The 453,678-nt window shown below is 61.2% G+C and carries 429 protein-coding genes, 7 tRNA genes, 3 rRNA genes, 1 other RNA gene, 4 pseudogenes and 1 riboswitch (2 of these 445 cut by a window edge); of the genes and pseudogenes, 237 read left to right on the top strand and 207 right to left on the bottom strand.

Annotation, left to right across the window (positions count from 1 at the left end; translation table 11 throughout):
- On the bottom strand, nt 1-318 hold the beginning of the coding sequence (locus QMK50_RS10915; RefSeq protein ID WP_159998175.1) for an endonuclease/exonuclease/phosphatase family protein. The gene continues 492 nt to the left of window position 1, outside the view; only the first 318 of its 810 coding nucleotides appear in the window; it begins with the start codon at nt 316-318; its stop codon lies off the left edge, out of view.
- A 203-nt stretch (nt 319-521) separates the two neighbouring features.
- On the opposite strand from QMK50_RS10915, the gene QMK50_RS10910 reads away from it, so the two are divergent.
- A complete protein-coding gene (locus tag QMK50_RS10910; protein ID WP_320333114.1) occupies nt 522-2,666 on the top strand; it encodes a mechanosensitive ion channel family protein in 2,145 nt (714 codons plus the stop codon).
- Here the strand turns inward: QMK50_RS10910 and QMK50_RS10905 are convergent.
- A complete protein-coding gene (locus tag QMK50_RS10905) occupies nt 2,663-7,009 on the bottom strand; it encodes a DEAD/DEAH box helicase (protein WP_320333113.1) in 4,347 nt (1,448 codons plus the stop codon). The genes QMK50_RS10910 and QMK50_RS10905 overlap by 4 nt on opposite strands.
- A gap of 221 nt (nt 7,010-7,230) precedes the next feature.
- Here QMK50_RS10905 and QMK50_RS10900 point away from each other — a divergent pair, with 221 nt between their 5' ends.
- A complete protein-coding gene (locus QMK50_RS10900; RefSeq protein ID WP_320333112.1) occupies nt 7,231-8,115 on the top strand; it encodes a sugar nucleotide-binding protein in 885 nt (294 codons plus the stop codon).
- The gene (locus QMK50_RS10895; protein ID WP_320333111.1) at nt 8,108-9,037 is read left to right on the top strand and encodes an NAD-dependent epimerase/dehydratase family protein; all 930 of its coding nucleotides are present in this window, start codon (nt 8,108-8,110) and stop codon (nt 9,035-9,037) included. Before QMK50_RS10900 ends, QMK50_RS10895 begins: the two co-directional genes overlap by 8 nt.
- A gap of 60 nt (nt 9,038-9,097) precedes the next feature.
- Here QMK50_RS10895 and QMK50_RS10890 read toward each other — a convergent pair whose 3' ends face one another.
- The 5 genes from QMK50_RS10890 to QMK50_RS10870 all read right to left on the bottom strand — a co-directional run bounded on the left by QMK50_RS10890 (nt 9,098) and on the right by QMK50_RS10870 (nt 13,216).
- Nucleotides 9,098-9,796 (bottom strand): OmpW/AlkL family protein, encoded by a 699-nt coding sequence (locus QMK50_RS10890; protein ID WP_095166205.1) that lies wholly within the window; start codon nt 9,794-9,796, stop codon nt 9,098-9,100.
- 184 nt (nt 9,797-9,980) lie between these two features.
- Nucleotides 9,981-10,499, bottom strand: a complete 519-nt coding sequence (locus QMK50_RS10885) for a DUF3299 domain-containing protein (protein WP_095166207.1) — start codon at nt 10,497-10,499, stop codon at nt 9,981-9,983.
- Nucleotides 10,500-10,508: 9 nt separating this feature from the next.
- Nucleotides 10,509-11,774, bottom strand: a complete 1,266-nt coding sequence (locus QMK50_RS10880; RefSeq protein ID WP_320333110.1) for an ABC transporter permease — start codon at nt 11,772-11,774, stop codon at nt 10,509-10,511.
- A 1-nt stretch (nt 11,775) separates the two neighbouring features.
- Nucleotides 11,776-12,486, bottom strand: a complete 711-nt coding sequence (locus QMK50_RS10875) for an ABC transporter ATP-binding protein (protein ID WP_320333109.1) — start codon at nt 12,484-12,486, stop codon at nt 11,776-11,778.
- A 130-nt stretch (nt 12,487-12,616) separates the two neighbouring features.
- Nucleotides 12,617-13,216 carry a DUF2796 domain-containing protein gene (locus QMK50_RS10870; RefSeq protein WP_320333108.1) on the bottom strand — a complete coding sequence of 200 codons (600 nt, stop codon included), beginning with the start codon at nt 13,214-13,216 and terminating at the stop codon, nt 12,617-12,619.
- A gap of 133 nt (nt 13,217-13,349) precedes the next feature.
- Here QMK50_RS10870 and QMK50_RS10865 point away from each other — a divergent pair, with 133 nt between their 5' ends.
- On the top strand, nt 13,350-13,709 hold the full coding sequence (locus QMK50_RS10865) for a hypothetical protein (protein ID WP_320333107.1): 360 nt from the start codon (nt 13,350-13,352) through the stop codon (nt 13,707-13,709).
- A gap of 55 nt (nt 13,710-13,764) precedes the next feature.
- Here the strand turns inward: QMK50_RS10865 and trxA are convergent, their stop codons facing one another.
- The 3 genes from trxA to QMK50_RS10850 all read right to left on the bottom strand — a co-directional run bounded on the left by trxA (nt 13,765) and on the right by QMK50_RS10850 (nt 15,838).
- Nucleotides 13,765-14,637 carry a thioredoxin gene (gene trxA / locus QMK50_RS10860; protein WP_159998159.1) on the bottom strand — a complete coding sequence of 291 codons (873 nt, stop codon included), beginning with the start codon at nt 14,635-14,637 and terminating at the stop codon, nt 13,765-13,767.
- A gap of 74 nt (nt 14,638-14,711) precedes the next feature.
- Nucleotides 14,712-15,377, bottom strand: coding sequence for a class I SAM-dependent methyltransferase (locus tag QMK50_RS10855; protein ID WP_159998157.1), 666 nt, complete (start codon nt 15,375-15,377; stop codon nt 14,712-14,714).
- Nucleotides 15,374-15,838 carry a YbaY family lipoprotein gene (locus QMK50_RS10850; RefSeq protein WP_095166615.1) on the bottom strand — a complete coding sequence of 155 codons (465 nt, stop codon included), beginning with the start codon at nt 15,836-15,838 and terminating at the stop codon, nt 15,374-15,376. Before QMK50_RS10850 ends, QMK50_RS10855 begins: the two co-directional genes overlap by 4 nt.
- 128 nt (nt 15,839-15,966) lie before the next feature.
- On the opposite strand from QMK50_RS10850, the gene nrdR reads away from it, so the two are divergent.
- The 12 genes from nrdR (at nt 15,967) to QMK50_RS10790 (ending at nt 24,658) form a co-directional block, all read left to right on the top strand.
- A complete protein-coding gene (gene nrdR / locus QMK50_RS10845; RefSeq protein WP_162530215.1) occupies nt 15,967-16,431 on the top strand; it encodes a transcriptional regulator NrdR in 465 nt (154 codons plus the stop codon).
- Complete coding sequence (ribD, locus tag QMK50_RS10840) at nt 16,428-17,561, top strand: bifunctional diaminohydroxyphosphoribosylaminopyrimidine deaminase/5-amino-6-(5-phosphoribosylamino)uracil reductase RibD (RefSeq protein ID WP_095166221.1); 1,134 nt, start codon at nt 16,428-16,430, stop codon at nt 17,559-17,561. Before nrdR ends, ribD begins: the two co-directional genes overlap by 4 nt.
- Before the next feature lie 44 nt (nt 17,562-17,605).
- Nucleotides 17,606-18,271: a riboflavin synthase gene (locus tag QMK50_RS10835; protein WP_320333106.1), complete on the top strand. Its 666-nt coding sequence runs from the start codon at nt 17,606-17,608 to the stop codon at nt 18,269-18,271.
- A gap of 31 nt (nt 18,272-18,302) precedes the next feature.
- Nucleotides 18,303-19,394 (top strand): bifunctional 3,4-dihydroxy-2-butanone-4-phosphate synthase/GTP cyclohydrolase II, encoded by a 1,092-nt coding sequence (ribBA, locus tag QMK50_RS10830; protein WP_095166224.1) that lies wholly within the window; start codon nt 18,303-18,305, stop codon nt 19,392-19,394.
- 91 nt (nt 19,395-19,485) lie between these two features.
- Nucleotides 19,486-19,962 carry a 6,7-dimethyl-8-ribityllumazine synthase gene (gene ribE / locus QMK50_RS10825; RefSeq protein ID WP_003228649.1) on the top strand — a complete coding sequence of 159 codons (477 nt, stop codon included), beginning with the start codon at nt 19,486-19,488 and terminating at the stop codon, nt 19,960-19,962.
- Nucleotides 19,959-20,459, top strand: a complete 501-nt coding sequence (nusB, locus tag QMK50_RS10820) for a transcription antitermination factor NusB (RefSeq protein ID WP_056728930.1) — start codon at nt 19,959-19,961, stop codon at nt 20,457-20,459. Before ribE ends, nusB begins: the two co-directional genes overlap by 4 nt.
- A gap of 17 nt (nt 20,460-20,476) precedes the next feature.
- On the top strand, nt 20,477-21,442 hold the full coding sequence (thiL, locus tag QMK50_RS10815) for a thiamine-phosphate kinase (protein WP_320333105.1): 966 nt from the start codon (nt 20,477-20,479) through the stop codon (nt 21,440-21,442).
- Complete coding sequence (locus QMK50_RS10810; RefSeq protein WP_320333104.1) at nt 21,439-21,942, top strand: phosphatidylglycerophosphatase A; 504 nt, start codon at nt 21,439-21,441, stop codon at nt 21,940-21,942. Before thiL ends, QMK50_RS10810 begins: the two co-directional genes overlap by 4 nt.
- Nucleotides 21,943-21,965: 23 nt before the next feature.
- Nucleotides 21,966-22,721: a transporter substrate-binding domain-containing protein gene (locus QMK50_RS10805; protein ID WP_320333103.1), complete on the top strand. Its 756-nt coding sequence runs from the start codon at nt 21,966-21,968 to the stop codon at nt 22,719-22,721.
- Between the two features lie 109 nt (nt 22,722-22,830).
- Complete coding sequence (gene ribA, locus QMK50_RS10800) at nt 22,831-23,448, top strand: GTP cyclohydrolase II (RefSeq protein ID WP_027617724.1); 618 nt, start codon at nt 22,831-22,833, stop codon at nt 23,446-23,448.
- Entirely contained in the window at nt 23,445-23,864 is a 420-nt protein-coding gene (locus QMK50_RS10795) for an MFS transporter (RefSeq protein WP_159998151.1), read from the top strand. Before ribA ends, QMK50_RS10795 begins: the two co-directional genes overlap by 4 nt.
- Nucleotides 23,864-24,658 (top strand): cobalamin-binding protein, encoded by a 795-nt coding sequence (locus QMK50_RS10790; protein ID WP_413787296.1) that lies wholly within the window; start codon nt 23,864-23,866, stop codon nt 24,656-24,658. The genes QMK50_RS10795 and QMK50_RS10790 overlap by 1 nt, the downstream gene beginning before the upstream one ends.
- Before the next feature lie 137 nt (nt 24,659-24,795).
- Here QMK50_RS10790 and QMK50_RS10785 read toward each other — a convergent pair whose 3' ends face one another.
- The 6 genes from QMK50_RS10785 to QMK50_RS10760 form a co-directional block, all read right to left on the bottom strand.
- Complete coding sequence (locus tag QMK50_RS10785) at nt 24,796-26,694, bottom strand: TonB-dependent receptor domain-containing protein (protein WP_320333102.1); 1,899 nt, start codon at nt 26,692-26,694, stop codon at nt 24,796-24,798.
- Nucleotides 26,695-26,853: 159 nt separating this feature from the next.
- Nucleotides 26,854-28,752 carry a 1-deoxy-D-xylulose-5-phosphate synthase gene (gene dxs, locus QMK50_RS10780; protein WP_320333101.1) on the bottom strand — a complete coding sequence of 633 codons (1,899 nt, stop codon included), beginning with the start codon at nt 28,750-28,752 and terminating at the stop codon, nt 26,854-26,856.
- A 99-nt stretch (nt 28,753-28,851) separates the two neighbouring features.
- Entirely contained in the window at nt 28,852-29,739 is an 888-nt protein-coding gene (ispA, locus tag QMK50_RS10775) for a (2E,6E)-farnesyl diphosphate synthase (RefSeq protein WP_320333100.1), read from the bottom strand.
- On the bottom strand, nt 29,736-29,978 hold the full coding sequence (locus QMK50_RS10770; protein ID WP_095166242.1) for an exodeoxyribonuclease VII small subunit: 243 nt from the start codon (nt 29,976-29,978) through the stop codon (nt 29,736-29,738). Before QMK50_RS10770 ends, ispA begins: the two co-directional genes overlap by 4 nt.
- A 143-nt stretch (nt 29,979-30,121) precedes the next feature.
- On the bottom strand, nt 30,122-31,312 hold the full coding sequence (locus QMK50_RS10765) for a sensor domain-containing diguanylate cyclase (protein ID WP_095166244.1): 1,191 nt from the start codon (nt 31,310-31,312) through the stop codon (nt 30,122-30,124).
- A 62-nt stretch (nt 31,313-31,374) separates the two neighbouring features.
- On the bottom strand, nt 31,375-32,316 hold the full coding sequence (locus QMK50_RS10760; protein ID WP_237234944.1) for a LysR family transcriptional regulator: 942 nt from the start codon (nt 32,314-32,316) through the stop codon (nt 31,375-31,377).
- Nucleotides 32,317-32,403: 87 nt separating this feature from the next.
- Between QMK50_RS10760 and QMK50_RS10755 the strand changes: the two genes are divergently transcribed.
- Nucleotides 32,404-33,729, top strand: coding sequence for an MFS transporter (locus QMK50_RS10755; protein WP_320333099.1), 1,326 nt, complete (start codon nt 32,404-32,406; stop codon nt 33,727-33,729).
- Between the two features lie 32 nt (nt 33,730-33,761).
- The gene (locus QMK50_RS10750) at nt 33,762-34,694 is read left to right on the top strand and encodes a carbon-nitrogen hydrolase family protein (RefSeq protein WP_320333098.1); all 933 of its coding nucleotides are present in this window, start codon (nt 33,762-33,764) and stop codon (nt 34,692-34,694) included.
- A gap of 270 nt (nt 34,695-34,964) precedes the next feature.
- On the opposite strand, the gene QMK50_RS10745 is transcribed toward QMK50_RS10750, so the two are convergent.
- From QMK50_RS10745 to QMK50_RS10705, 9 genes are all read right to left on the bottom strand, one after another.
- On the bottom strand, nt 34,965-35,714 hold the full coding sequence (locus QMK50_RS10745; protein WP_320333097.1) for an XRE family transcriptional regulator: 750 nt from the start codon (nt 35,712-35,714) through the stop codon (nt 34,965-34,967).
- Between the two features lie 227 nt (nt 35,715-35,941).
- Entirely contained in the window at nt 35,942-36,469 is a 528-nt protein-coding gene (gene ppa, locus QMK50_RS10740; RefSeq protein ID WP_095166255.1) for an inorganic diphosphatase, read from the bottom strand.
- 111 nt (nt 36,470-36,580) lie between these two features.
- Complete coding sequence (locus tag QMK50_RS10735; RefSeq protein ID WP_095166257.1) at nt 36,581-37,393, bottom strand: zinc-dependent peptidase; 813 nt, start codon at nt 37,391-37,393, stop codon at nt 36,581-36,583.
- 6 nt (nt 37,394-37,399) lie between these two features.
- Nucleotides 37,400-38,056 carry a DedA family protein gene (locus QMK50_RS10730; protein ID WP_095166259.1) on the bottom strand — a complete coding sequence of 219 codons (657 nt, stop codon included), beginning with the start codon at nt 38,054-38,056 and terminating at the stop codon, nt 37,400-37,402.
- Between the two features lie 284 nt (nt 38,057-38,340).
- On the bottom strand, nt 38,341-38,802 hold the full coding sequence (locus tag QMK50_RS10725; RefSeq protein ID WP_320333096.1) for a GNAT family N-acetyltransferase: 462 nt from the start codon (nt 38,800-38,802) through the stop codon (nt 38,341-38,343).
- Nucleotides 38,803-38,932: 130 nt separating this feature from the next.
- Nucleotides 38,933-39,757 (bottom strand): ethanolamine ammonia-lyase subunit EutC, encoded by an 825-nt coding sequence (eutC, locus tag QMK50_RS10720; RefSeq protein ID WP_095166619.1) that lies wholly within the window; start codon nt 39,755-39,757, stop codon nt 38,933-38,935.
- 11 nt (nt 39,758-39,768) lie between these two features.
- Entirely contained in the window at nt 39,769-41,163 is a 1,395-nt protein-coding gene (locus QMK50_RS10715; RefSeq protein WP_095166263.1) for an ethanolamine ammonia-lyase subunit EutB, read from the bottom strand.
- 98 nt (nt 41,164-41,261) lie between these two features.
- Nucleotides 41,262-42,542 carry an ethanolamine utilization protein EutH gene (gene eutH / locus QMK50_RS10710; protein WP_095166265.1) on the bottom strand — a complete coding sequence of 427 codons (1,281 nt, stop codon included), beginning with the start codon at nt 42,540-42,542 and terminating at the stop codon, nt 41,262-41,264.
- A gap of 187 nt (nt 42,543-42,729) precedes the next feature.
- Nucleotides 42,730-44,250, bottom strand: coding sequence for an aldehyde dehydrogenase family protein (locus QMK50_RS10705; RefSeq protein WP_320333095.1), 1,521 nt, complete (start codon nt 44,248-44,250; stop codon nt 42,730-42,732).
- 358 nt (nt 44,251-44,608) lie between these two features.
- Between QMK50_RS10705 and QMK50_RS10700 the strand changes: the two genes are divergently transcribed.
- A complete protein-coding gene (locus tag QMK50_RS10700) occupies nt 44,609-46,519 on the top strand; it encodes a sigma-54-dependent Fis family transcriptional regulator (protein ID WP_095166269.1) in 1,911 nt (636 codons plus the stop codon).
- A 23-nt stretch (nt 46,520-46,542) separates the two neighbouring features.
- Here the strand turns inward: QMK50_RS10700 and QMK50_RS10695 are convergent, their stop codons facing one another.
- Nucleotides 46,543-47,667, bottom strand: a complete 1,125-nt coding sequence (locus QMK50_RS10695) for a molecular chaperone DnaJ (RefSeq protein WP_320333094.1) — start codon at nt 47,665-47,667, stop codon at nt 46,543-46,545.
- Between the two features lie 190 nt (nt 47,668-47,857).
- On the opposite strand from QMK50_RS10695, the gene mpl reads away from it, so the two are divergent.
- From mpl to QMK50_RS10680, 3 genes are read left to right on the top strand one after another with little or no spacing between them, the layout of a single operon-like run.
- Complete coding sequence (gene mpl / locus QMK50_RS10690; RefSeq protein WP_320333093.1) at nt 47,858-49,207, top strand: UDP-N-acetylmuramate:L-alanyl-gamma-D-glutamyl-meso-diaminopimelate ligase; 1,350 nt, start codon at nt 47,858-47,860, stop codon at nt 49,205-49,207.
- Nucleotides 49,204-49,836, top strand: coding sequence for a flavin prenyltransferase UbiX (gene ubiX, locus QMK50_RS10685; protein WP_095166275.1), 633 nt, complete (start codon nt 49,204-49,206; stop codon nt 49,834-49,836). The genes mpl and ubiX overlap by 4 nt, the downstream gene beginning before the upstream one ends.
- Entirely contained in the window at nt 49,829-50,113 is a 285-nt protein-coding gene (locus tag QMK50_RS10680; protein WP_159998131.1) for a YceK/YidQ family lipoprotein, read from the top strand. The genes ubiX and QMK50_RS10680 overlap by 8 nt, the downstream gene beginning before the upstream one ends.
- A 7-nt stretch (nt 50,114-50,120) precedes the next feature.
- On the opposite strand, the gene QMK50_RS10675 is transcribed toward QMK50_RS10680, so the two are convergent.
- The 3 genes from QMK50_RS10675 to QMK50_RS10665 form a co-directional block, all read right to left on the bottom strand.
- The gene (locus QMK50_RS10675) at nt 50,121-50,762 is read right to left on the bottom strand and encodes an oxidoreductase (RefSeq protein WP_320333092.1); all 642 of its coding nucleotides are present in this window, start codon (nt 50,760-50,762) and stop codon (nt 50,121-50,123) included.
- A gap of 27 nt (nt 50,763-50,789) precedes the next feature.
- Nucleotides 50,790-52,508 (bottom strand): C13 family peptidase, encoded by a 1,719-nt coding sequence (locus QMK50_RS10670; RefSeq protein ID WP_320333091.1) that lies wholly within the window; start codon nt 52,506-52,508, stop codon nt 50,790-50,792.
- 103 nt (nt 52,509-52,611) lie between these two features.
- Nucleotides 52,612-53,067 (bottom strand): MaoC family dehydratase, encoded by a 456-nt coding sequence (locus QMK50_RS10665; RefSeq protein ID WP_095166283.1) that lies wholly within the window; start codon nt 53,065-53,067, stop codon nt 52,612-52,614.
- A gap of 184 nt (nt 53,068-53,251) precedes the next feature.
- On the opposite strand from QMK50_RS10665, the gene QMK50_RS10660 reads away from it, so the two are divergent.
- From QMK50_RS10660 to QMK50_RS10650, 3 genes are read left to right on the top strand one after another with little or no spacing between them, the layout of a single operon-like run.
- Nucleotides 53,252-53,614 (top strand): CidA/LrgA family protein, encoded by a 363-nt coding sequence (locus tag QMK50_RS10660; protein WP_320333090.1) that lies wholly within the window; start codon nt 53,252-53,254, stop codon nt 53,612-53,614.
- On the top strand, nt 53,611-54,327 hold the full coding sequence (locus QMK50_RS10655) for an LrgB family protein (RefSeq protein WP_095166287.1): 717 nt from the start codon (nt 53,611-53,613) through the stop codon (nt 54,325-54,327). The genes QMK50_RS10660 and QMK50_RS10655 overlap by 4 nt, the downstream gene beginning before the upstream one ends.
- A gap of 10 nt (nt 54,328-54,337) precedes the next feature.
- A complete protein-coding gene (locus tag QMK50_RS10650) occupies nt 54,338-54,928 on the top strand; it encodes an LON peptidase substrate-binding domain-containing protein (protein ID WP_320333089.1) in 591 nt (196 codons plus the stop codon).
- 7 nt (nt 54,929-54,935) lie between these two features.
- Here QMK50_RS10650 and QMK50_RS10645 read toward each other — a convergent pair whose 3' ends face one another.
- Entirely contained in the window at nt 54,936-56,252 is a 1,317-nt protein-coding gene (locus QMK50_RS10645; protein ID WP_320333088.1) for a bifunctional DedA family/phosphatase PAP2 family protein, read from the bottom strand.
- A gap of 43 nt (nt 56,253-56,295) precedes the next feature.
- The gene (locus tag QMK50_RS10640) at nt 56,296-56,979 is read right to left on the bottom strand and encodes a DNA-3-methyladenine glycosylase (RefSeq protein ID WP_095166292.1); all 684 of its coding nucleotides are present in this window, start codon (nt 56,977-56,979) and stop codon (nt 56,296-56,298) included.
- Between the two features lie 187 nt (nt 56,980-57,166).
- Here QMK50_RS10640 and QMK50_RS10635 point away from each other — a divergent pair, with 187 nt between their 5' ends.
- From QMK50_RS10635 to QMK50_RS10575, 13 genes are all read left to right on the top strand, one after another.
- Complete coding sequence (locus QMK50_RS10635) at nt 57,167-58,438, top strand: glutamate-5-semialdehyde dehydrogenase (protein WP_095166294.1); 1,272 nt, start codon at nt 57,167-57,169, stop codon at nt 58,436-58,438.
- Nucleotides 58,407-59,129, top strand: coding sequence for a nicotinate-nucleotide adenylyltransferase (gene nadD, locus QMK50_RS10630; protein WP_095166296.1), 723 nt, complete (start codon nt 58,407-58,409; stop codon nt 59,127-59,129). The genes QMK50_RS10635 and nadD overlap by 32 nt, the downstream gene beginning before the upstream one ends.
- A gap of 73 nt (nt 59,130-59,202) precedes the next feature.
- Entirely contained in the window at nt 59,203-59,697 is a 495-nt protein-coding gene (gene rsfS, locus QMK50_RS10625) for a ribosome silencing factor (RefSeq protein WP_095166298.1), read from the top strand.
- 9 nt (nt 59,698-59,706) lie between these two features.
- Complete coding sequence (gene rlmH, locus QMK50_RS10620; protein ID WP_003185785.1) at nt 59,707-60,174, top strand: 23S rRNA (pseudouridine(1915)-N(3))-methyltransferase RlmH; 468 nt, start codon at nt 59,707-59,709, stop codon at nt 60,172-60,174.
- A gap of 10 nt (nt 60,175-60,184) precedes the next feature.
- Nucleotides 60,185-62,080, top strand: coding sequence for a penicillin-binding protein 2 (gene mrdA, locus QMK50_RS10615; protein WP_095166300.1), 1,896 nt, complete (start codon nt 60,185-60,187; stop codon nt 62,078-62,080).
- Between the two features lie 31 nt (nt 62,081-62,111).
- The gene (rodA, locus tag QMK50_RS10610) at nt 62,112-63,215 is read left to right on the top strand and encodes a rod shape-determining protein RodA (protein ID WP_162530240.1); all 1,104 of its coding nucleotides are present in this window, start codon (nt 62,112-62,114) and stop codon (nt 63,213-63,215) included.
- A gap of 17 nt (nt 63,216-63,232) precedes the next feature.
- Nucleotides 63,233-64,243 carry a lytic murein transglycosylase B gene (gene mltB, locus QMK50_RS10605; protein ID WP_095166304.1) on the top strand — a complete coding sequence of 337 codons (1,011 nt, stop codon included), beginning with the start codon at nt 63,233-63,235 and terminating at the stop codon, nt 64,241-64,243.
- A 56-nt stretch (nt 64,244-64,299) separates the two neighbouring features.
- Nucleotides 64,300-65,256 carry a septal ring lytic transglycosylase RlpA family protein gene (locus QMK50_RS10600; protein ID WP_371917574.1) on the top strand — a complete coding sequence of 319 codons (957 nt, stop codon included), beginning with the start codon at nt 64,300-64,302 and terminating at the stop codon, nt 65,254-65,256.
- Between the two features lie 194 nt (nt 65,257-65,450).
- A complete protein-coding gene (locus tag QMK50_RS10595; protein ID WP_095166309.1) occupies nt 65,451-66,608 on the top strand; it encodes a D-alanyl-D-alanine carboxypeptidase family protein in 1,158 nt (385 codons plus the stop codon).
- An 80-nt stretch (nt 66,609-66,688) separates the two neighbouring features.
- Nucleotides 66,689-66,964, top strand: a complete 276-nt coding sequence (locus QMK50_RS10590; protein WP_008152827.1) for a DUF493 domain-containing protein — start codon at nt 66,689-66,691, stop codon at nt 66,962-66,964.
- On the top strand, nt 66,964-67,611 hold the full coding sequence (lipB, locus tag QMK50_RS10585; RefSeq protein ID WP_320333087.1) for a lipoyl(octanoyl) transferase LipB: 648 nt from the start codon (nt 66,964-66,966) through the stop codon (nt 67,609-67,611). Before QMK50_RS10590 ends, lipB begins: the two co-directional genes overlap by 1 nt.
- A gap of 1 nt (nt 67,612) precedes the next feature.
- The gene (gene lipA, locus QMK50_RS10580) at nt 67,613-68,635 is read left to right on the top strand and encodes a lipoyl synthase (RefSeq protein WP_095166313.1); all 1,023 of its coding nucleotides are present in this window, start codon (nt 67,613-67,615) and stop codon (nt 68,633-68,635) included.
- Between the two features lie 82 nt (nt 68,636-68,717).
- A complete protein-coding gene (locus QMK50_RS10575; RefSeq protein WP_159998125.1) occupies nt 68,718-69,668 on the top strand; it encodes a S66 peptidase family protein in 951 nt (316 codons plus the stop codon).
- A 115-nt stretch (nt 69,669-69,783) separates the two neighbouring features.
- Here QMK50_RS10575 and QMK50_RS10570 read toward each other — a convergent pair whose 3' ends face one another.
- From QMK50_RS10570 to leuS, 5 genes are all read right to left on the bottom strand, one after another.
- Complete coding sequence (locus tag QMK50_RS10570; protein WP_320333086.1) at nt 69,784-71,106, bottom strand: lytic murein transglycosylase; 1,323 nt, start codon at nt 71,104-71,106, stop codon at nt 69,784-69,786.
- Between the two features lie 61 nt (nt 71,107-71,167).
- Nucleotides 71,168-71,323 carry an alternative ribosome rescue factor ArfA gene (arfA, locus tag QMK50_RS10565; protein WP_320333085.1) on the bottom strand — a complete coding sequence of 52 codons (156 nt, stop codon included), beginning with the start codon at nt 71,321-71,323 and terminating at the stop codon, nt 71,168-71,170.
- Nucleotides 71,324-71,465: 142 nt separating this feature from the next.
- Entirely contained in the window at nt 71,466-72,503 is a 1,038-nt protein-coding gene (gene holA, locus QMK50_RS10560) for a DNA polymerase III subunit delta (RefSeq protein WP_095166320.1), read from the bottom strand.
- 39 nt (nt 72,504-72,542) lie between these two features.
- A complete protein-coding gene (gene lptE, locus QMK50_RS10555) occupies nt 72,543-73,148 on the bottom strand; it encodes an LPS assembly lipoprotein LptE (protein ID WP_320333084.1) in 606 nt (201 codons plus the stop codon).
- Between the two features lie 87 nt (nt 73,149-73,235).
- Nucleotides 73,236-75,842, bottom strand: coding sequence for a leucine--tRNA ligase (gene leuS, locus QMK50_RS10550; protein WP_320333083.1), 2,607 nt, complete (start codon nt 75,840-75,842; stop codon nt 73,236-73,238).
- 271 nt (nt 75,843-76,113) lie between these two features.
- Here leuS and QMK50_RS10545 point away from each other — a divergent pair, with 271 nt between their 5' ends.
- Both QMK50_RS10545 and QMK50_RS10540 read left to right on the top strand, forming a co-directional pair.
- Complete coding sequence (locus QMK50_RS10545; protein ID WP_095166326.1) at nt 76,114-76,434, top strand: hypothetical protein; 321 nt, start codon at nt 76,114-76,116, stop codon at nt 76,432-76,434.
- 136 nt (nt 76,435-76,570) lie between these two features.
- The gene (locus tag QMK50_RS10540; RefSeq protein WP_095166328.1) at nt 76,571-77,338 is read left to right on the top strand and encodes a YdcF family protein; all 768 of its coding nucleotides are present in this window, start codon (nt 76,571-76,573) and stop codon (nt 77,336-77,338) included.
- A 62-nt stretch (nt 77,339-77,400) separates the two neighbouring features.
- On the opposite strand, the gene lnt is transcribed toward QMK50_RS10540, so the two are convergent.
- The 5 genes from lnt to miaB all read right to left on the bottom strand — a co-directional run bounded on the left by lnt (nt 77,401) and on the right by miaB (nt 82,749).
- Nucleotides 77,401-78,924 carry an apolipoprotein N-acyltransferase gene (lnt, locus tag QMK50_RS10535; protein WP_320333082.1) on the bottom strand — a complete coding sequence of 508 codons (1,524 nt, stop codon included), beginning with the start codon at nt 78,922-78,924 and terminating at the stop codon, nt 77,401-77,403.
- Between the two features lie 15 nt (nt 78,925-78,939).
- Nucleotides 78,940-79,779 (bottom strand): HlyC/CorC family transporter, encoded by an 840-nt coding sequence (locus QMK50_RS10530; RefSeq protein ID WP_016773041.1) that lies wholly within the window; start codon nt 79,777-79,779, stop codon nt 78,940-78,942.
- A gap of 5 nt (nt 79,780-79,784) precedes the next feature.
- Nucleotides 79,785-80,279, bottom strand: coding sequence for an rRNA maturation RNase YbeY (gene ybeY / locus QMK50_RS10525; RefSeq protein WP_095166332.1), 495 nt, complete (start codon nt 80,277-80,279; stop codon nt 79,785-79,787).
- Entirely contained in the window at nt 80,272-81,276 is a 1,005-nt protein-coding gene (locus tag QMK50_RS10520; protein WP_159998116.1) for a PhoH family protein, read from the bottom strand. The genes ybeY and QMK50_RS10520 overlap by 8 nt, the downstream gene beginning before the upstream one ends.
- Before the next feature lie 144 nt (nt 81,277-81,420).
- Entirely contained in the window at nt 81,421-82,749 is a 1,329-nt protein-coding gene (gene miaB / locus QMK50_RS10515; protein ID WP_095166623.1) for a tRNA (N6-isopentenyl adenosine(37)-C2)-methylthiotransferase MiaB, read from the bottom strand.
- Nucleotides 82,750-82,884: 135 nt separating this feature from the next.
- On the opposite strand from miaB, the gene QMK50_RS10510 reads away from it, so the two are divergent.
- A complete protein-coding gene (locus tag QMK50_RS10510) occupies nt 82,885-83,214 on the top strand; it encodes a DUF1820 family protein (RefSeq protein WP_024780849.1) in 330 nt (109 codons plus the stop codon).
- A gap of 118 nt (nt 83,215-83,332) precedes the next feature.
- Here the strand turns inward: QMK50_RS10510 and QMK50_RS10505 are convergent, their stop codons facing one another.
- From QMK50_RS10505 to QMK50_RS10490, 4 genes are all read right to left on the bottom strand, one after another.
- Nucleotides 83,333-83,887 carry a tetratricopeptide repeat protein gene (locus QMK50_RS10505; RefSeq protein WP_095166334.1) on the bottom strand — a complete coding sequence of 185 codons (555 nt, stop codon included), beginning with the start codon at nt 83,885-83,887 and terminating at the stop codon, nt 83,333-83,335.
- 224 nt (nt 83,888-84,111) lie between these two features.
- Nucleotides 84,112-85,395, bottom strand: coding sequence for a glutamate-1-semialdehyde 2,1-aminomutase (gene hemL, locus QMK50_RS10500; protein WP_320333081.1), 1,284 nt, complete (start codon nt 85,393-85,395; stop codon nt 84,112-84,114).
- An 18-nt stretch (nt 85,396-85,413) separates the two neighbouring features.
- Nucleotides 85,414-86,037, bottom strand: coding sequence for a thiamine phosphate synthase (thiE, locus tag QMK50_RS10495; RefSeq protein WP_095166338.1), 624 nt, complete (start codon nt 86,035-86,037; stop codon nt 85,414-85,416).
- Between the two features lie 18 nt (nt 86,038-86,055).
- Nucleotides 86,056-86,853: a hydroxymethylpyrimidine/phosphomethylpyrimidine kinase gene (locus tag QMK50_RS10490; protein ID WP_095166340.1), complete on the bottom strand. Its 798-nt coding sequence runs from the start codon at nt 86,851-86,853 to the stop codon at nt 86,056-86,058.
- Nucleotides 86,854-87,178: 325 nt separating this feature from the next.
- Between QMK50_RS10490 and QMK50_RS10485 the strand changes: the two genes are divergently transcribed.
- The 4 genes from QMK50_RS10485 to QMK50_RS10470 all read left to right on the top strand — a co-directional run bounded on the left by QMK50_RS10485 (nt 87,179) and on the right by QMK50_RS10470 (nt 93,657).
- Complete coding sequence (locus QMK50_RS10485) at nt 87,179-89,560, top strand: 7TM diverse intracellular signaling domain-containing protein (RefSeq protein ID WP_320333080.1); 2,382 nt, start codon at nt 87,179-87,181, stop codon at nt 89,558-89,560.
- 73 nt (nt 89,561-89,633) lie between these two features.
- Nucleotides 89,634-91,283 (top strand): acyl-CoA dehydrogenase family protein, encoded by a 1,650-nt coding sequence (locus tag QMK50_RS10480; RefSeq protein ID WP_320333079.1) that lies wholly within the window; start codon nt 89,634-89,636, stop codon nt 91,281-91,283.
- Between the two features lie 176 nt (nt 91,284-91,459).
- Nucleotides 91,460-92,959, top strand: coding sequence for an AMP nucleosidase (amn, locus tag QMK50_RS10475; protein ID WP_162530213.1), 1,500 nt, complete (start codon nt 91,460-91,462; stop codon nt 92,957-92,959).
- Nucleotides 92,960-93,090: 131 nt separating this feature from the next.
- Nucleotides 93,091-93,657: a pseudouridine synthase gene (locus tag QMK50_RS10470; RefSeq protein WP_320334511.1), complete on the top strand. Its 567-nt coding sequence runs from the start codon at nt 93,091-93,093 to the stop codon at nt 93,655-93,657.
- Here the strand turns inward: QMK50_RS10470 and QMK50_RS10465 are convergent.
- The 4 genes from QMK50_RS10465 to QMK50_RS10450 all read right to left on the bottom strand — a co-directional run bounded on the left by QMK50_RS10465 (nt 93,652) and on the right by QMK50_RS10450 (nt 96,198).
- Nucleotides 93,652-93,861 carry a DUF2788 domain-containing protein gene (locus QMK50_RS10465; protein WP_095166363.1) on the bottom strand — a complete coding sequence of 70 codons (210 nt, stop codon included), beginning with the start codon at nt 93,859-93,861 and terminating at the stop codon, nt 93,652-93,654. The genes QMK50_RS10470 and QMK50_RS10465 overlap by 6 nt on opposite strands.
- Nucleotides 93,862-93,996: 135 nt before the next feature.
- The gene (locus QMK50_RS10460; RefSeq protein WP_095166364.1) at nt 93,997-94,476 is read right to left on the bottom strand and encodes an Lrp/AsnC family transcriptional regulator; all 480 of its coding nucleotides are present in this window, start codon (nt 94,474-94,476) and stop codon (nt 93,997-93,999) included.
- A gap of 377 nt (nt 94,477-94,853) precedes the next feature.
- Entirely contained in the window at nt 94,854-95,750 is an 897-nt protein-coding gene (locus QMK50_RS10455) for a cation diffusion facilitator family transporter (RefSeq protein ID WP_320333078.1), read from the bottom strand.
- A gap of 28 nt (nt 95,751-95,778) precedes the next feature.
- Nucleotides 95,779-96,198 carry a polyribonucleotide nucleotidyltransferase gene (locus tag QMK50_RS10450; protein ID WP_095166375.1) on the bottom strand — a complete coding sequence of 140 codons (420 nt, stop codon included), beginning with the start codon at nt 96,196-96,198 and terminating at the stop codon, nt 95,779-95,781.
- 109 nt (nt 96,199-96,307) lie between these two features.
- Between QMK50_RS10450 and hrpB the strand changes: the two genes are divergently transcribed.
- Complete coding sequence (gene hrpB / locus QMK50_RS10445) at nt 96,308-98,842, top strand: ATP-dependent helicase HrpB (RefSeq protein WP_320333077.1); 2,535 nt, start codon at nt 96,308-96,310, stop codon at nt 98,840-98,842.
- A 149-nt stretch (nt 98,843-98,991) separates the two neighbouring features.
- On the opposite strand, the gene QMK50_RS10440 is transcribed toward hrpB, so the two are convergent.
- The gene (locus tag QMK50_RS10440) at nt 98,992-100,071 is read right to left on the bottom strand and encodes an endonuclease/exonuclease/phosphatase family protein (protein WP_159998104.1); all 1,080 of its coding nucleotides are present in this window, start codon (nt 100,069-100,071) and stop codon (nt 98,992-98,994) included.
- A gap of 75 nt (nt 100,072-100,146) precedes the next feature.
- The gene (locus QMK50_RS10435; RefSeq protein WP_159998102.1) at nt 100,147-100,821 is read right to left on the bottom strand and encodes a YciC family protein; all 675 of its coding nucleotides are present in this window, start codon (nt 100,819-100,821) and stop codon (nt 100,147-100,149) included.
- Between the two features lie 178 nt (nt 100,822-100,999).
- Here QMK50_RS10435 and QMK50_RS10430 point away from each other — a divergent pair, with 178 nt between their 5' ends.
- The 3 genes from QMK50_RS10430 to QMK50_RS10420 all read left to right on the top strand — a co-directional run bounded on the left by QMK50_RS10430 (nt 101,000) and on the right by QMK50_RS10420 (nt 103,016).
- Nucleotides 101,000-101,764 (top strand): DUF2076 domain-containing protein, encoded by a 765-nt coding sequence (locus QMK50_RS10430; protein WP_320333076.1) that lies wholly within the window; start codon nt 101,000-101,002, stop codon nt 101,762-101,764.
- A gap of 138 nt (nt 101,765-101,902) precedes the next feature.
- A complete protein-coding gene (locus QMK50_RS10425; RefSeq protein WP_159998098.1) occupies nt 101,903-102,382 on the top strand; it encodes an NYN domain-containing protein in 480 nt (159 codons plus the stop codon).
- Between the two features lie 22 nt (nt 102,383-102,404).
- The gene (locus QMK50_RS10420; protein ID WP_159998096.1) at nt 102,405-103,016 is read left to right on the top strand and encodes a PolC-type DNA polymerase III; all 612 of its coding nucleotides are present in this window, start codon (nt 102,405-102,407) and stop codon (nt 103,014-103,016) included.
- Nucleotides 103,017-103,039: 23 nt separating this feature from the next.
- Here the strand turns inward: QMK50_RS10420 and QMK50_RS10415 are convergent, their stop codons facing one another.
- The gene (locus tag QMK50_RS10415; protein WP_320333075.1) at nt 103,040-103,501 is read right to left on the bottom strand and encodes an Lrp/AsnC family transcriptional regulator; all 462 of its coding nucleotides are present in this window, start codon (nt 103,499-103,501) and stop codon (nt 103,040-103,042) included.
- A 160-nt stretch (nt 103,502-103,661) separates the two neighbouring features.
- Between QMK50_RS10415 and yedA the strand changes: the two genes are divergently transcribed.
- On the top strand, nt 103,662-104,552 hold the full coding sequence (gene yedA, locus QMK50_RS10410; RefSeq protein ID WP_320333074.1) for a drug/metabolite exporter YedA: 891 nt from the start codon (nt 103,662-103,664) through the stop codon (nt 104,550-104,552).
- A gap of 58 nt (nt 104,553-104,610) precedes the next feature.
- Complete coding sequence (locus tag QMK50_RS10405) at nt 104,611-105,939, top strand: DEAD/DEAH box helicase (RefSeq protein ID WP_095166392.1); 1,329 nt, start codon at nt 104,611-104,613, stop codon at nt 105,937-105,939.
- A 69-nt stretch (nt 105,940-106,008) separates the two neighbouring features.
- Here the strand turns inward: QMK50_RS10405 and QMK50_RS10400 are convergent, their stop codons facing one another.
- Nucleotides 106,009-107,256, bottom strand: a complete 1,248-nt coding sequence (locus QMK50_RS10400; RefSeq protein WP_320333073.1) for a TIGR03862 family flavoprotein — start codon at nt 107,254-107,256, stop codon at nt 106,009-106,011.
- A gap of 312 nt (nt 107,257-107,568) precedes the next feature.
- Nucleotides 107,569-108,489, bottom strand: coding sequence for a histone deacetylase (locus QMK50_RS10395; protein ID WP_159998088.1), 921 nt, complete (start codon nt 108,487-108,489; stop codon nt 107,569-107,571).
- 81 nt (nt 108,490-108,570) lie between these two features.
- On the opposite strand from QMK50_RS10395, the gene QMK50_RS10390 reads away from it, so the two are divergent.
- The 3 genes from QMK50_RS10390 to QMK50_RS10380 all read left to right on the top strand — a co-directional run bounded on the left by QMK50_RS10390 (nt 108,571) and on the right by QMK50_RS10380 (nt 110,706).
- Nucleotides 108,571-109,140, top strand: a complete 570-nt coding sequence (locus QMK50_RS10390; protein ID WP_320333072.1) for a GNAT family N-acetyltransferase — start codon at nt 108,571-108,573, stop codon at nt 109,138-109,140.
- Nucleotides 109,141-109,246: 106 nt separating this feature from the next.
- Nucleotides 109,247-110,116 carry an acyl-CoA thioesterase II gene (gene tesB, locus QMK50_RS10385; protein ID WP_095166400.1) on the top strand — a complete coding sequence of 290 codons (870 nt, stop codon included), beginning with the start codon at nt 109,247-109,249 and terminating at the stop codon, nt 110,114-110,116.
- Nucleotides 110,113-110,706: an HAD family hydrolase gene (locus QMK50_RS10380; protein ID WP_095166402.1), complete on the top strand. Its 594-nt coding sequence runs from the start codon at nt 110,113-110,115 to the stop codon at nt 110,704-110,706. Before tesB ends, QMK50_RS10380 begins: the two co-directional genes overlap by 4 nt.
- 22 nt (nt 110,707-110,728) lie before the next feature.
- Here QMK50_RS10380 and QMK50_RS10375 read toward each other — a convergent pair whose 3' ends face one another.
- The 3 genes from QMK50_RS10375 to QMK50_RS10365 form a co-directional block, all read right to left on the bottom strand.
- Nucleotides 110,729-111,694 (bottom strand): alpha/beta hydrolase, encoded by a 966-nt coding sequence (locus QMK50_RS10375; RefSeq protein WP_320333071.1) that lies wholly within the window; start codon nt 111,692-111,694, stop codon nt 110,729-110,731.
- The gene (locus tag QMK50_RS10370; RefSeq protein ID WP_320333070.1) at nt 111,695-112,582 is read right to left on the bottom strand and encodes a neutral zinc metallopeptidase; all 888 of its coding nucleotides are present in this window, start codon (nt 112,580-112,582) and stop codon (nt 111,695-111,697) included.
- Between the two features lie 121 nt (nt 112,583-112,703).
- Nucleotides 112,704-113,555 (bottom strand): neutral zinc metallopeptidase, encoded by an 852-nt coding sequence (locus QMK50_RS10365; protein ID WP_320333069.1) that lies wholly within the window; start codon nt 113,553-113,555, stop codon nt 112,704-112,706.
- Nucleotides 113,556-113,790: 235 nt separating this feature from the next.
- Here QMK50_RS10365 and QMK50_RS10360 point away from each other — a divergent pair, with 235 nt between their 5' ends.
- The 3 genes from QMK50_RS10360 to QMK50_RS10350 all read left to right on the top strand — a co-directional run bounded on the left by QMK50_RS10360 (nt 113,791) and on the right by QMK50_RS10350 (nt 115,577).
- On the top strand, nt 113,791-114,468 hold the full coding sequence (locus QMK50_RS10360) for a TetR/AcrR family transcriptional regulator (RefSeq protein WP_320333068.1): 678 nt from the start codon (nt 113,791-113,793) through the stop codon (nt 114,466-114,468).
- Nucleotides 114,469-114,708: 240 nt separating this feature from the next.
- A complete protein-coding gene (locus tag QMK50_RS10355) occupies nt 114,709-115,137 on the top strand; it encodes a DUF4160 domain-containing protein (protein WP_320333067.1) in 429 nt (142 codons plus the stop codon).
- Nucleotides 115,134-115,577, top strand: coding sequence for a DUF2442 domain-containing protein (locus tag QMK50_RS10350; RefSeq protein WP_320333066.1), 444 nt, complete (start codon nt 115,134-115,136; stop codon nt 115,575-115,577). Before QMK50_RS10355 ends, QMK50_RS10350 begins: the two co-directional genes overlap by 4 nt.
- A gap of 54 nt (nt 115,578-115,631) precedes the next feature.
- Here QMK50_RS10350 and trmA read toward each other — a convergent pair whose 3' ends face one another.
- Entirely contained in the window at nt 115,632-116,711 is a 1,080-nt protein-coding gene (gene trmA, locus QMK50_RS10345; RefSeq protein WP_320333065.1) for a tRNA (uridine(54)-C5)-methyltransferase TrmA, read from the bottom strand.
- Nucleotides 116,708-118,003 carry an NCS2 family permease gene (locus QMK50_RS10340; RefSeq protein WP_095166416.1) on the bottom strand — a complete coding sequence of 432 codons (1,296 nt, stop codon included), beginning with the start codon at nt 118,001-118,003 and terminating at the stop codon, nt 116,708-116,710. Before QMK50_RS10340 ends, trmA begins: the two co-directional genes overlap by 4 nt.
- Nucleotides 118,004-118,207: 204 nt before the next feature.
- Here QMK50_RS10340 and QMK50_RS10335 point away from each other — a divergent pair, with 204 nt between their 5' ends.
- Complete coding sequence (locus tag QMK50_RS10335) at nt 118,208-118,666, top strand: DUF4879 domain-containing protein (RefSeq protein WP_320333064.1); 459 nt, start codon at nt 118,208-118,210, stop codon at nt 118,664-118,666.
- Between the two features lie 76 nt (nt 118,667-118,742).
- Nucleotides 118,743-119,294 carry a DJ-1 family glyoxalase III gene (locus QMK50_RS10330; protein WP_095166420.1) on the top strand — a complete coding sequence of 184 codons (552 nt, stop codon included), beginning with the start codon at nt 118,743-118,745 and terminating at the stop codon, nt 119,292-119,294.
- Here the strand turns inward: QMK50_RS10330 and QMK50_RS10325 are convergent.
- A complete protein-coding gene (locus QMK50_RS10325) occupies nt 119,260-120,543 on the bottom strand; it encodes an MFS transporter (RefSeq protein WP_320333063.1) in 1,284 nt (427 codons plus the stop codon). The two genes, QMK50_RS10330 and QMK50_RS10325, sit on opposite strands and share 35 nt — an antisense overlap.
- A gap of 338 nt (nt 120,544-120,881) precedes the next feature.
- Between QMK50_RS10325 and QMK50_RS10320 the strand changes: the two genes are divergently transcribed.
- The 3 genes from QMK50_RS10320 to QMK50_RS10310 are packed head-to-tail and all read left to right on the top strand — an operon-like array spanning nt 120,882 to nt 123,554.
- Entirely contained in the window at nt 120,882-122,321 is a 1,440-nt protein-coding gene (locus QMK50_RS10320) for a cytochrome ubiquinol oxidase subunit I (protein WP_320333062.1), read from the top strand.
- Nucleotides 122,322-122,324: 3 nt separating this feature from the next.
- The gene (gene cydB, locus QMK50_RS10315; RefSeq protein WP_095166424.1) at nt 122,325-123,332 is read left to right on the top strand and encodes a cytochrome d ubiquinol oxidase subunit II; all 1,008 of its coding nucleotides are present in this window, start codon (nt 122,325-122,327) and stop codon (nt 123,330-123,332) included.
- 54 nt (nt 123,333-123,386) lie between these two features.
- Nucleotides 123,387-123,554 carry a DUF2474 domain-containing protein gene (locus QMK50_RS10310; RefSeq protein WP_095166426.1) on the top strand — a complete coding sequence of 56 codons (168 nt, stop codon included), beginning with the start codon at nt 123,387-123,389 and terminating at the stop codon, nt 123,552-123,554.
- Nucleotides 123,555-123,627: 73 nt separating this feature from the next.
- Here the strand turns inward: QMK50_RS10310 and QMK50_RS10305 are convergent, their stop codons facing one another.
- Together QMK50_RS10305 and QMK50_RS10300 are read right to left on the bottom strand one after the other, a co-directional pair.
- The gene (locus tag QMK50_RS10305; RefSeq protein WP_320333061.1) at nt 123,628-124,752 is read right to left on the bottom strand and encodes a methyltransferase; all 1,125 of its coding nucleotides are present in this window, start codon (nt 124,750-124,752) and stop codon (nt 123,628-123,630) included.
- Between the two features lie 200 nt (nt 124,753-124,952).
- Complete coding sequence (locus QMK50_RS10300) at nt 124,953-125,669, bottom strand: autoinducer binding domain-containing protein (protein WP_320333060.1); 717 nt, start codon at nt 125,667-125,669, stop codon at nt 124,953-124,955.
- 360 nt (nt 125,670-126,029) lie between these two features.
- On the opposite strand from QMK50_RS10300, the gene QMK50_RS10295 reads away from it, so the two are divergent.
- Nucleotides 126,030-126,806: a ferredoxin--NADP reductase gene (locus QMK50_RS10295; protein WP_095166431.1), complete on the top strand. Its 777-nt coding sequence runs from the start codon at nt 126,030-126,032 to the stop codon at nt 126,804-126,806.
- Nucleotides 126,807-126,851: 45 nt separating this feature from the next.
- Here QMK50_RS10295 and mscL read toward each other — a convergent pair whose 3' ends face one another.
- On the bottom strand, nt 126,852-127,265 hold the full coding sequence (mscL, locus tag QMK50_RS10290) for a large-conductance mechanosensitive channel protein MscL (RefSeq protein ID WP_095166433.1): 414 nt from the start codon (nt 127,263-127,265) through the stop codon (nt 126,852-126,854).
- Between the two features lie 695 nt (nt 127,266-127,960).
- On the opposite strand from mscL, the gene radA reads away from it, so the two are divergent.
- Complete coding sequence (radA, locus tag QMK50_RS10285) at nt 127,961-129,328, top strand: DNA repair protein RadA (RefSeq protein WP_095166434.1); 1,368 nt, start codon at nt 127,961-127,963, stop codon at nt 129,326-129,328.
- A 9-nt stretch (nt 129,329-129,337) separates the two neighbouring features.
- Here radA and QMK50_RS10280 read toward each other — a convergent pair whose 3' ends face one another.
- Nucleotides 129,338-129,706 (bottom strand): PilZ domain-containing protein, encoded by a 369-nt coding sequence (locus QMK50_RS10280; protein ID WP_095166436.1) that lies wholly within the window; start codon nt 129,704-129,706, stop codon nt 129,338-129,340.
- 159 nt (nt 129,707-129,865) lie between these two features.
- Here QMK50_RS10280 and QMK50_RS10275 point away from each other — a divergent pair, with 159 nt between their 5' ends.
- From QMK50_RS10275 to yjiA, 3 genes are all read left to right on the top strand, one after another.
- Nucleotides 129,866-131,932, top strand: coding sequence for a carbon starvation CstA family protein (locus QMK50_RS10275; RefSeq protein ID WP_095166437.1), 2,067 nt, complete (start codon nt 129,866-129,868; stop codon nt 131,930-131,932).
- Between the two features lie 15 nt (nt 131,933-131,947).
- Nucleotides 131,948-132,145: a YbdD/YjiX family protein gene (locus QMK50_RS10270; protein WP_028620750.1), complete on the top strand. Its 198-nt coding sequence runs from the start codon at nt 131,948-131,950 to the stop codon at nt 132,143-132,145.
- Between the two features lie 161 nt (nt 132,146-132,306).
- Nucleotides 132,307-133,278, top strand: coding sequence for a GTPase (gene yjiA, locus QMK50_RS10265; RefSeq protein ID WP_159998064.1), 972 nt, complete (start codon nt 132,307-132,309; stop codon nt 133,276-133,278).
- 27 nt (nt 133,279-133,305) lie between these two features.
- On the opposite strand, the gene QMK50_RS10260 is transcribed toward yjiA, so the two are convergent.
- From QMK50_RS10260 to QMK50_RS10235, 6 genes are all read right to left on the bottom strand, one after another.
- Nucleotides 133,306-133,998 carry a GntR family transcriptional regulator gene (locus QMK50_RS10260; protein WP_320333059.1) on the bottom strand — a complete coding sequence of 231 codons (693 nt, stop codon included), beginning with the start codon at nt 133,996-133,998 and terminating at the stop codon, nt 133,306-133,308.
- Nucleotides 133,999-134,040: 42 nt separating this feature from the next.
- Nucleotides 134,041-134,745 carry a FadR/GntR family transcriptional regulator gene (locus tag QMK50_RS10255; RefSeq protein WP_320333058.1) on the bottom strand — a complete coding sequence of 235 codons (705 nt, stop codon included), beginning with the start codon at nt 134,743-134,745 and terminating at the stop codon, nt 134,041-134,043.
- 67 nt (nt 134,746-134,812) lie between these two features.
- On the bottom strand, nt 134,813-136,126 hold the full coding sequence (locus QMK50_RS10250) for a C4-dicarboxylate transporter DctA (protein WP_320333057.1): 1,314 nt from the start codon (nt 136,124-136,126) through the stop codon (nt 134,813-134,815).
- A 346-nt stretch (nt 136,127-136,472) separates the two neighbouring features.
- Entirely contained in the window at nt 136,473-137,045 is a 573-nt protein-coding gene (locus tag QMK50_RS10245) for a hypothetical protein (protein WP_320333056.1), read from the bottom strand.
- Between the two features lie 240 nt (nt 137,046-137,285).
- Nucleotides 137,286-138,539, bottom strand: coding sequence for a serine hydroxymethyltransferase (glyA, locus tag QMK50_RS10240; RefSeq protein WP_320333055.1), 1,254 nt, complete (start codon nt 138,537-138,539; stop codon nt 137,286-137,288).
- 253 nt (nt 138,540-138,792) lie between these two features.
- Entirely contained in the window at nt 138,793-142,641 is a 3,849-nt protein-coding gene (locus tag QMK50_RS10235; RefSeq protein ID WP_320333054.1) for an EAL domain-containing protein, read from the bottom strand.
- Between the two features lie 283 nt (nt 142,642-142,924).
- Between QMK50_RS10235 and ettA the strand changes: the two genes are divergently transcribed.
- Together ettA and gdhA are read left to right on the top strand one after the other, a co-directional pair.
- Nucleotides 142,925-144,589, top strand: coding sequence for an energy-dependent translational throttle protein EttA (gene ettA, locus QMK50_RS10230; protein WP_095166464.1), 1,665 nt, complete (start codon nt 142,925-142,927; stop codon nt 144,587-144,589).
- 264 nt (nt 144,590-144,853) lie between these two features.
- Nucleotides 144,854-146,191 carry an NADP-specific glutamate dehydrogenase gene (gene gdhA, locus QMK50_RS10225; protein WP_320333053.1) on the top strand — a complete coding sequence of 446 codons (1,338 nt, stop codon included), beginning with the start codon at nt 144,854-144,856 and terminating at the stop codon, nt 146,189-146,191.
- Here gdhA and QMK50_RS10220 read toward each other — a convergent pair.
- From QMK50_RS10220 to QMK50_RS10200, 5 genes are all read right to left on the bottom strand, one after another.
- On the bottom strand, nt 146,188-146,682 hold the full coding sequence (locus tag QMK50_RS10220) for a GreA/GreB family elongation factor (protein WP_320333052.1): 495 nt from the start codon (nt 146,680-146,682) through the stop codon (nt 146,188-146,190). The two genes, gdhA and QMK50_RS10220, sit on opposite strands and share 4 nt — an antisense overlap.
- Nucleotides 146,683-146,753: 71 nt before the next feature.
- On the bottom strand, nt 146,754-147,098 hold the full coding sequence (locus QMK50_RS10215) for a hypothetical protein (protein ID WP_320333051.1): 345 nt from the start codon (nt 147,096-147,098) through the stop codon (nt 146,754-146,756).
- A gap of 82 nt (nt 147,099-147,180) precedes the next feature.
- Nucleotides 147,181-147,486: a chorismate mutase gene (locus QMK50_RS10210; protein ID WP_320333050.1), complete on the bottom strand. Its 306-nt coding sequence runs from the start codon at nt 147,484-147,486 to the stop codon at nt 147,181-147,183.
- Between the two features lie 61 nt (nt 147,487-147,547).
- Nucleotides 147,548-149,401 (bottom strand): DUF4105 domain-containing protein, encoded by a 1,854-nt coding sequence (locus QMK50_RS10205; protein ID WP_320333049.1) that lies wholly within the window; start codon nt 149,399-149,401, stop codon nt 147,548-147,550.
- Between the two features lie 92 nt (nt 149,402-149,493).
- A complete protein-coding gene (locus QMK50_RS10200) occupies nt 149,494-149,982 on the bottom strand; it encodes a DUF3015 domain-containing protein (RefSeq protein WP_095166474.1) in 489 nt (162 codons plus the stop codon).
- A 277-nt stretch (nt 149,983-150,259) separates the two neighbouring features.
- Here QMK50_RS10200 and QMK50_RS10195 point away from each other — a divergent pair, with 277 nt between their 5' ends.
- Nucleotides 150,260-152,698 (top strand): Lon protease family protein, encoded by a 2,439-nt coding sequence (locus tag QMK50_RS10195; protein WP_095166476.1) that lies wholly within the window; start codon nt 150,260-150,262, stop codon nt 152,696-152,698.
- 265 nt (nt 152,699-152,963) lie between these two features.
- On the top strand, nt 152,964-153,305 hold the full coding sequence (locus QMK50_RS10190; protein WP_095166481.1) for a hypothetical protein: 342 nt from the start codon (nt 152,964-152,966) through the stop codon (nt 153,303-153,305).
- A 2-nt stretch (nt 153,306-153,307) separates the two neighbouring features.
- Here QMK50_RS10190 and QMK50_RS10185 read toward each other — a convergent pair whose 3' ends face one another.
- Nucleotides 153,308-155,137 (bottom strand): hypothetical protein, encoded by a 1,830-nt coding sequence (locus QMK50_RS10185; protein WP_320333048.1) that lies wholly within the window; start codon nt 155,135-155,137, stop codon nt 153,308-153,310.
- Between the two features lie 157 nt (nt 155,138-155,294).
- On the opposite strand from QMK50_RS10185, the gene QMK50_RS10180 reads away from it, so the two are divergent.
- From QMK50_RS10180 to QMK50_RS10170, 3 genes are all read left to right on the top strand, one after another.
- Nucleotides 155,295-155,783 carry a TIGR00645 family protein gene (locus tag QMK50_RS10180; protein WP_095166485.1) on the top strand — a complete coding sequence of 163 codons (489 nt, stop codon included), beginning with the start codon at nt 155,295-155,297 and terminating at the stop codon, nt 155,781-155,783.
- A gap of 110 nt (nt 155,784-155,893) precedes the next feature.
- Entirely contained in the window at nt 155,894-156,196 is a 303-nt protein-coding gene (locus QMK50_RS10175) for a DUF6482 family protein (protein ID WP_095166487.1), read from the top strand.
- 129 nt (nt 156,197-156,325) lie between these two features.
- On the top strand, nt 156,326-156,943 hold the full coding sequence (locus QMK50_RS10170; protein ID WP_095166489.1) for an FKBP-type peptidyl-prolyl cis-trans isomerase: 618 nt from the start codon (nt 156,326-156,328) through the stop codon (nt 156,941-156,943).
- Nucleotides 156,944-157,026: 83 nt separating this feature from the next.
- Here QMK50_RS10170 and QMK50_RS10165 read toward each other — a convergent pair whose 3' ends face one another.
- The 3 genes from QMK50_RS10165 to QMK50_RS10155 form a co-directional block, all read right to left on the bottom strand.
- Nucleotides 157,027-157,284: a hypothetical protein gene (locus QMK50_RS10165; protein ID WP_095166625.1), complete on the bottom strand. Its 258-nt coding sequence runs from the start codon at nt 157,282-157,284 to the stop codon at nt 157,027-157,029.
- 205 nt (nt 157,285-157,489) lie between these two features.
- Complete coding sequence (locus QMK50_RS10160) at nt 157,490-157,831, bottom strand: zinc ribbon domain-containing protein YjdM (protein ID WP_027617845.1); 342 nt, start codon at nt 157,829-157,831, stop codon at nt 157,490-157,492.
- A gap of 185 nt (nt 157,832-158,016) precedes the next feature.
- Nucleotides 158,017-158,985 carry a polyprenyl synthetase family protein gene (locus tag QMK50_RS10155; protein ID WP_095166627.1) on the bottom strand — a complete coding sequence of 323 codons (969 nt, stop codon included), beginning with the start codon at nt 158,983-158,985 and terminating at the stop codon, nt 158,017-158,019.
- A gap of 240 nt (nt 158,986-159,225) precedes the next feature.
- Here QMK50_RS10155 and rplU point away from each other — a divergent pair, with 240 nt between their 5' ends.
- The 5 genes from rplU (at nt 159,226) to QMK50_RS10130 (ending at nt 162,987) form a co-directional block, all read left to right on the top strand.
- Nucleotides 159,226-159,540: a 50S ribosomal protein L21 gene (gene rplU / locus QMK50_RS10150; protein WP_003176051.1), complete on the top strand. Its 315-nt coding sequence runs from the start codon at nt 159,226-159,228 to the stop codon at nt 159,538-159,540.
- 35 nt (nt 159,541-159,575) lie between these two features.
- The gene (gene rpmA, locus QMK50_RS10145; RefSeq protein WP_093419745.1) at nt 159,576-159,851 is read left to right on the top strand and encodes a 50S ribosomal protein L27; all 276 of its coding nucleotides are present in this window, start codon (nt 159,576-159,578) and stop codon (nt 159,849-159,851) included.
- Between the two features lie 193 nt (nt 159,852-160,044).
- Nucleotides 160,045-161,268, top strand: a complete 1,224-nt coding sequence (cgtA, locus tag QMK50_RS10140) for an Obg family GTPase CgtA (protein WP_320333047.1) — start codon at nt 160,045-160,047, stop codon at nt 161,266-161,268.
- A gap of 123 nt (nt 161,269-161,391) precedes the next feature.
- On the top strand, nt 161,392-162,510 hold the full coding sequence (gene proB / locus QMK50_RS10135; RefSeq protein WP_095166492.1) for a glutamate 5-kinase: 1,119 nt from the start codon (nt 161,392-161,394) through the stop codon (nt 162,508-162,510).
- Nucleotides 162,511-162,525: 15 nt separating this feature from the next.
- Nucleotides 162,526-162,987 carry a CreA family protein gene (locus QMK50_RS10130; RefSeq protein ID WP_159998048.1) on the top strand — a complete coding sequence of 154 codons (462 nt, stop codon included), beginning with the start codon at nt 162,526-162,528 and terminating at the stop codon, nt 162,985-162,987.
- Between the two features lie 117 nt (nt 162,988-163,104).
- Here QMK50_RS10130 and rpsT read toward each other — a convergent pair whose 3' ends face one another.
- Nucleotides 163,105-163,383, bottom strand: a complete 279-nt coding sequence (rpsT, locus tag QMK50_RS10125) for a 30S ribosomal protein S20 (RefSeq protein WP_003185593.1) — start codon at nt 163,381-163,383, stop codon at nt 163,105-163,107.
- A 252-nt stretch (nt 163,384-163,635) separates the two neighbouring features.
- Between rpsT and murJ the strand changes: the two genes are divergently transcribed.
- The 6 genes from murJ to ispH all read left to right on the top strand — a co-directional run bounded on the left by murJ (nt 163,636) and on the right by ispH (nt 171,137).
- Nucleotides 163,636-165,174 carry a murein biosynthesis integral membrane protein MurJ gene (gene murJ, locus QMK50_RS10120; RefSeq protein ID WP_320333046.1) on the top strand — a complete coding sequence of 513 codons (1,539 nt, stop codon included), beginning with the start codon at nt 163,636-163,638 and terminating at the stop codon, nt 165,172-165,174.
- 129 nt (nt 165,175-165,303) lie between these two features.
- Complete coding sequence (gene ribF / locus QMK50_RS10115) at nt 165,304-166,242, top strand: bifunctional riboflavin kinase/FAD synthetase (RefSeq protein ID WP_095166498.1); 939 nt, start codon at nt 165,304-165,306, stop codon at nt 166,240-166,242.
- A 13-nt stretch (nt 166,243-166,255) separates the two neighbouring features.
- Nucleotides 166,256-169,087 (top strand): isoleucine--tRNA ligase, encoded by a 2,832-nt coding sequence (ileS, locus tag QMK50_RS10110; protein WP_159998043.1) that lies wholly within the window; start codon nt 166,256-166,258, stop codon nt 169,085-169,087.
- Nucleotides 169,080-169,592 carry a signal peptidase II gene (lspA, locus tag QMK50_RS10105; protein ID WP_095166502.1) on the top strand — a complete coding sequence of 171 codons (513 nt, stop codon included), beginning with the start codon at nt 169,080-169,082 and terminating at the stop codon, nt 169,590-169,592. Before ileS ends, lspA begins: the two co-directional genes overlap by 8 nt.
- Before the next feature lie 7 nt (nt 169,593-169,599).
- Nucleotides 169,600-170,037: an FKBP-type peptidyl-prolyl cis-trans isomerase gene (gene fkpB / locus QMK50_RS10100; protein WP_174244638.1), complete on the top strand. Its 438-nt coding sequence runs from the start codon at nt 169,600-169,602 to the stop codon at nt 170,035-170,037.
- Between the two features lie 152 nt (nt 170,038-170,189).
- On the top strand, nt 170,190-171,137 hold the full coding sequence (gene ispH, locus QMK50_RS10095) for a 4-hydroxy-3-methylbut-2-enyl diphosphate reductase (RefSeq protein ID WP_320333045.1): 948 nt from the start codon (nt 170,190-170,192) through the stop codon (nt 171,135-171,137).
- Here the strand turns inward: ispH and QMK50_RS10090 are convergent.
- Nucleotides 171,114-171,653: a GspH/FimT family pseudopilin gene (locus QMK50_RS10090; RefSeq protein ID WP_159998041.1), complete on the bottom strand. Its 540-nt coding sequence runs from the start codon at nt 171,651-171,653 to the stop codon at nt 171,114-171,116. The two genes, ispH and QMK50_RS10090, sit on opposite strands and share 24 nt — an antisense overlap.
- A 217-nt stretch (nt 171,654-171,870) precedes the next feature.
- Here QMK50_RS10090 and pilV point away from each other — a divergent pair, with 217 nt between their 5' ends.
- The 5 genes and pseudogenes from pilV (at nt 171,871) to thiO (ending at nt 175,208) form a co-directional block, all read left to right on the top strand.
- Nucleotides 171,871-172,314 carry a type IV pilus modification protein PilV gene (pilV, locus tag QMK50_RS10085; protein ID WP_320333044.1) on the top strand — a complete coding sequence of 148 codons (444 nt, stop codon included), beginning with the start codon at nt 171,871-171,873 and terminating at the stop codon, nt 172,312-172,314.
- On the top strand, nt 172,311-173,015 hold the full coding sequence (locus QMK50_RS10080) for a PilW family protein (protein WP_320333043.1): 705 nt from the start codon (nt 172,311-172,313) through the stop codon (nt 173,013-173,015). The genes pilV and QMK50_RS10080 overlap by 4 nt, the downstream gene beginning before the upstream one ends.
- Nucleotides 173,016-173,024: 9 nt before the next feature.
- Nucleotides 173,025-173,492, top strand: a pseudogene (locus tag QMK50_RS10075) (PilX N-terminal domain-containing pilus assembly protein); the annotation flags it as partial.
- A 156-nt stretch (nt 173,493-173,648) separates the two neighbouring features.
- Nucleotides 173,649-174,050 (top strand): type IV pilin protein, encoded by a 402-nt coding sequence (locus QMK50_RS10070; protein WP_095166512.1) that lies wholly within the window; start codon nt 173,649-173,651, stop codon nt 174,048-174,050.
- 57 nt (nt 174,051-174,107) lie between these two features.
- Nucleotides 174,108-175,208: a glycine oxidase ThiO gene (gene thiO, locus QMK50_RS10065; RefSeq protein WP_320333042.1), complete on the top strand. Its 1,101-nt coding sequence runs from the start codon at nt 174,108-174,110 to the stop codon at nt 175,206-175,208.
- 9 nt (nt 175,209-175,217) lie between these two features.
- On the opposite strand, the pseudogene QMK50_RS10060 reads toward thiO, so the two are convergent.
- The 3 genes and pseudogenes from QMK50_RS10060 to QMK50_RS10050 form a co-directional block, all read right to left on the bottom strand.
- Nucleotides 175,218-176,171 (bottom strand): annotated as a pseudogene (locus tag QMK50_RS10060) (sigma-54 interaction domain-containing protein); the annotation flags it as partial.
- A 103-nt stretch (nt 176,172-176,274) separates the two neighbouring features.
- Nucleotides 176,275-176,511, bottom strand: coding sequence for a PP0621 family protein (locus tag QMK50_RS10055; protein ID WP_095166631.1), 237 nt, complete (start codon nt 176,509-176,511; stop codon nt 176,275-176,277).
- Nucleotides 176,512-176,635: 124 nt separating this feature from the next.
- Complete coding sequence (locus tag QMK50_RS10050) at nt 176,636-177,652, bottom strand: outer membrane protein assembly factor BamD (RefSeq protein ID WP_095166515.1); 1,017 nt, start codon at nt 177,650-177,652, stop codon at nt 176,636-176,638.
- A gap of 151 nt (nt 177,653-177,803) precedes the next feature.
- Here QMK50_RS10050 and rluD point away from each other — a divergent pair, with 151 nt between their 5' ends.
- The 7 genes from rluD to QMK50_RS10015 all read left to right on the top strand — a co-directional run bounded on the left by rluD (nt 177,804) and on the right by QMK50_RS10015 (nt 182,898).
- Nucleotides 177,804-178,766, top strand: a complete 963-nt coding sequence (rluD, locus tag QMK50_RS10045; RefSeq protein WP_095166517.1) for a 23S rRNA pseudouridine(1911/1915/1917) synthase RluD — start codon at nt 177,804-177,806, stop codon at nt 178,764-178,766.
- Complete coding sequence (pgeF, locus tag QMK50_RS10040) at nt 178,763-179,488, top strand: peptidoglycan editing factor PgeF (protein ID WP_320333041.1); 726 nt, start codon at nt 178,763-178,765, stop codon at nt 179,486-179,488. Before rluD ends, pgeF begins: the two co-directional genes overlap by 4 nt.
- Nucleotides 179,489-179,618: 130 nt before the next feature.
- Nucleotides 179,619-182,183, top strand: a complete 2,565-nt coding sequence (gene clpB / locus QMK50_RS10035; RefSeq protein WP_320333040.1) for an ATP-dependent chaperone ClpB — start codon at nt 179,619-179,621, stop codon at nt 182,181-182,183.
- 299 nt (nt 182,184-182,482) lie between these two features.
- Nucleotides 182,483-182,558 (top strand) — tRNA-Asn (locus QMK50_RS10030).
- A 9-nt stretch (nt 182,559-182,567) separates the two neighbouring features.
- Nucleotides 182,568-182,644 (top strand) — tRNA-Pro (locus QMK50_RS10025).
- A 5-nt stretch (nt 182,645-182,649) separates the two neighbouring features.
- Nucleotides 182,650-182,725 (top strand) — tRNA-Lys (locus QMK50_RS10020).
- 96 nt (nt 182,726-182,821) lie between these two features.
- Nucleotides 182,822-182,898 (top strand) — tRNA-Pro (locus QMK50_RS10015).
- Between the two features lie 170 nt (nt 182,899-183,068).
- On the opposite strand, the gene QMK50_RS10010 is transcribed toward QMK50_RS10015, so the two are convergent.
- The 5 genes from QMK50_RS10010 to QMK50_RS09990 form a co-directional block, all read right to left on the bottom strand.
- Complete coding sequence (locus QMK50_RS10010; protein ID WP_320333039.1) at nt 183,069-184,367, bottom strand: NAD(P)/FAD-dependent oxidoreductase; 1,299 nt, start codon at nt 184,365-184,367, stop codon at nt 183,069-183,071.
- 60 nt (nt 184,368-184,427) lie between these two features.
- Nucleotides 184,428-184,601, bottom strand: coding sequence for a DUF3094 domain-containing protein (locus QMK50_RS10005; protein ID WP_095166525.1), 174 nt, complete (start codon nt 184,599-184,601; stop codon nt 184,428-184,430).
- 63 nt (nt 184,602-184,664) lie between these two features.
- Nucleotides 184,665-185,195, bottom strand: coding sequence for an MOSC domain-containing protein (locus QMK50_RS10000; RefSeq protein ID WP_095166527.1), 531 nt, complete (start codon nt 185,193-185,195; stop codon nt 184,665-184,667).
- Nucleotides 185,192-185,818, bottom strand: a complete 627-nt coding sequence (locus tag QMK50_RS09995; RefSeq protein WP_095166529.1) for a DUF1780 domain-containing protein — start codon at nt 185,816-185,818, stop codon at nt 185,192-185,194. The genes QMK50_RS10000 and QMK50_RS09995 overlap by 4 nt, the downstream gene beginning before the upstream one ends.
- Nucleotides 185,819-185,944: 126 nt before the next feature.
- Nucleotides 185,945-188,596 carry an autotransporter outer membrane beta-barrel domain-containing protein gene (locus QMK50_RS09990; protein WP_320333038.1) on the bottom strand — a complete coding sequence of 884 codons (2,652 nt, stop codon included), beginning with the start codon at nt 188,594-188,596 and terminating at the stop codon, nt 185,945-185,947.
- Nucleotides 188,597-188,948: 352 nt separating this feature from the next.
- Here QMK50_RS09990 and QMK50_RS09985 point away from each other — a divergent pair, with 352 nt between their 5' ends.
- The 3 genes from QMK50_RS09985 (at nt 188,949) to QMK50_RS09975 (ending at nt 192,877) form a co-directional block, all read left to right on the top strand.
- The gene (locus tag QMK50_RS09985) at nt 188,949-190,292 is read left to right on the top strand and encodes an aromatic acid/H+ symport family MFS transporter (protein WP_095166533.1); all 1,344 of its coding nucleotides are present in this window, start codon (nt 188,949-188,951) and stop codon (nt 190,290-190,292) included.
- A gap of 3 nt (nt 190,293-190,295) precedes the next feature.
- Nucleotides 190,296-191,507, top strand: a complete 1,212-nt coding sequence (locus QMK50_RS09980; protein ID WP_320333037.1) for a benzoate/H(+) symporter BenE family transporter — start codon at nt 190,296-190,298, stop codon at nt 191,505-191,507.
- A gap of 101 nt (nt 191,508-191,608) precedes the next feature.
- Complete coding sequence (locus QMK50_RS09975) at nt 191,609-192,877, top strand: OprD family porin (protein ID WP_320333036.1); 1,269 nt, start codon at nt 191,609-191,611, stop codon at nt 192,875-192,877.
- Here QMK50_RS09975 and QMK50_RS09970 read toward each other — a convergent pair.
- The gene (locus QMK50_RS09970) at nt 192,872-193,111 is read right to left on the bottom strand and encodes a DUF2790 domain-containing protein (protein WP_159998021.1); all 240 of its coding nucleotides are present in this window, start codon (nt 193,109-193,111) and stop codon (nt 192,872-192,874) included. The two genes, QMK50_RS09975 and QMK50_RS09970, sit on opposite strands and share 6 nt — an antisense overlap.
- A gap of 219 nt (nt 193,112-193,330) precedes the next feature.
- Here QMK50_RS09970 and QMK50_RS09965 point away from each other — a divergent pair, with 219 nt between their 5' ends.
- Together QMK50_RS09965 and QMK50_RS09960 are read left to right on the top strand one after the other, a co-directional pair.
- Nucleotides 193,331-194,017, top strand: a complete 687-nt coding sequence (locus QMK50_RS09965) for an energy-coupling factor ABC transporter permease (RefSeq protein ID WP_095166540.1) — start codon at nt 193,331-193,333, stop codon at nt 194,015-194,017.
- 63 nt (nt 194,018-194,080) lie between these two features.
- On the top strand, nt 194,081-194,296 hold the full coding sequence (locus QMK50_RS09960) for a hypothetical protein (protein ID WP_095166542.1): 216 nt from the start codon (nt 194,081-194,083) through the stop codon (nt 194,294-194,296).
- Here the strand turns inward: QMK50_RS09960 and yacG are convergent.
- The 4 genes from yacG to QMK50_RS09940 are packed head-to-tail and all read right to left on the bottom strand — an operon-like array spanning nt 194,293 to nt 197,202.
- Nucleotides 194,293-194,493: a DNA gyrase inhibitor YacG gene (gene yacG / locus QMK50_RS09955; RefSeq protein WP_095166544.1), complete on the bottom strand. Its 201-nt coding sequence runs from the start codon at nt 194,491-194,493 to the stop codon at nt 194,293-194,295. The two genes, QMK50_RS09960 and yacG, sit on opposite strands and share 4 nt — an antisense overlap.
- The gene (gene coaE, locus QMK50_RS09950; RefSeq protein WP_320333035.1) at nt 194,490-195,113 is read right to left on the bottom strand and encodes a dephospho-CoA kinase; all 624 of its coding nucleotides are present in this window, start codon (nt 195,111-195,113) and stop codon (nt 194,490-194,492) included. Before coaE ends, yacG begins: the two co-directional genes overlap by 4 nt.
- On the bottom strand, nt 195,110-195,982 hold the full coding sequence (locus tag QMK50_RS09945; RefSeq protein WP_320333034.1) for an A24 family peptidase: 873 nt from the start codon (nt 195,980-195,982) through the stop codon (nt 195,110-195,112). Before QMK50_RS09945 ends, coaE begins: the two co-directional genes overlap by 4 nt.
- Nucleotides 195,983-195,984: 2 nt before the next feature.
- Nucleotides 195,985-197,202: a type II secretion system F family protein gene (locus tag QMK50_RS09940; protein ID WP_320333033.1), complete on the bottom strand. Its 1,218-nt coding sequence runs from the start codon at nt 197,200-197,202 to the stop codon at nt 195,985-195,987.
- Between the two features lie 237 nt (nt 197,203-197,439).
- Here QMK50_RS09940 and QMK50_RS09935 point away from each other — a divergent pair, with 237 nt between their 5' ends.
- Both QMK50_RS09935 and QMK50_RS09930 read left to right on the top strand, forming a co-directional pair.
- Entirely contained in the window at nt 197,440-197,856 is a 417-nt protein-coding gene (locus QMK50_RS09935; protein ID WP_095166551.1) for a pilin, read from the top strand.
- A gap of 193 nt (nt 197,857-198,049) precedes the next feature.
- The gene (locus tag QMK50_RS09930) at nt 198,050-198,406 is read left to right on the top strand and encodes a BON domain-containing protein (RefSeq protein ID WP_095166553.1); all 357 of its coding nucleotides are present in this window, start codon (nt 198,050-198,052) and stop codon (nt 198,404-198,406) included.
- Between the two features lie 172 nt (nt 198,407-198,578).
- On the opposite strand, the gene QMK50_RS09925 is transcribed toward QMK50_RS09930, so the two are convergent.
- From QMK50_RS09925 to dksA, 14 genes are all read right to left on the bottom strand, one after another.
- Nucleotides 198,579-201,527 carry a DUF748 domain-containing protein gene (locus tag QMK50_RS09925; protein WP_320333032.1) on the bottom strand — a complete coding sequence of 983 codons (2,949 nt, stop codon included), beginning with the start codon at nt 201,525-201,527 and terminating at the stop codon, nt 198,579-198,581.
- A gap of 93 nt (nt 201,528-201,620) precedes the next feature.
- Nucleotides 201,621-202,637: a class I SAM-dependent rRNA methyltransferase gene (locus tag QMK50_RS09920; RefSeq protein ID WP_320333031.1), complete on the bottom strand. Its 1,017-nt coding sequence runs from the start codon at nt 202,635-202,637 to the stop codon at nt 201,621-201,623.
- A gap of 86 nt (nt 202,638-202,723) precedes the next feature.
- Nucleotides 202,724-203,593 (bottom strand): oxygenase MpaB family protein, encoded by an 870-nt coding sequence (locus QMK50_RS09915; RefSeq protein WP_095166559.1) that lies wholly within the window; start codon nt 203,591-203,593, stop codon nt 202,724-202,726.
- 54 nt (nt 203,594-203,647) lie between these two features.
- Nucleotides 203,648-205,585, bottom strand: coding sequence for an acetate--CoA ligase (gene acs, locus QMK50_RS09910; protein WP_320333030.1), 1,938 nt, complete (start codon nt 205,583-205,585; stop codon nt 203,648-203,650).
- 129 nt (nt 205,586-205,714) lie between these two features.
- Nucleotides 205,715-207,379 carry a glucose-6-phosphate isomerase gene (pgi, locus tag QMK50_RS09905; protein WP_095166563.1) on the bottom strand — a complete coding sequence of 555 codons (1,665 nt, stop codon included), beginning with the start codon at nt 207,377-207,379 and terminating at the stop codon, nt 205,715-205,717.
- Between the two features lie 280 nt (nt 207,380-207,659).
- Nucleotides 207,660-208,520 (bottom strand): pantoate--beta-alanine ligase, encoded by an 861-nt coding sequence (gene panC, locus QMK50_RS09900; protein ID WP_320333029.1) that lies wholly within the window; start codon nt 208,518-208,520, stop codon nt 207,660-207,662.
- Nucleotides 208,517-209,317 carry a 3-methyl-2-oxobutanoate hydroxymethyltransferase gene (gene panB / locus QMK50_RS09895; protein ID WP_159998007.1) on the bottom strand — a complete coding sequence of 267 codons (801 nt, stop codon included), beginning with the start codon at nt 209,315-209,317 and terminating at the stop codon, nt 208,517-208,519. Before panB ends, panC begins: the two co-directional genes overlap by 4 nt.
- A 245-nt stretch (nt 209,318-209,562) precedes the next feature.
- Nucleotides 209,563-210,051 carry a 2-amino-4-hydroxy-6-hydroxymethyldihydropteridine diphosphokinase gene (gene folK / locus QMK50_RS09890; protein ID WP_095166569.1) on the bottom strand — a complete coding sequence of 163 codons (489 nt, stop codon included), beginning with the start codon at nt 210,049-210,051 and terminating at the stop codon, nt 209,563-209,565.
- Between the two features lie 4 nt (nt 210,052-210,055).
- On the bottom strand, nt 210,056-211,459 hold the full coding sequence (locus tag QMK50_RS09885; protein ID WP_095166571.1) for a polynucleotide adenylyltransferase PcnB: 1,404 nt from the start codon (nt 211,457-211,459) through the stop codon (nt 210,056-210,058).
- A 765-nt stretch (nt 211,460-212,224) separates the two neighbouring features.
- Nucleotides 212,225-213,661 carry a sigma-54-dependent transcriptional regulator gene (locus tag QMK50_RS09880; protein ID WP_095166573.1) on the bottom strand — a complete coding sequence of 479 codons (1,437 nt, stop codon included), beginning with the start codon at nt 213,659-213,661 and terminating at the stop codon, nt 212,225-212,227.
- Nucleotides 213,662-213,683: 22 nt separating this feature from the next.
- Entirely contained in the window at nt 213,684-216,638 is a 2,955-nt protein-coding gene (locus QMK50_RS09875; RefSeq protein ID WP_162530212.1) for a sensor histidine kinase, read from the bottom strand.
- A complete protein-coding gene (locus tag QMK50_RS09870; protein ID WP_003176118.1) occupies nt 216,622-216,798 on the bottom strand; it encodes a hypothetical protein in 177 nt (58 codons plus the stop codon). Before QMK50_RS09870 ends, QMK50_RS09875 begins: the two co-directional genes overlap by 17 nt.
- A gap of 77 nt (nt 216,799-216,875) precedes the next feature.
- The gene (gluQRS, locus tag QMK50_RS09865; RefSeq protein WP_320333028.1) at nt 216,876-217,772 is read right to left on the bottom strand and encodes a tRNA glutamyl-Q(34) synthetase GluQRS; all 897 of its coding nucleotides are present in this window, start codon (nt 217,770-217,772) and stop codon (nt 216,876-216,878) included.
- A 192-nt stretch (nt 217,773-217,964) separates the two neighbouring features.
- Nucleotides 217,965-218,408 (bottom strand): RNA polymerase-binding protein DksA, encoded by a 444-nt coding sequence (dksA, locus tag QMK50_RS09860; protein WP_095166579.1) that lies wholly within the window; start codon nt 218,406-218,408, stop codon nt 217,965-217,967.
- 333 nt (nt 218,409-218,741) lie between these two features.
- Between dksA and QMK50_RS09855 the strand changes: the two genes are divergently transcribed.
- Nucleotides 218,742-219,914: a pyridoxal phosphate-dependent aminotransferase gene (locus QMK50_RS09855; protein ID WP_159998003.1), complete on the top strand. Its 1,173-nt coding sequence runs from the start codon at nt 218,742-218,744 to the stop codon at nt 219,912-219,914.
- The gene (gene sfsA / locus QMK50_RS09850; protein WP_320333027.1) at nt 219,914-220,627 is read left to right on the top strand and encodes a DNA/RNA nuclease SfsA; all 714 of its coding nucleotides are present in this window, start codon (nt 219,914-219,916) and stop codon (nt 220,625-220,627) included. The genes QMK50_RS09855 and sfsA overlap by 1 nt, the downstream gene beginning before the upstream one ends.
- Here the strand turns inward: sfsA and QMK50_RS09845 are convergent.
- Nucleotides 220,624-220,941: a Rieske (2Fe-2S) protein gene (locus QMK50_RS09845; protein ID WP_320333026.1), complete on the bottom strand. Its 318-nt coding sequence runs from the start codon at nt 220,939-220,941 to the stop codon at nt 220,624-220,626. The two genes, sfsA and QMK50_RS09845, sit on opposite strands and share 4 nt — an antisense overlap.
- A gap of 184 nt (nt 220,942-221,125) precedes the next feature.
- Between QMK50_RS09845 and QMK50_RS09840 the strand changes: the two genes are divergently transcribed.
- Genes QMK50_RS09840 through QMK50_RS09825 form a run of 4 tightly spaced genes read left to right on the top strand, consistent with a single transcriptional unit; the run spans nt 221,126 to nt 224,675 of the window.
- Nucleotides 221,126-222,013, top strand: a complete 888-nt coding sequence (locus tag QMK50_RS09840; RefSeq protein ID WP_095166587.1) for a heme/hemin ABC transporter substrate-binding protein — start codon at nt 221,126-221,128, stop codon at nt 222,011-222,013.
- 50 nt (nt 222,014-222,063) lie between these two features.
- The gene (locus QMK50_RS09835; protein ID WP_320334510.1) at nt 222,064-223,047 is read left to right on the top strand and encodes a FecCD family ABC transporter permease; all 984 of its coding nucleotides are present in this window, start codon (nt 222,064-222,066) and stop codon (nt 223,045-223,047) included.
- Nucleotides 223,047-223,814: a heme ABC transporter ATP-binding protein gene (locus QMK50_RS09830; RefSeq protein WP_320333025.1), complete on the top strand. Its 768-nt coding sequence runs from the start codon at nt 223,047-223,049 to the stop codon at nt 223,812-223,814. Before QMK50_RS09835 ends, QMK50_RS09830 begins: the two co-directional genes overlap by 1 nt.
- A gap of 9 nt (nt 223,815-223,823) precedes the next feature.
- Nucleotides 223,824-224,675 carry a ChaN family lipoprotein gene (locus QMK50_RS09825; RefSeq protein ID WP_320333024.1) on the top strand — a complete coding sequence of 284 codons (852 nt, stop codon included), beginning with the start codon at nt 223,824-223,826 and terminating at the stop codon, nt 224,673-224,675.
- Nucleotides 224,676-224,936: 261 nt separating this feature from the next.
- Here QMK50_RS09825 and QMK50_RS09820 read toward each other — a convergent pair whose 3' ends face one another.
- From QMK50_RS09820 to QMK50_RS09810, 3 genes are all read right to left on the bottom strand, one after another.
- A complete protein-coding gene (locus QMK50_RS09820) occupies nt 224,937-225,209 on the bottom strand; it encodes a TfoX/Sxy family protein (protein ID WP_095166596.1) in 273 nt (90 codons plus the stop codon).
- A 224-nt stretch (nt 225,210-225,433) separates the two neighbouring features.
- Complete coding sequence (locus QMK50_RS09815; RefSeq protein ID WP_095166598.1) at nt 225,434-225,778, bottom strand: pentapeptide repeat-containing protein; 345 nt, start codon at nt 225,776-225,778, stop codon at nt 225,434-225,436.
- Between the two features lie 93 nt (nt 225,779-225,871).
- Nucleotides 225,872-227,428 carry an AAA family ATPase gene (locus QMK50_RS09810; protein ID WP_159997991.1) on the bottom strand — a complete coding sequence of 519 codons (1,557 nt, stop codon included), beginning with the start codon at nt 227,426-227,428 and terminating at the stop codon, nt 225,872-225,874.
- A 117-nt stretch (nt 227,429-227,545) separates the two neighbouring features.
- Here QMK50_RS09810 and mrcB point away from each other — a divergent pair, with 117 nt between their 5' ends.
- The 15 genes from mrcB (at nt 227,546) to QMK50_RS09735 (ending at nt 246,686) form a co-directional block, all read left to right on the top strand.
- Entirely contained in the window at nt 227,546-229,870 is a 2,325-nt protein-coding gene (gene mrcB, locus QMK50_RS09805; protein WP_320333023.1) for a penicillin-binding protein 1B, read from the top strand.
- Nucleotides 229,871-229,886: 16 nt separating this feature from the next.
- Entirely contained in the window at nt 229,887-230,636 is a 750-nt protein-coding gene (locus QMK50_RS09800; protein WP_320333022.1) for a hypothetical protein, read from the top strand.
- On the top strand, nt 230,636-230,971 hold the full coding sequence (locus tag QMK50_RS09795; RefSeq protein WP_095166606.1) for a YqcC family protein: 336 nt from the start codon (nt 230,636-230,638) through the stop codon (nt 230,969-230,971). Before QMK50_RS09800 ends, QMK50_RS09795 begins: the two co-directional genes overlap by 1 nt.
- Nucleotides 230,972-231,454: 483 nt before the next feature.
- On the top strand, nt 231,455-233,179 hold the full coding sequence (locus QMK50_RS09790) for an acetolactate synthase 3 large subunit (RefSeq protein WP_095166633.1): 1,725 nt from the start codon (nt 231,455-231,457) through the stop codon (nt 233,177-233,179).
- Nucleotides 233,180-233,181: 2 nt separating this feature from the next.
- Complete coding sequence (gene ilvN, locus QMK50_RS09785) at nt 233,182-233,673, top strand: acetolactate synthase small subunit (protein ID WP_003176102.1); 492 nt, start codon at nt 233,182-233,184, stop codon at nt 233,671-233,673.
- 48 nt (nt 233,674-233,721) lie between these two features.
- On the top strand, nt 233,722-234,738 hold the full coding sequence (gene ilvC, locus QMK50_RS09780; protein ID WP_007948647.1) for a ketol-acid reductoisomerase: 1,017 nt from the start codon (nt 233,722-233,724) through the stop codon (nt 234,736-234,738).
- Between the two features lie 145 nt (nt 234,739-234,883).
- A complete protein-coding gene (gene pssA / locus QMK50_RS09775; RefSeq protein WP_095166608.1) occupies nt 234,884-235,741 on the top strand; it encodes a CDP-diacylglycerol--serine O-phosphatidyltransferase in 858 nt (285 codons plus the stop codon).
- 63 nt (nt 235,742-235,804) lie between these two features.
- Nucleotides 235,805-236,818, top strand: coding sequence for a protein-methionine-sulfoxide reductase catalytic subunit MsrP (gene msrP / locus QMK50_RS09770; RefSeq protein ID WP_320333021.1), 1,014 nt, complete (start codon nt 235,805-235,807; stop codon nt 236,816-236,818).
- Nucleotides 236,818-237,450 carry a protein-methionine-sulfoxide reductase heme-binding subunit MsrQ gene (gene msrQ, locus QMK50_RS09765; RefSeq protein WP_320333020.1) on the top strand — a complete coding sequence of 211 codons (633 nt, stop codon included), beginning with the start codon at nt 236,818-236,820 and terminating at the stop codon, nt 237,448-237,450. Before msrP ends, msrQ begins: the two co-directional genes overlap by 1 nt.
- Before the next feature lie 476 nt (nt 237,451-237,926).
- A 16S ribosomal RNA gene (locus tag QMK50_RS09760) occupies nt 237,927-239,463 on the top strand.
- Nucleotides 239,464-239,791: 328 nt separating this feature from the next.
- Nucleotides 239,792-242,683, top strand: a 23S ribosomal RNA gene (locus tag QMK50_RS09755).
- A 170-nt stretch (nt 242,684-242,853) separates the two neighbouring features.
- A 5S ribosomal RNA gene (gene rrf, locus QMK50_RS09750) occupies nt 242,854-242,969 on the top strand.
- Together the 16S, 23S and 5S rRNA genes form the textbook arrangement of a ribosomal RNA operon.
- A gap of 151 nt (nt 242,970-243,120) precedes the next feature.
- Nucleotides 243,121-243,780, top strand: a complete 660-nt coding sequence (locus QMK50_RS09745) for a paraquat-inducible protein A (protein ID WP_095169033.1) — start codon at nt 243,121-243,123, stop codon at nt 243,778-243,780.
- Nucleotides 243,767-244,390, top strand: a complete 624-nt coding sequence (locus QMK50_RS09740; protein ID WP_159997981.1) for a paraquat-inducible protein A — start codon at nt 243,767-243,769, stop codon at nt 244,388-244,390. Before QMK50_RS09745 ends, QMK50_RS09740 begins: the two co-directional genes overlap by 14 nt.
- The gene (locus QMK50_RS09735; protein ID WP_095169031.1) at nt 244,383-246,686 is read left to right on the top strand and encodes a PqiB family protein; all 2,304 of its coding nucleotides are present in this window, start codon (nt 244,383-244,385) and stop codon (nt 246,684-246,686) included. Before QMK50_RS09740 ends, QMK50_RS09735 begins: the two co-directional genes overlap by 8 nt.
- A 74-nt stretch (nt 246,687-246,760) precedes the next feature.
- Here QMK50_RS09735 and mksF read toward each other — a convergent pair whose 3' ends face one another.
- Genes mksF through mksB form a run of 3 tightly spaced genes read right to left on the bottom strand, consistent with a single transcriptional unit; the run spans nt 246,761 to nt 251,566 of the window.
- The gene (gene mksF, locus QMK50_RS09730) at nt 246,761-249,601 is read right to left on the bottom strand and encodes an Mks condensin complex protein MksF (protein ID WP_320333019.1); all 2,841 of its coding nucleotides are present in this window, start codon (nt 249,599-249,601) and stop codon (nt 246,761-246,763) included.
- The gene (gene mksE / locus QMK50_RS09725) at nt 249,598-250,299 is read right to left on the bottom strand and encodes an Mks condensin complex protein MksE (protein WP_095169029.1); all 702 of its coding nucleotides are present in this window, start codon (nt 250,297-250,299) and stop codon (nt 249,598-249,600) included. The genes mksF and mksE overlap by 4 nt, the downstream gene beginning before the upstream one ends.
- Nucleotides 250,289-251,566 (bottom strand): Mks condensin complex protein MksB, encoded by a 1,278-nt coding sequence (mksB, locus tag QMK50_RS09720; RefSeq protein WP_162530211.1) that lies wholly within the window; start codon nt 251,564-251,566, stop codon nt 250,289-250,291. The genes mksE and mksB overlap by 11 nt, the downstream gene beginning before the upstream one ends.
- Nucleotides 251,567-251,783: 217 nt before the next feature.
- Here mksB and QMK50_RS09715 point away from each other — a divergent pair, with 217 nt between their 5' ends.
- Both QMK50_RS09715 and rimI read left to right on the top strand, forming a co-directional pair.
- Complete coding sequence (locus tag QMK50_RS09715; RefSeq protein WP_095169028.1) at nt 251,784-252,542, top strand: energy transducer TonB; 759 nt, start codon at nt 251,784-251,786, stop codon at nt 252,540-252,542.
- Nucleotides 252,535-252,987 carry a ribosomal protein S18-alanine N-acetyltransferase gene (gene rimI, locus QMK50_RS09710; protein WP_095169027.1) on the top strand — a complete coding sequence of 151 codons (453 nt, stop codon included), beginning with the start codon at nt 252,535-252,537 and terminating at the stop codon, nt 252,985-252,987. Before QMK50_RS09715 ends, rimI begins: the two co-directional genes overlap by 8 nt.
- A gap of 48 nt (nt 252,988-253,035) precedes the next feature.
- Here the strand turns inward: rimI and QMK50_RS09705 are convergent, their stop codons facing one another.
- A complete protein-coding gene (locus QMK50_RS09705) occupies nt 253,036-253,440 on the bottom strand; it encodes a serine kinase/phosphatase (RefSeq protein WP_095169026.1) in 405 nt (134 codons plus the stop codon).
- Nucleotides 253,441-253,579: 139 nt separating this feature from the next.
- Between QMK50_RS09705 and can the strand changes: the two genes are divergently transcribed.
- On the top strand, nt 253,580-254,224 hold the full coding sequence (gene can / locus QMK50_RS09700) for a carbonate dehydratase (protein WP_095169025.1): 645 nt from the start codon (nt 253,580-253,582) through the stop codon (nt 254,222-254,224).
- A gap of 18 nt (nt 254,225-254,242) precedes the next feature.
- Here the strand turns inward: can and QMK50_RS09695 are convergent, their stop codons facing one another.
- Entirely contained in the window at nt 254,243-254,761 is a 519-nt protein-coding gene (locus QMK50_RS09695) for an SET domain-containing protein-lysine N-methyltransferase (RefSeq protein WP_159997975.1), read from the bottom strand.
- Nucleotides 254,762-255,050: 289 nt separating this feature from the next.
- On the opposite strand from QMK50_RS09695, the gene QMK50_RS09690 reads away from it, so the two are divergent.
- The gene (locus QMK50_RS09690; protein ID WP_320333018.1) at nt 255,051-256,367 is read left to right on the top strand and encodes an MFS transporter; all 1,317 of its coding nucleotides are present in this window, start codon (nt 255,051-255,053) and stop codon (nt 256,365-256,367) included.
- Nucleotides 256,368-256,372: 5 nt separating this feature from the next.
- Here QMK50_RS09690 and QMK50_RS09685 read toward each other — a convergent pair whose 3' ends face one another.
- Nucleotides 256,373-256,888: a RidA family protein gene (locus QMK50_RS09685; RefSeq protein ID WP_095169024.1), complete on the bottom strand. Its 516-nt coding sequence runs from the start codon at nt 256,886-256,888 to the stop codon at nt 256,373-256,375.
- Nucleotides 256,889-257,938: 1,050 nt separating this feature from the next.
- On the opposite strand from QMK50_RS09685, the gene QMK50_RS09680 reads away from it, so the two are divergent.
- Entirely contained in the window at nt 257,939-259,255 is a 1,317-nt protein-coding gene (locus QMK50_RS09680) for a PAS domain-containing methyl-accepting chemotaxis protein (RefSeq protein WP_320333017.1), read from the top strand.
- On the opposite strand, the gene QMK50_RS09675 is transcribed toward QMK50_RS09680, so the two are convergent.
- The 3 genes from QMK50_RS09675 to QMK50_RS09665 form a co-directional block, all read right to left on the bottom strand.
- Nucleotides 259,240-259,803: a GNAT family N-acetyltransferase gene (locus QMK50_RS09675; protein WP_159997967.1), complete on the bottom strand. Its 564-nt coding sequence runs from the start codon at nt 259,801-259,803 to the stop codon at nt 259,240-259,242. The two genes, QMK50_RS09680 and QMK50_RS09675, sit on opposite strands and share 16 nt — an antisense overlap.
- 36 nt (nt 259,804-259,839) lie before the next feature.
- Complete coding sequence (locus QMK50_RS09670; RefSeq protein ID WP_095169021.1) at nt 259,840-260,208, bottom strand: cupin domain-containing protein; 369 nt, start codon at nt 260,206-260,208, stop codon at nt 259,840-259,842.
- A gap of 77 nt (nt 260,209-260,285) precedes the next feature.
- A complete protein-coding gene (locus tag QMK50_RS09665) occupies nt 260,286-261,095 on the bottom strand; it encodes an AraC family transcriptional regulator (protein WP_320333016.1) in 810 nt (269 codons plus the stop codon).
- Nucleotides 261,096-261,236: 141 nt separating this feature from the next.
- Here QMK50_RS09665 and QMK50_RS09660 point away from each other — a divergent pair, with 141 nt between their 5' ends.
- Nucleotides 261,237-261,878 (top strand): LysE family translocator, encoded by a 642-nt coding sequence (locus QMK50_RS09660; RefSeq protein ID WP_159997963.1) that lies wholly within the window; start codon nt 261,237-261,239, stop codon nt 261,876-261,878.
- A 25-nt stretch (nt 261,879-261,903) separates the two neighbouring features.
- The gene (locus QMK50_RS09655) at nt 261,904-262,380 is read left to right on the top strand and encodes a GNAT family N-acetyltransferase (protein WP_320333015.1); all 477 of its coding nucleotides are present in this window, start codon (nt 261,904-261,906) and stop codon (nt 262,378-262,380) included.
- Between the two features lie 68 nt (nt 262,381-262,448).
- Here QMK50_RS09655 and ggt read toward each other — a convergent pair whose 3' ends face one another.
- Together ggt and QMK50_RS09645 are read right to left on the bottom strand one after the other, a co-directional pair.
- Nucleotides 262,449-264,293, bottom strand: a complete 1,845-nt coding sequence (ggt, locus tag QMK50_RS09650) for a gamma-glutamyltransferase (RefSeq protein WP_320333014.1) — start codon at nt 264,291-264,293, stop codon at nt 262,449-262,451.
- A 147-nt stretch (nt 264,294-264,440) separates the two neighbouring features.
- A tRNA-Met gene (locus QMK50_RS09645) sits at nt 264,441-264,517 on the bottom strand.
- A 250-nt stretch (nt 264,518-264,767) separates the two neighbouring features.
- On the opposite strand from QMK50_RS09645, the gene QMK50_RS09640 reads away from it, so the two are divergent.
- Nucleotides 264,768-265,973, top strand: coding sequence for an MFS transporter (locus QMK50_RS09640; RefSeq protein ID WP_095169016.1), 1,206 nt, complete (start codon nt 264,768-264,770; stop codon nt 265,971-265,973).
- Between the two features lie 296 nt (nt 265,974-266,269).
- Here QMK50_RS09640 and ychF read toward each other — a convergent pair whose 3' ends face one another.
- The 8 genes from ychF to QMK50_RS09600 form a co-directional block, all read right to left on the bottom strand.
- Entirely contained in the window at nt 266,270-267,370 is a 1,101-nt protein-coding gene (gene ychF / locus QMK50_RS09635) for a redox-regulated ATPase YchF (RefSeq protein WP_320333013.1), read from the bottom strand.
- Between the two features lie 22 nt (nt 267,371-267,392).
- Nucleotides 267,393-267,977 carry an aminoacyl-tRNA hydrolase gene (pth, locus tag QMK50_RS09630; RefSeq protein WP_095169011.1) on the bottom strand — a complete coding sequence of 195 codons (585 nt, stop codon included), beginning with the start codon at nt 267,975-267,977 and terminating at the stop codon, nt 267,393-267,395.
- Nucleotides 267,978-268,145: 168 nt separating this feature from the next.
- On the bottom strand, nt 268,146-268,745 hold the full coding sequence (locus QMK50_RS09625; protein ID WP_095169010.1) for a 50S ribosomal protein L25/general stress protein Ctc: 600 nt from the start codon (nt 268,743-268,745) through the stop codon (nt 268,146-268,148).
- A gap of 139 nt (nt 268,746-268,884) precedes the next feature.
- Nucleotides 268,885-269,826 carry a ribose-phosphate pyrophosphokinase gene (locus QMK50_RS09620; RefSeq protein ID WP_003171603.1) on the bottom strand — a complete coding sequence of 314 codons (942 nt, stop codon included), beginning with the start codon at nt 269,824-269,826 and terminating at the stop codon, nt 268,885-268,887.
- Nucleotides 269,827-269,872: 46 nt separating this feature from the next.
- Nucleotides 269,873-269,947, bottom strand: a tRNA-Gln gene (locus QMK50_RS09615).
- A gap of 36 nt (nt 269,948-269,983) precedes the next feature.
- Nucleotides 269,984-270,835 carry a 4-(cytidine 5'-diphospho)-2-C-methyl-D-erythritol kinase gene (gene ispE / locus QMK50_RS09610; protein WP_320333012.1) on the bottom strand — a complete coding sequence of 284 codons (852 nt, stop codon included), beginning with the start codon at nt 270,833-270,835 and terminating at the stop codon, nt 269,984-269,986.
- A gap of 1 nt (nt 270,836) precedes the next feature.
- A complete protein-coding gene (gene lolB, locus QMK50_RS09605; RefSeq protein ID WP_095169008.1) occupies nt 270,837-271,454 on the bottom strand; it encodes a lipoprotein insertase outer membrane protein LolB in 618 nt (205 codons plus the stop codon).
- 4 nt (nt 271,455-271,458) lie between these two features.
- The gene (locus tag QMK50_RS09600; protein WP_095169007.1) at nt 271,459-273,183 is read right to left on the bottom strand and encodes a tetratricopeptide repeat protein; all 1,725 of its coding nucleotides are present in this window, start codon (nt 273,181-273,183) and stop codon (nt 271,459-271,461) included.
- A gap of 304 nt (nt 273,184-273,487) precedes the next feature.
- Between QMK50_RS09600 and hemA the strand changes: the two genes are divergently transcribed.
- From hemA to QMK50_RS09570, 6 genes are all read left to right on the top strand, one after another.
- A complete protein-coding gene (gene hemA / locus QMK50_RS09595; protein ID WP_095169006.1) occupies nt 273,488-274,777 on the top strand; it encodes a glutamyl-tRNA reductase in 1,290 nt (429 codons plus the stop codon).
- Nucleotides 274,774-275,856, top strand: a complete 1,083-nt coding sequence (prfA, locus tag QMK50_RS09590) for a peptide chain release factor 1 (protein ID WP_095169005.1) — start codon at nt 274,774-274,776, stop codon at nt 275,854-275,856. Before hemA ends, prfA begins: the two co-directional genes overlap by 4 nt.
- A complete protein-coding gene (gene prmC, locus QMK50_RS09585; RefSeq protein WP_320333011.1) occupies nt 275,857-276,687 on the top strand; it encodes a peptide chain release factor N(5)-glutamine methyltransferase in 831 nt (276 codons plus the stop codon).
- Nucleotides 276,681-277,436 carry a molybdopterin-synthase adenylyltransferase MoeB gene (locus tag QMK50_RS09580; RefSeq protein WP_320333010.1) on the top strand — a complete coding sequence of 252 codons (756 nt, stop codon included), beginning with the start codon at nt 276,681-276,683 and terminating at the stop codon, nt 277,434-277,436. Before prmC ends, QMK50_RS09580 begins: the two co-directional genes overlap by 7 nt.
- Nucleotides 277,429-278,220 (top strand): glutamate racemase, encoded by a 792-nt coding sequence (gene murI / locus QMK50_RS09575; RefSeq protein WP_095169002.1) that lies wholly within the window; start codon nt 277,429-277,431, stop codon nt 278,218-278,220. Before QMK50_RS09580 ends, murI begins: the two co-directional genes overlap by 8 nt.
- A gap of 107 nt (nt 278,221-278,327) precedes the next feature.
- Nucleotides 278,328-278,846 carry an acyloxyacyl hydrolase gene (locus tag QMK50_RS09570; RefSeq protein ID WP_320333009.1) on the top strand — a complete coding sequence of 173 codons (519 nt, stop codon included), beginning with the start codon at nt 278,328-278,330 and terminating at the stop codon, nt 278,844-278,846.
- A 24-nt stretch (nt 278,847-278,870) separates the two neighbouring features.
- Here QMK50_RS09570 and QMK50_RS09565 read toward each other — a convergent pair whose 3' ends face one another.
- The 6 genes from QMK50_RS09565 to QMK50_RS09540 form a co-directional block, all read right to left on the bottom strand.
- A complete protein-coding gene (locus tag QMK50_RS09565) occupies nt 278,871-279,176 on the bottom strand; it encodes a YkgJ family cysteine cluster protein (protein ID WP_095169000.1) in 306 nt (101 codons plus the stop codon).
- Nucleotides 279,177-279,268: 92 nt separating this feature from the next.
- Nucleotides 279,269-280,051 carry an SDR family NAD(P)-dependent oxidoreductase gene (locus QMK50_RS09560; RefSeq protein ID WP_320333008.1) on the bottom strand — a complete coding sequence of 261 codons (783 nt, stop codon included), beginning with the start codon at nt 280,049-280,051 and terminating at the stop codon, nt 279,269-279,271.
- A 78-nt stretch (nt 280,052-280,129) separates the two neighbouring features.
- Complete coding sequence (phrB, locus tag QMK50_RS09555; protein WP_320334509.1) at nt 280,130-281,569, bottom strand: deoxyribodipyrimidine photo-lyase; 1,440 nt, start codon at nt 281,567-281,569, stop codon at nt 280,130-280,132.
- Nucleotides 281,570-281,589: 20 nt separating this feature from the next.
- On the bottom strand, nt 281,590-282,528 hold the full coding sequence (locus tag QMK50_RS09550; RefSeq protein WP_095168998.1) for a MerR family transcriptional regulator: 939 nt from the start codon (nt 282,526-282,528) through the stop codon (nt 281,590-281,592).
- A complete protein-coding gene (locus QMK50_RS09545; protein WP_095168997.1) occupies nt 282,529-283,491 on the bottom strand; it encodes a YbgA family protein in 963 nt (320 codons plus the stop codon).
- Nucleotides 283,492-283,637: 146 nt separating this feature from the next.
- Nucleotides 283,638-284,624 (bottom strand): NAD(P)/FAD-dependent oxidoreductase, encoded by a 987-nt coding sequence (locus QMK50_RS09540; RefSeq protein ID WP_095168996.1) that lies wholly within the window; start codon nt 284,622-284,624, stop codon nt 283,638-283,640.
- A 196-nt stretch (nt 284,625-284,820) separates the two neighbouring features.
- Between QMK50_RS09540 and QMK50_RS09535 the strand changes: the two genes are divergently transcribed.
- Both QMK50_RS09535 and hemH read left to right on the top strand, forming a co-directional pair.
- Nucleotides 284,821-285,723, top strand: a complete 903-nt coding sequence (locus QMK50_RS09535) for a TIGR01777 family oxidoreductase (protein WP_320333007.1) — start codon at nt 284,821-284,823, stop codon at nt 285,721-285,723.
- A gap of 13 nt (nt 285,724-285,736) precedes the next feature.
- Nucleotides 285,737-286,765: a ferrochelatase gene (gene hemH, locus QMK50_RS09530; protein WP_320333006.1), complete on the top strand. Its 1,029-nt coding sequence runs from the start codon at nt 285,737-285,739 to the stop codon at nt 286,763-286,765.
- 83 nt (nt 286,766-286,848) lie between these two features.
- Here hemH and QMK50_RS09525 read toward each other — a convergent pair whose 3' ends face one another.
- Together QMK50_RS09525 and upp are read right to left on the bottom strand one after the other, a co-directional pair.
- Complete coding sequence (locus tag QMK50_RS09525) at nt 286,849-288,123, bottom strand: uracil-xanthine permease family protein (protein WP_159997939.1); 1,275 nt, start codon at nt 288,121-288,123, stop codon at nt 286,849-286,851.
- Nucleotides 288,124-288,125: 2 nt separating this feature from the next.
- Entirely contained in the window at nt 288,126-288,764 is a 639-nt protein-coding gene (gene upp, locus QMK50_RS09520) for a uracil phosphoribosyltransferase (protein WP_095168992.1), read from the bottom strand.
- A 164-nt stretch (nt 288,765-288,928) separates the two neighbouring features.
- Between upp and QMK50_RS09515 the strand changes: the two genes are divergently transcribed.
- The 3 genes from QMK50_RS09515 to QMK50_RS09505 all read left to right on the top strand — a co-directional run bounded on the left by QMK50_RS09515 (nt 288,929) and on the right by QMK50_RS09505 (nt 290,447).
- Entirely contained in the window at nt 288,929-289,486 is a 558-nt protein-coding gene (locus QMK50_RS09515) for a hypoxanthine-guanine phosphoribosyltransferase (RefSeq protein WP_166589758.1), read from the top strand.
- Nucleotides 289,487-289,607: 121 nt separating this feature from the next.
- Nucleotides 289,608-290,096: a hypothetical protein gene (locus QMK50_RS09510; RefSeq protein WP_320333005.1), complete on the top strand. Its 489-nt coding sequence runs from the start codon at nt 289,608-289,610 to the stop codon at nt 290,094-290,096.
- 63 nt (nt 290,097-290,159) lie between these two features.
- A complete protein-coding gene (locus QMK50_RS09505; protein ID WP_095168989.1) occupies nt 290,160-290,447 on the top strand; it encodes a PA4642 family protein in 288 nt (95 codons plus the stop codon).
- Between the two features lie 67 nt (nt 290,448-290,514).
- Here QMK50_RS09505 and mqo read toward each other — a convergent pair whose 3' ends face one another.
- Both mqo and QMK50_RS09495 read right to left on the bottom strand, forming a co-directional pair.
- A complete protein-coding gene (gene mqo, locus QMK50_RS09500) occupies nt 290,515-292,023 on the bottom strand; it encodes a malate dehydrogenase (quinone) (protein ID WP_159997937.1) in 1,509 nt (502 codons plus the stop codon).
- A gap of 711 nt (nt 292,024-292,734) precedes the next feature.
- Nucleotides 292,735-292,968, bottom strand: a complete 234-nt coding sequence (locus QMK50_RS09495; protein ID WP_095168987.1) for a hypothetical protein — start codon at nt 292,966-292,968, stop codon at nt 292,735-292,737.
- Nucleotides 292,969-293,150: 182 nt separating this feature from the next.
- On the opposite strand from QMK50_RS09495, the gene QMK50_RS09490 reads away from it, so the two are divergent.
- Nucleotides 293,151-293,735 carry a YajG family lipoprotein gene (locus QMK50_RS09490; RefSeq protein ID WP_095168986.1) on the top strand — a complete coding sequence of 195 codons (585 nt, stop codon included), beginning with the start codon at nt 293,151-293,153 and terminating at the stop codon, nt 293,733-293,735.
- 70 nt (nt 293,736-293,805) lie between these two features.
- Here the strand turns inward: QMK50_RS09490 and QMK50_RS09485 are convergent, their stop codons facing one another.
- Entirely contained in the window at nt 293,806-294,012 is a 207-nt protein-coding gene (locus QMK50_RS09485) for a hypothetical protein (protein WP_095168985.1), read from the bottom strand.
- Between the two features lie 174 nt (nt 294,013-294,186).
- Here QMK50_RS09485 and QMK50_RS09480 point away from each other — a divergent pair, with 174 nt between their 5' ends.
- Nucleotides 294,187-294,471 carry a hypothetical protein gene (locus QMK50_RS09480; protein WP_159997933.1) on the top strand — a complete coding sequence of 95 codons (285 nt, stop codon included), beginning with the start codon at nt 294,187-294,189 and terminating at the stop codon, nt 294,469-294,471.
- A gap of 235 nt (nt 294,472-294,706) precedes the next feature.
- Here QMK50_RS09480 and QMK50_RS09475 read toward each other — a convergent pair whose 3' ends face one another.
- Nucleotides 294,707-295,873, bottom strand: coding sequence for a 1-acyl-sn-glycerol-3-phosphate acyltransferase (locus QMK50_RS09475; protein ID WP_159997931.1), 1,167 nt, complete (start codon nt 295,871-295,873; stop codon nt 294,707-294,709).
- Nucleotides 295,874-296,013: 140 nt separating this feature from the next.
- On the opposite strand from QMK50_RS09475, the gene QMK50_RS09470 reads away from it, so the two are divergent.
- From QMK50_RS09470 to QMK50_RS09455, 4 genes are all read left to right on the top strand, one after another.
- Nucleotides 296,014-296,196, top strand: a complete 183-nt coding sequence (locus tag QMK50_RS09470; RefSeq protein ID WP_095168982.1) for a CPXCG motif-containing cysteine-rich protein — start codon at nt 296,014-296,016, stop codon at nt 296,194-296,196.
- A gap of 12 nt (nt 296,197-296,208) precedes the next feature.
- Nucleotides 296,209-296,469 carry a putative signal transducing protein gene (locus QMK50_RS09465; protein ID WP_095168981.1) on the top strand — a complete coding sequence of 87 codons (261 nt, stop codon included), beginning with the start codon at nt 296,209-296,211 and terminating at the stop codon, nt 296,467-296,469.
- Between the two features lie 35 nt (nt 296,470-296,504).
- Nucleotides 296,505-297,125 (top strand): SOS response-associated peptidase, encoded by a 621-nt coding sequence (locus QMK50_RS09460; RefSeq protein WP_095168980.1) that lies wholly within the window; start codon nt 296,505-296,507, stop codon nt 297,123-297,125.
- 110 nt (nt 297,126-297,235) lie between these two features.
- A complete protein-coding gene (locus tag QMK50_RS09455; protein WP_320333004.1) occupies nt 297,236-298,054 on the top strand; it encodes a M48 family metallopeptidase in 819 nt (272 codons plus the stop codon).
- 36 nt (nt 298,055-298,090) lie between these two features.
- Here the strand turns inward: QMK50_RS09455 and QMK50_RS09450 are convergent, their stop codons facing one another.
- From QMK50_RS09450 to QMK50_RS09440, 3 genes are all read right to left on the bottom strand, one after another.
- On the bottom strand, nt 298,091-298,675 hold the full coding sequence (locus QMK50_RS09450) for a TMEM165/GDT1 family protein (RefSeq protein ID WP_095168978.1): 585 nt from the start codon (nt 298,673-298,675) through the stop codon (nt 298,091-298,093).
- An 89-nt stretch (nt 298,676-298,764) separates the two neighbouring features.
- Nucleotides 298,765-298,886: riboswitch (yybP-ykoY riboswitch) on the bottom strand.
- A gap of 52 nt (nt 298,887-298,938) precedes the next feature.
- Nucleotides 298,939-299,937 carry a class I SAM-dependent methyltransferase gene (locus QMK50_RS09445; RefSeq protein ID WP_095168977.1) on the bottom strand — a complete coding sequence of 333 codons (999 nt, stop codon included), beginning with the start codon at nt 299,935-299,937 and terminating at the stop codon, nt 298,939-298,941.
- Nucleotides 299,938-299,970: 33 nt separating this feature from the next.
- The gene (locus tag QMK50_RS09440; protein ID WP_320333003.1) at nt 299,971-300,936 is read right to left on the bottom strand and encodes a 2-hydroxyacid dehydrogenase; all 966 of its coding nucleotides are present in this window, start codon (nt 300,934-300,936) and stop codon (nt 299,971-299,973) included.
- A 91-nt stretch (nt 300,937-301,027) separates the two neighbouring features.
- Between QMK50_RS09440 and QMK50_RS09435 the strand changes: the two genes are divergently transcribed.
- Nucleotides 301,028-301,657, top strand: coding sequence for a LysE family translocator (locus QMK50_RS09435; RefSeq protein ID WP_095168975.1), 630 nt, complete (start codon nt 301,028-301,030; stop codon nt 301,655-301,657).
- Here QMK50_RS09435 and QMK50_RS09430 read toward each other — a convergent pair.
- A complete protein-coding gene (locus QMK50_RS09430; RefSeq protein WP_095168974.1) occupies nt 301,641-302,414 on the bottom strand; it encodes an AraC family transcriptional regulator in 774 nt (257 codons plus the stop codon). The two genes, QMK50_RS09435 and QMK50_RS09430, sit on opposite strands and share 17 nt — an antisense overlap.
- 86 nt (nt 302,415-302,500) lie before the next feature.
- On the opposite strand from QMK50_RS09430, the gene QMK50_RS09425 reads away from it, so the two are divergent.
- From QMK50_RS09425 to QMK50_RS09405, 5 genes are all read left to right on the top strand, one after another.
- The gene (locus QMK50_RS09425) at nt 302,501-303,685 is read left to right on the top strand and encodes an MFS transporter (RefSeq protein WP_320333002.1); all 1,185 of its coding nucleotides are present in this window, start codon (nt 302,501-302,503) and stop codon (nt 303,683-303,685) included.
- A gap of 149 nt (nt 303,686-303,834) precedes the next feature.
- Entirely contained in the window at nt 303,835-305,517 is a 1,683-nt protein-coding gene (locus QMK50_RS09420) for a fatty acid--CoA ligase (protein WP_320333001.1), read from the top strand.
- Nucleotides 305,518-305,854: 337 nt separating this feature from the next.
- Nucleotides 305,855-307,729, top strand: coding sequence for a DUF1302 domain-containing protein (locus QMK50_RS09415; RefSeq protein ID WP_159997923.1), 1,875 nt, complete (start codon nt 305,855-305,857; stop codon nt 307,727-307,729).
- Nucleotides 307,730-307,756: 27 nt separating this feature from the next.
- Nucleotides 307,757-309,121 (top strand): DUF1329 domain-containing protein, encoded by a 1,365-nt coding sequence (locus tag QMK50_RS09410; protein ID WP_159997921.1) that lies wholly within the window; start codon nt 307,757-307,759, stop codon nt 309,119-309,121.
- Nucleotides 309,122-309,344: 223 nt separating this feature from the next.
- The gene (locus QMK50_RS09405) at nt 309,345-312,083 is read left to right on the top strand and encodes a LuxR C-terminal-related transcriptional regulator (RefSeq protein ID WP_320333000.1); all 2,739 of its coding nucleotides are present in this window, start codon (nt 309,345-309,347) and stop codon (nt 312,081-312,083) included.
- Nucleotides 312,084-312,098: 15 nt separating this feature from the next.
- On the opposite strand, the gene QMK50_RS09400 is transcribed toward QMK50_RS09405, so the two are convergent.
- Entirely contained in the window at nt 312,099-313,019 is a 921-nt protein-coding gene (locus QMK50_RS09400; protein ID WP_095168968.1) for a LysR family transcriptional regulator, read from the bottom strand.
- Between the two features lie 233 nt (nt 313,020-313,252).
- Here QMK50_RS09400 and QMK50_RS09395 point away from each other — a divergent pair, with 233 nt between their 5' ends.
- Nucleotides 313,253-314,623, top strand: a complete 1,371-nt coding sequence (locus tag QMK50_RS09395) for an aspartate aminotransferase family protein (protein ID WP_159997917.1) — start codon at nt 313,253-313,255, stop codon at nt 314,621-314,623.
- Between the two features lie 153 nt (nt 314,624-314,776).
- The gene (locus QMK50_RS09390) at nt 314,777-315,277 is read left to right on the top strand and encodes a methylated-DNA--[protein]-cysteine S-methyltransferase (protein WP_159997915.1); all 501 of its coding nucleotides are present in this window, start codon (nt 314,777-314,779) and stop codon (nt 315,275-315,277) included.
- 28 nt (nt 315,278-315,305) lie between these two features.
- On the opposite strand, the gene QMK50_RS09385 is transcribed toward QMK50_RS09390, so the two are convergent.
- Nucleotides 315,306-315,512: a DUF6434 domain-containing protein gene (locus QMK50_RS09385; RefSeq protein WP_320332999.1), complete on the bottom strand. Its 207-nt coding sequence runs from the start codon at nt 315,510-315,512 to the stop codon at nt 315,306-315,308.
- A gap of 134 nt (nt 315,513-315,646) precedes the next feature.
- Between QMK50_RS09385 and QMK50_RS09380 the strand changes: the two genes are divergently transcribed.
- A complete protein-coding gene (locus QMK50_RS09380) occupies nt 315,647-316,291 on the top strand; it encodes an MBL fold metallo-hydrolase (protein WP_320332998.1) in 645 nt (214 codons plus the stop codon).
- 115 nt (nt 316,292-316,406) lie between these two features.
- Nucleotides 316,407-317,135 (top strand): OmpA family protein, encoded by a 729-nt coding sequence (locus tag QMK50_RS09375; RefSeq protein WP_095168963.1) that lies wholly within the window; start codon nt 316,407-316,409, stop codon nt 317,133-317,135.
- A gap of 164 nt (nt 317,136-317,299) precedes the next feature.
- Here the strand turns inward: QMK50_RS09375 and QMK50_RS09370 are convergent, their stop codons facing one another.
- Entirely contained in the window at nt 317,300-317,734 is a 435-nt protein-coding gene (locus tag QMK50_RS09370) for a YhcB family protein (protein ID WP_095168962.1), read from the bottom strand.
- 146 nt (nt 317,735-317,880) lie between these two features.
- Here QMK50_RS09370 and QMK50_RS09365 point away from each other — a divergent pair, with 146 nt between their 5' ends.
- The 3 genes from QMK50_RS09365 (at nt 317,881) to zapE (ending at nt 321,075) form a co-directional block, all read left to right on the top strand.
- Nucleotides 317,881-318,510, top strand: a complete 630-nt coding sequence (locus tag QMK50_RS09365; protein ID WP_159997911.1) for an alpha/beta hydrolase — start codon at nt 317,881-317,883, stop codon at nt 318,508-318,510.
- A 24-nt stretch (nt 318,511-318,534) separates the two neighbouring features.
- Nucleotides 318,535-319,890: a tryptophan--tRNA ligase gene (locus QMK50_RS09360; RefSeq protein ID WP_095168960.1), complete on the top strand. Its 1,356-nt coding sequence runs from the start codon at nt 318,535-318,537 to the stop codon at nt 319,888-319,890.
- A gap of 90 nt (nt 319,891-319,980) precedes the next feature.
- A complete protein-coding gene (gene zapE / locus QMK50_RS09355; protein ID WP_095168959.1) occupies nt 319,981-321,075 on the top strand; it encodes a cell division protein ZapE in 1,095 nt (364 codons plus the stop codon).
- 91 nt (nt 321,076-321,166) lie between these two features.
- Here the strand turns inward: zapE and QMK50_RS09350 are convergent, their stop codons facing one another.
- From QMK50_RS09350 to QMK50_RS09330, 5 genes are all read right to left on the bottom strand, one after another.
- A complete protein-coding gene (locus QMK50_RS09350) occupies nt 321,167-322,150 on the bottom strand; it encodes an asparaginase (RefSeq protein WP_159997907.1) in 984 nt (327 codons plus the stop codon).
- A gap of 77 nt (nt 322,151-322,227) precedes the next feature.
- Complete coding sequence (locus QMK50_RS09345) at nt 322,228-323,421, bottom strand: hypothetical protein (protein ID WP_159997905.1); 1,194 nt, start codon at nt 323,419-323,421, stop codon at nt 322,228-322,230.
- Nucleotides 323,422-323,437: 16 nt separating this feature from the next.
- Complete coding sequence (locus QMK50_RS09340) at nt 323,438-324,325, bottom strand: nitrilase family protein (protein ID WP_320332997.1); 888 nt, start codon at nt 324,323-324,325, stop codon at nt 323,438-323,440.
- 206 nt (nt 324,326-324,531) lie between these two features.
- Nucleotides 324,532-326,478: a flavin monoamine oxidase family protein gene (locus QMK50_RS09335; RefSeq protein WP_320332996.1), complete on the bottom strand. Its 1,947-nt coding sequence runs from the start codon at nt 326,476-326,478 to the stop codon at nt 324,532-324,534.
- Nucleotides 326,479-326,674: 196 nt separating this feature from the next.
- The gene (locus QMK50_RS09330) at nt 326,675-327,571 is read right to left on the bottom strand and encodes a GlxA family transcriptional regulator (RefSeq protein ID WP_174244637.1); all 897 of its coding nucleotides are present in this window, start codon (nt 327,569-327,571) and stop codon (nt 326,675-326,677) included.
- A 244-nt stretch (nt 327,572-327,815) separates the two neighbouring features.
- Here QMK50_RS09330 and QMK50_RS09325 point away from each other — a divergent pair, with 244 nt between their 5' ends.
- The gene (locus tag QMK50_RS09325) at nt 327,816-328,952 is read left to right on the top strand and encodes an acyl-CoA dehydrogenase family protein (protein ID WP_095168954.1); all 1,137 of its coding nucleotides are present in this window, start codon (nt 327,816-327,818) and stop codon (nt 328,950-328,952) included.
- Between the two features lie 102 nt (nt 328,953-329,054).
- Here QMK50_RS09325 and QMK50_RS09320 read toward each other — a convergent pair whose 3' ends face one another.
- Nucleotides 329,055-330,095 (bottom strand): NADP(H)-dependent aldo-keto reductase, encoded by a 1,041-nt coding sequence (locus tag QMK50_RS09320; protein ID WP_320332995.1) that lies wholly within the window; start codon nt 330,093-330,095, stop codon nt 329,055-329,057.
- A 245-nt stretch (nt 330,096-330,340) separates the two neighbouring features.
- Here QMK50_RS09320 and rplM point away from each other — a divergent pair, with 245 nt between their 5' ends.
- From rplM to QMK50_RS09285, 7 genes are all read left to right on the top strand, one after another.
- A complete protein-coding gene (gene rplM / locus QMK50_RS09315) occupies nt 330,341-330,769 on the top strand; it encodes a 50S ribosomal protein L13 (protein WP_007905295.1) in 429 nt (142 codons plus the stop codon).
- A gap of 14 nt (nt 330,770-330,783) precedes the next feature.
- Nucleotides 330,784-331,176 carry a 30S ribosomal protein S9 gene (gene rpsI, locus QMK50_RS09310; protein WP_008080273.1) on the top strand — a complete coding sequence of 131 codons (393 nt, stop codon included), beginning with the start codon at nt 330,784-330,786 and terminating at the stop codon, nt 331,174-331,176.
- 252 nt (nt 331,177-331,428) lie between these two features.
- Nucleotides 331,429-332,022 carry a ubiquinol-cytochrome c reductase iron-sulfur subunit gene (petA, locus tag QMK50_RS09305; protein ID WP_095168952.1) on the top strand — a complete coding sequence of 198 codons (594 nt, stop codon included), beginning with the start codon at nt 331,429-331,431 and terminating at the stop codon, nt 332,020-332,022.
- On the top strand, nt 332,022-333,233 hold the full coding sequence (locus QMK50_RS09300) for a cytochrome b (RefSeq protein WP_095168951.1): 1,212 nt from the start codon (nt 332,022-332,024) through the stop codon (nt 333,231-333,233). The genes petA and QMK50_RS09300 overlap by 1 nt, the downstream gene beginning before the upstream one ends.
- Nucleotides 333,233-334,015 carry a cytochrome c1 gene (locus QMK50_RS09295; protein WP_095168950.1) on the top strand — a complete coding sequence of 261 codons (783 nt, stop codon included), beginning with the start codon at nt 333,233-333,235 and terminating at the stop codon, nt 334,013-334,015. Before QMK50_RS09300 ends, QMK50_RS09295 begins: the two co-directional genes overlap by 1 nt.
- 150 nt (nt 334,016-334,165) lie before the next feature.
- A complete protein-coding gene (locus QMK50_RS09290) occupies nt 334,166-334,783 on the top strand; it encodes a glutathione S-transferase N-terminal domain-containing protein (protein WP_095168949.1) in 618 nt (205 codons plus the stop codon).
- A gap of 16 nt (nt 334,784-334,799) precedes the next feature.
- On the top strand, nt 334,800-335,213 hold the full coding sequence (locus tag QMK50_RS09285; protein ID WP_095168948.1) for a ClpXP protease specificity-enhancing factor: 414 nt from the start codon (nt 334,800-334,802) through the stop codon (nt 335,211-335,213).
- A gap of 111 nt (nt 335,214-335,324) precedes the next feature.
- On the opposite strand, the gene QMK50_RS09280 is transcribed toward QMK50_RS09285, so the two are convergent.
- The 4 genes from QMK50_RS09280 to QMK50_RS09265 all read right to left on the bottom strand — a co-directional run bounded on the left by QMK50_RS09280 (nt 335,325) and on the right by QMK50_RS09265 (nt 338,768).
- Complete coding sequence (locus QMK50_RS09280) at nt 335,325-335,903, bottom strand: BON domain-containing protein (RefSeq protein ID WP_095168947.1); 579 nt, start codon at nt 335,901-335,903, stop codon at nt 335,325-335,327.
- Nucleotides 335,900-336,493, bottom strand: a complete 594-nt coding sequence (locus QMK50_RS09275; protein ID WP_007904374.1) for a phosphoheptose isomerase — start codon at nt 336,491-336,493, stop codon at nt 335,900-335,902. Before QMK50_RS09275 ends, QMK50_RS09280 begins: the two co-directional genes overlap by 4 nt.
- Before the next feature lie 101 nt (nt 336,494-336,594).
- The gene (locus QMK50_RS09270; protein WP_320332994.1) at nt 336,595-336,957 is read right to left on the bottom strand and encodes a YraN family protein; all 363 of its coding nucleotides are present in this window, start codon (nt 336,955-336,957) and stop codon (nt 336,595-336,597) included.
- The gene (locus QMK50_RS09265; RefSeq protein WP_159997897.1) at nt 336,957-338,768 is read right to left on the bottom strand and encodes a penicillin-binding protein activator; all 1,812 of its coding nucleotides are present in this window, start codon (nt 338,766-338,768) and stop codon (nt 336,957-336,959) included. The genes QMK50_RS09270 and QMK50_RS09265 overlap by 1 nt, the downstream gene beginning before the upstream one ends.
- A 209-nt stretch (nt 338,769-338,977) precedes the next feature.
- Between QMK50_RS09265 and rsmI the strand changes: the two genes are divergently transcribed.
- The 18 genes from rsmI to lpxC all read left to right on the top strand — a co-directional run bounded on the left by rsmI (nt 338,978) and on the right by lpxC (nt 358,542).
- Entirely contained in the window at nt 338,978-339,850 is an 873-nt protein-coding gene (rsmI, locus tag QMK50_RS09260; RefSeq protein ID WP_095169036.1) for a 16S rRNA (cytidine(1402)-2'-O)-methyltransferase, read from the top strand.
- Nucleotides 339,851-339,925: 75 nt separating this feature from the next.
- Nucleotides 339,926-340,279: RNase P RNA component class A (rnpB, locus tag QMK50_RS09255), an RNA gene on the top strand.
- Nucleotides 340,280-340,733: 454 nt separating this feature from the next.
- A complete protein-coding gene (mraZ, locus tag QMK50_RS09250; protein ID WP_019693566.1) occupies nt 340,734-341,189 on the top strand; it encodes a division/cell wall cluster transcriptional repressor MraZ in 456 nt (151 codons plus the stop codon).
- Nucleotides 341,186-342,133 carry a 16S rRNA (cytosine(1402)-N(4))-methyltransferase RsmH gene (rsmH, locus tag QMK50_RS09245; RefSeq protein WP_413787295.1) on the top strand — a complete coding sequence of 316 codons (948 nt, stop codon included), beginning with the start codon at nt 341,186-341,188 and terminating at the stop codon, nt 342,131-342,133. Before mraZ ends, rsmH begins: the two co-directional genes overlap by 4 nt.
- Nucleotides 342,130-342,423: a cell division protein FtsL gene (ftsL, locus tag QMK50_RS09240; RefSeq protein WP_095168944.1), complete on the top strand. Its 294-nt coding sequence runs from the start codon at nt 342,130-342,132 to the stop codon at nt 342,421-342,423. Before rsmH ends, ftsL begins: the two co-directional genes overlap by 4 nt.
- Nucleotides 342,423-344,162, top strand: a complete 1,740-nt coding sequence (locus QMK50_RS09235) for a penicillin-binding protein 2 (protein ID WP_320334507.1) — start codon at nt 342,423-342,425, stop codon at nt 344,160-344,162. The genes ftsL and QMK50_RS09235 overlap by 1 nt, the downstream gene beginning before the upstream one ends.
- Nucleotides 344,162-345,625, top strand: coding sequence for a UDP-N-acetylmuramoyl-L-alanyl-D-glutamate--2,6-diaminopimelate ligase (locus tag QMK50_RS09230; protein ID WP_159997893.1), 1,464 nt, complete (start codon nt 344,162-344,164; stop codon nt 345,623-345,625). The genes QMK50_RS09235 and QMK50_RS09230 overlap by 1 nt, the downstream gene beginning before the upstream one ends.
- Nucleotides 345,618-346,985, top strand: coding sequence for a UDP-N-acetylmuramoyl-tripeptide--D-alanyl-D-alanine ligase (locus QMK50_RS09225; RefSeq protein ID WP_320332993.1), 1,368 nt, complete (start codon nt 345,618-345,620; stop codon nt 346,983-346,985). The genes QMK50_RS09230 and QMK50_RS09225 overlap by 8 nt, the downstream gene beginning before the upstream one ends.
- Nucleotides 346,985-348,067 carry a phospho-N-acetylmuramoyl-pentapeptide-transferase gene (gene mraY, locus QMK50_RS09220; RefSeq protein WP_095168940.1) on the top strand — a complete coding sequence of 361 codons (1,083 nt, stop codon included), beginning with the start codon at nt 346,985-346,987 and terminating at the stop codon, nt 348,065-348,067. The genes QMK50_RS09225 and mraY overlap by 1 nt, the downstream gene beginning before the upstream one ends.
- Before the next feature lie 5 nt (nt 348,068-348,072).
- The gene (murD, locus tag QMK50_RS09215) at nt 348,073-349,419 is read left to right on the top strand and encodes a UDP-N-acetylmuramoyl-L-alanine--D-glutamate ligase (RefSeq protein ID WP_159997889.1); all 1,347 of its coding nucleotides are present in this window, start codon (nt 348,073-348,075) and stop codon (nt 349,417-349,419) included.
- Nucleotides 349,416-350,633, top strand: a complete 1,218-nt coding sequence (ftsW, locus tag QMK50_RS09210; RefSeq protein ID WP_159997887.1) for a putative lipid II flippase FtsW — start codon at nt 349,416-349,418, stop codon at nt 350,631-350,633. Before murD ends, ftsW begins: the two co-directional genes overlap by 4 nt.
- Nucleotides 350,623-351,693 (top strand): undecaprenyldiphospho-muramoylpentapeptide beta-N-acetylglucosaminyltransferase, encoded by a 1,071-nt coding sequence (gene murG / locus QMK50_RS09205; protein WP_159997885.1) that lies wholly within the window; start codon nt 350,623-350,625, stop codon nt 351,691-351,693. Before ftsW ends, murG begins: the two co-directional genes overlap by 11 nt.
- Nucleotides 351,686-353,146, top strand: a complete 1,461-nt coding sequence (murC, locus tag QMK50_RS09200) for a UDP-N-acetylmuramate--L-alanine ligase (RefSeq protein WP_095168936.1) — start codon at nt 351,686-351,688, stop codon at nt 353,144-353,146. The genes murG and murC overlap by 8 nt, the downstream gene beginning before the upstream one ends.
- Entirely contained in the window at nt 353,143-354,099 is a 957-nt protein-coding gene (locus QMK50_RS09195) for a D-alanine--D-alanine ligase (RefSeq protein ID WP_095168935.1), read from the top strand. The genes murC and QMK50_RS09195 overlap by 4 nt, the downstream gene beginning before the upstream one ends.
- Nucleotides 354,100-354,103: 4 nt before the next feature.
- The gene (locus QMK50_RS09190) at nt 354,104-354,970 is read left to right on the top strand and encodes a cell division protein FtsQ/DivIB (RefSeq protein ID WP_320332992.1); all 867 of its coding nucleotides are present in this window, start codon (nt 354,104-354,106) and stop codon (nt 354,968-354,970) included.
- A 14-nt stretch (nt 354,971-354,984) separates the two neighbouring features.
- The gene (gene ftsA, locus QMK50_RS09185) at nt 354,985-356,247 is read left to right on the top strand and encodes a cell division protein FtsA (RefSeq protein WP_095168933.1); all 1,263 of its coding nucleotides are present in this window, start codon (nt 354,985-354,987) and stop codon (nt 356,245-356,247) included.
- A gap of 74 nt (nt 356,248-356,321) precedes the next feature.
- Nucleotides 356,322-357,518, top strand: a complete 1,197-nt coding sequence (gene ftsZ / locus QMK50_RS09180; RefSeq protein WP_095168932.1) for a cell division protein FtsZ — start codon at nt 356,322-356,324, stop codon at nt 357,516-357,518.
- A gap of 112 nt (nt 357,519-357,630) precedes the next feature.
- Nucleotides 357,631-358,542: a UDP-3-O-acyl-N-acetylglucosamine deacetylase gene (lpxC, locus tag QMK50_RS09175; RefSeq protein WP_007939852.1), complete on the top strand. Its 912-nt coding sequence runs from the start codon at nt 357,631-357,633 to the stop codon at nt 358,540-358,542.
- Between the two features lie 71 nt (nt 358,543-358,613).
- Here the strand turns inward: lpxC and QMK50_RS09170 are convergent, their stop codons facing one another.
- The 7 genes from QMK50_RS09170 to QMK50_RS09140 all read right to left on the bottom strand — a co-directional run bounded on the left by QMK50_RS09170 (nt 358,614) and on the right by QMK50_RS09140 (nt 368,580).
- Complete coding sequence (locus QMK50_RS09170; protein WP_095168931.1) at nt 358,614-360,122, bottom strand: sensor domain-containing diguanylate cyclase; 1,509 nt, start codon at nt 360,120-360,122, stop codon at nt 358,614-358,616.
- A gap of 277 nt (nt 360,123-360,399) precedes the next feature.
- On the bottom strand, nt 360,400-361,719 hold the full coding sequence (locus tag QMK50_RS09165) for an OprD family porin (protein WP_320332991.1): 1,320 nt from the start codon (nt 361,717-361,719) through the stop codon (nt 360,400-360,402).
- A gap of 193 nt (nt 361,720-361,912) precedes the next feature.
- Entirely contained in the window at nt 361,913-362,137 is a 225-nt protein-coding gene (locus tag QMK50_RS09160; RefSeq protein WP_095168929.1) for a hypothetical protein, read from the bottom strand.
- A 141-nt stretch (nt 362,138-362,278) separates the two neighbouring features.
- Entirely contained in the window at nt 362,279-363,643 is a 1,365-nt protein-coding gene (locus QMK50_RS09155; RefSeq protein ID WP_320332990.1) for a heavy metal sensor histidine kinase, read from the bottom strand.
- Nucleotides 363,633-364,310 carry a heavy metal response regulator transcription factor gene (locus QMK50_RS09150; RefSeq protein ID WP_320332989.1) on the bottom strand — a complete coding sequence of 226 codons (678 nt, stop codon included), beginning with the start codon at nt 364,308-364,310 and terminating at the stop codon, nt 363,633-363,635. The genes QMK50_RS09155 and QMK50_RS09150 overlap by 11 nt, the downstream gene beginning before the upstream one ends.
- An 8-nt stretch (nt 364,311-364,318) precedes the next feature.
- A complete protein-coding gene (locus QMK50_RS09145; protein WP_320332988.1) occupies nt 364,319-367,414 on the bottom strand; it encodes a multidrug efflux RND transporter permease subunit in 3,096 nt (1,031 codons plus the stop codon).
- On the bottom strand, nt 367,411-368,580 hold the full coding sequence (locus QMK50_RS09140; RefSeq protein WP_320332987.1) for an efflux RND transporter periplasmic adaptor subunit: 1,170 nt from the start codon (nt 368,578-368,580) through the stop codon (nt 367,411-367,413). The genes QMK50_RS09145 and QMK50_RS09140 overlap by 4 nt, the downstream gene beginning before the upstream one ends.
- A 216-nt stretch (nt 368,581-368,796) precedes the next feature.
- On the opposite strand from QMK50_RS09140, the gene QMK50_RS09135 reads away from it, so the two are divergent.
- Nucleotides 368,797-369,042, top strand: a complete 246-nt coding sequence (locus QMK50_RS09135) for a hypothetical protein (RefSeq protein ID WP_159997873.1) — start codon at nt 368,797-368,799, stop codon at nt 369,040-369,042.
- A 45-nt stretch (nt 369,043-369,087) separates the two neighbouring features.
- Here QMK50_RS09135 and QMK50_RS09130 read toward each other — a convergent pair whose 3' ends face one another.
- The 5 genes from QMK50_RS09130 to norR all read right to left on the bottom strand — a co-directional run bounded on the left by QMK50_RS09130 (nt 369,088) and on the right by norR (nt 373,438).
- The gene (locus QMK50_RS09130) at nt 369,088-369,837 is read right to left on the bottom strand and encodes a YkgJ family cysteine cluster protein (RefSeq protein ID WP_320332986.1); all 750 of its coding nucleotides are present in this window, start codon (nt 369,835-369,837) and stop codon (nt 369,088-369,090) included.
- An 80-nt stretch (nt 369,838-369,917) separates the two neighbouring features.
- Nucleotides 369,918-370,244, bottom strand: coding sequence for a hypothetical protein (locus QMK50_RS09125; RefSeq protein ID WP_320332985.1), 327 nt, complete (start codon nt 370,242-370,244; stop codon nt 369,918-369,920).
- A gap of 63 nt (nt 370,245-370,307) precedes the next feature.
- The gene (locus QMK50_RS09120; RefSeq protein ID WP_413787294.1) at nt 370,308-370,766 is read right to left on the bottom strand and encodes a GNAT family N-acetyltransferase; all 459 of its coding nucleotides are present in this window, start codon (nt 370,764-370,766) and stop codon (nt 370,308-370,310) included.
- Nucleotides 370,767-370,793: 27 nt separating this feature from the next.
- Nucleotides 370,794-371,696 carry a chemotaxis protein CheV gene (locus QMK50_RS09115; protein WP_095168920.1) on the bottom strand — a complete coding sequence of 301 codons (903 nt, stop codon included), beginning with the start codon at nt 371,694-371,696 and terminating at the stop codon, nt 370,794-370,796.
- A gap of 185 nt (nt 371,697-371,881) precedes the next feature.
- Nucleotides 371,882-373,438: a nitric oxide reductase transcriptional regulator NorR gene (norR, locus tag QMK50_RS09110; RefSeq protein ID WP_320332983.1), complete on the bottom strand. Its 1,557-nt coding sequence runs from the start codon at nt 373,436-373,438 to the stop codon at nt 371,882-371,884.
- Nucleotides 373,439-373,595: 157 nt separating this feature from the next.
- On the opposite strand from norR, the gene hmpA reads away from it, so the two are divergent.
- From hmpA to cyoE, 7 genes are all read left to right on the top strand, one after another.
- Nucleotides 373,596-374,777, top strand: a complete 1,182-nt coding sequence (gene hmpA, locus QMK50_RS09105; protein ID WP_159997865.1) for an NO-inducible flavohemoprotein — start codon at nt 373,596-373,598, stop codon at nt 374,775-374,777.
- A gap of 821 nt (nt 374,778-375,598) precedes the next feature.
- Nucleotides 375,599-376,108, top strand: coding sequence for a disulfide bond formation protein B (locus QMK50_RS09100; RefSeq protein ID WP_095168917.1), 510 nt, complete (start codon nt 375,599-375,601; stop codon nt 376,106-376,108).
- 818 nt (nt 376,109-376,926) lie between these two features.
- The gene (gene cyoA, locus QMK50_RS09095; RefSeq protein ID WP_095168916.1) at nt 376,927-377,862 is read left to right on the top strand and encodes a ubiquinol oxidase subunit II; all 936 of its coding nucleotides are present in this window, start codon (nt 376,927-376,929) and stop codon (nt 377,860-377,862) included.
- A 3-nt stretch (nt 377,863-377,865) separates the two neighbouring features.
- The gene (cyoB, locus tag QMK50_RS09090) at nt 377,866-379,896 is read left to right on the top strand and encodes a cytochrome o ubiquinol oxidase subunit I (RefSeq protein WP_095168915.1); all 2,031 of its coding nucleotides are present in this window, start codon (nt 377,866-377,868) and stop codon (nt 379,894-379,896) included.
- A gap of 3 nt (nt 379,897-379,899) precedes the next feature.
- Nucleotides 379,900-380,526, top strand: coding sequence for a cytochrome o ubiquinol oxidase subunit III (locus tag QMK50_RS09085; RefSeq protein WP_095168914.1), 627 nt, complete (start codon nt 379,900-379,902; stop codon nt 380,524-380,526).
- A complete protein-coding gene (cyoD, locus tag QMK50_RS09080; RefSeq protein ID WP_095168913.1) occupies nt 380,527-380,859 on the top strand; it encodes a cytochrome o ubiquinol oxidase subunit IV in 333 nt (110 codons plus the stop codon).
- Nucleotides 380,860-380,870: 11 nt separating this feature from the next.
- Complete coding sequence (gene cyoE, locus QMK50_RS09075) at nt 380,871-381,758, top strand: heme o synthase (RefSeq protein ID WP_320332982.1); 888 nt, start codon at nt 380,871-380,873, stop codon at nt 381,756-381,758.
- A gap of 683 nt (nt 381,759-382,441) precedes the next feature.
- Here cyoE and QMK50_RS09070 read toward each other — a convergent pair.
- From QMK50_RS09070 to QMK50_RS09045, 6 genes are all read right to left on the bottom strand, one after another.
- Nucleotides 382,442-383,146 (bottom strand): hypothetical protein, encoded by a 705-nt coding sequence (locus QMK50_RS09070; RefSeq protein ID WP_095168911.1) that lies wholly within the window; start codon nt 383,144-383,146, stop codon nt 382,442-382,444.
- 92 nt (nt 383,147-383,238) lie between these two features.
- Nucleotides 383,239-384,066, bottom strand: coding sequence for an ABC transporter permease (locus QMK50_RS09065; protein ID WP_159997861.1), 828 nt, complete (start codon nt 384,064-384,066; stop codon nt 383,239-383,241).
- Nucleotides 384,067-384,074: 8 nt separating this feature from the next.
- A complete protein-coding gene (locus tag QMK50_RS09060) occupies nt 384,075-384,941 on the bottom strand; it encodes an ABC transporter permease (protein ID WP_095168909.1) in 867 nt (288 codons plus the stop codon).
- A 10-nt stretch (nt 384,942-384,951) separates the two neighbouring features.
- Nucleotides 384,952-386,064 carry an ABC transporter substrate-binding protein gene (locus tag QMK50_RS09055; protein WP_320332981.1) on the bottom strand — a complete coding sequence of 371 codons (1,113 nt, stop codon included), beginning with the start codon at nt 386,062-386,064 and terminating at the stop codon, nt 384,952-384,954.
- Between the two features lie 89 nt (nt 386,065-386,153).
- On the bottom strand, nt 386,154-387,245 hold the full coding sequence (locus QMK50_RS09050) for an ABC transporter ATP-binding protein (protein ID WP_095168907.1): 1,092 nt from the start codon (nt 387,243-387,245) through the stop codon (nt 386,154-386,156).
- A gap of 186 nt (nt 387,246-387,431) precedes the next feature.
- Nucleotides 387,432-388,337, bottom strand: a complete 906-nt coding sequence (locus QMK50_RS09045; RefSeq protein ID WP_095168906.1) for a LysR substrate-binding domain-containing protein — start codon at nt 388,335-388,337, stop codon at nt 387,432-387,434.
- Nucleotides 388,338-388,522: 185 nt separating this feature from the next.
- On the opposite strand from QMK50_RS09045, the gene QMK50_RS09040 reads away from it, so the two are divergent.
- Genes QMK50_RS09040 through QMK50_RS09030 form a run of 3 tightly spaced genes read left to right on the top strand, consistent with a single transcriptional unit; the run spans nt 388,523 to nt 391,952 of the window.
- The gene (locus tag QMK50_RS09040; protein WP_320332980.1) at nt 388,523-390,271 is read left to right on the top strand and encodes an amidohydrolase; all 1,749 of its coding nucleotides are present in this window, start codon (nt 388,523-388,525) and stop codon (nt 390,269-390,271) included.
- Complete coding sequence (locus tag QMK50_RS09035) at nt 390,268-391,197, top strand: GTP-binding protein (RefSeq protein WP_320332979.1); 930 nt, start codon at nt 390,268-390,270, stop codon at nt 391,195-391,197. Before QMK50_RS09040 ends, QMK50_RS09035 begins: the two co-directional genes overlap by 4 nt.
- Nucleotides 391,197-391,952, top strand: coding sequence for a class II aldolase/adducin family protein (locus QMK50_RS09030; RefSeq protein WP_320334506.1), 756 nt, complete (start codon nt 391,197-391,199; stop codon nt 391,950-391,952). The genes QMK50_RS09035 and QMK50_RS09030 overlap by 1 nt, the downstream gene beginning before the upstream one ends.
- A gap of 780 nt (nt 391,953-392,732) precedes the next feature.
- Here the strand turns inward: QMK50_RS09030 and QMK50_RS09025 are convergent.
- Complete coding sequence (locus QMK50_RS09025) at nt 392,733-394,247, bottom strand: HAMP domain-containing sensor histidine kinase (RefSeq protein WP_320332978.1); 1,515 nt, start codon at nt 394,245-394,247, stop codon at nt 392,733-392,735.
- Nucleotides 394,244-394,960, bottom strand: a complete 717-nt coding sequence (locus tag QMK50_RS09020; RefSeq protein ID WP_159997853.1) for a response regulator transcription factor — start codon at nt 394,958-394,960, stop codon at nt 394,244-394,246. Before QMK50_RS09020 ends, QMK50_RS09025 begins: the two co-directional genes overlap by 4 nt.
- Nucleotides 394,961-395,106: 146 nt before the next feature.
- On the opposite strand from QMK50_RS09020, the gene msrB reads away from it, so the two are divergent.
- A complete protein-coding gene (gene msrB / locus QMK50_RS09015; RefSeq protein WP_320332977.1) occupies nt 395,107-395,616 on the top strand; it encodes a peptide-methionine (R)-S-oxide reductase MsrB in 510 nt (169 codons plus the stop codon).
- Between the two features lie 69 nt (nt 395,617-395,685).
- Nucleotides 395,686-396,393: a peptide-methionine (S)-S-oxide reductase MsrA gene (gene msrA / locus QMK50_RS09010; RefSeq protein ID WP_320332976.1), complete on the top strand. Its 708-nt coding sequence runs from the start codon at nt 395,686-395,688 to the stop codon at nt 396,391-396,393.
- Between the two features lie 6 nt (nt 396,394-396,399).
- On the opposite strand, the pseudogene QMK50_RS09005 reads toward msrA, so the two are convergent.
- From QMK50_RS09005 to QMK50_RS08985, 5 genes and pseudogenes are all read right to left on the bottom strand, one after another.
- Nucleotides 396,400-397,414 (bottom strand): annotated as a pseudogene (locus tag QMK50_RS09005) (diguanylate cyclase domain-containing protein).
- 142 nt (nt 397,415-397,556) lie between these two features.
- Nucleotides 397,557-398,021: a hypothetical protein gene (locus QMK50_RS09000; protein WP_320332975.1), complete on the bottom strand. Its 465-nt coding sequence runs from the start codon at nt 398,019-398,021 to the stop codon at nt 397,557-397,559.
- Nucleotides 398,022-398,089: 68 nt separating this feature from the next.
- The gene (locus tag QMK50_RS08995) at nt 398,090-398,293 is read right to left on the bottom strand and encodes a hypothetical protein (RefSeq protein WP_320332974.1); all 204 of its coding nucleotides are present in this window, start codon (nt 398,291-398,293) and stop codon (nt 398,090-398,092) included.
- Nucleotides 398,286-398,903 (bottom strand): hypothetical protein, encoded by a 618-nt coding sequence (locus tag QMK50_RS08990; RefSeq protein ID WP_320332973.1) that lies wholly within the window; start codon nt 398,901-398,903, stop codon nt 398,286-398,288. The genes QMK50_RS08995 and QMK50_RS08990 overlap by 8 nt, the downstream gene beginning before the upstream one ends.
- Before the next feature lie 932 nt (nt 398,904-399,835).
- Nucleotides 399,836-400,780 carry a LysR family transcriptional regulator gene (locus tag QMK50_RS08985; RefSeq protein ID WP_320332972.1) on the bottom strand — a complete coding sequence of 315 codons (945 nt, stop codon included), beginning with the start codon at nt 400,778-400,780 and terminating at the stop codon, nt 399,836-399,838.
- Between the two features lie 102 nt (nt 400,781-400,882).
- Between QMK50_RS08985 and QMK50_RS08980 the strand changes: the two genes are divergently transcribed.
- Nucleotides 400,883-402,058: an aspartate aminotransferase family protein gene (locus QMK50_RS08980; RefSeq protein ID WP_095166118.1), complete on the top strand. Its 1,176-nt coding sequence runs from the start codon at nt 400,883-400,885 to the stop codon at nt 402,056-402,058.
- A gap of 14 nt (nt 402,059-402,072) precedes the next feature.
- On the opposite strand, the gene fnr is transcribed toward QMK50_RS08980, so the two are convergent.
- The 6 genes from fnr to QMK50_RS08950 form a co-directional block, all read right to left on the bottom strand.
- Nucleotides 402,073-402,795 (bottom strand): fumarate/nitrate reduction transcriptional regulator Fnr, encoded by a 723-nt coding sequence (gene fnr / locus QMK50_RS08975; protein WP_095166116.1) that lies wholly within the window; start codon nt 402,793-402,795, stop codon nt 402,073-402,075.
- A 112-nt stretch (nt 402,796-402,907) separates the two neighbouring features.
- Nucleotides 402,908-404,581 carry a cation:proton antiporter gene (locus tag QMK50_RS08970; RefSeq protein ID WP_095166114.1) on the bottom strand — a complete coding sequence of 558 codons (1,674 nt, stop codon included), beginning with the start codon at nt 404,579-404,581 and terminating at the stop codon, nt 402,908-402,910.
- A 284-nt stretch (nt 404,582-404,865) separates the two neighbouring features.
- On the bottom strand, nt 404,866-405,294 hold the full coding sequence (locus QMK50_RS08965; protein WP_320332971.1) for a VOC family protein: 429 nt from the start codon (nt 405,292-405,294) through the stop codon (nt 404,866-404,868).
- 49 nt (nt 405,295-405,343) lie between these two features.
- Entirely contained in the window at nt 405,344-407,266 is a 1,923-nt protein-coding gene (locus tag QMK50_RS08960; RefSeq protein WP_320332970.1) for an alkaline phosphatase D family protein, read from the bottom strand.
- A 73-nt stretch (nt 407,267-407,339) separates the two neighbouring features.
- Entirely contained in the window at nt 407,340-407,618 is a 279-nt protein-coding gene (locus QMK50_RS08955) for a hypothetical protein (protein WP_095166109.1), read from the bottom strand.
- Nucleotides 407,608-408,399 carry a VacJ family lipoprotein gene (locus QMK50_RS08950; protein WP_320332969.1) on the bottom strand — a complete coding sequence of 264 codons (792 nt, stop codon included), beginning with the start codon at nt 408,397-408,399 and terminating at the stop codon, nt 407,608-407,610. The genes QMK50_RS08955 and QMK50_RS08950 overlap by 11 nt, the downstream gene beginning before the upstream one ends.
- A gap of 168 nt (nt 408,400-408,567) precedes the next feature.
- Here QMK50_RS08950 and QMK50_RS08945 point away from each other — a divergent pair, with 168 nt between their 5' ends.
- Together QMK50_RS08945 and QMK50_RS08940 are read left to right on the top strand one after the other, a co-directional pair.
- Nucleotides 408,568-409,278, top strand: a complete 711-nt coding sequence (locus QMK50_RS08945) for a response regulator (protein WP_095166105.1) — start codon at nt 408,568-408,570, stop codon at nt 409,276-409,278.
- Nucleotides 409,275-410,618, top strand: coding sequence for an ATP-binding protein (locus tag QMK50_RS08940; protein ID WP_095166103.1), 1,344 nt, complete (start codon nt 409,275-409,277; stop codon nt 410,616-410,618). The genes QMK50_RS08945 and QMK50_RS08940 overlap by 4 nt, the downstream gene beginning before the upstream one ends.
- A gap of 182 nt (nt 410,619-410,800) precedes the next feature.
- Here QMK50_RS08940 and QMK50_RS08935 read toward each other — a convergent pair whose 3' ends face one another.
- Nucleotides 410,801-411,676, bottom strand: a complete 876-nt coding sequence (locus QMK50_RS08935) for a serine hydrolase domain-containing protein (RefSeq protein ID WP_320334505.1) — start codon at nt 411,674-411,676, stop codon at nt 410,801-410,803.
- A gap of 54 nt (nt 411,677-411,730) precedes the next feature.
- Nucleotides 411,731-412,516 carry an AraC family transcriptional regulator gene (locus QMK50_RS08930; protein WP_159997835.1) on the bottom strand — a complete coding sequence of 262 codons (786 nt, stop codon included), beginning with the start codon at nt 412,514-412,516 and terminating at the stop codon, nt 411,731-411,733.
- Between the two features lie 93 nt (nt 412,517-412,609).
- Between QMK50_RS08930 and QMK50_RS08925 the strand changes: the two genes are divergently transcribed.
- Both QMK50_RS08925 and QMK50_RS08920 read left to right on the top strand, forming a co-directional pair.
- The gene (locus QMK50_RS08925; protein ID WP_159997833.1) at nt 412,610-413,503 is read left to right on the top strand and encodes an EamA family transporter; all 894 of its coding nucleotides are present in this window, start codon (nt 412,610-412,612) and stop codon (nt 413,501-413,503) included.
- 84 nt (nt 413,504-413,587) lie between these two features.
- Nucleotides 413,588-413,929 carry a potassium channel family protein gene (locus QMK50_RS08920; protein ID WP_320332968.1) on the top strand — a complete coding sequence of 114 codons (342 nt, stop codon included), beginning with the start codon at nt 413,588-413,590 and terminating at the stop codon, nt 413,927-413,929.
- 15 nt (nt 413,930-413,944) lie between these two features.
- Here QMK50_RS08920 and QMK50_RS08915 read toward each other — a convergent pair whose 3' ends face one another.
- The 3 genes from QMK50_RS08915 to QMK50_RS08905 form a co-directional block, all read right to left on the bottom strand.
- A complete protein-coding gene (locus QMK50_RS08915) occupies nt 413,945-414,274 on the bottom strand; it encodes a hypothetical protein (protein WP_159997829.1) in 330 nt (109 codons plus the stop codon).
- Nucleotides 414,275-414,403: 129 nt separating this feature from the next.
- Complete coding sequence (locus QMK50_RS08910; RefSeq protein WP_320332967.1) at nt 414,404-415,156, bottom strand: carbonic anhydrase; 753 nt, start codon at nt 415,154-415,156, stop codon at nt 414,404-414,406.
- Nucleotides 415,157-415,318: 162 nt separating this feature from the next.
- Entirely contained in the window at nt 415,319-416,359 is a 1,041-nt protein-coding gene (locus tag QMK50_RS08905; protein WP_320334504.1) for a DMT family transporter, read from the bottom strand.
- Between the two features lie 259 nt (nt 416,360-416,618).
- Here QMK50_RS08905 and QMK50_RS08900 point away from each other — a divergent pair, with 259 nt between their 5' ends.
- The 3 genes from QMK50_RS08900 to QMK50_RS08890 all read left to right on the top strand — a co-directional run bounded on the left by QMK50_RS08900 (nt 416,619) and on the right by QMK50_RS08890 (nt 420,527).
- Entirely contained in the window at nt 416,619-417,134 is a 516-nt protein-coding gene (locus QMK50_RS08900; RefSeq protein WP_320332966.1) for an RNA polymerase sigma factor, read from the top strand.
- Entirely contained in the window at nt 417,131-417,985 is an 855-nt protein-coding gene (locus tag QMK50_RS08895; RefSeq protein WP_174244597.1) for a FecR family protein, read from the top strand. Before QMK50_RS08900 ends, QMK50_RS08895 begins: the two co-directional genes overlap by 4 nt.
- A 118-nt stretch (nt 417,986-418,103) precedes the next feature.
- Entirely contained in the window at nt 418,104-420,527 is a 2,424-nt protein-coding gene (locus tag QMK50_RS08890; protein WP_320332965.1) for a TonB-dependent siderophore receptor, read from the top strand.
- Nucleotides 420,528-420,591: 64 nt separating this feature from the next.
- Here QMK50_RS08890 and QMK50_RS08885 read toward each other — a convergent pair whose 3' ends face one another.
- Together QMK50_RS08885 and QMK50_RS08880 are read right to left on the bottom strand one after the other, a co-directional pair.
- On the bottom strand, nt 420,592-421,212 hold the full coding sequence (locus QMK50_RS08885) for a LysE family translocator (RefSeq protein ID WP_320332964.1): 621 nt from the start codon (nt 421,210-421,212) through the stop codon (nt 420,592-420,594).
- A 132-nt stretch (nt 421,213-421,344) separates the two neighbouring features.
- Nucleotides 421,345-421,767, bottom strand: coding sequence for a DUF2000 domain-containing protein (locus QMK50_RS08880; RefSeq protein ID WP_320332963.1), 423 nt, complete (start codon nt 421,765-421,767; stop codon nt 421,345-421,347).
- Nucleotides 421,768-422,032: 265 nt separating this feature from the next.
- Here QMK50_RS08880 and QMK50_RS08875 point away from each other — a divergent pair, with 265 nt between their 5' ends.
- On the top strand, nt 422,033-422,518 hold the full coding sequence (locus QMK50_RS08875) for an Lrp/AsnC family transcriptional regulator (protein WP_095166082.1): 486 nt from the start codon (nt 422,033-422,035) through the stop codon (nt 422,516-422,518).
- Nucleotides 422,519-423,262: 744 nt separating this feature from the next.
- Here the strand turns inward: QMK50_RS08875 and QMK50_RS08870 are convergent.
- The 8 genes and pseudogenes from QMK50_RS08870 to QMK50_RS08835 all read right to left on the bottom strand — a co-directional run.
- Nucleotides 423,263-424,171, bottom strand: a pseudogene (locus QMK50_RS08870) (DNA/RNA helicase, superfamily II protein); the annotation flags it as partial.
- Entirely contained in the window at nt 424,161-424,448 is a 288-nt protein-coding gene (locus QMK50_RS08865; protein WP_166592903.1) for a DUF3077 domain-containing protein, read from the bottom strand. The pseudogene QMK50_RS08870 and the gene QMK50_RS08865, both read right to left, overlap by 11 nt.
- Complete coding sequence (locus QMK50_RS08860) at nt 424,445-424,729, bottom strand: hypothetical protein (protein WP_166592902.1); 285 nt, start codon at nt 424,727-424,729, stop codon at nt 424,445-424,447. Before QMK50_RS08860 ends, QMK50_RS08865 begins: the two co-directional genes overlap by 4 nt.
- A gap of 531 nt (nt 424,730-425,260) precedes the next feature.
- Nucleotides 425,261-425,566, bottom strand: a complete 306-nt coding sequence (locus QMK50_RS08855) for a hypothetical protein (RefSeq protein ID WP_166592901.1) — start codon at nt 425,564-425,566, stop codon at nt 425,261-425,263.
- Nucleotides 425,563-425,829 carry a helix-turn-helix transcriptional regulator gene (locus tag QMK50_RS08850; RefSeq protein WP_166592900.1) on the bottom strand — a complete coding sequence of 89 codons (267 nt, stop codon included), beginning with the start codon at nt 425,827-425,829 and terminating at the stop codon, nt 425,563-425,565. The genes QMK50_RS08855 and QMK50_RS08850 overlap by 4 nt, the downstream gene beginning before the upstream one ends.
- Before the next feature lie 88 nt (nt 425,830-425,917).
- On the bottom strand, nt 425,918-426,838 hold the full coding sequence (locus QMK50_RS08845) for a hypothetical protein (RefSeq protein ID WP_166592899.1): 921 nt from the start codon (nt 426,836-426,838) through the stop codon (nt 425,918-425,920).
- A 243-nt stretch (nt 426,839-427,081) separates the two neighbouring features.
- The gene (locus QMK50_RS08840; protein ID WP_166592898.1) at nt 427,082-428,323 is read right to left on the bottom strand and encodes a tyrosine-type recombinase/integrase; all 1,242 of its coding nucleotides are present in this window, start codon (nt 428,321-428,323) and stop codon (nt 427,082-427,084) included.
- A 164-nt stretch (nt 428,324-428,487) separates the two neighbouring features.
- Nucleotides 428,488-428,572, bottom strand: a tRNA-Leu gene (locus QMK50_RS08835).
- A gap of 107 nt (nt 428,573-428,679) precedes the next feature.
- Between QMK50_RS08835 and queA the strand changes: the two genes are divergently transcribed.
- The 6 genes from queA (at nt 428,680) to QMK50_RS08805 (ending at nt 434,762) form a co-directional block, all read left to right on the top strand.
- A complete protein-coding gene (gene queA / locus QMK50_RS08830) occupies nt 428,680-429,729 on the top strand; it encodes a tRNA preQ1(34) S-adenosylmethionine ribosyltransferase-isomerase QueA (protein ID WP_320332962.1) in 1,050 nt (349 codons plus the stop codon).
- Between the two features lie 14 nt (nt 429,730-429,743).
- On the top strand, nt 429,744-430,859 hold the full coding sequence (gene tgt, locus QMK50_RS08825) for a tRNA guanosine(34) transglycosylase Tgt (RefSeq protein WP_162530238.1): 1,116 nt from the start codon (nt 429,744-429,746) through the stop codon (nt 430,857-430,859).
- 44 nt (nt 430,860-430,903) lie between these two features.
- Nucleotides 430,904-431,239 (top strand): preprotein translocase subunit YajC, encoded by a 336-nt coding sequence (gene yajC, locus QMK50_RS08820; RefSeq protein WP_095166066.1) that lies wholly within the window; start codon nt 430,904-430,906, stop codon nt 431,237-431,239.
- Nucleotides 431,240-431,301: 62 nt separating this feature from the next.
- Nucleotides 431,302-433,170 carry a protein translocase subunit SecD gene (gene secD / locus QMK50_RS08815; protein ID WP_095166064.1) on the top strand — a complete coding sequence of 623 codons (1,869 nt, stop codon included), beginning with the start codon at nt 431,302-431,304 and terminating at the stop codon, nt 433,168-433,170.
- 9 nt (nt 433,171-433,179) lie between these two features.
- Entirely contained in the window at nt 433,180-434,094 is a 915-nt protein-coding gene (gene secF, locus QMK50_RS08810; protein WP_095166062.1) for a protein translocase subunit SecF, read from the top strand.
- 119 nt (nt 434,095-434,213) lie between these two features.
- Nucleotides 434,214-434,762, top strand: a complete 549-nt coding sequence (locus QMK50_RS08805) for a glycine zipper 2TM domain-containing protein (protein WP_095166060.1) — start codon at nt 434,214-434,216, stop codon at nt 434,760-434,762.
- Nucleotides 434,763-434,903: 141 nt separating this feature from the next.
- On the opposite strand, the gene suhB is transcribed toward QMK50_RS08805, so the two are convergent.
- The gene (gene suhB, locus QMK50_RS08800; protein WP_003185165.1) at nt 434,904-435,722 is read right to left on the bottom strand and encodes an inositol-phosphate phosphatase; all 819 of its coding nucleotides are present in this window, start codon (nt 435,720-435,722) and stop codon (nt 434,904-434,906) included.
- 145 nt (nt 435,723-435,867) lie between these two features.
- On the opposite strand from suhB, the gene trmJ reads away from it, so the two are divergent.
- From trmJ to QMK50_RS08700, 20 genes are all read left to right on the top strand, one after another.
- Nucleotides 435,868-436,638, top strand: coding sequence for a tRNA (cytosine(32)/uridine(32)-2'-O)-methyltransferase TrmJ (trmJ, locus tag QMK50_RS08795; protein ID WP_159997807.1), 771 nt, complete (start codon nt 435,868-435,870; stop codon nt 436,636-436,638).
- A 2-nt stretch (nt 436,639-436,640) separates the two neighbouring features.
- On the top strand, nt 436,641-437,417 hold the full coding sequence (cysE, locus tag QMK50_RS08790) for a serine O-acetyltransferase (RefSeq protein ID WP_095166057.1): 777 nt from the start codon (nt 436,641-436,643) through the stop codon (nt 437,415-437,417).
- Between the two features lie 266 nt (nt 437,418-437,683).
- Nucleotides 437,684-438,175, top strand: a complete 492-nt coding sequence (gene iscR / locus QMK50_RS08785; protein WP_095166055.1) for a Fe-S cluster assembly transcriptional regulator IscR — start codon at nt 437,684-437,686, stop codon at nt 438,173-438,175.
- A 50-nt stretch (nt 438,176-438,225) separates the two neighbouring features.
- On the top strand, nt 438,226-439,440 hold the full coding sequence (locus tag QMK50_RS08780; protein WP_095166053.1) for an IscS subfamily cysteine desulfurase: 1,215 nt from the start codon (nt 438,226-438,228) through the stop codon (nt 439,438-439,440).
- Nucleotides 439,441-439,529: 89 nt separating this feature from the next.
- Entirely contained in the window at nt 439,530-439,916 is a 387-nt protein-coding gene (gene iscU / locus QMK50_RS08775; protein WP_003443374.1) for a Fe-S cluster assembly scaffold IscU, read from the top strand.
- Between the two features lie 34 nt (nt 439,917-439,950).
- On the top strand, nt 439,951-440,274 hold the full coding sequence (gene iscA, locus QMK50_RS08770; RefSeq protein WP_003227904.1) for an iron-sulfur cluster assembly protein IscA: 324 nt from the start codon (nt 439,951-439,953) through the stop codon (nt 440,272-440,274).
- A gap of 8 nt (nt 440,275-440,282) precedes the next feature.
- Entirely contained in the window at nt 440,283-440,804 is a 522-nt protein-coding gene (hscB, locus tag QMK50_RS08765; RefSeq protein WP_095166052.1) for a co-chaperone HscB, read from the top strand.
- 51 nt (nt 440,805-440,855) lie between these two features.
- Nucleotides 440,856-442,721: a Fe-S protein assembly chaperone HscA gene (gene hscA, locus QMK50_RS08760; protein WP_320332961.1), complete on the top strand. Its 1,866-nt coding sequence runs from the start codon at nt 440,856-440,858 to the stop codon at nt 442,719-442,721.
- Nucleotides 442,721-443,062 carry an ISC system 2Fe-2S type ferredoxin gene (gene fdx, locus QMK50_RS08755; protein ID WP_095166049.1) on the top strand — a complete coding sequence of 114 codons (342 nt, stop codon included), beginning with the start codon at nt 442,721-442,723 and terminating at the stop codon, nt 443,060-443,062. Before hscA ends, fdx begins: the two co-directional genes overlap by 1 nt.
- 14 nt (nt 443,063-443,076) lie before the next feature.
- Nucleotides 443,077-443,277 carry a Fe-S cluster assembly protein IscX gene (gene iscX, locus QMK50_RS08750; RefSeq protein ID WP_008084655.1) on the top strand — a complete coding sequence of 67 codons (201 nt, stop codon included), beginning with the start codon at nt 443,077-443,079 and terminating at the stop codon, nt 443,275-443,277.
- 88 nt (nt 443,278-443,365) lie between these two features.
- Nucleotides 443,366-443,791 (top strand): nucleoside-diphosphate kinase, encoded by a 426-nt coding sequence (gene ndk / locus QMK50_RS08745; RefSeq protein ID WP_007916882.1) that lies wholly within the window; start codon nt 443,366-443,368, stop codon nt 443,789-443,791.
- 28 nt (nt 443,792-443,819) lie between these two features.
- The gene (rlmN, locus tag QMK50_RS08740; RefSeq protein ID WP_320332960.1) at nt 443,820-444,968 is read left to right on the top strand and encodes a 23S rRNA (adenine(2503)-C(2))-methyltransferase RlmN; all 1,149 of its coding nucleotides are present in this window, start codon (nt 443,820-443,822) and stop codon (nt 444,966-444,968) included.
- A 12-nt stretch (nt 444,969-444,980) separates the two neighbouring features.
- Entirely contained in the window at nt 444,981-445,739 is a 759-nt protein-coding gene (gene pilW / locus QMK50_RS08735; RefSeq protein ID WP_095166045.1) for a type IV pilus biogenesis/stability protein PilW, read from the top strand.
- The gene (locus QMK50_RS08730) at nt 445,739-446,728 is read left to right on the top strand and encodes a RodZ family helix-turn-helix domain-containing protein (RefSeq protein WP_320332959.1); all 990 of its coding nucleotides are present in this window, start codon (nt 445,739-445,741) and stop codon (nt 446,726-446,728) included. The genes pilW and QMK50_RS08730 overlap by 1 nt, the downstream gene beginning before the upstream one ends.
- 3 nt (nt 446,729-446,731) lie before the next feature.
- Nucleotides 446,732-447,841 (top strand): flavodoxin-dependent (E)-4-hydroxy-3-methylbut-2-enyl-diphosphate synthase, encoded by a 1,110-nt coding sequence (gene ispG, locus QMK50_RS08725; RefSeq protein ID WP_159997799.1) that lies wholly within the window; start codon nt 446,732-446,734, stop codon nt 447,839-447,841.
- Between the two features lie 22 nt (nt 447,842-447,863).
- Complete coding sequence (hisS, locus tag QMK50_RS08720; RefSeq protein ID WP_095166040.1) at nt 447,864-449,153, top strand: histidine--tRNA ligase; 1,290 nt, start codon at nt 447,864-447,866, stop codon at nt 449,151-449,153.
- 40 nt (nt 449,154-449,193) lie between these two features.
- Nucleotides 449,194-449,835: a tetratricopeptide repeat protein gene (locus tag QMK50_RS08715; RefSeq protein WP_095166039.1), complete on the top strand. Its 642-nt coding sequence runs from the start codon at nt 449,194-449,196 to the stop codon at nt 449,833-449,835.
- Entirely contained in the window at nt 449,828-450,979 is a 1,152-nt protein-coding gene (gene bamB / locus QMK50_RS08710) for an outer membrane protein assembly factor BamB (RefSeq protein ID WP_095166036.1), read from the top strand. The genes QMK50_RS08715 and bamB overlap by 8 nt, the downstream gene beginning before the upstream one ends.
- Before the next feature lie 183 nt (nt 450,980-451,162).
- Entirely contained in the window at nt 451,163-452,626 is a 1,464-nt protein-coding gene (gene der / locus QMK50_RS08705) for a ribosome biogenesis GTPase Der (protein WP_159997797.1), read from the top strand.
- 157 nt (nt 452,627-452,783) lie between these two features.
- A protein-coding gene (locus QMK50_RS08700) for a pyridoxal phosphate-dependent aminotransferase (protein ID WP_095166034.1) crosses the window boundary here: on the top strand, nt 452,784-453,678 show its 5' portion. It continues 254 nt past the right edge of the window; the window shows 895 of its 1,149 coding nt (coding positions 1-895); it begins with the start codon at nt 452,784-452,786; its stop codon lies beyond the right edge, outside the window.

The raw sequence follows: 453,678 nt of genomic DNA, 5'->3' as shown, positions 1-453,678 counted from the left end.
ATACACCGCGTTGCGCCCATAGGCGAATTGCGGCCAGAGGCTGTCGGCGAGGAATTCGTACTGGGGCATGCTGGGCCAGTTGCTGTAGCGCCGGGGATGGTGCTCATGGGCGCCGTGCACTTCCTGCAGGAACACCACGTCGGCGCCGACACTGCGCACCGCTTCACGCAGTTCGGGCAGGATGAAGCGCCGATTGAGGGCGGCGAAGCCCTTGTGGGTATTGACCGTGAGCACGGTAAAACGGCGTACCGCGGTGCGGCTTGCACTCGCTGCATCGGGTTGCTCGGCCTGCTCGCCGCTGATGTCAAACGCCGCCATGTGTGATCCCGCCTGATGATCGTCGGGCTGCCCCCTGTTTGTTGATGACTGTGGGCCAGGGCGGAAAGTTTCGACGGCGTTACAGGCGGTCAAACGCCTGGGCAGTGAAACCTTCATGGGGTTTTGCCGATCTACGCTTGTAGCGATCGCTCAAGGCTGCGATCTTCTGCACACATCACCTGGTCAAAAAGGAGCACCGCGTTTTGTCTCCAATCAAAACCGCGATCTGGCTCGCGCTACTGTTGTGTTGCGCCAGTCCTGCCTTGCAGGCGAATGCGCTACCGGCCATTGCGGCGGTTACCGGTAAAGAGCCGGCCGCAGCGTCCAAACCCGAACCGCTGGTGCAGGGCGGCCTGCTGGGCGCCATCAGTTCGAGCATCGACGATGTCCAGGAAAAGCTCGATCTTAACGAGCACCTGGTTCAAGCCTGGCGCCTGCGCGCGGACCGCGCGGTGGACGAGGTGGACCAACTGGTCAATCAACCTTCGCCGCGCTCGAGCTGGAGCGTGGTCGGCGATTTCCTCCTGCTGAGCGTGGTATGGGGCGGGGTGTTTGCGCTGCTCTGGTTGCTCGGTGGCCTGCTGGCCCGACGCCTGGCACGGCATCGCCTGTTGCTCACCCGTGAGCGTGGCCAGGCGTTGCTCGGTTACCTGCTGCCCTACACGCTGCCCGCCTTGATCAGCTTGCCCCTGACCCTGTACCTCAGTCATTTCCTGCCCGCATCGGCAGGCCGCGCACTCGCCTTGAGCCTGGCCTACGCCACCAGCGCCGGGATCTTTGTCGCCTCGCTGTTGCTGTCGCTGGTGGTGCTGTTCAACGTCGGGCATAAGCGCCAGGCAGTGCGCATCCTGCTGCAGAACAGCCCGCGGCCGTTGTTCGCCATGGGTTTTCTGGTGGCCCTGAGCGACGCCTTGACCAGCTCGCAGATCGCCAATCGCCTGGGGGACAACCTGACCAGCAGTATCGCGGTGTTCACCGGTATGTCGGCGTCGATCATCTTCGGCCTGCTGGTGATTCGCCTGCGCAGGCCGGTGGGTCAGTTGATCCGCATCCTGCCGCTGGCCCAGCGCCAGAAACAACCGGCATTGCGCGAGACCCTGCGGATCTTTTCCGGGGTCTGGTACTGGCCGATCCTGTTGATGGTGCTGGTGTCGCTGATCAACCTGATCGGCATCGGCGATGACAATCAGAAGGTCCTGCGCTGTGCCTTGTTCACCACGTTGCTGCTGATTGCCACGGTGTTTATCAGCACCATGCTGCAACACCTGTTCAAGTCCCGCAGCGCGCTGGCGGTGCAGCGCAGCGGTGCCTACAAGGAGCGTTTCCTGAGCCTGTCCCACGCCTTGCTGCGGATTGTCATGGCCATCGCCTTCATCGACATCCTGGGGCGGATCTGGGGCGTATCGTTGTTCGAGTTCGCGGTCAGCAACGCGATTGGCCGGGCGATCAGCGATTCGTTGAGCCGCATCGGCCTGATCTTCCTGGTGACCTGGCTGGTGTGGGTGGTACTCGACACGGCCATTCAGGAAGCCTTGAAGCCGCCGGTCAACAAGCGCAATGCGCGCCAGCCCAATACCCGGATCAAAACCATCCTGCCGCTGCTGCGCAACGCGATGAAAATCATCCTGGTGGTGATCTGCGCAATCACTACCATGGCCAACCTTGGGATCAACGTCGCACCGTTCCTGGCCGGTGCCGGGGTGGTGGGGCTGGCGATCGGTTTTGGTTCGCAGCAACTGGTACAGGATGTGATCACCGGGCTGTTCATCATCATCGAAGACACCCTGTCGATCGGCGACTGGGTGGTGCTCGACTCGGGGCATGCCGGCACGGTGGAGGGCCTGACCATCCGGACCCTGCGCCTGCGCGACGGCAAGGGCTTCGTGCATTCGGTGCCATTCGGCCAGATCAAGGCGGTCACCAACCAGTCGCGGCAATTCGCCTTTGCGTTTTTCTCGGTGCAGTTCACCTACGACACCGATGTCGACCAGGCCATCGCGCTGATCCGCGACGCGGGCCGTTCGATCAGCGAAGACCCGTTCCTCAAGTACAACCTGCAAGGCCCGCTGGAAGTGTTCGGGGTCGACAAGATGGACCTCAACGGGGTGATCCTGACGGCGCAGTTCCGCACGGTCTCCGGCGGCCAATATGCGGTGAACCGGGCGTTCAACCTGCGCTTGAAAAAGCTTGTGGATAACAGCCCATGGGTGCATTTCGCGCAGACTTATCCACAGCAGGTGCTGCTGCATGAGCGACACCTGGACCGACCCGAAGACAAGCATGAAGAGGCGGTCGCCGCCAAGGACAACTCAGCGCTGCTGATGCCCAATCCGAGCCACAGTTCTTAAGCGCTCGGCAGCCCAGGGTCGGCGACTGGCGCGAGCCGGTACTGGGTCAGCTTCTGCTGCAGCGCGCTGCGTTGTTGCAGGTCCAATTGCAGCCAGAAATGCTGTACGCCGGCGATCTCGGCCGCCGCCGGCAAGCCGTCGCGGTACACCAGTCGATTGCTGGCCAGGGCCGGGACTTTCTGCCCCGGCAGCAAGGTGCCGACCAGGTTCAGCGGATCAACCCCACAGACGCTGACCAGGCTGCCGTCATGGGGGCGGCGGCGCACTTCGCGCAACAGCGGGATGGCTTCGGGCAGGGCGAACTGCTCGCCGGCCAGGCCACTGACAAAACGTCCGCCGCGGATCTCCCCGCGTGCCTCCAGGCGATGAAAGGTGCGCAGCAATTCCCGCCAACTGGGCAGCCAGTCCGCTTCGCGCGCAAGCAAGCGCCAGAACACCACGCCGTAGCGGCGCAGCAAGGTCATGGCGATGTGTTCAAGGGTGCCTGCGGGTGTGCCGCGCGGGGCATCGCTGACGGGGGCGGCTGTGCGACGCAGCAGGGCCCAGCGTCCGGCATCGTCCATCCCACCGACCAGGGGCCCGCGCCCGCGTCGGCTGCTGCGGGCCTGGCGTTTGCTCGCCGGGGTGATCAGTGCGCGCAGGCCGGCAAAGCTGTCGGCATTCACCAGGCCGGCGCCGACCAACTCCTGCAAGGCGATCTCCAGTTCACTGCGCAGCAGGTGCGCCTCGTGCAGCAACTCATCAAAAAACAGCGCGCCGTGTTGGCTCAGGGCCTGATGGACTTTCTGGGTCTTGGGCGACAAATCCTCGACCTGTGCCTGTTCGGTCAAGCTGCTCCAGAGTGCCGCTTGCGCCCTGGGCAACAACACGATCGGCGTGCTGCGCAGGGCCACGCTGGCGGTCTTGTGGCGCGCGCTCAAGCGCGTCCAGACCAGCTTGCCGCTGCGGCACAGTTCATCCAGCCAGGTGGCCGAGTAGCCTTTGAGTCGCGCCGGCAACAGATCACTGTCCCAGGCCGAAGCCGCCGCCGGGTAACCTTCGAACTGCGCGACGATCACCGGCAACATGGCGTTGCCCTGGCCTTGGGTTGTCGCGGACAGGTGCTGCCAGTCAAACAGAAATCGCATGAAGTCCTGCAGGGCCACCGGTTCGATTTCCCGGCGCAGGCGCTTGACCGTGTAGCGATGGATCCGCGCCAGTAGATGCCGCTCGCACCACTGTTCCTGCGTCGTGCCTGGGCTGAAGCGCCCACGCAATACGTAACCGTCGCGCTCCAGTTGGGCCAGGCCTTGCTCGACCAACAGCGGCATCAGCCCCAGGGCGGCGGCAATCTCACTCAGGGGCAGTGGGCCGAAGGCGCTGAGCCGGGCGCGGAGCAGCTCCACCAGCGCCTCATCAGGTGCCCACAGCTGGTCAAAGCCTGGTAGCGGATGGAGCGGCGGTTGCAGCAGCGCCTGTGGATAAACTCCTTGCAGGCAGCTCAGGCGCTCCAGCGCCAGCCACAGGCCATGTTCGGCATCGATGGCCAGGCGGCTGGCGCGGCCTTGCTCGGCCAGCTCCCGTAGCCACGGCAGCCATCGATCGTTCTGCTGCACCTCGTTGTCGGTGATGGCTCCCAGGCTCATCAGCGCTTCATGCATTTCATCGACGCTGGCGGGTTGCGGCCAGGCCTCTTCGCGCACCGACTCGATCGCCTGCGGGTCCAGGGCGCCGAGGTCATCGGTCGCCTGCGGATCGCTCCAGCGACGGCTGAGCACCGCTTGCGTGCGACGTTCCTCCAGAGGCGCATCGTCAAGAAAGGTGTAGGGCCGGGCGTTGAGGATTTCCGCTGCCAGGGGCGAAGGGGCGGGCAGGTCGCGACTGATCAACCGCAGTTCGCCCTGCTCCATGCGCCGCAACAAGGCCAGCCAGCCGTTGCAGTCCATGGCTTCGTGCAGGCAGTCGTCGAGGGTTTGCTCAACCAGTGGGTGATCGGGAATTTCCCGTTCACCGGCGAGGTTTTCCAGGCAGGCGATCTGGTCGGGAAACACGCTGGCGATCAAGTCTTCACTTTTCATCCGCTGGATCTGCGGCGCCACCTTGCGGCCTGCGCTGTAGCGCGGCAGCGCCAGGGCCACGCCGGCATTCCAGCGCCAGCGCACGCCGAACAGCGGTGCGTCGAGCACTGCCTGGACGAGGATCTGCTCGGCGCTGTTGCTGTGCAGGTAACGCCAGACGTCCTGCAGTTCAAAACTGTGGCTGGTGGACAGCGACAGGACGATGGCGTCCTCGCTGGCGGCGGCCTGCAATTCGAAGTTGAAGGTGCGGCAGAAGCGCTTGCGCAAGGCCAGGCCCCAGGCGCGGTTGATGCGGCTCCCGAAGGGAGTGTGGATGATCAGTTGGGTGCCGCCGGACTCATCGAAAAAGCGCTCCATCAGCAGCGTGTCCTGGGACGGCAGGGCGCCGAGGGCCAGGCGCGCGGGGGCCAGGTAGTCCACCAGTTGTTCGGCGCAGGCCAGGTTCAGGCCAAGGGTCGCGGTCAGCCAGGCCAGGCTCGGTTGCAAGTCGCCGGACGTGGCGCCCAGCAGTTGGTCGAGCTGGGCGTGCAGGCGCGCCACGGCGTAGGACAACTCGGCGCTGCGCCCCGGTGCTTCGCCCAGCCAGAACGGGATGGTGGGCGGTTGGCCCTGGGCGTCCTCGACCCGCACCTTGCCGGTTTCGACCCGCAGGATCCGGTAGGAGCTGTTGCCCAATTGGAAGACATCGCCGGCGATACTCTCCACCGCGAAGTCTTCGTTGACGCTGCCGATGTTCAGCCCCTGGGGCTCCAGCAACACGCTGTAGTCGGCGTTGTCGGGAATCGTCCCGCCGCTGGTCACGGCGGTCAGCCGGGCCCCGCGGCGGCCGCGCAAGGAACCGCTGACGGCGTCGCGGTGCAGGTACGCACTGCGGATGCCTTGGCGACCGTTGTAGCCTTCGGCAAGCATCTTCAGCACGGCCTGGTAATGCGCCTGGTCCAGCGCGGCGTAGGGTGAGGCGCGGCGCAGGGTGTCGAACAGCGCCTGCTCCGGCCATTCCTGGCAACTGACTTCGGCGATGATCTGCTGGGCGAGTACGTCCAGCGGCGCGACGGGGATCAGCAGGCTATCGAGCTCGCCTCGGCGCACGCAGTCGAGCAGGGCGGCGCATTCGATCAGGTCGTCGCGGGTGGTGGCGAACAGGCGCCCCTTGGGCGTGCCGCCAACCTGGTGCCCGGAGCGGCCGACCCGTTGCAGGAACCCGGCAATCGAGCGCGGCGAGGCGATCTGGCAGACCAGTTCGACGTCGCCGATGTCGATCCCCAGTTCCAGCGACGCAGTGGCGATCAGCACCTGCAGCTCGCCGCGCTTGAGTCGTTGCTCGGCATCCAGGCGAAACTCCTTGGCCAGGCTGCCGTGGTGCGCGGCCACCGCGTGCTTGCCCAGGCGTTCGCTGAGGTGGCGGCTCAAGCGTTCGGCAAGGCGCCGGGTGTTGACGAAGACCAGGGTGGTGCGGTGCTCGCGGGCGAGGGTGGCGATGCGCTCATAGACCAGCTCCCAGACATCGTTGGCCATCACTGCCGACAACGGCACGGGCGGCACTTCGATGTCCAGGTCCCGGGGGCGGGCGTGGCCGATGTCGACGATGTCACAGGCGCGTCCAGTGCCCACCAGGAATCGCGACACCGCGTCGATGGGCTTTTGCGTGGCAGACAGGCCGATGCGCAGCAGCGGCTCGCGGCACAACGCCTGCAAGCGCTCCAGGCTCAGGGCCAGGTGGCTGCCGCGCTTGCTGGCGGCCATGGCGTGGATTTCATCGACGATCACCGTGCGGGTGCTGGCGAGCATTCGTCGGCCCGAGTCGGAGCCGAGCAGCACGTAGAGCGATTCCGGGGTGGTCACCAGAATGTGCGGCGCGCTTTTACGCATCGCCGTGCGCTCCTTTTGCGGGGTATCGCCGGTGCGCACCGCGGTGCTGATCTGCAATTCGGGCAGTCCCTGCTGTTGCAGTTGCGCAGTGATGCCGGCCAGCGGGGTCTGCAGGTTGAGCTGGATGTCGTTGGACAGCGCCTTGAGGGGCGAGACGTAGACCACCCGGGTTTCGTCAGGCAACTCGCCGCCCAGGGCCAGGCCTTGCCGGACCAGGTCGTCGATCACCGCCAGAAACGCGGTGAGGGTCTTGCCGGAGCCGGTGGGCGCGGCAATCAGGGTCGAGCGGCGCTGGCGGATCAAGGGCCACGCGCGCGCCTGGGCGGCAGTGACCGTCGCGAAAGTGCTGCTGAACCAGGCGCTGACGGCGGGGTGAAAGCCGTCGAGGACGCTGTCGGCGGACTCGGGGAGATTCATGGGCTCAGTTATGCGACGGCCCGGCCCAAGTTGCAAGTCCGCGCGCAGTGCGGCCCAGCGCTGCCCCTGGCTGCGACTGCAAAGGCTGCGGTTGGCAGTTTATAAGTGACGGTTGCGTATTAAACCCGCAAAATGTAACGATTCCGGCAACTCTCAACGACAACGCCTGCGGGCGCTGTCGCTACACTCATCGTTTCAAACAGACTGGGCCTGCTGACTCTATGCGAATGCGCCTTATGTTACTGGGTGGCGGAAATGCCCTTGGGCAGGCGCTGATTCGCCTCGGTGCGGAGGAAGACATCGGTTTCCTCGCCCCCCGTCCACCGCAAGACGGCTGGGATGCCGCGAGCCTGACCCAACTGCTCGACGACACTCGCCCGGACGCGCTGATCAACCTCGCCTACTACTTCGACTGGTTCCAGGCCGAGCAGGTGCCCGAGGCGCGCCTGGCCGGGCAGGAACGAGCAGTCGAGCGCCTGGCGGAATTGTGCCAGCACCACAACATCGTCCTGCTCCAGCCTTCTAGCTATCGAGTGTTCGATGGCTCGCGGGCTACTGCCTACAGTGAAAAGGACGAGCCGGTGCCGCTGGGCCTGCGTGGCCAGGCGTTGTGGCGCATCGAGCAGAGCGTGCGCGCAACCTGCCCGCAACACGTGATGCTGCGGTTTGGCTGGTTACTCGATGACAGTGCCGATGGCGCACTGGGACGCTTCCTGGCACGTGCCGAACAGCCTGAAGAGCTGCTGATGGCCGATGACCGACGGGGCAACCCAACCCCGGTAGACGACGCCGCACGGGTGATCATTTCGGTGCTCAAGCAACTCGATTGCGCGGCGCCGCTGTGGGGCACCTATCACTACGCGGGACACGAGGCGACCACGCCGCTGGCGCTGGGCCAGGCCATCCTGACCGAGGCCCGCACCCTGCATCCGCTGGCCATTGAAGCACCGACCGCGCAGGCCCATGCCGCGCGTCCGGATGCCGCCGAAGAACCGCAACACGCGGTCCTGGCCTGCAAGAAAATTCTGCACACCTTCGGGATCAAGCCGCGCGCCTGGCGTGCCGCGCTCCCGGGCTTACTGGATAGGTTTTATCGTCATGGCTGAAGGCCCTGTATTAATCACCGGCGGTGCCGGTTTCATTGGCTCGCACCTCGCCGACGCCCTGCTTGCCAAGGGCTACTCGGTGCGTGTGCTCGATGACCTGTCCACCGGCAAGCGCAGCAACCTGCAACTGGACGATCCACGTATCGAGTTGATCGAAGGCGACGTCGCCGATGCTGCCCTGGTGGCCAAGGTGATGGTCGGTTGTTGTGCCGTGGCGCACCTGGCTGCCGTGGCTTCCGTGCAGGACTCGGTGGACGATCCGGTGCGTACGCACCAGAGCAATTTCATTGGCACCCTGAACGTCTGTGAAGCCATGCGCCAGGCTGGGGTCAAGCGTGTGCTGTTTGCCTCGAGCGCGGCGATCTATGGCAACAATGGCGAAGGCCAGTCGATCGACGAAGACACCGCCAAGGCGCCGCTCACGCCCTACGCTTCGGACAAGCTGGCGGGTGAGTACTACCTCGATTTCTACCGCCGCCAGCATGGCCTGGAGCCCGCGGTGTTTCGCTTCTTCAACATCTTCGGCCCGCGCCAGGATCCGTCGTCGCCGTACTCCGGGGTGATCAGCATTTTCAGCGAGCGCGCGGTCAAGGGGCTGCCGATCACCGTGTTCGGCGATGGCGAGCAGACTCGTGATTTTGTCTATGTCGAAGACTTGGTAGACCTGCTGGTGCAGGCTATCGAAGCGCCTACGCTGGAAGTCGGTGCGGTCAACGTCGGCTGGAACCAGGCCACCACCCTCAAGCAAATGCTCCAGGCGTTGCGCGAAGTGGTCGGCGACTTACCGCCGATCACCTACGGCCCGGCCCGTTCGGGCGATATCCGCCATTCGCGGGCGAACAACCAGCGCCTGCTGCAGCGCTTCACCTTCCCCGAGCAAACGCCAATGAGCGTCGGTCTGGCCCGCCTGCTGGGTCGCTAGGGGTTTTACGAGAACAAAAAAGGCGCCTGATTAGAGGCGCCTTTTTTTTGCGGGTGTGGCTTAGAACTTGTAGCCCAGGCCAACCATGTAGACCCATGGGTCCACATCGATATCGACCTTGGCGCGGGTGCCTGGCGCGACAGCGTTGTTATCCACATAACCGGTGGTGTCGATGTCGATGTAGCGCACCTGGCCGTTGATCATGATGTTGTCGGTCAGCATGTAGTCGGCACCGACCTGCCATGCCACGCCCCAGGTGTTTTTCGCCCGGAAGTTGTCGAAGCCGTTGGCGCTGGCCTGGCTGCCGACGTGTTCGTCATAGATCCAGGTGTAGTTGATGCCCGCGCCCACGTAGGGTTGGAACACCGATTTGTGATCCAGCGGGTAGTACACCAGGCTCAGGGTCGGCGGCAGGTGCTTCAAGGAGCCGAGCTTGCCGTTGGCCGCAGGGAGTGCGGTGCCTTTGAGTTTGACGTCATGCTCGAACGGCGTTGCCGCCAGCAGCTCGATCCCCAGGTTGTTGGTGATCATGTACGCGAAGTTCAGGCCCAATTGCGTGTCGCTGCTCATTGTCGCCTTGCCGCCCAGGTCGGTACCCGCCAGCGGGCCGCGATCGACCTTGACGCTGGAGCTGTCGGCCTTCGGATTAACGGTGATGGCACCGGCCCGGACGATGATATCGCCGGCTTCGTGGGCTTGGGCGGACGGGGCTGCAAGCGCGAATGCAATGAGGGAAGCGCTAAGCAATGACTTGTGCATGGGGGCTCCAAGGGACAATTTGAATTCTATATCCCATTTTATGGAGGGATCCGACCTGGGACGTTGACGCAGCTCAATGAAAGCGTGATGGCGCATTAAGATCGTTGCTCGGATGAGCGGTCGTCGTCAGCGCCGGCTTGAGCGTAGACGCAAGTTCAGGTCAGTCCATGAAAACTTCGCAGTTTCACTCCTGCAATTCGTACACGTAGATCTTCTGGGCATCCATCTGGTACCCGGCATCCGCCAGTTCGCTGGTGGAGGCTTTGACCTGCATTGCGCCTTCAATCCAGTACGGCTGGTACAACTCTTCGAGCTTGACCCCGATCTCGCTCCGGACATGCACGATCTGGTTCGACGGCGGTGGGGGCACGTGGATGCAGGCGCCGAAATACGGCACCAGCAAAAACTCGGTGGTGCGTCCTGCCTCATTGACCTCCAGCGGTACGATGTAGCCGGGCAACCGAATGGCCTGGCCGTCGAGGGTCTGCACCACTGGTGCGTTGGGCAGGTCCTGCCGGGCGGCCGGCGCTGACTCGGCCGACAAGGCGTCGCTCATCTGCGACAGGTCGTGCAGCGGTTTCATGTTCGGCACTTCGGCGGGCGCGTCCGGCGGAATCATCTCCGACCAGGTCAGGTCCCTGGGTTCGGCCGCCCACAGGGGCAGGGCGACCAGCATCAACAGCGCAAGCAGAGCGCGGGGCATTTTACGTCCTCATAAACGGATCGACAGACCGTCGGCCAGCGATTGCCGGTAGGCCCGCCAGGCAGGCACGCTGCCCATCAGCAGCGCGGCAAGCAGGATGCCACCGAGCAGCGTCCATTCATACTCGCTTGGCCAGGACAACGGCAGAAACAGGCCGTAGTTGGACTGCACGTAACCTTGCGCCAGGGCGATGCACAGGTACAGCAGGCCGAGGCCGGCGATCACCCCCGACAGCGCCAGCGCAAAGGCCTCCAGCACCAGCAGCGTGGCGATATGCCAGGGCCTGGCGCCGACCGAACGCAGGATCGCCATTTCCCGTCGGCGTTCGTTGAGGCTGGTGAGGATCGCCGTGAGCATGCCGATCAAGCCGGTCAGCACTACGAACAGGGACACCACGAACAGCGCTTTTTCAGCGGTGCCCATCAGGCTCCAGAGTTCCTGCAAGGCCACGCCCGGCAGGATCGCCAGCATCGGTTCGCCACGAAATTCATTGATCTCGCGTTGCAGGGAGAAAGTCGCGATCTTGCTGTTGAGGCCGAGCATGAACGCAGTGATGGCCAGGGGCGTGAGGTCCATGTTGCGCGCCTGGTCGGCGCTGATCCGGCCATCGCCACGCGCCGGCACGCCGTTGTGCCAATCGACATGGATCGCCTCCATGCCCCCGAGGCTGATGTGCAGCGTGCGGTCCACCGGGGTGCCAGTGCGCTTGAGAATGCCGACCACGGTGAAGGGCTTGTCGTCATGCTTGACCAGGCTGATCACCGCCACGCCGTGGGCCAGTACCAGTTGGTCGCCGAGTTTGTAGTGCAGCGCGTCGGCCACTTCCGCGCCCAGTACCACCTCGAACGGATCCGTGGCAAAGGCCCGGCCGCTGGCCAGTTGCAGGTGTTGCTGGCGGCCGTATTGGTAATGTTGGAAGTAGGCGTCAGTGGTGCCCATCACCCGATAGCCGCGATGGGAGTCGCCAAGGGAAATCGGGATTGCCCATTTCACCTTGGGGTTATTGGCGAAGTGCTCGAAGCTGTCCCAGCGGATGTTGTTGGTGGCATTGCCGATCCGAAACACCGAGTACAGCAGCAGGTTCACCGAACCGGAGCGGGCGCCGACGATCAGGTCCGTGCCGCTGATGGTGCTGGCGAAACTGGCGCGCGCTTCGGTGCGCACCCGCTCCACGGCCAGCAGCAGGCAGACCGACAGGGCGATGGCGAGGGCCGTGAGGATGGCGGTGAAGCGGCGGTTAGCCAGGCTGGCCATGGCTAGACGGAACAGATACATCTCAGACCTCTGTGGGCGTGGCGGCGCGATTGAGTTCGGCCAGCGACAGGTGACGATCGAACAGCGGCGCCAGGCTCTGGTCGTGGCTGACGAACAACAGGCTGGAACCGGCTTCCCGGCATTCGGCGAACAGCAGGCGGATGAAGGCCTCGCGGGCGTCGTAGTCGAGGGCCGAGGTCGGCTCGTCGGCGATCACCAGTTCCGGCTGGCCGATCAGTGCGCGGGCAGCGGCGACGCGTTGCTGTTGGCCAATCGACAGGGAGTCGGCCCGTCGACCAAGCAGGCCTGGATCCTTGAGCCCCAGGTGCGCGAGCAGCGTCGCGGCGGCGCTGTCGACGCTGCCATGACGCTGGATCGCGCGGTTGGCGCGCACGCGGGAGAAGTGGCAGGGCAACTCGACGTTTTCGCGCACCGAGAGAAACGGCAGCAGGTTGAACTGCTGGAAAATGTAGCCCGTGTGGTCGACCCGAAAACGATCCCGGGCACCGGCCGAGAGGTCCGTCAGTTCTTGCCCGAGCAAACGGATGCTGCCGCGATTGGGCTTCTGCACGCCGCCGAGCAGGCCCAGCAGGGTGGTCTTGCCGCTGCCGCTGGGGCCTTTGAGAAACAGGGTTTCACCGGCCTCCAGGCGAAACGCCGGGATGTCCAGCAAGGGCGGGTGACCGGGCCAATGGAAGCCCAGGTCGGTCAGTTCGATGAGTGCTTGGGTCATGTGAAACCGGTCTGGTTGGTGGTGAACCCCTGTAGGAGCGAGCCTGCTCGCGATGGTGTATCAGTCGATACCAAAGTATCTGACACTCCATCGCGAGCAGGCTCGCTCCTACAGGGGATCTTCGGTGGATTCAGAATTTAAGCGCAGCCGCCTTGGCCGTCACCTCGACCCCTTGCTGGCCGTTGGGGCTGATGAGTTGTACCTGAATTTTCTGGGTGGCGGGGAAGGTCTTGAACACCTGGGCCAGGTCCAGGCTCTTCAGCGCATCCGGTTGGCTGCAGGTGAACTGGTAATGCGCGTGGATTTCGCTGTGGTCATGCTGGTGTTCATGACCCTCGGCGTCCTTGGCGTCTGCGTGGTCGTGGTCATCGTCGGCGTCCGGTTTGTCACCGAACAGCGGGCTGTTCAGCTCCTGCTGGCTGAGCACGCAGTTGGCGGCCTGCGGCAGGCTGAACAGCACCAGCGGCTGCTCCAGTTGTGCCCGTACCGCGGCAACCTTGGCCTTGTCTGCCGGCGTGCTGGCGGCGTGCTCGAAGCCCACCAGGTTCATCGCCGGGCTGTCCAGTTCCAGTTCCAGGGTCTGGCCATCCAGCGCCGCGTTCAAGCGCCCGACGCCATGTTCGTGGGCACCGAGGCTGGCGTGTTGATGATCATGGTCATGTTCGTCGGCCGCCTGGGCGATGGCCAGCGGCAACAGGGCAAACGGCAAAGCGAGGAGCAGACGGCGCATGGAAAGTCTCCGGGGCGGAAGTTAACTGTTTTGTTATGTGATCTTATAACAATCTCGGCGGGAGTTTGACTGCATGCTTGGCGTTGCGCAAGACGCGTGGGAGCATGTTCGTCATAAACCTGAGGAAAGCCCAATGTTGCGCATACGTGGAAGCATCGGCGACTGGCCGGTGGACTTGACCCTGGAGCTCGATGATGGCGATTGGGCGAAACTTGGCGCGCAGTTGCAGGTGAGTAAGGTCGACGGTGTAGAGCCCGCCGCCAGCGTTGCGGCGAAACCGGCCAATCCGGACGACGCCCAGTGGCAGTTGGCCAAGGCGTTACTGCGCAAGTCCGGGCAACTGAGTGGGCCGGATCTGCTCGAGCAACTGGAAGGACTGACCGGCAGCGCGGTAGCTGGCAAGCGCCTATTGGTGCGCCTGCGCCACTGCGCCGAGGTCAAGGTGCTGAGCGGCGGCGATACACCGCTCTATAGCTGGATAGAGCCGTCGTAGGCGCATGTTTTCCACGCGGCCAAGCTCGCTCCTACAGGGTTGCGCTTGATGCGGATCAGTACAGCGCAGCGAACAACTTGCGGCGGTAGGTGGTGACCAGCGGGTGATCGTTGCCCAGCAGCTCAAACACCTGCAGCAGGGTCTTGTGCGGCAAACCTTCGCTGTAGCTGCGGTTGCGGATGAACAACTTGAGCAGCGAGTCCAGCGCCGGGTCGTATTGTTGGCGGGCCAGTTGCTGGATCGCCAGTTGATAGACCGCTTCGTCGTCCTGTGGATTCTGTGCCAGGCGCGCTTTCAGGTCGGCCACATCCGGCAGGTTCGCTGCCTGGCCGAGGAACTGGATCTGCGCCTTGGCGCCCGCCAGTGCGGCCTTGTGCTCATCGCTCTTGACCGCATCCAGCACGGCCTGGGCTTCGCCAAGCTCGCCGCGTTCGGTCAGGCAGCGGGCATAGAGGATCAGTGCGCCGGCGTGGCTGTTGTCTTCTCCCAACAGCACTTTGAGCGCGGCCTCGGCCTCGGCAAAGCGGCCCTCGTCGAACAACCCCTGGGCCTGTTCGAACGGATCGGCCGCGGGTGGCGGTGGCATCTGTACATGGGGTTCAAGCAATGCGCGCACCGCGGATTCGGGTTGCGCGCCGGCAAAACCGTCCACCGGCTGGCCGTCCTTGAACAGCACCACGGTCGGTAGGCTGCGAATACCAAAGCGCGCCACGACGTCTGGCTCGGCATCACAATTGACCTTGGCCAGCAGCAACTCGCCCTGGTAACTCTCGGCGATGGTTTGCAGCATCGGCATCAGCGCCTTGCACGGTGCACACCATTCAGCCCAGAAATCCACCAGCACGGGCTTGTGGAACGAGTTCTCGATCACCGACTGCTCGAAATCAGCGGTGGTGGCGTCGAAGATGTACGGCGTGTCTTGACTCATGGGGTATCTCGAAAAAACGTGGATGGGGCAACTATAAAGCTTGGTGGGGTTGGCCGAAAGCGCAGGCAGCCGGGTCAATCCGTAACGCAGCGGGCAGCATGGTACAGGCTCACATGGCGAAACTCTTCAGGCTCGGCCAGGTCGGGCAAGGTCATGGCCTCGAGCATCTCCAGCCGCCGGTAGAGCGGATGCGAGAAGTCGCGCACCCGTGAGTCGGCGACCAGGGCTTCGCGGCCTCGGCTGAGGAAAGCGTCGAGCAGCGGCAGGTTGGCGCGGTCATACAGCACGTCAGCCACCAGGATCAGGTCGAAACGATCGGCCTCGGCGAAAAAGTCCGTTGAATAGCTGAGTTCAACCCCATTGAGCCGGGCATTGGCCCGGCAGGCGGCGAGTGCCAGGGGATCGAGGTCGCAGGCCACCACTTCGAGGGCACCGGCCTTGACCGCCGCAATCCCCGCCACCCCGGAACCGGCACCGAAATCCAGCACCCGCTTGCCAGCGACCCACTGTGGGTGGGCGGCCAGGTAGCGCGCCACTGCCAGGCCGCTGGCCCAGCAGAAACTCCAGTACGGCGGTTCATGCAGGATTCGTCGGGTTTCTTCCGGGCTGAAGGCACGGTCCATGTTGTCGCCGTCGATCAGCCACAGTTGCAGCTCGGTATCCGGCAGCGGGCAGGGCACCAGTTGCGCATCGCCGAGCAGTTCACTCAGGGCGTGTTGCAGGTCGAGCGGTGCCGTCATGGTGCTTTGACGAATTGCAATTGCCCCAGAGCCTGGGAAGTCGGCTGGAAAATTCGTTGCGAGGGCAGGTGCAGGATCAGTTGCCCGGATTGGCTGGCGCGCCCGCGCAGCTCGACCCGCGCGCCGGCGGGAAAGGCTTCGGGGTTGAAGCGCAGGTGAAACGGCAGGGCCTGGTTGTTGCCGACCAGGTTGGCGCTGGCCAGCAACTGCTGCGGCCGCGAACGCTCGTCGACCACCAGCAGCGCCAGTTCGACTTCGGCCCCCGCTGGCACACCCTGCAACGAACCGCTCAGTTCGCGCTGGTAAGCCGGCAGCGGACCCTGGTCGGCGGACGCCTGGGCCTTCTTCTGGGCCATCTGCGGCGCGGGGCCGGATGCCGGTTCTGCGGGCTTGGGCGCATCACTGCTACAGGCCACCAGCAGGCTGACGAAACTGAGTAAAACAAGCGGTCGTAGCGGCATTTGCGGCTCCAGCGAGGTGAAATCCATGGATCAAGCACTATAGCCCGTCTGTATACCGTAAACCCTATGGCTTGTCTTGCCACCGGGATGCGCTACCATGGCCCTCCCTTTTTTTGTTGCCTGCCACCATGCACTGTCCCTTCTGCGGTGCCAACGACACCAAGGTCATCGACTCCCGTCTGGTCGCCGAGGGCGAACAGGTGCGCCGCCGGCGTGAATGCCTGGCCTGCGGCGAACGTTTCACGACGTTCGAGACCGCCGAACTGGTGTTGCCGCGCCTGATCAAAACCGACGGCAGCCGCCAGCCGTTCGACGAAGAAAAACTTCGCGCGGGCATGCAGCGCGCCCTGGAAAAACGTCCAGTGAGCGTCGAGCGCCTGGAATCCTCCCTGGTGCACATCAAGCACAAACTGCGGGCAACCGGCGAGCGCGAAGTCAAATCGCTGGTGGTCGGTGAGCTGGTGATGGCCGAGCTGCAGAAGCTTGATGAAGTCGCCTACATTCGTTTCGCTTCGGTGTATCGCCGCTTCCAGGACCTCAACGAGTTCCGCGAAGAGATCGATCGCCTGGCCCGAGAACCGGTCAAACCATGACGATGTCCACTGAGCAAGCGATCCTCGACGCCCACTACATGGCGCGCGCGCTGGAACTGGCACGCAAGGGCCACTACAGCACCCATCCCAATCCGCGGGTCGGTTGCGTGATCGTGCGTGACGGGCAGGTCGTCGGCGAAGGCTGGCATGTGCGCACCGGCGAGCCGCATGCCGAAGTCCACGCCTTGCGCGCCGCCGGCGAGCAGGCGCGGGGCGCGACCGCCTACGTCACGCTCGAACCCTGCAGCCATCACGGCCGCACGCCACCGTGCGCCGATGGGTTGGTCACGGCGGGGGTAGCGCGCGTCGTTGCCGCCATGCAGGACCCCAACCCGGAAGTGGCCGGGCGTGGCCTGCAGCGCCTGGAACAGGCCGGCATCGCCACCACCTGCGGCGTGCTCGAAGGCGAGGCGCGCCAGCTCAACCAGGGTTTCCTCAAGCGCATGGAGCACGGCTTGCCGTTCGTGCGGGTCAAGTTGGCCATGAGCCTGGATGGGCGCACCGCCATGGCCAGCGGCGAAAGCCAATGGATTACCGGCCCGGCGGCGCGCTCCGCGGTCCAACGCCTGCGGGCGCAGGCCAGCGTGGTGTTGACGGGGGCCGACACGGTGCTGGCAGACGACGCGCGCCTGACTGTGCGCGCCGATGAGTTGGGGCTGGACGCCGAACAAAGCGCCCTGGCCATGAGCCGTCCACCGTTGCGGGTATTGATCGATGGTCGCCTGCGGGTGCCGCTCGATGCCCCGTTCTTCAAGGCCGGCCCGGCCCTGGTCGCCACCTGCGTGGCCGTGGAAGAGCAGTACGCCAACGGCCCCGAGTGCCTGATCGTGCCGGGTGAAGAGGGTCAGGTCGACCTTCGCAAGCTATTGCTCGAACTGGCCGCCCGCGGCGTCAACGAGGTGCTGGTGGAAGCCGGCCCAAGGCTGGCGGGCGCCTTTGCCCAGCAAGGCCTGGTGGACGAGTACCAGATCTTTGTCGCCGGCAAGTTCCTCGGCTCCACGGCGCGGCCATTGCTCGACTGGCCACTGACGCAAATGAAGGATGCGCCGGCACTGAAAATCACTGACATTCGTGCGGTTGGCGATGACTGGCGAGTCACCGCCATTCCCGTGCCGGCCGCAAGCGTATAATTCCCGGCTGCGGCCAAGAAGGTTTTGTTCTCGAGGAGGACTTCATGTTTACCGGCATCATCGAATCCATCGGCAGTATTCGTGCATTGACCCCAAAAGGCGGAGATGTACGGGTTCACGTAGCCACCGGCAAGCTCGACCTGAGCGATGTCAAACTGGGCGACAGCATTGCGGTCAACGGCGTCTGCCTGACGGCCGTCGAGCTGCCAGGCGACGGTTTTGCAGCGGACGTCAGTCGCGAAACCCTCGACTGCACCGCCATGAATGACCTCAAGAGCGGCAGCCCGGTCAACCTGGAAAAAGCCCTGACTCCGACCACCCGCCTGGGTGGCCACCTGGTCAGCGGTCACGTCGACGGCGTCGGCGAAGTGGTCGCCCGCACCGAAAACGCCCGGGCCGTGGAGTTCCGCATCCGTGCCCCGAAGGAACTGGCCAAGTACATCGCCCATAAAGGCTCGATCACCGTCGACGGCACGAGCCTGACGGTGAACGCGGTCGATGGCGCCGAATTCCTGCTGACGATCATTCCGCACACCTTGAGCGAAACCATCATGGCCGCGTATCAGCCGGGTCGCCGGGTGAACCTGGAAGTGGACCTGCTGGCCCGTTACCTGGAGCGACTGCTGCTGGGCGACAAGGCTGCGGAGTCGACTGCCGGCGGCACCATCACTGAAAGCTTTCTGGCCGCCAACGGCTACCTCAAATCCTGAAGCTCAAATTTCGAAAGAAGGGGGGTGCCGCGTGGCGCTCAATAGCATCGAAGAACTGGTTGAAGACATCCGCCAAGGCAAGATGGTCATCCTTATGGATGACGAAGACCGCGAGAACGAAGGCGACCTGATCATGGCCGCCGAGTGCTGCCAGGCTGAGCACATCAACTTCATGGCCAAGCACGCCCGTGGCCTGATCTGCATGCCGATGAGCCGCGAGCGCTGCGAACTGCTGAAGCTGCCCCTGATGGCGCCGCGCAACGGTTCCGGCTTTGGCACCAAGTTCACTGTGTCGATCGAAGCCGCCGAAGGCGTGACCACCGGCATCTCCGCCGCCGACCGTGCGCGTACGGTGCAGGCCGCAGCCGCCAAGGACGCCAAGGCTGAAGATATCGTCAGCCCGGGGCACATCTTCCCGCTGATGGCCCAGGCCGGCGGCACCCTGGCCCGCGCCGGCCACACTGAAGCCGCCTGCGACCTGGCGCGCATGGCCGGGTTCGAGCCGAGCGGGGTGATCTGCGAGGTGATGAACGACGACGGCACCATGTCCCGTCGTACCGAGCTGGAAGCCTTTGCCGCTGAACACAACATCAAGATCGGTACCATCGCCGACCTGATCCACTACCGGATGATCCACGAACGTACCGTTCAGCGGATTGCCGAGCAGCCACTGGACAGCGAACTGGGCCAATTCAACCTGGTGACCTATCGTGATTCGGTGGAAGGCGACGTGCACATGGCCCTGACCCTGGGCACCGTGTGCGCCGAAGAACCGACCCTGGTGCGGGTGCACAACATGGACCCGCTGCGCGACCTGTTGATGGTCAAGCAGCCGGGCCGCTGGAGCCTGCGCGCCGCCATGGCCGCGGTTGCCGAGGCGGGTAGCGGGGTGGTGCTGTTGCTCGGTCACCCGCTCGATGGCGACGTGTTGCTGGCGCATATCCGCGAAACCGCTGACCAGGCGGCGGTGAAAAAACCGACCACCTACAGCATCGTCGGTGCCGGTTCGCAGATCCTGCGCGACCTTGGCGTACGCAAAATGCGCCTGATGTCGGCGCCAATGAAATTTAATGCGATATCCGGTTTCGATCTGGAAGTTGTAGAATACGTGCCCTCCGAATAAAGGCCGGTGTTTTTCCACCCCTTGTTCGCGGTTCAAATATCACTGAGGGACGCGTACTGAACGCGTCCCGGCTCTTTAAGAGATTTGTCGAATGACCCTGAAGACCATCGAAGGTACCTTCATCGCCCCCAAAGGCCGCTACGCCCTGGTTGTTGGCCGTTTCAACAGCTTTGTTGTCGAAAGCCTGGTAAGCGGTGCGGTTGATGCCCTGGTTCGCCATGGCGTGAGCGAAAGCGACATCACCATCATCCGTGCCCCTGGCGCCTTCGAAATCCCGCTGGTTGCGCAGAAAGTCGCCCAGAAAGGCGAGTTCGCGGCAATCATCGCCCTGGGCGCGGTCATTCGTGGCGGTACTCCGCACTTCGAATACGTGGCAGGTGAATGCACCAAGGGCCTGGCCCAGGTGTCCATGGAGTTCGGCGTTCCAGTCGCTTTCGGCGTGCTGACCGTTGATTCCATCGAGCAAGCCATCGAACGTTCCGGCACCAAGGCCGGTAACAAAGGTGCCGAAGCTGCCCTGTCCGCTCTGGAAATGGTCAGCCTGCTGGCGCAGTTGGAGGCCAAGTGATTAGCGACGAAAGCGATCGTTTCAACCCGCGCGATCCAAAGCCTGCGGATGCTGGTAAACCATCGAAGAGCGTCAAGCGCCGCGAAGCCCGTCAGCTCGCGACCCAGGCTCTGTATCAATGGCACATGGCCAAGCAGTCTTTGAACGAGATCGAAGCGCAGTTCCGGGTCGATAACGATTTCAGTGATGTCGATGGCGCCTACTTCCGCGAAATCCTCCACGGGGTTCCGCAGTTCAAGACCGAAATCGACACCGCTCTCACGCCTTGCCTGGACCTGACCATCGACGAGCTCGACCCGGTTGAGCTGGCGGTATTGCGCCTGTCCACCTGGGAACTGCTCAAGCGCGTCGACGTGCCGTACCGCGTGGTGATCAACGAAGGCATCGAGCTGGCTAAAGTCTTCGGTTCCACCGATGGCCACAAGTTCGTCAACGGTGTCCTCGACAAGCTGGCCCCGCGCCTGCGTGAAGCTGAAGTGAAGGCGTTCAAGCGCTGATACGCGCTTGAGACCTCATGGGCGAGTTTGAGCTGATCCGCAACTACTTCGCCGCTGCGCCCTGTGCGCAGGCGGGCGATGGCGTTGCGCTGGGGATCGGCGACGACTGCGCCTTGCTCGCTGTTCCCGCAGGGGAACAGTTGGCGATCTCCACCGACACGCTGGTGACCGGTGTGCATTTCGCAGATCCCTGCGACCCGTTTTTGCTCGGTCAGCGTTCGCTGGCGGTGGCCGTCAGTGACCTGGCTGCCATGGGCGCCACCCCCGTAGCCTTTACCCTTGCCCTGACCTTGCCGACGGTAACCGCCGAATGGCTGGATGCCTATGCCCGTGGTTTGAACCAGATGGCGCAGAGCTGCGGCGTGCGGCTGGTGGGTGGCGATACCACGCGCGGCCCGCTGAGCCTGACCATGACCGTGTTCGGCCGTGTCCCGGCCGGCCAGGCCCTGACCCGCAGCGGTGCGCAGGTCGGCGACCTGCTGTGTGTTGGCGGCGAGCTGGGCAACGCCGCCGGGGCCTTGCCCCTGGTGCTCGGCCAGCGTACGGCGCCGGCCGCTATCGCCGAACCGTTGCTGGCGCACTACTGGTCGCCACAGCCGCAGCTGGCGTTGGGCCAGGCGTTGCGCGGCAAGGCCAGCGCGGCGCTGGATATCTCCGATGGCTTGCTCGCCGACTGCGGGCATATTGCCAAGGCGTCGGCTGTCGGCTTGCTGGTGGAGAATCAGAAACTGCCGCTGTCGGCGGCACTACTGGGGTTTCTCGGCGAGAATGCGGCCCGGGTGGCAGCGGTCAGCGGCGGTGACGACTACGTACTGGCGTTTACCTTGCCGCCGGCTCATCTGCCGACCCTGTTGGCCGAGGGCTGGCCGATCCACGTGGTCGGCCGGGTCGTGGCCGGGCAGGGCGTAACGCTGCTGGACGCCAATGGGCAGGACATCACCCCGAACATCCGGGGTTATCAACATTTCCAGGAGACACCGTGACAGATCATCCCAAACAGGTTCCGGCAAAGTTCGTGCCGCCATCGGTCTGGCGCAATCCCTGGCATTTCCTGGCCTTCGGCTTTGGCTCGGGCACCTTGCCCAAGGCACCCGGCACCTGGGGCTCGTTAGTTGCGCTACCCTTCATCCCGCTGTGGCAGATGCTGCCCGACTGGGGCTACTGGCTGATGCTGGGCATCACCATGCTGTTCGGCTTCTGGCTGTGCGGCAAAGTTGCCGACGACTTGCGCGTGCACGACCACGAGGGCATTGTCTGGGACGAAATGGTCGGGATGTGGATCACCCTGTGGCTGGTGCCGGAGGGATGGTACTGGTTGTTGGCGGGGTTCCTGATGTTCCGCTTTTTCGACATCCTCAAGCCATGGCCGATTCGCTGGATCGACCGGCATGTGCACGGCGGCATCGGGATCATGCTCGATGACGTGCTGGCGGGGGTCTTTGCCTGGCTGGGGATGCAGGGGCTGGTCTGGTATTTCACCTGAGGGACTGTTCGAGGGGCTAGGGAATGGTGCGGCGCGGTTGCTGGATCCTGCTGTTGGCTATGGTCTGCTCGGTCGCCCGTGCGGTGGAAGTGCCCGCTGTACCTGCGGTAATCCATCTGGCGAGCGAAGACTGGGAAGACTACACCGCTGCCGACGGGCACGGCCTGGCCTGGGACATCTTGCGTGAGGTGTTCGAGCCGGCCGGGGTCAAGCTGGATATCCGCATGGTGCCCTACACCCGCTCGATCGGCCTGGTCCAACTCAAGGAAGTCGATGCCCTGGTCGGGTCCTACCGGGACGAGGCCAAGGGCGTGCTGTACCCGCACTGGAACTTTGACTCCGACCACATCTATGCCCTCGGCCTGGCGAGCAGTCCGGCACCGACCCAGGCCACGCTGGGCAAGTACCGCCTGGCCTGGGTGCGCGGCTACCGTTACGAAAATTACCTGCCCAATGTGCGCCGCTATAACCAGATCGAGCGCCGCACCGGCATCCTGCCGATGCTCCAGCAGGGTCGTGCGGACTATTACATCGACGCCCAGACCGAGGTCGAGGCGGTGCTCAAAGGCGCCGTCGATTCGCAGCAGTTTCGCTATACCCATCTGGCCGAGCTGCCGCTGTTCCTCGGTTTTGCCGATACCTCCCAGGCCAGGTCGCTGATGAAGCTGTATGATCAGCGCATGACCCTGCTGGTCGGCAACGGCGGGCTGAAACCGATTTTCGAACGCTGGAAACAACCGTATCCGTTTGAGGGCAACCTGATGCCCGCCGGCCAGTGATCAAACTATTTGATCGTTATGGCCGATAATTCAGCCTAAGCGTGGTTCGGAACCTGCTGTTACAATGCCGCCTCTGCGAATCTCCAGTACATAGATCAGGAGCACACCGGTGCCTGTCGTTTTTGTTGCCGCTTCCAAGCTGCCAACGCCTTTTGCGCAATTCACCATGCATGGCTTTCTCGATGAGTCCACTGGCCGCGAGCACGTCGTGTTGAGCTTGGGTGATGTGGCCGATGGTGCCCCGGTACTCGGCCGGCTGCACTCCGAGTGCCTGACCGGCGATGCCTTGTTCAGCCAGCGTTGCGACTGCGGCTCACAATTGGAAGCCGCCTTGCAGGCCATCGCCCGCGAAGGCCGTGGCGTGTTGCTGTACTTGCGCCAGGAGGGCCGGGGCATTGGCCTGCTGAACAAAATCCGCGCCTATGAGTTGCAAGATGGCGGTGCTGATACCGTTGAAGCCAACGAGCGCCTGGGTTTTGCCGCTGACCAGCGTGACTACGCCATGTGCCTGCCGATGCTCGAGCACCTGGGCGTCAAATCCCTGCGCCTGATGACCAACAACCCGCGCAAGGTCAAGGCATTGACCGACATGGGCATCGTGGTTGCCGAACGCGTGCCGTTGCACACCGGCCACAATCCGCACAACAAACTCTACCTGGCGACCAAGGCCAGCAAGCTCGACCACATGATGGGCAACGAGCACCAGGGCGAGGCAGACCGGGCGTGACCCGCGGCCAGGTTCGGCGGCGCCTGTCCGTCAATTGGTGGCAATACTTCGCGCTGGCCCTGCTGCCGTTGCTGGTGATCAATGGCCTGTTTGGCGAGGGTGAAGCCCTGGCTCCGATCCTGGCGATGCCGTTCTTCATCGCCGGCATGGCCTCGATGTTCGTCAGCCTGAAATTTTTCGGTGCCTACAAGCACGGCTTGATCGCCACCCAAAAAGCCCTGGACACCGCCGATGAACCGGCGGCCTGGATCGCCCTGGCCGCTCAGCGCCGCAGCGCCATGCTGGTGGCCTCCCTGCCGGCCTGGATCGGCGCGCTGGCGGTGTTCGTCGGCCTGGAGGCGGTGCCTCTGGTGCTGCTGGGGTTGGCCACTGGCGTGCTGTTCTACCTCTACCGTATTCCGCGTCAACTCGGCTGATGGGGCGCTGGCTGGCGCTGCTGTTGGTCCTCAGTGGCCCAGCGGCCGCCGTGGAGCGAGTAGTCAGCCTGGCACCGTCCCTGTCGGAAATCGTTGTCGAGCTGGACTCGGCCGACCTGCTGGTCGGCGTGCTCGATGCCGGCGAGCGTCCGCCAGCCCTTGAGTCCGTGCCATCGGTGGGCCGTTATGGCCAGTTGGACATGGAACGCCTGCTCAGCCTCAAGCCCGATCTGTTGCTGCTCTGGCCCGGTAGTGTCGGCCCGGCACAGCGCGAACAACTGAGCCGGCTGGGCATCCCCACCTACGTCGCCGAACCCCACAGCCTCAACCAATTGACTACCCAGATCGAAGACATTGCCCGGCAACTGGGACGAGCCGAACGTGGGCAAGCACTGGCGGCCGACCTGCGTCGGCAATTGGATGGCTTGCGCCAGCGCTACCGGCGCGAGGTGCCGCTGCGGGTGTTCTATCAGGTCTGGGACCAGCCGCTATACACCGTGGGCGGCGGGCAGATCATCAGCGACGCGCTAGAGGTGTGTGGCGCGCGGAATGTGTTCGCCGACCTGCGCCTGCCGGCGCCGCAGGTCAGCATCGAGTCGGTACTGGCGCGTAATCCGCAGGTGATCCTCGCCAGCAGCCAGGCTCAGCTCGATGCCTGGAAAGCCTGGCCACAGGTCACGGCGGTGAGTAGTGGGCAATTACTGCGGGTGACCGACAAAGGCCTGGAGCGGCCGAGCGGGCAGATGATCGAAGCGACGGCGGCGTTGTGCCGGTTGATAGCGCCTGGTCGGTAAGACCGAGGTGCGGCTATCGCGAGCAGGCTCGCTCCCACAGTGGCTTTGGGTGTTCGCAGGTTTTGCATACACCCGCCCGGCCTTTGTGGGAGCGAGCCTGCTCGCGAAGAGATGGCCGCAACACCGCTGATCTCAGTTCAGAGCTGCGGCATCCACGTCACCCCGAACATCAACGCCCGGCCTTCCTCGCGATAACCGTACTGCTCGCCTTGGTACTGGTACAGCGCGCGGCTGTAGTCCTTGTCCAGCAGGTTGTCGATTTTCATCTGCAGGGTGACTTGGTGGTTCACCGCCCAACTGCTGCGCAGGCTCAGCAGGCCATAGCCGCCCAGGGGCTGGAGGTTCTTCTCGTCGTCGTAGCTGCTGCTCACCACTTGCCAGGTCGCCCCCAGTCCGAGCTGGTCGAACTGCCGGTCCAGGTCCAGGTTCAAGGTGCGGCGGGCACGGCGGGCGAGGGTGTGGCCGCTGTCGCGGTCCCGTGGGTCGATGATCGAGACGCCCAGGTTGCTCTGCCAGCCGAACAGCTCCTGCTTGAGGGCTGCCTCGAAGCCGTTGATCCGCGCCGAGGCGACGTTTTCCGGGCGGCTGCCATAGATGATCGCGTCTTCGAGGTCGGTGCGGTAGAGCGAGGCTTCCAGTCGGCTGCTGTCAGTCAGTTGGCTGCGCCATTGCAGTTCGTAGCTCTTTGAGGTTTCAGGCTTCAGGCCCGGGTTGTTGTAGTCCGGGTAGTAAAGGTCGTTGAAGGTCGGCGCCCGGAAACCTTCGCTGTAAGTCAGCAGCAAGTCATTGTCGGCGTTCAGCGGCAGGGTGAAGGTGCCGCTCCAGCTGTTCTGGCTGCCGAACTGTTGATTGTCGTCGCGGCGCAGGCCCAGTTCGGTAGAGAAGTGCTCGGCAGTGAAATGATGCTGAATGAACGCGGCGCGGTTCCAGCGGCTGTCTTCACCTAAAGCGGCGCGCGCGCCGTAGTAGTCAAAGTCGCTGTTGACCCGATCTTCGTACCAGTCACCCCCCAGGATCAGGCTGTTCTGCTCGTTGAGGGTCAGGTCGTTCTGCCAATTCACGGAGTCGCGGTAGGTGTTGAATACCGAGTCTTCAGTGCTGAGCTTGTCGCGGGTTTGTTCGCGGTTCTCGCTGTGGCCCAGTTCGACGCGCGTCTTCCAGGCCTGGTTGACGCGGGCATCGAAATAGCCGCTGACGCTACTGACGTTGAAATCGCTGTAGGGCTTTTGTTGGTAGCTTTGCCCCGTGCTTGAGTCGTAGCGACCGAACGGGCTATCGAACTCGCTCTTGCCGCGGTTATCCAGCACGTTGAAACCGACTTCCAGGTCGTCACTCAAACCATGGCTCAGGCTCAGGCTCAGCGCCTGGTTGCGGTAGGCGTCGTGATCGCCATCGCTGGGGTAGGACTGGTGGGTGCGGTCGATCCCGGCAGTTTCATCCAGGCTGGCGCCGAGGTTGAAGCGGGTGTTGGCATCGCCACCGGACAGGCCGAGGCTACGCTCCCAGGTCTGGTTGCTGCCCAACCCCATGTGCAGGCGTGGCTGCAGGCCGGGCTCGGCACTGCGCCGGGTGAAGATCTGAATCACCCCGCCAATCGCATCGCTGCCATAAATCACCGAGCGTGAGCCGCGCAACACTTCCACGCGCTCGACCTGTTCGATGTTGATGTGCTGCAGGTTGCTGTCGCCCGAGGTCGAATTGCCGATGCGCTGGCCGTCGACCAGCACCAGGCTTTGCGCGGATTTGGTGCCACGAATGGAAATCCCCGGCAGGCTGCCGCGCCCGCCCGCCTGGGTGACTTGCACCCCCGGCACCCGGCTCAGCAGGTCGGTGACGCTGGAGGGTTGCAGGCGGTCGATATCATCACGGGTGAACACCGTGTTGGCTGCACTGCTGTCATTGCGGGCTTCGACCTGGCGATTGGCGCTGATCAGGACTTCGGGCAGCTTCAGTGCCTGGTCGCGTTCGAAGGTGTCGGCCAGCAGTGGGCCGGCCGGCAGCAGGGTCAGCGTCATGGCAAGGCGGGAGAGTTTCATTGGCAGTCCATCGGCGTTGGAGCGAGTATAGTTTTGAAAAGCATGAAACCAATGTGGGAGCGAGCTTGCTCGCGATGACGGTCTGTCAGTCAACGAATATGTCGACTGTCAGACCGTCATCGCGAGCAAGCTCGCTCCCACAGGGTTTTGTATGTGTCTTTAGATGTTAAGCAGTTGCAAGCGCTGGCGAATCGACGCTTCGATTCCCGCCTCATCCAGCCCGCACTCGGCCAGCATTTGCGCCGGTTTGGCGTGTTCGACGTAGCTGTCCGGCAAGCCCAGGTGCAGCATCGACTTGAGGATGTTCTCGCGGGCGAGGAATTCGCTGACCGCACCACCGGCGCCGCCCATGATTGCGTTTTCTTCGATGGTCACCAGCAGCTCGTGGCTGGCGGCAATCTCACGCACCAGCGCTTCATCCAGCGGCTTGACGAAGCGCATGTCGACCACGGTCGCATCCAGGGTCTCGGCGACTTTCAGCGCTTCGGCCAGTTGCACGCCGAACACCAGCAGGGCGACGGTGCTGCCTTGGCGGCGCACCATGCCCTTGCCGATCTCGATCGGCTCCAGGTCTTTGTCGATCGTTGCGTTCGGGCCGTTGCCGCGTGGATACCGGACTGCCGCCGGGCCGTTGTACAGGTGGCCGGTGGTGAGCATCTTGCGCAGTTCGTTCTCGTCGCTTGGGGTCATCACCAGCATCCCGGGGATGCAGCGCAGGAACGACAGGTCGAAGCTGCCGGCGTGGGTCGGACCGTCTTCGCCCACCAGGCCGGCGCGGTCGATGGCGAACAGCACATCGAGGTTCTGCACCGCCACATCATGCACCAGCTGGTCGTAGCCACGCTGCAGGAAGGTCGAGTAGATCGCCACCACCGGTTTTGCGCCTTCGCAGGCCATGCCGGCGGCAAGGGTCACCGCGTGTTGCTCGGCGATCGCCACGTCGAAATAGCGCAGCGGGAAACGTTCGCTGAACGCCACCAGGTCGGAGCCTTCCTTCATCGCCGGGGTAATCCCCACCAGGCGCGGGTCGGCAGCGGCCATGTCGCACAGCCATTCGCCAAACACACCGGAATACTTCGGCCCGCTGGCTTTCTTCGGCGCGGCGGCCGGGGCATCCAGGGGTTCGAGCTTGGTGATGGCGTGGTAGCCGATCGGATCGACTTCCGCCGGGGCGAAACCTTTGCCTTTTTTGGTCACCACATGCAGGAACTGCGGCCCCTTGAGGTCACGCATGTTGCGCAGCGTGGCGATCAGGGTCGGCAGGTCGTGGCCGTCGATCGGCCCGATGTAGTTCCAGCCCAGCTCTTCGAACAGGGTGCCGGGGACCAGCATGCCCTTGGCGTACTCTTCGGTGCGGCGGGCGATTTCCCAGGCGCCAGGCAGGCGCGACAGGACCTTTTTGCTGCCCTCGCGCATGCTCGCGTAAGTGCGGCTGGAAAGGATCTTGGCCAGGTAATTGGACAGCCCGCCAACATTGCGCGAGATCGACATGTCGTTGTCGTTGAGGATCACCAGCATGTTGGCGTCGACTTCGGGCGCATGGTTCAGCGCCTCGAAGGCCATGCCAGCGGTCAGGGCGCCGTCGCCGATCACCGCGATGGCCTTGCGATCACTGTTCTGCAGGCGGGCGGCAATGGCCATGCCCAGCGCTGCGCTGATCGAGGTGCTGGAGTGGCCGACGCCAAAGGTGTCGTATTCGCTTTCGGAGCGGCGCGGGAAGGCGGCGATCCCGTCTTTCTGGCGCAGGGTGCCCATGCGCTCACGACGACCGGTGAGAATTTTGTGCGGATAAGCCTGATGACCCACGTCCCACACCAGCCGGTCGTCCGGGGTGTCGAACACGTAATGCAGCGCGATGGTCAGCTCGATCACGCCCAGGCCAGCACCAAAATGCCCACCGGTCTGACCGACCGTGTAGAGCAATTCCAGGCGCAACTCATCGGCCAGGGTTTCCAGCTCGGCTTCGCCTAACCGGCGCAAGCCGTCCGGCGTGTTGGCACGGTCGAGCAGGGGCGTGGTCGGGCGCTTGCGGGGAATCTCATGAAACGTCGTGGGCATCAGGCGAATCGTTATAGGTATAAAAGATGCGGCAGTTTACCTGATGCAGCGCACGCTGCCCACGCAGAGCGCGGAACTTGCTGGGCAGCGTGCACCGGATCAGTTGCGACGGTCGACGATATAGCGGGCCAGATCGCGCAGCGGCTCGGCCGACGCGTCAAACGGTCGCAGCGCGTGCAGGGCCTGATCGCGCAGTTCCAGGGCATAGGCCTTGGCTGCTTCGAGGCCGAGCAGGGCCGGGTAGGTCGGTTTGTCCCGGGCAATATCGGCGCCCTGGCGTTTGCCCAGGGTCTGGGTATCGCTTTCGACGTCGAGAATGTCGTCCTGCACCTGGAACGCCAGGCCGATGGCCTGGGCATAGGTCTGCAGCGCCTTGAGCTCGCTCTTCTCGGCCCGACCACTGGCCAGGGCGCCGAGCTTGACGCTGGCCTCGATCAGCGCGCCGGTCTTGTGCCGATGCATGTATTCCAGGGCTTGCTGGTCGAGCTTGATGCCCACCGAACCGAGGTCGATGGCCTGGCCGCCGACCATGCCGGCCGGGCCTGCCGCCAACGCCAGGGCGCTGACCATTTGCAGGCGGATCTCGGCATCGGCGTTATTCAAGCGCGGGTCGAGCAGGGCGCTGAAAGCCAGGCTCTGCAGGCCGTCACCGGCGAGAATCGCGCAGGCTTCATCGAATTTCTTGTGCGTGGTGGGCTGGCCGCGACGCAGGTCGTCGTCGTCCATGGCCGGCAAATCGTCATGCACCAGCGAGTAAGCGTGGATCAATTCGACCGCACAGGCCGCGCCATTGGCTTGCTCAGCCTCGCCGCCCAAGGCCTGGCAGGCGGCGTAAGCCAGGAGCGGGCGCACGCGCTTGCCACCGTTCATCACGCTGTAGCGCATGGCTTCGTACAAGCGCGCGAGCTCCGGGCTCGGCGCGCCGAACAGGCTTTCCAACGCGGCGTTGACCCGGGCCTGACTGCTGGCCGAATACGCCGCGATCATTCTGGTTGATCCGCGTCGAAAGGCGCCTCGGCCAGTTCGCCATCGCGCTCCAGCAGCACCTGGACCTTCTGCTCGGCCTGTGCCAGTGCGGCCTGGCAATCGCGGGTCAGGCCGATGCCTTGTTCGAAGGCGGTCAGCGAGTCTTCCAGCGACAGCTCGCCGTTCTCCAGACGCTCAACCAGCGTTTGCAGGTCGGCGAGGGATTGTTCGAAATCCAGTGCAGCTTTTTTGCGGGCCATGGCGGCTATCCAGGTGACATTTGAACCGGCGCGACACTAGCAGATAGGGGGGGGATCAGCAACGCGGAGGCCATTGGAATGGCTTGATGCCGGCCGAGAGCAGGCATTGTCGCCTTCACCTCTAACATGCCTGCTGCGGTTCTTCATCCGGCGACACTTCCACCCTGCACTCGCGCCACGGCCGCCGGCCCCGCGACCTGCACTCGGTTGCGGCCCTTGGCCTTGGCCACGTACAGCGCTTCATCGGCCTGTGAAAGCAGGCGCACCAAGTTGTAGCCAGCCTCAACGCTGGTCACGACGCCAATACTGACGCTGAGCAGGCCCGGTTCAAGTAGCGTGAGCTCGGCAAATGCCTGGCGAATGCGTTCGGCGACCAGTACGGCGTGCTGCAAGTCTGAGTCGCGCAGCACACAGGCAAACTCTTCGCCGCCGATGCGGGCGAAGACATCTGGTTTGCGCAGGTTGGATTGGATGACCCGGGCGAACGCAATCAGGGCCTGGTCGCCGATGTGGTGGCCGAAGGTGTCGTTCAGGCGCTTGAAGTAGTCCAGGTCGCACAGCAGCAGGGCCGCAGGCTGCTCGCGTTGAGCGCAGTCCTTGAGCAGTTGCCCGCCATGCAACATGAAGGCGCGGCGGTTGCCGGCACCGGTGAGGGCATCGCACAGGGCGGCAGCCTTGAAGCGCAGTTCGGCGCGCTCCTTGACCATTGCCAGGGTCACGTAGCCGATGCCGATCACATACAGCATCGACTCGAACAGCATGAACGAGAAAAATCCCACCCCGGTGCCGGCCCCACGCAGTGCCTGATCCAGGGGCAGGCCCAGATCGGTCAGGCTGCGCACGGCATAGAACAGGGTGTGCAGAACGGTGAGGATCAGCGCTGGCAGGTAGGCGACTTCAAGGGTCTTGCGGCCGTGCACAAACTCCAGGATGGTCAATACCCCGTAGCCGGCCGCCAGCACCGAGTAGGCGAACACCCGAACGGGCAGGGAGGCATAGAACACCGGCACCAGGCACAGGCTCAGCCAGATGCCCGCCCCGGCGAGTATCCCCGGCACAGAAGGCGAACGCCCGGTGAACACTCGCATGGCGGTCCAGCTCATCGCTGCGCTCAGCAACAGCACCACATTGCCCAGCACGATGGGCACAGCATCGAAGCCCAGGTCCCGCAGGCTGACCAGCACCATGCCCAGGGCCGCCAGCAGCATCATGGACCCCAGGTAGGCCAGCGAGCGATCGCGGGTCTCGCGCAACCAGGCGTGCACGGTCAACAGCCCCATCAGGATGAATACAAACACCGAGACCACTAAGAGAGTCGGGATGTGCAAGGGCATGTGTGGGGTTCTCGTTGAGTGTTCGCGTGGCAGTGGGGGGGAAGGAGCGGTTGTCGCCAATTCTAAACCGGCGTCAACGACCCCCGCTGCAACTCCTGGGTGGTATCGATAATGAAATTACGCAGCCAGCGGTTGTGCGGGTCGTCGTTGTGTTCCACGTCCCAGACCATGAACACACGAAAGGCCGGGACAAAAATCGGCACCGGGCTGACCGTCAGTCGGGCAATCCGGGCGTAGGACAGCGCCGCAAAGGTCGGCAGGGTGGCGATCACATCGCTGTTGACCAGCGTCGCCAGGGCCCCGGAAAAGTGGGTAAAGGACGCTGAAACCCGACGCGGGATGCCTTCACTTTCCAGCAGGTCATCGACGAAACCACGGCGGCCATCGAAGGATACCCGCACATGTTCGTGGCGCAGGTATTCGTCGCGACTGATAGGACTCTGCAGGTTGAGACGTGGTCCGTCATACAGGCAGGAGTAGGACGAAGAGAACAGCACTTGAGAGGAGTAGTGCGAGGTGACTTCCTTGGGTTCGGAACACAAGACCATGTCGATGGCCGGGTCCGCCAGGGCGTTTTTCCACAGTGAGCTGTTGGTCTGGTGAAAGGCGAAACTCACTGACAGGCCGCGGGCCTTGGCCTCGTTGACCAGCCTGGGCGACAGGTAACTTTCGATGTCGTCCGACAGGGCGATGTTGAACACCCGGTTGGATGACTCGGCGGCAAACTGCGGCTGGCGATCGACAATCGCGCTGACGGCTGTCAGCGCTTCCATCACCTTGGGTGCGATCTCCAGTGCCCGAGGTGTCGGCACCATGCCGGTGCCGGTGCGCAGAAACAGTTCGTCGTGAAACTGTTCGCGCAACCGCTTGAGCGAAGAGCTCACCGCCCCTTGAGTCACGTGCAGCACGGCAGCCGTGCGGGTCACGCTGCGCTCGGTCATCAGGCACTGGAAGATGATTAACAGATTGAGGTCGACCCTACTGATATTAGAAATTCTAATCATGGGTATCTCTAGTATTCGTTTGATTAATTAACCTGCGGATTCTTAATCTCAACCCAGGCAAACACAACAACAATCGAGAACCTCAGCATGCAACAGACGATAGCGCGAACGGATCAACCTGAAGGCATAGCGTCATCCAGCGCCGCGGCGGAACTGCGCAAACGTGCAGTGGCCGTCGGTATCGGCAACTTCATGGAGTGGTTCGACTTTGCCATCTACGGCTACTTCGCCGCGGTGATCGGCCAGATCTTCTTCCCATCCACCCAGCCCGGCGTCTCGCTGCTGTCGTCGCTGGCGGTGTTCGCCGTGGGGTTTCTCGCCCGGCCATTGGGCGCCGTGGTGCTGGGGCCGATTGGCGACAAGCTGGGGCGACGCGCGGTGCTGATCATCACGGTGTTCGGCATGGGGCTGGCGACCACGCTGATCGGCCTGCTGCCGGACTACGCGAGCATCGGCATTGCTGCGCCGATATTGCTGGTGGCCCTGCGCTTCTTGCAGGGAATGATGGTCGGAGGTGAGTGGTCCAGCGCCGGGATCTACATCGTCGAAAGTGCCCCGGCCAATCGCCGCGCCACCGCTGCCAGCGTGATTACCGGTACGGCCGGCGCAGCATTTCTTTGCGGTACGGCGATTGCGGCGATCATCACCAGTTCAATGTCCGAGGAGGCAGTGGCTCAGTGGGGATGGCGAGTACCGTTCGTTGCCTCCATCGTCATGGCGGGCGTGGCCATGTACATCCGCCGCAAACTGGGTGACACCCCGGTCTACGAGGAGCTTGAACGCAAGCGGGCCAACAACACCCTGGAAACCGTATCCAGCCGGGCCAAATGGCGCGCGTTCGTGATTTCCTTCGCATTCTCTGCCTTGTTCGGCGTGTCGCTGTACTACTTCATCACCTACGCCAACACCCACCTGACGCAAACCGTCGGCCTGAGCAAATCCACGGCCCTGTGGCTGTGCAGCCTGACCCTGGTGATCTACACCTTGCTCAACCCGATTGTCGGGCGCCTCAGCGATCGTTTTGGTCGTCGTCCTTTTGTCCTCAGCGCTGCATTCGGCCTGACCGTGCTGGCCTACCCGGTGTTTCTGTTGATGAACACCGGCCACTACGGGGCAATCCTCCTGGGATTGCTGATCATGGCGCTGCTGGTGGCGATCACTGCGGTGATGGACGTGGTGTTGCTGGTGGAAGTGTTCCCAGCGTCGATCCGCTCCACCGGCGCCGCAGTCGGGCACAACGTGGCGTTGGCCCTGCTGGCTGGCCCGGGCCCGTTCATTGCCGTGGCACTGATCCAGGCCACCCACAACCCGAACATTCCTGCCGTGTACCTGGCCGCCGTGTCACTGGCCTGCTTCATCGTGCTCTGGTTCCTGCTGCCGGAAACCAAGGACCGCGACATCACTCGTGGTTAATCCCCATCTTCTTCTGACACAAGGCAAGGCTCATGTTTAAAGCAGCTGTAGTGCAAGCGTCTTCCATTCCGTTCGAGCCGCAACTGAGCGCCGAAAAAGCGGCCGGCCTGATCCGCCAGGCCGCCGCCCAGGGCGCCACGCTTGCGGTGTTCCCCGAGGCCTTCCTCGGCGGCTACCCCAAGGGCGCCGCCTTCGGTACCGTCATCGGCAGCCGCAATGCCACCGGCCGCGCGCACTTCGAGCGCTACATGGACGGCGCAGTCACCCTCGACGGCCCGGAACTGGCCCGTCTCAGCGAAGTGGCGAATGAAACCGGCCTGCATGTGGTCATGGGCATCATCGAGCGCCTGGGCCGCACGCTGTATTGCACCGCCGTGACCCTGGCCCCGGGCCAAGGCATTGCCGGGTATCACCGCAAACTGATGCCGACCGGCCAGGAGCGGATCATCTGGGGCTTCGGCGATGGCTCGACCATCGCCCCGGTGGACACCCCCTTCGGCCGCCTGGGCAGCGTCATCTGCTGGGAAAACTACATGCCCGCCCTGCGCCAGGCCATGTACGCCCAAGGCACCGAAATCTACTGCGCGCCCACCGCCGACGACCGCCCAACCTGGGCCTCATCGATGGTGCACATCGCCCTCGAAGGCCGGGTCCACGTCCTGTCCGCCTGCCAGGCCATCACCCTGGCCGAATACCCGGCCAGCTACCGCGAAGACTTCAACCTCCAGGCCCAGGACGCCGACTACATCATGCACGGCGGCAGCATGATCGTCAGCCCGACCGGCGAAGTGTTGGCAGGGCCAGTGTTTGACCAGGAAACCATCCTGTACGCCGAAATCGACCTGTCCATCGGCCGCGCCAGCAACCTTGATTTTGACGTGTGCGGGCACTATTCGCGGCCGGAGGTGTTTCAGTTGAAGGTGAATACAGCGCCGATGCAGGCGGTGGTGTTTGGGGAGGGGTGATTTGCGTAGAGAGGGGGTTTAACGGGCATTAAAAAGCCGGCTTGTGGCCGGCTTCTCGGGGACTGGCTTGGTTTATTTTTGGTAAACCGTACCAGCCTTCAAAACGTACACCCGGATCTTGCGTCCGGCTGTGGGACTTGGCGAGAAAGTCATCTGCCTTGTCGGTGCGATCGGACCGGCGCGGGGCGGGTCGATGCAAATGTGGTGCGCAGCATACTGATTTTTTTGGGGAATTCCCAGTGCGATGTGTATTGCAGGGCGTTGCGGTGGTCATGCAAAGGGTACTGGCGGGCGCTGTTTGTTGAGGGTGGACCACCAGAACACCCAGCCGAGGACGTCGATATCCTGTTTTTTGATTTGTTCGGCGCTGAAGATTTCGTCCGGATAGCCACTGCTGTTGTGGCTGCGCAAGCGCAGGGCGCCGCCGGGGAGGCGGTGCAGGTATTTGATGCGCAGCATGCCGGCGTGCTGGAGGGCGTAGATCTGGCCGTCGATGATCTGGGTCAGGCTGCGGTCGATGGCCAGGGTCGAGCCGTCTTCGATTCTCTCCGACATGCTGTCGCCGACCATGGGCACGCAGATGGCGTGGATGGGTTTGACTTCCAGGTTCTCCAGGTAGCGACGGGGCAGGCGAACGGCTTCGCCGGGGATTGCGACGACATGGGTGTCGCTGGAGCCGAGGGCTTTGGGCTGTTCTTTGTAGAGCGGGAGTTCGATGTCTGGGGAGTCGGCACAGGTGTGGTACTGCCCGCGCGACTCTTGGGTGTCCAGTTGGGTGGCAATCGGTTCGCAAGTTTGGCCGATGACGGGATGCTTGGGGCCTTCGCCATTGATCAGCCATTGGCTGTTGACGCTCAGCAGGCGGGCGATTTCTTCGACGCGGGGGTAGGGCACGCCGCGGATGTACCAGTTGTTGATGTGCTGGGGCTCGACGTTGCAGAAGGTAGCAAACTCCGAGGGGGTGATTTTCACCTCCTTGAGGAGTGCCTTGAAGCGTGGGCCGCATTTGTGTTTTTTCATAAACGCGGATTTTACTCAGTCAACTAACGGTATTGAATAAACAAACCGATCAATTTACGCAGGAATATCCGCTTGTTTTGCAAGAGCTTGTAAGTGAGTGATAAACGCAACTAAACAACCTTCCAAATTGTATTAATTAGACTGTTATTTGAAGTTTCTATAGTTATAAAAAAACCCCGGATAACCGGGGTTTTTCAAGCCGTCAGTGGCGCCAGGCCAATGCCGTCTCAGCCTTTGTAGGCGGCAACCGACTTCATGATTTCAGCGCGCGCAGCTTCGGCGTCGCCCCAACCGTCGATCTTCACCCATTTGCCTTTTTCGAGATCCTTGTAGTTCTCGAAGAAGTGCTTGATCTGTTCCAGCAGCAGGGCTGGCAGGTCGGTGTATTCCTTGATGTCGACATACAGCTGGGACAGCTTGTCGTGTGGCACCGCGATAACTTTGGCATCGCCGCCGCCGTCGTCGGTCATGTGCAGGATGCCAACTGGACGTGCGCGGATGACCGAGCCTGGAGCAACCGGGTAAGGGGTTACAACCAGCACGTCGAGGGGGTCGCCATCGTCAGCCAGGGTGTTGGGGATGAAACCGTAGTTGGCCGGGTAGAACATTGGGGTGGCCATGAAACGGTCAACGAACAGGCAATCGCTGTCTTTGTCGATTTCGTATTTGATCGGCGCGTGGTTAGCCGGGATCTCGATCGCGACGTAGATGTCGTTCGGCAGGTCTTTGCCAGCCGGAATCTTGCTGTAGCTCATTGGGCGGTGCCCCCGTTAGTGGCCAAATGACTTGGCCGGATTGACCAAAAAGTGGCGGCGATTATAGGCATATTCCTGAGCCTGTGCCACGTACCAGAAGTCGCGTAGACCTTAGTCGTGTGGCTGATACGCCGGATGTTCGGCTTGCAAATGCGCAAGCCTTGCCAGGGGATCCTGGCGGTAGAACAGCTGCAGTTGCTGATAGACCTGTGGATAACTGCCGTGCAGCAAATCCGGGGCGCTGAAGAAGTATTCGCTGGTGACGGCGAAGAACTCGGCGGGGTTTTCCGCGGCGTAGGGGTCGATCGGCGTGTCGGCATCGGGGTTGTGGTCGAGCTGGCGGTTGAGGTCGTCGTAGGCGTGTTGCATCACCTGTGCCCAGTCCGAGACCCGCATGTCACTGTGCAGCGGCGGCAGGCCGTTGGCGTCACCGTTGAGCATGTCGAGCTTGTGCGCCAGTTCGTGGATCACCAGGTTGTAACCTTCCCAGCCACCACTGGCCATCACTCCGGGCCAGGCCAGGATGATCGGCCCTTGCTGCCAGGCTTCACCGCTGTGTTCGCCGTCCCACTCATGCTCCACGCCACTGGCATCGCGATGGCGCTGCGGGCTGAGGAAGTCGTCGGGGTACAGCACGATCTCATGGAAACCCTGGTACCAGTTCAGATCGCCCAGGTGCAGCAGCGGCAACTGGGCCTGGGCGGCGAGCAGCAGGCGTTGTTCCTGGTGCAGCTCGACGCCGGGCAGGCAGGTCAGGTGTTTGTCCTGCAGGAACAGCACGGCCGACTCGCGCAGCCATTGGTCCTCGGCCTCGCTCAGGCCGTCGAGAAAACTCAGGTGCTGACGGACCCGCTGCCAGGTTTCATCGGCAACGGGGTGCTTGGCCAAGGTGCGTTGGCGACGCCAGGTGCTGAGCAGGCCCATGGGCGATCAGCGCGACTGGGCTTTGGAGCTCGAGCCACCGAAGCGGCTGCGGACCAGGCCAATGATCATCGGCACCAGCGACAACAGGATGATGCCTACCACCAGCAGCGACAGGTTCTTCTTGATGAAGGGCACGTTGCCGAAGAAGTAACCCAGGGTCACCAGGCCGCCGACCCAGAGGATGGTGCCGAACACACTGAAGGCGAAAAAACGCGGATAGGGCATCTTGGCGACACCGGCGACGAAGGGCGCAAAGGTCCGGATGATCGGCAGGAAGCGCGCCAGCGTCACGGTCTTGCCGCCGTGCTTTTCATAGAAGTCGTGGGTTTGTTGCAGGTAGTCGCGGCGGAAGATTTTCGAGTTGGGATTACTGAACAGTTTTTCCCCGGCCGTTCGACCGACCACATAGTTGGTACTGTCTCCGAGTATCGCCGCCAGCATCAGCAACCCGCCCAGCAGCACCGGGTCCATGCCGCCACCGGCGGCGACGGCACCGGCGATGAACAGCAGCGAGTCGCCCGGCAGGAAGGGCATGACCACCAGGCCGGTCTCGCAGAAGATCACCAGGAAAAGAATGGCGTAGATCCATGGCCCGTAGTTGGTGACCAGCATATCGAGGTACACGTCGAGATGCAGGACAAGGTCGATCGGGTTGAAATCCATGGAGGGCACCTGTGTGGCGGCTCGACTCGGCAAGCCTGTGCGGAAAGTCTGAAAAATATGACTACAAGGCCGCGGGCTATTTCTTACGGCCGATAAAGATCGCGATTATACGGACAGCAAAGTGAAAAGCGTGTGGGTTTTGTAGCGAGGGATTACGAAGGCGATGGTGTGAGGATTGCCGGGGGAATTAAGTGCATCGGGTTCAGCCTGGGTTCAGGTTTCAGGGGCGCAACGCACCCCCCGGCGGGAGCGTGCGCCCGCGCCACCTGGAAACGTCACAAATGTCAGAGTTCGTCGCTGATCGGCAAAATGTAGTTCTTGAACTCGCTGTCTTCACGAAAGCCCATGGACTCGTAGGTTTTTTGCGCCACCAGGTTGTCACTGCTAGTGGACACGCGCATGCGCACGGCCTGGGTTTGCTTGGCCATTTTTTTCGCGGTGCGCATCAGGTTGTCGGCGACCAGTTGGCGGCGGGCGTCTTCGGCGACGTAGATGTCGTTGAGGATCCATACCCGCTTGAGCGACAGGGACGAGAAGCTCGGGTACAGCTGGCAAAAGCCCAGCAGTCGGCCATCGTCGTCATCTGGCAAGGCCAGGTAAATCACCGACTCCTTGCGGCGCAGGCGTTTTTCCAGGAACGCGCGGGAGGAATCCGGATAAGGCAGCGAGCCGTAAAACTCGCGGTACTTGACGAACAGAGGCGTCAGCAGGTCCAGGTGCTCGAGAGTAGCTTGAATAATCCGCATGCTAGAGGCCTCAACTTCAAGTAGATATGACGGCAGTTTCCAGTGGATTTGACGGCAATTGATCCATCACTCGGGCAGCCGTTCGTCGACTCTGCCTCAAAGCGCGACTAAAACGCAATGCGCAGTAGACTCAGGGTTTCTGCGGACCGAGCAGGAAATTGGAGCTGGTTTGTGCGTCGTTTTCTGACTCGATAGTCTGCAGTTGCGCCTCATCTTTCAGGTTGACGCCCGATAGCTGCCGGCGACAGGCCTCGCGCATCAGGTACAGCAGGCGGTGGGCGGCCATGCCGTAGCTCAGGCCCTCGAGGCGGACATTGGAGATGCAGTTGCGGTAGGCGTCCGTCAGGCCGACCTTGGGGTTGTAGGTGAAATACAGGCCGAGGCTGTCGGGCGAGCTGAGGCCGGGGCGTTCGCCGATCAGGATCACCACCATTTTGGCTCCCAGCAACTGGCCGATTTCGTCGGCCACGGCGACCCGACCTTGTTCCACCAGAATCACCGGCGACAGGGACCAGCCCTCGGCCTCGGTCTGTTCTTCCATGCGCGCCAGGAAGGGTAGGGTGTGCCGATGTACCGCCAGTGCCGACAGGCCGTCTGCCACCACCACGGCCAAGTCGACCCCGCCTGGGTGGGCCTCGGCATATTCACGCAGGGTTTGCGCCGAGTGCTCGGAGAGTTTGCGCCCCAGGTCCGGGCGCTGCAGGTAGCTATGCCGATCGCTGGCGGCGCTGTGCAGCAGCAGGCTGGCGCGTCCGGCTGTGGCCAACTGCGTGCTCAGCCCGGCGTGATCGAAGGGCAGGTGCACGGCGTCACGGGCCTGGGCGTGGGCGTACTGGAAATCCAGTTGGGCGCCGGTCGGCATGCTGGTGCCGGACCGGCCCAGGGCGATGCGCGCGGGGGTCAGGCGGCGCAGTTCCAACCAGGGGTTCTGCGGGTCGATCGGTGGTTGTTCCATGAGCACCTCATTCATCCCAGTTGCGCCAGGGCCTGGCGGAAGGCCGGCGGCAGGTTGTTGCCGAACCGGACCTTGCCGTCACCCTGCGTGAAAATACCCATGTTCGCCAACCATGCCTCGAATTCCGGGGCCGGTTTCAGGCCCAGGGTCTGGCGCGCGTAGAGGGCGTCATGGAATGAGGTGGTCTGGTAGTTGAGCATGATGTCGTCGGAGCCGGGGATGCCCATGATGAAGTTGATCCCGGCCACGCCCAGCAGGGTCAGCAGGGTGTCCATGTCGTCCTGGTCGGCTTCGGCGTGGTTGGTGTAGCAGATGTCGCAGCCCATGGGCACGCCGAGCAACTTGCCGCAGAAGTGGTCTTCCAGGCCGGCGCGGATGATCTGCTTGCCGTTGTACAGGTACTCCGGGCCGATGAAACCGACCACGGTGTTGACCAGGAATGGCTTGAAATGCCGTGCCACGGCATAGGCCCGGGTCTCGCAGGTTTGCTGGTCGAGGCCGAAGTGGGCGTTGGCCGACAGCGCGCTGCCCTGGCCGGTCTCGAAATACATCAGGTTTTGCCCCAGCGTGCCGCGGTTGAGGCTCAGTCCGGCGTCGTAGCCTTCCTGGAGCACGCTCAGGCTGATGCCAAAGCTGGCATTGGCGGCTTCGGTGCCGGCAATCGACTGGAACACCAGGTCCAGGGGCACGCCACGGTTGATCGCCTCGATGGAGGTGGTGACGTGGGTCAGGACGCAGGCCTGGGTCGGTATTTCGTAGCGCTGGATCACCGCGTCGAGCATTTCCAGCATGGCGCAGATCGAGGCGATGCTGTCCGTGGCCGGGTTGATGCCGATCATCGCGTCGCCATTGCCGTACAGCAGGCCGTCGAGAATGCTCGCCGCGATACCGGCCGGCTCGTCGGTGGGGTGGTTGGGTTGCAGCCGGGTCGACAAGCGACCGCGCAGGCCCAGGGTCCCGCGAAAGCGGGTGACTACGCGAATTTTCTGCGCCACCAGCACCAGGTCTTGCACGCGCATGATTTTCGACACGGCCGCGGCCATTTCTGGCGTCAGGCCGGGGGCCAGCGCACGCAGACTGTGTTCGTCGGCGGCGTCGCTGAGCAGCCAGTCGCGAAAGCCGCCGACGGTCAGGTGGCTGACGGTGGCAAAGGCGTTGGCGTCGTGGGTGTCGATGATCAACCGGGTGACTTCATCGGTCTCGTAGGGGATCAGCGCTTCTTGCAGAAAGTGCTTGAGCGGGATATCCGCCAGGGCCATTTGCGCCGCTACCCGCTCACCGTCGTTCTGCGCGGCGACACCGGCCAGGAAGTCTCCGGAGCGTGCCGGGCTGGCTTTGGCCATGACGTCCTTGAGGTCGTCGAAGCGGTAGGTCTGGGCGCCCACGCTATGGGAAAAACTTGCCATTTCAGTCTCCGTTTCAAATAGGACAGTGCGCTGCCCGGGGCCGGCCGTGGCTGAGCATGCCACGCTCGGCGTGGGCAGCGCACTTCAATGCAGCAGACTCAGGCCGTTGCCTTGGTGCCATCGGGGTGCAGGGTTTCCGGCAGCGGCAGGCCCAGGTATTCGCCCTTGGCAATGATCCCGGCGGCGCGGTCCTCGGCTTCCAGTTGCAAGGCCTTGGGTACCGACAGCCAATACGCCAGGCCCACGGCAATGAAACCTGCACTTATCTTGCCAATCAGCACCGGCAGAATAATGGTGGGTTGGAAGTTGGCAGTGAAGGACAGGTGGTCGCCCAGCAGGAAGGCCGCGCACACGCCAAAGGCAATGTTGATCACTTTGTCCTTCGGCGGCATGAAACGCACCAGGCGGAACATGGCCAGGATGTTGGCGATGGTCGCCAGCATGCCGGCACTGCCAACGGCGCTCAGGCCGATCTTGCTGCCCAGGCTTTCCAGCGGCTTGCCCAGGTACTTGCGCAGCAGATAGACCATCGGGAAGGCACCGGCCAGCATGATGCCGATGTAGCCAGCGGTTTCCAGGGCGCGGGTCTGGTCTTCAGCGTCGGCGATGATCGGGTGGAACCCCCAACTGCCGAACACCAGGGTGAATACGCCGGTGAAGTACTCGACGATGGAGAACACCAGGACCAGCTTGATCGCGGCGTCCAGGGTGCGCCCGAAGATGATGAAACCCTTGATCATCAGGTCGGGCAGAAAACGCAGGCCCAGGGCCAGGGCCACGACGAAGATCAGGATCGGCAGCAGGTTGGCGAAGATGCTGCCCAGGCCCAGGGCCAATTGATAGGTGGCTTCGCCGTTGGTCGACACCAGGTCGCGCACCAGCGGGTTGCTGAACGCGAGGATGACACTGGCAATCAGCACGCCCAGCGGGATAGTCAGGATGCCCGACATGATGCCCAGGGCCATGTACTTGTGGTCGCGCTTGTCGAGCATCGCCAGGCCCATGGGAATGGAGAACACGATGGTCGCGCCGCCCATGAAACCGGTGATCAGCGCCATGACCAGTGCTTCTTTACTGGCCGCCAGGGCCGAGGCCAGGTGATAACCGCCCATGTCCGAGGCGATGATCATGGTCGCCGCCAGTGCCGGGTCAGCGCCCAGGGAGCTGAAGAACGGCCCGAAGGCTTTTTCGATGACCACTGTCAGGTAGGGGATGGACGCCATGATCCCCGCCGCCGGCACGAAGATGTGCCCGGTGGCGTGGATGCCTTCCATGAATTCTTTACCAAGTCCTTCATCGCTGTTGTAGATCGCCGCGAAGGCGCCGAGTACGGCGCAGAACATGATGAGATAGAGCACGTAGTTGCCGATCTGATCCATTGCGGTTTCCTTTCTTATTGTTGTTTTCCAGCGCGGACGCTGTGTTTCACCAAAGGCGCGCGGGCTTTTGCGATTTTCTGCTTGCAGCCGTGCGTCCGGCCGCCGAGGGGGGCCGAATGCACTGCATGAAAAAAGAGTCTTGCCGGTACAGGTCAGTCCCGGCGATCGAAGTCGCCGGGAGGTTGGATCAGAAGAAGCCCAGCGGGTTGATGTCGTAGCTCACCAGCAGGTTTTTGGTCTGTTGGTAGTGATCGAGCATCATCTTGTGGGTTTCACGGCCGACGCCGGACTTCTTGTAGCCACCGAACGCGGCGTGTGCCGGGTACAGGTGGTAGCAGTTGGTCCACACGCGACCGGCCTTGATTGCCCGGCCCATGCGGTAGGCGCGGTTGATGTCGCGGGTCCACAGGCCGGCACCGAGGCCGAACTCGGTGTCGTTGGCAATGGCCAGGGCTTCGGCTTCGTCCTTGAAGGTGGTGATGCTCACCACTGGGCCGAAGATTTCTTCCTGGAACACGCGCATTTTGTTGGTGCCCTTGAGCAGGGTCGGCTGGATGTAGTAGCCGGTCGCCAGGTTGCCCTCGAGTTTTTCCACCTTGCCACCGGTCAGCAGCTCGGCGCCTTCGCCCTTGGCGATTTCCAGGTAGGAGAGAATCTTGTCGAATTGCTGCTCGGAAGCCTGGGCGCCGACCATGGTGTCGGTGTCGAGCGGGTCGCCACGCTTGATTTGCAGGACCTTCTTCATCACGACTTGCATGAAGTCGTCGTAGATCGACTCTTGCACCAGGGCGCGCGATGGGCAGGTGCAGACTTCACCCTGGTTGAAGAACGCCAGCACCAGGCCTTCGGCGGCTTTTTCGATGAACGATTCTTCGGCTTGCATGATGTCGGCGAAGAAGATGTTCGGCGACTTGCCGCCCAGTTCCACGGTCGACGGAATGATGTTCTCGGCGGCGCATTTCATGATGTGCGAGCCGACCGGGGTCGAGCCGGTGAACGCGATCTTGGCGATGCGCTTGCTGGTGGCCAGGGCTTCGCCGGCCTCTTTGCCGAACCCTTGCACCACGTTCAACACGCCCGGTGGCAGCAGGTCGCCGATCAGTTCCAGCAGCACGCTGATGCCCAGCGGCGTTTGTTCGGCCGGCTTGAGTACCACGCAGTTACCGGCAGCCAGGGCCGGCGCGAGTTTCCAGGCGGCCATCAGGATCGGGAAGTTCCACGGGATGATCTGGCCGACCACGCCCAGCGGTTCGTGGAAGTGATAGGCCGCGGTGTGTTCGTTGATTTCCGCAGAGCTGCCTTCCTGCGCGCGGATGCAGCCGGCGTAGTAGCGGAAGTGATCAGCCGCCAGCGGGATGTCGGCGTTCAGGGTTTCGCGCACGGCCTTGCCGTTGTCCCAGGATTCGGTGATTGCCAGGACTTCGAGGTTCTGCTCGATGCGATCGGCGATTTTCAACAGCACCAGGGAGCGGTCCTGGACCGAAGTCTTGCCCCAGGCATCGGCCGCGGCGTGGGCAGCGTCCAGGGCTTTTTCGATGTCTTCGGCGGTGGAGCGGGGGAATTCGGCGATCGGTTGGCCGTTGACCGGAGAAGTGTTGGTGAAGTACTGGCCTTTGACAGGCGCGACGAACTCGCCGCCGATGTAGTTACCGTATTTGCTTTTGAACGAAACGATAGCGCCTTCAGTACCGGGGTGAGCGTAACGCATGATGAGTGTCTCCTTGGCTTTTGTACTTATAGGGGAGTACGCGCAATAAGCGCTGGTACAAGCCTAGAGCAAAGGTCGGGCCAGTGCCTTGTGGTGCTTGTAAATCAAGGGTTTGCGCAGTCGGCGGCGGGGCCTTGCTTGCAGGCTGTGCCAGATGCGATACGGGGCGTGTGACACTTTGTACCGTTTGTGGCACAGCGCGTGACCGGTCGGTCTCGCTGGCATTGCAATGCGCGCCGGGCTGGAGGATGCTCGGCTGCATGAGAGGGCGAAGCACTCGCCTGAACCAGGCACAAGATAGGGGGCACGGGGGTTACGACCGTTCTGCGGACCTGACCCTCGGGGAGAACAATAAGAAATGCACAGCAACCATTTAAGTCGCCATGCCCAACAGGTCTTGACCGTCACCCAGGGCAAGAACCAGTTGCACGGTCCGGGCAGCGATCCGTCCATCGCCCGTTCCTGGCTGCGATGCCTGGAGGACTATCATCTCGATCCGGCATTGGCCATCGCGCCCACGGTGCTGGAGCATGGTCGGGTGCTGGAAAGTCGCGAGCGCCTGCAGCAGGTGCTGCAGATTGCCGGCGGAGAAATGAACAGCCTGCATCAGCAACTCAGCGGTGCCGGGCACGCGGTGCTGTTGACCGATGCCCGTGGGGTGATTCTCAACTGTGTCACGGCGTCCACCGAGCGCAAGATCTTCGAGCGCGCCGGCCTGTGGCTCGGCGCCGACTGGAGTGAGGCCTGCGAAGGCACCAACGGAATCGGCACCTGCCTGGTGGAGCGCCAGGCGCTGACCATCCACCAGGATGAACACTTTCGCGGCCGCCACACGGGCCTGACCTGTTCGGCCAGCCCGGTGTTCGACCCCCATGGCGAGCTGCTGGCGGTGCTCGACGTTTCCTCGGCGCGCCATGACGTTTCGCGCCAGAGCCAGTTCCACACCATGGCGCTGGTCAATCTCTCGGCGAAAATGATCGAGAGCTGCTACTTCCTGCGCCACTTCGACAACCAGTGGTTGCTGCGCTTTCACCTGCAGGCCGAGTCGGTCGGGTTGTTCAGCGAAGGGCTGCTGGCATTTGACGGGGAAGGGCGCATCAGTGCGGTCAACCAGAGCGCGTTGAACCTGCTGGGGCATATTCGCGGCGGCCTGGTGGGCAAGCCGGTGGAGGCCTTTTTCGACTGTTCGCTGGATCAACTGATGTCTCGCGCCAGCGTCAACGCCAGCGCCAGTTGGCCACTGCGCACCCGCGACGGCCGGGCCTTGTTTGCCCTGTTGCGCGGTCAGCCGCGCAGTGTGCCCGCCCCGGTTGCGCAGGCGCAGAGGGTTGCCGAGCGGCCGCGGTTGGCCGGTATTTGCCTGGGCGATGAAGGTTTGCAGGCGGATTTTCGCAAAGCCCTGCGGGTGTTCGAACGTGATGTGCCGCTGTTGATCAATGGCGAGACCGGTTCAGGCAAAGAGGCCTTTGCCAAGGCCGTGCACCAGGCCAGCCAGCGTGCCGACAAAGCCTTTGTCGCGCTCAATTGCGCGGCCATTCCTGAGAGCCTGATCGAGAGCGAGCTGTTCGGCTATCGCGGCGGCAGTTTCACCGGCGCACGCAAGGAAGGCATGCGCGGCAAGCTACAGCAGGCCGATGGCGGGACTTTGTTCCTGGATGAAATCGGCGACATGCCCCTGGCCCTGCAAACCCGCTTGTTACGGGTACTTGAGGACCGGCTGGTGGTGCCGATTGGTGGCGAGCCGCAGGCGGTCAACGTGCGGATCATCAGCGCCACCCACCGTGACTTGCTGGAGCGGGTGCAGGATGGCAGCTTTCGCGAAGACCTGTATTACCGGCTCAATGGCCTGGAGGTAGGTTTGCCGCCCCTGCGTGAGCGCAGTGATAAATCCCAGTTGCTGGACTTTCTGTTGGCCGAAGAGGCGGGTGGCGAGGCGGTGTTGATTGATGCTCCGGCGCGCCAGGCGTTGCTCGGGTTTGCCTGGCCAGGCAACGTGCGGCAGTTGCGCACGGTGCTGCGGACCTTGGCTGCCTTGTGTGAAGAGGGGCGTATTGGTGTCGAAGACTTGCCTGCGATGATTCGTCAGGCTCGTCCGGCATCGAGCAGTGCGCCGGCGCCGGTCGAGTTCCCACTCGACGATGCCGAGCGCCTGGCCTTGCTCAATGCCCTAGAGCAACAGCGCTGGCACATGACCCATGCGGCCGAACAGTTGGGGGTCAGCCGCAATACCCTCTATAGAAAGCTGCGCAAGCACGGGATAACCCGTTAGGTGTTGGCTGAAGTGACGGCTGTTCAGCGAAAGAACGGGTCGTCGAAAAACAGGTCGTCGTTGAGTGATTTTTCCATTTCGCGCTCATAGTCCCTCTGTGCCTTGAGCCAGGCTTTCAGGTTCTTGGAATCATTCAGCTCTTCGCCGAGCAGAATATGTTCCTGAATATCATCCAGGACCGAGTCGAGTTGCTGCTGGTAAAAACCAGGCAGGTTCGCCAGTGTCAGTTTGTCGAACGGGTCGAGATTTAGCTGCAGTTTGAATCCTTGCTCCTGATCGAATACTTCCTGTTTCAGCTCATCGAGTTGCTCGGTCAGTACGCGGTTGTAATGTTTCAGTCGATCAGCGGTCAGCGTGTTGAGGGTGCTTGCATCGATGTGCTCCAACTCCAGCTGTAGTTGCAGCAGCTCAAGCAGATTGCGCTGGCCATAGGCATGGTTGACGCGCTGCATCAACACGGTTTTGCGCTCGCGCTCGTCAGGGTCGGTTTCTCGGTCTGGGTGCAGGGCGCTGGCCAGTTTGCGGTACACCTCGCGCACGGACTGGCTGGCCTCGGCGGCGGCTGCTTCCTGGCGTAGCTGGTGGGCGTTTTTCTTGCCAGGTTTGTTTGGCTCAGGTTGTTCGCTCTGCAAGCGCTCATTTATTTTTTGCGCGATGTCGTCGGGAGATAGCCCCTGGATATCGTCGTCGAGCTCGACCCCGAACATCTCCTGCAGTCCCAGTTTGAGAAACTCGTTGTCCTCTTTCTCATCGCTATCGAAGTCGCGGCCACTGTGCTGGTTGTACAACGCTTTCAAGCGCACCTGCTCCTCATCGCTGCAATTGCCGCTATCAAGCAAGCCGTAGGCTTGGCCGCAAATTTCCTGGGTCAGCGTCTTGCGATCGGTTTTTGAGAGTTTGATTCGCTCGCCCAGGTCGCTCAGACGTTGCACGAACCCGACCGTGTGTTGATGCAGGATGTCGAGCTGGGGCACGAACTCACTGTGCCAGCGCTGCTCATAAAGCGCGGTGGCCGCTTCCCACGCTTGCAGGATCTGCCGTTGTTTGTCGATTTTTTTCACCAGCTCATTGAATTTTCGCTGCCCGGCAGACAATTTTTTGGGACCTTTGTCTGGGGAGATACTCAGGTCGTAGGTGGTTTTGCTCATGGGCGGTCTCCGGCGATCACTCAAGCGTGAGGGATGCCAAGGTTATCAGCGGCATCGGTGTTGTACCGGGTCGCAGGCAGATTCTGAATGTTCAGTCGTTTAATAGGGTGCAGTGACTCGCCCGTTTAAACATCAGGTGCGATTTTTCCCACCCTAGGCTAACCTGCCTCGATGTTTTACGAGGTTGACTATGCACATTCATATCCTGGGTATCTGCGGCACTTTCATGGGCTCGATGGCGGTTCTGGCCAAAGAGCTGGGCCATCGCGTGACCGGCTCCGACGCGAATGTCTATCCGCCGATGAGCACCCAACTGGAGGCTCAGGGCATTGAACTGACGCAGGGTTATGACCCGGCCCAGCTCGACCCGGCCCCGGACCTGGTGGTGATCGGCAATGCCATGTCCCGCGGTAACCCGGCGGTCGAGTACGTCTTGAACAAAGGTTTGCCGTACGTCTCGGGCCCGCAGTGGCTGGCCGACCATGTGCTGCAAGGGCGCTGGGTGCTGGCGGTTGCCGGCACCCATGGCAAGACTACCACCAGCAGCATGCTCGCCTGGGTGCTGGAGCACGCGGGCATGAGCCCGGGCTTCCTGATCGGCGGCGTGCCGCAGAATTTCTCGGTCTCGGCGCGCCTGGGCGACACGCCGTTTTTTGTGATCGAGGCTGACGAATACGACAGCGCCTTCTTCGACAAGCGTTCGAAGTTCGTCCACTACCGCCCGCGCACTGCGATCCTCAACAACCTGGAGTTTGATCACGCAGACATCTTCCCCGATCTGCCAGCAATCGAGCGCCAGTTCCACCACTTGGTGCGCACCATCCCGAGCGAAGGCCTGGTGATACATCCGACCACTGAGCCGGCGTTGCAGCGGGTCGTCGAGATGGGCTGCTGGACCCCGGTGCAAACCACCGGTGCCGGCGGGCAATGGCAGGTCAAATTGCTCAGCGAAGACGGTTCGAAGTTCGAAGTGCTGTTCGAGGGCGTCGCGCAGGGCGTGGTCGACTGGGACATGACCGGTCAGCACAACGTCGCCAACGCCTTGGCGACCCTGGCGGCAGCACGCCATGTCGGCGTGGTCCCGGCCATGGGCATTGCGGCGCTGAGCGCGTTCAAGAGTGTCAAACGGCGCATGGAAGTCGTGGCCCAGGTCAACGGCATCACCATCTACGACGACTTTGCCCACCATCCGACGGCGATCGCTACCACCCTGGACGGCCTGCGCAAGCGCATTGGCGACGCACCGCTGATTGCCATCATCGAGCCGCGTTCCAACTCCATGAAGCTCGGCGCGCACCGTGACGGACTGCCGGAAAGCGTGGTCGATGCCGACCAGGTGATCTGGTACGCCCCGGCCAACCTGGGTTGGGACCTGGCGGGCACCGCGGCGCTGTGTACGGTGCCGTCGATCGTCAGCGATTCGCTGGACGGCATCATTGCGCGGGTCCAGAGCCAGGCTCAACCGGGCACGCACGTGGTGATCATGAGCAATGGCGGCTTCGGCGGCCTGCACGGCAAGCTGGCCGAGGCGCTTAAATGAACAACGGTCCGGATCGCATCACGCTGGCCATGACGGGCGCTTCAGGCGCCCAGTATGGCTTGCGCCTGCTCGATTGCCTGGTGCGCGAAGACCGTGAGGTGCATTTCCTGATCTCCAAGGCCGCGCAGTTGGTGCTGGCCACCGAGACTGACGTCACGCTGCCGCCCAAGCCGCAGATGATGCAGGCCTTTCTCACCGAATACACCGGTGCGGTCGCCGGGCAGATTCGGGTGTATGGCAAGGAAGACTGGATGTCGCCGGTGGCCTCGGGCTCCGGCTCACCGGCCGCGATGGTGGTGGTGCCCTGTTCGACCGGGACCTTGTCCGCCATCGCCATGGGCGCCTGCAACAACCTGATCGAACGTGCCGCCGACGTGACGTTGAAAGAGCGCCGGCAGTTGATTGTGGTGCCGCGCGAGGCGCCGTATTCGAGCATTCACCTGGAAAACATGCTCAAGCTGTCGAACATGGGCGTGACGATCCTGCCGGCGTCGCCGGGTTTCTATCATCAGCCGCAGACCATCGATGACCTGGTGGATTTTGTCGTGGCGCGGATTCTCAATGTGTTGAACATCCCGCAGGACATGCTGCCGCGTTGGGGAGAACACCATCTGAGCAGTGATGAGTAAGCTGCTGCTGGTGCTGCTGGCCTTGCAACTGGCCGGATGCGCCAGTGTGCGCACCCTGGATGCGGCGCAACCGGGCGCTCCGGTGGTGTATTCCGGGGCGCGCCTGGACTGGTATGCGCTACAGGGTGGTTGTTGTGCCAAGGATCGATTTGGTGCCGAAGCCCCGAGTTATCCAGGCCTCGACCTGCCGGCCAGTGCCTTGCTCGACACGCTGTTGCTGCCGTTGTCGGTGTTGACGGTGCTTGGGGTCGGGTTTCAGGCGACGGGCGGGTTGTAGCGCAGGGCTACTTGCCCAGCTTGCGCAGTTCGTCCGATTCCACCACCCGTATCCCATCCTGCTCCTCCAACGCCAGGCGCCACATGGCGCGGGCCAGTTGGCAGGCTTCGATGCCGCGATATTTACCCGGGATCAGCCTGGACAGCGGGCCGGCGAGTTGCTCGGCCAGGCGTGGCTCAAGACGTTCGCCCAGCAGCAGGGAGGGCCGGCAGATGGTCAGCTGCGGCCAGTCTTGCGCGCGTAGGGCCTGTTCCATTTCCCCTTTGACGCGGTTGTAGAACACCGAGGATTTTGGGTCCGCGCCGATGGCGCTGATCACGATCAGGTGGCGTGCACCCATTTCGCGCGCCCGTTTGGCGAAGGCCACCACCATGTCCAGGTCGACCGCGCGAAATGCCGGTTCCGAACCGGCCTGCTTGATCGTGGTGCCCAGGCAGCAGTAGGCGATGTCTACCCGGCCACTGAGTTGAGGCAGGAACACGGTAGGGTCGCCGACTGGGTTTTCCAGGTGCGGGTGTTCCGCCAGCGGTCGGCGAGAGGGCGCCAGTACGCGACTGATGGTGGGCTCGTTGAGCAACCGGTCGAGCAAATGTTCACCGGTCAGGCCGGTGGCTCCAGCGAGCAGTACGTGCTGAGGCGTCAAGTACATAGTGTTTCTCCCTTGATACTGTTCAGCTTAGTTGCTCTTTGCATCCGTGTTGTTCAACGCCGCATTTTGCAGCGCTTTTCGTGCTTGCTGCTTGCGCAGTGCCTGCCAGTGCGCCAGAACCCCCTTGGGTGCCCAGATCTGTGGTTCAGAAGCTTCGAAGTTGTCTGCCAGTTCCCGTTCGGCAACCGTGGCCTTGGCCAGCTTGAAGGCTTGCTCGAGGTCGTCGGTCTGGTTCAGTGCCTGGGCGAACAGGGCATCGCCGAAGTAAGTGAAGTCCGCTTCCTCGGAGCAGCCGAACGACACCCGGTCAGCCCGCGAGGCGGTCATGACGAGCGTGCGCTCGTCTTTGAGGGCAGGTAGGAAACCTCCGGAGTAGCAGGCGGAAATCACGATGATCTTGTCGCGGTTTTTCAGCGGTGCCAAGACGGCGGCCAACTCATCGGCGGGCAGGTCGGCCAGCTCCATGCGCGGCTGGTCGAGTACCAGTTCGTGTTCGTGGGTGCCGTGGCTGGTCAGGTAGATGAACAGCAAGTCTTCCGGACCGCTGCGCTCGGCCAGGGTCAGGGCGGCGCGGCGCAGGTTTTCGCGGGTGGCCATGGGCCGGTCGCCGAGGTGGTCGCGGTGGTTGACCAGGCGGATCTGGCCATAGGCGCCGAAACGGCTGGCCAGCATGTTGCTGACGTAGTCGGACTCGCGCAGGAATACGCTCTGCTTGCCGTCGCCGCCGAGCGTCAGGCTGTACAGTTCGACCGCGGGGGTTGAGGCAGGCACATTGGCCAGCGCTTCATCGAGCAGGCGGCCCTGGGCCAGCAGGCCCAGCTCCAGGGTGTCGGGCAGCAATTTGCCGTCGGCATCACGCACGCGCTCGCCATTGATCCAGTCGCCGCTCTGCACCGTGCCGTCGGTCAGTACCAGCGTGCCGTGGCCCTGATAGCTGTCGTTGTCGAACTGGCCGACGTAGAAGCTGCCATCGGGCAGGTTCAGGCGCCCCTGGCCGGTGAAGCGCCAGTCGCTGAAGTGCCCGAGGTAGTGACTGTTGTCAGCGCCGATCAGTTCGCCCTTGCCGCTGAGCGCGCCTTCCTTGAACTGGCCGATCCACACGTCGCCGTCGGCGTTTTCGTAGCGGCCCTTGCCGTGCAGTTGATTCTGTTTGAAGCCGCCGACATAGCTGTCGCCTTCGGCGCTGTTGAAGCTGCCAATGCCGTCCAGTTGGCTGTTGATGAAGTGGCCGCTGAACTGATTGCCGCTGACATCGCTGCGCTGGCCTTGGCCATTGGGTTTGCCGTGGGCGAACTGGCCCTGGTATTGGCTGCCGTCTTCGAGTTCCAGGCGACCGAGTCCGGAGTACTGGTCGGCCTTGAATTCGCCCCGGTAGGTCATGCCGTTTTCCTTGAGCGTGCCCTCGCCGTCGCGCCGCCCCAGCTTGAAGCCGCCGGTGTAGCTGCTGTCGCTGGTGGTCAGGGCGCCCTGGCCATGGAACAGCCCTTGCTGGAAGGCGCCGCGGTAGACCTCGCCATTGCTGCCGTGCCACTCGCCCTGCCCATGCCATTGGCCTTTGTCGAACTGGCCGGCGTACCAACTGCCGTTCGGGTAGTCGATGCGACCCTGGCCTTGCAGCAGCCCGTCGACCAGGTCGCCCCGATAGCGTCCGCCGTCGGGCAGGCGCGCGTCCGGCGGCAACAGCGATTCGCCGTCGCCACAGGCGGTGAGCAACAGGGTCAATGCGAGGGGTGCAAGTAAGCGCATAGCAGGATCCGGGTGATTAGGCGACCGAGTATGCCGCAGCTATGTGCCTGATAAATAGAGACGCGGTGCGAAACAGCAGTAACTGTTCCGCATCCGGCAGGGGTTACACGAACGCCAGTGACAGGGGTTCGGCGATATAGGCCGGTTTTTCCTGGCCTTCGATTTCCAGGGTGGCGGTGGCCTTGAGCAGCCATTGGCCGGGTTTTTTCTCGGTGACGTCGGTCAGTTCGACCTTGAGCCGGACCCGCGAATCGACTTTCACCGGCTGGATGAAGCGCACGCTGTCGAGGCCGTAGTTGACGACCATTTTCAAGTCCTGGGGCAGGACCATGATGTCTTCCATCAGTTTGGGAATCAGCGACAGCGACAGGAAACCGTGGGCGATGGTGCTACCGAATGGTGTCTGTGCGGCTTTTACCGGGTCAACGTGGATGAACTGAAAGTCGCCCGTGGCTTCAGCGAACAGGTTGATGCGCTCCTGGTCGATGGTGAGCCATTCGGAACGTCCGAGTTCCTTGCCGACATAATTCTTGAGCTCTGCAACGGGTACATAGGGCATTGAGACTCTCCTTGGGTTCATCGGTTTTATAGTTTTTTTTGAGGGATCAGGAACCACCTTAGATCATCATGGTCACGGGTGCCGGTCAAGCTTGCATACCAATGGCGAATACCCATGCATAGCAGATGCCATGCTTATAATGGCAGGCCCGTTTTGGGGGGCGAGTTTTGTGGGGGGATGATTCATGTTGCTTCGCGGCCTGACCTGGCTGGTGCTGTTTCAATTGCTCGGCACGGCCATCAACCATTTGTTGTTGCCGGTGCTGCCGGGGCCGATTATCGGCCTGCTGCTGTTGCTGGTGTACCTGATCATGCGCGGCGAAGTCGGCGAGCCACTGAGCCTGGCTGCCGGCAGCTTGTTGCGCTATCTACCGTTGCTGCTGGTCCCGCCTGCGGTGGGGGTGATGGTGTATGCCGCGGATATCGCGGCTGACTTCTGGGCGATCGCCGGCGCACTGGTGTTGTCGCTGCTGCTGTCCATGGCCTTTGCCGGGGTGCTGATGCAATGGCTGGTCAAGCACCAGGCTCGGCGGGAGGAGCGCTCATGATGTTTGACTGGCAGGGCGCGGTGGCGGCAGTGATCCATCACCCGTTGTTCGGGATCGGCATTACCCTGGGGGCTTATCAGTTGGTGCTGGCGGCGTTCGAGAAAACCCGCTGGATCTTCCTGCAGCCGGTGCTGGTGTCCATGCTGCTGGTGATTGGCGTATTGCTCACCTGTGGCCTGACCTATGCCGAGTACCGTAAAAGCACGGAAATCCTCAGCATCCTGCTGGGGCCGGCGACGGTGGCCCTGGCGGTGCCGCTGTACCTCAACCTGCGGCGCATTCGCCAACTGTTCTGGCCGATTTTTACTACGCTGGTGGTAGGTGGGGTGGTCGCTACCGGCCTGTGCGTGTTGCTGGGCTGGTGGTTTGGTGCCGAACACATGATTCTGATGACCATGGCGCCGAAGTCGGTGACCTCGCCCATCGCCATGCTGGTGGCCGAGCAGATCGGTGGCGTGGCGGCGTTGGCGGCGGTGTTTGTGCTGATCACCGGGGTAATCGGGGCGATTTTCGGCCCGGCGCTGCTCGATCGCCTCGGCGTCCATGGCCCCGAGGCCCGCGGCATGGCCCTGGGCATGACCGCTCATGCGGTGGGCACTTCAGTAGCCCTGCAGGAAAGTGAAGAGTGCGGTGCGTTTGCCGCGTTGGCGATGAGCCTGATGGGTGTGGCCACGGCGGTGTTGTTGCCGTTGGCGGTGTCGATGGTGGTGTAAGGACATGTCTATGAGTCTGGCGCTTTTCCCGCTGAATACGGTGCTGTTTCCCGGCTGTTTCCTTGATCTGCAGATTTTCGAGGCGCGCTACCTGGACATGATCAGCCGCTGCATGAAGCAGGGGGCAGGGTTTGGCGTGGTGTGCATTCTTGAGGGCGAAGAGGTCGGCCTGGCCCCGCAGGGGTATGCACTGGTCGGCTGCGAAGCGCGGATCACCGATTTCAAGCAGCAGGACAACGGCCTGCTGGGAATTCGAGTGCAGGGCGCACGACGCTTCAATGTGTTGCGCAGCGAAGTGCAGCGCGATCAACTGACTGTCGCCGAAGTCGAGTGGCTGGACGAGTTGCCCGAGCAGCCCTTGCAGGAAGAAGACGCAGACTTGATGGCCTTGCTCAAGGCGCTGGCCGAGCACCCGATGGTCGAGGCGTTGAACATGGGCACCGAAGCCGCAGGCCAGCAGTCACTGGCCAACCAGTTGGCCTACTTGTTGCCATTCTCCGAGCTGGACAAGATCGGGCTGCTGCAGGTCGATGATCCGCAACAACGCCTGGATGCGATCCAGGCGTTGTTGGATGAGCTTCAGGGTGAGTTGTTCGCCTGATATTGCCTCAGTACGCGTAACGCATCATCGCGTGCGGCAGATTCTGCAGGGCGTAGAAGCCGAACAGCGCCACCATCACGGGCAGGATCAACCACCAGATTTTCGCCGGTAGCGGATTGAGCGGCGCCTGGCGCTGGCTCAGCCACAGGCTGGCGGCACACACGCAGGCTGCGAGCATGGCTCCGGCCACCACATCGGTCGGCCAGTGAGCCCCCAGGTAAACCCGCGACAGGGCAATGGCCAGGGCCGGCAGGCAACCGATCAGCAGCCAGGTCAGGCGCATGCGCTGGGGTTGTCCTCGACCCGCCAGCACGGCCAGGGTCAGGAACAGCGCAAACGAACCTGAGGCATGACCGCTGGGCATGCTGTAGCTGGTCAGTGGGTCGGTCAGGACTTCCGGGCGCATCCGCGCGAACAGCTGCTTGGTGGCGGTATTGGCCAGCGCAGTCACCAGCAAGGTGCCGCCGGCGAACAGCAAGTGCCGCCATTGCCGCGTGGCCAGCAGCACCAGGGTCAGCGCCGCGCTGATCACCAGCATGTGCTTGAACTCACCGAGTTGGGTCAGCATCACCGCGAACTCGTCGAGCAGCGGTTTGCGGTGTTCCTGCACCAGGGTCATCAGGCCTTGATCGAAGGCGCCGAGGTGTGAGTAGCCGACAAACAGCCCGCCCAAGATCAGCAGGCTCAGGCCGGCGATCAGCAAGGTAGAGCGCCGATGTCCGCGCAGGCCGCTGTTGATACCCAGGCCTACCAGCACCGCGATGCTGCCCACTACCAGCCCGGCCTGGGGCCAGAAACCCTCGGGCAATGGCAAGCGGATAGCCGCCCCGGTGGCCCAGCCCGGCAGAAGATAGGCTACGGCCCAGCCGGCACCTGCCAGCAGGCTGACGGCAAAAAAGCGCGGGAAGGGCATGTCGAACATCCCGGCGACCATCGGCAGCATCGGGCGCAACGGACCGATAAAGCGCCCCACCAGCAAGCTGGCGATGCCATAGCGCTGGAAATAGGCTTCGGCACTGCCGATCCACTCAGGGTGGTGGCGCAAGCCCGGCAAGCGCCGGATGTTCTGATGGAAGTGCCGGCCGACGAAATACGACACCACGTCCCCCAGCACACCGCCGAGAAAGCCCAGCAGTAGGGTTTCCCCCAGCGACAGGGCGCCGCTGCCCGCCAGTACCGCAACGGCAAACAACAGGACGGTGCCGGGGACGATCAGGCCGGCAATCGCCAGACACTCAATGCAGGCCACGATAAATACGGCGGCCGCCAGCCATTGCGGGTTTGCCGTTAACCAAGCGGTCAGGCTATCGAGCCATGGGCCCATAGGTACAACTCCAGGATTGCTGTTGGCCCATCGAGGGCAGGGATCAGATCAGTAAATAGTCGCGGCCTTCGACCTGGCCGCGGCGTAGAGGGTTCCGTGTGCAATAGGGTGCGTAGGCACTGTCGACAAAGCGGTACATCAGGTGCTCATCGCGGCCGTGGGGGATGCCCAGGCGGGTGGTCTGGATCACATGGGTGGGCGGTCGGCCAAGGTCTTCGACAAACAGCACCTCATGGTCAAAGCGCTTGGCGTCCCAGGTCGGTACTTTCAGCCCCAGGGCCTTGCACAGTAGGGTTTGGCCGGCGCAGAGCTTCTGCGAGGGGCGCGGCCGGCCATTCGCATCGGGGTTGTTGAGCAGCATCTGGGCCAGGCTCGCTGGCCCCGAGACCTCGTCGACCCAAGGATAGGCGGACTTGATCAGTACCGCATTGCCGGGCCCGTGGGCGCTGAAGTTCAGGGAGTCGCCACCACGGGCGTAATACATATAGATGTGCCCGCCATCCAGAAACAAAGCCTTACGCTTTTCTGTGTAGCCGAGGGAGGCGTGACTGCCTTTTTCGTCGCAGTAATAGGCTTCTGTTTCAATAATCCGCGCCGAAAGCCACAAATCTCCGATCCGATGGCGGATCACCTTGCCCAGCAATTCGCACGCGAGCAATTGTGCGTCGCGGTTGAAAAAGCTGTCAGGCAGGGCCTTTGGCTGCGTGGGATGGGTCACAATGGTCATGGGCGGCAGCATTCAGAGAGCAAATGTGACGTTATGATAACAACCAGGGCCTTAATCCAGGCTGAAGACTGACTATTTGCTGTCCATTTCGACCATCCGCCCGTCACCGCTGTTAGTCGAGTGACGCGACAGCTATAATCTGCCGCTTTACTCTTTACCACGACCATAGCAAAGACCACTCCAGACTATGACTGAGTCCGTTCTTGACTACATGACCCGCTTGGGTCGCGCTGCGCGCGATGCTTCCCGCGTGATCGGCCGTGCCAGCACCGGGCAGAAAAACCGCGCCCTGCTGGCTGCCGCCAACGCCCTGGATGCCGCGCGTGCCGAGTTGACTGCCGCCAATGAGCTGGACCTGGCTGCTGGCCGGGCCAATGGCCTGGAGCCGGCAATGCTCGAGCGTCTGGCCCTGACCCCCGCACGCATCGATGGCATGATCGTCGGTTTGCGTCAGGTGGCGGCGCTGCCGGACCCGGTAGGCGCGATCCGCGACATGAGTTATCGGCCGTCGGGTATCCAGGTGGGCAAGATGCGCGTCCCCCTGGGCGTGGTCGGGATCATCTACGAATCGCGGCCCAACGTGACCATCGACGCCGCCAGCCTGTGCCTGAAGTCGGGCAATGCGACCATCCTGCGCGGTGGCTCGGAGGCGATTCATTCCAACCGTGCCATTGCCGCCTGCATCCAGCGCGGCCTGGCCGAGGCCGGCCTGCCGGCTGCCGTGGTGCAAGTGGTCGAGACGACGGACCGTGCCGCAGTGGGCGCGCTGATCACCATGCCGGAATACGTCGACGTGATCGTGCCGCGTGGCGGCAAAGGCCTGATCGAACGGGTCAGTCGCGACGCCCGGGTGCCAGTGATCAAGCACCTGGACGGCATCTGCCACGTCTACGTCAGTGCCCACGCCGATTTGGCCAAGGCGCAGCGGATTGCGTTCAACGCCAAGACCTACCGCTACGGCATCTGTGGCGCGATGGAAACCCTGTTGGTCGACCAGGCGGTCGCCAAGGACTTCCTGCCGGCCATGGCTGCCCAGTTCCGCGAAAAAGGCGTCGAACTGCGTGGCTGCGAGCGGACCCGCGCAATCATCGAGGCCGAAGCGGCCACCGAGCAAGACTGGAGCACCGAGTACCTGGCGCCGATCCTGTCGATCCTGGTGGTCGATGGCCTGGACCAGGCCATCGAACACATCAATCATTACGGCTCGCACCATACCGACTCGATCGTCAGCGAACACCAGGGCGACGCCCGGCGTTTTGTGGCTGAAGTCGACTCGGCGTCGGTGATGATCAACACCCCGACCTGCTTTGCCGATGGCTTCGAATACGGATTGGGTGCCGAGATCGGCATTTCTACTGATAAGCTGCACGCCCGCGGCCCGGTGGGTCTCGAAGGTCTGACCTGCGAGAAGTACATCGTGGTCGGTGATGGCCAGTTGCGCGGTCAGGAGCCGGTCTGACTTGGGCGACCTCGAGCCGTCAGCCACAGTGACCCGCCAGGAACCCTGTCCCCGGCGCATTGGCGTACTGGGCGGGACCTTCGACCCGGTGCACATCGGCCATTTGCGCGGTGCGCTGGAAGTGGCCGAGTCGCTGGACCTCGATGAGTTGCGCCTGACGCCCAGCGCCAGGCCACCCCATCGGGGTACGCCGCAGGTGTCGGCGCTCGACCGTCTGGCGATGGTTGAGTGCGCGGTGGCTGGAGTTGCACCCCTGGTGGTGGACGACCGCGAACTCAAACGCGACAAGCCGTCCTACACTATTGACACCCTGGAGCTGATGCGCGCGGAACTCGCCGCCGATGACCAGGTATTTTTACTTTTGGGCTGGGACGCATTTTGCGGCCTGCCCACTTGGCATCGCTGGGAAGAGTTGCTCCAGCATTGCCACATCCTGGTGCTGCAACGCCCGGATGCCGACAGCGAACCGCCGGATGCCTTGCGCAACCTGCTGGCCGCGCGCTCGGTGAGCGACCCGCTGGCCCTCAAAGGGCCGAGTGGACAGATTGCATTCGTCTGGCAGACACCGCTCGCGGTATCCGCCACCCAGATCCGTCAACTGCTGGCCAGCGGTAAGTCGGTACGTTTCCTGGTGCCCGACGCGGTCCTGGCCTACATCGATGCGCATGGACTTTACCGTGCGCCGAACTGAATAGGAGTGCCTCAAGGCACGTGGCAACAACGTGTATTGATGCGCCCGAACATACGAGCAAAACGAGTTTTATATGACTGACAAAGACCAAACCAAAGTAAAGCGTAAAGGCACGTTCAAGAGCGCCCCGCTGCCAGTAGAGGCACACACTGGCGTGATCCTGGCCGGCGAAGAGCTGGTCAAGGTTGCCGTAGCGGCCCTGGAAGACGTCAAGGCCCAGGACATCCAGGTGATCGACGTTCGTGAAAAGCAGAGCATCACCGACTTCATGATCATCGCCACCGGTACCTCCAACCGCCAGATCGGCGCGATGCTGGACAAGGTCCGCGAAGCGGTCAAGGCACAGGGCGTCAAGCCGCTGGGCGAAGAAGGCAAGGGCGACAGCGACTGGGTCCTGCTGGACATGGACGATGTCATCGTGCACATGATGACCGCCTCGGCACGCCAGTTCTACGACCTGGAGCGCCTGTGGGCCGGTGCCGAGCAAAGCCGTTCGGCCAGCGCCGCGCACCACAGCCCGGAAAACACCCATGAGCACTTCACCAAGCTCAACAAAGACCAGCTATAAGGGATCGCTGTGCGACTGCGACTGATCGCCGTCGGTTCACGCATGCCCAAATGGGTGGAAGAAGGTTGGCATGAGTATGCCAAGCGTCTTCCGTCCGAGCTGGCGCTGGAACTGGTGGAAATACCGCTCAACACCCGGGGCAAGAATGCTGACGTGGCGCGTTTCATTCGCCAGGAAGGCGAAGCCATGCTGGCCAAGGTCGGGCCGAACGAGCGCATCGTCACCCTCGAAGTCCATGGCAAGCCATGGAGCACTGAGCAACTGGCGGTAGAGCTCGATCGCTGGCGCCTGGACTCGCGCACGGTGAACTTCATGGTCGGCGGCCCCGAGGGGCTGGCGCCGGAAGTCTGTGCGCGGGCCGACCAGCGCTGGTCGTTATCGCCCTTGACCTTGCCGCACCCGCTGGTGCGCATCCTGATCGGCGAACAGCTGTACCGTGCCTGGACTGTTCTGTCCGGCCACCCTTACCACAAGTAGCTCTGCCCTCATGTCCCAGCCGATCCGCATCAAGGACCACGAAAAAGACGCCCGTCTGGTGCGTGGCCGCGTCGTGTTCGGGGCAATTGCAGTGGTGGTGCTGATCGGCGTGCTGATTGCGCGGCTGTATTTCCTGCAGGTGATCCAGTACGAGTACCACTCGACCCTGTCGGAAAACAACCGCGTCCACGTTCAGCCGATTCCGCCGACGCGCGGCCTGATCTTCGACCGTAATGGCGTGGTGATTGCCGACAACCGGCCCAGCTTCAGCCTGAGCATGACCCGCGAACGTTCCGGCGACTGGCAGCAGGTACTCGATGTGATCGTCGAGGTGCTGCAGCTGACGCCCGAGGACCGGGTGATCTTTGAAAAACGCATGCGCCAGGGGCGTCGGCCGTTCGAGCCGGTGCCGATCCTCTTCGAGCTGACGGAGGAGCAGATTGCCCGTATTGCGGTCAATCAGTTCCGCCTGCCGGGCGTCGAAGTGGTTGCGCAGTTGGTGCGTCATTACCCCCAGGGTGCGCACTTTGCGCACTCGGTGGGCTACATGGGGCGGATCAACGAAAAAGAGCTCAAGACCCTCGATCCGGTGAACTACAGCGGCACCCATCATATCGGCAAGACCGGTATCGAACGTTTCTACGAGCCCCAGTTGCACGGCCAGGTCGGCTACGAAGAAGTCGAGACCAACGCTCGAGGCCGGGTGCTGCGGGTACTCAAGCGCACCGACCCGATTCCCGGCAAGGACATCGTCCTGAGCCTGGACATCAAGCTGCAAGAGGCGGCGGAAGCGGCGTTGGGTGGCCGTCGTGGCGCGGTGGTGGCGCTGGATCCGAACACTGGCGAAGTACTGGCGATGGTCAGTCAGCCGAGTTTCGACCCGAACCTGTTCGTCACCGGTATCAGCTTCAAGGCCTATGCCGAGTTGCGTGACTCCATTGACCGGCCGCTGTTCAACCGCGTGCTGCGTGGCCTGTATCCACCGGGTTCGACCATCAAGCCGGCGGTGGCGATTGCCGGCCTGGACTCCGGGGTGGTGACGGCCTCCTCGCGGGTGTTCGACCCGGGCTATTACCAATTGCCCAACTACGATCACAAATACCGTAACTGGAACCGCTCCGGCGACGGTTTTGTCGACCTCGACACGGCGATCATGCGTTCCAACGACACCTATTTCTATGACCTGGCCCACAAGCTGGGGATCGATCGGTTGTCGACCTACATGGGCAAGTTCGGCATCGGCCAGAAGGTCTCGCTGGACATGTTTGAAGAATCGCCGGGGCTGATGCCGTCCCGCGAGTGGAAACGCGCCACCCGCCGCCAGGCCTGGTTCCCGGGGGAAACCCTGATCCTGGGGATTGGCCAGGGTTATATGCAGTCCACCCCGTTGCAGCTGGCCCAGGCCACGGCACTGGTAGCCAGCAAGGGCAAGTGGATTCGTCCGCACCTGGCCAAGACCATCGAAGGCGAAAAGCCGGTGGACGACAACCCGATGCCGGACATCATCCTGCGTGATCCGCTGGACTGGAACCGGGTCAACCATGGCATGCAGCAGGTGATGCACGGTGCTCGCGGCACGGCGCGCAAAGCAGCGATCGGCGCGCAATACCGGATCGCCGGCAAGTCGGGTACCGCCCAGGTGGTCGCGATCAAGCAGGGTGAGAAGTACGACCGCTCCAAGGTGCAGGAGCGCCACCGCGACCACGCCTTGTTTGTCGGGTTCGCGCCAGCCGACAACCCGAAAATCACCGTGTCGGTGATGGTCGAGAACGGCGAGTCCGGCTCCGGCGTCGCTGCGCCGGTGGTCCGTCAAATCATGGACGCCTGGCTCCTGGACCAGGACGGCCGGCTCAAATCCGAGTTCGCCAGCCCCAATACCGCGGAGGCTACGGCCCGTGAAGAGTAATTTTGATCGCATTCTCTCCAGCGAGGATGTGATGCGTCGCCGCGCGACGCTGTTGCAACGCATGCACATCGACGGTCCGCTGCTGATCCTGCTGCTGATTCTCGCGGCCGGCAGCCTGTTCGTACTGTATTCGGCCAGCGGCAAGAGCTGGGACCTGCTGGCCAAGCAGGCGACCTCGTTCGGCATCGGCCTGGTGTCGATGGTCATCATCGCTCAGTTCGAACCGCGCTTCATGGCGCGTTGGGTGCCGCTGGGCTATGTGCTCGGCGTGGTGCTGTTGATCGTGGTCGACATCATGGGCCACAACGCCATGGGGGCGACGCGCTGGATCAACATTCCCGGGGTGATTCGCTTCCAGCCCTCGGAGTTCATGAAGATCATCATGCCGGCGACCATCGCCTGGTACCTGGCCAAGCGCACACTGCCGCCGCAGCTCAAGCACGTCGGGGTCAGCCTGATCCTGATCGGCATCCCGTTCATCCTGATCGTGCGCCAGCCGGACCTTGGTACCTCGCTGCTGATCCTTGCCGGTGGCGCCTTCGTACTGTTCATGGGTGGCCTGCGCTGGCGCTGGATCATCAGCGTGCTGGCGGCCACGGTCCCGGTGGCGATCGCCATGTGGTTCTTTGTCATGCACGACTACCAGAAGCAGCGCGTGCTGACCTTCCTCGACCCGGAGAGCGATCCGCTGGGCACTGGCTGGAACATCATCCAGTCCAAGGCCGCCATCGGCTCCGGCGGAGTATTTGGCAAGGGTTGGCTGCTGGGCACCCAGTCGCACCTGGACTTCCTGCCGGAAAGCCACACCGACTTCATCATCGCGGTGATGGGCGAAGAGTTCGGCCTGGTGGGCATTTGCGCCCTGTTGCTGATCTATCTGCTACTGATTGGCCGCGGCCTGGTGATTACCGCCCAGGCCCAGACACTGTTTGGCAAATTGCTGGCCGGCGCGCTGACCATGACGTTTTTTGTTTACGTTTTCGTCAACATCGGTATGGTCAGTGGCCTGTTGCCGGTGGTGGGGGTGCCGTTGCCGTTCATTAGCTACGGCGGAACTTCGCTGGTGACGCTGCTGTCAGCGTTTGGGGTTTTGATGTCGATCCATACCCATCGTAAGTGGATCGCGCAGGTTTGAATAAGGTGAAGAGTTCAATGCAAGTAATGCGTGGCTGGGCGACTCGATACGCTCCGTGGGTCGGCCTGGTAAGCATCCTTGGCACGGCGCCCATGGCGTTGGCCGGCGAATATGAAGGCTCGCCCCAAGTGGCCGAATTTGTCGGTGAGATGACCCGCGACTATGGTTTTGCCGGCGAACAGCTGATGGGCGTGTTCCGTGAAGCCCAGCGCAAGCAGGCGATTCTCGATGCCATCTCGCGGCCTGCCGAGCGGGTCAAGCAATGGAAGGAATATCGCCCGATGTTCCTCACCGATGCACGAATTGCCCGCGGCGTGGACTTCTGGCGTCAGCATGAGGCAGTGCTGGCCCGTGCCGAGCAGGAATACGGCGTGCCGGCCCAGGTGATTGTCTCGATCATTGGGGTCGAAACCTTCTTTGGCCGCAATACCGGCAACTATCGGGTAATCGATGCCTTGTCGACCCTGGGTTTCGACTACCCTCCACGTGCCGAATTCTTCCGCAAGGAGTTGCGTGAGTTCCTGTTGCTGGCGCGCGAAGAGCAGGTCGATCCACTGACGCTCAAAGGCTCATACGCCGGCGCCATGGGCTTGCCGCAATTCATGCCAAGCAGCTTTCGGGCTTATGCGGTGGATTTCGACGGCGACGGCCACATCAATATCTGGACCAACGCCGACGATGCCATCGGCAGTGTCGCCAGCTATTTCAAGCGTCACGGCTGGGAAGCCGGGCAGCCGGTGGTCAGTCTCGCCGAAGTGCGGGGCGATCAGGTCGACCAGGGCCTGACCACCGGGATCGAACCGACGAAAACCGTCGGGGAGTTGCGAGCGCTGGGCTGGTCGAGTCATGATGCGCTGCGCGACGATATGCCGGTCACCGCGTTTCGTCTGGAAGGCGACAATGGCCCTGAATACTGGATGGGCCTGAAGAATTTTTACGCGATCACGCGTTATAACCGCAGCGTGATGTACGCCATGGCCGTACATCAGTTGTCTGAACAGCTGGTCCAAGCACGGGGCGTCAAGTAATGCCGGCATTGCCAATCCGCAAACCCCTGAAGCTGGTGGCTTTCACCGCGTTGTCGATGCTCATGGTCAGTTGTTCGACCAGCCGTGCGCCGCAACCGCAGAAAGCCCCGCCCGCTGTCCGCGCCACGCCGGGACTGGACATCAACCGGGCTCACAAGGACGGCGCGCCGTGGTGGGATGTCGATGTGTCGCGCATTCCCGACGCCACGCCAACCCTGCACACCGGGTCCTACAAGGCCAACCCCTACACAGTGCTGGGCAAGACCTACTACCCGATGCCCGAGTCCAAGCGTTATGTCGAGACAGGGACGGCGTCCTGGTACGGCACCAAGTTCCATGGCCAGAACACCGCCAATGGCGAGGTCTATGACCTGTACGGCATGAGTGCCGCGCATAAGACCCTGCCGTTGCCTGCCTACGTTCGCGTGACCAACCTGGACAACAAGCGCACGGTGGTGCTGCGGGTCAACGACCGTGGGCCGTTCTATTCCGACCGCATCATCGACCTGTCCTACGCCGCCGCGAAGAAACTCGGTTATGCCGAAACCGGTACCGCGCGGGTCAAGGTCGAAGGCATCGACCCGCAAGAGTGGTGGGCGGCCAAGGGCCGGCCAGCACCGTTGATGCTCAATGAGCCACAGGTCGCGCAAAACAGCGGGCCGGTGATCACCGCATCGACCGGCAAGGTCGAGCAATGGACCCCGCCGCCACAGCAGCACGCGGCAGCGGTCGTGCCGATGCAGATCAACGCTAAAAAAAACGCTTCTGTACCAGCCTCTGGCCAGTATCTGCAGGTGGGCGCGTTCGCCAACCCGGACGCTGCAGAGCTCCTGAGATCGAAGCTCAGCGGGATGGTGAGCGCTCCGGTGTTCATCAGCTCTATCGTGCGCAATCAGCAGACCCTGCACCGGGTTCGCCTGGGGCCTATCGGTTCGCCGGGTGAGATTACGCAAGTGCAAAACAGCGTGCGCCTGGCCAATCTCGGTTCGCCGAGCCTGGTGACGGCCGAGTAAGTAACACCTGATTCAAGGTTCGCTTGCGGTATTGGGGGGTGAACCTGAGTTGTTGGCTCGTAGTACAACAAAAGCCCGGCAAGGGTCAGTGAGTGAACAACTGAACACGCGACAACCCCAAGGCCCGTGCCGGGAAGGTTGTCAGATTAGTTTTGCCCGCGAGGGCAGTTTCCATTAGCGATTTCGAGAGACGGATGAACATCACCACCTTTGCCAAACGCCTGTGCCTGCTAGTCCCGCTGCTCCTCTCGCCGTCCGCTTTCGCGGCCGAGATGATGCCGTCGTCACCACAACTGGCCGCCAAGGCCTACGTGCTCATGGACGCCAGCAGCGGCAACGTGCTGGTCGAGAACAACGGTGACCAACGTCTGCCGCCGGCCAGCCTGACCAAGCTGATGACCGCGTACATCGCGACCCTGGAAATCCGTCGTGGCCAGATCGGTGAAAACGATCCGGTGACCGTCAGCGAAAACGCCTGGCGTACCGGCGGTTCGCGGATGTTCATCAAGGTCGGTTCGCAGGTGTCGGTCAGCGACCTGCTGCACGGCATCATCATCCAGTCGGGCAACGACGCCAGTGTCGCGCTCGCCGAGCACATCGCCGGCAGCGAAGACGCGTTCGCCGACATGATGAACAAGACTGCCGCTGACCTGGGCATGACCAACAGCCACTTCATGAACCCGACCGGCCTGCCAAACCCAGAGCACTACTCGTCGGCTCATGACATGGCCATCCTGGCACGCGCGATCATCCACGAAGACCCGGCTCACTACGCGATCTACTCGCAGAAAGAGTTCTTCTGGAACGGCATCAAGCAACCTAACCGCAACCTGCTGCTGTGGCGCGACAAGACCGTCGACGGTCTGAAGACCGGTCACACCGACGAAGCCGGCTACTGCCTGGTGTCCTCGGCGGTACGTGATGGCATGCGCCTGGTCTCCGTGGTGTTCGGCACCAACAGCGACACCGCGCGTGCAGCCGAAACCCAGAAGCTGCTGACCTACGGCTTCCGCTTCTTCGAAACCCAGACGTTCTACCAAAAAGGCGCCGAGCTGGCCCAGGCTCCTGTCTGGAAGGGCACCACCAACCAGGTCAAGGCTGGCCTGGCCCAAGACCTGACCATGACTCTGCCCAAAGGCCAGCTGAAGAAGCTCGCTGCCAGCATGACCATGAACCCACAACTGATCGCGCCAATCGCCAAGGGCGACGTGATCGGTAAAGTCGAAGTCAAGCTGGACGACAAGGTGGTGCACAGCGCCGACCTGATCGCGCTGGACGCCGTCGAGGAGGGTGGTATCTTGCGCCGCATGTGGGATAGCATCCGTCTATTCTTCTTCGGCTTGTTCAACTGATTTAGTGTGGACCTGCATGGCCCCGTTCCGACCTGGAGCGGGGCCATGTCCGTTGCCACGGCTTACGAGGCCGTTACGCCATGACAGATACAGAAGTAAAGGCGCCAAAGATCGAATTCCCTTGCGCGGATTACCCGATTAAGGTGATCGGCGATACCGGAGTGGGCTTCAAGGACAAGATCATTGCGATCCTGGAGAAGCACGCCACCGTAGACCACAAGACCCTGGCCGAGCGCCAGAGTACCAATGGCAAGTACACGACCATCCAGCTGCACATCATTGCCACCGGTCAGGAACAGCTCTACGACATCAATAGCGAGCTGCGGGCTACCGGTTTCGTGCACATGGTGCTGTGATGACCGCACCGCTGGGCTTTCGCGAGCTCGGCCAGTTGGCTTACGAGCCGGTCTGGCAGGCCATGCAGCGTTTCACCAACGAGCGTGGCAGCGAGTGTGCCGACGAGATCTGGCTGGTCGAGCATCCGCCGGTGTTCACCCAGGGCCAGGCCGGCAAGGCCGAACACCTGCTGCTGCCGGGGGAAATCCCGGTAGTGCAGGTCGACCGCGGCGGCCAGGTGACCTATCACGGCCCGGGGCAGTTGGTCGCGTACCTGCTGCTGGATGTGCGCAAGCTGGGGTTTGGCGTGCGGGACCTGGTCAGCCGGATGGAACGCTGCCTGATCGAGTTGCTGGCCAGCTATGGTGTTAGCGCCGTGGCCAAGCCGGATGCACCGGGGGTCTACGTCAACGGTGCAAAGATCGCCTCGCTGGGACTGCGGATCCGCCACGGTTGTTCCTTTCATGGCCTGGCCCTGAACGTGGATATGGACCTTGAGCCGTTCCGACGGATTAACCCCTGTGGCTACGCCGGGCTGGCAATGACTCAGCTGCGTGACCATACAGGGCCGATAGAATTTGCCGAGGTAAGTGCCCGGCTGCGCGCGCAGCTCGTCAAACACCTCGACTATGCTGAGCAGACGACCCTAACGGGCGGAATCGACTGATATGACTACTGATGCAGTGCAAACCATGATCCCGACGCTGGATGTCACCGAGCGTCCGGCCCCGCGTGCCAAGGTTGAAGCCGGCGTTAAGCTGCGCGGCGCCGAGAAGGTTGCACGCATCCCGGTAAAGATCATTCCGACCACCGAACTGCCCAAGAAGCCAGACTGGATTCGCGTGCGTATCCCGGTTTCCCCGGAAGTCGACCGCATCAAGGCCCTGCTGCGCAAACACAAGCTGCACAGTGTCTGTGAAGAAGCCTCCTGCCCGAACCTGGGCGAGTGCTTCTCGGGTGGTACCGCGACCTTCATGATCATGGGCGACATCTGCACCCGTCGTTGCCCGTTCTGCGACGTCGGTCACGGTCGTCCGAAACCACTGGACGTCAATGAGCCGGAAAGCCTGGCCATCGCCATCGCCGACCTGAAACTCAAGTACGTGGTGATCACCTCGGTCGACCGCGACGACTTGCGCGACGGCGGTGCCCAGCACTTTGCCGACTGCATCCGCGAGATCCGCAAGCTGTCGCCGAACGTGCAGCTCGAAACCCTGGTCCCCGACTACCGTGGGCGCATGGACGTGGCGCTGGCCATCACTGCCGCCGAGCCGCCAGATGTGTTCAACCACAACCTGGAAACCGTGCCGCGCCTGTACAAGGCCGCGCGTCCGGGTTCGGACTACCAGTGGTCGTTGACCCTGCTGCAGAAATTCAAGCAGATGATGCCGCACATTCCGACCAAGTCCGGCTTGATGCTGGGCCTGGGCGAAACCGACGAAGAAGTCATCGAAGTCATGAAGCGCATGCGCGAACACGACATCGACATGCTGACCCTGGGCCAATACCTGCAGCCGTCGCGCAGCCACTTGCCGGTGCAGCGTTTTGTGCACCCGGACACCTTCGCCTGGTTCGCCGAGGAAGGTTACAAGATGGGCTTCAAGAACGTCGCTTCCGGCCCGCTGGTGCGTTCCTCGTACCACGCGGACGAGCAGGCCAAGCTGGTCAAGGCCGAGCTGATGTCGTCCTGATCGCTGGGTGAAAGACCAAGGGCCCGCAAGGTTTAGCGCTTTGCGGGCTTTTTTTTAATCGGGTCATAGGGAGGAATCACGGATGACCACTCGCTCTACCGCCATTGTTGCGCCACATACCGCCGTACCGGCGTTACCCGCTGCGGGCCGCATCGCAGTGATTGCGCCCGCAGGTCCGGCGGCCCTGGATACCGAACAGGCGCTGCTCTGGATGCGCACGCGCGGCTACTCGCTGAAGATCTACCCCGGGGTCCTGGAGAAGGACGGTTACCTGGCGGGCAGCGATGAGGTGCGCCTCAATGACCTGCACCAGGCGTTCAGTGACCCGGCCATCGACGCGATCCTGTGCCTGCGCGGCGGTTATGGCAGCCCGCGCCTGCTGGACCGGATCGACTACGAGCTGCTGCGCCGGCATGCCAAGCCGTTTGTCGGCTACAGCGACATCACCGCCTTGCACCTGGCGATCAGTCGCTATGCGGGGTTCGTCACCTTTCACGGGCCAATGCTCAATGCCGACCTGCTGGGGGGCAAACAAGCGCCGACCGAGGCGTCGTTGTTCAGCCTGCTCCGAGGTCAACTGACGGCCGGCAGTCGGCTGGCGCACCCGGTGGCCTACCCATTGACGACCATCGAGCCAGGCATCGCCCAGGGGCGACTGCTGGGCGGTAACCTGTCGATGATCGCCGCCACCATGGGCACGCCGTTCGAAATAGACGCCGACGGGATCATTCTGTTCATCGAAGACATCAACGAGCCGCTGTATCGCATCGATCGGTTGCTGACGCACTTGCGCCTGGCCGGCAAACTCAGCCGCTTGCGCGGGGTGCTGGTGGGGGATGTGGCGGGAGTTGAAAGCGATGCCCTGGCACGCCTGGTCAAGCAGACTTTCGCGCCGTTCGCGATTCCGGTACTGGCCGGCTGGCGCAGCGGCCATTGCGACCCGAACCTGAGCTTGCCGATGGGCGCCCTGGTGACGCTGGATGCGGGGGGCAAGAGCCTGGTGCTGGAACAGGATGTGGTGGTCAGGTTGTAGGAGCGAGCTTGCTCGCGATGGGGTCGGTACATTCAGCATCGCTGGCGCCTGACCCACCGCTATCCCTGGCAAGCGGAGCGCCGCCCGGCCCGCTTGCGGCTTGCTCGCGAGGTTCTTAACGGCTGCGCAAGGCGTCCAGCAGCTTGTGCGTCGGGTAGCCGTCCGCCGGCCAGCCGAATGACTGTTGTGCCGCGCGGATAGCCTTGCGGGTATTGGCGCCGATGATGCCGTCGGGGTTGCCGGCGTCGTAGTTGTGGGTGCTCAGTAGAGTCTGCAATTCAATGCGCTCGGAACGGCTCAGCGGCAGGTCATCCTTGGGCCATTGGCCGTTGATCCGGCCGCCACCGCTGAAGCGCTGGGACAACAGGTTGACCGCCAGGGCGTAGGACGACGAGTTGTTGTACTTGAGCACTGCGCGGAAGTTATCGAGGATCAGGAACGCCGGGCCACGGTAACCGGCCGGCAGCAGCAAGGCGGCGGACAGTTGCTCGGAACCGGCTGGCACGCTGGCGCCGTTGGGCAACTTGACGCCCAGCTGTGTCCATTCGGCGACGGTCTTGCGAATCGCTCCGTCAGCCAGCGAGTAGTTGAAGCTGCTCGGCACCTCGACTTCAAAACCCCACGGCTGGCCTTTCTGCCAGCCAGAGCTTTGCAGGTAGTGCGCGGTGGAGGCCAGCGCATCGGCCGGGCTACCCCAGATGTCGCGGCGCCCGTCGCCATCGAAGTCCACGGCGTGGGTGTTGTAGGTGGTCGGGATGAACTGGGTCTGGCCCATGGCGCCGGCCCAGGAGCCGAGCATCTTCTCGGGGGCGATATCACCTTGTTGCAGAATCTGCAGCGCGGCCAGCAATTGCGCGTGGGCAAAGCCCGGGCGCCGGCCTTCGTAGGCCAGGGTCGCGAGCGAGCGGATTACCGACTTGTCGCCCTGGAAGCTGCCGAAGTTGCTTTCCATACCCCAGACGGAAACCAGTACCTGGCGATCGACGCCGTAGCGCTGTTCGATCGCGCCCAGGGTCTCGGCGTATTGCTCCAGCAGCGCCTGGCCGCGGCGCACGCGCAAGGCTGACAGCGCGCCATCGAGGTATTCCCACACCGGGCGAGAGAACTCTGGCTGGCTGCGGTCGGCGCGGATCACGCTCATGTCCGGGGTGACGCCGGCAAAGGCGCGGTCGAACAGGCTCGGGCTGACACCGGCGGCGAGCGCGTCCTTGCGGAAGTTGGCCTGCCATTGCTCGAAGGTCTGGGTCGGCTGGATTTCGAGATTGTCGCCGGTCGGTACCACCGGCGGGACAATGGCCGGGGCAGTCGGGACAGGAATGGTCTGAAGCGGTTGGGCGTCGGCGGCGGTTGGTTTTTCCGCGCAGGCGACAAGCAGAACGAGGCTTGTGGCAGCGATCAGTTGGCGCAGGTGCCAACGACGGGAAATACTAAAGGGCATGCACAGGTCCAGAGAATACGAATCAGGTGCCGACCTTAACATGTCGAGGGGGTGCTGCGCTTCAAGCGGCCAGAAAGTAAGAAGCCTCCCAGCTTTTAGACTGGAAGGCTTCGCGGTGGTAGCTGCCTTTGCCCTTGGCCGGTTGTTCCTGGCGGCTGCGGAACAATGGCTGGGCGACGATGGATTTGGCCTTGTTGGGCCGCTGTTTTCTGCTCATGGGCGGTGTACTCCTGGGGTGGGTGGTGCGGGGCGAATCATCGGCTGAAGTGAGGGAACTGTCTAGCCCCTACATTATGTAGGACCTTTCGCGCCCGGACGATTTGTAGCCGCTGGCGAAGCCTGCGGTAGCTGCTACAAGATTACTCGGCGGGTAGCATCAGGCGCTGGCCGGCCATCAGCAACGACAGGCGGCTGAGGCTCATCCACGGTGAGCCCGCGGCCTGGCCCTTGATCTGCGCGTCGATGCGTTGCGCTTCGAGCAGCAGTTGCGCCCAGCGGGGCGCCGAGTAGCGTTGCAGGGCCTTGCTCATCAGCGGTTTGCGTTTGTCCCAGACCGGTGGTCGGGCCTGGCTGAAGGCTTTGTCCAGCGGCACGCCCTGGCTGTATTGCAGCGACAGGTTGGCCAGCAGGCGCAGCTCGCGGGCCAGGGCCCAGAGAATCACCGGTGGTTCCACGCCCTCACCACGCAAGCCTTCGAGCATGCGCAGGGCGTGGGCGGCTTCACCGTTGAGAATCGCATCGGTGAGCCCGAACACATCGAAGCGCGCGCTATCGGCCACGGCCGCTTGCACCGTTTCGACCGTGATCTGCCCGCCCTCAGCCATCAGCTTGAGCTTTTCGATCTCCTGGGCGGCCGCCAGCAGGTTGCCTTCGACGCGGGCGGCAATCAGTTCAACGGCATCCTGGCTGGCGCTGAGTCCGGCCTGGGACAGGCGTTGGCGAATCCACTGCGGCAACTGGTTGGCGTCCACCGGCCAGATCTGCACGAACTGGGTCTGCGCGCCTTCGACCAGGGCCTTGCCCCATTTGGTTTTCTGCGCACTGCCGTCGAGCTTGGGCAGGCTGATCAGCAGCAAGGTGTCTTCGGCCGGACGCGAGCAGTACTCCATCAGGGCCGCGGCACCCTTGTCCCCCGGTTTGCCGGACGGCAAGCGCAGCTCCAGCAGGCGTTTTTCGGCGAACAACGACATGCTGGCGCCGGCTTGCAGCAGCGTGCCCCAGTCAAAGCTGGCATCGGCGCTGAAGACCTGGCGTTCATCAAAACCTTGCTGGCGGGCAGACGAGCGAATGGCGTCGGCGGCTTCCTGGCAGAGCAGCGGGTCATCGCCGCTGATGATGTAGACCGGCGCGAGGGCGCCTTGCAGGTGTTTGGCGAGTTGGGCGGGGGCGAGTTTCATAGGGCGGGGCAAACGGGGCGCACAGGCGCCCCGTAAGACTTACTCGGCAGGGACTTGCAGCGGCGACTGGCGCGGGGTGTTCGCTTCAGTCTGTTGCGCCGCTTCCAGCGCATCGGCTTCGGCCTTGGCGCGGGCGTCTGCGGTCTGCTGCAGTTGATCCAGCTGGGCCGGGGTCAGTTGCTGCAAGCGCAACATCATGCGCTGCACCAGGTCGCGACGTATTTCCTTGCGGGCTTCGTCTTCTTCCTGGACGGAGCCGGTGATGTTGCTGCCATCGTGCATGACAACCTTTTGCACTTGCAGTTTGTCGCTGATCAGCGACAGGTTGTTCTGGCCAACGATCTGGTAGTTCAGCACCGTGGTCAGTTCGTTCTCGGCGGTCCGCCCGGCACCGGAGTAGCTCAGGCTGCGCTGGGTGGTCTGTTCGTCGGTGAACACCAGTTTGTACGGTGCGCCGGCAACCACGTTGACGCCGCTGCTTTGCAATACCTGGCGCATCATGACCACGGTTTCGCCATAGGCGTTACGTGCGCTCAGGTCGAGTTCCTTGATTGCCAGTGTGGTAGTACCGGTACCGCGCAGCTGGAAACCGCAGGCGCTCAGCAGGACAGCGAGGCCCATCACCAGCAGATTGCGTTTGATCATCTTGTTGCTCCCCTTGAAACCATGTGGGCCGCTATGGCGCCCGAAAGGTTTTGTTCGGTGCCAGGCCGGGCCTGGCACCTGCTCCAATTAGCTGGCGACGATGTTGACCAGTTTCCCGGGTACCACGATCACTTTACGAATGGTCAGGCCGTCGACGAAACGCAGTACGTTTTCGTTGGCGCGCGCCGCAGCTTCGACCTCTTCGCGGGTGGCGCTGGCCGGCATTTCGATCTGGCCACGCAGCTTGCCGTTGACCTGGATAACCAGGGTCAAGCTGTCCTGGACCAGAGCGCTGTCATCCTGCACTGGCCAGCCGGCGTCGATCACAGGATCGGCGTGGCCCAGTTGATGCCACAGCTCGTGGCTGATGTGCGGGGTGATCGGAGCCAACAGCAAGGTCACGGTTTCCAGGCCTTCGTGAACCAGGGCGCGATCTTGTGCGGTGCCTTGCGGGGCTTTTTCCAGCACGTTCATCAGCGTCATCACCTGGGCAATGGCAGTGTTGAATTTGTGGTTCTGGCCGACGTCGTGGCTGGCCTGCTTGATGGCCAGGTGGATCGAGCGGCGAATGGCTTTCTGCTCGTCGTTCAGGCTGGCGACGTCCACTTTGCCCGGCAGACCCTGGGTGATGTGCGCTTGCGCCAAGCGCCAGACGCGCTTGAGGAAGCGGTGCGAACCTTCGACGCCGGAGTCGGACCATTCCGCGCTCATGTCCGGTGGCGAGGCAAACATCATGAACAGGCGGCAGGTGTCTGCGCCGAACTGGTCAATCATCGACTGTGGGTCAACGCCGTTGTTCTTCGACTTGGCCATCTTCTCGGTGCCACCGATTTCCACCGGCAGGCCGTCGGCAATCAGCTTGGCGCTGATCACTTTGGCCTTGCTGTCGCGCTCCAGCTCGACGTCCGCCGGGTTGAACCAGGTGTAGGCGCCGTTGGCTTCGCGACGGTAGTACGTCTCGGCGATCACCATGCCCTGGGTCAGCAGGTTCTTGAACGGCTCGTTGGAGCTCACCAGGCCTTCGTCGCGCATCAGCTTGTGGAAGAAGCGCGCGTACAGCAGGTGCAGAATGGCGTGTTCGATACCGCCGATGTACTGGTCAACCGGCAACCAGTGGTCGGCCGCGGATTTTTCTACCAGGCCGCCTTCAAAGTGCGGCGAGGCGTAGCGGGCGTAGTACCACGACGACTCGACGAAGGTGTCCATGGTGTCGGTTTCGCGCTTGGCCGGTGCGCCGCATTTCGGGCAGATGCACTCGTAGAACTCAGGCATGCGCGCCAATGGCGAACCAGCGCCGTCCGGTACGACGTCTTCGGGCAATACGACCGGCAGTTGATCTTGCGGCACTGGCACGTCACCGCAGGTTTCGCAGTGGATGATCGGGATTGGGCAGCCCCAGTAGCGTTGGCGGCTGATGCCCCAGTCGCGCAGGCGGAACTGGGTGCGCGAGGCGCCCAGTTCTTTCTTGATCAGGGCCACTTCCATGGCGTCGAACGCGCCCTGGAAATCCAGGCCGTCGAATTCGCCAGAGTTGATCAGCGTACCGTGCTCGCCGTAGGCGTCTTGCCACGGGGCCGGGTTGGTTTCGCCGGCGCTGGTACGCACCACCGATTTGACCGGCAGGTTGTACTTGTGGGCGAATTCGAAATCACGCTCGTCGTGGGCCGGCACCGCCATTACCGCGCCATCGCCGTAGTGCATCAGCACATAGTTGGCGACCCAAACCGGGAGTTTTTCACCGGTCAGCGGGTGCTCGACGAACAGGCCGGTCGGCAGGCCCTTTTTCTCCTGGGTGGCGACGTCGGCTTCGGCCACGCTGCCGCCTTTGCATTCAGCGATGAACGCTTGCAGCTCAGGATTGTTTTTTGCAGCCAGCGAAGCCAGGTGGTGCTCGGCGGCCACGGCGACGTAAGTCGCTCCCATCAAAGTGTCCGGACGGGTGGTGAAGACTTTCAGGGTGCCGGCTTCGCCGATCGAGTCGACGTTGTACGGGAACTGCACTTCCATCCCGCGGGATTTGCCGATCCAGTTGCGCTGCATGGTCTTGACCTGTTCCGGCCAGCCAGTCAGTTCGTCGAGGCTCTCCAGCAGCTCATCCGCGTAGGCAGTGATCTTGAAGTAGTACATCGGGATTTCGCGCTTTTCGATCAGCGCGCCGGAACGCCAGCCGCGCCCGTCGATTACCTGTTCGTTGGCCAGGACGGTCTGGTCGATCGGGTCCCAGTTCACGGTGCCGTTTTTACGATAGATCACGCCTTTTTCGAACAGGCGAGTGAACAGCCATTGTTCCCAGCGGTAGTAATCGGGCTTGCAGGTGGTCACTTCGCGCGACCAGTCCACCGCCAGGCCCAGGCTGCGCAGCTGGGTCTTCATGTAGGCGATGTTTTCGTAGGTCCACTTGGCCGGTGCGACGTTGTTCTTCATCGCGGCGTTTTCCGCCGGCATGCCGAAGGCGTCCCAACCCATGGGTTGCAGGACGTTCTTGCCGAGCATGCGCTGGTAGCGGGAGATCACATCGCCGATGGTGTAGTTGCGCACGTGCCCCATGTGTAGCTTGCCGCTGGGGTAAGGGAACATCGATAGGCAATAGAAAGTCTCCTTGCCTGGCTGTTCACTGACTTCAAAGGACTTTTGCTCGTCCCAGAATGATTGGGCGGCGGCTTCGATTTCACGGGGCTGATATTGTTCGTGCATGGCTACTTTTTAACTGATTAGGGGTGGCCTAATCCTCTTCAATGCAACGCTGGACCTGGATTGCGCCACATGTGGCGTTTTCGATGCCCAGCCGAGCTGGAAGTGGAGTTACAGGAAGCGCCGTAGCATACATGACCGTACTCGGCCTAGGGAAACCCTGATTGCGCCGCGTTAACCACAGCTGGGGCCGTTGGTCGCGGCGCACAGCCGGTTTGTGCGACGAAGCTAAGCTCTAGTTGGGGAGTAGGTCTTATCTTCAATGAGGTGAGGGATGGTTGAGTCGCAAACAAAAGTTACGCAACCCGAGTTGTACGAAAAACTGATAGATCGTCTGGGGATGGCCCTGGACGCGGTAAAGACCGCCGGGCGGTTGCGTGATGAGCGTCCGCTGGAACTGGAACTTCGCGGGTTGAGCCGCGCAGAGTTCGATCTGATCAAGGCTTATCTGGACCGTAGTGAACGCGAGGCGCATGGAATCTTGTCAACAGCAGTGAAGCACAACGATGCCCCTCGTTCGGCCAAAGTCATCTGGTTGAAAGACAAGGCACCTGGCAGCGACGCGGTAAAGGTCCGGTCCCTGCAGGTCAAGTAAGTGATCAGGTACGTGTTTGTCGCCCCGAGCGGGCACATGAAGTCACCGGTGATGGTTTTTTGATGAAAAGGTCCGTCACCTTGGTTGTCGCTTTACTTCAACCCACTTAGGCTTCGGGCATCTTTGGAGATGCTCGATGCCTTTTCGTTACTTGGTCAAACAACTGCTCATGCCGCCCGGCATTCTTTTGCTGCTGCTGGCGCTAGCCTGGTGGTTTCGCCGTTCCCGGCCGCGTCTGGCAACCCTGTGTTTTGTCCTGGGTGCCGGTGGATTCTGGCTGATGAGCTTGCCGGTAATGGTGCAATGGGGCGCCAAGGCTCTTGAGCGTGAACCGGCGCTGGCGCGCAGTGAGTGGGCGAGCCTGGCCGAGCGCGCGGATGTGATCGTGGTGTTGGGCGCTGGCCGTGAGCGGGGCGACCCGGCCTGGGGTTCCGACCAGCCCACGGGCGTGGCGTTGGAGCGTGAACGCTATGCGGCGCGCCTGGCCAAGGCTTCGGGTTTGCCGGTACTGACCAGTGGCGGCCTGCATTACGGCACGCCGCCGACCGAGGCCAAGCTGATGGCCGATTCGCTGCAGGAAGATTTCGGGGTCACGGTGCGCTGGCAGGAAGGGCGCAGCCGCACGACCTGGGAAAACGCCCAGTTCACCGCCGAACTGCTGCAACCGTTGGGCTTGAAGCGCGTAGTGGTGGTGACCCAGGCCTGGCACATGCCGCGCAGTGTCTGGAGTTTTGAGGCCGCGGGATTGAGCGTGGTGCCGGCGCCAATGGGCTTTTTGGGCAGCGATAACGCCAATGCCGAGCCACTGGGTGGCTGGCTACCGACCTTCAAGTCGATCTGGCGCTCCGGGCAGTTGTTGAATGAGGCGGCGGGGCAGGCGGGGTATGCGTTGTTTTATCGATGACCCGTTGCACCCCTTGCAGGCGTTCGCTGGCAAGCCAGCACCTACAAGGGGCGGGTTCGGTTCTAGACGGTCTTGGCCATTCGGCTGGCCAGCAGTGCCCAGCCAAACAGCAACAGGCAGAGGACGATCAGCGGCCACGAGCGCCATTGCAGGTACGGTGTCAGGTTGTGCATCGGCACCACCTCGCCGTAGAGGATGCCGCGCTCGAATTGCGGGATCTGCACGGTGATCTTGCCGAATGGGTCGATCAGCCCGGTGACGCCATTGTTGGTCGCCCGAATCATCCAGCGCCCGGCTTCCAGCGCGCGCATCTGCGCCATCTGCAGGTGCTGCAGCGGGCCGATGGAGGTGCCGAACCAGGTGTCGTTGCTGATGGTCAGCAGCAGGTCGCTGCGCGCTGACAGGCTCGCGGCAAACTCCGGGTAGACCACTTCGTAGCAGATGAACGGGGCTATCTGGTAGCCCTTGGCTTGCAGCATCGGCTGGTCGGCCGGGCCACGGGCAAAGTCCGACATCGGCAGGTCGAAGAAGGCGATCAGGCCACGCAGCACGTCCTGCAAGGGCACGTATTCACCAAACGGCACCAGCTTTTGCTTGAGGTAGGTGCCGTCACCTTCACCGACCACGGTAATGCCGTTGTAGAAGCGTTTTTCCTGGTGCACCACCTGGCGAATCGGCACGCCGGTGATCAGCGCCGTATTCCGCTCGGCAGCAAAGCTGCCCATCATGCTCAGGTAGCCCTCGGCGGACTCCTTGAGTACCGGCACCGCGGTTTCCGGCCAGATCAGCAGGTCGACGCGCTTGGAGCTCAGGCTCATGTCGCGATACAGCGCCAACTGCGAGTTGAGCTGCGCCGGGTCCCACTTCATGCTTTGTTCGACATTGCCTTGAATGGCCGCCACGCTCAGCGGCTCGCCGGACGGGCTGGTCCAGGCATGGCCCTTGAGTGCGATGCCCGCCGCCCATGGGCCGAACAGCAGCACCACGCCGGCGGCGATGAAGCCTGGGCGGCGGTTGCGTAGCAGGCGTGGCGCGTTGCATAGCAACGCTGCGGTCAGGGCGATGGTGAACGACACCAGCCACATCCCACCCACCGGCGCCAGGCCGGACAGCGGGCCATCGAGCTGGCTGTAGCCGGAATAGAGCCAGGGGAAGCCAGTAAGGAACCAGCCGCGGAATGCTTCCTGGGCCACCCACAAGGCGGCAAAGGCCAGGGCGTCGGCCAGCGGCGCTTCGTTACGACGCAGCCAGCGCGCCCAGACCCAGGCGGGCAGGGCGAAGAACCAGGCGATCGCCGCGGTGAACAGCAGCATCAGGAAGCCGGCGAGCAGCATCGAGGCGCCGCCGAAGTGGTGGATGCTGTAGTAGATCCAACTGGTACCGGCGCCGAACAGGCCGAAACCGAAGCACCAGCCGCGCCCCAGTGCCTGGCGCGGGGTCAGATGGCGCAGGCCGGCATAAAACAACCCAGCCGCCAGCAGTGCCAGCGGCCAGATATCGAACGGCGCCAGCGCCAGGGTGGTGATTGCACCGGCCGCCACGGCCAGCAGGTTACCGGGCCAGCCGGGGCGGGTTATCCAGCGCATTTCGATCCTTAGGGGTTACCGGGCGATAGGTGTCAGGCGCAGCAAGTGGATACGACGGCTGTCGGCATTGAGGATGCGAAAGCGATAGGCGCCGATTTCCGTGATTTCGTTGCGTTTTGGCAGATGCCCGAACGCGCTCATCACCAGGCCGCCCACGGTATCGAACTCATCGTCGGAGAATTCGCTGTCGAAGAACTCATTGAAGTTCTCGATCGGCGTCAGGGCCTTGATCAGGAAGTCGCCGCTGGGCAGGGGCTTGATGTAGCTGTCTTCTTCGACATCGTGCTCGTCCTCGATATCGCCGACGATCTGTTCCAGCACGTCTTCGATGGTCACCAGGCCCGCCACTCCGCCGTATTCGTCGATGACGATGGCCATGTGGTTATGGTTGGCGCGGAACTCACGCAGCAGCACATTCAGGCGCTTGGACTCCGGCACGAAAGTGGCCGGGCGCAGCAGGTCCTTGATGTTGAAGCTGTCGCCGTTTTCCTTGAGGATCAACGGCAGCAAGTCCTTGGCCAGCAATACGCCCATCACGTCATCGTGGCTTTCGCCGATCACCGGATAGCGCGAGTGAGCCGAGTCGACCACGGCTGGCAGGAACTCACGGGGAGTCTGGGTCGCCTTGATGCTGACCATCTGCGAGCGCGGCACCATGATGTCGCGCACTTGCAGGTCAGCCACCTGGATGGCGCCTTCGACGATGGCCAGCGCTTCGCTGTCCAGCAACTTGTTCTGATGGGCATCGCGCAGCAGCTCCAGGAGCTCCTGACGGTTCTTCGGCTCGTGGGCAAAAGCCTGGGTGAGCTTACCCAGCCATGACTTCTGCCCGTTGCTCGATCGATCTTCGCTCATAGCGATTACTCTGAATCCTTTGTTGTAACAGTAGGGGATAGTTCGGTTTCGTCGTCTGCGTAAGGGTCCGGATGACCCAGTTCGGCAAGCAACGTTCGTTCCAGTGCTTCCATTTCCTCGGCTTCCTCGTCATCTATATGGTCGTAACCAAGCAGATGCAAGCAGCCGTGAATCACCAGGTGAGCCCAATGGGCGTCCAGCGCCTTGCCTTGCTCGGCGGCTTCACGCTCGACCACGGCCACGCAGATCACCAGATCGCCCAGCAGTGGGATGTCGAGAAACTCGTCGGGCACGTCGGCCGGGAACGACAGGACGTTGGTTGCGTAATCTTTCTGACGCCAGGTGTGATTGAGCTCACGGCCTTCGGCTTCATCGACCAGGCGAATGGTCATTTCCGAGTCGGCCGTGCGCTGGCGCAGGGCCAGCTCGCACCATTGGCGGAATTGGGCTTCGCTGGGGGCGTTGCCCTCGGTGGCAAGCTGCAGGTCAAGCTCAAGCATCGCGGCGGTTGTCCTTCGGGGAGTCGGGTGCAACGCGATTCTCGAAGCGCTCATAGGCTTCGACTATGCGCTGCACCAGCGGATGGCGCACGACGTCTTTGGGCTTGAAGTGGGTAAAGCTGATACCCGGTACGTCCTCGAGCACTTCAATCACGTGGTTGAGCCCGGACTTGGTGCCCTTGGGCAGGTCGACCTGGGTGATGTCACCGGTGATGACCGCCGTGGAGCCGAAGCCGATCCGGGTCAGGAACATCTTCATCTGTTCCACCGTGGTGTTCTGGCTTTCGTCGAGGATGATGAAGCTGTTGTTCAGGGTGCGACCACGCATGTAGGCCAGCGGTGCGACCTCGATGACCTGGCGTTCGATCAGCTTGGCCACGTATTCGAAGCCGAGCATTTCATACAGGGCGTCGTACAGGGGGCGCAGGTACGGGTCGATCTTTTGCGACAGGTCACCCGGCAGGAAACCAAGTTTCTCGCCAGCTTCGACCGCCGGGCGCACCAACAGGATGCGGCGAATCTGCTCGCGCTCCAGGGCATCTACCGCGCAGGCGACAGCCAGGTAGGTCTTACCGGTACCGGCTGGGCCGATCCCGAAGTTGATATCGTTACCGAGGATTTCCTTCACGTAGCGCTGCTGATTCAAGCCGCGAGGGCGAATCATGCCTTTTTTGGTGCGCAAGGCTACGGCGGGTTCGGCAGGGGCGTGGTTTTCCAGCTCTTCGACGGCCGATTCCTGCAGGAACAGGTGAACCATGTCCGGCGACAGCTCACTACCCTTGGTTTCACGGTAGAGGCGGCGCAGCAGGTTTTCCGCCGAGGTGGTGTGCTTGAGCTCGCCGATCAGTTCGAACTGATTGCCGCGGTTGCGGATCACGATCGCCAGGCGCTGTTCGATCAAGCGCAAATGCTCGTCGAATTGCCCGCACAGATTGGCGAAGCGGTGAGCCTCAAAGGGCTCGAGGATGAAACGATGCGGTTCTATGGGTGCGTTCAAGGTTGTTTTCAGCCGCCCTTGGGCAATTAAGATGAAATCAAGGATAACGCCAGTGGCCTGGGTGCGAAAGCTCTTATACAGACCAATGTTGAACACCTTCCCCTGTGGGAGCGAGCTTGCTCGCTCCCACAGGGGAAGGTGGTGTTATTGGATCAGCGAACCCCGCAGCGAGTGCGGCTGTGCGGCGTCGATGTGCACGTCGGCGAACTGGCCGATCAGGGTTGGCGTGTCGCAGCGGAAGTTGACTATACGGTTGTTCTCGGTGCGCCCCTGCAGTTCGCCAGGGTCTTTTTTCGAGTAATCGGTGACCAGGATCCGCTGGATCGATCCGACCATTTGTCGGCTGATTTCGAAGCCTTGCTGGTTGAGGCGATGCTGCAGGGCGTTCAGGCGCTGTTTTTTCAGCTCTTCCGGCGTCTCGTCGGCGAGGTCGGCGGCCGGGGTGCCTGGGCGCTGGCTGTAGACGAACGAGTAGGAGAAATCGAAGCCAACGTCTTCGATCAGCTTCATGGTCTGTTCGAAGTCTTTCTCGGTTTCGCCCGGGAAGCCGACGATGAAGTCCGAGCTGATGCAGATGCCCGGTACGGCGGCGCGTAACTTGCGCAGCTTGGACTTGTACTCAAGCGCAGTGTGGTTGCGCTTCATGGCCGAGAGGATCCGGTCCGAACCCGATTGCACCGGCAGGTGCAGGTGCTTGACCAACTCCGGCACGTCGGCGTGGGCCTGGATCAGGCTGTCGGAAAATTCCAGCGGATGGGACGTGGTGTAGCGGATGCGGTCGATGCCATCGACCGCGGCAACCACCCGGATCAACTCGGCCAGGTCTGCCAGGCGCCCGTCGTGGGTGGTGCCGCGATAACCGTTGACGTTCTGCCCCAGCAGGGTCACTTCACGCACGCCGTTCTCGGCCAGGTGAATGATCTCGGCGATCACGTCATCGAACGGCCGGCTGACTTCTTCGCCACGGGTATAGGGCACCACGCAGAACGTGCAGTACTTGCTGCAGCCTTCCATCACCGAGACATAGGCGCTCGGGCCGTCGATGCGCGGTTCGGGCAGATGGTCGAATTTTTCGATTTCCGGAAACGAGACATCGACCTGCGGCAGTTTGGTGATCCGCGCGGCGTCGATCATTTCCGGCAGGCGGTGCAGGGTCTGCGGGCCGAAGACCACGTCGACATAGGGGGCGCGGTCGCGGATGGCGGCGCCTTCCTGGCTGGCCACGCAGCCGCCGACGGCGATCACCATCTCCGGGTTGGCCAGCTTCAGCTCGCGCCAGCGGCCCAACTGGGAGTACACCCGGTCCTGGGCACGTTCGCGGATCGAGCAGGTGTTGAGCAGAATCACGTCCGCGTCTTCGGCGCGGGCAGTCACTTCCAGGGCCTGGTGTTCACCCAGCAGATCAACCATGCGCGAGCTGTCGTACTCGTTCATCTGGCAACCGTGGGTTTCGATATAAAGCTTCTTGGCCATGGACGGGGTCATCACGTGATTCAAAGAACCGCGCATTATAGGGAACAAGTCCTCAGGTTCCTACCGTCGTGCGTCCAGCGGCTATGCTATAGTTCGCGCCCTCATTTTTATCCCTCGATGTGTTACCCGCCCACCATGACCAAACGTGAAGCTCCAATCTACAAGGTGATTTTCCTCAACCAGGGCCAGGTGTTCGAAATGTACGCCAAGCAGATCTATCAAAGCGATCTGTGGGGCTTCCTGGAAGTGGAAGAGTTCGTCTTTGGCGAGCGCACGCAAGTGGTCGTCGATCCGAGCGAAGAGAAGCTCAAGGCGCAGTTCGAAGGCGTGGTGCGCAGTTTTGTGCCGATGCATTCGATTGTGCGCATCGACGAGGTCGAGCGCCTGGGCACACCAAAAATCAGCGAAGCCCGTGGCACGGTCGGCAATGTCATGCCGTTTCCGATGCCGATGCCTGAGAAGTAAGCCTTAATACCGCGTCGTCTTCATCGCTAGCAGGCTAGCTCCCACAGCGGGTCTTCTGTGAACACACTGTTTGTGAGAGCGAGCCTGCTCGCGATGGGCCAGGCAGGTCAGTGAAGGCTTACGGCAGCGGCGAGAACGGCGTACGCCCATCCGCGCTTTGCAGCTCCATCAGGTACTTGCGGAAAATCTGCCCCAGCACCTGGGTGGCGACTTCCAGTTCATCGCGTTGCATGTGCTCGGCGACTTCGTCGGCAGTGTCCAGCGCATCTTCGGCGCCGTTGACCGCAGCCATTTTCAGCACGATATAGGCCTGGACGTTATTGGCGGGCACGCCTTCGCCGTGGAAGAACATGGTGCCGAGTTTGAATTGCGCCTGGGCATGGCCTTGCAGGGAGGCCTTCTCGAAGTAGCTCAGGGCTTGATTGAGGTCGCGCGGTGCATTTTTACCGTCGTAGTAGAACTCGCCCAACTCGTATTGCGCTTCCGCATCCCCGGCGTCCGACGCTTTCTGGCAGGCTTCAAGGGCCTCCTTCAGGTCTTCAGGCTGGGTATTGAGGGTGCAACGACCCATTGCCGGGATCAACAACGAGTTGCCGCCTGCTTGTGCGTGCGCGAGCAGCGGCTGAAGGAGCAACAGGCAGCCCAATGCAAGGGTGCGGCCGGTGCGGTTCATGGGAATCGACTTACCTCTGAAGGGCGCGCGGACCCATCGAGGGATCCAATAAGCGCGCATTATGAAATAAGCAGGACCTTCCTTACAAAGTCTTTACTCGTTTTTCTGCCGCGCGGGAACTATATCTACCGCTTTTAGCGGCAACTTGGATAGTCGTAGCAGCAAAAAGACAGCAATGTAGGATAAAGCTGACGTCGACCCAGGTCGACGTCAGCGGTTTTGGCTTACTTCAGCGCGGCAAATGCTCGCTCGGCCGCGTCCAGGGTCAACTGCAACTCGGCGTCGCCGTGGGCGATCGAGGTGAAGCCTGCCTCGAAGGCGCTTGGCGCCAGGTACACGCCGCCTTCGAGCATCAGGTGGAAGAAACGCTTGAACAGGTTGGCATCGCTGGCCATGACGTCGTCAAAGGTCACGATGTCGTCGGCGCCACTGAAGTACAGGCCGAACATGCCACCCGCCTGGGTCGTGACGAATGGGATGCCCGCGGCATCGGCACGCTGTTGCAGGCCATCGAGCAGGCGGCTGGTGTAGTCGCTGAGTTCGGCGTGGAAGCCCGGACGGCTGATCAGGCGCAGGGTGGTCAGGCCGGCCGCCATGGCCAGCGGGTTACCCGACAGGGTGCCAGCCTGGTAGACCGGACCCAGCGGGGCAATGTGCGACATGATTTCGCGCTTGCCGCCGAAGCAACCCACCGGCATGCCGCCGCCGATGATCTTGCCGAAGGTGCTCAGGTCTGGAGTCACGCCGTAGTGCGCTTGGGCGCCGCCCAATGCCACGCGGAAACCGGTCATCACTTCGTCGAAAATCAGCACCACGCCGTGCTGGTCGCACAGGCTGCGCAGGCCTTCGAGGAAACCCGGAGCCGGCGGTACGCAGTTCATGTTGCCGGCTACCGGCTCGACGATGATGCACGCCACTTCCTGGCCGACTTCGCCGAGCATCTTGGCCACCGCATCGATGTCGTTGAACGGCAGGGTCAGCGTGTGCTTGGCAAAGGCGGCGGGTACACCAGCGGAACTTGGCACGCCTTGGCTCAGCAGGCCCGAGCCGGCCTTGACCAGCAGGCTGTCGGAATGGCCGTGGTAGCAGCCTTCGAACTTGATGATGCTGTCACGGCCGGTGAAACCACGGGCCAGGCGAATCGCGCTCATGGTCGCTTCGGTGCCGGAGCTGACCATGCGCACCATTTCCATCGACGGCACGATCGAGCAGACCAGGTCGGCCATTTCGGTTTCCATCGCCGTTGGGGCGCCGTAGGACAGGCCGTGTTCCAGTTGCTTGCGCACAGCGTCCAGCACTTCTGGGTGGCTGTGGCCGAGAATCATCGGGCCCCAGGAGCCGACGTAGTCGACATAGCGCTTGTCGTCTTCGTCCGTCACGTAGGCGCCTTCAGCGTGCTTGAAGAACAGCGGGGTGCCGCCCACGCTCTTGAATGCACGTACGGGCGAATTCACGCCGCCGGGAATGTGTTTCTGGGCGTTGGCAAACAGGGTTTCGGAACGAGACATGGTAGGGCTCTCAAAAATTCAGGAATTGAACAATGCGTTGAAGGCGCGCGCGCGGCGGGTCACTTCGCTCGTGCTGTCGGCGCCGAACAGGCCATGCACTACGGCCAGCAGGTCGACCCCATGGGCCACCAGCGGGGCGGCGTTGTCCAGGGTGATACCGCCGATCGCACAGATCGGCAGGTGCAGCCGGGCGCGGGCCTGGTCGAGCAGTTCGAGGCTGCAGGTCGGTGCGCCGGGTTTGGTGTTGGAGTTGAAAAAACGGCCGAAGGCGACATAACTGGCGCCTTCCTTGGCCGCTTGTTCGGCCAGCTCGATCTGCGCGTGACAGGTCGAGCCGATGATCGCCTGGCGACCCAGCAGTGCCCGGGCCGGGGTCAGCGGGCCATCGGTTTGCCCCAGGTGCACGCCGACGCCCAGGCGTGCGGCCAGTTCGGCGTCGTCGTTGATGATCAACTGGGTCTTGTAGCGCTCGCACAGGCCGCGCAGGGCTTCGGCTTCGCGCAGGCGGCGCGCCTCGTCGGTGCTTTTGTCGCGGTACTGCAGCAAGGTCACGCCACCCTCCAGTGCCGCTTGCACATAGGGCAGGAACTTGCCGGCCAGTAACTGACTGTCGGTAATGGCGTACAGACCACGTAATTTCATCGGGCAAGCCTCATGGCGTTACGAGCAAAAATCCAGCGGCAGGCGGCGCGGAACAAACTGGCCTTTGCCCAGTTGTTCGGCGTCACGCAGGGTGCGCCACGTGTAGTCCAGTGCCGACTTCACCGCGCTGGCGAGGTGTTCGCCCTGGGCCAGGCGACCGGCCAGGGCGCTGGCCAGGGTGCATCCGGATCCGTGGTAGCTACCGGGCAGGCGCTGGCAGGTAAAGGTTTCGCGGTGACCGTCGCGGCTGTAGAGGCGATTGTGTACTTGATGTTCGTCGCCATGCCCACCGGTAATCAGCAAGTGTTTGACGTAGGGCAGGAGTTTTTCTGCGCACTGGTCGGCGCTGCCGTCTGGCAGTTCAGCCAGGATCCGGGCTTCAGGAAGGTTAGGGGTGGCGATGATCGCCAATGGCAGCAGGCGCTCGCGCATGGCGTAGCCGACTTCGTCCTTACCCAGGCGTCCGCCGCCGCCGGCGCGCAGCACCGGGTCGCAGACCACGGGCAGGTGCGGATGCGCCTGGAGCAGTTCGACCACGGTGTCGACCATTTCCAGTGAGCCGAGCATGCCCAGCTTGACCGCCGCGACCTGCGAGTCGTTGAGGACGGCATTGGCCTGGGCCAGTACCCACTCACGATCGAGGACGCGGAAATCACTGACATTGACGGTGTCTTGCACGGTCAGGGCAGTGACGGCCGGGGCCGCATGACAACCCTGAGCCAGCAGGGCTTCGATATCTGCCTGCAAGCCGGCGCCACCACTTGGGTCGTGGCCGGAGAGACAGAGGACAACGGGGCGAGAGCTGTAGATATTCATGGTGCGCGAGCTTACCACCAAACACGTTTTTTCGGTGCGCCTGGCAGCACGCCAGGACTTGCTGCCAGCCGCGTGGGCTCGTGGCAGCGGCGGGCGGTTAGGGATGATCCTCATAATCTGACTGGATCTTCAGGTATTGACCGCTATGTTCCGCCGAAAGGCCCGTTCTAGAGCCTTCAAACTAAAAATTTCAATGGTGTTCAAACGCCACCAGCGGCTATGCTAGAGTGGATCCAAACCAATAACAGGTTGTATCGGTTCGACGTCTGCTCAAAAGGAAATGGGGGGGCTTCCTGACGCACCGGACAGGCCATGCTGGGGCTTTATGCGCTATTTGCTGATGTTGCTGTTGAGTTTGCCCATGTTGGCGAGCGCAGCGGACTTTGATGAGTTCACCCAAAAGCTCCCCTTGGGTCGGATCATGCAGGTGTACGAGGATGTCGCCGGCACTGCGAGCATCAAAGACGTCCAGGCCCAAGCGGCGGCCGGTCATTTCAGCCCCCACCACAAAGCCACCCTGAATGCCGGTTACTCCCGTTCGGTGTTCTGGCTGAAGATCGACCTGCATTACCGTCCGAGCAATCCCGAGGTCCTGCGTACCTGGCTGCTGGAGTTGGCGTACCCACCCCTGGATCACGTCGACCTGTACCTGCCCGATGGCACTGGGAATTATCAGCTCAAGCAGCGCACCGGTGACGCCTTGCCGTTCGCCACCCGGGAAATTCGCCAGAACAACTACCTGTTTGACTTGCCCTTCGTGGCCAATGAACAGAAGACCGTCTACCTGCGCCTGCAAAGCCAGGGTTCGATCCAGGCGCCGCTGGCACTGTGGTCGAGTACGGCCTATCTGGAAGACCAGCCGGTGCGCCTGTATATCCTCGGGCTGATTTACGGGGTCCTGCTGGGGATGCTGGTCTATAACCTGTTCATCTACCTCAGCGTGCGCGACACCAGCTACCTCTATTACATCTTCTATATCGCGTCGTTCGGCCTGTACCAGCTCTCGGTGAACGGTGCGGCGGTGGAGTACTTCTGGCCGAACAACCCTTGGTGGGCCAACGCCTCGACACCGTTTTTCATCGGCTGCGCGGCGCTGTTCGGCAGCCAGTTCGCCCGCAGTTTCCTGCAAACCTCCAGTCACAGTCGCTGGTTCGATCGCCTGCTATTGACGCTGGTGGCCTGCAGCGCGGTGGTGGTCGGCCTGTCGTTGATGACCAGCTATGCCCTGGCCCTGCGCCTGGCCACGGCATTGGCGCTGATCTTCACCGTGGTGATTTTCTCGGCGGGGATTTTCGCCTGGTGGCGCGGCCTGCGGGTGGCACGCTATTTCATCATCGCCTGGTCGGCGTTCCTGCTCGGCGGCATCGTCAATACGCTGATGGTGCTGGGCTACCTGCCTAACGTGTTCCTGACCATGTACGCCAGCCAGATCGGTTCGGCGATTGAGGTCGCATTGCTGTCCCTGGCCCTGGCTGACCGCATCAACACCATGCGCGAGCAGCAGGCACAGACATTGTTCGATGCCGGGCAGAAGCTGGAAGTGTTGAACCAGCAACTGGCCCACAGTAACCAGCTCAAGGATGAGTTCCTGGCGACCCTGACCCACGAACTGCGCACGCCGATGAATGGGGTGATCGGTTCGCTGGAGTTGATGCAGACCGTCGAGATGGATCCGGAGCTGGAGCAGTATCAGCAGACCGCCGCCGGTTCGGCGCGGGACATGATGCGCATGGTCAACGGCATCCTGACCCTGACCGAGCTGCAGGCCGGGCGCCTCAAGGCCTACCCGGAGTCGTTCAGCCTGCGTTCGGTGGTCGATGGCCTGCACCAGCAGTTCGCCGCCAATGCCGCGAGCAAGGCCCTGGATTTCAAGGTTGAGCTGGCCCAGGGCTTGCCCGACCGCCTGCACGGTGACAGCGCCAAGCTGGTGCAGTGCCTGGAGTGCCTGCTGGACAACTCGATCAAGTTCACCCACGTCGGCGGGTTGGCGTTGCGGGTCAGCGGCAAGCCGGCTGAAGCCGGGCGCCAGGCGTTGTCCTTTGCCGTAATCGACACCGGCATCGGCTTTACTGACCTGGGCGAGGCGACCATGTATCAGCGCTTTTTCCAGCTCGACGGTTCCATGACCCGCGAGTACGGCGGCCTGGGAGTGGGGTTGGCGATCTGTCGGCAATTGGTCGAGTTGATCGGCGGGCGCCTGACCCACCGCTCTGAACCTGGGCGTGGCAGCCGGTTTCAGCTGGATGTCGAGTTCGAGGTGGTGACGCTGCCGCCGAGCACCGCTACCGTGCGTCACGGCCAGGACCTGGTGAGCGTGCGCGACCCCCAGGATTGCCGGGTGTTGTTGGTCGACGACGACAGTATCAATCAACTGGTGGTGCGCGGCATGTTGCTCAAGCTCGGCTATCGGGTGCGCAGTGTCGACAGCGCCCCCGCCGCGCTGGAGTGCTTGCGCCGGGAGTATTTTGATGCGGTGCTGCTGGACAGTCCGATGCCCGAGCTGGCGGGGCAGACGATGTGCGAGCAGATCCGTGCGCTGCCGGGCTACGCCAACGTTGCGGTGCTGGCTGCGGTGGCCACCACCAGCCTGGACTTCGAGGCCGGGCTGACTGATTGCCTGAGCAAACCGGTGAAATTCGAAGAGTTGCAGGCGGTGCTGCATCGTCGGTTACTTTGCCAGCAGCAAGGTGAAAGCGCCGGCATTTAGGCGTATATGCCACTTTGTCAGGGGGTGGCAGGGTGCTTAACTGAGGGTCTTCGCTGACCCAAGGAGGCCCGCCATGAACCTGCACCAGTTCGCCGAAACCCACGAAGTCACCAATCAGCCACCCTCCCTGGACGGGGTCAACCTGTACCGCGTCGACCTGCCGCTGCAAGAGTGGTCGCGGCGTTTCGGGGCGGGTTGGGCCGAGTCGCGAATCGACGCCTATGGTGCCTTGGCCGGTGGTCCGTTGATGGCCGCGGGGTTTTTGGCCAACCAGAACAAGCCGCTGTTCTGCAGCCATGATCGGTATGGTCATCGCATCGACCTGGTGGAGTTTCACCCGGCTTACCATGAACTGATGCGGGCTGCGGTCGAGCACGGGCTGACGTCCTTGCCCTGGACCGATCCACAGGCCGGCGCCCATGTTGCCCGGGCCTCCATGACGTACCTGCACAGCCAGGCCGAAGCCGGCAGTGGCTGCCCGCTGACCATGACGTTCGCCAGCGTGCCCGCCTTGCGTCTGCAGCCGGACATCGCCCGGCAATGGCTGCCGAAAATCCTCGCCCGCGAGTATGACCCGCGCAATGTCGGCATGGCCCACAAGGCCGGCGTCACGATCGGCATGGCGATGACCGAGAAGCAGGGCGGCACCGACGTGCGGGCCAATACCACCAAGGCGTATCCAGTCGGTGCGGCCGGTCCGGGCCAGGCGTATGAACTGGTGGGCCATAAATGGTTCTGCTCGGCACCGATGTGCGACGCCTTCCTGACCCTGGCCCAGACCGACAAGGGCCTGACCTGCTTCCTGCTGCCGCGCCATCGACCAGATGACACGCGGAACCAGTTCTACATCCAGCGCCTGAAAAACAAACTGGGCAATTGCTCCAATGCCTCCAGTGAAGTCGAGTTTCGTGGGGCGCTGGCGTGGATGATCGGCGAGGAGGGGCGTGGCGTACCGACCATTATCGAAATGGTCGCCATGACCCGTTTTGATTGCATGGTCGGCTCCAGTGCCTTGATGCGCCAGGCGCTGACTCAGGCCTGCCATCACTGCGCCCACCGCCAGGTGGGTGGCAAGTTTCTCAGCGAACAGCCGCTGATGCAGAACGTGCTCGCCGACCTGGCGCTTGAAAGCGAGGCCGCCCTGGCCTTGAGCCTGCGCATGGGGCAGGCGCTGGATCAACTGGATGACACCCAGGAAGCCAAGTTCGCCCGGCTGGTGACAGCGGTGGGCAAGTACTGGATCTGCAAGCGCGCCCCGGCCATGATCAATGAAGCTGCCGAGTGCATGGGCGGCGCCGGTTATGTCGAGGAAAGCATCCTGCCGCGCCTGTACCGTGAGGCGCCGGTGAACTCGACGTGGGAAGGTTCCGGTAACGTGCAGTGCCTGGACGTGCTGCGTGCCCTGTCCAAAGAGCCCGGAGTGCTCGATGCACTGTTCAGCGAACTGGGCGACGGGCATGGCGACAAACGCCTGGCCACGCACATCCAGCAGTTGCAGGCGGCGTTCAAGGACACCAGCGACATCCAATACCGCGCCCGCCAACTGACCGAGGACATTGCCCTGGGCCTGCAGGCCAAGTTGTTGCTCGAGGCGGGCAATGCCAGCGTCAGCGACGCCTTTATCGCCAGTCGCCTGAACGGTGGAGGCCGGGTTTACGGTGCGTTGCCGCGAGGTCTGGATGTGGAAGCCATCGTCGCCCGTTCGACCCCGCAGCGCTACTGACCACAACAAAGCCCTGTGGGAGCGAGCTTGCTCGCGATTGCGATCAAACATTCAACATCAATGTTGCCTGACACACCGCAATCGCGGGCAAGCCCGCTCCCACAGGATTTCCAGTGTTCCGGAATTGAAGCGTAACCAACACGCCACTGTTCCCGTGAAGCAACGTTGCAGGCAAGATGAAGGCCTGCAAGCCAGAACACAGGAAGCTGATCGTGACCGAAGCCTTTATTGTCGTTCAAACCGCTGAACAAGCCGTGGACCGGCTCGCCGCGCTGCACGAGCGAGCCACTACGGCGTTGAACCAGGCGCTCAAGCGTTATCTGAAAGACCGCATCGAACCCGATGCCGAACAGCGTGCGATGTTCCGCTACCCGGAATTGCGCCTGACCTACCTGTGCCAGGGCGAAGTCCCACAGACCACCCGGGCTTACGCCAAGGTGCAGTTGCCGGGGACCTACAGCGTCACCGTCACCCATCCGGCGGCGTTTCGTAAGTACTTGCTGGAGCAACTGGTGCCCTTGATGCACGACTTCACCGTGACGGTGGAAGTGGGTGTCAGCCAGCAGAATATCCCGTACCCCTATGTGGTCGAGCAGGGCGATGAACTGGCCGGCTCCGGCGTGACCGCCGCGGTGCTGGCGCGGGTGTTCCCGAGCACCGACCTGTCGGCGGCCACCGATGGCATCGCCGACGGCCTGTACGATTGGGAAAATACCGATCCGCTGCCTCTGGCCCTGTTCGACGCCGCGCGGGTCGACTTCTCCCTGCGCCGCCTGGTGCACTACACCGGCAGCGACTGGCGGCATGTGCAGCCGTGGATCCTGCTGACCAACTACCATCGTTATGTCGACCAGTTCATCGTCCATGGCCTGGAGCAATTGCGCAGCGACCCGCGCTTTGTGCGCATGGTGCTGCCGGGCAACGTGATCATCGAAAAGAGCATGGATCACGGCGAAGCCTCGGCCATTGCCGCAGGTGTGGTCTGGCACCGTTACCAGATGCCGGCCTACCACTTGCTGGCGTCCGACGGGCATGGCGTGACCCTGGTCAACATTGGTGTCGGCCCGTCCAACGCGAAGAACATCACCGACCACCTGGCTGTGCTGCGTCCGCACTGCTGGCTGATGATCGGGCACTGCGGTGGCCTGCGCCAATCGCAGACGATCGGCGACTACGTGCTGGCCCACGCTTACATGCGACGCGACGGGATTCTCGACCGGGTGGTGCCGCCGAACATTCCGATCCCGGCGCTGGCCGAAGTGCAAATGGCGCTGCAACAGGCGGCTGCCAACGTCACGGGCGAGAAGGGCGATGACCTGAAAAAACGCCTGCGCACCGGTACCGTGCTGACCTACGACGACCGTAACTGGGAATTGCGTTGGGCCCAGGAGCGACCCTTGATCAACCTGTCACGGGCGGTGGCGGTGGACATGGAAAGCGGCACCATCGCCGCCCAGGGTTATCGTCTGCGGGTGCCGTATGGCACGTTGCTGTGTGTCTCGGACAAGCCGCTGCACAGTGAAATCAAGCTGCCGGGTTCGGCCAACGCTTTTTATGAGCGTGCGGTCAGCCAGCACTTGAAAATCGGCATCGCCGCGGTGGATCTACTGCGCACCGAGCTCAACTCATTGCACTCGCGCAAACTGCGCAGCTTCGACGAGCCGCCGTTCCGCTGATTGTTATCGTGGTCATTTGACGGTCGGGGCACTAGCATGGGCGGCCCTGACCGTTAGATGTTGTGTTTGCCATGTCCCGTCCTCGTCCTCCTTCCCGTCGCCCAGGTGCTGCCCCCGCAGGCCCGCGCCGCGTGGCCAAAGCGCCGCCGGCTGAACCGAAACTGATTCTGTTCAACAAACCCTTCGATGTGCTGACGCAATTCAGTGATGGCGAAGGGCGGGCGACGCTCAAGGATTACCTCGAGATTCCCGGGATCTACCCGGCCGGCCGCCTGGACCGTGACAGCGAAGGGCTGCTGTTGCTGACCAATGATGGCCAGTTGCAGGCGCGGATTGCCGACCCCAAGCACAAGTTGGCCAAGACTTATTGGGTGCAGGTCGAAGGCGAGCCGTCGGCCGAGCAGTTGCAGCGCTTGCGTGACGGTGTCGAACTCAATGACGGCATGACCTTGCCCGCTGAGGCGCGTCAGTTGGAAGAGCCCGAACTGTGGCCACGCAACCCGCCGGTACGCTTTCGTAAAAGCGTGCCGACCAGTTGGCTGGAGTTGGTGATTCGGGAGGGGCGCAACCGCCAGGTGCGGCGCATGACCGCGGCAGTGGGCTTGCCGACCTTGCGCCTGGTGCGCGTGCGAATCGGCGACTGGACGCTCGAGGGGCTCGACCAGGGCCAGTGGAAGGAAGTGCCGGCGCGCTTATAAAGTGCCGGATTCGATCAGGCCAATTACCACGCTCTTGATGATGAATGCCGCCACACCCAGGCCCAGCACAAAGAACAGGATGAACGAGCCGAAACGTCCGGCCTTGGATTTCTTTGCCAGGTCCCAGACGATGAAACCCATGAAAATGATCAGGATGCTGACCAGGCCGGTCATCATCCACTCTTCCAACAGTGCAGGATCCATCGAACATCTCCAGCGTGCGCAGGGCAAAAAAGGCCGGGGGAGTATACGCCAAGGGCACGCGGCGGGGCATTGACCTGCGTCGGTGTGCCGCAGCCTTGCGCCCCGTAGGTGCAAGGCTTGCCCGCGATGGCGGACTTAGCCGCGCAAATGGGTCAACGGCAACTCGGTACTGTTCAATACCTGGTTGAGCACGAAGCTGGAGCGCACACTGGTCACCCCTTCAATCCGCGTCAGGTGGCCGAGCAGCAGTTTCTGGTAATGGTCCATGTCCGGCACCACCACCTTGAGCTGGTAGTCGGCGTCCATCCCGGTCACCAGGCTGCACTCCAGTACCTGGGGCAGGGTACGAATGGCGGCCTCGAAATTTTCGAAGCGCTCGGGAGTGTGGCGGTCCATGCCGATCAATACGTAGGCCGTCAGGCTCAAGCCGAGCAGCTTGCGGTCGAGCAAGGCGACCTGGCGGCTGATGTAGCCATCGTCCTCCAACTGTTTGACCCGCCGCGAACAAGGCGAGGGCGAAAGGCCGATGCGCTCGGCCAGCTCCTGATTGGAGATGCGTGCGTCGCGCTGCAGTTCCGCCAAAATGCTCAAGTCGTATCGGTCGAGTTTGCTCATGAAACAGGCCTTTGTCTTAACAATTGCGGTGGATTATCTATCAGGGGTGAAAAATTGCGCAAGTCATGTTTATTTGAGCAATATTCGCAATCCTCTGCCGTGGCCTCAGGCCTATTCTTATTACCAGAATCACTGCCCGGACAAACAGTCCACAGCGGCCCGCCGAATCAGGCCAGCCGCGGCCACCCCTCCCACAGGAGGCGAGTTGGCCCCCGGGCTACACACTGTCCAGAAGACGGAGTGAGGTGAGCCGGCGTCAAAAGCGTCGAGCACGGACTAAGTTCTCAAGGGGAGGCCGACGGGCCTCCCTTTTTTAGTGCCTGCGAAATAAGCCCAGGCCCGGGCGATTGCCTGGGCTCGCGCGGTTATCAGGTGAGTTACTGATGGCGGGCGCTGTTGACCACTTCCTGCGGGTCAGCGTGCACCAGTACTTCGGCTCGTGGGTAGGCGGCGTGAATGGCATCGGCCGCCTGGTCGCTGATGCCATGGGCGACGGATAAGGTCAGGTCCCCTGGCAGTTCCAGATGCAGTTGCACAAACCAGTGGTTGCCCGAGACCCGGGTGCGCAAGTCGTGGGCGCCCAGGACGCCGGGCACGCCACAGGCCAGTTCGAGCATGTGCTGGCTGATCTCGGGCGGCAGTTCCTCGTCCATCAGCACGGTAAAGCTTTCCCGGGCGATCTGTATCGCACTCCACAGGATGTAGGCGGCAATGGCCAGGCCGAACCAGGCGTCCAGTTGATGCCAGCCAAACCCAGCCAGCACCAGGGCAAGCAGGATGCTGCCATTGAGCAGCAGGTCGGAGCGGTAGTGCAGTGAGTCGGCGCGCACCGCATTGGACCCGGTTTCGCGGATAACCCGGTGTTGCAACAGCAGCAATGCCGCCGTCAGGCCGAGGGAAAACACAATCACCCCGATACTGATCCAGGGCGCACCGACCGGCTCTGGATGCTTGAGCCGGTCGAAAGCCTGGAAGGCGATCAGTAATGCACTGCCGCCGATGAACAGCGCCTGGGCCATACCCGCCAGGGACTCGGCCTTGCCATGCCCATAGCGGTGATCGTCGTCCGCCGGGCGCAGGGCGTAGTGCACCGCCAGCAGATTGAGCAGCGAGGTCACGCCGTCGAGTGCCGAGTCCGTCAAGCCGGCGAGCATGCTCACCGACCCGCTTAACCACCAGGCAATGGCCTTGGCGATAATCAGGATGCTGGCCACCGCCACCGAGGCGCGGGTGGCCAGGCGTAACAGGCGAGCGTGTTCCGGGCTGCTGGTCATAGGTGCATCGTTCCTTCGGTGCGCGTCATCAAGCGGCGGGTTGCAACCCTAACGATGCCAGTTGCTGGGCACTGCCCTTGTGCTGGATCAGGCGTGGATCGTCCAACGGGAAGCTGCGGCCCAACTCGGTTTGCAGGATGGTCTGCAGCTTGGCGTTGTCGACCTGGCCGTCGGCGCCGATCGCTTGTTGGAGTTTTTCCGGGGCCACTTGGGCGGTCTTGCCTGGCTCGAAATAAATCGCCCCGGTAGTGAAGTCCACGGCAAAGGCGATCAGCCCGGGGATCACATAAAACAGCAGGCCCACGGCATCGAGCACGGCAATTGCCGGGTCGATCTTGCCGTCGATCTGGCCACGGCGATCGGGGTAGAAAATCGACCCGCACGCGGTCAGTTGGGTCAGCAGGGTCGCTACCAGCACACCACCAATCAGACGAAACGGAACACGCATAAGAATTCTCCTCGGCAAACTTGAAACGAAACGTCGTCGCTATGAATTAGGACCGTGACGAACGCAAAGCAGTTCGCCGTTATACTCGCCGCTCTGTTTTGGAGCCAGCATGATTTCTTTGCCGATAGATGAAGTTTTACCCGCGCTGCGTGAAGCCCTGGCGACACGCCATGAAGCCGTGCTCGAAGCACCGCCCGGCGCCGGTAAGACCACCCGCGTGCCTTTGGCGCTGCTCAACGAGCCGTGGCTGGCCGGGCAAACCATCCTGATGCTGGAGCCGCGCCGGCTGGCGGCGCGCGCAGCGGCCGAGCGCCTGGCCAGTGAGCTGGGGGAGAAAGTCGGGGAAACCGTCGGCTACCGGATCCGCCTGGACAGCAAGGTCGGTCCCGCCACCCGTATCGAAGTGGTCACCGAAGGCATCCTCACCCGCCGCTTGCAGGAAGATCCGGCGCTGGAGGGGGTTGGCCTGCTGATTTTCGATGAGTACCACGAGCGCAGCCTGGATGCCGACCTGGCCCTGGCCCTGAGCCTCAATGGCCGGGAGCTGTTTCGCGACGAGCAGCCACTGAAGATTCTGCTGATGTCGGCCACTCTCGAAGGCGAGCGCCTGGCCAGCTTGCTGAATGATGCGCCGATCCTGCGCAGCGAAGGCCGCATGTACCCGGTGGCGATGCGCTGGGGCCGGCCGTTTCAGCCGGGCGAGTTCATCGAGCCACGGTTGGTGCAGACCGTGCTCGAAGCCTTGAATGATGAGACTGGCAGCCTGTTGGTATTCCTGCCCGGGCAAGCGGAAATCCGTCGGGTACACCAGCAATTGGCCGATGCCCTGGGTGAGCGCTCCACGGTGTTGTTGTGCCCGTTGCACGGCGAACTCGACCTGGCAGCGCAGCGGGCGGCCATCGATCCGGCGCCGGCGGGGCAACGCAAAGTGGTGCTGGCGACCAACATCGCCGAGACCAGCCTGACCATTGACGGCGTGCGGGTAGTAATCGATGCCGGGCTGGCGCGGGTGCCGCGTTTCGACCCTGGCAGCGGCATGACACGCCTCGATACCCAGCGGATCTCCCGCGCCAGCGCCACCCAACGTGCCGGTCGTGCCGGACGCCTGGAGCCGGGGGTGTGTTATCGGCTGTGGTCCCAGGACCAGCATGAACAATTGGCAGCCTATGCCAGTGCCGAAATACTCTCGGCGGACCTCGCCGGCCTGGCGTTGCAGTTGGGGCGTTGGGGTGTGACTCCGGGGCAACTGGTGTGGCTCGATGTGCCGCCGGCGGCGGCGTATGCCCAGGCCCAGGACCTGCTCGAACGCTTGGGGGCCCTGCAAGGCTCCTCGCCGCAAGATTGGCAACTGACCCGGCATGGCCAGGCTATGGCCGAACTGCCGGCCCACCCGCGGATTGCCCATTTGTTGCTGCGCGGCCAGGCGCTGGGCCTGGCGAACATGGCCTGCGATGTCGCGGCGTTGCTCGGCGAGCGGGATATTTTGCGCGGCGCCGGTGCCGACCTGCACAGTCGCCTGGTGCTGCTGTCCGGTGAGGAACGGGCTGCCCGGGGCGCCCAGGGTGGTGTGCAGCGGGCTCGGCAACTGGCGCGGCAGTATCGCGGCTATCTGCGTGGCAAACCCGAGCAACCGGTGGCGGACCCGCAACATCCGCGCTGGCTTGGCGCGTTGCTGGCCCTGGCCTACCCGGACCGCGTGGCCCAGCAGCGCCGTGCGGGCGGCGCGGAATATCGCTTGGCCAACGGGCGCGCGGCGTTGTTTGCCGAGGCGGACAGCCTGATGAAGCAGGGCTGGCTGGTCATCGCCGATTTGGGCAGTCGCCAGGGGCAACGGGAAGAACGGATCTACCTGGCGGCGGATTTTGACCCGGCGCTGTTCGACTCGGTATTGGCCGAGCAGGTGCGTTGCGTCGATCAACTGGATTGGGATGAGCGTGAAGGCGTGCTGCGCGCTGAGCGCCAGCGCAAGGTCGGCGAGATGGTATTGAGTCGTGAGCCGTTGACCGGCCTGGATGAAGCGGCGCGCAGTCAGGCGCTGGTCAACCTGGTGCGGCGCAAGGGCCTGGAGCTGTTGCCCTGGACCCCGGAGCTGCGGCAATGGCAGGCCCGTGTGGCGCTCTTGCGCCAGCTCGACCTCGATCAGCAGGGCGACAGCAGTTGGCCGGATGTCAGCGACGGCGCGCTGCTCAAGAGCCTGGAACACTGGCTGATGCCTTATCTGGGGCGGGTTTCGCGGCTCAGCCACTTTGCCAACCTGGACCTGTCGAGCATTGTGCATAACTTGCTGCCCTGGCCGTTGCCCCAACGCCTGGATGAGCTGGCGCCCCATCACCTGAGCGTGCCTTCGGGGTCGTCGATCCGCCTGGACTACAGTGAACAGCCACCGATTCTCGCGGTGCGCCTGCAGGAATTGTTTGGCCTGGCCGAGACCCCGCGCATTGCCGGTGGCCGGCAGGTGGTCAAGCTGCACCTGCTGTCACCGGCCCGCCGCCCGGTGCAGGTGACCCAGGACCTGGCAAATTTCTGGCGCAGTACCTACGCCGAAGTGAAGAAGGACCTGAAGGGCCGATACCCCAAGCACTACTGGCCCGATGACCCTCTGGTGGCAGAAGCCACGGCGCGGGCCAAACCGCGAAAATCCTGATGGTTGGGTGGCCGTATGCAACATCCGCGAGCACCTGAATCCGGATCTGTGGGAGCGGGCTTGCCCGCGATGGGGCCGGTCCATTCAACATCAAGGTTGCCTGACACACCGCCATCGCGAGCAAGCTCGCTCCTACAAAAAAACCGTGCTTACGGTGTTGCCGGTAGCAGAAACCGCGCAATCACCGGCAAGTGATCGGAAATGCGCAGCGTATCGTCCTGCCGGACCTCGGCTTGTACCCGCTTGAGTCTGGGGCTGTAGAACAGGTAGTCGACCGTCCGGTCCGGGCCGTTGAGGCCAGGGTCGTTGGGATAGTGGGTCAGCCAGCGAGCGCGGTCGATGCCGCTGGCTTCGTTATTGGTCGGGATCATCGGGTACTTGTCCCACAGCGTGTGCAGGGCACTGTCGGCGGTGTAGGGCGTGCGCTGTTCGGGGGGCAGGCGCTGGAACTGGCCCAGGGGCAGCAGGTTGAAATCACCACCGATCAGCCACGGGGTGCCGCGCGCCTCGAACTTATCCAACACCTTGGCGACCGCCGCGACCTTGTTCTGCAGGCTGTCGTCCGGCTGGCGCACCCAGTCCAGGTGAGTATTGAGCAGCGCCAACTGGCCGCCGTCTCTGAGGGGCAGGTAGCTCACCAGCAAGGCGTTTTTCGGTTGGAACTGGCGACTGATGAAGTTCTGCGGCGGCTCGGGCAGTTGCTGGCGTTCGGCGTGTTCGATCTGGTAGCGGCTCAAGGTCGCCAATTGCCGGCCGACACTGCCGAAAATATGCAGGTCCGGCACGAAGTCAGCCTTCCAGTCGAACGCCCAGGTACTGCAGGGATAGAGGTCCGCCAGGCGTTCGCGGAGCAGTTTGAGCTGGTCCTGATAGTCGCTGGCCTTGGCCCCGTCATCCAGCTCCTGCAACAGCACTACATCCGGCTGCTCATCGCGGATCACCCGCGCCACTTCATCGAGGCTGAAGGCCATGTCTTCCGGGGTCGGGGATTCGTCGCTGCCCTGGGCCAGGTCGTTCCAGAACACATAACGCTTGCCCGCCAGGTACTGCACGTTCCAGGTCATGACCTTCAGCGCCTGGCCAGGCACCAGCGAGGGCGCCGGGGCGCTGCACTGCACCGTCAGGGGTTCCTTGGCCTCGGGGCGCCAGGTCAGGCTGTAGGTCGAGGCCAGCAACAGGCCTGCCAGGATCAGCAGGCCTAAGAGGGTGTAGCGCAGTAGGCGGGTCATGGGCTCGGCTTATGGCGTTACAAAGTTGGTCCCGAGCATAACCGAGAGCAGGGTCCGAGCCCAAGGGTGCTGCGGTCAGGCATTGCCCTGGGTTTTGTCAGGCGCTTCGCTGATCAGCATGAACAGGCGAAACAGCACCACGCTGGTGAACAGTTGCAGGAAGCTATGGCCACTTTCGATAAGGACCGACAGCACCGGGTTCTGTGGTGACGGATAGAGCGAGACGCTCACCCCCTTGAGCAGCCACAGTGGCCCCATCACACAGAGAATGCACACCAGGATGCGCAGGAAATTGCCTCGGGCCAGGCGCATGCTTTCGCGGATCGCGGCCAACGGCGCCAGGTTGCGCAGTACCAGCAGGTATTCGGCGAACGCCAGCATCACCATCAGCCAGATGCCCGGCAGGAAGTACAGCGACAGGCCCACCAGAATCATCAGGGTGTTGACGGCCGTCAGCAAGGCGAAGCGTGGCCACAGGCTGGCCGATGCTGCCCACAGGTCACGGGTGCGTGGAGATTCGCCACGGCTGCGGGCATCGAGAAACAGAATCAGCGCGGCGGTGTACAACGGGTAGACCAGCAGCCCGACAATCACGCTGTAGCCGGGAAACGCCTCGGGTCCCTGGGTGTGGTCGACCAATTGTTGCAGCAGGGCCTCGATCACCACCAGCGGCAGGCACAACGAGACGATGCCGCCCAGGTTGCGCTTGAAGAAATACAAGGAGTCGCGGAGTACGTCTAACGGATTCATCGGTCGCTTTCGCAGGTTGCAAAGTATGGCGACACTGTAACCGATGGGAGCCTTACCTGAACAAAGGTAAACGTTAGGTAAAGCGCATTGAAACAGCTGGCGTCGGCCCCATTACTGCCGGGCACCTAATCCACACGGGATGAGGGCAAAGATTTTTCCGGCAATCTATGAGGTCGCCATGAACAGCGAAGAGCAATCCCTGATCGATGACCTGTTTGCACGGCTGCAACAGGCGCAAACCCAGGCCGAACCGCGCGACGCCCTGGCGCAAGCGCGAATCAACCAGCACCTGGGTCGCCAGCCCGATGCCGGTTATTTCATGACCCAGGCGATCCTGGTGCAAGAGGCGGCGCTCAAGCGCCTCGACGAGCAAAACCAAGCGCTCGCGCAACAGGTTGAGCAATTGCGCAACCAGGTGTTGCAGGCCCAGGCGCAGACCCCGGCAGCGGCGCCGAGCGGCAGTGGCGGGTTCCTGTCCAGCCTGTTTGGCGGGCCGCGTGACCCACAGCCTGGTGCATCCCGCGTAGCGCCGACATCCAGCGGCAATGGTTGGCGTGAGCCCGGACGCTCGGCGCCCAATGCCCAGTCCGGCGCGCAAAATTTCACGGCTGCGGCCCAGAACCCAGGCGCTGCGGCGCAACAGGCGCCGGCGGCTGGCGGCAGCTTCCTCGGTGGCGCCCTGAAGACCGCTGCCGGGGTAGCGGGCGGGGTGATGCTGGCGCAGGGAATCAGCAGCCTGTTCCACAGTAACCAGGCGCCCCAGGAAGTCGTCGAGGTGATCAAGCCAGAGCCCGCGCCAGTCAATGACACCGGCACCGGCTGGAGTGACGAACCGCGCATGGCCGGTAACGACAGCTACGGCAACGACCAGGGCGGGTTTGCCGACGCCGGCTACAGCGATGACGGCTCGTCGTTGTTCGGCGACGACGATAGCTTCGTCTGATCCGCCATTCGTCCGGGGCGTTGCGCCGTCCCGGACTGATGATTCGCCCAACCTTCCTTGCGACTGGCATACTGGGCGACTTTTCGGGCCCGGGGTCCGAACAATCGCCTGCGCCTGTGCGCGCCAAGAGGATGTGCGGTGAAGAAGATCGCAGTGTTCGCCGATGTCCAGAACCTCTATTACACCGTGCGCCAGGCCTACGGCTGTCATTTCAACTATGCCGCCTTGTGGGCTGACATCAGCCAGCACGGGCAGATCGTCGAGGCCTATGCCTACGCCATCGATCGCGGTGACAGCAAGCAGCAGCAGTTCCAGCAGATCCTGCGTAACCTCGGTTTCATCGTGAAGCTCAAGCCCTACATCCAGCGCAGCGACGGCTCGGCCAAGGGCGACTGGGACGTGGGCATTACCCTGGATATCATGGACGCCGCCGACCACGTCGACGAAGTGGTGCTGGCCTCCGGTGACGGCGATTTCGACATGCTGCTCGAGCGCATCATCAACAAGCACGGGGTGGCCGCCGTTGCCTATGGCGTGCCGGGTCTCACCGCCAATTCGCTGATTCGCGCGGCCACACGCTACGTGCCGATCGAAGGCGCGTTGTTGCTCAAAAACTGATTATTGAACGCAAGGAACAGGTTTGGAACGCATAGCCGTCATCGACTTTGAAACCACCGGAATCTCCCCCAGCAGCAGTTGCCGGGCCACGGAAATCGCCGTGGTGATTCTAGAACAGGGGCGCATCGTCGAGCGTTACCAGAGCCTGATGAATGCCGGCGTGCGCGTGCCGGCATTTATCGAACAACTGACCGGCATCAGCAACGCCATGCTGCGCACCGCACCCAGTGCGCAGCAGGTGATGAACGAGGTCAACGAGTTTGTCGGGACCACGCCACTGCTGGCGCACAACGCAGCATTCGACCAGAAGTTCTGGGACTTCGAGCTGGGCCAGATCAAGCGCACGCGCTTGCAGCACTTTGCTTGCTCGCTGTTACTGGCCCGCCGCCTGATGCCGGCGGCGCCCAACCACAAGTTGGGTACCCTCACCCGTTTCGCCGGGTTACCCCACACCGGCCAGGCTCACCGGGCCATGGCCGACGCCGAGATGGCAGCCAACCTAACTGCGCACCTGGCGCAGGAGTTGCGGCACACGCACGGCTTGCGCGAGCTGTCCCATGACCTGCTGCGCAGCTTGCAGAAGGTTCCGGCGGCGAAGATCAACGAGCATCTCAAGCGCCATCGCGGGTTCTGACCTTCCTGGCCACCCCCTAGACCTCATGCGCCGTTTTTAGCGTTGCCTTCCAGTTGCCCCAGGGGGACGCGTTTTTCGAAGGCGCTGGAGAGCACGATCGAGGTCTTGCTGGAGCCGAACCGGGCGACACGATTGATCAAGTCTTCCAACTCGATCATCGAGGCCACTGCGCCACGCATGATCACGCAGGAGTCGCCGGTGACGCGATGGCACTCGGTGAGCTGGGGGATCTTGATCATTTCGTCATAGGCTTTCTGGTTGCCGTGCTGGGTCAGGCGCAGTTCGATCAGGCACTGGATCGGCAGGCCGACCTTGGCCAGGTCGACGGTGGCCTGGTAACCGGTGATCACACCGCTGGACTCCAGCTTGGCGACCCGCTCGGCGACGGCGGGCGCCGACAGGTTCACCTTGCGCGCCAATTCGGCGTAGGACGCTCGCCCATTTTCCATGAGGACACTGAGCAGCATTCGGTCGTATTTATCCATAAACAGGCTCCCTGAACCGCTGACTTTCGAAAGTACGGCTTATAGCTGTTATCTCCGTGTTTTGAAAAGTGTACGGGCCTTATAAACAGGTTTTGTAACTTAAGTTCCGTCCGTCGGCTTTCTAGAATAACGCTCCACTTGTCCTGCCTCAGAGCGTCCCATGCCTGGTCTTCGCCGTTTCCCGTTACCGCTGATTGGAGCCTTTTTTGCGCTGTATGTGATCTGGGGGTCTACCTACCTGGTGATCCGCATCGGCGTCGAGTACTGGCCACCGCTGATGCTGGGGGGCGTGCGCTTTATCATTGCCGGAACCCTGCTGTATGCCTTTCTGCGCTGGCGCGGGGTGCCGGCGCCCACGTGGCAGCAGTGGAAGGCGGCCGCAGCGATCGGGGTGCTGTTGCTCAGTTGTGGTAACGGCGCGGTGACGGTTGCCGAGCATGCGGGCGTGGCCTCGGGCGTGGCGGCGTTGGCGGTGGCCACGGTGCCGCTGTTCACCTTGCTCTGCGGCTATTTCTGGGGTGCGCGCAATACCCGCCTGGAGTGGTCGGGGATTGTGCTGGGCCTGATTGGGATCGCCATGCTCAACCTCGGTTCCAATCTGCAGTCCAGCCCCTTGGGTGCGGCGTTGCTGATCTTTGCCGCGGCGGCCTGGGCCTTTGGTTCGGTGTGGAGCAAGCATTTACCGTTGCCCCAAGGGGCGATGGCCAGTGCCGCCGAGATGCTGGTGGGTGGCGTGGTGCTGATGATCGCCAGCGCACTGTCCGGCGAACGCCTGCACAGCCTGCCGCCGATCGAAGGCTGGGCAGCGCTGATGTACCTGGTGCTGCTCGGTTCGATCGTCGCGTTCAACGCCTACATGTACCTGCTCAAGCACGTGCGCCCGGCAGCGGCCACCAGTTATGCCTACGTCAACCCGGCCGTGGCGGTGTTGCTGGGGATCGTTTTTGCCGGTGAAACCATTGGCCTGGAAGAAACCCTGGCGATGACGGTGATCATCAGTGCCGTGGTGTTGATCGGCTTGCCGCAGTGGCGTAAGCAGAAACCGCAGTGATTTAAGGTAAACTGCCGCGCATTGCCCACGTGCGCTGATTTTTTCCTACGGTATCCCAATGACTTTCGCCACTCTTGGCCTGATCGAACCCTTGCTGCGCGCCCTTGAGACGCTCGGTTACCAGACCCCGACCCCGGTTCAGGCGCAAGCCATTCCGGCGGTGCTGGCCGGTCGCGACCTGATGGCCGCCGCCCAGACCGGCACCGGCAAGACCGCCGGCTTTGCCGTGCCGCTGTTGCAGTTGCTGGCCATGGAAGGGCCGAAAGTCACCAGTAACTCGGTGCGTGCGCTGATCCTGGTGCCAACTCGCGAGCTGGCCGAACAGGTGCATGAAAGCGTGCGCCAGTACGCCGAGCATCTGCCGTTGAGCACCTACGCGGTGTACGGCGGCGTCAGCATCAACCCGCAGATGATGAAACTGCGCAAAGGCGTCGACCTGCTGGTGGCGACTCCCGGTCGCCTGCTCGACCTGTTCCGCCAGAACGCGCTGAAATTCAATCAGTTGCAGACCCTGGTGCTCGACGAAGCGGACCGCATGCTCGACCTGGGCTTCTCCGAAGAACTGTCGAATATCTACCGGGTGCTGCCGAAAAAGCGCCAGACCTTGCTGTTCTCCGCGACCTTCTCGGATCAGATCCGCCTGCTGGCCGGGCAAATGCTCAATGATCCGCTGAGCATCGAAGTCAGCCCGCGCAACGTTGCTGCCAACACGGTCAAGCAATGGCTCTACACCGTCGACAAGAAGCGCAAGCCAGAGCTGTTCGTGCATTTGCTGCGCAAGCAAAAGTGGAAGCAGGTATTGGTGTTCGCCAAGACCCGTAACGGCGTGGACGCGCTGGTGGAGAAACTCCAGGGCCTGGGCGTCAATGCCGACGGTATTCATGGCGACAAACCCCAGGCGACCCGCCAGCGGGCGCTGGATCGTTTCAAGGCCAGCGAAATCCAGATCCTGGTGGCTACTGACGTCGCGGCCCGTGGCCTGGACATCGAAGACCTGCCGCTGGTGGTGAACTTTGATTTGCCGATCGTGGCCGAGGACTACATCCACCGGATCGGCCGTACCGGTCGTGCCGGGGCCACCGGCGAGGCGATTTCGCTGGTGTGTGCCGATGAAGTGAACCTGTTGTCGGCGATCGAGACGCTGACCCGTCAGGCCCTGACTCGCCATATGGAGCAGGACTTCGAACCGGAGCACCGGGTGCCGGACACCGACGCCAGCGGCCAGGTGATCAAGAAGCCGAAAAAGCCGAAGAAGCCCAAGGCTTCCGGTGGTGGCAAACGTAACCTGGGTAAATGGGTGGATAGCGGTGAGACCGTGGCCGATGTGCCGGTCAAGCCGGTGCGCAAAGTGCCGGTATTCAACACCGGGCCGCGCAAGAAGAAGTGAGACGACGCTAAGCCGCAAGCTACGAGCTTCAAGCTTCAAGCTTCAAGCTCGAAGCTCGAAGCTCGAGGCTCACGGCTTGTAGCTGCTCTTCAGCCACTGCACCATCCCCAACCCGGCCGCACGCCCACTGGCGAAACAGGCGGTCAGCAGATAGCCGCCGGTCGGCGCTTCCCAATCGAGCATTTCGCCTGCGCAGAACACGCCGGGCAATGCCTTGAGCATCAATTGTTCATCCATCGCTTCGAACGTCACGCCGCCGGCGCTGCTGATGGCTTCGTCCAAGGGCCTGGTCTTGACCAGTGTCAGTGGCAGCGCCTTGATGGCGTTTGCCAGCGCCAACGGATCGGCGAATGACTCGCTCGGTGTCAGCTCGCGCAGCAGCGCGGCCTTGACGCCATCCAGGCCCAACTGGCTGTGTAGATGTTTGGCCATGGAACGGGAGCCGCGCGGCTTGCTCAGCGCCGCGTGGATTTTATCCACAGGGCGCCCGGGCAGTAGATCCAGGTGCACAGTGGCCGAACCCTGCTGCTCAATGGCATCACGGATCGGCGCGGACAAGGCATAGATCAGGCTGCCCTCAACCCCGGTAGCGGTGATCACGCATTCCCCCAGGCGCGGGACATCGTCATTCAAGCCGATGGCGATGTTTTTCAGCGGCGCGCCGGCAAATTTGCTGAGCATCAACTCACTCCAGGCGGTCACCTCGAACCCGCAGTTGCTCGGTCTCAAAGGCGCCAGGGCGACTCCGCGTTGTTCCAGGGGCAGCATCCAGGCGCCATCGGAGCCCAGTCGCGCCCAACTGCCGCCACCGAGTGCCAGTAACAGGGCGTCGGGGTTGATCTTCTGTTCGCCGTCCGGATTGGCAATGCGCAGGCTGCCGTCCGGATTCCAGCCCAGCCAGCGGTGGCGGGTGTGGATAACTACTCCGCCATCGCGCAGGCGCTTGAGCCAGGCACGCAGCAGCGGGGCGGCTTTCATGTCGGAGGGAAAGACCCGGCCGGAACTGCCGACGAACGTTTCTATCCCCAGGCCGTGAATCCAATCACACAGCGCGGGGGCATCGAAGCCGCGCAACAGCGGGGCGATGTGCGGGGCGCGTGCGGCGTAGCGTGCAAGGAACGCCGGGTAGGCTTCGGAGTGGGTGATGTTCATGCCGCCGACACCGGCCAGCAGGAACTTGCGGCCCACCGACGGCATGGCGTCGTAGAGGTCGACCCTGGCCCCGGCCTGGCTCAGCACCTCGGCGGCCATCAAGCCGGCAGGGCCGCCACCGATGATGGCGACGTGCTGGGGAGGGTGGGCGACGGGTTGGCTCATGGCATGCACTGCGATTCGGCTCGAAAGGCCGCGTATTCTAGCAGCACCACAAGCCCCCCGTAGCAGCTGTCGAGCCCCGCGAGGCTGCGTTCGAGGACGCAGTCCTCGCCGGGTGCGTTGAGTCTGGCGGCTGCTGCGCAGCCGAACGCAGCCTCGCGGGCTCGGCAGCTGCGACAGGGGCTCGGCGGTTCTAGGGCGCTGGTTGAAAAATGATCAGTGGCTTGTAGGCCATAGTGGACAGGGCTTGCAGGTCCTTTCACTCAGGTTATCCACAGGCCGTTCCACAGGCATTGTGGGTAAAGCATCCACAACTCAATGACAGCCTGATGACTGCCAGACCCGTTGCGCACTGTGATGGAGGATGCCGTGACGCCGCGCCAGGGCCTCACGGTCTTTGCTGTAGCCGCCGCCAATCACGCCCATCACCGCGATGTCGCGGCCCAGGCAGTGGCGCAATACGGCCTCATCGCGGGCGGCGACCCCGGCATCGGTCAGCTTCAGATACCCCAGGGCGTCGTCCTTGTGCACATCGACCCCGGCGTCGTACAGCACCAGGTCCGGCTGGTAGAGCGGCAGCAGGTAGTTGAGCGCGTCATCGACCACCTTGAGGTACTCGGCATCGCCCATGCCCATGGGCAGCGGAATGTCCCAGTCGCTGTCGGCCTTGCGTGCGGGAAAATTCTTTTCGCAATGCAGGGAAACCGTCACCGCGTCCGGGGTATGTTGCAGAATCCGCGCCGTGCCGTCGCCCTGATGCACGTCACAGTCGAAGATCAACACCCGTGAAACCCGTCCGCTTGCCAGCAGGTAATGGCTGATTACCGCCAGGTCGTTGAAGATGCAGAAGCCGGCGGGGTGATCGTAGTGGGCGTGGTGGGTACCGCCCGCCAGGTGGCAGGCCATGCCATGTTCCAGCGCCTGTTCGGCGGCCAGCAGGGAGCCGCCGACCGCCCGCACGGTGCGCCGGGCCAGGGCTTCGTTCCAGGGCAGGCCGAGGCGCCGTTGGTCTTCGCGGGACAACTCGCCGCTCATGTAGCGTTCGATATAGCCGGGGTCGTGGGCCAGGGCCAGTACGTCTGCCGGGCAAATCTGTGGACGCAGCAGGTGCTGGTCCTCGGTCAGGCCACTGTCCACCAGGTGATCGCGCAGCAGTCGGAACTTGTCCATGGGGAAACGATGTTCCGCTGGAAACTCGGGGCTGTAGTCTTCGTGGTAAATCAGCGGCAGGGGCATGGTCGGTTCGTGGCGTGGAGTGACGAAGTGAAGGATCCTACCAGCGATCTAGACTTGTATGCAGGGAAACGGAGGGGAGCGATGGAGCCGATACTGGAACTTGAGAGCGCGCGGCTGCTGATGCGCCAGTGGCGTGATGAGGACTTGCCGGAATTTGCCGCGATGTGCGCCGACCCGCAAGTCATGCGCTACTTCCCGGCACCCTTGAGTCGCCTGGAAAGCGCTGCATTGATCGGGCGAATCCGCGGACATTTTGCCGAGCACGGTTTTGGTCCGTGGGCGCTGCAGCGCAAGGACAATGGTGCATTCATTGGATTTACCGGCTTGGGGGTGGTCGGGTTTGACGCCCCGTTCACCCCGGCCACCGAAATCGCTTGGCGCCTGGCCCGCGAACACTGGGGCCTTGGGTATGCCAGCGAAGCGGCCTGGACCGCTCTGCGCTGCGGCTTTGACCGCTTGCTGCTGGATCAGGTGGTGGCCTTTACCACCGAGGCCAACCTGCCGTCTCAGAAAGTCATGCAGGCCATTGGCATGCACCCTGACCCGGCAGGCGATTTCCAGCACCCTAACCTGCAAGCCGGTCATCCGCTGCGCAGCCACGTGTTGTACCGCATCACCCGTGAGCAATGGTTGGAAACCTTGCATGGATAAGCTGGCCGGGATGTTTACAATGTGCGCAATGTTGGCCCGGGCCAAAACCTGAATCGACCGCCGCAGCCAAGACTGCGCGGCATTGCTCTGTGTGAGGAGAGTCTGAATGAGCCAAGTGCTGGAAGATCTGGTCGACTTGCTGACCCTGGAACCGATCGAAGAAAACCTGTTTCGCGGCCGTAGCCAGGACTTGGGTTTTCGTCAGTTGTTCGGCGGCCAGGTGCTGGGCCAGTCCCTGTCGGCGGCCAGCCAGACCGTTGAAGAAGCGCGTCACGTGCATTCGCTGCACGGTTATTTCCTGCGTCCGGGCGACGCCGGTTTGCCGGTGGTCTACCAGGTGGACCGGGTCCGCGACGGCGGTAGCTTCAGCACCCGCCGGGTGACCGCGATCCAGAAGGGCCAGCCGATCTTCACCTGCAGCGCGTCGTTCCAGTACGACGAAGAGGGCTTCGACCATCAAAGCGCGATGCCCCAGGTGGTCGGTCCGGAAAACCTGCCCTCGGAGCTGGAACTGACCCAGCAACGCGCGCACCTGATTCCCGAACACATGCGCGAAAAACTGCTGTGCGCCAAGCCGATCGAGTTCCGTCCGGTGACCGACAGTGATCCCTACAATCCGCAGCCGGCCGACCCGGTCAAGTACGTCTGGTTTCGCGCCGACGGTGCGCTGGCCGACTCGCCGGCGCTGCACAAGTATCTGCTGGCCTACGCCTCCGACTTCGGCCTGCTGGTCACTTCATTGCTGCCCCACGGCAAATCGGTCTGGCAAAAAGACATGCAGGTTGCCAGCCTCGACCACGCATTGTGGTTCCACGCCGACGTGCGTGCCGATGATTGGCTGCTGTACGCCATGGACAGCCCGTGGGCCGGCAACTCCCGGGGCTTTACTCGCGGCAGCGTGTTCAACCGCGCGGGCAAACTGGTGGCCTCGGTGACCCAGGAAGGCCTGATTCGCCACCGTAAGGATTGGGCATGAGCCTGGCGCAGGTACGCCACTGGGTGTTCGACATGGACGGCACCCTGACGGTGGCCGTGCATGATTTTGCGGCGATTCGCCAGGCCCTGGCGATTCCCCCCGAGCACGACATCCTGACCCATCTCGCGGCGTTGCCCGCCGCCGAAGCCGCGGCCAAGCATGCCTGGCTGCTGGAACACGAACGGGACCTGGCGCTGGGTTCGCAGCCGGCCCCTGGCGCCGTCGAGCTGGTGCGTGAGTTGGCCGGGCGTGGTTATCGCCTGGGCATCCTCACCCGCAATGCGCGGGAACTGGCCCATATCACGCTCCAGGCGATTGGCTTGGCGGACTGCTTTGCGGTCGAGGATGTCCTGGGCCGCGACGATGCGCCGCCCAAGCCCGATCCCGGTGGATTGCTGAAACTGGCCCAGGCCTGGGATGTTGCACCTGGCAATATGGTGATGGTCGGTGACTACCGGTTTGACCTCGATTGCGGTCGTGCGGCGGGCACGCGCACGGTGCTGGTGAATCTACCGGACAATCCATGGCCGGAATTGACCGACTGGCACGCCGTCGACTGCGTGGCGTTGCGTAACTTGCTTGCGGCTTGATCCTCTGCGGGCATTTTACTGATCAGCGAAACAGCGCTTGCTGACCCTGGGCCGAGATGAACATCTGATCGCCGTTGTGTCCGACCCCCGGCACTTGCACCAGATGCTGATTGAGCCCTTGTGGATGGCGCTGAGTCAGGTAGTTGAAGTAGTTGAGCCCGCGCACCTGATGCGACGGACCCTGGGCCAGGGCGGCGCAGGACTTGTCCAGGGCCGGTTGGGCCGGGTTGGTGTCCAGTTCGCCGAGCAGGTAGGTGATGTCGCACGCGATGTAGCGTTGCTCCAGCGATTGCGCCGACTGGCCCTTGGCGTAGGCCGGTAGCCGGTCCAGACCGTACTTCCAGTCGTTGAAACCGGGGCATTTGTTGCGGTCGACGGGCATTGGCCGCTGTTGATCGAAGTAGGCGTAGGACGACGGATTGGCGATCACGTAGCGGACCTTGACGCCGGCCTGGCGCAAGGCTGGCTGGTCATCCCCGAGCAAGGCAAAACGCTGCACCATTTGCCCGCCACCGGAATGTCCGGCAATCACCACTTCCTTGAGCTCCGGGTACTCCAGGCGGTTGCTCAGGCGGCTCAGCAAGCGGTCGAGCACGGCATAGGAACTCAGCGCCTGGGGCCCGGTGGACAAGCCCCCGGCCATCCACTCGTTGCCACGCCAGCGCATCACGCTGTCGGCCAGTTGATGCCGCGTGATATCCGTTTCATTAAGCAATTGCGGGGCAATCACCAGGGTGCTGGCGCTCTGTCCGGCCTGCGCTGCAGCTTTTTCAGCGCTTTGCCGATAGGTTTCGGCATTGCGCAAACGCCCATGGAGGATGATCAGCACCCGCCGGATCGGCGCTGAGGGTTGGCTGAAGCCAACCGCCAATTCTCCTGCACCCAGGTCCAGGCGGCTGGGACTGATGTCTTTCACCCCATGGTCAGCCGCCTGTAGCGTGGTGCACCCCAGTGACAGAACAAACACCGCCAGCCAGGGTTTTGCCATTCAGAGACTCTTCGCGGCAAAGGTGTCGCATTGATTGATCTGGCCTTGGGCGAAGCCAGTCTTGAACCAGCGCACGCGTTGCGCCGAAGTACCATGGGTAAATGAATCCGGGACCACGCGACCTTGACCCTGTTGCTGCAAACGGTCGTCGCCGATGGCGTTGGCGGCGTTCATCGCTTCTTCTATGTCCCCGGGCTCAAGCCAGTTCAAACGTTTTTGCGCATGGTTGGCCCAGACCCCGGCCAGGCAGTCGGCCTGTAATTCCTGGCGCACCAGCAGCCCGCCATCGCCTTCCATGCGTTGTCCTTGCTGGCGCGCAGCCTGGATCTTGGCGGATACCCCGAGCAGGGTCTGCACATGGTGGCCGACTTCGTGAGCGATGACATACGCCTGGGCGAAGTCGCCGGCCGCGCCGAAACGCTGGGACATTTCCTGGAAGAAGCTCATGTCCAGGTACACCCTTTGATCCGCCGGGCAGTAGAACGGCCCGGTCGCCGCCGAAGCACCGCCGCAGGCCGAGTTGACCCGACCGCTGAACAGCATCAGCTTGGGCGCCGCGTACTGGCGCCCGGCTTGTTGAAAGATCTGGCCCCAGGTGTCTTCGGTGTCACCGAGGATTCGCGCCACAAATTCCGCCTGCTCGTCATTGGCCGGCGGCGCCTGGCGGGTTTGGGTGGTGGCAGGGGCTGACTGTTGGTCCATTTGCCCGGCCAGTTGCCCGAGAATCTGCATCGGGTCCTGCCCGGTGATCCAGCCGATCCCGACGATCAGCACGATGGCCGTCAGGCTCAGCCCCTTGCCCCCGCCAAAACGCATGCCACCGCCGCCACCACCCTCACCCCGGGCATCCACCACGTTGTCACTGCGGCGGCCTTTTTTCCATAACATGTGGGAATCCTCTGATTACGCGTGGTGTGAGTGTTGCTGGTGAGTGGGATAGTCGCCAGTCCGGTCGTCAGACGATGTCGGACGAAAGGTAGTATGGCATTCGATGTGCGACGCTGCCGTGCTACAGCGGATTGGCCGAGAAGGTGTCGCACTGTTCGATGCGACCTTGCTCGAAACCGCGCTCGAACCAGCGCACGCGCTGCACAGACGTCCCGTGAGTGAAAGTCTCAGGCATCGGGCCGGTCGTTTGGTTCCCGCGCTGGTAATCGTCGCCGAACACCGCAGCCGCTTCCAACGCGGCTTGCAGATCGCCTGGCTCCAGCCAGTTCAGGCGTTGCTGGGCATGGTGCGCCCAGACGCCCGCCAGACAGTCGGCCTGCAGTTCGGCACGCACTTCCAGGCCGTTGTCACCGGCGGTAGGTTGGCCGACCGCCAGGGCTTCGTCGAAGGGCCGGGATAATCCCAGGCGGGTCTGCACGTGATGCCCGATTTCGTGGGCGATCACATAGGCCTGGGCAAACTCGCCGAAGTTGGGCATCTGCTGGGCCATTTTGCGGAAAAACCCCAAGTCCAGGTACAGCACCTGACTGTCAGGGCAATAGAACGGCCCGACCGCCGACGAGGCGTAACCGCAGGCGGAAGCCACACCCTGCTCGAAGAGGATCATGGTGGGTTCAGGGTAGGGCTGGTCCAGGGTTAGAAACTGGGCTCTCCATGTGTCCTCGGTATCCCCGAGCACGGCGCGCACGAACGCCAGGTCGGGGTCATCGGTGTGTACCGGCGTGACTTCGGTCACGGGGGGCTCTGGCGGGTCAGCCTCCTGGGTGGAAATCAGGCTGCCCAACGCTACAACCCCCGAGAGGGCGACAGCACCGAAAGCGATCCCGAGTTTCTTGCCGGGGGGGAAGCGCTTGGAGGAGGATTTGCGGGTATCCATAACATTATCGCTGGGACGGGCTTTGTTCCATAACATGTCGACATTCCTTGTGAGTTGAGCGGCATTCATTGCCTGGTGTCTGCATACACCAGCTATGGCACGGAGGGTGACGGGCAATGTGTAAACGCAGGTGAGCGACAGCGCCGGGGTGCGCCGGGGCAAGTTGTATTGAAATCGTAAGCAGGGGGGCTATAGGTGGTAGCGATACTTCCTTCGCTGCATCGAGCGGCCCATAATCGCCAGCCTCTGCAGCGTTGGCCACGAGCCCGGAATGAGAATGACCACAGACCTTACCGTAGCGCCCGAAGCGTCAGCGCTCGAGCCGCGCAAGAGTCGCAAGAACAACCCGCAAAAGACCCGCGAGAACATCCTTCAAGAAGCCATTGTCGAGTTCGTCCAGCAGGGGTTGTCCGGGGCGCGAGTGGATGCCATCGCCGAACGAATCCATACCTCCAAGCGCATGATCTATTACTACTTCGGGAGTAAGGAGCAGCTCTACGTCGAGGTGCTGGAGAAACTCTACGGGGATATCCGCAGTACCGAGAATCGCTTGCAACTCGCCGAACTCGCGCCGCGTGAAGCCATCCAGCGGCTGGTGGAGTTCACCTTCGATCACCATGATCGTAATGTCGATTTCGTGCGCATTGTCAGCATCGAAAATATTCACAACGCCGAGTACGTGAAGCACTCCGAGGCGATCAAGGCGATGAACAGCACCATCCTCGATGCACTGGGGGGGATACTGCGGCGCGGGGTCGTGGAGGGCGTGTTCCGTGACGGACTCAACCCGTTGGACGTGCATCTGCTGATCACCTCGTTCTGTTTCTACCGAGTGTCGAACCGCCACACCGTCGGTGAGATCTTCCAGATCGACCTGCCCGATGCGGCGATCAAGCAGCGTCATCGGCAGATGATCTGTGAGTCGGTGTTGCGCTACCTGCAGGCCTGAGCTGTGGTGAGGGGCTTTGGCTCCGGTATCCGCCCAGGACACCGTTTACCCGAGCGCTGTCCAAGCCCCTGGTGGGCGCATGCAAAGATTGCTTACCCATTTCTCCCCTGCATGGCAGGTGTTATCGCCTAGGCAGAACTAGCCTGAGGTGGGATTTGCCGTGGGTGAAAGATTGCCTTCGGTCGGGATCTCAAGGCGCGGTGGGAAATTCGATCTCTAAAACCTAACGGATGGGTTAGCATGAAGATATGCAGCTACAAAGGACTGTCGCTGGTGATCATGTTGCGCGATGAGCACTGTCCGCCCCACGTACATGTCGATGGTGGCGCCTGGGGTGCGCGCTTTGTGTTCAGCTTCTGGCACAACGGCGTAGAGCTCCTGGATGTCACCCCGCTATCGCGACGGCCGCCGCTGGCGGTGTTGGAGGGCCTGCGCCAGACACTCAAACAAGCTGCTCATTTGCGCCGAGCGCGTTGTGTCTGGTGGGTGAAGCTGCATACGACCTGTCTGCGCAATCAGCTGTGGGATAGCCAGGCCAATGAAATAGTGCTGATCAACCGTAACCCCAAGATGATCCGGCGTATTGCTTCGGCGCGTTATGACCTCAAGGGCAATACAACCCTGATGGAGTTAGTGGGCGCCTGTGAAGGCGTGGAGATTGAATTATGAAAAGGATTCAAGCCAAGACCCCTGCGGATCGGCCGCTGACAGAGACGGTCGTGGACGAAGCCATCGAGCGCGGCGAGGTGCGTCGTAGCGGCATTTGCGCCCAGTGCGTGAGCCTTGTGGGGCAACACCTGTCGATCGGCTTCGAGGATGGCAGTGCCGTGCTGCTGCCCGTGCACAATTATCCCGAGTTCACTGGCTTGGACAGCCGCGACTTCGCGGATTTGCAGGTCGGGTTCGGCGGTACGGCGCTCTGCCATGAGCGCAAGGACCTGCAGGTGTCCATCGCCGGACTGATTCTGGCAAGCAAACCGCTGATGGACATGGCCGCCTCGCTCATCGCCAGCCGCAATGGTCGCCAGAGCAGCGCCGCCAAGGCCGACGCTGCCCGTGCCAATGGCCGCAAGGGTGGGCGGCCGCGCAAGGTCGATACGACGCTGTGAGCAGGCACAAAAAAACCGTCCTCGGGACGGCTTTTTTTTGGAGCGTGTCAGCGATCAACGACGGGTCAGCAAGACCCCGGATTCCATGTGGTGGGTCCACGGGAATTGATCGAACAGCGCGCAGCGGGTGATGCGATGAGTGTCATGCAACTGGGCGATGTTGGCTGCCAAGGTCTCTGGGTTACATGAGATGTACAGGATGTTGTCGAAGCGTCGGGTCAGCTCGCAGGTGTCCGGGTCCATGCCCGCGCGCGGTGGATCGACGAACACGCTGCCGAACGCGTAGCTCTTCAAGTCGATACCGTGCAGGCGACGGAACGGGCGCACTTCGTTCAAGGCTTCGGTCAACTCTTCAGCGGATAGCCGCACCAGGGTGACGTTATCCACCGCGTTTTCGCTGAGGTTGCTCAGCGCAGCATTGACCGAGGTCTTGCTGATTTCGGTTGCCAGCACTTTGCCTACACGGGTCGCCAGGGGCAGGGTGAAGTTGCCATTGCCGCAATACAGTTCCAGCAGATCGTCCGGGCGCTCGCCTAGGGCGTCATACGCCCAGTTGAGCATCTTCTGGTTCACCGTGCCGTTGGGCTGGGTGAATGCCCCCTCGGGTTGGCGATAGCTGAAGGTACGCCCACCGACTTCGAGTTTCTCGACCACATAATCCTGGCCGATCACTTCGCGCTTACCCTTGGAGCGACCGATCACGCTGACATTCAAGTCGGCAGCCAACTGGCTGGCCGCCGCATGCCAGTGCTCATCGAGCGGGCGGTGGTAGCACAGGGTGATCATCGCGTCGCCCGCCAGGGTGGTCAGGAACTCCACCTGGAACAGCTTGTGGCTCAAGGCTGCGCTGTCTTGCCAGGCGGCCTTGAGCTGCGGCATCAACTGGTTGATGCGCAGGCTGGCGATCGGGAACTCTTCGATCAGGATCGGCGTGCGCTTGTCTTCCTGGGAAAACATTGCGTAGTGCCGCTCGCCGGCTTCGCGCCACAGGCGGAATTCGGCGCGCAGGCGGAAGTTGGCCAGCGGCGAGTCGAACACCGCAGGTTGCGGGGCATCGAACGGGGCCAGCAGGTCGCGCAGGCGCGTGACCTTGTCTTCGAGCTGAGCGGCGTAAGCCTGGGAATCGAATGTCATGCGTTGAACCAACCCAACTTGATCACGAACAGAATGGAGAGAATCACCAGCGCCGGGTTCAGCTCACGGCCACGACCGGACAGCAGTTTGATTGCGGTCCAGGCGATGAAACCGAAGGCAATGCCGTTGGCGATGGAGTAAGTGAAAGGCATCGCCAGGGCGGTGATCACCACAGGCGCAGCCACGGTGATGTCATCCCAGTCTATTTCCGCCAGGCCGGAAGTCATCAGCACGGCGACGAACAGCAGGGCCGGCGCGGTGGCGAAAGCCGGAACGCTGGCAGCCAGTGGCGAGAAGAACAGCGCCAGCAGGAACAGGATGGCCACGACCACGGCGGTGAGGCCGGTCCGGCCGCCGGCGCTGACGCCCGCTGCCGATTCGATGTAGCTGGTGGTGGTCGAGGTGCCCAGCAGGGAACCGGCCATGGCCGCCGTACTGTCGGCGATCAGCGCCCGGCCCATTTTCGGCATGTGGCCGTCCTTGCCCATCAGGCCGGCGCGCTTGGCGACGCCGATCAGGGTGCCGGAGTTGTCGAACAGGTCGACGAACAGGAAGGCGAAGATCACGCTGACCAGGCCGATGTCCAGGGCGCCCTTGATGTCCAGTTGCAGGAAGGTCGGCGCCAGGGAGGGTGGCATCGACACTACGCCGCCGAATGGGGTGAAACCCAGGGCGATGGAGGCGATGGTCACGGTCAGGATGCCGATCAGCACCGCCCCGCGTACTTTCAGGGCTTCAAGGGCCACGATCAGGGCAAAGCCCAGGGTCGCGAGGATCGGTGCCGGTTGCTTCAGGTCACCGAGGCCGACCATGGTCGCCGGGTTGCTGACCACAATGCCTGCGTTGTGCAGGGCAATCAGGGCCAGGAACAGGCCGATACCGGCGGCAATCGCCGAACGCAGCGGCAGCGGGATACTGTTGATGATCCATTCGCGGATGCGGAAGATCGACAGCAGGAAGAACAGCACCGCCGAAATGAATACCGCACCCAGCGCCACTTGCCAGGTGTGGCCCATGTGCAGGACCACGGTGTAGGTAAAGAAGGCGTTCAGGCCCATGCCCGGTGCCAGCGCGATCGGGTAGTTGGCAATCAGGCCCATCACGGTGGAGCCGATGGCGGCCGCCAGGCAGGTCGCGACAAACACTGCGCCCTTGTCCATGCCTGTCTCGCCGAGGATGCTCGGGTTGACGAACAAAATGTAGGCCATGGCCAGGAAGGTCGTGACGCCCGCAAGAATCTCGGTGCGCACGTTGGTGTTGTGTGCCTTGAGTTGAAACAGCCTTTCCAGCATGTCTGCTCCCCGTGGCGCATCTTGCGCCGTGAATGTATCGACTTGAACAGCAAAGCACAGACCACAGCAGGCGCCCGGGATTTTTCTGTCGGTCGGAAAAAGCCGCGCATCATACCAGCAGCTTGGGGCTATGGCTGCGATCGTCGGCGATGTTTTGCCTTTGAGACGGGTGGGGCATACTGCGCGCTGGTTTCGGGAGTGGTCATGTCTTCTAAAAAACGCGGGTTGGCTTTGGTGGTGGGTGTGTGTGGCGTCTTGTTGTCCGGCATGCAGGTGGCCGAGGCGGCTTCCGCACCGCCGTTGAGCGAAATCAAGGTGCTCAAGGTCCAGTCGCCGTCCTGCGGCATGGAGGACATCAGTCCTGGGCAGGCACAAACCAGCTGTGATCACGAAGGTCCGAACATCAAGATCTACGTGCTGGAGGTCGGTTATGGCCGTTCGCCCCAGGCCGGGCTGGATGGCGCGGACATCGATGGCGTGCGCACCCGGGTATGTGCCTTTGATAATGGCGACCTGACGGAATGCGCCGGCATGGTCAGCAAGATCGTCGGCTACCTCTATATCTTCGATATGGCCGGCAAGCAGCGTGGCACTTTCACGTTCCGCAATTCCTCGATCAACGCGCCGGCCAACACCCTGTCGACCCAGATCTACATCAAGTAATGGGCCGTGCGGGGGGACTTGAACGCCTGTCAGTAAAGGTGACTACGCTTTAAGGATCACCCTGTGGACACCGACCATGACCTTTAGAGCCCTGATTACCCTTGCCGAGGGCATCGACGACCTGCAAAGCGTGACCCTGATCGACGTGCTGCGCCGGGCGAACGTCGAAGTGGTGGTGGCCAGCATCGAGGCGCGGCGCATGCTGACGTGCGCCCGGGGCACACGCCTGACCGCCGATGCGATGCTGGTGGACGTGCTGGCGCAACCCTTCGACCTGATTGTCCTGCCTGGCGGCGCCGTCGGCGGCAAGCACCTGGCCGCCCATCAGCCGCTGCAGCAATTGCTCAAGGACCAGGCCGCCGCCGGCCGACTGTTCGCCGCCATCGCCGAATCGCCGGCGCTTGCCCTGCAGGCCTTCGGCGTATTGCGCCAACGCCGCATGACCTGCCTGCCGGCCGTCAGTCAGCAACTGCTGGGCTGTACCTTCGTCGATCAGCCGGTGGTGGTCGACGGCAACTGCATTACCGCCCAGGGTTCGGCGGCGGCCCTCCCATTTGCCCTGCAATTGCTGGAGCAACTGTGCGGCAGGGCAGTCAAGCTGGCGGTGGCGCGGGAGTTGCTGGCTTAGCTACGGTCGGCGAATTCTCGGGGGCAGCCACCGGCACATGCATGCGATCACGCTGGGCCAGGGTTGGGAACAGCTTGATCCAGGTGCCGGTGACCAACAGCGTGCCAACTCCGCCCATGACCACCGCTGGCACGGTGCCGAACCAGTGCGCCGTCAGGCCGGATTCGAATTCACCCAACTGGTTCGAAGCGCCGATGAACAAGCCGTTCACGGCGCTGACCCGGCCGCGCATTTCATCCGGGGTTTCCAGTTGCACAAAAGAGGCGCGGATCACCATGCTGATCATGTCCGCAGCCCCCAGCACCACCAGCACCGCCAACGAGAACCAGAATGAGGTCGACAGGCCAAAGGCAATGGTCGCCACGCCGAATATGCCGACGGCGGTAAACATCACCCGTCCGACTTTGCGCTCCACGGCAAACCGCGCCAGCCAGAGTGACATCAGCAGGGCGCCCACTGCCGGTGCCGAGCGCAGCAGCCCCAGGCCCCATGGTCCGGTCAGCAGGATGTCCTTGGCGAACACCGGCAACAGCGCGGTGGCGCCGCCCAGCAGGACCGCGAACAGGTCCAGGGAGATCGCCCCGAGAATGTCCGGGCGACTGCGGATGAAGCGAACGCCGGCCAGCAGTGAATCCAGGGTGGCCTTACCTTTGTTCAGCGGGGTTTGCCGCGCTGGCAGGTTGAGCATCAGGGTGCAGGCGATGACGTACAAGAGCACCGTCGGCCCATAGACCCAGACGCTGCCAAAGGCGTAGAGCAGGCCGCCCAGGGCCGGGGCGATGATGGTGGCCGACTGTTGCGCCGACTGTGCCGCCGCCACCGCACGCGGGAACAAGGCCGTGGGCACGATGCTGGGCAGCAGGGCCTGGGTGGTGGGCATCTCGAACGAGCGGGCAGCGCCCAGCAGGAAGGCGAGGATGAAGATCAGCTCGCGGGTCACTTGGTCGGTGGCGCTGCCGATGGTCAGGGCCAGGGCGATCAAAGCCTGTAAGGACTGGCAGAGGGCAGCGACCTTGCGCCGGTCATAGCGGTCAGCCACATGCCCGGTGTGCAGCATGAACAGTACCCGCGGAGCGAACTCCACCAGCCCGACCAACCCCAGGTCCAGCACGTTGCCAGTGAGCTGGTAGAGGTTCCAGCCAATGGCCACTGTGAGCATCTGGAAACCGCTGGCGGTGAAAATCCGCGCCAGCCAGAACGCAAGGAAAGGGCGGTGATGGCGTAACAGCAGGGGCTCTGGGCTGGGCATCGGCGGACAGGTCTGGTGGGGAAAAAGCTGAGCCTATCATCAAGTTGTAACTAAAGGTTGCGGCGATCGCCTGGATTGGCGCGCCAGGGTCCTGAGGCAACCTGTCACGCGGCAATAGACCACACGCTCTGTCGCTGAAAATGCGACTACTCTTTGATCGTTGCTTGATCCAGATCAAAGCCCTTGGGGGATTTGTTCTGACGGCCAGATGGCCAGACTCCCTGCGTTGTGATGATTGTAAAAAAAGAACGAATTCGAATTCGCCACACTCCATACCCGTGGGGGCGGTGGGTGCAGGCCACAAGCCTGTAGCCGTTTTACCTGACAGAGGAAGACTTATGTTCGGTTTGGAGGCACTTGATCTCGCCCGAATTCAGTTCGCGTTCACCATCTCATTCCACATCCTGTTCCCGGCGATCACCATCGGCCTGGCGAGTTACCTGGCGGTGCTTGAAGGCCTGTGGCTGAAGACCAACAACAACACCTACCGTGACCTCTACCATTTCTGGTCGAAGATCTTTGCCGTCAACTTCGGCATGGGGGTCGTCTCCGGCCTGGTCATGGCCTACCAGTTCGGTACCAACTGGAGCCGTTTCTCGGACTTCGCGGGCTCCGTCACTGGGCCATTGCTGACCTATGAAGTGCTCACGGCATTCTTCCTCGAAGCCGGCTTCCTCGGCGTCATGCTGTTTGGCTGGAACAAGGTGGGGCGCAAGCTGCACTTCTTCGCCACGATCATGGTGGCGATTGGCACGCTGATCTCGACGTTCTGGATTCTCGCCTCCAACAGCTGGATGCAGACCCCCCAGGGGTACGAAATCATCAACGGCCAGGTCATCCCGGTGGACTGGTTTGCGGTGATTTTCAACCCGTCGTTCCCCTATCGCCTGATGCACATGGCCACCGCTGCCTTTGTCGCGACCGCATTCTTCGTCGGTTCGTCGGCAGCCTGGCACCTGCTGCGCGGTCGCGACAACCCGGCGATCCGCACCATGCTGTCGATGGCCATGTGGATGGCGTTGATCGTCGCGCCGATCCAGGCCGTGATCGGTGACTTCCACGGGCTCAACACCCTCAAGCACCAACCGGCGAAAATCGCCGCGATCGAAGGTCACTGGGAAAACCATGGCGACGAACCGACGCCGCTGATCCTGTTCGGCTGGCCGGACATGAAGGAGGAGCGGACCAAGTACGCGGTGGAAATTCCGTACCTGGGCAGCCTGATCCTGACCCACTCGCTGGACAAGCAGGTGCCGGCGCTCAAGGAATTCCCGCCGGAAGACCGGGCGAACTCGACCATCGTGTTCTGGTCGTTCCGGATCATGGTCGGCCTGGGCATGCTGATGATCTTCACCGGCCTGTGGAGCCTGTGGCTGCGCAAGCGTGACCGGCTGTATTCGAACCGCGCGTTCCTGTACCTGACCCTGTGGATGGGGCCTTCTGGCCTGATCGCAATTCTCGCGGGCTGGTTCACCACGGAAGTCGGGCGCCAACCGTGGGTGATCTACGGGGTGATGCGCACCGCTGATGCCTCCTCCGGGCACAGCGTGGTGCAGATGAGCATTACCCTGGCGCTGTTTGTGGTGGTGTATTTCTCGCTGTTCGGTGTGGGCCTGGGCTACATGATGCGCCTGGTGCGCAAGGGGCCCAAGCTCAATGAAGGGGCCGAACCGAGCCACGGTGGTCCTGGTCAGCAACGCACGCCGGCCCGTCCGCTTTCCGCTGCCGATGACGGCACCGAAGGTGACCACAGCGACAGCCTGAACAAGGGGAATTGAGTCATGGGTATTGATCTTCCACTGATCTGGGCCGTGATTATCATCTTCGGCATCATGATGTACGTGGTCATGGACGGCTTTGACCTGGGGATCGGGATTCTTTTCCCGTTCATCAAGGGCAAAAGCGACCGTGACGTGATGATGAACACCGTCGCCCCGGTCTGGGACGGTAACGAAACCTGGCTGGTACTGGGGGGCGCCGCGTTGTTCGGGGCCTTCCCGCTGGCCTACTCGGTGGTCCTTTCGGCCTTGTACCTGCCGTTGATCCTGATGCTCATCGGGCTGATCTTTCGCGGGGTGGCCTTCGAGTTCCGCTTCAAGGCCAAGGACGACAAGGTGCACGTTTGGGACAAGGCGTTTATCGGTGGCTCGATCACCGCGACCTTCTTCCAGGGCGTGGCCCTCGGTGCGTTTATCGATGGCTTCAAAGTGGTTGACCGCCAGTTCGCCGGCGGCTCGCTGGACTGGCTGACGCCTTTCACCCTGTTCTGCGGTGCGGCACTGGTGGTGGCGTATGCGCTGCTGGGGTGCACCTGGTTGATCATGAAGACCGAAGGCAAGCTGCAGGAGCAAATGCACAACCTGGCGCGGCCGCTGGCGTTCGTGGTGTTGGCGGTGATCGGTATCGTCAGTATCTGGACGCCGCTGGCCCATGCCGAGATCGCTGCGCGCTGGTTCACCCTGCCTAACCTGTTCTGGTTCCTGCCGGTGCCGATCCTGGTATTGGTGACCATGTACGGATTACTGCGTGCGGTGGCCCGCAATGCCCACTACACCCCGTTCCTGTTGACCCTGGTACTGATCTTCCTGGGCTACAGCGGGCTGGGCATCAGCCTGTGGCCGTACATCGTGCCACCGTCGATAACCATCTGGGACGCTGCCGCACCGCCGCAAAGTCAGGGCTTCATGCTGGTCGGCACGCTGTTCATCATTCCGTTCATCCTGGGCTACACCTTCTGGAGCTACTACGTGTTCCGCGGCAAGGTGACCCACGAAGACGGCTACCACTAGGTGCATGACGGCGCCTTGAACGGCGCCGTCTCCCCCCAACCGAGGACCTGTGCAATGGCAGATAAACAATCTTTGCGGGAAATCGAAGAGGCTGAAAAGAAGCCGCTGTGGCATCGGCTTGGCTGGCTGGCCGGGATCTGGGTCGGCAGCGTGCTGGCGCTGTTCGTGGTCGCCAGCCTGATGCGCCTGTTCATGAACGCCGCAGGCTTGAGTACCCACTGAGCACTGAACTTCCCATCCCGTTGCCTTGCGGCGCGGATTTATAGCCCTCCGCTGGAGGGTTTTTTTTGGCCGGTTACTTACGTGCTTTGAGGATCACGAATTTTGGCGTGGCTGCGACTTGCTCGACGCCTCGGAACAGCCGCGCCAGTTTGCTGTGATAGCCCAGGTGCCGGTTGCCGACGATGTACAGCGCACCGCCCACTACCAAGGCTTCACGCGCCTGCTGGAACATGCGCCAGGCAAGGAAGTCGCCCACCACCTGCTGCTGATGGAACGGTGGATTGCACAGCACCACGTCCAGCGACTGCGGCTCTTGCCCGGCCAGGCCATCGCCGGCGCGCACTGTCACCTCGCGCTGACCCAGCGCGGCCTGCCAGTTCTGCTCGGCCGACTGCACGGCCATGAACGACTCATCGACCAGGGTGTAGTGGGCTTCGGGGTTGTTCAGGGCGCTGGCGATGGCCAGTACGCCATTGCCGCAACCGAGGTCGGCGACCCGCGCCTGGCCGAGGTTGCTTGGCAGGTGGGGGAGAAACGCGCGGGTCCCGATATCCAGGCCTTCGCGGCAAAATACGTTGGCGTGATTGAGCAGTTCGATCGCCGGTTGATCGAGGCGATAGCGGGTTGGGTAGGGCGACGCTATCGCCGGTCGGGCGTCCGGGGTTGCGATCAGCAACCGGGCCTTCTTCACCGCCAGCGAGGCCTGCATCGGGCCGACATAACGTTCCAGCAGTTCGCCCGCAGCCCGCGGCAGATGCTTGATCATGGCGGCCGCGATCACTTGCGCGCCGGGCGCCAGTTGCCCCTGCAAGCGAATCAACTGCTCCTCCAGCAAGGCCAGGGTCTTGGGCACACGAATCAGCACCCGATCAAACGGGCCAAGCAAGGGCGCGCTGGCGGGCAACACAGTGACCGCGTCAAACGGCAGGCCATTGCGCACCAGGTTTTTTTCCAGGCCCTGGGCGGCGAGAAACGAGTCACCGCTGCTGGTCAGCGCCACCTTGCCGGCCAGGCTTGCCGCCAAGGCGCCAAAGCTGTCGTTGAGCACCAGCACCCGAGTGTTCGCGGCGGGCTGCTGTTCGGCCAGATGATTGAGCAGGTACTCATCCGCGGCATCGAAAGCCTGCAGCGGTTCGTTAGGCTGTTCCGGTTGGCGAATCAGGTCGAGTTGAGCGAAGGGGCTTTCGAGCAGGGGCATGGGGCGGGGACTCTGGATAATCAACGAATGTCCCGCAGGTCTGTAGGGGGTGAGGCTGGCGGGACCGTCTGAGTGGACTGCGGCGCTTGGTTTGGGCGCAGTCACTCAGAACGGAGCAAATGGTACGTTTTTTTCGATGGGAATACTCGTCGGTTTTCCTCGTTGGGCATGGCTCATCCCCGGTACGGTTCGTTCAAGGCTCAGATCATGTGTGATTTGGTGGCCTTCACCACGGCCGAGATTTTGTTGTTCACCCCCAGTTTCTTGATCGAACTGCTGACGTGGAAATTTACCGTGCGCTCACTGAGGCTCAGGATGGTGGCAATGTCCGAGGCGGTCTTGCCATCTGCTGACCATTTCAAGACTTCGATCTCGCGCGGCGACAGGTGGGTCACGCTTATGCACGGAGGGTGTTGGCTGGAGAGTTTATGCATCGCCAGGGCGTGCAGCGTGTGACTGATGAAAACCGCATAGCCGAGGTGCTCGTAAAGCTCGAAAGAGCTGACTTGGCAATGACTGCGAGCCAGGCTGAGCATGCTGATGGCTGGGCCGTTTGCGTCATGTGCCGGTTGTGACCAGCCATGCTGCAAACCTTGCTCCTGCAGTGCGCTCCAGAGGGCGGGGGCTTTGGCGAACGTCTTGCGGTTCCAGACAATGGGCAGGATTGAATGGTGGCAATGGGCAACTATCGGATCAATCGAACTGTAGTGGTTTTTTTCATACTGGGTATTCCAGTCATGGGGGTAGTTGTTCAGGTTGACGCTGTCAAAACGTTGAGTTGTTGAGTGGGAAGTAATTGAAAATGCGCAATATTCATAACCCATGTTATTGAACAGGTTCAGAGCTATTTTATAAGCGGTCTCGATGTTCGATTCGGTTGCCAGTTTCCTGAGCTGTGTTTCCTTCCAGATCTCCATTGAAAAAAATCTCCCAAAACTTAACTTAAAAAGTGCTGGATACGTCCAAAAAACAGCACTTGCTGAGTGTAGGATATATCCTACCGTGGGCGTGCGATTTTTTTGCTCTTGCTAAAGGCGAAAAATAATGAATTGGTTATGTGTCACGAAAGCTGGCAGATATCTGGCCGCACCTGTGGGCTATTTGATATTTAAGTGACTGGATTTGAATGGTTTATTTGTATGTTAAACATAATTGTTTAAGTTATTAACTATCTAGTGGGTAATGTCTAGCTCGTGGGTTAATAACACTACAAATCAACGGTGTTTCTTCCCTTGGCTTTGCGGGACACTGGGGGCATCAGACCTGCGGAGTCCCTCATGAGCGCCAGTGAAGAGAAATTCACCCGTCAGACCTTGCTCGATGTACAGCCATTGACCCCCAGCCTGTTTACCTTGCGCACCACGCGTGACGCGGGTTTTCGGTTTCGGGCGGGGCAGTTTGCGCGTCTGGGTGTAACCAGGGCCGACGGCAGCACGGTGTGGCGAGCCTATTCCATGGTGTCTTCACCCCATGATGAGTATCTCGAGTTCTTCTCAATTGTCGTGCCGGGTGGTGAGTTCACCAGCGAGCTGAGTCGCCTCAACGTCGGCGATACCTTGCTGGTCGACCGGCAGGCTTTTGGGTATCTGACGCTTGATCGTTTTGTCGATGGACGTGATCTGTGGTTGCTGTCCACTGGTACCGGGATCGCGCCATTTCTATCGATCTTGCAGGACTTCGAGGCCTGGGAAAAATTCCAGCGGATCATTCTGGTGTACAGCGTGCGTGAGGCCCGCGAGCTGGCGTATCAGGCATTGATCGCCGGCTTGGCGGAGCGTGAGTATCTGGCGGAGTACGCCCACAAGCTGCAGTTTATTGCCACGGTGACACGTGAACAGCACCCGGGGGCGTTGCAGGGGCGAATCACTCACCTGCTTGAAAATGGTGAGCTGGAGCGGGCCGCGGGGGTGCCGATCACTGCCGAGCATTCGCGGGTGATGCTATGTGGCAACCCGCAGATGATCGACGAGACGCGTAACCTGTTGAAACGGCGTGACCTGCAATTGAGCCTGAGCCGGCGTCCTGGCCAGGTCGCGGTAGAAAACTACTGGTAGAAAAAACGGCGCCATTGGGCGCCGTTCTGGTTTTCTTCACCGCCCTCAGGGCTTGCTGTTCTGCACCTTGAGCAGGTCGCGGATCTCTCCCAGCAGCTCTTCTTCCTTGGTCGGAACAGGCGGCAGGCTTGGTGCCACGGCCTCTTCGCGCTTCAGGCGGTTGATGGCCTTGACGCCCATGAAGATCGCGAATGCGACGATCACGAAGTCGATGATGCTCTGGATGAATTTACCGTAGGCCAGCACCACGGCCGGGGCGTCGCCCTGTGCCGCTTTCAGGGTGATTGCCAGGTCCCCGAAGTCCACCCCACCGATCAGCAGGCCGATTGGCGGCATGATCAGGTCCCCGACAAACGACGTTACGATCTTGCCGAACGCCGCACCGATGATGATGCCCACGGCCATGTCGACCACATTCCCTTTGACCGCGAAGGCCTTGAACTCACTTATCACGCCCATAGGTTATTCCTTGTTACAGATGAGGTTGGTGAACGCAGTGTAATTCACCAAAACGGGTCTTGCTCGACACAAGTGCTTGCGTTTCACGTCACTATCGACCTGAAAGGTGGCAAGAAGTTTACAAAATGCCATCAACTCCGCACCTGGATGGGCATCGGTGGCCGATCTGCGTGGTCTTTTGTGCACTGAGATGCGTGGGTCAGTTGGACCTTCTGCCTGGCCTCGATATTGGTCAGTGACGAAGGGGGCTGGTGATAAGGTCGGCCTGAGATTGAGCGGTTAATTGAACTCACTTTTTGAATGTTTTTGGTCTGCCTCTGTAAGTTTTGTGTTCCTGGTTATTAGGTAAATACCCGAATCAAACAAGTGATATCAAGATGAAGGTATTTTGATATTTGAGTTGTACAAGTGCTGTACTTATTTGAAGGGTTGTACAAGTTTTTGGGTTTGATTGCTTGAGAGAGCTTGTCGAAAAAAGGTGTGGTGGTTCTAACTCGGTGACAGCCAAGCAATACGTTTATTACGTTGCTGAAACTTGAGCAGTGCGGGTCGTGGTGTTTAACGGGGAATTGAATGGTGGATAGTTTTAACCTTTCTGGACACGGTGCCTAAGTTGTACAAAATAACCATCAGCCTTCTGCCGTACCGAACCTTTCCAGCTGGGTTATCATCGCGGTTTTTTCCCGGGAGTTCAGATGGCCAAGGCAAAACGCATGTACGGCTGCACCGAGTGCGGTTCGACCTTCCCCAAATGGGCGGGCCAATGCGGTGAGTGCGGGGCCTGGAACACCCTGACCGAAACCATGGTGGAGAGTGGCGGTGCCGCCGCTCCCAGCGGGCGTACTGGCTGGGCCGGGCAGCAGGCGCAGATCAAGACCCTGGCCGAAGTCAGCGTCGAAGAGATTCCGCGTTTCTCCACCGCTTCCGGCGAGCTCGACCGAGTGCTGGGCGGTGGCCTGGTCGACGGTTCCGTGGTGTTGATCGGCGGTGATCCGGGGATCGGCAAGTCAACCATTCTCCTGCAAACCCTGTGCAATCTCGCCACCCGCATGCCGGCCCTCTATGTCACCGGTGAGGAGTCACAGCAGCAAGTGGCCATGCGTGCCCGACGCCTGGGCTTGCCCCAGGATCAACTGCGGGTCATGACCGAAACCTGTATCGAAACCATCATCGCCACGGCGCGGGTGGAAAAGCCCAAGGTCATGGTGATCGACTCGATCCAGACGATTTTCACTGAACAACTGCAGTCGGCACCCGGCGGCGTGTCCCAGGTGCGCGAAAGTGCGGCGCTGTTGGTGCGTTACGCGAAACAAAGCGGCACGGCGATTTTCCTGGTCGGTCATGTGACCAAGGAAGGCGCGCTGGCGGGGCCTAGGGTCCTGGAGCACATGGTCGACACCGTGCTGTATTTCGAAGGCGAGTCCGATGGTCGCCTGCGCCTGTTGCGAGCGGTGAAAAACCGTTTTGGCGCGGTTAACGAACTGGGTGTTTTCGGCATGACCGACAAGGGCCTGAAAGAAGTCTCCAATCCGTCGGCGATTTTCCTTACCCGGGCCCAGGAAGAAGTGCCGGGCAGTGTGGTCATGGCTACGTGGGAAGGTACCCGTCCCATGTTGGTGGAAGTCCAGGCGCTGGTGGACGACAGCCACCTGGCCAATCCGCGCCGGGTGACCCTGGGCCTGGATCAGAACCGGCTGGCCATGTTGCTGGCAGTCCTGCACCGGCATGGTGGTATTCCGACCCACGACCAGGATGTATTCCTCAACGTGGTGGGCGGGGTCAAGGTATTGGAAACCGCTTCGGACCTGGCGTTGATGGCCGCCGTGATGTCCAGCCTGCGTAACCGGCCGTTGCCCCACGATTTGCTGGTGTTTGGTGAAGTCGGTTTGTCCGGGGAAGTGCGCCCGGTGCCCAGCGGCCAGGAACGTTTGAAAGAAGCCGCCAAGCACGGCTTCAAGCGCGCGATCGTGCCCAAAGGCAATGCCCCGAAGGAAGCCCCGGCAGGGTTGCGGATCATCGCGGTGACGCGCCTGGAACAAGCCCTCGACGCATTGTTCGAGTAACCCCGGCGCTCAGGTTTCGATCAGGGCACCCAGTTCGCGCTCCAGCTCCTGCGGGTCACCGAGATTGAGTTCGATCAGCCGGCGCAAGCTGCTGACGGACTCCAGGCTGATGTAGCGACAGACAAATCCGAGTTGGTCGTGCTCTTCGTGGGTCAATTGCACGTCCATGCGGATTTCGGTTTCTTCACTCAAGTGAATGTCCACCGAAAAGATCCGGTTGCGATCGCCCAGCCAGGGATCCGGGCGTTGCACCAGCAAGCCCTTGAGCGACAGGTCGAGTAGTTTCACCGGCCAGCGGTGATTGCCCTGGCTCAGTTCGGTTCGGGCGTCGAATGCGATTCGCCGGAAACGACGGCGATTGCCAGCGTGGGTGCTCATGGTGCAGTTCCTCCGCGAATGGGCTGACTATAGACCCGCATCCGTAGGCGCTGCCACTCAAGGCAAGGCTCTAGACCAATGTCGGGGTATGGCCTTTGGCGAAATCGGCGCTAAACTCGGGGTGGCTGTCTCTCAAGTCCACCTGGCTGGAATAAAAAAATGAAAAATAATAATAGCCTGCTACGCCACTTACCCTGGCTGCTGCTGGCAATCGTAGGAGCGTGCGCCCTCGGCGTAGTGGCATTGCGACGGGGTGAGGCGATCAACGCCTTGTGGATTGTGGTCGCGGCAGTGGCCATTTATCTGGTCGCATATCGTTACTACAGCCTGTTCATCGCAACCCATGTGATGCAACTCGACCCACGGCGGGCCACCCCCGCAGTGCTCAACAATGATGGTCTGGACTATGTGCCGACCAACAAACACATTCTGTTCGGTCACCACTTTGCCGCTATTGCCGGTGCTGGCCCGTTGGTCGGCCCGGTGCTGGCAGCGCAGATGGGCTATTTGCCCGGCACGCTGTGGCTGATCGCGGGCGTGGTGCTGGCGGGTGCCGTCCAGGACTTCATGGTCCTGTTCATGTCCACCCGCCGCAACGGCCGTTCCTTGGGTGACATCGTCCGTGAAGAAATGGGCCGCGTCCCTGGCACCATCGCGCTGTTTGGCTGCTTCCTGATCATGATCATCATCCTTGCGGTGCTGGCGCTGATCGTGGTCAAGGCCCTGGCCGAAAGCCCTTGGGGCATTTTCACGGTGATGGCGACCATCCCGATCGCGATGTTCATGGGCCTCTACATGCGCTACGTCCGCCCGGGTCGCATTGGCGAGATCTCGGTGATCGGCGTGTTGCTGCTGCTGGGCTCCATCTGGCTGGGCGGGCAGATTGCCGCGGATCCGGTCTGGGCCAAGGCTTTCACCTTCACCGGGATCGAGATTACCTGGATGCTGGTGGGCTATGGCTTTGTCGCGGCGTCGTTGCCGGTGTGGCTGATTCTGGCGCCTCGTGACTACCTGTCTACCTTCCTCAAGATCGGCACCATCATTGCCCTGGCCATTGGCATCCTGGTGACCATGCCTGAGCTGAAAATGCCGGCGCTGACCCAGTTCATTGATGGCACGGGCCCGGTGTGGAAGGGCGGTCTGTTCCCGTTCCTGTTCATTACCATTGCCTGTGGTGCGGTCTCCGGCTTCCATGCGCTGATCTCTTCGGGCACTACGCCCAAGCTGCTGGATAACGAAACCAACGCCCGCTATATCGGTTACGGCGGCATGCTGATGGAGTCTTTCGTGGCCATCATGGCCATGGTTGCCGCCTCGGTGATCGAGCCAGGCGTGTACTTCGCCATGAATAGCCCGGCAGCCGTGGTTGGCAGTGATGTGGTCAGCGTGGCGCAAACCGTCAGTAGTTGGGGCTTCGCGATTACCCCGGAAGCCCTGCAGGCGGTGGCCAATGACATCGGCGAAACCACCATCCTGGCGCGTGCCGGCGGTGCACCGACCCTGGCGGTCGGTATCGCGCAGATCCTGCACAGTGTCCTGCCTGGTGAAAACACCATGGCATTCTGGTACCACTTTGCCATTCTGTTCGAAGCGCTGTTCATCCTGACGGCGGTGGACGCCGGTACCCGTGCTGGACGATTCATGCTGCAGGACCTGCTCGGGTCTTTTGTTCCGGCCCTCAAGCGTACCGAGTCCTGGACTGCCAACCTGATCGCGACAGCCGGTTGTGTGGCGATGTGGGGCTGGTTGCTGTACCAGGGCGTGGTCGATCCGCTGGGTGGGATCAATACCTTGTGGCCGCTGTTCGGTATCTCCAACCAGATGCTGGCCGGTATTGCGCTGATGCTTGCCACGGTCGTGCTGATCAAAATGAAGCGCCAGCGCTACATCTGGGTCACCATGCTGCCGGCGGTTTGGCTGCTGATCTGCACCACCACCGCAGGCTTCATCAAGCTGTTCGACGCCAACCCGGCGATCGGCTTCCTGTCCCTGGCCAAGAAGTACAGCGATGCCTTGGCTAATGGCCAGGTTCTCGCTCCGGCCAAGAACATTGCGCAGATGGAGCACGTGATCTTCAACGCCTACACCAACGCAACGCTCACCGCGCTGTTCCTGTTCGTGGTCTTCAGTATCCTGTTCTATGCACTCAAGGTCGGTATTGCCGCCTGGGGCAGCAAGGAGCGTACGGATAAAGAATCGCCCTACCAGGCCCTGCCGGATGCGTAAGAGAGGATTGCACCTGTGTTCAATGACCTGAGTCGCCTCGGTAAATACCTCGGTCAGGCCGCGCGCCTGATGGTCGGCATGCCCGACTACGACAATTACGTCGAGCATATGCAAACCAACCACCCGGACAAGCCGGTGATGAGCTACGAGATGTTCTTTCGCGAACGCCAGGAAGCTCGTTACGGCGGCAAGGGTGGGCCCAAGTGCTGTTGATCTGACAGCCAGGTTGATGCAATCCCTGTGGGAGCGGGCTTGCCCGCGATAGCGACTTTACATTCAACATCAATGTTGAGTGATAGTCCGCCATCGCGGACAAGCCCGCTCCCACATTTGTTTTGTGTTTCTTTTCAATTTTGTGAAACAGGAGATCGAACGTGTCCTCTCCCATCCCGGTAACGGTCCTCAGTGGCTTCCTCGGTGCCGGCAAGACCACGCTGCTGCGTCATCTGCTCAAAACCGAGCACGGGCTGAAAATCGCCGTAATCGAAAACGAATTCAGTGATGCCGGTATCGACACCCAATTGTTGGGAGACGAGCCGGTGCAAGTGATGACGCTGTCCAATGGCTGCGTCTGCTGCACTATTCACACCGACCTGACCAAAGCCCTGTACCTGCTGCTTGAGCGCCTGGACAGTGGCGAACTCACTTTTGATCGCCTGGTGATCGAATGCACCGGCCTGGCCGACCCGGCTCCCGTGGCCCAGACGTTCTTTATCGATGAAGAGTTGCGCGAGCGCTATATCCTCGACGGCATCATCACCCTGGTAGACGCCGCGCACGCCGACGTGCACCTGACCCAGACCATTGCCCAGGCTCAGATCGGTTTTGCCGATCGCCTGCTGGTCAGCAAACGTGACCTGGTGGACGAGGCGACATTCACCGCACTGAGTGAGCGCCTGACCCGGATCAATCGCCGCGCACCGATCCGCCTGGTCGAACACGGCAAGATCGACCTGGCCGAGTTGCTTGATGTGCGCGGCTTCAATCTCAATGCCGACCTCGGTGGCGGAGTCAGCTTGCGCCCGGTGAGCAAGGCACCATCAATCGACCGCATCTCCAGCCTGGTGCTGCGCAGCGATCAGGCGCTGGATATCGACCGGCTCAGCGAGTTCATGAATGAACTGCTGGAAGCGCACGGCAAACAACTGCTGCGCTACAAAGGCGTGCTGAGTATTGCCGGGGAATCGCGGCGCATGGTGTTTCAGGGGGTGCTGAAGCTGTATGGCTTCGATTGGGACACTGAGTGGGCCGAAGGTGAAGCGCGCGAAAGCGTGATCGTGTTCATTGCCGATGATTTGCCGGAAGACAAGATCCGCGCAGGCTTTGCCCGGGTGGCCGCTGCCTGAAGTTGTCAGCCTTGCCCGGGCTGCCGATCAGGGGTTGAGCAATAACGCTTGCAGGTGATCCAGGTGACGGTTGATCAGGGTTTCGGCCATCCGTGCATCGCCGCGCTCGACGGCCTCGACGAGGGCTTGGTGCGCCTGCCAGGTGCCGTCGGCAAGGATCGGCGCCTGCCCCTGAGCCAATGCCAGCGAGGTCAGCGGCACCAGGCGCTCGAGGAACTGTGCCAGGGGGGCATTGCCCGCCACGTCCGCCAATTGCAGGTGAAACTCGCCAGACAGGCGAATGGCTGCCGCCCGCCGGTTCTGCTCCAGGCATTGGCGTTCACGTTCGACCCATTGGCGTAACTGCGGCAGGTGCCGGGAGGCTGGCTGCTGGCACGCCAGGCGCACCAGGGTCGTTTCCGCCAATCGCCGGGCGTGGAAGATCTGCCGGGTCTGTTCGGCATCGGGCGCGGCCACCTGGGGGCGATGATTGGGTCGCAAAATCACCACCTGCTGACGGGCCAGGCGCTCCAGGACTTGGCGTATGACACTGCGGCTGACTCCGAAGCGCTGGCCCAGGCTCTCCTCGGTAAAGCGCGGGGCTGGAGCGATGGGGTGTTCGAGAATGGCGTCGAATACCTGGGGATAGACATCGTCGATGCAGCGCAATTGTTCCCGCTGGCGGCGGGGCAGGGTGCCAGAAATCGAGAAAGCGGGATTCTTCAAGGCGCAGGAAGTCATGGCCTGTCTCCAGTCCGGTTGCCGATAAGGGGGCTACTGCCGTTATTTGCCCAGGTTGTCGTCCGGGATATTCAATTCAATGCCCATCCGCTGGCCTTCGCGAAGGATGTGCCGGCGCATTTCGGCGCTGGCCAGGGCACTGTTCTTGTTGCGGATGGCGCGTACCACCGCTTCGTTTTCCTGCAGTCGCTCGGCCAGGTGTTCGGGTGAGTTGCGCAGCATCTCGGCGCTCTCCTTGAGGGCGTTGCTGGTCTGCTGCACGACGTTCTGGAAGATCGGGTTGCAAGTCAGGGTGAACAGTTCTTCGTGGAACGCGATGTAGGCGTTCATTCCGGCTTCGCTGTCGTTGGCGTCGAGGGCTTCGCGCATGTCCATCAGCGTCAGGCGCAGTTGGCCGATTTCCTTGCTGCTGATGGACTGGGCGACCAGGCCGACAATGAACGGCTCAAGGGTGTAGCGCAGTTGCAGGACATCCTCGAGGCTGGCGCTGGCCACGCCGTTGTCGCTGATGGGCGCATCGCTGAGGTTGGCTTCCAGTACCACCACGCCTTTGCCGGGCATGGAGCGCACCAGGCCGAGGGTTTCCAGGACTATCACCGCTTCGCGCAGGCTGGGGCGACTGATCCCCAGCTGTTCAGCCAGTTCGCGTTGCCCGGGCAACATCTCGCCCGAGCGCCACTGCCCGCGCGCCAGGGCGCTGCGAAGCTTTTCAACCACTGAATTTACCACTGTCGACGAGGTGATCACTGTTCGCTCCATGAGATTGGCTTGGGTGCTGATTGTTGTGCCTGTCCGGGACAGGCACAAGGCTCGGTCAAAATTCTTGTTGCTGCGCGGTAGTCGCTGATTTGCGTGTCTGGAAGCTGTAGCCCTGCTGGCCGGCCAGGACTTTGTTGGCACGCTGGATATCGATGTCTTTTTCCCAGCGTGCAATGGCCACGGTAGCGACGCAGTTGCCGATCAGGTTGGTCAGTGCCCGGCCGATGCCCATGAACCAGTCGACCGCCAGGACCAGCACCAGGCCGACCACCGGAATGGCCGGGATCGCGGTCAGAGTGGCCGCGAGGATCACCAGCGCCGAGCCGGGAATACCGTGGGCACCCTTGGAGGTGATCAACGATACCAACAGAATCGTCAGCAGGTCGGTCATTGCCAGCGGCGTACCGGTGGCATTGGCGATGAACACGATGGCCAGGGTCAGGTAGATCGAGAAACCGTCGAGGTTGAACGAGTAACCCGTTGGAATCACCAGCCCGACCGTCGAGCTGCCGATGCCCAGATGCTCAAGCTTGCGCATGATTTGTGGCAGCACGGCGTCGGACGAAGCGGTGCCCATGACGATCAGCAGTTCTTCGCGCAGGTACTTGAGCAACGGCCACATCTTCAAGCCGGAGAGGCGCATCACCAAGCCGAGAATCAAGGCCACGAAGGCAGTACAGGTCAGGTAGAACAGGCCGACCAGGCTGCCCAGGTGTTGCAGCGAGTCCAGGCCATATTTGCTGGTGGTGAAGGCGATCGCACCGAACACACCGATCGGCGCCAGGCGCACGATCATGCCCATGATGCGGAAGATCACGTGGCTGAGTTCATTGATCAGCCGCGAAATACCCGATGCCGCCTCGCCCACCAGATTCAACGCACTGCCGAACAGCACGGAGAACAGCAGGACCTGCAGGATGTTGTTATCGGCAAAGGCGCCGATCACCGAAGTCGGAATCAGGTCCATCAGGAACTGCGTGGTGGTGTGCATGTGCTGGCCGCGTTGGGCAATGTCGCCCATGTCGGCCGCGGAAAGCTGCTCCAGGTGAATGTTCGCGCCGCTGCCGATGCCGGTGCTGAAGGCGAACACCAGACCGATCACCAGGGCGATGGTGGTCAGCACTTCGAAGTAGATCACCGATTTCAGGCCAATGCGTCCGACCTTCTTCAGGTCGCCGGCACCGCTGATACCGCTGACCACCACGCAGAACACGATCAGGCCGATGAGCATCTTGATCAGCTTGATGAAACCATCGCCAAGCGGCTTGAGCTGGGCCGAGTATTCGGGAAGGGTAAGCCCGCAGACGATGCCGAGCACCAGGCCGAGCACCACTTGAAGGAAGATTGAACGCGAGCACCATCTGAGCATGGGAGGAATTCCTGATCGGTGTCCTGGCTGCCGTGCGCTGTGCGCATCAGATTCAGGCCTTAATTATTGTGGTCTTACCGGTATGTCCAGTGCAGGCGCAGTCTACGCTCGGTTTTTTCCGGATTACAAGGGGAAACCTAAAAATTGGCATGACCGGTCTGACCAGTGGCGCGGTGCCGCATTCTGCCCAGAAAAATGCGGGTGGACAAAAGCCCGACCACGTTTGGCCGGGCTTTGACTGATAAATCACGGCGTCGGTCAGTAGATCAGACTTAGAAGTGAAGTTAGAGTGTTTATTTAAAGGGGCCAATAAGTTGTTAATGATACAACTCGTGTTTGGTTGTTGTCAGATCTCGTCCGGGGCACTGAGAAAAGAGGCGTTCCGCTCGATGATACGCAACTTGAACACCAGACCCTGATCATCAACTTCTGCCAAATAACTGTAAGGTGCGCCCCGGCGGCGAATACCACCGATTTGTTTCGAGTGACGTGCCTTGAGCCGGACCCACTGGATATTACTACCCATGTTTTCCAAGGTGATGATCCGGTTTTCCAGGTTCAGGAAATTGAACGAGGAAGTGTCGCTGCCTGCGGGAAGAAATGCACCGAGAACCCCGGCAAAATCCTTGCTCACGCAATGCCCTGTGTAGGTGGCATGAGAGCGGATGTAAAGGTGGTAGTAATCATCGGTGCAACGGAAGTAAATCGTAAGCGGCACAGCATTCTGGACGTCTTGGAGAGCGCGGCGGCCCAGCAGGTGAGAGTCGTCTCGTGGTGTCGGTGCACCGGTGTAAAAACCGCCGGAATACAATGTTTCGTTTCGTATGGCGGGGGTGCCATGCAGCGCACCTAGAAAATCAATGTGCTGGTTGTCCAGTTCCAATGTTGCTATGAAAGACTTCTGTCTATTTGTAGTCATTAATTCGTCCTTGAATTTTATGAGTTAACAAACACTCGATGGTGAAGTGCTTAGTTGGTCTTTTGAACATGTTTTTTAGCTGGTGAACAGTATCAGCTAAGTTTTTTTGCAGGTAATTTTTTGGGGAGGTTATTGTTTCAGGTTTTTAGAGGTGGACGCGGAGTAATGACGTCAGTCCCGACGAAAAAAAACCGGCCAATTGCTTGGCCGGTTTTTCATGCTGCGGATTTAGCGGGGCAATTAAGCGCCGTATACCGGCAGCTTCTTGCAGATAGCTTTTACTTTTTCACGAACAGCGTCGATTACCGCTTCGTTGTTCAGGTCGGCCAGGATGTCGCAGATCCAGCCGGCCAGTTCCTTGCACTCTGCTTCCTTGAAGCCACGAGTGGTCACAGCCGGAGTACCGAAGCGCAGGCCGGAGGTGACGAACGGGGAGCGTGGATCGTTCGGTACCGAGTTCTTGTTGACGGTGATGAACGCTTTGCCCAGAGCGGCGTCGGCGTCTTTACCGGAGATTTCCTGCTTGATCAGCGACAGCAGGAACAGGTGGTTTTCAGTACCGCCGGAGACCACGTCAAAACCACGCTCGATGAACACGCTGGCCATGGCCTGGGCGTTTTTCACCACTTGTTGCTGGTAGGTCTTGAACTCAGGCTGCAGTGCTTCCTTGAAGCAGATCGCTTTAGCGGCGATCACGTGTTCCAGCGGACCACCCTGGGCGCCCGGGAATACTGCGGAGTTCAGCTTCTTCTCGATGTCGGCGTTGGCGCGAGCCAGGATCAGGCCGCCACGTGGACCGCGCAGGGTCTTGTGGGTAGTGGTGGTCACTACGTCAGCGAATGGCACCGGGTTCGGGTAGACGCCTGCAGCGACCAGACCGGCTACGTGAGCCATGTCGACGAACAGGTAGGCGCCAACCTTGTCAGCGATTTCGCGGAAGCGCGGGAAGTCGAGGATCTGCGAGTAGGCAGAGAAACCGGCGACGATCATTTTTGGCTTGTGCTCGATCGCCAGGCGCTCGACTTCGTCGTAGTCGATCAGGCCGTTGGCGTCGATGCCGTACTGGATGGCGTTGTACAGCTTGCCGGAGGACGAAACGCTGGCACCGTGGGTCAGGTGACCACCGTGGGCCAGGCTCATGCCCAGGATGGTGTCGCCAGCCGACAGCAGGGCCAGGTAAACGGCGCTGTTGGCTTGGGAGCCGGCGTGCGGCTGAACGTTGGCGTAATCGGCGCCGAACAGTTCCTTGGCGCGATCAATTGCCAGTTGCTCAACCACGTCGACGAACTCGCAACCGCCGTAGTAGCGCTTGCCCGGGTAACCTTCGGCGTACTTGTTGGTCAGTACCGAGCCTTGAGCTTCCATCACCGCTGGGCTGGTGTAGTTCTCCGAAGCGATCAGCTCGATGTGTTCTTCCTGGCGCTGAGCTTCTTGCTCCATGGCGGCAAAAAGGTCGGCGTCGTACTTGGCAATGGTCAAATCACGGCTGAACATGGCGGTCCTCAAGGATCGGGTGGGGGCAGAAAAGGGAGGCATTCTAACTCAATGGCTTTTGTCTGGCATATGAAACGACATCATGTCGCAGACAAGTGGGCTTCATGACGGGATCAGCGGTGATCATGCTGGCCCCATCGCGAGCAAGCTCGCTCCCACGGGGTTTTGGGGACACATAAAATTTGTGTACGCCGAAAATTCCCTGTGGGAGCGAGCTTGCTCGCGATGAGGTCATCCGCCTCTGTGCAGGACGTCAGTCGAGCATGAAGAGCGCATCATTGTTGAACTGCGCTTCAAACCGCGCCGCCGGCATCGGCCTGCCGAACAGATAACCCTGCACTTCGTCGCAATCATGCTCACGCAGGAATTCCAGTTGCTCATGGGTTTCCACGCCCTCGGCGATCACCGCCAGGTTCAAGCTGTGGGCCATGGCAATGATCGCCCGGGCAATCTGTGCATCCTGCTCGCCAGACGGCAGGCCGTCGACAAAGGTGCGGTCGATTTTCAGCACGTCGATCGGGAACTGCTTCAGGTAGTTAAGCGAGGAGTAACCGGTACCAAAGTCGTCGACCGCGATGCTCAGGCCGAGGTTCTTCAGGCCGGCGAGGATCTGCATGGCCTCGCTGACTTCGCGCATCAGGATGCTTTCGGTCAGCTCCAGCTCGAGGCAGGCCGGCGCCAGGCCCGTGTCCTTGAGGATGGTGGCAATGCGGGTGCCGAGCTGGCCATCGGAGAACTGCCGCGCGGAAATGTTCACCGAGACCTTTGGCACGCGCACCTGCGCCTGGTGCCAACGCTTGAGTTGCTGACAGGCCTCGCGGATCACCCAGTCACCAACGTCCACCACCAGCCCGAGTTCTTCCAGCACCGGAATGAAGTCCCCCGGTGGCACCAGCCCGCGCCGCGGATGCTGCCAGCGCAGCAGGGCTTCAGCCCCGGTCAGGCGCTTGCCATCGCCGCTGAACTGCGGCTGGTAATACAGCACGAATTCATTCTGCTCGAGGGCGTGGCGCAGGTCGCTTTCCAGTTCCAGGCGTTCCAGGGCGCTGGCGTTCATCTCCGCCTGGTAGAACTGGAAGTTGTTCTTGCCGCGCTCCTTGGCGTGGTACATCGCCGTATCGGCGTTTTTCATCAACTGGCTCAGTTCGTTGCCGTCCTGCGGGCTCAAGGCGATGCCGATACTGGCGGTCACAAAGAACTCACGGCCTTCGAGGACAAACGGCTTCACCAGGCTGGCGAGAATCTGCTCGGCGACATGAATCGCCCGGTTCAGCGCCAGTTCGCGGGTGGTGCGCGGTTGCAGCAGCAGGGTGAACTCATCGCCACCCATGCGGGCCACGGTGTCATCGTCGTCGACGCAGCCGAGCAGGCGGGTGGCCATGTCCTTGAGCATGCGATCGCCGGCGGCGTGGCCCAGGGAGTCGTTGATCGGCTTGAAGCGGTCCAGATCAAGGAACATCAGCACCACCCAGGACTTGTGCCGCTGCGCCGTTTGCAAGGCCGTGTGCAGGCGGTCCTGGAACAGGGTGCGGTTGGGCAGGTGGGTCAGGGCGTCGTAGTAGGCGAGGCGGTGAATCCGCTGCTCGCTGGCCTTGCGCTCGCTGATGTCGCTGAAAAAGCACACGTAGCTGGCCAGGTCGCCCTCGTCATCGAGCACCGCGGTGATGCCGACCCAGGCCGGGTAATGCTCGCCGTTGCGGCGCTTGAGCCAGATTTCACCTTCCCAGCTGCGGTGCTGGTGCAGTTGCTTGAGGATGTAGCCCAGGTGCGCTTCCTGCTGCTCGTCGACGGTCAACATGTTCGGCAGTTGATCGAGGACCTGGGACACCGCGTAGCCACTAACCCGGCTGAAGGCGTCGTTGGCCTGCACGATGTAGCCGGCGGGGTCGGTGATCAGGATCGCCGACGTCGAGTGTTCGAAAACCGTGGCGGCCATGCGCAGGTCTTTCTCTGCGCGCCGTTGCTGGCTGATGTCGCGACCGACTCCCAGCACGCCTTCGAAGGCGTCGTGTTCGTCCCACACCAGCACCAGCCGCAACTCGATCGGGATCTTGCGGCCATCGGCGCGCAGGCAGTCGAACAGGAATAGCTGGGTCTGCACCTGGCTGCGCAGTTGTGCCAGTTGTTCGGGTTGGTTCAAGGCCCGGCTGACGCGGTCCATCAGGCTGTAGATGCCGGTCAGTTGCTGCGGGTTGGCGACGATGGACTGCCAGCCGTTCTGGAAGATCCAGTTCGCGTCATAGCCGAGCACGGCCTGCACCGATGGGCTGACGTAGTTCAGCGCGAGTGTGTTGTTGGTGGAGAAGATCACGTCGCTGATGCTTTCAGCGAGCATGCGGTAGCGCTGCTCACTGTCGCGCAGGGATTCGCTGGCTTCGATCTGATCGGTGATGTCCTTGGCGACGCCGATGATCCGCGTGACCCGCTCGTCTGCATCCCGCGCCAACGCCTGCTCGCGCACTTCGAAGCAGCGCCACTGGCCGTCGCGGTGGCGAAAGCGCAGCGGGCACTGGCGCAACTGGCGATAACCGGCCTGGCGTTGCTCCTCGCGCAGGCGGTGGTAGAGCTCGGCGTCTTCCGGGTGCAGGAGGATTTCCCAGAAGTACTCGCCCATCTGTTGCAGTTCGGACTTGTTGTAGCCCAGGGTCTGCCCCAGGTGGTGGTTGCTGTAGATCATGCGCTGGCTGAGCACATCCTGGACGTACAGGTGATCGGGCACGGTGCGCACCACGTCGGACCAGAAGCTTTCACGCTCCTGCAGCGACAGTTCCACCAGCTTGCGGCTGGTGATGTCGTTGATGCTCAGGATCACCGCGCGGTAGTCCGGTTGCTCCTGGGGCAGGTGCAGGACCAGCCACAGGTGTTGATCCTGGCCCTGGTCATCCTTGAGTTTGATTTCCAGTTCCAACTGGCCCTGCTGGTTGAGCACGGCCTCCAGCAGCGCGGCGCCAATGCTGTTGTCGTCCAGTGGCCGGCCTTCGATCAGCAGTTGCCAGGCCTGCGTGCAGGACTCGACACCGAGCAGGTGCAAGGCCACCTGGTTGACTTCGGTGATGCGCAGTTCCTGCAGCAGTGACTGACGTTGTTCGTGACTGTCCAGGGCGGCACGCAGGGTTTCGCTGTCGTGCACCCGGGTTTTATCGAAGGCGCTGTGGAGTCCCGACAGATCCAGTACGCACAGCGCAACCCCGGTGCCATCGAAAATGTCCTGGTAACGCCTGCGGCCTTCATGCAACTGGTGTTGGCGGCGGCGCATGCTCAACAGGGCGATGAACGGCAACAGGGACAGTGCCAGCCCCAGCAGGCATTTACCGATGAAGGCCGGCAGCAGCTCCTCGATCACCCGCTGGCGGTCGAACAGGCCGCGCAGTTGCCAGTCGCTGCTGCTCAGCGGCACGGTCAGCACGGTGTTGGCCTGGTCCTGCGCGGTCAGCAGGCTCGGCTGGGCCGAGGGTCGCAGGTCTTCACGGCTGATGATTTGATGATTGATGCGGTTTTCCACCAGCCACAGCGGACGTAGGGTGCCTTCGCTTTGCTTGGCCAGGCCGGCGAAAAAATTCGGTCGCAGGCGCAGGGCCCAGTAGCCGCGAGTGTTGCCGCTGGCCTGATGCAGCAGCAGGTGCACCACCGAACCGTCATTGGCGTTGCTGAAATAGTGCGCCTGGGCGTGACTGCGCCTGACCAGTTCGTTCAGGTAGTCGGCATCCGGGGTGGTGTTGGCGCTGTCCTTGAGCACTTTGCCCGAGGGGCTGAGCAGCGCCACGCTGAGCAGATCCGGCAGCGACTGCTGCAATTTGCGCAGCAGGGCCTGTTGCTGCTCAGCAGTTTGCGGTTGTTCGACGATCGGTAGCAGATTGAGTGCGATCTGCGCATTCAGCGCCATGTTCAGGCTGACTTGGGCGGCCAGGTCGGCGGTGTAGTCGATGGTGTGCTGGCGCTGGTCTTTCTGGGTTTCGTGCAACTGATCGAGCAACTGCCAGAACAACAGTCCGAGCAACAGCAGCACCAGCATCGCCAAGGCGCCTTTGAGCGTCCCGCGCAGGGGCGATCCGGTCGCAGGGTTCAGTGCGCGCGCGGAGGAAGGCGGAGTGGCATTGGACAATCTGTAATCCTGCGGTGGGGCTGGACTGGCGCGACGTGCACTATAAGCCTGGCGCCCGAAGGGCGGCTAGCATGCCTTGAGTTGTGGCAAAGTGCCAGCCCCGTCCGGCTGGACGGGTATGCCACATTGAGGTAGCTTTGCCGGTTACGCAGGGCGTTCCAGCCCCAGACATTCAGGCTTTTTTACGCAAGCAGGCATCGACCCCCGGTCCATGCCCGCGCCGCGCATGGCCTGACACGGGCTTGGCCCGCTTTATTCCACCGTTACTGACGCTAGGTTCTCCATGGCTCAATACGTCTTCACCATGCATCGGCTGGGCAAAGTTGTTCCGCCGAAGCGGGAAATCCTGAAAAACATTTCGCTGTCGTTCTTCCCTGGCGCGAAGATCGGCGTTCTCGGCCTCAACGGTTCGGGTAAGTCCACGCTGCTGAAAATCATGGCCGGCGTCGACACCGAGTTCGAGGGCGAGGCTCGTCCGATGCCGGACCTGAACATCGGCTACCTGCCGCAGGAACCTATCCTGGATCCGACCAAGACCGTGCGTGAAGTGGTCGAGGAAGCGGTCAGCGTGATCAAGAACGCCCAGGCACGCCTGGACGAGGTCTACGCGGCGTACGCTGAAGAAGACGCCGACTTCGACAAACTGGCCGCTGAACAGGCCAAGCTCGAAGCCATCCTGCAAGCCAGCGATGGCCATAACCTGGAACGCCAACTGGAAGTCGCCGCCGATGCGCTGCGCCTGCCGGCCTGGGATGCCAAGGTCGAATTCCTTTCCGGTGGTGAGAAGCGTCGTGTGGCCCTGTGCCGCCTGCTGCTGTCCGCCCCGGACATGTTGCTGCTCGACGAACCAACCAACCACCTGGACGCCGATTCCGTGGCCTGGCTGGAGCACTTCCTGCACGACTTCCCGGGTACCGTGGTAGCGATTACGCACGACCGGTACTTCCTGGACAACGTTGCCGGCTGGATTCTGGAACTTGACCGCGGTGCGGGCATTCCTTACGAAGGCAACTATTCGGGCTGGCTGGAAGCCAAGTCCGATCGTCTGGCGGCCGAATCCAAGCAGCAGTCGGCCCACGAAAAGGCCATGAAAGAAGAACTGGAATGGGTGCGCAAAGGCGCCAAGGCCCGTCAGTCGAAATCCAAGGCTCGCCTGCAACGCTTCGAAGAAATGCAGTCGCAGGAATTCCAGAAGCGCAGCGAAACCAACGAGATCTACATCCCGGCCGGTCCGCGCCTGGGCGACAAGGTCATCGAGTTCAAGAACGTCACCAAGGGCTACGGCGATCGCGTGCTGATCGACAACCTGTCGTTCTCCATGCCTAAAGGCGCCATCGTTGGCGTGATCGGCGGTAACGGTGCGGGTAAATCCACCCTGTTCCGCATGCTGATGGGCAAGGAACAACCGGATTCTGGCAGCATCGAAGTCGGTGAAACCGTGCAGTTGGCGTGTGTGGACCAGAGCCGCGAAGACCTGGACGGCAGCAAGACTGTGTTCCAGCAGATCTCCGACGGTTCCGACCAGATCCGCATCGGCAACTACGAGATCCCGTCGCGCACCTACGTGGGCCGTTTCAACTTCAAGGGCGGCGATCAGCAGAAGTTCGTCAAGGACCTGTCTGGTGGTGAGCGTGGTCGCTTGCACCTGGCCCTGACCCTGAAAGAGGGCGGCAACGTGCTGCTGCTCGACGAACCGTCCAACGACCTCGACGTCGAAACCCTGCGTTCCCTGGAAGAAGCCCTACTGGACTTCCCGGGCGCCGCCATTGTGATCTCTCACGATCGGTGGTTCCTTGACCGCGTGGCGACGCACATCCTGGCGTACGAAGACGACTCGCAAGCGATCTTCTTCGAAGGTAACTACACCGAGTACGAAGCCGACCGCAAAAAGCGTCTTGGCGAAGCGGCCGCCCAGCCACACCGGGTACGCCACAAAAAACTGGCCTGATCGGCTGGTGGCATGAAATAACGGAGCCTGCGGGCTCCGTTATTTTTGGCGGCCGGTTCGCCAGGGCGCTGTCACTGATGGTGCGAAATGCTGATCTGGGGTCCCTGTTTCTGTGCACAAACGGCGCAAAAATTGGCTTAAGTTATATCCATTGCACCATTTAATTTCATAACTGCGACATTTTGCGCTGTTCCGGTGCTCCTTTCGTTTGTTACAGTCCGGCTCAATCTCTCCCAACGACAATAAATTTGCCGAGACTTTTCCATGATCGAATCCGTCGAATCCTTCCTTGCGCGCCTGAAAAAACGTGACCCTGACCAACCTGAATTCCATCAGGCCGTCGAAGAGGTCCTACGCAGCCTGTGGCCCTTTCTCGAAGCCAATCCCCACTACCTGACTTCCGGCATCCTGGAGCGCATCTGTGAGCCGGAGCGGGCCGTGGTGTTTCGCGTTTCCTGGGTCGACGATCAGGGCGCGGTACAGGTCAATCGCGGATTCCGGATCCAGATGAACAGCGCCATCGGCCCGTACAAGGGCGGCCTGCGTTTCCACCCGTCGGTGAACATGGGCGTGCTGAAGTTCCTGGCCTTCGAGCAAACGTTCAAGAACTCCCTGACTTCACTGCCGATGGGCGGTGGCAAGGGCGGTTCGGACTTCGATCCGAAGGGCAAGAGCGATGCCGAAGTGATGCGCTTCTGCCAGGCCTTCATGAGCGAGCTGTATCGCCATATCGGCTCGGACGTTGACGTTCCAGCCGGCGACATCGGCGTGGGCGCGCGGGAAATCGGCTTCCTGTTCGGCCAATACAAGCGCCTGAGCAACCAGTTCACCAGCGTGTTGACCGGCAAGGGCATGAGCTATGGCGGCAGCCTGATTCGCCCGGAGGCCACCGGTTTTGGTTGCGTGTACTTCGCCGAGGAAATGCTCAAGCGTCGCGGTGAAAAGGTGCAGGGCAAGCGTGTGGCAATCTCCGGCTCCGGCAACGTGGCGCAGTACGCAGCGCGCAAGGTCATGGACCTGGGCGGCCAGGTGATTTCCCTCTCCGACTCCGAAGGCACGCTGTACTGCGAGGGTGGACTGAGCGAGGAGCAATGGTCGGCGCTGCTGGAGCTGAAAAACGTCAAGCGCGGCCGCATCAGCGAACTGGCCGCACGGTTCGGCCTGGAGTTTCGTGCCGGACAAAGCCCGTGGGACTTGCCGTGTGACATCGCGCTGCCGTGTGCCACGCAGAACGAACTGGACGCCGAGGCTGCGCGCACCTTGCTGCGCAATGGCTGCATCTGTGTCGCCGAAGGGGCGAACATGCCGACTACCCTGGCGGCCGTGGATATCTTCATCGAGGCTGGAATCCTGTTCGCCCCGGGCAAGGCGTCGAACGCCGGCGGTGTCGCGGTCAGTGGCCTGGAGATGTCGCAGAACGCCATGCGCCTGCTGTGGACTGCCGGTGAAGTCGACAGCAAGTTGCACAACATCATGCAGTCGATCCACCACGCATGCGTGCACTACGGCGAAGAAAACGGGCAGATCAACTACGTCAAGGGCGCGAACATCGCCGGTTTCGTCAAAGTCGCCGACGCAATGCTCGCCCAGGGCGTGGTTTAAGCGGCTTCGATGCGGATCACTTCGATCAGTTGATCGCCGGCGGGGCGTTGCCAGAGCACTTCATCATTGAGTTGCGCGCCCAGCAATGCGCGGCCCAGTGGTGAGCTCCAGTTGATCAGGCCCTGGGCGGCAACAGCCTGGTCTTCACCGACCAGTTGCACGCGCCGCTCAGTGCCTTGCTCATCGGCATAGGTCACCCAACTGCCGATCTGCACCTTGTCGGTCGAGGTGGCCGGGGGCACGACCTGAGCGCTTTGCAGGCGTTGGTGGTTGTAGCGCAGGTCGCGCTGCAGATCCGCCAGGCGCTGCTGGTCGGCTTGCTCACCGAGGGCCGACTGCGCGCTGTGCAGGGTCTGCAGTTCGGCGACCTTGTCCTGCAACTGGCGCAGGCCGTCGGGGGTGACGTAATTGGGTTGGCTGCTGACCTGGCGCTCGACGGGCTGGTCGGCTTGGGCGGCGGCGTTATCTTCATTGACGAAAGCGCGGCTCATGGCGGTTCTCCCTGTATGGGGTTTAGGCCATGCTCGCAGGCTTTTAGTTTCCTGGGTTGTTCAAAAGCGACCTACTGCGAGCGATAAGCCCGCGCTGTGTCACGATCTTTCTCTTGCTGCCAGGCCCGATCCCGTTCGTTCTGGTGGTCGTTGCGCTCCTGATTCTCGCGCATGGCCTGGCACTGGCGAAAACCGTCACTCCAGCCTTCGGCGTAGGGCGCCTGGTTGAGGTAGCGCGGCACGTCTTTGCGAAACTCCCCGCTGATCGCCCCGGCTGCCTGTCGGCCACTGCTGCAACCGTCATCGAAACCATCGGCGTAGGCCGGTGGGTAACCTCTGGCGAGCAGCTCCTGGTGCGTCGACTGACAGCCCGCGACCATCCACAGCAACCCCAGCACAACTGCACCACGCCACATTCCAGACTCCCGCACCCGTGTTTAACGGTAGATCGGCAGAGTCTGCATCTGACGCAGTCAGGGATCCGTGAAAAGCCTGTGATTATTCCGTTGGCGCGCCCGCCAGGCGACTGTGCTCGGTCAGCTCCTGATCGATGAACGCGGCGATCATCGCCCGGTACACCTGTTCGGTCACATCGGGGTGGGCGCCGACTTGCTCGGATAACGCACGCACCTTGGCGACGACCTGTTCCACCCGTTGCGGCGCTTTGACCGCATCAACGTCTTTCTTGAAGCGGGCCGCCTGCGCCACATAGGCACCACGTTCGGCCAGCAGGGTGACGATCTGCCGGTCAAGGCGATCGATATGGGTGCGTACTTCTTCGAGGGTGTGGCAGTGGACGTCCATGTCTATTCAGTTCCTGTTTTTTTGGGGGGCTGTTCAGCGAGGGCATGCCCCTAAAGGCCGCTCAATAGTGATACCACTTCAGTTCCAGCATCACCTCGTTCTGCGCCGATGCGAGGTGGCTGAATTCGCGCTGGGCGCTCAGGCGCAGGCCGAGGTTGCGCGACAGTTCCCACTGCTGGTTCAGGCTCAGGCTACGGCGCACCTCGCCGTTGGTGAAGAAATCGCCGCGGGTTTCCAGGCTCAGGTTGCCCAGCGGGTTGCGCCACAGCAGGCCACTGTTGAAGCCGGCCGCTGGCGAGATGAACTCGGCGAAGTCATTGTTGTGTTCGACCCGCACCGTGCCGAGGGCAAACCCCAGCACATCCTCGCCCAATTGCCAGGTACCGCCGGCGCCGCCGTTGACATGGCTGACCAGGGTCTCGTCATCGTGCTTGCCCGGCACCCGTTCCAGGCCGCCGGTAACTTGCCAGGACCAGGGTTGCAGGAGCTCGTTGCGTGGCGTCAGGGAGCGGATGGTGGCCAGGTCCAGCTGTTGCAACTGCCACTGGTTGCCCTCGTACTGGCGCAATTTCATCTGCAGGATCTCAATCTGTGCGCCCAGCGGGAAGCTCTCGGCATTGTCGTTGAGGTCGTGATACGCCATGCGCAGGCCATATTCACCGAACGCCTGGTCGCCACGGGTACCGATACCCGCCTGCCAGGTGCGTGATTGGTGCCCGTCTTCCGGTAGCCCCGGGCGCTCGATGGCTAGCTCCGGTGGTGGATTCTGGTTGATCGCCCGCAGCAGTTCGAAACTGCGTTGCGCTCGTGCCGGGTCGCGCTCCTGGCCATTGGCGCGGTAGCGTTCCAGGCGGTAGGCGGCATCGATGATCAGTGCCTGGCGGTCCCGTGGCAGGGCCTTGCAGGCGGGTGCCTGCAATTGTTGCGGGTCGGCGCTGACCTTCAGCACCCACTGCTGCTCTTCGTCAGACAGTGTTTCGGCGCGGCTCAGCAACTCGCGCTCGCGGGACGGCCGATAGTCGATTTTTTCCACCAGCCCGGCATCTTTCACCGCCTTGACGGTGTCGGTGGGAATGGCCGTCAGCGGGAATTGTTCGGTCAGCTTGAGCCCCGGTCGTGCCACCTGCAGCAGCTCCAGCAGGCGGTAAGAGCAGTTTTCATCGAAGAAGAAATAGTCGAACTGGATCTGCTTCAGTTCCCAGACGTGCTCGACCATGCGCTCGGTTTCGACCTGGGTCAGGTTCAGCCGGTATTCCCACAGGTCGCGGTTCTCCAGGCTGCGGTATTCCGAGAGTTTTTCCTGGTAGGGGACCAGGGCGAACAAGCCCGGGTAGCCGCCCATCAAACCCTTCCAGGCATACAGGATGCTGTTGTCCGAGCCTTCGATATAGGCGCCGAAGTTGATCGCATAGCTGAGCAGGGCGGTGTTGTCGCTTTGTACGCCGGCCTGGTCGATCCGCAACAGCGTGTGGCCGAACATTGAAGATGGGCTGTTGAGGTAGGCCGCAGGGAAAATCATCACCGCACTGTGGGGCGAGACATCCTTGAACCATTGCTTGAATTCGCTGCAGTCCACCGCGGGCAGGTCGTTGAGCTGCAGTTGCGCCTGCAGCCAGCGGGTACGTGCCGGGTAAACGCATTGTGCATGTTGCTGGCCGAGGCTGGCCGGGGCATACAGCGCCTGTACGGTGGCCGCCAGTTCGGCATCGGGGTGTTCGGCACCGTCGCGGGCCAGGAAAAATTTGTGGTCGCTGATGTAACTGCGCCAGCCGCCCAGCTTGGCGGTTTCGTAATGGCCCAGGGAAATCCAGAACGGGTCGTTGGCCAGTTGCTGCAGGCGTTGGTTGTCGAGGTGGGGCGCGGCGGACAGCGGGGCGCAGACAAACAGCGCCAGACAGGCAAGGCGTTTGAGCATGGTGGGCAACTTAAGTCGAAAAAATAAAGACCAAATGCAGTCAGGTCCAAAAAACAAAACCCGCCCCGGTGAGAGGGCGGGTGAGGTCGAGCTTAAGCTGGGGTGGCGTATTTGGCCAGGCGAGTATCTGCCTTGAGTACGGCCAGGGTATTGGTATGCACATCTTCAGCGGTCACGTCAGCCTTGCTGAAGATCTGCTGGAAATGTTCGTGGGTAACGGCGGCGAAGTGCGCACGGTCTTCCGGTGCGACGCCCAGGACCACAGCGTAAGTGGTCAGTGCTTCACCCTGACCCTTGGCCATGTCTTCGGACAGCTCGTTTATCATGCCGTTCATGGCGAACCAGGACTTGCCACCATAGGTCAGCGCAGCGTTGGTCGCGCAGCCGTTGGTGCCGGAGGTCATGCCGAACGTGGCGTTGCCGGAGGTGCCGTTGGTGGTGGAAGCCAGGAAGTGAGCCGGGGTGCCACGCTGACCTTCAAACAGCATGTTGCCCCAACCGCAATCCGGACCGCCTGGCGCCTGCGCCATGGCGTTGAGGGATACAGCGGTGAAGAGAGTACCAAGAAGAATCCGTTTCATAGCTTTGTTCTCTTTATGTGCGTACCAATGGACAGGAGTTCTGAGGCCAACTTGGCATCAGTGGGCCGGTTATTAGTCCAGCCGCGCAGTTTGGAGTTTAGGCAGGTTCCGTGGGTTCCGTGGTTTTTTGGAAAAATATTCCTCAAACCAGTGATTTAGCCGGCGCCTGGGTAGGGTTCGGCGTTTGACTATGCTTTTACCCAAGGCGCGCCTTGCCAGTCAGGTGCAGGCAGCGCCAGAATGCCTCCAACTGCCCCGCCTGATGTAAGGAAGCCCGATGCCTGATCCTGTTGCTGCCAGCTTGCGTCTAGCGCCCGAAGCGCTGACCCGTCCGTTTTCCGCTGAACAGTTCAGCTTCTCTACCACCAATGATCTGGAGCCTTTTCGCGGTGTGCTCGGCCAGGAACGCGCGGTCGAAGCCTTGCAGTTCGGTGTGGCCATGCCACGCCCCGGTTACAACGTGTTTGTCATGGGTGAGCCTGGCACTGGTCGGTTCTCGTTCGTCAAACGGTACCTCAAGGCCGAAGGCAAGCGCCTGCAGACCCCGGCGGACTGGGTCTACGTCAACAATTTCGATGAGCCACGCGAACCCCGCGCCCTGGAGTTGCCCTCGGGCACGGCCGGTGCATTCATCGCCGATATCAATGGCCTGATCGACAACTTACTCGCGACCTTTCCTGCGGTCTTTGAACACCCGTCCTACCAGCAAAAGAAAAGCGCCATCGACCGCGCGTTCAACCAGCGCTACGACCGTGCACTGGATGTGATCGAGCGTCTGGCACTGGAGAAAGAAGTCGCGTTGTACCGCGACAGCACCAATATCGCCTTCACTCCGATGAGTGAGGGCAAGGCGCTGGATGAGGCTGAGTTCGCCCAGTTGCCGGAAGCGGTGCGTGAGCAGTTCCACGAAGATATTTCCGGGCTTGAAGAGCGACTCAACGAGGAACTCGCCAGCCTGCCGCAGTGGAAGCGTGAATCCAGCAATCAGATGCGTCACCTGAACGAAGAAACCATCACCTTGGCCTTGCAGCCATTGCTTGCGCCGCTGTCGGAAAAGTACGCGGAAAATGCAGCGGTGTGCGGTTACCTGCAGGCGATGCAGGTGTACTTGCTCAAGACCGTGGTCGAGCAATTGGTCGACGACAGCAAGACCGACGCCGTCGCTCGCAAACTGCTGGAGGAGCAATACGCGCCGAGCCTGGTGGTAGGGCATTCGGTCAGTGGTGGTGCGCCGGTGGTGTTTGAGCCGCACCCGACCTACGAAAACCTGTTCGGCCGCATCGAGTACAGCACCGATCAGGGCGCGCTCTATACCACCTATCGTCAACTGCGACCCGGTGCCTTGCACCGGGCCAATGGTGGGTTCCTGATCCTGGAAGCGGAAAAAATGCTCAGCGAGCCGTTCGTGTGGGATGCGCTCAAGCGTGCCCTGCAGTCGCGCAAGCTTAAAATGGAATCGCCACTCGGGGAGATGGGCCGCCTGGCCACGGTGACGCTGACGCCGCAACACATTCCGTTGCAGGTCAAGGTGGTCATCATTGGCGCCCGCCAGCTGTACTACACGCTGCAGGACCTGGATCCGGACTTCCAGGAGATGTTCCGGGTGCTGGTGGATTTCGACGAAGACATTCCAATGGTCGACGAGAGCCTGGAGCAGTTCGCCCAGTTGCTCAAGACTCGCACTTCGGAAGAAGGCATGGCCCCGCTGACCGCCGATGCGGTGGCGCGCCTGGCGACTTACAGTGCGCGCCTGGCCGAGCACCAGGGGCGTTTGTCGGCACGCATCGGCGACCTGTTCCAGTTGGTCAGCGAGGCGGACTTCATCCGGCACCTGGCCGGCGACGAAATGACCGACGCCGGGCATATCGAGCGTGCACTCAAGGCCAAGGCCACCCGTACCGGGCGCGTCTCGGCACGGATTCTCGATGACATGCTGGCGGGGATCATCCTGATCGACACCGCTGGCGCGGCCGTGGGCAAATGCAACGGGCTGACGGTGCTGGAAGTGGGGGACTCGGCCTTCGGCGTTCCGGCGCGGATTTCCGCGACGGTCTACCCGGGTGGCAGTGGCATCGTCGACATCGAGCGTGAGGTCAACCTCGGGCAGCCGATTCACTCCAAGGGCGTGATGATCCTCACCGGTTACCTGGGCAGTCGTTATGCCCAGGAATTCCCGTTGGCGATCTCGGCGAGTATTGCCCTGGAGCAGTCCTACGGTTATGTCGACGGCGACAGTGCGTCGCTGGGCGAGGCATGTACGCTGATCTCGGCCTTGTCGAAGACGCCGCTCAAGCAGTGCTTCGCCATCACCGGCTCGATCAACCAGTTCGGTGAAGTACAGGCAGTGGGTGGGGTCAACGAGAAAATCGAAGGCTTCTTCCGGCTGTGCGAAGCTCGCGGACTGACCGGTGAGCAGGGCGCAATCATCCCGCAGGCCAACGTGGCCACGCTGATGCTCGATGAGAAGGTCCTGGCGGCGGTGCGGGCCGGGCAGTTCCATGTGTATGCGGTGCGCCAGGCCGACGAGGCATTGAGCCTGCTGGTTGGCGAGCCGGCCGGTGAGCCGGACGAGGAGGGCCAGTTCCCTGAGGGCAGCGTCAACGCACGGGTGGTCGAGCGTTTGCGAGTGATCGCGGAAATGATCAGCGAAGAGGACTTGAAGGAGGCGGAGAAAGAACTGGCGCAGGAGGCGCTGGCCGAAGCCAAGCCGGCTTGATCCCAGTCATCTACCCGCTGTAGGAGCAAGGCTTACCCGCGAATGCGTACGAAAGGACGCCTTCGCGGGTAAGCCTTGCTCCTTTTTTATGGCGCAGCGAATGACGTCAAAAAACCAACAGCGACCATTCGGCGCTTCGTTACCCTCGGCAACTTGCTGATTCGACTTTTCTTCTATGCTCAGGTCTAGGATATCGACAGTTATCACTGGATCGAGACAGCCTTCGCGTGGAGGCTGAATACCGGATCTATCGAGGGTCGCCGCCATGTCGCGCAACCTCTGCCTTACCCGCCAATGCCTGGGCCTCGTGACCCGGATCGAATGCAGTGTGCGCCCGCTCGCCGGCGATACTGGCATGTGGACCTTGCTGTTTGCCGCCGGCATGGCAGGCGAACAGCCCTCGGCGATCAAGGCCCAAGGCCCGTTTCATGGCCCTTTTGTGGCTGAATCGATACTCGATACCATCGTTGAAAGCCTGACCCTGCATGGTTATCAACTGGCCGACGACCCGCAGATCTGGTGCTTGCACCTGCAAGCCCAGCTACGGGAAATCAACGGCGGCCGGTACCGCAACCAGGATGGTTTCGATTCGACTCCAAGGCATTGACCTCACTCGGCAGGGGTGGGGTTCTGCACCTTGTCGAGCTTGACCTCAAAGCCATACTCGATGGTTTCCAGGTCGGTGCGTTGGTAGCTTTCCAATTGGCTCGGCTGACCATAGAAGTAGTGCACGTCCAGCACTGCGGGGCCCTCTGTGTTGGCGTCATGACTGACCAGCAAAATCTCCTTCAGGTAGTTGCCGCTCGCGTCCTTGGCGAAGAAGCGCCAGTCCTGCGCGGGGAATACTTTCTGGTCGACCAGCAGGGCGTTACCCCTGAGCTCCAGGCCTTTGGGTAATTTGCTGGCGTCGAGGCTGTGCTTTTCAATATCGGCGAGAAACAGTGGCATGGAGCCCACGGCGTAGGCCGGGGTTTCGGGGAACAGGGTCAGGTCGTAGGTGATGGTGGCGTGTAATGGATCGATTTCGAAGGCTTCGGCTGGCAACTCGATGGGAGTGCCACGCAGGCCATTGTCATCCTGGGTGAAGAAGGTCAACGGAGTCGGGCCGGGGCTGAATGAGCTACCGAGCAGTTCATCGTTGAAGCTGCTGGGGTGGTCGAACTGAATGCGCGCGGCACTGGCGTCCTCCACCGACTGGGTGATGCGAATACTGTTTTTCAGTTGCTGCGCGTCCAGGCTCGCGCCTTTGAGCCAGTTGCCGGCCTGGTCGTCATAGACCACCACGGGCGGGGTGAGGCTTTGAATGGTTTTGTCGGTGGTGTTGCGGTCAAAACGCCTGACGGGTAGATCCAGTTCCTTGCGGGTCACGGTGGCGTCGGAAAAATCCAGCACGTTGACTTCCAGGCTGTCGATGGGGCCATTGAAGTAGACCTTGGTGTAATGATGGCTCTGCTGGCGCTCGAAAGCTTGCAGTTCGTCATTAAGCTGCTTTTCCAGTGCCTCGCTCCAGGCGGTCTGTTTTTGCATCTCGGCCAGTTGGTTTTGATAGAAGGCTATTTGTGCGGAGTCTTCGTTGATCGAGCCGGCGCGTGCGAGGAACTGCCCGGTCTGGTCCCGGGCCTGGACGATCAGTGGATTGAGCGGGGTGTCGCCGACCTCTGGGGCCAGCGCTGCGCGGTTGTCGACCGTAATTTCGGCGTAGTTGTTCTCGAGGCTGTGCAGGGTGACGCTGAGGTTGGCCTCGGTCCGTGTAAGCCCGATGTCCTTTTTGCTCAGGTTGAAGGTCGCGACCTTGTGCGGTGCGATCACTTCGACCTTGCCTTGCAGGGTCAGGGGTTGTGGCTGGCTGCTGTTGGCCACCTCCAGTCCCTCGACAAAGGGGTAGGCGAGGGTCAGGTCATCCGGGGCGGTCAAGCTCGAGCTAGAGGGGCTCAGCTGGATGCCGGGGTCGGTTTCCGACCATTCGGCCTGGAAGGGGATGACCTGCTTGTTGCTAAGAGTGACCGATTGCCATTCCAGGCCGTGGGGGAAGGGAAACTCCGAGGGCATGTTGAAGTTGAACGGGAACACCGGTTGCAGGTCGGTCAGGTAGTCGGAGCTGGCATCCTTGCGCAGGACGATCAGGCCATTGATGTAGGTGTCGACCAGCGCCTGCGGGCTTGCGTAGTGCCGGAGCAATGCCATGGCGTCGTCACCGTACTCGGTTTCGACCGGCTTGGCGGCCAGCTTCTGTTGGGCGCGTTCGAGCAGCAGCAGGGAGCCGCCGAGACTGGATACGGCATCCTTGAGCTTGGGATCGGTGATGGCGTCCAGTGACTTTTCGAACTGGGCGGTCTTGTCTTCAAGGCTTTGCGCAGGCTTTTCGTCCGCGGGCGAGCAGCCGCTGAGCAGCGCCACCAGGCACAGGCCGATCGTCGTCAAGGGTAAGCGCACATCCATTTTCCAGTATTCCCGTACGACGCACGTGGGTGCGAACGCTTTGGACACTAGCAGAAAACCCTCGGTCAGACTTCCAGGTTATGGATTTTCCAGCGGTTTATGGGTGTTTGAGCGGCTGGTATACTCGCCGCCATTTCCAGCCTTGGTGTGAGATTTAATGGAACGCTTTATCGAAAACACAATGTACGCTTCGCGCTGGTTGCTGGCCCCTATCTACTTCGGCCTGTCCCTGGGTTTGCTGGCCCTGGCCCTGAAGTTCTTTCAGGAAGTCTTCCACGTTATCCCCAACGTCTTCTCGATGGCCGAGTCGGACCTGATCCTGGTCCTGCTGTCGCTGATCGACATGGCCCTGGTGGGCGGCCTGCTGGTGATGGTGATGATCTCCGGCTATGAAAACTTCGTGTCCCAGCTGGATATCGATGAATCCAAGGAAAAGCTCAACTGGCTGGGCACCATGGATTCGTCTTCGCTGAAGATGAAAGTCGCGGCCTCGATCGTGGCGATTTCCTCGATCCACTTGCTGCGCATTTTCATGGACGCCAAGAACGTCGATCCCGAGCACCTGAAGTGGTACGTGATCATTCACATGACGTTCGTGATTTCGGCGTTCGCCATGGGCTACCTGGACAAACTGACCAAGCACTGATTACCCCGCAGGTGGTAAACGGACGGGCGGCAGCGTTGTCGGCTTGTGCTTTGGTGCGTCGAGGCTTATCCCTGTAAGGGTCCTGGCTCGCCAATGCACGGGGTGTGCACATGAACCTGCAAGAGTTGAACGCCTATGCCATCGCCGGCAAGGTCGATGAGCTGAATCTGATCTCCATGGAAGGCGGGATCTATCTCCTCGAGGCGCGGATGCACGGCGCGGCCTACCCGCTGAGCGACACCCATGGCCAGATGATGCACCTGCGCTCGGTGGAGCATGCGCGGCAAATGCTCCACGCCTTTCCCAAGTTACCGTTCAATCTGGTCCACACCTCGGTCCACGACGAGATGTGCGGATTGGGCGCCAGTAGCGAGGACAGCCTTAAAGTGCCGATCGCCTTCCGTTCGGCTTGAGGACGCTGGCCCCCTGATCACGGCACGGGCATCTGTGCTAGTCTGCTCGCCCTTTTGGTTCCGGGCGCTCCGGGATGCGCTGTGCACGCACGGCAATGTCTCGGGCCGTCCGCACAGCGGAGCAGTGTCATGTCCGAAGTAAATCTGTCCACCGACGAAACCCGCGTCAGCTACGGCATCGGCCGTCAGCTGGGCGACCAGCTGCGCGACAACCCGCCACCGGGCGTTAGCCTGGACGCAATCCTGGCAGGTCTGACCGACGCTTTCGCCGGTAAGGAAAGCCGCGTTGGCCAGGAAGCCATGTCGGCCAGCTTCAAGGTCATCCGTGAAATCATGCAAGCCGAAGCGGCAGCCAAGGCTGAAGCAGCGGCGGGTGAAGGCCTGGCATTCCTGGCTGAAAACGCCAAGCGTGACGGCATCACCACCCTGGCTTCCGGTCTGCAATTTGAAGTCCTGACTGCCGGTGAAGGCGCCAAGCCATCCCGCGAAGACACCGTGCGTACTCACTACCACGGCACCCTGATCGACGGCACTGTGTTCGACAGCTCCTACGATCGTGGTCAACCTGCAGAATTCCCGGTTGGCGGCGTGATCGCTGGCTGGACCGAAGCCCTGCAACTGATGAACGCAGGCAGCAAATGGCGTCTGTACGTGCCGAGCGAATTGGCTTACGGCGCTCAAGGCGTTGGCAGCATCCCGCCGCACAGCGTTCTGGTATTTGACGTCGAGCTGCTGGACGTTCTGTAATACCCGGCCTGATATGACATCGGGCTAATGTGGGAGCGAGCGCCCGCTTGCGGGCGCTAGCTCCCACAGTTTTTTGTGCTGCATCATATTTCGATCTTGTGCGTCAGATCATGCGTCGGGCGCAACGCTCGGGCATAGCAGAACAGAAACAGGTTGCGCACCAGCTCCTTGAGCACCACCGGTTCGCTGGAGCTCAGGCCATTGAGGTCGAGGTCGCCCTGGTCCTGCAGTTCGCTCAAGGCTTCTTCTTCCAGTACAGCGCAGACTTCCCCGGTTTCCCGATGCAGGATCCTGAGGTAAGGGTGTGGGCGGTCCAGCCATGCATCGATCAAGTAAGTCATGATGCTCATCTCCTTTTTAGTGGTTTGATGAGAATAATTCTTATTCAATTAATAGCAAGTGCCTATTGGCGGTTTCTGCGGATTTTGTGCGCGGGGATTGCCCAGGATCAAAACGGCTGGCGTTTTGCTATTGGGGCGAGAGGAAGGCTTGCGAGGGGGAGGAGAGCAGCCATCCCGCGCGGACGCGCGATGGCTTGCAGCAGGCTCAGACTTTTCTGACGAACTCGGATTTGAGTTTCATCGGGCCGATGCCATCGATCTTGCAGTCGATGTCGTGGTCGCCATCGCACAGGCGGATGTTCTTGACCTTGGTGCCGACCTTGACCACCAGCGAGGTGCCCTTGACCTTGAGGTCCTTGATCACGGTGATGGTGTCGCCATCTTGCAGGACGTTGCCGACCGAATCCTTTTTCACAGTTTCATCGGACGCCGCCTCGGCTTCGCCGTTGGCAGACCATTCGTGGGCGCACTCCGGGCAGATCAGTTGGGCGCCGTCTTCGTAGGTGTATTCGCTATTGCATTTCGGGCAGGGTGGCAACGTGCTCACTAAAGCTCCTTGAGTTCAGGATGGCTAAAAAGCGCACATTATATAGGGTTTTAAGCGGGAGAGGGCGATGCAACACCTGTAGGAGCGAGCTTGCTCGCGAAGAACTCAATGACACCACGTTCATTCAGGATGCACGCGTTATCGTTGGCGACCTTCGCGAGCAAGCTCGCTCCTACAGATATCCCTTAGTGCGTGCGGGCGACCGCGAACTCGCTCAGCTCAACCAGGGCATCGCGGTACTCGCTGGCCGGCAGCATTTCCAGGCACTTGATCGCGCGGGCTACATAGTCGCGCGCCAATTGCGCGGTGTATTCCAGCGAGCCTGAGGCCTCCACAGCGGCGCGGATGCTCTCCAGGTCTTCGATGCCGCCTTTCTGGATCGCCTTGCGCACCAGGGCTGCCTGTTCTGGCGTGCCTTCGCGCATGGTGTAGATCAGCGGCAGGGTCGGCTTGCCTTCGGCCAGGTCGTCGCCGACGTTCTTGCCCAGGGTCTCGGCATCGCCGCGATAGTCGAGCAGGTCGTCGACCAGTTGGAATGCCACGCCCAGGTGATCACCAAAGGTGCGCAGGGCTTCGCTCTGCTCCGGGGTTGCACCCGCGAGGGCAGCAGCGCTGTGGGTCGAGGCTTCGAAGAGCATCGCGGTCTTGCCGCGAATGACTTCCATGTAGGTTTCTTCGGTGGTGCTGGCGTCGCGCACCTTGGACAACTGCAGGACTTCGCCTTCGGCGATGATCCGCGTGGCCTGGGAGAGGATCTTCATCACCGGCATGGAGCCCAGTTCGACCATCATCTCGAACGAACGCGAATACAGGAAGTCGCCGACCAGCACGCTCGGGGCATTGCCCCACATGGCGTTGGCAGTCGAGCGGCCACGGCGCATACCGGACATGTCGACCACGTCGTCGTGCAGCAGGGTGGCGGTGTGCAGGAACTCGATAGTGGCTGCCAGCAGGCGCATGTCATCGCCTTCGCGACCCAGGGCCTTGCCGCACAGCAGCACTAATAAAGGACGCAGGCGTTTGCCGCCAGCCGAGGTGATGTAGTCGCCGATTTTCGATACCAGCGGCACTCGGGAAGTCAGCTGCTTCTTGATGATGCCGTCGACGGCGCTAAAATCGTCCGCCACCGCGCGGTAGAAAGCTTGGGGTTGCATCAGCGACAGGTGCTCCATAAGGGTTGCGCGGCATGCTAGGACCCACGCCAGCGGGTGTCAAGGCACGATGGACGGCCCCTTGCAACGCGCTCGTGGCTTGCGTACAATCGCGCACCCTGAACTTCCTGGGCAGCACCTGCCTTACGCAATTGCAAACCGGCCTTCCAGCCTTATGCAGCCATGCCAGCCAATACCTCTTCTTATAAAGAGCTGGGTGAGCAGGATTATCGGAGAAATACCATGTCTTATGCAGTAATCGTTACTGGTGGCAAGCAGTACAAAGTTGCTCCAGGTGAATACCTGAAGATCGAAAAACTGGAAATCGCTACCGGCGAATCCGTTACTTTTGATCGCGTTCTGTTGGTTGCCAATGGCGACGACGTGAATATCGGCGCTCCAGTTGTTGCTGGCGCTACCGTTGTGGCTGAAGTGATCTCCCAAGGTCGTCACGATAAAGTCCGCATCATCAAGTTCCGTCGCCGTAAGCACCACATGAAGCGTATGGGCCACCGCCAGTGGTACACCGAGATCAAAATCACCGGTATTCAGGCTTAATTTCAGCCTAATTCCTCACTAGGAGAATTGAACTCATGGCACACAAAAAAGCTGGTGGTAGTACCCGTAACGGTCGCGACTCAGAAGCCAAACGCCTTGGCGTGAAGATGTATGGCGGCCAGGTTATCATTCCGGGCAACATCATCGTGCGTCAGCGCGGCACCCAATTCCACGCTGGCTACGGCGTTGGCATGGGCAAAGATCACACTCTGTTCGCTAAAATCGACGGCGTGATCAAGTTCGAAGTAAAAGGCGCTTTCAACCGCCGTTACGTGAGCATTGTCCCGAAGACTCCAGTCGTCGCGGCATAATTACGTAGTTGCTGGAAAAGCCCTGTCTTGCGACGGGGCTTTTTCGTTTGTGGGGTGAGTCTCTTGCAAAGCTGTTTGTGATGGGCGAAAGCAGTGGGTTTGCGGTCGTTGCTTGAGGTCGCTGCGCTCATTTTTGCAAGAGTCTTATGTCTTGGTTTTTTCGGCTCGTCCGTATGGCGAGAGGCGTTTTGTTATGAAGTTTGTTGATGAAGTATCGATTCGAGTAAAAGCTGGCGATGGCGGCAATGGTTGCATGAGCTTCCGTCGGGAAAAATTCATCGAGAACGGTGGTCCGAACGGTGGTGATGGGGGTGATGGCGGCTCGGTCTACATGATCGCCGACGAAAACCTCAATACCCTGGTGGACTACCGTTACACCCGGCACTTCGATGCCGAGCGTGGCGCCAACGGCGGCAGCACTGACTGCACCGGCAAGAAGGGTGAAGAGCTGGTATTGCGGGTTCCGGTCGGTACCACGGTGATCGATTCGGCAACCCAGGAAGTTATCGGCGACCTGACCAAGGCTGGTCAGCGGTTGTTGGTGGCGCATGGTGGCTGGCACGGTCTGGGTAATACCCGTTTCAAATCCAGTACCAACCGGGCGCCACGCCAGACTACGCCGGGCAAGCCGGGCGAGCAGCGTGACCTCAAGCTGGAAATGAAAGTGTTGGCGGACGTCGGCCTGCTGGGCTTGCCTAACGCCGGTAAAAGTACCTTTATCCGTTCGGTGTCGGCTGCCAAGCCGAAAGTTGCCGATTACCCGTTCACCACCCTGGTGCCAAACCTGGGCGTGGTCAGTGTCGATCGCTGGAAAAGCTTTGTCATTGCCGACATCCCGGGTCTGATCGAGGGTGCTTCGGATGGCGCTGGCCTGGGGATTCGTTTCCTCAAGCACTTGTCGCGAACCCGCCTGCTTTTGCATCTCGTCGACATGGCGCCGCTGGATGAAACCAGTGCAGCCGATGCCGCTGAAGTGATCGTCAGCGAACTGACCAAGTTCAGCCCGTCCCTGGCTGAGCGTGATCGTTGGCTGGTGCTGAACAAGTGCGACCAGATCCTCGAGGAAGAGCACGAAGAGCGCGTCAAGGAAATCGTCGATCGCCTGGAGTGGACTGGTCCGGTCTACGTCATCTCGGCTATCGCCAAAGAAGGCACTGAGCGCCTGACTCGCGACATCATGCGTTACCTGGAAGATCGTGCTGATCGCCTGGCCAACGATCCGGCGTACCGTGAAGAGCTGGCGGATCTTGACCAGCGCATCGAAGATGAAGCGCGTGCCCAGCTGCAGGCCCTGGATGACCAGCGTGCCCTGCGCCGCAGCGGCGTGAAGTCGGTCCATGACATCGGTGACGATGATTGGGATGAAGAAGATGTGGGTGACGAAGATGGTCCGGAAATCATTTACGTGCGTGACTGATACGTTGCGATAAACTTAAGCGCCGCTCCCTGGAGCGGCGTTTTAGTATCTGGAAATCGGTAGTCACGAATAACGTTATGGGCAGCACTGGGTCGTGCTGTCCTCAAGCTAAGGTTGAAGATCATGCGGAGCAAGGTGACAGGTGCGCAGCGTTGGGTCGTGAAGATCGGCAGCGCTTTGCTGACGGCTGACGGCAAGGGTCTGGATCGCGCGGCAATGGGCGTCTGGGTTGAGCAGATGGTGGCGCTGCACGAGGCGGGCGTCGAGTTGGTGCTGGTGTCCTCGGGGGCGGTGGCGGCAGGCATGAGTCGCCTGGGCTGGACTGCACGACCCAGTGCAATGCATGAGTTGCAGGCGGCGGCCGCTATTGGCCAGATGGGCCTGGTGCAGGCTTGGGAGTCGAGCTTCGCCGAGCATGGCCGGCACACTGCGCAGATCCTGCTGACGCATGATGACTTGTCCGATCGCAAGCGTTACCTCAATGCTCGCAGCACCCTGCGCGCGCTGGTCGATCTCAAGGTCATCCCGGTGATCAACGAGAACGATACGGTGGTCACCGACGAAATCCGCTTCGGCGACAACGATACCCTGGCGGCGCTGGTGGCCAACCTGGTCGAGGCGGACCTGTTGGTGATTCTTACGGACCGTGATGGCATGTTCGACGCTGATCCGCGGAATAACCCCGATGCCCAGCTGATTTACGAGGCGCGTGCCGATGATCCGGCGCTGGATGCGGTGGCTGGCGGTACGGGCGGCGCGCTGGGCCGTGGCGGTATGCAGACCAAGCTGCGTGCGGCGCGGCTGGCGGCGCGTTCCGGGGCGCACACGATCATCGTGGGCGGGCGTCTGGAGCGGGTGCTGGATCGCCTGAAGGCAGGCGAGCGTATCGGCACCTTGCTGTCGCCTGAGCGTGGCCTGCTGGCGGCGCGCAAGCAGTGGCTGGCGGGGCACTTGCAGACGCGCGGCACGCTGGTGCTGGATGCGGGCGCGGTTTCGGCCTTGTCCCAGGGCAACAAGAGCTTGCTGCCAGTCGGCGTCAAGCTGGTCCAGGGCAGCTTCCGCCGTGGCGAAATGGTTGTGTGCGTGGCGCCGGACGGTCGCGAGATTGCCCGTGGCCTGGCTAACTACAGCGCCCTGGAGGCGCAAAAAATCATCGGTCAATCGTCCGAGGCGATTGTCGGTTTGCTGGGTTACATGGCGGAACCGGAACTGGTTCACCGCGATAACCTGATTCTGGTTTGAGTGAAGGAAACGCGCATGCGCATGGCAAAGGGCTTGTTGGGGTTGTTGCTGGTGATGCCGCTATTGGCTTCGGCCGAAGAGATTGGTCAGGTGTCGACCGTATTCAAGTTTGTCGGGCCCAATGACCGTATTGTGGTCGAGGCCTTTGATGATCCCAAGGTCGATGGTGTGACCTGCTACCTGTCGCGCGCCAAGACCGGCGGAGTGAAGGGTGGCCTGGGGTTGGCCGAGGATCGTGCCGAGGCGTCCATTGCCTGTCGTCAGGTCGGGCCGATCAGCTTCAGGGGTGAGCTCAAGGATGGTGACGAGGTGTTCAAGGAGCGCACGTCCCTGGTGTTCAAGACCATGCAGGTGGTGCGATTTCTCGACAAGAAGCGCAATACCCTGGTGTACCTGGTCTATAGCGACCGCCTGATCGAAGGCAGTCCGCAGAATGCGGTGACGGCGATTCCGATTTTGCCGTGGGCTCAGCATTGATTTGATTCGAGGCTGGTAGGGGCGGGCAGCCACCCCTACGGTTTTTTGTATTGGTTTGATCAAATCGCAGGCAATAAAAAACCGACCCTGAGGTCGGTTTTTTAATGAGCGTGTCGCTTAGGCAGCAGCGGCAACGTTCAGAGCCTTTACGTGGCCATTCAGGCGGCTCTTATGGCGAGCAGCTTTGTTCTTGTGGATGATGCCTTTATCGGCCATACGGTCGATAACTGGCACGGCCAGAACGTAAGCAGCTTGCGCTTTTTCAGCGTCTTTTGCGTCGATGGCTTTAACTACATTCTTGATGTAGGTACGAACCATGGAACGCAGGCTGGCGTTGTGGCTGCGACGCTTCTCAGCCTGTTTTGCACGTTTTTTGGCGGAAGGTGTGTTGGCCACCGTCGAGCTCCTCGAAAGACTTTTTGGGAAATAGCAAACAAAATAGGCCGCGAATCATGCCGATGAGTTGAAGTCTTGTCAAGGGCGGTTGAGACGTTCCGCTAAGTGGTAGGTATAAAGCACCGGGATATTTCATTCCGGCGTACGACCTGTAAACTCGCGAGCTTTGGCTCTGTGCTGTTGCGGCGCGGAGTATCGCATAAGTAGGCGCATTGTTCGCCTGCTGTTTATCGACAGGCAAAAAACTCTTCCATGAACCTGCTTAAATCCTTGGCCGCCGTCAGCTCTATCACGATGATCTCCCGGGTTCTGGGATTCGTGCGTGACACCCTCGTCGCCCGTATATTTGGCGCCGGCATGGCCACGGACGCCTTCTTCATTGCCTTCAAACTGCCCAACCTGTTGCGGCGGATCTTTGCCGAGGGCGCGTTTTCCCAGGCGTTCGTACCGATCCTGGCAGAATACAAAAGTCAGCAAGGCGAGGAGGCGACCCGCACTTTCGTGGCTTATGTTTCGGGTTTGCTGACGCTGGTGCTGGCGCTGGTGACGATCATCGGGATGATCTTTGCGCCCTGGGTGATCTGGGCCACGGCCCCGGGTTTTACCGATACCCCGGAAAAGTTCGAGCTGACGGCCAGCCTGCTGCGGGTCACGTTCCCTTATATATTGCTGATCTCCCTGTCTTCGCTGGCTGGGGCGATTCTCAACACCTATAACCGGTTCTCGGTGCCGGCGTTCGTGCCGACCCTGCTCAACGTCAGCATGATCATCTTCGCGCTGTTCCTCACCCCCTACTTCGATCCGCCGGTGATGGCGCTGGGTTGGGCGGTGCTGGCTGGCGGCTTGGCGCAGTTGCTTTATCAGCTGCCACACCTGAAAAAGATCGGCATGCTGGTGCTGCCACGGCTGAACCTGCGTGATAGCGGGGTCTGGCGCGTGATGAAGCAAATGCTGCCGGCGATCCTCGGGGTTTCGGTCAGCCAGATTTCGTTGATCATCAACACCATTTTTGCTTCTTTCCTGGTGGCCGGCTCCGTGTCCTGGATGTACTACGCCGATCGGCTGATGGAGTTGCCATCAGGGGTGTTGGGCGTGGCCCTGGGCACCATTCTCCTGCCGACCCTGGCCAAGACCTATGCCAGCAAGGACCGCCACGAATACTCGCGCATTCTCGACTGGGGCCTGCGCCTGTGCTTCGTGCTGGTGCTGCCCTGTGCGCTGGCCCTGGGGATCCTCGCGGAGCCGTTGACCATGTCGCTGTTCCAGTACGGTCAGTTCAGTGCCTTTGATGCGTCGATGACCCAGCGAGCGCTGGTGGCGTATTCGGTCGGATTACTGGGGATTATCGTGATCAAGGTGCTGGCTCCAGGCTTTTACGCGCAACAGAACATCCGCACCCCGGTAAAAATCGCAATTTTCACCCTGATAGTCACCCAACTGTTCAACCTGGCCTTGGTCGGTCCGCTGCAGCACGCGGGCCTGGCGCTGGCCATTAGTGGTGGGGCGTGCCTGAACGCCGGCCTGTTGTTCTATCAACTGCGCAAGCAGAATATGTATCAACCGCAGCCGGGCTGGGGCAAGTTTGCCCTTAAGCTGTTGCTGGCGGTGGCCGTGATGTCCGCAGTACTGCTGGGGACAATGCATTTCATGCCGGCCTGGAGCGACGGTCACATGCTCGAGCGTTTCCTGCGTCTGGGCGTGCTGGTTGGTGCTGGGGTGGTAACGTATTTCGGCATGCTGGCGCTGCTGGGCTTCCGTCTGCGGGACTTCAATCGCAAGGCGTTGAGCTGACGCCAATGCTGGAATAATCGCGAGCCAGGCGTCGGTTTTGTCGGTTCGATCACTTTGGGTTACGGTGTTGCCTGTCGTCGGCCGCCGGGTGTGGTTATAATCGACCACTTTATGAGCAAGAAGCGCGTTATGCAGCTGGTTCGAGGCCTCCACAATCTGCGCCCCCAGCATCGGGGCTGCGTCGCCACTATTGGCAACTTTGACGGTGTTCACCGTGGTCACCAGGCTATCCTGGGCCGGCTGCGTGAACGTGCGCTTGAGTTGGGCGTACCCAGCTGCGTGGTGATTTTCGAGCCCCAGCCCCGCGAGTTTTTTGCGCCCGACACCGCGCCCGCGCGTCTTGCTCGCCTGCGCGACAAGCTGCAACTGCTGGCAGACGAGGGCGTTGACCGGGTGTTATGCCTGGCGTTCAACCAGCGCTTGAGCAAGCTCAGCGCCGCCGAATTCGTCGACACCATCCTGGTCGATGGCCTGGGCGTCCAGCATCTGGAGGTCGGTGACGATTTCCGCTTCGGCTGTGACCGGGTAGGGGATTTCGATTTCCTGCAGCAGGCGGGTAGCGTCCAGGGTTTTACCGTGGAAGCGGCGCAGACGGTCGAGCTGGACGGTCTGCGGGTCAGCAGCACCCAGGTGCGAAACGCCCTGGCCGCCGCTGATTTCGAGTTGGCTGAGCGTTTGCTCGGGCGGCCGTTCCGGATTGCCGGGCGGGTCCTGCACGGGCAGAAGCTGGCGCGCCAGTTGGGTACGCCAACGGCCAACGTGCAACTCAAGCGCCGTCGCGTGCCGCTGACCGGGGTGTACCTGGTGAGTGTCGACCTCGACGGCAAGACCTGGCCAGGCGTCGCCAATATCGGCGTCCGGCCAACGGTCGCAGGTGACGGCAAAGCCCACCTTGAAGTCCATATACTCGATTTTGCCGGCGATCTGTATGACCGGCGTTTGACGGTGGTTTTCCACCACAAGCTGCGTGATGAGCAGCGTTTCGCCTCTCTGGAGGCGCTTAAGACGGCGATCAATGCGGATGTCGCCGCCGCCCGTGCCTATGCCGCACCTAGCGCCAATCGCTAATGAAGAGCCTTAAATGACCGACTATAAAGCCACGCTAAACCTTCCGGACACCGCCTTCCCAATGAAGGCCGGCCTGCCTCAGCGCGAACCGCAGATTCTGCAGCGCTGGGACAGCATTGGCCTGTACCAGAAGTTGCGTGAGATTGGTAAGGATCGTCCGAAGTTCGTGCTGCACGACGGTCCTCCGTACGCCAACGGCACCATTCATATCGGTCACGCGCTCAACAAGATTCTCAAGGACATGATCATTCGTTCGAAGACCCTGTCGGGCTTCGACGCACCTTATGTTCCGGGCTGGGACTGCCACGGCCTGCCGATCGAGCACAAAGTCGAAGTGACCCACGGCAAGAACCTGGGCGCGGACAAGACCCGCGAACTGTGCCGTGCCTACGCCACCGAGCAGATCGAAGGGCAGAAGTCCGAGTTCATCCGCCTGGGTGTGCTGGGCGACTTCGCCAACCCGTACAAGACCATGGATTTCAAGAACGAGGCCGGCGAAATCCGCGCCTTGGCTGAAATCGTCAAGGGTGGTTTCGTGTTCAAGGGCCTCAAGCCCGTGAACTGGTGCTTTGACTGCGGTTCGGCCCTGGCCGAAGCGGAAGTCGAATACGAGAACAAGAAGTCCTCGACCATCGACGTTGCCTTCCCGATTGCCGATGAAGCCAAACTGGCTACGGCTTTCGGCCTGGCATCGCTGGGCAAGCCGGCTTCGATCGTGATCTGGACCACCACCCCGTGGACCATCCCGGCCAACCAGGCGCTCAACGTTCACCCGGAGTTCAACTACGCCCTGGTCGACGTCGGTGACCAGCTGCTGGTGCTGGCTGAAGAGCTGGTGGAATCGTGCCTGGCCCGCTATAGCCTGGAAGGTTCGGTCATCGCGACCACCACCGGTAAAGAGCTGGAGCTGATCAACTTCCGTCACCCGTTCTACGATCGCCTGTCGCCGGTTTACCTGGCGGACTACGTCGAACTGGGCGCTGGCACCGGCGTGGTTCACTCCGCCCCGGCCTACGGCGTGGACGACTTCGTGACCTGCAAGAAGTACGGCATGGTCAACGACGACATCCTCAACCCAGTGCAAAGCAACGGTGTGTACGCGACGTCGCTGGAGTTCTTCGGTGGCCAGTTCATCTGGAAAGCCAACCCGGCCATCGTCGACAAGCTGACTGAAGTGGGTGCGCTGCTGCACACCACCATCATCGAACACAGCTACATGCACTGCTGGCGTCACAAGACCCCGCTGATCTACCGCGCCACCGCGCAGTGGTTCATCGGCATGGACAAAGAGCCGGCAACTGGCGAGACCCTGCGCAAGCGTGCGATCAAGGCCATCGAAGAGACCAAGTTCGTTCCGGCCTGGGGCCAGGCACGCCTGCACTCGATGATCGCCAACCGTCCTGACTGGTGCATCTCCCGCCAGCGCAACTGGGGTGTGCCGATCCCGTTCTTCCTGAACAAGGAAAGCGGCGAACTGCACCCGCGTACCGTTGAGCTGATGGAACTGGTGGCCCAGCGCGTCGAAGTCGAAGGCATCGAAGCCTGGTTCAAGATGGACGCTGCCGAGCTGCTGGGCGATGAAGCGCCACAGTACGACAAAATCAGCGACACCCTCGACGTCTGGTTCGATTCGGGCACCACGCACTGGCACGTCCTGCGCGGTTCGCACCCGATGGGCCACGAAAGCGGTCCGCGTGCCGACCTGTATCTGGAAGGTTCGGACCAGCACCGTGGCTGGTTCCATTCGTCCCTGCTTACCGGTTGCGCCATCGACAACCACGCGCCGTACCGCGAGCTGCTGACCCACGGCTTCACTGTCGATGAGTCCGGCCGCAAGATGTCCAAGTCCCTGGGCAACGTGATTGCGCCACAGAAGGTCAATGACACCCTGGGCGCCGACATCATGCGTCTGTGGGTGGCTTCGACCGATTATTCGGGTGAAATGGCGGTTTCCGAGCAGATCCTGCAACGCAGTGCGGACGCCTACCGGCGGATCCGTAACACCGCGCGCTTCCTGCTTTCCAACCTGAGCGGTTTCAACCCGGCCACTGACATCCTGCCGGCCGACGAAATGCTCGCCCTGGACCGTTGGGCCGTGGACCGCACCTTGCTGCTGCAACGCGAGTTGCAAGAGCACTACGGTGAATACCGCTTCTGGAACGTCTACTCCAAGATCCACAACTTCTGCGTGCAGGAGCTGGGCGGTTTCTACCTGGACATCATCAAGGACCGCCAGTACACCACCGGCGCCAACAGCAAGGCCCGCCGTTCGGCGCAAACCGCGCTGTACCACATCTCTGAAGCGCTGGTGCGCTGGATCGCGCCGATCCTGGCCTTCACCGCCGACGAGCTGTGGCAGTACCTGCCGGGCGAGCGTAACGAATCGGTAATGCTCAACACCTGGTACGAAGGCCTCAGCGAACTGCCGGAAGGCTTTGAGCTGGACCGCGCCTACTGGGAGCGGATCATGGCGGTCAAGGTGGCGGTCAACAAGGAAATGGAAATCCAGCGCGCTGCCAAGGCGGTGGGTGGCAACCTGCAAGCCGAAGTCACGCTGTTCGCCGAAGAAGCGCTGAGCGCCGACCTGGCCAAGCTGAGCAACGAACTGCGCTTCGTCCTGATCACCTCGACCGCGAGCATTGCCCCGTTCGTGCAGGCACCGGCCGACGCAGTCGCGACCGAAGTCAGCGGCCTGAAACTCAAGGTGGTCAAGTCGGGCTTCGCCAAGTGCGCCCGTTGCTGGCACTGCCGCGAGGACGTCGGGGTGAACCCGGAGCATCCGGAAATCTGCGGTCGTTGCGTTGACAACATCAGCGGCGCAGGCGAGGTTCGTCACTATGCCTGATGCTGCTAGCCGTTTCGGACGGTTGAGCTGGCTGTGGTTGAGCCTGCTGGTCCTGGTCATCGACCAGGCCAGCAAGTTCTACTTCGAAGGTTCGTTGACGATGTACCAGCAGATCGTGGTGATCCCCGATTACTTCAGCTGGACCCTGGCCTACAACACGGGTGCGGCCTTCAGCTTCCTGGCTGATGGCGGTGGTTGGCAGCGTTGGCTGTTCGCCTTGATTGCGATCGTGGTCAGTGGCGTGCTGGTGGTCTGGCTCAAGCGCCTGGGGCGCAACGACACTTGGCTGGCCGTCGCCCTGGCGCTGGTGCTGGGCGGGGCGCTGGGCAACCTGTACGACCGCATTGCCCTGGGCCATGTGATCGACTTCATTCTGGTGCATTGGCAGAACCGCTGGTATTTCCCAGCGTTCAACTTTGCCGATAGCGCCATCAGCGTCGGCGCCGTGATGCTTGCGCTGGATATGTTCAAAAGCAAGAAAACCGGAGAAACCGTTCATGACTGAACAGGTATTGGCTGAGCAACGCATCGGTCAGAACACGGAAGTCACTTTGCATTTCGCATTGCGCCTGGAGAACGGCGACACCGTCGACAGCACTTTCGACAAAGCCCCGGCGACCTTCAAGGTCGGCGATGGCAACCTGTTGCCAGGTTTCGAAGCCGCCTTGTTCGGCTTCAAGGCGGGCGACAAGCGTACACTGAGCATCGAGCCAGAGCGTGCGTTTGGCCAGCCCAACCCGCAGAACGTACAGATCATCCCGCGCTCGCAGTTCCAGGACATGGAGCTGTCCCCGGGTTTGCTGGTGATCTTCAACGATGCGGCCAACACCGAGCTGCCGGGTGTGGTCAAGGAATTCGATGACACGCAAGTGACCATCGACTTCAACCACCCGCTGGCGGGCAAGACCTTGACCTTTGACGTAGAGATCATCGACGTCAAAGCGCTCTAACCGACTAAGCCGGCCTTTTGTAGGAGCGAGCTTGCTCGCGATGATCGTTAACGATGACGCGTATATCCTGGATAAACGCGGTGTCTTTGAGTTTTTCGCGAGCAAGCCGCAAGCGGGCACCCGCTCCTACAGGGCAAGACACGAGGCACAGCATGCAAATCAAACTCGCCAATCCCCGTGGCTTCTGCGCCGGTGTGGACCGGGCGATCGAAATCGTCAACCGCGCCCTGGAGGTCTTCGGGCCGCCGATCTATGTGCGCCACGAAGTGGTCCATAACAAGTTCGTGGTTGAAGACCTGCGTGCACGCGGAGCGATTTTCGTCGAGGAACTGGATCAGGTGCCGGATGACGTCATCGTGATTTTCAGCGCCCACGGGGTTTCCCAGGCTGTTCGCAGCGAAGCCGCAGGCCGTGGCCTGAAGGTGTTCGACGCAACTTGCCCGTTGGTGACCAAGGTGCATATCGAAGTCGCGCGCTATAGCCGTGACGGTCGCGAGTGCATCCTGATCGGGCATGCCGGTCACCCGGAAGTCGAAGGCACCATGGGCCAGTACGATGCCAGCAACGGCGGTGCGATCTACCTCGTCGAAGACGAAAAGGATGTTGCCGCCTTGCAGGTGCATAACCCGGACAAGCTCGCCTTCGTCACCCAGACCACCTTGTCGATGGATGACACCAGTCGGGTGATCGACGCCTTGCGCACGCGTTTCCCGGCCATTGGCGGTCCACGCAAGGACGACATCTGCTACGCCACGCAAAACCGTCAGGATGCGGTCAAGCAACTGGCCGACGAATGCGATGTGGTGTTGGTGGTGGGCAGCCCCAACAGCTCCAACTCCAACCGCCTGCGTGAACTAGCCGAGCGCATGGCTACCCCGGCCTACCTGATCGACGGCGCCGAAGATTTGCAGCGCAGCTGGTTCGATGGCGTCGAGCGGATCGGCATCACCGCCGGGGCTTCGGCACCGGAAGTGCTGGTTCGTGGGGTAATCCAGCAGTTGCACGCCTGGGGTGCCTCCGGTGCCGATGAACTGGCCGGTCGCGAGGAGAACATCACCTTCTCCATGCCCAAGGAACTACGGGTTCGCTCCCTGCTTTGATCCCGCGCACAAGGCCTGCTCCGCCTTGTCGTGGCGCAGGCTGACGCGGCCGCTTCTGGACAGCACCACCTGATGGTGACTGATTGGCTGGCGGCTCGCGCAGATGTGCAACGTCCCTACCTGAAAAGTACCTGCGGGCAATAACGGCTCGCCCAGGCTGCTGAATCGTACAAAACGCCTGACCCATTGATTGCCGACGATCAGCGGCGTCCCGCCAGTCTGGTGCTGGCGCAACAGTGGGTTGCTGCTGTCCTCCTGGCCGCGACCACTGAGGTCCAGGATGATTCGCCAGCCCTGGCTCCAGTCATCGTTCAAGCCATGCACCACCACCGCCTGATTGCGCAGCAGCGCCTCGCTGCGCGCATTGCGCAGGCCGCTGGCAAGGCTCAGGGCCGCGCTTTCCCGGCGCACTGACTGCGCGTATTGACTGAGCGCCGGCACGCTGAGGTGCAGCGCCATGGCGGCAATGGCCAGGCCTACCAGCAACTCGATCAAGCCCAGGCCTTTTTGATCCATGACGGCTCCTTCCCTGGAGTTACGAGGTATCCCTAGGTGTAGCTGTTGGCGGCACAGGGCGGCGGCCAATCATTGTGCAAAAGGTTTCGCTGCGTAGGGCCGCACTGGCGCAGTCGCGAATGTATTGCGCCTTGTTCCGGGGGCGAGCAGCGACGCGCAGCCGGCGCTAACCTTCCTGGTGATCAGGATCGATCACAGGGAGGTAGGAACCGTGCGGATGACGGTAGCGGGTGCACAGGGCGGTGTGACTTTGATTGAAGTGATGGTGGCCTTGCTGATTCTGACTGCAGGGTTGCTAGGGGCGGCGGCGGTTCAGCTCAATGCCTTGAAATACACCGACAGCTCGCTGATGAGCAGCCAGGCGAGTTTTATTGCCTACGACATGCTGGACCGGATTCGCGCCAATGTGGCGGCTGACTACAGTCTCCCTGCGCCGATATCGGGCCCTGTGGTGTCGGCACGGAATCAGGACCTGGCGGATTTCCACAGCCATATCCGCGAGTTCGGTGGCCCTAGCGCCCGCGGCAGTATCAGCCACGCTCAAGGCCTGTACAGCATCACCATTACCTGGGATGACGCACGCGCCGCCGGTATTGCGGATACCCGGCGCAGCCTGGTCTTGAGCAGTCGTGTCGCGGTCGAACCGCTGGGGGCGCCATGAGCAACAGGTGCCGGGGGTTCAGCCTGATCGAGCTGCTACTGGCGTTAGCCATCAGCCTGGCGGTAGTGCTGGGTGTGACGCAGATCTTCATGGCGGCGAACAACACCTACCGCGCGCAGAACGCAGCGGCCGGCATGCAGGAGGATGCGCGTTTTGTCTTGAGCAAGTTGCTGCAGGAGATTCGCATGGTCGGTGTGTTCGGTTGCCTGCAAAACATCACCGATGCCAGTGAAAGCGGGGATTTCAGTGCTGGCCGCAACGCACCGATCAAATGGGACAACACCTTGAAAAAGCTCAGCCTGGTCACCGCGGACGTTGGCGGCAATGGCGGCGTGCCGACCTGGACGGTAGTGTCGGACTGTCGCACCCGGGCCACTGCCTACAGTAAGCGACAGAGCCCGGCAGTGGGAGAAATTGCCTTAGCGATTCGCCGCCTGGATTACCGCCTGCGTGATGACGAAATCCTGCTGACGGCAGGTGACAGCACGCAGGCCCTGGTCAGCAACGTCAAGGCCTTTGCCGTGAGTTTCGGTCTGGCCGACAGTGCCAGCGGTACTGCAGTTTCCAGTTACAGCTCGAACCCCGGCGACCCGGCGCGGATCCGCAGCGTACGCTTGACCCTGACTCTGGCAGATCCCGGCCAGCGTGTGCGCGATCAAACCTTCAATGTCGTGGCCAGCTTGCGTAACCGCTTGCCTTAGGAGGCGCTGATGACGTCTCTCAAGACAAGAGCCCAGTCGGGCATGGCGCTGTTGCTGAGCCTGGTGTTCCTCTCGCTGTTGACGCTGATCGGGGTTGCGGCGATGCAGAACGCCACACTCCAGGAAAAACTGGCGGCAAGCCTGGTCGCGCGCAATCAGTCATTCCAGGGGGCGGAGGCGGCCCTGCGGATTGGCGAGAGTGCCGTGCAGCGTAGCAGCTACTTATTGCCGGAGTGCGCTGGGGGGATACGCTGCGGGCCGCCGGCCGAATCCTCGGTGGTCACCTCGGCTGGGTTCAACGCCACGTCCGGGGTGACCTGGATCGCCGCCGCCAATGGTGTTTATGGGGTGCAGAGCCTGGGCAGTATCACGGGGGCGGTGCGGGTTCCGGTGGATACCAGGGCCACGCTGTATCGGGTCAGCGCAGTGGGGCTGGGTGGCCATTCACGTACGGTGGTGGAGAGTATTTATGCCAAGATCGAGAGCGAAGCCGCTGCGATCGGCGGTAAGATGCTCGGCACCTGCTTGGCTGGGGAGACCCTCGGCGATGGCAGGCCCTGCGCGGTTGAAAACAGCGATGGCGGCAGCCGTCGAATCATGTGGCGACAAATACAGTAAGTGAGACTTGAGGCAATGCGTAGATTCAACCAAGGCTTTACCCTGATCGAAATCATGATTGTGATCGCGATCATCGGCATTGTGGTGACCATATCCGCTCCGCTGCTCACCGAGTACGTGAAAAAGACCCACCGTAGCGAGATCGCAGGGCTGCTGTCAGAGCAGGCGCAGTTGCTTGAGCGGTTCCACTCCCAAAACAATGTCTACAGCAATGCCACGGGACTGAGTGCTGGTAACGAGTACTACAGCATCGTCCCGACCCTGGCGGATCAAAGCTTCCTGCTGACGGCCGTGCGTAAGTCTGACGCCAGCATGGCCAGCGACAAATGTGGCGATCTCACGCTGAGCAACACCGGTGTGATGGGCATGAACAATGCGGCAGCCGAGCTGACTAGCAAAGATTGCTGGGGCCGCTGAGGCGCTTTTTCGGGGTGCGGCTTGCACCCCCTGTCTTTTTTACTGTTGGATCAGATGATGGCCAAGCAAGAGCAAGTGGTGATTGTCGGCGGCGGAGTGATCGGCCTGCTGACGGCGTTTAATCTGGCGCCCCATGTAGAGCGGGTGATCCTGCTGGATCGTTCCAGTCTTGGCCAGGAATCTTCCTGGGCGGGCGGCGGTATCGTTTCGCCGCTGTATCCATGGCGCTACAGTCCGGCAGTCACGGCCTTGGCTCATTGGTCCCAGGACTTTTATCCACAGTTGGCCGAGCGCTTGTTCGCCGCCACCGGGGTCGACCCTGAGGTTCATACCACGGGCTTGTACTGGCTGGACCTGGAGGACGAAGCCGAGGCGCTGGCCTGGGCGCAGCGGGAGAATCGCCCGCTCAGTGCTGTGGATATCTCGGCCGCTCACGACCACGTGCCCGTGTTGGGGTCAGGTTTTTCTCGGGCGATCTACATGGCAGATGTGGCCAACGTGCGTAACCCGCGCCTGGTCAAATCACTCAAGGCGGCATTGCTGGCGCTGCCCAACGTGACCGTTCACGAACAGTGCGAGGTCAGCGGCTTCATTCGCCAGGGTGAGCGAGTGCTGGGAGTCGAGAGTTCCAGCGGCCCGATCCTGGGTGATCAGGTGGTGTTGACCGCAGGTGCCTGGAGTGGCGATCTGCTCAAGACCCTGGGCCTGGTTTTGCCGGTGGAACCGGTGAAAGGCCAGATGATTCTCTACAAGTGTGAAGCGGGCTTTCTCTCGAGCATGGTTCTGGCCAAGGGCCGTTACGCCATTCCACGTCGCGACGGCCACATCCTGATCGGCAGCACCCTGGAGCACGAAGGGTTCGACAAGACGCCAACCGAGACTGCGCTGGAAAGCCTCAAGGCTTCGGCAGTGGAGTTGATTCCAGCGCTCGCACGGGCCGAAGTGGTTGGGCATTGGGCGGGGCTGCGTCCCGGTTCACCAGAGGGTGTTCCCTATATTGGTGCGGTGCCGGGGGTTGGCGGGTTGTGGCTCAACTGTGGGCATTACCGCAATGGCCTGGTACTCGCACCCGCTTCCTGCCAGTTGTTCGCCGATGTGTTGCTGGGACGCGAGCCAGTGATCGATCCGGCCCCCTATGCACCGGCTGGACGGATCTGAGGCTGCGCTTCACTCCAGACCGAGCTTTTTCAACCGGTAACGCAGGGAGCGAAACGACAGGCTCAAGCGCTGGGCGGCTGCCGTGCGGTTCCAGCGGGTTTGCTCCAGGGCCTGGAGAATCACCCGGCGCTCGATCTCCTCCAGGTAATGCTGGAGGTTGTCGACCTGCTTCAGGTCGCAGAGAGGGGCGTCCTCACTGGCACTAGCGCTGCCATCGGCTTGGATCAGCCGCAAATCACTGGTTCCTATCTGCTGGTTTTCACACAGTGTGTGGGCGCGTTCGAGCATGTTTTCCAGTTCGCGGACGTTACCCGGAAAACCATAGCCCTTGAGGGCCTCCAGGGCTTGCGGCAGCAGGTGTGCGAGGGGCGCGCCCGTGTCGGCGGCCAGGCGTTTGAGCATCTGGGTGGCCAGCAGCTCTATGTCACCGCGGCACTCGCGTAACGGCGGCACGCGCAGCTCGATCACGTTCAGCCGATAGTACAGGTCCTGACGAAATCGTCCGGCGCTGACTTCCGCGTCCAGGTTCTTGTGCGTGGCACAGAGTATTCGCGTATCAATCAGGCTTTCGTGTAACTGCCCGATGCTGCGCACGGCCTTTTCCTGAATGGCCCTGAGCAGTTTGACCTGCATGCCCAGTGGCAGGTCCGCGACTTCATCAAGGAACAGGGTCCCTGCATTCGCTGCCTGGAACAACCCGGGTTTGTCTTCGATGGCGCCGCTGAAACTGCCTTTGCGGTGACCGAAAAATTCGCTTTCCATCAGGTCCGTCGGGATGGCCCCGCAGTTGACAGGGACGAAAGGCTGGCTGGCGCGTGGGCCTTGATCGTGAATCAGCCGGGCAACCAGCTCTTTGCCACTACCTGATTCGCCGCTGATGTACACCGCAGCCTGGCTTTGGGCCAGTTTGTCGATCTGCTGGCGCAGGCTACGGATGGGCAGCGAATCACCCAGCAGGCGCCGGAGCCGGCAGGGGGGAGCCGGAATATGCTGGGAAGTCTTCAACGTCGTGTCCGTCCGTGGGCTAACGTTTGTCGCCGCTACTTGAGTAGCGGCAGGTAATGTCTCAACGATCCCGCGAGCTTGGGCCTTGCTCAAGGTGGCCCTGGCTGCAATACCACTGTTGCTGCAGGCTCAGGGCGCGGTCGCGTGGCAGGTGAACACCGCAGTGGGCGCAACGGACCATGGGTGGTGCATTTTGCTCGCTGGGTGTCGGGCGGGAGGCGTCGGCGGGGCGCTTGAACTTGCGCCAGAACCATACCGCAGCAGCAATCAGGGCAATCCAGAACAGTAAACGAAGCATGGTCAGCGGCTTTTTGGGAGGATGATTGGGCAGTTTAGCCAAGGTCTCATCCAGCGCACAGCGCTATAAAATCCGGAAATAAAAAAGGAGACTCGAAAGTCTCCTTTTGTGTACCTGGCGGGTATCAGTCGAACACGCCGAAGGTCATGTAGCTGAACCAGGAGCGGTCGTCGTTGCTGCCTTCCGCTTCGTGTTGCTCTTCTTCGACAGCATCGCCGTCTTGTGGCTTGAGCTCGGCCGGGATGGAGTCCTTGGCATCCTGATACTGCTTCATGATGTCCTGGTTGGCGCGGGTTTCACCCGGCGGCAGCGGCGGACGGGACTCGATCAGGCCCAAGGTGGCCTTGCTGGCCCACGAACGGTTGTCGGCTTCGGCAACCCGTGGCACGAACTGACCGTCCACCAGGCTTGAGTGATTCGGGTAGTTCAGCTTCAGGGTTTCCAGGCTGGTATTGGCCAACTCGTCCAGGTGCAGGCGCTGGTAGGCTTCGACCATCACGGCCAAGCCATCACCGACCGATGGTGTTTCCTGGAAGTTTTCCACCACGTAGCGACCGCGGTTGGCCGCTGCGACATAGGCCTGACGGGTCAGGTAGTAGTCGGCAACGTGGATTTCGTAGGAGGCCAGCAGGTTGCGCAGGTAAATCATGCGCTGCTTGGCGTCCGGCGCGTAGCGGCTGTTGGGGTAGCGGCTGGTGAGCTGGGCGAATTCGTTGTACGAGTCGCGGGCTGCACCTGGGTCACGCTTGGTCATGTCCAGCGGCAGGAAGCGCGCCAGCAGGCCAACATCCTGGTCAAACGAGGTCAGGCCCTTGAGGTAATAGGCATAGTCGACGTTCGGGTGCTGGGGGTGCAGGCGGATGAAGCGCTCGGCAGCCGACTTGGCAGCCTCGGGCTCGGCGTTCTTGTAGTTCGCATAAATCAGTTCGAGTTGAGCCTGGTCCGCATAGCGACCGAAGGGATAACGCGACTCCAGGGCCTTCAGCTTGGCTGTGGCCGCGGTGTAGCTGTTGTTGTCCAGATCGGTCTGAGCCTGCTGGTACAGCTCGACTTCGCTGAGGTTTTCGTCTACGACTTCCTTCGACGAGCAAGCAGCGGTCAATGCGAGGATGGCGATCAGCAGCAGGTGTTTCACTTGCATGGCGGCTTGCGTCCCTATGACGGCCGCTGTCTTGGGCGGGGCCGTCCTGTTATGATGAGTGCCCCGTTGAATAGCCTCGGGGCAAAAGACGCCGTATTTAACCACAAGCGCGCAGCCGAAACCAAAGGCTGTGCCGACGCCTAGTCTGAGCATGTCCGATAAAATTGAACTTCGCGCAGAGGTGCCGTCCGAATTGGGCGGCCAACGCCTCGATCAAGTCGCCGCACAATTATTCGCTGAGCACTCGCGCTCGCGCCTTTCCGCCTGGATCAAAGACGGCCGCCTGACTGTGGATGGGGCGGTTATCCGCCCGCGAGACATTGTCCATGGTGGCGCCATCCTTGAGTTGACCGCCGAGCAGGAAGCTCAGGGCGAATGGATCGCTCAAGACATCGCTCTGGACATCGTCTATGAAGATGACGACATCCTGGTGATCAACAAGCCTGCCGGGCTGGTGGTGCATCCTGCCGCCGGTCACGCCGACGGCACGTTGCTCAACGCCTTGCTGCACCACGTGCCGGACATCATCAATGTTCCGCGCGCTGGTATCGTGCACCGTCTGGACAAGGACACCACCGGTTTGATGGTGGTGGCCAAGACCATTCAGGCGCAGACGCAACTGGTTACACAGTTGCAGAGCCGCAGTGTCAGCCGGATCTACGAGTGCATCGTGATTGGTGTGGTCACCGCCGGCGGCAAGATCAACGCGCCGATCGGTCGTCACGGCCAGCAGCGCCAGCGCATGGCGGTAATGGAAGGCGGCAAGCAGGCGGTCAGCCACTACCGTGTGCTCGAGCGTTTCCGCTCCCACACCCACGTGCGGGTCAAGCTGGAAACCGGTCGAACCCACCAGATTCGGGTGCACATGGCCCACATCAACTTCCCGTTGGTCGGAGACCCTGCCTACGGCGGTCGCTTCCGTATCCCGCCGGCAGCCAGTGTGACCATGGTCGAGTCGCTGAAACACTTCCCGCGTCAGGCGCTGCATGCGCGTTTCCTGGAACTGGATCATCCGACCACCGGCAAGCGCATGAGCTGGGAATCGCCACTACCGGAAGATTTCGTCTGGTTGCTGACGCTGCTCAAGCAGGACCGTGAGGCGTTCATCGGATGAGTGACTGGCTGATTCCTGACTGGCCGCTGCCTGCCGGGGTCAAAGCCTGTGTCACCACCCGTGCGGGCGGCGTCAGCCTGACGCCGTTCGACAGCCTCAACCTGGGCGATCATGTTGATGACAGCCCTGCAGCAGTGGCCGAGAATCGCCGGCGCCTGACGGATCACTTTGCGATACAACCGGCCTGGTTACAGCAGGTGCACGGTGTTGCCGTGGCTCACGCTGACCCGGCCCTGGTCGCGACCGCGGACGCCAGCTGGACGGCCACGCCCGGCATCGCCTGCACGGTGATGACGGCCGATTGCCTGCCTGTGTTGTTCTGTGATCGTGCCGGTAGCCGTGTTGCGGCAGCTCATGCCGGCTGGCGCGGATTAGCCGCAGGCGTGCTGGAGACGACGCTCGACAGCCTCGCCGTGGATCCGGCACAAGTGCTGGTCTGGCTCGGTCCGGCCATTGGCCCGAGGGCCTTTGAAGTGGGTCCGGAAGTTCGCGAAGTGTTCATCGCGCAACTTGCAGAAACACATCAGGCTTTTGTGCCCAGTCACAATGCTGGCAAGTACCTGGCCGACATCTACCTGCTGGCGCGCTTGCGCCTCAAAGCCCGCGGCGTCAACGCCGTGTACGGTGGCGGCTGGTGTACCGTGACCGACCCACGCTTCTTTTCCTACCGCCGTGCGCCACGCACCGGCCGGTTTGCCTCCCTGATCTGGCTCGAACGCTAGACTCTCCTGACCTGCATCAACTGCCCGACGCTTGAATCTTCCAGAATCGACCGCATCTAGTGGGGTATCTGGCAGGTTTCTCTATTTAGGTGTGTCCATCGCTCCGGCCTGCTCAAAAGGAAGGTGACCAATGCGTATAGACCGTTTAACCAGCAAATTGCAGTTAGCCTTATCCGATGCCCAATCCCTGGCCGTTGGCCTCGATCATCCGGGCATTGAACCTGCGCACCTGATGCAAGCACTGCTTGAACAGCAGGGTGGCTCGATCAAGCCGCTGCTGATGCAAGTGGGCTTCGACGTCAACAGCCTGCGCAGCGCGTTGAGCAAAGAGCTCGACCAATTGCCAAAAATCCAGAATCCGACTGGCGACGTGAACATGTCGCAGGACCTCGCGCGCCTGCTCAACCAGGCCGATCGCCTGGCCCAGCAAAAAGGTGATCAGTTCATCTCCAGCGAGCTGGTGCTGCTCGCCGCCATGGACGAGAACAGCAAACTCGGCAAGTTGCTGCTCGGCCAGGGCGTGAGCAAGAAAGCCCTGGAGAATGCGATCACCAACCTGCGTGGTGGTGAAGCAGTGAACGACCCGAATGCCGAGGAGTCGCGCCAGGCGCTGGATAAATACACGGTCGACCTGACCAAGCGCGCCGAAGACGGCAAGCTCGACCCGGTGATCGGCCGTGACGACGAAATTCGCCGGACCATCCAGGTCCTGCAGCGCCGGACCAAAAACAACCCGGTGCTGATCGGTGAGCCGGGTGTGGGTAAAACCGCGATTGCCGAAGGCCTGGCCCAGCGCATCATCAATGGTGAGGTGCCAGACGGCCTGCGTGGCAAGCGCCTGCTGTCGCTGGATATGGGCGCGCTGATTGCCGGTGCCAAGTACCGTGGCGAGTTTGAAGAGCGCCTCAAAGGCCTGCTCAACGAACTGTCGAAGCAGGAAGGGCAGATCATTCTGTTCATCGACGAACTGCACACCATGGTCGGCGCCGGTAAAGGCGAAGGCTCGATGGATGCCGGTAACATGCTCAAGCCGGCCCTCGCCCGGGGTGAGCTGCACTGCGTCGGCGCGACCACGCTCAATGAGTACCGTCAATATATAGAGAAGGACGCGGCCCTCGAGCGACGCTTCCAGAAAGTCCTGGTGGATGAGCCAAGCGAGGAAGACACCATCGCTATCCTGCGTGGCCTGAAAGAGCGCTACGAGGTTCACCACAAGGTGGCGATCACGGACGGTGCGATCATTGCGGCGGCCAAGCTGAGCCATCGCTATATCACTGACCGGCAGTTGCCGGACAAGGCCATCGACCTGATCGACGAAGCGGCCAGCCGCATTCGCATGGAAATCGACTCCAAGCCCGAAGTGCTGGATCGCCTGGAGCGGCGCCTGATTCAACTCAAGGTCGAATCCCAGGCCCTGAAGAAAGAAGATGACGAAGCGGCGATCAAGCGCCTGGAAAAACTCCAGGAAGAGATTGTCCGGCTGGAACGCGAGTATTCCGACCTGGAGGAAATCTGGACCTCGGAGAAAGCGGAAGTGCAGGGTTCTGCGCAGATCCAGCAGAAAATCGAGCAGTCGCGCCAGGAACTGGAAACTGCCCGCCGTAAAGGTGACCTGAATCGCATGGCCGAGTTGCAGTACGGGGTGATCCCGGACCTGGAGCGCAGCCTGCAAATGGTCGACCAGCATGGCAAGAGCGAAAACCAGTTGCTGCGCAGCAAGGTGACTGAAGAAGAAATTGCCGAAGTCGTGTCGAAATGGACCGGTATCCCGGTGTCGAAAATGCTCGAGGGTGAGCGCGACAAGCTGATGAAGATGGAAAGCCTGTTGCACCAACGTGTGATCGGCCAGAACGAGGCCGTGGTGGCTGTGGCCAACGCGGTGCGGCGTTCGCGCGCCGGGTTGTCCGACCCTAACCGCCCAAGTGGTTCGTTCATGTTCCTCGGCCCAACTGGCGTGGGCAAGACCGAGCTGTGCAAGGCGCTGGCCGAGTTCCTGTTTGATACGGAAGAGTCGATGGTGCGTATCGACATGTCCGAGTTCATGGAGAAACATTCCGTGGCGCGGCTGATCGGGGCACCACCAGGCTACGTGGGTTACGAGGAGGGCGGTTACCTGACCGAAGCGGTACGTCGCAAGCCGTACTCGGTGATCCTCCTGGACGAGGTCGAGAAGGCCCACCCGGATGTGTTCAACGTATTGCTGCAAGTGCTGGAAGACGGTCGCCTGACCGACAGTCACGGACGCACCGTGGATTTCCGTAATACGGTGATCGTCATGACGTCCAACCTGGGCTCGGTACAGATCCAGGAACTGGTGGGTGATCGTGAGGCGCAACGTGCCGCGGTGATGGATGCGGTGTCGACACACTTCCGTCCGGAGTTCATCAACCGGATCGACGAAGTGGTGATCTTCGAGCCTCTGGCCCGTGATCAGATTGCCGGCATCACTGAAATCCAGTTGGGCCGCCTGCGCAGCCGTCTGGCTGAGCGTGAGCTGAAGCTGGAACTGAGCAGCGAAGCGTTGGATAAGTTGATCGCGGTGGGTTACGACCCGGTCTATGGCGCACGGCCGCTCAAACGAGCGATCCAGCGCTGGATCGAAAACCCGCTGGCCCAGCTGATTCTGTCGGGCAGCTTCCTGCCAGGCACCAGCGTAACGGCCACCGTGGTGAACGACGAAATCGTGTTCAACTGAGGCCTGATTGCCGTAAAAGAGCAGAGGCCCCGCATTGCGGGGCCTTTTTTTTCACAGGGTGTTGAACTGTAAGGAAAAGGCTTGTAAAGTGCGCCCCGCAGTAAGTCGCCCCAAGGGTTTCCACTCCCCAAGTAGAAATCTGAAATAAGTTGCAAATCATTGTCTTGAAAGCAATTTAGGGGGTTGACAGAGGTGTTTAAGGTTGTAGAATAGCGCGCCTCAGACACACGAACGCAGCGATGCGAACGGGTCGAAGAGAACGCAGTAAAGCTTCAAATGTTGTGATTGAAATATGTAGTTCCGTGATAGCTCAGTCGGTAGAGCAAATGACTGTTAATCATTGGGTCCCAGGTTCGAGTCCTGGTCACGGAGCCAATTTCAAACCGGGGTATAGCGCAGTCCGGTAGCGCGCCTGCTTTGGGAGCAGGATGTCAGGAGTTCGAATCCCCTTACCCCGACCATTTTTGGGTCGTTAGCTCAGTTGGTAGAGCAGTTGGCTTTTAACCAATTGGTCGTAGGTTCGAATCCCACACGACCCACCATTTTTGAAACCAGTTAACGCTGGAATCGAATCTTAAGATCAGAGGCCAAAAGCGCTGATCGAAGAAGGCGACTTGGAAAGGTCGCCTTTTTTTTACCGGGGTATAGCGCAGTCCGGTAGCGCGCCTGCTTTGGGAGCAGGATGTCAGGAGTTCGAATCCCCTTACCCCGACCATATTAAAAATCCTCGTATCGAAAGATACGGGGATTTTTTTTGCCTGCACAAAATCCCGACGTGCCGCAGACCTCTAATGTGGGAGCGGGCTTGCCCGCGAAAGCGGTATATCAGTCACAGTCGATGTTGAATGTGCTGCCGTTATCGCGAGCAAGCGTTACATCGGGTCCTCAGTGCAATTTCAGGCGGGGCTCGGTGCCGCGTCCAATCTTGCTGCCCAGCATCAGCATCGCCGTGCGGGACGGCCCGTACAGCGCCACTTGGTGCATGCGGTACAGCGACACGTAGAACATCCGCGCCAGCCAGCCCTCCAGCATCACGCTGCCCGTCAGGTTGCCCATCAAGTTACCCACAGCCGAAAACCGCGACAGCGAGATCAACGATCCGTAATCGGTGTACTTGTAGGACGGCAGTGGTTTGCCTTCGATCCGCAGTTTCAACGATTTGGCCAGTAGCGAAGCCTGCTGGTGCGCAGCCTGGGCACGCGGCGGCACGTTGCGATCAGTCCCGGGTTGCGGGCAGGCGGCGCAATCACCGAAGGCGAAGATGTTCTCGTCGCGGGTGGTCTGCAGGGTCGGCAATACCTGCAGCTGGTTGATGCGGTTGGTTTCCAGGCCGTCGATATCCTTGAGGAAACCCGGGGCGCGGATCCCGGCCGCCCAGACTTTCAGGCTGGCCTTGATCACATTGCCATCGGCGGTGATCAGGCTGTCGGCCGTCACTTCGCTGACCGCCGCGTTGGTCATGACATTGACCCCAAGTTTCTCCAGGGTTTTATGCACAGGACCGCCGATCCGGTCCGGCAGGGCCGGCAGCACTCGGGGACCAGCCTCGATCAGGGTGATGTGCATGTTTTCCGGCTTGATCCGGTCCAGGCCGTAGGCGGCCAGTTCATGGGCCGCGTTGTGCAGTTCGGCGGCCAACTCGACACCGGTGGCGCCAGCGCCGACGATGGCCACGCTGATTTGCTCGACCTTATCGGTCTGTCCGGCATGGGCACGCAGGTAATGGTTGAGCAGTTGCTGGTGGAAACGCTCGGCCTGTTTGCGGGTGTCGAGGAACAGGCAGTGCTGGGCCGCGCCCAGGGTGCCGAAGTCGTTGGTGGTGCTGCCTACCGAGATTACCAGCGAGTCGTAGGACACTTCACGAGCCGGTACCAGCTCCAGGCCGGCTTCGTCGTAGGTAGCGGCCAGCTGGATTTTCTTCTGCGCGCGATCGAGCCCGCTCATGCGCCCCAGTTGGAACTCGAAGTGGTTCCATTTGGCCTGGGCGACATAGTTGAGTTCGTCTTCGGAAGAGTTCAGCGAACCGGCGGCCACTTCATGCAGCAGCGGTTTCCAGATGTGGGTCAGGTTGGCGTCGACCAGCATCACACTGGCCGTGCCACGCTTGCCCAGAGTCTTACCCAGACGGGTAGCCAACTCCAGACCGCCGGCGCCGCCGCCAACGATGACAATACGATGAGTCATGGGGATATCTCGCAAGGCTAAAAGAAATCGGTGCAGTTACCCGAGCGAGCGCCACGCAGCTCATAGCGTCAGGTAACTGATAAAACGGCTCAGCAGGCCCAGGCCAATGGTCACCGCCAGGACTATCACCAGGAGCATCCACGGCCGAAAAGGCCGGCGCTCGACTTGGTGCTGGGACAGGTGCAGGTACTCTTCGACATGCTGTTGGTCGTCCGGGTTCAGGCGGCTGGTCATATCAAGGCCTCGTCAGGTAGATAGACGTTGCTAAAGGTGTAGAAGCTACAGCGCACGGCCAAGTCAGCCGCCAGTATTGAAGGGAGCATAGCCGCTCACTGGCACGGGCTCGACACACAGCCTGTCATCCAGGCGAATGATGCCACTTTGTATCACCCGCGCGGTAATCCCGCCATGGCCGCGCACGGCCTGGAAAGTCCCTGGGCCGAGGTTCTGTTCGAGCCTGGCGCAGGGCTGGCACCAGCCCGTGGTTTCGAAGATGGCCTGGCCGATTCGAAAGCGCCGGCCCTTGAGGCTGAACAGATTGATCCCGCTGACCACAATATTGCGGCGCAAGTCCTGGGGCTGGATCGGCTGGTCTGCAGGGCGTTCCATCAAGGAACTGATCACGGCCAGGTGTTCCCACTGGATCAGCGTGACCTGCCGCGCATTGCGCACCCCGGGCCGCGCATGATCGCCCGTCAGTCCCGCCTCCAAACGTGCTTCCACGGCATCGAGCGCGAGCATCGGCCCGCGCGATTGTGGGCGCACGCCCAGCCAACGCACGCGGCCTTGCTGGGGTACCGCGGCAATCAGCTCTTGCAACGGGCTCACAGGCTGATCCCGACGTCGAAGACGATACTGCGCCCCAGGTTACTGCGCAGGAAGTCCGGCGCGTCGGGATGGGCGAAGAGCACGCGGGCGAAGGTCGGGCCTACCAGTGAGAGCGAGCGCCAGCCCTGGCGCAGGTATTCGGTGGGGGGTGGGAAATGGCTGTTGAGGTCCAGCACTTCACGCTTGAGGCTGGCGAAAGCGATGATGTCCAGTTCACCCAGGTCCATGCCACGTTCTTTGTAGTTGTGCGCTTTTTTGCGCAGGGTCGGTGCCAGCCTGAGTAAAAATTCGTTGGCCGGAATCCGCTTGGGCTTGGCCTCGCGGCGCACCAACTGGCTCAGGGAGAACGCGCTGCGTCGGCGCTGCAGTTCATCGCGCCACTCGTCATTGAGCCGCCGACCTTCGTCGAGAACGAAGAACACTTCGAAATTGGCCTCGCGAAACAGCACGTCGGGCGGCTCGCCGGCGGGGCTGAACTCGTCGGCGCGGTAAGGAATGTTCAAGCCCTGCAACAGGCGCTGGCACACCCAACGCTCACGCTCCCATTTGCGGGCATTGGAGAGGAACGCGTTGGCCTGCTCGGCCGCGATGGTCAGCAGGCGTAAATAATCTGAATCATCCATAGGCCAAGCTTAGCGTTCAAATGCGTTCACAAAGAACACAATTTGTCGGACAGGCGCAAACTTTTGCATTCCCGTAAGCCTGGCTGGCGGGATGTCCTGGCGCGGCCGTGACTATGCGCGGGGCGGCTACCAGCTCATGCGCATGCCCAGATTGCCGGAGACGCCGTCCAGGTCGTTGCTGTCCAGATGGGTGTTGTAGTCGGCCCCCATATAAACGCTGACACTCGAAGACAGCTTCGCCACCAGGCCCACGCCCAGGTCCGCAGATGAAGACTCATGCTCGCTCTTGATCCGATCGATGTCGTCATAGGTGACGGTGTCGTAACCGCCGAAAGTTTTCCACAGGTTGACCCGCAGATAGGGCTCGAGCGGGATGTCCTGTGCCACGAATCGCCCCTTGAGGCGGGCACCGAGGCGGCCGGTCCAGTAGTCCTGGGAGTCGAATGCGACATTGGAGATGCCGTCGTTCTGCGAGTCCAGGTCAATTTGCTGGTTGATTACCTGCACCTGGGGCTCCAGCACCCAGTCTTGCGCGACGGCGATCGGGTATCCAGCCTCCACGGACAGCGCCAGCGCATGGCCATCGGTGTCGATCTTGACTCCGCGATCGGAGCGGTTGTCGCCGTCCAGGCTCGACCACATCGCTACGGTATCGAGGTACCAGCCGCTGGGGTCGACCAGGGTCCAGTAGGCGCCTACCTGATCGCCGTCGAGCTTGACCCGGCCCGAGCGTCGATCCTCGAAGCCTTCGGCAAACCCATCGACGTCGCCTTGCAGATGACTGTGGCCGACAAAAAAACCGAAGCGTTGCAACTGTCCGCCGCTGGTCTGCGAGGCATACAGGTCATGGCCAATCTGAAAGCCCTGGAGCGAGCCGTCAAAGCTCGGGGCCACAGTGCCGGACCAGCTTTTTTGCAGATTACTGCCATACATACGGCCCCAGCCAGCAGGGACGGCGCCGGTTTCGCTCAGCAGGCTTTGCTCGCCCTGACGGTCATGGAAGGTGCCCAAGGCTTGCATCGTCAGCAACTGAGCAGCGGGGAGGACCACGGAATACACCGGGACTTCCAGGCGATACAGGGGAATCGGATCGGCGCCGGCCACGGCCGTGGGGATCGGCGGCGTGCTGATGGCCGGTGTCGGCGAGGTCTGGGCCAGGGTTTGTGGCGGCGGCACCGGGTTCGGCTCGACGGGGGCTACTGGCCGCGCGGTCGGCGGTTCGACGGCGGGCTCATCCGGGTCAACCTCGGGCGCAGGCTGCTCGATCGGTGGCGGGGCCGGTGGCACCACCGGTGGGACAACTACGGGTGGAACAGTCGGCGGCGGCACTGCCACCACCGATGAGCGCAGGTACCAGTTGTTCTCGGAGCCTGCGGTGACCCCGCCCTTGAACAGGTAGTACTGATAGGCACCGGCAGACAGCGAGCCCTTCAAGGCAAAGGCATCGCTGCTGCTGGTGGCGCCGTTCTGGGCCTGCACCACTGCGATCCCGTTCTGGCGGGTCAAGCCGCCCAGGCCACCGAGGTTGGTGATGCCCAGTTGGGTGTTACCACTGAGGGTGCCTTGGGACACCACCAGCTTGTCACTGGCAGAGTTGTCGGTACCCAGCACCGTTTGCAGCAACAGTTGCCCGTTGTTGCCAACGTAGTTGCCATGGACGGTCAGTGCATCGCTGGCACTGCTGCTGCCGTTGGTCATGTCGATGATTCCGGCGTTGCTCAGTGTCGTCCGTTGGCCGGCGGTGTAGGGGCGGATAGCGCCTTGGGTCACGGCTAGGGTACTGCTGCCGTCAATGGCAAATACGCCCGTGGCGCTGGCGCTGTCTCCGAGGAAAAAATCCCCCGCCAGGGTAAAGTGCGAGCGGTTGTCCAGGCTCACTGACTCCCAGCCGACATAACGTGCGGCGCCTGCCGAGGTGCTGTTGTCGAAGCTCAGGCGGTCAGTGCCCAGCCCACCGTCCACGGAGGGGGTGGAGGCGAGTGTGTTCTCGGAGAGATTGCTCAACAGGGCACTGTCGTCGCCGTCACCCATGAGGATGGCGGAGTTGATCTGTCCGCCGTTGCCCCAGGTGAAGCGGTCGTTGCCAGCGCTGGCGCGGATCTGCCCGGCAATCACCCCGCCGGAAACGCTGATGATGTCATCGCCGCCGCTGGTGCTGATGTTGCCACCGATCGAGCCCGCTGACACGGTGATCGTATCCCGGCCAAACGCGGTGACCAGGTTGCCGATAATCCGCCCCCCCGACATATCAAAAATGTTGTTATCGAGTTTCATGTCGACGCGGCCGATGGTGCCCCCGGTCATCGTCGCCACATCGCCATCCTCGAAGGCCCCGACGATGGTGCCCGCGGTCATCAGAAAACGATCTCGACCGTCGCCCTGGGCCAGCGACTGGATCTGCCCGCCGGTCATTTTGAACTCATCGATGCCGTTGCCTTGGTAGACCGCGCCAGTGATCTGTCCGGCGTTGATCTCCAGGGAGTCGCTGCCATCGCTCTGGTCCAGCGAACCGGCAATGGTGCCGGAGTCCATCAACACCCGGTCCGCTCCGGCGCCGAACGTGACGTCGCCATTGATCACGCCGGAGCCGTTGGCCGGGAAGGTCAGGGAGTTGTTGCCCAGGGTGTCGGTGAGTGGACCGCTGGTGCCACTGGCGCACGTATGGCTGGTATCACCGGGGCCGGGGAGCAGGCTACAAGCCGCCTCGACGACGGGACTGGCGAGCAGCAAGAGGGAAGTGCACGACAGGAGCGTGCTAAGCCTTGGATGAAGGTGCATGACAGTGTCCCTACTGAAGGAGTGATGGCTTCGTCCTGATGGTTTAAGGCCTGGCTTCACCCATGTTCACGCTTCACTGCAGCCGTTGCCCTAACGCGTTGAAAACTGATTCATCAGTCAAGTACAAGGTGTAGACGGTTAATTTCGCCAGTGTGGCTTTTTTCGACCAGCGGGCTGTCACTGCTCCCGGCCTTGATCCCTGGGATGCTCTGCAATCCACTCGCTGCACAAAACGGATAGCGATCTGCGCAAAGCGGATATTGCCGCGCCACTGGCCTCTCTACCCTCGGTGATACGCACGCTTACCCCGTGACCGATGCTCTTAAAAAAACAACAACAAGAGACAGATGCCATGCGCAAGATCGACGTACATGAGCTGATCGACAACGCTCGTTTCAACCGCTTCCACTGGATGGTGCTGTTCTGGTGTGCCCTGATCATCATCTTCGATGGCTACGATCTGGTGATCTACGGCGTGGTCCTGCCGATGCTGATGAAAGAGTGGGGGCTGAGTCCTTTGCAGGCCGGTGCCCTGGGCAGTTACGCGCTGTTCGGGATGATGTTCGGCGCGCTGTTTTTCGGCCCGCTGTCGGACCGGATCGGCCGCAAGAAAGCCATTACCCTGTGTGTGATCCTGTTCAGCGGTTTCACCGTGCTCAACGGGTTTGCCCGCAACCCGACGGAGTTCGGGATCTGCCGGTTCATCGCTGGGCTGGGCATCGGCGGGGTCATGCCCAACGTGGTGGCGCTGATGAACGAATACGCGCCGAAAAAAATCCGCAGCACCCTGGTGGCGATCATGTTCAGCGGCTACTCGGTCGGCGGCATGTTGTCGGCGGGGCTGGGCATTGTGCTGATCCCGAGTTTTGGCTGGCAGTCGGTGTTCTACGTCGCGGTGCTACCGCTATTGATGCTGCCGCTGATCATGTACTTCTTGCCTGAGTCGGTGGGTTTCATGCTGCGCCAGGGGCGCAATGAAGAGGCACGCAAGGTCCTCGAGCGAGTGGAGCCGACGTACGTTGGGCACAGCAGCGATCAGTTGCAGATGAGCGAAGTGAAGGGCACGGGAACCCCGGTGCTGCAGTTGTTTCGCGAAGGTCGGGCGCTGCGCACGCTGATGCTGTGGCTGGCATTTTTCTGCTGCCTGTTGATGGTTTATGCCTTGAGTTCCTGGCTGCCGAAGCTGATGGCCAACGCTGGCTATAGTCTGGGCTCGAGCCTGTCGTTCCTGCTGGTGCTGAACTTCGGCGCAATCTTCGGCGCCGTCGGTGGCGGCGTGCTGGGCGACAAGCTGAACCTGCCGCGGGTGTTGGCGGTGTTCTTCGCCATGGCGGCGGTGTCGATCACCTTGCTCGGTTTCAACAGCCCGATGCCTTTGCTGTACCTGCTGATCGCCATTGCCGGTGCCACCACCATCGGTTCGCAGATCCTGCTGTACGCCTGCGCCGCACAGTTCTACTCCATGACGATCCGCTCCACCGGCCTGGGCTGGGCCTCCGGTATCGGTCGCAACGGTGCTATTGTCGGTCCATTGCTCGGTGGTGCCCTGCTGGGGATCAACTTGCCGTTGCAACTCAACTTCATGGCGTTTGCCCTGCCGGGTGCGGTAGCTGCCATTGCCATGACCGTGTTTGCCATCAGTAACCAGCGCAGCGCATCGAGCGCTACCAGCGCGCTGTCGCCATCGGGTGCCTGAAGCATGAAAGGGCTATTGCGGGACTTTTCGCTGTCGGCGGCAGTCGCCGGTTTTATTGCCACGGTGATTTCCTATGCCGGCCCCCTGGTGATCATTTTCCAGGCGGCCGACGCCGCCCATCTGTCGCGCGAGGTGCTGTCGTCCTGGGTCTGGGCGATTTCCATTGGCAGTGCGCTGTTGGGCATCGGCTTGAGTCTGCGCTACCGCGTGCCGGTGATCATCGCCTGGTCGGCGCCGGGATCGGCGCTGCTGGTGGCGCTGTTACCGGGGATCAGCATGCCGGAAGCGGTGGGGGCGTATCTGGTCAGCAGCCTGATCATCTTTTTGATCGGGGTCTCGGGCGCGTTCGACCGGATCATCAGCAAGCTGCCGGCCGCCATTGCCGCAGCCATGCTGGCGGGGATTCTGTTCAGCTTCGGCACCGGTCTGTTCGTGTCGTTGCAGGGCAAGCCGTGGCTGGTGCTGGCGATGTTTGCCACCTACCTGATGTGCAAGCGCCTGATGCCGCGTTACGCGGTGTTGATGGTGCTGCTGGTGGGTTGCTCCATGGCCTTGCTCGCCGGGGACCTGCGGGTCGACGCACTGGTGATCGGCCTGGCTACGCCGGTCTGGATAACCCCGCAATTCAGCTTGAGCGCGACCTTGAACATCGCGTTGCCGCTGGTGATGGTGGCACTGACGGGGCAGTTTGTCCCCGGCATGGCAGTGCTGCGAGCCAGCGGATACTCGACTCCCGCCAGCCCGATCATCGCCAGCAGCGCGTTGGGTACGGCGTTACTCGCACCCTTTGGCTGCCACGGTTTGAACCTGGCGGCGATCACCGCGGCGATCTGCACCGGCCGTGAATCTCACGAGGACCCAGGCAAGCGGTATGTCGCTGGGGTCGTCGGCGGCTTGTGTTACCTGGTGCTGGGGATCTTCGGCGCAACCCTGGTCTCGCTGTTTTCGGCCTTTCCCAAAGAGCTGATCGCAGCCCTCGCCGGGCTGGCGCTGTTCGGGGCGATTGCCGGGGCATTGGCGGGTGCGATGGCGGTGCCCAACGATCGCGAAGCGGCGCTGGTGACCTTTCTGGCGACGGCCTCGGGGATGTCGCTGTTCGGTTTGTCCGCCGCGTTCTGGGGGCTGATCTTCGGCATGCTCACCCACCTGCTGTTGAACGCGCGCCGTGCCACTCCAGGGACCAAGGCAACGCCCGCTCCGGAGTCTGTGCGCTGACCGCACTGGACTGATTCCTACCCGCTTGACCTTCCCCCGCAGCGCCAGTGCTGCGGGCGGATCACTGCACCCTGTCGATCAATAACAATAAGAGCAAAACGATGAAACAGACTCTCGCCACAACCGCTTCGCTGTTGTCCCTGACGCTCGCCTCGGGTTTCTCCGACCGTGCGCTGGCCGCCGACAATAGCTTGGTAAAAGACACCACTGCGACCTTGCAGGCGCGCAATTATTATTTCAGCCGCGACTTCTCGGACATCGTCGGCGCCAATCAGCAGTCCAAGGCCGAGGAGTGGGCCCAGGGCTTCATTTTCAACCTCAAGTCCGGCTACACCCCGGGTACCCTCGGGGTGGGCATGGATGTCATCGGCCTACTGGGCCTCAAGCTCGACAGCAGCCCGGACCGGGTCAACACCGGCCTGCTACCGGTGCAGGACGATGGCCGCGCGGCCAATGACTACAGTCGCCTGGGCGCGGCGCTGAAGGTGCGTTACTCGAAAACCGAACTCAAGGTCGGCGAACTGCAACCCAACCTGCCGGTGCTGGCCTTCAGCGACATCCGCTTGCTGCCACCCAGTTACCAGGGGGCGAGCATCAGCTCCAGCGAACTCAATGGCCTGACCGTGCAGGGCGGTCACCTGAACTCCACCAGCCTGCGCAACGAGTCCGGCGATGAAAAGATGCAGGCCATGCTGGGGCATGTGCCACAGCGCCAGGTCAGCAGCGACGGCTTCAACTTTGCCGGGGCCGACTACGCGTTCAATGACAAGCGCAGCTCGCTCAGTGCCTGGTACGGGCAACTGGAAGATATCTACAACCAACGCTTTCTCGGGCTCAAACACAGTGAGCCGCTGGGGGGCTGGACCTTGGGCGCGAACCTGGGCTACTACGATTCGAAGCAAGACGGCAAACAGCTGCTGGGCAATATCGACAACCAGGCGTTCTTCTCCCTGCTGTCGGCCAAACGTGGTGGCCACACCTTCTACCTCGGTTACCAGGGCATGTTTGGTGACAGTGCCTTCCCACGCGTCTTTGCCAATATCTCGCCACTGGGCAACGAGGTGCCCACCTACGAGTTTGCCTACACCGACGAACGATCCTGGCAGGTACGTTACGACTATGACTTTGCGGCGCTCGGTGTGCCCGGGCTGACCAGTACCGTGCGTTACATCACCGGCAATAATGTCGACACCGGCAAAGGCTATGAAGGCAAGGATCGCGAGCGCGACCTGGATCTGGGTTACGTGCTGCAGAGCGGCAGCCTCAAGGGCCTGGGGATTCGAGTGCGCAATGCGATGGCGCGGTCCAACTACCGCAGTGACATCGACGAAAACCGCCTGATCCTCAGTTACACCTGGACCCTGTTATGAGCCGCTGCAGTCGCCCATGACCTGGTAAGACACCCGGTGGGTCTGGCCCTGGTGGTCGACATAGACCATGCTCGCCGGCACCACGCCGCAACCGCTGGCGGTGTCGGAGACCGAAACCACCTTGGCAATGTCCAGCGGCTGCGCGGGGTCGTAGGGAGTGGCAGGCGGTTCGTTACCGGCGGCCAAGGCCGAGGTGGCAACCAGGGCCAGCAACAGGCTGATCAGGCTTTTCATCTTGTGGTACTCCGTGTGGATCTCGATACCTGAAGTTTAGTCTTCGCCGGCCGCTGAAAAAGGGGGTAAAACCGGATGCAGTGTTGCAGGAAACGTAACAGTCGCCGCCCTTGGCTTTACGCCAGGGGGCAGCAGGGCGGTGTAGACTGATGGCCTGTTCGGTTTCGCCAAGGAGTCTGACGTGAAGGTCTGTGCAATAGGGTGGATGGAGGCCGCGGCATGATCGGTGCCGAACTGCTGTCACCGTTCACCCTCACGGTAGGGTGGTTGCTCTACGTGCCGGTGTTGCTCTGGGCCATCGCGCGCGCGCCCTGGGTCGAACTGTTCAGCGACAGTCGACGCCAGCACCTGCTGTTCGGCACGGTGTTCGCATTGTTCCTGCTCTGGCTGGTGCGGCGCGACTTCGACACCGGTGTGTCCTATCACTTCATCGGCATGACCGCCGTGACCCTGCTGCTCGACTGGCCGCTGGCGATCGTCGGCGGGCTGGTCGCCCAGGTCGGCCTGGTGTTGCTGGGGCGCCAGGACCTGGCGGCGATGGGGGTCAACGGTGCCTTGCTGATCCTGCTGCCGGTGCTGGTCACCGAAGGCTGCGCATTGCTGGTGGAGCGCGCGCAACCGCGTAATCCGTTTGTGTATATCTTTTGCTCGGGTTTTTTTGCCGCCGCCTTGTCGGCGCTGCTCTGCCTGTTGCTGGCGTTGGGCGTGCTGTGGTTCGACGAGCGTTTTGCGCTGCCGGAATGGCTCGAGGATTTTGTCGGCTACCTGTGGCTGATCATCTTTCCCGAAGCCTTTATCAACGGCATGGTGATCAGCGCCCTGGTGGTGTTCTGCCCCGAGTGGCTGGAGACCTTCAACCGCACCCGTTACCTGTCGGCGCCGTGGAAGGACGATGACAAGTCTTGATCCTTATCAACAGGTCGCTGGACAGACGCACCTATGCTCCGAGAAATCCTCAGGAGCAGCGGCATGAGCGTTTACCAGTGGGCGAGGCAAGAGTTGCGCGACAGTCTGGCGTCGGCGGAGGCGGCCGGTTTTGAACCGGGGTTGAGCCTGCGCGCCTTGCTCAGCGCGGTGGTCGAGGAGAGCAAGGGAGTGCGCAGTGTCGAGGACCTGGCCGATGAACTGCAGTTCCTGGCCGAGAACCTCGATGACAGTGCCGACTACAGCTTCATGCGGCCTTAGTGGCGCGGTTCGAAGTCTTCGCTGAACAGATCGTCTTCCGCGTCCGGGCTAACCGGGATCTTGTGTTCTTCCGAGGCCCAGGCGCCTAGGTCGATGAGTTTGCAGCGGTCCGAGCAAAACGGCCGGAAGGTGCTGCTGGCGCTCCATTCCACGGGGGCGCCGCAGGTTGGGCAGGTGACGACAGGGGGTTGGCTCATGACTGGCCTCCACGCAAAGTTAGGTAAAAGTGATGCAGGCGTTCGACTTCGCTGTGCAGCCAGGCGAGGTCGCGGTCATTGACCAGCACATCGTCGGCATGGCGGATGCGTTCCTGACGGCTGGACTGCGCCTTGAGAATCGCCTGGACCTGCTGTTCGCTGGTCTGGTCGCGCTGCAGGGTGCGTTCGATCTGCAGTTGCTCGGGGGCATCGATCACCAGCACCCGTTGGGTCATGGCGTACTGCCCGGACTCGATCAGCAAGGGTGATACCAGAATCGCATACGGCGATTTTGCGCGTGCCAGGTGCGCGGCAATTTCCTCGGCGATCAATGGATGCAGGAGCTTTTCCAGCCAGCGGCGCTCCTCGGGGATTTCGAAGATCAGCTTGCGCAGTGCTGCCCGATCCAGTTGGCCGTCGGCCTGCAACACGCCGTCACCGAAGTGCTGGGCGATCTGCGCCAGTGCCGGGCGGCCGGGCTCGACCACCCAGCGCGCAGCATGATCGGCATCCACCGCATGGATACCGAGGTCGATGAAATGCTGGGCCGCCGCGCTTTTGCCACTACCGATGCCACCGGTGAGGCCGAGAATCCAGGGTTGTTCCACAGGGGTATTCATTGCAAACCGACAAACTGCCAATAGAAGTCGGTTATTTGACCACCCCAGAGCATGGCAATCCAGCCGGCAATTGCCAGATAGGGACCGAAGGGGATCGGCGTCGAGGTTTTCGCCCGTTTCCAGCGCAGCCAGAGCAGTCCGCTGACCGCCCCCACCAGCGAGGCCAGCAGGATCGTCAGCGGCAAGATCTGCCAGCCACCCCAGGCCCCCAGTAGCGCCAGGAGCTTGAAGTCGCCATGGCCGATGCCTTCCTTGCCGGTGATCAACTTGAACAGCCAATACACCGTCCACAAGCTCAGGTAGCCGGCTACGGCGCCCCACACGGCGTCCTGGAGTGGCACGAACAGTTCGAACGCGTTGACGATCACCCCCAGCCACAGCAACGGCATGACCAGTACGTCGGGCAGTAACTGATGGTCGGCGTCGATCAGGCACAGGGCCAACAGGCCCCAGCTCAACACCAGTAGCCCCGCGGCCTGCCAGCCAAACCCCAGGTGCCAGGCGATAAAGCCCGAGAGCAGCGCGCAACTGAGTTCGATCAGCGGGTAACGGGCACTGATCGGAGTTTTGCAGCTAGCGCAGCGCCCGCGCAGCATCAGGTAGCTGAGCAGTGGAATATTCTCCCAGGCGCGCAGTGGATGGCTGCAGTGGGGGCAATGGGAGTGGGGCAGCATCAGGTTGTAGGTGGCGCCTGGGGCCTCGCCAGGCAACTCGAGGATCTCCCGGGCCTGCTGGCGCCAATCTCGAGCGAGCATGCTTGGCAGGCGCCAGACCAGGACGTTGAGAAAGCTGCCGACCATCAGCCCCAGCCCGAGGGCCAGGATCACGAAGGCCGCCGGGGAGCTGGCGAGAAATTCATTCAAGGGCATGTTCAGATCGCCGTACCAAGTTGGAAAATGGGCAGGTACATAGCAATCACCAGCCCGCCGACGATTACCCCAAGTACAGCCATGATAAGGGGTTCCAGCAGGCTGGTCAGGTGATCGACCAGGGTCTCGACTTCGTCTTCATAGTAGCTCGCGACGTTGCCGAGCATGTCGTCCAGTGCCCCGGATTCTTCGCCAATCGCGGTCATCTGGATCGCCAGGTTGGGAAATACCCCGCTGTTGCGCATCGCCACATGCAACTGCATGCCGCTACACACGTCCTGGCGGATCACCAGCACTGCCTGTTTGAAAACCCGATTGCCCGTGGCCCCGGCCACCGAATTCAAGGCCTCCAGCAGCGGCACCCCGGCGGCGAAGGTGGTCGATAACGTGCGCGCATAGCGGGCGACCGCCGACTTGCGCAGCAGGGGGCCGACCACCGGCAGATCCAGCCAGCGCGTCTGTAGCCAGTCGCGAAACCTCGGGGAGCGGCGTTGGGTCTGGTGCACCCCCAACGCGGCAGCGAGCAGCCCACCTAGCAGCAGCCAGCCGCTGTGCCGAAGGAATTCGGCAAGCCCGATCACGCTGCGGGTCAGTGCCGGAAGCTCGGCACCAAAACCCTGGAACATCACTTCGAACTGCGGCACCACCTTGAGCAACAGGATAGCGCTGACGATCACCGCGACCAGGAGCACCGCCAGCGGGTAGGTCATGGCTTTACGCACCCGCGCCTTGAGCCGTTGAGTTTTTTCCCGGTAACTCGCCACCCGCTCCAGCAAGGTGTCGAGGGCGCCGGCCTGTTCGCCGGCGTCAATCAGGTTGCAGTAGAGCTCGTCGAAGTGTTGCGGCTTTTTGCGCAGGGCGGTGGTCAGGCTGCTGCCGGCCATCACGTCCTGCCTCAAGTCCTCCAGCAGGCCCCGCATGCGTGGGTTGTCGAAGCCTTCGGCGATGATGTCGAAGGCCTGCAGCAGCGGCACTCCGGCCTTGAGCATGGTCGCCATTTGCCGAGTGAAGAGCGCGATATCCTGGGCAGTAACCCGTTGGCCAGCGCTGAACAGGGGGGCGAATTTTTTGCGTACCTTGCCCGGGATGATGCCGCGCTGGCGCAACTGGGCCTTGATCAGGGCCGGAGTCTGCGCGCTCGATTCGCCGGACATTTTGCGACCTGTTCTATCGGTGCCTTGCCAGGCGTACAGGCTGACCTTTGCTGCTTTGACCGCCATTTCACAATCCTTGATGACATATTGGCTGTTTGCGCTGCAAAGCCTAGCCAAGGCCGGACGCTGTGGGCGCGCGCTGCAGTGACAAATAGTGTCAGTTAGTGCGGTTTTGCAAAGCCTTGGACGCGCGAAACCAGGCTTTGCTGCCCGGTTTGCAAGGGCTGGCGGACTTGGCATGGGCTGTGCGTTATCTGCTGCCGAGCATGAGCCTTCGCCTCATGCAGAAAGGGAGTTGTAGCGATGAAGGGACAAAGGGGATTCAGCCTGATCGAACTGCTGGTCGTGGTGGCGATCATTGGCATTCTGGTCACGGTGGCGTTGCCGCTGTATTCCAAATATCAGGCGCGGGCCAAGGTCACGGCCGGACTGGCCGAGATCTCGGCGCTCAAGGTGCCATTCGAAGACGTCATCAACCAGGGGGCTGATCCGACCCTGGAACGACTCGGCGCCAGCGAGATCACCAGCCATTGCACCGTCTCGGCGGCGGGCAGTGGTGCTTCCGGGCTAGGCAGCCTCGGCTGCACCCTGGTCAATGCGCCAGGTCCGGTGCTCAACCGCACTCTCACCCTTTCACGCACCGAGGCGGGCGGCTGGAGTTGCGCGACCACGGTAGCTGCGGACTACTCCCCCAAAGGCTGTACCACCAGCGAGGGCTGATTCCGGCAACTTGCATGTCGAGAATGTCCGGGTCATGCAAATTGCATGATTTCGGGTTTTTGATTATTTTTTAAGTTATTGATAATTAAGGAATTATTCCGAAGGTCAAAGTTGGCACAGCGTTCGCACTATTACCGGTAACCCTGCTGAGAAGGCAAACAGCAGACTTTCTGGAAAAACAGGAGTTACCCGTATGAAGAAGTTCGCTATCGCTACCGCAACTGCTACCGCTCTGACCCTGACTCTGGCCAACGCAGCTTTTGCGCAGACCACCCAAAACACCCAGTCGCCAATGGTGCTGGCTGCCGGTGAAGTGACCGAGGCGAAGGAAGCGACTTCCGACACCTGGATCACCACCAAAGTGAAGGCTGACCTGGTCACCGAGAAAGGCATTCCGGGTACCGATATCAAAGTCGAAACCAACAAAGGTGTGGTATCGCTGTCTTCCACCACTGCGGTGACCGAGTCGCAGAAAGCCACTGCGGTGAAAATCGCGAAAAACATCAAGGGCGTCACTGCCGTATCGGCTGACGGTCTGAAAGCCGAGTAAGGCGCAGGCTTCTCGCCTGGACTGGGAGAAGAAGCGGCAGGTGAGCCGAGTCATGCACCTGTCGCGACTCTAGTGTTCATGCGACCGACCACAGGGATGTGGTCTCCACAGGCCCCGACATTCGTGTCGGGGCCTGTTTTATTGGGCTGCGATAAAGTTGCGCGAGCCTTGGTTACTCAGCGTCCAGGTGCAGCGGCGTGATGACTCGGCCGTCACTTTCGGCCTGACCCAGGTTGGCGTCGATGAAGTACACCCGGTCATCGGCCAGTTGGCCCTTGTCCACCAGGTAGTCCTTGATGCTGCTGGCGCGGTCCTGGCCCAGTTGACGCAACAGCACATCGCTGCCCGCCCAGAACGTGATGACCCCTTCACGCATTTTTGCGGCGCGCTCTTCCTTGCCCAGGTCCTTCCATTCAGCCGGTGGTTGGGTTTTCAGGCGAGTGCGGTAGATCCCTTCGAGCAACGGAGTTTTTTCCCCTTCCGGGACTTCCAGCAATGAAGCCTGGGCCGGTACCTTGTCGCCGCGACGCTGGAGAATCTTGTAGTAGTTGTACTGGTACTCGCGCTCCAGGCGCTGCTCGGCAATCAACGGGCCGTCACTGCTTTGCGCGGCGGTGCCTTCGATTTCCAGGCGCAGGGCCGGGCGCTCCTTGAGGGCGCTGGCCAGTTTGACCAGTGCGCCCTCGGCATCCTTGCTCAGTTCGCTGGAGCCCGGTGCGAAGGACACGGTACCCAGGTCTTCGGAACCGCCGCCGGCGACCAACCCGCCGATCAGTTTGAATGGCGCAGCCGCCGCTTTTACGATCAGGTTGCGCAGGGTTTGCCAGACAATCGGCATCACACTGAACTGGGGATTGTTGAGGTCGCCAGTGACCGGCAGTTCGATGGAAATCTTGCCGTCGACGTCCTTGAGCAAGGCCACGGCCAGTTTCAGCGGCAGGCTGACCGCATCCGGGCTGTCGACTTTCTCGCCCAGCTCCAGCTGCTCGACCACCACTTTGTTATCCGCCTTGAGCTGGCCCTTGGTGATCCGGTAATGCAGGTCGAGATTGAGGCGACCCTTACGGATCCGGTAGCCGGCGAATTTGCCGGAGTAAGGGGTCAGGGTCGTCAGCTCGACTCGTTTGAAGCTGGTGGCGATATCCAGTGCCGCCATTGGGTCGAACGGATTGACGCTGCCCTTGATGGTCACCGGAGCGTAACGATCGACCTTGCCTTTGACGTCCACCGAGGCCGGCTTGGCCTGGCGACTGTCGATGGTGCCGATCTGGCCATTGAGTTGTTGGATCGCGGTGGCGAAGTTCGGCGTCAGGCTGAAGTCGGCAAAGTTCGCCGAACCGTCGTTGATCGCAATGCCACCGATGTGAATGCCCAGCGGCTTGTCCTGGCTGGTGGCAGGTTTGCCTGCCGTGGTTTTCGCCGTGCTGTCGGCCGGTTGCGGGATCAGCAGGTCGTCGACGCTGGTGGTCCGGTCATCGTTGATCATGAACCGCACGTAGGGCTGCTGCAGGTTGATTCGATTGATCGACAGGCTGTCGCCGTGCTGATAGTTCAGCCCTTCGACCATGACCTTCTGCCACTTCAGGAAGTCACGGGATTTGAGGGTGTCGAGGGTGTGCAACTGGTCGACTTGGGCCTTGCCGGTGACGTTGAAGGCCAGGGGCTCGGTGCTCTTGAGATTGACGGCCAGGTCGCTGCCGAGCATCCCGGAGCGCAATTCCAGAAGAATGAACGGGCTGATGTAGGACTGGGCGACCCGCAGGTCGATGTCCCGGGTCTGTACGTTGAGCCGGGCGCTGACCGGGGCCAGGTTGACTTCGCCGTCGGCCATCAGCTTGCCTTGCTTGCCCACGCCGGTATCGAGCTTGAGGGTAAAGGGCGAGCCATTGAGACTGTCGAAATTTTTCAGGTCCAGGTTCAGCGGGCCGACCTCCAGCGCCACCGCCGGTTTGACTTGGCGATCGGCCAGGTGCACCTGGTAATTGCGCAGCTCGACATCCTTGAGCAGCACCTGCCAGGGTTTGCTCGGCGCAGCGGGCTCGGGTTTAGGTGAGTCGGCCGCCGCCGGTGCATCCACCGCTTCGGCCTTGACCGCCGGCTTGGCTGGCTGGCTGGCGAACAGCTTCTGCCAGTCGAGTTGGCCATCGGCTTCGCGGGCGGCCCAAGTCTCCAGTTTCTGGCTGCGGATCTTGCCGACAATCACTTGTTGTTTAGCCAGGTCGATGCTGGTTTCGCTGATGTCCAGGCGTTCGAGACGGGCGAGTGGCCGGCCATCCGGGGCCTTGATGGCAAAGGGGGCGATGCTGGCCGAGGTGTTGCTCAGCAGCAGTTCGGTTTCCTTGGACAGGTTGAGCTTGTAATCGGTGCTGAGGCTGACCGTGCCTTCTTCAAGCACCAGTGGCAGCGCGTCGCGCACATAGGGCCAAAGGGCTTTCATCTTGCCATCGGTGATTTTCAAGCTGCCTTCGGACGTGATGGGCACCAGGCTGATCTTGCCGCTCCAGTCGATCTGACCACCGGCCGGACCAATCGCTACCAGGTTCATGTCGGCATTGTCTTCCGGCAAGGTGCTCAGGTTCTTGAGCTCGAAATCCAGTTTGTCGTAGAGGAATTCGATGGGTTCGCTCGGCCGCAAGTCCTGGAAGTGGATGTAGCCACGGGCCAGGTCGATACGGTCGATGCGCAGTGGGAAAGGCTTGGCCTCGGGGTCGGCCGGCGTCGGTTCACTGGCCGGCAACTTGAACAGCTGGGTGAGGTTCAGGGTGCCGTCCTTGCTGAACAGCACCGAGGTTTTTGGCTTGTCCAGTTGCACATCGGCGAGGTGCAAGGCGCGGGTCCAAAGGCTGTCGATCTGCAGGTCGGCGTACAAACGCTCGAAGCCGACGTGCTCCTTGCCTGGCTCGCCGATGTTCAGCCCCCACAGGGTCAGCTCCAGGCTGAACGGGTTGAACTCGATGCGTTGGATGCTGGCTGGCACCGCTGCGTAATTGGCCAATTGTTGATTGGCGATCCGCAAGGCGATACCCGGCAGAATCAGAAAGCCCAGCAAGCTGTAGAGGGCCAGAGCAGTCAACAAGGCGCCGATGGCGCGAATCAATCCTTTGGGCATGTGTGGCTTCATCTGTCTGAATCGGAGTGCCTTGGAGTATGGCATGCGATTCTGGTTCCGAAGCAATGACCTCGATCAGGATTATTCAGATTCCGGCGCCGCGACTCAGAGCTGCAGGATCAGGGTCTTGAGTGGTGGTTGCTGATCCATCGACGGGAAATCGGCGGCTGGCGGCAACACTGTGCATTCGCGCACCGGGCGCCCGGCCTTCTCCGCGCACCGCAGGACCTGCTCACGCCAGTCGTCCATGCTGACTTTCGCCAGGTTGTTGCAGCAGATCAGTACGCCATTGTCCGCGGTGCTGAGCAGCGCCGGTTTCAGCAGGCTCTGGTAGTCGCGCAGCAGGTCGACGGTGCCGAACGCGCTTTTCGCCCAGGCCGGTGGGTCGAGCAACACCAGGTCGTACTGGCGCTGTTCCAGGCGTGGATAGCTGGGCAGCTTTTGCCCGCGGCGCTGGCTGATCGGCAGGCCGGCCAATTGACGGATTGCCGGGAAATAGTCGGACTGGACGAACTGCATGCTCGGCAACTGCGGATTGAGCTGGCCGTTTTCCCGGCCTACCGCCAGGTTGCCCTCGGCGAAATCCAGGTTGCACACTTCGCGCGCGCCACCGGCGGCGGCACTCAGGCCGACCCCACAGGTGTAGGCGAACAGGTTCAGCACACTCTTGCCCTGGCTGTGTTGCTTGACCCAGCCACGGGCATTGCGCAGGTCGAGAAACAGCAGCGGATCCTGCCCGGCGTGGCGCCCGCGCACCCGATAGTTCAGGCCCCACTCGTGGCCGACCATGTCTGCCAGCGCGGCCTCGTCGGCGCCGTACACGGTGTCTTCCCGGTCGATGCGCGAATTGCCCCGGGAGCGGTCGTTGTAGACCAGCAGGGTGTCGAGGCCCAGCTGTTGATTGACCGTGGCGTGCAACGCCAGCAGGTCGTCGCGCTCCAGCGCCTGGTGAAAGCTCTGCACCAGCAACTGCGGACCGTAACGGTCGACGGTCAGGCCGCCGGCGCCTTCCTGGCTGCCATGGAACAGGCGGTAGCAGTCGGTGCCTTGCTGGTGAAGCTCGGCGAGCAAGTCTTGGCGATGATCGAGGGCGGCGCGCAGCGCCTGATTCAAGGAAGACATGCGTAGCGCCTTGCAGGGGGAATTGGGCGCGAGAGTTTAACAGCTATGGGGCTTCTCTGGAGGTGCGAGCACGTTTGCTCCCGTACCTACAACAGCCCCATACGTCGCTTGGCGCGCTGCACCGAGCCATTACGCACCGCCCAGCGCAGCATCGGCGCACTGCGGTTGATGCTGGCGCGGATCAGTTGGCGTTGCAGTGCGCTCTGGCTGACGTCGAGCATGGCGCTGGCCCAGTCCGGCAGCAGGTCGATCCCGGCCTGCATCATCAGCCCGCCGAAAGGTTTGGCGAGACGACTGGGGGCGGGGGCGTTCAACAGCAGGCGCAATACTTCCCGACTGCGTTCGTCGCACAGCAGTTGTGGACGGATCCGTTGCAGGTAGTCGGCGACTTGCTGGCGCGAACGCGGCACCTCACGGGCGCCCAGGCGCTCAGCGACCAGCGCGATCTCGGCGTAGTAGCGGTCCTGGTCGGCGCCTGAGAGATGCGGATTGCGGTAGCGCAGGTGAGCGGCGAGAAAGTTGCTGACTTCGGCCACGTGCACCCAGGTCAGCAGGTCCGGGTCGCTGGCGGCGTAGGCACGGCCATCGGGGGCGGTGCCGACCACTTGCAGGTGGATGGTGCGCACTTTTTCGATCAGCCACTCGGCGTCCTGCCGTGAGCCGAAGGTGGTGCCGGAGATGAACTGCCCGGTGCGGCGCAGGCGCCCGAGCATGTCCTGGCGAAAGTTCGAATGGTCCCAGACCCCGGCCAGCGCCAGCGGGTGCAAGGCTTGCAGCATCAAGGCACTGATGCCGCCGATGAGCATGCTGCTGAAGTCCCCGTGGACCTGCCAGCTCACCGAGTCGGGGCCGAACAGGCCGGGATCGCCCTTGGGGTTCTCCAGGTCGAGCTTGCCCAGGGACAGTCCGCTCAGGCTCATGATCTGGGTTTCAATGCGGGTACGGATGAATTCCATGACAACTCGTTAGCAACAACAGAAAAAGGCTGCGGCCCACCGGCCGCAGCGGACTCATTGATTCAGGCGCTTGTCGATCAGCCCCGCGACCACACTCGGGTCAGCCAGGGTCGAGGTGTCGCCGAGGCTGTCGAGTTCATTGCAGGCGATCTTGCGCAAGATACGCCGCATGATCTTGCCTGAGCGGGTTTTCGGCAAGGCCGGCGCCCACTGGATCAGGTCCGGCTTGGCGAAGCTGCCGATTTCCTTGCTGACATGGGCCAGCAATTGTTGTTTCAGGGCTGCGTCGGGCTCGATGCCGTTCATCGGGGTAACGAAGGCGTAGATGCCCTGGCCTTTGACGTCGTGGGGGTAACCGACCACCGCCGCCTCGGCAATGCTGTCGTGCAGCACCAGGGCGCTTTCGACTTCGGCGGTGCCGATCCGGTGCCCGGAAACGTTGATCACATCGTCGATGCGCCCGGTGATCCAGTAATCGCCGTCCTCATCCCGGCGAGCGCCGTCACCGGTGAAGTAGTAGCCGGGGTAGGGCTTGAAGTAGGTATCGAGCATTCGCTGCGGGTCGCCGTAAACGCTGCGGATCTGCGCCGGCCAGCTGGACTTGAGCGCCAGTACGCCACTGCCGGGGCCGCTGATTTCCTGGCCTTGCTCATCGAGCAGCACCGGCTGTACACCGAACATTGGTTGTGTGGCGCAACCGGGTTTTATCCGTTGTGCGCTGACCAGCGGGCTGAGCATGATGCCGCCGGTTTCGGTCTGCCACCAAGTGTCGACGATCGGGCAGCGTTGTTCGCCGACGGCATTGAAATACCATTCCCAGGCTTCCGGGTTGATCGGTTCGCCGACGCTGCCCAGCAAGCGCAGGCTGCTGCGCGAGCTGTCCTGCAAGGGCGCGGAGCCTTCACGCATCAAGGCGCGCAACGCGGTGGGGGCGGTGTAGAAGATGTTGACCTGGTGTTTGTCGATGACGTGCCAGAAACGCGAGCTGTTGGGGTAGTTGGGCACGCCTTCGAAGATCAGGGTGGTGGCGCCGTTGGCCAGCGGGCCATAGACGATGTAGCTGTGGCCGGTGACCCAGCCGACGTCGGCGGTGCACCAGAATACTTCGCCGTCGCGGTAGTCGAGCACGTACTTGAAGGTCATCGCTGCTTGCAGCAGATAGCCCCCGGTGGTGTGCAGCACGCCTTTGGGTTTACCGGTGCTGCCGGAGGTGTAGAGAATGAATAGCGGGTCCTCGGCGTCCATCGGCTGGGGCGGGCACTGTGCGCTGGCATCGTGCACGGCCTGGTGATACCAGAGGTCGCGGCCCTCCTGCCAATTGACCTGGCCCTGGGTGCGCTGGACCACGATCACCGTACTGACAGCGGGGCAACTGAGCAGGGCCTGGTCGACGTTGTGTTTGAGCGGCACGCTCTTGCCGCCGCGCACGCCTTCGTTGGCGGTGATGACTGTGCGGCAGTCGGCATCGAGGATGCGGTCGCGCAGCGAGTCCGGGGAAAAACCGCCGAACACCACCGAATGCACGGCACCGATGCGCGAGCAGGCGAGCATCGCGTAGGCGGCTTCAGGGATCATCGGCATGTAGATGCACACCCGGTCGCCTTTTTTCACGCCGCGGCTTTTCAGCACGTTGGCCAGGCGGCAGACGTGGTCATGCAGTTGTTGGTAGGTGATCTGTTGCGAGTCGGCGGGGTCGTCGCCTTCCCAGATGATCGCGGTCTGTTGACTGCGCTTGGCCAGGTGACGGTCGATGCAGTTGTAGCTGACGTTGAGCTGGCCGCCGACGAACCATTGGGCTTGGCCAGTCTTGATATCGCAGCGCTGGACGGTCTGCCAGGGCTGGGACCAGTCGAGAAATTGTCTGGCCTGTTCGGCCCAGAAGCTATCGGGATGATCGATGGACTGGCGGTACAGGCGTTGATAGTCGTCCTGACTTAATTGCCCAGCCCGGCGGACGGCATCGGCTTTGGGGAATGTGCTGATATCGAACATGACGGTTCCTTATTCTTGTCTTGGCCACAAGAGATAAAGATGCGCCGAGTGATCAATGGGTTCAAGTCATGCGCTAAAACGCCTGTGGGAGCAAGCTCGCTCCCACAGGGGTAGTAGCGGGGCTTCAGATCAGCCGCGGTGACGCCCGCGGAAGTAGTTGATCAAGCCCTGGGTCGAGGCATCGTCGGCGGGGGCTTCTTCGCTGCCCACCAGACGGTTGTAGACGCCTTTGCCCAGTTCCTTGCCCAGCTCCACGCCCCATTGGTCGAACGCGTTGATGCCCCAGATAACGCTCTGCACGAAGACCTTGTGTTCGTACATCGCGACCAGTGCGCCGAGGCGTCGTGGGCTGATGCGCTCGACCACCAGGGTGTTGCTCGGACGGTTGCCCGGGATCACCTTGTGCGGCGCGAGTTTCTCGATCTGCTCTTCGCTCATGCCCTTGTCACGCAGCTCGGCTTGCGCTTCGCCCAGGGTCTTGCCGAGCATCAGCGCCTGGCTTTGCGACAGGCAGTTGGCGTACAGCCACTGATGGTGGTCCGCTACCGGGTTGAAGCTGACGATCGGCACGATGAAGTCGGCCGGGATCAGTTGGGTGCCTTGGTGCAGCAACTGGTGGTAGGCGTGCTGACCGTTGCAACCTACGCCACCCCAGATCACCGGACCGGTATCGGTGGACACGGGCGTACCGTCCTGGCGCACGCTCTTGCCGTTGGATTCCATGTCCAGTTGTTGCAGGTGCTTGGTGATGTTGCGCAGGTAGTGGTCGTACGGCAGGATCGCGTGGCTCTGTGCGCCCCAGAAGTTGCCGTACCACACGCCCAGCAAGGCCAGCAGCACCGGCATGTTCTGTTCGAACGGTGCGCTCTGGAAGTGCTGGTCCATGGTGTAGGCACCGGACAGCAGTTCCTTGAAGTTGGACATGCCGATCGCCAGGGCAATCGGCAGGCCGATGGCCGACCACAGCGAGTAACGACCGCCAACCCAGTCCCACATCGGGAAGATGTTTTCTTCGCGGATGCCGAAAGCCACGGCGGCCGCGTTGTTGCTCGAGACCGCGATGAAGTGGCGATACAGCTCGGCTTCCGAGCCACCCTGGGCCAAGTACCAGGCGCGAGCGGCCTGGGCGTTTTTCAGGGTTTCGAGGGTGTTGAAGGATTTCGAAGAAACGATGAACAGCGTGGTCTCGGCGCGCAGCTTCTGGGCCAGTTCGTGGAACTCACTGCCGTCGATGTTCGCCAGGTAGTGGCAGCGCACGCCTTTCTGGGCGTAGGACAGCAGGGCTTCGGAGACCAGCTCCGGGCCGAGGAACGAGCCGCCGATACCGATGTTCACCACGTCGGTGATCGGTTTTTCAGTGTAGCCGCGCCACAGGCCGTCATGGATACGCCCGACCATGTCGGTGATCTGGTTCAGCACCTTGTGCACTTCCGGCATCACGTTGACGCCGTTGACCGACAGCTTGTCGCCCACCGGACGACGCAGGGCAGTGTGCAGCGCTGGGCGGCCTTCGGAAGCGTTGACGATTTCGCCGCTGAACAAGGCCTTGATGGCGTCCTGCAGGCCGGCTTCATTCGCCAGGCCCACCAGCAGGTTGCGGGTTTGCTCGTTGATCAGGTTTTTCGAGTAGTCGAGGAACAGCCCACAGCTGCTCAGGGTGAATTGGGTGAAACGCTGCGGGTCGGCATTAAACGCTTCACGCATGCTGAAATCCTGCATGGCTTGGCGGTGATCATTCAGCGCCTGCCAGGCTGGCAGAGCGGTAACGTCTTGAGGGTTGCGGTAGTACGCCATCGCTGCGGGTTTCCTTTTACTTGAACTGCCTTTAGGACACTGAAAAGCCCGGAACATCCTGCCGGGCGGCAGATATTATCCGGTAAAACTACGAAGACATGATTAAAAAACGCAGGCCGACAACAGTAAACCTTGAGGGGGGTATCTGTCTTGGCTTTGTGGTGGCAGCGAGCTTGAACTGGTCAGCTTGCTCGCGATGAGGTCGTCAGATTCTATATCTCATTGACTGACATGCCGTCATCGCGAGCAAGCTCGCTCCTACAGGGGGGGCGTGCGGGGTTTAGGCGGGGGTATCGAGGTTCAGGTGCAGGTTGTCGATCAGGCGGGTGGTGCCGAGGAAGGCAGCCACCAGGATCACCAGGTCGCGATCTTCGGGGGTCGCCGGGCGCAGGTTTTGTGCGTGGCGAATCTCCAGGTAATCAGGACGCAATCCGGCCGCTTCAAGTTGCTTGAGCTGCGCCTGGAGCAACGCCGGATAATCGCGTCGACCTTGCTCGATGGCGTCGGCAATGCCTTTCAGGGTGCGATACACCACGGGTGCCACGGCCCGTTGTCGCTCATCGAGGAAGCCATTGCGCGACGACAGGGCCAGGCCATCGGCGGCGCGTACAGTCGGCTCGCCAATGATCTGGATCGGCATGTTGAGGTCATGCACCAGTGCGCGGATCACCGCCAGTTGCTGGAAGTCTTTCTGGCCGAACACTGCGAGGTCCGGCTGGACCATGTTGAACAGCTTGCTGACTACCGTCGCCACGCCTTCGAAATGCCCGGGACGGCTGGCGCCGCACAAGCCTTCTGCCAGGTTGGGGACACTGACGCGGGTCTGGCCGGACATGCCGTCGGGGTACATTTCCTCGACGGTCGGCGCAAACAGCAAGTGGCAACCGGCTTGCAGCAGTTGTTCCTGATCGCCGGCCAGGGTCCGCGGGTACTTATCCAGGTCTTCGCCCGCACCGAACTGCAGCGGGTTGACAAAGATACTCGCGACTACGAAATCCACCTGCTGGGCGGCCTTGGTGACCAGGGCCATGTGGCCGCTGTGCAGGTTGCCCATGGTCGGGACGAAGCCGATGCGCTTGCCTTCGCTGCGCGCGCGGGCGACCGCGGCACGCAGTTCAAGTACGGTGTTGACGGTGATCATGCAGAAAATCCGTGTTCAGCACCCGGGAAGGTCACGGCTTTGACTTGCGTGACGTAAGCGCTGAGGGCCGCCTGGATGCTCTCTTGGCCGGCCATGAAGTTCTTCACGAACTTGGGTGCGCGGCCGGTAAGCGATAGGCCGAGCATGTCGTGCAGCACCAACACCTGGCCGTCGGTACCGCTGCCGGCACCGATGCCGATCACCGGGATCTTCACCGCCTGGGAAATTTCCAGGGCCAGTTCGCTTGGCACACATTCGAGCAACAGCATCGAGACTCCGGCCTGTTCCAGGGCAATGGCGTCGGCACGCATCTGCCGTGCCTGGTTCTCGTTGCGACCCTGGACCTTATAGCCGCCCAGGATGTTCACCGCCTGCGGTGTCAGACCCATGTGCGCGCACACCGGAACCCCGCGCTCGGCCAGCAAGCGAATCGAATCGGCCAGCCACAGTGCGCCTTCGACCTTGACCATGTGCGCGCCGGCCTGCATCAGCTGGGCGCTGTTGATCATGGTTTGCTCGGTCGTCGCATTGGCCATGAACGGCAGGTCGGCGAGGATCAGTGCATCAGTGTTGCCGCGCTTGACGCAGGCCACGTGGTACGCCATCTCGGCCGTCGTGACGGGCAGGGTGCTGTCATGGCCTTGCAACACCATACCAAGGGAGTCGCCCACCAGTAACACTTCAACACCGGCCTCATTGCAGGCGTGGGCAAAAGTAGCGTCGTAGCAGGTCAGCATGGTGATCTTTTCACCTTTCTGCTTCAGGGACTGCAGGGTGGTGAGAGTAATAGCTGGCATGAAAAGGATCCTCGTTCAGGCGCTTGGAAAACTACTGCGAGTAACGCGCGTGATTCTTCATGGACTCAGGCGCACGGTCTTTTGTCGTGCTTGAAAAGCCTGGATTGCGCCCTTGGTGCCGGGTTGGCGGCAGCGGGACGCCTATAGTCGTGATGAGAACTCGGGAAGTCAATTGGATGTGTTACCGCCTGGGTGTTACCGGCGTTACTGATGCGATTCAGCAGAGTGCGGTGCGCTCTGTAGGATTAATCGCCGGTGGCCAGGCGATCCAGGCCGACAAACGGGCAGGCTGCCAGCAGGTCGCTCAAGCGACGGCCGTCCGCCAGTTCCAGTTGGGCGGGGGCCAGCTCAGCCAGGGGGTAGAGCACAAAGGCCCGTTCCTGCATCTGGTAGTGGGGGACCTTGAGGCGTGGCTCGTCGATGAGGCGGTCGCCGAACAGCAGGATGTCCAGGTCGAGGGTGCGCGGGCCCCAGCGCTCAAGGCGTTCGCGGCCTTGCTGGTTTTCGATGGCTTGCAGCGCATCGAGCAGCTCGAGGGGCGCGAGGGCACTCTCCAGCGCCGCTACGGCGTTGGTGTAGCGAGGCTGGCCTGGCAGCAGGGAGTCGCTTTGATAGAAGGCCGAGACCCCAGTCAGTTGAGTCTTGGGCAACTGCGTCAACGCCTGTACAGCGTTGCGCAGTTGCTCTTGCGGGGCCGCGAGGTTGCTGCCCATGCCGATGTAGATGCGTTCCATCGACTTACTCGCCTGAAGCGCTCGTGCCGTCAGCGGCACGTTTGCGCTTGGCACCACCGGTGCGGCGACGTTTGCGTGGGGCTGCGCCGGCACTTTCATCCTTGCCGCTGAGGTCGCGAATCATGTCCCGGCGTTCGCTGTCGTTGGCGTCCTGATAGTCCGTCCACCATTCGCCCAGGCCGTTGGTCTGTTCGCCGGCGCTTTCGCGCAGCAGCAGGAAGTCGTAGCCGGCACGGAAGCGTGGGTTGTCCAGCAGCAGGTCGGCGCGTTTGCCGCTGCGGCGGGGCAGGCGTTCCTGCATGTCCCAGATCTCGCGGATCGGCATGGTGAAACGTTTGGGAATGGCAATCCGTTGGCACTGCTCGGCGATCAGTTCGTGAGCGGCTTCCTGCATGGCCGGGATCGGCGGCATGCCACGGTCCTGCAAGCGCAGGACCCGGGCCGGCAGCGCAGGCCACAGCAGGGCGGCGAACAGGAAGGCTGGGGTCACCGGCTTGTTCTGCTTGATCCGCAGGTCGGTGTTGATCAGCGCTTCACTGATCAGGGTGTGGGTGTAGGTCGGGTTGTGCTCCAGTGCATCGGCGCTGGCCGGGAACAATGGATCGAACAATTGCAGGTCGACCAGCATTTCAAAGGTGTCAGCGGCATGCCCCGAAAGGAACAGCTTCAACACTTCTTCGAACAGGCGTGCCGACGGGATTTCCCGCAGCATGGGGGCCAGGTCGCGGATCGGTGCGGCCGTGTGCTTCTCGATACCGAAGTTCAGCTTGGCGGCAAAACGCACCGCTCGCAGCATGCGTACCGGGTCTTCCTGGTAGCGCTGGGTCGGGTCGCCGATCAGGCGGATCAGGTGGTTGCGAATATCGTGTACGCCGTTGGCGTAGTCGAGGATGCGCTCACTGACCGGATCGTAGTAGAGGGCATTGATGGTGAAGTCGCGACGTTGCGCGTCTTCTTCCAGGGTGCCGTAGACGTTGTCGCGCAAAATGCGCCCGCTTTCGTTACGCGAGGACTGGTTGCTGTCTTCCTCTTCGTCGTTTTGCGGGTGATTGGCGCGGAAGGTCGCCACTTCGATGATTTCGCGGCCAAAGTGGATGTGCACCAACTTGAAGCGACGGCCAATGATGCGCGCGTTACGAAACTCGGCGCGAACCTGTTCTGGTGTGGCACTGGTGGCGACGTCGAAATCTTTGGGCGTGATGCCAAGCAACATGTCACGCACACAGCCACCGACCAGGTAAGCCTGGTAACCGGCGTTCTGCAGGCGCTCGACGATATTCACTGCGTAACGGCTGAATTGGCCCTTTTGCAGCGAATGTTGGCCGCTGTTGAGCACTTCAGGCGTGCTGCGAATGTGTTGCGTATGACGCTTGGGAGAACGGAATGACTGGAACAGCTTCTTCAGCATGGGATGCACTGTTTGAAGGAATGTTCGGCCATAACCAAGAATGACCGCATGATGGGCCGGGATTCTAGCATTTAGTCGAGGGATGGTGTAGGAAGCTGCGCGGTTCTCTGTAGCAGCTGTCGAGCCATGCGAAGCAGCGTTCGCCGGCGAAGCCGTCGTGAAGGCGGGAATTGTGCAGTGTCGGTCGGCTAAACGGCAGAAACTACAAGGGGAGCCGAAGCTCCCCAAGAAGTAGTTGCGTGCTCTATTTTTATTATGGGTTTCGGGCTTCTTGTTTTTGTGTCGCGCCCATGTCATGAGGTTTTCCCTGCATGACCCTCCCAATCGGGAGCCAAGAGCAAACGGATTGCTTTGATCGCTGTGTTGCAATGATCTATCGATCCAACCAGTTCAGGCTCTGCCTTAGGGCAGTTTTTGTTGTTCTCGGCCTGGTTGTGGGGCAAGCCCCAAATACAACGCCTCTCCAAAAGAATCAGTTAGCTACGCCTCTCGCCGTCTTGTTTTTATTGTGCGTGAGTCGATTCGTCTTATTTTTATTGTCTTGTGCATTGCTTGTTATTGTTCTTGTACCAAACATATAGCAGAAGCCGTGCCAACTTTTGCGATCCCCAGTAAAACAAGGGGTTAGCCAGGCAGAGGGCTTTATCCGAGGCGAAAAAAAACCGGGGCTTCGTTACCTTAAGCCCCGGCTTTTGTTACGAAAAAAGCTGCGGTAACAGTTTTTTCACATGTTCAGCTGTTACCTGCACAGTCGACAGGTAACGTTCAGCCCTCGCTGGTTACCCCGGTCTTGCGCCGCGGGATGCCCAGGCGTTGGCGGCGTTCCCACAGGCATTTACGGCTGACCCCAAGTTTGCGGGCCAGTTCGGTTTCCGTCATGTGGTCCTGGTGTTCGAGGACGAAGTGCTGGAAGTAGTCTTCCAGGGACAGGTCTTCGGTCGGCTCGTGGCTGGCGTTGCTGGTGCTGCCCTGATGCGGTGCCAGGCCAATGAATTCGTCTTCTTCCAGGTCACTGAGCTCGATGTCGATGCCCAGCAGCTCGGCAGAGATTTCTGGGCTCTCGCACAGGATCACGGCACGCTCGACGGCGTTTTCCAGTTCGCGCACGTTGCCCGGCCAGCTGTAATGACGAATCGCCTGCTCGGCGTCAGGGGCGAACTTCAGGTCGGTACGATTGACCCGCGCACTCTGGCGTGCAAGGAAGGCATTGGCGATTTCGTTGACGTCGGCACCGCGTTCGCGCAATGCCGGCAGTTTCAGGGCGATCACGTGGAGGCGGTAAAACAGGTCTTCACGGAACTGGCCGATTTTCGCCAGGCTCTTGAGGTCGCGGTGAGTGGCCGCGATCAGGCGCACGTCGACTTTTTGCGACTGCACCGAGCCGACACGGCGGATCTCGCCTTCCTGCAATACGCGCAGCAGGCGCGCCTGGGCTTCCAGTGGCAGTTCGCCGATCTCGTCGAGGAACAGGGTCCCGCCGTCCGCCGCTTCCACGAGGCCGGCACGTCCGGCGCTGGCACCGGTAAAGGCGCCTTTCTCGTGGCCGAACAGTTCGGACTCGATCAGGCTTTCCGGAATGGCCGCGCAGTTCACCGAGATCATCGGCGCCTTGGCACGCTTGGACAGGTTGTGCAGGGCGCGGGCCACCAGCTCCTTGCCGGTCCCGGATTCACCCTGGATCAGCACATTGGAATCGGTTGGCGCGACTTTGCGGATCTTGCTGTAGAGGTCCTGCATCGGTGGGCAGGAGCCGATGATGCCGATCTCGCCGTTGCTGTTGTCGAGCCCTGGCTTGTCGCTGCCATTGGCGACCTTGCCGGCCGGTCGCTCATTGGCGGTGCTCTGTGCCGTCTGTCGGTCACGCAGGATGCGTGCGACGGCCTGGAGCATTTCGTCGTGGTCGAAAGGCTTGGCGATGTAGTCCACCGCGCCCATTTTCATCGAGTCCACCGCCGAGCGCAGGCTGGCGTAGCTGGTCATGATCAGCACCGGCGTGCCCTGGCCGAGCTTGATCAGTTCAGTCCCCGGAGCGCCGGGCAGGCGCAGGTCGCTGACAATCAGGTCGAACGTGGGAATGCTGAAGCGTTCTTGTGCTTCCTGCACTGAACCGGCTTCGCTGACCTGGTACTGGTTACGTTCCAGCAGGCGGCGCAAGGCGGAGCGGATAATGGTTTCGTCTTCGACGATCAAAATGTGCGGCATTGATTCGATTCTCTCGACGGTCTCAGTTCACAGCGGACGTCGCTTCGACATGACGCGGTAAGGTCACCCGGATACGGGTGCCGCGTTGGCTTTGGATGTCAGCCGGGCTGTCGATGGTGATTTGTCCATAATGCTCTTCAACGATGGAATAGACCAGTGCAAGGCCCAGACCGGTGCCTTCGCCAGGATCCTTGGTGGTAAAGAAGGGTTCGAACAAGCGGTCCTTGATGTTCGCCGGGATGCCACTGCCTTCGTCTTCCACGATCAGGTCGACCGTGTGTTCGCTGGCTTCGCTTTTTACCCGCACCGCACTGCCGGCCGGTGTTGCATCGCGGGCGTTGGACAGCAGGTTGATCAGGACCTGGGCGAGCCTCTGTGGGTCACCCACGACCCAATGCTCGGGATCGCACAGGTTGAAGAACTGCACTTCGAAGTTGCGTCGGTTCAGCGCCAGCAGACCAATGGCATCCTGCGCCACCTCGGCCAGGCACACCGGCTCGTCATTGTGCTGGTGGCTGCCGGCGTGGGCAAAGCTCATCAGCGACTGCACGATGCGTGACACCCGCTTGGTCTGCTCGAGAATCTGTCCGCTGATTTCGGTCAGTTCGCCATCTTCTTCCCGCTCTTCGCGCAGGTTCTGCGCCAGGCAGGCGATGCCGGTGATCGGGTTGCCAATTTCGTGGGCCACGCCGGCCGCCAGGCGACCGATGCTCGCCAGGCGTTCGGAGTGCACCAGTTTGTCTTCGAGCATCTGGGTTTCGGTCAGGTCCTCGACCAGCAACACCAGGCCACTGTTACCCGGCGCCAGCGGTTCGTCGATGGCCGCTTTGTGCAGGTTCAGCCAGCGGGTCTGGCCATCGAGGGCCAGGTGCTGTTTGTGCAAGTGTTCGTCGGGCAGGTTGATGAAACCTTGCAGCAGTTCCTTCCACGGCTCGCCCAGTGTGCTCAGGCGTGAACCCACCACGCGCTGCGCGGCAATGCCGGTCAGCTCTTCCATGGCTTTGTTCCACATGAGGATTTCCTGGTCCTTGGCCAGCGAACAGACGCCCATCGGCAATTCTTGCAGGGTCTGGCGGTGGTAGCGGCGCAGGGCGTCGAGTTCGGCGGCAAGGCCGGTGAGGCGCGAGTGATAGTCCTCGAGCCGGCTTTCGATGAAGTGAATGTCTTCGGTGACATAGTTTTCGCCGCCGGCCTTGTAGGGCAGGAAGGTCTCGACCATGTCTTGCGCCACGCTGGGGCCCATCAGGCCGGAGAGGTTGGCCTCGATGCGGTCGCGCAGGCGGCGCAGGGCATAGGGCCGACGTTCATCGAACGGCAGGTACAGATCGCGCAGGGCTTGCTCGACTTCCTTTTGCGCGGCCTTGGCACCCAGTGGCTTGGCCAGTTGGGTGGCGAATTCCTGGGGCGAGGCGGCATGCAGCTCGCGTCGTTGCGGGCGTCGCACGTTGTCCACGGCGCAGGCTTCGGCAGCGCTGGCTTCCTCGGTGCTGGCATTGGTGAATAGCGAGATCAGGGTGAACATCAGCACGTTGGCCGCCAGCGAGGCGATGGCCGCCATGTGCCAACTGGTGTCGTCGAGCACGTAGATCATGTTCAGCAGCGGGATATAGAACCCCTGCAGATTGCCCACCAGCGGCAGCAGCATGGTCACCAGCCAGACCAGGATGCCTGCCAGCAACCCGGCGATGAAGCCGCGTCGGTTGGCAGTCGGCCAGTACAGCACCGACAACACGCCCGGCAGGAACTGCAAGGTGGCGACAAAGGCCACGATGCCCAGATTGGCCAGGTCCTGCTCGGCGCCCAGCAGCAGGTAGAAGCCATAACCGGCCATGATGATCGCGACGATCAGCGCGCGGCGGGTCCATTTCAGCCAGCGGTAGATGTTGCCTTCGGCGGGCGGCTGGTACAGCGGCAGCACCAGGTGGTTCAAGGCCATCCCGGACAGCGCCAGGGTGGTGACGATGATCAGGCCGCTGGCAGCGGAGAGCCCGCCGACATAAGCCAGCAGGGCCAGGGCCTTGCTGTTGGCGGCGATGCCGATCCCGAGGGTGAAGTATTCCGGGTTGGTGGTGGCGCCCAGTTTCAGCCCGGCCCAGAGAATCAGTGGCACGGCCAGGCTCATCAACAGCAGGAACAGCGGCAGGCCCCAGCTGGCACTGACCAGGGAGCGCGGGTTGAGGTTTTCGGTGAAAGTCATGTGGTACATGTGCGGCATCACGATCGCCGAGGCGAAGAACACCAGCAATAGCGTGCGCCATGGACCTTCTTGCAGTGGCGTGTGCAGGGCGGCGAGGGCGGTCTGGTTCTGCAGTAGCCACAGCTCAAGCTGTTGCGGGCCGTCGAACACACCGTACAGCGCGTACAGGCCAACGCCACCAATGGCGATCAGCTTGATCACTGATTCGAAGGCAATGGCGAACACCAGGCCCTCGTGTTTCTCCCGGGTGGCAATGTGTCGCGAGCCAAAGAAAATCGTGAACAGGGTGATCAGCGCGCAGAAGCTCAGCGCCACGCGATGCTGCACCGGCTCGCGAGTGAGGATGCCGATGGAGTCGGCCACGGCCTGGATCTGCAGGGCCAATAACGGCAACACGCCGATCAGCATGAATATGGTGGTCAGCGCGCCGGCCCAGGTACTGCGAAAGCGAAAGGCAAACAGGTCGGCCAGGGACGACAACTGATAGGTGCGGGTGATCTTCAGGATCGGGTACAGCAGCACCGGTGCCAGCAGGAACGCGCCGGACACTCCCAGGTAACTGGACAGGAAACCATAGCCGTACTGATAGGCCAGGCCGACCGTGCCGTAGAACGCCCAGGCGCTGGCATAGACCCCAAGCGACAGGGTGTAGGTCAGCGGGTGGCGAATGATCGCCCGTGGGATCATTCCACGTTCGCTGATCCAGGCAACGCCGAACAGCACCGCCAGGTAGGCGGCGCTGATCAGGATCATCTGGGTCAGGCTAAAGCTCATCGGCATCTTTTTGGCTCTGCAGGATGAAGGTCACGACGATCAGGATCAGCCACAGCAGATACGGGCGATACCAGGCGCCAGTGGCGTCGATCCACCAGTCCATGATGGCGGGGGAGAACAGATAGATCCCCACTACCAGCAGCAGGACCAAGCGATAGATGTACATCCCGGCCTCTCTTTATTGTGTGCGTGCCCGAAAACGTGCGGCGATGGTAACGGATGGGCGCCAACCTGCAAGCTTAGTCAGCGTAATAACGCTTCGGGCAGGCTCGGCGTGCGCGGGATCCGCGTCGCGTCCCAGTGGATGCTGCCCCACTTGAGCACTTCGGCCGGCGTCGCATCGTCCAGGTCGACAGGCGGCGTTTGCCCCAGGGCTCGCAATGCGCGCAGCAACAAGGGCGTGGCCTGGTCTGCGCGCAGCGGAGGCGAACGGTAGGATTTGCCCAGCTTGTTGCCATCGGGTTGGGTAATCAGGGGCAGGTGCAGGTAGCGCGGTTGGCGCAAGCCGAGCAGTTCCTGCAGATACAGCTGGCGCGGGGTGGAGTCGAGCAGGTCGGCACCGCGCACGATGTCGGTGATGCCTTGCCAGGCATCGTCGAGCACCACGGCCAATTGATAGGCGTAGAGCCCGTCGCGGCGACGTATCACAAAATCGCCGACCTCGCGACCCAGGTGCTGGCGGTATTCGCCTTGCACACGGTCATTAAAATGGTATTCCAGCTCGGGTACACGCAGGCGGATCGCTGCGTTTTCACTCGGGTGGCCGGCGTTGCGGCACAGGCCCGGGTAGATGCCGTGATAGGGCTCCAGCTGTTTGCGCGAGCAGGTGCAGGCGTAGGCCAGGCCGTGGTTGAACAGTTGATCAAGGACCTGGGCGTAGGCGGCGTGCCGTTCGCTCTGGCGAATCATCGTGCCGTCCCATTCAAAGCCGTAGCTTTCCAGGGCCTTGAGAATCGCCGCCTGGGCGCCGGGTTCTTCCCGGGGCGGGTCAAGGTCTTCCATGCGCAGCAGCCAGCGCCCACCGACCGAGCGGGCGTCGAGGTAGGAGGCCAGGGCGGCGACCAGGGAACCGAAGTGCAGATGGCCACTGGGCGTGGGGGCGAAGCGCCCGATGTAGTCGGGGGGTGTTTTGGCAGTCATGGAGACGAAGCTACTTTTCAGGCTATACGCAGGTCAACCTGTAGGAGTGAGCCTGCTCGCGATAGCGGTGTGACATTCAACACCGATATTGACCGACCCACCGCTATCGCGAGCAGGCTCACTCCTACAAAAGGCAAAAGGCAGAAACAAAAACGGAGCGTTCGCACGCTCCGTTTTTCGTTCAGGTCGAGATTACTTGCCGACCTGCTTTTCCTTGATTTCCGCAAGGGTCTTGCAGTCGACGCACATGTCGGCAGTAGGACGTGCTTCGAGACGGCGAATGCCGATTTCGACGCCGCACGACTCGCACCAACCGTATTCTTCGTCTTCGATCAGTTGCAGGGTCTTGTCGATTTTCTTGATCAGCTTGCGCTCGCGGTCGCGGGCGCGCAGTTCGAGGCTGAATTCTTCTTCCTGGCTGGCACGGTCGGCCGGGTCTGGGAAGTTGGCCGCTTCGTCTTTCATGTGGTCAACCGTACGGTCGACTTCCTGCATCAAGTCCTGTTTCCACTTGTTCAGGATCTTGGTGAAGTGAGCGCGCATGGGCTTGCCCATGTACTCCTCGCCCTTGGACTCAACGTAGGGTTCGAAGCCGCTGATCGACTGATTTGCCTGTTGCTTTGCTTGGGTGGGCATGAAATGGACCGCCTCTACTCTTGTAATCCATTGCGCAGGATTGCTCCATCACCGACACCTGCCGGCCCTGCGGCTGCAAGCGGGCGAACTTACCAGATCAAATCAGGCCGCGCTACTCCCTCATGTCGAGGCTGCGGCCCATAAGGCTTGCAAAGGGTTGCAAAGCCTGGTCTGGCGGCTCTGGAGACCTGATCAAATATTGATTTTAGTCAATCCTGCGCCTTGCGTATGGGCTCTATGACACATGAACCTTGGTCTTGTGACCGCATTAGCTTCTCGCTCGTTCCTGGCCTTGGGTAGAATCGTTTCTTTTACCCCGTTGAAGGAAGGCTAATGGCTCAGCCCTACAGTGCGCGCAGCCGCGCTATCGAACCTTTCCACGTCATGGCCCTGCTGGCGCGCGCCAACGAGCTGCAAGCAGCCGGGCACGACGTCATTCACCTGGAAATCGGCGAACCGGACTTCACCACTGCCGAACCGATCATCCAGGCTGGCCAGGCAGCGCTGACGGCGGGGAAAACCCGATACACCGCGGCGCGCGGCATACCTGAACTGCGTGAGGCCATCAGCGGCTTCTACGAGCAACGTTACGGCTTGAACATCGATCCGCAACGCATCCTGATCACCCCAGGTGGCTCCGGCGCGCTGTTGCTCGCCAGTGCCTTACTGGTGGACCCAGGCAAGCACTGGTTGCTGGCCGACCCCGGTTACCCGTGCAACCGCCACTTTCTGCGGTTGGTGGAGGGCGCGGCGCAACTGGTGCCGGTCGGGCCGGAGGTGCGTTACCAACTGACCCCGGACCTGGTGCAGCGTTATTGGGATCAGGACAGTGTCGGTGCACTGGTGGCATCTCCGGCCAACCCCACCGGAACCATTCTGACCCGCGACGAACTGGCTGGACTGTCGACGGCAATCAAGGGGCGCAACGGCCACCTGGTGGTGGACGAGATCTACCACGGCCTGACCTACGGCACCGATGCCGCCAGTGTGCTGGAAGTGGATGACAGTGCCTTTGTCCTGAATAGTTTTTCCAAATATTTCGGCATGACCGGCTGGCGCCTGGGCTGGCTGGTGGCGCCGCAAGGGGCGGTCAGCGAGCTGGAGAAGCTCGCGCAGAACCTCTATATCAGCGCGCCGAGCATGGCCCAGTACGCGGCATTGGCCTGTTTCGAGCCGCAAACCTTGAGCATTCTGGAAGAGCGCCGCGCCGAATTCGGCCGGCGCCGCGATTTCCTCCTGCCGGCGTTGCGTGAGCTGGGCTTTGGCATCGCGGTAGAGCCCGAAGGCGCGTTCTATCTGTATGCGGACATCAGCGCCTTTGGTGGCGATGCCTTTGCGTTCTGTCGGCATTTCCTGGAAACCGAACACATCGCCTTTACCCCGGGGCTGGACTTCGGCCGGCACCAGGCCGGGCATCACGTGCGGTTTGCCTACACCCAGAGCCTGCCGCGGTTGCGCGAAGCGGTGGAACGGATTGCCCGTGGCTTGCGGAGCTGGCAAGGCTGATGCGCTTCGATCCCCCTCTGGAAGAAGGTCGGCTGATCCGACGATACAAGCGTTTTCTCGCCGATATCGAAACTGTTAGCGGCGAGATGCTCACCATTCACTGCCCTAACACCGGCTCGATGTTCAATTGCATGGTCGAAGGCGGGCAGGTCTGGTTCAGCCGCTCCAACGACCCCAAGCGCAAATTGCCCGGTACCTGGGAAATCAGCGAGACCCCGCAAGGACGCCTGGCGTGTGTCAATACGGCGCGGGCCAACCCGTTGATCGAGGAAGCGCTGCGCGCCGGGCTGATCAGCGAGCTGGCCGGCTTTACCGGGCTCAAGCGGGAAGTGCCGTACGGGCAGGAGAACAGCCGGATCGATTTCCGCCTCGATTACCCCCACGGACCGGCCTTCGTCGAAGTCAAAAGTGTCACCCTGGGGTTCGACGGCTCGGCGGTCGCGGCTTTTCCCGATGCGGTGACTCAGCGCGGTGCCAAGCATTTGCGCGAGCTGGCATGCCTGGCCCGGGACGGGATTCGCGCTGTGCAGTTGTATTGCGTGAACCTGACCGGTATCGAGGCAGTGCGCCCGGCGGTGGAGATCGATCCGGGCTACGCCGCCGCCCTGGCGCAGGCCAAAGCGTCCGGGGTTGAAGTGTTGGCCTATGGCGTGAGCCTGACCGCCGAGGAAATCAGGGTCGAGCGGCGTCTTCAGGTGCTGCTCGGCGTTTAGCCTTGGACCCAGATGCCTTGGGCGTCTTCGCGGCACTGCAGGGCCTTGAGTGATTGGCCTGCGCAAGGCCCAGCCACACATTCACCACTCTCGATCAGGAACAGTGCGCCATGGGTGGCGCACTGGATCAGGCTGGCGCTGGGGTCGAGGAATTGGTCCGGCTGCCATTCCAGGCCGACGCCACGGTGCGGGCAACGGTTCTGGTAAGCGTAGACCCGGCCTTCGCGGCGCACGGCAAAGACCTTTTGCCCGGCAATCTCGAAGCCACGGCTGCTGGCATCGACCAGTTCGGCGCTGGTACAAAGAAACTTCATGACTATCCTCAGGTGCCGAAGACCCTGGCCTGCGGCGGTTATGTGCTGCGTGCGCTGGTTAGCAAATATGTCCGTGCTTGACGCGCAAATGCTAACAATTATCAAATGCCGGCTTCGCCCGCGAAGGTGCGTTAGCCAAAGCGCCTGGGATTGTGCGGGAAAACTCCTGAAAGGAAACCCTGTTATGCGCCTGAGTACCAGCGCTATCGCGCTCTGTGTCGGACTTCTGGTTACCCATGGGGCCGCAGCGGCCGAATTGCCGCAACGCTGGGTCAGTGCCGGGGGCGCGCTCTCGGAGTGGGTCAGTGCCTTGGGCGCGCAGGCCAAGCTGGTGGGAGTGGACACCACCAGCCAGCACCCGGAGTCACTCAAGAGCTTGCCGAGTATCGGTTATCAACGCCAACTGTCGGCGGAAGGCATTTTGAGCCTGCGTCCGCAGATCCTGATCGGCACCGAAGAAATGGGCCCGCCGCCGGTGTTGTCGCAGATTCGCAGTGCCGGGGTCCAGGTCGAGCTGTTCTCGGCTCAGCCGGACTTGCCCACCCTGCAGAACAATTTGCAGCATCTGGGGCGCTTGCTGGGCAGCGAGGCGCAGGCCACGGCACTGTTCGACGGTTATCAACAGCAAATTGCGCAGCAGCAGGCCTGGGTCAGCCAGGCCCAGTCCAGCGCCAAGGCACCGGGTGTGCTGCTGTTGCTGGGCCACGCCGGGGGCAAGCCGTTGATCGCGGGTAAAGACACCGCGGCCGATTGGCTGCTGCAACAGGCCGGCGGGCATAACCTGGCGACCCACAGTGGCTACAAGCCGTTTTCGGTGGAGTCCCTGGCGGGCCTGACGCCGGATGTCCTGGTGTTCTCGGACCGGGCATTGACCGGTGATGCCGCACGTGAAGCGTTGTTCAAGCAGAACCCGATCCTCGCCTCGACGCCGGCGGCCAAGGCCGGTCGCGTCCTGGAGCTCGACCCGACGCTGTTGGTCGGCGGCCTGGGACCGCGTTTGCCGCAAAGCCTGGTCAAGCTGTCTGCCGGTTTCTATCCGGCTGAGTCCGCCAAGGCCACTGCCGCCCAATGAGTACTCTGGTAAAACCGCGTTCGTTGTTCATTGGTCTGGGTCTGCTGTGTGTGCTGGCGATCTGGCTGTCCCTGGCCCTGGGCCCCGTCAGCTTGCCGTTGCTGGACACCTTGCGTGCGGCCCTGCGCATGCTCGGGTTGCCGATTGCCGGTGATGGCCTGGAGCAGGCCGAGCTGATACTCGGGCAGATCCGTTTGCCGCGTACCTTGCTCGGGCTGGCGGTGGGTGGCGTCCTGGCCCTGTCTGGGGTGGCGATGCAGGGGCTGTTCCGCAACCCGCTGGCGGACCCGGGTCTGGTGGGGGTTTCCAGTGGCGCGGCCCTCGGCGCGGCGATCGCGATTGTCGGTGGTTCGTTGTTTGGCGGAATGCCGGAGGCGATCGGTCCGTACTTGTTGTCGATCTGTGCCTTCCTCGGCGGCCTGGGGGTGACGGCGCTGGTTTATCGTCTGGGCCGGCGCAACGGCCAGACCAACGTCGCGACCATGTTGCTGGCGGGCATCGCCCTGACGGCGTTGGCGGGGTCGGCGGTGGGCTTGTTCACTTATCTGGCCGACGATGCGACCTTGCGCACCCTAACGTTCTGGAACCTGGGCAGTCTCAATGGCGCCAGTTATGCGCGGCTCTGGCCCTTGCTGCTGGTGACGGTGGTGGTGGCGCTATGGTTGCCGCGCCGGGCCAAGGCATTGAATGCGCTGCTGCTTGGCGAGTCCGAGGCCAGTCACCTGGGGATCAATGTCGAGCGGCTCAAGCGCGAACTGGTGTTCTGCACTGCGCTAGGGGTGGGTGCGGCTGTCGCGGCGGCGGGGATGATCGGCTTTGTCGGCCTGGTGGTGCCGCACCTGGTGCGGTTGCTCGCCGGACCTGATCACCGGGTGTTGCTGCCGGCCTCGATCCTGGCGGGTGCCAGCCTGTTATTGCTGGCCGACCTGGTGGCGCGCCTGGCGCTGGCACCGGCGGAATTACCAATCGGCATCGTCACCGCGTTCATTGGTGCACCGTTCTTTCTGTTCCTGTTGTTGCGAGGTCGTGCCTGATGCTGCGCGTGGAAAACCTGCAAATCCGTCGAGGCGGCAACATCGTCCTGGCGGACATCGACCTTGCGCTCAACCCAGGCGAGGTGCTTGGTGTGCTGGGCCCCAACGGTGCTGGCAAAAGCACCTTGCTGGCAGCCCTGTGCGGGGAACTGCGTGCCGATCATGGCCACGTCTGGCTGGACCAGCGCCCATTGAATGAGTGGGACGGCGCCCGGCGCGCGCAACGTCTGGCCGTGCTGCCGCAGAGTTCGACCCTGGATTTCGCCTTCCGCGTCGAGGAGGTGGTCGGCATGGGCCGCTTGCCGCATCAGACCGGCCGCCAGCGAGATGACGAAATTGTCGCCGCCGCCTTGCAAGCAGCTGACGTTGCCCACTTGAGCGGGCGCAGCTACACCGCACTCTCGGGTGGTGAGCGCCAGCGGGTGCACCTGGCGCGGGTGCTGGCGCAGCTATGGCCGGGTGAAGCAGGGCAGACCTTGCTGCTCGATGAGCCAACCTCGATGCTCGACCCCCTGCATCAACACACGACGTTGCAGGCTGTGCGCCAGTTTGCCGATCGCGGTGCGGCGGTGCTGGTGATCCTGCATGACCTGAATCTGGCCGCGCGCTACTGTGACCGCATTCTGCTCCTGGAAAACGGTCGCCCCCACGCCTTGGACACCCCGCAACAGGTACTGCGCCCCGAGTCGCTGCAGGCGGTGTTCGGCCTGGAGGTGTTGGTGCAGCCGCACCCGGAGCGTGGGCATCCGCTGATCATTGCTCGTTGAGGTGAGCTCATGGGTCGAATCCTGATTCTGTTGTGCCTGCTGCTGGCGGCCTGCCAGAGCGGGGTGCCGACAGGCGTAGGCCAGCCTGCTGGCGAGATTATCGATCTGCGCAGCGGGCAGACACTGACGGCCCAGGCGCTGGTCGAGCGTTTGGCCGCAGCGCCCCGGGTGATCGTCGGCGAGCAGCATGACAACCCTGATCACCACCAGGTCCAACTATGGCTGTTGCACGCGTTGGCCCAGCGCCGGGCGCAAGGCAGTCTGTTGCTGGAAATGCTCACCCCCGGGCAACAGGCCGCGGTCGATCAACTGCGCGCACGCAGTCCGGGGCAATGGCCGGCTGATCTGCCGGCCGCGCTGGCCTGGCAGCCGGGTTGGGACTGGAGTCTGTATGGCCCGATTGTGCGTTATGCCTTGGCCCAGCCTTATCCCTTGCTGGCAGCCAATCTCGATGGGCCTGAGGTGCGGCGTCTCTACAAAGAGGCACCAGCCCTGAGCGGTGGGCGCTCGAATGCGGCCTCGGTCAGGGCGTCGTTGCTGGCGCAAATTGCGTTATCCCATTGCGGCCTGCTACCCGAAAGCCAGATGCCGGCGATGCTGGCCGTGCAGCAACACCGCGATCGGCGAATGGCCGAGCGCCTGATGATTGCACCGACGCCCGCCATGCTATTGGCCGGTGGTTATCACGCTCGCCTGGATCTCGGGGTGCCGGTGCACATGGCGGATCTCGACGCGCGCCCGCCAGCGGTGGTGTTGATGCTGGCGGAGAAAGGTCAGCCAGTGGCAACGGCCTCGGCGGATTACGCCTGGTACACGGCCGTCCGGCCGGTGCAGGATTATTGCGCCTCAATGCGCCAGTGAGCGACTGACGGTGGGTAATCGACAGGCAAAAAAAGACCCGGCAAGAGCCGGGTCAAATAACCGTGATTAGCCTGATGAGGAGATAATCTGAGAGTCCGAACCAATGGTCTTCCAGAAGATCAGCTGATCTCGCGACCAGTTGTGATAATCATAACGATTCTCATTTCTAAGTCAACGGATGATTCTCGAATTCTTTTTCATTTCTCTAAACGCTTGTTTGAAACCCCTGTAAACCCTGGGGTTGCCCGCTGTCGAACGGGCTCAATTCTTTTGTCGGGACGAGATGGCTTCCAGTTGTTTGTTGAGGGCGTCTTTGCGTTCGGCGGGAATATCGTTCCAGTGCATGTCCAGCAGTGCCCCCTCGATCGCGTACAGCAGCACCTTCGATGCACGGAACCCGCGGGTGCGTACCGCCCTGTAAGCATCCACCGCCCCCAGCCGGCGCAAATCCGAAGCACTGTGAATGCCTACGGCATGCAGCCATTGCGCCGACGTCTTGCCAAGATTCTTCAGGTGTTGCAGTTCGTCATTCATCAAGCCTCCTTGCGATGGGCGAAGAGTGCGTTGGGCGGACCTTTGAGGAGTGTAGCGGTCAGTAGGAAAAGCGTAGTTCTTTGGTCGGTTTGAACGCAAAAGCTTCTAAGGCCATGTGCCAGATGGCTCTGCGAGAGGCGTTGCGACGGGGGCGGGTGTCGTGAAAACGACGCACCAAGTCCGGCCCCGTGGCGGCGCCAGAGGCTCAGTGGGTGTGAGTCGGATTAGCGGGTGCGGTAACGCAGGCGGGTACCGAAGTTCATCGACATAAGGATTTCGTCGGCCGAAAGTTCGGGCGGGAAGTAGGCGCCGGAAATTTGCGCATGGGCCAGGCTCGCGCCTTCCAGGGAGGCCTGGCGAAAATCAATGCCGCGCAGGTCGGCGGAGCGGAAGTAGGCATCGCTGAAATCAATGCCTGCAGCGTTCAGTTCGCGCAGATCGAGGCCGCGAAAATCACCGCCCACCATGTCGATGGTGCCGTTCTGTGGGCGTTCGCGGTTGAAGCCATGGATGTCGTCTTTATGCAGCAGGGCGTAGAGCGGGGTATCGAGCAGTGTGGGCTGGCTCATGGGCGTCACCGTGTTGGATTTATGACGCCAGTATAGTGCCACTACGTAACCGGCGTGAGGTCATCACGACCTCACGCCGGTTACCTCGCGTGCTTACAGGCCTGGCAGGCGCTGGCGGATCTGGGCGACGACGGTGTCCAGGGTCCCGCTTTCGTTGGTCTGCACCCGTTTGCTGCAGAGAATCTCTGCAGGCGTCAGGGCTTCGCGATTGGCTTGTTGAGCGGCGATAACGGCCAGGTTGGCGTCGGATGGATCGTTTTTGTCGGCCTGGCGCTGGGCCAGCCAGCTCTCGATCACGGCTTGGGGCGCGTTGCAGTCAAGAATCAGGAAGGGTGCGCCAGTGGCCTCGGCAACGTGCGCCGCGCCATCGCGCTGCTCGCGCTTGAGGTACGTGGCGTCGAGCACCACTGGGAAGCCGGCACGCAGGATCACGTCGGCAATCTCGTGCAGGCGTGCATAGGTGGCGGCGCTGGCGTCGGCGCCGTAGATGCCGGCTTGTGGATCGTTGGGTACCTGTTGCTCGCCGAACAGGCGCTTGCGCTCGACATCGGAGCGCAGGCGGATGGCGCCCAGCGCTTCAACCAGGCGCATGGCCACGCGGCTTTTGCCGACTGCCGAGACGCCGTGGGTGATGGCCAGGAAGCGCGATGGGATGGTGCTGTAGCTTTCCGCCAGGTTGGCGTAGTTGCGGTACTGGCGCAGGGTAGTGGCCCGCTGCACGGGGGTCGCATCGGCAGGCATGCTGAACAGGCTGACCTTGGCGCGCACCAGGGCGCGGTAGGCTTTGTAGAAGTTCAGCAGCTCCAGGCCCTGGTAATCGCCGGTCAGCTCCAGGTACTGGCTCATGAAGCGGCGAGCGAGGCTTTTCAGGCCGCGGTCTTCCAGGTCCATCGCGAGGAAACCGGTGTCGGCATAGACATCGGTGAAGCGGAACGGCTCGTTGAATTCGATGCAGTCGAAAATCACCACGTTGCCGTCGATCACGGTGGCGTTGCCCAGGTGGATATCACCGTGGCATTCGCGGATGAAACCCTCGGCCTTGCGTTGGGCCAGCAGCGGCTTGAGGCGCTCGAAGCTGCTTTGCGCCCAGGCTTGCAGGGCTTCGAGTTGCAGCAGGTCGGCCTTGTCGTTGAGGAACGGACGAATCTGCTCGAAGTTCTGCTGTACCGGGGCCATGACGCTGTCCGGTGTGCCGGCTTCGTGGTCGGCCGGAACGCGCGGCGCTTCGAGGTGGAAGCGGGCAATCTGTTGGGCCATCGCGTCGATGTGCGCGGTGGTCAGCTCGCCGTTGGCCTGCAGAGTGCTGAGCAGTTGGCTTTGCGGGAACTGACGCATTTTCAGCGCGTAGTCCAGTACCGGACCGCTGCCGCCCAGTTGGGGGGCTTCAGCGCTGCCGGTGATCGGCAAGACTTCCAGGTACAGGTCGTTGGTCAGGCGCTGGTTGAGGCGCAGTTCCTCGGCGCAGAAGTGCTCGCGAGCGTCGAGCGTGGTGAAGTCGAGGAAGCCGAAGTTCACCGGTTTTTTCACTTTATAGGCGTAGGGGCCGGTGAGCAGCACCCAGGAGATGTGCGTCTCGATGACCTGGAATCCGTCTACCGGATGCGGGTAGAGGGCCGGGTTTTGCAGGGCAGCGATCAGGGATTGGCTCACGGGCGATCCTTCAGAGTCTGGAAAAATTCAAGGGCGCCATTATGGCCGCAAGCGGGGCCAACGCAAACCTCGCGGGGCTCATGTTGATCAGGAATAAAGTGCGTATAATCCGCCGCCATGACTCGTACCCGATCCCCCCGCACTGCTAAAAAACGTCCCTCCAAAGGCCTGAGCCCTTGGCTGGGCTGGGCCCTGAAGCTCAGTCTGGTCGGCCTCGTGGTGCTGGCAGGCTTTGCTGTTTACCTTGATGCCGTGGTCCAGGAGAAGTTCTCCGGCAAGCGCTGGACCATTCCAGCCAAGGTTTACGCCCGTCCGCTGGAGCTGTTCGTCGGACAAAAGCTCAGCAAGCAAGATTTCCTCACGGAACTCGATGCCCTGGGCTATCGCCGCGAAAGCGTGGCCAATGGCCCGGGTGCGGCGGCAGTCAGTGGCAATACCGTGGACCTGAATACCCGTGGTTTCCAGTTCTATGAAGGCATGGAGAAGGCCCAGCCGGTGCGTGTGCGCTTCTCCGGCGACTACGTGGCCGAGCTGTCCGCGCTGAACGGGTCGAAGCTGTCCGTGGTGCGGCTGGAGCCGTTGCTGATCGGCGGGATCTACCCGAAAAATCTCGAAGATCGGATTCTGATCAAGCTCGATCAGGTCCCGCCCTATTTGCTGGAAACCCTGGTCGCGGTCGAGGACCGGGATTTCTACAGCCACTGGGGTGTATCGCCCAAATCGATTGCCCGGGCCGTCTGGGTCAACACCTCTGGCGGCAAAATGACCCAGGGCGGCAGCACGCTGACCCAGCAATTGGTCAAGAACTTCTACCTGACCAACGAGCGCAGCCTGAGCCGCAAGCTGACCGAAGCGATGATGGCGATGTTGCTTGAGTTGCATTACGACAAGCGCGAAATTCTTGAGGCGTACCTCAATGAGGTGTTCGTCGGTCAGGATGGCCAGCGCGCGGTGCACGGGTTTGGCCTGGCGAGTCAGTTCTTCTTCGGCCAGCCGTTGTCCGAGCTGAAACTGCATCAAGTGGCCATGCTGGTGGGCATGGTCAAGGGGCCGTCCTACTACAACCCGCGGCGCAACCCCGAGCGGGCGCTTGAGCGGCGCAACCTGGTGCTGGATGTCCTCGAGCAGCAGGGCGTGGCCACGGCCGAGCAGGTGGCAGCCGCGAAAAAGCTGCCACTGGGTGTGACCACCCGCGGCAAGCTGGCCGACAGTTCGTTCCCGGGCTTTATCGACCTGGTCAAGCGTCAACTGCGCGAAGACTACCGCGACGAAGACTTGACGGAAGAAGGCCTGCGGATTTTCACCAGCTTCGACCCGATCCTGCAGATGAAAGCGGAAGCTTCGGTCAACGACACCTTCAAGCGTCTTTCCGGACGCAAAGGTGCGGACGAGGTCGAGGCGGCAATGGTGGTAACCAACCCGGAAACCGGGGAAGTACAGGCCATGATTGGCAGTCGCCAGGCCGGCTTTGCCGGGTTCAACCGGGCGCTGGATGCGGTGCGCCCGATCGGTTCGCTGATCAAGCCAGCGGTGTATCTGACGGCGCTGGAGAAGCCGAGCAAGTACACCCTGACCAGTTGGCTGTCCGACGATTCGTTCTCGGTAAAAGGCGCCGATGGCCAGGTCTGGAAACCGCAGAACTATGATCGTCGGTCCCACGGCACGGTCTTCCTGTATCAGGGGCTGGCGCATTCCTACAACCTCTCGACCGCACGCCTGGGTCTGGAAGTCGGGGTGCCGAATGTCCTGAAGACCCTCGGCCGCCTCGGCGTCACGCGTGAGTTCCCGGCCTTCCCGTCGATGTTGTTGGGGGCGGGTGCCTTGACGCCGATCGAAGTGGCAACCATGTACCAGACCCTGGCCAACGGTGGTTTTAATACGCCGATGCGCGGGATTCGCAGCGTGCTGACGGCCGAGGGCGAGCCGCTCAAGCGTTATCCATTCCAGATCCAGCAGCGCTTTGATCCGGCGTCCATTTATCTGATCCAGAGCGCCATGCAGCGGGTGATGCGCGAGGGTACCGGCAGTTCGGTTTATAACGTGCTGCCCAAGACGCTGACCCTGGCAGGCAAGACCGGTACCAGTAACGATTCGCGCGATAGCTGGTTTGCTGGTTTCAGCCAGGATCTGCTGGCGGTGGTGTGGCTGGGCCGCGATGACAACGGCAAGACGCCGTTCACCGGGGCCACCGGTGCGCTGCAGGTCTGGAGCAGTTTCATGCGCAAGGCCGACCCGCTGCCGCTGGACATGCCACAGCCGGACAACATCGTGCAGGCCTGGGTCGATTCGCGGACCGGGCAGGGCTCGGATGCCAGTTGCCCGGGCGCGGTGCAGATGCCGTATATTCGCGGCAGCGAACCGCCTCCCGGCGCCGCCTGCGGTGGCACAGACCCCGCCTCAGGCGAATCGGTGATGGACTGGGTCAAGGGCTGGATGAATTAAGCAGAGAGGGTTTCAAGTGAACAAGTGGTTTTTTCCAGCGGTGACGCTGACGGCTCTGACTTTGCTCAGTGGCTGCTCGACCGTGCAGCGCGGCTCGATTCCGGTGGTCGATTCGGGCACTGCGGTGTCCAACAGCGAGCGGCTCTCTGCCAACGGCGGCTTTCGCAAGACCACCGTGACCCGCCCGACACAGGGCCAGGTCCAGGCCATCCCACAGGGTGATACCGGTGTGGTGGTGATGGTGCCAGGGGGCGGCGCCACGACCTCGATGCCGATCAGCACCCAGCCGATCACCCCAGGCCCGATCAGTTCCGGGCCGATTACTCCGGGGCCGGTCGACAGTGGCCCGCTCGTACCGAGCACCAGCTACAGCCTGCCGCCGACGCCGAGCGGCGTGCCTTCTGCCAGCAGCGCGGCCGGTGGCCTGTCGGCTGACGAGCAGTTGGACGGTCCGGTGCTGGCCTTGCTCACCACGGCCCAGCAGCAACAGGCGGGTGGTGACCTCAATGGCGCGTCTTCGAGCCTTGAGCGGGCCCAGCGGGTAGCCCCGCGTGAGCCGCAAGTGCTCTATCGCCTGGCGCAAGTGCGCATGGCCCAAGGCGATGCGCCCCAGGCGGAGCAGTTCGCCCGTCGTGGTTTGACCCTGGCCAATGGCCGTCCTGACTTGCAGGCTAGCCTGTGGGGGTTGATCGCCCAGGCGCGTGAGCAGCAGGGCGATGCCGCCGGTGCGGCCCAGGCGCGGCAGAAGGCCAAGGTTACGCTGTGATGGATCAACGTTTTCCGAAGATTGCCGAGCAACTGTTGCTGATCGAGCGCGAATTGCGGGTCCAGGGCTGGTGGGACGAGGTTTCGCCTTCTGCGCAGGCGCTGTCCAGCGTCGAGCCGTTTTCGGTCGACACCCTGGACTTCGAGCAGTGGCTGCAATGGATCTTCCTGCCACGTATGAAGCTGATCCTCGAACAGGATCTGCCCTTGCCCAACGCCTCGGGGATTCAGGAGATGGCCGAAATGGTCTTCGCCGCCCGCGATGTCCAGGGCCGGGATCGTCAATTGCAGGTTCTGCTCAAAGAGTTCGACCAACTGATCAGCGCCTCCCGTTGATGTGCTCACTGCCAGCGTCCTGCTGGCGGTGACGTTCAATCCCCCAGAAAATCCCCTCTGTGCGCCGCGACCGGTGCGTTCGTATGCCATTTTCCTGCCAAAACTGCGCAATTGAAATAATCCGACCTGGGGTTTGGCGGTTTTTTCTTGCGTTCTCATGCGCTTAGTTCGAATTAAGCACATTGACGGCTTGACTTGCAGAGGGCGAAACAGAAGAATCCAAAGTCCGCTGTAGAGGGACTGCCAGAAGCAGGCCCGCTCAGCAGATCATGAGGCGCACATCCGCGCCGACCTGTTACACCCGCAACGCGTTACCTCGCGCTGGGTGGGAAAGTCCCGCAACACTTGGGACGCTCCCAATACTTGCTCAGTCAGTGCTGACGTAGTCGGCGACCACCGTCGCTCATGCTCTGCTGAGAAGTAAACCTATTAAGACCCGTCCCCTTATGTGGGCGGTATTCTGGCGTTTTAGAGGTGAACAACGTGGAGCTTTTATCTGGCGGTGAGATGCTCGTCCGCTTTTTGCGTGACGAAGGCGTCAAATATATCTACGGGTACCCGGGTGGTGCTCTCCTTCATGTATACGATGCCCTGTTCAAAGAACCGGAAGTGACTCACATCCTGGTTCGCCACGAACAAGCGGCTACCCATATGGCTGACGGCTATGCCCGTGCCACCGGTAAAGCCGGCGTGGTATTGGTGACTTCCGGTCCAGGCGCCACAAACGCCATCACCGGGATTGCCACCGCCTATATGGACTCGATTCCAATGGTGATCATTTCCGGTCAGGTGCCTAGCACCATGGTCGGCACCGACGCGTTCCAGGAAACCGACATGATCGGTATCTCCCGGCCGATCGTGAAGCACAGCTTCATGATCAAGCACGCTTCGGAAATCCCGGAAGTCATGAAGAAGGCGTTCTACCTGGCGCAATCCGGTCGTCCTGGTCCGGTGGTTGTCGATATTCCGAAAGACATGACCAACCCGGCCGAGAAGTTCGAATACGTCTTCCCGAAAAAAGCCAAGCTGCGTTCCTACAGCCCGGCTGTTCGTGGTCACTCCGGGCAAATCCGCAAGGCGGCAGAAATGCTCCTGGCGGCCAAGCGTCCTGTGTTGTACGCAGGTGGCGGCGTGATCCTCGGTGGCGGCTCCGCGCCGCTGACCGAACTGGCCCAGATGCTCAACCTGCCCGTGACCAATACCCTGATGGGCCTGGGTGCCTACCCTGGCACCGACCGTCAGTTCATTGGCATGCTCGGCATGCACGGCAGCTACACCGCCAACCTGGCCATGCACCATGCTGACGTGATCCTGGCGGTCGGCGCGCGTTTCGATGACCGAGTGATCAACGGCCCGGCGAAATTCTGCCCGAATGCCAAGATCATCCACATCGATATCGACCCGGCTTCGATCTCCAAGACCATCAAGGCCGACGTGCCAATCGTGGGCCCGGTGGAAAGCGTCCTGAACGAAATGGTCGCGATCCTCAAGGAAATCGGCGAGACCCCGAACAAGGAGTCCGTTGCCAGTTGGTGGAAGCAAGTGGACGAGTGGCGCGGTGATCGCGGCCTGTTCCCTTACGACAAGGGCGATGGCAGCGTCATCAAGCCGCAGACCGTGATCGAGACTCTGTGCGAAGTGACCAAGGGCGATGCCTTTGTGACCTCCGACGTGGGTCAACACCAGATGTTCGCGGCGCAGTACTACAAGTTCAACAAGCCAAACCGCTGGATCAACTCCGGCGGCCTGGGCACCATGGGCTTCGGTTTCCCGGCGGCCATGGGTATCAAGTTGAGCTTCCCGGATGTCGATGTTGCCTGCGTCACAGGCGAAGGCAGCATCCAGATGAACATCCAGGAGCTGTCCACCTGCCTGCAGTACGGCTTGCCGGTCAAGATCGTGATCCTCAACAACGGTGTGCTGGGCATGGTTCGCCAGTGGCAAGACATGAGCTATGGCAGCCGTCATTCGCACTCCTACATGGAGTCGCTGCCTGACTTCGTCAAGCTGGCCGAGGCCTATGGTCACGTCGGCGTGCGCATCACCGACTCGAAAGACCTCAAGTCGAAGATGGAAGAAGCGTTTGCCATGAAGGATCGCCTGGTCGTGATCGATATTTCGGTCGACACCAGCGAGCACGTCTACCCGATGCAGATCAAAGACGGCTCCATGCGCGATATGTGGCTGAGCAAGACGGAGCGTACTTAATCATGCGGCACATTATTTCCTTGCTTCTGGAAAACGAACCGGGCGCTCTGTCGCGTGTAGTCGGGCTGTTCTCGCAGCGTAACTACAACATCGAAAGCCTGACCGTGGCACCTACCGAAGACCCGACCCTGTCGCGTCTGACGCTGACCACCGTAGGGCACGATGAAGTCATCGAGCAGATCACCAAGAACCTGAACAAGCTGATCGAAGTGGTCAAGCTGGTCGACCTGTCGGAAAGCGCGCACATCGAGCGCGAGCTGATGCTGGTCAAGGTCAAGGCTACCGGTGCCCAGCGCGCCGAGATCAAACGCACTACGGATATTTATCGTGGGCAGATCGTAGATGTCAGCGCCAGCGTGTATACCGTTCAACTGACCGGTACCAGCGACAAGCTCGACAGCTTCATCCAGTCCATTGGCACCGCTTCGATCCTGGAAACCGTCCGTAGCGGCGTAACCGGTATTGCCCGCGGCGACAAAGTACTCAGCATCTAAACCAAATTAGCGAATGGCCTGAACGGCCTGGATATATAGGGGAATTTCATGAAAGTTTATTACGAAAAAGACTGCGACCTGTCCATCATCCAGGGCAAGAAAGTTGCCATCATCGGTTACGGTTCCCAAGGTCACGCTCAAGCGTGCAACCTGAAAGATTCCGGCGTTGACGTTACCGTTGGCCTGCGTAAAGGTTCGGCTACCGTTGCCAAGGCTGAAGCTCACGGCCTGAAAGTGACTGACGTGGCTTCCGCTGTTGCAGCTGCCGACCTGGTCATGATCCTGACCCCGGACGAGTTCCAGTCTGCCCTGTACAAGAACGAAATCGAGCCGAACATCAAGAAGGGCGCCACCCTGGCGTTCTCCCACGGCTTCGCGATCCACTACAACCAGGTTGTGCCGCGCGCTGACCTCGACGTGATCATGATCGCGCCGAAGGCTCCGGGTCACACCGTGCGTTCCGAGTTCGTCAAAGGCGGCGGTATTCCTGACCTGATCGCGATCTACCAGGATGCTTCGGGCAATGCCAAAAACGTTGCACTGTCCTACGCGGCTGGCGTTGGCGGTGGTCGTACCGGCATCATCGAAACCACCTTCAAGGACGAGACCGAAACCGACCTGTTCGGCGAACAAGCCGTTCTGTGCGGCGGTACCGTTGAGCTGGTAAAAGCCGGTTTCGAAACCCTGGTTGAAGCTGGCTACGCGCCAGAAATGGCCTACTTCGAGTGCCTGCACGAACTGAAGCTGATCGTTGACCTCATGTACGAAGGCGGTATCGCCAACATGAACTACTCGATCTCCAACAACGCCGAGTACGGCGAGTACGTGACCGGCCCGGAAGTCATCAACGCCGAATCCCGTCAGGCCATGCGCAACGCCCTGAAACGCATTCAGGACGGCGAGTACGCCAAGATGTTCATCAGCGAAGGTGCAACCGGCTACCCTTCGATGACCGCCAAGCGTCGTAACAACGCTGCACACGGTATCGAAATCATCGGCGAGCAACTGCGTTCGATGATGCCGTGGATCGGTGCCAACAAGATCGTCGACAAAGCCAAAAACTAAGTCACGACCCTGTACGAAAAACGCGGCTTATGCCGCGTTTTTTCGTTTGGCGGGCTGGTTCTGGTATAAAGCTGCATCGTTTGTGCTGCGAACCGTTGACGCAGACACCTGTCAAAAATTTCCACACCGTTGCAAGGTACTGTCCATGAGCGAACGTCCCGAAGAGCCAAACCAGGCTTCTGACGCCGAAAGCCTGCTGCCCATCGATGAACACATCGAAGAAGGGCATGATGCTGAAGGCCGTAAAGTCCGGCATCGTGGTATCTATCTTCTGCCGAATCTGTTCACCACCGCGAACCTGTTCGCGGGGTTCTACTCCATCATTAACTCGATGAGCGCGCAGAGCGCCTTGAGTGCCGGTGATGCTGCCGGCGCGAGCAAGTACTTTGCTTTCGCGGCAATCGCGATCTTTGTCGCCATGGTGCTCGACGGCCTGGATGGCCGGGTAGCGCGGATGACCAATACCCAGAGCGCCTTTGGCGCCGAGTACGACTCGCTGTCGGACATGGTTGCCTTTGGTGTTGCACCGGCGTTGCTGGCCTTCGGCTGGGCCCTGGGCGATATGGGCAAGGTCGGCTGGATGGTTGCCTTCATCTATGTGGCGGGCGCGGCCTTGCGTCTGGCGCGCTTCAACACCCAGGTGGGGACCGCGGACAAGCGTTACTTCATCGGCCTGGCCAGCCCGGCTGCCGCGGGTGTGGTGGCGGGTATCGTCTGGGCCTTCAGTGACTACGGGATCCAGGGCTCGAAAATGTCCTTCCTGGTGGCGCTGATGGTGGCTGCGGCCGGCATGTTGATGGTCAGCAACATCAAGTACAACAGCTTCAAGGAGCTGGACCTGAAGGGGCGTGTGCCTTTTGTGGCGATCCTGGCGGTGGTGCTGGTGTTTGCCGTGGTGTTCAGCGATCCGCCGCGCATTCTGCTCCTGGTGTTTCTCGCCTATGCCGCCTCTGGTCCGGTGCAGTACTTGTTACACCTTCGCCGGCACAAAAAAGCCGAGTGAGGTAATTTCCCCCATACTCCGCAGTCTATTGGTGCATCAGTCCTCCAATGCTGCGGAGTTGTCATGTTATTCAAATTCCCCAAATCGTCCGACTGGCCTGAGTCGGACGTCACGCCTGAATCCCTCTATATATCTCGCCGCAGCGTGCTGGGCAGTGCAGTCAGCGTAATGGCTGCCAGCAGTCTGCCGCGCTGGGCCAGCGCCGATGACGTCGCACGATACCCGGACGTCGAGCCGGGCAAGGCGCCAGCCTGGTTCAACGAGAAACTCCCGGCGACTCGTTGGGGGGCGGTCAACGTCAAGGATGAGTCGATCACGCCCTTCAAGGATGCGACCCACTACAACAACTTCTATGAGTTCGGCACCGACAAGGGGGATCCGGCCGCCAATGCCGGCGCCTTGAAAACCGAACCCTGGAGCGTGGTGGTGGACGGGGAGGTGGGGAAACCGGGGCGTTATGCCCTGGAAGACCTGATGAAACCCTATCAGTTGGAGGAGCGCATCTACCGACTGCGGTGTGTGGAGGCTTGGTCGATGGTGATCCCCTGGATCGGCTTTCCTCTTTCTGCATTGCTCAAGCAGGTCGAGCCCACTTCCAAGGCCCGGTACATTCGCTTCGAAACCTTGCAGGACCCTCAGAGCATGCCGGGCCAGCGCTCCGGTTTTGCCCTGATCGACTGGCCTTATATAGAAGGGCTGCGCCTGGATGAGGCGATGCATCCGCTGGCGATCCTGGCAGTCGGGATGTACGGGCGTGAATTGCCTAACCAGAACGGCGCGCCATTGCGCTTGGTGGTGCCGTGGAAGTACGGCTTCAAGAGTGTCAAATCCATCGTGCGCATCAGTCTGGTCAGCGAGCAGCCAAAAACCACCTGGCAGGGCATTGCCGCGGATGAGTATGGCTTCTACGCCAATGTGAACCCCACTGTCGATCATCCGCGCTGGACCCAGGCGCGGGAGCGGCGTTTGCCCAGCGGATTGTTCAAGCCCAATGTGCGTGCCACCCAGATGTTCAATGGCTACGCAGATGAAGTAGCCGGCCTGTATGCAGGCATGGACTTGAGGACGAACTACTGATGCGGTTTGTGGTGTGGCGCAGTGCCGTCTTCATAGCGGCGGCGGTGTGGCCGCTGCTCTGGTTGTATGAAGCCTGGAGTTCGGCGTTGGGGCCTGACCCGGGCAAGGTGCTGGTCGATCGCTTGGGTTTGGGAACCCTGACGCTGCTCTTGATTACGTTGAGCATGACGCCTTTGCAGAAATTGAGCGGTTGGGCGGGCTGGATTGCGGTCAGGCGGCAACTGGGGTTGTGGAGTTTTGCCTATGCAGTACTGCATCTGTCTGCCTACCTGGTATTTATCCTTGGCCTGGACTGGTCGCAGTTGGGGGTGGAGCTGAGCAAGCGGCCATACATTATTGTTGGCAGTCTTGGCCTAGTGGGGTTGCTCCTGCTGGCGGCAACGTCCAATCGATACAGTCAGCGACGATTGGGTGTGCGCTGGAGGAAGTTGCACCGCCTGGTCTACGTGATTTTGGGGCTTGGTTTGCTGCATATGTTATGGATAGTTCGTGCGGACCTGAAAGAGTGGGCGATCTATGCCTCTATAGGTGCACTGCTATTAGTCTTGCGTGTGCCTGCCATTGCCCGGCGAATTCCGCGTCTAAAGGGTAAAAAAGGCACCTTCTGCAACAAAAGCTTAATTAACGCTTGACGGCAGATCTCAGGTGTCTATAATTCGCCCCACTTCCGGCGCAGTCGAAACGGAAAACTCCTTGGTAAACAATGAGTTACGCAGTTTTCGGCAGCAGGTTGCTTCAGTTCATCGAAGCACGAAAGGAGTTGAAAAAGAGGTGTTGACAGCAGCGTGTAACGCTGTAGAATTCGCCTCCCGCTACCGAGTGATCGGAAGCGCAAGTGGTTGAAGTTGTTGAGGAAATCTTCAAAAACTTCTGAAAATACCGCTTGACAGCAAATGAGGCTGCTGTAGAATGCGCGCCTCGGTTGAGACGAAAGATCTTAACCAACCGCTCTTTAACAACTGAATCAAGCAATTCGTGTGGGTGCTTGTGCTGTCAGACTGATAGTCAAAAAGATTATCAGCATCACAAGTTACTCCGCGAGAAATCAAAGATGTAACCAACGATTGCTGAGCCAAGTTTAGGGTTTCTTAAAAACCCAAAGATGTTTGAACTGAAGAGTTTGATCATGGCTCAGATTGAACGCTGGCGGCAGGCCTAACACATGCAAGTCGAGCGGTAGAGAGAAGCTTGCTTCTCTTGAGAGCGGCGGACGGGTGAGTAATGCCTAGGAATCTGCCTGGTAGTGGGGGATAACGCTCGGAAACGGACGCTAATACCGCATACGTCCTACGGGAGAAAGCAGGGGACCTTCGGGCCTTGCGCTATCAGATGAGCCTAGGTCGGATTAGCTAGTTGGTGGGGTAATGGCTCACCAAGGCGACGATCCGTAACTGGTCTGAGAGGATGATCAGTCACACTGGAACTGAGACACGGTCCAGACTCCTACGGGAGGCAGCAGTGGGGAATATTGGACAATGGGCGAAAGCCTGATCCAGCCATGCCGCGTGTGTGAAGAAGGTCTTCGGATTGTAAAGCACTTTAAGTTGGGAGGAAGGGCAGTAACCTAATACGTTGCTGTCTTGACGTTACCGACAGAATAAGCACCGGCTAACTCTGTGCCAGCAGCCGCGGTAATACAGAGGGTGCAAGCGTTAATCGGAATTACTGGGCGTAAAGCGCGCGTAGGTGGTTTGTTAAGTTGGATGTGAAATCCCCGGGCTCAACCTGGGAACTGCATTCAAAACTGACAAGCTAGAGTATGGTAGAGGGTGGTGGAATTTCCTGTGTAGCGGTGAAATGCGTAGATATAGGAAGGAACACCAGTGGCGAAGGCGACCACCTGGACTGATACTGACACTGAGGTGCGAAAGCGTGGGGAGCAAACAGGATTAGATACCCTGGTAGTCCACGCCGTAAACGATGTCAACTAGCCGTTGGGAGCCTTGAGCTCTTAGTGGCGCAGCTAACGCATTAAGTTGACCGCCTGGGGAGTACGGCCGCAAGGTTAAAACTCAAATGAATTGACGGGGGCCCGCACAAGCGGTGGAGCATGTGGTTTAATTCGAAGCAACGCGAAGAACCTTACCAGGCCTTGACATCCAATGAACTTTCTAGAGATAGATTGGTGCCTTCGGGAACATTGAGACAGGTGCTGCATGGCTGTCGTCAGCTCGTGTCGTGAGATGTTGGGTTAAGTCCCGTAACGAGCGCAACCCTTGTCCTTAGTTACCAGCACGTAATGGTGGGCACTCTAAGGAGACTGCCGGTGACAAACCGGAGGAAGGTGGGGATGACGTCAAGTCATCATGGCCCTTACGGCCTGGGCTACACACGTGCTACAATGGTCGGTACAGAGGGTTGCCAAGCCGCGAGGTGGAGCTAATCCCACAAAACCGATCGTAGTCCGGATCGCAGTCTGCAACTCGACTGCGTGAAGTCGGAATCGCTAGTAATCGCGAATCAGAATGTCGCGGTGAATACGTTCCCGGGCCTTGTACACACCGCCCGTCACACCATGGGAGTGGGTTGCACCAGAAGTAGCTAGTCTAACCTTCGGGAGGACGGTTACCACGGTGTGATTCATGACTGGGGTGAAGTCGTAACAAGGTAGCCGTAGGGGAACCTGCGGCTGGATCACCTCCTTAATCGACGACATCAGCTGCTGCATAAGCTCCCACACGAATTGCTTGATTCATTGAAGAAGACGAGAAACAGCCCTGAGGCATAGGGTTGTTGTTTGTCGTAAAGCTTAGAAATGAGCATTCCATCGAGGCGATGGTGAATGTTGATTTCTGATCTTTAAGATTAGATCGTTCTTTAAAAATTTGGGTATGTGATAGAAAGATAGACTGGACGTTACTTTCACTGGTAACGGATCAGGCTAAGGTAAAATTTGTGAGTTGCTCTATGAGCAAGTGCGAATTTTCGGCGAATGTCGTCTTCATAGTATAACCAGATTGCTTGGGGTTATATGGTCAAGTGAAGAAGCGCATACGGTGGATGCCTTGGCAGTCAGAGGCGATGAAAGACGTGGTAGCCTGCGAAAAGCTTCGGGGAGTCGGCAAACAGACTTTGATCCGGAGATGTCTGAATGGGGGAACCCAGCCATCATAAGATGGTTATCTTAAGCTGAATACATAGGCTTAAGAGGCGAACCAGGGGAACTGAAACATCTAAGTACCCTGAGGAAAAGAAATCAACCGAGATTCCCTTAGTAGTGGCGAGCGAACGGGGACTAGCCCTTAAGTGGCTTTGAGATTAGCGGAACGTTCTGGAAAGTACGGCCATAGTGGGTGATAGCCCTGTACGCGAAAATCTCTTAGTCATGAAATCGAGTAGGACGGAGCACGAGAAACTTTGTCTGAATATGGGGGGACCATCCTCCAAGGCTAAATACTACTGACTGACCGATAGTGAACTAGTACCGTGAGGGAAAGGCGAAAAGAACCCCGGAGAGGGGAGTGAAATAGATCCTGAAACCGTATGCGTACAAGCAGTGGGAGCCCACTTTGTTGGGTGACTGCGTACCTTTTGTATAATGGGTCAGCGACTTATTTTCAGTGGCGAGCTTAACCGAATAGGGGAGGCGTAGCGAAAGCGAGTCTTAATAGGGCGTCTAGTCGCTGGGAATAGACCCGAAACCGGGCGATCTATCCATGGGCAGGTTGAAGGTTGGGTAACACTAACTGGAGGACCGAACCGACTACCGTTGAAAAGTTAGCGGATGACCTGTGGATCGGAGTGAAAGGCTAATCAAGCTCGGAGATAGCTGGTTCTCCTCGAAAGCTATTTAGGTAGCGCCTCATGTATCACTGTAGGGGGTAGAGCACTGTTTCGGCTAGGGGGTCATCCCGACTTACCAAACCGATGCAAACTCCGAATACCTACAAGTGCCGAGCATGGGAGACACACGGCGGGTGCTAACGTCCGTCGTGAAAAGGGAAACAACCCAGACCGTCAGCTAAGGTCCCAAAGTTATGGTTAAGTGGGAAACGATGTGGGAAGGCTTAGACAGCTAGGAGGTTGGCTTAGAAGCAGCCACCCTTTAAAGAAAGCGTAATAGCTCACTAGTCGAGTCGGCCTGCGCGGAAGATGTAACGGGGCTCAAACCATACACCGAAGCTACGGGTATCACTTAGGTGATGCGGTAGAGGAGCGTTCTGTAAGCCTGTGAAGGTGAGTTGAGAAGCTTGCTGGAGGTATCAGAAGTGCGAATGCTGACATGAGTAACGACAATGGGTGTGAAAAACACCCACGCCGAAAGACCAAGGTTTCCTGCGCAACGTTAATCGACGCAGGGTTAGTCGGTCCCTAAGGCGAGGCTGAAAAGCGTAGTCGATGGAAAACAGGTTAATATTCCTGTACTTCTGGTTATTGCGATGGAGGGACGGAGAAGGCTAGGCCAGCTTGGCGTTGGTTGTCCAAGTTTAAGGTGGTAGGCTGGAATCTTAGGTAAATCCGGGATTCTAAGGCCGAGAGCTGATGACGAGTGTTCTTTTAGAACACGAAGTGGTTGATGCCATGCTTCCAAGAAAAGCTTCTAAGCTTCAGGTAACCAGGAACCGTACCCCAAACCGACACAGGTGGTTGGGTAGAGAATACCAAGGCGCTTGAGAGAACTCGGGTGAAGGAACTAGGCAAAATGGCACCGTAACTTCGGGAGAAGGTGCGCCGGTGAGGGTGAAGGACTTGCTCCGTAAGCCCACGCCGGTCGAAGATACCAGGCCGCTGCGACTGTTTATTAAAAACACAGCACTCTGCAAACACGAAAGTGGACGTATAGGGTGTGACGCCTGCCCGGTGCCGGAAGGTTAATTGATGGGGTTAGCTAACGCGAAGCTCTTGATCGAAGCCCCGGTAAACGGCGGCCGTAACTATAACGGTCCTAAGGTAGCGAAATTCCTTGTCGGGTAAGTTCCGACCTGCACGAATGGCGTAACGATGGCGGCGCTGTCTCCACCCGAGACTCAGTGAAATTGAAATCGCTGTGAAGATGCAGTGTATCCGCGGCTAGACGGAAAGACCCCGTGAACCTTTACTATAGCTTTGCACTGGACTTTGAATTTGCTTGTGTAGGATAGGTGGGAGGCTTTGAAGCGTGGACGCCAGTCTGCGTGGAGCCAACCTTGAAATACCACCCTGGCAACTTTGAGGTTCTAACTCAGGTCCGTTATCCGGATCGAGGACAGTGTATGGTGGGTAGTTTGACTGGGGCGGTCTCCTCCTAAAGAGTAACGGAGGAGTACGAAGGTGCGCTCAGACCGGTCGGAAATCGGTCGTAGAGTATAAAGGCAAAAGCGCGCTTGACTGCGAGACAGACACGTCGAGCAGGTACGAAAGTAGGTCTTAGTGATCCGGTGGTTCTGTATGGAAGGGCCATCGCTCAACGGATAAAAGGTACTCCGGGGATAACAGGCTGATACCGCCCAAGAGTTCATATCGACGGCGGTGTTTGGCACCTCGATGTCGGCTCATCACATCCTGGGGCTGAAGCCGGTCCCAAGGGTATGGCTGTTCGCCATTTAAAGTGGTACGCGAGCTGGGTTTAGAACGTCGTGAGACAGTTCGGTCCCTATCTGCCGTGGACGTTTGAGATTTGAGAGGGGCTGCTCCTAGTACGAGAGGACCGGAGTGGACGAACCTCTGGTGTTCCGGTTGTCACGCCAGTGGCATTGCCGGGTAGCTATGTTCGGAATAGATAACCGCTGAAAGCATCTAAGCGGGAAACTAGCCTCAAGATGAGATCTCACTGGGACCTTGAGTCCCCTGAAGGGCCGTCGAAGACTACGACGTTGATAGGTTGGGTGTGTAAGCGCTGTGAGGCGTTGAGCTAACCAATACTAATTGCCCGTGAGGCTTGACCATATAACACCCAAGCAATTTGACTACTTCGAAAGAAGCATCAGATTGCGGTGTGTGAAGACGAAACGAACCGAAAGTTCGAATCTGCTCAAAGCAACACACAACACCGAAAGCTATCACCTACCCAATTTGCTGAAGCGAGGCCGTCTGGCCACGACTCAGTACCCGAATTTCTTGACGACCATAGAGCATTGGAACCACCTGATCCCATCCCGAACTCAGCAGTGAAACGATGCATCGCCGATGGTAGTGTGGGGTTTCCCCATGTGAGAGTAGGTCATCGTCAAGATTAAATTCCGAAACCCCTATCTGCGTATGCAGGTAGGGGTTTTGTTTTTGTCCGCGAGAAAGTTTCATTGCAGGATCGACACAAAATTGCACAGTTATTTCTCAGCCAGAACACTAGAATAGAGCCCTTATTTTCACAATCAGAGCCCTCTATGCCAGATCCGGTTGACGCCTACGGGCTGTCAGATTTACCGCTGGACAACTTGGTGGCGTGTCATGAATGCGACTTGCTGATGCGCAAGCCACACCTCGCTCATGACGAGAAAGCCTTATGCCCGCGTTGCGGTTATGAGCTCTACGCTCATCGGCACAATGTCGTGGAGCGTAGCCTCGCCCTGGTGATCGCTGCGCTGCTGCTGTTCGTCCCTGCGAACTTTTTACCGATCATGGAACTCAATCTACTCGGACAGACGTCACACGACACTGTCTGGAGCGGTGTTGTCGGTCTGTTCGATACTGGCATGCAAGGCGTGGCGGTGGTGGTGTTCCTGTGCAGCATGGGGATCCCCCTGCTCAAGCTGCTCTGTCAGTTATTGGTATTGTTGAGCATTCGATTTGATATCGGACGCAGCTACGGCCTGCTGCTGTATCGCATTTATCACCACCTGCGTGATTGGGGGATGCTCGAGGTTTATTTGATGGGGGTGCTGGTGGCCATCGTCAAACTGGCTGACCTGGCGTCCATCACCATAGGGTTGGGCCTGGGGTGTTTTATCAGTTTGTTGTTGGTTCAAGTCTGGCTAGAGGTGGTGATGTCACCGCACCAGATCTGGGAAGCGTTATCCGGGGAGGATGCTCATGCGGGCGATTGATGCAGGCATTCTGATCTGTGCTGAGTGCCATCAGTTGAACAAACAGGAACCCGACACCGACGAGCAGACCTGCACGCGCTGTGGCGCGATAGTCCATGCCCGCCGGCCCAATAGTCTGGTGCGCACCTGGGCGTTGTTGATCACCGCCGCGATTCTGTATATCCCCGCCAATCTGTTGCCCATCATGACGGTCAGCGCCTTGGGGCAGGGGGAGGGCGATACGATCATGTCCGGCGTGATCACCCTGGTGCAGCATGGGATGCTCCCCATCGCGGCCGTGGTGTTCGTCGCCAGTATCCTGGTACCGACCTTCAAGCTTGTCGGCATCGCCCTGCTGCTGTTTTCGGTGCAGCGCCGCCAGCCTTTATCCGCGCGGCAACGCATCCTGATGTACCGCTTCATTGAGTTCATTGGCCGCTGGTCAATGCTCGACATCTTTGTCATCGCGATTCTGGTGGCAGTGGTCAACTTTGGTCGGCTCGCCACCATCGAGGCCAATCTCGGTGCAGTGGCCTTCGCCAGTGTGGTGATTTTGACAATGCTTGCTGCAGTAACTTTCGATCCCCGACTGATTTGGGATAACACGGAGTCGGACGACGACCATGACTGATTTGCCTAAAGCTAAAACCCGACCGGCTTCCAACTGGTCGGCCATCTGGGTGTTGCCCCTGATCGCCTTGGTGATTGGTGGGTGGTTGGGCTGGCGTGCCTATAACGAGACCGGGATCCAGGTCCAGGTCCGTTTCGAAAGCGGTGAAGGCATTCAGGCCAACAAGACCGAAGTGGTCTACAAAGGCATGTCGGTGGGCAAGGTCAAAAGCCTGGCGCTCGATGATGAAGGCAAGAGCCGTGGGGTGATCGCCACGGTCGAGATGAACAAGGACGTCGAGCAGTACCTCAAGACCAGCACGCGCTTCTGGCTGGTCAAGCCCAGCGTAACCCTGGCGGGTATCACCGGTCTGGAAACCCTGGTCTCGGGTAACTATGTGGCGATCAGTCCGGGTGAGGGCGAACCTACCCGCAAGTTCAAGGCCCTCGCCCAGGAGCCGCCCCTGTCGGACTCCAAGCCGGGTCTGCACCTGACCATCAAGGCCGAACGCCTGGGCTCGCTGAACCGCGGCAGCCCGGTGTTCTATAAGCAGATCCAGGTCGGTCAGGTGAAGAGCTACCTGCTGTCCGAGGACCAAAGCACCGTCGAGATCAAGGTCTTTATCGAGCCCACTTACGCCAACCTGGTGCGCAAACACACGCGCTTCTGGAATGCCAGCGGGATCAGCATCGACGCCAACCTGTCGGGTGTGAAGGTACGTAGCGAGTCGCTGGCCAGCATCGTGGCCGGCGGTATTGCCTTTGCGACGCCGGAGAACCGCAAGGACAGCCCGCCCACCGACCCGAGCCTGCCGTTCCGTCTGTATGAAGACTTCGACGCGGCCCAGGCCGGCATCCGGGTCAAGGTCAAGCTCAGCGACTTCGAAGGTCTGCAAGCCGGTCGTACGCCGGTCATGTACAAAGGCATTCAGGTCGGCAACCTCAAGGCCTTGAAGGTCGACTCCGACCTGTCCAGCGCCACCGCCGAACTGACCCTTGACCCGCTGGCTGAAGACTACCTGGTCGATGGCACGCAGTTCTGGGTGGTCAAGCCGTCGATTTCCCTGGCCGGTATCACCGGGCTCGAAGCCCTGGTCAAGGGTAACTACATCGCCGTGCGTCCGGGTGACAAGGGCAGCCCACCCAAGCGCGAGTTCGAGGCACGGCCGAAGGCGCCGCCATTGGACCTGCGCTCCCCGGGCCTGCACCTGGTGCTGTTCACCGAGAACCTCGGCTCGCTGGAGGTCGGCAGCCCGATTCTCTACAAGCAGGTCAAGGTCGGTTCGGTGCAGAGCTATCAGTTCTCGCGGACCAAGAAGCAATTGGTCATCGGCGTGCACATCGAGAAGGAATACGAAGGCCTGGTCAACGCTTCGACGCGTTTCTGGAATGCCAGCGGCATCACCCTCACCGGTGGCCTCACCGGCGGGATCCAGGTCAAGAGCGAGTCCCTGCAAAGCCTGATGGCCGGCGGTATTGCGTTCGAGACTCCAGAAGCCAAGGCACCGCTGCAAAAGCGTATTCCGCGCTTCCGCCTGTTCACCAGCCATGACGAGGCGACGGAGAAAGGCACCGTGGTCACCCTCAAGCTCGACCGCGGCGACGGACTGCGCAATGGCACGCCGATTCGCTACAAAGGCCTGGACGTCGGCAAGGTGGAAGACGTCGACCTCAGCGACGACCTGCAATCGGTGCTGCTCACTGCGCGGATCACCGTAGTGCCGGAACGCATTGCCCGGGTAGGCAGCCAGTTCTGGGTGGTCAAGCCGCAGTTAGGCCTGATCAAGACCTCCAATCTGGAAACCCTGGTGACCGGGCAGTACATCGAAGTGCAGCCAGCGGTGAAAAACCTCGGTCCGCAAAAGAACTTCGTTGCCCTGCCACAGCCACCCGAAGCCACCGCGCAAGAGGCAGGCCTGAGCCTGGTGCTGAGTGCCGCGCGCCGTGGCTCGCTGAAAACCGGGGTGCCGGTGACTTACCGGGAAATTACCGTGGGCAAGGTCACCGGTTACGAGCTGGGGCAGACCGCGGATCGGGTGTTGATCCATATCCTCATCGAACCGAAGTACGCGCCACTGGTACGTAGCGGCACGCGCTTCTGGAATACCAGCGGTTTTGGCTTGGACTACAGCCTGTTCAAGGGCGCGACGGTACGCACCGAATCCCTGGAAACCCTGATCCAGGGTGGCGTTGCCTTTGCCACTCCGGATGGTGAGCGCATGGGTAACCCGGCGCGGCCGCAGCAGACCTTCCCGTTGTTCGACAAGTTCGAAGACGAGTGGCTGGAGTGGGCGCCGAAGATCTCCCTCGGCAAGTAAGTCAAACCCGCTGTACAAAAAAGGCCGCGATCCAATGGATCGCGGCCTTTTTTGTTTATCCACCGCTAGAGCATTTAGACGGCGTCCAGCTCGGCTTCGGTCGACTCGACGCTGACCGCCGGTTTCACTTCGTCATGCCGACGGATGTACTTCCAGTCGGCCTCGTCGATGTAGATACCGTTCGGCCCGCTGCCACCTTCCAGGTCAATCGCCACACTGGCGCAGACCTGTGGCTTGACACTGGCGAGGATCGGCACGAAGCCCAACTGCAGGCTGGTTTCCAGCAGGGCGGCCTGGTTCTTCTCGTCGATGTCCGCGGCTTCGTCGAGGTAGTACGGCAGGCGCACACGCCCGGCCTGGTCGCGGTCCATCAAGTGCAGCAACAAATACATGTTGGTCAGTGCCTTGATGGTCATGGTGGTGCCGTTGGACGCGGCGCCATCGATGTCAGTGTGGATCACTGGCTGACCGTTGACCTTGGTGATCTCGAACGCCAGCTCGAACAGGTCCTTGAGGCCGAGCTGGTTGTGGTTCGCCGCCACCAGACGCGCCAGGTACTCCTTGGCCTCTTCGTTCTTGTTGTCCTGCTCGGCACTCTGGCTCAGGTCGAACACCGACAGGGTTTCGCCTTCTTCGTACTGACCGGCACTGTGGATGATCTGGTCAATGTGCTTGAGGGCTTCCTTGTTCGGCGCCAGGACAATGCGGAAGCTTTGCAGGTTGGACACCTGGCGCTTGTTGATCTCGCGGTTGAACAGCGCCAACTGGTGCTCGAGGCTGTCGTAATCGCTGCGGATATTGCGCAGAGTCCGGGCGATGTCGGTGACGGCCGCACGCCGGGCCTTGCCCAGGGTCAGGGCTTCGTCGGTACGGTGGGCGTAAGCGTTGATCAACAGTTGCAGGCGACGCTCCATGTCGTCTTCGCTGTCGAACTTGGCCACGCCCTTGAGGCGAACCTGGGCGTACAAGGCGTCGATCTGGCCGTCGACACGCAGCAAGCCCTGCCAACTGTCCTGGTAGTCATTGAGCAGCGGCAACAGGTTGTCCATGGAGTCGTCGATCGGGTCCATGCACGGCGTGCCGAATGGCAGGTCGGCCGGCAGCAGCTGACGGCGACGCAGGGCGTCGTCGAGGGTGCGTTGCTTGGCTTCCATGTCGCCGATCTGCCGGCCGACCAGTTGCAGCTTGGCCGACAGTTGCTGGACGCGTTCAGTGAAGGCATCGCTGGAGCGTTTCAATTCGTCCTGGGCCGCTTCCATCTGCGCCAGTTGCTCGAGCTTGTCGCCTTCTTCGGCGCTCAGGGTTTGCGCGCGGCGGAAGTCCTCGAGGGCTTTTTGCGCGTCCAGCACCTGCTGGTACAGCGCTTCAGTCTGGGTCTTGCTGGCAGCGCGGTCCGCGGCGACCGCTTGCTGGGTTTTCAGTTGCTTGAGTTCTTTGTCCAGGCGTTCTTTCTGGTCGCGCAACGCGGCACGGTCAGCCAGGGCTTGCAGGGCGGGCGGTTCGATGTGGGAAATGTCGATCGACAGCCCCGGTACTTCGAAACGCTCACCCTTGAAGCCGTCGAGGATCAGCTCCAGGGATTTGACCCACTGGCCGTCCTCGTCCAGCGCAATGCCGTGCTCACCCAGCGGCAGGCTGAACAATGCGCTGTTGAACAGGCGCATCAGGCGTTCGACGTCCTGTTGCGAAAACTCTTCGCGCAGGCGCGCGTAGCTGTTGTTGTCGGCGTGATCGAGTTGCTGCTTGACCGACTTCAGGCGCTTTTCCAGATCCCGCAGGCGCTCTTCCAGGTCTTCGGCACTGAACTGCCGGGACTGGGCCAGCGCGCCGGCCAGTTCATCGTGCGCATCCTTGGCGGCCAGCAGTTGTTGCTCCAGGACTTTGACGTCTTCGACCAACGCGAAGCGATGCTTGAGCACCGACAACTCGCCGAGCCAGCGCTGGATGCCGGTGATTTCGCGTTCCAGGCGCATCAGCTCCTGGGTGCCGCCGCGTTGATCGTTTTGCAGGGCGTCCTGCTCGTTGCGGTAGTGCTCGGCCTGGATCGTCAATTCTTCCTTGCGCGCACTGGCGTAGTCCGACCAGGTGCCCAGCAGGGAATCGAGCAGCGGCGAGATGCGGTGCAATTTGCCGCGCAGAATATTGCGCTGGGTCACGCCTGCCGACAGGGCTTCGACCAAGGGACCGGCGGTGACCAGCGAGTTGTAGTCCTGCTCCATGCGGCGCACATCGCGGAAGGCCTCTTCGCACGCGGCGATGTAATCCACGCTGCCGGAACGCAGGCTGTGTTCGAAGGCATCGAGGAACAGTTGCTTGAGCTTGGCCGCGGTGATTTCCCGCATGTGCAGCAGGTTGATGAACAGCGCCCGGAAGGTCTTCAGGCTCTGCTCACTGGTGGAGCGCAGAGGAATCAGGGTCAGGTCCAGCGGGATCGACGTGTGGCCGCCCACCAGCAGGCGCCGCAGTTCATCCGGCTTGAGTTCGTAAGCCTTGAGGCCTTCGCGTTCGAGGTTGCTGAACAACTCTTTCTGGCGCAGGCACGTGTCGTTTTTCTGGTAATGGGCCAGGTCCAGCTTGCCGGCATAGGCGAAGAACTGGTGGCCAAAACCACCGCCGGGGCCACGCCCAACCACGCCGATCACGTGTGGACCGTGTGGCAGCGAAACTTCCACCAGGATGTAGCTGGTGTCGGAGGCAAAGTAGAAGCGCCGCGATTGCTCCAGGCTGTACTTGCCGAAGCTCATGTCCGACATGCGCGCCAGGATCGGGAACTGCAGGGCGTTGATCGAGGCGGACTTGCCCAGGTTGTTCGCCCCGTAGACCGACAGCGGTTCTTCCAGCGGGAACAGGCCGAGGCTGTAACCCGCGGTATTCAGAAGGGCAAAGCGGCGAATGCCGTAGCGTTCCTTGCTCATGCGTCGAGCTCCTGTTCTTCGGCAATGGCGCGGGCCAAGGCGTCTTCTTCACTGTCTTCGGCGAAGTCGCTGAGGTCCAGCGGGTCATCGGTCTGCAGCAGTTTTTCGTCGCTGTCGTCGTCAATCAGCACCGGCGCCGGCAGTGGCAGCACGCTGTGCAGGCTGGCGGCCAGGTCGCGGTCCTGTTGCACCGACAGGCAGACGTCGAGGAAGCGGTGCATCGGTGGCAGGAAACGGTAGATGCCGTTCTCTTCCCCAGCAAAACCGAGCTGGGTCATGCGCCGCATGATCTTTTCTTCGAGCTCTTCCACGGTCTGCACTTCAGCCTGGATGAACAGGTCGCGGTATTTTTCCAGCAACGACGGCAGTTCATCGCGGCCCAGGCTACCGCCGTCGAGCACGGCGATCGGGTCGCGGCCCTGGTCGGCCAGGTGTTCGACCAGAATGAAGGTGAACAACGCCAGGCGCTGGGCAGTCTTGTTCACGGCCGCTGCGGCGAGGTCCGGAACGAAGTAGTAGAAGCCCCGGGTATCGCACACCAGTTCAAATCCCAGGGCGCGGAACAAGGTGCGGTACTGGTCCTGAAAGTTCGACAACTGTGCGTACAGCTCAGGATCGCGACGGCTGACGTGATAACCCTTGAACAGCTCGCGAAAGATCGGCGCCAGCTGAGACAGTTCGGAAAGATCAAGATGCATGGGGAATGCTCGCAGAATTCTCGCTGGCATCGGTGCCGGCCGAGAGCAGGGCGAAGGAGCGCAGGCTGACCTGATGCTCGTGAGTGTGGTAATCGCGGCGTTCCAGGCGCTCGCGCTTGAAGCGTTTTTCCCGCGACAGGCGCGAGAACCAATACAGCAGCTCGTCGGTCGCGCCATCCGGTTCCTGCTCCAACAACCAGGTCATCAGGTCTGGCATCGGCAGGGCGTCTTCGCAGCGCTCGAGCATTTCCCGAACCGTGCGTGGCGCACGCGGGGCTTCGCCGGTCTGGATCTTGTGGGCCTTGGGGAAACGCGCCGGTTTTGGCTCGAAACGTGCCAGGGCGTAGACATAGGCTTCAACCTGGCTGGCACTGCCAAGGAAGGTGCTTTGCGGGCGAGTGAACATCGGCATCGCCGCTTGTGGCACCGCATCGATGCCCTTGCGCCGGATCATCGACAGGGCCAGTGCCGCGCCACGGGTCACGGCGTTGTGCCGGCGGGCTTCTTCGCGCAGCGGCAGCAACAACTCGCGGGCGTGGCGCAGGGTCAGTTGGGCGCTGGTCTGCATTTCGAGGATGCGCGCGTGGGTCCGCAGGAGCATGTCGTCGTCGACCAGATGGCCCAGGCGCTGCTGCTCGGTGAGCATCTTCAGCAGGACGTTCTCGACCTTGCGCACGCCTTGTTCGAAGGCGCCGTCGGCGTTGACCAACTGGATCATCGGCTCGACATACTCGTCCCAGGTCGCCAGTACTTCGGCATAACGCTGGCGCAACGGAATCTGCCGGTCGCTGGTCTTGGCCCGCTCGGCGACGGCCACCAGGGCCTGTTCGTCGTTGGCGAGTTTTTTCAACACGTCGCGTACGCGCATGTCGAGCAAGCGCAACTGGCGCGCCAGGTCGTTGCCATCACGAATATCGAATGCGTCTTGGATGTAGCCGGCCAGCCGCTCCAGGTGCCGCAGGTAGGCTTCGATTTCCAGGCACAGGCCCAAGCGGTGCTCGCGGCGCAGGTAAGCCAGGAAGTCGTGGATCTGCGCGTTCAGTTCAAAGCGGTTCGGGCTTTTTGCCACCGGAACCAGAATGTCGAGGCGGATCCACACGTCCAGCAGGCTGGTGATGTCCTGTGGCGTGCTGTCCAGTTGCTGGGCGGCCAGTTGCGTGCGCAGTTCGTTGAGGCTCAGGGTGCCTTGGTCGAAATGCTCACACAGTGGCTCCAGGAGTGCCCAGTGTTCGGCGAGGGCGCGCAAGACGCGCTTGGGTTCGATCATTGGATTGGCCGGCTGGTTGGCGATTAAAAGCAGCGATTGTACTGCATCGCAGGCTATGGGAATCCCCCTCGGCAGATCGACGGGACGGACTGTCGTTTTTCTCTGCTCTACTGCGGGCGATCTTCGGCGAAGGGCGGTAGAATCCCTGCACTTTAAGTTATCCACAAGTGGCCGACCTTTGCTAATCGAGTCCCGTCGCCGCGCTTATTTGACTGCCATGCAGGTGGTCAACTGGCTGCCGCGCACCGAATTGCCCTTTGCCGCCCCTTCGCGGCCCGAGCTGCTGGAGCTGGTTGAGCCGTTGGTCGCCGAGCCGCCAGTGCCGGGCGTTGCGCCTGTGCCAGCGGCCAAGGTCGCCGTCGCGGTCGAGCCGGTAACCGCCCCCGCCGCGCGCCCGCGGATCGAAGTGCCGCGCCCATCGCTGGCCAGTACCCGGACCAATGCCAAGGTCGAGGAAGAAGCCGCCCCCGCCGTGGTCAAGGCCCCGGTCGTGCCGCCACCGCGGTTTGCCCTGCAATTGTTGCGCGCGGGCCGTTGCCTGCTGCTGGTGGAGTTACCCACAGGCGACACGTTCCAGACGCGCGACCCGGCCTACCTGCTGCTCAAGGACATGTTGCGCGCCGCCGGCCTGCCGGACAGCCCGCAAATCGTCGGCGAGCCGGTGCGCTGGCCGCTATTGGCGCGGGGCACCATGGATCAGGGGCCGGAAGCGGCGCGCGATTTCGTCCAGGGCTTTGTCTCCGCGCGCCTGGAAGATCAACCCTGTGTCTGTCTGTGGCTGGTGGGGCTGCCGGCTGTGCGGTTTGCCGGCGAGGCGGATGCGCAAGCTTACAATCGCGAACTTCAGGTCGAAGGCCTGGGGTCGGTCTGGGCGCTGCCTGGCCTGGAATTATTAATGGAAGAGCCACAGCGTAAGGCTGATGTCTGGCAAGCCATGCGTCGGCTGATGGCGCGCTGGAAAGAATCAAATGAGTGACGCTGTATCGTTCCGCCCGATGACCGAAGCCGACCTGGACGCAGTACTGAAGATCGAATACGCGGCGTTCAGCCATCCCTGGACCCGCGGGATCTTTCTCGATGGCCTGGGCAAGTACCAGATCTGGCTGATGTTCGAGGGGCAGCAACAGGTGGGCCACGGGGTGGTGCAGATCATCCTCGATGAAGCGCACCTGCTCAATATCACGGTCAAACCGGAAAACCAAGGGCGCGGCCTGGGCCTGACGTTGCTCGAGCACCTGATGTCGATTGCCTACAAGGCGCAAGCACGCGAGTGTTTCCTCGAAGTGCGCGACAGCAACCGGGCGGCCTTCCGACTGTATGAACGTTATGGTTTCAACGAAGTGGGGCGCCGCCGCGACTACTACCCGGCAGTCGGTGGGCGTGAAGACGCCGTGGTCATGGCCTGTACCCTGGTCGACTGAGCCCTTCGACCTTTGCGGGCAAGCCTGATGCTCGCCCGCGCAAGCGTGTTAACGATTGCCGTCGACCGGATCGCGCCGCGCCAGCTCCGCCTCATCCAGGCCATTGCCGCCGCCAATCTCGTCTTCATCGACAATGCTCAAGTCCCAGTCGGCCTGATCACCCTCGCCGACGTCCTGGGCGTCCCGTGCGCCGTCTTCACGAATCAGGTTGCCTGGGGTCAGGTCATCATCGGTGGATTCGTCGTCATCGGCCGAAGTCTCGTGCATCCCTGCTTCGGCTGCAGGTTGGCGCGGCACGGGCGGTTTGCGCAGGTGTTCGGGCAATTCATCGCGGATGATGGCGCTGGAGGGCTCCTCGTCGAAGTCCAGTTCACGCATCGAGCCCATGCGGTCTTCGTTGTCGTCGATGGGCTCGGGCTGTACCGCGCCATACGGACGTCGTGAATCAGTCATGGCAAATCCTCATAATGTGGGGCTTATAGGGTGGACAGGCGCTACCCTTGAAGATTCCAAGCCATTTGCCCTAATAACGGCGTGACCCCGGCGCATGCTGGGGTGTCAAACCAGCGCATCATTCTTGAGGCTTCAGAACATGAACGAATTACAAGATCTGATTGATAACAACGAGCGCTGGGCTGATGCGATCAAGCAGGAAGATCCTGACTTCTTCGCCAAACTGGCCCGCCAGCAGACGCCTGAATACCTGTGGATCGGCTGCTCCGACGCGCGCGTGCCGGCCAACGAGATCGTCGGCATGCTACCCGGCGACCTGTTCGTGCACCGTAATGTGGCCAACGTAGTGCTGCACACCGACCTCAACTGCCTGTCGGTGATCCAGTACGCGGTCGACGTGCTCAAGGTCAAACACATCCTGGTCACCGGCCATTACGGCTGTGGCGGGGTGCGGGCGTCCATGCAGGACCGTCAGTTGGGGCTGATCGACGGTTGGCTGCGCTCGATCCGCGACCTCTACTACGAGCACCGCGAAGCGTTGGCCCAATTGCCGACTGAAGAAGAGCGGGTCGACCGTCTCTGCGAACTGAACGTGATCCAGCAAGTGGCCAACGTGGGCCATACCAGCATCGTGCAAAATGCCTGGCATCGCGGGCAAAGCCTGTCGATCCACGGCTGCATCTATGGCATCAAGGATGGCCGCTGGAAGAGCCTGAACGCCACCATCAGTGGTTTCGAGCAACTGCCGCCGCAGTATCGCTTGCGTCCGGTGGGTGCCATCTAGCACTCCCCTGGTAGGCGTTCAGCAAAGGCTATGGCGATGCCATTGCTGCAGGAAAAGCCGCCCCTCGGCGCTGGGCTGTTCATCGTAACCGGTGATCCAGCCACGGCACCGGGGCGAGCCGCATTTACAGGCAAACTGGCGCAACACGCTGGCCTCGGTGCTGACATAGTCCATGCACAGTGGGCTGCCTGGCGTAATGTCCTGTAGCGCCCATAACCAGAGTTCGCTCATGTCGAGGAAGACATTGGGGTCGCAGGAGTGGCGCAGTCGTCCACAGAAGTAGGGGTCATAGACGTGAATGCCCACCGCTAACTGGACGCTGTGCAACTGCGGGGCGTGGACCAACTGTCCGGAGACCCGGCACATTCGGGTAATCCGCTGATAGTGACGCAGGGCCATGACGCCGCGGTTTTTTGCGCCATGGCCGGACTCCACAATGAAGTCGGCCATGGACGGGTAGCCCTGCTTGGGGCTGAGCCCCTCGAAAGGGTAGATGCATCCGTTCGCCAAAGACTGGGCATTGACCTGAGGGCTCATAGACATCCCTGCCTGGATCAAGCTTGCGACAGCCGTAGACGGGGCATCCTGTCTGCCCTGCAACGCTTGAGTGTTGCTCAAGCGTCTCGCAAATGACACACATCGTCTACTGTCAGGCCTGACAGGGGATAGTGACGACTTTTACTGTAAGCCATGACTTACAGCGCTATCGAAATCATTGCGCCAGTGGTGTTTTATGCGCTTGCGACTAAGGTGTAACGGGTTGTCCGGGAGCGCATTTGCGTAGACCATGGGCGCCGCGATTTTTTGCCTAATTTCGAGCCTGTTTATGACTGCCATTGCCGACACTCGACCTGCGCCATTCTCCCGTTCTGACTACAAGACCCTGGGCTTGGCGGCACTGGGCGGGGCGCTGGAAATCTACGATTTCATCATTTTCGTGTTTTTCGCCCTGACCCTCAGCCAACTGTTCTTCCCTCCGGAAATGCCCGAATGGCTGCGCCTGCTGCAGAGTTTCGGGATCTTTGTCACCGGGTACCTGGCGCGGCCGCTGGGTGGCATCCTGATGGCGCACTTTGCCGACCGGTTGGGGCGCAAGAAGGTCTTCAGCTTGAGCATCCTGATGATGGCGCTGCCGTGCCTGCTGATCGGGATCATGCCGACCTACGCCCAGATCGGTTACTTCGCCCCCTTGCTGCTGCTGGTGCTGCGGGTGTTCCAGGGCGCCGCGGTCGGTGGGGAAGTGCCGAGTGCCTGGGTGTTTGTCGCCGAGCATGCTCCTGCCGGTCACCGCGGTTACGCCCTGGGATTCCTGCAGGCAGGGCTGACGTTCGGTTACCTGATCGGCGCCTTGACCGCGACCTTGCTGGCACAGGCCTTTACCCCGGCGGAAATCCTCGATTACGCCTGGCGTTATCCGTTCCTGCTGGGCGGGGTGTTCGGCGTGCTTGGCGTGTGGCTGCGCCGCTGGCTCAACGAGACTCCAGTGTTCATGGCGATGCAGGCCAGTCGTGAACTGCACGTCGAGTTGCCGTTGCGCACGGTGCTGCGTGAGCACCGCCTGGCGATGTTGCCGGCGGTGATCCTTACCTGCGTACTGACTTCGGCCGTGGTGACCTTCGTGGTCATCACCCCGACCATGATGCAGAAAACCTTCGGCATGACCGCCAGCCACACCTTTGCGCTGAGTAGCCTGGGCATCGTATTCCTGAACATCGGCTGCGTGATTGCCGGGTTGATCGTCGACCGGATCGGCGCCTGGCGTACGGTAATGCTCTATAGCCTGCTGTTGCCGCTGGGCATCGGCGTGCTCTACAGCAGCCTGATTGGCGCAGCGCAGTGGATCGGCCTGGCCTATGCGATTGCCGGTCTCGGTTGTGGGGTGGTGGGCGCGGTGCCGTCGGTGATGGTCAATCTATTCCCGGCACGGATTCGCGTCTCGGGGATTTCCTTCACCTACAACATTGCCTACGCGATCTGGGCCAGCATCACACCGCTGTTGCTGATTGGCCTGATGCCGTGGAGCCCATGGATCTGCGTGATTTTCTGTGCCGTGATGGGCGCCGTGGGGATCAGCGCGGCGCTGTACTTCGGCTCGCGCCTGCCCCAGGTCGCCCAGTCGGCTGGCGCGACCTGCTGCCCCTGAGGGTGTCAATCGCTGATCGAGTCTTCATCCAGCGGCGCCGCGAGCGGTTTGAGTGCGACGATCATGTCGACTTCGACCGCGGCGCCCTTGGGGAGCTGGTACACCCCCACCGAGGTGCGGGTATGCACGCCAGCGTCGGCGAAAATCCCGTACAGCACCTCTGAGGCGCCGTCCGCCACTTCACTTTGCTGGGTGAAGTCTTCGGCGCTGCGCACGTAGACATTGATGCGCAGGATCTTGTCGATCCGCTCCAGGTCACCGAGTTGCTGCGTAAGAATGGCCAGGGCGCGCATCGTGCAAATCTTCGCGGCCAACCGGCCTTGCTCCAGCGACACCTCTGCGCCCACGCGGCCCACCACCATTACCGTATTGTCGATGCGTGGGATCTGCCCGCTGATGTACACCTCATCGCCATTTTGCACCACCGGCACGTAGTTGCCGCCAATGCGCATTTCACCGTCAAAACGATGACCCAGCGCCTGGGCGATACCGTCGAACAGCGCTTTACGTGATTGATCCATGTCGGGCGTCTCCTGTGTATGGGGGGGCTGCGCCGACTATAGCGGGTTGTTTGCTGCCCCAACATAGGCATAGGCATCTACACGACTGTGGTGCGACGTTGCACCTGTGGGCCTCTGGGGTGTTGGATTAGACCGAGTACATATCCATTTCTTCGGTAACGGCCACTTATGGTTCCGCCTGACGGCGGCTCACTTTGAACAGCGCAAAAGTAAGCAAAACGCTCTTACCCCCACCACTCGGTGCCTCGCTTAGGCTCGGCATGCCCGTACTCCGACATTGATTTGGGGGGCCGCCGCAATGGGCCCTCCCTGGCCCAGTGCGGCTAAACCGGCGTCCTGCCGGTTTACCCCCAAATCAATATCGGACTCCGGCCAGCGTGGTTAACGGGCGCCCAGGATCAAAAACAAAGCGAGGCGGCCTTAGAGCCGACCTGATCGCTAGGGCATGCGCGGTGTAGCTTCTACTTCCTAAGACGCTGACGAAGTCAGCCATCTTTTGATCTGGCTCTGGCTCTGGCTCTGGCTCTGGCTCTGGCTCTGGCTCTGGCTCTGGCTCTGGCTCTGGCTCTGGCTTTTGCTTTGGCTTTTGATCCTGGGCGCCCCGTTAACCACGCTGGCCGAACGCAGGCTTGAATCCGTGGGTAACCCGGCAGGACGCCGGGTTAGCCGCCCCGCGCCATGGATGGCGCGTGGCGGCGGCCCACGGTTTCAAGCCGGAGTGAGGGAACACCGAGCCCAAGCGAGGTGCCAAGTGGTGGGGCAAGAGCCTTTTGCTTACTTTTGGGCTTTCAAAAGTGAGCCGCCGTCAGGCGGAACCATAGGAGGCCATTACCGCAAAAATGGATATGTACTCGGTCGAATCCAACATCCTGGTCGCACCACAGTTGTATAGATACCAATGCCAACATAGGGCCGCCAACCAGGGGCGAGGGGCGAGGGGCAATCGCCGAGTATTTTTGTCGGACAAGCCGGCCTGGCTCTTCAGAAAATCCGCGCAAAGCCGATGGCTAGGCACAACGATGCACTCAACTCGGCCCTTTGGTGTCCCCCATGTTCAACAAACGCTTGAAGCAGGAGCTGTCGGCTCTGCGCGAGGAACTCTCCAGCCTTCAACAAGTGAAGGAAAGCCTGGACAGCGAGATGCTGGTGCTCACTCTGGACCCGGAGGGTCGAGTGCAAGCGATCAACCACAATTTCGCCGAGCAAATGGGCTACAAGGGCAACGAACTGATTGGCCGGCCGATCGACGATATAGTTCCGCCGCACGTCAAGAGCGACGAATTTCACCAACGCTTTCGCCATGCCTTGACCCGTGGCGAGCACTTCGCCGGTGCCCTGCGTTTGCTGCGCGGCAGCGGTGAAGAGGCGTGGTTGCGCTCGATCTCCCAGCCGGTGCGTGGCCCGGATGGGCGAGTCAGGCACGTATCGATCTATGCCAGCGACCTGACCCGCACCATCGAAGCCTCCCGTGAGCACGAGAACCTGATCGGCGCACTGCTGCGTTCCACCGCGGTGATCGAGTTCGACCTGGGCGGCCATGTACTGATGGCCAACGAGCGATTCCTCAGCGGCATGGGCTACACCCTGGCGCAAATCAAGGGCCAGCACCATCGCCTGTTTTGTGAACCGCAGGAGTACCAGAGTGCTGGCTACCAGGAGTTCTGGCGGCGCTTGAATGCCGGTGAATTCGTCGCCGACCGCTTCAAGCGGGTCGATGGTCACGGGCGGACGGTCTGGCTGGAAGCGTCCTACAACCCAGTGCGCGATGCCAACGAAAAGCTGTACAAAGTGGTGAAATTTGCCACCGTCATCACCGACCAGGTCAAGCAGGAACAGGCGGTCGCCGAGGCGGCGAACATCGCTTATACCACCTCGTTGCAGACCGACAGCAGCGCACAACGCGGCACGGCGGTGGTGACCCAGGCGGTCGATGTGATGCGTGAGCTGGCCCGTCACATGCAGCAGGCCGGAGAAGGTATCGAGGCACTCAACGAGCAGTCACTGGTGATCGGCAGCATCGTCAAGACCATCAGCGGCATTGCCGAGCAGACCAACCTGCTGGCGCTTAACGCGGCCATTGAAGCCGCCCGCGCTGGCGAGCAGGGCCGTGGGTTTGCCGTGGTCGCGGACGAAGTCCGGCAGTTGGCTTCGCGTACCAGTAAAGCCACCGACGAAATCGTCGGGGTGGTGCGTCAGAACCAGGACATGGTGCGCGATGCGGTGGTGCTGATGACCGACGGCAAACTCCAGGCTGAGCAAGGCTTGGCGCTGGCGGCGGAGGCGGGCACGGTGATTGTCGAGATCCAGGACGGTGCGCAGAAAGTGGTCAGCGCAGTCGGGCAGTTCGCCAATCAGCTCGCCACTTGAGGGCTGCAGCGATCGCTGCGCAAGCGTGACAGCATCAGTAAATCGCAGTGCCTGCCGGACCAGAATCCGGCCTCGCGCAACCGTCCTTCCTGGCTGAATCCCTGGCGTTCGAGCAGGCTCAGGCAGGCCTGGTTGCGTGGATGGACCAGGGCCTCCACACGGTTCAGTTGCATGTGTGTGAAGCCCCAGGCCAGCACCGCCTCCAGTGCTTCGCCCATCAGTCCGTTGCCCCAGGCCGAGGGCAGCAGGGCGAAGCCCAGGGAGCAGCTCTGCCAACCACGATTCCATTTGAACAGGCCACAATTGCCGATCAGCCGGTCCTCGCCCTTGAGCTGCAGGCCCCAACGGGTACCGGGGTTGGCGTGGGTGCGCCAAGCCGCAAAGGTCTCGACCAGTTCCTCGGCCTGGGCCAGCTCGGTCAGGGGGTCGATCCCGAACCACTTCATGGCCTGTGCGTCGCCATGAATCGCCAGTAATTGCGGCGCGTCGTCCATCTGGATCTCACGCAGGTGCAAGCGCGGGGTGTCGAGGATGGGAAAGGCGTGCATTGAATCTCCTTATTCAGCGTTTAGCCGCGTCGTGCTTCAGATCCACTGATCATTTTGCGCCGTGCGCGAACCACCGGCCTCGCCAGTATTGAGTACGCCGCGGGGTTCGATCAGCATCAGGCTGACTTCCTGCTCGGCATAGGGCTTGTGCTCGACGCCCTTGGGCACCACGTACATTTCGCCTTTGCGCACCAGTACCTGGCCATCGCGAAAGTCGATGCGCAACTGGCCGTCGAGGACGATGAAGGTTTCGTCGGTGTCCTGGTGATCATGCCAGATGAAGTCCCCCAGCAGTTTCACCACTTTGAACTGGTAGTCGTTCATTTCGGCAATCACCCGTGGCGACCAGTGCTCGGTGATCTGTTGCAGTTTGCTGGCGAGGTTGAGGCTTTGATGGGACGGCATGGCACGGCTCCTGGAGGTTGATGGCGAACCCAGGGTAGCCGGGACCTGCAGCAGACTCTTGCACGATTGTGCGGCGCTCAGGCGCGGTGCATGTTCATCCAGCGCGCGGGTGACAGGCCATAGGCCTTGCCGAATTGCCGAGTCATGTGGCTTTGATCGCTGAAGCCGGCGATCAGCGCGGCGTTGCTCAGCGACTCGCCCTGCATCAGCAGCGCGCGCACCAGGTCCAGGCGGCGCATGGTCAGATAGCGGTAGGGGCTGGTGCCGAACAACAAGCGAAAGTCCCGTGACAGGCTCCAGCGGTCGCGCCCGCTGTGCTCGGCCAGTTGGTCGAGGGTCACCGGCTGATCGAGAGCACTGTGCATGAACTCGCGTGCGCGCTCCGCCGCCACATAATCGAAGCGCTGACGCCGCGCGGGGGTGCCGGACACGACGTGCAGGGCCTGGGCCAGGTCAAACAGGGCATCCTGCTGCTCCAGCGCGTCGAGCGGGCGATCGAGGCTTTGCAGCAGCGCTCCGGTGGCGGCGAACAGGCGTGGATCATTGCTGATCCCCGTCTTGATGAATGGCAGTGGCTGACCACCGAGCATCTGCTGGATCAGCGCCGGCTCGACGTAGAGCATCCGGTACTTGAAGCCTTCTTCGGTACCGGCCTCGCCATCGTGTGCTTCGTCCGGGTGCAGCACCATGGTGCTGCCGGGCAGGCTGTGGCGCCAACCGCCGCGATACTGAAAACTCTGGACCCCGGCCAGGGTATGGCCGATGGCGTAGGTGTCGTGCCGGTGAAGGTCATAGCCGTGCCCCGAAAAATACGCCTCGATTCGCTCCAGCCCAGCACTTTGGGGGGCGCGATGGAACCAGTCGGTGAGGAGTCTTGGCTTGCTCATGGGCAGTCATCATTCATGGGGTTGGCACTGGTTCCCACGGTATCCCAGGTGCGGGTGGGCTGTCAGCCGGATAACCGGTTGCCTGATGGGCTCAAGGTCGAGTAAAAACCCTATTCCAGCAATCACACAGGTGACTGACAAATGGATGTCCAACCCCTGACCTACGTCGCGCCCCTGTTATCGCTGGCGTTGCTCTGGACCGTGGCGGTGATTACCCCGGGGCCGAATTTTTTCACCACGGCGCAACTGGCCGCCAGTTGTTCGCGCCGCCATGGCGTCGTGGCCGCCATGGGAGTCGCGACGGGTACGGTGTTGTGGGGCCTGGCCGGTGGTCTGGGAATCAAATCGCTGTTCACGGCGGCCCCGACCTTGTACCTGGCGTTCAAGATTGCCGGAGGGGCCTACCTGATCTATCTGGGGCTCAAACAGTTCAAGCGCAAGCCAGCGCTGGAGCTGGGCGCCAGTGAGGGCCTGGGGCAGGCGCAGCGCAGTTTGTTCAGCGCCTATCGCCTGGGTTTCCTGGGTAACATGACCAACCCCAAGTCCGCGCTGTTCGTCGCCACGATATTCGCCACCTCGATGCCGGCTTCGCCACCGCCAATGCTGCTGGCGCTGGCAGTGCTGACCATGGCTACGTTGTCCTTCAGTTGGTACTGCAGCGTGGCGCTGTTGTTTGCCAGCCGAAGAGTTGCCCAGGCTTACGGCCGCTCGCGGCAGTGGCTGGATCGTTTTGCCGGTAGTTGCTACCTATTGTTTGGCGCCCATCTGGTTGCCAATCGTTGAAAAAAGGGACAAGGAGACCCCACCCATGACCATCACTTTCAGAGCGGTAGAAGCCCAGGATATTCCGCGAATCCGTGGTTTTGCGCGCAATCAGGAAGAACAGTTTTTCTTTTTCCCGGCCGCGACCTGGCCGCTGACCGACCAACAATTACAGGGTTCGATCGACAAACGTTCGGACTCCACAGTGATCGAGCTGGACGGTGTGGTGGTCGGTTTTGCCAATTTCTATCAATGGGCAACGGCGGGCACCTGCACTATCGGCAACGTGATCGTCGACCCTGAGGTGCGGGGCAAGGGAATCGGTGCGCAATTGATCGAACAGATGATCACGACTGCCCGCACCCGGCACCAGGCCCGGGAGGTGACGCTGTCGTGTTTCAACACTAACGTGGCCGGGTTGTTGCTCTACCCCAAACTGGGGTTTACCCCGTTTGCCATTGAAGAACGCCAGGACCCCGAGGGCCGCCGGCTGGCCTTGGTGCATTTGCGTATAGCGGCGTAGACGGCGGGCAGTGGCGAGCAAGCGCGCTCGCCACTGCCGCGAAGGGCAGTTTGTGTCCCGTTTTCCGATCAATCCCCTAGCGCTGCACCTTCACGCCGTGGATCGGCGCCACCGGCCCAGGCAGCCTTGCCCTGCGCGTCGCGGACGCGAATGATGGCCTGGGTGCCGCTGGTCATGTCGATCTCGTTTACCGTATGCCCCTTGTCCTTGAGCGCCTGGATCAGCGCCGGGCTGAACTGGCCGCGTTCCAGTTCGGTGGGGCCGTTGCGGCTGCCGAAGTTGGGCAGGCTGATGGCGGCTTGCGGGTCGAGTTGCCAGTCGAGCATGCCGATCACTGACTTGGCGACGTATTCGATGATTTGCGAGCCGCCGGGCGAACCCACGGTGGCCAGCAGTTCGCCGCTCTGGCGGTCGAAGACCAACGTCGGCGCCATGGATGAACGCGGGCGTTTGCCCGGCTCGACCCGGTTGGCCACTGGCTGGCCGTGTTCTTCGGCGATGAACGAGAAGTCGGTCATCTGGTTGTTGAGCATGAAGCCCTGCACCATCAGGTGCGAGCCGAAGGCAGCTTCCACGGTGGTGGTCATCGACACCGCCCCACCCAAGTCATCGACCGCCACCACCTGGGACGTCGAGATGCGCAGCGGCGAACGATCCGCCGCATACGCCACCTGGATGCCTGCCGGTGTGCCCGGCTTGGCGGTGCCCATGCTGCGCTCACCGATCAAGGCGGCGCGGCTGTCGAGATAAGCAGGGGAGAGGAGGCCGGCCAGCGGCACCGGCACGAAGTCCGAGTCGGCGATGTACAGGGCGCGGTCGGCGTAGGCCAGGCGTTCAGCTTCGGCAATCAGGTGCACGGCCTCAGGAGCGGGTTCAAGGCCGGCCGGCCGCTCGTTCTTGATCGGTCTGAGGGGCGCCAGGGCAAAACGCCTGTCGCGGCCTTCCAGGGCCTGCAAGGTGCCGAGGATCTGCGCCACGGCGATCCCGCCTGAGGAGGGCGGCGGCATGCCGCAGACCTGCCAGCGCTTGTAGTCGCTGCACAGCGCGGCGCGCTCCTTGGCCCGGTAGCCCTTGAGGTCGTTGAGCGACAGGCTGCCGGGGTTGGCGTGGCCCTGGACCTTGGCCACGATTTCCTCGGCAATCGACCCCTGATACAGGGCGTCCGGACCTTCCTTGGCAATGCGCTCGAGGACCTTGGCCAGGGCCGGGTTTTGCAGCAGGGTACCGACGGCTTTCGGGCTGCCATCGCGGTTGAGGAAATACCCGGCCATGTCGGGGGAGCGCGGCAAGAACGGATCGGAGGCAATCATCGTGTGCAAGCGTGGCGAGATCGCAAAGCCCTTTTGCGCCAGCTCGATGGCCGGCTCGAACAGCCTGGCCCATGGCAGGCGCCCGTGTTCGCGATGCGCCATCTCCAGTGCACGCAAGACCCCCGGCGTGCCGACGGAACGCCCACCGATCTGCGCCTGCGGGAACGGCATGGGCTTGCCATCAGCCTGCAGGAACAAGCGTTCGTTGGCACCCGCCGGTGCGGTTTCACGGCCATCGTAGGTGCGCACGGCCTTGCCGTCCCACAGCACGATCATGGCGCCGCCGCCAATCCCCGAGGACTGGGGTTCTACCAGGGTCAACACTGCCTGCATGGCGATAGCGGCGTCGATGGCCGAGCCCCCCTGGCGCAGCATCTCCCGCCCGGCGGCAGCGGCGAGTGGGTTGGCCGCTGCCGCCATGTGTTTGCTGGCGTATTGGGTGCTCAGGTCGGTGCGAAAGCCCGAGGCCATTTCCGGCGCTGCGGGCAGGGTGCTTACGGTGGTCGAGGCGGGTGGCGCGCTACAGGCGGCGAGAGTCAGTGCGGTGGCGAGCAGCGACAGGGCGCCAAGGCGCAAGCGGCGTGTAGGGAAGGCTGGGAACACGAGGGCACTCCGTCCGTGGGGAAATAGAGTGGGCGACTGTATCGGCGGCAGACGCCAGCTGCAACGTCGGGGCGGATGTCGGCGGGGTGGCACTTTTCTCCAGGCATAAAAAAACGGCCTACCTTGCGGTAAGCCGTTTTTAGTACTTGGTGGCTACACAGGGACTTGAACCCCGGACCCCAGCATTATGAATGCTATGCTCTAACCAACTGAGCTATGTAGCCAAGTGGCGCGCATTATTGGCTTGGAACGACGATGTGTCAAGCATAAATCTAAAATATTTCTCTACGCTTTCAACCGCTTATCCTCCGGCCGCGGAAAAACCCCGGTTTTTCTGCTTCGCTCCCGGGCAAATCATCCCATAGGTGGATTGTTTCAAGTCGTTAGCAGGCTAAGGGGATGGCGTTGCCGCACTGAAAAATGGCACATTGGCGCACCTGCACTTGCGCACCCATCTGCTGTTTGGAAACTTTCATGGCAACCAGTAATCCTCAAGTGGCCGCCCCGGCGGCGCAAAGTAGTCCCTTGGTCATGCGCATCATCGGCGCGGTGGCGCTGGCGCATTTGATCAACGACCTGATCCAGGCGGTGCTGCCGTCGATCTATCCGATGCTCAAGGAGAACTACGGGCTGACGTTCACTCAAGTCGGCCTGATCACCTTGACCTTCCAGCTCACTGCCTCGCTGCTCCAGCCCTGGGTCGGCTACTACACTGACCGTCACCCCAAGCCTTATCTGCTGCCGCTGGGCATGATCTGCACCCTGATCGGCATCCTGATGATGTCCCAGGTCGGCAGCTTCCCCTTGATCCTGCTGGCGGCGGGGTTGATCGGTATCGGCTCCTCGACCTTTCACCCGGAAGCCTCGCGAGTGGCACGGCTGGCCTCTGGTGGACGCTTTGGCCTGGCGCAGTCGACCTTCCAGGTGGGCGGTAACGCCGGCTCGGCATTCGGCCCCTTGCTGGCCGCTGCAATTATCATTCCGTTCGGCCAGGGCAATGTGGCCTGGTTCGGTCTGTTCGCCGTGTTCGCCCTGCTGGTGCTGTACCGCATCAGCCGCTGGTACGCCAACCACTTGAGCCTGTTCAAGCTCAAGCAAGGCCAGGCGGCGACCCACGGGCTGTCGAAGGGCAGGGTACTCAGTGCGCTGGTGGTGCTTGGCCTGCTGGTGTTCTCCAAGTACTTCTACATGTCCAGCCTGACCAGCTACTTCACCTTCTACCTGATCGAGAAGTTCGACCTGTCGGTGGCCAGCTCGCAGTTGCACCTGTTCCTGTTTCTCGGCGCGGTGGCGGCGGGGACCTTTTTCGGTGGGCCGATCGGCGACAAGATCGGCCGTAAGGCGGTGATCTGGTTCTCGATCCTGGGTGTGGCGCCGTTCACCTTGCTGCTGCCCCATGTCGACCTGTTCTGGACCAGCGTCCTCAGCGTGGTGATCGGCTTCATCCTGGCCTCGGCCTTCTCCGCCATCGTGGTCTATGCGCAGGAATTGGTGCCGGGCAATGTCGGAATGATCGCCGGGGTGTTCTTCGGCCTGATGTTCGGTTTTGGCGGGATTGGTGCGGCGCTGCTGGGCTACCTGGCGGACATCCACGGCATCGAGTACGTGTATTACCTGTGCTCGTTCCTGCCGCTGCTCGGGGTGTTGGCGATCTTCCTGCCGCGCACCAAAAAGGCCTGAGCCGAAAAATATTCCTGTGGGCGCCACGGAGGCTGAACATTCAGCATCGATGGTGCCTGATCCGCCACCATCGCGAGCAAGCTCGCTCCTACACAGGTTTGTGGCTGCATGCGGGACCTGCGAGCACTCCGAATCCCTGTGGGAGCGAGCTTGACTCGCGATGGTCGCCAACGGTGACGCGGCAGGCCTGGTTCACTGCGCCGTCCGATTCGCTCCCATAGGGGAGTGTGGTGTGGCAAAAAAACAGGCACAAAAAAGCCGCGTATCAAACGCGGCTTTTTGCTTTGGCGTGTGGCTTACACGTTGAAGCGGAAGTGCATCACGTCGCCGTCTTTGACGATGTAGTCCTTGCCTTCCAGGCGCCATTTACCGGCTTCCTTGGCACCGGCTTCACCCTTGTACTGGATGAAGTCGTTGTAGGCGATGACTTCGGCGCGGATGAAGCCTTTTTCGAAGTCGGTGTGGATCACGCCAGCAGCTTGCGGGGCGGTGGCGCCGACGCGTACGGTCCAGGCGCGGACTTCTTCGACACCGGCGGTGAAGTAAGTCTGCAGGTGCAGCATTTCGTAGCCGGCACGGATCACACGGTTCAGGCCAGGCTCTTCCAGGCCGAGGGCCTCGAGGAACATGTCTTTCTCTTCGCCGTCATCGAGCTCGGCGATTTCCGCTTCGATCTTGTTGCACACCGGGACAACGATGGCGCCTTCTTCTTCGGCGATGGCCATCACCACGTCGAGCAGCGGGTTGTTCTCGAAGCCGTCTTCGGCGACGTTGGCGATGTACATCACCGGCTTGGTGGTCAGCAGGTGGAAGCCCTTGATCACCGCTTTTTCATCGGTGCTCATGTTCTTCATCAGGCTGCGCGCCGGTTTGCCTTCGGTGAAGTGGGCGATCAGTTGCTCCAGCAGACCCTTCTGGACCACGGCGTCCTTGTCACCACCCTTGGCGTTGCGCGCGACTTTCTGCAGTTGCTTCTCGCAGCTGTCGAGGTCGGCGAAGATCAGTTCCAGGTCGATGATCTCGATGTCGCGTTTCGGGTCGACGCTGTTGGAGACGTGAATCACGTTGTCGTCTTCAAAGCAGCGGACCACGTGGGCGATAGCATCGGTTTCGCGGATGTTGGCCAGGAACTTGTTGCCCAGGCCTTCACCTTTCGAAGCGCCGGCTACCAGGCCAGCGATGTCGACGAATTCCATGGTGGTCGGCAGGATGCGCTTTGGATTGACGATGGCCGCCAGGGCGTCCAGGCGTGGATCCGGCATCGGCACGATACCGCTGTTCGGCTCGATGGTGCAGAAGGGGAAGTTCTCGGCCGCGATACCGGACTTGGTCAGGGCGTTGAACAGGGTGGACTTGCCGACGTTAGGCAGGCCGACGATGCCGCAATTGAATCCCATGGTGTTTCCCCTCGGGTAAAAGTCAGGCCTTCTGGCTGTGCAGGTTTTTCATCGCGCGGTTCCATTCTCCGGCGAGGATATCCGGCAGCACGCCGAGGGCAAAGTCGATGCTGGCATCGAGTTTTTCCTGTTCGGCGCGTGGCGCACGACCCAGGACGAAATTTGAAACCATACTGGCGACGCCCGGGTGGCCAATGCCAAGCCGCAGGCGGTAGAACGTATTCTGATTGCCCAGTTGCGCGATGATGTCGCGCAACCCGTTGTGACCGCCATGGCCGCCGCCTTGCTTGAGCTTGGCAACGCCGGGAGGCAGGTCGAGTTCGTCATGCGCCACGAGAATTTCTTCAGGCTTGATGCGGAAGAAACCTGCAAGGGCCGCTACGGCCTGGCCGCTGCGGTTCATGTACGTGGTGGGAATCAGCAGGCGAACATCCTGACCCTGGTGCGAGTAGCGCCCGGTCAGGCCGAAATATTTGCGATCGGCGACAAGGTTGACCCCTTGCGCGTGCGCGATGCGCTCAACAAAAAGGGCCCCTGCGTTATGCCGGGTCTGTTCGTATTCGGCGCCTGGATTTCCCAGGCCAACGATCAGTTTTATGGCAGTCACGTCAGGGGCCCTTCCTTGGAGTGGTTAGTAACATCGCAGCCATGGAGATGTGCGGCGAAAGTGGACGAAAAGTGCTCATTTACCATGATGTAAACTCCGCGTTCCGCCCGCTTTCTCGCTACGTTCCAGCCCGCGATGTTACTCGGTCACTCCGGCGTACAGAGTAAATTACTCTGCAGCGCCTTCTGCAGCTTCTGGAGCAACACGTGGAGCGTGAACGTTGGCAACAGCCAGGTCGTTACCGTGAGCCAGAGCAACAAATTCAACGCCTTTAGGAGCGCTGATGTCGGACAGGTGAATGATCGAGCCGACTTCGGCGTTAGCCAGGTCAACTTCGATGAATTCAGGCAGGTCTTTTGGCAGGCAGGAAACTTCGATTTCTGCAACAACGTGCGAGATCTCGCCGCCTTTCTTCACTGGAGCAGCTTCGTTGATGAAGTGCACAGGAACGATAGCGGTCAGTTTCTGACCAGCAACAACGCGTACGAAGTCAGCGTGCATCACGTGGCCTTTGGCCGGGTGACGTTGCAGAGCTTTGATGATTACGTTTTGCTTGGTGCCGCCAACGTTCAGCTCGATGATGTGGCTGTAGGCCGCTTCGTTTTCGAGCAGTTTGGCAACTTCTTTGGCCAGCATGCTGATGGATTCAGGGGCTTTTTCGCCACCGTAAACTACAGCTGGAACCAGGCTTGCGAGACGACGCAGGCGGCGGCTCGCACCTTTCCCCAGGTCGGAACGCGCTTCAGCATTCAGAGTAAAATCGTTCATGTTGTATCTCCAAAATAACCACATTCGCCCCAGCGTTTGCGACCAGCGCTAAAGGCGATATGGGCAAAAAAGCCCCGCCCCGACAGGTATGCCGGGGCGGGGCGCTTTTCGTCATCGAGAAGTCCGAAGGGCAGGGCCCTTAACGGAACATCGCGCTGATCGATTCTTCATTGCTGATGCGGCGAACCGCTTCGGCAACAACCGGTGCGATATCCAGTTGACGGATACGTGCACAGGCTTGTGCTGCAGCGGACAGCGGGATGGTGTTGGTCACCACCAGCTCGTCCAGCACGGAATTTTCAATGTTCTCGATAGCCCGACCCGACAGCACAGGGTGTGTGCAGTAGGCAAAGACTTTGGCAGCGCCATGCTCTTTCAAGGCTTTAGCCGCGTGGCACAGGGTGCCGGCGGTATCGACCATGTCGTCAACCAGGATGCAGGTACGCCCTTCGACATCACCGATGATATGCATCACTTCAGAGTGATTAGCTTTCTCACGGCGCTTGTCGATAATCCCGAGATCCACGCCCAGGGATTTGGCAACGGCACGTGCACGCACGACGCCGCCAATGTCCGGGGACACGATCATCAGGTTTTCGAAGCGTTGGTCTTCGATGTCATCCACCAATACAGGGGAGCCGTAGATGTTATCTACCGGAATATCGAAGAAGCCCTGGATCTGGTCAGCATGCAAATCAACCGTGAGAACACGATCGATGCCGACTACGGTAAGCATGTCAGCAACAACTTTCGCGCTGATAGCTACACGTGCGGAACGCGGACGGCGATCCTGACGGGCATAACCAAAGTAGGGGATCACCGCAGTGATTCGAGTGGCTGAGGAGCGGCGGAAGGCGTCGGCCATCACTACCAGTTCCATCAGATTATCGTTGGTCGGAGCGCAAGTCGGCTGAATAATGAAGACGTCTTTACCGCGGACATTTTCATTGATCTCGGCTGTAATTTCGCCGTCGGAGAATTTACCGACAGAGATGTCACCGAGAGGGATATGCAGCTGACGTACGACACGTCGAGCCAGATCGGGGTTGGCGTTCCCCGTAAAGACCATCATCTTGGACACGCGCAGTACCTGAAGGCTGAGGGTAACCTGGATGAGTATAGGAAAATGGCAGGGGCGGCTGGATTCGAACCAACGCATGGCAGGATCAAAACCTGCTGCCTTACCGCTTGGCGACGCCCCTGTATCTGTTGCAACGATTACCCAGTAATCGATTCCTTTAGAGCAGACTTTGCAGCTTGCGATGCAACATCGAAATGTTGCTTCCCTTTGCTACAAACCCTGTAAGGGTCTCTGTAAGAAGGGCCGAGACTTTATCAGCTTCAGCTTTGCTTGGGAAGCCCCCAAACACACAACTTCCAGTTCCGGTGAGTTTTGCTTCGGTAAATTTACCTAACAAATTCAAAGCGTTACGTACCTCTGGATAACGCCTTGCTACCACCGGTAAGCAGTCATTTCGACTGTTTCCCTTGGGAACGGGGCGCACTTTAATGGCAGACGAGTTACGTGTCAACAACGGATCGGAAAAAATTTCTGCTGTACTTACAGATACTTGCGGTACCAGTACGAGATACCAGGGTTCTTCGGGTTCTACGGGGGTCAGTTTCTCCCCCACACCCTCGGCAAACGCTGCATGTCCGCGCACAAAAACCGGAACGTCCGCGCCCAGTGTCAGGCCGAGCGCGGCCAGGCGATCTTCATCCCAGCCCAGCTGCCAGAGGTGGTTGAGACCCAGCAGGGTGGTGGCCGCATTTGAACTGCCGCCACCGATTCCGCCGCCCATGGGCAGGACTTTGTCGATCCAGATATCAATGCCCAGTGCCGATCCGGATTGCTCTTGGAGTTTTTTCGCGGCCTTGACGATCAGGTTGCTGTCGTGGGGCACGCCTTCGAACTCGGTGTGCAACTGGATGATGCCGTCTTCGCGTACGGCAAAGGTGATTTCATCGCCGTAGTCGAGAAACTGAAACAGCGTCTGCAGTTCGTGGTAGCCGTCTTCGCGGCGCCCAAGAATGTGCAGCATCAAGTTGAGTTTTGCTGGCGAAGGTAATGTCAGGCGAGTGGCCGGCATGTCATTGCCCCAATTTGCGCGGTTGCCAGGCCTTGATCACCAGCGTGACATCAAGGTTGGTGCCGTGCAGCTTGATGCGCTCGGGCAGCCAGTAGCCGTTTTGCTGGGTATAGGCACTGTATTGCACCTGCCAGCCGTCCTGCTCAAGACTGGCCAGGCGACTGTCGGCATCCAGGGTCAGGCGGCTCTTGCTGCTCGGTGCCGGCAGTCCGCGAACCCACCAGGCCAGGTTGGAGACCGGCAGTTTCCAGCCCATCTGTTCTTCGAGCAGGGTTTCCGGGCTCGCGGCGCTGTAGCGGCCTTGGTTGGCCACTTCCAGGCTGACGTCGCCGGGGCGGCCGGTCAGGCGTGCGGCCCCACGACCCAGCGGGCCGGACAGGCGAATGTCGTAGTAGTCCTGGCGCTGCAGCCAGAACAGGGTGCCGCTGCCTGAGTCTTTCGGGGCGCGAATGCCGATCTTGCCGTCGATCTGCCAGCCATCGAGGGCCGTCAATTGCAGTTTGTGCTCGCGCCATGACGCGGGATCGCCGTGGCCCTCGACCGATTCACGGGCGCCGAAACCGGCGCAGCCGGCGAGCAGGGCGATGAAGCTGAAAACGATGATGTGGCGCAAAAACATGATTTTAAAGAGTCTCGGATCCGGTCAGGCGCTTGATGGTGCTGCGCAGGATAGGGCTGTCAGGCTGTTCCTTGAGGAATTTGGCCCAGATTTGTTTGGCTTCTCGCTGTTTGCCCTTGGCCCACAGGACTTCACCCAGATGCGCGGCGACTTCCTGGTCGGGAAAACGCTCCAGGGCCTGGCGCAGATACCGCTCGGCTTCGTCGAGGTTGCCCAGGCGGAAATTGACCCAGCCGAGGCTGTCGAGGACGGCGGGATCTTCCGGGCTCAACTGGTGCGCCTGTTCGATCAACGTCTTGGCTTCAGCGTAGCGGGTCGTACGGTCCGACAGGGTATAACCCAGGGCGTTCAATGCCATGGCGTTATCCGGGTCGCGCTTGATGATTTGCCGCAGGTCACGCTCCATCTGCGCCAGGTCGTTGCGTTTTTCCGCCTGCATGGCGCGGGTGTAGAGCAGGTTGAGATCGTCCGGGTACTGCTTCAAGGCTTTATCGAGCACGCTCCAGGCGCGGTCTTCGTGCTTGTTTGCAGCCAGGGTCTCGACTTCGATCAGGTACAGCTGGATCGCGTAGTCCGGCTGCTCGTCACGTTCCTTGGCCAGGCGGCTCTGGGCTTCGACGCTACGGCCGTTTTCCATGAGGATGTCGGCCTGGCGCAATTGGGCTGGCAGGTACTCGCTGCCTGGCGTGACCTGGGCATACTCGATCAAGGCACCTTGGGGGTCGCCGCGCTCTTCGGCAATGCGCCCCAGGTTCAGGTGCGCGGAGTCGACGTGGCTGTCCCGGGCAATCAGGTCTTCCAGGTAACCCTTGGCCTCGTCCCAGGCCTTGGCTTCCAGGCATACCAGGGCTAGGGAGTAGCGCAGCTCATCGTCATCCGGGTACTGCTGGACCAGGCTGGAAAACTCGGTCTTGGCGTCATCCATGCGGTCCTGTTCCACCAGCAGGCGGGCATAGGTCAGGCGCAGGCGCTTGTCGTCCGGGTACTGGCGGATGCTTTTTTCCATCAGCGGCAGTGCTTCATCGCCCCGGTTGAGGCTCTGCAGCAAGCGCGCACGCAGCAGGATCGGCGCCACTTCGCCAGCTTCCGGCGGGTTTTTCTCCAGCAGGCTCAGTGCCCCCTGGGAGTCGCCATTCTGTTGCAGCAGCAGGGCTTTGCCGAAAATCAGTTGGCCGTTGTTCGGGTGGCGCTGCAATAAACGGTCGAAACTGTTCATCAGGCCGTCGCGGGTGTCCTGGTCGGTGTCGGCGGCCGACAGGGCGAGAAAGTCGAAATGGGTATCACCCTTGCCCTGCAGGACTTTCTCCATGTAGACCATGGAGTCGTCATAACGGCCGCTGCGCGCCAGCTGGATGGCGGCGGCGCGTTGTGCCTCGAGGTCCTCCGGGGCATTTCTGGCCCAGATCAGTGCGCTATCGAGTGCCGCCTGGTCAGCTCCCAGGTATTCGGCAATGCGAAATGCCCGCTCGGAAATGCCCGGGTCCTGGGTGTTGATGGCCTGGGTCACGTAGTTGTCCAGGGCAATGTCGTAACGATTGCGCTGGCCAGCCAGTTCGGCACTCAGCAGGCTGAAGATCGTCTCCTCGCTGAAGGAGCTGTAAACCTTGGGCTTTTCAGGGGCTGCTGTGCTGCCTGCGACCGGCGGCGTACCGTCCGTCGAAACGGGCGCCAAGGCCTGGCAGCCGCTGAGGAAGACAAAAGCGAGGAGCAACGCGGAAGATCTATTCATATAGGAAGAGGACGACTAACCTGCGGTCGGATCATCATGACACAAGCCTTCGGCCAAACATAACCGGGGCGCTCTTTATCTCTTTATGTAGGAGCGGGCGCCCGCTTGCGGCTTGCTCGCGATGGTTGTCAACGCTGACGCGGGCACCCTGAAATAGCGCGATGCCTTGAGTTTTTCGCGAGCAACCTCGCTCCTACATGCACCTATAAAGGCACAAGGTAGTAGGACAATAGTTAACGGTGGTTGTTCTCGGTCTGGCGAAGTAGGACAATTGTCGGCTTCTCGACATCATCAGCGATCTTGAATGGCCTTCCTTGCACTCGGTATTAACCACAAGACTGCTTCCGTAGACGTCCGCGAGCGCGTGGCCTTTACTCCGGAGCAGCTGGTTGAGGCCTTGCAGCAGCTCTGCCGACTCACCGACAGCCGCGAAGCTGCGATCCTCTCCACCTGCAATCGCAGCGAACTCTATATAGAACAGGATCAACTGAGTGCCGATACCGTGCTGCGTTGGCTGGCCGATTATCACCATTTGAGCCTCGAAGAGCTGCGCGCGAGTGCTTATGTGCACGAAGATGATGCGGCAGTTCGTCACATGATGCGGGTCGCCTCCGGGCTCGACTCGCTGGTCTTGGGTGAGCCGCAGATCCTCGGCCAGATGAAATCGGCCTACGCCGTGGCGCGTGAGGCCGGCACCATCGGCCCATTGCTCGGGCGGTTGTTCCAGGCGACGTTCAATGCCGCCAAGCAGGTGCGCACCGACACGGCCATCGGCGAGAACCCGGTGTCGGTGGCGTTTGCCGCCGTCAGCCTGGCCAAACAGATTTTCAGTGATCTGCAACGCAGCCAGGCGTTGCTGATCGGCGCCGGCGAGACCATCACCCTGGTCGCCCGCCATTTGCACGAACTGGGGGTCAAGCGCATCGTGGTCGCCAACCGAACCCTGGAGCGCGCGAGCCTGTTGGCTGAACAGTTCGGCGCCCACGCGGTGTTGCTCTCGGACATCCCGGCGGAACTGGTGCGCAGCGATATCGTGATCAGCTCCACCGCCAGCCAATTGCCGATCCTGGGCAAGGGCGCCGTGGAAAGCGCCTTGAAACTGCGCAAGCACAAGCCGATATTCATGGTCGATATTGCCGTACCGCGAGATATCGAGCCGGAAGTGGGTGAGTTGGACGACGTCTACCTGTACAGCGTCGACGATCTGCACGAAGTGGTCGCCGAAAACCTCAAGAGTCGCCAGGGTGCAGCCCAGGCAGCGGAAGAGATGGTGGCAATCGGCGCCGACGACTTCATGGTGCGCCTGCGCGAACTGGCTGCGGTCGATGTGCTCAAGGCCTATCGTCAACAGAGCGAACGCCTGCGTGATGAAGAATTGCAAAAGGCCCAGCGCCTGCTCGCCAATGGCAGCAGCGCCGAGGACGTGCTGGTGCAACTGGCTCGTGGCCTGACCAACAAACTGCTGCACGCGCCCAGCGTGCAGTTGAAAAAGCTGACTGCCGAAGGCCGCCTCGATGCGCTGGCCATGGCCCAGGAACTCTTTGCCCTCGGTGAGGGCGCGTCGGATAGCTCTTCGGATAAAAAACCGCAATGAAAGCGTCACTGCTCAATAAGCTGGACATCCTCCAGGACCGTTTCGAGGAACTGACCGCCTTGCTTGGCGATGGCGAAGTCATTTCCGATCAGAACAAGTTCCGCACCTATTCCAAGGAATACGCGGAAGTCGAGCCGATTGTCGCCACCTATAAACAGTTGCTCAAGGTTCAGGGCGACCTCGAAGGGGCCCAGGCCCTGCTCAAGGACAGCGACCCGGACATGCGCGAAATGGCCGTGGAAGAAGTCCGCGAAGCCAAGGAGCAACTGCTCGAACTGGAAGCCAGCCTGCAACGCATGCTGCTGCCCAAGGACCCGAATGACGGGCGCAACGTGTTCCTCGAGATTCGTGCCGGCACCGGTGGCGACGAGGCGGCGATTTTTTCCGGCGACCTGTTCCGCATGTATTCGCGTTATGCCGAACGGCGTGGCTGGCGGGTCGAGATCCTGTCGGAGAACATCGGTGAGCACGGTGGCTATAAAGAAGTCATCGCCCGGGTCGAAGGCGACAATGTCTATGGCAAGCTGAAGTTCGAATCCGGTGTGCATCGCGTGCAACGGGTCCCGGCCACCGAATCCCAGGGCCGGATCCACACCTCGGCTTGCACCGTGGCGGTGTTGCCGGAGCCGGACGAGCAGGAAGCGATCGAGATCAACCCGGCGGATTTGCGGGTCGACACCTACCGCTCCTCTGGTGCGGGCGGTCAGCACGTGAACAAGACCGACTCGGCGATTCGTATCACCCACTTGCCATCCGGCATCGTGGTCGAATGCCAGGAAGAGCGTTCGCAGCACAAGAACCGGGCGCGGGCGATGTCCTGGTTGTCGGCCAAGTTGAACGACCAGCAGACCAGCGCGGCGGCCAATGCCATCGCCAGCGAGCGCAAACTGCTGGTGGGGTCGGGTGATCGCTCCGAGCGGATCCGCACCTACAACTTCGCCCAGGGGCGGGTCACCGACCACCGGGTCAACCTGACCCTGTACTCCCTCGATGAAATCCTCGCCGGTGGCGTTGATGCCGTGATCGAGCCACTGCTGGCCGAGTACCAGGCGGACCAACTGGCGGCGATAGGTGAATAAATGACCATCATTGCCAGTTTGTTGCGCGCAGCCGACCTGCCTGACTCGCCTACCGCGCGCCTGGATGCCGAACTGCTGCTGGCCGCTGCCTTGGGCAAATCCCGCAGCTTCCTGCACACCTGGCCCGAGCGCATCGTGCCCAGTGATGCCGCGCTGACCTTTGCCGACTACCTGCAGCGTCGTCGCGGCGGTGAGCCGGTGGCTTATATCCTCGGGCAACAGGGCTTCTGGAAGCTGGACCTGGAGGTCGCACCGCACACGCTGATCCCTCGTCCGGACACCGAGCTACTGGTGGAAACCGCTCTTGAACTGTTGCCGGCGACACCGGCCAAGGTGCTCGACCTGGGTACCGGCAGCGGGGCGATCGCCCTGGCGCTGGCCAGCGAGCGTCCGGCCTGGCAGGTGACGGCGGTGGACCGCGTGCTGGAGGCCGTGGCCCTGGCCGAGCGCAATCGCCAGCGCCTGCATTTGCATAACGTCACAGTGCTCAGCAGTCACTGGTTCGATGCCCTCAAGGACCATCGCTACAGCCTGATCATCAGTAACCCGCCGTACATTGCTGCTGCCGACCCGCACCTGATTGCCGGTGACGTGCGCTTCGAACCGGCCAGCGCGCTGGTGGCCGGGACCGATGGCCTGGATGATTTGCGGGTGATTATCGCCCAGGCGCCGCAACACCTCGAAGCCGGTGGCTGGTTGATGCTCGAACATGGTTACGATCAGGCGGCCGCCGTGCGTGATTTGCTGCTGGCCCAGGATTTCGTAGAGGTTCACAGCCGCGTGGACCTCGGTGGTCACCAACGGATCAGCCTGGGGCGCCTGCCGTGCTGAATGATCAAGAGCTGTTGCGCTATAGCCGGCAGATTCTGTTGCAGCACGTCGACATCGACGGCCAGTTGCGACTCAAGCAAAGCCGCGCGTTGATCATCGGCCTTGGTGGCTTGGGTGCACCGGTGGCGCTGTATCTGGCGGCTGCGGGCGTGGGTGAATTGCACCTGGCGGATTTCGACACAGTCGACCTGACCAACCTGCAGCGCCAGATCATCCACGACACCGACAGCGTCGGCATGAGCAAGGTTGATTCGGCGCTCCGTCGCTTGAGCGCGATCAACCCCGAGATCCAACTGGTTGCCCATCGCACCGCGCTGGACGCCGACTCGTTGGCGGCGGCAGTAGCGGCGGTCGACCTGGTGCTCGATTGTTCTGACAACTTTGCCACGCGCGAAGCCGTGAATGCGGCCTGCGTGGCGGCGGGCAAGCCCTTGGTCAGCGGCGCGGCAATTCGTCTGGAAGGTCAGTTGTCGGTGTTCGACCCGCGTCGCGGCGAAAGCCCCTGTTACCACTGCCTGTATGGGCACGGCAGCGAGGCCGAACTGACCTGCAGCGAAGCCGGCGTGGTCGGCCCGCTGGTGGGCCTGGTCGGCAGCCTGCAAGCCCTGGAAGCGTTGAAACTGCTGGTGGGCTTTGGTGAGCCGCTGGTGGGCCGCTTGTTGTTGATCGATGCCCTCGGCACGCGGTTCCGTGAGCTGCGGGTCAAGCGTGATCCGAGCTGCAGCGTCTGTGGTGCCAAACATGCGTGAGGCGCCTATCGGCGTGTTCGATTCCGGCGTTGGCGGGCTGTCGGTGCTGGCGGAGATTCACCGGCTGCTGCCCAATGAGTCGCTGCTGTACGTGGCCGATTGCGGCAACATTCCCTACGGCGAGAAGTCCCCGGCGTTCATCCGCCAACGCTGCGCAGTGATGGCCGACTTTCTCCAGGCCCAAGGCGCCAAGGCCATGGTCGTGGCGTGCAACACGGCAACCGTGGCCGGCGTGGCGGATTTGCGTCGCGACTACCCGTCGTGGCCCATTGTCGGCATGGAGCCAGCGGTCAAGCCGGCAGCGGCGGCGACCCGCAGCGGGGTAGTCGGCGTGCTGGCCACCACCGGAACCTTGCAGAGTGCCAAGTTCGCCGCCTTGCTCGACCGCTTCGCCACCGATGTACGGGTAGTCACCCAGCCGTGTCCGGGCCTGGTGGAGTTGATCGAAGCCGGTGACTTGCAGAGCCCGGCGTTGCGCCAGTTGCTGGGCAGCTACCTGCAGCCCCTGCTGGACGAGGGCTGCGACACGATTATCCTCGGCTGCACCCATTACCCCTTCCTCAAGCCAATCCTCGCGCAAATGCTCCCCGCCGACATCAGTCTGATCGACACCGGCGCTGCCGTTGCCCGGCAAACCCAGCGCTTGCTCGCTGAGCGTGAACTGCTGGCGGACGGTCCTGCCCAACCCGCGCAATTCTGGACCAGCGCCAGTCCCGAGCACCTGAGAAATATCCTGCCGCTGCTCTGGCATAACGGTGGCGTTGTGCAAAGCTTCAACCAGTAGACACGCTGAAATTCAGCTGAACTTCTGCTTGGGGGCGAGATTCTATTACAGCGACTGTTGAGCAAAAAAAACCTAAAACAATCGTTCGCATAAAAAGGATGTTTCCTATGAAGCGAGTGTTCTGTCTGGCTGCGCTTGCGGCCGTATTGTTGGGGCATGGCTACAGCGCACAAGCGGCGGGTATCGAGTTTGCAATCGGGCAAACCAGTGACTCGACCATGACGTATCGCCTGGGGCTGCAGTCTGAATGGGACAAGAGTTGGTGGCAGAGCGAAGTGGGGCGTCTGACCGGCTACTGGGACGGGGCATACACCTTCTGGGATGGTGACGAGACGGCAAGCAACCACAGCCTGTCGTTCTCGCCAGTGCTGGTGTATGAGTTCGCCGGGGAATCGGTCAGGCCCTATCTTGAATTCGGCATCGGGGTGGCTGTTTTTGCCCATACGGAAGTGGAGAACAACAAGCTCGGCTCGGCCTTCCAGTTCGAAGACCGCTTTGGCGCCGGCTTGCGTTTTGCCGGTGGACATGAGGTGGGGATCCGCGCCACCCATTACTCCAACGCCGGGATCAGCAGTCCCAACGACGGCGTCGAAAGTTACGCCTTGCACTACACCATGGCCCTATAGGACCTTGCTGGCGAAGGAACGCCATCACCTGTAGGCGGTAGTTATCCCCTGGCGTTCCTCGATGCATTCCGGCGCGCCCATTTCGAACTCCCGGCATATCAGCGGGCGTTTTTCGTAGATGGTGCACATCATCGTGTCCCGATCCAGCGCTGCGCACCAGCCGTCGTCCAGGCGCAGCATGACTTCCCCACCCCAGTCGTCGGTATCGATAAAGCGCTCGGGCACGCCGGTGTCGGTGATCAGCATCACTTCGAGCTGGCAGCAACAGGCCGCGCACGTCGAGCAAGTGACCGCCGGCTCGACGATTTCGGTGAGGGGGATGGTATTCATGGGCGCCAGTGTAAGGCAGTGCGCTGCGCCTGTGTGAAAGCTCTGACGGACGCTCGCTTGTCGGGCACCCAGGCGGGACCGTCCGTGGGGGGTTACGGTAGGTCCTTGATCGGCGGCGCGCTCCAGGCCATGGGTTTGCCAATCGCCAGTTGGCCTTCACCGGGGCGTTTCGACAGCGGCCACAGCGCGGTCATGGACAGCGCCGGCAGGGGCAGTTCCAGCGGGCGCAACTTGAGGTTGTCGATGATGTAGCGGGCAGCCTTGTCGGCGGTCCAGCTCAACGGCAGTGGCAAGACATCGTGTCCGCCAAGGGGGCTGGCGATAAAATCTGGGGTGACCACGGTGACTTCGATGCCGTCCTCGGCCAGCGTGATGCGCTGCGATTCGAACAGGTGACGCAGGCCGGCTTTCGACGTTCCCTGGGCTTCGCTTCGCGGCAGTGACAGGTAAGTCGCAGAACTGGTTATGCCCACCAGGTACGGCGCGATGCCCGTGCGCAGCAGCGGCAAGGCAACGTCGATGCAATAGTTGCTGGCAAGCAGGTTGCAGCGCACCAGGTGTTCGATCAGGTTGGTGTCCAACTGCGCGGCGTCGACGTACGTGCAGGTCCCGGCATTGAGGATGACGGTGTCCAGCGCGCCCCAGTCCTGCTGGATCTGCTCACCGATCTCGCGCACGGTCTGGCTGTTGGTCAGGTCGCCAGGCGCTACCAATACTTGCCCAGGGTAGCGGCGGGCGAAGGCTTTGAGGGGAGCCACGGCGCGAGCGCTCAACGCCAGGTGCGCACCGGATTTGAGCAGATGCTCGGCCAGGGCGGCACCCAGGCCATTGCTGGCATCGGTTAACCAATAACGTCGTGTGGGTATCCGAATCATCCTGTGCTCCTGTTCAAACCGTCATCCTGGATCGTTTGTCTGGGGAAACTCTAGGCAAGGTGCCGCCATCCGTCATCCCTATGAGCTGTTCACTTCAAGACGCGCGGGCAGACGTTTGAAGGCCGCCAGTGCGCGTTCGCGCGATTGGCCGAGGTTGACGATCGGCAGCGGATAATCCGCCACGCCAAACAACCCGCCCATCGCGGCCGGGTTGTGGATATCTTTTTTGTTCAGCCCCGCCAGTTCCGGCAGCCAGTGCTTGATGAACAGGCCTTCGGTGTCGAATTTCTCCGACTGACTGATCGGATTGAAAATCCGGAAGTAGGGCGCAGAGTCGGTCCCGGTGGACGAACTCCATTGCCAGCCGCCGTTATTGGCCGCCAGGTCACCGTCGATCAGGTGACGCATGAAAAACCGCTCGCCTTCGCGCCAATCGATCAACAGGTTCTTGGTCAGGAACATGGCCACCACCATCCGCAGGCGGTTGTGCATCCAGCCGGTTTCCAGCAACTGGCGCATGGCGGCGTCGATGATCGGCAGGCCGGTGCGCGCCTCCTTCCAGGCGGCCAGTTCGTCGGGCGCATCCCGCCAGGCCAGGGCTTCGGTTTCCGGGCGAAAGGCGCGGTGCCGGGAAACACGGGGGTAGCCGACCAGAATGTGTTTGTAGAACTCGCGCCACAGCAGTTCGTTGATCCAGGTAACAGCGCCGACGCTGCCGCTTTCGAACTCGCCCTGATTGGCTTGCAACGCCGCATGCAGGCACTGGCGAGGCGAAATCACCCCGGCTGCCAAATAGGCTGAAAGCTGACTGGTACCGGGTTTGGCCGGTAAGTCGCGTTCGTCCTTGTAGTAGTTGATCTGGGCATCGGTGAAGTGCTCCAGGCGTCGCTGCGCCTCATCCTCACCGGCCGGCCAGAGTGCGCGAAGCTGCTCGCTCGAGGGCTTGAAGCCTTGCACTTGCTCGGGGACCGGGTCGCAGTCGATACCCGTCGGCGCTTGCATCCCGGGTGCCGTCACCAATCGTGGCAGAGCGCCGTGCAGGCGGGCGTAGCAGACTTTACGGAACTGGCTGAAGACCTGGAAGTAGCCACCGGTCTTGGTCAGGACGCTGCCAGGTTGGAACAGCAACTGATCCAGATAGCGATGCAGGGTGATGCCTTGGGTGTCGAGGGCCAGGCGAACGGCGGCATCCCGGCGGGTTTCGTGAACGCCGTACTCTTCGTTGGCATGAACCGCTTCGACGTTCAGTTCGCTGCACAGCTGTGCCAGCACTCGGGGTACATCGTCCCAATCAGGGGCGCTGCGGATCAGCAGCGGGATATTCAGCGCGCTCAACGCCTGGCTCAGTTCGCGCAGGTTGCGCAGCCAGAAATCCACTTTGCAGGGGGCATCGTCATGGGCCAGCCATTGCTCGGGGCTCAACAGATACACCACGACGCTCGGGCCACGATTGGCGGCGGTGCTCAGAGCCGTGTTGTCATGCAGGCGCAGGTCGCTGCGCAGCCAGATCAATTGCAGGGTCGCTTGCGCACTGGACATCAGATCAGTCCTCGCTGAATCAATACCTGGTGAGCCGACAGGGGATCGTCGGCCAGTAATACATCAGCGATTTCAGTGGCGATCTCGGACAAACCGGCCTGGTGGATACATACCGTTGGTCCGACGATGAGCTTTGGGCAACTGACATTGTTCAGGAGTTTCGTTAGCTGTTTCAGGTTGCTGGTTTTGCTCGAATACAGCAGCACCGCGCGCGCTTGCAGGTGTTCGACCGCCAGGGCCAGTTCACCCACCGGCAAAGGCCAGTCGAACACTTCCACCGGACAATCGACGCTGCTGATCAGCCAGGCGCAGAGCCATAGGTGAGGTTCGAGCGGCAGGTCGGAGTGATTGACCAGCAGCAGTGGGGCGCCGCGTAACTGGCGGTTGTTGTGGTAGATCCGCGCACCGAACTTGCTGCGCAGCCAGCTGTAGAAAAACGTGCGCTCCATCTGTGCGCCGAATTGCCCTTGCCAGCGTTGTTCGAGTTCTGCCAGCAATGGCATCAGCAGTTGCTCGCACAAGGTCCGTGGTGGGTACAGGGCCATGGCCTGGTTGAACAGGTCATCGACCTGGCGCTCGGCCAGGCGAAAGATGGCCTGGGCGAGGTTTTGCCGCAGGATCTGCCAGTCATTTTCCACCGGCGAACTGAACGCTTGCGGTGTGTCCAGCAACTGCTTGACCTGGCTCACCGCGACGCCGCGATTGAGCCAGGTCAGGATGTCGTGAATGCGTTGCACATGCTCGGCCGAGAACAGCCGGTGACCCTTGGGGGTGCGTTGCGGCACCACCAGCCCGTAGCGACGCTCCCAGGCGCGCAGGGTGACCGCGTTGACGCCGGTCACGCGGGCGACTTCGCGGATCGGCAGCCAGCCTTCGTCCAGCGCCTGCTGGTAGTCGGTGTCGGGCTCTTGGGTGTGAGTAGCGCTGGGCATGTTCATTCAAATCGCATTTCTGAGGCTGAGGTTTTCCGGGTGCGGCTGCAGGTAGACCTGTTGCGCGATGTACGGATCGGGATGATGACGCAGGTGATGCTTGAGCAGGGTCAGCGGGACCACCAGCGGCACGACGCCGAGGCGGTATTGGCCGATCACGTGCTGGACTTCCTGTTTGTCCTCGACGCTCAGGCTCTGTTTGAAATAGCCGCACAGGTGTTGCAGTACATTGCTGTGGGTCCCGCGGGTGGCGCATTGCTTGAGCGCCTTCATCAACAGACTGAAATAGCGCGGGCCAAGTTCTGCGGGGTCGCTCTGGCCCATGCTGCCCAGGAGTTTGCCCAGGGCCTTGTACTGCAGCGGGTTGTGGGCCATCAGCAGGTACTTGTAGCGCGCGTGGAAGTCGGTCAGGCCATGGCGGCTGAGACCCTGCTGCAGCAAATCCTGCCAGGCGGCGTAGGCAAACACTCGGGTCAGGAAGTTCTCGCGCAGCACCGGATCGTTGAGTCGGCCGTCTTCTTCCACCGGCAGGTCCGGGTGGCGGGCACAAAACGCCGCGGCATAGATACCCCGGCCACCACCGTCCTGCGGATTGCCGTTGGCGTGATAGACCTTGACCCGTTCCAGGCCGCAGGACGGGGATTTGTGCATGAAGATGTAACCGCACAGATCGGTCAATTCAGCGGCCATGCGTTGCCCGTAGTCGGCCAGCGGCTGAGTGACGTCGAGTTGTCGGTTGACGCTGCCGATGGCGCTCGGGTGCTGCGGATCGCCGACCAGGCGAATCGGCTCGCGGGGAATTCCCAGGCCAATGGCGACTTCGGGGCACACCGGGACAAACTCGAAATAATTGCTGAGGGTACGACTGCAGAGCTGGGATTCTTTATGCCCACCGTTGTAGCGCACCTCATCGCCCATCAGGCAGGCGCTGATGGCAATTTTCGGCTTGCGCGGGGATTCGCTCGACATCGGCAGACCTCGGATTAAAACCTGTACAAGCGCTGTTCGCTGTACAACATGTTTTGATCATAGGTCGAAAGGTGTACAAGTCAATTTTTTTGTATAGCTTTTATCGAGCGCCCCCGTAGCCGCCAAAGCCTAGCTACGGGAAGCGACTACTGCAGATGCTCGTGCAAGCGGCGGGCGGCTTCCTGGCCACTCAGCCAGGCGCCTTCGACCCGCCCTGACAGGCACCAGTCGCCGCACACATACAAGCCCAGGTCGGCATCGGCCAGTACGCCCCATTCGTGACTGCTGGCAGGGCGCGCATACAGCCAGCGGTGGGCCAGGCTGAAGGTCGGGGCGGGCATGGCGCTGTGCAACAGTTCGGCAAAGGCGCCGTGCAGTTGTTCGATCACCGCTTCCTTGGACAGGTCGATGTGTTGTCGGCTCCAACTGCTGGTGGCGTGCAGCACCCAAGTGTCCAGGCTGTTGTCGCGCCCCGGTTTGCTGCGGTTGCGGGCCAGCCAGTCGAGCGGGCTGTCCTGCACGAAGCAGCCTTCCATAGCGGTATCCAGCGGCGTATCGAATGCCAGGGCGACGGCCCAGGTCGGGTCCATTTTCACCCCGGCGGCGACCCCGGCCAGCTTCGGTGCGGCAGCCAGCAGGGCTGTGGCCTGAGGGGCGGGCGTGGCGATGACCACATGGCTGAAGGGGCCGTGGGTGAAGCCTTCGGCATCCTGCAGATGCCAGTGCTGTTCACCACGATAGACCTCGGTGATGCGGCAGGCGAAGTGCACTTCCAGGTCGCCAATCAGGGCGCGGGTAATGGCGCTCATGCGCGGCGTGCCGACCCAGCGGGTCTGCTCGTCTGGCGACGGGCTGAGCTGGCCGCCCTGAAAGTTGTAGAGCTGCGGTGTCCACTCGGCGACCCAGCCGTTGGCTTGCCAGCGCTGCACTTCAGTGACAAAGCGCCGGTCGCGGGCGGTGAAATACTGCGCCCCCATGTCGAGTGCGCCAGCGTCGCTGCGTTTGCTCGACATGCGCCCACCGCTGCCACGGCTTTTATCGAACAGTTGCACGACGTAGCCGGTCTCTTGCAGAGCCTGGGCGGCGGAGAGTCCGGCGATGCCGGTGCCGATAATTGCGATGGGTAGAGTCATAGGGGCCTCGTTTACCTTTCTCTACAGGCTACGCTTAGGGTTAAACCTGTACAATTATATTTTTTGGTATAACTTTCAGCGTTCTCGTTCTGACAGCTTGGCCTATTGTTAATCACAGAGCCCGCCCGATCCGAAACATCCCTGCTTATAAAAATAGACTAGTGATCGAGGTAAAACGCCACGCGAGGAACATGTCATGCACATATTGCTGACCGGCGGTACTGGATTGATAGGACGCCAGCTTTGCCGACTCTGGTTGAGTCAGGGCCACAGCCTGACGGTGTGGAGTCGCAAACCCGAAAAAGTGCCGGCCCTGTGTGGCGCCCAGGTGCGAGGCATCGCGCGTCTGGAAGAAATCGGGCAGGAGCCGGTGGATGTCTTGATCAATCTGGCGGGTGCGCCGATTGCCGATCGACTCTGGACCCATAGGCGCAAGGCGTTGCTCTGGAGCAGCCGGATCAGCCTGACCGAAACCCTGCTGGCCTGGCTGGAAAGCCTTGAGCAAAAACCCCACTTGCTGATTTCCGGGTCGGCGGTGGGATGGTACGGCGATGGCGGCGAGCGTGAGCTGACCGAGGATTCGCCACCGGTCAGCGAAGACTTCGCCAGCCAGCTGTGCATCGCCTGGGAAGAGACCGCACAACGCGCCGAGGCCCTGGGCCTGCGCGTAGTGCTGGTGCGGACCGGGCTGGTGCTGTCGGCCGAGGGCGGCTTTTTGTCGCGCCTGCGCCTGCCCTTCAAAGCGGGGCTGGGCGGGCCTATCGGCAATGGCCGGCAGTGGATGTCATGGATTCATATCGACGATCAAATCGCGCTGATTGATTTTCTTCTGCATCAGAATATGGCCAGCGGTCCTTATAATGCCTGCGCGCCAAAACCGGTGCGCAATCGCGAATTTGCCAAGACGCTGGCCGGTGTCCTGCACCGGCCGGCTTTCATGCCCCTGCCATCGTTCGTGTTGAAGGTCGGGCTCGGTGAGTTGTCGCTATTGCTGTTGGGCGGCCAGCGGGTGACCCCGATGCGGTTACTGGCGGCAGGCTTCACCTTTCGTTTCACTGATTTGCGTGCGGCTCTGGACGACCTGTCCAGCCGCCTTTGAAATAGGACGTTGCATGACCGATCACGCGTTGCTCCTGGTCAACCTGGGTTCACCCGCTTCCACACAGGTGGCGGACGTGCGCAGCTACCTCAATCAATTCCTGATGGACCCTTACGTCATTGACCTGCCGTGGCCGGTGCGGCGCCTGCTGGTGTCGTTGATCCTGATCAAGCGCCCGGAACAGTCGGCCCATGCCTACGCCTCGATCTGGTGGGACGAAGGCTCGCCGCTGGTGGTACTCAGCCGGCGCTTGCAGCAGGCCATGAAGGCGCAGTGGACCCAGGGACCGGTCGAACTGGCGATGCGCTACGGCGAGCCGTCGATCGAGACGGTGCTGACTCGACTGGCCGCCCAAGGCATCAAGAAAATCACCCTGGCGCCGCTGTATCCACAGTTTGCCGACAGCACCGTCACCACGGTAATCGAGGAAGCCAAGCGGGTAGTGCGCGAGAAAAAACTCGAGGTGCAGTTCGCGATTCTCCAGCCGTTCTACGACCAACCGGAATACCTCGACGCCCTGGTGGCCAGCGCCCGGCCTTATCTGGAACAGGATTACGATCACCTGCTGCTGAGTTTTCACGGCCTGCCGGAGCGGCACTTGAAGAAGCTCAATCCGGGTCATTGCTTTGAATGCAGTAACAGTGGCGATTGCTGCGCCGCAGCGCCAGCAGAGGTGCTTGCCACCTGTTATCGCGCCCAATGCCTGCGCACGGCGGCAGACTTTGCCAAACGCCTGGGCTTGCCGGATGGCAAGTGGTCGGTGTCGTTCCAGTCGCGCCTGGGGCGTGCCAAATGGATCGAACCCTACACCGAAGCGCGTCTCGACGAGTTGGCGAAAAGTGGGGTGAAGAAGATTCTGGTGATGTGCCCGGCGTTTGTCGCCGACTGCATCGAAACCCTGGAAGAGATCGGTGACCGTGGCCTGGAGCAGTTCCGCGAGGCGGGGGGCGAGGAGTTGGTACTGGTGCCGTGCCTCAACGATGAGCCGCAGTGGGCGCAGGCGTTGAACACCCTGTGTGAAAGGGCGCCAGTGGTTTTGTAGAAGGCCGAAAGCATCGCGGGCAAGCCATGTTCCTGTAGGAGCAAGGCTTGCCCGCGATAACGTTCTTTCAGGCAGTAAAGCCCTTAGAGCAGCGGCTCATCCGGCTGCTTGTTCTTCCAGCCGTCGTTGCCCGGCAACAGCAGGTTCAACCCGATCGCGACAATCGCGCACAGGGCGATGCCCTTGAGGCCGAAGTCGTCGGGGCCGGTGCCGGTGCCGATCAGCACACCGCCGATCCCAAACACCAGGGTGACCGAGACAATCACCAGGTTGCGCGCTTCGCCCAGGTCGATCTGGTGGCGGATCATGGTGTTCATGCCCACCGCGGCAATCGAGCCGAACAACAGGCACAGGATCCCGCCCATCACCGGTACTGGAATGCTTTGCAGCAGCGCACCGAACTTGCCGACAAACGCCAGGCTGATGGCGAAGATCGCCGCCCAGGTCATGATTTTCGGGTTGTAGTTCTTGGTCAGCATCACCGCGCCGGTGACTTCGGCGTAGGTGGTGTTGGGTGGGCCGCCGAGCATGCCGGCTGCCGTGGTAGCGATACCGTCGCCAAACAGGGTGCGATGCAGGCCCGGTTTTTTCAGGTAGTCGCGACCGGTCACGCTGCCGACGGCGATGACCCCGCCGATGTGTTCGATGGCCGGGGCCAGCGCCACCGGGACAATGAACAGGATCGCCTGCCAGTTGAACTCCGGTGCCGTGAAGTGCGGTAAGGCAAACCAAGGTGCGGCAGCGATCTTCGCGGTGTCGACGACACCAAAGTAGAACGCCATGCCAAAGCCCACCAGCACCCCGGAAATGATCGGCACCAGGCGGAAGATGCCTTTGCCGAACACGGCCACGATCAAGGTGGTCAGCAGCGCCGGCATCGAGATCATCATCGCCGTCTGGTAATGAATCAGCTCGCTGCCGTCACCGGCCTTGCCCATGGCCATGTTCGCGGCAATCGGCGCCATGGCCAGGCCGATCGAAATGATCACCGGGCCAATCACTACCGGAGGCAGTAGGCGGTCGATGAAACCGGTGCCCTTGATCTTCACGGCCAGGCCCAGGAAGGTGTAGACAAAACCTGCCGCCATCACGCCGCCCATGGTTGCCGCCAGGCCGAACTGGCCCTTGGCAAGAATGATCGGGGTGATGAAGGCAAAGCTCGAAGCCAGGAACACCGGCACTTGGCGCCCGGTAACGAGCTGGAACAGCAGAGTCCCCAGGCCCGCCGTGAACAGCGCGACGTTGGGGTCGAGGCCGGTAATCAGCGGCATCAACACCAGCGCGCCGAACGCCACGAACAGCATCTGGGCGCCCGACAGGACCTGGCGCCAGAGCGGGTCGTTGAACTCATCCTGCATGCTCACGCGTCCTTCTGCTTGGTGCCGAAGATCTTGTCGCCAGCATCGCCGAGGCCCGGAATGATGTAGCCGTGTTCATTGAGTTTTTCGTCAATCGAGGCGGTGTAGATAGTCACGTCCGGGTGAGCCTTCTCGACAGCCGCGATCCCTTCGGGGGCTGCGACCAGGACCATGGCGCAGATGTCCTTGCAGCCGGCTTTTTTCAGCAGGTCGATAGTGGCAACCATGGAGCTGCCGGTGGCGAGCATCGGGTCGATGATCATGGCCAGTCGTTCGTCGATTTCTGGAACCAGTTTTTCCAGGTAGGTGTGGGCTTCGAGGGTTTCCTCGTTGCGGGCCACGCCCACGGCGCTGACTTTGGCGCCCGGGATCAGGCTCAGGACACCTTCGAGCATGCCGATGCCGGCGCGCAGGATAGGGACCACGGTAATTTTCTTACCGGCAATTTTCTCGACCGATACGGTACCGCACCAGCCTTCGATGTCGTAGGTTTCCAGGGGCAGGTCCTTGGTTGCCTCGTAGGTCAACAGGGCACCGACTTCCTGAGCGAGCTCACGGAAATTCTTCGTGCTAATGTCGGCGCGGCGCATAAGGCCAAGTTTGTGTCGGATCAGCGGATGGCGGATCTCACGGATGGGCATAGGGAAAGGCTCCGGCGGCGGGCAAAAAAACCGGCCTAGATTAATCTATCCGGGGTTGTTGTCCTATAGACATTCAGAACGTTAGTCCAGAAACGCTTGATTCGACCGGTCGGGATGCGTACCTTTGCTCGCTTTTCCGAATCCGCCACCCCTTGGAGAGCACCATGTCCGCTGATCTCGAGCATATCCGTCAAATCATGCGAGAGGCTGACTGCCTGTACACCGAAGCTGAAGTCGAGGCGGCCATCGCCCGTGTCGGTGCGCTCATCAACGAACAGCTGGCTGACAGCAATCCCGTGGTGTTCTGCGTGATGAACGGCGGGCTGATCTTCTCTGGCAAGTTGCTCACCCATCTGCATTTCCCGCTGGAAGCGTCCTATCTGCACGCCACGCGCTATCGCAACGAAACCAGCGGCGGCGATCTGTTCTGGAAAGCCAAGCCGGAAGTTTCGTTCATCGACCGTGACGTGCTGATCATCGACGACATCCTCGACGAAGGGCACACCCTGGGCGCGATCATCGACTTCTGCAAACACGCCGGTGCCCGCAAAGTGCACACCGCGGTACTGATCGACAAGGACCACGACCGCAAGGCGCGTCCGGACCTGAAGGCCGATTTCGTCGGGCTGCCTTGCGTAGACCGTTACATCTTCGGCTACGGCATGGACTACAAAGGCTACTGGCGCAACGCCAACGGGATTTTTGCCGTTAAAGGTATGTAAGCCGGAACGCCCCGCAGCTTTCTCGATCAGGCACTCGTTGCTCAATGGGTCGAGAAGGCTGCACCACCGGACGCAGGCTGCGTCAGCTGCTACAGTGCTGGGCCCGATTCTGGAGCCCGTCATGAGCCTTTTGATCCGCAGTTGCGCCGTTCTGTTGCTGAGCCTCAGCCTGCCACTGGCGGCCGCGCCTGCGGTCATGCACGGGCAATTCCTGCCGCCCGACGACCTGACCCTGCGCGACACCTCGCCCGAGCAGCAGCAACTGTTACAGGTCACCGAGTATTCGGTGGTGGTGGGCAGCCAGCGCCAGTCCAATCAGCAGCCGATCCCGGTGACTTCGCCGGTGCTGATTCGCCTCAAGGGCAAGCCCCTGAACAAGGGGGCCACCATCAGCCAGGTGCTGGTGAATTTCGACGGCGAAAGCAAAAGCCTGAAAAAGCCGATCTACGACGCCAATGCCCGCACCCTCACCCTGTTTTACCCCATGGCTCAGTACCGGGTGGTGCTGGACCTGTTACGCAACGACACGGTCTATTGTCAGTTTCTCAGCTACGCCAATGGTCACATTTGGGCAGACCTGCACACGGGTGCAGTGAAGCGTGGTCGTTGAGGCATCGGGCAGGGCGGGGGTAAACTGCCTGCCCCGTGAAATGTCTGCGAGCTGGAGTCGGCAATGCGTAAAGATAAGAAACAAGTGATTGGTGACGAGATCGGCGATGAGCAGATCAAGTTGTTCCTCGATTTCGAACCGGTTGACGCGACTTCACCGTCCCAGCACAAGTTGATCAAGGCTTATCGCGGCCTGCGCATCGACGATTTCGAGCGTTTCCTGACGTTCTTTGTCGAAGCCGGCTACGACCTGGACGGCAAGGATGAGCATGGCCAGACCTTCGCCGAAGTGATCAAGGACCAGCGCAACAGCGCCGAGTACATCGAGCTGATCGAAAAAGCCCGCGGCTGAGCTTTTTCAAGGCCATAAAAAAACGCCCCGTTCTCATTGAGAGCGGGGCGTTTTTCATGGGCGAGGATCAAGCGAAGCTTGGAGTCTCGCTGCTGGCTTCCACCAGCTCCAGGGCGACGTTGTTCTGCGCGTTGATCTTGCGATACAGCGCAGCGTCGGTTTCCAGGATTTTTTCACGGGCCGGGAAAATTTCCGCGAGTTTGCCAGCCCATTCGCCCTTGGTTTTGCCCGGGAAGCATTTCTCGATCAGCTCGAGCATGATCGAAACGGTCACCGAAGCACCTGGCGAAGCGCCGAGCAGGGCGGCCAGCGATCCGTCCTTGGCTGCGACCAGTTCGGTGCCGAACTGCAGCACGCCGCCTTTTTTCGGGTCTTTCTTGATGATCTGCACCCGTTGGCCGGCCACTTCCAGGCGCCAGTCTTCGGCTTTCGCTTCAGGGTAGAAGCGACGCAGCGACTCCAGGCGTTGTTCCATGGATTGCATCACTTCGCTGACCAGGTATTTGGTCAGGTCCATGTTGTTCTTGGCCACGGCCAGCATCGGTCCGATGTTACCGGCACGTACCGACAGCGGCAGGTCCATGAAGGATCCGTGCTTGAGGAACTTGGTGGTGAAACCGGCGTATGGCCCGAACAACAGGGACGTCTTGCCATCGACCACACGGGTGTCCAGGTGCGGTACCGACATGGGCGGCGAACCTACCGCGGCCTGGCTGTAGACCTTGGCCTGGTGATGCTTGACCACTTCCGGGTTGTCGCAACGCAGCCACTGGCCACTGATCGGGAAACCGCCGAAACCTTTGCTTTCCTCGATGCCCGAGGCCTGCAGCAACGGCAAGGCCGCGCCGCCGGCGCCGAGGAACACGAACTTGGCGTCGACTTCACGGCTGTTGCCGCTGTTGACGTCCTTGATGCTGACGGTCCAGCCGTTGGCATTGCGCTTGAGGCCGGTCACGCGCTTGCAGTACTTGACCTGGGCATCGCCGGCGCTGGTCAGGTGCTTGAGCAGTTGATTGGTCAGGTTGCCGAAGTTGACGTCGGTGCCGTTGATCACGCGGGTCGCGGCGAGGGTCTCGCCAGCGTCACGCCCAGGCATCATCAAGGGCATCCACTCGGCCATCTTGGCCTTGTCTTCGGTGTATTCCATGTCGGCGAACGCATGGTGCTTCTTCAGCACGCTGAAGCGTTCCTTGAGGAACGACACGCCAGCGTCACCCTGCACGAAGCTCAGGTGCGGGACCGGGCTGATAAAGGATTTCGACGAGCCGAAGGTGCCTTTGCGGGTCAGATAGGACCAGAACTGCTTCGACACCTCGAACTGGGTGTTGATGTGCACGGCTTTCTTGATGTCGACGCTGCCGTCAGCGGCCTGTGGCGTGTAGTTCAGCTCACACAGGCCGGCGTGACCGGTACCGGCGTTGTTCCACGGGTTGGAACTCTCCGCGGCCCCGGAATCCATCAGCTCGACGACTTCCAGCTTGATCGCGGGGTCGAGCTCTTTGAGCAGTACAGCGAGGGTGGCACTCATGATGCCGGCCCCAACCAGTACTACGTCGACTGCTTCGTTATGCGCCATTTAACGCGTCTCCAAAATCTGCAGCACCAAATTGTCGGCATAGCTGCCAGGAGTTACGGGGCATGCTCTGTAGAGCCCCAGGTCACCCATGGCCAGGATCGCCATGTCCGAATCTTCGCAATTTATCGCAACTTCGACAGACGTTACCTACTGGCCTCAGGGTTCCCATGAACTCATTTCAGCGCGCGGCAGGCAATTCGACTTATGGTCGATACGTCCGTTTGTGCAACCAAATCCGTAGCGGACAGGCTTCAGGCTCCGGTATTCGAGGCGTATCCGGTCCTGTGTCGTTGGGCTGTTGTAGACGCTAATGGTGCATATTCAGACGCAAAACTATTCATTTGCTCGCCACACTCTTGTGAAGTTGTGAAAACCCGTTTTTTCACGCTCTTTTGAAGACGTGAACCTCAAAAAGGGCTATCTGCGCCTGGCACCGGACCCGCGTTAAAAACGGGCAAACAGCTCAGTGGCCGAGCGTCATGACAGCTCTGCAGATTCGCGAAAAGTGGTGGTTTGCAAGATAAACAGCAAGCTCGCCAGCTTCACTCGATCTGTGTGGGCGGCTCTCTGTGGGCGGTGCGGGGGTGCCAATACGCAGGTATCAGCGGTGCTGCGAGGCCCGATCAGGAGACGTCCTTATAATCGGGGGGAGATTGTAGCGAAGAAACGCAGGGAAATGGTCGTGTTTAATGACTTTTATTAGCCGTTCGGTCAGCCGGCCAGTGCCGAGTGCAACCTGAGGCGACGAATGCGTGGGCTCAGGCGGGCGCTGGCGGGCAGTGGCTGGTGCAACCAGTGGGGGCGAATCTCATTGATTTCGACCCAGCCATCGCCCATCGGAGGCATCTGGCAGTGCTTGAATGCCAGGCAGCGTTCGGCGCTGTCGAGTCGGGCGAAGTAACGATAGGTGCGGCGTGGAGCGAAAAGCGACCAGAGAAAATGCATGGCGATGCCCTCGTTCAGTGACAGCGTTGAAGTTAGCAGTGTGGCATGACACTCCCGTGACCGAGCAGTCGCGCGCGATGACATTGCACAAGTCTTCAGCCGGTGTTCAGGGTTGCTGGTTTGCAGCCGGTGCCGACCGCTATACTGCGCGTCTGTCTGTGCCTGATTCTGGAGAGAAACGCATGTTGCAACGCCTGTTGTTCGGTTTGATCACTGTGACCAGTTTGACCCTGGTTGGCTGCGCCCACAGCCCGCAACAACTCGCCCCGGAGCCGAAACTGACGACTCAGTTGGCACCGGTCGGGCGTGGCCAGCCGGTGGTGGTGAAGGTGGTGGACGGTCGTCCGTCGCCGACCCTGGGCACCCGTGGTGGTTTGTACCCTGAAACCAGCGCGATCACAGTGCAGAGCGCGCAGATCCTGCCCAAGCTGCAGGCCCAGGCCGAAGCGGCTGTGCGATTGCTGGGCTTCACCCCGACCGCCAATGCGCTGAATGCACCGCAGTTGACGGTGACCTTGGCGGAGCTGAAGTATCAGTCGCCCAAGGAAGGCATGTACGTGACCGAGGCCACCATTGGCGCGACCTTCCGCTCCGATGTGCAGAACGCCGGTCGCCGTTACAGCGGGCGTTACGGTGCCTCGCTGGACCAGCGCTTTGGCATGGCGCCGAACCAGGAGACCAACACCAAGCTGGTCAGCGATGTGTTGAGTGATGCGTTGACCCGCCTGTTCAAGGACCCGACTGTGGGGCAGATCCTGGCCGAGTAACGCTTTGTAGTGCGGTTACCAAACCCGGTGCCAGTCATGGCCCGGGTTTTTTAATGTCTGTGGGAGCCGCTCACGCTGCCTGCGAATAGAAATCCAGCACGCTCACTCCGGTCAGCAGATCGGTTTCCGGCAGGTCGGCATGCTGGTGTCCGCCCAGGGCGCAATACACCAGCCAGTGACGATCCTGGACATTGAAGGCCAGGCTGCCGACGAGGGCCTGTTGTTCGTCGGTTGGGGTGATGAGGTACAGGCGGTCCTGGTTTTCGGCGTGCAGCATGACAAGCTCCGTGTCGGTTTCGAGGGGCGACAGACTGGCGTATTTAGATGACGAAGCCGTGACGCAGAACATTAGTCAGGCAGATGTTTCGTTTTTTGTCGGAAAGCCCGGGCAGACAGTGCGGGTTTGGGTAGAATTCGCGCCGCGCATGCCCTGTTTCGATTGAGGTCCACGATGTCACTGCAACTCTGGTCGCTGTTTTCCGCTCATCCCGCCAAGCTGATCAACCTCCTCGCACTGCTGTTCGCCTGCCCGGGTGGTTGGCTGCTTCACTCGACCCGTCGCCGCGAGCAACAGGCGCGGGCCAGCCTGGCAGCCCAGGCCGGGCGTGCCAGTGCCGACAACCAGATGCATCTGGCGAGCATCGCCACCTTGCGCCTGAATCGCGTCTTCTATGCTTTTGGTTTTGCCTGCCTGGGCCTGGCGCTGCTGGTGTCGTGGATCAGCACCCGGGTCTGATGCACAGATAAAAAAACGGCGCTCAAGGCGTAATGCCGATCAGTTAAGCGACGCTGTCAATTGTAGGAGCGAGCTTGCTCGCGAAAAACGTCAACGATAACGCGTGTATTCAGTATAAACGCGGCGCCGTTGAGTTCTTCGCGAGCAAGCCGCAAGCGGGCACCCGCTCCTACAAAAGGGTTTAACTGATCGGCATTAGGCGCTCAAGGCGCCGTTTTTTATTGCCGGCAGAGCCCTACAGGGGGAGCCCGGCCTTGACCCGATACTGGTTACGCACAGGGGTGGCGTACTGCAGCACCAGGAACGGACGGTGCTCCTCGGGGCACGCCGCGAGGCGGTCTTGCCATTCTTGCCGGGCCTTGGCCAGTTCGTCGGCCGGGAACAGCTCGGCGGCACTCGGCACGCTCAATTGTGGGTCGGCGTCCTGCCACTGGGCGTAGGCCAGGTAGTGCACCGGGAACAGGCGGTAGCCACCGAGAATCTGCCGGTCCATCTCGATTGCCAATTGCTTGGTGTCTTCGAATCGCTCGCTGATCGGCGCGGCAAAGTTCACGTGGACCCGGCCCTTGTAGCCGGTAATGCCCTTGGCGATGCTGACGTCATCTTCGCCGGGCTCCTTGGTGTAGCTGCCGGTGGTGGCGCGGATGTACAGCTCGCGAGCCTTGGCCTGGTCGCACGGGTCGTACTCGTAGCTGATCGAGACCGGGGTCAGGTTCAGCGACAGGATCACCTCGGCAAACGGCTCGTCCTTGCGGCTCATGTGGAACATCTTGAGGATTGCCGATTCGGTACGGTCGTCACCGTCCTTGGCGCGGCCTTCGGCCTGGGCGATCCAGATCGATTGGCAATCGTTGCGAATCGAGTGGTTGATATACGCCGACAGCAATTGATAGGCCGCCATCTTCTCCCGTCGACCGCTGATGGAACGGTGCACGATGAAGCTCTTGTTCAGGCGCATCAGGTCGCTGACGAAGGGCTTTTGCAGCAGGTTGTCGCCAATCGCGATGCGCGGCGTGGGCAGGCCTGCGTGATAGATCGCGTAATTGACGAAGGCCGGGTCCATCACGATGTCGCGATGGTTGGCCAGGAACAGATAGGCACTGCCGGACTTGAATTGCTCGACACCGGTATAGGTCACGCCGTCGGTGGCGCGCTCGATGGTGTGGTCGACATAGAACTCGACTTTGTCCTGCAACGTGGCAACCGAGCTGACACCCGCGAACTCACGGCGCAGCCGATGAGCTATAAGGGGTTTGAGCATCCAGCCCAAGGCGCCGGCAAACCGCGGAAAGCGAAAGTGGGTGAGGATATCTAGAAACGCCTTGTCGCTCAGCAGCCGTGCCAGCACCGCTGGGACTTCGCTGTCGTCGTAAGGTCGGATGGCATCGAATTCGCCCATCATGCTCTCTTGTTAGAAACGGCTAGGGTAAGTAATGGATTGGATCAAATCCACACAGGGTACGGTCTGAAAAATCTGCTCAAACAAAAATAGCCCTGCAAATAGACCGGCGATTATACGCACAAGTCACTTGGGAGACCGCGATGCTGGAAACCGAGCACTATGAATGCCCTTATTGTGGTGAAGACGCCGAAGCGGTCCTGGATTTGTCCGGGGGCGACCAGACGTATGTCGAGGACTGCCCGGTGTGTTGTCGGCCGATAGTGTTCACGCTGCAGACCGATGGTCAGGAATGGATGCTCGAAGTTCACAGTGAAAACGAGTGAGGAGTGGCCTCTATGCAGCGCATCTACGAGCCGGAAAACCTGATGGAAGGTGAGTTGCTGCAAGGGATGCTGGCCAGCGAAGGGGTCGAGGCCCATCTGGTGGGGCGTGATCTGCTCGGGGCGGCGGGGGAGTTGCCGGTGTTCGGCCTGCTGGGCCTGGCGGTGGATAATGATCAGGCGCAATACGCCCGTGAGCTGATCGCCGCGTACAATGCGGCGTTGCCGATGCCCGGCGACGAACCGGATAGCTTCCCGGGCGTGCTGGTCTGTTAGGCTGACGTTCGTTTGATCAAGAGTCGTGTTGCCCCATGTGTGGACGTTTTGCCCTGTTTCGCTGGAACCCCGCGTTCGCGGCCTTGCCCGGTTTTCCGGCCGATCAGCAGGCGCAGTGGAATATTTCGCCGAATGCTTCGGTGCTGATCCTGCGTGCCGAAGCCGGTGAGCGCACGTTGGCGCGTGCCCGTTGGGGTTTGACGCCGCCCTGGCTGACTGACCTGTCGAAGACGCCGGCCCATGCCCGGGCGGAAACTGTCGCCGAACAGCCGATGTTTCGTGAGGCCTTCCGTCAGCGGCGCTGCCTGCTGCCGGCCAACGGTTTTTACGAATGGCGCGGCACCGCGCGCAAGCGCCCGTATTGGCTGACTCCGGGTGAGGGATCGTCGCTGTTTTTTGCGGCCATCTGGGAAGCCTATCCAGTGCAGGAACAACTGTGGTTGAGCACGGCGGTGATTACCCAACCGGCGGCCAGCCAACGGCGACCATTGATTCTCGACGCAGCCGGCCAGGAGGCCTGGCTTGACCCGCAGACTCCGCTGCATGCCCTGCAGGCACTGCTTGCCAGCGAGCCCGCGGCCCTGCGTGAGCGGGTCCTGGCGAACCTGGTCAATGACCCCAAGCTCAATGCCCCGGAGTGCCTGACCCCGGGTTGAGTCGCTGCGCCACGTTTCACTCGGTAAATGATGGGTTGCGCGTCTGTTACATCTGGCGCCGACTCCCGCCACCGCCTACGATACGCGCCATGTTTTCAGGGAGTGTATTCATGAACAAGAATTGGGTTGTGTGTGCGCTGGGCGTCAGTCTGTTGCTCAGTGGTTGTCAGTCGGTCAACACCACCAGCGGCGGGGCCGTGGGCGTAGAGCGCTCGCAGTGGATGTTCAGCATGCTGTCGACCGAGGAGGTCAACCAGATGTACGCCCAGTCTTACCAGAAGACCGTGGGCGAGGCGGGCAGCAAGGGCGTGCTGGACAGGACCAGCAGTGATGCCAAGCGAGTCCAGGCCATCGCCACTCGTCTGATCGCCCAGGCCCCGGTATTCCGTCCGGATTCGGCGCAGTGGAAGTGGGAAGTCAATCTGATCAAGAGTGATGAACTCAACGCCAACTGCGGTCCTGGCGGCAAGATCATTTTCTACACCGGGCTGATCGATACGCTGAAACTTAACGACGATGAAATCGCCGCGATCATGGGCCATGAAATCGCCCACGCCCTGCGCGAGCATGGCCGTGAAGCGATGTCCAAGGCCTATGGCATCGAAATGGCCAAGCAGGGCGCGGGTGCCTTGCTCGGTCTGGGCCAGGACACCCTGGCCCTGGCCGATACCGTGGCCAACTACGGCATGACCTTGCCCAACAGCCGGGCCAACGAAAACGAAGCCGACCTGATCGGCCTGGAGCTGGCGGCCCGTGCCGGCTACGACCCGAACGCCGCGATCACCTTGTGGAACAAGATGAGCAAACTGAACGAGGGCGCGCCGCCGGAGTTCATGAGTACGCACCCGGCCTCGGCCAGCCGGATTTCCTCGTTGCAGGCGGCGATTCCGAAAGTCATGCCGCTGTATCAGCAAGCCAAGAAGTCCTGAGGAGTGTGCGGCGCTTGTAGCGCCGCGCCATCCGCCTTAAACCCAGCCACTGCTCTGCATCGCCTTGTACACCGCGACGATCGCCAGGATCAGGAATGCCGATGCCGCCAGGCGTCGGATCAGGGTCAGGGGCAGTTTGTCTGCGGCAAAGTTACCCGCCAGCACCACCGGTACGTTGGCGATCAGCATGCCGACGGTGGTGCCGATGATCACCAGCCACAGTTCCGGGTATTGCGCTGCGAGCATCACCGTGGCGACCTGGGTCTTGTCCCCCATCTCCGCCAGGAAGAACGCGATCAGCGTGGTCAGGAACGGCCCGAACTTGCGGGCGGTGCTGGTCTCGTCGTCATCCATCTTGTCCGGCACCAGGGTCCACAGCGCGGTGGCGGCAAAGCTGGCGGCGAGAATCCAGTGCAGGGTCGCATCCGAGAAGAAGCTGCCGAACCAGGCACCCACGGCGCCAGCGGCGGCGTGGTTGGCCAGGGTCGCGGCGACGATGCCGGCGATGATCGGCCAGGGTTTGCGGAAGCGGGCGGCGAGAATAAGCGCGAGCAGTTGCGTCTTGTCGCCGATTTCGGCCAAGGCAACGATTGCGGTAGGAACGAGTAGTGAATCCAACATCAGGGTTTTCCTAAGGGGCGGGTCGACACGGCTATGACACGTACAGCCTTCCCGCCCCGGGTAAGGTGTGCGTGTCATAGGTCTTGTCAAACCCTGCGGTCCGTCTGTGCGGACGCTTGGGTCGCATACGCCATGGCCTGTTGACCAAGTATGTTGACGTATGCCGGACGAGCATGGCGCTCGTGGGAGACTACTCCCCTAGGACGGAGCGGATTCTGCCTAGGCAAAATCCATTCGGCAAGCCTTCTTTTTCATCCGGTGAGTTAACCGCGCTTGGCCCGGTAGATGCGGAAACCCTGTCCTTCGGCCTTGATCGAACACTGCCCCAGGTGCTCTTCGATCAGCGGCTGGTACTTCAGGAAACTGTTGGCTACCAGTCGTAGTTCGCCGCCAGTTTTCAGATGTTTAACCGCTTTTCGCAGCAAGTTTTCCGTGGCGAAGTAGTCTGTGTGGACACCTACATGGAACGGTGGATTGCTCAGGATCGCACTCAATCCCATGGGGGCAGCGTCGATGCCATCGCCGGTCAGGACCTCGGCTTCAAGACCATTGGCTGCCAGGGTCAGGCGGCTGCTGGCGGCGGCAAAGGCGTCGACGTCGAGCAGGGTCACGGTGTTGTGTGGGTAACGGCGCTTGACCGCCGCGCCCAGTACGCCGGCACCACAACCGAAGTCCAGCAGATGGCCGCTGGGCAGCTTGTCGAGATGCTCGAGCAGCAGGGCACTGCCGCGATCCAGTCGACCGTGGCTGAACACGCCCGGCAGGCTGATGACCGTCAACGGGCCTTCGGCCAGCGGCAACTCATACGTCTGTGCCAGGCTTTCCAGGGACTTGGCTTGAGGTGCATTGGCCACGGTCACTTGCCACAACTGGCAGTGCCGCGCGCTGTCGAGCTTGCGTGGTTTACCGAATGGGTTGAGCTGCTTGGCGGCGCCTTCGATGCCGCTGCGTTTTTCCCCCACCAGGTACAGTTCACAACCGGCCAGGCGCGAGGCGAGGGCGTTGAGGATGTAGTCGGTCAGGTCCTTGGACTTGGGCAGGAACAGCACCGCCGTTGCAAACTCACGCGTGGGCGCGTTCACCCCGAAATGGCTGCGCTCGGCAAAACGCGCGTCCAGGGCCGCCTGATCGCCGGCGTGCCAGCACCAGCCATGGGCGTCGGGCAACTTTCCCAGCAAGTCGTCGGCAGGCAAACCGGCCAGCAGCACGTTGCCTTGAAACAATTCAGCCTGTCGAAGCAGTACTTCACTGCGCGGATCCATACTCTGCTCCTTGAAAAAAAGTGCGGCAGTTTATCAACTGACGACCCGCAGCGGTGTACCGCTGAAAAAGCCCCGGGCATTTTCGCTCAACTGGCCGACGATCCGTTGGCGCGCTTCGCGGCTGCCCCAGGCGTTGTGCGGGGTGACGATCAGGCGCGGGATATCGCTGGCCAGCAGCGGATTGCCGGCGGTCGGCGGCTCGACGCTCAGCACATCGCTGGCTGCCCCTCCCAGGTGGCCACTGCGCAAGGCATAGGCCAACGCCTGTTCATCGATCAGGCCTCCACGCGCCGTGTTGACCACGAAAGCGCCGGGTTTGAGCAGCGCCAGTTCGCGGGCGCCGATGAAGTGGCGAGTGTGTTCGTTGAGCGGGCAGTGCAGGGTCAGGGCGTCGACCTGGGGCAGCAACTCATCCAGCGGCATCCGGTCGGCCCGGGCTGGGCGGCCGGGAAGCTGGCCCGAGACCACCCGCATGCCAAAGGCTTCGGCCAGTCGCGCCACCGCACCGCCCAGTTCGCCGTGGCCGAGCAAGCCGAGGGTTTTGCCCTGCAACTCGACAATCGGGTAGTCCAGCAGGCAGAACTGCTTGGCCTGCTGCCAGCGGCCTGCGTCGACGGCCTTGCGATAGTCACCCAGGCGGGTGGCCAGGTTGAGCAGCAACATGATCGTGTGCTGGGCCACCGACGGTGTGCCGTAGCCCTGGCAGTTGCACACGGTAATCCCTTGGGCGCGGGCGGCGGCGAGGTCGACGTTATTGGTACCGGTGGCGGTGATCAGGATCAGTTTCAGGTCCGGATTGGCGGCCATGGCACTGGCATCGATCATTATCTTGTTGGTGATCGCCACCGTGGCGCCTTGCAGGCGTTCGGCCACTTGTCCGGGTTCGGTCTGGGCGAACAGTTGCAGTTCGCTGAAGCAGTCGCGCAATGCACTGAGGTCGAGGTCGCCCAAGTCCAGTGATGGGTGATCAAGGAAAACGGCGCGGCGATTGTTCGTCATTAACTGTACCTTTTGCGCGTGAGTCTGAAGGCGTAATCTGCCGAGCCTACCAGATGAAATAAATAGTTACGCTTGCCCTCAAGGAGCTCCAATGTACTGGACAGAGTTTTTGACCGTTGCCCTGATTCACCTGCTGGCCGTCGCAAGTCCCGGTCCGGACTTTGCCGTGGTGGTGCGCGAGGCCGTGACCCACGGTCGGCGCGCGGGTACCTGGACGGCGTTGGGGGTAGGCAGCGCGATCTTCCTGCACGTGGGTTACTCGTTGCTGGGCATCGGCTTGATCGTGTCGCAGTCGATCGTGCTGTTCAACGCCCTGAAGTGGCTGGCGGCGGCCTACTTGCTGTACATCGGCTACAAGGCCCTGCGCGCGCAGCCGGCCAAGCCAGCCACTGAAGACCTGCACAAGGAAGCCGGCGTTCGTACGGCGCGCGGCGCCTTTACCTCGGGCTTCGTCACCAACGGCCTGAACCCCAAGGCCACGCTGTTCTTCCTGTCCCTGTTCACCGTGGTGATCAACCCGCATACGCCGCTGTCGATTCAGGCCGGCTATGGCATCTACCTGGCCGTGGCGACTGCCATCTGGTTCTGCCTGGTGGCGATGCTGTTCAGCCAGCAGCGAGTGCGCGCCGGTTTTGCCCGCATGGGGCACTGGTTCGACCGCATGATGGGGGTGGTGCTGATCGCCATCGGTGTGAAGCTGGCCTTTACCGAGATGCATTGATCGCGCTGAGCTGATTCAGCGCGCCGAGGTATTCCCGGGGGTTGTGCCCCAGCAACCGCCGGAACATCGCGCTGAAGGCTCGGGCACTGCCATAGCCCAATTGATCGGCAACGCTCTGCACGCTTTGCCCGGCGATCAGTCGCGGCAGGGCTTCCATCAGGCGCAGTTGCTGGCGCCAGGCGTTGAAGCTCATCTTCAACTGTTGCTGGAACAGTCGCGCCAGGGTGCGTGAACTGGCACCGACCTGTTGCGCCCAATCTTCCAGGGTATTGGGATGGTCGGGGGTTTGCAGCAGGGCCATGCAGATCCCTTGCAAGCGTCGGTCCTCGGGCATGGGGATGTGCAGCGGGAGGTTTTCCAGACCGGCAATTTCTTCGAGCATCAACTGTTGGATCAGCGGGTTCTTTGCATGGCGGGGGGCTTGCACCGCCTTCAGGATCAGCTCGCGCAGCAACGGGGTGACGGCCAGTACGCAGCATTGGCTGAGGTTGGCGGGCGACAGTTCGGGGTCAATGAACAGCGAGCGCATGCAGACCTTGCCCGACATGAAGATCTCGTGCTCGATCCACGGCGCAATCCACACCGCCCGTGTCGGCGGAATCACCCACGCACCTTGGGCCGTGACCACGCGCATGGTGCCGCACATGGCGTACAGCAATTGCGCCTCGCGATGGATATGTCGCTCCTGATGCGCGCCATCCGGGTAATCCCGCGGATGGGCGCTGACCGGGCCATGGTGGAAGTGGCTGATTAACATTGTCTGATTCGATGAGTTTGTTGTCAGGAATGCGTGTTATTGCCAACTTAGCATAACGCCACACCCTCAACGAATAGTGTGCCGCCATGCATCAACCCAGAAATGTCATCCGCTACATCAACGCCGCCCATGTGATCGACCACATGTTCATGCTGATTTTCCCCGCCGCCGTGCTGGGCATGACCGAGGTCTTCGGCCTGGACTACGCCGCCATGATTGGCCTGTCCCTGGGCGGGTTCATTGCCTTTGGTGCCTGCTCGCTGCCGGCGGGTTGGCTGGGCGACCACTGGAGCCGACGCCAGATGATGCTGGTGTTTTTCTTCGGGATTGGCGCCTCGGCGATTTTCACCGGCCTGAGCAGCTCCGCGCCGATGCTGGTCCTGGGGTTGACGCTGATCGGGGTGTTTGCTGCGATTTATCACCCGGTGGGCACTGCAATGCTGGTGGCCTACGCCCAGAACCGTGGCCGGGAAATTGGCATCAACGGCATGTGGGGCAATCTGGGGGTGGCGTTTTCGGCCTTGGTCACCGGTTTGCTGGTGGCGCAGTTTGGCTGGCGTTCGGCGTTTATCCTGCCGGGTGTCGCCGCCATCGCCCTGGGCATCGGCTTTGCCTTGCAGGTACGCGAGGAGCCGATTCCCGTGCGCGCCCATGCCCCTCTCAAGGGCGCCGCGGGCCAGCGGATCTCCATGGTCATGGTGTTCGGGGTACTGGCCCTGGCTACCGCCACGGGTGGCGTGGTGTTCAATGCCACGACCATGACCTATCCGAAGTTGTTCCAGGAACGCCTGCATGACCTGTTCGCCTCACCGCAAACCCTTGGGGTGGTGGTCAGCCTGGCTTACGCCTTTGGCGCGGTGGCGCAGTTGAGTATCGGTCGGGTGTTGCATCGCTTCAGCCTGAAATGGCCGTTCATGCTCCTCACCCTGTGCCAGGCCCCGCTGTTGTTGGCCATGGCTTATGTCGAGGGCTCGGCCGTCATAGTGCTGGGTGCCGCCTTCATGTTCGTGGTGTTCGGGCAGGTCACGGTGAATGACGCGATGGTCGCCAACTTCGTTGCGCCGCAATGGCAATCGCGGGTGTTCGCCTTGCGCTACTGCCTGTCCTTCGGTGCCAGCGCCACGGCCATCCCATTGATTGCCTTTGTCGAGCCCCGCCAGGGTTTTGTCGGGCTGTACCTGATCCTGGCCGGTTTTGCTGCTTTGACCTTCCTCTCGGCGCTGATATTCCCACGCACACCGGCCGAGGCAGCAGTAGGACAAGCGGCCTGACGGAGGGCGTCTTTTCCATAGCGGTGCTGGCTTAGAGCCAGCATTTGCCCTGTTCTCAAATCATTCCTTTGGCTGATTTAGCGCGCGTCCAGGCTGACTAAAGTGCAGTCTTTACGCCAAGACCGTGCAGTCAGATGAAAGGGATGCTTATGTTGCAGACTCGCGTTATTCCGCCAGCCGAAGGTGCTTATCGATACCCGCTGTTGATCAAGCGATTGCTGATGTCGGGCAGTCGGTATGAGAAAACCCGCGAGATTGTCTACCGCGACCAGTTGCGCTACAGCTATCCGACCCTGATCGAGCGCGTCGCGCGGCTGGCCAACGTGCTGACGGCGGCAGGGGTCAAGGCCGGTGATACCGTGGCGGTGATGGACTGGGACAGCCATCGTTACCTGGAATGCATGTTCGCCATCCCGATGATCGGCGCGGTGATCCACACCATCAACGTACGCCTGTCGCCTGAGCAGATCCTCTACACCATGAACCACGCCGAGGACCGCTTCGTGCTGGTCAACAGTGAGTTCGTCGGGTTGTACCAGGCCATCGCCGGGCACCTGACCACGGTGGAGAAAACCCTCCTGCTCACCGACTTGCCGCAAAAGACTGCCGAGCTGCCAAACCTGGTGGGTGAGTACGAGCAACTGCTGGCGGGGGCGAGCCCGCAGTACGATTTCGCCGACTTCGATGAGAACTCGGTAGCGACTACCTTCTACACCACTGGCACCACCGGCAACCCCAAGGGGGTGTACTTCACCCACCGGCAACTGGTGCTGCACACCATGGGCGTGTCGACGATCATGGGCAGCATCGACAGCGTGCGCCTGCTGGGGACCAACGATGTGTACATGCCCATCACCCCGATGTTCCACGTCCACGCCTGGGGCCTGCCTTATGTGGCCACCATGCTTGGCCTCAAGCAGGTCTACCCTGGCCGTTACGACCCGGAATACCTGGTGGAGCTGTGGCGCAAGGAAAAAGTCAGCTTCTCCCACTGCGTACCGACCATCCTGCAAATGCTGCTCAACTCCAAGGCGGCGCAAAGCACCGATTTTGCGGGCTGGAAAATCGTCATTGGCGGCAGCGCGCTGAACCGTGCGCTGTACGAAGCGGCCAAGGCCAAGGGGATTCAGCTCACTGCGGCCTACGGCATGTCGGAAACCGGGCCGCTGGTGTCCTGTGCCCACCTCAACGATGAGTTGATGGCCGGTACCGAGGACGAACGCACCACCTACCGGATCAAGGCCGGGGTGCCGGTGCCATTGGTGGATGCGGCAGTAATCGACGCCGAGGGTAACTTTCTGCCGGCCGATGGCGAGTCCCAGGGCGAGTTGGTACTGCGCGCACCGTGGCTCACCGAAGGTTATTTCAACGAGCCGCAGAAGGGCGCAGAACTCTGGGCCGGGGGCTGGCTGCATACCGGGGACGTCGCGACCCTGGACAGCATGGGAGTGATCGACATCCGCGACCGGATCAAGGACGTGATCAAGACCGGCGGCGAGTGGATCTCGTCCCTGGACCTCGAGGACTTGATCAGCCGGCACGTGGCGGTACGTGAAGTAGCAGTAGTGGGCATTCCCGATCCGCAGTGGGGAGAGCGCCCGTTTGCCTTGTTGGTGATCCGTGAGGGCCACGTGATTGGGGCCAAGGAACTCAAGGAGCACCTCAAGCCATTCGTCGAATTGGGCCACCTGAGCAAGTGGGCCATCCCGAGTCAGATCGCCCTTGTTACGGAAATTCCCAAGACCAGTGTCGGCAAGCTCGACAAGAAACGCATTCGCCTCGACATCACACAGTGGCAGGCCAACAACAGCACCTTCCTGTCGACGCTTTAAGTCTCCTGTGTCGTGCCCGAAAGGGCACGACACGCCCACCAAGCAAGCGCTTGGCTTGTTAATTCCGAATTTTCAGCCATCCTTGCCGTGCCGGCATCTGCCGGACTGGCAGAAGGACCGTTCCAGAGTGGTTGGGGGCTGCAAATCACACTTTAGAGGGATCAAGCAGTACAGCCTGCTGGATATAGTCCGTTCAAGGATTTTTAAGAGCGAGACGCACGCACGAACAGGGGCGATGCAACTTTGGATGACTTCGCGAGCGCATGGCTCACTGTCCTCCAGAGCGTTTTTAAAAGTGCTCACTGCCATAACAATAAAAGCACATGGAGTAGCGTCGATGACATCAGTAAACCAGTTCTGGCGCCGGGCGAAACTGCCCTTGGCGGTCAGTCTCGCCTCTACGCTCGCCGGGCCTGCATTCGGCGTCAGTTTCAACGTTGGTGAAATCGAAGGTCAATTCGACTCGTCCCTCTCGTTGGGCATGAGTGTGTCGACCCAATCGCCAAACAAGAACCTCATCGGCGTCAACAACGGTGGGCACGGTCTGTCCCAGACCTCCGATGACGGCCACTTGAACTTCAAGAGCGGGCAAGCGTTCTCGAAGATCTTCAAAGGCATTCATGACCTTGAACTGAAGTACGGTGACACCGGCGTGTTTGTCCGGGGCAAGTACTGGTATGACTTCGCGCTGCAGAACGAGGAGCTGGAATTCAAGGACGTCAGCAACGACAACCGCAAGGAAGGCGCCAAGTCCTCCGGCGGGCAGATCCTCGACGCCTTCGTCTACCACAACTACGCGATTGCCGATCAGCCGGGCTCCGTGCGTCTGGGCAAACAGGTGGTCAGTTGGGGTGAAAGTACCTTCATCGGCGGCGGCATCAACTCAATCAACCCGATCGATGTGTCCGCATTCCGTCGTCCGGGTGCCGAGATCAAGGAAGGCCTGATCCCGGTCAACATGTTCTACGTGTCCCAGAGCCTGACCGAAAACCTCTCGGCCGAGGCGTTCTATCAACTGGAATGGGACCAGACCGTTGTCGATAACTGCGGCACCTTCTTCTCCCAGCCGGACATCGTCGCCGACGGTTGCGACAACAACCTGCGCGTACTGAACAAGCGTTCGACCATTCCGGCCATCGCCCTGGGGCCATTGGCTGCGAACGGTGTCGACGTCAATGAGGAAGGTGTACTGGTGCGCCGCGGTCCGGACCGTGATGCACGGGACAGCGGCCAGTGGGGCGCGTCCTTCAAGTACATGTTCGATCCGCTGGACACCGAGTTCGGTGCCTATTTCATGAACTACCACAGCCGTGCGCCGATCTTCAGCGCCACGGGGGCCTCGCAGTCGGTCTACAACACCGCCGCGTCGTTGCCGGGGCCATTCGCTGCGCTCGGGCCACTGCTGGTGGCGGGCAACTCGCAGTACTTCGTCGAATACCCTGAAGACATTCGCCTCTACGGCCTGAGTTTCTCCACCACCTTGCCTACCGGCACGGCGTGGCAAGGTGAATTGAGCTACCGTCCGAATGCACCGGTACAACTCAACTCCACCGACATCCTGTTCGCCGGGGTTCGTCCATTGGGCGGCGCGCTGGCCAACGCTTCGCTGCTGTCGGCAGCACCGGGTTCCGACCTGCACGGCTATCGCCGCAAGGAAGTGACCCAGTTCCAGACCACCCTGACGCACTTCTTTGACCAGGTGATGGGCGCCAGCCGCTTGACCGTGGTCGGTGAAGTCGGCGTGACTCACGTCGGTGGGCTGGAAAGCACCTCCGATGTCCGTTACGGCCGTGACCCGGTCTATGGTCCGGGCGAACTGCCAGGTGCTTCCTGCGAATTCCTCAACGGCCGGACCATCGCCGGTGCCGGTCCAGGGACCGCCACCAACAACGCGACCCGCAATTGCAACGATGAAGGTTTCACCACGCCAACCTCCTGGGGCTACCGTGGTCGTGCGATCTGGGATTACAACGACGTATTCGCCGGGGTCAACCTCAAGCCGAACGTGGCCTGGTCCCATGACGTCAGCGGCTACTCGCCGGGTCCTGGCGGCAACTTCGAGGAAGGTCGCAAGGCCGTCAGTCTGGGTCTGGATGCCGAGTACCAGAACACCTACACCGCGAGCCTGGCCTACACCAACTTCTTCGACGGCAAGTACACCACCGTGGATGACCGTGACTTCGTCGCGCTCAGCGTCGGCGTGAACTTCTAAGCACTGCTTCTTCAGGACGAACAAGAAATGAAAATAACCAAGAATCTGGTGTACGTCGCAGGACTGGGGCTTTCGTTGCTGGCGACCGGCGTCATGGGCGCCGTTCCGGCAGCCGAAGCCGATAAGCTGGGCAAGAGCCTGACGCCGATGGGCGCGGAAATGACCGGCAATGCCGATGGCTCGATTCCGAGCTGGAAACCCCTGGCCAAGAATGCCGGCACGGTAGACAGCAAGGGCTTCCTGTCCAATCCCTATGCCAGCGAGCAACCGCTGTTCACCATCACCGCGCAGAACGTCGACAAGTACAAGGAAAAGCTGGCGCCGGGCCAATACGCGATGTTCAAGCGTTACCCGGAAACCTTCAAGATGCCGGTGTACACCTCTCACCGTGGCGCCACCGTGCCGCCTGAAGTGTTCGCGTCCATCAAGCGCAACGCCACCAACACCACCCTTGTATCGGGTGGCAACGGCCTGGAAAACTTCGAAACGGCCGTGCCGTTCCCAATCCCGAAAACCGGTGTGGAAGTGATCTGGAACCACATCACCCGCTACCGTGGTGGCAGCGTGACCCGCCTGGTCACCCAGGCCACGCCACAAGCCAACGGCTCCTACAGCCTGGTGTACTTCCAGGACCAGTTCGTGTTCCGCGACAAAATGAAGGACTACGACCCAAAAAACCCGGGCAACATCCTGTTCTACTTCAAGCAGAAAGTAACCGCGCCGGCGCGTCTGGCCGGTGGTGTGTTGCTGGTCCACGAGACCCTCGACCAGGTCAAGGAGCCGCGTTCGGCGTGGGTCTACAACGCCGGCCAGCGTCGTGTGCGCCGTGCCCCGCAAGTGTCCTATGATGGCCCGGGTACTGCAGCCGACGGCCTGCGGACCTCCGACAACCTGGACATGTTCAACGGTGCACCGGACCGCTACGACTGGAAGCTCGAAGGCAAGAAAGAGATGTACATCGCCTCCGACAGCTACAAGCTTGACGATCCGAAGCTCAAGTACTCCGACATCATCAAGGCCGGGCACATCAACCAGGACCTGGCCCGCTACGAGCTGCGCCGCGTGTGGCATGTGGTTGCGACCCTGAAGGAAGGCCAGCGTCACATCTACGCCAAGCGTGACTTCTACATCGACGAAGACACCTGGCAAGCTGCGGTCATCGACCACTACGACGGTCGTGGTCAACTGTGGCGCGTGGCCGAAGCCCATGCCGAGGACTACTACGACAAACAAGTGCCGTGGTATGCCCTGGAAACCCTCTACGACCTGCAGTCCGGCCGTTACCTGGCACTGGGCATGAAGAACGAAGAGAAACAGGCTTACGACTTCGGCTTCACCGCCACCACCAGCGATTTCACCCCGGCCGCACTGCGTCAGGAAGGTGTTCGCTAATACGCTGCACCAGAGGCCGCATCCTCGAAAAACGCCCCGACTGGTTCGGGGCGTTTTTTTTGCCTTGGATAAAGTGATCGACACCCACCGAATCGGCGACGGCGGCAGAGGGCGCTCAGACTTTTTGTAGCCATTTGTAGCAATTGCCTTCAAACCCTGGCGGTTTGCCGCTAGTCTGCGGACATCTGCAATGCCGACAACAGCACTTCAATAAGAGTTGGCTATGACTGACCTGTTCCGAATCCACAGCCCTCCTGGCCCGGCCGTGCCGATGCTGGAAGGGCGCTTTTACCGCCCCCCCTTGCCCGACGGCCACATTCTGCGGCCGCGGTTGTGCGAGCGGCTGAGTGCCGGTTTGACCGGGCGACTGCTGCTGGTCAGCGCCCCGGCCGGGTTTGGTAAAAGCTCACTGGCGGTGGAGTTCTGCCAGAGCCTGCCGGACCACTGGCAAAGCCTGTGGCTGGGACTCAGCCCGCGGGACAATGACCCGGGGCGTTTTCTCGAACGCCTGCTCGAAGGCCTGCAGCACTATTTCCCTCGGCTGGGCGCCCAGGCCCTGGGCCTGCTGAAAATGCGCCAGCGTCATCAACCGTTCGCCTTCGAAGAGTGGCTGGACGGGCTACTCGACGAATTGGCGGTCCAGCTCTCGCCCAGCGCCCCATTGTTGCTGGTGCTGGATGACTATCACCTGGCCCAGGGTCCGGTGCTGGACCGCTGCCTGCAGTTTTTCCTCAATCATCTGCCCGATGGCCTGCTGGTGCTGGTAACCAGTCGCCAGCGGCCAGACTGGCACCTGGCCCGTTTACGCCTGTCGCGGCAATTGCTCGAACTGCACGAGCAGGACCTGCGCCTGACGCACGACGAATCCCTGGCCCTACTCAACCGGCACAGCAGTTCGCTGCGTGGCGAGGCGCTGGAAAGCCTGATTGAGCGCAGCGAAGGCTGGGTGGCGGGGCTACGCTTCTGGTTGCTCGCGGCGTCGGAAGCCGGCAATGGCGCGACACTGCCACCGCCACTGCACGGTGGTGAAGGGCTGATCCGCGACTACCTGCTCGAAGAAGTCATCGATTGCCTGCCCGCCGAGGTCCAGGCCTTCCTCTACGACACCGCGCCCCAGGAGCGCTTTTGCAGCGAACTGTGCGACGCGGTGCGCGAAGCCCACGACAGTGCGCAAATCCTGCGTTACCTGCTGTCCCACCAGGTGTTCCTGGTCCCGCTCGACGAGCAGGGGCACTGGTTCCGCTATCACCACCTGTTTTCCGACCTGCTGCGCAGCCGCCCGACCGTCAACGCCATGGTGCCCGTCGCCAGCCTGCACCTGCGGGCGTGTCGCTGGTTCAATGCCCAGGGCCTGCTCGACGAAGCCGTGGAGCAGGCCTTGCGGGCCGGGCACTTGGATGTGGCGGCGAACCTGGTGCAAAACCTGTCCGAAGAACAACTGCTGGCCGAACAGAACGTCGGCATGTTGCTGCGCTGGAAAATGGACTTGCCCGACAGCCTGCTTGTCAGCACCCCACGGCTGATCGTGCTGTACAGCTGGGCTCTGGGCCTGGCCTGCCAGCTGGATGCTGCGCAAGAGTTGGCCAGCCACCTCAGCCGGTTCCTGCCGGCGCCTTCGGCCACTGCGCAAAAATCCATGTTGGCGCAATGGTTGGCCTTGAGCGGGATCATCGCCCGTGGCCGCGGCCAGCGCGACTTGACCTTGCTGTACTGCACTGAGGCCCTGCAAAGCCTGCCGCACAAACGCTATGGCCAGCGGCTGATGTGCCTGTCGACCCTGTCCAACCTGGCCATCGCCGACGCCGACCTGTGGCGTGCCCGAGAGCTGAACCGCGAATCCCTGGAACTGGCACAACGGGTCGGTAATCCCCTGTTCGAAGCGCTGGCCCATTACGACCGCGCCCGGGTGCTGCAGGCGCGAGGGGAAATCCTGCGTGCCCTGGACGAAGTCCACCAGGGCCAGCAACGCTTGCAGGGCCTGTCGCCGCAACGGCTGTATGCGGTGCGCGCGCGGCTGACCCTGTACGAAGGTTTCCTGCTGGTCCTGCGCCTGCAACCCGAACTCGGGCTCGCCCGCCTGCACGCCGGCCTGACGGAAGCACGGGCCTGCCGCGACATCAGCGTGCTGATCGGCCACAGTGTGATCGCCCGGCTGGAAGGCAGCAGGGGCGAGTTTGCCAAGGCGTTCGCCGAACTGGCCGAGGCCGAGCGGCTGATGCACATCTGGGACGTGCCGCCGATCTACTACCTGGCCATGCTGACCTTGGTCAAATGTGAACTGTGGCTGGCCCAGGGGCGTACCGACCTGGCCGGCGCCTGGCTGACACGCCTGGGCCAGACCTACAACGGCGAACAGGCCGCGGCGCCCCCCGAATTCCACCCGCAAATGCCCCTGCACATCGAGTTGCAGCAAGCCCTGCTGGAGTCGATGCAAAACCAGCCGATGCTGGCCGAAGGGCGTCTCAATGTCTTGTTCGAGCATGGGCAAAAGAGTGGGCGGCAGATGCTCAGCGTGATGGCGCTGATTCAGAAAGTCAGCCTGTTGCTGGGCCATGGGCGTGAGCCAGAAGCACGTCGGGCCATGGCCCAGGCGTTCGAGGCCGCCAGCGGTGGAGTGTTGCAGCCTTTTGATGGGTTATTGCGCGAGCGACCGGACTGGCTGCGTGAGCAACTGGCCCACTGTCCACCCACGCCTCTGCGCCAGAGCCTGATGGAACACTTGCCTCACGTCGCGATTCGCGAAAGCGTTGAGAGCCAACCTGGCGGCGAAACCCTCAGCGTTCGTGAGCAAGCGGTGCTGCAACTGATTGCCCGGGGCTGTTCGAACCAGGAAATCAGCGATCAGTTGTTCATCTCGTTGCACACGGTGAAAACCCACGCCAGCCACATCAACAGCAAGCTCGGCGTCGAGCGTCGCACCCAGGCCGTGGCCCGGGCGAAAGAACTGGGACTGTTGGCCTGACCAGGGCTCGTCACATCAGGCCGATCCCAGGGCCTTGGCCGTCAACTGCTCCCGGCAGTAATCGGCAAACAACTGCGCCGGCTTGGTCAATTGCCCGCGCTTGAGCCAGGCGGCCACCAACCCGGAACCGGTGACGTCTTCGACGATGTCCACGCACACCACCTTTTGCCCGTCGTAGGTGCATTGCGAATGTGGCCGGGTGACCAGGATCGAAAAACCGAAACCTTGGCCGACCATGCCACGCACCATCTCGATCGAGGGTGAGCTGAAGGCGATTCGTGGGGTCAGCCCCAGCTCATCGAACAGGCTGACGAAGTAGGTCCGGCTCGGCTGCACATCCAGCAGAATCATCGGCTCCAGACACAGGTCGCGCAGTGACACCTGGGCCTGCTGGGCGAAGCGGTGATCGGCCGGCAGCAGGGCATAAGGGCGTTGCGCCGGCATCAAGGGTTCGGTCTGGATGGTGCCATCCAGGTCGTGCTCATAGAGGATCGCCAGGTCAAAGGCGCCCGACGTCAGCCCCTGCACCAGCTCCTGCTGTTCGCCATCGCGGATGCGGATCTCCACCCCCGGGTACAGCGCCGAAAACCCGGCCATCAGTTGCGGCAGGTACAACGGTGCCACCGTCTCGAAGCAGCCGATGTCGATCTGCCCGGACACCACATCGTTGTCGGCCAGGGCGTTCTGCTCGAACTCCTTGGCCATGCGCAGCAGCTCCTGGGCCTTGCGATAGAAGCGTGCGCCGCTGGGGGTGAGGGAGACGCCCTGGGCGTGATGGCGGATCAGCAACTGCACCCCGAAGCTGTCTTCCAGGCCCTTGATGGCCGTGGAGATCGACGGCTGGGCGATGTACAGCTTGCGCGAGGCCTCGGCGACGCTGCCGCATTCCACGGTAGTGATGAAGTACTTCAGTTGACGCAGATTGTAGGCAGCCACGGCAAACCTCGGGGTGATGGGGCAGGTGTCGGTCTCGACCGCTGATCCCAAGCAATTTGCGCACCGCCCAGGTCCGCGTGGGCGACGATTGGGTCATGCCTGAACAATAACCACATGGCGCGCGCATGGGGGAAATCGCTGCCTAGTTTTTTCATCGCCTGCGAACACATTTTTACTATTTTTGCCCTGCGGGTACCTGGGCCACTATCGATCACCACAACGGAGAACTGGCGATGACCACCCCACGTGAAACCCGCGACTACCAGGCCGCCGACGCTGCACACCACATCCACGCGTTCGTCGATCAGAAAGCCCTCAACGACGAAGGGCCGCGCGTGATGGTGCGAGGCGAGCGCCTGCACCTGTGGGACAACGACGGGCGGCGCTACCTGGATGGCATGTCGGGGCTGTGGTGCACCAATCTGGGCTATGGGCGCAAGGACCTCGCCGCCGCGGCGACCCGGCAACTTGAGCAACTGCCGTACTACAACATGTTTTTCCACACCACTCACCCGCAGGTCATCGAGCTGTCGGAGCTGCTGTTCAGCCTGTTGCCGGGGCATTACAGCCACGCGATCTACACCAACTCCGGTTCCGAGGCCAACGAAGTGCTGATCCGCACCGTGCGCCGTTACTGGCAGGTGCTCGGCAAGCCCGAGAAGAAGGTGATGATCGGCCGCTGGAACGGTTATCACGGTTCGACCCTGGCGGCCACGGCGCTCGGCGGCATGAAGTTCATGCACGAGATGGGCGGCATGCTGCCGGACATCGCGCACATCGACGAGCCGTACTTTTTTGCCCATGAAGGTAACCTGACCCCGGCCGAATTTGGCCTGCGGGCGGCGCAACAACTGGAGGCCAAGATCCTCGAGCTGGGGGCCGACAAGGTTGCCGGATTCATCGCCGAACCCTTCCAGGGCGCGGGCGGGATGATCTTTCCACCAGAGAGTTACTGGCCGGAAATTCAGCGCATCTGCCGCCAGTACGACGTGTTGTTGTGTGCCGACGAAGTGATCGGTGGCTTCGGTCGCACCGGCGAATGGTTCGCCCATGAGCACTTCGGATTCGAACCCGATACCCTGTCCATCGCCAAGGGCCTGACCTCGGGTTACATCCCCATGGGCGGACTGATCCTGTCGAAGAAAATGGCTCAGGTGCTGGTGGAGCAGGGTGGGGTATTCGCCCACGGCCTGACCTATTCCGGGCACCCGGTGGCCGCCGCGGTGGCGATCGCCAATCTCAAGGCACTGCGCGACGAAGGAGTGGTCACTCGGGTCAAGGATGACATCGGGCCTTACCTGCAACAGTGCCTGCGCGAAGTGTTCGGCCAGCACCCGCTGGTGGGCGATATCCAGGGCGTGGGCATGGTCGCGGCCTTGCAACTGGCCGAGGATCGGGGCAGCCGTAAACGGTTTGTCAACGAGAATGACATCGCCTGGCGCTGCCGAACCCTGGGCTTTGAAGAGGGAGTGATCATCCGCTCCACCCTGGGGCGCATGATCATGGCCCCGGCGTTGATCGCCAGCCGCGAAGAGGTCGACGAACTGGTCGCCAAGACATTGCGGGCACTGGATCGCACGGCGCAGGAGTATGGCCGGCTCTAACCCTTTCTGAAGGCCTTGTCGCGGGCCCCTGTCCGCCTGGAAAATTCAAACGCAAGAAACGTAGTTCTTGCGTTTGAATCCTGGATTACCCTGAATACGTTCTTTGACAACACTCAACGACCGCACCTGAACAGTCGGATCCAGGAGTCACCCATGTCATACGTATTCAAACGGATGCCGTCACCGGTCGGCACCCTGACCCTGATCGCCAGCGGCGACAAACTCTGCGCGATCCTCTGGGAAAACGAACGCCTCAACCGCGTGCGCATCGGCCCGCTGCTGGAAGATATCCACAGCCCGCTGCTGCAGGAAACCGAACGCCAGTTGCAGCAGTACTTCGCCGGTGAGCGCGAGCACTTTGACCTGCAACTGGACTTTGTCGGCACCGAGTTCCAGCAAAAGGTCTGGCAGGCCCTGCTGACCATCCCCTTCGGCGAAACCCGCAGCTACAGCCAGATCGCCCAACAGATCGGCAGCCCCAAGGCCGTCCGCGCGGTGGGCGCCGCCAACGGCAAGAACCCGATCTCGATCGTCACCCCCTGCCACCGGGTAATTGGCGCATCAGGCAGCCTGACCGGGTTTGCCGGCGGCCTGGAAGCCAAGCAGTACCTGTTGGGGCTGGAGGGGAAGGAGACGTTGCAGTTGGCGTTTTGAGAGGGGGATTAGATACGAGGCCCTTCGGCTACGGTTGCCGACGCCGCCACTCATCGACCACATCGCCCAGGGTTGCAGGCGTTCCGCTGCGGATCCAGGCCATGAAGTCGCGGTCGAAGCGCAAGTCTGCGCCGCAGTGCTCGTGCATGAAGCGACGGACGTTCTGGGTGTTTTTGTAGTGTTTGTCGAGCGGGGTTGCGCTTGTCAGTAGGTCGCTGTGCCAGTTGAACGTCATGGGTATGTCCGTGTTGGGGCGGCAGTTCAGGCATTGGCGAATGCCAGGGCCGGGGGCGTTTTGTTACCGGCCTGCCATCGGCGATTGTCGCGGGCTGTGCCAGAATAGCCGATCCATTTTTTCCAGGAACATCCATGGACGCTGCCAAACCCGCGCTGATCCGCGAAACCTTCCCCGTCGGCCCTTTGCAGTGCAACTGCACGATCATTGGCGACCCGATCACCAAAAAGGCCATCGTCGTCGATCCGGGTGGCAATCATGAGTTGATCCTGGCACGCCTCGAAGCCCTGGGCCTAAAGGTGGTGAGCATCATTCATACCCATGCGCACCTGGATCATTTCCTGGCTTCGGGCCAGTTGAAGGAAAAAACCGGTGCTACCCTGCATTTGCACAAGGAGGATCAGTTCCTCTGGGACAACCTGGAGATGCAATGCCAGATGTTTCGCGTGCCCTATACCCCGGTGCCGTCTCCGGATCGCTGGCTGGATGATGATGAAGAGCTGGCGTGCGGCTGTGGTGTCGCGTTGCACACACCAGGTCACACACCGGGCTCCATGAGTTTCTGGTTTGCAGAGGCTAAGCTGCTGATAGCCGGTGACACCTTGTTTCGGCGTGGGGTAGGGCGCACGGATTTGTGGGGCGGTGACCAGGCGACTATCGTGCGCTCGATCAAGCAACGCCTGTACACCCTCGATGAAGAGGCGACGGTGGTTACCGGGCATGGTCCTGATACCCGCCTGGGTGACGAGATGCGTGAAAATCCGTTTGTCCGCACCTAGGACTGCCGGTGTTACAGGTCGCCACGGAATTTTTGCCGGTTGCCGTGTTCCAACGCCCGCAGGGGTCCATTGCTAACGTCCGCTGCACCACAGAATGTAAAAGTAGGAGCTCTCCATGTTCACCTCGCGTCGTTTGATTATTGTCGCAACTGCCGTGGCCTTGTTGTCGGGCTGTGCGTCCCCTAACCCTTATGACAACCAGGGTCAGGCCGACGGTGGCTCCACGGGCATGAGCAAAACCGCCAAGTACGGTGGCTTGGGAGCCCTGGCTGGCGCCTTGGCGGGTGCTGCCATCGACCACAACAACCGTGGCAAGGGGGCGCTGATCGGCGCCGCCGTGGTCGGTGCTTCCGCCGCCGGTTATGGCTACTACGCCGACCAGCAGGAAAAGAAACTGCGCGCCAGCATGGCCAACACCGGGGTTGAAGTGCAGCGCCAGGGCGATCAGATCAAGCTGATCATGCCGGGCAACATCACCTTCGCCACCGATTCGGCGAACATTGCCCCAAGTTTCTACCAGCCGCTCAACAACCTGGCCGGCTCGCTGAAAGAGTTCAACCAGAACCAGATCGAAATCGTTGGCTACACCGACAGCACCGGCAGCCGCCAGCACAACATGGACCTGTCCCAGCGTCGTGCGCAAAGCGTCGCGACCTACCTGACGTCCCAGGGCGTCAGCGGTGCCAACCTGTCGGCACGTGGTGCAGGCCCGGACAACCCGGTTGCCAGCAACGGCGACGTCAACGGTCGGGCGCAGAACCGCCGTGTCGAGGTCAACCTCAAGGCAATTCCTGGCCAGCAGTATGGCGGCCAGCAGCAAGGGCAAGTGCAGCAGTACCCATGAACATCTGACTGAACCCCAGGTGTCAGACAAGCCCGCCCGGTCCTGGTGACCGGGCGGGCTTTTTTATGGCCATTGACGGCCTCTCGTGGACAAGACGCACAGGCACAAAAAAGCCCCCGGGCAATCACTCATCCGGGGGCTTTTGATGATCGCCTGAAAGCGTATTACTTCTTCAGGCCGTAATGCTCATCGAGCATGCCCGGTGCGTTGGGCGTTTTTGGCGCGTAGTCGCGAGGTGGTTCCTGGTCGCGCGGTGGCGTCAGGCGTTCCCGTGGGGCCTGGGCGGCATCGGCGTGCAGCGCGGCCAGCAGGCGTTGGCGAGTTTGCTCGTCCAGGGCCAGGCGGTTGGCACCCTCGGCGAGGTGGTCTTGTACTTCCTGGTAGCTCTGGGTGAGTTTTTTCACCAGCGTTGCGGTGCTGTTGAAGTGGGTGACCACTTCATTCTGATAGCTGTCAAAACGTTCCTGAATGTCATCCAGCTGACGCTGCGTGCTGTTAGGCACGGCATTGGGCAGCAGACGCGCAACCAGGAATCCAATAGCGACACCGGCAACCAGGGCAAGAGTCGGCAACAACCAAACTAAGAGCGAGTGTTCCACGAGTCCTTCCTCTATAAACGGCTTTGCTTTACGTTAACGGCTCGGACCTGCGCTGTATACCGCGACGAGATCGCAATCATGCCAGGCGCAGACTTTTAGCTAGACGAGTCGACCCTTCGAGAGGTCACGGAGTTCCTTCCTTGCTTATGCGTGAAACCCCTGTAGAGATTGCTGGCCCGGTGGGTCAATTGGAAGCCTTGTACCTGGATTCCCCCGAACCACGTGGCCTGGCGCTGATCTGCCATCCCAATCCGGTGCAGGGCGGCACCATGCTCAATAAAGTGGTTTCGACCCTGCAGCGCACCGCGCGCGATGCCGGCTTTATTACTTTGCGATTCAACTACCGTGGCGTGGGTGCCAGTGCCGGCAGCCATGACATGGGCACTGGTGAAGTCGATGATGCCCAGGCGGCTGCCCAATGGCTACGGGCCCGGCACCCTGACTTGCCCCTGACCTTGCTCGGTTTTTCCTTCGGCGGTTTTGTCGCGGCCAGCCTCGGTGGGCGCCTGGAGGCCAAGGGCGAAACCCTGGCCCGGCTGTTCATGGTGGCACCGGCGGTGATGCGCCTGGGGGATCAGGACCCGTTGCCGCAGCACGGCGCCCTGACCCTGATCCAGCCGGAAACCGACGAAGTGATCGACCCGCAGCTGGTTTACGATTGGTCCGCGGCCCTTGATCGCCCCCATGAGCTGCTGAAAGTGGCAGAATGCGGACACTTTTTTCACGGCAAGCTGACCGATCTCAAGGATCTGCTGCTGCCGCGCCTTTCGAATTGATAGCAGTCTGATAAGCGATTACCCATGACTACTCGTACGCGCATCCTCACCGGCATCACCACCACCGGCACCCCGCACCTGGGCAACTACGCCGGGGCGATCCGCCCGGCGATCGTCGCCAGCCGCGACAGCAATGCCGATTCGTTCTATTTCCTGGCCGACTACCACGCCTTGATCAAGTGCGACGACCCGCTGCGTATCCAGCGCTCGCGCCTGGAAATCGCCGCGACCTGGCTGGCCGGTGGCCTGGATGTGGACCGGGTAACCTTCTACCGTCAGTCCGATATCCCGGAGATTCCTGAGCTGACCTGGCTGCTGACCTGCGTTGCGGCCAAGGGCCTGCTCAACCGTGCGCACGCCTACAAGGCGTCGGTGGACAAGAACCTGGAGACCGGCGAAGACCCGGACGCCGGCATCACCATGGGCCTGTACAGCTACCCGGTGCTGATGGCCGCGGACATCCTGATGTTCAACGCGCACAAGGTGCCGGTCGGCCGTGACCAGATCCAGCACGTGGAAATGGCCCGCGACATCGGCCAGCGCTTCAACCACCTGTTTGGCCAGGGCAAGGAGTTTTTCACCATGCCCGAGGCGCTGATCGAAGAAAGCGTCGCCACCTTGCCCGGCCTGGATGGGCGCAAGATGTCGAAAAGCTACGACAACACCATTCCGTTGTTCACCAGCGCCAAGGACATGAAGGACGCGATCTCGCGCATCGTCACCGACTCCCGCGCCCCGGGCGAAGCCAAGGACCCGGACAACTCGCACCTGTTCACCCTGTTCCAAGCGTTTGCCACTGCGGCCCAAGCCGCTGAGTTCCGCAGCGAACTGTTGCAGGGCCTGGGTTGGGGGGAAGCGAAAAATCGTCTGTTCCAGCTGCTCGACAGCGAACTGGGCGAGTCCCGCGAGCGTTATCACCAACTGATTGCGCGCCCATCGGACCTGGAAGACATCCTGCAGGTCGGTGCGAAAAAAGCCCGCGCCGTGGCCACCCCGTTCCTCAACGAACTGCGTGAGGCGGTCGGCCTGCGTTCTTTCGTCAATCAGACGCAAGTCGCTGCCAGCACCAAGAAAAAAGCCGCCAAGGCCGCGCGTTTTGTCAGCTTCCGTGAAGACGACGGCAGTTTCCGCTTCCGTCTGCTGGCGGCCGATGGCGAGCAACTGTTGCTGTCGCGCAACTTTGCCGATGGCAAAGCCGCAGGGCAGGTGACCAAGCAGCTGCAATCCGGCCAGGCGCTGGATGTGCGCAGCGACGACCTGGGTTTCAGCGTCTGGCTCGAAGGCGCGTGCGTCGGCGACAGCCCGGCCTTTGCCGACAGTGCAGCGCGGGACCTGGCCATCGACGCCCTGCGGGTCGCTCTGATGCCAGTCCAGGAATAATCAGCGGCGCGGCCCGACCAAGGGCCGATTGCCATTCTTTCGGGCCGTCGCTACAGTGACGGCCCGTTTTTGTTGCCTTGCTAACGAATTATGACGCCCCTAGAACGATATCAAGCTGATCTCAAACGTCCGGAGTTCTTCCATGACGCCGCCCAGGAAACTGCCGTGCGTCATTTGCAGCGCCTGTACGACGACCTGGTTGCAGCCTCGCAGAACAAGCCGGGCCTGCTCGGCAAGCTGTTCGGCAAGAAAGACCAGGCGCCGGTCAAGGGCCTGTACTTCTGGGGCGGCGTAGGTCGCGGCAAGACTTACCTGGTCGACACCTTCTATGAAGCGCTGCCGTTCAAGGAAAAGACCCGGACCCACTTCCACCGCTTCATGAAGCGCGTGCACGAAGAGATGAAGACCCTCGGTGGCGAGAAGAACCCGCTGACCATCATCGCCAAGCGTTTTTCCAACGAGGCGCGGGTCATCTGCTTCGATGAGTTCTTCGTTTCCGATATCACCGACGCGATGATCCTCGGCACCTTGATGGAAGAGTTGTTCAAGAACGGCGTGACCCTGGTCGCGACTTCCAACATTGTGCCGGATGGCCTGTACAAGGACGGTCTGCAACGTGCGCGGTTCCTGCCGGCGATTGCGCTGATCAAGCAGAACACCGACATCGTCAACGTCGACAGCGGCGTCGATTACCGTCTGCGTCACCTTGAGCAGGCAGAGCTGTTCCACTTCCCGCTCGACGAAGCGTCCCACGAGAGCCTGCGCAAAAGCTTCCGCGCACTGACACCGGAATGCACGGCCGCGGTCGAAAACGACGTGCTGATGATCGAGAACCGCGAGATTCGTGCCCTGCGTACGTGTGACGACGTGGCCTGGTTCGACTTCCGCGAACTGTGCGACGGCCCACGCAGCCAGAACGACTACATCGAACTGGGCAAGATCTTCCATGCCGTGCTGCTCAGTGGCGTGGAGCAGATGAGCGTTACCACCGACGACATCGCCCGACGTTTCATCAACATGGTCGACGAGTTCTACGACCGTAACGTGAAACTGATCATTTCTGCCGAAGTCGAGCTCAAAGACTTGTACACCGGCGGTCGCTTGAACTTCGAGTTCCAGCGCACCTTGAGTCGCCTGCTGGAGATGCAATCCCACGAGTTCCTGTCGCGGGCGCATAAGCCGTAAGGTGTTTCGGAATATAAAAAGGGCCTGCGATTGCAGGCCCTTTTTTGTCAGCGCAAATCCTCCGCCCACAGGTTTGTACATTGTTTTGAAGTCAAATATCTTCGTTGAGATACTGCGCAAGCTCGTGCTGCCGTTGGCAACCAAGCAGCAACCAAAGCAGAATTCTGGCTTTTCGCGGACATAGAAAACCCGCCATCGATGCCCCCTTGCGGATCAAGTCCATTTCACCACCGCCAAAACCGTAAGAGGCACGTGCGGTGGAGCCGGAGCCGGTTCGGGTCGCAATGATCACCGGGATTCGTTTGGCAATATGCTCAATCGTTGTCGCCCAGCGCTGCGAGATGTGGCCAGCGCCGAAACCGCCGATCACCAGCCCGTCGTAATCGAGTGCGAGAATATTTTCCAGTAGCAGGGTGTCGGCCGAAAGTGAGGCCTCAAGTAGTGCAACCTTCTGTGTGGTCCGTTGCGGCATCGGTAACACCGTGCGCGGCCCCGGCGGGCGCAGGTAGCGAACACGGTCTTCCAACAGTAGGCCCGCGGGCCCCACGACTGGAGAGGAAAACGCCTGCAATGCCAGCGAATCGGTTTTGCGTACGCTGCACGCTTGATGAATCTGTCCGTTCATTACGACCTGGACACCGCGCTGCCGGCTGTTCTGCGCCAAGGCAACGCGACATGCATCCAGTAGATTGGCCGGTCCATCGGCACCTGGCTGAGCTGCGGAACGCATGGCACCGGTCAGCACCAAGGGGGTGTCGTAGGGCCACAGGTAATCCAAAAACACCGCGGCTTCTTCGAGGGTGTCGGTGCCCTGGGTTATCACGACCCCAACGGCGCCCTGTTTGACCTGAAACTCAGCCCAGGACAATACGTTCAACAAAAACTCGAAATCCAGGGACGCACTGGGCAGCAGGCCGAGGGTCTCGACGGTGACTCCGGCCAGTGTCGTCAGTTCCGGTATGGAAGTCAGCAGGGCTTCGCCGCTGACGGTCGGGATGACGCCTTCACCGGCATTGCTCGCTTGCATGCTTACCGTGCCGCCAAGTGCCGCGATGGACAGTTTGGGCAGGTCCATGGGATACCTCGCTTGTTTGTAATGAAAAGTGGCTGTATCCGCTATTGAGGCCGCGATACAGCCGAATGGCTGGGGCATTAATCAGCGATCAGAAAACCGATCAGCGGCACGATCAGCAGTGTACTGATGGCCATCGACAGTACATTGGCGATGTAGGCATGCATGTCGGCCGGTAATCTCCTGGCAATCACACAGGCCAGCGGTGGTGCGAGCAATGCCCCCAGCAGTGCACTTGAGACGATTATCTGCCAGTTGCCGCCATAGGCCAGGATCGCCGCGGGCACCACTGAAACCAGCGGGATGTAAGTGGGATACCAGCCGCGCAACATCCATTGTCGACGCCAGATCAGCACGCCGATGGCCGAGGCTAATGCCTGCGCGCCAATGATGTGCAGCAACAGGCCTGATCCGTACGCGGGGCTTGAAGGGTTCAAGCTGTACGCCAGCAGTGCACCCAGTATCAGGCCAAGGCTGGCCAGCTCATTGCCGAAGAACGGTGCTTCGGAAAAGTCCGCCAGAATCCGGCGCAGGCTCCAGATAACGCCATAGTCGGGCGCGTTGGCGGGGGCTATGGAGGCGGGTGGCGTTTGCGACGACCTGGATTTCACCAGGTTCGGCCAATAGCGGCAGAGCAGAAACGCCAGGACGCTGGCAACCGCCATGCCCAGCACATTGCCAATCACTGCAGGCAAGGCCAGGGGTTGGCACACGTAGTTGACGATCAGCAGGCACATCGGTGTGACGAGTACGGCGCCCATGAGTGCGCCGTTGATCGTGACCTTCCAGCCCCCGCCAAACATCAGCACCATCGCCGCTGGCAGCGAGACGAATGCTACGAATGTGGGTTGCCAGGTTGTGGCTGTCACCGTCCAGCCCCACAGCAGATTGCTCAGCAGCAGCCCGAGCAACGAACTGGTGACCAGCCAGGGCCAAAGTCCCGTTCCATAGGAGATGGCAAACCCTTGCCAGGATTTCCCCGTTCGATTCGCCCAGTAAGCCAGATAAGCGCCCGCCAGCAGGCCGATCGAGGCGAACTCGTGCTTGTAGAAAGCCACCTCGCTGATGTCACCTAACACCCAACGCAACCAGGCACTCGGTTCGGGTAGCAGCGATACCATGTCGCCGTACCCGGGCCAATGCGCTCCCCAGAAAGTCCGGTTGCTGAAAGAAAGCCAGACGATCAGCAGTGTCGCGCCGATCATTAGCAGGGCGACGGCTGTATCAATCGGTGATTTGCGCGATGGTTGGTTTTTATCGGTTGTAACTTCCATGCGATAGGCCTCCTGATCAACGTGGGAGGCAAGGGTGTTGGGTGTAGCCGAGCATCTGATCGTAAAGATCGGCTCGACGATCGCGATGCAGATCGTTCAGGTTGTTCCAGATGGGCGCACTGCGGGAGCTGGTCAGGTCGACATCGGCAAACAGGATTTCCTGCCTGTCTGCCGAAGCCACGGCGCCAATCGGCCAGCCGTTGGTTCCGGCAATCAGCGAGCAACCCAGATAGCGTGCGCCGCGCTCCTCGCCGATCCGGCTGGCGGCAGCGATAAACACGTTGTTGACGTGAGCGGCGGTCATCGTCAGATAAGACGCCATGCACTTACCGGCATCGTCGAACAGCGGCGGCGGTGTCCAGACCCAGTTGTTCAGGCTGCAAATGATGTCTGCGCCTTGCTGGGCGAGGATCCGTGGCACCTCCGGGAACCAGATGTCCCAGCAGATCAATAGCCCGATGCGGCCGATCGGTGTGTCGAAAACCGGGAAACCCAGGTCGCCGGGGGTGAACCAGAGCTTCTCCAGATTCCACAAATGGGCTTTGCGGTATTTGCCGATAAAACCATCTGGTCCCACCAGAACGCCGGTGTTGAAGAGTCGCATGCCGTCGCGTTCGGCGAGACCGGCCACGAGGTAAACGTTGTGCTCGCGGGCGAAGTCGATCCAGCTCTGCACGCTTGGCCCGTCAGGAACCGCTTCGGCATGGGCGAAGGCATCCTGTCGATTGCTGAAGAAATAGCCGGTATTGGAAAGTTCGGGCAGAACGATGAGATTCGCACCGCCGTTTACCGCTTCAAGCGCCAATTCCAGGCTGAGACGCAGATTACCTACACATTTTTCGATGCCGACTTGTGGATCGAATTGCACGACTGCTACACGAACAGGGCTTGTTGGCTCATTCATTTCCGTCGTTCCTCTTTTTATTGTTTTTCAAGCTGTTAAATGGCGTGTGTATGAGAGAGGAATCAGGAATGGGGTGTAAGTCAGCTACTTCCGTTTAGGTCGTAGTCCTTGTCCGAAAATGGATCAGAGTGATGTTTGATGGCCCTGGGTAGTCGGCGCGAGAGGTAGAGCCATGTATTGCGTGCATGGCTCTGAAACGGGGGGGATCAGATTTTGATTTGGTAGTGCGGGTAGTCGCTCAAGGAAAATCCGCCATTGAACGTCGCGGCGGTTTTGTTGCAGATATGAATCACTGCATCGACAGCACCGCGAAAACATGGCTCCGTCCAACCGGCATCGACGGAAAATGACTCGCCGGACAAATACAAGCCTGAAACATGAGCAAAGTCCCGGTTGTACTTCATCAGGCTGACGGCATCGTAGTAGGTGCCCGGTCGGTAAAGCTTGGCACAGCCCAGAGCATTTTTATCAGTGATCCAGCGCTGAACCACGGCTTGCTCAATGCCGATGTAGGGAGAGATTTTTTCCTGGACGTTGGCAGAGTTCATGAGTATGCGATCCAGCTCTTCGGCGCATCTTGACACCAGCTCCTTATCGCTGAATGAGGCGAGTTTGGTTGCGTCATCTTCCCAGGTATAACTCAGCAGGATGCAGTCATAGCTGTAATTATCGTTGTAGCGGTAGGTATAGACATCGTGGATGAAACTGTCGGTTACGATGGCTTGCGGGATGTTTTTGTTTTTCGAGAGAAATGATTTTTTCAGCGGTGCAAACACTTTGCAGCTAGTTTCCCAGTGTGCGGTTTTGTAGGCGTTAATCGTCTCGAAAGGCAGCATCTCCCGGGTGAAATTTTCGAGCTTGATTCGAGTTTCAATCAGCCAGGAGGGTAGTGTCATGATGACCGAGTCAAAGTCATCAAATTGCTCCTGGATTTGCTCGGGTTGACTGTGTTTCCAGTTGTAATGAACGCGTATTTTTTGATTGGTCAGCTTTTCCAGTTTTGTAACGGATGAGTCGGTGAGAAGCCCATTGCTTCTTTCGAGGCAATGTTCGTAGATGGACTTTCCGGTTTCATCGGTTTTCACAAACAGCAGGCATTCGTCCAAAGCGGCGAGACCGATGTAGCGGGGCTTGTCAAAACTCTGCCCCATTGAGTCAAAAACGGCTTCGCTATTCAGGTAGGGCGAATCCAGTGGATCGCCGTTTGAGTCCACACGACCATGGATCAGTTGCAATTGGCTGCTGAAACCGAAAATCGCGGTACGCAGAGGGTAGAGGCAGCAGACGTCATAAAAAGCTCCCCAGCTACCGTCACCTATACCTATTGCGTAAAAAATTGCGGACTCTTGCGCAGACATTCCCATTCCGCCGAAATCCCCGGGTGAGCGGGCATCCCAAGCTTCCAGTGTTGGCATGCTGACCAGGTCGCGGAACGAGACACTCTCGTATTTTTCAACGATAGAAGCCCATATGGCTTCCCATTCCTGGCTCGCGTAGAGCTCAGCAACGTGGCGGGTCATGCGATCGGCAAAGGCTTTCCATTTGGAATAAACCTTTTGCAATTCATCGCCGGGAGGCGGTGTGACGCCGTCTTCGTTTTTCCATATCAACATTTGCGGCGCCGATCCGCCGCCCATGCTGCCCTCCCGGAGATAGATGCCTGTCGAGTTAACCCATTGGCTACCGGGGTTGGCGAAGTCTGAAAACGCCAATTCAAATTGATTGGCGTAGTAAGCCATCAGCGACCGACCTTCTGTCGGTGGCTCATCCGCCCGGTTGAAGAAGGGCATGCGCATGGCGCCCATTTCAAACGGTGTATGGCTTGCTGTCGAGTTTCGGCTGCCGGGAACGGTCAGATGCCTGCCGCCGATGCGCCTGGATTGTTCGATGAGAGTGATATGGGTAAAGCCGCAGCGATAGAGCTCTCTGGCGGCGGTCAGGCCTGTGACGCCGGCGCCGATGATGCAGATTTTATGTTGCGGGTCAGTTGCCCTGGCGATGCCGTTTTCCTGCTCTACCAGTGCACGATAGTCAAAGCACAAATCCGGCGGATTGGGAAAGCGAGCCGCCCATTTATTTTTAGCCGAGCGCTTTGTTCGGTCGGTCTCCTTGGCGATGTATGAAGGGTAGTTGTAGCTTGATCCGATAGTCATGTTTGATCTTCCCTGATGGTTTGCAGGGAAGATGTTGAAGTTTTTAAGGGGCTGCGTCTGTGGGTAGGGTTGGGTTCTCCGGCACTATGTATTCCGCTTTTTGCGTAGGAAAATGCACAGCGAAAGAACTGCGTGGCCGGCGCAAGATTCTGTGTGGAAGCGAGCAGGCTCGCTTCCACATTCGGTTGGTGTTCGGCTACGCCGCCTGCTGAAACTGCTGCCGATACTGGTTCGGCGACAGTTCGGTGTGCTGGCGGAACAGTCGGGCGAAGAAGCTCGCATCGTCGTAGCCGACTTCGTAGCTGATGGTCTTGATGCTCTTGCGGCTGCCGGACAGCAAGCCCTTGGCGGTTTCGATGCGCAGGCGTTGCAGGTAGTGCAGCGGCTTGTCGCCGGTGGCGGTCTGGAAGCGACGCATGAAGTTGCGGATGCTCATGCCGTGCTCGCGGGCGACGTCTTCGAAGCGGAACTTGTCGGCAAAATGCTCTTCGAGCCAGTGCTGGATCTGCAGGATGATTACGTCCTGGTGCAGCTTCTGTCCGCCGAAGCCGATGCGGCCGGGGGAATAGCTGCGTTGCACTTCATACAGGATGTCGCGGGCCACGGCCTGGGCCACATTGGCCCCGCAGAAGCGCTCGATCAGGTAAATGTAGAGGTCGCAGGCCGAGGTGGTGCCGCCGGCACAAAACAGGTTGTCGGCATCCGTGAGGTGCTTGTCCTTGTTGAGCTGGACCTTGGGGAAACGCTCTTCGAAAGTGTTGAAAAAGCGCCAGTAGGTGGTCGCTTCCTTGCCATCGAGCAAGCCGGCCTCGGCCAGCCAGAACACCCCGGTGGCTTCGCCGCAGAGCACTGCGCCCCGTGCATGCTGCTCACGCAGCCACGGCAACACCTGTGGATAACGCTGGCACAGCGTGTCGAAGTCGTCCCAGAACGCCGGGAGGATGATGATATCGGCATTTTCCAGGCCGCCGTCCACCGGCATCAGCACATCGCTGAAGCTGTTGACGGGTTTGCCGTCGGGGCTGACTACACGGGTTTCAAAGCCGGGGGTCAGGCCCTGGCCCTGTTGCTTGCCGTACCGCAGGCTGGCCAGGTGGAAAAAATCCTTGGCCTGCATGAGGGTGTAGGCAAACACCCGGTCGATCGCCAGGATGCTGACGCGCCGCAACGGCGCAGAAGATTGGATAGACATAATTCAATTTATTCTTATAGGGGAAAGTGGTCACCAAGCGGCTGGATCGTCTTATTTTTTGGCGGATGTGTCCAGTGTCCCGTTGCAGGTGGTGGGATTAGTCTCTGGCATACATTTTCGTTCAACAATAACGACAGGTGCCCCGATGATCCCTAGAACCTTGTTCAGCTCCGAGCACGAATTGTTTCGCGATAGCGTGCGCACCTTCCTCGAAAAAGAAGCCGTGCCGTTTCATGCTCAATGGGAAAAACAGGGCTACATCGACCGCAAGTTGTGGAACAAGGCGGGGGAGGCGGGGATGCTCTGCTCCCACCTGCCGGAGGAATACGGCGGCCTGGGGGCGGACTTTCTCTACAGTACGGTGGTGATCGAGGAAGTCGGGCGGCTGGGCTTGACCGGCATCGGCTTCTCCCTGCATTCGGACATCGTTGCGCCGTACATCCTGCATTACGGCAGTGAGGCCTTGAAACACAAATACCTGCCCAAGCTGGTTTCGGGCGAGATGGTCACGGCCATTGCCATGACCGAGCCGGGCGCGGGGTCCGACCTGCAAGGGGTGAAGACCACTGCAGTGCTGGATGGCGACGAATATGTGATCAACGGCTCGAAGACCTTTATCACCAACGGCTACCTGGCGGACCTGGTGATTGTCGTCGCCAAGACCGATCCCAAGGCCGGGGCCAAGGGCACCAGCCTGTTCCTGGTGGAAGCCGACACCCCGGGCTTTGCCAAGGGCAAGCGCCTGGAAAAGGTCGGCATGAAGGCCCAGGACACCTCGGAGCTGTTCTTCCAGGACGTCCGGGTGCCCAAGGAGAACCTGCTGGGGCAGGCCGGGATGGGCTTCGCCTATCTGATGCAGGAGTTGCCACAGGAGCGCCTGACGGTGGCAGTAGGCGGCCTGGCGTCGGCGGAGGCCGCCCTGCAGTGGACCCTGGATTACACCCGTGAGCGCAAGGCGTTCGGCAAGTCGATTGCGGACTTCCAGAACACCCGCTTCAAGCTGGCGGAAATGGCCACTGAGATCCAGATTGGCCGGGTGTTTGTCGACCGCTGCCTGGAACTGCACCTGCAAGGCAAGCTAGACGTGCCGACGGCGGCGATGGCCAAGTACTGGGGCACTGACCTGCAATGCAAGGTGCTCGACGAATGCGTGCAGTTGCATGGCGGCTACGGCTTCATGTGGGAATACCCGATCGCCCGGGCCTGGGCCGATGCGCGGGTGCAGCGGATTTATGCGGGGACCAACGAGATCATGAAGGAGATCATTGCCAGATCATTGTAGGAACAGCTCGCTCGCGATGGTCGTCAACGATAGCGTTGAAAGCCTGGCACCCAGCGGTGTGCTCAGGCTTTTCGCGAGTAAGCTCGCTCCTACACGTGGGGGTTATGGCGCCGGGTTCGGGTGATCCTTGTGGATCGCCTCGATCCCCGCCAGCACTTCATCCGACAGCTTCAGGTCGAAGCTGGCAATGTTGCTGTCCAGTTGTTCGATCGTGGTCGCCCCGATGATGTTGCTGGTGACGAACGGTTGCTGGGTGACGAAGGCCAGGGCCATTTGTGCCGGGTCCAGGCCGTGTTCACGGGCCAGCGCGACATAACGACTGCAGGCAGCTTCCGATTGCGGGTTGAAATAGCGACTGAAGCGACTGTAGAGGCTCAGGCGGCCTTTTGCCGGGCGCGCGCCACCTTCGTATTTGCCTGACAGGAAACCGAACGCCAGCGGCGAGTAGGCGAGCAGGCCGCATTGTTCGCGGATGGCGATTTCCGCCAGGCCCACTTCAAAGCTGCGGTTGAGCAGGTTGTAGGGGTTCTGGATGGTCACCGCACGCGGCCAGCCACGGGCTTCGGCCAGGGCGAGAAAACGCATGGTGCCCCATGGGGTTTCGTTGGATAGGCCGATGTGACGGATCTTGCCGGCCTTGACCTGTTCATCCAGGGCTTGGAGGGTAACCTCAAGCGGCGTCAGGTTGACTTCGCTCTTGTGCTTGTAGCCCAGTTGGCCAAAAAAGTTGGTGCTGCGCTCTGGCCAATGCAACTGGTAGAGGTCGATCCAGTCGGTTTGCAGACGCTTGAGGCTGGCGTCCAGGGCCTGGACGATGTGTTCGCGGTTGTGCTTGAGGTGACCGTCGCGAATATAGTCGATGGTGTTGCCGGGGCCGGCGATCTTGCTGGCCAGGATCCAGTCGGCTCGGTCGCCACGGCTCTTGAAGTAGTTGCCGATGTAGCGTTCGGTGCTGGCGTAGGTTTGCGCCTGAGGTGGGACCGGGTACATCTCGGCGGTGTCGATGAAGTTAATCCCGGCGCTCTTGGCTCGCTCGATCTGCGCGAAGGCCTCTGCCTCGCTGTTTTGCTCGCCCCAGGTCATGGTTCCGAGGCAGATGGCACTGACATTCAGGTCGGTGCGGCCTAGCTGGCGATAGTCCATCGGGTGCTCCCTTGGCAAAACAATCATAAAAGCAGGTTGAAAAATTTTTCGCAATCTGCATAATTGCGCACCTCTTTCTGCAGTGGAAGTGATGCGCCGCCGCCGAAGAATCTTGCCGTTGAACGGACGCGCCGACCCGAGCCCCCGATAGCGTCTGTACCCGGCTGCCTTTGACTTGTCAAAGTACGCACTATTCAGTAAGATCCGCCGTCTAATTTACAGGGCGGCCCCTGAGGCTATAAAGAATGAAAACTTTTACTGCTAAACCGGAAACAGTACAGCGCGACTGGTTTGTCGTCGACGCTGCAGGTCAGACCCTGGGTCGTCTGGCCACCGAAATCGCGAGCCGTCTGCGTGGCAAGCATAAAGCTGAGTACACTCCTCACGTTGACACCGGCGACTACATCGTCGTTATCAATGCCGAGCAGATTCGTGTAACCGGTGCTAAAACCACCGACAAAATCTACTACTCCCACTCCGGTTTCCCGGGCGGCATCAAGTCGATCAACTTCGAAAAGCTGATCGCTAAAGCCCCTGAGCGCGTGATCGAGACCGCGGTTAAAGGCATGCTGCCTAAGAACCCACTGGGTCGCGACATGTATCGTAAGCTGAAAGTCTATGCGGGCGCTGTTCACCCTCATACTGCTCAGCAGCCCCAAGAACTGAAGTTTTAACGGAATAGTTCATTATGTCGGCGACTCAAAATTACGGCACTGGCCGTCGCAAGACCGCAACCGCACGCGTTTTCCTGCGTCCGGGCACTGGTAACATCTCCATCAACAACCGTTCGCTGGAAAATTTCTTCGGTCGCGAAACTGCCCGCATGGTAGTTCGTCAGCCGCTGGAATTGACTGAGACTGTCGAGAAGTTCGACATCTACGTCACCGTGATCGGTGGTGGTGTAAGTGGTCAAGCTGGCGCAATCCGCCACGGTATCACTCGCGCTCTGATGGATTACGACGAAACTCTGCGCGGTGCACTGCGTAAAGCTGGCTTCGTAACCCGTGACGCGCGTGAAGTTGAACGTAAGAAAGTTGGTCTGCGTAAAGCGCGTAAGCGTCCGCAGTACTCGAAGCGTTAATTCGCTTTCGCGTTCAAAGCGCCCAGTCTCCTCGCGGAGCTGGGCGTTTTTTGTGGGCGATGATTTTTGGTGTGACAACTTGCCACATCCGCAGAAGCCCTATACTACAAGGCTTGGCGGTACCCATGGGTGGTAATTACCTTGTCAGAATTGGGGCTTTTCATTACCATTCTGCAAAATTTTTATAAGTTCAGATTTTTACTTAGTAGATGCCTGATTTAACAGGCCACAAAGCTGATGGGAGAGGACTGGATGAGCAATGACGGCGTGAATACAGGCCGGCGTCGCTTCTTGGTAGCAGCCACATCCGTGGTGGGTGCTGCAGGAGCGGTGGGGGCTGCGGTCCCGTTCGTGGGGTCGTGGTTTCCCAGTGCCAAGGCGAAAGCCGCAGGTGCACCGGTGAAAGTGAATGTCAGCAAAATCGAGCCAGGTCAGCAAATGATTGCCGAATGGCGCGGTCAGCCGGTATTCATCGTCCGCCGCACCCAGGAGATTCTGGGGAACCTGACGAAGATCGAGGGGGATCTCTCCGATCCGGACTCCAAGGCCTCGGTACAGCCGACCTATGTGGATCCCAAGACGCGTTCGATCAAGCCGGAAGTGCTGCTGCTGATCGGTATCTGCACGCACCTGGGCTGTTCACCGACCTTCCGTCCAGAAGTGGCGCCGGCCGACCTCGGTCCAAAATGGGTGGGCGGCTACTTCTGCCCTTGCCATGGCTCCCACTACGACCTGGCTGGCCGTGTCTTCAAATCGCAGCCTGCGCCTTTGAACCTGCCAGTTCCCCCGCATTCCTATGAGTCGGACGACATCATTGTCGTCGGCGTCGATACGGAGAACGCGTGATGAGCAAGTTCATGGATTGGGTTGATGCGCGCTTTCCTGCGACCAAGATGTGGGAAGACCATCTCAGCAAGTATTACGCTCCGAAGAACTTCAACTTCTTCTACTTCTTTGGCTCCCTGGCACTGCTGGTTCTGGTTAACCAGATCGTTACCGGTGTCTGGCTGACCATGAGCTACACCCCGTCGGCGGAAGAGGCGTTTGCCTCCGTCGAATACATCATGCGCGACGTCGAGTACGGCTCGATCCTGCGTCTGCTGCACTCCACCGGCGCTTCGGCGTTCTTCGTCGTGGTCTACCTGCACATGTTCCGTGGCTTGCTCTACGGTTCGTACCAGAAGCCGCGTGAGCTGGTGTGGGTGTTCGGCATGCTGATCTACCTGGCCCTGATGGCGGAAGCCTTCATGGGTTACCTGCTGCCGTGGGGCCAGATGTCCTACTGGGGTGCCCAGGTGATCATCTCGCTGTTCGGTGCGATTCCGGTCATCGGCGACGACCTGACCCAGTGGATCCGTGGTGACTACCTGATTTCCGGGATCACCCTGAACCGCTTCTTCGCCTTGCACGTGGTGGCCTTGCCGATCGTTATTCTTGGCCTGGTAGTGCTGCACGTCCTGGCGCTGCACGAAGTCGGTTCGAACAACCCGGACGGCGTCGACATCAAGAAATACAAAGACGAAAACGGCGTACCGCTGGACGGCATTGCCTTCCACCCGTACTACACCGTGAAAGATATCGTCGGCGTGGTGGTGTTCCTGTTCATCTTCTGCTCGATCGTGTTCTTCTTCCCGGAAATGGGCGGTTACTTCCTCGAGAAGCCGAACTTCGAAGTGGCGAACGCCTTCAAGACCCCAGAGCACATCGCTCCGGTCTGGTACTTCACCCCGTTCTACGCGATCTTGCGTGCCGTTCCCGACAAGCTCCTGGGCGTTATCGCCATGGGTGCCGCGATCGCCGTGCTGTTCGTCCTGCCATGGCTTGACCGTAGCCCGGTCAAATCCATGCGCTACAAGGGCTGGATGAGCAAGATCTGGCTCTGGGTGTTCTGCATTTCGTTCGTGATCCTGGGTGTGTTGGGTGTTCTGGCGCCAACGCCAGGTCGTACGCTGTTGTCGCAGGTATGTACCTTCCTGTACTTCGCCTACTTCATTCTGATGCCGTTCTACACCCGGCTCGAGAAGACAAAACCGGTTCCGGAAAGGGTGACTGGCTGATGAAAAAGCTATTTGCTGTACTGATTCTTGCTGCTTTGCCTGTGTTCTCGTTCGCATCCACCGCGGGCGGTCCTGAGCTGGAAAAGGTCGACATCGACGTCTCCGATAAAGCGGCAATGCAAGATGGCGCACGTACCTTCGCCAACTACTGCATGGGCTGCCACAGTGCCAAGTTCCAGCGCTATGAGCGCGTTGCCGACGATCTGGGGATTCCTCACGATCTGATGCTCAAGAACCTGGTGTTCACCGGCGCCAAGATCGGCGACCACATGAACATTGGCATGCAGCCGGCAGACGCCAAGGCCTGGTTCGGCGCTGCGCCGCCTGACCTGACCCTGGTAGCTCGGGTGCGTGGCACTGACTGGCTCTACGGCTACCTGAAGTCGTTCTACGAAGATCCGTCGCGTCCTTGGGGCGTGAACAACAAGGTGTTCCCGAACGTCGGCATGCCCAACGTGCTGGTCGGCCTGCAAGGTCGCCAGGTCGTAGGCTGCAAACAGGTGCAGATCGTCGAGGACGGCAAGAAGCAATATGATCCGCTGACCGGTACGCCGCTGACTCATGAAGCGTGCGATCAGTTGACCATCGTGCCGAAGTCCGGTGCCCTGACCGAAGAGCAGTTCGATGAGAAGGTCAAGAATCTGGTAACCTTCCTCGCTTACTCGGCTAACCCGGTTAAGCTGGAGCATCAGCGCATTGGTACCTACGTACTGTTGTACCTGGCGTTCTTCTTCGTATTCGCTTACTTGCTCAAGCGCGAATACTGGAAAGATGTGCATTGATCTAGCTTCAAGCATTTGCTGTTAATCGCGCGCGCCCAAGGGCGTCTCTGTAAACGTAACGAATCTGGTCATCCAGGCGTTACGGGAGACGCCCTCTGGGCGCGCTCGTTTTTCCGCTTTCAATAATTTCAACAAGCGAGGAGGACCGCCATGGGCGTGACCAACCGGTTGGCCTGTTACTCCGACCCCGCCGACCACTATTCCCACCGAGTGCGAATCGTACTGGCAGAGAAGGGTGTCAGCGCCGAGATCATCAGTGTGGAGGCGGGCCGTCAGCCGCCAAAGCTGATCGAAGTGAACCCTTACGGCAGCTTGCCCACCCTGGTCGATCGTGACCTGGCGTTGTGGGAGTCGACCGTGGTGATGGAATACCTGGATGAGCGTTATCCCCATCCACCTTTGCTGCCGGTTTATCCGGTGGCGCGGGCCAATAGCCGCCTGCTGATCCATCGCATCCAGCGTGACTGGTGTGGCCTGGTGGATCTGATCCTGGACTCACGGACCAAGGAGCCAGCACGCGTGCAGGCGCGCAAGGAACTGCGAGAGAGCCTCACGGGTGTCTCGCCGTTGTTCGCCGACAAGCCGTTTTTCCTCAGTGAGGAACAAAGTCTGGTGGATTGCTGCCTACTACCGATACTCTGGCGTTTGCCGATCCTGGGTATTGAACTGCCGCGGCCGGCCAAGCCGCTGCTTGATTATATGGAGCGCCAGTTTGCGCGTGAGGCATTCCAGGCGAGCCTGTCTGGTGTCGAACGCGATATGCGCTAAGGCTTAAGGAGCCGCTATGAACTCCAGTCGTCCTTATCTCGTCCGTGCGCTCTATGAGTGGATTGTCGATAACGATTGCACCCCGCACATGCTGGTCAACTCCGAGTTTCCTTCGGTGCAGGTGCCACAAGGTTTTGCCAGTGACGGACAGATTGTCCTGAACGTTTCGCCCGCTGCCGTGCGTCATCTGCACATGGATAACGATGCAGTGAGCTTTGAAGGTCGCTTCGGTGGTGTGCCGCACACCCTGTACGTGCCTATAGCTGCGATCCTGGGTATTTACGCTCGGGAGAATGGCCAGGGTATGGTGTTTGACTTGGAGTCGCCGGTAGAGGGCGAGGACGAGTTCGAGCCCGAAGATGATCTGCCGCCACCCGACAACGAGCCACCGCGCCCTAGCGGACGGCCAAGCTTGAAGGTGGTGAAGTAATAAAAAAGGCGATCCGAATGGATCGCCTTTTTTATTGCTGTAGGAGCCGAGCTTGCTCGCGATGGCATTTTCAAAGGCGCCATCGCAGCCGTGCTCCTGCAGGAGAGCGTGTCAGTCAATGTACTCAAACAGTTTCACGATCTTCTGCACCCCGGAAACGCCCTGCACCAGGTTGGTGGCCTGGGCCGCTTCCTGCTTGGTCAGTAAGCCCAGCAGGTAGACGATGCCGTTTTCAGTCACGACCTTGATGCGTGAGCCGGGAATGCTGGCGTCGGTGAGCATCTGGGTCTTGATCTTGGTGGTCAGCCAGGCGTCGTTGTTGCGTGCCAACAGTGACGAGGGTTGCATGACCTGCAGTTCGTTGTGCACCGTCTTGACCCGCTGCACAGCGGCAGCGGCCTGCTCGGCCTGGGCCTTGAGGTCGGCACGGGGCGTTTGCCCGGCCAGCAGCACCACGCCGTTGAAACTGGTGACGACGATGTGCGATTGGGTGTCCAGGTCCGGGTTGGCCTTGGCCACGTTCACGCCAACCTTGGTTTCGATCAACGAGTCGTCGATCTTGCTGCCGAAGGTGCGGGTGCCGCGGTCATCCTGAATGGGGCTTTCACGGCTGGCGTTCACCACCGAGGTGCATCCGCTGATGCCGAGGCACAGCGTCAGGGCCAGTAGGCCTAGGCGATTAGGGGTCATTCTTCACTCCCGAACAATTGGCTGTCGATCAAGTCGCAGAGGCAATGGATCGCCAGCAGGTGGACTTCCTGAATGCGTGCGGTGACGTTGGCCGGTACGCGAATCTCCACGTCTTCCGGCAATAGCAGCGACGCCATGCCGCCGCCATCGCGACCGGTCAATGCTACGACAATCATTTCGCGATCATGTGCGGCCTGGATCGCTTGAATTATGTTGGCCGAGTTGCCGCTGGTGGAAATCGCCAGCAGGACGTCTCCGGGTTGGCCCAGGGCGCGGATCTGCTTGGAGAAGATTTCGTTGTAGCTGTAGTCGTTGGCGATCGAGGTGATCGTCGAGCTGTCAGTGGTCAGGGCGATGGCCGGCAGGCTGGGGCGTTCGCGCTCGAAGCGGTTGAGCAGCTCGGAGGAAAAGTGCTGTGCGTCACCGGCCGAACCGCCGTTGCCACACGAGAGCATTTTGCCTTCGTTGAGCAGGGCGTTGACCATCACTTGGCTGGCTTGCTCGATGTGCGGTGCAAGTACGTCCATCGCCTGTTGCTTGGTATCGATACTGGCCTGAAAAAGCTGGCGAATTCGGGATTGCATGTCCATCTGTGTGACCTTAAGTGGCGCGGCCTGGTGGCACAGCAATGTGCGGCCCGCAAAGCAAAGAGCAAAAGTGTTGGGTGAAAATCGGTCCTGCCCGACAGCGGTCAGCTATCAAAGGCATTCCGTAGCCAGTTCAGATGCGCTGCAGTGCTGTCTATGGCAACCACATCAAAACGGCAGGGGGAGTCGGCCCAGCGTGACTCGCTCTGCAGGAAATACTGCGCGGCGAGTATCAGTTTTTGACGCTTGCGCGCATCGATACTGCCGAGCGCGCCACCCCATTGGGTGTTTTTTCTGTAGCGGACTTCGACGAATACTACTGTATCGCCGTCAAGCATGACCAGATCAAGCTCGCCGCGTTTACACAACCAGTTCTGCGCCAGCAGGCGCAGTCCCTGTTGCTGGAGATGCTGGAGCGCCTGGCTTTCAGCATCTCGACCGCTTTGCTGGCGTGACCTGTCGGGCATCAGCGCGGGGTGTCCGGCAGGCGTTGGACCTGGCCGTTGACGAATTGCGCCCAAGGCAGCTGGCGTTGAACCCGTTGCGTCGGGCTCATGCTCAGGTTGCCCGACTGGCCTTCGATGGTGCTGTCCGGCAGGGCCTTGAGTTGACCCAGGCGCGGGGCCAGGCGGTAGGCGTCGACGCCCATGGCGTACAGCCGACCCAGGCTGCTATTGGCTTGTGGCCATTGTGCAGTCACTTGCTGGCGCAGCGGGTCGCTGGTGTTGAGCAACCACGGGGTTTCGCAGAAGCGCACGCCGTTCATGTCGTTGTACTGGTTCTGGTCGCCACTGGCGCTGTACACGTGGGACGTGGCGTAGACCGGCACGTCACCCGCGTATTGGAAGTTCAGCGTGGGTTTGATCTGTTGCGCCTGTTGTGGGGTCGAGGCGAGGAAGATGAACTCGATGTCCTGGCGGCGCGACGGCTGTGCTGCGATCTGCGAGCCGACGGTGCTTTGCAGGCTCTTGGCGCGACCTTCGCTCTGGCGCAGTTGGAACAGGTCAGCGATCTGCTGGGCCAGCTGCACGGGTTGGTCTACACGTTCGACACCGATGATGCTGCCGCCATTGGCTTGCCAGTCCTGGCTGAAGGCCTTGAGGACGCGGTCGCCCCATTCGCCTTTAGGTACCAGTACCGCAGCGCGATGCAGGCCGTCGGCACGTGCGCGACGGGATACTTCGCGCGCCTCGTCCTCGGCCGCGAGGCCGAACTGGAACAGTTGGGCCGGGCCTTGCTCGCCTTCGCTGTAGTTCAGCGCCAGGGTGGTGATCGGCAGTTGAGGGCGCGCGTTGAGTTGCTTGACCAGGGGTTTTTCCAGCGGGCCGACTACCAGTTGCACGCCATCGGCTTGGGCCTTGCGATAGAAGTCGTCCAGCGAGGTCAGGCGCGAGCTGTCATAGAACTCGATGGCGGGTGGGTTCTGTCCGGCCTGTTGGGCCTGGTAGTGAGCAGCCATGAAACCTTCGCGCAGGGCCTTGGCCACCGAGGCCAGCGGGCCTTCCTGGGGCAGCAGCAGGGCGATCTTGCCGAGCGGCTGGCTGGCCAGTTGCTTGAGTTGGGTCAGTGGCAGTGGCAACTGCAGGGCGGCAGGGTGTTTCGGGTGCTGGGCTTTCCAGTTGTCGATGGCGGCCTGTTGCAGTTCCAGGGTGCCGGCGGTTTTTACCGCCACGGCCAGGCTCATCCAGCCGCCGAGCACGTCGTCGGTGATCGGTTGCAACTGGTCGGTGGGCAGCGAGGCAATCAGTGCCCAGATCGCCTCGTGGTTCTTGTTCGCGGCTTCGCCTTCGAGCATCGGCGCGATGGCAATTCGCTCGCGGGCGGCGGCCAGCGTCTGGCCGTCGGCTTCGAGGGCGCGGGCACGCACGGTGCCGGTGCGAACCTGTTGCTCGTCCGGCAATTCGCTCAGGCGCTGCAGGCTTGGGTGGCTCAGGGCGGTCAGTGCCGCCTTGGGCTGGTTGCGGGTCATCGCCAGTTCGGCGGCCAGGGTGCTGGCATAGACCTGTTGGCCCGGCTTGAGCGTTTCCAGCGGAACCTGTTGCAGGATTTGCGCGGACTGGCCGGCGTTACCCTGGCGATACGCCAGGTCGGCCGCGCTCAGGCGCAGCAGGGCAGCCTTTTCCGGATTGGTGCTGGTGGCAGCCTGTTCGAGCAGTTGCTCGATACTGGCATCGGCCGTCCGTGGAAGGTCGCCAAGGCTGGACGAGGGCGAGCTGGCGCAAGCCGCCAACAGGGCAGCGAGGCAGAGGGCAGTGAACAGCCGCAGGCAAGCGATCATGTAAGTGTTCCTGATACTCGATCAAATTAGCGTGGAATTGTACCCAAGCACTGGCCGGGGCGCGATGTTACTGGCGTGAATCGTGCAATTTAGGTCGTGTAAATGTTGCCGTGCTCACGAAAAGGTAGTGCGTCCTGATGACAGTGGTGCGCATCCAGCGGGCTTCTACGCGCTACAATGGCGCTTTTACCGATCATGAGGTGTGCGCTTTGACTGCTCCAGGTGCTTTGAATTCCGCTGCTGGCTCGCTTTATGTGGTGGCGACGCCCATCGGCAACCTGGATGACATCAGTGCCCGCGCGCTGAAGATCTTGCGTGAGGTGGCGTTGATCGCCGCCGAAGACACGCGCCACTCCCTGCGGTTGCTGCAACATTTCGGCATCGCTACGCCCCTGGCGGCTTGTCACGAACACAACGAACGCGACGAAGGCAGTCGCTTCATCACGCGGTTGCTGGCCGGTGACAATGTTGCGCTGATTTCCGATGCCGGCACGCCGCTGATTTCCGATCCGGGTTATCACTTGGTGCGCCAGGCACGCGCTGCCGGTATCAATGTAGTCCCGGTTCCCGGGGCGTGCGCGCTGATCGCCGCATTGTCGGCGGCGGGATTGCCGTCCGACCGGTTTATCTTCGAAGGTTTCCTGCCGGCCAAGGCCGTTGGCCGGCGCGCGCGCCTGGAGTCCATCAAGGAAGAGCCGCGGACCCTGATCTTCTATGAGGCGCCTCACCGGATCCTCGAATGCCTGCAGGACATGGAGCTGGTGTTCGGCCCCGAGCGGCCAGCCTTGTTGGCGCGCGAGCTGACCAAGACCTTCGAGACCCTTAAGGGTCTGCCCCTGGCCGAGCTGCGTGCGTTCGTCGAGGGCGACAGCAATCAGCAGCGTGGCGAGTGCGTGGTGCTGGTGGCGGGCTGGACCGCGCCAGAGACTGAGGAGGCGGTCAGCAGCGAGGCCATGCGCATCCTCAATCTGTTGCTCGAGGAGATGCCGCTCAAGCGTGCCGCAGCATTGGCGGCGCAAATTACCGGTGAGCGCAAGAATGTGCTCTATCAAGTGGCCCTGGAAAAACAGAAGGGCGAGTAAGAGCGGGGCCTGCAGAGCGGCAAAAGGCTTTTATTGCTTGTTCTTCGGGCGCTGTGCCGTTAACCTTCGCGGCGGAGAGTCGATTGGACAGTCGCTGCCCTCTATGAAAATTAGGGGGGGGAGGAAAGTCCGGGCTCCATAGGGCGAAGTGCCAGGTAATGCCTGGGAGGCGTGAGCCTACGGAAAGTGCCACAGAAAATAACCGCCTAAGCGCTTCGGTGCCGGTAAGGGTGAAAAGGTGCGGTAAGAGCGCACCGCACGACTGGCAACAGTTCGTGGCTAGGTAAACCCCACTTGGAGCAAGACCAAATAGGGTCCCAAGGCGTGGCCCGCGCTGGGACCGGGTAGGTTGCTAAAGGTGTCCAGTGATGGCCATCGTAGACGAATGACTGTTCAAGACAGAACCCGGCTTATAGATCGACTCTCCACCTTTTTTTCGCTTTTGTGCTTGAATCACCGGCACAGGGGCTTGGTATTATCGGTTCACCGCCCGCAGCATGTTGTGGGCACGTGTTACTTGATATCGATATGCCATCATCTCGTTTGACCCCCTTGTAGAGGCGCGCGTGTAGTAGCAATTACCCACCCTGCTGAATCAATAGCAGAAGCGCTTTCGTAATACCGAAAAAATCTTACTCTTAACAAATTACTTTAACTTCTGAACGTAGCCTCCTGCGCTGCTTCAAGTTATTGAGCTGAGTCATCCGCCAAATACTCGTAACCCCTTCTTTTGTACCGCTAAATCTCCGATCTGTAAGGGTTTTCCTTTACTGCGCGCCTTGACGGTGCGGTAGGCGCATTCCTATAGTGTGCGCAAGTGGCGGAAAGTGGCATGAAGTGGGTTTTTTGAGCGTAAAACGCTAGAATTTGGAGAAACGCTGACGTGTTTCGCGGAGCTAACGCTATCAGTCTCGATGCAAAAGGCCGTCTCGCTATGCCGAGCCGGTATCGTGACGAGTTGGTTTCGCGTAGTTCCGGGCAACTGATCGTGACCATTGATGCGGTTGATCCTTGTTTGTGTGTTTACCCCCTCGATGAGTGGGAGCTGATTGAAACCAAACTGCGCGCACTGCCTTCGCTTCGCGAAGAGAACCGTCGCCTGCAACGTTTGCTGATTGGTAATGCCGTCGACCTCGAACTCGACGGCAGTGGTCGTTTTCTGGTTCCGCCGCGTCTGCGTGAATATGCCAAGTTGGATAAGCGCGCGATGTTGGTAGGCCAACTGAACAAGTTCCAATTGTGGGACGAGGATGCCTGGGATGCAGTGTCTGCTGCTGACCTGGCTGCTATTCAACAACCGGGCGCTATGCCTGATGAACTGCGTGATTTGATCCTGTGACTATTGATAGCGGCTTTAACCACATCACCGTACTGCTTGACGAAGCCGTCGAGGCTCTCGCCGTACGCCCTGATGGTTGCTATCTCGATGGCACGTTCGGGCGCGGCGGCCACAGCCGCCTGATACTCAGCCAGCTCGGTTCTGATGGCCGGTTGCTGGGGTTTGACAAAGATCCTCAAGCGATTGCCACCGGGCAAACGCTAGCGGCCGAAGACGGCCGCTTTGTCGTTGTGCAGCGCAGCTTTGCCGAACTGGGTTCGGAAGTTGCCGAGCGCGGCCTGGCCGGCAAGGTCAGCGGTGTGCTGCTCGACCTGGGCGTGTCTTCGCCCCAGCTAGACGACCCTGAGCGTGGCTTCAGCTTCCTCAATGACGGCCCCCTGGACATGCGCATGGACCCGTCCCGCGGGATCAGTGCTGCCGAGTTCGTCAACACCGCGCCCGTCGAAGAAATCGCCCGGGTGTTCAAGGAATATGGCGAAGAACGTTTCTCCGGGCGCATGGCCCGTGCCGTGGCTGAGCGTCGCGACATCAAGCCGTTCGAGCGCACTGGTGACCTGGCAGAAGTGCTGAAAGTCGCCAACCCGGCGTGGGAAAAAGGTAAGAACCCAGCTACCCGTGCCTTCCAGGGCCTGCGAATTCACGTCAACAATGAACTGGGCGATCTCGAAGCCGGCCTCGAAGCAGCACTCGAGGCGCTGGAAATCGGCGGCCGCCTGGTAGTGATCAGCTTCCACTCGCTGGAAGATCGCATCGTCAAGCTGTTCATGCGCAAACTGGTCAAGGGTGAAACCGACAACCTGCCGCGCAACCTGCCGGTACGTTTCGAAGCCTTTGTGCCGAAAATCAAAGTCCATGGCAAAGCGCAGTTCGCCGGCGAAGCCGAACTCAAAGCCAACCCACGTTCCCGTAGCGCTGTCATGCGTGTCGCGGAGAAGCTGCGGTGAGCAAGCTTTTCGCCAAGCCTCTTCCAGGCGGCAGCTTTATCATGCTGCTGCTGTTTATCGGCGTGCTGGTTTCCGCGATCGCGGTGTCCTACAGCGCCCACTGGAATCGGCAATTGCTCAACTCGTTGTACGGCGAGTTGAGTGTGCGCGACAAGGCGCAGGCGGAGTGGGGGCGGTTGATTCTCGAGCAGAGCACCTGGACCGCTCATAGCCGTATTGAAGTGCTGGCCACCGAACAACTGAAGATGCGCATTCCCGGCGCGGCAGAAGTGCGGATGGTGGCGCCATGATGAAACTCGAGGGGGCACTCTTTCCGTGGCGGTTTCGCTTGGTCGTGGGCTTGCTCGGGATCATGGTGGCGGCGATTGCCTGGCGCATCATTGACTTGCAAGTGGTCGACCGTGCCTTCCTCAAGGGCCAGGGTGACGCGCGTAGCATGCGGCACATCCCGATTCCCGCGCACCGTGGCCTGATCACCGACCGTAACGGCGAGCCTTTGGCGGTCAGTACTCCGGTCACCACCCTGTGGGCCAACGCCAAGGAAATGCAGAGCGCCAAGGACCGCTGGCCGGCCCTGGCTGCCGCATTGGGCCAGGACCCGCGTGCGCTGACCGAGCGCCTGGAAGCCCAGGCCAATAAAGAATTCATCTACCTGGTGCGCGGCCTGACGCCGGAGCAAGGCCAGGTGGTGCTCGACCTGAAAGTGCCTGGCGTCTATGGCATCGAAGAGTTCCGGCGCTTCTACCCGGCCGGGGAAGTCACCGCCCACATGGTCGGCTTTACCGATATCGACGACCATGGCCGCGAAGGCGTGGAGCTGGCCTATGACGAATGGCTGGCCGGGGTCCCCGGTAAACGCCAGGTCATCAAGGACCGGCGCGGCAGACTGATCAAAGATGTCCAGGTCACCAAAAACGCCAAGGCCGGCAAGCCCTTGGCGTTGTCGATTGACCTGCGCCTGCAATACCTGGCCAACCGCGAACTGCGCAACGCGATCATCGAGAACGGTGCCAAGGCCGGCAGCCTGGTGATCATGGACGTCAAGTCCGGCGAGATCCTGGCCATGGTCAACCAGCCGACCTACAACCCGAACAACCGTCGCAACCTGCAGCCGGCGATGATGCGTAACCGCGCGATGATCGACGTGTTCGAGCCGGGCTCGACCATGAAGGCCATCTCCATGAGTGCCGCCCTGGAAACCGGGCGCTGGAAGCCGAGTGACCGGGTCGAGGTCTATCCGGGCACCCTGCAACTGGGCAAGTACACCATTCGTGACGTGTCCAAGAGCGAAGGCCCGGTGCTCGATCTGACCGGGATCCTGATCAACTCCAGTAACGTGGGCATGAGCAAGATCGCCTTCGATATTGGCGGCGAGACTATTTTTCGCCTGGCTCAGAAGATCGGCCTGGGCCAGGACACTGGCCTGGGCTTCCCGGGCGAGCGCGTCGGCAACCTGCCCAACTACCGCGAATGGCGCAAGGCCGAGACGGCCACGCTGTCGTACGGCTACGGTCTGTCGGTCACCGCGATCCAGCTGGTCCACGCGTTCTCGGCATTGGCCAACAACGGCCGTATCGCACCCCTGACCCTGGTCAAGACCGACAAGCTGCCGCAAACCACCCAGGTGATCCCGGAAGACGTCGCCAAGACCATGCAGGGCATGCTGCAGCAAGTGATCGAGGCGCCGCGCGGAGTATTCCGTGCGCAGGTTCCGGCCTATCACGTGGCCGGCAAGTCCGGTACTGCGCGTAAGACCTCCGCAGGTCTCAAGGGCTACGCCGTCAATTCCTACCGCTCGCTGTTTGCCGGTTTCGGCCCGATGAGCGACCCGCGTTTTGCCATCGTCGTGGTGATCGATGAACCGAGCAAGGCCGGCTACTTCGGTGGCCTGGTTTCGGCACCGGTGTTCAGCAAAGTGATGTCGGGCACCCTGCGCCTGATGAACATCTCGCCGGATAACCTGCCGCCGACCCAGCAAGCCAATGCCACCCCGGCGATCCCACTCAAAGCCAACGGAGGGCGCGGCTGATGTCTCTGAGCCTGAACAAGATTTTCGCCCATGCCGGCCGCGACCTGTTGATTCGCGAACTGGCCCTGGACAGCCGCAATGTGCGCGCCGGGGACCTGTTCCTCGCAGTGCCTGGCGGCAAGTTCGATGGCCGTGCGCATATCGCCGATGCCCTGCAACGCGGTGCGGCAGCCGTGGCCTATGAAGTCGAAGGGGCGACCGTCCTGCCGATTACCGATGTGCCGCTGATCCCGGTCAAAGGCCTGGCCGCGCAACTGTCGGACATCGCTGGACGCTTCTATGGTGACCCGAGCCGGCATCTGAACCTGGTCGGTGTCACCGGCACCAACGGCAAAACCAGTGTGACCCAGTTGGTTGCCCAGGCCCTCGATTTGCTCGGCCAGCACTGCGGCATCGTCGGCACCCTGGGCAGTGGCTTCTACGGCGCGCTGCAAAGCGGCCTGCACACCACACCCAACCCGATCGACATGCAAGCCACCCTGGCCGACCTGAAAAAGGCCGGTGCCAAGGCGGTGGCCATGGAAGTTTCTTCCCACGGCCTGGATCAGGGACGCGTCAGCGCGCTGGCCTTCGACGTGGCAGTGATGACCAACCTGTCCCGCGATCACCTGGACTATCACGGCACCATGCAGGCCTATGGTGAAGCCAAGGCCAAGTTGTTCGCCTGGAATGACCTGAAGTGCCGGGTGGTCAACCTCGACGACGAATTCGGTCGCCAACTGGCCGCCGACAAGGGCGAATCGCGCCTGATCACCTACAGCCTGGAAGACGCCAGCGCCTACCTGTATTGCCGCGAAGCGCAGTTCGACGACGAGGGTGTGCGTGCCACGCTGGTAACGCCTCAGGGCGAACACCATTTGCGCAGCGCCTTGCTCGGTCGTTTTAACCTGAGCAACGTGCTGGCCGCGGTCGGTGCCTTGCTCGGCCTGGACTATGCGCTGGACGAAATCCTCCGTGTGCTGCCCAAGCTCGAAGGCCCGGCCGGTCGCATGCAGCGCCTGGGTGGCGGCACCCAGCCATTGGTAGTGGTCGACTACGCCCATACCCCCGACGCCCTGGAAAAAGTCCTGCTGGCCCTGCGTCCCCACGCCAAGGGTCAGTTGTTGTGCCTGTTCGGCTGCGGCGGCGATCGCGATCGTGGCAAGCGTCCGCTGATGGCCGAAGTGGTCGAGCGCCTGGCCGATGGCGTGCTGGTGACCGATGACAACCCGCGCAGCGAAGACCCACTGCAGATTTTCGACGACATCCGCGCCGGTTTCAGCGCGGTAGATAACGTACGTTTTGTCGCCGGTCGTGGCCAGGCGATTGCCGAAATTGTTGCTGGCGCCAGCGCCGATGACGTGATCGTCCTGGCTGGCAAAGGTCATGAGGACTATCAGGAAATCAATGGCCAACGCCATGCCTTCTCTGACCTGGTGGAGGCCGATCGCGCCTTGACCGCCTGGGAGGTGAGCCATGCTTAAGGCCCTGCAATTGAGCGAAGTGGCGGGTCCATTGGGTGGCCGTCTGGTTACTACCGACAGCCGCTTCGAGGGCGTGAGCATCGACAGCCGGGCCATCGTGCCGGGCCAACTGTTCGTGGCCCTGGCCGGTCCGCGTTTCGACGGGCACGACTACCTCAACGAAGTGGCCGGCAAAGGTGCGGTCGCAGCCTTGGTCGAGCGTGCAGTGGCCAACGCCACCTTGCCGCAACTGCTGGTCAAGGACACTCGGCAGGCCCTGGGTCAACTGGGCGCCCTGAACCGTGCGGCCTTTACCAAGCCGGTCGCGGCAATCACCGGTTCCAGCGGCAAGACCACGGTCAAGGAAATGCTCGCGAGCATCCTGCGCACCCGCGGTCCGGTGCTGGCGACCCGTGGCAACCTGAACAACGACCTCGGCGTGCCCCTGACCCTGCTGGAACTGGCGGCCGAACACAGTGCTGCGGTGATCGAGCTGGGCGCCTCGCGCATCGGCGAGATCGCCTACACCGTGGCCATGACCAAGCCCCACGTAGCCGTGCTCAACAATGCCGGGACCGCCCACGTCGGTGAGTTCGGCGGGCCGGAAAAAATCGTCGAGGCCAAGGGCGAGATTCTCGAAGGGCTGGACGCCGATGGCGTCGCCGTACTGAACCTCGACGACAAGGCATTCGCCATCTGGAAGGCCCGCGCAGCCGGGCGCCAGGTGCTGACCTTCGCCCTGCACGACAGCCAGGCCGACTTCCATGCCAGTGACCTGGATCGCGACGCACGGGGCTGCCCGTCCTTCAAACTGCACAGTCCGCTGGGTGTCGAGCACGTCCAGTTGAATCTGCTGGGCACCCACAACGTGGCCAACGCCCTGGCGGCCGCCGCCGCTGCCCACGCCCTCGGGGTGTCGCTGTTCGGCATCGTCACCGGCCTGAACGCCGTGCAACCGGTCAAGGGACGCGCGGTGGCGCAACTGGCGAGCAATGGCATGCGGGTCATTGATGATTCTTACAACGCAAACCCCACCTCGATGTGCGCTGCGGTTGATATACTTGCCGGCTTTTCCGGCCGCACCGTCCTGGTGCTCGGAGATATCGGCGAGTTGGGCGAGTGGGCGGAGCAGGGGCACCGCGAAGTTGGCGCGTATGCCAGCGGCAAGGTTTCTGCACTTTACGCCGTAGGGCCGTTGATGGCGCATGCCGTCGCCGCCTTCGGTGAACAGGCCCGTCACTTTGCCACTCAGGCCGACCTGATTGCGGCGCTGGGCGCCGAACACGATTCAAACACCACTATTTTGATCAAGGGCTCGCGCAGCGCGGCGATGGAAAACATCGTTGCGGCTCTGTGCGGTTCGAGCGGGGAGAAACATTAATGCTGCTGCTGCTAGCGGAGTATCTGCAACAGTTCTACAAAGGCTTCGCGGTCTTCCAGTACCTGACCCTGCGCGGGATTCTGGGTGTACTGACCGCGCTGTCGCTGTCGCTGTGCTTCGGGCCGTGGATGATCCGCACCCTGCAGAATCGTCAGATTGGCCAATCGGTACGTAACGACGGACCGCAATCGCACCTGTCCAAATCCGGCACCCCGACCATGGGTGGCGCGCTGATCCTGTCCGCCATTGGCGTCAGCACCCTGCTGTGGGCCGACCTGACCAACCGTTATGTCTGGGTCGTGCTGCTGGTGACCCTGCTGTTCGGCGCCATCGGCTGGGTCGACGACTACCGCAAAGTCATCGAGAAGAACTCCCGTGGCTTGCCGAGCCGCTGGAAGTACTTCTGGCAGTCGGTGTTTGGCCTGGGCGCGGCGATCTTCCTTTATATGACGGCCGCCAGCCCGGTGGAAACCACCCTGATCCTGCCGATGCTCAAGGACTACAGCATTCCGCTGGGTGCCGGCTTCATCGTCCTGACCTACTTCGTGATCGTCGGCTCCAGCAACGCCGTCAACCTGACCGATGGCCTCGATGGCCTGGCGATCATGCCGACCGTGATGGTCGGCGGCGCCCTGGGGATCTTCTGCTACCTGTCGGGTAACGTGAAATTCGCCGAATACCTGTTGATCCCTTATGTCCCGGGCGCGGGTGAACTGATTGTGTTCTGCGGCGCGCTGATTGGTGCCGGCCTGGGCTTCCTGTGGTTCAACACCTACCCGGCGCAAGTGTTCATGGGCGACGTCGGCGCATTGGCGTTGGGCGCGGCCCTGGGCACCATCGCAGTGATCGTGCGCCAGGAAATCGTGCTGTTCATCATGGGCGGCGTGTTCGTGATGGAAACCCTGTCGGTGGTGATCCAGGTCGCGTCCTTCAAGCTGACCGGTCGCCGGGTGTTTCGCATGGCGCCGATCCACCACCACTTTGAACTCAAGGGCTGGCCCGAGCCACGCGTGATCGTCCGATTCTGGATCATCACCGTGATTCTCGTGCTGTTCGGCCTTGCCACCCTGAAGCTGAGGTAGAACGAGTGTCTCTGATCGCTTCTGACCACTTCCGCATCGTTGTCGGCCTCGGCAAGAGCGGCATGTCCCTGGTTCGCTTCCTGGCGAACCGGGGCGTGGCGTTCGCTGTGGCTGACACGCGGGACAATCCACCGGAGCTGGTCACGCTGCGCCGTGACTACCCGCACGTGGAAGTGCGTTGTGGCGAGCTGGATGTCGAGTTCCTGTGCCGTGCCGACGAGCTCTACGTGAGCCCCGGCCTGGCGCTGGCTACACCAGCCCTGCAGGCGGCGGCTGCCCGTGGCGTGAAACTGTCCGGTGACATCGAGCTGTTCGCGCGTAACGCGAAAGCGCCGATCGTCGCCATCAGCGGCTCCAACGCGAAAAGCACGGTGACCACCCTGGTCGGCGACATGGCGGCTGCGGCCGGCAAGCGTGTGGCCGTGGGCGGCAACCTCGGAACGCCGGCGCTCGACCTGCTGAGCGACGATGTCGAGCTGTACGTGATGGAGTTGTCCAGCTTCCAGCTCGAAACCACCGATCACCTGGGCGCTGAAGTGGCCACCGTGCTCAACGTCAGCGAAGACCACATGGACCGCTACAGCGGCCTGCCAGCCTATCACCTGGCCAAGCACCGGATCTTCCGCGGCGCGCGGCAAGTGGTGGTCAACCGCCAGGACGCCCTGAGCCGGCCGCTGATGGGCGAGGGCCTGCCGTGCTGGACCTTCGGCCTCGGCAAACCTGACTTCAAGGCCTTTGGCCTGCGTGAAGAGAACGGCGAGAAATACCTGGCCTTCGAATTCACCAACCTGATGCCGGTGCGCGAGCTGAAAATCCGTGGCGCCCACAACCAGTCCAACGCCCTCGCGGCCTTGGCGCTGGGGCACGCCGTCGGCCTGCCGTTCGACGCCATGCTCGCCACCCTGCGTACCTTCGCCGGCCTCGAGCACCGCTGCCAGTGGGTGCGTGACCTGGACGGCGTGAGCTACTACAACGACTCCAAGGCCACCAACGTCGGTGCCGCCCTGGCGGCGATCGAAGGCCTGGGCGCCGACATCGACGGCAAACTCGTGCTGATTGCCGGCGGCGATGGCAAGGGCGCCGAATTCAAGGACCTGCGTGATCCGGTCGCGGCGAATTGCCGTGCGGTGGTGTTGATGGGCCGTGACAGCGAACTGATCGGCCAGGCCATCGGCGACGGTGTACCGCAGATTCGCGTCAACTCGCTGCTCGAAGCGGTCGCACAATGCCGCGCCGTGGCCCAGCCCGGTGACGCCGTGCTGTTGTCGCCGGCCTGCGCCAGTTTCGACATGTTCAAGAACTACGAAGAGCGTGGGCACCTGTTCGCCCAGGCCGTGGAGGACTTGGCATGAACTTGAGAAACATCATCAAGCCTTACCCGTCGCCGATCATCACCGGACGCGGTATCGACCTCGACTTCCCGATGCTCGCCGGGTGCCTGGCGCTGATCGGCCTGGGGCTGGTGATGATTGCATCGGCCTCCACTGAAGTGGCAGCCGTGCAGTCGGGCAGCGCCCTGTATTACATGATTCGCCACCTGATCTACGTCCTGCTTGGCCTTGGGGCCTGCATCGTCACCATGATGATTCCGATCGCCACCTGGCAACGCCTGGGCTGGCTGATGCTGATTGGTGCGTTCGGCCTGCTGGTGATGGTGATCATCCCGGGGATCGGCCGCGAAGTGAACGGCTCGATGCGCTGGATCGGCTTCAGTTTCTTCAACGTCCAGCCTTCGGAAATCGCCAAGGTGTTCGTGGTGATCTACCTCGCCGGTTACCTGGTGCGCCGGCAAAAAGAAGTGCGTGAAAGCTGGATGGGCTTCTTCAAGCCGTTCATCGTGCTGCTGCCGATGGCGGGCCTGTTGCTGATGGAACCGGACTTCGGGGCCACCGTGGTGATGATGGGCGCGGCGGCAGCGATGCTGTTCCTTGGCGGGGTCGGGCTGTTCCGCTTCTCCCTGATGGTGGTCCTGGCCGTGGCGGCCGTGGTGCTGTTGATTCAGGTGCAGCCGTATCGAATGGCGCGTCTGACCAACTTTGCTGACCCATGGGCCGATCAGTTCGGCGCCGGTTACCAGCTGTCCCAGGCCCTGATCGCGTTTGGTCGCGGCGAGTGGCTGGGGGTTGGCCTGGGCAACAGCGTGCAGAAGCAGTTCTACCTGCCGGAAGCCCACACCGACTTCGTGTTCTCGGTCCTGGCCGAGGAGCTGGGTGCCATTGGCTCGCTGTTCACCGTCGCACTGTTCACCTTTGTCTGCATCCGCGGCATGTACATCGGTTATTGGGCCGAGAAGTCCAAGCAGTTCTTCGCCGCCTACATCGCCTACGGCTTGTCGTTCCTGTGGATTGGTCAGTTCCTGATCAACATCGGGGTGAACGTCGGCCTGCTGCCAACCAAGGGCCTGACCTTGCCGTTCCTCAGCTATGGCGGCAGCTCGCTGGTGATCTGCTGTGCGTGCCTGGGGCTGTTGCTGCGTATCGAGTGGGAGAGTCGGACCCACCTGGGCAGCGAAGAGATGGAGTTCAAGGAGAGTGATTTTGCCGAGGAGCCAACCCATGGGCGCTAACGTGCTGATCATGGCGGGCGGCACCGGTGGCCACGTGTTCCCGGCACTGGCCTGCGCCCGCGAGTTCCAGGCGCGCGGCTACACCGTGCACTGGCTCGGCACGCCCCGTGGCATCGAAAACGAGCTGGTACCCAATGCGGGCCTGCCGTTGCACCTGATCAACGTCAGTGGCCTGCGCGGCAAGAGCAAGTTGTCCCTGCTCAAGGCACCTTTTGTGCTGCTCAAGGCGGTGTTCCAGGCGCGGGCGATCATTCGTCAGCTGAAGCCGGTGTGTGTCCTTGGTTTTGGCGGGTATGTCACCGGCCCTGGTGGCGTAGCAGCCAGGTTGGCCGGCGTGCCGGTGATCGTTCACGAACAGAATGCCGTGGCCGGTACCGCCAATCGGTTGCTGGTGCCCTTGGCCGCGCGAGTCTGCGAAGCTTTCCCGGACACCTTTGCTGCCCGTGGCAGCCGGCGGACCACCGGTAACCCGGTGCGCGCCGAGTTGTTCCTCGATACGCCGCGCCCGGCCCTGGCCGGACGCCAGGCGCGTTTGCTGGTCCTGGGCGGAAGCCTGGGGGCAGAACCCTTGAACAAATTGCTGCCTGAAGCCCTGTCGCAGGTTCCCGTCGAACTGCGCCCGGAAGTGTTCCACCAGGCTGGCAAAAACCACGATGAAGTGACTGCCGAGCGCTACCGCGCTGCCGGTGTCGAGGCGCAAGTGCAGCCGTTCATCAAAGACATGGCCCAAGCCTACGGCTGGGCCGACCTGGTGGTCTGTCGCGCAGGTGCGCTGACTGTCAGTGAGCTGGCTGCTGCCGGTCTGCCCTCGATGCTGGTGCCTCTGCCCCACGCGATCGACGATCACCAGACCCGCAATGCCGATTATTTGGCTCGTGAAGGCGCTGCCTTCCTGATGCCGCAAAGAACGACCGGCGCCGCAGAACTGGCTGCGCGCCTGACCGAGGTCCTGATGCAACCACAACGACTCAACGACATGGCTGGCGCAGCTCGTCGCCTGGCCAAACCGAATGCCACCCGTAACGTGGTCGATATCTGCCTGGAGGTGGTTCATGGTTGAGAATCAGAAAGCCATGCCGCAGCCGGAAATGCGCCGTATCCGTCGTATCCACTTCGTCGGCATCGGCGGTGTGGGCATGTGCGGGATCGCCGAAGTGTTGCTGAACCTGGGCTATGAAGTGTCCGGTTCCGACCTCAAGGCTTCCCCCGTGACGGAGCGCCTGGAATCCTTTGGTGCACAGATTTTCCTCGGCCACCGCGCCGAGAACGCCGCGAATGCCGATGTACTGGTGGTCTCCAGTGCCGTGAACACCTCCAACCCGGAAGTGGCGACCGCGCTCGAGCGCCGTATCCCAGTGGTGCCGCGTGCTGAAATGCTGGCCGAGCTGATGCGCTATCGCCACGGCATCGCCGTCGCCGGTACCCATGGCAAAACCACCACCACCAGCCTGATCGCCTCGGTGTTCGCCGCCGGTGGCCTGGACCCGACCTTCGTCATCGGTGGCCGCCTGAATGCAGCAGGTACCAATGCCCAGCTCGGCACCAGCCGCTACCTGATCGCCGAAGCCGATGAAAGCGACGCCAGTTTCCTGCACCTGCAGCCGCTGGTGGCCGTGGTCACCAACATCGACGCCGACCACATGGCGACCTACGACGGCGACTTCAACAAGTTGAAGAAAACCTTCGTCGAGTTCCTGCACAACCTGCCGTTCTACGGTCTGGCGGTGGTGTGCCTGGACGATCCGGTGGTTCGCGAGATCCTGCCGCAGGTCAAGCGCCCAACCGTCACCTACGGTTTCAGCGAAGACGCCGACGTGCGCGCAATCAATGTTCGCCAGCAGGGCATGCAGACCTTCTTCACCGTGCTGCGCCCTGATCGCGAGCCGCTGGATGTGTCGGTGAACATGCCGGGCAACCACAACGTGCTCAACTCCCTGGCGACCATCTGTATCGCCACTGACGAAGGCGTCAGCGATGAAGCCATCGTCCAGGGCCTGTCGGGCTTCCAGGGTGTCGGCCGCCGCTTCCAGGTCTACGGCGAGCTGCCGGTCGAAGGCGGCAGCGTGATGCTGGTGGACGACTACGGCCACCATCCGACCGAAGTGGCCGCGGTGATCCAGGCTGTGCGTGGTGGCTGGCCGGAGCGTCGCCTGGTGATGGTCTACCAGCCGCACCGTTACAGCCGCACTCGTGACCTGTATGACGACTTCGTCAATGTATTGGCCGATGCCAACGTGCTGCTGCTGATGGAAGTCTATCCGGCCGGCGAAGAGCCGATCCCGGGCGCCGACAGCCGCAAGCTGTGCAACAGCATTCGCCAGCGCGGCCAGCTTGACCCGATCTACATCGAGCGTGGCGTCGACCTCGCGCCGCTGGTCAAGCCGTTGCTGCGTGCCGGTGACATCCTTCTGTGCCAGGGCGCCGGTGATATCGGTGGCCTTGCACCCAAATTGTTGAAAAGTTCGTTGTTCGCAGGCGCCGTTGCCGCGCCTAGCGAGGGGAAGTTGAAATGACTGCAGCCTACGCCAACCTGTTCTCGACTATCGCCCCGCAAGACTTCGGGCGTGTCGCCGTGCTGTTCGGTGGCAAGAGCGCCGAACGCGAAGTCTCGCTGAAATCCGGCAATGCGGTGCTCAGTGCCCTGCAGAGCGCCGGTGTGGATGCGTTCGGGATCGACGTCGGTGACGACTTCCTGCAGCGCCTGCTCGATGAAAAGATCGACCGTGCGTTCATCATTCTCCACGGTCGTGGCGGTGAAGACGGCAGCATGCAAGGCCTGCTCGAGTGCCTGGGCATTCCGTACACCGGCAGCGGCATCCTCGCTTCAGCCCTGGCCATGGACAAACTGCGCACCAAGCAGGTCTGGCACACCTTGGGTATTCCGACCCCGCGTCACGCCGTGCTGAGCAGCGAAGCAGATTGTATTTCGGCAGCGACGGAACTGGGCTTCCCTTTGATCGTCAAACCGGCGCATGAAGGTTCAAGTATCGGTATGGCCAAAGTGACATCAGCGTCTGAATTGACCGACGCCTGGAAAGCGGCCAGTACCTACGATTCGCAAGTGTTGGTCGAGCAATGGATTCAAGGTCCGGAGTTCACCATCGCCACGCTGCGCGACCAGGTGTTGCCGCCGATCGCCCTGGGTACGCCGCACACTTTCTACGACTACGACGCCAAGTACCTGGCTTCCGATACCCAGTACCGGATCCCGTGTGGCCTCGACAGTGCCAAGGAACAAGAACTCATGGACCTTACGGCGAAAGCCTGTGAGGCGCTGGGTATCGCCGGTTGGGGACGGGCTGACGTGATGCAGGACGCCGAAGGGCAGTTCTGGTTCCTCGAAGTCAACACCGCACCGGGCATGACCGATCACAGCCTGGTGCCGATGGCGGCCCGGGCAGCCGGCCTGGATTTCCAACAGTTGGTGTTGGCGATCCTGGCTGCAAGCATTGAGCCGCGAGGGTAAGTCCATGCAAGGCGCCCAGCTACGTCATCAGCCACCCGCTCCCGGCCGCAAGCCGGTACCGCGGGGTGCCAGCCGAATGGTGGCCAAAGAGCCGATGTCGGTGCGCCTGCCGAAAGCCAATTTTGGTTTTCTCAAAGCGGTGTTCTGGCCGGTGCTGCTGGTGGCGTTGGGGTTCGGTACCTATGAGGGTGCCCAGCGCCTGATGCCGTACGCGGACCGCCCGATCACCAAGATCAACGTGCAGGGCGACTTGAGCTACATCAGCCAGCAAGCGGTACAGCAGCGGATCGCCCCCTACGTGGCGGCGAGCTTCTTCACCATCGACCTGGCGAGCATGCGCACCGAGCTGGAACAGATGCCCTGGATTGCCCACGCCGAAGTGCGTCGCGTCTGGCCTGACCAGGTGGTGATTCGCCTGGAAGAACAACTGCCCGTGGCCCGTTGGGGTGACGAGGCCTTGCTGAATAACCAGGGCCAGGCGTTTACCCCGCGTGAACTGGCCAATTACGAACATTTGCCACAGTTGTTCGGCCCGCAGCGGGCCCAGCAGCAAGTGATGCAGCAGTATCAGGTGTTGAGCCAGATGCTTCGGCCACTGGGTTTCTCCATCGCCCGGCTGGAGTTGCGTGAACGCGGCAGTTGGTTCCTGACCACAGGTGCCGGCAGTGCGGGGCCGGGGATCGAGTTGTTGTTGGGCCGCGGCAACCTGGTGGAAAAGATGCGCCGCTTCTTTGCCATCTACGAAAAGACGCTTAAAGAACAGATTACGAACATTGCGCGCATCGACCTGCGTTATGCCAACGGCCTTGCCGTCGGCTGGCGGGAACCTGTAGCGCCCACGACGGCCCAACCCGCCGTCGCGAAGAATTGAGAAGAGGCAGGACCATGGCAAACGTGCAAAGCGGCAAAATGATCGTCGGTCTGGATATCGGTACCTCCAAGGTGGTGGCACTGGTAGGCGAGGTCGCGGCCGATGGCCAACTGGAAATCGTCGGGATCGGTACCCATCCTTCCCGCGGCCTGAAGAAGGGCGTGGTGGTGAACATCGAGTCCACCGTGCAGTCGATCCAGCGCGCCATCGAAGAAGCGCAACTGATGGCCGGTTGCCGGATCCACTCGGCGTTCGTCGGCGTGGCGGGTAATCACATCCGCAGCCTGAACTCCCACGGCATCGTCGCGATCCGTGATCGTGAAGTCAGCTCCGCCGACCTCGAGCGTGTGCTCGATGCTGCCCAGGCAGTGGCGATCCCGGCCGACCAGCGGGTCCTGCACACCTTGCCGCAGGACTACGTGATCGATAACCAGGAAGGCGTGCGCGAGCCGCTGGGCATGTCCGGCGTGCGCCTGGAAGCCAAGGTCCACGTGGTCACCTGCGCGGTCAATGCGGCACAGAACATTGAAAAATGCGTGCGCCGCTGCGGCCTGGAAATCGACGACATCATCCTCGAGCAACTGGCTTCGGCGTACTCGGTGCTGACCGATGACGAGAAAGAGCTGGGTGTGTGCCTGGTGGACATCGGCGGCGGTACCACCGACATCGCGATCTTCACCGAAGGCGCGATCCGCCATACCGCGGTGATCCCGATTGCCGGTGACCAGGTGACCAACGATATCGCCATGGCGTTGCGCACCCCGACCCAGTACGCCGAGGAAATCAAGATTCGCTACGCCTGCGCCCTGGCCAAGCTGGCTGGTGCCGGTGAAACCATCAAGGTGCCAAGCGTTGGTGACCGTCCGCCTCGCGAGCTGTCCCGCCAGGCCCTGGCCGAAGTGGTCGAGCCGCGTTACGACGAGCTGTTCACCTTGATCCAGGCTGAACTGCGTCGCAGCGGCTACGAAGACCTGATCCCGGCCGGCATCGTGCTGACCGGTGGCACGTCGAAGATGGAAGGCGCGGTGGAACTGGCCGAAGAGATTTTCCACATGCCAGTCCGCCTGGGCGTACCCCATGGCGTCAAGGGCCTGGACGATGTAGTACGCAACCCGATTTATTCAACCGGTGTTGGTTTGCTGATGTACGGCCTGCAAAAGCAGTCCGACGGCATTTCCTTCTCGGGGATCAGCAGCAGCCGCGATAGCTACAGCAACGAAGAGGCCAAGAGCCCGTTGCTCGACCGCATCAAGAGCTGGGTGCAAGGCAATTTCTAAAGATTTACCGCAACACCGTTACAAGCAGTAGGCGCAGTAGGCGAAAAAAACTAGAGAATTGAAGGAGAGGGAAAATGTTCGAACTCGTAGACAACATCCCCGCAAGCCCGGTCATTAAAGTCATCGGTGTTGGCGGAGGCGGCGGCAACGCTGTCAATCACATGGTCAAGAGCAACATTGAAGGCGTTGAGTTCATCTGCGCCAACACTGATGCCCAGGCGCTGAAAAGCATCAGCGCGCGGACCATCCTGCAACTGGGCACCAGCGTAACCAAAGGCCTGGGCGCCGGCGCGAATCCTGAAGTCGGTCGTCAGGCCGCCATGGAAGACCGTGAGCGCATCGCCGAAGTACTGGCGGGCACCAACATGGTGTTCATTACCACCGGCATGGGTGGTGGTACCGGTACCGGTGCTGCACCTGTAATCGCCGAAGTGGCCAAGGAAATGGGGATCCTCACCGTTGCGGTGGTGACCCGTCCGTTCCCGTTCGAAGGTCGCAAGCGTATGCAACTGGCCGACGAAGGTATTCGTCTGCTGTCCGAAAGCGTCGACTCGTTGATCACCATTCCCAACGAGAAGCTGCTGACCATCCTCGGCAAGGACGCCAGCCTGCTGTCGGCTTTCGCCAAGGCTGACGACGTGTTGGCCGGTGCCGTGCGCGGTATCTCCGACATCATCAAGCGTCCGGGCATGATCAACGTCGACTTCGCCGACGTGCGTACCGTGATGAGCGAAATGGGCATGGCGATGATGGGCACTGGCTGCGCCAGCGGTCCGAACCGTGCACGTGAAGCGACTGAAGCGGCCATCCGCAACCCGTTGCTCGAAGACGTCAACCTGCAAGGTGCGCGTGGCATCCTGGTGAACATCACCGCCGGTCCTGACCTGTCCCTGGGTGAGTACTCCGACGTGGGTAGCATCATCGAAGCCTTCGCTTCCGAACACGCGATGGTCAAGGTCGGTACCGTTATCGATCCAGACATGCGCGACGAACTGCACGTGACCGTTGTTGCTACCGGTCTGGGCGCGAAAATCGAGAAGCCGGTCAAGGTCATCGACAACACCGTCCACACTTCCATGACCAGCGCCCCGGCTCCTTCTGCCGCTGCCGCACGTCCGGAAATGCCGTCGGTGAACTACCGCGACCTGGACCGTCCAACCGTGATGCGCAACCAGGCTCAGGCCGGCGCAGCGGCGGCGGCAAAGCTCAATCCGCAAGACGATCTGGATTACCTGGACATCCCGGCATTCCTGCGTCGTCAGGCCGATTGATGAAATGTATCAGGCGTATTAAGTTGATTGGTGTTCAGCAAAGGTCTGGTCTGCTATTATCGCCAGCCTTTGTTGATACCAGTTCGCACTTTGCGCTGAAGCGGCCCATGCCATGATTAAACAACGCACCCTGAAGAATATTATCCGTGCCACAGGTGTCGGCCTGCACTCCGGGGAGAAGGTCTACCTGACCCTCAAGCCTGCACCTGTCGACACTGGCATTGTGTTTTGTCGTGCCGATCTCGACCCTGTGGTGCAGATTCCTGCTCGCGCAGAAAACGTTGGCGAAACCACTATGTCGACCACTTTGGTCAACGGTGACGTCAAAGTGGACACGGTGGAGCACTTGCTCTCGGCCATGGCTGGCCTGGGCATCGATAACGCCTACGTCGAGCTCTCCGCGTCCGAAGTGCCAATCATGGATGGTAGCGCTGGACCTTTTGTATTCCTGATTCAATCGGCTGGCCTGGAAGAACAGGATGCCGCCAAGAAGTTCATCCGTATCCTGCGTGAAGTGACAGTGGAAGATGGCGACAAGCGCGCCACTTTTGTCCCTTTCGAAGGTTTCAAGGTGAGCTTCGAGATCGATTTCGATCACCCGGTGTTTCGTGACCGCACCCAAAGTGCCAGCGTGGATTTTTCCAGCACTTCGTTCGTAAAAGAAGTCAGCCGCGCCCGGACCTTTGGTTTCATGAGTGATATCGAGTACCTGCGCAAGCACAACCTCGCACTCGGCGGTAGCGTTGAAAATGCCATCGTGGTCGATGCGGACGGTGTATTGAACGAAGACGGCCTTCGCTACGAAGACGAATTCGTCAAGCACAAGATCCTCGACGCCATTGGCGACCTCTACCTGCTGGGCAATAGCCTGATTGGTGAGTTCAAGGGCTTCAAGTCCGGCCACGCACTGAACAACCAGCTTCTGCGCAAATTGATTGAGCAGACAGATGCTTGGGAAGTCGTGACTTTTGAAGACGCCAGCACTGCTCCGATCTCTTACATGCGCCCAGTTGCGGCAGTGTAAGTAAAAACCTCTCTAGTTTTTAAAGGCTGCCTTCGGGTGGCCTTTTTTTATGCCTGGCGCAAATACCGGACCTACTCCTGCGCACTGACCACGCAGTTGCGTCCCCGGTGTTTGGCCTGGTACAGCGCCTTGTCAGCGGTATACATCAAGTTTTCCAGGCTCTGGTTCGGTTGTCCTGTGGAGGTACTGAGGCCGATGCTGACGGTCATGGGCGATTCGTCGGCGGCAAAGGGCGGTAGTCGTTCGACCGCCGCACGAATGTTTTCGGCGATGCGCAGTGCACCGGCGGTATCGGTTTCCGGCAGTACCGCGGCGAACTCTTCGCCGCCATAGCGTGCAGCGAGATCAGCCGGGCGGCGGATGTTTTCGCTGATGACCCTGGCCAGCACGCGCAACGCATCATCCCCTCCCTGATGACCATGCCGGTCATTGAAGGCTTTGAAGTGATCGGCGTCGATCATCAGCACCGACAGCGGTTTCCCCGAGCGATGGGCACGCGACCATTCGCGATTCAATACCGTATCCAGGGTGCGGCGGTTGGCCACTCCGGTGAGCGAATCAATGGCCGCCTGCTGGGCGAGTTCCTGCTCGGCGTGCTGGCGCAAACGCAGCTCGCGACACAGCAGTAGGGCCAGCCACATCAGGCCGATGCACAGCACACCGGTGGCGCCACTGATCACATAGGCGGTGCGTTTCCAGGTGGCGAAGACTTCGTCCATGGACAGCGCCACGATCACCGTCAATGGCAGATTGCCGACGCGCGAGAAGGTGTACAGGCGATTGCGGTGGTCCATGCTTGAGACACTGCTGAAACTGCCTGTGCCTTCGCGCATGATTCGAACCACATTGGGGCGGTTGCCGAAGCTCTTGCCGATGCTGTTGTCACGCAGCATGGGTTTTTGCGCGAGCAGAATACCGTCCTTGTCGAGCACATTGAGGGTGCTGTCGTTGCCGATGTTCAGGCTCTTGAACAACTCGTCGAAATACGCGAGACGCATGGACGCCACGGCCACGCCGAGAAACTCGCCGGAGGGTGAAGAGATGCGCCGGCTGAAACTGATGCGCCACTGCTCGCTGTCGGGGCACTCACAGCGGGGTTTGAAGGGACGGCTGATAAACATCCCGGTGTCATCGTTGAACGCATGAGCCAGGAAGTAATCACGGTCGGCGAAGTTCCCCGGCTTCGGGGTCACCAGGGAGGAGTCGGCGATCACGTTGCCATACTTGTCCAGCAACAGCAGGTCGCCTTTGAAACGTGCGGTGCTGGAGCGATCGAACAGCACCAGGTGACGGATCTGTGCCGACACCTGTTGCAGGTCGTCACGCTGGGCGGCGGCAATCAGGCCTTGCAGTGACAGGTCATAGAGTTCGACGTTGCGCAGCACATCCGCGTCGATCAACTGCACGATATTGGTCGCGCTCCGAGTCGCCGCCTGCATCGCGTTGGCGTGCTCGCGTATCAGCAGGAAAGTGACGATGGCGATGATGGCAATGACGGTCAGCGAACTGCCCAGAATCAGCATGAATTCGGGGCGGCGGGTGTTACCCGTCAAGTGGAGGTGCGTACGGCTTGCACTCATGGTTCTGATTTCTGCAGAGGGACATCATCAGCGTAGTTCCCGAACGGACCGGGCGGCATTGCAGATATCAGTTCGTTGATCGTTAGCTTGATTGCATATATAGATCCCAGGCGCAAAAAACGCCAGCCCCGCGATGAAGCATTATGTAGGAGCGAGCTTGCTCGCGATGGACGTGAACGAAAACGCACGAATGCCGTGAACACCCGGCACTCTGCGGTTCATCGCGAGCAGACGGAGGGCCGCCCGGCTCATTCCCATAGGTATGCGCAGGCGTGCCTTAGAAAACGTTCAGCGGGTAGTCGAGGATCACCCGGTACTCATCGGTGTCGTTGTCCAGTGCGCCATAGCCGTTGCCACCCCGGTTGGTTGCCCATTGCAGGCGCACGGCGAGATTTTTCGCCGTGCCGTCCTGGACCACGTACTGCAGGTCGAGATCGCGCTCCCAGTGTTTGGCGTGCTGGCCGTCCGCGTTGTACCAGGCGCCATAGCCGGGGCTGTGCGGATCGACTTTGCGCAAGTCGAGGGTGCCGCGCGAATAGGACAGGGCCGAGGTCAGGCCGGGCATGCCCACAGCGGCAAAATCATAGGCGTACTTGAGCTTCCACGAGCGCTCGTTGGGGCCGTTGAAGTCCGAGTATTGCTGCGAGTTGTCGAGGTAGACGCTGTCGCCCTGGGCGATGTAGTCAAACGGGGTATTACCGTTCACCCGCTGGTACGCCGCCGTGAGGCTGTGATTACCGACACCGAGGGTCAAATGCAGGCTGTAGGTGTTGTTGTCGATCGCCCCCAGCAGCGCTTCGCCGCTGTCCTGGGTGTGATAGTAGTGCAGGCCAGGGGTCAGGCTGACGTGCTCGTTCAGCGCGTAGCGGTAGTCGAGGTCGTAGTAGTACTGGTTCCACACGTCCTTGAGCTCGGAGGCGTACAGGCTGCTGCTAAGCCCTGGCACCGCGCTCCAGGCCACGCCGGCCCAGTTCAGGTGGCGGCTTTCGTCACCCTCGGCCAAGGTCCCGTAGGCAGTGCCGATGCGCTGGTGCCCGCTCTGGTTGTACGGCTTGGTGAAACTGGCCTGGCCACCTTCGAGCAGCCAGCCGTTGAAGCTGTGGTTGCTCAGGCTGACGCCGCGAAAGGTCTGCGGCAACATGCGGCTCATGCCGCCGGCGATCACCGGGTTATTGAGGAACAGGTCACCGGCCTTGAGCTCCGTGTCCATGGCGCGCATTTTCAGGGTCGCGCCGCTGGTGGAAAACGACCCCGGGGCTTTGCCGTTGCCATCGCCGGTCGGCAGGATGCTGGAGCCGTCGGTGCCGCCCCCGCCATCGAGTTTCAGCCCGAGCATGGCATTGGCGTCCAGGCCAAAACCCAGTGGACCCTGGGTGTAACCCGACTCGAATTGTCCGAGAAAACCCTGGCCCCACTCGATGTTGTCATCAGCCTGCTGCAGGCGATTGCGGTTCATGTAGTAGTTGCGGGCACTGAGGTTGAGGCTGGAACCCTCGACAAAACCTTCGTGCGGGGAGTTTTCGGTGGCCTGGGCGGCGGTGGGGATCGTTGCGGCGATTGCAATGAACAGAGGGCACAGTTTGACGGTGATACTCACGTGGGGTACAGCTCCTTGGCGCAATGACCTGTAGGGTCATTGTTTGAAAACCGGTGTTTCTTATTAAGAGGGACGCGTGCGGGCGGGGCGAAAACACAATAAAAAAAAGCCGCTGATAGCAGCGGCTTTTAAGACAACTTCACGTGGGAAAGAGCCGAGTAAAGTGTCGAGGGAAACTCGAAACGCTGATCAATCAGCTGTCTTTCTCAACCTGCGGCTGAGCCTGGACAGTCGCTGCTTGCGGGGCGTGCTCAGGGTTTTGCGCCTTGGCGGTCAGTTCGTTCTGGGCCTTGTCGAAGGCGGCTGCACGCGCGGCATTCTGCGCGATAAAGGCTGGCGACTCTTCGGCCATGGCCAATGGCGAGAGGAACAAGGACGACAAAACGAAAGCGCTGGCAATACCCATACTGTTGGACATCTGAAAAACCTTCTTGCTTGGCAAGTGCTGTTTGGTGCGGGCAAAGATAAGGGGCGCGGGTAAAAGGAAACAGAGCGGATTACAGAAAGGACTGTTGCGGGAACAGCAATAGTTGGTGCCGCGCCCAGCCTGCGGATGCCATTAGATCGGCAGGTAGATACCGAAGGTATTGACCCCTTTGTCACTGCGCACAAACACATCGCCGCCGTGCATCAGCGCAATTGCCTTGACGATGGCCAGCCCCAGGCCGTGGTTGGCGCCACTGTTGCTGCGCGAGGCGTCGACCCGGTAGAAACGCTCGAACAGGCGCGGCAGGTGTTCGCTGGCAATCGGCTCGCCGGGGTTGGTCACTCCAAGGCGAACCTGATGGTGTTCGGCGTCGATCCGCACCTCGATCACCTGTCCGGGTGCGGTGTGTTGTACCGCGTTGTTCAGCAGGTTGATCAAGGCCCGGCGCAGGTGGGCGATTTCAATCCGCACCTGGGCGTCACCGCTAACCCGGACCTGGACCTGGGCATCCTCGAGGATGAAGTCCAGGTAATCCAGGGTGGTCGCCACTTCATCGGCCAACGAGGTGCTGGTGAGTTTGGTGGCCTTGCTGCCCTGGTCGGCGCTGGCCAGGAACAGCATGTCGTTGATGATCGAGCGTAACCGCTCGAGCTCTTCCAGGTTCGATTGCAGCACTTCGAAGTAGTGTTCCGCCGAGCGTCCGCGCGTCAGGGCTACCTGGGTCTGGCCGATCAGGTTGGTCAGCGGTGAACGCAGTTCGTGAGCGACGTCGGCGTTGAACGATTCCAGGCGGGTATAGGCCTGTTCGACCCGCTCCAGGGTCGAGTTGAACGAGGTGACAAACTGATCGAGTTCCGGCGGCAAGGGCGACAGTTGCAAGCGCGCCGACAGCAGCGGTGGAGCCAGGCGTTGCGCTTCCTGGGACAGCCTGATCAGCGGCTTGAGGCCAATTCGCGCGACCCAGTAGCCCAGCGCCGATGCCAGCAGCACGCCGACGATTGCCAGGCTGATCAGGGCGATCAGCAGATGGTGCTGGGTGGCATGCACGGCCTGGGTGTCGATGCCGATCATGAAGCGCAGCGGCGGGCGCTGATCCTTGGCCGGGAACTGGCTGACCAGCACCTTCAGCGGGTAGGGCTGCTCCGGCAGCTGCAGGTCGCGCATGCCCAGCGGGCCCTCGGCGAAGGCCCGGATTTGGGGGGAGATATCGCCGTACTCGTAGTGGCGATCGCCACTGATGATCCAGAAGCTGATGCGCTTGTCTTCTTCACCCAGCAGCTTGAGTTTGTTATTGATCTTGACCCAATGTTCCGGCGTGCCGTAACGCCCCACCGTGGATTCGAGCACGCTGTAACGCGCATCCAGCTCCGCTTCCGGCAACAGGCCCAGGCCCTTGTCGACTTGTTGATACAAGGCCCAGCCGATCAACAGGAACACCAGCGCCGCCACCAGGGTAAACATGACGCTCAGGCGCAGGGCAATGGAATTACGGGGCACGTCGGCTCTCCAGTACATAACCCATGCCGCGGATGGTGTGCAGCAGCTTTTCCTCGAACGGGCCGTCGATCTTCGCCCGCAGGCGCTTGATCGCCACCTCGACCACGTTGGCATCGCTGTCGAAATTGATGTCCCAGACCATTTCCGCAATCGCGGTCTTGGACAGGATTTCCCCCTGGCGCCGGGCCAGCACACTGAGCAGGGAGAATTCCTTGGCAGTCAGGTCCAGGCGGATGCCAGCGCGGGTGGCCTTGCGGCTGAGCAGATCTATCCACAGGTCGGCCACGCTCACCTGCACCGGTTCATGCCCGCCACTACGGCGGGTCAAGGCCTGCAGGCGGGCCACCAGTTCGAGGAACGAGAAGGGCTTGCCCAGGTAATCGTCGGCACCCTCGCGCAGGCCGCGGATCCGGTCCTCGACCCGCTCGCGTGCGGTGAGCATGATCACCGGCGTCTGTTTGCGCGCCCGCAAGGCCCGCAGCACGCCGTAGCCATCCAGCCCCGGCAGCATCACGTCGAGGACAATCACCGCATAGTCGCTTTCCAGCGCCAGGTGCAAGCCTTCGATGCCATCGGGGGCGACGTCCACGGTGTAGCCTTGTTCCGTCAGGCCGCGATACAGGTAGTCCGCGGTTTTTTCTTCGTCTTCAACGATCAGGACACGCATGACCCGCCTCAGTGTGTAGTCGCCAGCGCAGGTGCTGGTGTAGGCCGATGAAACAGCCGTTCAAGCCACAAGTATATGACCGGCGTGGTAAACAGCGTCAGCGCCTGGCTCACCAGCAAGCCACCGACCACGGCAATCCCCAATGGCTGACGCAATTCGGCGCCGGGGCCGTGGCCCAGCATCAGCGGCAGGGCGCCCAGCAAGGCGGCGAGGGTGGTCATGATGATTGGCCGGAAGCGCGTGATACAGGCCTGGTAGATCGCGTCCTCGGGCGTAAGCCCACCCTTGCGCTGGGCGTCGAGGGCGAAGTCGATCATCAGGATGCCGTTTTTCTTGACGATGCCGATCAGCAACACCAGGCCGATCAGCGCCATGATCGAGAAGTCCTGGCCCAGCAGCCACAGCATGATAAGGGCGCCGAGGCCGGCTGAGGGCAGGGTCGAGATGATCGTCAACGGGTGCACGAAGCTCTCGTAGAGCACCCCGAGAATGATGTACACCGCCACCAGCGCCGCCAGGATCAGCCAAGGCTGGCTGGCCAGCGAGCTTTGGAATGCCTGGGCCGCGCCCTGGAAGTTGCCGTTGACCGAGGTCGGCATGCCGATTTCGGCTTTCGCCTGGTTGAGCAGGATCACCGCATCGCCCAAGGCCACACCAGGCGCCAGGTTGAACGACAGGTTGGCGGCGGGGAACATGCCGTCGTGGGCGATGGACAGCGGGCCGATGGTCGGTGCGTCGAAGCGGGCCAGCGCCGACAGCGGCACCATCTCGCCGCTCAGGGGCGAGCGCAGGTAGAAATACGCCAGGCTTTCGGCCTTGCCCCGTTGCCGGGTGTCCAGTTCGAGGATCACGTTGTACTGGTTGATCTGGGTCTGGAACTCGTTGACTTGGCGCTGGCCGAAGGCGTCGTAGAGTGCTTCGTCGACATCACTGGCGGTTAGCCCGAAACGCGCGGCCGCCGCTCGGTCGATGGTGATATGGGTGATGCTGCCGCCCAGTTGCAGGTCGTTGGAAATGTCGCGGAAAGCCGGAATGCCGCGCAGTTTTTCCGTCAGGCGTTGGGTCCACACGTTGAGGGTCGGGCCGTCGTTGCTCTTGAGTACGTACTGATACTGGGCCCGACTGGGGCCGGAACTGAGGTTGATGTCTTGCCCGGCCCGCAAGTACAGGACGATGCCGGGAACCGCCATCAGTTGCGGACGAATCCGGTCGATGAACTGGCTGGCCGAGACATCGCGCTCACCCCGTGGTTTCAGGGCGATCCAGAAGCGCCCGTTGGCGATGGTCTGGTTGTTGCCCGAAACCCCGACCGAGTGGGAAAACGCCTGCACGGCGGGGTCGGCGGCGACGATCTGCGCCATCGCCAGGTGCTTTTTCACCATGTCGCCATAGGAAATATCGGCAGCGGCTTCGGTGGTCCCAAGGACAAATCCAGTGTCCTGCACCGGGAAGAAACCCTTGGGGATAAACACGTAGCCCGCCACGGCCATGGCCAGGGTCAGGCCGAACACCCCCAGCATCACTTTCTGGTGCGCGAGGGCACGGCGCAGGCCGCGCTCATACAGGGCCAGCAGGCGCTCGCCGAAGCCCGGCCGGGCGTGGGCATTGTGCACCGGCGCGCGCATGAACAGGGCGGCCAGGGTTGGCGCCAGGGTCAGGGACACCACCACCGAAATCAGGATGGTCGAGGTGGCCGTCAAGGCAAACTCCTTGAACAGGCGCCCGACCACCCCGCCCATGAACAGCAACGGAATGAACGCGGCCACCAGCGAGAAGCTGATCGAGACCACGGTGAAGCCGATCTCGCTGGCGCCCTTGATCGCCGCCACGCGTTGGTCGTCGCCGGCCTCCAGGTGGCGGTGAATGTTCTCCACCACCACAATCGCATCGTCGACCACGAAGCCGACCGAAATCACGATCGCCACCAGGGTCAGGTTGTTGAGGCTGAAGCCCATCACATACATCAGGGCAAAACTGGCGATCAACGACACCGCGAGCACGCTGGAGACGATCAGCGTCGCCGACAGCTGGCGCAGGAACAGCGCCATCACGGCCACCACCAGCAACACCGCGATCAACAGCGTCAGTTCCACCTCTTGCAGCGAGGCGCGGATGGTCTGGGTACGGTCGATCAGCACCTTGACCTCGACCGACGCCGGCAGCATTGCCTGCAGGCTGGGCAGCGCGGCCTGGATGCGGTCGACGGTCTCGACGATATTGGCCCCCGGTTGGCGGAAAATCACCAGGTTGACCCCCGGCTGCGTGCCGGACCAGGCCTGCACGTAAGCGTCCTCCGCGCCGTTGACCACCCGGGCGACATCGCGCAGGTGCACCGGTGCGCCGTCTTTGTAGGAGACGATCAGTTCGCCGTATTCCTCGGGGTGGAACAGTTGGTCGTTGGTCGCCAGGGTGGAAATGCTTGACTCGCCGTACAGTGCGCCCTTGGCCAGGTTGAGGCTGGTCTGCTGGATGGCCAGGCGAATGTCGGCCAGGGTCAGGCCGATGGCGGCGAGCTTGTCGGCCGAGGCCTGGACCCGGATGGCCGGGCGCTGCTGGCCGGTGATGTTGACCTGGCCGACGCCGTCGACCTGGCTCAGTTGGCGCCCGAGCAGGGTTTCGGCGTAGTCGCTGAGTTCGGTGCCGGGCATTTGTGTCGAACTGACGCTGAGGATCAGCACCGGGCTGTCGGCCGGGTTGACCTTGCGCCAGGTTGGCAGGGTCGGCATGTCCTTGGGCAGTTTGCCCGCAGCGCTGTTGATCGCGGCCTGGACCTCCTGGGCGGCGGTGTCGATGCTCTTGTCGAGGGTGAACTGCAAGGTCAGGTTGGTCGAACCCAGGGCACTGCTGGAAGTCATCTGGGTCATGCCGGGGATGGCGCTGAATTGCACCTCCAGGGGCGTGGCCACCGACGAGGCCATGGTGTCCGGGCTGGCGCCGGGCAGCAGGGCGTTGACCTGGATGGTCGGGAACTCGGCTTCCGGCAGGGGCGCAATCGGCAATCGCGGGAAGGCGATCAGGCCCAGCAGCACCAAGGCGAAGGTCAACAGGACGGTGGCCACCGGGTGATCGATGCACCAGGCGCTGATCCCCCTGCGGGCCGTCATGGCTGCTGCTCCGAAACGGTGGCCTGGGTCAGTTCCGGTGGTTCGTCGAGGATCTGCACGCGGCTCCCCGGCTTGAGTCGCGACTGGCCATCGCTGACCAGGACGTCACCGGCCTGCACGCCCTTGATGATGTTCAGGTCGCTGTTCTGATAGACCATCTGCACCGGCACCGATTCGACCTTGCCATCCGTCACCCGGTACACAAAGTGCTGGTCCAGGCCGCGCTGGACCACCGTCGGCGGTACCACCAGGGCCGCCTTGTCCAGCGCGGTCTGGATCTTGATCGTCACCAGTTGCCCGGGCCAGAGCTTTTGCCCGGGGTTGTTGAATTCGGCCTTGGCGCGAATGGTGCCGGTGTTGGCGTTGATCTGGTTATCGATCAGCGTCAGGTGGCCTTCCCCGAGCAAGTTGCCGGTCTGGCCGTCGGTATCGGCTCCCAGATAGGCGTCGACCGCGGCTGCGGGCGTCGCGCCAATCAGGCCTTGCAAGGTCGGTAGCATCTGCTGTGGCAGGGAGAACTCGACGGCGATCGGGTCGATCTGGGTCACTGAGAACAACCCTTGAATATCGCTCATGCGCAGGAAGTTGCCCTCATCCACGGTGCGAATCCCGACCCGCCCGGTCACCGGTGAACGTATCTGGGTGTAGGAGAGTTGCACCTGCGCCGCGTCGATGGTGGCCTGGTTGCCCAGCAGGGTGGCTTTCAACTGATTGACCAGGGCCTGCTGCTGGTCGTAGGTCTGTTTCGACACCCCGTCATCGGCGCTCAGCAGCTTGTAGCGCTGCAGATTGACCAGGGCCACCTGCAACTGGGCCTGGCTTTCGCCCTGTTGCGCGCGGGCCTGATCGAGGCTGGCGCGGATCGAGCGATCGTCGATGGTGGCCAGTAGGTCGCCGGCTTTGACCCGTTGGCCTTCCTTGACCAGCAGGCGGGTGAGGATGCCGTCGATCTGCGGGCGAATGACCACGCTGTGCAACGACAGCACCGAGCCGATGCCGCTGACATATCGCGGTACATCGTGCTGCGCGACGCTGACCACACGCACCGGCACCGCCGTCGGCGCGGCGAGTTTGCTCGAAGCCGGCCGGAGCAGGGTCCAGGCCCCGGCGGCGACAAGCACGACGAGGGTAGCGACAAGCAGGAGCGTGGTTTTTTTGCTGGGCATCAGGTCAATCGCCGGGGCCGGTGGGTCGGATAGGTAGCCAGTATGCCTCCGTTATAGCCCCACGATCCGGTCAGCAGGGTGACGGCTAACTGACAGGGAGGACAGCTAGGCGCTTGAAGCTTGAAGCTTGCAGCTTGAAGCTGCTCTTCCCGCTATACTGCCGGCTTTTCGCGACCCATCATCCGGGCGCGACTCAACGCTACACCCGGAGCATTCATGACTTCCCCGACACAAGCGCCTGCGGCTGACGACCAGGCTGACCTGCCAGACAGCGTCGACTCCAGCGCCGACAGCGACAGCAACGCCGCGATCCCGGCCTTCAAGTTCCCGTTCAAGCCAGGTGAACTGGCTGCCGCCAAGGCTGGCAATCAGCCGTGGTACAAGAATGGCGCCAAGAATGGCCACACCAAGGTTCCGGGCGCCGCGCCGCCAGGTACCCGTCGCTCGATGGGCAAACGCTGATTTGCTGAGCTTGCGCAGTAGTCATCAGGCCACTGCCATTGCGGCCTAGGCCGCCTGCAACGAGATAAAGGCGTAATTCAGGGGTTGGGCCGTCGTCACCCGCGCTCCGGCGGCCTGCACCTGATCGGCCAGCGCTGCCCCCGACAGATGAAACTGCCATTGCCCGACCGCAGCCAATTGCGGTTCGGCCTGAATCTGGTCGATGGCGGCGGCAAACGCGGCCATATCCGGCAAATAGGCGGTAAAACCGTCGCCCTTGAGGGCTGCGGTGCAAATTCCCAGCTGTGTGCAAATCCCTTCCTTGGCTTGAATGTCGTCCCGATCGGCCTGGCGCGAATCTTCGATCAGGCTCGCCAGCGCCGGGTCGACCAATTGGCCGCCGACGATCAACTCAGGCCCCTGCTGCCATGACTCGGGCGGGCAGTCCTTGGCTCCCGGTGTCAGGGGGATGTGTGGGTTGATCTCCATCGGGTAGATCCGGCACACCAGCGGCCGACGTTCATAGATCCGGCACAGGTTGTCTTCGTCAAGATTCCGGCAGCGGCCCGCATTGAAGGCGGCGAAGGTAATCGTCACGTAGGCGTGGGTGTCACCGCTGGGCACCACCATTGAACGGCGGCGGGCGTGTTCGCGCTGCACGGCCGGCAGGCCCAGGCCGTTGTCCAGGAACCCTTCGACCAGCACGATCACCGCGCCGCCATCCGCTGCCCACATACGGGCTTCGGCGAGAGTCAGGGGCACATGGTGGTCATTGCAGCATTTGCCGCAGCCTACGCAGGAAAACGATGTGTTCATGGGGGCGTTCACAGTCCGAAAGCGTCAGCGCTGACAAAAAAACAGCGCCGGGGCCTGGTGCGAAGCAAGTTGTGCGCCATTCATTGACCCTGGGTGGCCGGGCGCACCGAGTCCCATTCTGTGACATAGGCGGTCTTGCTTTTCTTGTGGTAGAGGCACAGCTCCGTGCCCCGCTGTCCCGTCATGTGCTTTTGCGGGTACTGGCCCTCAAGCAGCAAGGCGCTGTAGCCGACGCGATCATCGAACAACGCGGCATTACCCACCGGCTTGGCGTGGCTCAACTGGCTGGCCTTGGTGCAACTGGCGAGTACCGCCTTGTCGTAGGCGGCCCAGGCGTCGGGGCTCGAGGCCTGGGCGTGGAGGGCGAGGCTGGTCAGGGCGATGAAGAGCAGGGCAGGGGATCGCATGGCAGGACTCCTGATGGGTAGGAGAGGGAGTATGCCTGATGCAGTTGTGGGGGGAGGCGGTGCTCAGTCTGGAACGGGTTCCCGGCGGACCAGGCGCATGCCGCAACTGTCATACAACTGCCGAGCCCGATGGTTGTCCTCCAGTACCTTCAAATCGACAAACCTTTCGCGACGCTGCTGGAAAACGCTGAAGGCATGCAGCAGCAACGCCCGTCCCAAGCCCTGCCCCCGGGCGCGGGGATGCACCACCAGGTGCTTGATGTAGGCGCTGGTCCAGCACTGGATCACGCCGACCAGGCCCTGGGCGTCGAAGGCGATGAAGCACAGTTGCGGATCGTATTCGGGGTCGCGCTCAAAACGTTCGCGCCAGGTAGCCAGGGCCGAGACCTGACCGCCGCCCTGGCGATAGCCGGCCTCTAGCAACTGATGCACCGCCTCGGCCATCGCCGGTTGGTAGCTGGTCAGGCTGATACCCGCCGGCCAGGCGCAGGGCGCGAGGGGGCCGGCCAGTTCGCGGCGCATTAACAGGCAGTAAGCCTGGACCACGGCTCAATGACCCTGCTGCGCCACCGCTTTGGCGGCGTCGATCAGGCATTGGGTCAGCTCCGGCGAGGAGAATTTGGTCAGCACCGCATTGGCCCCGGACAGTCGGGCTTTTTCACTGTTCATCGCGCTGTCCAGGGAGGTATGCAGCAGCACGTAGAGATGGGCAAAATCGGGGGTTTCGCGCAGGGTCCGGGTGAAGGCGTAGCCGTCCATTTCCGACATCTCGATGTCCGAGACAATCAGGTTGATCTGCTGCGCGGTGCCTTGCAGTTCCAGCAGGCAGTCGATGGCCTCCTTGGCGCTGCGGGCGGTGTGGCATAACAGCCCGAGGTGACGCAGGGTGTGTACCGACTGTTGCAGCGCCACCTGGCTGTCGTCGACCACCAGGATGCGCGCGTTGCCCAGCAACTCGGCATCTTCCATGCTCAACTCGGTGGGCGCCATTTGCACCGGCTCCGGGGCAATGCCGTGGATGACCTTCTCGATGTCCAGCACCTGCACCAGCGTGCCATCGACCGAGGTCACGCCGGTGATGTACGAACGTCCGCCGCCCGAGCCATACGGCGGCGGGCGAATGTCGGAGGTCAGGCAGTGCACGATCTTGCTCACCGCCTGTACGTGCAGGCCCTGTTTCGAGCGGCTGACGTCAGTGACGATCAGGCAGCCACCGTCCGGGTCCGCCAGGGGCCGCTCGCCGATGGCGCGGCTCAGGTCGATGACCGACAACGAGTTGCCGCGCAGGGTGGCGATGCCTTTGACGTGGGGGTGCGACTCCGGTAGCCGGGTCAGCGGCGGGCAGGGGATGATTTCACTGACTTTCAGCAGGTTGATCGCCATCAGCTTGCCACTGCGCAAGGTAAACAGCAGAAGCGAAAGTGAATCTGCGCGGGCTTTGGTGGAGGACATAAAAACCTTCTGTGGAAAAGGTGGCGGAGGATCGCGGGAGCGCCGACAACTATTGATAACGGGTTATCGACTTGTCGGCGGCAGGCTTTAGGGCCGGTACGACCTTTGTCGCCGCTGCCGAGCCCGCGAGGCTGCGTCAACGGCCGCAGGACGTTCATTCGGCTTGGCAATACCGTTGGGGGCGATCACTTCATGCCCAGCCGCTTGGCCATTCGCCCCAGGTTCGCCCGGTCCAGGCCCAGTTCGCGGGCGGCGCTGGCCCAGTTGTGCTGGTGGCGCTCCAGGCACGCGCTGATCAGTTGGCGCTGGTACTGCTCGGTGGCCTGGCGCAGGTCGCCGTTCATCTCCAATGCTGGCGCAGGTGCGGCGGGCGGAGGCACTGTGCTGATCTCAAGGGTGTCGTGGGGCAAGTCCAGGTCGATCGCACTGAGGCTGAGGATCTTCGGCCGCTCGCGGGAATTGCCCAGCGCCTTCAAGGCACTGCGACCGATCAGGTGTTCCAGTTCGCGGACATTGCCCGGCCAGCTGTAGGCCAGCAGCGCGGCCTGGGCATCGCTGGACAGGCGCAGGCTGTTGAGGCCCATGCGCGAGCGGTTCTGTTCGAGGAAATAGCCACTGAGCAGCAGCACATCGCGCCCGCGATCACGCAGGGCCGGCACCAGCAGTGGATACACGCTCAGGCGATGATAGAAGTCGGCGCGGTAGCGGCCACTGCGCACTTCTTCGGCGAGGTCGCGGTTGGTGGCGGCGATCAGGCGCACGTCGACCTGATGCTCCTTGTCCGATCCGAGGCGCTGCAGCTGGCCGCTTTGCAGGACGCGCAGCAACTTGGCCTGCACTGTCAGGGACAACTCGCCGACTTCGTCGAGAAACAGGGTGCCGCCATTGGCCAGTTCAAATTTGCCGCGGCGGTCACTGGTGGCACCGGTGAAGGCCCCGCGCACATGGCCGAACAGCTCGCTTTCCACCAGGGTATCGGGCAGGGCGGCGCAGTTGAGGCTGATGATCGGCTTGTGGGCCCGCGCTGATGCGGCGTGAATTGCCTGGGCCACCAGCTCCTTGCCGACCCCGGTTTCCCCGGTGATCAGCACCGTCAGGTCGCTGCCGCCCACCAGTTTGATCTCCTCCACCAGGCGCTTGTGCGCCTTGCTCTGGCCGATCATTTCGCGGTCCTGCTGGCCGCTGGCCTGGCGATAGACCTCGGCCCGCTGGTGCTCGTCTTCGACCCGATTGGCCAGCCGCTCAATGCGCTCGGCGGCGTTGACCGTGGCGGCTGCCAGGCTGGCGAAGGCCTGCAGGGCATCCAGTTCGATGGGTTCGAAGCGTTCCGGGTCCAGCGCATCCAGGGTCAGCAAGCCCCAGGGCCGTTCATCGATAAACAGTGGGCAGCCCATGCAGTCGTGGACCTCCAGGTGCTCGTCGAGGCCATCGACCAGGCCGTCATAAGGGTCCGGCAGCTCGCTGTCGGCGGCAAAGCGTGTCGGGCCAGGGCTGCTGAGCAGCGCCTCGAAGCGCGGGTGCTCGCTGACCTTGAAGCGCCGGCCCAGGGTGTCGGTACTCAAGCCGTCGACGGCCAGCGGCACCAGCCATTCGCCATCCAGGCGCAGCAGGGCGGCGGCATCGCAGGGCAGCAGGGCACGCATGGCTTCCAGCAGGCGCCGGTAGCGCTCGCCTTCGGGCAGTTCGCGGGACAGGTCAGAGACCAGCGGCAGCAGGGTGGTCAGCAGGGATTTTGCAGTCATATTGACTCCATGTAGTCGAGGTGACTATAAAACCCCAAGGGTCGTTATGACTACATATTAATCAAGTCATTGATCTATAACGATTTAGTTCTTGGCATGGAAACTGATATCCAAAGGGTAATCCATTAAAAGCAGTCGTTCAGGAGTTCATCCCCTTATGCTTAGCGCTCAAGACCGTGCCATCGTCAAATCCACTGTGCCACTGCTGGAAAGCGGTGGTGAAGCCCTGATCACCCACTTTTACCGCATGATGCTCAGCGAATACCCGCAGGTGCGCCCGCTGTTCAACCAGGCGCACCAGGCCAGCGGCGACCAGCCCCGGGCCCTGGCCAATGGCGTGCTGATGTACGCCCGGCACATCGACCAGCTCGACCAGTTGGGCGATCTGGTGGCGAAGATCATCAACAAGCATGTGGCCCTGCAGATTCTTCCCGAGCACTATCCGATTGTTGGCAGTTGCCTGTTGCGCGCCATCAGTGAAGTGCTCGGTGACGAGATCGCCACGCCCGAAGTGATGAATGCCTGGGGCGCGGCCTATGGCCAACTGGCTGAGATCCTGATCGGTGCCGAAGCCGCGATCTACGACCAGAAAGCCGAAGCTGTCGGCGGTTGGCGCGGGGCGCGCGAGTTCATCCTGGCCCAGCGGGTCGAGGAGAGCGCGGAAATCACCTCGTTCTACTTTGAACCCGCGGACAAGGGCCCGATCCTTGCCGCAGAGCCAGGCCAGTACATCGGCATGAAGCTGCTGCTGGACGGTGAAGAGATTCGTCGCAACTACTCGCTGTCGTCCCTGGGTACCGACGGCCAGTACCGCATCAGCGTCAAGCGCGAAGCCGGCGGCCGCGCTTCGAATTACCTGCATGACCAGTTCCAGGTCGGCGCCCGCATCGAGCTGTTCCCGCCTGCTGGCGACTTTACCCTGACGGCCAGCGACAAGCCGCTAGTGCTGATCAGCGGCGGGGTGGGCATCACCCCGACCCTGGCCATGCTCGAAGCGGCCCTGGCAACCGAGCGGCCGGTGCACTTTATCCATTGCGCGCGCAACGGCGGGGTGCATGCCTTCCGTGACTGGATCGACGCCCTGGCCGCGCGTCATCCGCAACTCAAGCGCTTCTACTGCTACGCCGAAGATGACGGGGTCAGCCCGGCGGCTGACCAGGTCGGGTTGCTGAGCCAGGAGCAGTTGGGCAACTGGTTGCCCGAGCAACGGGACCTGGATGCCTACTTCCTGGGGCCCAAGGGTTTCATGGCGGCGATCAAGCGTCACCTCAAGGCGTTGGGTGTGCCGGAGAGCCAGAGCCGTTACGAGTTCTTTGGGCCGGCTGCGGCGCTGGAGTAACGGCAAAGGGGCGATTTGGTCAGACCGAGTCGCCCCTATCGCGGGCAGGCTCGCTTCCACCAGTCTTTAGTCGAGGCAAGGTCAGTTGTGGGAGATTCTATGGTGTTGAGGGTCTGTGGGAGCTGCTGAAGGTTGTGATCTTTTGATCTTGGATTTGAGGTATATCCATTGCTGCGGTTGTGGCGGCTAATGGTTCCGCCCTTACGGCGGGTCACTTTGGCAAACGCCCCAAAGTAACCAAAGGTCTTTGCCCCAGGCGTTCGGCCCCTCGCTAAGGCTCGGGGTCCCTTCGCTACGGTATCCATCCGGGGGCATCGCCTCCGGTTTGCTTCGCAGCACCTCCTCTCGATGTATGCGGCTTCGCCGCACGGCGCTCCGCGCCTCCCCCCTGATGGACACCTTCGCTCAGCCTGCCGATGGGGCGGGTGGATCAAGAGCAAAAGCACGGCGACCTGCCGGTCGGCCTGAGTGGCAAGGGCAGGCGAGGCGGCCTACCGGCCGGCCTGCTTTCCTGCGTTGGAGTATCTTTGTGGGAGCGGGCTTGCCCGCGATGAGGCCGGCATAGCCAACATTTATGCCCCCTGACCCACCGCCATCCCGGGCAAGCGGAGCGCCGCCTGGCCTGGTCCCACAGATTCACTGTGCGAGCTTGCTCGCGATGGCGTCATGCGCGTCAACACAGACTCCAAGGGTTAATCCGCTGTTAATACCCCCCACCGTTAATTCCCAGCGAAAGGTCCGACACCACGCCACGTGCTGCATACGCACGCCTGGCGTGTAAACTGGCGGCCATAGCCTGATTTATGACGAAGGAAACGGGAATGAACGAGGATTCGATGCGCCTGGGCCGTGAGCGGCGCTTTCTGGTGTTGTTGGGCATCATCTGCCTGGCGCTGATCGGGGGCGCGCTGTACATGCAGATCGTGCTGGGCGAGGCCCCGTGCCCACTGTGCATCCTGCAGCGTTATGCATTGCTGCTGATCGCTCTCAGTGCGTTCGCCGGCGCGGCCATGCGCACCCGACGCAGCATCACGGTGTTCGAGACCCTGGTGGTGATCTTTGCCCTGGCGGGGGCGGGCACCGCGGCCCATCACGTCTACACCCAGTTCTATCCATCGGTGAGCTGCGGTATTGATGTCCTGCAGCCGATTGTCGATGGCTTGCCACTGGCGAAGATCTTCCCGCTGGGCTTCCAGGTCGACGGTTTCTGCTCCACGCCTTATCCGCCGATCCTCGGCCTGTCGCTGGCGCAGTGGGCCCTGGTGGCCTTCGTCCTGACCGTGGTCCTGGTGCCGCTGCTGGTTTCGCGCAACCGCAAACAGCTGAACTGAGGCCGACACCCTCAACCACCGTCGTTGCACAAAAAACGCCCTGGTCCTCGAAAGAGGCCGGGGCGTTTGACGTTTCAGCGCGCCAGTAAAAAGTTCGTGATGTGGGGCAATCGAGGGTGCGGCGAGTGTGCGACATGTTGTCACAGCTCAAGTGTCGCAACTCATTTCAAGCTTCGTATTTTGGCATGAAAAGATACAAAGATCTGCCCGGCACCGGTCTTGGCCAAAAGCCAGCAAGAATGCCGCGACAGGCAGTTTTAACAGGCTCCGGCGAATCGCCACAGGCCTTGTGAAAAGGGGGCTTTGGCGAGCATGGCGGACCGAGCTTGGGCCTGGAAGCTGTCTGAACTGCGCACAGTAGGCCTACAATTTTTGGGGTTCTTGTTGAGAATGAATCGCGATAAAATCGGCAATCTTTACAGGATTGGTTAATGATTGTTGCCGTATCCGATAAAAATTATTTCGAGATGAGACATGGTTTATAAAACGTTACATATCTACAATCGCCCGCACTGAAATTCCGGCACTGCTCACCCCTGAGCAGAGAAGGGTGGTCGAGGAGCGGTTCGATAGCTTCGTGCGACCCCAGGTGTCGGTGCCTTTCCAATTATCCGCACCAAATGGAATTGGTCTGTAACAAGGCCTTTGACCACGAATTCGAATAAGAACTCACCGCTGGCCCAGGATGTGTCAATCAGCGTTTAACGCGTGACGGGCAAGCCCTTATTCAATCCAAGAAAAATGCCAACCCTTGGCAGGGTGAAGTGTTGGCGATCGAAACCCAACTGCATTGCGCAAGCTGCTTTAGAGGTCGTGAGATGAGTAAAAACAGGTACCCCAGACTACTAGGCTTATTGCCGCTGCTCGGCACGCTGTTGCTGGGAGGCTGCAACATGACCTTGCTCGATCCCAAGGGCCAGGTCGGCCTGGACGAGCGAAACCTGATCATCACCGCAACGCTGCTGATGCTCCTGGTCGTGGTTCCGGTCATCGTCATGACCTTCCTGTTCGCCTGGAAGTACCGTGCGTCCAACACCAGCGCCACCTACACGCCCAAGTGGAACCACTCCACCAAGATCGAAATCGCAGTGTGGGCTGTCCCGGTTCTGATCATCATTGCCCTGGGTTACGTCACCTACAAATCGACCCACGCCCTGGACCCGTACCGTCCGCTGGAGTCCGACGTCAAGCCGGTGACCATCGAAGTGGTCGCGCTGGACTGGAAGTGGCTGTTCATCTACCCGGAACAAGGCATCGCCACGGTCAACAAGATCGTGTTCCCGGCGCACACGCCAATCAACTTCAAGGTGACCTCGGACGCCGTGATGAACTCGTTCTTCATCCCGGGCCTGGGCGGCCAGATCTACGCGATGGCGGGCATGCAGACCAAGCTGCACCTGATCGCCAACCAGAACGCTGAAATGGACGGTATCTCCGCCAACTACAGCGGCGCTGGTTTCACCGGTATGAAATTCAAGGCAATCGCCACCACCCAGGAAGAGTTCGACGCCTGGGTAAGCGAAGTCAAAAAGGCACCTAAACAGCTTGAACAAGCTGAATACGCAGCCCTTTCCAAGCAGAGCCAGAACAACCCAGTCGAGCTCTACTCCTCGGTTACGCCGAACCTGTTCCAGATCATCGTCGACAAGTACGAAGGGATGAAACCGGGTCCGAAGGTCAAGCACGAGAAGAAAGAGAAAGAAGTGGCCGCTACGGACATGGAATCGCATTCAGCTGCCGGGGCAGAGGAGTAAACGATGTTTGGTAAATTAAGTTGGGAAGCGGTCCCGTTCCACGAACCGATCGTGATGATTACCATCGCCATGATCGCGCTCGGTGGTCTGGCGCTGTTCGCTGCAATCACCTACTTCAAGAAGTGGACCTACCTGTGGACCGAGTGGTTGACCTCGGTCGACCACAAGAAAATTGGCGTGATGTACATCATCGTCGCCATGGTCATGCTGCTGCGCGGTTTTGCCGACGCCATCATGATGCGTACCCAGTTGGCCATGGCCACCGAGGGTTCGCCGGGCTACCTGCCTCCTGAACACTATGACCAGATCTTCACCGCTCACGGTGTGATCATGATCATCTTCATGGCGATGCCATTCTTCACCGGCCTGATGAACCTTGCAGTGCCGCTGCAGATCGGCGCGCGTGACGTTGCCTTCCCGTTCCTGAACTCCTTGAGCTTCTGGTTGCTGGTTTCCGGCGTGGTGCTGATCAACCTGTCCCTGGGCGTTGGCGAATTCGCCAAGACCGGTTGGGTTGCCTATCCGCCGCTGTCGGGCCTGCAATACAGTCCGGGCGTGGGGATGGATTACTACATCTGGGCGCTACAGCTATCCGGGCTAGGTACGACGCTGACGGGGGTCAACTTCCTGGCTACCGTGCTGAAAATGCGTACCCCGGGCATGAAGCTGATGGACATGCCGATCTTCACCTGGACCTGCACCTGGGCCAACGTCCTGATCGTCGCTTCGTTCCCGATCCTGACCGCTACCCTGGCACTGCTGACGCTTGACCGTTACATGGATTTCCACATTTTCACCAACGAACTTGGTGGCAATCCGATGATGTACGTCAACCTGTTCTGGGCCTGGGGTCACCCCGAGGTGTACATCCTGATTCTGCCGGCGTTCGGGATCTTCTCCGAAGTCATCTCGACCTTCACTGGCAAGAAACTGTTCGGCCACCACTCGATGATCTACGCTTCGGGCGCGATCTCGATCCTCGGTTTCATGGTCTGGCTGCACCACTTCTTCACCATGGGTTCGGGTGCCAGCGTCAACGCCTTCTTCGGCCTGGCGACGATGCTGATTTCGATCCCCACGGGTGTGAAGCTATTCAACTGGCTGTTCACCATCTACCAGGGCCGCCTGCGTTTCACCAGCCAAGTGCTGTGGACCCTGGGCTTCATGGTGACCTTCGCCATCGGCGGCATGACCGGCGTACTGCTGGCCATCCCGGGTGCTGACTTCGTCCTGCACAACAGCCTGTTCGTGATCGCGCACTTCCACAACGTGATCATCGGCGGCGCCGTGTTCGGCTACATCGCAGGTTTTGGCTTCTACTTCCCGAAAGCGTTCGGCTTCAAGCTGCACGAAGGCTGGGGCAAGGCTGCATTCTGGTTCTGGATCACCGGCTTCTTCGTCGCATTCATGCCGCTCTACGTCCTGGGCTTCATGGGCATGACCCGTCGCCTGAACGCCACCACCAACCCGGAATGGGTACCGTACCTGTACGTCGCCATGTTCGGCGCCGTGATGATCGCTGTCGGCATCGCCTGCCAGTTGATCCAGCTGTACGTCAGCGTGCGTGATCGCAACAAGCCAGAAAACATGTGCGAACACGGTGACCCGTGGAATGCCCACACCCTGGAATGGTCGACCTCCTCGCCACCACCGTTCTACAACTTCGCCGTACTGCCAAAAGCCGATGTGATCGATCCGTTCACCGAAGCCAAGGAAAACGGTACTGCGTACCAGGCGCCAAGCCGTTACGAACCGATCCACATGCCAAACAACACCGCCACCGGTGTGGTCATGGGCGCACTGTTGACAGTGTTCGGTTTCGCGATGATCTGGCACATCTGGTGGCTGGCCGCCTTCGGTCTGGTCGGCACCGTGGTGTACTTCGTGATCCACGCTGCGCGTGATGATCAGGGCTATATGGTGCCGGTCGACGTGATCGAGCGCATCGAAGCCGAGCAGCACAAGCGTCTGGTAGCGGCCGGGAAAGTTCCAGCCACCGCCACCCGTGTTGAAACCTCGTTGGAACAGGCTTAAACCATGTCGAACTTAGTGACCAATGCTGGACACACCCATGTCGATGGACATGGGCATGATGACCATCACCACGACTCGGGCGAGATGACCGTATACGGCTTCTGGCTCTACCTGATGACCGACTGCATCCTGTTTGCGTCGATCTTCGCGGTATACGCGGTACTGGTAAACAACGTCGCCGGTGGCCCGTCGGGCCACGACATCTTCGAACTGCCGTATGTACTGGGCGAAACCGCTCTGCTGCTGTTCAGTTCGATCACCTACGGCTTCGCCATGCTGGCGTTGTTCAAGGGCAAGAAGAGCCAGGTCCTGGGCTGGTTGGCCATGACCTTCATGTTCGGCGCCGGCTTTATCGCCATGGAGATCAACGAGTTCCACCTGCTGATCTCCGAAGGCTACGGCCCTAGCCGTTCCGGCTTCCTGTCCGGGTTCTTCACCCTGGTCGGTACCCACGGTCTGCACGTGACCAGCGGTCTGATCTGGATGGCGATCATGATGTACCAGGTGCAGAAAAACGGCCTGACGGCGACCAACAAGACCCGTCTGAGCTGCCTGAGCCTGTTCTGGCACTTCCTGGACGTCGTGTGGATCTGCGTATTCACCGTTGTTTATCTGATGGGGACTATGTAAATGGCTAACACATCACATTCCCACGACGACGCCGGTCACGGCAGCGTCAAGTCCTACGCCATCGGCTTCATCCTGTCGGTCATCCTGACGGTGATTCCTTTCGGCCTGGTGATGTACCCATCGCTGCCGAAGTCGATCACCTTGTGGATCGTCCTGGCATTCGCCGTGATCCAGGTGCTGGTGCACCTGGTGTACTTCCTCCACCTGGATCGTTCGCAGGCTCAGCGTAACAACGTGATCGCGTTTGTCTTCGCCGCACTGGTAATTGTCCTGCTGGTGGGTCTGTCGCTGTGGATCATGTTCAGCATCCACACCTTCATGATGGCGAAGTGAGGTAAGTCCGGATGTCCTTTAAGCACTTTATCCAAATCACCAAACCGGGGATCATTTTCGGTAACGTGCTTTCTGTGGCAGGCGGATTTTTCCTGGCCTCGAAGGGGCATGTCGATCTGGCCATTTTCCTGGCCGCGATGATCGGCACGTCCCTGGTGGTGGCCTCGGGTTGCGTGTTCAACAACTGCATCGACCGTGACATCGACCTGAAGATGGAGCGCACCAAGAACCGGGTGCTGGTGCAGGGCCTGATCTCCCTGAAACTGGCACTGGTCTACGCGACTGTCCTGGGTGTTGCTGGCGTGGCCCTGCTGTACAAGGTGGCCAACCCGTTGGCGGCGCTGTTCGCGGTGATCGGGTTTGTCATCTATGTCGGCTTCTACAGCCTGTATCTCAAGCGCAAGTCGGTACACGGCACGCTGGTGGGCAGTCTGTCGGGGGCGATGCCGCCGGTGATCGGTTATGTGGCCGTGAGCAACAGCTTCGACATGGCTGCGCTGACCCTGCTGGTGATGTTCAGCCTGTGGCAGATGCCGCATTCCTATGCGATCGCGATCTTCCGTTTCAACGACTACCTGGCGGCATCGATTCCGGTGTTGCCGGTCAAGCGTGGGATCGAGGTGGCGAAGCGGCATATCCTGCTCTACATCCTGGCGTTCCTGGTGGCGACCTTGATGCTGACCTTCAGTGGTTATGCGGGGATGAGTTATCTCGCGGTTGCGGCGGCCATGGGCATATACTGGTTGTATATGGCCTGGACCGGCTACAAGGCGGTGGATGACACGGTGTGGGCACGCAAGCTGTTTGTGTTCTCGATCTTCACCATCACTGCGTTGAGCGTGATGATGTCGTTGGATTTCAAGGTGCCGAGTGAGTTGTTGCTGACTTACGCGCCTTGAGGTTTGCCGCTGTAACTGGAGCCCCGCCTTTGTGAGAAGAGCGGGGCTTTTTGTTGGGGGGGCATATCCGTTGCTGTGGTGATGGCGGCTAATGGTTCCGCCCTTACGGCGGGTCACTTTTTTTACAAGCGCCTAAAAAAAGTAACCAAAAAAACGCTTGCCCCAGGCGTACGGCCCCTCGCTTAGGCTCGGGGTCCCTTCGCTACGGTATCCATCCGGGGGCATCGCCTCCGGTTTGCTTCGCTGCACCTCCTCTCGATGTATGCGGCTTCGCCGCACGGCGCTCCGCGCCTCCCCCCTGATGGACACCTTCGCTCAGCCTGCCGATGGGGCGGGCGGAGCAAGATCAAGAGCTGCAGGCGAGCTAACGCTCGGCCTGTTGAGTGGTCAGGGCGGGCGAGGCGGCCTACCGGCCGGCCTGCTTTTTCTGGCTGAAACATCTCTGTGGGATAACTCTGTGGGAGCGGGCTTGCCCGCGATGGCGATCTGCACCAAACCACAGATCCCGGCAATCCCCCCAATCCCCCATAGCAGCTGTCGAGCCCGCGAGGCTGCGTTCGAGGACCTGGTCCTCGCCGCTCTTGCGCTGCGTTTTCTCCGCCGATGCGCTCGCTCACCCCAGCAAAAAGCCCCGCCTTCAAACGAAGAGAGGGGCTTTTGGTTGGGCTGGTTTTGCTCGGCGATTACTGGGCTGCGATGCTGTAGCCGGCAAACGCGGTCTGCTGTTGCAGGGCGGTGATGATGGCTTTGCGGGTGGCCGGTTGTTCGGTGCCGCTGGCGTCGAGGAAGGTTTCGTTTTCCAGTTCCAGTTCGTCGCCTTCGCCGACGAAGGTGAAGCCGAGGAATTCATAGGCTTGGCGATCGACGCTGGGTTTCGAGCGTGGGGTGCGCAGGGGCAGGGTCACGGTGAGGCCGTCCTTGCTGATGCTGAACACTTCGACTTCTTTCTTCGCGCGGGCGGCCTTGCCCTTGCTGCCGCTTGGGTTGCTGATGGCCTGGTGGGTCTGGTTGAGGACTTTCAGGGCCAAGCCGTAGACCAGCTCCTGGAAGCTTGGGTCGTCCTTGAAGCTGGACAGGATGCGGCTGATCGGGAACTTGCTGCTCAGGTCTTCGAGGGCGGCGATGTCGGCGGCCTCGGCGTCCTTGAGCTGCTTGAGCTGGCCCATCAGTTCGTAGGCCTGGTCGTCGTCGAAGCGGTCGTGGGCTTGGCGGATGGCCGTGCGCAGCTCGCGAATCTGGTCGCTTTCCTTGGAAGTGTGGAAGGCGTCCAGGACCATCTCGCTGATGGTTTTGGCCTGGGGCACGTGTTGTGAAAGATTGATGGAGTTTTCGTATTCCGCTTTGGACGACAAGGTGACTACGGATTCAGCGGTGTTGGAATCTGGCATTGAAATTTCACTACTTCTTTAAACTTGAATTGAGGCGAGAAAGCACGACGGCCTTTTCAGGCCGCCTAATCTATTGGACCGGGGCGGTGTTGTCACGGGTGTTGAAGCCTTTGCGCTCGTTTGTCGACCAGGTGCTGGACCACCAGGCGTCCAATCAGCACCAATAGGGTCAGGCTGATCAGCAGCACCGAGATGGCGGCCACGCTTGGGTCGACGTTGTCGCGCAAGCCGCTCCAGATGCGCTTGGGCAAGGTGTCGACGTTGACGCTGGTGATGAACAGGGTCACCGCCACTTCTTCCCATGACAGGGCAAAGCCGAGCAGGGCGGTGGATGCCAAGCCCAGTTTGAGGTTCGGCAGGATCACCATGAAGGTGGTCTGCATCAGGCTGGCGCCGAGGTTGCGCGACGCCAGTTCAATCCGGCGGTCGATCTGGCTGAGGGCCACGAGCATGGTCACCACCCCGTACGGCACCACCATGATCACGTGGGCGATCACCACCCCGGTCAGGGTGTCGTAGCCCATGCCCGGGGCGAAGCGGCCGAGCTTGGTTTCCATGAAGTACAGCACCAGCGCCGAAATCACCGGCGGGATCGCCATGGGCAACAGCACCAGGCCGATCAGCGCGGTGGCCAGTTTCGAGCGCATGTACCAGATGCCGAGGCTGAAGCTGGCCGCCAGCAGGGTCGCGATGATGCTGGTGGCAAAGGCAATGGTCAGGCTCTGGCTGATGGCATGGAACCAGTCCGGGTTGCTCACCAGCGCCTCGTAATGGCGCAGCGACCAGTTGCCCTCGGGCATCGACAGGAAGCGCTTGCTGGTGAACGACACCGGTATCACCGTCAGCAGCGGGAACAGCATGAACGCCATGGCGGTCACGGCCAGCAGGCGGGTACTCAGGCTTGTACGATGGGTGTTCATAGATAACCTCAGCCTACCAGGCGGTTCACACGGGTCATTTTCAGCAGGACCCAGATCAATGCGCTGACCAACAACAGCAGCACCACGCTCAAGGCAGCCCCCAGGCCCCAGTTACTGGTCTGGAACATTTGCAGGAACACGTACTCGGCGATCATCACCGTCTGCCCGCCACCCAGCAGTACCGGGGTAATGAAGAAGCCCAGGCAGAACACGAAGACCATGATGAAGGCACCCAGCACTCCCGGCAGGGTCTGGGGCAGCAACACTTGCCAGAAGGTGCGCAGTGGCCCGGCGCCCAGGCCGCGGGAGGCCATGAGGATGCGCTGGTCCAGCTGGCGCATGCTTGACAGCAGCGGGAACACCGCATACGGAATCATCACGTGGAGCATGCCGATCACCACCCCGATTTCGTTGCGGCTCAGTTGCAGCGGTTGATCGATCAGGCCCATGCCCATCAGCCCATTGTTGAGCACTCCGTTGCTGCGCAGGGCGATCAACCAGCCAAACGCCCGCACCAGCACCGAGATCCAGAATGGGATGAAGATGCAGATCTCCACCACCCGCTGCCAGAACGGCGGGCTGAACACCCAGCAGTAAGCCAGCAGGTAACCGATCACCAGGGCCAGGACGCTGACGGTCAGGCACAGGCGCAGGGTGCGCCAGAGCATGTCGTGGATGGCCGGGTCGGTGGCGATGCGTTCGTACTGGTCCAGGCCCGGTGTCGGCAACGAGAAACTCCAGCCAACCACGCCGATAAACGGCAGCACGTAGAAGATCAGCAGCAACACCGGCAGCGGGAACAGCAGCAAGCTGCGTTCCAGCGCCGGCGAACTGAACCGCGGCTTGGGTTTGCTCAGGGTCAAGGTCATGGTCATGATCGATGGCTCACTTGGACAGCCGCGTGAGGTACTGCTCCAGGGCGTTGGAGTAGTTATCGGCGTACCACTGGGCGTTGAGCGCGATCTGTTTTTTCAGGTTCTCTTCTGACGCGCAGTTGGCTTGCAGTTGTTCGGCCGACATCAGCTTCTCGGTCGCGCTGTTGGACGGCCCGTTGCCCAGCAGTTCGAAGAGTTTGAGCTGGCCTTGCGGTTGCAGGGCATGCTGGATGAACTGCATCGCCGGCTGGCTGCCCGCCGGGTTGCCCGACAGCACGGCCCAACTGCTGGAGTTGATGAAGCCGTTGTCGAAGCTCCAACGCACGCGGCCTTCGGTGTCTTCGCTGAGCAGCTTGGCGCGGGTGTGCCAGATAGCGCCCACCGAGACTTCGCCATCGACCATCAGTTGCTGGCTTTCGGCGCCCGAGCTCCAGAACGACAGCACGTGGGGCTTGATCTCGTCGATCTTGTTCAGCGCGCGCACCACGTCCAGCGGGTAGAGCTGATCGGCCGGTACGCCGTCGGCCAGCAGCGCCGCTTCGAGCATGCCGTTCATCCACTTATAGAGGGTGCGTTTGCCAGGGAATTTCTTCACGTCCCAGAAATCGGCCCAGGTTTTCGGCCCGTTCTCACCGAACTTCTCGCTGTCCCAGGCCATCACGTAGCTGAACTGGTAGCTGGCGATCCCGTGGTCGGAGGCCAGTACCGGCGCCACCTGGTCACGCTTGATCACGTTGTAGTCCAGCGGCTGCAGGATCTTTTCCTTGCCCAGGACGATTGCGCTGTAGCTCTCGACGTCGACTACGTCCCAGCTGGGCTGACCGCTGGCCAGTTGCGAGCGGATCGCGCCCTCGGTGGGGCCGGCGCCGTCGATGCGCACCTGGATTCCGGTGTTCTTGGTGAAGGTGTCGGTCCAGGCCGAGCGGAAGGCGGTCAGTGCGTCGCCGCCCCAGTTGACCACCACCAGCGGCTTGTCGGCCGACCAACTGATACCGCTGCGCAGCGCCAGGGGCACTGCCGCCAACAGGCCCATGGCCTGGATGAAGGTGCGTCGGTTGATCTGCCCGCCACGGGCCTTTTCGATAAGCACTTCAATACAGTCGCGTTGATGATCCTGGCTCATGGGCAAGTCCTCAGATGGCGGGTGTCCGTTGGGACAAGGGCCTATTGTTGTCGTTAGGAGAGAGCTTTGTGACGCACGTAATTCAGGGGTCAGGCTTGCAGCAGGAAGCTTTGCTGGACCGGCCAGCTCAGCCACACCGGGGCGCCGCTGGGCATCAGGGCCCCCGGATGATTACCGGGAACCGAGAGGTTGATCGGCAGGGCGTCGCCCCCGACCGTCAGCGATAGGTGAGTGCTGGAACCCTGGTAGACCTTGTCGGTGAGTTGCGCCGGGATCACGTTGTAGCCGTCGCGGTTCGGGCGTTCGCTGTGCAGGTCCATGTGTTCGGGACGCACCGCCAGCACGCTCGGCTGTTTGCTCAGGGGCGCGGGGGCCTGGGCGTGCAGCAGGTTGTCGCCACAGCGGCCGCTGGCGGTCGGGCCGTTGCGGGTCAGGTCCAGCAGCGGGAACAGGTTCATCTTGCCAAGGAACTCGGCGACAAACCGGCTCTCGGGGCGGTTGTAGATGTTTTCCGGAGTGTCGACCTGGGTCAGCTTGCCGTGGTTGAAAATCGCGATGCGCGATGACAGTGCCAGGGCTTCGTTCTGGTCATGGGTGACGAACACGAAGCTGGTGCCGACCTGGCGGTGGATGCGTTGCAGTTCGGTCTGCAGCTGTTCGCGCAGGTTCTTGTCCAGTGCCGACAGGGGCTCGTCGAGCAGCAGCAGGTCCGGTTCGAACACCAGCGCCCGGGCAATCGCCACGCGCTGTTGCTGGCCGCCGGACATTTCGGCGGGCTTCTTGTGCATGTGCGCGCCGAGGCCGACCACTTCGAGAATGTGCTTGACCCGACGCTGGCGTTCTTCGGCGGCGACTTTGCGGATGCGCAGCGGGTAGGCCACGTTGTCCGCCACCGTCATGTGCGGGAACAGCGCATACCCCTGGAACACCATGCCGTAGTTACGTTTTTCCGCCGAGCGCTTGATGATGTCGACGCCCTGTTCCATCAATTTTCCGGACGTCGGGCTGAGGAAGCCCGCGAGGATCATCAGCAAGGTGGTCTTGCCCGAACCGGAAGGCCCCAGCAACGTCAGGAACTCGCCTTGGCGAACGTCCAGGTCGACGTTATCCAGCGCTGCGAAGCGACCGTAATACTGGCTGATACCTTGTGCGCTGAGCTGAATCGCTGAACCGCTGGACACGATGGAGTTCCTCTTTTTATTGCCCATAAGACGTACGAGGACGGATGCAAATCCGAAATGGGCTTTGGGTTTATTATTGTTAAAAGTATCGCTACATCAATGGAATTATTTTGTGGGTATTGGTTAGTAAAATTACTCAATTACCCGCTGACTCCGCCCTATGAAAGAGCGGAGTTTGCCGCCACGTCAGAGGGTGTCTTGCCAGGTCTGGTGCGAGGACTGCAACTGAGTCTTGACCCAACTGCTAAAGGCCTGGACCACCCGCCGCTCGGCTTTTTGCGGGTCGGTTGCCAGGTAGTAGCCGCGGTGCAGGTCGATGGTGATGTCGAACGGGCGCACCAACAGTCCCTTGGACAGCGCGTCGCCGCTGATCAGGTTGTCGCCGATGGCGATGCCCTGGCCGGCAATGCACGCCGACTGCGCGCAGTGGGCGTCGGAGAACAGGATTCCGCTCATGGCATTGACACCCGAGGCACCGGCGGCGGTCAGCCAGACGCGCCAGTCCGAGTAGTCGGTCATGTGCAGCAGCGGGTAGGCGCTGAGTTCCTGCGGGTTCTTCAGGCCGCTCAAGGCGTTGATCAGGCGCGGGCTGCACACCGGGAAAAAGCGTAGCGCGACGATTTCCTCGACGTGCATTTCTGGCCAGTCGCCAATGCCGTAGGCGATAAACAGGTCGACGTTGGTGTTGTGGGTGTCGTCCGGCGACTTGGGGGAGATCAGTTGCAACTGCACCTGCGGGTACTGGCGCAGGAACGCGCCAATGTGGTGGCACAGCCAGTAAGTGGCGAACCCCGGCGCGCAGCTGACACACAGCCGTCCCGAGACTTCCTGGTCGTCAACCGGCTGGCCGGCGTCGAGCAGGTTCAACAAAATCCCATGCACTTCGCGGGCATAACGCTCGCCCTGGTAGGTCAGGCCGATCCCGCGGCCGATGCGCTCGGTCAGGGCAAACCCCACGCACTCTTCCAGCTTGCTGATCTGGTGGCTGATGGCGCTGCGGGTCAGGTTCAGTTCGCGGGCGGCGACCGACACGCTGCCCAGCCGGGCCACCGCATCCAGAGCCCGCAGGGCTGTCATCGAAGGAAAGCGCATAAAGAATCCTGTCTTTAAGGGAGCTGAGTGTTGAATCGTATGGTGACGTAAATCGAACGATTAAGCCAAAAAAAATCGATTGTTGTATTGGTTGATTCAACAATACTAGTGCCATTCGTCAGGGTCACCGAAGCCAAACGTGCGCGGAAGACCCTTCACCCGCACTGAACTCGAAGGTGGCTTGCATGGCTGAGTCCGACAACTTTTCCTCTACCCATTCTGCGCAAGGGACCTATGCCGACCTGATCCTTGGCAACGGTCGCATCTATACCCAGAACCCTGCGCAGCCCTGGGCTGAGGCCGTGGCCATTCGCGGCGGCAAGTTGGTAGGGGTTGCCAGCCTGGCCGAGCTGCAAGGGTTCAAGGGCCCGAACACCCTGGTGCATGACCTGCAGGGCGCCTTCTGCATGCCGGGCCTGCACGACATGCACACCCACCCTGACCTGGCCCTGGCCCCGCGCTACAGCGACGACCTGGATGTCGGCATCGAAGACCCGACCCCGGAACAGCTGCGCGCGAGCATCCTGGCCTATGCCGAGGCCCACCCCGGCGACGGTTGGATCTACGGGCAGTACTGGGTGCGCTACACCTTCCGCGAAGCCGGCCTGACCCCGGGCCGGGCGTGGCTCGACAGCGTCATGCCGGATCGCCCGGTGGCCCTGCTCGATCGCATGTGGGGCACCATGATGGTCAACTCCAAGGCCCTGGAACTGGCGGGCATCGACCGCCACACCGCCGACCCGCGCAATGGCTACCTGGAGCGCGACGAGCTGAGCGGCGAACCCAACGGCCTGATGATCGACGGTGCCTACGCGATGATCCACGCCGCCATGCCGCCGACCCCGGTCAGCGTGCTGCGCCGCGCTTACCGTGATGGGGTGCATTTCCAGAGCTCGCGTGGCGTCACCGCGAGCAAATACGTACACGTCTGCGAGCAACGCCTGCAGGCGCTGAAAGAGCTGGACGACAGCGGCGAACTGACGGTGCGCATTGAAGCCGCCATCAGTTGGCAGGACGACATCTTCCCGGTGCGTCGCCGCTGGGAGCTGCTCAGTGGTGAGCGTCACTACTACCGCAGCGCGCGCCTGAGCGCCAACGCGGTGAAATTCCACTTCGACGGCACCGTGGAGCCGAAGTCCTCGTACCTGCTGACTCCCTGGCCAGAAGAGTCGAGCTGGCGCGGCAAGCTCAACCTGACCCCCGAGCACATCACCGACATGGTGGTGGACATGGACAGCCGCGGCATCCGCGTCATCGCCCACTGCACCGGTGACGGCGCTTCCGATGTGTTCCTCGATGCCGTCGCCGAGGCCCGGCGGCGCAACGGCTTCAGCGGTGTGCGCCACCAGTGCGCCCACAGCACCTTGCTGCACCCTGGCAACCTGCCGCGCTTCAAGGAACTCAACGTGATCGCCGAATTCTCCCCGGCGGCCTGGTACCCGACGCCATTCGCCAGCGGCGCACGTTCGGGCTACGGCCAGGAGCGGCTCAAGCGCATCTACGATTTCAAGGGCGTGCTCGAAGCCGGCGGCACTGCGGTGATGGGCACCGACTGGCCGGTGGCGTCCATCGACCCGTGGCTGGCGCTGGAAACCATGGTCACCCGGCAAAACCCGTGGAACGACGATCCGTCCTGCTTCGGCGATCCGATCAGCCTCGAGCAGGCGCTGAACGTGATCACCCTCAACGGTGCCGTAGCCATGGGCCTGGAGCAGTCGACCGGCAGCCTGGAAGTCGGCAAATCGGCGGACTTGATCGTCATCGATCGCGACCTGTTTGCCCAGCCGGCGCGTAATTACATCCACCAGACTCAGGTGCTGTTGACCTTCGTCGACGGGCAACTGGTCTATGACCGCAACGGCACACTGGCCGACGCCGGCCTCAAGGCCGTGTGGACAGGTGAACCACCGGTGCTGGAGGGCAAGGCCCAATGAACCCTCAACGCATCGCGGTGACCGTGGTCTCGGGGTTTCTCGGGGCCGGCAAGACCACCTTGCTCAACCGCATGGTGCGCCGCGCCGAAGGCAGTCGGTTGGCGGTGATCGTCAATGATTTTGGTGAACTGAACATCGATGCGGCGATCGTTTCCGAGGTCACCGATGCGGTGTACAGCCTGCAGAACGGGTGCATCTGCTGCACGGTGCAGGAAGACCTGCTGGCGCAGTTGAGCAGCCTTGCGCAATTGCAGCCACGGCTGGAGCGCATCGTCATCGAGTGCAGCGGGGTATCCGATCCACAGCGCATCGTGCAGACCCTGGCCTACCCGCAACTGCGCAGCCAGATGCAACTGGACATGGTGATCACCGTGGTCGATGCCACCGGTCATCTGCAGCTCGACGGCGAGTACGCCCGCCTGGCCCGGGCGCAAGTGGCGGCGGCCGACCTGCTGCTGTTGAACAAGACCGACCTGGTGGACGCCGTCCAACTGCAAGCCTTGCGCGACGCGCTGGGCCTGCGGACCCGGATCCACGAAAGCGTCCAGGCGCAGCTGCCCGACGCGCTGTGGCTGGATTCGGACCTGGACTTGCAGGCGCGCACGCTCAAACCCTTGACCCTGGTTGCCAGTGACGACCACGGCGAGATGTTCAGCAGCTTTCTCTGGCAGAGCCCAACGCCCTTGAACGTCGAGCGCCTGCGCGGCTGGTTGCAGGCGTTGCCCCGCGATGTGTTTCGGGTCAAGGGCCTGGTGCTGCTGGATCAGGGCACCAAGGCGCACTGGCTGCAACACGTCGGCACCCGTAGCCAGTTCCTTGCCGCCACCGACGAGGCCCAGGCCACGGGCTCGAGCCTGGTGTTCATCGGCCGCCGCGGCTTCAGCGGCTGGGACGCGCTGGTCGAGGACCTGGAGCAGTGCCAGTGATCAACCCGACCGAACAGCAATTGCGTGAGGAGTTGGCGGCCTGCTACCGCTTGATCGCGCACTTTCGCATGACCGACCTGATCTTCACTCACATCTCGGTGCGCCTGCCGGGGCCTGAACATCATTTCCTGATCAACCCTTATGGGTTGATGTTCGACGAAATCAGCGCCTCGAACCTGGTCAAGATCGGGCTCGACGGACGTGCGGTGGAGGACAGTCCCTACCCGGTCAATCCGGCCGGCTTCGTGATCCACAGCGCCCTGCACGCGGCCCGCGAGGACGCCCAGTGCGTGCTGCACACCCACACCCGGGCCGGCTGCGCGGTGGCGGCGCTGGCCTGCGGCTTGTTGCCGGTGAATCAGATGTCCATGGAGTTCTACGGCCGTGTTGCCTATCACGATTACGAAGGCATCGCCCTGGACCTGGCCGAGCAAGCGCGGCTGGTGGCGGACATGGGCGACAAGCCCGTGCTGATGCTGCGCAACCACGGTCTGTTGACTGTCGGCAGCAGCGTGGCCCAGGCGTTCCTGCGCATGTACTACCTGGAAAAGGCCTGCGACATTCAGTTGGCCGCCCAAGCCTGCGGTGACCTGGTGCTGCCTCCGGCAGCGGTCTGCGAACACACCGAACGCCAGTTCAACCAGCCGCAGCGCCCCTTGGCCGCAGGCGAACTGAGTGATCCGGACGCCCTGGACCTGGCCTGGAAAGCCCTGCTGCGTCTGCTCGACCGAGTGGCGCCCGGCTACCGCGACTGACTGCAGGTATCTGTGGGCACCACAAAACCATCGTGGGAGCGGGCTTGCCCGCGATGAGGCCGCCACATTCAACATCCATGGCGCCTGACACACCGCCATCGCGAGCAAGCTCGCTCCCACAGGGTTTGTGGCGTGTATGCGGGATCTGTGGGCACCCAGAGCCATTGTGGGATGGGGTCACATTCAATATCCATGGCGCCTGACACACCGCCATCGCGAGCTCGCTCCCACAGGGTTTGTGGCGTGTATGCGGGATCTGTGGGCAGCCAGAGCCATTGTGGGATGGGGTCACATTCAATATCCATGGCGCCTGACACACCACCATCGCGAGCAAGCTCGCTCCTACAGGGTTTGTGGCGTGTATGCGGGATCTGTGGGCACCACAAATCCATTGTGGGAGCGGGCTTGCCCGCGATGAGGCCGACACATTCAATATCCATGGCGCCTGACATACCGCCATCGCGAGCAAGCTCGCTCCTACAGGGTTTGTGGCGTGTATGCGGGATCTGTGGGCACCACAAATCCATTGTGGGAGCGGGCTTGCCCGCGATGAGGCCGGCACATTCAGTATCCATGGCGCCTGACATACCGCCATCGCGAGCAAGCTCGCTCCCACAGGATTTGTGGCGTGTATGCGGGATCTGTGGGCAGCCAGAGCCATTGTGGGAGCGGGCTTGCCCGCGATGAGGCCGACACATTCAATATCCATGGCGCCTGACATACCGCCATCGCGAGCAAGCTCGCTCCTACAGGGCTGGCGATGCAGTCGCCTCTGGTCCGTCAGGCCTGTCCCGGTGTATTGAGGTTCATCGAGCGCACTGCCAGGGCCGTGGCCGTTGCTTCGTCCACCGCCAGGGAGAAGCACAGGGTCGCGCCCTGGCCCGGGACATCCAGCAGTCGTACCTGGCGCCCATGCAGTTCGAGGATCCGCTGCACAATCCGCAAGCCCAAGCCACCATCGCGCCGTGCGCCGCCAATATTGAACGGACGCAGGAACAGTCCTTCGCGCAGTTCGGCGGCGATCCCCGGGCCGCTGTCGCTGACGGTGATTTCGACGAATTTGCCCTGAGGCTCCAGACGGATCTCGACCACCCCGCCGACTGGGGTATAGCGCAGGGCGTTGTCGAACAGGTTGGTCAGCACCCGTTCGATCAATCCGAGGTCGGCGCACACCCCCGACACGCTCGGCGCAAAACTGGCCTTGAGTTGCACATGCCGGGCCTCGGCGTTCAGCTCGAATTTCTGGAAAATGTCCTGTACCAGGTCGGTCAGGGAAAAACGCTCCAGCACCGGCTGGACAAAACCGTGCTCCAGGCGCACCAGTTCCAGCAGCGATTGCGCCAAGCCACCGACCTTGCGGCTCTGGTCCAGGGCGATGCCCAGGTAACGCCGGCGTTCGTCCGGGGTCAGGCTGGCGTCCTTGAGCGACAGGGTTTCCAGGTAGCCATGCAACGAAGCCAGAGGCGTGCGCAGGTCGTGGGAAATGTTCGCCACCAGCTCACGGCGCTCCTGGTCCTGGCGGGTCAGGGAGCGCCATTGTTCGCCCAGGCGGTTCTGCATCTGCCGGAACGCGGCAGCGAGTACGGCAATTTCGTCCTGGCTGGTGGGCGGCTCCACAGGGGCGGGCGCCGTGGTGGGGATGCCGTCGATGTCGAATCTCTTCACGCTGTCGGTCAGACGCCGCAGGGGCCGGGTGATCAGGGTGAACGCAGTCAGGCCGGCAATCAGGCACAGCAACGCCACCAGGCCAATCGACCATAGGGCGGTGTTCAGCGCCGCACTGGTGGCGCCGCGCGCGGCCAAGCGATCACGTTCTTCGCTGAGCAGCACCACATACAAATAACCGGCCTGCTGGCCGTTGACCTTGAGCGGCGCGGCGCTGAATACCTTGCGCCCGTCGAGGCTGCGCGGGTCGTCGCCGAGAATCGGCAGGGTCTCGTCGTTGAGCAAGCGCTGCAATGGCGCCAGGTCAACCTGTTCGCGGCGCAGATGGCCCTCGGGCGCGGCATCGCCGATCACCCGGCCCTGGTTGTCCAGCAGGTACACCTCGACACTCGGGTTGACCAGCATCAGTTGGCTGAACAGGCCACGCAGGGCTTCGGGTTTCAGGCCGTTGGCATCCATCAACTGAGTGTCGCGGGCGATGTGCTGCGCCAGGTCGCGGGACAAGCCTTGCACCACCTCCAGCTCGTGCATCTGGTTGGCGCGCACCTGCATCCACACCGAGCTGCCACTGCAGATCAGCAGGAGCAAGGCGAACACCAGCGACAGGCGTTGGCTCAGGGTCAGCCTCATGTCGGCTCCTGCGCGCTGGCGAATTTATAGCCGCGGCCCCAGACCGTGAGAATGCGCACCGGCTGCGCCGGATCGGCCTCGATCTTGGCGCGCAGGCGGTTGATGTGGGTATTGACCGTGTGTTCGTAGCCTTCGTGGCTGTAGCCCCATACCGCATTGAGCAGGTCCATGCGCGAGAACACTTTGCCCGGTTGGCGGGCAAAGAAATACAGCAGGTCGAACTCGCGTGGCGTCAGGTCCAGGCGTTTGCCGTGCAGTGTCACTTCGCGGGTGATCGGGTCGATGAATAGGCCGTCGCTGCTGAGGCTGCCGGCGTCCATCTTCAGATTGCGCGCCATGGCATCGACCCGGCGTAGCAGGGCCTTGACCCGGGCCACCAGCTCGAGCATGGAAAACGGCTTGGCGAGGTAGTCGTCGGCACCCAGTTCCAGGCCGAGGATGCGGTGCATTTCGCTGGAGCGCGCGCTGGTGATGATGATCGGCGTGTAGCGCGCCATGGCGCGGGCGCGGCGGCAGATTTCCAGGCCGTCGACACCGGGCAGCATCAGGTCGAGGACCAGCGCGTCCCAGTTGCCCTGTTCGAGCAGGCGCAAGCCCTGGTTGCCATCGGCGCTGTGCACCACCTCGAAGTGTTCGTCGCGCAGGTGCAGGCAGATCAGGTCGGCGATGTGGCTGTCGTCCTCGACCACCAGGACACGTTTAGGCTGGTCCATAAAGCTCCGATCCGGTTGCGTAGTGCGGCCATTGTGCGGCTTTTCCCGACGCTCAGTTATCACGAATTGTTTAACTGTGCGTGAGGATTTGGCGATCACCTCAAGCCTAGGCTGTGTTCCAGAAAACACAGTGAAGGAGAGGAACCATGTACTCACGGCGACAGTTTCTTCTGGCCGGCGGCGGGCTGGGTGTTGCGGCGCTGGTGGCCGGGGTCTTGACCCGGCGGGTGGCTCCCCCGGCGTTGATCGGTGCGGCGCAGGCGGCCGAGACTTTCGAAGTCAGCCACAGCGAGGCCCAATGGCGCGCCCTGCTGAGCCCCGAGCAGTACCACATCCTGCGGGAGGAGGGCACCGAACGCGCCTACAGCAGTGCACTGAACGACGAGCATCGGGACGGCACCTTTGCCTGCGCCGGCTGCGAGCTGGCGCTGTTTACCTCAAGCCGCAAGTTCGACAGCCACACCGGCTGGCCCAGTTTCTGGGCGCCGCTGCCCAACGCCGTGGCCTCCCGCCAGGACCGCAGTTTCGGCGTGTTGCGCGAAGAGGTGCATTGCCGGCGTTGTGGTGGGCACCTGGGCCATGTGTTCGACGACGGCCCAGCACCGACCGGACTGCGTTACTGCATGAACGGCCTGGCCATGACCTTTGCCGCCTGACCCCGGGCTTTTACCTCGGTCAGTGGCCGCACCGCCAGCCGCAAAATTTCCCCATCAGGAGTACCTACCATGAATCGCCGATTGACCTGGCGTCACACCTTGTTCGGCCTGGCGCTTGCCAGCGTGGTCGGGCAGTGCCTGGGCTTTTCCCTGGGCGCGAGCGAAGAAGCAGTCGTCCTGGCAGCGCCAGTGGTCGACGAAGTGCCGAACACTGCGAGCGAAACCGCGGTGTTCGCCGGTGGTTGTTTCTGGGGCGTGCAGGGGGTGTTCCAGCACGTCAAAGGGGTGACCAGTGCGGTGTCCGGCTACGCCGGGGGCTCGGCCGAAACAGCCCGCTACGAACGTGTCGGCGAGGGCGATACCGGTCACGCCGAAGCGGTACGAGTGACCTTCGACCCGGCCCAGGTCAGCTACGGCAGCTTGCTGCAGATCTATTTTTCGGTGGCCCATAACCCCACTGAGCTCAACCGCCAGGGGCCGGACCGTGGCACCCAGTATCGTTCGGCACTGTTCGTGGAGGATGCCCGGCAACAAAAGGTCGCCCAGGCCTACATCGCCCAGCTGGACGCGGCCCATGCCTTCAACGCACCGATTGTGACCAGCATCGAGCGCGACAGCGGTTTTTACCCGGCGGAGGATTACCATCAGGACTTTCTGACCGAGCACCCCAACCACCCCTACATCGTGATCAACGACCTGCCGAAAGTGGCACAGCTCAAACAGCTGTACCCGCAGCGGTATTCGGCGCAACCGGTGTTGGTGAAGGCCGGGAACTAGCGCGGCTCATCCGGAGATCACATTTTTGCCGACGATCTTCGAGCGGTACAACGCCTGGTCGGCGCGGGCCAGCAGGCCGGTCTTCTGTTCGTCGGCGAAGCGCTCGACCACGCCAAAGCTCATGGTCACCTGGTAGTCACCTACAGGGGCCAGGCTTTCCAGTTCAAACCGAATGGTTTCGGCCAGGACCTGGGCGGTGGTGACGGGGGTATTGGGCAGCAGCATGATGAACTCGTCGCCGCCCCAGCGGGCCAGGCAAGTCGCCTTCGCGCACGCAGCGCTTGATGGTTTCCACCACGTGCACCAATGCCGCATCACCCAGGGCATGGCCGTAATGGTCATTGATGACTTTGAAATCATCGATGTCCATGGCGATCAGCGACAGCGGCTGGCGAAATCGCTCGGCGCGTTCGCATTCCAGGGGCAGGGCGGTTTCCAGGCGGTAGCGGTTGGCGATGCCGGTGAGGCTGTCGCTCTCTGCCAGCTTGCGGTTCTCCTGCAACTGCACCTGCAACTGTTGATTGACTCGCGACAGCTCGCGGGTGCGTTCGTCGATGATCGCTTCCAGGGACTTGTTGCGTTGCTCCAGTTGCTCCACCAGGCGCTGCTTGTCTTCAATGCTGCGATGGGCGCCGATCATCCGCGCGACCGAGCCATCGGCGTTGCGCGCGACCACATAGCCGTGGTCTTCGATCCGGGTGTAGGAGCCGTCCTGCATGCGGCAGCGGTATTGCGCCAGGTAACGCGGCGAGCGCTGCTGTAGATGGTCATCGAACAGGTGCATCACCCGGGGGAAATCTTCCGGGTGGATCAGGTTTTCCCAGGTCAGCACACTGTTTTCCAGGCCGTGGGGGGCGTAGCCAAGCATTGCGTACCAGCCACGGTTGCGGTAGACGAAGCCGGTGTTGGCGTTCCAGTCCCAGATGCCATCGCTGGTCAGGTCGAGAATCGCCTGCAGCATGTCTTCATTGAGGTCCACCGGATGGACCTGTAATGGCTCGAATTCAGACGCATCCCCCATGATCGCTCTCCCTGCTGTGCTAATGCCGAAGTGGCCCCTGCGCCGCTGAGACTAGCCCAAGGTACAGTGCCGCTCCAGTGCCGGAAGTCGCCGCGCAGGTGTAGCCTTCTGAGGCTACATCTCGAAAAGTAGCCTCAGGAGGCTACAGTGCCAGGATCCGCGTCACCGCCAGCCCGATGGCGATACTCATGGTGAAACTCAACAAGGTGCCCAGCAGCACGTATTCGCTCAGTGAGCGGACCTTGGCCCCCTGGATTTCATTGAAGCGCAGGATGCTTTTGGCGGTGATCAGGAAACCCACGGCCTCCCATTGCTGCAACAGGACGAAGGTCAGGATCAACACCCGCTCCAGATTGCCAATCAGCGCACCGGCATTGGCCAGTGAGCCGAGCTTGTCGATTTCCCTGATCCACGGGGCGAGGGCGGCCCCGATCAAGCTGGAAGTGGGGCGCAACACCAGCAGGTAGGCCAGGGCGATCAACAGGTTTGGCGGGCTCACCAGTCCCCTCAACCAGGCGTGCCAGGGCAGCGCGGCACCCTCGATCACGGCCCAGACCCCGAGGATCGCCAGCACGCATAGTCCCTGCTCCAGGATAAAACGGCGCACCGGATGGGGCGCGGGCCGCGGTAGTAATCCATGCAGCGCCGCTCGCGCCACGGCCAGCGACAGCGCGATCAGTGCAGCCCAGGGAGCGGGTTGGCAGTCAGCGCCAGCGCGCTAAAGTAGCCCAGCCCGGCGACCGCGACATAGCCCGTCAGCGCCCGCGCTCGGTGCAAGCCGGTGGCAGCATCGCTGAACCAGCGTTTCCACGGCAGGGAGAAGTCGGCCAGCACATGGATCAGTAGCAGTATCAGCAACAGGGTGCTCGGCTCAGCCATGTTGCAACTCCTCGATCCACTGGTGGGTGCGTTCCAGGTAACGATCGAGCAATCGTGCTTGGGCCCGTTGCAACGCCTTGTTGACCGTGACCCGGGATTTGCCCAGGTAGTGGGCGGTACTCGATTGATCGCCCTGGCTGGTCAGGTGTACGCCGTAGGTCTGGGCCTCCACCTGGGTCCATTGCTCGATGATGGCGCCGACAAACTCGGTCACCAGCTCTGTGCGCTCGAGAAACTGCCCGTCGCTGCTGAAAACCCCCAGGGTCGATTTTTTCATGCTGTCCAGGCCTTGCCCGGAAAGCACAAAGACTTCGCCGTAGCCTTGGTCTGCTTGCGCCGTTCCGAGGCCGATGGCGAGCCGGGCGTCCCAACGCTCGCCTTTGGGACTGGCGGCAATCAGCCCGGCCCGCAAGGCCAGCGCACAGTCGAAGGCCAGCGCCGGTTGCCCGAGCACCAGTTGAAAGCCATCGCCACGGAAGGTTTCAGCGCTGGCGCCGTAGCGCTCGCTCAAGGTCGCCAGCACTGCTGCAAGCCCCTCGATGTACGCCAGGGTGTCGTGGGAGTGCTGGGAATGAATCAGATCGCCGGTCAGGACTGCCTTGATCGTCATGCAGGTGCCTAGAGGAAAGACGTAGTGCTTAAAAGTAGCCTTTAAAGGCTACATTTGCAAAAGTAGCCTTTGGAGGCTAATCCATAATGTGATTCGACTACGCGGCTGTCGTAGGAGCAAGGCTTGCCCGCGTGGCGGCCTCTGGGGTGTTGGATTAGGCGGAGTACATATCCATTTTTGCGGTAACGGCCTCCTATGGTTCCGCCTGACGGCGGCTCACTTTTGGAGGAGCGCAAAAGTAAGCAAAACGCTCATGCCCCACCACTTGGCACCTCGCTTGGGCTCGGTGTGCCCTCACTCCGGCTTGAATCCGTGGGCCGCCGCCACGCGCCATCCATGGCGCGGGGCGGCTAACCCGGCGTCCTGCCGGGTTACCCACGGATTCAAGCCTGCGTTCGGCCAGCGTGGTTAACGGGGCGCCCAGGATCAAAAGCCAGAGCCAGAGCCAGAGCCAGATCAAAAGATGGCTGACTTCGTCAGCGTCTTGGGAAGTAGAAGCTACACCGCGCATGCCCCAGTGATCAGGTCGGCTTTTAGGCCGCCTCGCTTTGTTTTTGATCCTGGGCGCCCGTTAACCACGCTGGCCGGAATCCGATATTGATTTGGGGGGTAAACCGGCAGGACGCCGGTTTAGCCGCACTGGGCCAGGGAGGGCCCATTGCGGCGGCCCCCCAAATCAATGTCGGAGTACGGGCATGCCGAGCCTAAGCGAGGCACCGAGTGGTGGGGTAAGAGCGTTTTGCTTACTTTTGCGCTGTTCAAAAGTGAGCCGCCGTCAGGCGGAACCATAGGAGGCCGTTACCGCAAAAATGGATATGTACTCGGCCTGATCCAACATCCCGGTCGCACCACAGTCGTGTAGATACCTATGCCGCGATGCCGCGATGCCTCGATGCCGCCCTGGAGATCGCGCTCGCGAGCAAGCTTTGCTCCTACGGTGATTTATGCGATTTGGGTGCGCCGGGCCCGGCACCTTGTTTGCCCCACATTTGCACTGCGAACTCGACAAAACAGCGCAGCTTCGGCAAGCGATAGCGGTCCGGTGCGTAGACCAGGTTCATCGGCCGGCGGGGCAGTTGATAGTCACGCAGCAGCGCCACCAGCTTGCCGTCTTGCAGGTCCTGCTGCACCAGCGCATCGGGCAGCATGACCACGCCCATGCCGGCGCGGGCGGCCTGGTGCAGGCCGGGTGCACTGTTGATCATCATCGGCCCGCTGACCGGCACCAGCACCTCGCCTTCGGGCCCGGTCAGTGGCCATCGTTTGCCCACCGCGCTCCAGTCATCGCCGACAGGGTAGGCGTAGGTCAGACAGGCGTGGTGGCTCAGTTCGGCCGGCGTGCGGGGTATTCCCCGGCGCTCCAGGTAGGACGGGGCGGCGCAGATGGTCAGGGTGAAGTCCATCAACGGCCGCGCGATCAGCCCCGATGGCTCGGGGGTGCCCAGGCGAATGGCGGCGTGGACGCTGTTGTCGATCAGGTCCACCACCTGCTGGCTCAGCACCACATCGACGCGGATTTGCGGGTATTGCTGCGTGAACAGGTGCATGGCTGGCGCCAGGCATTCGGAACCGAAGCTCGGTGGGGCGGCAATGCGCAGTATGCCCTCGGGTTCGTCCTGCACGGTTTCGGCGAGCCGTTCGCTGTCCTGCACCAGCCCCAGTACCTCCAGGCACCGCTCGTAGTAGGCCGCGCCAAACTCGGTCAGGCGCTGGCGGCGGGTGGTGCGGTTGATCAGGCTGACGCCCAGGCGTTGCTCGAGGGCGCGCAAGTGGTTGCCGACCATGGTGGTCGACAAGCTGCATTGGCGGGCGGCGGCGGTCATGCTGCCAGTCTCGACCACTTTGACGTACACCGTCATGGCCAGGAATAGGTCCATTATCAATTCCAGCTTCAAGATGATTGAAGTTTCAGGCTGTTTATCCAGCTCAGGTGGCTAACGATACTGCAAAAACACCGAACCCTGCTGGAGCACGCTGCCATGACCGCCACCCACCTGATGAGTACCTACCAACCCCTGGCCCTGAGTTTTGCCAAAGGCCTGGGGACCCGCCTGTGGGACCAGGCCGGTCGCGAGTACCTGGACGCGGTGGCGGGTGTGGCGGTGACCAACGTCGGCCACTCGCACCCACGGCTGGTCAGCGCCATCAGCGAACAGGCCGGCCTGTTGCTGCACACCTCCAACCTGTACAGCATCGACTGGCAGCAGCAACTGGCGCAAAAGCTCACCCAGCTGTCAGGCCTGGAGCGGGCGTTCTTCAGCAATTCCGGGGCCGAAGCCAATGAAACCGCGCTGAAGCTGGCGCGCCTGTACGGCTGGCAAAAAGGTATCGAGCAGCCCTTGGTGGTGGTCATGGAAAACGCCTTTCACGGCCGCACCCTCGGCACCCTGTCGGCCAGCGACGGCCCGGCGGTGCGCCTGGGCTTCGGCGCTTTGCCGGGGGACTTCCTGAAAGTACCGTTCGGCGACCTCGCCGCGCTGGATCAGGCGCACCAGGATCACGGGCAGCGCATCGTGGCCATCCTGATGGAGCCGATCCAGGGCGAGAGCGGCGTGCAACTGGCGCCGCCAGGCTATCTGAGCGCGGTGCGCGAGCGCTGCAACCGGCGCAATTGGCTACTGATGCTCGATGAGATCCAGACCGGCATCGGTCGTACCGGGCAATGGTTCGCCTTCCAGCACGAGGGCGTGGTGCCGGACGTCATGACGCTGGCCAAGGGCCTGGGCAACGGCGTGCCGATCGGCGCATGCCTGGCCCGGGGCAACGCTGCGCGGCTGTTCACCCCTGGCAGTCACGGCAGCACTTTTGGCGGCAACCCGCTGGCCTGCCGGGTGGGTTGCACGGTACTGGAGATCATCGAGGAACAAGGCTTGCTGGACAACGCCAGGCGCCAGGGCGAACGCCTGTTGGCACGGCTGCACGCCGAGCTCGATGGCCTGGCGAACGTGGTAGCGATTCGTGGCCAGGGCTTGATGATCGGGATCGAGCTGAGCCACTCGATCCGCGACCTGAGCCTGATCGCCGCCCGCGATCATGGCCTGCTGATCAACGTCACCCGGGGCAAGACCATCCGCCTGCTGCCGCCCCTGACCCTTGATGAGCGGGAAGTGGAGATGATTGTGCGTGGGGTGTATGGGGTCTTGAAGGCGTCATGAACACGCCGCGGCGCCTAGCGGTCGGACAGCTCGCACAGCGAGGGCGCGTCAATGATCTTGATGTATTTGCCCTGCGCCTGGATCAGGCCTTGCTGCTGCAGGAAGGTGAATGTGCGGCAGGTGGTCTCGGTGGCGATCCCCAGGTAGTTGGCGATTTCCTGGCGGGTCATGCTCAGGCGAAACTGATGGGCCGAGTAGCCATTGGCGTGAAAGCGCACTGAGAGATTGATCAGGAAAGCCGCCAGGCGCTCCTGGGCATTTTTCTTCGCCAGCAGGCGCATCATGTTCTGATCGTCGCGAATCTCGCGGCTCATGATGTGAATCAACTGGCGGCGCAGCTTGGGGATTTTCTCCAGCAGGTTCTCCAGTTGGTCGAAGGGGATTTCGCACACCGTGGTGGTTTCCTGGGCCTGGGCCGTTGAGGTGTAGGCGTTCAGGTCCATGGCGGAGAAGCCGATCAGTTCGCCCGGCAAATGAAAGCCGATGATGTGTTCTTCGCCGTTGCTGGTGAGGCTGGAGGTTTTCAGGGTGCCGGAACGAATCGCGTAGATGGAGGTAAAGGGGTCGCCCTGGTGGAACAGGTAGTCCCCTTTGCGCAACGGGCGTTCGCGTTTGATGATCTCGTTCAGCGCGCTGATGTCCTGGCTGTTGAGCGCCAGCGGCAGGCACAAGGCGGCTAACTTGCAGCTTTGACAATGCAGCGGTTCGGCGTGCTTGAGGGCGACAGAATTGAGCATGTTTTAGCCTTGAAAGAATCGTCGGGCGTCATCGAGGGGCACAGTCGCGCCTGGCGGGCGCCCGTTTACGCGCGCCCGTTGATCAGTGACGGTGGATTGGCTTTTATTCGGCCTACAGCAAGCGATAACGATTACGTCGCACGTCCTCGACCCGCAGTTGCACACGCTCTTTGGAGGTGCCGAGCATGATCAGAGTGTGGGCCGCCAGGGTCAGCGTCGACTCGAGTACTTCGGGGACGACTTCGGTGGCACCGGCCGTTTTCAACTCGAGGGTCTGGCTGTCGTCCTGGGTGCGCACGATGATTTCGATGGTGCTGTTGATCTGGCGCACGGCGTGGGTAATGGCCATTGCCGCATCCGGGTCATTCACCGCGATCACCACCAGGCGGGCGCGACTTATCCCCAGGGCGGTGAGCAGCTCCAGGCGCCGCGAATCACCATAGTGCACATGCGTGTGCTCGGCGCCGTGCTGGATCTGCGCCGGGTCGTCATCGACCGCGACAAACCGATAGTGCTCACCCTGCAACACACGGCCGATGGCCTGGCCGACGCGACCGTAGCCACAGATGATCACGTGCCCCTGCAGTTCCTGGCTTTGCTGGGCGATTTCATCCATGTTGACCGCATCGTTCGGCGCCCGGTGCAGGCGCTTGGCGATGGCCGGCGCGACCCGCAGCATCAGCGGGGTGACCACCATCGAGCAGAAGGTCGCAGTTAGCAACAGCCCGCTCAGCTCCTTGGACACCAGGTTGTTGGCTTGCATCTGTGTCATCAGGGCAAAGCAGAACTCGCCACCCTGGGCCAGGGCCAGGCCGCTGCGCCAGGCGGTTTCGCTGTTGCTGCCAGTGAACCGCAGGATCAGGGCGACCACCACACCCTTGGTCACCAGCAGCGCCAGGGTCAAGCCGACAATCAGCAAGCCGTGGCTCTGGAAGATTTTCAGGTCGATCAGCATGCCGATACTGACGAAAAACACCCCGAGCAAAATATCCCGGAACGGCCGGATGTCGGCCTCGATCTGATGGCGATAGCTGCTTTCACCCAGCAGCATGCCCGCCAGAAATGCCCCGAGTGCAGGTGACAGTCCCAGCAGATGGGTCAGCCAGGCCGTCAGCATCACAATCACCAGGGCCAGCAGCACGAACAGCTCGGCGGAGCGCGAGGCCGCGATCTCGTCGAACAGCTTGGGCAACAGCCAGCGGCTGATCAGGAACAGGCCGACAAACAGCACCACGGTCTTGCCCAGGGTAATCGGCAGGGCCCAATACCAGGCTTGTCCGGACGTCCCGGAAAACACCGGCACCATGGTCAGCAGCAGGACAGCGATCACGTCCTGGAACAGCAGCACGCCAATGGCGTTCTGGCCATGGGGGCTGAAGACCTCGCCCAGGCTGGTCAGCTCTTTGCTGACGATGGCCGTGGAGGACAGCGCCAGGCCGGCCCCCAACAGGACCGCGGCACTGGGCTGCACGCCCGCCATGTACAGGGCTCCACCTAACAGCACGCTGGAGACCAGCACCTGCAGGCTGCCCAGTCCGAATACCACTTTGCGCAGGGCGAGCATTTTCGACAGCGAAAACTCCAGGCCCAGGGAAAACAGCAGGAACACCACCCCCAGCTCCGCCAGGTAGGGCAGGCCTTCGGAGTCACTGACCCAACCCAATGCCTGTGGCCCGACCAGCAAGCCGACACACAGGTAGCCAAGGATCGGTGGCAGGTTCAAGCGCCGGAACAGCGCAATGACCACCAGCGATGCCGTAAGAATAATTAAAATATCTCTGAGCATGGGTCGTTCTCTGAGTGATTGCACAGCGTGTCGGGCAGATGGGTAGTCGCGGTGTGGCACAGAACATTCAAGGTGCAGCAAGGGTAGTCCAGCGCTGGCTGGAGCGCGAAGCCGGTGTGCGACGCAGGGCTGTTTACCGGCTGACGCGCCCCCGACCAGCAGGCCGCCGAGCGGGTTCTGGTGGTCTTGCATTAGGGGCGCGCCAGGCCTGGAGCGTCAATCGCGACAGGGGCCAAATAAGCATTATTGATAAACTGATAACCCTGTCGGCGCAGGCTATGGCGCTAGCGCAAAGGCCTTTCGCCCAGGGCTTCGACCAGTCGTAACAGATAGCCGTCGGGGTCCTGCACGATCAATTCACGCTGGCCGACCTCCACTTCACCCGAGCGATACCAGGCATCGGCAAAGGGCCGAAACAGCGGCCATTGCACAGCGGCCAGGCGGGCCAGGATCGGCTCGACGCGATCCACCGTCATCTGGAAATTGATCCCGCGGCCAAACGGCGCTTGCAGTGCGCCGGTGTGCCATTGCCCGTCGTCCTCGGCGCTGTACTGTTCGAGCATCACTTGCACGCCGTCGAAATCCAGGTAGGCAAAGCCTTCTTCGCGGCGTTGGTAGGCGATCTGAAAACCAATCAGGTCGGTCCAGAACGCCAGGCTCTGCTGGATGTCGCTGACCGTCAGTTCGGGGACCATCTTGTTCCGTGTGAGCATACGTATCCTTCGTAGACCTAGTGAGTACTGCGTTGGTGTGGGGCCGTGGTCAATCGACCGTCGGCGCCACCATCCGGGTTTTTTCTGCGCCATTGGCGTTGTGCTGGTAGATCGCTTGCGGCTGGCCCTGCTGATTGAAAAACACCTGGCCGATGCCCGCCGAATTCCACAGGCGTTCGCCGGCTTCTGCGTGCTCGGGCACATGGGGCACCACCTGCATGCGCCGGCGTTTGGTCAGCCAGTTCAGCGGCGAGCGCGGCGAGTACAGCCAGCGGTTGAGGCGGTCGAACCACTCCAGCAGGCTCGGCGGAAATTCATTCTTGATGCCGCTGCTGGTGATTTGCCAGATCCGTGGCCCGGCGGTGCGATGCCGGATCAGCACCTCGTAGACGAACGAGTAATGCACATCGCCGGAGAGGATCACGTAATTGCCGGGCGTGCGCGAGTGGCGAAAGATGTTGAGGATCACCTGCGCTGCGCCACGGTGGGCCATCCAGTTTTCCGCGTCCACCAGCAGCGGGTAGCCGCACCAACTGAAGACTTTCTGCACGGTTTCGATCAGCTTGACGCCGAACACCGGCGCCGGCGACACGATGATGGCGCAGGGGTGGTCGAGCAGTTCCTGCTGCAATTCGCTGAGGGCTTCCCAGTCCAGCAAGCCCGAGGGCTGCTTGAGGTTGAACTCACTGCGCCAGCGCCGGGTGCGGGTGTCGAGCACCACCAGTGCCGGGGTGGTCGGCAGCACGTAGTGCCATTGCTGGAATTTCAGCAGGTCGCCGATCAATTCATCCTGGGCGCTGTTGTCCAGGTAGCCGTCCTGGGGGTTGAGGCCGCGGGTTTTTTCCAGCAGCGCGGTGAAGGCATCCGGGTTGTTGCCCCAGCCCTGGCACAGCATGTAGGCGAGCAGCGCGTTGCCGATGATGCGCTTGGAGAACGGATGGCCGTAGGCGGTTTCCTCCCACTGGGCACTGAGGTTCCAGTCGTCGGTGATGTCGTGGTCGTCGAAGATCATCAGGCAGGGCAGGTGGGCGAACACCCGGGCGACATTGCCCAGCCCCTGCTTGAAGCCATCGATCCGGGTCTGTTCCAGGGCGTAGCGCTCGCGGCGCTCGGGTGTCAGCACCGGTGGCTGCGGGTCGATCAGGCTCCAGGCGGTCGGGCCCCAGACCAGCAGGTACATGGCCATGACTTCGGCGAAGGTCACCAGGTGATTGTCGGCGCTGCTGCTGGTGAAGATCGGCTTGCGCGCACCGCCGAAAAACCGTTCGCGCAGGCTGTCGTTACTTTCCAGTGCCGGCAGCAGGTCGGCGCGATGGTAGTAGCTGGCCGGGTGCTGGTAGAGCGCGGCGCTGTCTTGCACCACTGCGCCCTCCAGGTGTTCGCCGTATAGCCCCAGCCGTTCGATCAGAGCGTGGATGGCCCGCAACATCGGCCCTGCGACATCGTCGGCGTAGACCTGGTCGCCACTCATCATCAGCAGTGCCGGGCGCTGGCTCGGCTCGTGGGCCGTCGCCAGCAGCTGGTCGACGCAGAGCAAGCCGTCGTTGGCCGGATGATGGGGTTTGCGGCACGAGCCGTGGAGCAGTTGATCGATGCGGCTGCGCAGGACGAAGTTCGGCGATTGTGCCGGGTCATAGAGCAGGTGCGGGGCCCACTGGGCAATGCCGACCAGGCTGGCGTCGTCCTCGCGGATCAACAGGTCGTAGTCGATGCTGATGTCCTGGGGCAGGGCGCTGTCCAGGTGGATGTCGATCAGGTGGACAAAGGCATGGGTGCCGACCGGGATGACCTGGCAGCGCGTCGCATCGAGCACCAGGTCGCCCACAGGCGCCAGGCGCAAGGTCAGCGCCAGCTCCCGCGAGCCTACCAGCCACAGCACCAGGCGCGTCGGTTCCAGGCGCCGCAACAGCGGGCCGACCAGGACGGCGGGCAAGGGTGTGGAGGGGTTGGACTGCGGTGCTGGCGTGGACATCCGGGGCGAAGCTCCAGGGCAAAATAAGCCGGCGATGATAACCCAACTTGAAGGCGGCCCTTATCGGCGCAATTCAGTTCATTGCCTGGCGTGCCGGCAGCTCCTGGCCTTGCTCCACCGGCAGTGCTTCGCCCTGGGCGATGATCCAGCGCAGCAGGGCAGTCACCGAGACCCGGTGGCTGCGCTCGACCCACTCCACGCCTTCGGGGCGGTAGAGTTCGATGTAGCGGCTGAGGATCAATTCACGCTGGTCTTCCGACAACCGCAGGCTGGTCTCGCTGCAGTGCAGGCCGGTGTTGGCGCGTTTGACCAGGCGTTGCTCGAGCATCAGCGACGGGCTGTTACGTGGCATCGGTTGGAGCTTCTGTGCAGAGATCGTCGTGCAGCCCGGACGCGCCGCGTTTGCCGTTCTGGACAAAGTCCGCGCGTTTTTCGGCGCTGACGTCACGCAGCGCACTGTACGGGTCCGGCAGGGCTTGCAGGGCGTCGGTCAGCGGCAGCGCTTCGGCGCGCTTGTCGATGGTGCCACCGACACTGGCCACTGTCGTCAGGGTCTCGACGGTATCGCTATGGTCGCCGAACGGGTTGATGGACACTGCCAGTACCTTGCCTACGGCATCGCGACTGTTGGCGGTCCCGAGCACTGGGACTTCGACGATCGGCCCGTCCGGGATGCCCCAGACGCCGAAGGTCTGGCCGAAGTCCGAGCTGTGGCGCGGGATTTCCAGGGAGTCCGAGACATCGATCACCCCCAGCAGGCCGGCGGTGCTGTTGAGGGTGAAGCGCCCCAGGGTGTTGAGCGAGCGCTGGCCATTGCCTTGCAACAGGTCGTTGAGGAACACCGTCGGTTCGTTGAAGTTGGTCGTGAAGTTGTGCATGCCCAGCTGGAAGAATTCCGGCGTGTAGCCGTAACCCCGGGCGACCGGCGCGACGGCGTACTCGTCAATCACCTGGTTGAAGGCGAAGATCCCGCGGTTCACCGGCTCGGCCGGGTCATACAACGGGTAGCTGACTTGCGCGCAGGTCATCGGGTTATCGGTCGAGGTGCGACTGGAGCATCCGTACAGATAGGTCAAGCTCAACAGCAGTGCGGCATTGCGAAACAGTGCAGGGGAGCGCTTGAACAAAGGCATGGCGAACAGTCTTCGTAGAAAAGGAGCTTGATCCTGGCAGCTGCGCCTTGCACAAAGATGTCTGGTTTTTTACCGCTGCGTCGCTTTGTGACCAGGATGAAATAAATGACGCGGCGCGCCGAATGGTTTTAGATATCCGCACTATCAGTCGTTGAGTGATGCCCGCCGGTGAGCCATCTTTTGATCGTGGACGACGACCTTGAGGTCCTCGATCTGCTGAGTAAGTTTTTTGTCCAGCAAGGTTATGACGTGGCCGTGGCCACCGACGGCGTCGCGCTGTGGGCGGCTATCGAGCAGCAAATGCCGGACCTGATCATCCTCGACCTGATGATGCCCGGCGACAACGGCCTGACCCTGTGCCAGCGCCTGCGCCAGCAATACACCACGCCGGTGATCATGCTCACCGCCATGGGCGAGCTGAGTGATCGGGTGGTGGGCCTGGAAATGGGCGCCGACGACTACCTGAGCAAACCCTTCGACGCCCGCGAACTGCTGGCGCGGGTGCGCGCGGTGTTGCGTCGGGTGGGTGAAGTCCGGCCGTTGACCGGCCAGGTGCCGCATCCGCTGATCAAGTTCGCCGACTGGCAACTGGACCTCACGCGCCGCGAACTGCGCTCGCCGGACCAAGTCATGATCCCGTTGTCGGCCGGCGAGTTCGACCTGCTGCTGGTATTCGTCGAACACCCGCAGCGCATCCTCACCCGCGAACTGCTGCTGGACCTGGCCCGTGGGCGTACCCATGAAGCCTTCGACCGCAGCATCGATGTCCAGGTCAGCCGCTTGCGGCGCAAGCTGGAAATCGACAGCAAACGCCCGGAAATGATTCGCACCGTGCGCAACGGTGGTTACCTGTTCACCCCCAGCGTGACCCGTCAATGAAGGGCTGGCGGGCGGGCTGGTGCCTGCGCTCGCGGGACACCGTGACGCGCTGGATCGCCCTCACCACCATCCTGGCGATGCTCACGTCGCTGGGCTTCTACGCCCTGTTCACCCAGGTGGCCGGGGTGTGGGCCTATCCACCTTTGACCGAGACCGGGCTGCTGGAAAAACTTTCCTCCCTGAGCCGGGTCATTGCCGCTTCCGAGCCCGCGCAACGCCCGCAACTGGCTGCTGCCGCCAGTGACAGTAGCCTGGGAATCCGCTGGAGCCAAAGCCATGCGGCCCTGGGCCTGCCGGTAACCCCTGAGGCGGCCACCCGGGCCAACACGGCGAAGGCCCACCAACTGTTCAACAGCCAGCACCTGGAAGCCTATCAACCGACGGACTGGCCACAACAGGACGGCCAGTACGCCATGGCGATGCAACTGAGCGACGGTTCCTGGCTGATGTTCAGCATGCCTTCGCGCAGTTGGGGCCTGGAGCATTGGGCGCGCAACCTGATCGTGATCGCCCTGGTGTTGCTGTCCACTGGCCTGGTGGCGCTGATCGCTACCCGCCGCCTGGCCCGGCCGCTGCAGACCTTCGCCCAGGGCGCGCGACGCTTTGGCGTGGACTTCCGTGCGCCGCCGATCAAGCCGCTGGGGCCGCTGGAAATCCGCCAGGCGATCCTCGCGTTCAATGCGATGCAAGCCCAGTTGCAGCACTTCATCAAGGACCGCACGCAGATGCTGGCCGCCATCTCCCACGACCTGCGCGCACCACTGACCCGCATGCGCCTGCGCGGCGAGTTCATCGACGACCCGCAACTGCAGGCCAAGCTGTTCCGCGACGTTGATGAGATGCACGCCATGATCAACTCCAGCCTGGAATTCTTCCGCGACAACGCCCGTCTCGAAGAGGCCACGCCGTTCGATCTGGCCGAACTGCTGCAAACCCTGATCGACGACTACCGCGACCAGTCCATCGACATCCCCTTCAGCGGCCCACCGCGCCTGGCCTACCTCGGCCGGCCGCTGGGGCTCAAGCGGGTGATCACCAACCTGCTGGAAAACGCCCTCAAATACGCCAGCGAACCGGCCATTGAACTGCGCAGCCACGACGACCACGTGACCATCCGCGTCCTGGACCGCGGCCCGGGCATCCCCAAGGAAAGCCACGAACAGGTGTTCGTGCCTTTTTATCGCCTGGAAGGCTCGCGCAACAAAAGCACCGGCGGCGTCGGCCTCGGCCTCTCGGCTGCACGGGCGATCGTGCTGGAACATGGCGGCGAACTGACCGTGAGAAACCGCAAGGTCGGCGGGCTGGAGGCGCGGGTGGTGTTGCCGGTGTTGGAGGGGTAGGCAGAAGTCATGCCCCTTTGATGATTTTGACTGTTCGCACATTTTGCATACGCCCACCCAACCTGTGGGAGCGAGCCTGCTCGCGATAGCGGTGTGTCAGGCACAGTAGATGTTGAAGGCCCCACAATGATTTTTGCTGTTCGCAGATTTTGCGTACACCCACCCAAAAACGCGCTGCCGGGTTATTGGGCACTGGCCAAGGCTAGTCTCAAGTCGCGGACCACCGCCGCTTCGACCTCTCCATCCATACCCCCCTGCAGAAACGCCCCACAGCTCGCCGAATGTTCGCCATCCGTGGCCCGATAAACCGCCACCACACTGCCGGGCCCACCGCCGGTATGCCCACACAGGTGCAAGCCCCCCGAGATCGTGCCGCTCATGACTCCCAGGCCATAACCGGCAGACTCCCAGGGCCGGCCAGCTATTGGCCCGCCTAACTGACGTAGGGTCTGCATTTGGCTCAACAAATGATCCGGCAACAACTGCCCGGCCAGTAGCCGATCAAAGAAGGTCACGGCCTGCTGCAGCGGTCCGAGCAATAGGCCGTGATACACCCACGCCGGATCGTAGGCCGGGGACATGTCTTGCAGGTCGCCGGGCACTTTGGCGAGCCGTACCTGGACGATATCCAAAGGCGCCAGCGCCCGCTGGATCAGCGCCTCTTCCAGCGTCAGGCCGGTGGTACGCTCAATCAACCGGGCGATATACAGGTAGCCGACATTCGAATAGCCCCAGCCACTGCCCGGTGCATAACGCAGCCGGGCAGCGTCCAGGCGTTGCAGCATCTCCTCGGCCGGCCACGCGGTTTCATGCCGGGCAACGGCTGCGTGGTACTCCGCCAGTTCGCCGTAGTCCGCCAGCCCGGCCTCATGCCGCAGCAATTGGCGCAAGCTGAACGGACCTTCCGGTACCGGTTCGTCCAGCGCCACCAGGCCATCGCGCACCAGGGTCAGCGCCGTGGCCGCCAGCACGGTTTTACCGAAGCTCCACCAGGGCACGCTGACCGGCTCGGCGGCGGGGGCGAGGGGCAGACCGTTGTTTACCGTGCAGGACATCATCAAGGGTGTACTCATCCATGGGGACCTTTGTTTGTGTGAAGCGCCACAGCTCAATCAAGCCTGGCTATTTTGCGTGAAGTAGCGACTCGGCGCCTGCCCCAGCACCCGCCGGAAAACCCCGGTGAACGCACTCGGGCTGCTGTAGCCCAGATCGGTTGCCACCCGCGTCACGGCCTCGCCATTGCCCAGGCGTACCACGGCCATCAACAGGCACGCCTGCTGGCGCCATTCGACAAAGCTGATTCCGGTCTGCTCGCGAAACAGCCGGGTAAAGGTGCGGCGGCTCATGGCGACCTGGCGACACATGTCGTCGATCCCGATCGCCAATGACGGCTGCTCCAGCAGCTTGCTGCAGGCCTGGGCCAAGCGCGGCTCACTGGGCAGCGGCGCATTGAGCGACAGCGGCTGCATGTCGGCGATTTCGTGCAGCAGCAGGTTCATCAGGTGGCCGTCCCGCTGGTCCTCGGCATACAGTGCCGGCACGTCCATGGCGCGGATCAACAGTTGGCGCAGCAGCGCCGACACACCAAACACCTGGCAGTGCGCCGGCAGGCCGAGCCGTGTGGCGGCGATGGGGCGGATGTAGCTGTTGAGCATGGTCACCGGCCCGTGCATGTGCATTTCGTGGGGCACATGGGCCGGGACCCAGACGGCCCGTTGTGGGGGTACCACCCAGTTGCCCTGGTCGGTGAACACCGTGATCACCCCGCAGGCGGCGTAGGCGAATTGCCCGCGTTGATGGCTATGCCGAGCGAAGTGCAGGCCGTCGCAATAGTCGTTGGCAGTCACCACGGCGTCGCGGGGCGTGTGTTCGTAGGGATCGATATCAATGTCGCGCATGGCCCAAATCTACCGATCAATGACCTGATAGTGCAAGCGGGCCGTGGCGCTCATTGTCCATAGTGTTGGCCTCATTTTGTGGAATGGCCGAGCATGCAAAACAAACACCTGATCCTCGCCGTGTTGGTGACGGCGGTCTGGGGTCTGAACTTTCCGGTGACCAAGCTGGGCCTGGCGGCGATTGATCCGCTGTTGCTGACGGCCCTGCGCTTCACCCTGGCAGCGTTGCCCTGGGTGTTTTTTGTCCGCCGTCCACCGATCGCCCTGGGCTGGTTGGCGGCCTATGGCCTGATTTTTGGGGTGGCGATGTGGGCGTTGATCAACCTGGGCATCGAGCTTGGGGTGCCGCCCGGGACGGCGGCACTGTTGGTCCAGTTCAGTGCCTTTTTCACCCTGGGCTGGGGCGTGCTGCTGTTTCGCGAGCGCTTGCGTCTCGGCCAACTGGTGGGCGTGGGGCTGGCCGTGGTGGGCTTGCTGTGCATCATCGTCAACAGTCCCGGCCAGGCCACGACCCTGGGGTATGTGCTGTTGTTGGTCAGCGCATTCAGTTGGAGTGTCGGTAACGTCATTATCAAACAGTCGAAAGTGCGTGAGATGTTTGCCTTTGTGGTGTGGGCCAGCCTGTTTCCGCCGATTCCCTTGTTGTTCCTGACCTGGCTGGCCCATGGTTCGGCGCCTTTTACCGGGCTGGTCCGGCACTTCGAGTGGCTGGCGCTGTTTTCTCTGCTGTTCCAGGTCTACGCGGCGACTCACTTCTGTTACTGGGGCTGGAACCTGTTGCTGCGCGAGTATCCGGTGTCCCGGGTGGCGCCGCTGTCGTTGCTGATCCCGGTGTTCGGGGTTGCCGGCTCGGTGCTGATGCTGGGCCACCGAGTGGATATCAATGAAGGACTGTCGATCCTGTTGATACTGGCAGCGCTGGTGGCAGGGTTGATCCAGGGCCGCCGACCGCAGCCCAGGACAGCGGCGACCGTTGAACACAAATAATCAACAATTGACCTCGATTTTCCGAGGCCTGTGCCAAGCTGATGGGGTCCCCCAATGGGTCATCACCCCCAGGAAGCCCACACCATGACATCCACCCATTCAGCGCACGTGCGCCGTGAGTTCTACAAAGCCGTCGGCTTCTACTTTCGCGTCGTCTGGCCGATTTTCTCCATCCTGTTTTTGCTGATCGTGGTGTGCGGCCTGATCATCAGCCACCTGGAAGGCTGGGCGCCGTTGGACGGCATCTACTTCGGCTTCGTGACCGGCTTGACCATCGGTTATGGCGAGCTGGTACCCAAGCTGGGCGTCTCGCGGGTGCTGGCAATTCTGTTGGGGTTCAACGGCGTGCTGATGACCGCGATATTCGCGGCGATCAGCGTGCGGGCGATCGAAGTCGCAGTACGCGCGTCGGGCAAGGACGAGTAGGGCGCGCGAGGGCCCTCACTGAATGTCTTTCAGGTAGTCCCTGAGCGCCAGGAGCGGAACCTGCATCTGCTCCAGCGTCTGCGCCTGGCTGAACTCCGCGGCCAGGCGCTGCAGCTCACGGCCCATGGGTTTGTCCACCCCGCCCAGGGCCGCCAGCGCCAGGCCAACGCAGGTCGCCACTTTCAACTGGATCGCCGCCACATCACCACGGCGCACCAGCAACTGGAAAACCTCCCGCTGGTAGTCGTCCATGACCGGATCGTCACGCAGGATCGGGCTTTGACCTTCGCTCTCGTGAACCAGCTTGAGGGCGAAGAGGGCGACGGTTTCCAGGGGGCGGTCCATGGGGGTGGGTCCTTGTGCGGTGGTGTGGGTCACTTTTCTACGGGCGAAAAAAGACCTTGATAAACAAGGTCTCTTTTTAACTGGCTGGCCGATTATATCTCAGGGGTAGAGGATTGCAGCCAGCACGGCTCAGGCAATCAGCTCGACTTTACCGGTTGCCAGGCGATAGATGCCGCCGACGATTTTCAGATTGCCCTTGTCCAGTGCATCGCTCAACAGGGGAGTGGCCCTCTTCAGGCGCTCGACCGAGTCCTTGACGTTTTGCACGGTGGCGTTTTCCACCAATTCACCTGGTTGCTTGAGCACGCTTTCGATAGAGGGCTTGAGTGCGTCCGTCAGTTTCGGGATGTGCCCGGGGAACACCGTGTGATCCTTGACGGCTTTGATACCGGCCTCGATAGCGCCGCACCGCTCATGCCCCAAGACCAGGATCAGCGGTGCCCCCAGCACCGCAACACCGTATTCAAGACTCGCCAGACCTTCATCGGTAACGAAGTTGCCCGCCACTCGTATGGCGAACAGATCGCCGCGTGCGGTATCAAACGCGTACTCGGGTGCGATGCGCGAGTCGGAGCAACTGAGGACAGCCACGAAGGGATTCTGGCCGGAGACCAAGGCTTCACGCTCGTCCTTGAAATCGTGGGTTTCGGAGTTACCGCTGACGTAACGTTCATTGCCGGCCATCAGCCTTTTGAGTGCCTCATCCGGGCTGATGACGTTTTTCGGTTTGGGCGGTGCGGAGGTTGCTTCGGCTGCCTGCGCAAGCCTGCCGGGCAGAGCGCCGGCCAGCAGCAGGGCGCCAGCTCCCAATCCGGCCAGACGAAGAAAATGACGACGAGTGTTCACTTTTGAAACAGAGCCTGAATCGCATGATTCACACATGATTGTGTACTCAGTTCAATTCGGTGGGAATGACAGCTTCGGGGAGTGCCTGCAGGGACCTGCGGCACTGGAGTGAAGAAGTCTAGTCGGTCTGTGGGGTTACGGTTTGAGCATGAAGCCTGGTAGAGGCTGCGGATACTGCTCTATGCCCAGGGCTGCCCCTCAGTGTTTATGCCGATGATGGATATCAGGAAAGTGCGGGTGGCTATGGAGTATGGGGGCGTGTTTGTGCACATGGCTATGAGGCTCAGATGCATCCCACTCAAAGGCGTGTTCATGTTGATGGTGCTCGTCGTGAACGTGCTGATGGTCATGTGTCTGCGGATCGTGTTGATGTTCGTGTGAATGACTCTCGGTGAGGTGGATCCAGACTCCAATCCCCATCAGGCCCGCAGCAACCCAAAACTCCCATGACACGGCTTCGCCCAGAAACAGAATTGAAATAGCTGCTCCCAAGAAGGGAGCGGTAGAGAAATACGCGCTGGTCCGAGCTGTTCCCAGTCCCCGCAAAGCCAGTACAAAAAGCACCAGGCTCACGCCGTATCCCAGGAAACCGACGAGGAGGGTGGGGGCGAGCAGAGACCACTCGGGGAGATGCATGCCAAGCGCAACCCCCAGGGTGCAATTGACCACCCCGGCGACCAATCCCTTGATACCTGCAATGAACAAGGCGTCCGATGCTGAAACCTTCCGAGTAAGGTTGTTATCGACGGCCCAACAAAGACATGCGATTGCTACTGCAGCCGGGCCAACCCAGCCATTGCTCTGTGCTGAAGTTTGCGGCCAGCCCAGCATTACGCCGCCTGCCACTATCGCGATCATTCCAACGACGATCCGCCTATCAGCGTTCTCCTTGAAAACCATCCACGCAAGTAGTGCGGTCAACACGGCCTCAAGGTTCAGCAACAGCGAAGCGGTAGTGCCAGAGGTAAGGGTCAGTCCAAACATCAACGACACCGGCCCCAGCACCCCGCCGAAAACAATGGCGCCAATCAGCCACGGCCACTCGGATGCAGTTAAACCGACAGGCTGCCAGCCGCGATCACGGATTAACCGACTGATCGTCAAGCCCAAGCCGCTTCCCAGGTACAGCAACCCGGCGAGCAAGACTGCAGGGACGTCCAGTCCCAGAACCTTGGCAAGCGGTGTGCTGGCACCAAAGAGCGCGGCGGCACCCAAGGCGTAGAAAATGCTTCTGGTCATCATCCGATCCGTAGCGAGGGTATCGATGGCAAACACGATACTCGTCGCAATCGGATAGCGCATTGAATCGTGGCGCAGGCGCTGAAAAGCTGGCGGGGGCCCTGAGGGTTTCTCAAGAGCAACTGCGTTGGACTTCATATCAGTTTAATGAACAACATCGGACGGCTCGCAAACGCCGCAAAGATGACGATACAATGAGACACATTCTCATCAATGCCGTTTGCTTACCATGTCGAAGACGTCGCCCAATGAAGAGCTGATGACTGCGCTGACCCTTCACTACGATTCGCTGGTGGAGTACATCCGGCTTCGTTTCAACGGCAAACACTTTGCTCGTGATCTTGTTCACGACGTTTGTATCCAGATTCTCGAAAAGCCACCCCCGGAAAAAGTCGCACTGCCTTTGGCATTCCTGCGCAAGATGAGCTTCAACCGCGCCATCGACCGCATCCGCGCCGAGCGCACTCGCAGCCTGTATGTTCTGACGCACCAGTCACCGGAAGAGGGAATGGACAGTTGGGACGGTGCACGGGCAGTCGAATTCGAACAACACGTGCATGCCCTGCTGGCAATCATCGAGGCGCTGCCGGCGCGCCAGCGCCAGGTATTTTTGCTGCACCGTATCCATGGCATGCCGCAACGTGAAATTGCCGATGAGTTGGATATTTCCCTGAACATGGTCACCCAGCATTTTGGCCGTGCCATGGCCGCCATCATTCTGCGCTGGGAGCCTGCACGCCGGCTTGTGCGGCAACAGAAGCAGGTGAAAACATGAATCGGCCGGACACGCTCGACAAAAAACGCCGCCCCGACCTGGACGATCCGTTGCAACCGTTTGCCGAGGCTTTGCGCGAGCGCGTTCCGTCCAGGGAAGCCCTGCTGGCCGAAGGCAAGGCAATGACTGACAGCCGCCGTAAACGCAGGAATGCGGCTTGCGGCGGCCTCCTGGTCCTGGCTCTGAGCAGTGCCGTGTGGTTACTCGACCCCGCCTGGCACACCGAAGATGTTCAGGTCGCACTAGGCCAACGGCAACAGCTTGAATTAGCCGACGGTAGCCGCGTCGAGTTGAATTCCGGCAGTCACTTGATCATTGAGAAGCGCCTGCGCAGCCGCCAAATGGAATTACGTCACGGCGAAGCGCTGTTCACCGTCGTGCATGCCGACACACCCTTTATCGTGCGCAGCCAAGGCGTCAGTGTCCGGGACATCGGTACGGTATTTGATGTGCGCAGTGATGCTCGTGGCGTGGACGTGGCTGTAATCGAGGGTGCCGTTGAGGTCAGCAGCAATCGTTCTGCAGCCGTCAGACTGAACGGCGGCCAGCAACTGCGGGCGTCATCGAGCCACTTGGGCGACGTGCGGCCAGTCAATGTCGCGGCCCTCACCGCCTGGCGTCAGAACAAGTTGCGCTTTGACGGCACCCCTTTGAGCGAGGTGATCGCGGACCTTCAGCATTACCGTAGCAAACCGTTGCGGTTGGCAGATGCGCAGGTCGGCGAATTGCGCCTCTCCGGCGAATTTGACAGCAACTCGGTCGAAGCGCTGATCGGCCTGCTGCCATCGATCCTGCCAGTAAGCCTCGCGCGCGCGGCCGACGGCAGCATCACTTTCAGTAAAGCTCGCTGATAAAAATACCGTCCTTTAAACAAATGAGAATTATTTCCAGATCAGCCTCAACATCTGGCTCGGCCCATACGCCAATCCCATGAAGAACGCTTTTATCGACTGTTCGAATGGGGAAATCATGGGTAAGAACACGTCATCGCTTCGCCTGAGCTTGCTCGCGAGCGGCCTGATGCTGGCAGGCACCGTCAACGCACAAGGCGCTGTTTATTCGCTGGATATCCCGGCACAGGCGCTGGATAAATCACTGAACGCGCTGGCGGCGCAGACCGGGAGCCGAATACTGTTCGCCACTGACGTTGCCGAAGGTCGTCAGGCGAGCGCCCTGCATGCGCAACTGAGCGTTGAGCAAGCGCTGGAGCGTATCGTCGGTAACACCGGCCTGGTGGCGCAAAAAACCGCTGATGGCAGTTACCTGATTGCCGCTCCCTACCAGGGCGACGCCCTGGAACTGGGTGCTACCACCATTCAGGGCTCCGGTTTGGGCATCAATACCGAGGACACCCGCTCATACACCACGGGCGCCGTAAGCATCGGTAAAAGCGAGCGTCCCCTCAAGGATATTCCACAGAGCATTACAGTACTCACGGCCCAGCGCATCAAGGACCAGAACATCCAGACCCTGGATGACGTCTACAACGTCCTGCCCGGTGTGATCACCTACGGCTATATGGTGGGGGACAACCAGCCTTACGCCCGCGGTTACCAGATCGACAACTACCAGATCAACGGCATTCCGCTGCCCAACAGCAACAGCATTACCTCGCAGAACTGGGCTGACCTGGTGCCCTACGAACGCGTTGAATTCCTCAAGGGTTCAGCCGGCCTGTTCCAGGGTGCCGGTTCGCCGGGTGGTGCCATCAACCTGGTGCGCAAACGTGCATCAGCGGACTTCCACCTGGGCACCACTACATCCGCGGGGCGTTGGGACAACTATCAACAGCAAGTCGACGTCCAGGGTCCGCTTAACGAAGACAAGAGTGTTCGGGGCCGTTTGGTAACTTCCTACGGCGATCGTGGGTACTTCTATGACAACGCCAAGACCGAGCGGTCCTCGACCTATGGCGTCCTGGAGTTCGACCTGTCGCCACAAACCCTGATAAGCACCGGTTTTTCCTACCAGAACGTGAACAATCGTGGGGTGATGGACTTCGGCCTTCCAGCCTACAAGACCGGTGCGAACATTGACTGGAAACGTTCGACCAACCTGAGCTCGCCATCGGACTACAACGATGTGGAAACCACTCAGGTGTTCCTCGAAGCCAAGCACCAGCTCAACGACGATTGGCGGATGAGCCTGACCACCAACTACACCAAACTGAATCTGGACACCATTTACAGCAACACCGGCGGCCTGATTGATCCGCTGACCCATGGCGGTGGCTACAACTGGGCGGAAAGCCGTTCGGAAAACAACTATCAGTACAACACCGACGCGTACCTCAACGGGCACTTCGAACTGTTCGAACGCCGCCACGAAGTCATCCTCGGGGCCAACGCCACGCACGCCAAGCGCGACTCTGGTCGCTATGACACCCAGTGGTATGCGGAAACGGAAAACATTCCGAACATCCTCGAATTCATCCCGCCAGAATATGATCGCCTGGCCCGCTACCGCACCGTTAAGTCAACGCTCGACCAGCAGGGCGTCTATGGTTCCTTGCGGATGAACGTGCTTGATCCACTGGACGTCATCATCGGTGCCCGCGTCAGTTGGTGGGATTACAGCCAGGACCAGATCGCCGAGCCAAGCGGCGTCTCTAAACCCACCGGCCAGAAAACCAATGCCAAGGTCGTTCCCTTCTACGGGCTGGTGTATGAACTGACGCATCACTGGTCGGCGTATGCCAGCTACGCCGAAATCTTCTCCCCACAAACCGACTACATGACGTATGCCGGCAACACCTTAGCCCCACGCTCTGGAGAAACTTATGAGTTGGGCCTCAAAGGCGAGTTTTACGAGGGCGCTCTCAACACCTCGTTCGCGATCTACCAGACAAACTTCAATGGTCGGGCACAGATCGACCAGTCTTTTCCCTCGCCGTGCTTTAGCCCGTACACCACGCTTTGCTATATCGCCGGAGGCAAAGTCCGTTCAGAGGGGTTTGAAGCCGAAATCAACGGCCAGGTCATGACTGGGTTGCAACTCAGTGCCAGCTACACCTACACCCGCAGTCGCTACCTGGAAAATCCCGACGATGTCAGCCTGGAAGGTCGCAGTTTCCTGACCCAGATGCCCGCTCATGCGGCGCGGGTGTGGGCCAACTACACACTGCCTGACGAATTCGCCAAGTGGCAGGTAGGTGTCGGCACGCGTATTCAGAGTGGAACCTACATGCTGGGCAGCGGTGTGAAGCACGAAGGTTCGGGCTACGCCCTCTACAATGGCCGTATAGCCTACGACATCAGTAAAAACGTGAACCTGTCGATGAACATCGAAAACATCTTCGACCGTGTCTATTACGCTCAGACCGGGCCAGTAGAGTCGCAAAACTACTATGGTGCACCGCGAAACATGACCTTTACGCTGCGCACCAGTTTCTAGAATAGCGTCTCGCAAACTTCAACCGCGAGCCCGTGAAACTGTTGTTTCACGGGCTCTGCCTGCTTCAAGTAGCCAGCATCGCCGCGGCGGCCGCCACCATGATCGCCGCCGCGCCGCGGAACAGCCACTGCTGGGCTCTCCGGCTCGATAGCAGGTGCCGGACACGCACCGCGCTGACAATGAACGGTGCGCCAACGCCCAATAGAACGAGAATGGTCAATGGCACCAGCATCAGCCCCCACGTCTGTAGCGAGACTGTTTCAAGGTTGATCACGAGCGGCAACAACGCAAGATAGAAGCCTATGGTCTTGGGGTTGCCCAAGGTAATGGTCAGGCCTGATATCGCCGCCGACAGCAGTTCCTTTTTCTTCGCTGGGTGACCTATTTCAATAGCCTGATGGTTGGCGAACCAGAATTGCCAAGCCAGATAGCACAGGTACAGCGCAGCCGCCCAGCGCACCAATTGGAACAGTGCATCGAAGTGCGCGGCAATCATCGCCAGTCCAAAGATGGCAAATGACAAGTAAGTCAGGTCGCCGAGTATCAACCCAAACAGCAGGCAAAAGCCCGATAGGGTGCCACCGCTGACGCTCCGTGCTACCAGCGCGGCCATGCCCGGACCGGGAATGGCCGCTGCGATGCCCAGCGCTGCCGTATAGGTAAGTGCTTGTGATACGTTGAGCATATCGCTTTTCTCGGATTGTTTATTATTAGGTTGCTGGTTTCTTACATGCTCGGAAGTCAAGATGAAACGACTTCACTTCAGTCTTTCATCTACGCCATGGCTGCGTTCTAAAAAATACGGCATCTCAGCAGTTCATTTAAATAACGAAAGATTGCCCGTCAACTTGCTGATGCTTTTCTGTGGCCCAACCAAACCAAGGGCAACCAACTCTATACCTGAACTATCGGCCTCGCAGATGCGCGCCTCATATTCCTCATACGTCTTGCAGGATTGCGCCAGGGCGCTGAAGGGCATGCTATGAATTTCATTGTCCAGCAGCGCTTTCTTATGGAGTTCCTGCAAGTGATCACTGCTGGATCGCAAAATGGGCAAAGGTGCGTATATGACTCCAGGGTAATTAACCTCGTCACTGCTTTGCAGGTCAGGTCCAACCAGACCCTCTACCGAACGTCCTAGACTGACACCTATTACGCTTACCGCATTTACTGCATGTCCCAACCCCAGCGTGTTGTCGACGACAATTACACATTTGTGAACGGCAGCATCGAAATACATATACACCTCGATTCCATCTATGTTGATTTTATCAATGACGTCAGACCAAGGTCGCGATCACTTACCCAGAATCATTTTTCCGCATAATTACAGTCCGTCGTGGATGTATTTATCGATTTGTGCCTGGAGGCTGAGGGCCTGTAAATCCGATGTCAGATGCTGAAGAAATACTATCGCCTTTAGACGGGTAATTTTTTTCTACTTTGATCCGTGGGAGGATCGGTTCTGGTAGGATTTACCTATTTATTGCGGGAGGTGGGAATTTATGACCGATCAGATGCTCAGTCTGACAGATATTAAAATCCTTACAGCCTTGCAGCAGGATGGCAGGATCACCAACCAGACCCTGGCCGACCAGATCGGCATGTCGGCCTCGCCCTGCTGGCGCAGAGTTCGCCAGTTGGAAGAGCATCGTTATATTCAGGGCTACCGGGCGGTGTTGGACCGACGCAAGATCGGGTTAGGGGTGATGGTGTTTGTAAGGGTCAGAATCGACCATCACAGCGAAGCCGAGGCCCAGAAGTTCGAGCAGCAAGTGATGCAGCTGGAGGGTGTGGTGGCGTGCTACAGCATCGGTGGCGACGCGGACTTCCTGATGCAGGTAGTGGCGCGTGATCTCGACTCTTTTTCTGACTTTGCGATGTCGGTGGTCCGACAGCTGCCTGGCATCAAAGAGATGCAGAGTATGTTTGTGCTCAAGGAGATCAAGCCTTTCGTCTCGTTCCCGGTCAAGCGCTCCCCAGAAGCTTGAGGACAGCTATCCAGGCTTCGGTTAGTTATGCGGCAGCAACCGTTTACCCCCAGGTAACCTCAAAATCGGACTGCCCCTCGCGCTAAAACCGCGCCCGAACCAAGCTCAATCGGTGGCCTTGTCAACGGCCCAGCCCACCAGCACAAACGGCAACAGGGGGATCATGAGCACAGTGATCCATACGCCCTCGTAGGCATCGTCGATCTTATCGCCCACGCCTCGTTCAGATGGAGCCGTGACAGTGTTCTCGGACAGGCTCACGGCATAACGATGGGTTCCCGTCTGATCATACTGACGGACTCTGCACTGCGTAGTGTTTACGCTGATATAGCGGTCCCCCGGCACGAGCGTTCGACTTTCCGGCCCTAGTCCGCGAGTCGGTGTGTTGTGACTGGCAAAGAGCTGTTTCAACTGGGCAATCTGCGCCTCAAACTCAGCCGAGCGCTCAGTTTGACTGGCAAAAGCACGACTTTCCTTGCGGATAAGTTCCGGGCGGATCCGCCCATCAAGCAAGACCTCATAGAGATCGCCTTGCTCATCGATACGATTGAAAACCTGGGAGCCCATGCCGTTCTCGCCTCCGGGAGCGGAAAGCGCATTGAACTCATCGCTGGAAAGCGGCTGATTCAAGGTGTAGCCGTAGACCTGGGGTACTTTGAGCGGTTCCTTCACAGGTTTTGCGGCGCACCCGATCGAGGATGACGCGATAATCGAAAGGCTCAGCGCGGCACAGAGCATCCTGTTGCGTTTGAAGACGTCCAGGGCGATCACTCGCACTGACTCGGCGCCGATCTGTTGCAGGTGTCCGGCGACGGCGTCCATGCAGCTTTTTCCACTGGCGTCGTTGTCGGGCCACAACACTATGGAGCGCCCTTTAAGCGGGGTCAGATCGGTTTTGTGCCAGGAGTTCGAGCCGTTCGCCCAGCACATGGCCACGTGGGTGGGCAGCAGTTCCGACGCCGCATCGGCAGCCTTTTCGCCTTCGCACAGAATCACTGGTGCTTCTGCCCGTTGCGCCAGTTCATCCAGGCGCAGCAGAGGACGCGGATCCGGCAGACCCTGCCAACGCCATTGCTGCGTTTGACCGTCGGCACGCTTGCACCAGGTCAATGGGGCAAACACCTTGCGCGGTTTACCGTCTTCATCCGGGCCCAGGTCGAAGCGATAGAGCGCCATGACTGGCTGGCCCTGTGTGTCACGATAAATCCAGACTTTGGACGGTGCGCCGTGTTGTCGGTGTTTGGCTGGGCACTTGCTCATGGCCGCGGCCGGGATCGGCTGAATGGCGAGCCATTCCGGTGTTTTGCTTTTGCTGGGGCTGGGTTTCGACTGAGCCGCCCCGGCAGTAACCCGCAGCAGATCCGCCAGCTTGTTGCAGGCTTCGACGTCGGTGCCGCCCTCCAGATAGCGCACCAGGTCGATCAGGTCGCCGCCTTTGTCGCCTGTGGCAAAGTCCGCCCAGGTGCCTTTGCTCAGGTTGACCTTGAGAGAGCCGGCACGCTTGTCACTGCGAGTCGGATTGGGAGCTGTGTACTCCTTGCCGCCGTCCACGCGCTTGCCGTTGGGTAGCCAGTGGGAAAGGACATGATCGATGTCTTTCAGAGAAGCTGCTTTCACATCCGCAAAGCTGGGGCGTTTCGCTTTATTGGTCATGGCCAGCCTCCAATCGCAGGAGGGTGGTCGTCACATCATCGATCACTGCTTTGCCCATTTCACTGAGGTAGTGAGCGGCCATCGCGCACTGTTCGGTGTTATCGCCGTGGGTGGCCAGGAGCGTCATACGGTTTGCGCAGCTCAGCAGGTCGGAAGCGTATTCAAGTGCGTCGGATGCGGGGACGCCGGCACTGAGCCGAAACAACATCTGATGGGGGCTCCCGCATTGCGCGAAAGTGGTCGCGCCCTGGGTGGTGAAATTAGCGTGGAAACTCATTGCGCACCCCCGGCTTTGGCCCGAGGTGTCGAAGTCGCATCACCGTGCAGGGTTAGGGTTTTGATCAGACCCAGCGTGCCACGCACATCCCAAATAACGGATGCCAGGACGTGATTGGAAAGGCGCGGTTTATCGTCGTCGAAGTGGTCCTCGAGCAGGGTCAGTACGGAGTCTGCGCGATCAATTGCGCAGGTGATGGCATCGATGGGAATCCCGGCCTCTGCTTGCTGGCTGACGCAGAGTAGATCCTCGGGTAGTGCAAAGCCTGGGAACATGCTCATTGGGCACCCCCTGCTGCTTCCAGGGCGCGAGCTTTGGACATATGAGCGTTGTATCGAGAGAGGCGTGTAGCGAGGCTGGAGTTGGCGTGTAAAGCGGCGAGAGCCATTGCTCGATGAGCAGCGGCGCGAAACTTTGACGGATTGAGGGCGTGCATGGGGCGAAACTCCTATTGTTGAGGAGCTGCCACGGTTCGTCGCCAAACGAATTAAGGTGGCAGCTGTGCGCAGGTTGGCGAACCGGGACAATAGGAACCCGGCAGACCCGAGGGTCTCCCACGCACAGCCGCCATAAAACGGGGATGCGGGCACAAAAAAAGCGCCTGCAATCGTAATGGGGGCGCCTGTGCGCCTATTGTTGATCGGGTCGCCAAACCCGGTCGCTGATTTTGCAGCGACGACCAGAGAGTAACGCTCCGTTTTCGAAAGCGCAACCGTGTGGATCGCTTGCGGATTTTTCTGGTGCAGCATAAATTGTGTGGGCATGTAGATTTACCTCAACGCCTCCGGATTGCCCCCGGGGGCGTTTTCATTTCAGGCGTGGACTTCCCAGCGCAGGGAAAGCAGGGGCAGGAAGCCGCCGTCGAGCATTGAGAGGGCGTCTTCGTAGGCGTGTACTTGCTGGCCTTCGTCGACGATCACAGCGTTGTTTTTTTCGCTGTGAAAGGAGAGGGCGCACCAGGTGCCGTCAGCCCAACTGAGCACGCCAACAACACGACCTTGTTTTTCCTGCTGACTTCGGTAGTGCTCTAGCCGTTGCATAAGGCGTGGCGAAAAACCGATTCGACGCAAAATGGAGAAGGGGTGCATCAGGGCTTCGCTGGCAATCTTGCGGATCATGCGGCCACCTGATCACGAGCCTCGATGCGGCTACGTGCCCAGGCTTGGATCTCGGAAAGAACCCACGCCACTGGTGCTCCGCGTGCGGTGCTTGTGCTCAGTTTTACCGGGCGTGGAAAGCCGCTCTTTGGGCACTGCATCAGCTTGTAAATCGTCGGACGTGCCAGGCCAACGATAGCCATGACTTCGGAGATTCTGATCAAGGTCGTGGCGGGGTCGCGATGAGAGATATGGTGGATTGTTGAAGCGCGGGAGTTAGCCATAGTCGTGCCTATAAGGTGAAAGACAGGCACAGACTAAAAGGCGAAAAAAAAGCAAACATGGTTTGCTTTTCGTTGGCACACAGAAAATTTATCTAGGGAGAAATCTACCTTTTCGCAGATATTTTCTAACGGTCGGGGCAGATGCCTTGCCCTGCTCGACTAGCGCTTTGACTAGTTCGGTTTCCGAAATGTTGGGGTCGGCAGAGATTTGGCTCTTTGCCGCTTTGCTTATGTCCTCAAACAGCTTTTTGGTGTTCTCTTGTTTGATTGTGCCGGGCTTGGCGTTGGCCTTCCCCGCAGCTTTTCCTCTTTCCGACGCTTTTTCAGCAAATGCCTTATCCAGCGCTCCCCGCAGAAAGCTTGATGCGCTGAAGTCGTTGCGCGAAACGTCGGTGTAGTCCGCTTGCTGATAAAGCGAGGCCAACATCAAAATCTTGGAGGCCTCGCCATTCAAGACGGCAAACTCCTCTCGGGCGTCGATTTCAAAGTCGCTCTTTCGCTTTCGTTCTCTCTGCATGAGAAGGAGGTATTGTTTGGGATCAGTCTGTCGGAGCTGTTCCACCAGATCTAGGCCCAGGTCGTAGAGGGAGAGCTCTAGATCGAACAGCCAGTTCGCAAGGGTTTCAATCGCGCATACAGATTGAATGAGTGCATAAGCCGCTACGAGTTGTGTGTCACTTGCGGGGTGATTAATGCCAAGGAAGCGGCGAATAACTCTGGGCAGTGAGGTCGGTTCGGAAAAGCAGAAGTGCTCTCTAATGGGGTAGCGAAGGCGAAACATCGTCTTCGTCGCTGACTCAGCACTGTCTGCGTATCGGCCGTCCTCTAGCCAGAACGATGCTGCATTGTCGATACAGGTAAACGCGTCACGAAAGTGTTCGGAGAAATGGCTATACAGCGCCAACTGACGGACAGCCAGTTCGAGTTCATCAAGATCCCAAAGCAAACAGCCGACATCTGCTCCGGCGATCTCAAGCTCTAAATCCTCGATGCCAAGATTGCTATTCAATATGAGACCCCTCGCCCCGTACCAAGCGTGCGGCCCCAGCGAGGTGTATCTGGTAAAGCAGCTGCCAGCAGGGGGCTAGTGGTTCGATAACTGTTACACGTTTCAGCAGCGTTACACGGGGAATTGGCTGCGCTCGGATATGGTGTAACTCAAAATAATCTAATATTTTCAATTGGTTGAATGGTTCTGTTACACGAGTAACACCCGTTACACCGGTTTTAGAGGTGGGGTAGGTAAGTGATCTCATACTGCCTTTCCGAACTGGGCTTGCACTACATTGCTAGCTGCAAGTCCATCAAGATGATTGGCATACCACTGCATCATCGTTCCGCGCTGCTCAAGGTATTGAGCTTTGTTGTACACCCCTGAAATACCTTCCTCTTTGTGAGCCAACTGCGCCTCTACATGCTCTTTCGGCCAGCCATGTTCTCGAAGCAACGTGCTTGCGGTGTGCCGAGTACCGTGTCCAACCAGGCGGCCTTTGTAGCCGATGGTGGCGAAGACCTTGTTGATTGTGTTTTCGCTGATGGTTGGGTTCTTGGCTCCTACGCCGGGGAAAAGCCAGCGACTCCGCCCTGTGAGGCAGTGCAGATCCTTCAGGGCTGTAACAGCTTGGTAGGGAAGGGGGCATACAAAATCACGACGCATCTTCATCTTGGCAGCAGGCGTGGTCCAAATGGCTTTCTCAAGGTCGAACTCTTTCCATTCAGCCAGGCGGACCATGCCAGGGCGCGATGCTGTCCATAGACAGAGCCATGCAGCTGTGCGGGCCGTCAGTCTGCTCGGTGTGTTTTTAAGTGCGTGGAGAAATTCAGCCAGCTCAGGTTCCAGCAGGTGTGGATGTTGCTGAGTCTTGGGGGCTTGCGCTGCAATGTCACGAAGGCGGCTGCCTGGATCGTTTTCGGTAAGTCCTAAGCCGATAGCTCGGCCGAATATCTGGTTGATCCAGGTGCGGCACTTTTCTGCCACGTTGTGAGCGTCTCTGGCTTCGAGGGATGCCTGGAGGGATGCGCAGTCGGTACGGGTGATTTCGTCGAGGGGCTTATCTCCCAATGCCGGGAGTATGTCCTTGTCGAGGTAGGTGCGGATTTTGTTCAGGGTGGAGGGTGCGAGGCCCTTTTCTTCTTTGGCCTTGAGCCAGGCTTCAGCAGCAACTCGAAAGGTTCGAGTCTTGGCGGCGTCAATGGCTGCTTTGGCTGATCGTTTCTGTTCGAGAGGATCGGCACCACTGCTGACGATTTTGCGTAGGTCGGCCGCTTTGTCCCGGGCCAATGCGCCACTTACTTCCGGATAGCCCCCAAGCCCCATCCAAGCCCAATTGCCCGCCGGGCGTTTGTAGCGCAACTGCCAGGACTTGCCGCCATCAGGTTTGACCCTGAAGTAGAGGCCGCTTCCGTCCAGCTCACGGTATTCCTTTGATTCCGGCTCCAGCCCTGCAAGTGTCGTGTCTGCGAGAGGGCGGCGCTTGATATCTGCGCGCTTCATCCTTGTATCCCAAAGTTCGGTACTTTTCTCAGGATACAAGCAGGGATACAGGGATACAACGGATAAGGGGATACAGGGATAGACAGACAGGCACAAAAAAACCGGCCAAGTGGCCGGTTTCTCTGAGTCTGAAAGCCTGGTAGAGACTTTCAGATACTGCTATATGGTGCCCCGAGGGAGACTCGAACTCCCACTCCTTTCGAAAACGGATTTTGAATCCGCCGCGTCTACCAATTCCGCCATCAGGGCTCAATGGCGGCGAAGTATAGAGAGGAGATAACCGTCGGTCAATCAGGTACATGGAGAATTTTTGATATTTCCGCTAGACTTCCCGGCCCTGCTAGACGAACCCCATCATGCGCGTTGCTGACTTTACTTTCGAACTCCCTGATTCGCTGATCGCTCGCCACCCTTTGGCTGAGCGGCGCGGCAGTCGCCTGCTGACCCTGGATGGGCCTAGCGGCGCCCTGGCGCACCGTCAATTCACTGATTTGCTTGAGCATTTGCGCCCGGGCGACTTGATGGTGTTCAACAATACCCGGGTGATTCCGGCGCGGCTGTTTGGCCAGAAGGCTTCCGGCGGCAAGCTGGAAATTCTGGTGGAGCGGGTGCTCGACAGTCACCGCGTGCTGGCCCATGTGCGCTCCAGCAAGTCGCCCAAGCCTGGCTCGAAGATCCTCATCGACGGTGGGGGCGAGGCCGAGATGCTGGCGCGCCACGATGCGCTGTTCGAGCTGGGGTTTGCCGAGGAAGTGTTGCCGCTGCTCGACCGCGTCGGGCATATGCCGCTGCCTCCTTATATAGACCGTCCGGATGAAGACGCCGACCGCGAGCGCTACCAGACGGTGTACTCCGAGCGCTTGGGCGCAGTGGCGGCGCCGACGGCGGGGCTGCATTTCGATCAGCCGCTGCTGGAGGCGATTGCCGCCAAGGGCATCGAGACCGCGTTCGTGACCCTGCACGTGGGGGCTGGGACCTTTCAGCCGGTGCGTGTCGAGAAGCTCGAAGACCACCACATGCACAGCGAGTGGCTGGAAGTCGGCCAGGACGTGGTGGACGCAGTGGCGGCCTGTCGGACGCGCGGCGGGCGGGTGGTGGCCGTGGGGACCACCAGTGTGCGTTCGCTGGAAAGTGCAGCGCGCGATGGCGTGCTCAAGCCGTTCAGCGGCGACACCGATATCTTTATTTTCCCGGGCCGGCCGTTCCATGTGGTCGATGCCCTGGTCACCAACTTCCATTTGCCCGAATCCACGCTGTTGATGCTGGTTTCGGCGTTCGCCGGGTACCCCGAGACCATGGCCGCCTATCAGGCAGCCGTCGAGCATGGGTACCGCTTTTTCAGCTACGGTGATGCGATGTTCATCACCCGCAATCCCGCACCGCGCGGCCCAGAGGAAACAGCATGAGTCGCACCTGTCGTATGTCTTTCGAACTTTTGGCCACCGACGGCAAAGCCCGTCGCGGGCGCCTGACGTTCCCGCGTGGCACCGTCGAGACCCCGGCGTTCATGCCGGTGGGTACCTACGGCACGGTCAAGGGCATGTTGCCGCGGGATATCGTGGCCACGGGCGCCGAGATCATCCTGGGCAATACCTTCCACCTGTGGCTGCGTCCTGGCACTGAAGTGATCAAGAAGCACGGCGACCTGCATGATTTCATGCAGTGGAAAGGCCCGATCCTGACCGACTCCGGTGGTTTCCAGGTGTTCAGCCTGGGCGCCATGCGCAAGATCAAGGAGGAGGGCGTGACCTTCGCCTCGCCGGTGGACGGCGCCAAGGTGTTCATGGGTCCGGAAGAGTCGATGCAGGTCCAGCGTGACCTGGGCTCCGACATCGTGATGATTTTTGACGAATGCACGCCGTACCCGGCCGACGAAGACGTGGCGCGGATCTCCATGGAGCTGTCGCTGCGCTGGGCCCAGCGTTCGAAAAACGCCCATGGCGAGAACACCGCGGCGCTGTTCGGGATCGTCCAGGGCGGCATGCACCAGGACCTGCGCATGCGCTCCCTGGAAGGCCTCGACAAGATCGGTTTTGACGGCCTGGCCATTGGCGGCCTGTCGGTGGGCGAGCCCAAGCACGAGATGATCAAGGTGCTGGACTACCTCCCGGGCCAGATGCCGGCTGACAAACCTCGTTACCTTATGGGTGTTGGCAAGCCGGAAGACTTGGTTGAGGGTGTGCGCCGCGGGGTGGACATGTTCGATTGCGTGATGCCAACCCGTAATGCCCGCAATGGGCATCTGTTCATTGATACGGGTGTGCTGAAGATCCGTAACGCGTTCCATCGCCATGATGATTCGCCGCTCGATCCGACCTGCGATTGCTATACCTGCCAGAACTTCTCCCGCGCTTATCTGCATCATCTGGACAAGTGCGGCGAAATGCTGGGAAGCATGCTCAATACCATCCACAATTTGCGCCATTACCAAGTGCTTATGGCTGGTTTGCGCGAGGCTATTCAACAGGGTACATTGGCCGCCTTTGTCGATGCCTTCTATGCCAAGCGCGGGTTGCCTGTTCCGCCTTTGGACTGAGTTTTAAAACGTTTAAGACACTAATTCTGCAACTGGAGTGCTAAATGAGCTTTTTTATCTCGAATGCGATGGCAGACGCCGCTGCACCTGCTGCCGGCCCTGCTGGCACTGGCTTTGAGTGGATTTTCCTGGTCGGTTTCCTGGTCATCTTCTACCTGATGATCTGGCGTCCACAGGCCAAACGCGCCAAAGAGCAGAAGAACCTGCTGAGCAACTTGCAAAAAGGTGATGAAGTTGTGACCTCCGGCGGCATCGCCGGCAAGATCACCAAAGTAGCGGATGATTTCGTGGTTCTCGAAGTTTCTGACTCGGTAGAGCTGAAGTTCCAGAAAGGCGCCATCGCTGCCACGCTGCCAAAAGGCACGCTGAAAGCGATCTGAGTTTCATCTTCTACCAATCGACGGGGCGCGCAAGGCGCCCCGCGTCATAAGCGGGCGGCGTGATGCTGAACAAATACCCTCTGTGGAAATACGTACTGATCCTGGCGGTGCTGGCGATCGGTCTGGTTTATTCCGCTCCCAATCTTTACCCTGATGACCCGGCCATTCAGGTCAGCGGTGCAAGCACTGCGCTGCAGGTCAATCAGGCGGATCTGGATCGTGTGAGCAAAGCGCTCAACGAGTCTGGGATCACCGTCAAGGCGGCCACGCTGGCAGCCAACGGCAAGGGCGGCCTGATTCGCCTGACCAAGCAGGAAGACCAGCTTCCGGCCAAGGATGTCGTGCGCAAGGCCTTGGGTGATGACTATGTCGTTGCACTGAACCTGGCACAAACCACCCCGCAATGGCTGCGCAGCCTCGGCGCGCACCCGATGAAGCTGGGTCTGGACTTGTCCGGTGGTGTGCACTTCCTCCTGGAAGTGGACATGGACAAAGCCATCGACGCCCGCATGAAAGTCTACGAAGGCGACGTCAAGAGCCTGTTGCGCAAAGAGCGCCTGCGCTATCGCAGCCTGCCGCAACTCAACGGTGCCATCCAGCTGGGCTTCACTGATGAAGCTGCCCGCGAACAGGCCCGTGCACTGATCCGCAAGAGCTTCAGCGATTTCGACATTGTTCCCGCCGACCTCAATGGTCAGCCGGTACTGCGTCTGGCGATGACCCCGGCCAAGCTGGCGGAAATCCGTGAGTACTCCATCAAGCAGAACTTGACCACGGTACGTAACCGCGTCAACGAGCTGGGTGTTGCCGAGCCTATCGTTCAGCGTCAGGGTGCCAACCGCATCGTGGTTGAACTGCCAGGCGTGCAGGACACTGCCGAAGCCAAGCGAATCCTGGGCAAGACGGCCAACCTTGAGTTCCGTCTGGCAGCAGAGCCGGGCGCGTCAAAAGCCACTTCCGAGATGTTCGAATTCCGCGAGGGCAAGCGTCCTCCTGCGCAGATCGAGCGTGGCCTGATCATCACTGGCGACCAGGTAACTGACGCCAAGGCCGGTTTCGGCGAGCACGGCACCCCAGAGGTGAACATTCGCCTGGACGGTCATGGCGGCGAGCTGATGAACCGTGCGACCCGCTCCAACGTCGGTCGCAGCATGGCGGTGATCTTCATCGAGCAACGTCCGGTGACCACCTACGTCAAGCAGGTCGTCGACGGCGTCGAGAAAGACGTGGCGGTGCAAACCTTCAAGGAAGAGAAGAAGATCATCAGCCTGGCGACTATCCAGTCGCCGCTGGGCGCGCAGTTCCGCATCACTGGCCTGAACGGCCAGGGCGAATCCTCGGAGCTGGCGTTGCTGCTGCGCGCCGGTGGTCTGGCGGCCCCGATGTACTTCGCTGAAGAACGTACCATCGGTCCAAGCCTGGGTGCTGACAACATCACCAAGGGTATCGATGCGTCGCTGTGGGGCATGCTGTTCGTGTCGCTGTTCATCATGGCCATCTACCGCTTCTTCGGCTTGATCGCCACCGTGGCGCTGGGCGTGAACATGGTGTTGCTGCTGGCTCTGATGTCGCTGCTGGGTGCAACCCTGACCCTGCCAGGCATCGCCGGTATCGTCTTGACCATGGGTATGGCGGTCGACGCCAACGTACTGATCTTCTCGCGGATTCGTGAAGAGATCGCGGCGGGCATGACGGTGCAGCGGGCGATCAACGAAGGTTTCGGGCGCGCATTCACCGCGATTCTCGACGCCAACCTGACCACCTTGCTGGTGGGCGGGATTCTGTTTGCCATGGGCACAGGTCCGGTCAAGGGCTTCGCCGTGACCATGTCCCTCGGGGTTCTGACCTCGATGTTCACGGCCATCATGGTTACTCGTGCGATGGTCAACCTGATCTTCGGCGGTCGTGACTTCAAGAAGTTGTGGATTTAAGGGGCTGCCATGTTACGTACAATCAACTTCATGGGCGTTCGCAACGTAGCGTTCGGCGTCACATTGTTCCTCACGGTGCTGGCGTTGTTCAGTGTTGCCACCAAGGGCATGAACTATGGCCTGGACTTCACCGGCGGTACGCTGATCGAGCTGACCTATGAGCGTCCGGCCGATGTGACCAAGGTGCGTGAGCAACTGGTTACCTCGGGTTATCACGAGGCGGTGGTGCAGAGCTTTGGTGCGACCACCGACTTGCTGGTGCGCATGCCAGGCGAAGACCCACAACTGGGTCACCAGGTAGCCGAGGCCTTGCAGAAGGTCGGCGGCGACAACCCGGCCGTGGTCAAGCGCGTCGAGTTCGTCGGCCCGCAGGTAGGTGAAGAACTGCGCGACCAGGGCGGCCTCGGCATGCTCATGGCGCTGGGCGGCATCTTGATCTACCTGGCGTTCCGCTTTCAGTGGAAGTTTGCGGTCGGGGCCATCGTGTCGCTGATCCACGACGTGATCGTGACCATCGGTATCCTGTCGTTCTTCCAGATCACCTTCGACCTGACGGTGCTGGCGGCGGTACTGGCGATCATCGGTTACTCGCTCAACGACACCATCGTGGTATTCGACCGGGTGCGTGAGAACTTCCGCGTACTGCGCAAGGCGACGCTGATCGAGAACATCAACATCTCGACCACCCAGACCCTGCTGCGCACCATTGCCACCTCGGTTTCGACCCTGTTGGCGATCGCCGCGCTGTTGTTCTTCGGTGGCGACAACCTGTACGGCTTCTCCCTGGCCCTGCTGGTGGGGGTATTGGCGGGTACTTACTCGTCGATCTACATCGCCAACGTGGTGCTGATCTGGCTGAACCTGAGCAGTGAAGACCTGATCCCTACGGTCAACACCGATAAGGAAGTGGACGACCGTCCTTGAGACGTTTTCCCACTTGGTAGTACCCAAAAAGGCGCGAGTATTGAACTCGCGCCTTTTTTTGTGCTCCAAGGCTGGGAGAAGCGCGGGCATGTCCCGCATGTGATGGTCAGGAGGTTCATGTGAACAAGTCGTTGCTGGTTGGTGCGGTATTGGGTGCTGTCGGTGTGACTGCCGGGGGTGCTGTTGCCACCTACAGCCTGGTAAAAAGCGGCCCTGAGTATGCGCAAGTACTGGCCGTTGAACCGGTCAAGAAACAGATCAAGACTCCACGTGAAGTGTGCAAGGACGTGACCGTGACCCGTCAGGCGCCGGTCAAGGATCAACACCAGATCGCAGGTACCGTGGTCGGTGCGCTGGCCGGTGGCCTGTTGGGTAACCAGATCGGTGGCGGCACCGGCAAGAAGATCGCCACGGTCGCTGGTGCGGTAGGTGGCGGTTATGCCGGTAACAAGGTGCAGGAAGGCATGCAGGAGCGTGACACCTACACCACCACGCAGACCCGTTGCAACACGGTCAATGACATCAGCGACAAGGTCGTAGGCTACGACGTGCGTTATTCGCTTGATGGCAAGGAAGGCAAGGTGCGCATGGATCGCGATCCAGGCAACCAGATTCCGGTCAACAAGGAAGGTCAGTTGGTCCTGGGCCAGAACGAACCGGCTCAATAAAGGGTTCGGATTAAAAAAGAAGCACCCTGCGGGGTGCTTTTTTGTGCCCGCGATCCATGCACCGCCGCAATCCCCTGTAGGAGGGCAAATGGCAGGCATAAAAAAAGCACCCCGCAGGGTGCTTTCTCTGTCGCTGGAAGCTTAGCGTTTCAGCGAGGCTGGCAGGTGCGGCTGGATGGCCGTCAGGACTGCCTTGAAGCATTTGGTGTTGCCGGCAACGATGTGGCCTTTTTCGAGGAAGTCGTGACCGCCGGTGAAGTCGCTCACCAGGCCGCCTGCTTCCTGGATCAGCAGGGCGCCTGCAGCCATGTCCCACTCGGACAGGCCCGACTCCCAGAATGCGTCGAAACGGCCGGCGGCGACGTACGCCAGGTCCAGGCTTGCGGCGCCAGCGCGGCGGATGCCGGCAGTCTGGCCAACCAGGGCGCGGAACATGCCCAGGTAGTTGTCGAGGTTGTCCATCTGGTCGTCACGGAACGGGAAGCCAGTACCCAGCAGGGCGCCGTCCAGGCTGGTACGACCGCTGACGCGCAGGCGACGACCGTTCAGTTGGGCGCCACGGCCACGGCTGGCGGTGAATTCTTCCTGGCGAACCGGGTCCAGGACCACGGCGTGTTCCAGGCGACCACGGTATTTGCAGGCGATGCTGACGGCGAAGTGGGGGATGCCACGCAGGAAGTTGGTGGTGCCGTCCAGTGGGTCGATGATCCACAGGTACTCTTCGCCTTCGATACCGGTGCCGGCGTGCATGCCGGTCTCTTCGCCGAGGATCGAGTGGTTCGGGTAGGCTTTGCGCAGGGCGTCGACGATTTTCTGTTCGGCCGCGCGATCCACTTCGGACACGTAGTCCTTGGCGTCTTTTTCATCGACCTTGATGGTATCCAGGCGCTCGATGGAGCGGAAAATCAATTCACTGGCGCTGCGGGCGGCGCGCAGCGCGATATTCAGCATGGGCTGCATGGATGTGTCACCTAAGGTTGTTAAAGAAAGCCGAGCATTCTAGCAGAAAGTTTCTACAGGTGAACGACGACGTTTGCTTTCGTAGCTTAACTTTAGGATGAACTGTAAGATTTGCGACCAAATTCCCTGTCAGAGAGCGCCTCCCTTGCTGCAGAACATTCGTGTCGTCCTGGTCAATACCAGTCATCCGGGAAACATCGGTGGGGCTGCGCGTGCCATGAAGAACATGGGGCTGTCGCGCCTGGTGCTGGTGGAGCCGCGGCTGTTTCCCCATCACGAGGCCGATGCGCGGGCTTCGGGTGCCGGCGATATCCTGGAAAACGCACAAGTGGTCGCCACCCTGGAAGATGCGCTGGTGGGCTGTAACCTGGTGCTTGGTACCAGCGCGCGCGATCGTCGCATTCCCTGGCCGCTGCTCGATCCGCGCGAGTGCGGGACCAAGGTGGTCGAGGAAGCGGCGTCCGGTGCCGAGATTGCCTTGGTGTTTGGTCGTGAAGATTCCGGCCTGACCAATGAAGAGCTGCAGCGATGTCATTATCACGTGCACATTCCTTCGGACCCTGAGTTCAGCTCGCTGAACCTGGGGGCCGCGGTGCAGGTGTTGAGCTATGAGGTGCGCATGTCCTGGTTGGCCGCGCAAGGCCAGCCAAGCAAGGTCGAGAAGGAAGAAGTGGCGTCCACCAAGAGCGGTGAGCTGGCGACCATGGATGAGCTGGAGCGATTCTATGAGCACCTGGAGCAGACCCTGGTGGCCATCGAGTTTCTCGATCCGGAAAAACCGCGGCACTTGATGGCGCGCCTGCGCCGGCTGTACGGACGAAGCTCGGTCAGCCGGGCGGAGATGAATATTTTGCGTGGCATCCTCACGGAAACCCAGAAAGCGGCCCGTGGTGAGCTCCTTAAGCGGAAGGATTAATGATGTTCGAGCGTTTGCGTGAAGATATCCAGAGCGTTTTCCACCGAGACCCGGCGGCACGTAATGCATTCGAAGTGCTGACCTGCTACCCGGGCATGCACGCGATCTGGATTCATCGCCTGTCGGCGGCGCTGTGGGGCTGGGGCTGGAAATGGCTGGCGCGGTTGGTATCGAACTTCGGTCGCTGGTTGACCGGGATCGAGATTCACCCGGGTGCCAAGGTCGGCCGACGCTTCTTTATTGATCACGGTATGGGCATCGTCATTGGTGAAACCGCCGAGATCGGTGATGACGTGACGCTGTATCAGGGCGTGACCCTGGGCGGTACCAGCTGGAATAAAGGCAAGCGCCACCCGACGCTGGAAGATGGTGTGGTGGTGGGTGCCGGCGCCAAGGTGCTGGGGCCGTTCACCGTGGGGGCGGGCGCCAAGGTCGGCTCCAATGCGGTGGTGACCAAGGCGGTGCCGGCCGGTGCGACTGTGGTCGGGATTCCAGGGCGGATCATCGTCAAGTCCGACGACGAGCAGGAGGCCAAGCGCAAGGCCATGGCCGAGAAGATCGGATTTGATGCCTACGGTGTCGGCGAAGACATGCCTGACCCGGTGGCACGGGCCATTGGTCAGTTGCTCGACCACCTGCAGGCGGTGGATGGTCGTCTGGAAGGGATGTGCGGCGCGCTGAAAGACCTCGGCAGCCCTTACTGTGCCAAGGACCTGCCTGAGTTGCGCGAAGAAGATTTCGCCTGTGTGAAAGACAAGGATCAGACCCAGGCCAGCTAGACCGAGTCGCCCCCATCGCGGGCGAGCCCGCTCCCACAAGGTCTTCGGTGATACACAGCCTGTGTTAGCACCGAAAATCCCTGTGGGAGCGGGCTTGCCCGCGATGAAGGGTAGCGCGGTACTGCTGGCTGTAACCCGCACGGCTTTGCTATGATACGCGCGCTCTTTTGCAGGTAAACCTGACTAAAGTACTAGGTCTTATAGTTGACTTAAATACTCGGGAATTGCATACTCCTCCCCATCCCGAAACTCCGCGGTAATTGTCCATGCGACTGACTACAAAAGGCCGATACGCTGTCACCGCCATGCTTGACCTGGCGTTGCACGCGCAGCATGGGCCTGTGTCCCTGGCTGACATTTCCGAGCGCCAAGGCATTTCCCTGTCCTACCTCGAACAGCTTTTCGCCAAGTTGCGCCGCAGCAACCTGGTTTCCAGCGTTCGTGGTCCTGGCGGTGGCTACCAGCTGTCGCGTGACATGCAGGGGATCCAGGTTGCTCAGGTAATCGACGCGGTAAATGAATCGGTTGACGCTACCAAGTGCCAGGGTCTGGGTGATTGCCACGGCGGCGATACCTGTCTGACCCACCACTTGTGGTGTGATCTGAGCCTGCAAATCCACGAATTTCTCAGCGGTATCAGCTTGGCTGATCTTGTCACTCGCCGTGAGGTACAAGAAGTAGCCCAGCGTCAGGACCAGCGTCGTTGCAACAGCAAGTCGCCGCGCCTGGACAAGATTGAAGCGTCCGCCGTCGAATGACAGCCAAAGAGCTAGCGGCACGCCAGCCAGCCTGATTTAGGAGATAGTCCATGAAATTGCCGATTTACCTTGATTACTCTGCGACCACCCCGGTTGATCCGCGTGTCGCGCAAAAGATGAGTGAATGCCTGCTGGTCGACGGAAACTTCGGTAACCCGGCGTCCCGCTCCCACGTGTTCGGCTGGAAAGCCGAAGAATCGGTCGAGAACGCTCGTCGCCAGGTCGCCGACCTGGTCAACGCCGACCCGCGTGAAATCGTCTGGACCTCCGGTGCCACCGAGTCCGACAACCTGGCAATCAAGGGTGCGGCACATTTCTATGCCACCAAAGGCAAGCACCTGATCACCACCAAGATTGAGCACAAGGCTGTCCTCGACACCATGCGCCAACTGGAGCGTGAAGGTTTCGAAGTGACCTACCTCGAGCCGCGCACTGATGGCCTGGTGACTCCGGAAATGATCGAAGCTGCACTGCGTGACGACACCATCCTGGTTTCGGTCATGCATGTGAACAACGAAATCGGCACCATCAACGACATCGCCGCCATCGGTGAGTTGCTCCGTTCCAAGGGCATCCTGTTCCACGTCGACGCCGCACAGTCCACTGGCAAGGTCGAAATCGACCTGCAGAAGCTGAAAGTCGACATGATGTCGTTCTCCGCCCACAAGACCTACGGCCCTAAAGGCATCGGCGCACTGTACGTGAGCCGCAAGCCGCGTGTGCGCATCGAAGCGACCATGCACGGTGGCGGTCATGAGCGTGGCATGCGCTCCGGCACCCTGGCCACTCACCAGATCGTCGGCATGGGCGAAGCCTTCCGCGTAGCCAAGGAAGACATGGTTGCCGAGAACGTGCGCATCAAGGCCCTGAGCGACCGCTTCTACAAGCAGGTCGAGCATCTGGAAGAGCTGTACGTCAACGGCAGCCTGACCGCCCGCGTTCCGCACAACCTGAACCTGAGCTTCAACTACGTTGAAGGCGAATCGCTGATCATGGCGCTCAAGGACCTGGCGGTTTCCTCCGGTTCGGCCTGCACCTCGGCTTCGCTTGAGCCTTCGTACGTACTGCGCGCCCTGGGCCGCAACGACGAACTGGCACACAGCTCGATCCGCTTCACCTTCGGCCGCTTCACCACCGAAGAAGAAATCGATTACGCCGCGCAGAAAGTCTGCGAGGCCGTTACCAAGCTGCGCGCTCTGTCGCCGCTGTGGGACATGTACAAAGACGGCGTCGACATTTCGAAGATCGAGTGGGCGGCACACTGATATATAAGTCGCCGCACACGGGTCCTGTCTTGAAATTTCGGTTTGCAGGGCCCAAAGAGCGACTCTCTGATGAGTGAGGATTAAGAATCATGGCTTACAGCGAAAAGGTCATCGACCACTACGAGAACCCGCGCAACGTCGGCAAGATGGACGCGGAAGATCCTGATGTCGGCACCGGCATGGTCGGCGCCCCAGCGTGCGGCGACGTGATGCGCCTGCAGATCAAGGTCAACGAGCAAGGCATCATCGAAGACGCCAAGTTCAAGACCTACGGCTGCGGTTCCGCCATTGCTTCCAGCTCCCTGGCCACCGAGTGGATGAAGGGCAAGACCCTGGATGAAGCCGAGACCATCAAGAACACTCAGCTGGCTGAAGAACTGGCCCTGCCGCCAGTGAAAATCCACTGCTCGGTACTCGCTGAAGACGCCATCAAGGCTGCTGTTCGCGACTACAAGCAGAAAAAAGGCTTGATCTGACTTTCAGGTTTTGGCGACGAGTAAGGAGTCAACGATGGCTATCAGCATGACAGAAGCGGCTGCTCGACACGTGCGACGCTCCCTCGACGGGCGCGGCAAAGGTGAGGGGATTCGCCTGGGTGTTCGCACCACGGGCTGTTCCGGCCTTGCCTACGTGCTGGAGTTTGTCGACGAAGTGGTGGCAGAGGATCAGGTGTTCGAAAGTCACGGCGAGAAAGTGATCATCGACCCGAAAAGCCTGGCCTACCTGGACGGCACCGAACTCGATTTCGTCAAGGAAGGGTTGAACGAAGGCTTCAAGTTCAACAATCCCAACGTACGCGGTGAATGTGGCTGCGGCGAAAGCTTCAACATCTGAGGCTTGTCGTGGGTACTCCTTGTCATTTCGCTTTATTTGAGCTGCAACCGAGCTTCAACCTGGACCTCGACCAGTTGGCTACGCGCTACCGTGAGTTGGCGCGCGGCGTTCATCCGGACCGCTTTGCTGATGCTTCCGAGCGTGAGCAACGGCTGGCGCTAGAGCAATCCGCGAGCCTCAACGAGGCCTACCAGACGCTCAAGAATCCCCCCAAGCGCGCGCGTTACCTGCTCGCCATGGGTGGTGGTGAGTTGCCGCTGGAGGTCACGGTGCATGATCCGGAATTTCTTCTGCAGCAGATGCAATGGCGCGAAGAGCTCGAAGACCTGCAAGACAGTGCCGACCTGGCCGGGGTTGCGGTATTCAAGCGCCGCCTGAAGGTCGCCCAGGAAGAACTGAACCAAAGCTTCGCAGCTTGCTGGAACGATGCCGCGCAACGCGAACAGGCCGAACGCCTGATGCGGCGCATGCAGTTCCTCGACAAGCTCACCTACGAAGTGCGCCAGTTAGAAGAGCGCCTCGACGATTAACCCAGTGCCGCCTCGGTCGCACGCCTGATATACAGATAAGTCCTGATAACGATGGCCCTACTGCAGATCGCCGAACCCGGCCAAAGTCCTCAACCGCACCAGCGTCGTCTGGCTGTGGGGATCGACTTGGGCACTACCAATTCGCTGGTCGCTGCGTTGCGCAGTGGTCTTTCCGAGCCGCTGGCCGACGCTGACGGGCAGGTCATCCTGCCGTCTGCCGTGCGCTATCACGCAGATCGCGTCGAAGTGGGCGAGTCCGCCAGGCTGGCTGCTGCTACCGACCCGTTGAACACGGTGCTGTCGGTCAAGCGCTTGATGGGTCGTGGTATGTCCGACGTCAAGCAGCTGGGCGAGCAACTGCCGTACCGCTTTGTCGGTGGCGAGTCGCACATGCCGTTCATCGACACTGTTCAAGGGCCGAAAAGCCCGGTCGAAGTCTCCGCCGACATCCTCAAGGTCCTGCGTCAGCGCGCCGAAGCGGCGTTGGGTGGTGAGCTGGTGGGCGCCGTGATCACGGTTCCGGCCTACTTCGACGATGCCCAGCGTCAAGCCACCAAGGATGCGGCCAAGCTGGCCGGCCTGAACGTGCTGCGCTTGCTCAATGAGCCAACGGCTGCGGCGGTCGCCTACGGGCTGGACCAGCACGCCGAGGGCCTGGTCGCTATCTATGACCTGGGCGGCGGCACCTTCGATATTTCGATTCTGCGCCTGACCGGCGGTGTGTTTGAGGTCCTGGCTACCGGCGGCGACAGCGCCCTGGGTGGCGACGATTTTGACCACGCGATTGCGGGTTGGATCATCGAGAGCGCGGGCTTGTCCGCCGACCTCGATCCGGGCGCGCAGCGTCAACTGTTGCAAACCGCCTGCGCGGCCAAGGAAGCATTGACCAATGCCTCGTCGGTCGAAGTGGTCCATGGTGTCTGGAAAGCCGAGCTGACCCGTGAAGCCTTTGATGCGCTGATCGAGCCAATGGTCGCGCGCAGCCTCAAGGCCTGCCGTCGTGCCGTGCGTGACTCTGGCATCGAGCTGGACGAAGTGCACGCAGTGGTCATGGTCGGTGGTTCCACCCGCGTGCCGCGGGTGCGTGAGGCTGTCGCTGAGGCGTTTGGTCGCCAGCCGCTGACGGAAATCGATCCGGATCAAGTGGTGGCCATTGGTGCTGCGATCCAGGCCGATACCCTGGCGGGGAACAAGCGTGACGGTGGCGAACTGCTCCTGCTCGACGTGATTCCGTTGTCGCTGGGGCTGGAAACCATGGGCGGCCTGATGGAGAAGGTGATTCCACGCAACACCACGATCCCGGTGGCGCGCGCCCAGGACTTCACCACTTACAAAGACGGCCAGTCGGCCATGATGATTCACGTGCTGCAGGGCGAGCGTGAGCTAATCAGCGATTGCCGCTCCCTGGCGCGTTTTGAATTGCGCGGGATACCGGCCATGGTTGCCGGTGCGGCGAAGATTCGTGTGACCTTCCAGGTCGACGCCGACGGCCTGCTCAGCGTTTCGGCGCGCGAGCTGGGTTCGGGCGTCGAGGCGAGCATCCAGGTCAAGCCATCCTACGGCCTGACCGACGGCGAAATTGCCCGCATGCTCAAGGATTCGTTCCAACACGCCAATGACGACAAGGTCGCTCGCGTCCTGCGCGAGCAGCAAGTTGATGCCCAGCGCCTGGTCGAGGCGGTGCAGGGTGCCCTGGAGGCTGATGGTGAGCGCTTGCTCGACGCCGAAGAGCGCATGGTTATCGACCTGCAGGTGCAGGAACTGATCGAACTGATGAAAGGTACTGATGGTTACGCCATCGAGCAGCAGACCAAGCGTCTGTCGCAAGTGACCGACGCTTTTGCTGCCCGTCGCATGGATCAGACGGTGAAAGCCGCTCTGTCGGGGCGCAATCTGAATGAAATCGAGGATATCTGATGCCGCAGGTCATTTTTCTGCCACACGAGAAGTTCTGCCCGGACGGCATGGTTGTCGAGGCTGAGCCCGGCACCTCTATTCTCGAGCTGGCCCACGAACACCACATCGAGATGGAAAGCGCCTGCGGCGGCGTCTGTGCTTGCACTACGTGTCACTGCCTGATTCGTGAGGGTTTTGACTCGCTGGAAGAGGCCGACGAGCTGGAAGAGGACTATCTTGATCGGGCCTGGGGTCTGGAGCCTGTGTCCCGCCTGGCCTGTCAGGCTATAGTGGGTGAAGAAGACATCACCGTCGAAATCCCGAAATATTCGCTTAACCATGCGGCTGAAGCGCCGCACTGACTGGTAAGACTGTCATGAGCTACGGTTGGAATGATGTTCAACGCATTGCAGAAGAGTTGGCCGAGGCCAAGCCGGGCGTAGACCCGTTTTCTGTCAATTTCGTCGATCTGCAGCAATGGATCAAAGAGCTGCCGGATTTTGACAATACCTCTGGTCGTGTTGGCGAGAAGGTGTTGGAAGCGGTTCAGACGCTCTGGGCTGAAGAATTGGACTGATCGTCCCCGCAGGTTAGGCAATACCCAAGAACCCGCGTATAATTCGCGGGTTTAATTTTTCGCAAATTACCGTTTCTGGAGTTACACCATGGCTGTTCAACGTACTTTCTCCATCATCAAGCCTGACGCTGTTGCAAAAAACGTTATCGGCGAGATCACCACTCGTTTCGAAAAAGCTGGCCTGCGCGTTGTAGCTTCGAAACTCAAGCAACTGTCCAAAGCCGAAGCCGAAGGCTTCTACGCTGAGCACAGCGCTCGTGGTTTCTTCGGCGACCTGGTTGCTTTCATGATCTCCGGCCCGGTTGTTGTACAGGTTCTGGAAGGCGAAAACGCTATCGCTCTGAACCGTGAGCTGATGGGCGCTACCAACCCTAAAGAAGCTGCTGCCGGCACCATCCGCGCTGACTTCGCTGACTCCATCGACGCCAACGCTGTACACGGTTCGGACTCCGAAGCCGCTGCTGCTCGCGAAATCTCGTACTTCTTCGCAGCTACTGAAGTAACCACTCGCTAAGCATTGGCTTAAGAGTGAAGGTGAATCCATGACTACATCGACTGCTAAAACTAACCTGCTGGGTCTGACTCAGCTGGAAATGGAAAAATTCTTCGACTCAATCGGGGAGAAGCGTTTCCGTGCCGGTCAGGTAATGAAATGGATTCACCACTTTGGCGTCGACGATTTCGACGCCATGACGAACGTCAGCAAGGCCCTGCGCGACAAGCTCAAGGTCATTGCTGAGGTCCGTGGTCCCGAAGTGGTCAGCGAGGACATTTCCAGCGATGGCACCCGTAAGTGGGTGGTGCGCGTGGCGTCCGGCAGCTGCGTCGAGACCGTGTACATTCCCCAGGGCAAACGCGGCACTCTGTGCGTTTCGTCCCAGGCAGGCTGTGCCCTGGATTGCAGTTTCTGCTCCACCGGCAAGCAAGGCTTCAATAGCAACCTCACCGCCGCCGAAGTCATCGGCCAGGTGTGGATTGCCAATAAATCGTTTGGCAGCATCCCGGCGACCGCCGACCGTGCCATCACCAACGTGGTGATGATGGGCATGGGTGAGCCGCTGCTGAACTTCGACAACGTCATCGCCGCCATGCACCTGATGATGGACGACCTGGGCTACGGCATTTCCAAGCGCCGCGTGACCCTGTCGACCTCCGGTGTGGTGCCGATGATCGACGAGCTGTCCAAGCACATCGACGTATCCCTGGCGTTGTCGCTGCACGCACCCAATGACGCATTGCGTAACCAATTGGTGCCGATCAACAAGAAGTATCCACTTAAGATGCTCCTCGAGTCGTGCCAGCGCTACATGTCGTCCCTGGGCGAAAAACGTGTGCTGACCATCGAGTACACCTTGCTCAAAGACATCAATGACAAGGTCGAGCACGCGGTGGAAATGATCGAGTTGCTCAAGAACATCCCGTGCAAGATCAACCTGATCCCGTTCAACCCGTTCCCGCACTCCGGTTACGAACGGCCGAGCAACAACGCTATCCGGCGTTTCCAGGACCAACTGCACCACGCTGGCTTCAACGTCACGGTGCGCACCACCCGCGGCGAAGACATCGATGCCGCCTGTGGTCAATTGGTCGGGCAGGTGCTGGATCGCACCCGTCGTAGCGAACGTTACATTGCTGTGCGGGAATTGAACGCCGACAGCGATCTGGCGCAAGACGCTGCGAATCGTACCTAAGAGAGGATCTCTATGTCCCTGCGCGTTGCGCTGCTCCTGCTGTTGGCCAGCCTCTCGGCTGGCTGCGTCTCATCGGGTGATTTCGATCCAATGAAGACCAGCAAGGGCCGTGACGAGGCGCGAGGTGCCTATGTGCAACTGGGCATGGGCTACCTGCGCCAGGGCATGACCGAGCAGGCGAAAGTCCCGCTGCGCAAAGCCCTCGAGCTCGACAGCAGTGACGCCGATGCCAACGCCGCCCTGGGGCTGGTGTTCCAGGCAGAAATGGAACCGGAACTGGCCGAGCAGCACTTTCGCAAGGCCCTCGCGGCCCGCCCGGGCGATGCGCGTATCCTCAATAACTACGGCAGTTTTCTCTATGAAGAGAAACGCTACAAAGAAGCCTACGAGCGCTTTCAACAGGCCGCTGCCGATAGCCTTTATCCTGAACGTTCGCGGGTCTTCGAGAACCTCGGCATGACGGCCGCGATGCTCGGTCAGCGTGATCTGGCCCGGCAACAGCTGGAAAAAGCCCTGCGCCTGAACCGCCAGCAACCGCGGGCCTTGCTGGAAATGGCTGAGTTGTCCTTCGAAGACAGGCATTATGTGCCCTCGCGTGACTATTACGACCGTTTTAGCCTGCTCGCCGAGCAAAATGCACGTAGTCTATGGCTCGGCGTTCGGCTGGCCAGTGTGTTCGAAGATCGCGACAAGGCTGCCAGTCTGGGCCTGCAATTAAAACGACTCTATCCCGGTACGCCGGAATATCAGCAATACCTGTCGGAGCAATGATGAAAGCGGCGCATCCCGAAGTTGTAGCAGCGACTCGCGTAAACCCCGGAGAGACCTTGCGTCAGGGCCGCGAAAGCAATGGTTGGTCGTTGGCTGAAGTAGCGGTAAAGCTCAATCTCACCGTGATTTCCCTGGGTAACCTGGAAGCTGGCGCGTTCGACAAGTTGCCAGGGCATACCTTTGCCCGCGGCTATATCCGTACCTATGCCAAATTGCTCGGCATGGATCAGGCCGTCCTGGTTCAGCAATTCGACCAGCACACCGGCACCGACGCCCAGGGCAGCAACGTCCATAGCCTGGGACGTATCGAGGAGCCCAGCCGTATTTCCCATACCATCCTGCGCATTGTCAGCCTGCTGTTGCTGATTGCGGTCGTGGGCGGCGGTTTTGTCTGGTGGCAGGATCAAACCTCGCTGCGCACCAAGGACCTGATCGGCCTGAACCCCGAGCACGTCGAAGTCGAAGGCGCCGACGGCACTACCCAGATCCATCCGCTGGACGAGCCGGAAGACCAGGCCGTCGTCCAAGCCCAGACCGAAAGCACCACTCCACTGGCCTTGCCTGAAGGTGCCTCCGAGGCCCCAGCCGCGGAAACTGCCCAGGCCCCGGTGGCAACACCTACCGCGCCGGTAGTTGCGACGCCAGTTACCCCAGCCGCACCTGTAGCCCCGGTGGCTCCCGTGGCACCGGCTCCTTTGGTCAGCGCTCCGGTGGCGCCTGCCCCGGTGGCAACCGCGCCGGTGGCCGGCTCTGGCCAGGTCCGTATCCAGTACGTGTCCGACTGCTGGACGCAGGTCTCCGACGGCAACGGCAAAGTGCTGTTCAGCGGTCTGAAACGCAAGGGCGAGACCGTCGATGTCAGCGGCAAGCCACCCTTTGCTGTCCGCCTGGGCTTTGCCCGCGGCGCGCAAGTCAGCTACAACGGGCAAGCAGTCGATGTAGCTCCGTTCACCAGTGGCGAGACTGCTCGCCTGAAGTTGGGTCAATAAGTCATGCACGGCGAATCTCCAATCAAACGTCGCGAATCCCGCAAGATCTGGGTCGGTTCGGTACCGGTGGGCGGTGATGCGCCTATCGCTGTGCAGAGCATGACCAACAGCGACACCAACGATGTTGCTGCCACCGTGGCCCAGATCAACCGTCTGGAAGCCGCTGGCGTCGACATCGTGCGGGTTTCCGTCCCGGACATGGACGCTGCGCAAGCCTTCGGTCGGATCAAGCAGTTGGTGAAGGTGCCGCTGGTGGCCGACATTCACTTCGACTACAAGATCGCCTTGCGGGTCGCTGAACTGGGTGTCGATTGCCTGCGGATCAACCCGGGCAACATCGGTCGTGAAGATCGCGTGCGTGCGGTGGTCGATGCCGCCCGCGACCGTGGGATCCCGATCCGCATCGGGGTCAACGCCGGTTCCCTGGAAAAAGACCTGCAAAAGAAATACGGCGAGCCAACGCCAGCAGCGCTGGTGGAGTCGGCCTTGCGCCACGTCGAGCACCTTGAGCGCCTGAATTTCCAGGACTTCAAGGTCAGCGTGAAGGCCTCCGACGTGTTCATGGCCGTCGAAGCCTACCGCCTGCTGGCCAAGGAAATCGTCCAGCCGTTGCACCTGGGCATCACCGAGGCCGGTGGATTGCGTTCAGGCACAGTGAAATCCGCGGTGGGCCTCGGTATGCTGCTCGCCGAAGGGATTGGCGATACTATCCGCATCTCGCTGGCCGCTGATCCGGTCGAGGAAGTGAAAGTCGGCTACGACATCCTCAAGTCCCTGCACCTGCGTTCCCGTGGCATCAACTTCATCGCCTGCCCGAGCTGCTCGCGGCAGAACTTCGATGTGGTCAAGACCATGAACGAGCTGGAAGGGCGCCTCGAAGATCTGCTGGTGCCGCTGGATGTCGCGGTCATCGGCTGTGTGGTCAACGGTCCTGGCGAAGCCAAGGAGGCCCATATCGGCCTTACTGGCGGCACGCCGAACCTGATCTACATCGACGGCAAGCCGGCGCAGAAACTGACGAATGACAATCTGGTGGATGAGCTGGAACGGCTGATCCGCCAGAAAGCGGCCGAAAAGGTCGAAGCCGACGCAGCGCTGATCGCTCGCGGCTGATCAAACGAATTAAGGAATTTTTGTGAGCAAGTCTCTGCAAGCCATCCGTGGCATGAACGACATCCTGCCCGAACAGACCCCACTGTGGCGTCATTTCGAAGGCACTGTTTCGCGTCTGCTGGATAACTACGGTTACAAGCAGATCCGCATGCCGATCGTCGAGTTCACCGAGCTGTTCAAGCGCTCCATCGGTGAAGTGACCGATATCGTCGAAAAAGAGATGTACACCTTCGAGGACCGCAACGGCGATTCGCTGACCCTGCGTCCCGAGGGTACCGCAGCCTGCGTCCGGGCCGTGCTGGAGCACGGCATCACCGGCGGTGGCCAGGTGCAGAAACTCTGGTACATCGGCCCGATGTTCCGCCACGAGCGTCCACAGAAAGGCCGCTATCGCCAGTTCCACCAGATCGGTGTCGAAGTGTTCAACCTCGACGGTCCGGACATCGATGCCGAGCTGATCGTGCTGACCTGGCGCCTGTGGGGCGAGCTGGGGATCCGCGATGCGGTCAAGCTCGAGCTCAACAGCCTGGGCACCAGCGAGTCCCGTGGGCGTTACCGCGAGGCGCTGGTCGAGTACCTCTCGGCACGCCTGGACCAACTGGACGAAGACAGCCAGCGTCGCCTGAAGACCAACCCGCTGCGCGTGCTCGACACCAAGAACGCCGATACCCAGGCGGTACTGGTCGATGCACCGAAGATGGCCGACTACCTGGATGACGAGTCGCGCGCGCACTTCGAAGGCCTCAAGGCCCGTCTGGACGCCGCCGGCATTCCTTATGTGATCAACCCCAAGCTGGTGCGCGGGCTGGATTACTACAGCAAGACCGTATTCGAATGGGTCACCGACAAGCTCGGCGCCCAGGGCACCGTGTGCGCGGGCGGCCGTTACGATGGCCTGGTCGAGCAGATGGGCGGCAAACCGACCACCGGCGTGGGTTTCGCCATGGGCATCGAGCGCCTGGTGTTGCTGCTGGAAACCCTGGAGCAGATCCCGCAAGAGATTTCCCGGCAGGTCGACGTCTACCTGTGCGCCTTTGGCGAGGCTGCCGAACTGGCCGCCCTGACCCTGAGCGAGCGGGTGCGTGACCAGTTGCCCAACCTGCGCCTGCAAGTGAACGCCGGCGCTGGCAGCTTCAAAAGCCAGTTCAAGAAAGCCGACAAGAGCGGTGCGCTGTACGCACTGATCCTCGGTGACGACGAGATGGCCCAGCAAGTGGTAGGTTTCAAACCCCTGCGTGGCCAGGGCGAACAACAAAGCATTGCCTGGGACGCGCTCGCCGCTCACCTGGCCACCTGCGTCGTGCAGGGTTGAAGCTGTCAAACAGCCGATTTAGCGAATAAGGAGTATTGGGGTGTCGAGTACCGAAGATGAACAGCTGGCGGATTTGAAGGACTGGTGGACGCGCAACGGTAAACCCCTGGTCACTGGCGGCCTGTTGGCGCTGGTCATCGTGTTCGGCTGGCAGGCGTTCCAGAAGTATCAGAGCAACCAGTCGCAAGGCGCCTCGATGCTCTACCAGGAATTGCTGGAAACCACGCTGACCCCGGACGGCAAGCCTGACGCGGCCCGTGTCGCGGACCTCGCCAACAAGCTCAACAGCGAGTTCGGTGGTACTGCCTACGCGCAGTACGGTCGCCTGTTCGTGGCCAAGGTCGCGGTCGACAGCGGCAAGCTCGACGACGCTGCCAACGAACTCAAGGCCGTGGCTGACAAACCGGTCAACCCGACCCTGGGCGAAGTGGCGCGTCAGCGTCTGGCCCAGGTGCTGGCGGCGCAGAACAAGACCGACGAAGCCCTGAAGCTGCTCGAAGGCGACGCGGACAAGGCATTCCTGGCCACTCGCGAGGAACTCAAGGGTGACCTGCTGGTCCAGTTGGGTCGTACCGACGAAGCCCATGCGGCATACCAGAAAGCCAAGGCGGCGCTGTCGGATGAAGCAGCGGTCGGTGGCCTACAAATCAAGCTGGACGACCTGGCCAAAGGGGATGCGTGACGTGATTCGTTGGAAACATGCAGCATTGCTGGCTCTGGCCGTCCTGGCCGCGGGTTGCAGCAGCAACAGCAAAAAAGAACTGCCACCGGCCGAACTGGTCGACTTCAAGGAAGAAGTGGTCCTGCAAAAGCAGTGGAGTCGTTCGATCGGTGACGGTCAGGGCGAAACCTACAACATGCTGGTGCCGGCCATCGACGGCGATACCATCTATGCCGGTGACGTGAATGGCACGGTCATGGCGATGGATCGCGGCAACGGTGACGTCAAGTGGGAGAAAGACCTCGAGCTGCCGGTTTCCGGCGCCGTCGGCGTGGGTTACGGGCTGGTCATGGTCGGTACCCTCAAGGGTGAAGTCATTGCCCTGGATGCCATCAACGGTGAAGAGAAGTGGCGTGCCCGGGTCACCAGCGAAGTGCTGGCCCCGCCTGCCAACAACGGTGATGTGGTCGTGGTGCAAACCCAGGACGATCGCCTGATCGGTCTGGACGCCGCCACTGGCAACCAGCGTTGGTTGTACGACAGCACCCCGGCGGTCCTGACCCTGCGCGGTACCAGTGCGCCGATCGTGACCAACCGCCTGGCGCTGGCCGGTCTGTCGACCGGTAAAGTGGTGGCGCTGAACATCAACAACGGCGTGCCGATGTGGGAAACGCGTGTAGCGATCCCGCAGGGCCGTTCCGAGTTGGATCGTGTAGTCGACATCGACGGTGGCCTGCTGTTGTCCGGCGGTACCCTGTATGTCGCCAGTTACCAGGGTCGCGTTGCGGCACTGGACTTGGAGAGCGGTCGTCAGCTGTGGCAGCGTGATGCTTCCAGCTACGCCGGTGTCGCTCAAGGTTTCGGCAACGTTTATGTGAGTCTGTCTTCGGGTACCGTTGAAGGCGTCGACGAACGTTCCACCACAGCCTTGTGGAGCAACGATTCGCTGGCCCGTCGTCAACTGTCGGCCCCGGAAGTGTTCTCCAGCTACGTTGCAGTCGGTGACCTGGAAGGTTACCTGCACCTGTTGAGTCAGGTGGATGGCCGTTTCGTCGGCCGTGAACGCATCGACAGCGACGGCCTTCGTGCCCGTCCGCTGGTGGTGGGTGACACGATTTATGTGTATGGCAACAGCGGCAAACTGGAAGCGCTGACCATCAAGTAAGAACTATGCTGGACCTATAGGTAGGAGCGAGCTTGCTCGCGATGGACGTCAACGATAACGCGTGCAGTCTGGATAAACGCGGTGTGGTGACGTTCTTCGCGAGCAAGCTCGCTCCTACACGAGCACCAGCCGCTGCCTCGCAGCGGCTTTTGTATTTTCTGAAATAACGAAGTGGAGAGCCGCATGGTTCCCGTAATCGCCCTGGTGGGCCGACCGAACGTCGGCAAATCCACCATGTTCAACCGCCTGACCAAAAGCCGCGACGCTATTGTCGGCGACCTTTCCGGTCTGACCCGTGATCGCCAATACGGTGAGGCAAAGTGGCAAGGGCGCTCCTATATCCTGGTCGACACCGGTGGTATTTCCGGTGACGAACACGGCATGGACGAAAAGATGGCCGAGCAGTCGCTGCTGGCCATCGAAGAAGCCGATGTCGTTCTGTTCCTGGTAGACGCCAAGGCGGGCTTCACCGCCGCTGACCAGATGATTGCCGAGCACTTGCGCAAGCGCAACAAACGCTCCCTGCTGGTTGCCAACAAGATCGACAACATCGATCCGGAAATGGCCCGCGCTGAATTTGCCCCCCTGGGCATGGGCCACGCCATTGGCGTTGCCGGTGCACAAGGTCGCGGTGTCAACACCCTGCTGGAAGCCGCCCTCGCCGAATTCCCGCGTGACACCGAAGAAGAGGATCTGAACGCCAACGTCGCCGAAGGCGAAGAAGCGGTACGGATTCCTGGTCCAAGCGAAAAAGACGGCATCAAGATCGCTATCATCGGCCGGCCGAACGTCGGCAAGTCGACCCTGGTCAACCGCATGCTCGGTGAAGACCGGGTGATCGTCTATGACGAACCCGGCACCACTCGCGACAGCATCTATATCCCGTTCGAGCGTAACGACGAGAAGTACACGCTGATCGACACCGCGGGTGTGCGCAAGCGCGGCAAGATCAACGAGGAAGTCGAAAAGTTCTCGGTGGTCAAGACCCTGCAAGCGATCAAAGACGCCAACGTGGTGATCTTTGTGATGGACGCCCGTGAAGGTGTGGTCGACCACGACCTGAACCTGCTGGGCTTTGCCCTGGAAGCCGGTCGCGCCATCGTTATCGCACTGAACAAGTGGGACGGCATGACGTCCTCGGAACGCGACTTCGTGAAGATCGAGCTGGAGCGTCGGTTGTTCTTCGTCGACTTCGCCGACATCCACTTCATCTCGGCCTTGCACGGCACTGGCGTGGGCAACCTGTACCAGTCGGTACAGAACTCGTTCAAGTCGGCGATCACTCGCTGGCCGACCAACCGCCTGACCCAGATCCTCGAAGACGCCGTGGGCGAGCACGCGCCGCCGATGGTCAACAACCGCCGGATCAAGCTGCGCTATGCCCACTTGGGTGGTGCCAACCCGCCGCTGATCGTGATCCACGGTAACCAGGTCGAGAAGGTTCCGAATTCCTACGTGCGTTACCTGGAAAACACTTACCGCCGTGTGCTGAAGCTGGTCGGTACGCCGATCCGCATCGAGTTCAAGGGTGGCGAGAACCCGTATGAGGCGAAGAAGAACACGCTCACCGACCGCCAGGTCAACAAGAAGCGCCGTTTGATGTCGCACCACAAGAAAGCCGACAAGAAGCGCCGCGATAAAAAGTGAGCCGCTTCGATTGAGCCGCTGCAAGTGAACGCTTGCAGCTTGCTCAAGCCAGCAAAAAGGGTCCTCTTCAGGACCCTTTTTTGCATCTGCTGGGTTGAGGCTTGACCACTTGCCGCTTGTCGCTTGAAACTCATGGCTCACCAGCAGGGGCCCACTGATGATCACCAGCAAGCTGCCGAATGTCGGCATCACTATCTTCACCCAAATGTCCCAGCTCGCGGCTTCGAGCGGCGCGCTCAACCTGTCCCAGGGTTTCCCCGATTTCGATGGCCCGCAAGCCCTGCGCGATGCGCTGGGGTGGCATGTTGCCAATGGGCACAACCAGTATTGCCCCATGACCGGCCTGCCGGCATTGCGCCAACAGGTGGCGGCCAAGATCGCCCGCAGCTATGGGGTCAGCGTCGATGCCGAGGATGAGGTGACGATCACCCCGGGTGCCACCCAGGCGATCTTCTGCGCGATCCAGGCGGTGATCCACAGCGGTGACGAGGTCATCGTCTTTGACCCGGCCTATGACAGCTACGAGCCCTCGGTGGCCCTGGCAGGCGGGCGCTGCGTGCACGTGCAACTGGCGGCGAAGGATTTCTCGATCGACTTCCAGGCTCTGAAGGATGCGCTCAGCCCGCGCACGCGGATGATCATCCTCAACTCGCCGCACAACCCCAGTGGCGCGCTGATTTCCCGTGCCGAGCTGGAGCAACTGGCCGAGTTGATCCGTGACCGCGACATCTACCTGGTCAGCGACGAGGTCTATGAGCACCTCGTTTATGACGGCGTACCCCATGTCAGCGTGCTGGCCCATGAAGAGCTGTATCAACGCGCCTTTGTGGTCAGTTCGTTCGGCAAGACCTACCACGTCACCGGCTGGAAGACCGGCTACGTGGTGGCGCCACCGGCCCTCACGGCAGAGCTGCGCAAGGTGCACCAGTACGTCAGCTTCTGCGGCGTGACCCCGTTGCAGTACGCGCTGGCCGACTATATGGCGGCCCATCCGGAGCACGTCGAACAACTGCCGGCGTTCTATCAGGCCAAGCGTGACCTGTTCTGCGATC

Source organism: Pseudomonas sp. P5_152 (assembly GCF_033989915.1).
Lineage (GTDB): Bacteria > Pseudomonadota > Gammaproteobacteria > Pseudomonadales > Pseudomonadaceae > Aquipseudomonas.
This window is presented reverse-complemented; position numbering and strand designations above follow the sequence as displayed.

Coding starts and splice junctions, on each gene's coding strand:
- QMK50_RS10400 (WP_320333073.1), bottom strand. CDS start 107,256: ATGAGCCAACCCGTCGCCCACCCTCCCCAGCACGTCGCCATCATCGGT.
- QMK50_RS09940 (WP_320333033.1), bottom strand. CDS start 197,202: ATGGCGGTCAAAGCAGCAAAGGTCAGCCTGTACGCCTGGCAAGGCACC.
- lspA (WP_095166502.1), top strand. CDS start 169,080: ATGCCTGATGCTGCTAGCCGTTTCGGACGGTTGAGCTGGCTGTGGTTG.
- QMK50_RS10295 (WP_095166431.1), top strand. CDS start 126,030: ATGAGCGCCAGTGAAGAGAAATTCACCCGTCAGACCTTGCTCGATGTA.
- QMK50_RS09470 (WP_095168982.1), top strand. CDS start 296,014: ATGCTGGAAACCGAGCACTATGAATGCCCTTATTGTGGTGAAGACGCC.
- QMK50_RS09735 (WP_095169031.1), top strand. CDS start 244,383: ATGACTGATTTGCCTAAAGCTAAAACCCGACCGGCTTCCAACTGGTCG.
- cydB (WP_095166424.1), top strand. CDS start 122,325: ATGGGTATTGATCTTCCACTGATCTGGGCCGTGATTATCATCTTCGGC.
- prmC (WP_320333011.1), top strand. CDS start 275,857: ATGACCATCATTGCCAGTTTGTTGCGCGCAGCCGACCTGCCTGACTCG.
- QMK50_RS08950 (WP_320332969.1), bottom strand. CDS start 408,399: ATGCCTTTGTTCAAGCGCTCCCCTGCACTGTTTCGCAATGCCGCACTG.
- QMK50_RS09375 (WP_095168963.1), top strand. CDS start 316,407: ATGTTCACCTCGCGTCGTTTGATTATTGTCGCAACTGCCGTGGCCTTG.
- iscA (WP_003227904.1), top strand. CDS start 439,951: ATGGCTATCAGCATGACAGAAGCGGCTGCTCGACACGTGCGACGCTCC.
- QMK50_RS10700 (WP_095166269.1), top strand. CDS start 44,609: ATGCACAGCAACCATTTAAGTCGCCATGCCCAACAGGTCTTGACCGTC.
- QMK50_RS08860 (WP_166592902.1), bottom strand. CDS start 424,729: ATGAGCATGTTCCCAGGCTTTGCACTACCCGAGGATCTACTCTGCGTC.
- QMK50_RS08935 (WP_320334505.1), bottom strand. CDS start 411,676: ATGATGTCCTGCACGGTAAACAACGGTCTGCCCCTCGCCCCCGCCGCC.
- QMK50_RS10350 (WP_320333066.1), top strand. CDS start 115,134: ATGAAAAGGATTCAAGCCAAGACCCCTGCGGATCGGCCGCTGACAGAG.
- QMK50_RS10430 (WP_320333076.1), top strand. CDS start 101,000: ATGAACAGCGAAGAGCAATCCCTGATCGATGACCTGTTTGCACGGCTG.
- QMK50_RS09915 (WP_095166559.1), bottom strand. CDS start 203,593: ATGGAATTCATCCGTACCCGCATTGAAACCCAGATCATGAGCCTGAGC.
- ppa (WP_095166255.1), bottom strand. CDS start 36,469: ATGAGCTACAGCAAGATTCCGGCTGGCAAAGACCTGCCGAACGACATC.
- QMK50_RS10275 (WP_095166437.1), top strand. CDS start 129,866: ATGAAAAATAATAATAGCCTGCTACGCCACTTACCCTGGCTGCTGCTG.
- hrpB (WP_320333077.1), top strand. CDS start 96,308: ATGATTTCTTTGCCGATAGATGAAGTTTTACCCGCGCTGCGTGAAGCC.
- QMK50_RS09340 (WP_320332997.1), bottom strand. CDS start 324,325: ATGAATGAGCCAACAAGCCCTGTTCGTGTAGCAGTCGTGCAATTCGAT.
- QMK50_RS10175 (WP_095166487.1), top strand. CDS start 155,894: ATGAACCTGCAAGAGTTGAACGCCTATGCCATCGCCGGCAAGGTCGAT.
- QMK50_RS09960 (WP_095166542.1), top strand. CDS start 194,081: ATGAGCGTTTACCAGTGGGCGAGGCAAGAGTTGCGCGACAGTCTGGCG.
- panC (WP_320333029.1), bottom strand. CDS start 208,520: ATGATCACCGTCAACACCGTACTTGAACTGCGTGCCGCGGTCGCCCGC.
- QMK50_RS09705 (WP_095169026.1), bottom strand. CDS start 253,440: ATGACTGATTCACGACGTCCGTATGGCGCGGTACAGCCCGAGCCCATC.
- QMK50_RS09510 (WP_320333005.1), top strand. CDS start 289,608: ATGAGCCTTTTGATCCGCAGTTGCGCCGTTCTGTTGCTGAGCCTCAGC.
- QMK50_RS10600 (WP_371917574.1), top strand. CDS start 64,300: ATGCTCATGGTCAGTTGTTCGACCAGCCGTGCGCCGCAACCGCAGAAA.
- trmA (WP_320333065.1), bottom strand. CDS start 116,711: ATGACATTCGATTCCCAGGCTTACGCCGCTCAGCTCGAAGACAAGGTC.
- QMK50_RS10325 (WP_320333063.1), bottom strand. CDS start 120,543: ATGCCCAGCCCAGAGCCCCTGCTGTTACGCCATCACCGCCCTTTCCTT.
- QMK50_RS08955 (WP_095166109.1), bottom strand. CDS start 407,618: ATGCCACGTAACAGCCCGTCGCTGATGCTCGAGCAACGCCTGGTCAAA.
- QMK50_RS10365 (WP_320333069.1), bottom strand. CDS start 113,555: ATGTTATGGAACAAAGCCCGTCCCAGCGATAATGTTATGGATACCCGC.
- ndk (WP_007916882.1), top strand. CDS start 443,366: ATGGCTGTTCAACGTACTTTCTCCATCATCAAGCCTGACGCTGTTGCA.
- QMK50_RS10185 (WP_320333048.1), bottom strand. CDS start 155,137: ATGGATGTGCGCTTACCCTTGACGACGATCGGCCTGTGCCTGGTGGCG.
- QMK50_RS09505 (WP_095168989.1), top strand. CDS start 290,160: ATGCGTAAAGATAAGAAACAAGTGATTGGTGACGAGATCGGCGATGAG.
- suhB (WP_003185165.1), bottom strand. CDS start 435,722: ATGCAGCCCATGCTGAATATCGCGCTGCGCGCCGCCCGCAGCGCCAGT.
- QMK50_RS10595 (WP_095166309.1), top strand. CDS start 65,451: ATGAACATCACCACCTTTGCCAAACGCCTGTGCCTGCTAGTCCCGCTG.
- QMK50_RS09410 (WP_159997921.1), top strand. CDS start 307,757: ATGAAAATAACCAAGAATCTGGTGTACGTCGCAGGACTGGGGCTTTCG.
- ftsW (WP_159997887.1), top strand. CDS start 349,416: ATGAACTTGAGAAACATCATCAAGCCTTACCCGTCGCCGATCATCACC.
- nrdR (WP_162530215.1), top strand. CDS start 15,967: ATGCACTGTCCCTTCTGCGGTGCCAACGACACCAAGGTCATCGACTCC.
- mltB (WP_095166304.1), top strand. CDS start 63,233: ATGCAAGTAATGCGTGGCTGGGCGACTCGATACGCTCCGTGGGTCGGC.
- QMK50_RS09350 (WP_159997907.1), bottom strand. CDS start 322,150: ATGGACCTGCCCAAACTGTCCATCGCGGCACTTGGCGGCACGGTAAGC.
- QMK50_RS08885 (WP_320332964.1), bottom strand. CDS start 421,212: ATGCTCAACGTATCACAAGCACTTACCTATACGGCAGCGCTGGGCATC.
- QMK50_RS08980 (WP_095166118.1), top strand. CDS start 400,883: ATGACCGCCACCCACCTGATGAGTACCTACCAACCCCTGGCCCTGAGT.
- ispG (WP_159997799.1), top strand. CDS start 446,732: ATGCACGGCGAATCTCCAATCAAACGTCGCGAATCCCGCAAGATCTGG.
- QMK50_RS09550 (WP_095168998.1), bottom strand. CDS start 282,528: ATGAACATGCCCAGCGCTACTCACACCCAAGAGCCCGACACCGACTAC.
- rplM (WP_007905295.1), top strand. CDS start 330,341: ATGAAAACTTTTACTGCTAAACCGGAAACAGTACAGCGCGACTGGTTT.
- QMK50_RS09190 (WP_320332992.1), top strand. CDS start 354,104: ATGCAAGGCGCCCAGCTACGTCATCAGCCACCCGCTCCCGGCCGCAAG.
- clpB (WP_320333040.1), top strand. CDS start 179,619: ATGCGTATAGACCGTTTAACCAGCAAATTGCAGTTAGCCTTATCCGAT.
- QMK50_RS10505 (WP_095166334.1), bottom strand. CDS start 83,887: ATGAACCGCACCGGCCGCACCCTTGCATTGGGCTGCCTGTTGCTCCTT.
- QMK50_RS10880 (WP_320333110.1), bottom strand. CDS start 11,774: ATGTATCTGTTCCGTCTAGCCATGGCCAGCCTGGCTAACCGCCGCTTC.
- thiO (WP_320333042.1), top strand. CDS start 174,108: ATGGCCAAGCAAGAGCAAGTGGTGATTGTCGGCGGCGGAGTGATCGGC.
- QMK50_RS09325 (WP_095168954.1), top strand. CDS start 327,816: ATGATCCCTAGAACCTTGTTCAGCTCCGAGCACGAATTGTTTCGCGAT.
- QMK50_RS09795 (WP_095166606.1), top strand. CDS start 230,636: ATGGATCAACGTTTTCCGAAGATTGCCGAGCAACTGTTGCTGATCGAG.
- QMK50_RS09855 (WP_159998003.1), top strand. CDS start 218,742: ATGGCTCAGCCCTACAGTGCGCGCAGCCGCGCTATCGAACCTTTCCAC.
- QMK50_RS09405 (WP_320333000.1), top strand. CDS start 309,345: ATGACTGACCTGTTCCGAATCCACAGCCCTCCTGGCCCGGCCGTGCCG.
- QMK50_RS10705 (WP_320333095.1), bottom strand. CDS start 44,250: ATGCGTTACGCTCACCCCGGTACTGAAGGCGCTATCGTTTCGTTCAAA.
- QMK50_RS09670 (WP_095169021.1), bottom strand. CDS start 260,208: ATGCCGTCCCATCAAAGCCTCAACCTCGCCAGCAAACTGCAACAGATC.
- QMK50_RS10455 (WP_320333078.1), bottom strand. CDS start 95,750: ATGACCAGCAGCCCGGAACACGCTCGCCTGTTACGCCTGGCCACCCGC.
- QMK50_RS09115 (WP_095168920.1), bottom strand. CDS start 371,696: ATGTCCTCCACCAAAGCCCGCGCAGATTCACTTTCGCTTCTGCTGTTT.
- leuS (WP_320333083.1), bottom strand. CDS start 75,842: ATGCACGAACAATATCAGCCCCGTGAAATCGAAGCCGCCGCCCAATCA.
- lpxC (WP_007939852.1), top strand. CDS start 357,631: ATGATTAAACAACGCACCCTGAAGAATATTATCCGTGCCACAGGTGTC.
- QMK50_RS09450 (WP_095168978.1), bottom strand. CDS start 298,675: ATGTTGGATTCACTACTCGTTCCTACCGCAATCGTTGCCTTGGCCGAA.
- QMK50_RS09995 (WP_095166529.1), bottom strand. CDS start 185,818: ATGGATGATTCAGATTATTTACGCCTGCTGACCATCGCGGCCGAGCAG.
- cyoE (WP_320332982.1), top strand. CDS start 380,871: ATGTCCTTTAAGCACTTTATCCAAATCACCAAACCGGGGATCATTTTC.
- QMK50_RS09035 (WP_320332979.1), top strand. CDS start 390,268: ATGAACCCTCAACGCATCGCGGTGACCGTGGTCTCGGGGTTTCTCGGG.
- ilvN (WP_003176102.1), top strand. CDS start 233,182: ATGCGGCACATTATTTCCTTGCTTCTGGAAAACGAACCGGGCGCTCTG.
- QMK50_RS09195 (WP_095168935.1), top strand. CDS start 353,143: ATGACTGCAGCCTACGCCAACCTGTTCTCGACTATCGCCCCGCAAGAC.
- ispE (WP_320333012.1), bottom strand. CDS start 270,835: ATGCCGGCCACTCGCCTGACATTACCTTCGCCAGCAAAACTCAACTTG.
- tgt (WP_162530238.1), top strand. CDS start 429,744: ATGTCTTTCGAACTTTTGGCCACCGACGGCAAAGCCCGTCGCGGGCGC.
- cysE (WP_095166057.1), top strand. CDS start 436,641: ATGTTCGAGCGTTTGCGTGAAGATATCCAGAGCGTTTTCCACCGAGAC.
- QMK50_RS10310 (WP_095166426.1), top strand. CDS start 123,387: ATGGCAGATAAACAATCTTTGCGGGAAATCGAAGAGGCTGAAAAGAAG.
- QMK50_RS09270 (WP_320332994.1), bottom strand. CDS start 336,957: ATGCCCGACAGGTCACGCCAGCAAAGCGGTCGAGATGCTGAAAGCCAG.
- QMK50_RS09695 (WP_159997975.1), bottom strand. CDS start 254,761: ATGAGCCCTCAGGTCAATGCCCAGTCTTTGGCGAACGGATGCATCTAC.
- QMK50_RS09565 (WP_095169000.1), bottom strand. CDS start 279,176: ATGAATACCATCCCCCTCACCGAAATCGTCGAGCCGGCGGTCACTTGC.
- QMK50_RS09815 (WP_095166598.1), bottom strand. CDS start 225,778: ATGAGCCAGCCCACACTGCTCGATACCCCGCTCTACGCCCTGCTGCAT.
- ychF (WP_320333013.1), bottom strand. CDS start 267,370: ATGGGATTCAATTGCGGCATCGTCGGCCTGCCTAACGTCGGCAAGTCC.
- lolB (WP_095169008.1), bottom strand. CDS start 271,454: ATGTTTTTGCGCCACATCATCGTTTTCAGCTTCATCGCCCTGCTCGCC.
- QMK50_RS10745 (WP_320333097.1), bottom strand. CDS start 35,714: ATGAAAAAACACAAATGCGGCCCACGCTTCAAGGCACTCCTCAAGGAG.
- dksA (WP_095166579.1), bottom strand. CDS start 218,408: ATGCCCACCCAAGCAAAGCAACAGGCAAATCAGTCGATCAGCGGCTTC.
- QMK50_RS10725 (WP_320333096.1), bottom strand. CDS start 38,802: ATGCGGATTATTCAAGCTACTCTCGAGCACCTGGACCTGCTGACGCCT.
- QMK50_RS09230 (WP_159997893.1), top strand. CDS start 344,162: ATGTCTCTGAGCCTGAACAAGATTTTCGCCCATGCCGGCCGCGACCTG.
- QMK50_RS10460 (WP_095166364.1), bottom strand. CDS start 94,476: ATGAGCAAACTCGACCGATACGACTTGAGCATTTTGGCGGAACTGCAG.
- QMK50_RS08990 (WP_320332973.1), bottom strand. CDS start 398,903: ATGACGATCAAGGCAGTCCTGACCGGCGATCTGATTCATTCCCAGCAC.
- mksB (WP_162530211.1), bottom strand. CDS start 251,566: ATGATCGAACCCAAGCGCGTCTTGCGCGCCCTCGCCGAACACTGGGCA.
- QMK50_RS09885 (WP_095166571.1), bottom strand. CDS start 211,459: ATGCTGAAGAAGCTGTTCCAGTCATTCCGTTCTCCCAAGCGTCATACG.
- QMK50_RS10260 (WP_320333059.1), bottom strand. CDS start 133,998: ATGACTTCCTGCGCCTTGAAGAATCCCGCTTTCTCGATTTCTGGCACC.
- pgeF (WP_320333041.1), top strand. CDS start 178,763: ATGAGTGACTGGCTGATTCCTGACTGGCCGCTGCCTGCCGGGGTCAAA.
- QMK50_RS09145 (WP_320332988.1), bottom strand. CDS start 367,414: ATGACGGCCCGCAGGGGGATCAGCGCCTGGTGCATCGATCACCCGGTG.
- QMK50_RS10870 (WP_320333108.1), bottom strand. CDS start 13,216: ATGCGCCGTCTGCTCCTCGCTTTGCCGTTTGCCCTGTTGCCGCTGGCC.
- QMK50_RS09870 (WP_003176118.1), bottom strand. CDS start 216,798: ATGTACATCTATCGCTTGGTCCTGCTGCTGGTAGTGGGGATCTATCTG.
- QMK50_RS10850 (WP_095166615.1), bottom strand. CDS start 15,838: ATGCCGCTACGACCGCTTGTTTTACTCAGTTTCGTCAGCCTGCTGGTG.
- QMK50_RS09930 (WP_095166553.1), top strand. CDS start 198,050: ATGAAGAAGTTCGCTATCGCTACCGCAACTGCTACCGCTCTGACCCTG.
- QMK50_RS10890 (WP_095166205.1), bottom strand. CDS start 9,796: ATGCACAAGTCATTGCTTAGCGCTTCCCTCATTGCATTCGCGCTTGCA.
- glyA (WP_320333055.1), bottom strand. CDS start 138,539: ATGTTCAGCCGTGATTTGACCATTGCCAAGTACGACGCCGACCTTTTT.
- QMK50_RS10905 (WP_320333113.1), bottom strand. CDS start 7,009: ATGAATCTCCCCGAGTCCGCCGACAGCGTCCTCGACGGCTTTCACCCC.
- QMK50_RS10395 (WP_159998088.1), bottom strand. CDS start 108,489: ATGCCCCTGCCGCTGATTTACCACGAAGACTACAGCCCCGAGTTTCCA.
- QMK50_RS09280 (WP_095168947.1), bottom strand. CDS start 335,903: ATGACCCCTAATCGCCTAGGCCTACTGGCCCTGACGCTGTGCCTCGGC.
- QMK50_RS10735 (WP_095166257.1), bottom strand. CDS start 37,393: ATGGGCCTGCTCAGCACCTGGCGTCGCCAACGCACCTTGGCCAAGCAC.
- QMK50_RS09460 (WP_095168980.1), top strand. CDS start 296,505: ATGTGTGGACGTTTTGCCCTGTTTCGCTGGAACCCCGCGTTCGCGGCC.
- QMK50_RS09020 (WP_159997853.1), bottom strand. CDS start 394,960: ATGGACCAGCCTAAACGTGTCCTGGTGGTCGAGGACGACAGCCACATC.
- QMK50_RS09300 (WP_095168951.1), top strand. CDS start 332,022: ATGAGCAAGTTCATGGATTGGGTTGATGCGCGCTTTCCTGCGACCAAG.
- QMK50_RS09490 (WP_095168986.1), top strand. CDS start 293,151: ATGTTGCAACGCCTGTTGTTCGGTTTGATCACTGTGACCAGTTTGACC.
- QMK50_RS09840 (WP_095166587.1), top strand. CDS start 221,126: ATGCGCCTGAGTACCAGCGCTATCGCGCTCTGTGTCGGACTTCTGGTT.
- QMK50_RS10390 (WP_320333072.1), top strand. CDS start 108,571: ATGGAGCCGATACTGGAACTTGAGAGCGCGCGGCTGCTGATGCGCCAG.
- QMK50_RS10670 (WP_320333091.1), bottom strand. CDS start 52,508: ATGCGCTTACTTGCACCCCTCGCATTGACCCTGTTGCTCACCGCCTGT.
- QMK50_RS09235 (WP_320334507.1), top strand. CDS start 342,423: ATGAAACTCGAGGGGGCACTCTTTCCGTGGCGGTTTCGCTTGGTCGTG.
- QMK50_RS10200 (WP_095166474.1), bottom strand. CDS start 149,982: ATGAAACGGATTCTTCTTGGTACTCTCTTCACCGCTGTATCCCTCAAC.
- QMK50_RS09455 (WP_320333004.1), top strand. CDS start 297,236: ATGAACAAGAATTGGGTTGTGTGTGCGCTGGGCGTCAGTCTGTTGCTC.
- cyoD (WP_095168913.1), top strand. CDS start 380,527: ATGGCTAACACATCACATTCCCACGACGACGCCGGTCACGGCAGCGTC.
- QMK50_RS10155 (WP_095166627.1), bottom strand. CDS start 158,985: ATGCAACCCCAAGCTTTCTACCGCGCGGTGGCGGACGATTTTAGCGCC.
- QMK50_RS08865 (WP_166592903.1), bottom strand. CDS start 424,448: ATGAGTTTCCACGCTAATTTCACCACCCAGGGCGCGACCACTTTCGCG.
- QMK50_RS08930 (WP_159997835.1), bottom strand. CDS start 412,516: ATGCGCGACATTGATATCGATCCCTACGAACACACGCCCCGCGACGCC.
- QMK50_RS08905 (WP_320334504.1), bottom strand. CDS start 416,359: ATGACCAGAAGCATTTTCTACGCCTTGGGTGCCGCCGCGCTCTTTGGT.
- radA (WP_095166434.1), top strand. CDS start 127,961: ATGGCCAAGGCAAAACGCATGTACGGCTGCACCGAGTGCGGTTCGACC.
- msrB (WP_320332977.1), top strand. CDS start 395,107: ATGTACTCACGGCGACAGTTTCTTCTGGCCGGCGGCGGGCTGGGTGTT.
- QMK50_RS10680 (WP_159998131.1), top strand. CDS start 49,829: ATGAGTAAGCTGCTGCTGGTGCTGCTGGCCTTGCAACTGGCCGGATGC.
- QMK50_RS10070 (WP_095166512.1), top strand. CDS start 173,649: ATGCGTAGATTCAACCAAGGCTTTACCCTGATCGAAATCATGATTGTG.
- pssA (WP_095166608.1), top strand. CDS start 234,884: ATGAGCGAACGTCCCGAAGAGCCAAACCAGGCTTCTGACGCCGAAAGC.
- QMK50_RS10695 (WP_320333094.1), bottom strand. CDS start 47,667: ATGAGCAAAACCACCTACGACCTGAGTATCTCCCCAGACAAAGGTCCC.
- lipB (WP_320333087.1), top strand. CDS start 66,964: ATGACCGCACCGCTGGGCTTTCGCGAGCTCGGCCAGTTGGCTTACGAG.
- rsfS (WP_095166298.1), top strand. CDS start 59,203: ATGACTGACAAAGACCAAACCAAAGTAAAGCGTAAAGGCACGTTCAAG.
- QMK50_RS09625 (WP_095169010.1), bottom strand. CDS start 268,745: ATGAACGATTTTACTCTGAATGCTGAAGCGCGTTCCGACCTGGGGAAA.
- QMK50_RS09380 (WP_320332998.1), top strand. CDS start 315,647: ATGGACGCTGCCAAACCCGCGCTGATCCGCGAAACCTTCCCCGTCGGC.
- murG (WP_159997885.1), top strand. CDS start 350,623: ATGGGCGCTAACGTGCTGATCATGGCGGGCGGCACCGGTGGCCACGTG.
- can (WP_095169025.1), top strand. CDS start 253,580: ATGAACGAATTACAAGATCTGATTGATAACAACGAGCGCTGGGCTGAT.
- QMK50_RS09975 (WP_320333036.1), top strand. CDS start 191,609: ATGAAACAGACTCTCGCCACAACCGCTTCGCTGTTGTCCCTGACGCTC.
- murJ (WP_320333046.1), top strand. CDS start 163,636: ATGAACCTGCTTAAATCCTTGGCCGCCGTCAGCTCTATCACGATGATC.
- gluQRS (WP_320333028.1), bottom strand. CDS start 217,772: ATGACTGCCAAAACACCCCCCGACTACATCGGGCGCTTCGCCCCCACG.
- mrcB (WP_320333023.1), top strand. CDS start 227,546: ATGACTCGTACCCGATCCCCCCGCACTGCTAAAAAACGTCCCTCCAAA.
- QMK50_RS08895 (WP_174244597.1), top strand. CDS start 417,131: ATGAATCGGCCGGACACGCTCGACAAAAAACGCCGCCCCGACCTGGAC.
- hmpA (WP_159997865.1), top strand. CDS start 373,596: ATGCTTAGCGCTCAAGACCGTGCCATCGTCAAATCCACTGTGCCACTG.
- QMK50_RS09825 (WP_320333024.1), top strand. CDS start 223,824: ATGGGTCGAATCCTGATTCTGTTGTGCCTGCTGCTGGCGGCCTGCCAG.
- msrQ (WP_320333020.1), top strand. CDS start 236,818: ATGCGGTTTGTGGTGTGGCGCAGTGCCGTCTTCATAGCGGCGGCGGTG.
- QMK50_RS09060 (WP_095168909.1), bottom strand. CDS start 384,941: ATGACCATGACCTTGACCCTGAGCAAACCCAAGCCGCGGTTCAGTTCG.
- QMK50_RS09965 (WP_095166540.1), top strand. CDS start 193,331: ATGATCGGTGCCGAACTGCTGTCACCGTTCACCCTCACGGTAGGGTGG.
- QMK50_RS08780 (WP_095166053.1), top strand. CDS start 438,226: ATGAAATTGCCGATTTACCTTGATTACTCTGCGACCACCCCGGTTGAT.
- QMK50_RS09545 (WP_095168997.1), bottom strand. CDS start 283,491: ATGTCGAGCGAATCCCCGCGCAAGCCGAAAATTGCCATCAGCGCCTGC.
- ispA (WP_320333100.1), bottom strand. CDS start 29,739: ATGATCGCGGCGTATTCGGCCAGCAGTCAGGCCCGGGTCAACGCCGCG.
- QMK50_RS10650 (WP_320333089.1), top strand. CDS start 54,338: ATGAGTCTGGCGCTTTTCCCGCTGAATACGGTGCTGTTTCCCGGCTGT.
- QMK50_RS10415 (WP_320333075.1), bottom strand. CDS start 103,501: ATGGATAAATACGACCGAATGCTGCTCAGTGTCCTCATGGAAAATGGG.
- ybeY (WP_095166332.1), bottom strand. CDS start 80,279: ATGCTTGAGCTTGACCTGCAGCTTGCCACCGAGGGCAACGCCCCCAGC.
- QMK50_RS09425 (WP_320333002.1), top strand. CDS start 302,501: ATGCATCAACCCAGAAATGTCATCCGCTACATCAACGCCGCCCATGTG.
- QMK50_RS09675 (WP_159997967.1), bottom strand. CDS start 259,803: ATGCACGCCTTTCCCATCCTCGACACCCCGCGCTTGCACCTGCGTGAG.
- QMK50_RS09655 (WP_320333015.1), top strand. CDS start 261,904: ATGACCATCACTTTCAGAGCGGTAGAAGCCCAGGATATTCCGCGAATC.
- ftsA (WP_095168933.1), top strand. CDS start 354,985: ATGGCAAACGTGCAAAGCGGCAAAATGATCGTCGGTCTGGATATCGGT.
- eutC (WP_095166619.1), bottom strand. CDS start 39,757: ATGGAACAACCACCGATCGACCCGCAGAACCCCTGGTTGGAACTGCGC.
- ilvC (WP_007948647.1), top strand. CDS start 233,722: ATGAAAGTTTATTACGAAAAAGACTGCGACCTGTCCATCATCCAGGGC.
- mqo (WP_159997937.1), bottom strand. CDS start 292,023: ATGGCGCATAACGAAGCAGTCGACGTAGTACTGGTTGGGGCCGGCATC.
- hemH (WP_320333006.1), top strand. CDS start 285,737: ATGACCGATCACGCGTTGCTCCTGGTCAACCTGGGTTCACCCGCTTCC.
- iscX (WP_008084655.1), top strand. CDS start 443,077: ATGAGCTACGGTTGGAATGATGTTCAACGCATTGCAGAAGAGTTGGCC.
- QMK50_RS10790 (WP_413787296.1), top strand. CDS start 23,864: ATGGGGCGCTGGCTGGCGCTGCTGTTGGTCCTCAGTGGCCCAGCGGCC.
- tesB (WP_095166400.1), top strand. CDS start 109,247: ATGAGCCAAGTGCTGGAAGATCTGGTCGACTTGCTGACCCTGGAACCG.
- murI (WP_095169002.1), top strand. CDS start 277,429: ATGCGTGAGGCGCCTATCGGCGTGTTCGATTCCGGCGTTGGCGGGCTG.
- QMK50_RS09295 (WP_095168950.1), top strand. CDS start 333,233: ATGAAAAAGCTATTTGCTGTACTGATTCTTGCTGCTTTGCCTGTGTTC.
- cyoA (WP_095168916.1), top strand. CDS start 376,927: ATGAGTAAAAACAGGTACCCCAGACTACTAGGCTTATTGCCGCTGCTC.
- QMK50_RS09945 (WP_320333034.1), bottom strand. CDS start 195,982: ATGCCCTTGAATGAATTTCTCGCCAGCTCCCCGGCGGCCTTCGTGATC.
- QMK50_RS10755 (WP_320333099.1), top strand. CDS start 32,404: ATGCAACAGACGATAGCGCGAACGGATCAACCTGAAGGCATAGCGTCA.
- QMK50_RS09040 (WP_320332980.1), top strand. CDS start 388,523: ATGGCTGAGTCCGACAACTTTTCCTCTACCCATTCTGCGCAAGGGACC.
- trxA (WP_159998159.1), bottom strand. CDS start 14,637: ATGAGTCAAGACACGCCGTACATCTTCGACGCCACCACCGCTGATTTC.
- QMK50_RS08965 (WP_320332971.1), bottom strand. CDS start 405,294: ATGCTCACACGGAACAAGATGGTCCCCGAACTGACGGTCAGCGACATC.
- proB (WP_095166492.1), top strand. CDS start 161,392: ATGCGGAGCAAGGTGACAGGTGCGCAGCGTTGGGTCGTGAAGATCGGC.
- QMK50_RS09225 (WP_320332993.1), top strand. CDS start 345,618: ATGCTTAAGGCCCTGCAATTGAGCGAAGTGGCGGGTCCATTGGGTGGC.
- hemL (WP_320333081.1), bottom strand. CDS start 85,395: ATGTCTCGTTCCGAAACCCTGTTTGCCAACGCCCAGAAACACATTCCC.
- QMK50_RS09990 (WP_320333038.1), bottom strand. CDS start 188,596: ATGCACCTTCATCCAAGGCTTAGCACGCTCCTGTCGTGCACTTCCCTC.
- QMK50_RS09920 (WP_320333031.1), bottom strand. CDS start 202,637: ATGTCTTCCTTGAATCAGGCGCTGCGCGCCGCCCTCGATCATCGCCAA.
- QMK50_RS09125 (WP_320332985.1), bottom strand. CDS start 370,244: ATGCGATCCCCTGCCCTGCTCTTCATCGCCCTGACCAGCCTCGCCCTC.
- msrA (WP_320332976.1), top strand. CDS start 395,686: ATGAATCGCCGATTGACCTGGCGTCACACCTTGTTCGGCCTGGCGCTT.
- QMK50_RS09935 (WP_095166551.1), top strand. CDS start 197,440: ATGAAGGGACAAAGGGGATTCAGCCTGATCGAACTGCTGGTCGTGGTG.
- panB (WP_159998007.1), bottom strand. CDS start 209,317: ATGCCAGCTATTACTCTCACCACCCTGCAGTCCCTGAAGCAGAAAGGT.
- QMK50_RS09485 (WP_095168985.1), bottom strand. CDS start 294,012: ATGCTGCACGCCGAAAACCAGGACCGCCTGTACCTCATCACCCCAACC.
- thiL (WP_320333105.1), top strand. CDS start 20,477: ATGGGCGAGTTTGAGCTGATCCGCAACTACTTCGCCGCTGCGCCCTGT.
- QMK50_RS09715 (WP_095169028.1), top strand. CDS start 251,784: ATGCAGGTGGTCAACTGGCTGCCGCGCACCGAATTGCCCTTTGCCGCC.
- fdx (WP_095166049.1), top strand. CDS start 442,721: ATGCCGCAGGTCATTTTTCTGCCACACGAGAAGTTCTGCCCGGACGGC.
- QMK50_RS09845 (WP_320333026.1), bottom strand. CDS start 220,941: ATGAAGTTTCTTTGTACCAGCGCCGAACTGGTCGATGCCAGCAGCCGT.
- QMK50_RS09525 (WP_159997939.1), bottom strand. CDS start 288,123: ATGCAGGATGAGTTCAACGACCCGCTCTGGCGCCAGGTCCTGTCGGGC.
- ileS (WP_159998043.1), top strand. CDS start 166,256: ATGACCGACTATAAAGCCACGCTAAACCTTCCGGACACCGCCTTCCCA.
- QMK50_RS10405 (WP_095166392.1), top strand. CDS start 104,611: ATGACTTTCGCCACTCTTGGCCTGATCGAACCCTTGCTGCGCGCCCTT.
- rimI (WP_095169027.1), top strand. CDS start 252,535: ATGAGTGACGCTGTATCGTTCCGCCCGATGACCGAAGCCGACCTGGAC.
- QMK50_RS09345 (WP_159997905.1), bottom strand. CDS start 323,421: ATGGAAGTTACAACCGATAAAAACCAACCATCGCGCAAATCACCGATT.
- ispH (WP_320333045.1), top strand. CDS start 170,190: ATGCAAATCAAACTCGCCAATCCCCGTGGCTTCTGCGCCGGTGTGGAC.
- folK (WP_095166569.1), bottom strand. CDS start 210,051: ATGGAACGCATCTACATCGGCATGGGCAGCAACCTCGCGGCCCCGCAA.
- QMK50_RS09435 (WP_095168975.1), top strand. CDS start 301,028: ATGTACTGGACAGAGTTTTTGACCGTTGCCCTGATTCACCTGCTGGCC.
- QMK50_RS08850 (WP_166592900.1), bottom strand. CDS start 425,829: ATGGCTAACTCCCGCGCTTCAACAATCCACCATATCTCTCATCGCGAC.
- QMK50_RS10570 (WP_320333086.1), bottom strand. CDS start 71,106: ATGCCCTTTAGTATTTCCCGTCGTTGGCACCTGCGCCAACTGATCGCT.
- bamB (WP_095166036.1), top strand. CDS start 449,828: ATGCGTGACGTGATTCGTTGGAAACATGCAGCATTGCTGGCTCTGGCC.
- QMK50_RS08890 (WP_320332965.1), top strand. CDS start 418,104: ATGGGTAAGAACACGTCATCGCTTCGCCTGAGCTTGCTCGCGAGCGGC.
- QMK50_RS10480 (WP_320333079.1), top strand. CDS start 89,634: ATGAACCTGCACCAGTTCGCCGAAACCCACGAAGTCACCAATCAGCCA.
- miaB (WP_095166623.1), bottom strand. CDS start 82,749: ATGGCCAAGAAGCTTTATATCGAAACCCACGGTTGCCAGATGAACGAG.
- zapE (WP_095168959.1), top strand. CDS start 319,981: ATGACGCCCCTAGAACGATATCAAGCTGATCTCAAACGTCCGGAGTTC.
- msrP (WP_320333021.1), top strand. CDS start 235,805: ATGTTATTCAAATTCCCCAAATCGTCCGACTGGCCTGAGTCGGACGTC.
- norR (WP_320332983.1), bottom strand. CDS start 373,438: ATGACTGCAAAATCCCTGCTGACCACCCTGCTGCCGCTGGTCTCTGAC.
- QMK50_RS10080 (WP_320333043.1), top strand. CDS start 172,311: ATGAGCAACAGGTGCCGGGGGTTCAGCCTGATCGAGCTGCTACTGGCG.
- acs (WP_320333030.1), bottom strand. CDS start 205,585: ATGTTCGATATCAGCACATTCCCCAAAGCCGATGCCGTCCGCCGGGCT.
- QMK50_RS10355 (WP_320333067.1), top strand. CDS start 114,709: ATGAAGATATGCAGCTACAAAGGACTGTCGCTGGTGATCATGTTGCGC.
- QMK50_RS10210 (WP_320333050.1), bottom strand. CDS start 147,486: ATGGACGTCCACTGCCACACCCTCGAAGAAGTACGCACCCATATCGAT.
- QMK50_RS10540 (WP_095166328.1), top strand. CDS start 76,571: ATGCCTTTTCGTTACTTGGTCAAACAACTGCTCATGCCGCCCGGCATT.
- der (WP_159997797.1), top strand. CDS start 451,163: ATGGTTCCCGTAATCGCCCTGGTGGGCCGACCGAACGTCGGCAAATCC.
- QMK50_RS09430 (WP_095168974.1), bottom strand. CDS start 302,414: ATGTTAATCAGCCACTTCCACCATGGCCCGGTCAGCGCCCATCCGCGG.
- nadD (WP_095166296.1), top strand. CDS start 58,407: ATGGCCAGTTGCGCGGTCAGGAGCCGGTCTGACTTGGGCGACCTCGAG.
- QMK50_RS09880 (WP_095166573.1), bottom strand. CDS start 213,661: ATGCCGCACATTTTGATCGTCGAAGACGAAACCATTATCCGCTCCGCC.
- QMK50_RS09275 (WP_007904374.1), bottom strand. CDS start 336,493: ATGGACATGCAATCCCGAATTCGCCAGCTTTTTCAGGCCAGTATCGAT.
- mraY (WP_095168940.1), top strand. CDS start 346,985: ATGCTGCTGCTGCTAGCGGAGTATCTGCAACAGTTCTACAAAGGCTTC.
- QMK50_RS10340 (WP_095166416.1), bottom strand. CDS start 118,003: ATGCTGGAAAGGCTGTTTCAACTCAAGGCACACAACACCAACGTGCGC.
- QMK50_RS09830 (WP_320333025.1), top strand. CDS start 223,047: ATGCTGCGCGTGGAAAACCTGCAAATCCGTCGAGGCGGCAACATCGTC.
- mrdA (WP_095166300.1), top strand. CDS start 60,185: ATGTCCCAGCCGATCCGCATCAAGGACCACGAAAAAGACGCCCGTCTG.
- QMK50_RS08840 (WP_166592898.1), bottom strand. CDS start 428,323: ATGAAGCGCGCAGATATCAAGCGCCGCCCTCTCGCAGACACGACACTT.
- QMK50_RS10885 (WP_095166207.1), bottom strand. CDS start 10,499: ATGCCCCGCGCTCTGCTTGCGCTGTTGATGCTGGTCGCCCTGCCCCTG.
- fnr (WP_095166116.1), bottom strand. CDS start 402,795: ATGCTCAATTCTGTCGCCCTCAAGCACGCCGAACCGCTGCATTGTCAA.
- QMK50_RS10900 (WP_320333112.1), top strand. CDS start 7,231: ATGCGAATGCGCCTTATGTTACTGGGTGGCGGAAATGCCCTTGGGCAG.
- prfA (WP_095169005.1), top strand. CDS start 274,774: ATGAAAGCGTCACTGCTCAATAAGCTGGACATCCTCCAGGACCGTTTC.
- thiE (WP_095166338.1), bottom strand. CDS start 86,037: ATGAAATTACGTGGTCTGTACGCCATTACCGACAGTCAGTTACTGGCC.
- QMK50_RS09665 (WP_320333016.1), bottom strand. CDS start 261,095: ATGAGCAAGCCAAGACTCCTCACCGACTGGTTCCATCGCGCCCCCCAA.
- QMK50_RS10380 (WP_095166402.1), top strand. CDS start 110,113: ATGAGCCTGGCGCAGGTACGCCACTGGGTGTTCGACATGGACGGCACC.
- rodA (WP_162530240.1), top strand. CDS start 62,112: ATGCGTCGCCGCGCGACGCTGTTGCAACGCATGCACATCGACGGTCCG.
- QMK50_RS10715 (WP_095166263.1), bottom strand. CDS start 41,163: ATGGCAAGTTTTTCCCATAGCGTGGGCGCCCAGACCTACCGCTTCGAC.
- lnt (WP_320333082.1), bottom strand. CDS start 78,924: ATGCGCTGGATAACCCGCCCCGGCTGGCCCGGTAACCTGCTGGCCGTG.
- QMK50_RS10770 (WP_095166242.1), bottom strand. CDS start 29,978: ATGGCCCGCAAAAAAGCTGCACTGGATTTCGAACAATCCCTCGCCGAC.
- dxs (WP_320333101.1), bottom strand. CDS start 28,752: ATGCCCACGACGTTTCATGAGATTCCCCGCAAGCGCCCGACCACGCCC.
- QMK50_RS10320 (WP_320333062.1), top strand. CDS start 120,882: ATGTTCGGTTTGGAGGCACTTGATCTCGCCCGAATTCAGTTCGCGTTC.
- QMK50_RS09495 (WP_095168987.1), bottom strand. CDS start 292,968: ATGCATTTTCTCTGGTCGCTTTTCGCTCCACGCCGCACCTATCGTTAC.
- rlmN (WP_320332960.1), top strand. CDS start 443,820: ATGACTACATCGACTGCTAAAACTAACCTGCTGGGTCTGACTCAGCTG.
- QMK50_RS10530 (WP_016773041.1), bottom strand. CDS start 79,779: ATGAGCGAAGATCGATCGAGCAACGGGCAGAAGTCATGGCTGGGTAAG.
- QMK50_RS08920 (WP_320332968.1), top strand. CDS start 413,588: ATGACATCCACCCATTCAGCGCACGTGCGCCGTGAGTTCTACAAAGCC.
- QMK50_RS09985 (WP_095166533.1), top strand. CDS start 188,949: ATGCGCAAGATCGACGTACATGAGCTGATCGACAACGCTCGTTTCAAC.
- QMK50_RS10575 (WP_159998125.1), top strand. CDS start 68,718: ATGACCACTCGCTCTACCGCCATTGTTGCGCCACATACCGCCGTACCG.
- QMK50_RS08985 (WP_320332972.1), bottom strand. CDS start 400,780: ATGGACCTATTCCTGGCCATGACGGTGTACGTCAAAGTGGTCGAGACT.
- QMK50_RS09150 (WP_320332989.1), bottom strand. CDS start 364,310: ATGCGTGTCCTGATCGTTGAAGACGAAGAAAAAACCGCGGACTACCTG.
- QMK50_RS09360 (WP_095168960.1), top strand. CDS start 318,535: ATGACTACTCGTACGCGCATCCTCACCGGCATCACCACCACCGGCACC.
- QMK50_RS10510 (WP_024780849.1), top strand. CDS start 82,885: ATGACCAAACGTGAAGCTCCAATCTACAAGGTGATTTTCCTCAACCAG.
- QMK50_RS10375 (WP_320333071.1), bottom strand. CDS start 111,694: ATGGCAAAACCCTGGCTGGCGGTGTTTGTTCTGTCACTGGGGTGCACC.
- QMK50_RS10130 (WP_159998048.1), top strand. CDS start 162,526: ATGCGCATGGCAAAGGGCTTGTTGGGGTTGTTGCTGGTGATGCCGCTA.
- QMK50_RS09600 (WP_095169007.1), bottom strand. CDS start 273,183: ATGAATAGATCTTCCGCGTTGCTCCTCGCTTTTGTCTTCCTCAGCGGC.
- pgi (WP_095166563.1), bottom strand. CDS start 207,379: ATGGCGTACTACCGCAACCCTCAAGACGTTACCGCTCTGCCAGCCTGG.
- QMK50_RS09685 (WP_095169024.1), bottom strand. CDS start 256,888: ATGGATCAATCACGTAAAGCGCTGTTCGACGGTATCGCCCAGGCGCTG.
- rluD (WP_095166517.1), top strand. CDS start 177,804: ATGTCCGATAAAATTGAACTTCGCGCAGAGGTGCCGTCCGAATTGGGC.
- QMK50_RS09660 (WP_159997963.1), top strand. CDS start 261,237: ATGGATGTCCAACCCCTGACCTACGTCGCGCCCCTGTTATCGCTGGCG.
- mksF (WP_320333019.1), bottom strand. CDS start 249,601: ATGAGCAAGGAACGCTACGGCATTCGCCGCTTTGCCCTTCTGAATACC.
- QMK50_RS10180 (WP_095166485.1), top strand. CDS start 155,295: ATGGAACGCTTTATCGAAAACACAATGTACGCTTCGCGCTGGTTGCTG.
- QMK50_RS09440 (WP_320333003.1), bottom strand. CDS start 300,936: ATGACGAACAATCGCCGCGCCGTTTTCCTTGATCACCCATCACTGGAC.
- QMK50_RS09285 (WP_095168948.1), top strand. CDS start 334,800: ATGAACTCCAGTCGTCCTTATCTCGTCCGTGCGCTCTATGAGTGGATT.
- QMK50_RS10190 (WP_095166481.1), top strand. CDS start 152,964: ATGTCGCGCAACCTCTGCCTTACCCGCCAATGCCTGGGCCTCGTGACC.
- QMK50_RS10675 (WP_320333092.1), bottom strand. CDS start 50,762: ATGTACTTGACGCCTCAGCACGTACTGCTCGCTGGAGCCACCGGCCTG.
- cyoB (WP_095168915.1), top strand. CDS start 377,866: ATGTTTGGTAAATTAAGTTGGGAAGCGGTCCCGTTCCACGAACCGATC.
- QMK50_RS10205 (WP_320333049.1), bottom strand. CDS start 149,401: ATGCTCAAACGCCTTGCCTGTCTGGCGCTGTTTGTCTGCGCCCCGCTG.
- QMK50_RS10590 (WP_008152827.1), top strand. CDS start 66,689: ATGACAGATACAGAAGTAAAGGCGCCAAAGATCGAATTCCCTTGCGCG.
- QMK50_RS10875 (WP_320333109.1), bottom strand. CDS start 12,486: ATGACCCAAGCACTCATCGAACTGACCGACCTGGGCTTCCATTGGCCC.
- arfA (WP_320333085.1), bottom strand. CDS start 71,323: ATGAGCAGAAAACAGCGGCCCAACAAGGCCAAATCCATCGTCGCCCAG.
- QMK50_RS10300 (WP_320333060.1), bottom strand. CDS start 125,669: ATGGAGATCTGGAAGGAAACACAGCTCAGGAAACTGGCAACCGAATCG.
- amn (WP_162530213.1), top strand. CDS start 91,460: ATGAAGGCCTGCAAGCCAGAACACAGGAAGCTGATCGTGACCGAAGCC.
- QMK50_RS09390 (WP_159997915.1), top strand. CDS start 314,777: ATGTCATACGTATTCAAACGGATGCCGTCACCGGTCGGCACCCTGACC.
- QMK50_RS10760 (WP_237234944.1), bottom strand. CDS start 32,316: ATGATTAGAATTTCTAATATCAGTAGGGTCGACCTCAATCTGTTAATC.
- QMK50_RS09140 (WP_320332987.1), bottom strand. CDS start 368,580: ATGCCCAGCAAAAAAACCACGCTCCTGCTTGTCGCTACCCTCGTCGTG.
- QMK50_RS10440 (WP_159998104.1), bottom strand. CDS start 100,071: ATGACCCGCCTACTGCGCTACACCCTCTTAGGCCTGCTGATCCTGGCA.
- QMK50_RS10645 (WP_320333088.1), bottom strand. CDS start 56,252: ATGGGCCCATGGCTCGATAGCCTGACCGCTTGGTTAACGGCAAACCCG.
- QMK50_RS09690 (WP_320333018.1), top strand. CDS start 255,051: ATGACTGCCATTGCCGACACTCGACCTGCGCCATTCTCCCGTTCTGAC.
- ettA (WP_095166464.1), top strand. CDS start 142,925: ATGGCTCAATACGTCTTCACCATGCATCGGCTGGGCAAAGTTGTTCCG.
- yajC (WP_095166066.1), top strand. CDS start 430,904: ATGAGCTTTTTTATCTCGAATGCGATGGCAGACGCCGCTGCACCTGCT.
- sfsA (WP_320333027.1), top strand. CDS start 219,914: ATGCGCTTCGATCCCCCTCTGGAAGAAGGTCGGCTGATCCGACGATAC.
- QMK50_RS09100 (WP_095168917.1), top strand. CDS start 375,599: ATGAACGAGGATTCGATGCGCCTGGGCCGTGAGCGGCGCTTTCTGGTG.
- secF (WP_095166062.1), top strand. CDS start 433,180: ATGTTACGTACAATCAACTTCATGGGCGTTCGCAACGTAGCGTTCGGC.
- QMK50_RS10245 (WP_320333056.1), bottom strand. CDS start 137,045: ATGACTACAAATAGACAGAAGTCTTTCATAGCAACATTGGAACTGGAC.
- QMK50_RS09395 (WP_159997917.1), top strand. CDS start 313,253: ATGACCACCCCACGTGAAACCCGCGACTACCAGGCCGCCGACGCTGCA.
- QMK50_RS09055 (WP_320332981.1), bottom strand. CDS start 386,064: ATGAGCCAGGATCATCAACGCGACTGTATTGAAGTGCTTATCGAAAAG.
- QMK50_RS08940 (WP_095166103.1), top strand. CDS start 409,275: ATGAAGGGCTGGCGGGCGGGCTGGTGCCTGCGCTCGCGGGACACCGTG.
- QMK50_RS10435 (WP_159998102.1), bottom strand. CDS start 100,821: ATGAATCCGTTAGACGTACTCCGCGACTCCTTGTATTTCTTCAAGCGC.
- QMK50_RS09640 (WP_095169016.1), top strand. CDS start 264,768: ATGGCAACCAGTAATCCTCAAGTGGCCGCCCCGGCGGCGCAAAGTAGT.
- yedA (WP_320333074.1), top strand. CDS start 103,662: ATGCCTGGTCTTCGCCGTTTCCCGTTACCGCTGATTGGAGCCTTTTTT.
- QMK50_RS09515 (WP_166589758.1), top strand. CDS start 288,929: ATGTCCGCTGATCTCGAGCATATCCGTCAAATCATGCGAGAGGCTGAC.
- QMK50_RS09680 (WP_320333017.1), top strand. CDS start 257,939: ATGTTCAACAAACGCTTGAAGCAGGAGCTGTCGGCTCTGCGCGAGGAA.
- QMK50_RS10855 (WP_159998157.1), bottom strand. CDS start 15,377: ATGACGGCACCGCTCGACCTGCAACACGCCCTGAGTGAACTGCTCGGC.
- QMK50_RS10370 (WP_320333070.1), bottom strand. CDS start 112,582: ATGTTATGGAAAAAAGGCCGCCGCAGTGACAACGTGGTGGATGCCCGG.
- rplU (WP_003176051.1), top strand. CDS start 159,226: ATGTCTTATGCAGTAATCGTTACTGGTGGCAAGCAGTACAAAGTTGCT.
- QMK50_RS08730 (WP_320332959.1), top strand. CDS start 445,739: ATGAAAGCGGCGCATCCCGAAGTTGTAGCAGCGACTCGCGTAAACCCC.
- QMK50_RS09085 (WP_095168914.1), top strand. CDS start 379,900: ATGTCGAACTTAGTGACCAATGCTGGACACACCCATGTCGATGGACAT.
- QMK50_RS10170 (WP_095166489.1), top strand. CDS start 156,326: ATGTCCGAAGTAAATCTGTCCACCGACGAAACCCGCGTCAGCTACGGC.
- QMK50_RS10055 (WP_095166631.1), bottom strand. CDS start 176,511: ATGCTTCGTTTACTGTTCTGGATTGCCCTGATTGCTGCTGCGGTATGG.
- ribF (WP_095166498.1), top strand. CDS start 165,304: ATGCAGCTGGTTCGAGGCCTCCACAATCTGCGCCCCCAGCATCGGGGC.
- iscR (WP_095166055.1), top strand. CDS start 437,684: ATGCGACTGACTACAAAAGGCCGATACGCTGTCACCGCCATGCTTGAC.
- mpl (WP_320333093.1), top strand. CDS start 47,858: ATGCACATTCATATCCTGGGTATCTGCGGCACTTTCATGGGCTCGATG.
- QMK50_RS10895 (WP_320333111.1), top strand. CDS start 8,108: ATGGCTGAAGGCCCTGTATTAATCACCGGCGGTGCCGGTTTCATTGGC.
- QMK50_RS10635 (WP_095166294.1), top strand. CDS start 57,167: ATGACTGAGTCCGTTCTTGACTACATGACCCGCTTGGGTCGCGCTGCG.
- QMK50_RS09070 (WP_095168911.1), bottom strand. CDS start 383,146: ATGCCAGATTCCAACACCGCTGAATCCGTAGTCACCTTGTCGTCCAAA.
- QMK50_RS10195 (WP_095166476.1), top strand. CDS start 150,260: ATGCCTGATCCTGTTGCTGCCAGCTTGCGTCTAGCGCCCGAAGCGCTG.
- QMK50_RS08910 (WP_320332967.1), bottom strand. CDS start 415,156: ATGTGTGAATCATGCGATTCAGGCTCTGTTTCAAAAGTGAACACTCGT.
- QMK50_RS10360 (WP_320333068.1), top strand. CDS start 113,791: ATGAGAATGACCACAGACCTTACCGTAGCGCCCGAAGCGTCAGCGCTC.
- QMK50_RS10165 (WP_095166625.1), bottom strand. CDS start 157,284: ATGACTTACTTGATCGATGCATGGCTGGACCGCCCACACCCTTACCTC.
- lptE (WP_320333084.1), bottom strand. CDS start 73,148: ATGATCAAACGCAATCTGCTGGTGATGGGCCTCGCTGTCCTGCTGAGC.
- rpsI (WP_008080273.1), top strand. CDS start 330,784: ATGTCGGCGACTCAAAATTACGGCACTGGCCGTCGCAAGACCGCAACC.
- hscA (WP_320332961.1), top strand. CDS start 440,856: ATGGCCCTACTGCAGATCGCCGAACCCGGCCAAAGTCCTCAACCGCAC.
- QMK50_RS09170 (WP_095168931.1), bottom strand. CDS start 360,122: ATGAGTGCAAGCCGTACGCACCTCCACTTGACGGGTAACACCCGCCGC.
- QMK50_RS09560 (WP_320333008.1), bottom strand. CDS start 280,051: ATGATTCGGATACCCACACGACGTTATTGGTTAACCGATGCCAGCAAT.
- QMK50_RS10450 (WP_095166375.1), bottom strand. CDS start 96,198: ATGCGTGTTCCGTTTCGTCTGATTGGTGGTGTGCTGGTAGCGACCCTG.
- QMK50_RS10335 (WP_320333064.1), top strand. CDS start 118,208: ATGTCTTCTAAAAAACGCGGGTTGGCTTTGGTGGTGGGTGTGTGTGGC.
- QMK50_RS09130 (WP_320332986.1), bottom strand. CDS start 369,837: ATGAACACATCGTTTTCCTGCGTAGGCTGCGGCAAATGCTGCAATGAC.
- QMK50_RS09925 (WP_320333032.1), bottom strand. CDS start 201,527: ATGAAGCCACACATGCCCAAAGGATTGATTCGCGCCATCGGCGCCTTG.
- QMK50_RS10750 (WP_320333098.1), top strand. CDS start 33,762: ATGTTTAAAGCAGCTGTAGTGCAAGCGTCTTCCATTCCGTTCGAGCCG.
- QMK50_RS09740 (WP_159997981.1), top strand. CDS start 243,767: ATGCGGGCGATTGATGCAGGCATTCTGATCTGTGCTGAGTGCCATCAG.
- QMK50_RS09420 (WP_320333001.1), top strand. CDS start 303,835: ATGTTGCAGACTCGCGTTATTCCGCCAGCCGAAGGTGCTTATCGATAC.
- QMK50_RS10005 (WP_095166525.1), bottom strand. CDS start 184,601: ATGACCAGCCGCCTGAACCCGGACGACCAACAGCATGTCGAAGAGTAC.
- hemA (WP_095169006.1), top strand. CDS start 273,488: ATGGCCTTCCTTGCACTCGGTATTAACCACAAGACTGCTTCCGTAGAC.
- QMK50_RS10865 (WP_320333107.1), top strand. CDS start 13,350: ATGTTGCGCATACGTGGAAGCATCGGCGACTGGCCGGTGGACTTGACC.
- QMK50_RS10835 (WP_320333106.1), top strand. CDS start 17,606: ATGTTTACCGGCATCATCGAATCCATCGGCAGTATTCGTGCATTGACC.
- upp (WP_095168992.1), bottom strand. CDS start 288,764: ATGCCCATCCGTGAGATCCGCCATCCGCTGATCCGACACAAACTTGGC.
- QMK50_RS09065 (WP_159997861.1), bottom strand. CDS start 384,066: ATGAACACCCATCGTACAAGCCTGAGTACCCGCCTGCTGGCCGTGACC.
- QMK50_RS08915 (WP_159997829.1), bottom strand. CDS start 414,274: ATGGACCGCCCCCTGGAAACCGTCGCCCTCTTCGCCCTCAAGCTGGTT.
- lipA (WP_095166313.1), top strand. CDS start 67,613: ATGACTACTGATGCAGTGCAAACCATGATCCCGACGCTGGATGTCACC.
- eutH (WP_095166265.1), bottom strand. CDS start 42,542: ATGGATCAGATCGGCAACTACGTGCTCTATCTCATCATGTTCTGCGCC.
- QMK50_RS09335 (WP_320332996.1), bottom strand. CDS start 326,478: ATGACTATCGGATCAAGCTACAACTACCCTTCATACATCGCCAAGGAG.
- QMK50_RS10220 (WP_320333052.1), bottom strand. CDS start 146,682: ATGAGCCGCGCTTTCGTCAATGAAGATAACGCCGCCGCCCAAGCCGAC.
- ribE (WP_003228649.1), top strand. CDS start 19,486: ATGACCCTGAAGACCATCGAAGGTACCTTCATCGCCCCCAAAGGCCGC.
- QMK50_RS09970 (WP_159998021.1), bottom strand. CDS start 193,111: ATGAAAAGCCTGATCAGCCTGTTGCTGGCCCTGGTTGCCACCTCGGCC.
- QMK50_RS08925 (WP_159997833.1), top strand. CDS start 412,610: ATGCAAAACAAACACCTGATCCTCGCCGTGTTGGTGACGGCGGTCTGG.
- QMK50_RS08995 (WP_320332974.1), bottom strand. CDS start 398,293: ATGGCTGAGCCGAGCACCCTGTTGCTGATACTGCTACTGATCCATGTG.
- QMK50_RS10280 (WP_095166436.1), bottom strand. CDS start 129,706: ATGAGCACCCACGCTGGCAATCGCCGTCGTTTCCGGCGAATCGCATTC.
- QMK50_RS10050 (WP_095166515.1), bottom strand. CDS start 177,652: ATGCAAGTGAAACACCTGCTGCTGATCGCCATCCTCGCATTGACCGCT.
- QMK50_RS09445 (WP_095168977.1), bottom strand. CDS start 299,937: ATGGATCCGCGCAGTGAAGTACTGCTTCGACAGGCTGAATTGTTTCAA.
- QMK50_RS10785 (WP_320333102.1), bottom strand. CDS start 26,694: ATGAAACTCTCCCGCCTTGCCATGACGCTGACCCTGCTGCCGGCCGGC.
- yacG (WP_095166544.1), bottom strand. CDS start 194,493: ATGAGCCAACCCCCTGTCGTCACCTGCCCAACCTGCGGCGCCCCCGTG.
- pilW (WP_095166045.1), top strand. CDS start 444,981: ATGTCCCTGCGCGTTGCGCTGCTCCTGCTGTTGGCCAGCCTCTCGGCT.
- QMK50_RS10485 (WP_320333080.1), top strand. CDS start 87,179: ATGCGCTATTTGCTGATGTTGCTGTTGAGTTTGCCCATGTTGGCGAGC.
- QMK50_RS09265 (WP_159997897.1), bottom strand. CDS start 338,768: ATGATCGCTTGCCTGCGGCTGTTCACTGCCCTCTGCCTCGCTGCCCTG.
- iscU (WP_003443374.1), top strand. CDS start 439,530: ATGGCTTACAGCGAAAAGGTCATCGACCACTACGAGAACCCGCGCAAC.
- coaE (WP_320333035.1), bottom strand. CDS start 195,113: ATGAATACCCCTGTGGAACAACCCTGGATTCTCGGCCTCACCGGTGGC.
- QMK50_RS10090 (WP_159998041.1), bottom strand. CDS start 171,653: ATGGATCAAAAAGGCCTGGGCTTGATCGAGTTGCTGGTAGGCCTGGCC.
- queA (WP_320332962.1), top strand. CDS start 428,680: ATGCGCGTTGCTGACTTTACTTTCGAACTCCCTGATTCGCTGATCGCT.
- QMK50_RS09320 (WP_320332995.1), bottom strand. CDS start 330,095: ATGGACTATCGCCAGCTAGGCCGCACCGACCTGAATGTCAGTGCCATC.
- QMK50_RS08875 (WP_095166082.1), top strand. CDS start 422,033: ATGACCGATCAGATGCTCAGTCTGACAGATATTAAAATCCTTACAGCC.
- QMK50_RS10490 (WP_095166340.1), bottom strand. CDS start 86,853: ATGAATATCTACAGCTCTCGCCCCGTTGTCCTCTGTCTCTCCGGCCAC.
- QMK50_RS08970 (WP_095166114.1), bottom strand. CDS start 404,581: ATGCTCAGAGATATTTTAATTATTCTTACGGCATCGCTGGTGGTCATT.
- QMK50_RS10765 (WP_095166244.1), bottom strand. CDS start 31,312: ATGCCCTTGCACATCCCGACTCTCTTAGTGGTCTCGGTGTTTGTATTC.
- QMK50_RS09875 (WP_162530212.1), bottom strand. CDS start 216,638: ATGCCGATGAGCTTTAGCCTGACCCAGATGATCCTGATCAGCGCCGCC.
- QMK50_RS10805 (WP_320333103.1), top strand. CDS start 21,966: ATGGTGCGGCGCGGTTGCTGGATCCTGCTGTTGGCTATGGTCTGCTCG.
- QMK50_RS08855 (WP_166592901.1), bottom strand. CDS start 425,566: ATGATCCGCAAGATTGCCAGCGAAGCCCTGATGCACCCCTTCTCCATT.
- QMK50_RS10305 (WP_320333061.1), bottom strand. CDS start 124,752: ATGCCCCTGCTCGAAAGCCCCTTCGCTCAACTCGACCTGATTCGCCAA.
- QMK50_RS10730 (WP_095166259.1), bottom strand. CDS start 38,056: ATGGATTTCAACCCGATCGACCTTGTCCTGCATCTCGACGTGTACCTC.
- QMK50_RS09365 (WP_159997911.1), top strand. CDS start 317,881: ATGCGTGAAACCCCTGTAGAGATTGCTGGCCCGGTGGGTCAATTGGAA.
- QMK50_RS08900 (WP_320332966.1), top strand. CDS start 416,619: ATGACTGCGCTGACCCTTCACTACGATTCGCTGGTGGAGTACATCCGG.
- QMK50_RS09820 (WP_095166596.1), bottom strand. CDS start 225,209: ATGAATGACGAACTGCAACACCTGAAGAATCTTGGCAAGACGTCGGCG.
- QMK50_RS09160 (WP_095168929.1), bottom strand. CDS start 362,137: ATGTCCAACAGTATGGGTATTGCCAGCGCTTTCGTTTTGTCGTCCTTG.
- QMK50_RS10545 (WP_095166326.1), top strand. CDS start 76,114: ATGGTTGAGTCGCAAACAAAAGTTACGCAACCCGAGTTGTACGAAAAA.
- QMK50_RS09540 (WP_095168996.1), bottom strand. CDS start 284,624: ATGACTCTACCCATCGCAATTATCGGCACCGGCATCGCCGGACTCTCC.
- secD (WP_095166064.1), top strand. CDS start 431,302: ATGCTGAACAAATACCCTCTGTGGAAATACGTACTGATCCTGGCGGTG.
- QMK50_RS09475 (WP_159997931.1), bottom strand. CDS start 295,873: ATGATGGGCGAATTCGATGCCATCCGACCTTACGACGACAGCGAAGTC.
- QMK50_RS09290 (WP_095168949.1), top strand. CDS start 334,166: ATGGGCGTGACCAACCGGTTGGCCTGTTACTCCGACCCCGCCGACCAC.
- mscL (WP_095166433.1), bottom strand. CDS start 127,265: ATGGGCGTGATAAGTGAGTTCAAGGCCTTCGCGGTCAAAGGGAATGTG.
- QMK50_RS10010 (WP_320333039.1), bottom strand. CDS start 184,367: ATGACTCATCGTATTGTCATCGTTGGCGGCGGCGCCGGCGGTCTGGAG.
- QMK50_RS08880 (WP_320332963.1), bottom strand. CDS start 421,767: ATGTATTTCGATGCTGCCGTTCACAAATGTGTAATTGTCGTCGACAAC.
- QMK50_RS10330 (WP_095166420.1), top strand. CDS start 118,743: ATGACCTTTAGAGCCCTGATTACCCTTGCCGAGGGCATCGACGACCTG.
- QMK50_RS09415 (WP_159997923.1), top strand. CDS start 305,855: ATGACATCAGTAAACCAGTTCTGGCGCCGGGCGAAACTGCCCTTGGCG.
- QMK50_RS08960 (WP_320332970.1), bottom strand. CDS start 407,266: ATGTCCACGCCAGCACCGCAGTCCAACCCCTCCACACCCTTGCCCGCC.
- ftsZ (WP_095168932.1), top strand. CDS start 356,322: ATGTTCGAACTCGTAGACAACATCCCCGCAAGCCCGGTCATTAAAGTC.
- QMK50_RS10660 (WP_320333090.1), top strand. CDS start 53,252: ATGTTGCTTCGCGGCCTGACCTGGCTGGTGCTGTTTCAATTGCTCGGC.
- QMK50_RS09025 (WP_320332978.1), bottom strand. CDS start 394,247: ATGAGGCTGACCCTGAGCCAACGCCTGTCGCTGGTGTTCGCCTTGCTC.
- holA (WP_095166320.1), bottom strand. CDS start 72,503: ATGAAACTCGCCCCCGCCCAACTCGCCAAACACCTGCAAGGCGCCCTC.
- QMK50_RS09535 (WP_320333007.1), top strand. CDS start 284,821: ATGCACATATTGCTGACCGGCGGTACTGGATTGATAGGACGCCAGCTT.
- QMK50_RS09465 (WP_095168981.1), top strand. CDS start 296,209: ATGCAGCGCATCTACGAGCCGGAAAACCTGATGGAAGGTGAGTTGCTG.
- rpmA (WP_093419745.1), top strand. CDS start 159,576: ATGGCACACAAAAAAGCTGGTGGTAGTACCCGTAACGGTCGCGACTCA.
- QMK50_RS09385 (WP_320332999.1), bottom strand. CDS start 315,512: ATGACGTTCAACTGGCACAGCGACCTACTGACAAGCGCAACCCCGCTC.
- QMK50_RS10665 (WP_095166283.1), bottom strand. CDS start 53,067: ATGCCCTATGTACCCGTTGCAGAGCTCAAGAATTATGTCGGCAAGGAA.
- QMK50_RS09745 (WP_095169033.1), top strand. CDS start 243,121: ATGCCAGATCCGGTTGACGCCTACGGGCTGTCAGATTTACCGCTGGAC.
- QMK50_RS10655 (WP_095166287.1), top strand. CDS start 53,611: ATGATGTTTGACTGGCAGGGCGCGGTGGCGGCAGTGATCCATCACCCG.
- QMK50_RS09980 (WP_320333037.1), top strand. CDS start 190,296: ATGAAAGGGCTATTGCGGGACTTTTCGCTGTCGGCGGCAGTCGCCGGT.
- cgtA (WP_320333047.1), top strand. CDS start 160,045: ATGAAGTTTGTTGATGAAGTATCGATTCGAGTAAAAGCTGGCGATGGC.
- QMK50_RS09570 (WP_320333009.1), top strand. CDS start 278,328: ATGAAGCGAGTGTTCTGTCTGGCTGCGCTTGCGGCCGTATTGTTGGGG.
- pilV (WP_320333044.1), top strand. CDS start 171,871: ATGACGGTAGCGGGTGCACAGGGCGGTGTGACTTTGATTGAAGTGATG.
- mksE (WP_095169029.1), bottom strand. CDS start 250,299: ATGCATCTTGATCTTTCCGAACTGTCTCAGCTGGCGCCGATCTTTCGC.
- QMK50_RS09120 (WP_413787294.1), bottom strand. CDS start 370,766: ATGCGCCGCGAACTGGCCGGCCCCCTCGCGCCCTGCGCCTGGCCGGCG.
- ubiX (WP_095166275.1), top strand. CDS start 49,204: ATGAACAACGGTCCGGATCGCATCACGCTGGCCATGACGGGCGCTTCA.
- QMK50_RS09135 (WP_159997873.1), top strand. CDS start 368,797: ATGACTTCCCCGACACAAGCGCCTGCGGCTGACGACCAGGCTGACCTG.
- QMK50_RS10465 (WP_095166363.1), bottom strand. CDS start 93,861: ATGGATCCTGCACTGTTGGAAGAGTGGATGATGACCGGCCTGGTCAGC.
- QMK50_RS09480 (WP_159997933.1), top strand. CDS start 294,187: ATGTCACTGCAACTCTGGTCGCTGTTTTCCGCTCATCCCGCCAAGCTG.
- QMK50_RS10215 (WP_320333051.1), bottom strand. CDS start 147,098: ATGTGGCGTGGTGCAGTTGTGCTGGGGTTGCTGTGGATGGTCGCGGGC.
- gdhA (WP_320333053.1), top strand. CDS start 144,854: ATGATCGAATCCGTCGAATCCTTCCTTGCGCGCCTGAAAAAACGTGAC.
- QMK50_RS10640 (WP_095166292.1), bottom strand. CDS start 56,979: ATGACCATTGTGACCCATCCCACGCAGCCAAAGGCCCTGCCTGACAGC.
- petA (WP_095168952.1), top strand. CDS start 331,429: ATGAGCAATGACGGCGTGAATACAGGCCGGCGTCGCTTCTTGGTAGCA.
- ribD (WP_095166221.1), top strand. CDS start 16,428: ATGACGATGTCCACTGAGCAAGCGATCCTCGACGCCCACTACATGGCG.
- QMK50_RS10250 (WP_320333057.1), bottom strand. CDS start 136,126: ATGCTCAGATGGTGCTCGCGTTCAATCTTCCTTCAAGTGGTGCTCGGC.
- murC (WP_095168936.1), top strand. CDS start 351,686: ATGGTTGAGAATCAGAAAGCCATGCCGCAGCCGGAAATGCGCCGTATC.
- QMK50_RS09045 (WP_095168906.1), bottom strand. CDS start 388,337: ATGCGCTTTCCTTCGATGACAGCCCTGCGGGCTCTGGATGCGGTGGCC.